Here is a 398035-nt window from a genome sequence, read left to right as displayed (position 1 = left end):
AGCCACGCGAAACCGATCAGATTCCGCATAATTCCGGAGGCTTTCCGGGGTGGCCTTTCCGGCCGTCCCCCGAAGCCCGCCACACTCCCCCTGTATAGAAGGTGTCTGCCGCCACGCCCTGACCACAGAACGGACAAATTCTGCTCTTATCGACAGGCGTCCGGCGCACGAGCAGGTACGCCGGCTTGCAGAAACAATTGACGTTTTAAATCAAACACTGCATTTAGCAGGTTCTGTTATGCTTGGCGCTGATGACATAGGCCCCCGCCCGCGGGTGGCAAAGACGCGCTTCATGGTGGACTTGTACGAAGGACCGGACAGGTATTAATGCATTTTGGCCCTTTCCATAGCGCACAGACACTTCGCGTAGAACTTGGCGACGAGGCGCCGTTGCGCGGATACGAGGGCCGCAGCGGCATGTCCGACCGGCGCCAGGTGTCGCTGCGCTGGCTGGCCGGCACGGTGCTCACGGGCGTCACGTCCCTGGTGCTGATGGGCGGTGCGCTGATGGCGGCGCTCGACGGCCAGTACAGTGTCGAGGCGGCCCCGTCAGCCGACGCCTATCTGAACGGCATTGCTCTTCCGGGTGGAGGCAGCAGCAAGGGCGACCGGGTCCTGCGCACCGCGGCCGAATATTCGTCGAAACACGTGATCGATGTGAATGTGGTCACCCGGGACGGCGACCGCGACTACATTCGCGTGCAGCCCCATGTGTTCGTCAGCGCAACGCTGGCCACCCGCAAGGACCCGGAACTCGCCGAACGCATTCCCGACTTCAACCCGCTCAACATGTTCGCCGACAACAGCGACGACGGCGCCGACCCGGCTGCGGACATTCCCGGCACGCCGCTCCTGGCCGATTCCGTCTATGGCGCCAAGCTGGAAAACGAAGTCAGCATTTCCCTGGCGCCCTTCCCCACCCGCAGCAGCGACATCGATCCCGACCAGACACCCTCCGAAGCGGAAGTGGAACTGACCGTGCGCGAGACCGCGCGCACCCTTTCCATCGACGCCGTCGAGATGGCTGCGAAGACGCTGGTCGACCCGGGCCGGTTCGACTTCAATCTCGCGCTGCAGCCCGACCTCGAGCGTTACGCGGTGCGCATCACGCCGGAAAACGTCTCCTTCGTCTCCAAGCAGGACGAGGACATCCGCTTTGCAGGCATGGACGAAAGCATCGTGCCTGTGACCCAGGGCACGAACCTCACGGACGTGATGCTGGATTACGACGCGACCGAGGACGAGGCCGGGTCCATTTCCCGTTCATTCGAAGCCCTGTTCGGAATTTCGGAACTTGCCGAGGGCCAGCGTCTCAGGATCGCCTATGCGCCGTCACCGGACAATCTCGAACGGATGCGGCCGGAACGGATCAGCATCTACGAGAACACCGAACACAGGGCGACGATCGCCCGCTCCGACGACGGCGACTATGTGCGCGCAAAGGAACCCAGCACCTTCCTTGCGGACGCCTTCGAGGAAGCCGACAGGGTCTCCTACGGCGGCCCGACACCCGCCATCTACGACAGCCTCTACCAGACGGCCCTGGAACAGGACATGCCGGAAGAGATCATCAACGACCTCGTGCGCATGTTCTCCTTCGATGTCGATTTCAATGCCCGCGTCCAGCCGGGCGACGCCCTGGAGCTGTTCTTCACCGAGGGCGACGAAAACAGCGGCCCCAAGATCCTCTACGCGGCGCTCAACACGGGCAACACGACCCGGGAGTTCTACCGGTTCCGGACGCCGGATGACGGGATCACGGATTTTTATGATGATTCCGGCCAGAGCGCGAAGAAGTTCCTGATCCGCAAACCGCTCAATGGCGGCAAGTTCCGCTCCGGTTTCGGCATGCGCCGTCACCCCATCCACAAATACACCAAGATGCACAGGGGTGTTGACTGGTCCGCGCCGCGCGGCACCCCGATCATGGCGGCCGGCAACGGCACGGTGCAGAAGGCCGGCTGGAGTTCCGGATATGGCCGCCGCATCGAACTGCGCCACACCAACGGCTATACCACCACCTACAATCACATGACCGGCTTCGCCAAGGGCGTCCAGGAAGGAACCCGCGTTACCCAGGGCCAGATCATCGGCTATGTCGGGTCCACCGGCCTGTCGACCGGCCCGCACCTGCACTATGAAGTGCTGGTCAACGGCCGCTACATGGACCCGATGCGCATCAAGCTGCCCAAGGGCCGGACCCTTGACGGAGAGATGCGCACCGCCTTCGAAACAGAGCGCTACAGGGTCGAGACGCTGCTGGACCGGGCACGCAAGCCGTCACGGATCGCCGCCGTCAACTGACCCGGACCGGCCGCACATGAAAAAGCCCGCGGAACCGGGGTTCCGCGGGCTTTTCCTTGTCATCACCCCATCACTCAGGCTGCGGCGCTTTCCATGCCGTCGACCTGGAAGGTCAACCGGTCCGCACCGGCCGAGACGGCCACCGTCTGACCGTCCAGGATATCGCCGGAAAGCAGCTTTTCCGCGAGCGGATCCTGTAGATCCTTCTGGATCACCCGCTTCAGCGGACGGGCGCCATAGGCAGGGTCATAGCCTTTCTGCGCCAGCCAGCCAAGCGCGCCGTCGTCCAGCTTCAGCGTGATCTTGCGATCCGTCAGAAGCGTGCGCAGACGTTCCAGCTGGATCTTGACGATGTCGGCCATCTGCGCCCGCTGCAGGCGGTGGAACAACACGATCTCGTCGAGCCGGTTCAGGAACTCGGGCCGGAAATGCCCGCGCACCGCACCCATCACCTCGTCTCTGACCGCGTCCGAGTCCTGGCCTTCCGGCTGGTTGACCAGGTATTCCGCCCCCAGGTTCGACGTCATGATGATCAGCGTGTTGCGGAAATCGACCGTGCGGCCCTGTCCGTCGGTCAGGCGGCCGTCGTCAAGCACCTGCAGGAGCACGTTGAAGACATCGCCATGGGCCTTTTCGATCTCGTCGAACAGGACCACCTGGTAGGGCCGGCGGCGCACGGCTTCTGTCAATGCTCCGCCTTCCTCGTAGCCGACATAGCCCGGAGGCGCGCCGATCAGCCGAGCCACGGAATGTTTCTCCATGTATTCCGACATGTCGATACGCACCATCGCGCTGTCATCGTCGAACAGGAAGGTGGCAAGCGCCTTGGTCAGCTCGGTCTTGCCGACCCCGGTGGGGCCCAGGAACATGAACGAACCGATCGGCCGGTTCGGATCCTGAAGTCCCGCGCGCGCGCGGCGCACCGCCGTCGAGACCGCATGGATCGCTTCCGCCTGGCCGACCACGCGCTCTGCCAGCACATCCTCCATCCGAAGCAGCTTCTCGCGTTCGCCTTCGAGCATCTTGTCGACCGGAATACCGGTCCATTTCGACACCACCTGGGCGATATGGGACGGTGTGACCGCCTCATCGACCATGGCATCGGCATCCTCGGAATCCTCGGCGTCCTGCAGTTTCCTTTCAAGATCCGGGATCACCCCATAGGCAAGCTCACCGGCCTTGGCCAGGTCGCCGCGCCGCTGCGCGATTTCCAGATCGATGCGGGCGTGCTCGAGCTGCTCCTTGATTTTCTGCTCGAGGTTCAGCTTTTCCTTCTCGCCGAGCCAGCGGCTGGTCAGCGACTGCGACTGCTCCTCAAGGTCCGTCAGCTCCTTCTCCAGCTTGGCCAGCCGGTCCCTGGCGGCGTCGTCGTTCTCCGCCTTGAGGGCCTCGCGCTCGATCTTCAGCTGAATGATCCGGCGGTCCAGCTCGTCCAGCTCTTCCGGCTTGCTGTCGACCTGCATCCGCAGCCGGCTGGCCGCTTCATCCATCAGGTCGATGGCCTTGTCCGGCAGGAACCGGTCGGTGATGTAGCGGTTCGACAGCGAAGCCGCCGAGACGATGGCGCTGTCGGTGATCCGGACGCCATGGTGAAGTTCATACTTCTCCTTGATCCCGCGAAGGATCGACACCGTATCCTCGACGGTCGGCTCGCTGACAAAGACCGGCTGGAACCGGCGCGCCAGCGCGGCGTCCTTTTCGACATGCTTGCGGTATTCGTCAAGCGTGGTCGCACCCACACAATGCAGTTCGCCGCGCGCCAGCGCCGGTTTCAGGAGGTTCGACGCATCCATGGCGCCATCGGCCTTGCCGGCTCCAACGAGCGTATGCATCTCGTCGATGAACAGGATGATCTTGCCCGCGGCCGCCTCGACCTCGGACAGGACCCCCTTCAGGCGCTCCTCGAATTCACCCCGGTACTTCGCACCGGCAATCAGCGCGCCCATATCGAGGGCCAGCAACTGCTTGTCCTTGAGCGATTCCGGCACGTCGCCATTGACGATCCGCAGTGCCAGACCTTCGGCGATGGCGGTCTTGCCGACGCCGGGTTCACCGATGAGGACCGGGTTGTTCTTGGTCCGCCGCGACAGCACCTGGATGGTGCGGCGGATCTCCTCGTCGCGGCCGATCACCGGGTCGAGCTTGCCCTCACGGGCCACCTGGGTCAGATCGCGAGCGAATTTCTTGAGCGCATCATACTGGTTCTCGGCCGTGGCACTGTCCGCCGTGCGCCCCTGGCGCAGCTGGTTGATCGCCTCGTTCAGCCCATTTGGGGTGACGCCGTGACGCTTCATCAGCTTGCCGGCCTCGCTGTCGGCATCCATGGCAAGCGCAAGCAGCAGCCGCTCGACCGTAACGAAACTGTCGCCGGCCTTGTCCGCGATCTTTTCCGCCTGTTCAAACAGGCGTGCCGTCGGCTGGCCCATGTAGAGCTGGCCGGAACCGCCCGAGACCTTCGGCATCTTGTCCAGAAGGCCTTCAAGATCGCCCTTAAGCGCCTTGGCCTGGCCACCCGCGCGCTCGATCAGCCCGCTGGCCATGCCTTCCGGATCGTCCAGAAGCACTTTCAGGATATGTTCAGGCGCAAATTGCTGGTGGCCCCGCCCCAGCGCGAATGTCTGGGCGGACTGGACGAAACCGCGCGCCCGCTCGGTGTATTTCTCAAAGTTCATAAGCTACCTCCTACCCGTCCACACCACCCGAAGCATGGGGAACGTTCTGGGATACGGACCCCTGCAACGGGCATCCGTGCAGCCTCAATGAGCGCTGCCTCCCTAATATAGTGTTGCAATTTCATCACAAAAGCCCCGACGATACCAGTTCGACATTTTCCGCAGGCCCTTTCCAAAATGTCGCAGGTGCCTCTGCTCGGAACCGCCAGGCTGTAGTGACAAAAAAACGGCGCCCCGAAGGACGCCGTCTTATCATTCATGGCTTGCACCGGACTGACTAGTCGCCGGCGGGAGCCACCTCGGCGGGTGCGTCGTCGGCGGCTTTGGTGCGGCGCGGACGGGCCGGCCGGCGGCGCGGCTTGGCCTGTTCTTCGCCATCGGCACCACCGGCCGCGTCCGTTGTTTCCGGAGCCGTCTCTGCAGCACCTTCACCCGTGGAATCATCGGCCACCGCCCGGCGCGGCGTGCGCGCCCTCGGGGTACGCGCCCGGCGGCGCGGCTTGTCGTCGGACGGATCGTCCCCGCTGTCGGCCTTCTGTCCGGCACCGTTCACCTTGCCCTCCTGATCGATGACCGGCATGTCTTCGATAAAGGGCTGCGGGCTGTCGGCATCGACCAGATCGGCGTCCGAAGATGTGGCGTCCTGCTGGGGGCGGTCGCTGCCGTTTGCATGACCGTTTCCGCTTGCCGCGGCAGCATCGCTGCTGTCCTCGGCTTCGGGGCGTGCGGGGGCCTGCGCGGCCGGCTGCTGCTGCGGCTGGGCGGCAGCAACGATGCGCAGATAATGTTCCGCATGCTGGTTGTAGTTTTCAGACATCACTCGATCCCCGGATGCCTGGGCATCACGGGCAAGCTGCTGGTACTTCTCCGCAATATGCATCGCCGTGCCGCGGATTTTCACATCAGGACCGTTGGATTCGTAAGTCCGGGTTAACGGATTCGGGCCCTTGCGGCCCCGTCCGCGCATACGCTTATTGCTCTGATTTCCTGGTCTCATCCTGCCGTTTTCTCTTGCGGAACGGCGGTCAGCTTTACGCCGACCCAACATCGGGTTTGCAAAAACCGATACGAAATACCTACCGAAACCAACAATGCTGGTTAGCGGCTGTCATTGAAAACATACGCAGCGCGTTAAAGGCCAACGGCCAACGCGTTTGTCATTTCTTCGACAGTCCGTAAACACCGGATAGTCCGATATGCAACGGTTTCCAGAACGCTGAAAGTGCGCCCGTCCCCACGCTGCCGGATGCGCATGCCCCGCTGAACGCTGATCACATCTCCGGTCTCGGCAAGGGCAACCTACCCGTTTCCGCCGCGATTTCCAAGCGCTTTTTCGCCTTTGGATCAAAACGGTGAAATTATCGCTTCCGCGCCAGCGCAACGCGGTTGTTTCCCGAAAGATCCCTAATGATTTCAATTGCTACAAAGTCATGATGACGCAGCAGTTTTTTCAGATCGCCCGCCTGGTCATACCCGATTTCCAGCGCGATCCGGCCGCCGGACGCCAGCAGCTGCGCGGCATCCGCGACAATGCGCGCATACGCGGCCAGACCGTCTTCGCCTCCGTCCAGGGCCAATATCGGGTCATGCTGAATCACTTCCCTGGACAACCCGGCGAGAACGGAGGTCCGGATATAGGGCGGATTGCTCACCACCCAGTCGAAGCCCCGGCCGAGTGGGCAATCCGCCGCCGGCTTCAGAGCCGAGGTGTAGTCCGCGCATACCGGCACAAATCGGTCGGCAACCTCGTGCAGCTCCGCATTGCGCAGCGCGCAGCTGAGCGCCTCCTCGGACAGGTCGACCCCGACCATGCGGCTCAACGGTCGCTCGGCGAGCAGCGTCACCGCGATCGCCCCGGAGCCGGTGCCGATGTCGCAGATGACCGGGGCCTCTTGAGCACCGCACCGGTCCAATACGGCATCGACCAGGGTTTCCGTGTCAGGCCGCGGTTCCAGGGTCGCCTCGTTCAGAAGGAACCGGCGCCCGTAGAATTCGCGTTCACCCAGAATGCGGCCGACCGGCATGCCCGCCAGCCGCTTGTGCGCATGGCGCTCGGCCTGCGCCACCGCTTCCGGGGCGGCTGGATCCCGCTCCTGGAGGAGCAGCGCCGACACCGGCAGATCCAGTGCCGCGCTGACAAGCAGCCTCGCATCCAGGTCAGGCGTTTCCAGACCGGCCTCGCGGAACCGGCCCCGCACGGACCTGTAAAGCTGGCCGATCTCCATGTTTCAAGCCTCTTCGGACGCGAGCAGGCTTGCCTGGTGGTCCATGATCAGTGCGTCGATGACCTCGCCGAGCGCATCGCCCGCGATGATCTGCTCCAGCTTGTAGAGCGTCAGCCCGATCCGGTGATCGGTTACCCGGCCTTGCGGGAAATTGTAGGTCCGGATGCGCTCCGAACGATCTCCGGAGCCGACCTGCAGCCGGCGCGCCTCCGTGCGCTCGCTGGCGGCGCGTTCACGTTCCTCGTCATAAATCCGGGCGCGCAGCAATTGCATGGCCCGTGCCTTGTTCTTGTGCTGCGAGCGCTCGTCCTGCACCGCGACCACGATCCCGGTCGGCATGTGGGTGATGCGCACCGCCGAATCCGTGGTGTTGACGTGCTGGCCACCCGCGCCCGACGCGCGGTAGGTATCAATCCTCAGATCGCTTTCCGAAACATCGATATCGACATCCTCGGCCTGTGGCAGCACCGCGACCGTTGCCGCTGAGGTGTGGATCCGCCCGCCCGATTCGGTAGCCGGCACCCGTTGCACCCGGTGCACCCCCGATTCGAATTTCAGGCGCGCAAAGACATTCTCGCCGGACACGGACGCGATCACTTCCTTGAAGCCGCCGACTTCGCCCTCGCTTGCAGACAGGATCTCCACTTTCCAGCCCTGCAATTCGGCATAGCGCTGATACATGCGGAACAGATCGCCGGCAAAGAGGGCGGCCTCGTCGCCGCCGGTGCCGGCGCGCACCTCCAGGATGGCGTCATTGGAATCCGCCTCGTCCTTGGGAAGCAGGCCGATCTGCACATCCTGGCTCAGGTCCTCGACCCGTTCGGCCAGCTCGTCGCGCTCCAGCTCGGCCAGCTCGCGCATCTCCGCGTCGGTGTCCGGATCCTCCAGCAGCGCCTCGGCGCCCCTGAGATCATCCTCCACCTTGATCAAGGCGCGGATCTTTGCGACCAGCGGCTCCAGCCCCGCATATTCGCGCGAAAGCTTGACATAGACCGCCGGGTCCGGGTTCGCGGACATCAGGTGTTCGATTTCGGCGAACCGGTCCAGCAGGGTGTCGAGTTTGTGACGCGCCAGCATACGCGCTGATTCTCCAGGTGGTTTCGTTAGGACAGTGAGTTAAGCCCGTCTGCGCTACAGGGCAACGTCGGTCTCGGCAGCATAGCGCTTCAGCACTTCGCGGATGTTGCTGTCGTCATGGCCCGGCTCCAGCCGGGGCAGCAGCCGCGCCGACAGACGGCCCACATCCAGCGTGCGCAGCATCGCCTTCACGGGTCCGAGCGAGGCCGGCGACATGGACAGGTCGCGGTAGCCGAGGCCAATAAGGGCCATCGCCTCCAGCGGGCGCCCTGCCAGCTCACCGCACAGCGTCACCGGCACATGAGCCTTATTTGCGGCGTCGACGATGGATTTCAAGGCCCTGAGGAACCCGACACCCAGCGTATCGAAACGCTCGGCAACCCGTGTATTGCCCCGGTCGACCGCGCAGAAAAACTGGAACAGGTCGTTGGAGCCGACCGAGACAAAATCGACATGGTTCATCAATTCGTCGAGCTGGAACAGAAGCGACGGCACTTCAACCATGACGCCAAGCCGGACATTTTCCGGCGTTGCGTGCCCGTGTCGGCGCAGGTGCTTGATTTCCTTGTCGACCAGCGCCTTGGCCTGCAGGAACTCGTCGACCACGGCCACCATCGGGAACATGAGCTTCAGGTCCCGGCCGGCCGCTGCATGCAGCAACGCCCTGATCTGCGTGCGCAGCAGACCCGGGCGGTCAAGACCCAGGCGCAGCGCCCGCCAGCCCATGGCCGGGTTTTCCTCCTGGATCGAACGCAGATACGGCAACACCTTGTCGCCGCCGATATCGAGCGAGCGGAACGTCACCGGCCGGCTGCCGGCGGCATCCAGGACCTGGCTGTATTGCGCCTGTTGCTCGCGCATGCGCGGGAAGCTCGAGGCCACCATGAACTGGAGTTCCGTGCGGAACAGGCCGACACCGGCCGCGCCGGCTTCCTCCAGGTGCGGCAGGTCGACCAGCAGCCCGGCATTCATCTGCAGGGAAAACTCGACACCGTCCTTGGTGACCGAAGGCTTGTTGCGCAGCCGGCGGTACTGCGCTTGGCGCCGCGCCCGGAAGCGGACCTTTTCCGCATAGGCGTTTTCAAGATCGACAGCCGGGCGCAAGTGAACCTCGCCGCTGTCGCCGTCCACGATGATCGCGTCGCCACCATCGGCCAGGCTGACGATGTCGTCGACCAGTCCGACGGTCGGAATGCCGAGCGCGCGCGCGACAATGGTCACGTGGCTGGTCGGTCCGCCTTCCTCGAGCACGAGGCCGCGAATCCGGTCCCGGCCGTAATCCAGCAATTCCGCCGCGCCCATGTTGCGGCCGACAATGATCGCGTCCTGGGGCAGCTCATCGAGGCCCGGCCCGTGTTCGCGCCCCATCAGTTCGCGGATCAGCCGGTGGGCGAGGTCGTCGAGGTCATGCAGGCGTTCGCGCAGGTAAGGGTCGGTCTGGCGCAGCATCCGAGCCCGGGTGTCGCTCTGGACCTTTTCGACAGCCGCTTCGGCGGTCAGGCCGTTCCTGATCGCTTCCTCGATCTTGCGGATCCAGCCCCGGTCATAGGCAAACATGCGATAGGCTTCGAGCACTTCACGGTGCTCGCCGGTCGCCGCGATCTCGCCGCTGGCCAGAAGATCGTCGATGGACAGGCGCAGCCGGTTGATGGCCCCGTCCAGACGGCCCTTTTCCTTGTCGCTGTCTTCCGCGATCAGGTTGGTGACGACGACGCGGGGTTCGTGCAGCACCACATGGCCCAGGCCGACGCCCTCGGACAGGCCGGCGCCGTTGGCGGTGATCGGACGGGACAGATCCAGGCCGGTGTCCTTCTGGGCGATTGCTTCCAGCTCGCCGGCAGCCACCATTTCGGCAATCACCATCGCCGTGGTCTGCAGTGCCTCGACTTCGTCCTCCAGGTAGGTCCGGTGGGACTGGTTCTGGACAACAAGGACGCCGAGCGTGCGGCCGGCTCTCAGGATCGGCACACCGAGAAAGGAATTGTAGGCTTCTTCGCCCGTCTCCGGCAGATAGGCAAAGCCGGGATGCGCACTGGCATTGGGCAGGTTCAGCGGCCGGGCCTCGGCGGCAATCAGGCCGACAAGGCCCTGTCCGACGCGCAGCGAGGCATTGTGGACCGCCTCGCGATTCAGGCCCTCGGTGGCATAGAGTTCAAGAACCCCGTCCGCGCGCAGGATATAGACCGAACAGACCTCGGCCACCACGTTCGACGCGATCAGCACAACGATCTTGTCGAGTCGCTCTTGCGCCGTAATCGGCTCGGCCATGACTTCACGAAGCCGGCGGAGCAGAAGGCGCGGTCCGGCCAGGTTGCTGCGCATTGCGCCCCCGATTGATCCCGCTTCAGTCAAGCCGTGGCTCCGAATCCCCGCCGGAGCCAGCCTGCCGGATTGTTTATCCATCCAACCCGTATAGCGAATGGAGAGTCCGAACCGCAAGTTCCGCATAGGCGGAATCGATCAGTACGGAGATTTTGATTTCCGATGTGGTGATGGCCCGGATGTTGATCCCCTTGGAGGCAAGCCCCCGGAAACACTGGGCCGCAATGCCCGCATGCGAGCGCATGCCGATGCCTATGACGGAGACCTTGACGACATCGGTCGCCCCTTCCAGCTTCTGGAAACCGATGGCCTCGCGATTGTCTTCCAGAACCTTTTTGGCCCGCGCGTAGTCGCTCTCGGGAACGGTGAAGGTCATGTCCGTGGTCTTGCCGTCCGGCGAAATGTTCTGGACGATCATGTCCACGTTGATGCTCGCGTCCGCGAGCGGCCCGAACACGGATTCGGCAACGCCCGGCTTGTCGGCCACGTCACGGAGGGAGATCTGGGCTTCGTCCTTGGCATAGGCAATGCCGGTGACAACCTGCTGTTCCACGAGTTCGTCCTCGTCGCAAATAAGAGTACCAATCGGATGGTCGTTCTCGCCGACCTGCGGGGCATCCGGATCGTCAAAGCTCGACCGCACGAACGTCCGGACGCCGTGGATCATGGCCATTTCAACCGAGCGCACCTGCAGCACCTTGGCGCCGAGCGAGGCCATTTCGAGCATTTCCTCGAAGGAAACCCGCTCCAGGCGTTGCGCCTTCGGCACGATGCGCGGGTCTGTCGTGTAGACCCCGTCGACATCGGTATAGATATCACACCGGTCGGCCTTGATCGCCGCGGCGATGGCCACGGCGCTGGTGTCGGAACCGCCCCGCCCGAGCGTTGCGATGCGGTTGTCCGGCGCGACGCCCTGGAACCCGGCCACGACCGCGACCTGTCCCTGCTCCAGCCGTTCACACAGGAAGCTGCCGTCGATATCGCTGATCCGGGCAGCCCCGTGATTCTCGTCCGTCTTGATCGGGATCTGCCAACCCTGCCAGGAGCGGGCATTCACGCCCATGTCCTGAAGCACGATCGCCAGCAGGCCGGACGTGACCTGCTCGCCCGACGCGACGACCGCGTCATATTCGCGGGCATCGTGCAGCGGCGAGGCCTCCCGGCAGAATTCCACCAGCTTGTTGGTCTGCCCGGCCATCGCCGAAACAACCACGGCAACCTGGTGCCCGGCATCCACTTCCCGTTTGACATGGCGGGCAACATTGCGGATGCGATCAAGATCGGCAACCGAAGTTCCGCCAAATTTTAAAACCAGTCGGGCCATACCACTCGTAAACTTTGTAAGATGTCGTGACGCCGCCAAGGCGCCGGATGGATCGGCGCACATGCATACAGGCTGCGTCCCTTTGCTGCAACTGGCTGATCGAGGCGTTCACTTGACAAAAGGTCAAAGACGCTGAACGACAGCTAAAGATTTGTCATACGGCGGAAGGCGCACACGTCTTCGTGCCGAGAAAGGACCGAGCAATGACCGGCAGCGCCGAGGCAACCACCGGAACGATCGACAGCGAGGAAGTCGCACGCTTTTCGGCGATGGCCGACGAATGGTGGGACCCGACAGGCAAATTCAAGCCGCTGCACAAGTTCAATCCCGTGCGCCTCGCCTATATCAAGCAGGAAGTCTGCCGCCGGTTCGAACGGGATCCCAAGGCAGCCGACGCCTTCAAGGGGCTGCGCTTTCTGGACATCGGCTGCGGCGGCGGACTGTTGAGCGAACCGATGGCGCGGCTCGGCGCCGAGGTCGTCGGCGCGGATCCGTCCGAAACCAACATCGAGATCGCCCGGCTGCACATGAAGAGCTCCGGTCTTCAGATCGACTACCGCGCCGAAACCGCGGAAGCGCTCGCTGACGCGGGCGAAAGTTTCGATGTCGTGCTCAATATGGAAGTCGTCGAGCATGTTGCCGATGTGCCGCTGTTCCTGGAAGCGACCAGCCGCATGGTCCGCCCGGGCGGCCTGATGTTCGTCGCGACCATCAACCGCACGCTGAAGGCCTATGCACTCGCCATTGTCGGCGCCGAATATGTGCTGCGCTGGCTGCCGCAGGGAACCCACACCTATGAAAAGCTGGTACGGCCCCCTGAAATAGAAGGCCCGCTGCAATCGGCCGGACTTGCCGTGATCGACCGCACGGGCGTCAGCTACAATCCGCTCACCGACAGCTGGAACCAGTCTCGCGACATGGACGTGAACTACATGCTGCTGGCGGAACGGGCGCAGGACCTCTGATGAGCGAGCCGATCCTGTTCATCCCCGGCCTCTTGTGCACCGAGGCCCTGTTCGCCAAGCAGATCGTCGCCTTTGCCGACCGGCCGATCATGGTCGCCGATCACCGGGAACATGACAGCATCGCCGACATTGCGGCAAGCATCCTGGAAGAGGCGCCCGAGCGTTTCTCGCTGATCGCCCTGTCGATGGGCGGTTACATCGCCATGGAAATCATGCGCGTGGCTCCCGGGCGTGTTGCAAAGCTCGCCCTGCTCGACACCAATTCGCGGCCGGACGGCAAGGAACAGGCGGAGCGGCGGCAATTCCTGATCGAAATGACCCGCAAGCGCGGTTTCAACAAGGTGCCGCATCTGCTCTTTCCCGGCTTTGTGCATGAGCAGCGTGAAGACGACGAAGACCTGAAGGCAATCGTTGTCGACATGGCGAAGGAGACCGGACCGGAGGCCTTCATCCGCCAGCAGACCGCCCTGATCAACCGGATCGACAGCCGGCCGAGACTGGGCGAGATCACCTGCCCGACCCTGGTGCTGGTCGGCGACGGTGACCGGCTGACGCCGCCCGACATTGCCAGGGAAATCCATGAGCACATTCCGGGCAGCGAACTGGTCCTGATCGAGGGCTGCGGCCACCTGTCTCCCCTGGAGGCGCCGGATCAGGTGACCCGGACCCTTCGGGACTTCCTGAACCGCACCTGAAACGCGCAAATGCCCTTTTAATGCGCAATCTGAAAAATTCGTAACTCGCTTTTGATCCGGATCAAAGTTAGGCCTTGAGGCTAAGGTACAGTTACGTCACCCTGAGGCGGGGACCGGACCTCACGCGAGCGGGTTCGCGGAACCGGAAAGCAGGACGACCGGGACGGACAGCGCCCAGGCGCCTGCTGCACATCACGCCAAACACACGGAGGATCTTTCATGCCCACGAAGCGCAATACGGGTGCCTTCGACTTCAGCACCATGATGGCCGACTGGCCCGGCATGAGTGACTGGCCGATGCCTGCCTTCTCGAACTGGGCCTTTGCCGAGCGCGAGGACAAGATGGAAGCCAAGGCCATCGCCAGTTTCCAGAAAATGGGCCAGACCATGTGGACCCATGCCGAACAGGCGTTCAGCGACCATATGGATTTCGTTTCCCACCGGCTTCATGAAGATTTCGAATGCGCCAAGTCCCTGAGTCAATGCGTTGCGCCGGAAGAAACCATGGCGAAGCTGCAGGACTTCTATTCCAAGATGGCAAACGAGTACCAGCAGCATTTCGAAAAGCAGGCTGCCCTTTTCCGTGACAGCTTTTCCGAAAACGCCGCCGCGGTTGAGGAACTCAACGAAACGGCCATGGAAAGCGTCAGCGAACTGAGCAAGGCCGCCGAGGAGAGTCTCGAAGAGGTCAAGCAGGCGGCCGGGAAATCGACCAGCCGGCGCAAAACCGCAACAACCGCCAAGTCGTAACAGGGCAAGCGGTCCTCGCGGACCAGGGTACGAACCCCTGGGATTTGCAGGAGATTCCTGTCAGGCCTTCGCGCATTGCGCGGAGGCTTTTCCGATCAGTTCTTGTCGTCGGGCAGATCCGGCAGGGGAAACACGGAGATGCCTTCTTCCATCAGGGCCTCGGCATCCTTGGGTGTGGTTTCACCGTAGATGCTGCGCTCTTCGGCTTCGCCGTAATGGATCTTGCGGGCTTCCCTGGCAAAGTTTTCGCCGACATTCTCGGAATTCTCGACAATGCGCGTGCGCAGCAGACGGAGTGCCTCGACCACTTCCTTCTGTTGCAGGTCCTTGGGCAGAAGGGCCGAAGGCTGCATCGCCGCGGCCTGGGCCGGCGCTGTTCCTTCCGGCTTGGCCGCAGCCTCTTGCGCAAGCATCTCCGTTCGGGCGGCATCGGCGAGCGAGTCCCTGCTGCGGGCCGTGGAAACGGCGGGTGCCATCAGGCCTTTCCTGACGTCATTCGAACCGCAGACCGGGCAGGACACCAGATTTCGGCTGCACTGAAGGTCAAAGTCTCCGGAATTGCGGAACCAGCCTTCGAATGAATGGGCATCATCGCATTGAAGCGTGTACTTGATCACGCCGGGATCTCCTTCCGGGCCTCGGCAATATGGCAGCCGAACTCCCGTTCATTGGCAATGGCGGGGATCCGCGCACGCGCCTTGGCGACTTGTTCCGTATCGATCTCGGCCAGCATGTAACCCGGTTCATCTCCGTCCAGTTCAGCGATCACCTTGCCCCAGGGATCCACCACGAGGCTGTGTCCGAAGGTTTCGCGGCCATCTTCATGCGTACCGCCCTGGGCTGCGGAGATGACGTACGCCCCGTTCTCGATGGCGCGAGCGCGCTGTAGCACATGCCAATGCGCTTCGCCAGTCTGGCGCGTGAACGCCGCCGGAGCGGTCAGCACCTCGGCCCCCTGACGCGCCTGTGTCCGGAAGATCGCCGGAAAGCGGATATCGTAACACACCGCCATGCCGACCCTGCCAAGGGGAAGATCGGCAATCACGGTCCGGGTACCCGGCTCGTAGGTGGCCGATTCCCGCCAGCTCTCGCCATTGGGCAGGTCCACGTCGAACATGTGGATCTTGTCGTATGTCGCCAGGAGAGACCCGTCCGGACCGATCAGGAAGGCGCGGTTGGCCACCTTGCCGTTGCCGGCGAGGACGGCGAGCGACCCCAGATGCAGGTAAATGCCCAGATCCGCGGCCAGAGATCTTGCCATGTTCAGGAAAGGATCGGTGCCGGCTTCGCAAATCCGGTCAAGCAGTTCCTCGCGGCTTTTCACCAGCACGTTCGACATTTCAGGCGTCTGAACATACTGCGCACCGTCCCGGGCCGCTGCCCGGATCAGGTCCGCGGCCGTTTCGGCATTGGCGGCCACAGACTTGCCGCTGCGAAGTTGAACACATGCTGCCGTGAATGAGGTCATCCGACCGCTTACTCCCGTCTAGGATTTTTGAGGCTGTGCGTCTGGGGCACCGCTCCAAGTTAATCAGGACGCGAGCAAGGCGTCCAGTTTGCCGGCCCGCTCCAGCGCGTGCAGGTCATCGCAGCCGCCGACATGGGTTGTTCCGACAAAGACCTGGGGGAAGGTCGACTGACCATTGGCCTTTTGTACCATTTGCTTGCGCAGACCGGGGTCGAACGTCGCGTCATGTTCCTTGTAGGAGACCCCCTTCTTGTCGAGCAGCCTTTTCGCAGCCGTGCAAAACCCGCAAAGTTGGCGCGTGTAGATCACCACTTCAGCCATCAAGTCCAATCCTTTTACCTTGGTGGCCGCCAGCCGGAATTCGAGGGGCCGCACCAGTTCCCGGCGTTATATGCGTGCGCGGCGCAGAAACTCAAGAGACTGTCGAAAAGGTTACGGGAGATCACGGCCGCGCGCCGGTTGCGTGTTCGGATCCACCAGCGCGAAGGTCAGCACATCAACGGATGCGGCGCCGGCGCCAAGCAGACACCTGACACAGGCGGTCACCGTGGACCCGGTGGTCAGGACATCGTCGACCAGCACGAAATGCCGCCCCGGAACGGCACCCAGCCGACGGGCATCGAGCGCGAACGCCGTGCGGACATTCCTGCGCCGGTCCCCTGCCGTCAGGCCGACCTGCTGGCGGGTGCGCTTGAGCCGTTTCAGAAGCAACGGCTCGTACCCGGTTCCGGTTTGCCGCGCCACTTCCCTGGCGAGATCCGCCGCCTGGTTGAACCGCCGCGTCAGACGCCGGGTCCAGTGCAGCGGCACCGGGACGATGAGACTGTCGGACTGAAACAGTTCCTGACCCGACCGAACCATCCAGCGCGCCATGGGACGGGCGAGTTCGCGCCTGCGCGAGAATTTCAGGGAAAGGACCAGTTGCCGCGCGGGACCGTCGTAAAAGGCAACGGCACGCAACCGGTCGAAGAGCGGCGGAGCGGCAATTGCCTGCGGTCCCCATGCGCCCGCACCGACATCATAGGAAAACGGCGTGCCGAGCCGCTGGCACCAGGGCCTTTCCAGAAACGGCGTTTCCCGCCAGCAGGTCGCGCATATCCCCTCCGTCACGCCCACCCGCGCATCACAGCTCAGGCAACGGCGTGGCAGAAGGCCATCCAGGACCGAACCGGCGGCAAACCGGGACAGGGCAAGGAAACGTCCACCGGTCGGCGACAAGCACGGGCTCCCGTTTTTCGTTCATCAGCGAAGGGAAACTACCATGAATTGCACCGGGCCGGAATTGGTGTTCAATCCTGGCTTCTGCGCTGCCCGTGCTTTGACGTCCACGGCCGGATACCATATGTGACCGCAATGATCCCGAAGAAGGCCGAGAGATCCCTTGAGCGCACAGCCAGACCTATTTGATCGTCCGCTCTTTCAGAGCCGCCGGAAGCGCGCCCTCAAGGGCGCAAAACCCGGTGCGGATTTTCTTCTTGAAACCGTGGCCGAGGACCTCTCGGACCGGCTGCTGCTGATCAACAGGCGTTTCGGGACGGCCGTCGATCTGGGCGGCCACACCGGCCGGATCGCACAGGCCATCGCCGACTCGGGCAAGGCCGAAACCGTGCTCAGAGCCGATCTCCTCGTGGCCGATCCCGCCCTGCCGCCGCCCGACCTCGTCTGTGACGACGCGCTCCTGCCCTTTCGGGACCAAAGCGTCGACCTGATCGTGTCGGCGCTCAACCTGCAATTTGTCAACGACCTGCCGGGCTGCCTCGTCCAGATCCGCCGGGCACTCAGGCCTGACGGCCTGTTCCTGGCGACGCTCGCCGGGGCAGGCACTTTGAGCGAACTCCGCGACAGCCTCACCCGGGCGGAACTGGAGATCCGTGGCGGGGCCGCCGCGCGCGTGATGCCGTTTGCCGACACCCGCGATCTCGGCAGTCTGCTGCAGCGGGCAGGGTTCGCGCTTCCGGTCACGGACATCGACACTTTCACCGTGCGCTACGATACCCTGTTCGCGCTGATGGCCGATCTCAGGGCCATGGGCGCGACCAGCGTGCTGAGGGACCGCAGCAGACCCCCCTTGAATCGGCAGGTCCTGTTGCGCGCCGCGGAGCTTTATGCCGAAAACCATGCCGATCCGGACGGCCGGATCAGGGCCACCTTTGCCTTCGTGACGCTCCTGGGCTGGGCGCCCCACGACAGCCAGCAGAAACCGCTGCGCCCTGGCAGCGCCAAGACACGGCTGGCAGACGCTCTCGGTGTGCCGGAACGAAAATTGTAAGGAGGAAGGGATGCCGGCTGGCTCCAACGATGCCGGTCGTTACTTTGTCACGACAGCCTAGCCGCCGCTGCCGCCATCTGTCGCCAGAACGGCGTCGAGCGTGCTCACGACCGCGCCGAACACGTCGTCCCGCAAGGTCTCGCCGATCGCGCCGAAACCCGCGATGATAATGATACCGATAATGGCGACGATCATGCCATATTCCATGGCGGTGGCGCCGCGTTCGTCATGCAGGAAGCGCAGAACAAGACGTCTGGCGGGTCTAAAATCGATCGGCCCGGTTTTCAAATCGAACACTCCCTGCCCGCAGGCATGACATCACGGCGTCAAACGGCTTCCTGCAGATGAGGGATGAGCGGTTCGTCGGCCGCCGGCATCGGATAGTCCCTCAGCCTGGCAGCACGCACCCACTTCAACGCCTGATTTTCGCGTCCATGCGGGATACCACCCCATCTACGACAGATGAAAAGTGGCATAAGTAGGTGAAAATCTTCGTAAGAATGACTGGCGAAAGTGAGCGGAGCCAGACACGCTTCGTTAACTTCTATGCCGAGCTCCTCGTGCAGTTCCCGGATCAATGTCTCCTCGGGCCGCTCACCCGCCTCGACCTTGCCACCGGGAAATTCCCAAAGACCCGCCATGGATTTCCCTTCCGGTCGTTGAGCCAGCAGAATGCGGCCGTCGACATCGACAAGGGCGCAGGCCGCGACGAGCACGATCTTGGTCATAAGCAAGTGTCCGAATTCGAAGCGGCCGCGTAACGCCGCGTTAAGTGTATTTGCGAAAGCACCGTCAGAACTGCGAAGCCTGGAACGAAGCCGCAGGCGATCAGCTGCGGTAGTCACCGTTGATGGCGACATATTCCTTGGTGAGATCGCAGGTCCAGACCGAGGCCTGTCCGGATCCCAGACCGAGATCCACCCGGATGACGATCTCGTCCTCCTTCATGACGGCGGAAGCTGCCGCCTCGCTGTAGTCCGGGTCCCGTTCTCCTTCCACGGCCACCCGCACGTCGCCGAACCAGATGGCGAGCCGGTCGCGGTCCGCGGGTTCCCCGGCCTTGCCGACCGCCATGACGACACGTCCCCAATTGGCGTCCTCGCCGGCGACAGCCGTCTTGACGAGGGGGGAATTGGCAATCGACAGCGCAATTTTCTTCGCCGAGGCATCGCTTTCGGCGCCGTCCACGCGCACTTCGACGAATTTCCGGGCTCCTTCGCCGTCGCGGACAATCTGGTGGGCAAGATCGACCATCACGTCCGCGAGCGCCGCCCGCAATATGTCCACCCGCGGATCGTCAAGCGCGTTCACCGGATCGACACCGTTCTCCGTGGCGGTTCCCGTGGCAAAGAGCAGGACCGTGTCGGACGTGGATGTGTCGCTGTCGACGGTGACAGCGTTGAAACTGCCGTCCACCTCGCCGCTCAACAGCGCCTGCAGCACGGCCGGCGCGATCGGGGCGTCGGTGAAGATAAAGGACAGCATCGTCGCCATGTCCGGCGCGATCATGCCCGCGCCCTTGGCAATCCCGTTGATGGAGACCGTGACACCGTCGAGTTCGACGGTGGCCGTCGCCACCTTGGGATATGTGTCCGTGGTCATGATCGCCCTGGCGGCATCGAGCCAGGACGCGCTGCCCTGGTCCGCCTCCAGCGCATCGACCACGCCGGAAAACTTTTCGGCCGGAAGCGGCTCCCCGATCACCCCGGTCGATGCCAGGAAGATCTCGCTGTCCGGACAACCAAGCGCCCCGGACACGATCTGTGCGGACAACTCAACGGCCGCCTTGCCCCTCTTGCCGGTGAAGGCGTTGGCATTGCCGGAATTGACCAGCAGCGCCCGCGCCGTTCCGCCGCCGATACGGTCCTTGCACCAGTCCACCGGAGCGGAGGAACACCTTGATTTTGTGAAGACACCCGCGACCGACGTGCCTTCGGCCACGGTGGCCAGCAGAACATCCGTCCGGCCCTTGTACTTGATCCCCGCCGATGCGGTGGCAAAGGCAACGCCCCTGATCTCCGGCATGTCCGGATAGGAAGCGGGCGCAAGGGGGGAAACGGTCGTCGACATCGAAGCAGTCCCGGTCAGAAAGAGAACAAGGAGTCTCTAGAGCATGTTTTTTGGGGCCGCAATGGCCTGCGGATCCGGCCAGCAAAAAACCCGGCAGCGGGGAGCTGCCGGGTTCCGGATCTCAGCGGTGCGTCGCCTTATTCGGTGGCTTCGGTTGCCGGTGCGTCTCCGGCGTTTTCCGCCTTCGCAAGGTCCTCATCGATAATCTCGATGGCGACCTTGTCCTTGAGCTCGGCCATGCGCGCATCATAGGCTTCACGCATCAGCTGCTGACGCAGGCCCTGGGCAACATCTTCCAGGCTCGGCTTGTCCTGGCGGCGCTTGTCGTCCAACCGGATGACATGCCAGCCAAACTGGGTCTCCACAGGCTCCTTCGTATAGGAACCGGTCTCCAGGGCAAGCGCTGCATCCTCGAACGGCTTGACCATCTGGCCCTTGGCGAAATAGCCGAGGTTGCCACCGTTCGGGCCCGAGGGGCCGGTCGATTTTTCACGCGCCAGCTCGGCGAAATCCGCGCCCTCGTCGAGCTGCTTGATGATTTCCTCGGCTTCCGCCTTTTCCTTCACCAGGATGTGACTGGCGTTGAGTTCCTCAGCGCCTTCGAAATCCGCGAATTCCTTGTCATAGGCCGCCTTGAGATCTTCTTCCGAGATATCGGCGTTGATTTTCTGACCCAGATACGCATTGCGCAGGGCCCGAAGCTGCAGGAATTCCAGCTGCTTCTGGAAGTCCGGATCCTTGTCGAGACCGGCTTCACGGGCCGCGTGCGCCATCAATTCCATATCGATCATCACGTCAAGCAGCAGCTTGCGCCACTGGGTCGGCGGAAAACGCTGCAATTCCTGGCCGAGATCCTGGGCGGCAAATGCCATATCGGCTTCCGTGATTTCCGCGTCGCCGACCTTGGCAACGACATCGCCGGGCTCTTGCGCGGACAACGAGGCGGATCCGAGCGTCAGGGCCAGGAAGGAAACGGCAAGCGCCTGGGCCGGCCTGCGCATCGAAATTCGGAACATGAGAAGTCCTTTACCTATCGGAATGGTATTCTTTCAGCCCCCGCTCGAAGGAGGGCGTCGCTACTTTGCGCATTCCAGCGGCGTTGACAAGCATTCAGCCCCCTCTTATCTGTCGAGCGTTCTGGCTTTCAGGCCGGGATGGCATCTTTTCGGCCGCGTTCACCGGCCAGCGCGTTGCGCTTGGCGGCAACGTGGACAGCAATTGAGACGATTTCATGGGCAGGCGCCGGAATGCCAGTTGGCGCCGCCCTTTAGGGAAGGACCGCCACATGGCTGGCCTTGGCGCTTTAGCACGTAAGATTTTCGGTTCGGCGAACGACCGGAAGGTAAAGACATTTCGGGCAGGGGTCGAACAGATCAACGCCCTCGAACCGGAAGTTCAGGCGTTGTCGGACGAGGCCCTCAGGGCCCGCACCGACGAATTCCGGACCCAGCTGAAAAACGGCGCGAAACTCGACGATCTTCTTGTCCCGGCCTTCGCAACAGTCCGCGAGGCCGCCCGTCGTGCTCTCGGCCAGCGCCACTACGATGTGCAGCTGATCGGCGGCATGGTGCTGAATTCCGGCCAGATCGCCGAAATGCGCACCGGTGAGGGCAAGACGCTGGTGGCAACGGCGCCGGTCTATCTCAACGCCCTGACCGGCCGGGGCGTTCACGTGGTGACCGTGAACGATTATCTGGCGCAGCGCGACAGCGAGTGGATGGGCCAGGTTTACAGGTTTCTCGGCCTGACCGTCGGCTGCATCACCCACGGCCTCAGCGACGAGGAACGCCGTGCGGCCTATGCAGCGGACGTGACCTACGGCACCAACAACGAATTCGGCTTCGACTACCTCCGCGACAACATGAAGCACGACCGGGCGTCGATGGTTCAGCGTGAACATGCCTATGCGATCGTTGACGAGGTCGACTCGATCCTGATCGACGAAGCCCGTACCCCGCTGATCATCTCCGGTCCGCTGGAAGACCGCTCCGAATTCTACAACACGGTCGACGCGTTCATTCCGAACCTGACCGAAGAGGATTACGAGCTCGACGAAAAGGCGCGTTCGGCCACCTTCACCGAGGCGGGCAACGAAAAGCTCGAAGGCCTGCTGAGCGAAGCCGGCCTGCTGAAGGGCGATTCCCTTTATGACGTGGAAAACGTCTCGGTCGTGCACCACCTGCAGCAGGCGCTGAAGGCGCACAAGCTGTTTCAGCGCGACAAGGACTACATCGTCCGCAATGGCGAAGTCGTCATCATTGACGAGTTCACCGGCCGCATGATGCCGGGCCGCCGCTTCTCGGAAGGCCTTCACCAGGCCCTGGAAGCCCGCGAAAAGGCCCATATCCAGCCGGAGAACCAGACGCTCGCCTCGATCACGTTCCAGAACTATTTCCGCATGTATGACAAGCTGGCCGGCATGACCGGCACGGCGTCGACGGAAGCGGACGAATTCGCCGACATCTACAAGCTGGACGTGGTCGAGATCCCGACCAACATGCCGGTCAGCCGGATCGATGACGACGACGAGGTCTACCGGACCGTCCAGGAGAAGTTCAACGCCATCGTCACGCTGATCGACGACTGCAAGGAACGCGGACAACCGGTTCTGGTCGGCACGACGTCCATCGAAAAATCCGAGATGCTTGCCGAAATGCTGAAAAAGCACGGCTACAAGCAGATCGATCTCAGCGACCCGGCCGCATTTGCCGCCGCCCAGAAAACAGATGACGGCAAGACCAAGGCCTTCGCCGTCCTCAATGCCCGCTATCACGAGCAGGAAGCCTTCATCGTCGCCCAGGCAGGTCTGCCGGGTGCCGTGACCATTGCCACCAACATGGCCGGCCGCGGCACGGACATCCAGCTCGGCGGCAACGCCGACATGCAGATCGAGATGGAACTGGGCGAGATGCCGGAAGGCGCTGAACGCAGCGCACGGGAAGCCGCCATCCGGGACGAAGTCGAGGCGCTCAAGCAAAAGGCGCTGGCCGCGGGCGGCCTATACGTGATCGGCACCGAGCGCCACGAAAGCCGCCGTATCGACAACCAGCTGCGCGGCCGCTCCGGCCGTCAGGGCGACCCGGGCCATTCGAAGTTCTTCCTGTCGCTGCAGGATGACCTGATGCGCATCTTCGGTTCCGAGCGCATGGATTCCATGCTGCAGAAGCTCGGCCTCGAAGAAGGCGAGGCGATCATCCACCCCTGGATCAACAAGGCGCTGGAAAAGGCGCAGCAGAAGGTCGAGGCACGCAACTTCGACATCCGCAAGAACCTGCTCAAGTTCGACGACGTGATGAACGACCAGCGCAAGGTCGTCTTCGACCAGCGTATCGAACTGATGGACAGCGATGCCATCCAGGACGCGGTCAGCGACATGCGCCAGGACGTTGTCGAGGACCTGGTCTCCAACCACATCCCGGAGCGCGCCTACCCGGAACAATGGGACACGGACGGCCTGCAGGAAGAGGTGAAGAAATATCTCAACCTCGACCTGCCGATCAAGGACTGGGCCGCCGAGGAAGGCATTGCCGACGAGGAGGTCAAGGACCGTCTGCGCAAGGCCGCCGACGAGACCATGGCCCAGAAGGTCGCCAAATATTCACCGGACATCATGCGGCAGGTGGAAAAGGCGATCCTCCTGCAGACGCTCGACAACCTCTGGCGCGAGCACCTGGCCAATCTCGATCACCTGCGCTCCGTGGTCGCCTTCCGCGGCTACGCCCAGCGGGATCCTCTCCAGGAGTACAAGACAGAGGCCTTCACGCTGTTCGAATCCATGCTCGCGCAACTGCGCCAGATGACAACGGCCCAGCTGCTGCGCGTGGAACTGGTGACCGAGCAGCCGCCGCAAATGCCGGATGAGCCCGAAATGCATCCCCATCACATCAACCCGTTGACCGGGGAAGACGAGATGGCACTTGCCGACAGCCAGCAGGGCGCTGCCGCCGCGCGCGATCCGAACAATCCCGCAAGCTGGGGCAAGGTCGGCCGCAACGAAGCCTGTCCCTGCGGATCGGGCAAGAAATTCAAGCACTGCCACGGCGCTCTCGTTTGAGTGCCGCGGCAACATCCAGATACCCTTTATGAGACACTCGCTGAAGAAGGCTCAGCTCTTCCTGAAGAACCGGCGGCAGCCGAAATGCTGTTTCATCTGGATCCCCAAGACCGCGGGCACGTCATTTTTCAACTGGCTGCGTGACGCGATCGGCATGGAAGAACTGCTCGACCGCAAGACCGTTCCGACATTCCCGAATGTCGGCGCGGTCACCTTCGGGCACTATCACTATGCAACGCTTGTGGAACTGGGCATCGTCTCAAGGCGCTACAACAGGAGCTCCTACAAGTTCGCCGTCGTGCGCAATCCCTATACGCGGGCGATTTCGCTCTACAACTACATGCTGGACAAAAAGAAGATCGAGCAGATTTCCTTTGAGAAGTTTCTCGATGACGTTCACATGAAGCGGCCGCCGGTTGGACCTTACAACTCCTGGGGCCTGTCCCAGACCAATCCCCAGATAGACTGGCTGATTTCTCCCAAGGGCGGCCTGATCACGGATCAGGTCTTCCGCTTCGAGAACCTTGACAATGTCGAGGCGGAGCTGTCGGCGCGGCTCGGCTTCACCCCCAAGTCCAGCCTGCCCAAGTTGAACACGTCCAAGCCGTCCGGACAGTTCGAGGACAAGATCCTCAACAACCGGGAAAACATCGACAAGATCAACGAGATCTACAAGCGCGACTTCCTCTGGTTCGACTACGAGATGCTATAGGGCCAGGACCGGCAAAACGATACCGGAACGGCAGCTTGCGCCTTACCGCACAGGACGTTTCTGCATTGCACACGTTTCCTTGTGTCGGCGCCGCGCTTCCTTTACGGTGCGTCACGAGCAACAAGCTCGTGCAGGGGTACTCGGAAACAACAATAACGACAAACCGGAAATGCCATTTCCGAGGATAGCCATCCCCTGCGCGCCAGCGGAGGTCAGGCGGTATGGGTACGTTTCACATCGAGATCATCAAGCCGTCCCACTACGATGACGACGGTTATGTCCTGCAGTGGTGGAAGGCCTGGATTCCTTCCAACTCCATGGCCTGTCTCTATTCGATCGCCCAGGATTGCGCAGAGCGCAAAGTGCTCGGTGAAGACACCCGAATATCGGTCAACGCCTATGACGAGATGACCATGCGTGTACCGCTTGGCCAGATCATAAAGAACACGAAGGACAATGGCGGGATCGTCTGCCTTACCGGCGTACAGTCCAACCAGTATCCGCGGACCCTCGACATTGCCCGCCAGCTCCGGCGCGAGAACGTGACCGTCATCATGGGCGGATTTCATGTGTCCGGGTGCCTGTCGATGCTCAAGGAGATTCCGCCCGACCTGCAAGAGGCTCTCGACATGGGCGTGACCCTGTTTGCGGGCGAGGCGGAGGAGCATTTCGAAAGCCTGTTGCGCGACGCCGCGCAAAACAGTCTGAAGCCGATATACAACGTGATGAACGACCTGCCCGGTCTGCAGCACCAGGTGCCGCCGCTCCTGCCGGAAGCCATCGTGCGGAAATATGACGGCAAGCTGTCTTCCTTCGATGCCGGGCGCGGGTGCCCCTTCCAGTGTTCCTTCTGCACGATCATCAACGTTCAGGGACGCAAGTCCCGCTGGCGGGACGCGGACGATATCGAAAATCTGATCCGGGCCAACCATGCCCAGGGGATCCACTCCTTCTTCATCACCGACGACAATTTTGCCCGGAACAAGAACTGGGAACCGATCTTCGACCGGATCATCCAGCTGAAGGAGCAGGACGGTATCCGGATCCACTTTCTGATCCAGATCGACACGCTTGCCCACCGGCTGCCGAATTTTGTCACAAAGGCGGCCCGCGCGGGCTGCACGCACGTCTTTATCGGGCTGGAGAGCATCAATCCGGAAAATCTCGCCCATATGAAAAAGGGCCAGAACCGCATCACGGAATACCGCAGGATGTTCCAGTTGTGGAAAGAGGCCGGCATCATGACCTATGCCGGCTTCATCATGGGCCTGCCGAACGACACACCCGAAAGCATTCGCAGGGATATCGAGATCATCAAGCGGGAGTTGCCCGTCGACATGCTCGAATTCACGATGCTGACCCCGCTCCCCGGATCGGAGGACCACCAGAAGCTCTACGAAAGCGGCACCTGGCTCGACCCGGATCTCAACCGCTACGATCTGGAACACACCACCTGTGAACATCCGCTGATGAGTCCGGAGATCTGGCAGAAGACCTACAGGGACATCTGGGACTGGTACTATACCGACGAGCATGTCGAGACGCTGATGCGCCGCAATGTTGCCTATGGCATCAAGCCCGTGCGCGTCTGGCGCCTCTGTCTGCAGATCTACGGTGCCATGCGGTTCGAGGGCGTTCATCCGCAACAGTGCGGGTATTTCCGCTACAAGGATCCCCATCAGCGCAGGCCCGGGTTCCGCCGCTGGCCCGCGGTTCTTCACTATCCTGCTTTCGCGATGGAAAGCCTCGCCAAATACCTGCGCTTCGGCCTGTATGGCTGGAAGCTGCACAGGATGCGCAAGCGGATCCAGAAGGATCCCGCGAATGCCACCTACAGCGATTTCGCGATCCAGCCGGTGGAAGACGCCGAGGCCGAGAACCTGGAGATTTTCAATCTCAACGACGCCTCCAGGGAAGCGGTTGCCAAGGCCAGGCGGCAAAAGGAAATTTTGGAAAAAACAAAAAGCGCGGATGGCGGGATACTGGAAAAAGCACAGTAGAATCAATCTATTGAGATCAGGTCTCTTTCGCGAAAGCTGGAGTGGAGCCGTGGAGGTGAATGCGGCTCTTTCGCCGGAAAGTCCACCTGAGAGACAGTCCCAGTCCATCGAAACGCCCACCGCGATCCCGTTCCGTCCCGACGGAATTCAGGACAGGGCAAAGACATGACTGGCCTTTTTGTGTCATTTCCGGCAGTTTGCGCCGAATATCACAAGAACCTGACGGTCCATGCAGCCAAAATCCGCTACTGAAATCTACGTGAACCGGCGACAGGCAACGCGCCCCCAGTCGCCGCTTCTGAGCCTCGTTGTGCCGGTCTTCAACGAAGAAGACGTGATCACCCATTTCCTGGAGGCCACGCGGCCGGTGCTGAACCAGACCGGCCTGGCCTACGAATATGTATTCATCGACGACGGCAGCCGCGACAGGACCGCGGAGATCCTGTCGCAAGAACTGGCGGGCGGCCTGCCCGGACGGCTCCTGGGCCTGTCGCGCAATTTCGGCAAGGAAGCCGCCCTGTCTGCCGGGCTGGAAGCGGCCAAAGGCGATATCGCGGTCATCATCGATGCCGACCTGCAGGACCCGCCCGAACTCATCCTCCAGATGCTGGACGGATGGCGGGCCGGCTATGATGTCGTATATGGCCTGCGCGTCGACCGGTCGTCCGACACGCTGATGAAGCGTTCGACCGCGGGCATGTTCTACCGGCTGTTCAACCGGCTCGCCAATATCGACATGCCCGCCAACGCCGGCGACTTCCGCCTGATCGACAGGGTCGTGATCGACGCGCTCATGAAGTTGCCGGAACGCAATCGCTTCATGAAGGGACTGTTTGCCTGGGTCGGCTTTCAGACCATGGCCATTCCCTACGAGCGGCCGCCGCGAAAAGCCGGCGCGGGCAAGTTCAACTACTGGAAACTCTGGAATTTCGCACTCGACGGTCTGACCGGTTTCACCACACTGCCGCTGAGGGTCTGGTTCTACGGCGGGGCACTGGTCTCGGTCGGCGCCTTCGCCTACGCACTCTATCTGACGCTGCGTGTCCTCATTGGCGGTATCGATGTTCCCGGCTATGCGTCGCTGATGGTCGCGCTGCTGTTTTTCTCCGGGGTGCAGCTGCTGTCGATCGGCATGATCGGAGAATATATCGCCCGGCTGTTCAATGAAGCCAAGCAACGACCGGTCTATGTCCTGCAGGATGTCATCGAGGGAGCACCGGCCAATGTTGACGCCGCAAACGGCCAGGCGGACGAGCAGGCTGATGTCCGGTAGAACGCGGCACGAACGGCTGAGGACGGAATCCGCGGCAGCGGGCAAATTCGCCATTGTCGGCGTGCTCGCCACCCTGACCCACACTGTCGTTGCCGCCGGCATGCTGCAGTCAGGCACGCTTTCCGCCTTCCCGGCCAATATCTGCGGTTTCCTGACGGCCTTTGGCGTCTCCTTCTGCGGGCATTACTTCTGGAGCTTTGCCCATCTGCGCCAGCAGGGAAAGGCGCTGAAAAGCATGATCCGGTTCCTGATCATCGCCCTTTCCGGATTTGCCGTGAATTCGTTTGTCCTGGCGCTCTGGCTGGAGCTCACACCGTGGCCGGACCTTCTCGGCCTCCTGGTCTCGATCGCCATCGTGCCGGCCCTGTCTTTCCTCGGAGCGCGGCTGTGGGCCTTTTCCCATCGCCCCGCAGAAACCTGATCCTTCACGAGACACTTGCATGACGGCATCGCGCGCAGCCCTGATCTATGGCGGACTGATCTGTCTCTTCTACGCCCTCGTTCCGGCCCTGACCTTTCCCACTCCGCCGCTCGATGTCGTCGAAGGGTTCGCCTGGGGGCGGGAACTGCAGTTGGGCTATACCAAGCACCCGCCCATGCAGGCCTGGCTGCTCGAAGCGAGCTACAGGCTGACCGGAGGCGGGACCCAGGGAGGATACTGGCTGAGCACGATCTGCGCCGCCCTTGGCTATCTGTTCATCTGGAGGCTCGCCCGGCGCCTGGGCCTGTCACCCTGGCAGGCTTTCTGGGCCTTGGCCCTGACCAGCGTCACCTTCTATTTCACCCTGCCGATGCCGGAATTCAATCCGAACATCCTGCAGGTGCCGGTCTGGGCCGGGATGATGCTGCTTTACCACCGCGCCCTTGAAAAGGGCCGTCCGGGCGACTGGATCCTGCTTGGCGCGCTCGCCGCCTTCGGTCTCTACACCAAGTATTTCGTTGCCCTTCTGATCGGCACGATCGGTCTCTACACCCTGGTTTTTGCAGATGCCCGGCGCCACCTCTTCACGCTGGGGCCCTGGGTCTGCGCGCTCACCTGCATCCTCCTGCTCGTCCCGCACCTGATGTGGCTGCTGCAAACGGATTTCCTGACCCTGCAATATGCCGCCAGCCGCAGCAATCCGGCTGGATCGCTTGTGGATCATGTATTCAATCCGCTGAATTTCCTCGGCGCGCAGATCGGCAACCATGGCGGTCTCCTCCTGGTGGTGCTGGCCGGTCTCGGCTGGCGGGAAGTCCGTCTGCTGAGCGCGCGGCGGTCACGGAACCTGCACCGGCTGGCGCCTCCGCAGGACCGCTTCCTCTTGTGGTTCGCCTTCGTTCCGCTCACCGTTGTCGTGCTGGCATCCGCCCTGACCGGCAACGAGTTCGAGCACATGTGGGGCACGCCGATGTTCGTGCTCTCCGGCATGGTGGCGGTCAGGTACCTTGCCCTGCCGGCGCTCTGGACCTTTCCGCGCCGGGCATTCGCCGCCGTGGTCGCCATCCAGGCGATCTTTCTGGGTGTACTGTTCGGCCAGGCGGTGCTCGAACCGCTCTGGAAAACCAAGCACACCCGCATCCATTACCCCGGACGGGAAATCGGCGAGGATCTCGCCCGGATCTGGCGGCAGGAAACGGGAACCGACCTCGCCTACGTCGCCGGCGACATGTGGTCGGCCGCCAACGTATCGCTCTATGCGCCGTCGCGCCCGTCCATGTACTACCTGCACAGCCACACGCTCTCCCCCTGGATTGACCTGGTGGACATCCAGAAGAAGGGTGTGATGATCGTCTGGCGCGGCGACAGCGAAAAGCCGCTCGACGAGCTTCTCGCCTATTATCCGGACGCGGTCCGGGACGGGTCCGCAACGTTCTCCTACGGTGCATACGGCACCATACCTGACGTCACGGTGAACTGGATGATTGTCCCTGCGGGCAAGGTTGCGGACACGCCGGTGAATTCAGGTACGCATGAGTGATCACCGTCTGGAAACCGGCACCAAACACCACTACCTTGGCGCCATGATCAGTATGGCGGACATTGACGGCATCGAGGACTGGCTTATCGGCCAGGCCCTCGGCACACCCGACATGGCGGCGATGTTCGGCGAAATGTGCGAACGCCTGCGCCAGTGCAATGTGCCGGTTGACCGGGCCATGCTGGCCTGGTCGACCCTGCATCCGCTGATCGAAGCCGAAATCGCGTTCTGGGAAAGCGGCAACGCGGTCCAGCACGAAACCATCGAGCACTCCGCCGAAGAGACCGAGGACTGGCTGAAGAGCCCGGTGCGCGCGGTTCTGATCAGCGGCGAGCCGATGCTGCGCCGCCGGCTGACAAACGCCAACGCCCCGACGGAATTCCCGCTGCTGGAACGTCTGGCCGAAACCGGCTACACGGACTATCTCGTGATGCCGACCGCATTCGACATTCCCTCCATCCCGAGTGAATTCACCAAAACGGGACTTGTCGTCAGCTGGGCCACCCGCGAAGCGGCCGGCTTTTCCGACGATGCCCTGACCGCCATCAACTATATCCAGAAGCGGCTTGCGCTGGCGGCCCGCGCCACGCTGGAAGGCCAGATCAGCAGAACCATTGCCGAGACCTACCTGGGCAAGATCGCCGGCGGCAGGGTCCTGAGCGGCCAGATTCGCCATGGCGATGGCGAAACCATCGACGCGGTGGTCTTCTTCTCCGACATGCGCAATTCCACGGCCATTGCCGAGTATCTCGGCCCGGATGACTACCTGACCTTCCTGAACACCTATTTCGAAGCCACTGCCGGAGCCATTCTGGACCGGGGCGGCGAGGTCCTCGACTTCATCGGCGATGCCGTGCTGGGCGTGTTTCCCATAGGGCCGAGCGGGCTGAACGATGCCATTCAAGCGGCGATCGAGACCGCAGACGAAAGCCGCCGCAGGCTTGAGGCGCTAAACGCCGATCCGGCTCTGGCACATCCTCTGAAGGCCGGCATCGCGCTGTCGGTCGGTTCCGTGATGTTCGGCAATATCGGTGTGCCTCACCGGCTGACCTTCTCGGTCATCGGCCAGACCGTCCATGCCGCGGCCCGCATCGAAAGCCTCACCAAGACCGTCGGAACGGATGTGCTGATGACGGAGGACATCGCCCGGCTGGCCGGACAGCGATCACGGCCGGTCGGCGCGTTTGAACTCAGCGGCTTCAACGCCCCCCAACCGCTTTTCGCACTCGAGGCAACAGACCCTTCCGGCCGGTCATGACACCGGCATACGCCTTTCCAGGCACCTCCCCGACACACACGCCAAGACACACAGCGCCAAGATAAGCAGACACCATGACAGATCTCAGCCCGAATGCCCCCAAGCACCTGCCTTTCCGCCAGCAGGACTCAGACGGTCCGGATGACGGCGCGCCGGTCATCCTGCTGCACGGTTTCGGCGGCGACCGGAAGACCTGGATGAACATCCAGACCGGCCTCGCCCCTCACAGGAGTTCGATCGCCTTCGACCTGCCGGGACATGGCGAAGCCCTTGACTGGCCGCGGATCGGCAACGCGGGGATCGCCGCCAAGGCGGTCACCCAGTCCCTCGAAGCGCTCGAGCTCACGCGGGTGCACCTGGTCGGCCATTCGATGGGCGGCGCCGTGGCGGCGTTGATAGCGCTACGCAACCCGGAACTGATCGCCAGCCTGACCCTGCTCGCTCCCGGCGGCTTCGGGCCCGAGATCAACCACCGTCTGCTGCGCCGCTATGCGGCGGCGACGGACACGGAAACCATGGAAATTCTGCTGGAGCAGTTTTTCGGCTGGGAATTCAAGCTGCCGAAATTCCTGGCAGTGACCGCTGCCGAAAGCCGGGCACGGCCGGGCGCGGCGGCGACACTCCAGGCAATCGCCGACGAGATCATCGACGGCTCGGTGCAGAAGACCCTGCCGCGCAACGAACTGGCCGCCCTGACCATGCCGATCAAGGTGGTCTGGGGCACCCAGGACCGCGTCCTGCCGACCCGCCAGGCCCACAAGCTGCCCGGCACGGTCGCCACCCACATCTTCGAGCGGGTCGGCCACATGGTGCATCTGGAGATCCCGAAGGAAACGACCCGGCTGATCCTGCAGAATGCAGGGACAAGCTAACCGTTTCTCCGCGTTCGGGCCTTACCCAAAACACTCCCCTCATCCTGAGGAAGCGCGCAAGCGCTGTCTCGAAGGATCGGACACTTGTTCCAGAATTTGCAGCCGACCCTTCGAGACGGACCTGCCGGTCCTCCTCAGGGTGAGGCATCGTTTGCAGTTAGTCTGGCTCAGGCGGCCGGCAGCAGGTCGTCGCGCCAGGTCTCGCCGATGACCCGGCGTGCCATCATGTGCGAACGCGGCGAGTTGATGCTGTCGACGGCGATCAGCCGGCCACCCTTGAGATAGGCGACATAGAATTTGCTGTCTTCGGGAGACCCGACCACCCGGGTGTCATCGTAGCCTTCCGACAGGCCGGCGATTTGCAGCTTGATGTCATACTGATCGGACCAGAACCACGGCAGGGGATCATAATCGACCTCATTCCCAAGCAATGCCTGGGCCACCGTCTTGGCCTGGTCGATGGCGTTCTGGACGCTTTCCATGCGCACGGACCGCTGGTAACGGCTGGAATAGAAGCGGGTACAATCGCCTGCCGCGAAGATATCCGGATCGCTGGTCTGGCCGCAGCCATCCACAAGGATGCCGTTGTCGACTTCCAGTCCGGCGTCATCGGCCAGCCGGTCATTGGGTTCGGCTCCCACGGCGACCAGCACGAGTTCTGCTGGAACCGTTTCGCCGTCCGCCAGTTTCACGCCGGTGACCGCTTCGTCGCCGACAATGGCTTCAAGGCCCGTGTTCAGCCTCAGGTCGACGCCCTTGCCGCGATGCAGCTTGGTGAAGAAGTCCGACACCGCCTCGCTGACAACGCGCTTCATCGGCCGGTCGAGCGCCTCTACCACGGTGACGTCCTTGCCCAGGGAGCGGGCCACGGCGGCGACCTCCAGGCCGATATACCCGGCACCGATAATGGCAATGCGCGAGCTTGCCTGCATCATGTTCCGGATCACGTCGACATCGGCAATGGAGCGCAGTGTCACGACGCCCGTCTTGTCGGCACCATCGAGCTTCAGGAACCGGGCGTTGGTGCCAGTCGCCAGGACAAGCTTGCCGTAGGGCAGCGTGTCGCCGCTCGCCAGGGAAAGGCGCTTGGCGGCACGGTCGATGGCGACCACGCGCGTGTTGGGGATATGATCGATCTTGTTGGTGGTGAAGAAGGCCGGCGGACGCAGCCAGAGGCCTTCCGCGCCGATTTCTCCGGCCAGGAACTTCTTGGAAAGCGGCGGCCGCTGATAAGGCGGATGGGGTTCGTCACCGATCAGACGCAGCGGCCCTTCGAATCCGCCCTGCCGAAGGGATTGGGCAACCTGCGCACCGGCCTGTCCGGCACCGATGATGACGATCTCTTCCTGCATTCCGTTCCGCCCTCTTCCTGATGGCCTGCGCGGCCTGTTCCGGAAGGAATGGCTAGCACGAAGAAAACGTCTCCGCCAGAAGGGCGAAACGCCGCGTCGGAACCGGCGCGGCGTTGTCGGAAATTTTGGTGTTCGTATCTTGCGCCAAAAGCCGGCGATTCATGCCGGGCCGAAGGCCTCAGGCGCTGCGTACACCCTTCAGGAATTCGGCGACTTCCTGCCGGATCAGCGTGCCCTGCCGGCCGAGCAACTCCGCAAGTTGCTCGACTTCCGAGCCGTTCGAACGCGCCAGCTCCGCCGCGGAGCCGACAGCTTCCATGCGGGTCACCCCTTCCTCCGCCCGGTTCGACGCGCTGGAGACGTTGTGGGAGATAACCTGCACCGCTTCGTCCTGCTGCTGCACGGCAGCGGCCACGGCAGACGCAAGCCCTTCCATGTCGGAGATGATCCCGTTGACGTCCTCGATCGCCTGGACCGCCTGGCCCGACGATCCCTGGATCGCCTCGATCTGGGTGGCAATGTCCTCGGTTGCTTTCGACGTCTGTTCGGCAAGCTGCTTGACTTCCGCGGCAACCACCGCGAAGCCCTTGCCGGCTTCGCCTGCCCTGGCCGCCTCGATGGTGGCATTCAGGGCGAGCAGGTTGGTCTGGTTGGCAATGTCGCGGATCAGGCCCATGACCTCGCCGATCCGGTCGGCGGCGCCGGACAGCTCCTGCATCGTCGTCACCGTCGAAGACGCGCTCCTCACGGCCTGCTGGGCCACTTCGGTCGATCTGTTCGCTTGTCCGGCCACTTCCGCGATCGACACTGCAAGTTCCTCCGCCGAATGAGCGGCGGATGTCACGTTCTCCGCGGCCGTGCGCACGGCGTCGGCCGCCTCCCCTGACTGGGTGGCCACATCGTCGGCGGACTGTTCCATGGATTGTGAGGTCTGCCCCAGTTCACCATTGGCCCGGTCCAGACTGTCGAGAGCGGTGGAAACCGTGCCCTCGAACCGGCTGATCAACCCGTCGAGATGCGCAACCCGGTCCTCGCGGTTCCGGTTTTCCTGGTCTTTCGCTCTGGCAAGTTCCTCGCGTTCCAGCGCATTGTCCCGAAACACCTGCACAGTGCGGCTCATCGAGGCCAGTTCGGTGGTGCCGGACATTTCAGGAAGATCGAGTTCCGTCTGGCCACTCGCCAATGCCTCCATGGCAACCTGCAACCGCGCCAGCGGACGCGCCACCGACTGACCGATCAGCCAGGCGATCGCCGGCAGGAGGAACAGGAGAACCATGATCGCGCCGCCAATCGCGTAGGCCGCGATTGAACGCGCGCTTGCCAGCTGCGCCGCGGCTTCCTTCTGCATTTCGGTCGAGGCCGCGCTCAGGGACTCGATATGCGGCGGCACCAGGTCGAACAGGTCGTTCAGCAACTGTTTCTGCCTGGCCTTGTCGGACTGCGCCGCGGTGTACTCGTCAAACGTGGCCTTGTATTTGGCCATGTTGTCGGCGAATTCCTTCTTGATCGAATCCGAGATGTAAACCTTCTTCAGGTGCTTCTCGAACGCTTCAAATTGCGTTTTGAACGCCTCCAGTGACTCAGGCGTGTTGTTGAGGGTGAATTCCTTCTCCGCAAGCTGCACAGCCAGGATGGCGCGGGCGAGCTTTTCGAAATCGGGACCACCGCCATACGTCATCTCTTCCGCGAGGCGGTCCTTGACGGCACCGGTGAACCCGTTGAGGTCCGCCAGCTGGCCCTGCGTCGCGTCATATCCGATTTTCTGCACAACCGCGTCGAGCATCTCGAAGGCCCCCATCGTGCCCGACAACGTGTCCCGGACATCGGCGACCTCCACCGAATAGGCCGCCGCGGCCGGGTTTGCCTCCACGTCGGCAAGGAAACCGTTGGCCTTGTCGAGTTCGGCTGTGAAAGCGGCGAAACTCTCCGCAGACGGCGCACCGATATAGTGCTCTTCCTTGGCCCTGAGGTTTGCACCGGACTCGGAGAGCCTGCCGACCTGTTCGGCCAGAAGGGAACTGTCCCCCATGCGTGCGAAAGCGGAGTTCAACTCGCTCTGGCTCCAGAAGAACACCCCACCGATAGCCAGCAAGCCGACAATCGTGAACAGGCTCAAGGCGAGGATCCTGACCTTGACGGACAGGTTGAACAGGAATTGAAAAGGTGATTGAGATCCGAAGGTCACCAGCGTATGTCCCTTTACACGCACGTTGGCCTCGTAGGGTTCGCTAAATTTGCCAATTTACGGTTAACGTCCCCGCAGTCACACCCGCACGGCACGCTCCCGTAACGGCAGTTTTCCCTGGATCCTTGAGGTCTCGATTGATATCGCTCGCAAGACTCGCACCGGCCATTTTCGTCCTGTTGTGGTCAACCGGTTTCATCGGCTCAAAACTCGGTGCTCCCTACATCGATCCCATGGTGTTCCTGACCGTGCGGTTCGTCGCTGTCCTGCCGGTGCTGATTGTGCTGGCGCTGTTCATGGCCAGGTCCTGGCCGAGAACACTCTCCGGGATCGGCCATTGCATTGTCACCGGCATGCTGGTCCACGGCATCTATCTCGGCGGGGTCTTCTGGGCGATCAAACAGGGCATGCCCGCCGGGTTGTCGGCGATCATCGTCGGTTTGCAGCCGGTGCTGACGGCCCTGATGGCGGTCGCGCTGCTGAGCGAGAGGATCTCCGGAAAACACTGGCTCTCCATGGCGATCGGAGCTGCCGGACTTGCGCTTGTCCTCGGTCCGAAATTCGATGCGAGCGGCTCGGGCATCACCCTGGCGACCATTGGCGTGGTGTTCATCGCGGTCGCCGCCATCAGCCTCGGCACGGTTTACCAGAAACGCTTCGTGCAGCAGACCGACCTTCTCGCAGCCACCGTCTGGCAGTATGTCGGCGCCCTTCTTGTGACGGCGCCGCTCACCCTGACGGAGAGCTGGCGGATCACCTGGTCCGGCGAGCTGGTCTTCGCCATGGCCTGGCTTGTGCTGGTGCTTTCCGTCGGCGCCATCCTGCTGCTGATGCTGCTGATCCGTGAAGGCGCGGTGTCCAAGGTCGCCAGCCTGTTCTACCTGGTCCCGGTCGCCACCGCCGTGGAGAGCTATCTCCTCTTCGACGAGACCCTGACCTATGTGCAGGTTGCCGGCATGGCCCTCGTGATCGGGGCGGTGCTGACCATCCGCAAGGCACGCTAGCGTCCGGCCCCTAGAAATCGGGCGGTGTCGCCTCGGCCGGCACTGCCATGACCCGGCGGTCCTTCTGCCGTTGCCAGTAGCGCCGCTGCCGCGAGATCGCGGCATTGAGCTCTCCACCCAGAATGAACACCAGCGCGCAGATATAAAGAAAGATCAGCGCGGTCATGATGCCCGCGAGGCCGCCATAGGTGGACACATAATTGGCGAAACTCGCCAGATAGGCACCGAAGGCACTGCCGGCAACGATCCACATGACCAGCGTTGCCAGCACGCCCGGCCACAGGTCCCGGAACCTGCGCCTGCCGGACGGCAGCAGCCAATGGGTAACGAACAGGCCAATGATCAGCAGCGACCCGGCCAGCGTGAACCGCGCCACATTGATCGAAACGAGAAAGGATTCCACCTTGGGTGCATAGGCCGTCAACGCCTCCAGCCCGAGCGGAGCCAGGACGACGAGGAACGTGTAGGCCAGCAGGATGCCGGCCCCTAGAAGAACAAGGGCCAGGGACTGAAGCCGCAGCAATATGAACGAGCGGTGCTCGTTCTGCCGATAGGCCCGGTTCAGCGCCGTGCGCAATGCCTCGACGCCGTTCGAGGCAAACCACAGCGCCGCCACCGCACCAAAGGTCAGAAGGTCACCGCGGCGCACGGTCAGAACATTTTGCACCTCGCGGACGACGGGTGAGGCGACGCTCTCCGGCCAGGCGTCGAACAGCAGATCCGAAACGGTGTCCGCCGCTCCGGTCATGCCGAAGAAGGCCGCGAGAGACGCTATGAAAATCAGCAGCGGAAACACGGCAAGGAGCCCGGAAAGGGCAACGTGGCTGGCCATGGCGAAGCCGTCATCGCGGGCGAAATGGCCGATAGCGTCCTTCAGGACGGCATAGATCACCTGGACTGTCTTTCGGACGCTCATGGGCATTGATGTGGCCTTTGCAGGAGCCGTCCGTCAAGTCCGCGTGTCAAAATCCCCTCGTCCGAAAGGTCTATAAATTCGCCCTCGACAAATGACGGTGTGCAACGCAACATAGCTTCAACAAAAGGCGCCCAGGCGCAACAAATGAAAACGGAGATAGCCATGTCCACCGCAGCCCTTCCGGCGGCAGAAAATCGGGAATCCCTTAACGGGCGCTCGGAAGCAGCCGTCGTCACGCTCGACCACCTGCTTAATCTTGCAGCGCAACGGGTGCGCGCGCAGGTGACGAGCGACGGCCGCATTTCCTCCGCGCGGATGGAAGAGGAACAGCGGGCCACCCACGGCCTCGCCTGGCTGGCAACCTATGTCGAGGCTCTGCGCCAGCTGGACGCCTATGCCCGCCGCCTGTCCGCCGAAGGCCGTTACGGTTCCCTGGAAGACCTGATCGTTCAGCTCGGCTTTGCCGAATACCTGGCCCAGATTTTCGGCGGCATCCCGATGAACCAGGGTGAATTCGTGCGGCTGGCCGATCTCGGCCTGACCCACAGCGAGGTCGAGGAGTTCTACACGGACGAGATCGCCGCGCTGGTCGAGACCGGAAACACGCCGGGCATCCGCGCCGAGATCACCCGGCTGATCCGCGACCAGGCCGGCCATTCCACCTTTGGCGACCCGGGTCTCGACGAGACCATGGAGCAGATCCGCAACGAGATGCGCCGCTTTGCCGAAGGAACGGTCGTGCCGCACGCCCACGAATGGCATCTGAACAACGACTACATTCCGCTCGAGGTCATCGGCCAGATGTCCGAACTCGGCGTGTTCGGACTGACCATCCCGGAAGAATACGGCGGTCTTGGCCTCGGCAAGGAGGCCATGTGCGTGGTGTCCGAGGAACTGTCACGCGCCTATATCGGCGTCGGTTCCCTGGGCACACGCTCGGAAATCGCCGCCGAACTGATCCTGTGCGGCGGCACGGAAGACCAGAAACAGCACTGGCTGCCGAAGATCGCCTCCGGCGAAATCCTGCCCACCGCCGTCTTCACCGAACCCAACACGGGTTCCGACCTGGCCTCCCTGAAGACCCGCGCGGTCAGGGATGGCGACACCTGGAAGGTTTCCGGCAACAAGACCTGGATCACCCACCCGGTGCGCGCCGATATCATGACGCTGCTGGCCCGCACCAATCCGGACGAGCCGGGCTACAAGGGCCTGTCGATGTTCATTGCCGAAAAGCCGCGTGGCACCGACGAGGACCCGTTCCCCGCCGAAGGCATGAGCGGCGGCGAGATCGAGGTGCTCGGCTATCGCGGCATGAAGGAATACGAGATCGCCTTTGACGGCTTCGAGGTCAAGGGCGAGAACCTGCTCGGTCAGGTCGAGGGCGAAGGCTTCAAGCAGCTGATGCAGACCTTCGAGGGTGCCCGCATCCAGACGGCGGCCCGCGCCCTGGGCGTCGCCCAGTCGGCTCTCGATCTCGGCCTCAAATATGCCGAGGAACGTGTCCAGTTCGGAAAGTCCCTGGTCAATTTCCCGCGCGTCTCCGACAAGCTGGCATTGATGACGGTGGAGCTGATGATTGCCCGTCAGCTCACCTATTTTTCGTCCTGGCAGAAGGACAGCGGCAAGCGCTGCGACCTGGAGGCCGGCATGGCCAAGCTGCTCGGCGCACGCGTCGCCTGGGCGGCGGCGGACAATGCCCTGCAGATCCACGGCGGCAACGGCTTTGCCCTGGAATACGCCATTTCGCGCGTCCTGTGCGACGCCCGCATCCTCAACATTTTCGAGGGGGCGGCGGAAATCCAGGCCCAGGTCATCGCCCGGCGTCTCCTGGAAACCCGCGGCAACGCCTGAGGACTGCGGCAGGGGCGCGCGTCACGCGTGCCCCGCGCCTGATCAACAGGCGGGACAAGGCGCGCGCCTCGTTGCGGCACCGCCGCTGGCCCCATTTCGCGGGGATCGGCCCGTTCAGCTCCCTGTCCTCGATCGCCTCGTCGATGATCAGATGATGGTGGCCGGTGTTTTCCTTCTCGGTCCCCGCCGGCACCACCATGCCGGACAGGCCGGACTTGATCGTGACAGGGGCCTTGACGGCGGCTCCGACCACCTTGAGGTCGAACGAAATGGCGCTTCACGCCTTCTGGCGCCGAGGGCTCTCCGGCAGCGGCCGGCAGACCGGACGTGAGCGATGCCGCCAGTGAAAAAGATGGATTTCACGACGGTTCTCCCTGCCGTGGTTCCCCCTTTTCCGCCCGCACATGGTAGGATGCGCCGAACAGGATTTCGGCGAAAGTGACAAGGATCCATTTTCGACCTACTTGCGGCTCCCGATTGGCCTCGGGATCGGCGCCCAAAGCGTTTTCCGTCCAGGAACGGAATTGCCCCTCACCCGTTTTCCCGTCACCATCCTTCAAAACAGGAGACAGGCATGAAAGATCGGATCCGCTTGAAACAAAAGGGCTGGGTCGTCGTGGCCGATGGCACCAAGGCTCTCTTCCTGGAAAACGCCGGAAGCGAGTTTTCACCTCGTCTCACGGTCTTCAGGAAGGAAACGCAGGACAACCCGGCCAACCGGGATCAGACCTCGGACCGTCCCGGCCGCTTCAATGACGGCCCCCAGACCCATCGCAGCGCCGTATCCGAAGCCGACTGGCATCAGCTTGCCGAGGACAATTTCGCGGCGGATCTTGCCGACACGCTTTACAAGCGCGCTCACAAGGGCAAGTTCGATGCCTTGGTCCTCGTGGCCGCGCCCTCGGTTCTCGGGGAAGTGCGCAAGCAGCTGCACAAGGAGGTCAGAGACCGGATCATTGCCGAGATCGACAAGGATCTGACCAACCACCCGGTCGATGAAATCGAGAAGATCGTCTTCAGCGCCTGAACCTCGGCCCCTCCACGCTTACCCTTGCAGATCTGGCACGCCGGCACCGGCTTTCGGAGCCGGCGCCCTGCGGACACGGTGCGGGACTCAGGTCAGCACCTGCAGGGCGACCGCACCGGCATAGACAGCCAGGATCGACGCACTTTCAAACCCGATCCGGGCCGGACCGTCTTTCTGGCGCACCACGAGGCCGAGCAGCAGAATGCTCGTCATGACCAGCCCCACCGCCAGCCAGAAAAAGTCCGCACCGGAGACGGCGTGGTAGAGCGAGCCCTCGCGGTAGGCGATGTCCGACAGGGTTAGAAACAGCGTGTCGAAGGTGTTGCCCCCGATAATGCCGCCGACGGCCAGTTGCAGCGCGCCGCGATGCACGGCGGCAAGCGTGGTGACCAGCTCCGGAAGCGATGTCACAACCGCCGTCAGCAGGGCCCCGACAAGGGAGGCCGACAGGCCGTAGCGGTCGGTCAGCTCACCGGCCACCCGCGAAATGGTCCAGCCCATCAGGCCGAGAACGATCATCAACGCCGCGAAGGAAAGCAGCAGACCCAGGTTGCTCCGGGTGTCGCCCTGGTCTTCGTCCGGCTCGTCCGGGCGCGTCTCGAACGTATCGACAACGCGCCACATGGGCTGGTCGCGCACCTCGCGCAGGGCGAACAGGCCGGCAATGTAAACGCCTACCAGGACGAGTGACGCCGGATGTACGCCGAGGAGGCTGATGTCCGGCCCTGTATAGGCAACGACGGGGATCGACAGCATCAGCAGCAGCAGAGCGCTCTGGAAAACGCTCGCAAGGTCCGCGGCCACATGTTCCAGGTTCGCCCGTCTGTAGATCACGTCGGCAATCGCAAGGAAGGCGGTTTGCGCGGCAATGCCGCCGACCGCGTTGGAGAATGCAAGGGACGTGCGTCCGTCGAGCGCCGCGGTCACGGACACGACGGTGCCCGATAGGGACGTCGCGGCGCCGAGCAACACGCCGCCGACGAGTGCCTCTCCGAAACCTGTCCGGTCAGCGATGCGGTCCGCCAGATGCGTCATGCGCACACCGGCGAGAAAAATGACAAGACCGGCGCCGACAAACATCGTCAACAGTGTCCAGCCTGGCAGATCGCCGAATTGCATTACGTCTTCTGTCCTTCTGCCCAAGCGCCGGCTGAACACCCCGTGCCGGGATCAATCCGGTCGCGCCCTTTGGGACAAAACGGATGACAGCCGCCAAAGTTCCCCTGTCAACCACTTCCGGCAAGGGAACAAATCCGGCGCTGGGGCGTTTTCCAGATACAACCCGGCCCCCGGCCGTCCTTCAACCCAAGCGCATGTGAAGGCTGAAGACATGATTTATCAAGGCTTTGACTCCGGTGCCGAGCGGCACAATGCCATCCTGCAGGAACGGATCAGGACGAGGGAGGCACAGGACTGGAAACGTCTTGCGCTCGGTTTTGGCCTGAGCGGAGTTCTCCTGTCGCTGCTCGCCCTGGTCTTCCTGCTTCGATATTGACGCCACCGCTCGAAATCGCGTGGGGAGCCACAAGGAGACACATCATGACCAACCCCATTACCGACCGGATTGCCCGTATCCTGAAAGACGACACGCGGACGGCCAACGCCCGCATCGGCGATCTGCTGACGCTGCGCGCGGATGCCCGCGCACTCCAGCGCGCCGCAAGCGAAAGCCCGATGGGAACCGAAGATGCGTCGGACACGGGCCTTCGCCAGATCGACAGGGCCCTTGAGAAACTGGGCTACCGCGACCACGCGAAGGCCGACGAGGAAAGCGCCGCGACGCTCTAGCAGGGGGACCCGGAATTCGGCCGAATCTTGCACCCGCGGGCCCGGAGATTGAACACACCGGCTTCAGAACCTATCTTTATTTGAAGAGCAGGAGGCAGGCGCGTTCATGAACACCACCTTTGAAGACCTCGGCTTCGACCCCGAGATTCTCGGTCCCGAGGAAGAGCAGACGATCACGGTCCGGCAGAAACTGCTGGCCACCGCCAAGAAAGCTGCACGCCAGGTCCCCTTCATGGAGGATGTGGTCGCCGGCTATTATTGTGCGCTCGACCCGGCGACGCCCACCAAGGTGAGGGCGACGCTGATGGCGGCACTTGCCTATTTCGTGCTGCCGGTTGACACCATTCCCGATTTCATCCTGGGCGTCGGCTTCGGCGACGATGCGACCGTGCTGATGGCGGCCTTCGCAATGATCCGGAGCCACATGCGCGCAGATCACTATGACGCCGCGCGTGAAGCCCTCAAGGACGACACGCTGTAACCCCGGTCCGGCGCCTGTCTCAGGGTTTTGGCTGCGAACCGGCTTCGGAACGTGCCGCTCCCTGCCAGCATCCGGATGTGCGTCCGGCAACCAGCCAGTACACCAGACCGGCAATGAAACCCGCCGCAAGAGCGACGGCACTGCCCGGCCGGACCGCCTCGCCCCCTGCCGGACCGCCAAGGGTCCAGAGCGCGAAGGCCAGTGCGCCTGCCGCTCCGACGTGAAAGATCAGGCTGCGCAGCCGTGCCGCCTCGGCCAGGGTGACCAGGACGGCCGCCGGCACAAGCGCCGTTGCACCGACCACGCTCGCCGTTACCAGTCCTGTCCCGATGGTGGCGGCGAAACCGACGGGATCGAGTTCCGGCCCCCCGGCGCGAAAAAAGCCCCAGGCAAGGAACAGACCGCACGAAAGGACGGCGGCAATGAAGCCGATCACCACTTTCAGGAGCTGAAAGAGAAATTTTCCACCGTCCAAGAGCGAAGCCCTTCCTTGAAGGAGATGCACAGACCCCTTACTTGAGCCTGCACCGGGCCGAATGCAACCGCTCTTTGACAGCGGCATGCGACCCGTTGAATCAGGAAGGCCGCGCAGGAGGGAAACGAATTCACCGTCCACCCCGCCGAAATCGCTGTTTTCGGTTGACTTTTTGCCGGTTTCACTGGAGCTTAGGGGATGGCGTCAGGCCATGCACGTGCAATCCCCTTGGTACAGATGTTCCGAGGCTTTTCGTGTAGGAACCGAGCCAGTTCCTGACGCTGTGTTGAAATTATAGAGGAGTTTGCGACCATTCGCCGTCCGTTCCGCGCCCCGCCTCCTACGAAGGAAGGCCCGCGCACAAACCAAGAAATTCGCGTACGCGAAGTCCAGCTGATTGATCACGAAGGCGCCAACCGTGGCGTCGTGCCGACAGAGGAGGCGATGGACATCGCCCTGGATGCAGGACTGGATCTTGTTGAAATCCAGCCGAACGCAAATCCGCCCGTCTGCAAGATCCTGGACTATGGCCGGTACAAATACCAGGCCCAGAAGAAAGCCGCAGAAACCCGCAAGAAACAGAAGACCGTCGAGATCAAGGAGATCAAGATGCGTCCGAACATCGACACCCATGACTATGAGGTGAAGATGAGGAACATGCTGCGTTTCTTCAATGACGGAGACAAGGTGAAGGTTACGCTTCGCTTCCGGGGCCGCGAGATGGCGCACCAGGATCTGGGCTTGAACCTCCTGAACAAGGTCCGCGAGGAAACCAACGAGATCGCCAAGGTCGAATCCTCGCCCAAGCTGGAAGGTCGCCAGATGGTGATGGTGCTTGCACCGCTCAAGTAAGGGCAGCTTGGCACCAGAGAATTTCGAAAACCCCGCCCTGGCGGGGTTTTCTTGTTTTGGCGCCGTGTCACACCGCTATCTGTCCAGCGGAAACATCTGCATCATGGACTGAACGTCGCATTCACTGGCAAAGGCCCCGGGCCTGGACGTCAACAGGTCATGGAGACAGGCGCGCCGCTCTTCGCGTGTGCTGTCGGGTTTGACGGAAGGTTTCCACGACCGCCATTTTACCAGGAGACAGGGCCACCAGGACTGGCTGTGAAAGCCGTTCGAAGCTGTAATCACTGGCATTTTTCCCAACCTTCAAACGTGTTTCGCTGGCCGTGAGGTTATCGTGGCGAACATTGCTCTGGTATCCGCCGCGGCGTTGTGTTGCTCTACAAATATGAAGAGCCGCATTTCCAACTGGACGGATATAGAGGCGTTCCTGGCCGTGTTCAGGGAGGGGTCGACGCTGGCCGCATCGCGGCAACTGGGCATCGCCCAGCCGACCGTGGCCCGCCGGATCGAGACGCTTGAGCATCAGTTGAACCTGATCCTGTTCGACCGGGACACACGCGGCTTCCACCCCACCCGGCAGGCCCGGTCGCTTCTTGCACGCGCCGAAGCTGTCGAAACGGCGATGAAGGCCCTCGAGGCAGGGGCAGCCGAACTCGCGACCTGCCGTCCAATCCGCATAACCGCGTATTCGGGAAATTTTTCACCGCGGGCCAATCGGATCTTCAGTGACTTTTCGGCCGGACATCCGGGTGTCCGGCTGGAATTTCTTCCAGGAGTGCAGACGCTCGACCTTGAGAAGGGCGAAGCCGACATTGCCCTGCGCCTGACCCGGAGCCCGCCGCCCCGTGACCTGATCTGCCGGAAGATCAGCACCGCCCGGTATTCCCTCTACGGGTCAAGAGACTATGCGGCACAACATGGCCTGCCGGGTTCCCTCGACGAACTGGGCGGCCATACCTTCGTGACATTCGAACGTGACGACGTGCCCAAAACGCTCCATGACTGGTTGTTGCGGCACATAGACCCGGCGCGGATCGCGCTCACCTTCAGCGAGGTCGATTTGATGCACGCGGCGGTCAGGTCCGGCCTCGGACTGGGCCTCATGAACCTGAGCCTGGCCGGGCAGGATCCGGACCTCCTGCGCTGCCTTGATCCAATCGAGGAACTTTCAGCGGAGCACCTCATGCTGGTGTCGAGGGAGGCCTACAAGCGGCCCGAGGTTCGCAAGTTCACCAAGTTTTTCGCGCCGAGATATGCGGAACTCTACAAGACAGACACATGAGCTTGCCACGATTCAGAGCTCGAAATAACGTAACGGTTTAGGTAGCTTAAACCCTGGAACGTTAGGGTACACACATTTCCGGAGCTTCTGCTCCCCTAAGCCGGAACGGTAAGACCATATGATCAAAGCGCTCTATGTCGATGACGACGAAGACATCGCCTCAATCGTGGAAATGTGCCTGGAAATGGACGGCGGCTTTGAGGTGAGGATCAAGCATTCGGGGAGAGACGGGGTTGTCGAAGCCATGAACTGGCGCCCTGATGTCATCCTGCTCGACTACATGATGCCTGAGCTGGACGGGCCCTCGACGCTCATTCACTTGAAAGAGCACATGACAACCAGAGCCATCCCGGTGATATTCATTACCGCAAAGTCGATGCGCGAAGATGTTTCGATGCTTCTGGAAATGGGAGCCATCGGGGTGATCTCGAAACCCTTCGACCCGGAGACGCTCGCAGCGGACATCAAGGCTCTGGTCACCGGCTAGGTTCTGGTCAGGAAATAAGGATCGCCGCTTCAAGCCTCAGGCCAACTTGCGGTCAAGGCCTTTTCGGGCCAGGACCTCTTCAACGACCTTAGAGAACCGCTCGACAAACACACCGGGAGGGGTCTTGGATTTGATGAGCGTTTCATCGACATGAATGTGGTTGACATTCTCGTCGACGGCCGTGATCACGATGATCTTGGTTGCCTCGGGGTCGGGAATGCTGTTGATCAGGTCGAGTCCGTCGCCGTCCGCTATCAACCTGTCGAGTATCACGATATCGAATTGATATTTTTTAAGCAGATCCCTTGCCTCGGCAATCGTGCGGGCATGCATCAGGTCCAGATTGCTGTCCATGCCGCTTTGCAGAATGACATGAAAATCCCGGTCATCTTCCAGATGCAACCCCTTCAGCCGCCCCGGCCGGAACAGGGGCGCCAAGGAGATCTGCTCCGGCCCTTCCGCTGCGAGACGGGGAAACTCGACCCAGAAGGTCGTGCCATAGCCTTCCAGGCTGTCAAAACCGATACGCCCTTTCATCCCCTCGACAAGCTCCTTCGAGATGTTCAGGCCAAGACCCGTGCCACCCTTCTTCCGCGTCACGCTGCCGTCTGCCTGGGAAAAAGGTTCAAAAATCAGCTTTCTGAAGTTATCGGGAATGCCCTCGCCCCTGTCTTCGACTTCGATACGGGCCTGGTCTCCGGATAACCCGGTCCTGAGTGTCACCCTGCCCGAAGGACGGGAATACTTGACCGCGTTGGATATCAGGTTGGCGAGAACCTGCTGGACTTTTTCCGGATCCACTTCGACCAGCACCGCCTGCGGGTTCAGGTCCAGCACCAGCGAAATGTGCGCGTCGTCGGCATAGCCCTGATTGAGATCCGCGGCTTTGCGCATCTCTTCATTGAGATCAACACGTTCCAGGGCAAACTGGGTTTTGTGAGCCCGCAATTTCTCGAAATCCAGGATGTCGTTCACGAGCAGGATCAGCCGCTCGGTATTCTTGCGCGCCATCCCGATCAGTTTCCCTATCTTTGGCGGCAGATCCTTCGGTGCCATGGTGTCGATAAGGGTCAGCGAGCCGCGAATGGATGTCAGCGGCGTGCGCAATTCATGACTGACCGTCGAGACGAATTCCTTGCGCATCCGCTCGACTTCCTTGCGCTGGCTGATGTCGCGGATCACCCCGCTGAACTTGGTCTCGCCGTCCGCGGCCACGGCACTGATTGCAAGTTCGATCGGAAACACCCTGCCGGACTTGTCTATTGCTTCCAGTTCGCGTGTGGCCCCGAGAATGTGGCCGCCTTCTCCTTTCCGGTACCGTTCCAGATAGCTCCCGTGGTTCTCGGCGTCCTTTCCCTGCATCAGCAGGGTGACATTCTGTCCGATGATCTCGTCCTGCGCATAGCCGAACATTTTCTCGCAGCTCGGGTTGAACTGTTCGATCCGCCCGTAGGCATCGATCAGGATCAGACCATCGACGACATTGTTGACGATGGCGGAAAAGCGCGCGCGGCTTTCAACCAGCTCGATGTTCCGGTTCCGGATGGCTGCCGCCAGCTCACCGACCTCGTCGGCACGTTCGACCGGCAGGGCGCTCAGAAGTTCATCGGACCCGGACGAGCGAACCGCATTCGAAAGATCCGCCAGCGGCTGCATGAAGGACCGCGCGGCAACCACGGCCACGATTGTCGAAATCAGGACGACCAGAAATCCGGCGGCGAGGAACTCGTTCCGTGTTTTCGTGGCGGTTGCATGGAATTCGGCGCTCGGCACCTCGACGATGACACCCAGGCTGGCCGATTCCTGGGAAAAGTTGCCGGCTTCTCGCACAAAATACGCAACCCGATCCTCCGAGAAGAACAGTCCCTCGGGCGTTTCCGATTGGAGAACCTGTTGCACGATGGGGGGCACAGCCCGTGTGAACGCGTCACGGATTTCCAGGCGATAGAAGGCTTGTTTCACCGTTCCGGAATGTTCCATGAAATCCCCGCCGCCATTGACGACATAGGTACGGCGGTTCGGGTTGATATCCTGGAAGGTGGATTGAAGCATCTTCTCGTAATTGACATTGATTGCCAGGAAGCCGAAACGGTTTCCATCAATATCATCAATGGGATAGAGACCGCGCAAGGTCGGCGTTCCAGTCCCGTCGGCCTGGCCGTGTTCCCTGTTGTAGGTCACTTTGGAAAACAGAACTTTCCCCGCCGGAGCCTCTGCGGCGAGCTTGAAATACGGCTCCAGCCGTTTTTGCTGAAGCGCCTCTCCTGTCACGGAGCTGAAGCCGTTGCGCGTTCGATCGATCCGGACCAGCTCCCGTCCGGCATCGTCGATGCCGATATAACGGAATTGAAAATAGTCCGGCCTCCCGCTCAGGACGGCCTGGAAGATCGTCGCCAGACGGGAACGCCACAGTGTATCGGTTGACCCGTCATCGGGATCGATCCCACCGTTTCGCAGGCTGCGGATCAGCCCCTGGATGGGCGGGGTCTTGGCGACGGTTTCCAGATCACTTGCGATGAGATGGTAGTCCAGGCTGAATCGCTCGGACAGCAAATGCGCCTCGGAAGCGAGCTTGACCTCCGCAAGCTCCAGAGCCTCGGACTTGATCCGGGTGTAGGAAAGAGCTCCCACCGCCAGCGTCGAAAAAGCGACGCAAAACGCCGTCAGAACCATGATCCGTTTTTTCAGGCTGTTCTGATGCCAAGCCCCGTTGAGTTTGGTACCGAAACGGCCTTGTCGCTCACTCTTGCCTTCAGACATGTCAAACCCGGTTTTCTGCGGTTAGTTTTCCGACACCGCTTTGCGCCTTGCAGCGTGCCTTCGAATCCGATTTCTCCCGCCGGCCTTGGCCTCATAAAGCGCGGTGTCCGCAAGCGTCAGCAGCGCCTCGCCGCCGGTCGCTTCCCCGGACCCGGCCAGGCCACAGCTGAAAGTGACGTGAAAGGTTTCCTCTCCGGCGGCAAACTCGATCCGTTCGAATTCCTCGCGAATCCGGTCCATGGTTGTCTCCGCCTGTGCAGGGTCCGCCCCAAGAAGAAGAACGGCAAACTCTTCACCGCCATACCGGCCGATGACGTCAATGTTCCTCAGGGAACTTTTCAGCAAGGTCGCGAAGGTCTGGATGACGCTGTCGCCGGCCTGGTGACCATGGGAATCGTTGACCGACTTGAAGTGATCGAGGTCGAGAAGGGCGACCGTAAACGGGTCACGCGTGCGCGCGCTCCGGTTCAGCTCAGACGTCAGCTTCTCCTTGAAACTGACATGATTGAGCAATCCGGTCAGACCGTCACGGACCATGATCTGTCTCAGCTCGACGGCCCGGGCCGCCCGCATGCGCACAAGCTTGACCAGATAGCCTATGTCGACCGGCTTCCTGATGAAGTCGTCGCCGCCGACCGCCCTTGCCTCCTCCTGCACGTCTTTCCGGTTGATCGACGACAGAAACAGGATCGGCAGGGACGTGTGGGCCGGATCGAGCCGGATCGCCTTGGCAACATCAAGACCATTTGCCTCCGGCATGTCGATATCCATGATCACGAGATCCGGCCGGAATTCCGCTATCGCGGCTTCTGCCTGCAGCGGATTTGCGATCACGGCGACACGAAGCGCACATTCTTCCAGGGCCATCGCGTAGACAGAGGCTGTCAGTTCGTCATCGTCGATGATCAGGATGCGGGCATCGGCGACGTCCGATTCCCGTGTCTCCTCAAGGCTGGAAAACACGTCGACCGCCATCAACGGTCGCGAAAGCAGCCCCTGCGCACCATTGTGGACGGCACGGATCTTGAAACCGAACTCCCGTTCGTTGGTTGTAAGCAGCACCTTACAGGATGCACTCAGCGCCCGGCAGGCTTCCAGGTCCGGATCGCACTCCGGGTTGACCAGGGCCACCGTGCAATCCGCCGGATGTTCGCACTCCTTCAGCGCCACGACGTTGAAGCCGAGTCCGCCCAGCAACCGGGAGATTTTCAAATACTCTTCGGCCGTGTCCAGGACGACCACCGTCCTGTTGGCATGCAGCGGCTCACCGGCCCCGGACGCCTGGCGGGGCAACCTTGACATCACGTCCCGCGGACCTGTCTTGCTTGAAACATTCATCCCGGCTGGGGCCCCGTCGCTGAACACACGCTTTATTTCATCCAATCCGGTTCCGGCAGACCGGACGCCAATGTCTCGTCGATACGTCGCGTCAATTCGTTCACGGCCCCAACGATGACGTCTGATGCAGCGCCTTCATCCACCAACCGCTCAACGTTTCTGGCCGGATCCGCCAATTCCTCACATCCGAAAACCCGCGCGCTGCCGGCAATCCTGTGAGCGATGAAACGAACAACGGCGAACTTGCTCGGGTCAGCCCCTTCGTTGCCCGCGTCACCGGAGGCCAGCAATTCACGCCTGTCCTGATCCAGACGATGTTCATATGCTGAAACGAGCTGCGCCACTTTCATTTGCGAAGATTTCGCCATGATAACTCACCCAACGTTATGTATGAGATCATCGCGTAACTTCCATTAATATACTTTTACTACGCTATTTTATTGATATTTATACTAATATAATTTGAAATATTCGCAGGATTTCGGAATAGATTGTCAATTTTCCTGCGCAGTATGCCAAGAATTTCCTGCTTCGCCTGGATCCTGCCAGGACGCGATCACTGTATCGGCGCGATTATCGCAGCGGAACGCCTCGGGACCCCGGCGCGGTCGCGGAATATGCATGTGCGTGCTGACACTTTCACTTTCGTCCCTACGCTCCGGCACGCTTCTCCCGAAACGGGGACGGCCCGGCAGATTGGAGCCTGCCGGGCCGTTTGACTGACTGGAGGTGGAGGTCTTCAGTCAGAAGTCTTGGAAGGGGATCAGAACGTGCGCTGCATGCGAACGCCGAAGAGGAGCTCGTCCAGGTCGCCCTGCGTGTCGACGTCGGTATTGGCATAACCGACATCCGCACCCATCACGAAGCCCGAAACCGGCTCCCATTGAATCGAGCCGTCGATCGCGTACCGGGTCACGTCGTTCAAGCCGGTCGCGGCATCGATATCTACATAGGAGCCGTCAACGGCAAGGCCGACGGTGGACGTTGCCTGGATGTAGGCACCCGCGGAAAGGGAGTATCCGCTGGAGGTGTCGTTGCCATTGTAGTCCGCAACACCGTCATAGGTGGTGATATAGGCCAGCGCGCCATCCGCGTAGAAACCCTGGAAGAACACGTTGGAACCGGAGTTTGCGAAAGGCAGATTGACGCTCGCACCACCGCCGATAGCCCAACCGAGATCGTCCTCTCCGCTAGTGGCGTTGTTGTTGGCGACATCCGGATAGACCTGGTGAAGCGCACCGGACAACTGGGCGGTACCCCAACCCTGGGACAGGCCAAGAGCCGCGACCACGTCCGGCGCACGGGTGCCGCCATACGCGCCATATTCACGCTCGGAACGGTCTTCCAGGGCGATGGTCGCGGAGAACCCGTTGCCGAAGGCCGCGGTATAGGCGATCTGGTTGGTGGTCACGTCGGACCAGTCCCGGTCGACAACGCCGATAAACGCCTGTCCGGTGTAGATGTCGAAGTTCGACGTCGCCCGGCCCGCGGTCAAGCCGCCCCACTGGATGTAGGCGTCGTCGAGCGTCGTGCTGGTGACGCCGTTGGTGTTGCTGGTGTAGATCGAAATGTAGGAGCGCAGGGTCCCGAATTCCGTCGCGGTGCGCGCGTCGAGATAGACATAACCACGCGCCAGCCAGGAATATCCGTCCTCGTCGCGATCACTGAACGCGCCGTCGTCCAGCGTATTGTTCACGACGACCTGGGTTCTGACACGTCCACCGACCCGCAGGCAGGTCTCCGTGCCCGGGATGTAATAGAAGCGCGCGCCGTAGGCGTCGCAAACGCGCACATAGTCGACAGGCTCCGGAGCCACCGGGAGGTCGGCCGCCTGCGCGGTGGTTGCCGCCGCCAGAGACGCGGCACCGAGCATCAAGCTCTTGAGATACATCATTCAACTCCATTTCAGATTCGCACCGGGGGAAGAGGTGCTGAGAATACTTTATCTCGCCCCTCTCAGCGCTTGATCAAAACTTCCAACATATCGGGAATACATATGCCGACTTGTTGGCGCGTTTCTAAAAAGGTCGCTATCGAACCTGATTTCAAGCCTGAAAATGCCAGACATGAACATTGAATCCTAGAGTCATATTTTTACAACACTATGATTTTCATATTCTTTTCAAGTTCGATCACATCTTTGATCGCCCCCTTGAACCGCCCGAGCCAAGCCCCCATATGCTCGCCCCTTAATTTACTTAAGTTTACTTTATAATATTTATGGGCTGTATTTTCCGAATTTCTACCTGAACCATGAATTTCTCCTAGACGGGGTTCTGGATGGTCCGAAACTCTACCTTGAAATACCCCTATCCCGAAAATTTTTTGGCTGAAATTGTTAAGTTAATCTCGATTTATTGGAATATTTTTCTCGAATCGCGGCGGCGCATCACGATTTTCTTGGCGAGTACACGCAGCCGCCCGAAAAACGCCAGAAATGTCTCGAGAATTTGTTTTGTTACATTTTTATTTGCAAAAATTTTGAGCAGTACTTGAAATTTGCAGTCCTTATACAAATCTATTTTGGATCCTTATCCGGACACGCCCCGGGGCGAATCGGACGCAGCCGTAAATCGCATGACAAGGAGACCACATGCTGGATGCGGAAAATGGAATTGCACCGGAGATGAACGACCTGGTGGCGCTCACCGCAGACATCGTCTCGACCTATGTGACGAACAACAACGTCGCCGCCGCCGACCTGACCGGCCTGATACGCGATGTGCATGAAGCGCTGGAGAAAGCCGCCAACGCGCAGGCATCGCCGCAGCCGCCGCCGCTCGTTCCGGCCGTTCCTGTCCGGAGTTCCGTAACACCGGAGTACATTTTCTGCCTGGAGGACGGTCAACCCTTCAAGTTCCTGACCCGTCACCTGAAGACCAAATACAACCTGACCCCCCAGGAGTATCGGCGGAAATGGAACCTGCCCGCCACCTATCCCATGGTGGCCCCCAACTACTCGGTCAAACGTGCGGAAATGGCAAAAGAATCAAAACTTGGCCACAGGCGCGCATAGCCCGGGACACATGGCTCAATTATGACCTTTCGAATGCCCCGCCCCGGCGGGGGTTTCGGCTTTTCGCCCCCCTTGAACCGTCTACGGCGGCAGCCGGGAAACTCTCTCGTGTCACATGCCGGGCAACGTTTCTCCGCGACCAAGGCGTCCGACTGGCGCCTGGATGCAAAATGTCATGGGTCCTGACGCTGGCCTTCCCGCCGGTACTGTTCCCGGAACGCCCCCGGCGTCAGGCCCGAGAGCCGCGTGAACAGGCGCACAAAGGAGGGTGGATCGCTGTAGCCGGTCTTGTAGCAGATCTCCGCAACATTCAGCTCCGTATCGATCAGCAGATCGCGCGCACGCTCGATCCTGAGTTCCTGCAGGTAATGCTTGGGCGCAAGGCCCGTTGCCGCCTTGAACCGCCGCAGGAATGACCGGCCGGAGAGGCCGCTTGCCGACGCCATGTCGACAACCGTAACCCTGCCTTGCGCGCGCTGTTCCAGATAATGCTGCGTTTTCAGGACAGCGGCATCGCCGTGGCGCAGCTCCGGCAGGAAGCGGCGGAACCGGCGCTGGTCGCGGCGGCGGAAGTCGACGATGAAATGGCGCGCGGTCTCGACCGCCGCCGCATAGCCCAGGAACCGTTCGATCAGCGCGAGCGCCAGATCGACCCAGGCCATCAGCCCGCCGGCAGTGATCAGGTCGCCATATTCGATCAGGAGCCGGTCGGTATCGAGACAGAGATCGGGATAGGCGGCCGCGAGCCTCTGCTCCAGCCCCCAATGGGTTGTCACCTTGCGCCCGCCGGCAAGACCGGCCGCGGCAACAAAGGTCAGCCCCGTGCAGGCCGAACAGACCACGGCGCCGTTGCGGTGCTGGCGCTCAAGAAACCCCGGCAGATCCGGGACGTCCTCCGGATGCACGCCTCCCAGGGACGGCGGCAGGATCACCGCGGCATACCTGTCCGGCTCCGGCGAAAAAGCCTCCAGCACATCAAGACGGAAGGCGTCCCGTCCGTCACGGTTGGCATACCCCAGCACGTCCATGAGGCCGAGAACGGCGGACTGGAGAGCTCCCGGATAGGCAAGGATGGCAATGGCTGGCGGCTGTGTCATTTGGCTGATTTAGCATATTTATTGTCATTTGCGCCAATCGCCCTGTCCCCTTCCCCCACCTAGTCTCCAGTCCGACAGCATTTGGAAGGAGACATCAATGTTCGATCAGGCCATGGCTGCCGCGGCAGGCACCACCAGGACGGTCGGCGACCTGACGGTGACCGCCCTGCCGGACGGTTTTCTGGACATTCCCGCCGCTTATTTCGCCAATCTCGCATGCGGTGAAGCCGCGAAGGTCACGCCGACCGCCCGGTTCGGTGCCAACACCTGGCTGATCGAGGCGGGAAACCGGCGCGTTCTGGTCGATGCAGGTTCGGGCCACTGGCTCAGGGACCGTTTTCCGGCAAGTGGGGCCCTGGAGTGGAGCCGGGACGACCGGGCCGAGGACCGCGCCGCGATCACGGACATCATCGTCACGCACATGCATGCCGACCACATCGGCGGACTCGTTGCCGATGGCGTCTGCCTGTTTCCGGAAGCCGAGATCCATCTCCAGGCCGCCGAATGGGCGTTCTGGACGGACGAGGCCCTGCCGGCATCAGTCCCGGAAGACCGGCGCCCGCTGATCGCGCTGATCCAGTCGCTGGCCGCTCCGCTGAAGGACCGGGTCCGGCTGCACCAGGGCGAAACCGATCTCGGCAACGGCATCCGTCTTGAGCCCGCCCCGGGTCACACGCCCGGCCACCAGATCGTTCACCTTTCCTCCGGCCGCGAGGAAACGCTGCTCGCGGCCGATGCCGTGGTGTCCGATGCGCTGCAATTCGCCAACCCGGACATCCACTACGCCCTCGACAGCGATCCGCGGCAGGCGGCGACAACCCGCAAGGCACTGTTCGAGCGGCTCGCGGTCGAGAAGGTCCCCTTTGCGGCGACCCATCTTGCGACTGAGAAATTCGGTGTGCTTGAAAGGCAAGAAAGGGGATTCGCCTTCGCACACGTCTAGCTGTCGGGGTGCGTCAGCACCTCAAGACCAATCCGTTTTTCCTGATCCCGGCCAGGCGCAAGGCTCGGCCGGAATGCCTGGCTGAAAATTGGCGCCACAAAAAAAGTCCCGGCCGAAACCGGGACTTCTGGTCTGTCTAATAAACGGCGTGGCTCAGCCCACGCTCACCCAGCCACCCTCGTCCGCCGAGGCGAAGATGGCATCCAGGATCTTCATGTTCTGGACCGCGTCCTCGACCCCGTAGGGCAGAGCCGCGTCGCCGCTGATCGCCCGGCCGAAGACATCGACCAGCTCGGCATATTGATCGCACGGCGCGATGATCTCGGACTGCATGGAGCCGTCCCCCAGGATCGAGCCGTCGTCGAGGCGGATCTGGACGGCTTCACCCTGGGGCGCGTTGAACGGAATGACGATTTCCAGGCGCTTCTTCGTGCCGACCAGCTGAATGCGCTGATAGGGCGTCAGCTGGGTCGAGACCACGAAATTCAGATGCCGGTTGTTGCCGAAATCGAGCAGGGCGCTGGTCATCCGGTCGGTTCCGAAGTCCGGATCCCGGTCGATCAGCGAGACCACGCGTTCCGGCTCGGCCTCGAAGAAGAAGCGGCCGGCCAGCATGGTGTAGCAGCCGATGTCCAGCAGCGCTCCGCCGCCGATATCGGCCATGTTGCGGATATTGCCCGGATCGTCGTTGTAATAACTGAAGAACGTCTGGATCGCCTTGAGTTCGCCCAGCGCCCCGGAGCGCACGATCTCGCGCGCCTTCAGCCATTGCGGATGGGCCCGCACCATGAAGCCCTCGGCAACCAGCCTGTCCTTGGGCAGGTCGAGCAACTGCCTGGCTTCGTCGGCATTGAGCGCGATCGGTTTCTCGCACAGGACATGCTTGCCGGCCTTCACCGCCTGGACCGTCACCGGCACATGCATGTGGTTGGGCAGCGGATTGTAGATGGCGTCGATCTCCGGATCGGCGAGCAGCTCTTCGTAGGATCCGTAGGCCTTCGCGATGCCGAGATCGTTCGCGGCAGCCTGCGCTTTCTCCAGATCCCTGGAGGCGATGGCATGGGCCGTCCCGGTCGCGGAGACCTGGATGCCGGGAATGACCTTCTCCAGACCGATATTGGCGGTCGAAACGATCCCCCACCGGATATTCTTGTCACCCATCCTGGCATCCTTCCCTGATTTTTGAGGCACGCTACTCAAATGGCACGAACCCGCGGGAACTGCAAGGGCGGTCGAACGCCGACCGGTCGCGCCGAACGGCAGGAACCGCCTCTCGGCAGCGCCTCAGAATTTCTGCGGAACGTAGAGATGCTCGGGCAGGACCTTGCGCTCGTAGTCCTGGTTGTAGACCCGCTCGGGAAGGTGGATGGGATCGTGAGGTATATCCTCGTAGGGGATCATCGAGAGCAGGTGGCTGATGCAGTTGAGGCGCGCCTGTTTCTTGTCATTGCCCTCGACGATGAACCAAGGCGCCTCCGGAATGTTGGTGCGCTCGAACGTCTCTTCCTTGGCCTTGGTGTAATCCTCCCAGCGAACGCGGGATTCCAGGTCCATCGGCGACAGCTTCCACTGTTTCAGCGGGTCGTGGATACGCATCAGGAAGCGCAGCTGCTGCTCCTCGTCCGTAATCGAGAACCAGTATTTGATCAGCCGCACGCCGGAACGCACGATCATGCGCTCGAATTCCGGCACGTCGTTGAAGAACTGCTCGACCTGATCGTCCGACGCGAAACCCATCACGCGCTCGACACCGGAGCGGTTGTACCAGGAGCGGTCGAACAGCACCATTTCACCGGCGGCCGGCAGATGCGGCACGTAGCGCTGGAAATACCACTGGCTCTTTTCCCGGTCCGTCGGCGCCGGCAGGGCGACCACGCGGGCGACGCGCGGGTTGAGACGCTGGGTGATCCTCTTGATCACGCCGCCCTTGCCGGCCGCGTCCCGGCCCTCGAAGACGATGACGATCTTCTCGCCGGTATGCTGGACCCAGTCCTGCAGCTTCACCAGCTCTGCCTGCAGGCGCAGCAACTCGTGGAAATAGGTGTTCCGCTCGAGCGGCGACTTGTGCTTCTTTTCCGAGATGAAGGCGAGATCCTTGGCCACCAGCAGATCATCGATTTCCATTTCCAGTTCTTCGTCGAGACTGTCCGCCCATTCGGCCTCGACCCAGGTCTTTGCGCTCTCTTCGGTCATCAATCGGTCCCCTTGAAACAAATGTGGCTGTTCGTTCGAATGACTGTGAACAGCTTATCCATGTAAGTTTTTTGACAACAGACCTACTTCCCGGGCCATTCTTTGTTTCAGATCCTCCGTTCATGGAAAACCCGCTTGTAAATGAATGATCGTTCATTTATTTTACGGTCCGGGAGGAACGTGATGACCGGCGCCGCCGAAAAATCGCAGACACGTGGCCCGTCCCGTGCAAAGGGCCAGGAAACCGCCGCGCGCGTGCGCGAAGCGGCGCTGAAGCGCTTTGCCGCCTCCGGCTATGCCGCCGTCTCCATGCGCGAGATCGCCTCCGATGTCGGCGTCCGTCCCGGCGCGCTCTACAACCACTTCCCGACCAAGCAGGACATCCTGAAGGACCTGATGCTGTCCCACATGGCGGACCTGCTCAACGCGTGGGACACCTGCGATCTTGCAGAAGACATGGATCCGCTGGAACGGTTTGTGCGGTTCCATATCCGCTATCACCTGGAAAAGGCCGACGAGGTGTTCATCGCCTACATGGAACTGCGCAATCTCGAGCCGGACAATTTCGACGTGGTCGAGACCGAGCGCAGCCGCTACGAGGCAATCCTCTCTGACATCCTTGCGCAAGGGGCAGCCGCGGGGCGCTACGCGGTCGCCAATGCGCGTGTCGCCACCCGCGCCATCATTGCCATGCTGACCGGCATTCCGAACTGGTACCGCGAAGGCGGCCACCTCTCCAAACAGGACATCGAAGCGCTTTATCTTGAGCTGGTGCGCAAGGCCGTTGCACCGGACACAACCCCATCCTTGACGGGAGACCGGATGACATGAGCATCCTGAAATCGAGCCTTTCGCCCAAATCCGAGCAATTCGCCGCCAACAGGGCAGCCCATCAGGCCGCCATGGACACGGTCAAGGCGGCCGCGCAGACCGCGCTCGACGGCGGCGGCGAAACCGCCCGTCAGCGCCACGTGTCGCGCGGCAAGATCCTGCCGCGTGAGCGCGTCTCCCGCCTGCTTGATCCGGGCTCACCCTTCCTCGAAGTCGGCATGCTCGCCGCCCATGACATGTATGACGGCGCCGCCCCGGCCGCCGGCATGATCGCCGGCATCGGCCGGGTGGAAGGCCAGGAAGTGATGATCCTGGCCAACGACGCCACCGTGAAGGGTGGCACCTATTATCCGCTGTCGGTCAAGAAGCACCTGCGGGCGCAGGAAATCGCCCAGGAAAACAATCTGCCCTGCATCTACCTGGTGGATTCCGGCGGCGCCAACCTGCCCAACCAGGACGAGGTCTTTCCCGACCGCGATCATTTCGGCCGGATCTTCTACAACCAGGCCAACATGTCGGCAAAGGGCATTGCCCAGATCGCCGTTGTCATGGGCTCCTGCACCGCGGGCGGTGCCTATGTGCCGGCCATGTCCGACGAGACCATCATCGTCAAGAACCAGGGCACGATCTTCCTGGCCGGCCCGCCGCTCGTCAAGGCCGCGACCGGCGAGGAAGTCACCGCGGAAGATCTCGGCGGTGGCGACGTGCACACGCGCCTGTCGGGCGTGGCAGATCATCTTGCCCGCGATGACGCCCATGCACTTGCCCTCGCCCGCCGCGCGATCGCCAGCCTGAACCGCACCAAGACCTCGTCCGTCGCCTTGCAGACACCGGAAGACCCGCTCTACGACCCGGACGAAATCCTCGGGGTCGTGCCGGCGGACCTGAAAACGCCCTATGACATACGCGAAGTGATCGCCCGCACCGTCGACGGGTCCCGCTTCGACGAGTTCAAGGCACGTTACGGCACCACGCTGGTCTGCGGTTTTGCCCATATCCACGGCATGCCGGTCGGCATCATCGCCAACAACGGCGTTCTGTTTTCCGAGAGCGCGGTCAAGGGCGCGCATTTCGTCGAGCTCTGTTCCCAGCGCAAGGTGCCGCTGGTGTTCCTGCAGAACATCACCGGTTTCATGGTCGGCCGGAAGTATGAAAGCGGCGGCATCGCCAAGGACGGCGCCAAGCTGGTGACGGCGGTGGCGACCACCTCCGTTCCCAAGATCACCATGCTGGTCGGCGGCTCCTTCGGTGCCGGCAATTACGGCATGTGCGGCCGTGCCTACGGTCCGCGTTTCCTGTGGACCTGGCCGAATTCGCGCATTTCCGTGATGGGCGGGGAACAGGCCGCCGGCGTGCTGGCCACCGTCCGCCGCGACGGCATCGAGCGCAAGGGCGGCTCCTGGTCTGCGCAAGAGGAACAGTCCTTCAAGCAGCCGATCATCGACCAGTTCGAGGAACAGGGCCACCCGCTCTATGCCACCGCGCGCCTGTGGGACGACGGCATCATCGATCCGCGCAAGACCCGCGACATTCTCGGGCTGTCCCTGTCGGCCGCGCTGAACGCCCCGATCGGGGACACCCGCTTCGGCCTGTTCCGGATGTAGGCCATGTCCATCACCGATCTCAAACAGACCTATCCGGATGCCGAAATCTTCAAGTTCGGCGACAGCGAGGAGCTGAGCGATCAGCTGATCGCGCTCGTGCGGTCCGGCAGGAAGACCGCCACCTGCGGCGCCCTGCGCGATTTTGGGGAGGGCGGCGAAACCATGCCCGTGGCAGGTCGCCGGGACATTGCCCTCAGCTGGGACGGATCTCCGGCCCTCGTCATCGAGACGCTGGAGGTCACTGTCACGCGCTATTGCGATGTGACCGAGGATTTTGCCCTTGCCGAGGGCGAAAACGACGACCTCTCGGGCTGGCGCCGGGACCATAAGGCGTTTTTCGAACGCAATGGCGGTTTTGCCCCGGACATGGAGCTCGTCTGCGAGCGCTTCAGGCTCGTGGAAGACCTGCAGGCGGAGGCCAGCTGATGAGCCGGATCGAAACGCTTATTGGCGACATCACAAAGCTCGAGGTTGATGCCATCGTCAACGCTGCCAACTCCTCGCTGCTCGGCGGCGGCGGCGTCGATGGCGCAATCCACCGCGCGGCCGGCCCGGACCTTGTTCATGAGTGCAGGCTGCTGGGCGGCTGTAAAACCGGCCAGGCCAAGATCACCAAGGGCTATCGACTACCGGCCAGGTTCATCATTCACACGGTCGGCCCGGTCTGGCGCGGTGGCAGCGAAGGCGAACCGGAGCTGCTGGCGAGCTGCTACGAGACCAGCCTGCGCCTGGCGGCCGAAAGCGGCTGCCGGACGGTGGCCTTTCCCGCCATCTCGACCGGCATCTACGGCTATCCGGCGGACCAGGCCGCCGGGATCGCCGTTGCAACGCTCCGCCGCGTCCTGATGGACCTGCCGGACATGAAAACCGTTACACTGGTCGCCTTCGACGCGGCGAGCCACACCTATCTGACAACCGCGCTCGGGAGGGCGGACAGCTGATGTTCAAGAAGATCCTCATTGCCAATCGCGGCGAAATCGCCTGCCGGGTCATGACAACCGCCAGAGACCTCGGCATCAAGACCGTTGCCGTCTATTCCGACGCGGATGCAGGCGCCAAGCATGTCGCCATGGCCGACGAGGCCTTTCGCATCGGCCCGGCGCCGGTTGCCGAAAGCTACCTGAAAACGGACCGGATCATCGAGGTCTGCCGGCAGAGCGGCGCCGAAGCGGTTCATCCGGGCTATGGCTTCCTGTCGGAAAACCCGGACTTTGTCGAGGCGCTTGAGAAAGCCGGCATCGCCTTCATCGGCCCGAGCGCCAAATCCATCCGCGCCATGGGGCTGAAAGACGCCGCCAAGGCATTGATGGTCGATGCAGGTGTGCCCGTCGTGCCCGGCTATCACGGCGACAATCAGGATCCGGATTTCCTGAAAGGCGAAGCCGACAAGATCGGCTACCCGGTCCTGATCAAGGCGCGTGCCGGCGGCGGTGGCAAGGGCATGCGAAGGGTCGACGATCCGAAGGACTTCACCGAGGCTTTGAAAGGTGCCCAGCGCGAGGGCGAGGCCAGCTTCGGCGACGGCCGTGTCCTGATCGAGAAATATCTCACCAAGCCGCGCCATATCGAGATCCAGGTCTTCGGCGACAGCCACGGCAATGCCGTCCATCTGTTCGAACGCGACTGCTCGCTGCAGCGCCGCCACCAGAAGGTGATCGAGGAAGCCCCCGCCCCGGGCATGCCCGAAGAGATGCGCAAGGCCATGGGCGAGGCGGCGGTGACGGCCGCCAAGGCCATCGACTATTCCGGCGCCGGCACCATCGAGTTCATCGCCGATGTCTCCGAGGGGCTCAAGGCGGACCGCTTCTACTTCATGGAGATGAACACGCGCCTGCAGGTGGAACATCCGGTCACGGAGATGATCACCGGAGAGGACCTCGTGGAATGGCAGCTGCGTGTCGCGTCCGGTGAGCCGCTGCCGAAGTCCCAGGACGAGCTCTCCTTCACCGGCTGGGCCTTCGAGGCCCGGCTTTATGCGGAAGACGCACCCAAGGGATTTCTGCCGGCCATCGGCACGCTGGAGCATCTGGCCCTGCCCGAGACAAGCGCCCGCGTCGACAGCGGCGTGCGCTCCGGTGACGAGATCACGCCCTTCTACGACCCGATGATCGCCAAGGTAATCGTCCATGGTCCGACCCGCGAGGCAGCGCTCGGCAAACTGCTCGCAAGCCTGGAAGCGACCGAGGTCGCCGGCTGTGTCACCAATGCCGGTTTCCTCGCGGCCCTCTGCCGCCACGACGGCTTTTCGAAGGGCGATGTCGACACCGGCCTGATCGACCGCGATCTGGACAGCCTGATCGAGGAACCGGCCATGCCGGAGGACGCGGTTGCACTCGCGGCCCTGACCGCACTTGGCCTGACACGGCCGGCCGCCGGCAGCGACCCGTTCGACGCACTGGCCGGCTGGCGCATCTGGAGTGCCTCGCGCCAATTTGCCCTGCTCGAAACGGGCGGCGAGCGCCAGGACGTGGAAGTGCATGCCCTCGGCAACCGCTGCTTCCAGGTCCATCTGGCAAAGGGGGCATACGACTACCAGCTGATAGATGTCACGGGCGGCGCGATCACCTATGACCGCTCCGGTCACCGGGCCCGTGCGGTCGTCGCAGAGGGAAAGAAGGGCCTGACGGTGTTTCTTGGCGGCCATGCCTACCCTGTCGGTCTTCCCGACGCGCTCAGCGCGGACGAGGAGGCCTCAGGCGCCGGCGATCAGCTGATTGCACCGATGCCCGGCCTCGTCAAGGTGCTCAGCGCCAAGGCGGGCGATACGGTCACGAAGGACCAGCCGCTGGTGATCCTGGAAGCCATGAAGATGGAGCACACCTTGAAGGCCCCGCGCGACGGCGTTGTCGGCGAGGTGCTGGTCAGCGAAGGTGAACAGGTCACAGACGGCACCATCCTGCTCGCACTGGCGGAGGAAAGCGATGCTGCTGCCTGACGCAACAAGCTACGAGGCCCTCACCGGAAAATTTGCCTGGGACATTCCGGATCGGTTCAACATCGGCGTTGCCGTCTGCGACGCCTGGGCCGAGAGGGAACCGGACCGGGAAGCCCTCGTCTTTGTCGATGAAAACGGCGACGAGGCCCATTACAGCTATGGCGACCTGCAGCGCCTGTCCAACCAGCTCGCGAACCTCTTGAAGAGCCGTGGCGTCCAGCCCGGCGACCGGATCGGCGTTCTCCTGCCCCAGCGCCCGGAAACCGCCTATGCCCATATTGCCGCCCTGAAGCTCGGCGCGGTGACCATCCCGCTGTTCACCCTGTTCGGTGAGGAAGCACTGGAATACCGGCTGAAGGATTCCAGCGCCAAGGCGGTGATTACGGATCTGGACGGAGCCGCCAAGCTGGCACCGCTCCGCGACAGCCTGCACGAACTGACAACCGTGTTCTGCGTCGACGGAGAAGACGGCGCGGCGGAGGATCTCGCCAGCCACATGGCCGGACACCAGGACACGTTCCAGGCCTGTAACACGGCACCGGACGATCCCGCGATCATCATCTACACTTCCGGCACGACCGGCCAGCCCAAGGGCGCGCTCCATGGTCACCGCGTGCTGCTCGGCCACCTGCCCGGCGTTGAAATGAGCCATGACTTCCTCGGTCAGCCCGGCGACCGCATCTGGACACCGGCCGACTGGGCCTGGATCGGCGGCCTGCTCGACGTGCTGCTGCCCGCGCTCTATCTCGGTGTGCCCGTGGTTGCCTGCCGCTTCCGGAAGTTCACGGCGGACGCCGCCTTCCAGCTGCTTCAGGACCAGAAGATCCGCAACACCTTCCTGCCGCCGACCGCTCTCAAGATGATGCGCCAGGTCGCCGAGCCGGAAAAAACCTGGCGGCTGAACCTCAGATCCGTTGCCTCCGGAGGCGAGACGCTCGGCGCCGAACTGATCGACTGGGGCCGGAAGACCTTCGGACTGACGATCAACGAGTTCTACGGCCAGACCGAGTGCAACATGATCGTTTCCAGCTGCGCCAGGCTGATGGAAGCCCGGCCCGGCATCATGGGACGCCCGGTACCCGGCCACACGGTCAGTGTCGTCAGTGACCAGGGCGAGGAGTTGCCGCCCGGGACCCTCGGAAACATTGCCGTGAGGCGCCCCGACCCGGTGATGTTCCTGGGCTACTGGAACAACAGGCAAGCCACGGAAAAGAAATTCGCCGGCGACTGGCTGCTGACCGGCGACACCGGCATGAAGGACAGGGACGGCTGGATCCGCTTCGTCGGCCGGGACGACGATGTCATCACGTCGTCCGGATACCGGATCGGCCCGGGCGAAATCGAGGATTGCCTGATCCGTCACCCGGCGGTCGCCATGGCCGGCGTCGTCGGCAAGCCGGACCCGCAGCGCACGGAAATCGTCAAGGCGTTCATCGTCCTGAAGAACGGCATCGTGCCGTCCGACGATCTGGCAAGGGAAATCGCCGACTTCGTCAAGACGCGCCTTGCCGCCCACGAATACCCGCGCGAGGTCGAATTCGTCGACGCCCTGCCGCTGACGACCACCGGAAAGGTCATCCGGCGCGAGCTGCGTGCCCGGTCGGAGGGGGAGTGATGTTTTTCCTCGCCGTCGGTTATCCCGGACAAGTGCAACGAAGCCGAGCGCTGATCCGGAATGACGCACCATTTCACTTCCCTTTCGAAAACTCAAAGAGCCCGACATGACCGACTTCGTCACCATCTTTGAAATGGGGCCGCGCGACGGTCTGCAGAATGAAAAGCTGTTCGTGCCCACGGCGCAGAAGATCGAGCTGGTCGACCGCCTGTCCGCCTGCGGCTTCCGCAAGATCGAGGTGACCAGCTTTGTCAGTCCGAAATGGGTGCCGCAGATGGCCGACGCCCTGGAGGTGATGGAAGGCATCTACCGCCATCCGGCCGTGGTCTATTCGGTGCTGACGCCCAACGTGAAAGGCTACACCGCCGCACGCCGCGCCTCCGCCGACGAGGTCGCGATTTTCGGCTCCGCTTCGGAAGGCTTTTCGAAGAAAAACATCAACTGCTCGGTCGCCGAGAGCATCGAGCGGTTCAAACCGCTGCTGGACAAGGCCCGCGAGGACGACATGCCGGTGCGCGGCTATGTTTCCTGTGTCACCGACTGTCCCTATGACGGTCCGACCCCGCCGGAAAAGGTCGCCGAAGTGGCGAAAACACTGTTCGACCTTGGCTGCTACGAGGTTTCGCTCGGCGACACGATCGGCGCCGGCACCCCGGAGACCATTGGCCGGATGCTGGACGCGGTCCTGGACGCCGTGCCGGCCGACAAGGTTGCCGGCCACTATCACGACACCAAGGGCCGGGCGCTGGAGAATATCGAGGTCAGCCTTGAAAAGGGCCTCAGAACCTTCGACAGCGCCATCGGCGGCCTGGGCGGCTGCCCCTATGCGCCCGGGGCAAAAGGCAATGTGGCGACGGAAGCCGTTGTTGACCTGATGGCACGAAAAGGCCTTGAAACCGGCCTCCGGCGAGACCTGCTGGCAGAGGTCGCGGAATTCGCCAAAACCCTCCGGAGTGTGGACGCATGAGCTTCGAAACCATTTCCATCGACACGGACACCCGCGGCGTCGCGACACTGACGCTCAACCGGCCGGACAAACACAATTCCCTGTCCGCGCAGATGATCGACGAGCTGACCCGCGCGGCACATCAGCTCGGTTCCAACGACACCGTGCGCGTGGTCGTCCTGACCGGTGCGGGCGCAAGCTTCTGCGCCGGTGGCGATCTTGGCTGGATGCGCGAACAGTTCGAGGCCAGCCGCGAGACCCGCATGGAAGAAGCCCGCAAGCTCGCCATGATGCTGAAGGCCCTGAACGAACTTCCCAGACCGCTGATCGGACGGGTTCAGGGACAGGCCTTCGGTGGCGGCATCGGCATGATGAGCGTCTGTGACACGGTGGTCGCCGTCGACAGCGCCAAGTTCGGCCTTACGGAAGTCCGCCTCGGCCTGATCCCGGCCACCATCAGCCCCTACGTGCTTGCCCGCATGGGCGAGGGCAAGGCCCGCCGGGTGTTCATGTCGGCCCGGATCTTCGGCGCGGAGGAAGCCAGGGACCTGGACCTCGCCGCGAAGGTCGTTGCCGAGGCAGACCTCGACGAAGCGATCGAGACGGAAATCAGACCCTATCTCGGTGCGGCACCGGCGGCTGTCGCCGCGTCCAAGGCGCTCGCCCGCAGCCTCGGCACGCCGATCACAGACGCGGTCATTAACGACACCATCCGCCGCCTCGCGGACACCTGGGAGACCCCGGAAGCGCGCGAGGGCATCTCGGCCTTCTTCGAGAAGCGCAAGCCGGACTGGGTGGCGAAGTAACGGCAACTACGGAATATTTTTAGCCGGTTGCCACAAATACCGTCGTCATCCTGAGGAGGCGCACAGCGCCGTCTCGAAGGATCGGACACGTGTTCTGAAATTCGTACGGATCCTTCGAGACGGACCTGACGGTCCTCATCAGGATGACGTCCAATGTTGTGGCGACGGCTTAATTAAGCACTCCAGCCACCAGACCAAAATTCTCAGCTGCCGGGGCTGCGCCTTGCATGTTCGATCAGCGCGGCAATGCGGGCGACTTCCTTTTGCTCGGACGTGGCGGGCGGCTTTTCGCGCTCCGGGCCACCATACATGCGCTCGCGGCGCTGGCGGATCTTCTTGCGCTGATAGTCACTGATCCCGTCGGGCAGTTCCATGCCGGCCCGGTCGATACTGATAAGGACGCGCTGGAGATCGGGAACAAGTTCGGAGGAAATCGTGAAGGTTGCGCCGTCCTTGCGCTTGAACACCAGCGTGTTGGTGCTTTCGGCGCCGTTCAGCAGGACCGCGGACCGCGGACCACTGGACCCGATGGTCGATTGCCACCAGGCGGCCCAGCCGGACGCCTGCCACAGGCGCACGTCGATCTTCTTCAGCTCCTCGTACATCACCCTGACCTTGAGGCCGAACTGGGTGAACTCGAAGCCGTTGCTGAAGAAACGCACCCACGAGGTATCCTGCCTGACGGCCACGGTGAAGAGGACCAGCGAGACGGAAGCCGGACCCAGGCAGAACAGCGCGAGGAGCGCTGCGGCTCCGCTCCAGTCGGCCATGCCGATCAGGGCCACGGAAAAGAACACCGCGCCGAACACCATGCCGATACCGTCGAGCACGACCACCGGTGGATGGCAGACAGGCCGGACGGCTCCGGAAGGCGCCTTGGGTCTGGGCAAGGCGGCGTAGATCCCGGCGGCGGCAATCAGGCACAGCAGGCTGCTCAGCACCGACATGAAGAAATAGCCGCCGACGATACCCAGAACGCACAGGCTCAGGGGCACGATCCGGCGAAGGAACTCAAGCTTTGCTGTTTTGCCCACACCGCTCTCCATGCATTCAAACAGTGGAACCGATACGAACTGAAGGGGACACTTACCGATTCCCGCATTGAATCAACTGGACCGCTTCAAATCAAGCTGCGGTGTGGACTAACCAACATCAATGTAACCAATGCGGAAACTGCGGTGCCGAAATTTTAGGTCCGATTGGAAACAATCGGCAACCGGACGCGCGCCCGGTCAGGAGGCTTTCGACTCGCGCCCCAGAAAGCTGAACTTGTCGCGCACCTTGCCGAACTTGGGCGCATGCAGCGACAGGAAGTCATGCATGATCGTGTCAATGTCGTCCGACTTGAACGGCTTCTTCAGGAACCCGTCGATGCCGACAAACGCAGCGGACCGTTCCAGATAGGTGGTCTCGTTGGTGGACATCATGTAGATGCCGATCTTGCTCGACAGGTCACGGATCGAACCGGCCAGCTCGATGCCGTCGACACCGGGCATGTGGAAGTCGGTCAGCACCAGCTTGAATTTGCCGGAAGCCAACGCCCGCAGCGCGGATTGCGCGCTGTCAGCCTCGGAAATCTCGAAATTGAACCGGCTATCCTCGAGGATCCTGCGCGTCAGCTTACGCATGGTGGCGCTGTCGTCGACGATCAGGATCGGATAGGTGGCCGTCATCGTCATGAACGTGGCGATGATTTCGGCCACTTCTTCCTGCTGGAACGGTTTCTTGAGAAAATGATAGGCCCCGAGCTGCCGCAGAAGTGCTTCCGACTTGTCGTCCATGCTCGTCGAAATCGCGACCGTCATGCAGTTTGACGACTTGGTCTCCCGCATTGCGGCAACCACTTCCGGACCATTGAGACCCGGCATGTTGATGTCGACGAAGGCGATGTCGATCGGCTTGCGCTTGAGAATGTCCAGCGCCGCCTGACCATCGGCAACGGCGTCGATTTCGATATACCGTTTACTGCGATGGACCTTGATGCCCTCAGTGACAACTTCACGGGCGATGGAGCTGTCGTCAGCGACCAGTACGCGGATCATTTTGTGCAGCAATGTCGTCTACCTCTTCGCACCGCTCGCTCGAGTTCCGAGGCCTGTCTGAATTGACAAGCAATATTGCTGAACAATCGTGTATTTTCTCTTACTCTTACTTGTAATACAAATTGCAACCCTCGATGAGCATCCGGAATACACCTGAACCGAAGAAAAAGTGCCAAATCTCAGAAACACCTGACAGTATCTTCCTCCAGTCAACATGACGCTGACGTCAGGTTATCACTGTTCCGTTAGTTGGCCGGACGTCTTCCCTATTCGGTCAGCAGACCCGGGTCCTGCGGCTGGTCTGTGAGACGGAATTCCGCGTGTGGACCCAATATGGCCTCGAGGCGGCCAGTGCGATGCATGGTCTCGATACGTGGATTGACCGACGTCAGGAACCGGTTGCCGCGTGCGTTGTCGTGACAGATGAAGGTGATGGGAAAGCGCAAATTCCTGAGGTTCAGCGGACTGACACGAAGCGCGTCCGGCTTGTCCAGCTGGTCCATGGCCAGCGCCGTGTCCGGATGATGCCCCAGGAAGGCATCGATCCGGCCCAGCTCGATCATCCGGATCAGTTGTGTCTCGGAATCTATCGGCATGAACCGGTCGGCGTTCTTGCCCAGCACGATGACGGCGCCCGATCCCCTGATGTAGCCGACTCGTTCCGGTTCGAAATCGGCCAGCCGTGCCTCCGGCGACGACTTTCCGGCCGTGTAGAGCCGCAGTGAGACGACATCCACCTGTGAGGACGTCACGAGGCGCGCGGCCGCGTCGCCAAGGTTGAGCGCCCTGATATTCGTCGGAAACAGACAGGAATTCGGGTCTCCAAGGAAACTGGTTTTCGACCTTGTCAGCGGCCCTGCCTGCATGGAGATCCTGAACGGACTGTCGCGCAGCACCTCGGACAGGAAGAGATCATATTGTGCGCCGCTGGTTTGCGTCAGACGGTGCGGCAGCCGGTTCAGGTAGAGCGTGATGTCATCCGCCGCACGGGCCGAAGTAACCGCCGCCGGACCAGCAAGCCAGACGCAGATCAGCAGAAACAGGAAACCATTTTTCACCGAAGTGCCCCCCATGCGTCAGTCTGCCTTCCCCCCGGGCATCTTTCAAGCTGCCTCTACCGCCGGTCCGGCGGACACAACGGGCAGCTGTTTCAGGCATCGGAAACCAAGGGGCGCACATCCGAATTGCGGTTGGTACAGGTACCGTGGTCTCCGGGCGCGACACGTTGCCCGCCCCGAGACATGGCTGACAGGACGTTTTGAACACGGGCCATAGATGCTTTCTTAAGACAAGATCTGTCTAGGTGACAGTCTCGCTTGAAATACGTTGCCGGTTGGCTACGAACCGGAAGAGCCGTCGTCAGTCAAATCAAGCGCGCCGTTGCACAGGAACTGCTCAAAATGATCGCGGATGTCATCAAGCTTGTCCTTTCGAACCCTTCCCTTGTTCTTCTTGTCCTGGGGGGCGTCGTGGCGCTGGGTATTCTGGTGAGCAGAAGCAAGCCGTTGCCGAAAGGGGCGGCCATGGAGACCGTCCTGTCCCAATTCATCCTGTTTTCCATCGGGATCGGCTACCTCTACAATTTTGTCATTCATGTCTTTTTCGCAGACATGGCTGCAAAGTTCATAGGCTGGGCCAACAGTCCCTTTCAGCTCGAGGTCGGCTTTGCCAGTCTCGGGTTCGCAGTGGTCGGTTTCCTGGCATTCAGCGGGTCTCGCGGATTGCGCATTGCTTCCGTTGTCGGGCCATCGGTCTTCCTGCTGGGCGCTGCCGGAGGGCATGTCTATCAGATGGTCGCAGCCCATAATTTCGCGCCGGGAAATGCAGGCGTTGTCTTCTGGACCGATATCTTCATTCCGGTGATCGGGTTCACGCTGCTGTGGCTGACACGTGCGTCAACGCGGCCTTCTCCTGCCGGCCCGGCCCGGTGAGCATGCTACACCTTCCACGCGGTTGGATGAGGACACCTGGCTGCACCCTTCTGGGTGGCCGCCCCCGGCAAGCCCCTGAGGCGAAAGCCGGAGCAGGAAATCCTGTGTCCGTGCCGGAAATCCCTGCCGTCTGACCCGAACGTGATATTTGCCAGAACGCTTGCCGATCGATGACACGATCGAGTCTGCTGTGCCCGGAACGTGCGAGGCAGCATTGTGCAAGCAGTCTTTGATGGCGCTGGAAGGGTAAATCAGACGGTTAAATCAACCGTCTGAGTATAGTGCAGGTGAAAGGACAACCCGTTCGGCACGAGGTTGTAACCCATGTCTCCGGTACAAACTGTTACCTATGTCTCCGGATCGGACATATCAGGAAGTGGTGCCGCTGATAGGACTCGAACCTACGACCCCATCATTACGAATGACGTGCTCTACCAACTGAGCTACAGCGGCGTTTCTGGCGAACCAGGCGGCGCTCACGTGAGCGCGGCGACTCGGACGTGGCCGAGTGCGCCGCTAATTACCGGAGCTTGGCCCCAGATGCAAGAGCCGATTGGCGCTTGCCTGCGCAAGAGTGCAAGTTCCGAAGACCTTCACCGCAACGCGGCCCGCATTCAATTGAAAAAGCGCGGCCGCGGTGTCTTTTTGGACGTGTCCTCGTCCTCGTCATCCGGCCCGGGATCATCCGGCATCCGGGACAGCGGAAACTCGATCGGACGGTCCAGATCGTCTTTCTCACCGGCTTTCTTTTCTGCCTCGGCCCCGGCTGTTTCCGCTGCTTTGGCAGTGCCTTCGCCGGTGCCGGACCCAGGCCCGGCCGCCTTGTCGGCAACGTCGGCCTTTGCCGGTTCCGTTTCGGACGGCTTCTCCACGCTGGCCTCGGCCGTGCCGTTCGCAGGCTTTGCATCGGGCAGGTCCTTCAGCGAGGGACTGTGCTTGACGTCATCCGTCGTGCCTTCATAGCCCTGCTTGCCCACCGATGCCGGCTTGGCGGGTGCGGCACTTTCGGTCGTTTCCGCGGACGCCGGTTTTGCTGCTCCGGCAGATTTTTCAACCGGCTCGGCTTCCAGAACAACCGGATCCGCTTCATCCAGCAGCGTGTCGATCTCCTCGGCATCGCTCCGGAATGCATCGGCTTTGGCACCGGATGCGGCCGCCGGCAGAGCGGGCGCCTCGAACAGGCTGTCTTCGAGCACCAGGCCGTCATCTTCCGACAGGCTGTCCGGCGTGACCCACTGGAACGCGTCCAGCTTTCCGGTCACCGGCGACACCGCCTGCCACTCGGCCGAGATGACGCCGTCGGCCATCCAGACCTTGTCCATCGGCGCCGAGACGGCCCGGGCCAGCCAGTCACGCATGCGGCCCCGGTCGCCATGTTCGGCCTCTTCCAGTTCCGCCATCAGCAGGAACGCCTTGCGGCTCGGCTCAGCCTGGAGAACCTTCTTAAGCTGCTTGCGCGCTTCGTCGAATTCGCGCGCTTCCATGGCAGCCCGGGCGATCGCCAGGGCGCCTTCCGGCGTGTTGGCGCGCTGTGCCGACAGCGACTTGACGCGCTTCAGCCTGTCGACGGCGGCATCGCCGGTGCGCACATGGGCGTAGGTATCCGCCAGGTCCGGATGCGGCGACAGCCGCCAGGTGGCTTCCAGCACCTTGGACGCCTTGCGGATGTCCCCGCGCCGCGTTGCCAGGCGTGATGTCAGCACGGCGGCGGGCACAAGGTCGAGCGCAAGACCGTGGGCTTCCTTGGCAAGCGAATAGGCGCGCTCCGGTTCGCCGTCTTCCAGCTTCTGCGCCAGCGCCGTCAGGATGACCGCGCGCTGACGGCGGTAGGTCTTCTTGTCGAGCATCTTGGCTGCGTAGTTGCGCTCCAGCGTCTTCAGCGCCTCGTCCCAGTGATGGGCGACGGCCTGGTAGCCGAGCACGGCCTTGCCGGCCCATTCCAGGCCCGGAGACGTCTTGGCGGCCTCTTCGGCATAATGACGCGCGGCAACCGGTTCGCGGTGCCGTTCCGCCTCGACGAACAGGCCGTGCAGCCCGAGCGCCTTGGTGGCCGGATCCTCCAGCATGGCTTCGAAGCGTTGACGGGCCTCGTCGTCCTTGCCCGCGAGCTGCGCTGTCTGCGCCAGAAGGAGCTGGGCGGCAGGCTCGTCGGCCAGGAGGCGGTCGGCGTCCACGGCATACCGGCGCGCCAACTTTGCGTTACCGGTCCCGAGCGCGATCAGTCCGTGCGACAGGGCCTGGTACCCCTTGTCCTTGCGCCGCCTGCGGAAAAACCGGCTGGCGATCTGCGGCGACTTCAGCACCACCCGGATCGCCCAGACCACACCGAGGAAGACCGCAAGAATCACGGCAACCACGAGAGCAACGACCGTCGGCGACTGCTCCCAGATGTTCGTGCCGACCTGTTCGCCGTTCTCGTAGACCGGCCAGGCAATCTGGATCGTCCCCGGCAGATCCGCCATCCAGGCAAACCCTGCGGCGACGGCAAACAACAGCGCGAAATAGAACAGAACGCGGATCATTCAGTTCGCTCCCTGCGACGGCCGGACTGTTCCGGCACAAATTTCCATGGCTCGGCGGACCCCGGTCCGGCGGGCGTTCAACTGTCTTTCGCAGCCAGTGCGTTCAGCACTTCCTGCGAGGCCTTGTCGGTCAGGTTGTCCACCTCGACGCGGGCCTCGGCTCGCGCGGCCCAGTCGCTAGCGGCGGCCTGTCCGGCCTCCGGCAAGGCCTTGTAGGCTTCCAGCGCGGCGGCAAGATTGCCGGATTTCACGGCGTTTTCCATCCGTTGCAGCGCCGCGTTGGGCCCATCCCCCTCGCCACTGCCCGATTGCCGGACGGTGATCAGGGACTGGGCGCTCGACAGGAGACTGTCCAGCACGTCGCCCGAATGGTCCGGTTCGGAAAAGGTCTGGTAGACCTTGCGCGCCACCGGCGGAAACTGGGCGATCAGGACGGAGACAGGCTCGACCCCGGTCTTGGCATGGGCCTCGAGGGCGGCAAGATCGATGTCAGACGGCAGACCGGCCTTCACGGCCGCGAGCTCGGTCCCGTAGGGACGGCCCGAATCCACCGCCGACTTCAGCGCGGAGACGGACAGCGCCCGGGCGGCAACTTCCCGCGCCGTGGCGTCGCCCATGGTCGCTTCGACCGCCGCAACCCGTTTGGACAGGCTTTCGAGCTCCGCGCGAATAGTCTCCAGTGCGGCCGTGTTGGCCTCGCCGACGGACTTGATGTCGGCCGACAGGCTGGACAGGGTTTCGGTGGCCCGGGCCTGGCTGTCGGCCAGTGTTTTCAGGGAGACATCCGATGTCGACACGGCGGTTTGCGCTGCCTTGGCCGTCGCTTCGGTGTTCGACAGCCGGGTCTCGACATCCGCGAGAGTCGACTTCAGGTCGGTGAGCTGGGTCTCGAGCTCGGAGACGGAACCGGACAGCTTGTCGGCTTCCGAAGAGGTCGAGCTGCTGCTGGTCTCCAGTTCGGCAAGGCGCTTTTCCAGCGGCGCCAGATCGGCCTGGTTGTCGGATTGCGTGGTGTTTTCCAGGGCGGCCAGACGATCTTCCAGAGGCTTCAGGTTGACCGGAGCGCCATCACCACCGCTGACCGGTGCGGACGTCATCTCGCTGCGCAGGCTTTCAAAATCCTTCTTCAGCGCGTCGACCGCCGGGCCAAGATCCGCCGATGCCGACGAGGCCGCCTCATTCAGCTTGCCTTCCAGCGCGGTGACCTTGCGCTCCAGCGCGGAAACGGCGCTGCCGGTGTTCTGGCTGGAGACGGTCGACGTGACATCGCCGAGCTTGCCTTCAAGGTCGGAAATCTTGCGTTCGGCTGCCCTGAGCGCGCTGGTCAGCTGCTGGTTCGGCTCCGGGTTCAGTTTGACGATTCCGGCCTGGTAAAGACCGAACCCGCCGCCCAGAACCAGGATACCGCCGATCACCGCAGCGATCAGCACGCCGAACGCGCCGACACCACCGCGCTCCTCGGCCGCGGGCGGATTGGAAAACGTCGTCGATCCGGCTGGCCTGGAACTGCTCGTCGTGCTGCTGGTCGTGGTTGACGGACGGCTCGAGGACGTTCCGGCGGCGCTGCCGGAGGATGAGGTGCTGCCCGCCTTGCTCGCGGCCGATGTCGTGCTTGCCGGCTTCGTGTCCGCAGGCTTGCCACCGCCCGTCGCGGACGCGCCCGCCGACGTCGTGCCGGACCCCGACGTCGTGCCTGAACCGGACGTCGTGCCCGTGGATCCGGCCGGGCGGGTTGAACTGTAGCTGGAAGAGGTCGTTCCGGAGGTGCCGGAGGACGAGGTGCCGCCGGTCGTCGCCGGCTTGGAGGAACCGGTGGACGCGCTGCCTGAAGCCGTGGTGCCGCCCGGCTTGTTGGCGGCCTTCTCGGCGGTCAGGTCAATAGTGACCGGCCGTTTGCCCGAACCGGACGTCGAAGAGGCCGCGCTGCTGCCAGGCTTGTCGGAGGCGCCTGATCCGCTGCCGCCCGATGAGGATGTCCCGCCAGAAGATTTCTTGTCCGTCGCCATCTCATCTCCTCCTGAACCCTGCCGGTCCCAAGACCTTCACTATACACACCTCTTTGCGAAGCGGTACCGCCGCGGCAAAGACTTTTGCGCGCTGCAAAAGAACGACTCCCCCGGATCCGGTTAACACTGTGTTAATGCCAATTCCAGCAAGGCGTTTTCATTCGGCGCGGAAGCCACTTTTACCCGCATTGCTTCAGATAGGGGCTCACCGGCCTGTTTCGAAAGGGCATAGACGGGCATGCGTGAAAATTTGTCGCCCGGGACACCGGCGCGCAGCAGGGAGCGCAAGGCTTCGGCCGTCCTCTTCGAATAGATCAGGACCCCGTCATAGGCTTCGCCTGACAGCGCCTCGATCAGCTCTTGCGGCACCGTCTCCACAGGAACCATCCGGTAAACGGCAACGGTCCGGCAGGACATTTTGCCGCCGGCCAGAACCTCATCCAGCTCCCCGGCCCTGTCCTCCGCCGCCGGATAGAGCACGCTGCCCGGCTCCAGGCCGTCCCGTCTGGCGAGAATCAGCTCCGCGAGAGCGGCAAGATCACCATCCGCGGACACGACTTCCGCGAAACCGGCTTTCCGCGCGGCCTCCGCCGTTGCGCGCCCGACCGTGAAAACCGGCAGTTTCTGCAAGTCCGCAAGCTGGCCGTGGCCGGCAAGAACGGCGACCGCCCGCCGGCTGGAAATGGCCAGGGCCGACACGTTCGACAGGTCGAACCGGTCCGGCGGATACTCCGTGCAGGTCAGCAGCGGCACCTCTTCGGCGGCATGTCCCAGGGCACGCAACCGCTCCGCAGTGCGCCTGCACTCCGGTTGCGGCCGTGTCACCAGGAAGCGCATGCCCGCCTCAGGCCTCTGCCAGAAAGCCCGGCCCCATCCTGGCCTTCAGGTCCTCGCCAACCGACTGCCCGATCCGGACCGCATCCGCAAGCGGACCGCCGCCGGCGGCCTCATGGGCCTCGGACCCGTCCGGCTTCAGCACGATTCCCCTGAACTGCAGGGTGTCGCCCTCGATGGTCGCAAGCCCGCCGATGGGCGTGCGGCACGAACCGTCGAGCACGGCCAGGAAGGCCCTTTCCGCATCGAGGCGGATTTGCGTGGTCTCGTCGTGGATCGCGGCCAGTTTCTCCAGGGTTGCCGTGTCGCCTTCACGGCTTTCGATGCAGATCGCCCCCTGGCCGACGGCAGGGAGAAAGTCTTGTGTTTCCAGAAGGCTGGTGATTTCCCCGCCAAGCCCGAGCCGGCGCAGGCCCGCTGCGGCCAGCAGCGTCGCGTCGACTTCCCCCTCGGCCAGCTTGCGCATCCTTGTCTGCAGGTTGCCGCGGTACATGACCACCTCGATGTCCGGACGGAGCCGCTTGATCATCGCCTGGCGGCGCAGGGAACCGGAGCCGACGACGGCGCCCTGGGGCAGGTCGGTCAGCGTGCCGGCCTTTGGCGACAGGAAAGCATCGCGCACATCCTCGCGCGGCAGGAACGCCGTCAGCGCCAGACCATCCGGAAGCACGGTCGGCATGTCCTTGGAGGAATGAACCGCGATGTCGATCCGGCCATCGAGCAGGGCCTCCTCGATTTCCTTGGTGAAGAGCCCCTTGCCGCCGACTTCCGACAGGGGCCGGTCCTGGATCCTGTCGCCGGAGGTCTTGATGACAACGATCTCGAACGCGTCTTCGGGAAGAGAATGGGCCGCCATCAGCCGGTCGCGGGTTTCATGAGCCTGCGCCAGCGCCAGCTGGCTGCCTCTCGTGCCGATGCGCAAAGGATTTGATTGCAAGGTTTACCGTCCAGATGCTACGCCCGGCGGGAAAAGCCGGGCATATGTTTCTTGATTGATACGTGTCCTAACACAGGCCACCGCACCAACACCAATGACCTCAGTCAAATCAAAAGACAATGCGACCGATCTGACGGTTCTGGGCATAGAAACCAGTTGCGACGAAACCGCGGCGGCGGTCGTGCGCGGTCCGGATGACAAGAGGATCCTTTCCAGCACGATCCGCTCGCAGATCGACGAGCACACCGAATTCGGCGGCGTCGTACCGGAAATTGCCGCCCGCGCCCATATCGAGATCCTCGATCGGATCGTCGCCGAGGCGATGCATGAGGCCGGCTGTTCGTGGGACGATATCGACGCGGTGGCCGCCACGGCCGGCCCGGGCCTGATCGGCGGCGTCATTGTCGGTTTCATGACCGCCAAGGCGATCGCCATGGCAGCAAACAAGCCGCTGGTCGGCGTCAACCACCTGGAAGGCCATGCCCTGACCGCGCGGCTGACCGACGACCTGGCGTTCCCGTTCCTGCTTCTGCTGGTGTCGGGCGGGCACAGCCAGTTCCTGCTGGTCCGCGGCGTCGGCGACTATGAACGGCTCGGCACCACCATCGACGATGCCATCGGCGAGGCTTTCGACAAGACCGCCAAGCTGCTCGGGCTGCCCTATCCGGGCGGTCCGCATGTGGAGAAGATGGCCGCGAAGGGCGATGTCAGCCGTTTCCGGCTGCCGCGGCCGCTGCTCGACCGGCCGGGACTGGACATGTCCTTTGCCGGTCTCAAGACCGCGCTCAGAACCCAGGCCAAGAAACTGGAACCGGTCGACGACCAGACGGTTGCCGACCTTTGCGCCGCCTTTCAACGCTCGGTTTCCGATGTGCTGGCCGCGCGCACCAAATCGGCACTGGCGCTGTTCAGGGAGCGCCATCCGGACGCAGATCCAGCAATCGTTGTCGCCGGGGGCGTGGCCGCGAACCAGGAGATCCGCCGGAGCCTTCTGGCGGCTGCCGACGCGGCCGGAGCGCGCTTTGTCGCACCGCCGCTGAGCCTGTGCACGGACAATGCCGCCATGATCGCCTGGGCCGGTATCGAACGGCTGCGGCTCGGGCCCGTCGACGACATGGCCCTGTCGCCCCGTCCGCGCTGGCCGCTCGATGCGGCGAATGCCGGCGTTCTCGGCGCGGGCAAGAAAGGCGCCAAGGTCTGAAACGCCACAAAGAAAACGCGCCCGCCCTTACGCCGAACCGCGGAGCCTGATAGGAAACGGTGCATTGCGAAAAGGACCTTCCGGGAATGCGTCTCTATCACAAGGCCTATGTCTATCTGACCTGCGGCACCGACCTTCTGGTCTTTGACGAGCCGGACACGCCCTGGCTCGGCCTGCAGGTGCCCGGTGGGACCGTGGATCCCGGCGAGAGTTTCCTGCACGGCGCGATGCGCGAATTCGCCGAGGAAACCGGCCTGGAGCTTGACGCCGCCTTCGATCAGTTTTCCAGCCAGGATCTGCCGTTTGAAACCCTGCCGCCGGTTGGCCAGTTCCGCGCGCCGCCCGACCGGCCGCTTAAGGGCCGCCATGTCAGGCGCAATTATCATGTCCGCCTTTCCGCCCGGCCGAAAGACACCTGGGAACATTACGAAATGCACCCGAGCAGCGGCGGCGCCCCGATCCGGTTCCGGTTCTTCTGGATCGGTCTTTTCGAGGCCAAGGCCCAGGACGAGGAGACTTTTTTCGCCGCCTTCGGCGCACCGCTCAATGCCTTGCGCGAACGCGTGTCGGCGTCAAAGAACGTTGCATAGCTTTTTCAAGGACTTGCCCGTGAAAATCCATCACAAGGCCTATGTCTACCTGACCTGCGGACCGCAGCTGCTGGTGTTCATCGAACCGGATCATCCGGACCCGGACCTTCAGGTCCCGGGCGGCACTCTCGATCCCGGTGAGAGTTATCTCCAGGCCGCCCGGCGCGAATTTGCCGAGGAGACAGGACTTTCATTGGATATCGCTCTCGAATCGTTCGCCGACCAGGACCATATCTTCAAAAATGTTCCCGGAAGTCTGGACGGCCTGCATCGCCGGCGGCATTTTCACGGCAGCGTTCGTGAAAAACCCGCGACAGAATGGGAACATTTCGAAATGACACCGAGTTCCGGCGGGCCGCCGATAAGGTTCCGCCTGTTCTGGGTTGATCTGTTCGCCAGGGATGCGCCGCCCGAGACCAGGTTCTTTGAAGAATTTGGAGCGCAGCTTGAAACACTACGGACGCGCATGGAAAGGCAGATCGATGGGCGCTATTAAGACGGTCGGCGTCATAGGCGGCGGTGCCTGGGGCACCGCCCTGGCCTTGACGGCCGCCAGGGCCGGACGGGATGTGCGCCTGTGGGCGCGTGATCCCGGGATTGTGTCCGACATCCGCTCCAAACGGCAGAACCCGCGCTACCTGCCGAAGATCACCTTCGACGAGGACCTGGCGGCGACGAACGCGCTCGAGGACGTCGCCGACGCGGATGCCCTGCTGCTGGTCACCCCCGCCCAGACCACCCGCGCCATGCTGGCCGCGCTCAAGAAGACCGGCAAGGTGCGCGGCCCCGTCGTGCTCTGCGCCAAGGGCATCGAACAGTCCTCCGGCAAGCTCCTCTCCAAGGTGCTCTCGGAAGAACTGCCGGGCGTGGAACCGGGCGTCCTGTCCGGCCCGAGCTTTGCAGACGACGTTGCCAGGGGCCTGCCGACCGCGGTCACGGTCGCCGCCAACTCCGCCAAGACCGCGCTCAGCCTGTGCGAGGCGATGCAATCGCCCTGTTTCCGGCCCTATGCCTCCATCGACATTCTCGGCACCCAGATCGGCGGCGCACTGAAAAACGTGCTGGCGATCGCCTGCGGCGCGGTGGTCGGCCGCAAGCTCGGCGCCAGCGCCCAGGCGGCCCTGACCGCGCGCGGCTTTGCCGAGCTCACCCGTCTCGGCACGGCCATGGGTGCGCAGGGAGAGACGCTCACCGGCCTCTCCGGTCTCGGCGATCTTGTGCTGACCTGCTCGTCGAGCCAGTCGCGCAATTTCTCCTTCGGCCTGCGGCTGGGAGAGGGTTTCATGGCTTCCGAACTGATTTCCGCCGGCGGCAAGCTTGCCGAAGGCGCCTTCTCGGCCCGCGTGGCGGTGAAGCTCGCCCGCAAATACGATGTCGAGGTGCCGATCTGCGAGACGGTCGCAAAGATGATCGACGAGGACCTGACCATCGACGACGCCCTCAACACCCTGATGGCCCGCCCGCTCAAGGCGGAATCCGAATTCGTTTAGGGCGTCACGATGCCTCCGACAGGATAGCCGAATCAACCCGGCCGCAAGGGCGGTGTTCGCGGCAATACGTTTCATTGCCCGGAAGTGCCGGAAGCGGCAGGCGCAAGTGTCCGGCACGCCTCGAAACGGTCGCTCCCGGCATCCCGGACACGGCTAAAGGATCCGGCTGCCCGAACAATTATCTGAAACACAACACGTTTCTTGCCGCCGCGCCGAAAAAGCCTGGTACGTGCGACGGCGATAGCCCGATCGGGAAAACCACTGACTGGTAATTGTGCAAACTCGGGCCGATCAGCACAAATTTAAGGCTTCCTAAATTCTTCTTAACCATAGTAGCGGGCATTCCGAGACCGAAGAGGGCAGTTGTGTCCATGCATGCATATGCAAATGCTGATTTCCACGAATTGGCTGTCGAAGAAAACGATTCGTCCGAAGCCGGTTCGGTCATGGAGGCAATGGGTGCCATTGGCACCAACCTTAGCCGCATCAGCCTCGATGTCGCGGTTTCCGCCGACGAAATCCAGTCCATCTCCGGCACCTTCTCCTCGAATGTCGAAGACTTTTCCAATCTGATCGGACGGTTTGCGGATATCGAATCCGCGACGACCGAGATCTCTTCACAGATCGCCGAGGCGGAGAACATCGCGAGCAACGCCTGTGCGGAAATCGGAGGCTCCCAGGCGACGATCGAGACCGCACGCCAGGAAATCGCCGACCTGCTCGAGGCAGTCCGCGCGGGCCAGGATAGGATGGCGGAATTGAGCGATGTGCTCGGCAGGGTCGGATCGATAACGAACTCGATCAACAACATCGCCCGGCAAACCAACCTCCTGGCGCTGAACGCCTCCATCGAAGCGGCGCGCGCAGGCGACGCCGGACGCGGCTTTCTGGTGGTGGCCAACGAAGTCAAGGAACTGGCGCAGTCGACAGCGGATGCGACCTCGGAAATCGAGACGGCTCTGTCCGAAATCAAGTCCGGTTTCGAGCACCTCGCGGGCACGTCCAGGCAAACCGGCGAAACAGCGGCCAAGGTTCGCACCCACGCGGGAACCTTCGCCGACATTCTGACCAAGGTCTCCGGCGACATCCAAGTCATCGGCAAGGCGACCACATCCATCGACGAGAAAATGGTCGATGTGCAGCAGACCTGCGGAATCTTTCGCGAAACCTCCGGAACAGTTTCGGCGAGCCTGACCGAATCCAGCTCAAAGCTGGCCGACATCTCACGGACCATGCGCCGGGTCTCAGACGACACCGACGCCTTCGTTCTTTTCTCCGCGACGTGCGGTGCCTATAAGGAAGAGGCTGGCATCATCCGGAAGGCCGAAGACGCGGCAAAGCGCGTCGCGGAACTGTGCGAACAGGCCATCGTTTCCGGCGAACTGACCGAGGCCGACCTGTTCGACCGGAACCACACCGAAATTCCAGGCAGCAATCCGCCGCAGCATCTGGCCAAATTCTCCTCGTTCAACGACACCCATGTGTCCCCGATCATCGAGGAGATCGTCGCCAGCGACGACCGCATCGCCTGGTGCGCGTCGATCGACGACACCGCCTATGTCTCAACGAACACCAAAGCGGTCTCAAAGCCGCAGGGCGATGACATCGAATGGAACATCGCCAATTGCCGCAATCACCGCTACTTCGATGACCGCACGGGCATGCGGGCGGCGAAGAACCGCGATCCGCTCCTATTGCAGACCTACCAGCGCGACATGGGCGGCGGACACCTCGTTCCCATGAAGGACATCAGCGCCCCCATCTTCGTCAGGGGCCGGCACTGGGGCGGTTTCCGCATCGGCTACACGCCCTGAAACAGGCGTTTGAATGCTCGGCGACCTGACCAGGGACCGGTTACATATGCCGGCTTTTCGGAGCAGAGACAGACTGCGGCATTGAGTTTGTGAAACACCCGCCCTAGGGTCTGCGCAGATTCGACAATTTGAGGGTCTTCTCCATGCTCTATGCACTGATCTGCACCGACAAGCCCGGTGCCCTGCAGACACGTCTCGACAACCGCAACGACCATATCGAGTTCCTGAAAGGCCTCGGCAACAGCCTCAAGGCAGCCGGACCGTTCCTGGACGACGACGGCAACATGACCGGGTCGCTGGTGGTGATCGAGGCCAGCAACCGGGATGAAATTCTTGCGATTTCCGAAGAAGACCCTTACGCCCGGGCCGGATTGTTCGAGAGCGTTGAAATCCGCCCGTGGAACTGGGCCATCAAGAATCCGGAGGCATCGTAAGTGCAGTACTGGCTGATCAAGTCCGAACCCGACAAATGGTCCTGGGAACAGCAGAAGGCCAAGGGTGACGAAGGCGAGCAGTGGGACGGCATCCGCAACTACCAGGCCCGCAACAACATGCGCGCCATGGAAATCGGCGACAAGGCGTTCTTCTATCATTCCAACATCGGCAAGGAAGTGGTCGGCGTCGTCGAGGTCTGCAGCGAGATTCATCCGGACACCACCACCGACGACCCGCGCTGGGAATGCGTGGACTTCAAGGCCGTCTGCGACATGCCCAAACCAGTCACGCTGGCACAAGTGAAAGCCGAGCCACGCCTGGAAAAAATGTCGCTGGTCACCTCCATGCGCCTGTCCGTCCAGCCGGTCACGGAAGCCGAATGGAAGGTCGTCTGTGAAATGGGCGGGCTGAAAGAACCGGCCTGACATGCCCGCAATCGAGGATCCGGCCGCGTTCATAACCAGGGAAACCCGGGTCAGGCCCGTGCCGCATGCGGAGGAGATCCTCTTGCATGTGGCCGACGAGGCCATGGAGCTCTGGCAGAAGACGGAAGAGGATCTGGGTAAACTCGGTCTCGCGCCACCCTTCTGGGCCTTTGCCTGGGCGGGCGGCCAGGGCCTTGCCCGCTACCTCCTGGACAACCCCGGGCAGGTCGCCGGAAAACGCATCGTCGATTTTGCCTGCGGTTCCGGCCTGGTCGGCATCGCCGCGATGATGGCCGGGGCAAGCTCCTGCCATGCGGTCGACATCGATCCCTTCGCGCTGACGGCCACGCGGCTCAACGCAGCGCTGAACAAGGTTTCGATCAGCGTTGAAACGGCGGATATCACCGAGGCCCGGCTTCCGGAGGCCGATCTCGTCATTTGCGGCGATGTCTTCTACGACAGCCAGATGGCCGGCAAGGTGCTGCGCTTCCTCGACCGGCTGCAGGAGGCCGGCATAGAGGTGCTCGTCGGCGACCCCGGCCGCTCCTACCTGCCGCGGGAGCGCCTGAGCGAACTGGCCGACTACCGTGTTCCGGTCATCGGCGCGCTGGAAGACAATGAGATCAAACACACCAGGGTCTTCCGGCTGGAGAAAAAATAATCCCTTCGTGGGCGCTCATTCGGATCAAACCGGCGCCTTTTCCGGCGGTTCAAAAGTTTTTCCGCAAGCCCACTTCCCCTTTTTGCAGCTTGCGATAGGTTATCGCCTCAAGCGCCCCATGCGCGTCCAATCAGTGCCTCCAGGAGTCCTTCATGCCCATCGTTAACCGCCTCGCAGATCTGGCCGACGAGATCACCGCCTGGCGCCGCGACATCCACGAAAATCCCGAAGTCCTCTATGAAACCGTGCGCACGGCGGAAAAGGTGTCCGAGCTCCTGCAGAGCTTCGGCATCGACGAAATCGCGACCGGCATCGGCAAGACCGGCGTTGTCGGCGTGATCAAGGGCCGCAACGGCGGCGCGGGCAAGACCATCGCCCTGCGCGCCGACATGGACGCCCTGCCGATCGAGGAAGCCACGCAGAAACCCTACGCCTCCAAGATCCCGGGCAAGATGCATGCCTGCGGCCATGACGGCCACACAGCCATGCTGCTGGGCGCGGCCAAGTATCTTGCCGAAACCCGCAATTTCGACGGCACGGTGGTGGTCATCTTCCAGCCGGCAGAAGAAGGCGGCGCCGGTGCCAAGGCGATGATCGACGACGGGCTGATGACCCGGTGGCCGATCGAGGAAGTCTACGGCATGCACAATTTCCCGGGCATGCCGGTTGGCGAGTTCGCCATCCGCAAGGGGCCGATCATGGCCGCCACTGACGAATTTCGCGTTACCATCACCGGCCGGGGCGGCCATGCCGCCAAGCCGCATGAAACCATCGACCCGATCGTCGTCGGCTCCCAGATGGTCACCGCATTGCAGACCATTGCCAGCCGCAATGCCGACCCGCTTGATTCCGTCGTCGTCTCCGTCACGGTGTTTCAGGGCGGCAACGCCTTCAACGTCATCCCGCAGGAAGTGCTGCTGCGCGGCACGGTACGCACGCTCAGCCCTAAAATGCGCGACCTCGCCCAGGCGCGCATGGAGACCATCGTCAGGTCCGTCGCCGACACGTTCGACGCCAGGGCCGTCCTGGAATTCCGGCGCGGTTATCCGGTCACGGCCAACCACGACGCCCAGACCGATTTCGCAGCCGAGATCGCCGAAGGCATTGCCGGCCTCGGCAAGGTCAACCGGAACATCGAGCCGATGATGGGCGGCGAGGATTTCTCCTACATGCTGGAAGAGCGTCCGGGGGCGTTCATCTTCGCCGGCAACGGTGACAGCGCCGGCCTGCACCATCCGGAATACGACTTCAACGACGAGCTGATCCCGGTCGGCTGCTCCTACTGGGTCAAGCTCGTCGAAACCGCCCTGCCCACGGCGGCCTGAGGCAAACCCACGAGGTCACCAGATCGCCGTAGCTGCCATGCTGCCATAGTGTGGCAAAGCGACCGAACTTGGCACGAGCTGCTCCCTCTCCCGGTGGGAGAGGGCTGGGGTGAGGGGACATACGCCGGGACATACGGACAAGCCTGCCCTCTCACCCGGACCTTCGGTCCGACCTCTCCCAATGGGAGAGGTCACTTTGCGCCTTGCAGCCAAGACGCCCGCCAAACCAATGACTCTGCCTGCGGCGGCTTGAGGGCATCCTCACCTCCTCCATCGTCGTCCCGGATACAGCAAAGCGGAGATCCGGGACCGGGGGCCAAGTCCTAAGGTCATTTTGACAGCGCGATAACCACTGGCTCCCGGTCCCGGTGCGCGCTGCGCTTGACCGGGATGACGGCAGCAAGCTTTTGGCTTAAGAGTGACGCCGGTTCCGACCGGCGTTTTCTTTGGGCACTCATTCATGGCACTTTCCCCGTTCAAGCTATCCTTTCTGGCAGCCTATCTTCTGGTCGGCGCCGTTGTCGGCGTGCTGGTAATCCACCCCCTGAACCTGGTGGTGGTCTGGTGGGAACTGGCGCGCTTTTCCGAATCCGCCCCGACCCTAATCGAGTTCCTCAGCGCCCGCCTGTGGTTGGTGCTGCTGCCACGGCATCTCGACGTCGCCATTGCCTATACGGTGGTCGGCGCCATCGTCGGCCTTGCCTTCGGCGTCTTCACGCGCAACTACCTGCGCACGTCCAGAGCCTACCAGTCGCTGCGCGAGGAACAGACCGCGCTTATTCCGGACCTGATGAAACAGGGCGAGACCGGACGGGTCGAGTTCAAGTCCTCGCTGCGCTGGGACATGAAGGAAAACCGCATCAACAGGGGGCTGGAAACGGTCATCGCCAAGACGCTGGCCGGCTTTTTCAACGCCGATGGCGGCCATCTCCTGGTCGGCGTCGATGACGATGGCCGCCCGCTCGGTCTCGACAAGGACCTCGCGACCCTGAAGAGCCCGGATCTCGACGCGTTCGAGCGCACCGTCAACGACATCGTCTCGAAAAACCTGGGCGGCGACCTCTGCCCCTATATTCACACGGTTTTTGCCCGGGTGGAGGACAAGGACGTCGCCATGATCATCGTCAGCCCGGCCCCCCGAGCGGTCTACGTGGAAGAAAACAGGGCCTCGGTGTTCTACCTGCGCAGCGGCAACTCGACCCGCAAGCTCGACGTGCGCGAGACGGTCAACTACGCCAACAGGAGATGGTCCTGAGATGTCCGGGCTTGCCGGTTTCCTGTTTCCCGATCAGATGCACATTGCCGCATCGCTGACACTGATCGTCGTGAGTTTCTTCACCTCCGCCCTGACGGCAGCGGTCGGCCTTGGCGGCGGCATCGCCCTGATCGCGATCATGGCGTCGGTCATGCCGGCGAGCGCCCTGGTGCCGGTGCATGGCGTGGTCCAGTTCGGCTCCAATGCCGGGCGCGCGCTGGTTCAGCTGAAACATGTCGACTGGCTGATCGCGCTCTGGTTTGCCATCGGCGCGGCGTTCGGGGCCGCCATTGGCGGCGCCATCGCGGTGGAACTGCCGGCCGCGATCCTCAAGGGCGGGATCGGCCTGTTCGTGCTCTGGGTCGTCTGGGGCAGAGCGCCGAAATTCGGCGAGGCGCGCAAACGGGCGATGGCCGCTGCCGGTTTCGCCTCCACCTTCCTGTCGATGTTTTTCGGCGCCGCCGGGCCGATCGGCGGTGCGGTGCTGTCGACCCTAGGTCTGCCGCGTCACGGCTTCGTGGCCAACCAGGCGGTCACCGCCCTGATCATGCATGTCTTCAAGATCATCGCCTTCGGCGCCCTCGGCTTTGCCTTCGCCCCCTGGGCCGGTCTGATCGTCCTGATGATCGCGAGCGGTTTTCTCGGCACCCTGGCAGGCAGCCGGCTGCTGGGAAAGATGGATGAAAAGACCTTCAAGGCCGGTTTCAGATGGGTGATGACGGCACTGGCGCTGAACCTGCTCTGGCAGGCGGCGAGAGGCTGGTTCGGCGGATAGGAGAGCTTGTATCGCAAACACCTCTCCTCGTTTGCCATGCCCTGCAATGACGACGAAGAGTGGGAGCAGGTTTGCCCCCTCACCGCACCAGCCCGACATAGGCAAGGCATTGAAAGTGCTTTTTACTTAGGCCGAGGCAAGTAAGTTACGCCAGCACCGACCTTCCCAGGGTCACTGTCCCTCGCGTCGTTGGTTCAATTTTCGTCGAACATGACCACATGAGAACGATTTCCAAAATCAAAGTTATTAACCTGTCTCATAAATCAATGGACTATTGTTGGTGACCCGGCAAGAAGACCAAATCTACTTCATTCGTATCAAATCGACTGCTTAGCGTTTCACCGACGCAAGTAGGCACATCCTTCGCCTTTTTGCACGAGGTTTTGGCAGCGAGATGAGCAACTGCGAGAGAGAGAAAATTTTTGAGGTCGAGATTGTCTTCGTTCGTATAAAACCCAAAAGCCAGAGCTATTGATTTGGCAATACATAATTTTATATTTTCAGGCTCCAACTCTTTATCTATTAAGGAAAATGAACTAATAAATTCATTGTTATTAGTAATTAACTTAATATAGCATGCCTCACTGCTTAAATTTGACTTTGAGTAGTGATCCCAGAACTCTTTACCAAATTTTGATTTAAAATAATTCTCCCTGTATTGATCATTAGATATTATCCCCTTCCTTTCAATTAGAACAAAATCAACATCCCCTTCTGTTTTCACGGTTACATCTGTGACGGCGGAAAAAAACAATAAGAGTGAAGTGGTAAACGGAACTAGTTCCTTATCTTCGAAATCGAAAAATGGACCTATCACTTCATTCCTAAAAAATATTCGCCTTTCTGCGGCATCGGCTTTGTAAACCGGCATGATAAATACAAATAATAGGAAAATTGCTAAATAGCATAATACTCCTACATTATTGAATTCATTAAAAAACACATGCTTTTTAATATTACAACGCAATATTCCTACCCCACAACACATGGTCACGAATTCTTATTATTGGTCCCGCATACGCTTCTGGGATCACTCCCTTCTGAAGTGGCAAAGTCTCGATCGACCAATGAGCAAGTTCCCCCGATCGAGGTAGTTAGAAGAACCCACATTGATAGCTTTCCAACAATTCGCGAGGTCCATTTTCACCAAACAGATGACTAGAGGGCCAGAACTCAGTCCATCAACATCATGCGCGACATTTCCCATCATTCATACTCCTCTTGACCTTTCGCAGGACGTCAATTGAGTTCTTCGCAACTGGCTTTGCCTTGAAAGACGGAGGCCGACGCGCTAACCCATCGCGATCGGTTTACTCATAATGCGGGATGGAGCGTCCATGGCTTCTCAAAATCTTCTGCTGCTGCCCGGCGACGGCATCGGCCCGGAAATCATGCAGGAAGTGAAAAAGGTCATTGCCTGGTTCAACGACAAGGGCGGCATGTCCTTCGAAACCGACGAAGGTCTGGTCGGCGGCTGCGCCTATGACGCCCATGGCCAGTCGATTTCCGAGGAAGACATGGCCAAGGCCATGGCGGCGGACGCCGTCATCTTCGGTGCCGTCGGCGGCCCGAAATGGGACGACGTGCCCTACGAGGTCCGTCCGGAAGCCGGCCTCCTGCGCCTGCGCAAGGACATGCAGCTCTTCGCCAACCTGCGTCCGGCCATCTGCTACCCGGCGCTGGCCGATGCCTCGTCCCTGAAGAAAGAGGTCATCGAGGGCCTCGACATCCTGATCGTGCGCGAGCTGACCGGCGGCGTCTATTTCGGCGAGCCGAAGGAAATCATCGACCTCGGCAACGGCCAGAAGCGCGGCATCGACACCCAGGTCTATGACACCTACGAGATCGAGCGCATCTCGGGCGTCGCCTTCGAACTTGCCCGCACCCGCGGCAACAAGGTCACCTCCATGGAAAAGCGCAACGTGATGAAGTCCGGCGTGCTGTGGAACGAAGTCGTCACCCAGACCCACAAGAACGGCTACCAGGATGTCCAGCTGGAGCACATGCTGGCCGATGCCGGCGGCATGCAGCTGGTGCGCTGGCCGAAGCAGTTCGACGTCATCGTCACCGACAATCTCTTCGGCGACATGCTCTCCGACGTCGCCGCCATGCTGACCGGTTCGCTCGGCATGCTGCCCTCCGCGTCGCTCGGCGCCCCTGACGGTGTCACCGGCAAGCGCAAGGCGCTCTATGAGCCGGTTCACGGCTCGGCGCCGGACATCGCCGGCACCGGCGCGGCCAACCCGATCGCCATGATCGCCAGCTTCGGCATGGCGCTGCGCTACTCCTTCGAGGAGGTCGAAGCCGCCGACAAGCTGGACAAGGCGATCGCCAACGCGCTCGACAAGGGTCTCAGGACGAAGGACATCGCCTCGGAAGGCCAGGCGACCATTTCAACCGCGGAGATGGGCGACGCCATCGTCGCGGAGCTCGACGCCCTCAGCGCCTGATATTCAGGAACCGATTTTCGGCGCCTGACAATTGCATGGAAAGCCGCCCCCGCACCCTGCGATCAACTTTGGACAGTTCAATCGTTTTCGGTTGAACTGTCGTTGATTTGGAGGGTATCCCGGTGGCGGCTTTTTCATTCGAACTCCCGTTGGTCCCATGAACGAAGACAAACTCGCGCCCTTTCTCGGCACCTGGATCCTCGACACCGAGGCGAGCGACTTCGAGCAGGGCGAGCCTCCAAAAAGCGCCACGCTGAAGATCGACGACAATTTCGGCATGGCCGTCTTCACGATGAACCAGGTCGCCGCCGACGGTGAAGTCACCAACGATTCCTTCGAGGCCGTGCCCGACGGGCCGGAAGTCAAGCTTGGCAAGAGCGGCCTGGTCGATGCCATGCGGCTCGTGTTCGAGAACGACCGGAACCTGGTTTCCGAGGCCCGGCGCGGCGGCCTGACCATCATGAAGGCGGAGCGTGAACTGTCCGAGGACGGCCGCACCCTGACCGTCACCCAGACGGTGCATCTGGTCGACGTCGCCAGCTTCAAGAACATTTCCGTCTACAGACGGGCCCAGTGAGCGCCTCCAGGGTCAGGCCCCATCAATCTGGATGAAATGGCAGGGATGAAACAGCATATCGGCGCCATTGCCCTGGTCGTGCCCGACTACGACGAAGCCCTTGATTTCTATGTCGGCAGGCTCGATTTCGACCTGATCGAGGACACCGCACTCGATGACGAAAAGCGCTGGGTGCTGGTGGCTCCGAAAGGCAGCCGCGAGACCCGGCTCCTTCTGGCCAGGGCCGACGGCCCGGACCAGCAGGCCGCGATCGGCGACCAGAGCGGCGGCCGCGTGTTCCTGTTTCTGAACACGGACGATTTCGACCGGGATTTCGGGTCGATGCGCGCGGCCGGTGTCGACTTCCTGGAAGAACCACGCACGGAGCCCTATGGCAAGGTCGCCGTCTTCCGGGATCCGTTCGGCAACAAGTGGGACCTGATCGAGCATTGCTGAGCAGGATAGGCCTTGTGTTGCCCCCGTTCAAACCACCTGCAGCGTCAGCAGGGCCACGATCACGTAGCGGGCCGTCTTGGCGACGGCCACCAGCAGCGTGAAGCTCCAGAACGGTTCCCGCATCACGCCCGCGGCCAGCGTCAGCGGGTCGCCGATCACCGGCGCCCAGCTCAGGAGCAGGCTCCAACGGCCGTATCGGTGGTACCACCGGGTGGCCTGCTCCAGCCTGTCTTCGCTGACCGGAAACCAGGCGGCGCCGGAAAATGCGGCGGCGCCGCGGCCCAGCCCCCAGTTCACCATGGAGCCGAGCGTGTTGCCGAGACTGGCGACGGCGACCAGCAGGATGACCGGGTCCGTGCCGGCGGCAATCAGTCCGGACAGCCCCAGTTCCGATCCCGCCGGAAACAGCGTTGCGGCCAGGAAGGAAATTCCGAAGAGACCCAGGAGACTGCCGCTCATCTGGACGGACCGGCTTCCACCGTCTGCATCGCCGCGATCGCCCGGCGCATATAGTCCAGGAACCGGGTTTTTTCCTCGTCGGAAAACCCGGCAAGCGCCTCCGCATTCTGTGCCAGGGCCGAGCCGATGGCCTGCTCTTCGAGCGCTCTCGCCTTGTCGGTCAGGAAGATCTCCTGGACCCGGCCGTCTTCCTGGCTCGCCCTGCGGCTGATCAGCCCGTCCCGTTCCATGCGCGCCAGCGTGTTGGCGAGGGTCGCCTGTTCGATATCAAGCAGTTCGACCAGTTCCTTTTGCGTCCGCCCTTCCTTTGCCCAGAGAGCGACCAGGGCGGGAAACTGGCCCGGCGACAGGCCCAGCGGCTTGATGCGCCGCTGCAAGCCCGCGGCGAACAGGCGGGCCATATGGTTGGCGAGGTAACCGGCGGAGGTGTCTTTTTTGAAACTCATGCCTTGCATATACGATAGATAGCGCACTATATAATATTATATAGCTTGCTATATTTATGCGAGAGCATCGTGCCGACATCAACGACCCGAGGACTCTTCCGGCTGATTGCCGCCGTCCTTTTCATCACCGCCACAGGAGGTCCCGTCATGGCAACCGAAACAGTCACCACTGAGCCCGTCACGCTGATCAATGCCTTCGAAGTGCCTGCAGGCGAAATCGACCGGACCATCGCGTTCTGGGAAAAAGCCCGGGATTTTCTGAAGGAGCAGCCCGGTTTCCGTTCAACCCGACTGCACCGCGCGCTCTCCCCTGAGACAAGATTCCAGCTGATCAATGTGGCCAGGTGGCAGAGCCCCGAAGCGTTCCGCGCGGCCATGAGGAAAATGCAGCAGAGCGACCTCGCCGGAGAGATGCGCGGCACTGTCTTTCACGCGGGCCTTTACCGGGTGATCCGCACGGATGGGGAGGATAACTAATGGCTGTTCGGTACCGCCCCGCAGGCCGCGCCCTGCACTGGCTGATCGCGGCGCTGGCCCTGGCCGCGCTCGCCAGCGGCTACCTGCTCACCCGGCCCGGCAGCTATTCCGTCACGCTGCTGCAGGTCCATCTCGCCTTCGGCGCCGCCGCAGGGCTGCTTTCGCTGATCAGGGTCCTGCTCTGGCTGACGCTGGGTGCACCGCCGCCCGTCTTCGAGACACCTACGCGCCTGCAGGCAAACCTGTCAGGGTCTGTGCACATCCTCTTGCGCCTGGTTCCCTTGCTGCTGCTGGTGAGCGGTGCAGGCATGATGATCCTTTCAGGCGCATACAGCGCCATCGCCGGGGGCACGCTGGCAGGCCTGGTGCCGTTCCAGGACCTGCCGCCCCGCACCCTCCACCATGCCGCTGCGTTCCTGCTGGCGGGCCTTGTCGGGTTGCACGGCCTCGCGGCGCTCCGGCACCTGGCGAGACTGCCGAATTTCAGGACACGATAGGTGAATTTGACGCCGGAAAGACGTTCTCGTTTCGGAAGACCCGGCCGGGAAGCCCTTCGAGCGGTCCCACCACCTGGCTGGGCTCTGCCCGGGTGGAGCCAACACGCAGCTGTCCGCATTCCTTGATCTTCCCGGGGATACGCGCGATCCTGTGACGGACATCCTTCGGCACAAGGCGATCGTGATGAAGACTGTTCTCCGAATTGCGCTCCTGTCCCTCGTCTGGACTGGACTGTTGTCCGGGGTTGCTGCCGCGACAGGCAGTCATCCGGCAACAGGTGAACCGCTCGCCGACAACCAGACATTCACTTACCGGATTCCGTCGGAACCAACATCGCTGGACCCGCAATTGGCCTCGGACGTCGCCGGCCGCGACATCATCCGCGATCTCTTCGAAGGACTGTTCAACCAGGATGAAAACGGCGACCTGGTCCCGGGGGTCGCGACCGGCTACGACCTTTCCGGCGACAAAAGAACCTACCGGTTCCGATTGCGTGATACGGCCAGATGGTCCAACGGCGATCCGGTCACGGCACAGGATTTTGTCTATGCCTGGCGCCGTGCGGCAGACCCGGCCACGAATGCCCCTTACCAGTGGTTCATCGAACTGATGTCGTTGGAAAACGTCGACGCAATCACCTCCGGCCAAAAACCTGTCGAGGCCCTGGGCGTGACTGCAGTGGACGACCACACGCTTGAGGTCCGCCTTTCAACGCCGCTGCCCTACTTTCCGCAAATGACCGTGCACACCGTGACATTTCCGGTCCCGCGCGAAGCGGTGGAAACCTTCGGCGCGGCCTGGACACATCCGGAAAACATCGTCTCCAACGGCGCGTATACGCTCGAATCTCACGAGACGGACGCCCGGTCCGTACGCGTGCGCAACCCGCTTTACTGGGACAGTGCCGAAACCATCTTGGACCGGGTCGTGGCCCGCGTCGTCCCGGACGAAAACGAGGGTGTGACGCTGTTTCTGGCGGGTGAGGTCGACCGCACGGACGTTCCCGCCGGCTTTTACGAGCGGATACGGCAGAACTATCCCGACGAAACGGTCAGTTTTCCGCGTCTTTGCAACTATTACCTCGTCTTCAACATGTCGGCCAGTGCGCCGGAGGCCTTGCAGGACAGGCGTGTGCGGCAGGCGCTTTCGCTCGCGATCGACCGGCGTGTCATCACCGACGAGATTCTGGCCGGCGGCCAGAGAGAAGCCTATTCCTTCACCCCGACCGAAGTTGCAGGGTTCGATCCGCCCGAGACCGAATTGGCCGTCCTCAGCCAGACGGAACGGGACAACAAGGCCAGAACGTTGATCGCGGAAGCAGGGTACGGCACGGGCGGTGAGCCTCTTGCCTTCAACTATCTCTACAATTCCTCGTCCGCCCACAAGAAAATCGCCGAAGCGATCGCGCGGATGTGGCAGACCAAACTCGGCGTCGAAGCCCGGATCGGCGAACTCGAATGGAACGACTTTTTGAAAGTACGCTCCCGGCAGGACTTCCACATGGCGCGCGGAGCATGGTGCGGCGATTACAACGAGGCGTCGACCTTCCTCGACCTGCTCGGCGAAGACAGTGGATACAATGACGGAAAATACGCCAACCCCGATGTCTCCAGGCTCCTGAAACAGGCCCGAACAGCTCCGGAGGCCGGCCCGCTCTATACGGAGATCGAGAAAATTCTCGCCGACGATGTGCCGGTCATTCCCGTCTATGACTATTCCGGGTCCTACCTGCTGAAAAGCAATGTCGAAAACTGGCCGGTCAGGAACGCCCAGCAGAACTGGTATTCGAAGAATCTCTACAGGACGCCCCGGTGAGAAGACGGACGCGGGCTGGCGTCAACACGCTGCTCCGCAAGCAACAGACCCGGCGGCCAGAGGCTGCCGGGTCCTTGGTCAGGTCTTGGGAGACCGGAAACCGTGGTTCTAGTTCAGGCGCGAGGCCGGGCCGAGATCGATCAGCTGGGTTTCGCCCGGCGCGTCGTCGACACCGTCATTGTCGGTCACCAGGATCAGGCGGCCGTCGGCGGTGATGGTCAGGCCTTCCGGCTTGTCCAGGACCCAGCCCTTGCCTTTCGCCATCGCCGGCAGGAGGTCCACCTTGAAGGCCTTTTCCAGGACCGGAAGCTCCTCGCCATGGGCTGCCGGGGTTACCCCTTCCAGCGAAACGGTGGTGATCTGCTTGATCGCGGCGTCTTCACCACCCTTGTTGTCACGCTCCAGGATGGCGAACCTGCCTTTGCCGAGCGAAACGATTTCCGACAGGCCGACCCAGCCGCCGGCAGCACTTTTCGGCGCATCGAGCGGGTAATGGACAAAGCCCCATGATTTCTCGGCCGGATTGTAAATGGCCAGCTTGGTCATGCCTTTCGGGTCGTCCTTCCATTCACGCTGAACGGCAACGGCCACAAGCGTCTGGCCATCCATCTCGAATTCGGCCACGCCTTCGAAGGAGAAACGCTGCGCCTGGTCGATCAGCGACTGCGGCAGCGTGATTTCTTCCTGGACCGCACCGTCGGTGCCGACCTTCAGCAGCAGGTGACGGCGGTCGTTTTCCGGATGACCTTCGGACGCAAGCCAGAAGCCGCCGTCCCTGGCAACGGAAATGCCTTCCAGGTCCAGCTTGGACTGGTTGAACCCGGTGACGGTCACGTAGGAGCTGATCTTCGCCGGCTTCGAGGAGATGTCCAACGTGTAGATGCGGGCATCGTCATAGAAGCTGTCGCTGACCGCATAGAGCCTGTTGGCGTCGGTAGGATCCGCGGCCAGGGCCGACAGGGCGCCCCAGCCGATCGGCGCGCCCTTTTCCGGGTCGGTAATCGAGACGATGGACGGATAGGACGGCGTGTCCGCGCCATACTGGTAGAGCGAGACATGCGCGCGTACGCCGTCCTCGTCGACTTCGTTGGCAACGGCGAAGAGATCGCGGTTCGGGATCGCCAGAAGACCTTCCGGACCGACATGGGTCGGCAGAAGCTGGACGAATTCCGGCTCACCGCCGGTATCCTTGTAGACGGCAACGAAGTTGCCGCGCTCGGAATTGACGAAGATCAGGGTCTCGCCGCCGAATTCGCCCACGGCAACACCTTCCGGCTCGGTGCCTTTCTTGTGGGCGCGCTTGGCCGGGTAATGGCCATGGGACATGCCCAGATGTTCCATCTGGTTGCCGCTGTCGAACAGCACATCGCCCTCGGCAGTCCAGATCGTGAAGCCGCGGGACCCGCCTTCATAGTCGCCTTCGTTTGCGGTGACGAACCGCTCGTCATCGATCCAGGCAACCGCATCCGGTTCGCGGCGGACATTTTCGGTGGATCCGGAGGCATCGCTCATGCGCGCCTTTTTCACCGGAACATTTTCCGCGGTCGCGGTGCCTGCGGAGAAACTGGCAACCACGTCGCCCGAGGCAAGATCGACAATCGCGATATGATTGTTTTCCTGCAGGGTAACGACGGCCTGGTTCTTCGAGTTGATGGAAACGAACTCCGGCTCCGGATCGGTGGGAGCGACCTCGGCCAGGCCGGTCATGTCGACGATGCGCACCGCGTCGCAGTTGGTCGGAGCGCCGTTTTCATCGAGATCGAAGATGGCCAGGTGACCCGCCGGCATCTGCGGGATGACACCGTCATTGAGGTCTTCGTCGCGCTCGTTCTCGATCGCAATGGCCAGGAACTTGCCGTCCGGGGAAATGGCAACGCTGTCCGGCTGGCCCTTGGCGTCGCAGGTCGCGGTGATGCCCATGCCATCAAGCGCGATCACGGCCAGGTGGCCGGACGCATTGATAAAGTCATCGGACGTGTTGACGCCGGCATAGGCGGCCTTGTCACCAACGGCGACGGAGGTCGGCTCGCCGCCGAGCGCGACGCGGGCCATTGGCTGGATGTTCAGCGGATTGGCCGCATTGACGAAGACGATGGCTTCACCCGGGCTGTCGGTGAAGGCCAATGTGCGGCCGTCCTTGGAAGCGTAGATGATCTCCGCGACGGTCTCGGTCGCCTTGTCGGCGCCTTCCGGCAGGGTCTTGTAGACCGGATAGGAATTGATACGCTCGAAATACTCGGCATGCGCCGCCGGCACGGCCCCGAGACCGAACAGAACGGCAAGGCTGACGCCTTTCAAAAAACGCCCGCGAAGGTTCGCCATTGCACTAGCTCCCATATGAATTGGGTTGAAGGTGGCGGCAAGCTAGTGGGCGTCCTTGCCATATCGGTGACACTTGCATGAAGCTTTCATGACATGCCCACAGTCCCGATGCGCGCCCTCGGCACTTGAAATCCGGGCCGACAATTCCCACCTGTAAGTGATCTGGACACGCTCGCTGCAGCGCTTTACCCTACACGTCTTCACCTTCGCGCCTCTGGCGCTTTTTTTATTGGAAATCTCATGCAGATCGGATACGTGCGCTCCGCCGTCGTGCTGGGGCTGTTGGCCGCTGTCGGCCCTTTTGCAATCGACCTTTATCTGCCCGCCATGGCTGAAATCGTCCGGGATCTCCAGACGGATGACGCCGCGGTGCACATGACGTTCACGGTCTATTTCATCGCTTTCGGCATCGCACAGCTGGTCTACGGACCGCTGGCGGACAGGTTCGGGCGCAAGCCCCCCGTTTTCCTCGGCCTGATCGTTTTCATCACCGGATCCTTCCTGTGCGCGACGGCATCCGATGTATCGGCGCTCACCCTGGGACGCTTTGTCCAGGCACTCGGCGCGGCCGCGCCGATGGTGATCGTGCGGGCGGTCGTGCGCGACCTTCATACCGGCACGGAAGCGACCCGGCTGATGGCCCTGATCATGCTCGTCTTCAGCGTCTCGCCGATGCTGGCACCGCTGACAGGCAGCCTGATCATCCAGTTCGGCAGCTGGCGGTTGATCTTCGTCGTTCTCGGCATCATTGCCCTGGCCGCCGTGGCGCAGATGGCGCTGCTTCTGCCGGAAACGCTGCCGCCGGACCGCCGTGCCCGCATTGATCTTGTCGCCATGACCCGCAGCGCAATCTACCTGCTCCGCGACCCGAAATTCATGGGCCTGACGCTGATCGGCGGGTTTTCACTGGGAAGCTTTTTCGTCTTTCTCGCCGCGGCTCCGCTTGTCTACATGACGCAATACGGCCTGACCCCGACCGGCTTCAGCCTTGTTTTCGCGTTGAATGCGGTCGGCTTCTTCGCCTCTTCCCAGTTCGCGGCGCCTCTCGGCCAGCGCTTTGGCATGGGCCGGGTCGCCTTGCTGGCGGTCTGCGGATTCGCCGCCTCGACGTCCCTGCTGACCTTTCTGGTCTGGAGCGGAATAGACGATCTGCCGGTGCTGATGGCGTTGTTCTTCGTCGGCAATTCCTGTCTCGGCCAGGTGATTGCCCCTGTCATGGTGATGGCCCTTGAGGAACATGGCGAACACGCCGGCATGGCCTCTTCCCTTGGCGGCACCTTCCAGATGGTTGCCGGCGGCGTGATGATCTTTGCCTGCAGCCCGTTCTTCGACCGGACGGCGCTTCCATTGACCGGTGCCGTCACGGCCTGCGCCCTGATCGCCCTGGTGCTGGCGCTTCTGGTCCTGCGGCCTCAGGCCCGCGGCAGAACCGCGACCTGAGGCATTGAGGTTCGAATTGGCCACCCGGATACACCCGGGTGGCTTTTTTTTGTCGTCACGCAGGCTTCGCCCGGCCCCCGTGTCGATCCCCTCGCCAGCGTTGATGTGACAAGGCGCTTTCGCGCACCGGCAGACGCATTTTGCCTCCCCCGCACGACAATGTTCTGGTCTGAAACCGTCATTCCGAAAAGCAGGGCTTGTCATTCGTCGCTTCGGCTGCTGACCTACACCCGGACGGCAAGCAACGGGGGCCGCATGGAGGCGTTGAAAAATTCCTGGCTGGGCAAGGGTCTTCCCGATGCTGCAGACCTGGCGGAGGGCGCGGTTTCGCAAACACCGGAGATGGCCGACGCCTTTCTGGAAAAAAGCGCGGACAAGCGGCCGACGCCGCTGCTCGACCTGCCCGGCCTCGCCGGGGAACTCGGTGTCGGTGCGCTCTTCATCAAGGACGAGCGCGACCGTATGGGCCTCGGCAGCTTCAAGGCGCTGGGCGCCGCCTACGCGATCGCCAAGCGGGCCGGGCAAAGACTGCGCGACGGTGAGGCGACGAACCTCGAAACGGCCCTGGAGGGCGAGACCTTCGCCTGCGCCAGCGCCGGCAATCACGGTTTGTCCCTGGCAGCCGGCGCACCGCTCTACGGCGCGAAGGCGGTGGTCTTCGTTTCCGAAACCGTGCCCGAAGCCTTTGCAGTGCGGCTTCGGCACAAGGGAGCGCAGGTGGTTCGCGCCGGGGCGACCTATGAAGACAGCATGGAAGCCGCCCGGAAGCAGGCGGCCGAAGAAGGCTGGATCCTGCTGCCCGACAGCACCTGGCCGGGCATGACCGATGCAGGACGGGACGTGATGGAAGGCTACCTGATCATGGGCAACGAGATTGCCCGGCAGATCCCCGCGCCGCCGACCCATGTCTTCCTGCAGGCCGGTGTCGGCGGCCTCGCCGCGGCCTGCGCCGTCAGCGCCCGCGCCACCTGCGGCCGCGATGTCACCATTGTCGTTGTCGAACCGGAGCATGCCCCCGCGCTGAACGCCAGCATCGAAGCGGGCCGCCCGGTCACCGCGCCGGGGCCGGTCTCGATCATGGGCCGCCTTGACTGCAAGGAGCCATCCCACCTGGCACTGAAATACCTGGCGCGGGAAGCCGATGACTTCGTCACCATTTCAGACGCGGAAGCCGCCGATACCGTCGCGTGGCTGGCCGGGTACGGCCTTGCGACCACCGCGTCGGGAGCCGCCGGCATCGCCGTCCTTCACCATGCGGGTGCCTTGCGTGACGCCCTCAAGCTGACCGGGAATTCCCGGGTGCTGTGTTACCTGTCGGAAGGGCCGGAAGATGGCTGAGCCGGATTTCCCGGAGAGCGAATTCGCGCAGAGAACAGAGCGCGCCCAGGCGGCCATGCGGCAGGCAGGCCTGGATGCGCTGTTTTTCACCACGGAAGCGGACGTCCGCTACTTTTCCGGGTTCCGGACCCTGTTCTGGCAGAGCCCGACCCGGCCCTGGTTCCTGGTCGTGCCGAAAAGCGGCAAGCCGGTCGCGGTGATCCCGCAGATCGGCGCCCACCTGATGTCCGCCACCTGGCTGGACGACATCCGCACCTTCTCCGCGCCGCATCCGGTGGATGACGGCATCGCGCTGCTCGCCGGGCTCCTTGAGGACTATCCCCGGATCGGCATGCCCATGGGCCGGGAAAGTTCGCTGCGCATGCCGCTTGAGGACTTCTGGTCGCTCCGGGAACGCCTTCCCGGCGCCGAATTTGTCAATGCCACCGGTCTCGTCCAGGCCCTGAGACAGGTGAAATCGGAGCTGGAACTCGACAAGCTGCGTGCAATCTGCCGGATCGGTTCCGACGGTTTCGCCGCCGCACCGGCCCTGTTCCGTGAAGGACAGACGCTCAAGGATGCCTTTCGCGCCTTCCGGATCGAGCTTCTCGAAAAAGGCGCCGACGACGTGCCGTACCTGGTCGGCGGCGCCGGTCCCGGCGGCTATGGCGACGTCATTTCCCCACCGACCGATCAGCTTTTGCGTGCCGGCGACGTGCTGATGCTCGACACCGGCGCCACAAAGGACGGTTATTTCTGCGATTTCGACCGCAACTTCGCCATCGGCTTTGCCGGCGAAACGGTCAAGCGGGCCCATGAAACCCTGGTGGCCGCGGTCAACGCCGCCGCCGAGATTGCCCGGCCGGGTCGAACCTGCGCCGATCTCTATCGTGCCATGGCGGCAACGATCGGTCAGGGCGAAGGCGATGTCGGCCGGCTCGGCCACGGTCTCGGCATGCAATTGACCGAAGCCCCGTCCCTGACCGGGTTCGACGACACCGTCCTGAAGGAACGGATGGTGCTGACGCTGGAACCCGGCATCGATCTCGGCGAAGGCCGGATGATGGTGCATGAGGAAAACATCGTCATCCGTGATGGCTCTCCGGAATTCCTGAGCACGCCCGCCGCGCCGGAAATTCCCGTTATTGCGCCCTGACGCCGTGGACAAAGCCCATGCAGTTGCCGTTTGAAATTGATCACAGCGTGGAAACGACCAAGGCGCTGGGCCTGATCGTGCTGTCCGCCGACGAGACCATCGAACGCGAGTTCCGGGAAATCTTTCACCGGCAGGCCGCCGCGCTCTACCACACCAGGATCGAAAGTGCGCCGGACGTCACGCCGGAAACCCTGATGCTGATGAAGGACCGGCTCACGGATGCGGCCGGGTTCCTGCCCGGAAACACGCCGCTCAGTGTCGTCGGTTACGCCTGTACCTCGGGAGCGACCGTGATCGGTGCGGACGCCGTGGCGGCCGCGGTCGGAAGGGCGCATGGCTCGGCCAAGGTGACCAACCCGGCCAGCGCGGTCGTCGCCGCGCTCAAGCACCTGAACGTGACGAGGGTCGGCGTCGTCTCGCCCTATGTCGAGGAGGTCTCGAACGCGGTCTGCGCCCTGTTGCGGGACAACGACCTCGACCCGGTCCGGGTCGGCTCCTTCGGTCAGGGCGAGGAGGCCGTTGTCGCGCGGATCGCGCTCGGGTCGGTGGAAGACGCGATCTGCTCCGTGGGATCCGACCCGCAGGTCGAGGCCGTCTTCACCTCCTGCACCAACCTGCGCACCTTCCCGGTGATCGAGGCCTGCGAGAAACGGCTCGGCAAACCGGTGATCAGCTCCAATCTCGCCCTGGCCTGGCACATGATGACCCTCGCCGGTCTCGGCACGGCCGGACAGGGACCTGGCCGGTTGTTCGCCGGTTGAGTTGCATCCATGAACTCATCGGCACGCGGTGTTTGCCCCGCCTGCCGGCACGTCGCACGCCGCCCGCAGAACAGCGGCCCGGCAGATGATCCGTATCCTCCAGGCAACAACTTGAATACCAATCGCGCGTTTCCACCGTATTCCTTGTTGACTTGCGCGGATTTCCGGGCAAAAACACCGCCGTCTCAAGTTTTGACGATTGCGAGCCCCGATGACCCGGCTGAAAGCCGACATTCTGGATATGATGACCCAGGCCCTTGCCAGCGCGACCTTCATGCGCGGCGAGACCCGGACGTCTGCAGCAACCGCTCTCAAACACACACCGAAGACCACCAAGACCACCGCTTGACGGTGCCGCTCATCCCGCCTCCCCGGGGATGGGAGGCGCCGGGAGCCGGCGACGCCCATTCACAAGGACAGGGCGCCGGCGAAGCGGGGAGACGGACAAGGACTACTCGAAAATGGGTTACAAGATCGCAATCGCAGGCGCCACCGGCAATGTCGGCCGCGAGATGCTCGACATTCTCGCCGAGCGCGGCTTTCCGGCGGATGAAGTCGTCGCTCTCGCCTCGCGCCGCTCGCAGGGCACCGAGGTTTCCTTCGGCGACAAGACGCTGAAGGTTCAGGCCATGGAGAATTACGACTTCTCCGACACCGATATCTGCCTGATGTCCGCGGGCGGCACCGTTTCCAAGGAATGGTCGCCGAAGATCGGCGCCAAGGGCTGCGTTGTCATCGACAACTCCTCCGCCTGGCGCTACGACGCCGATGTGCCGCTGATCGTGCCGGAAGTGAACGCCGATGCCATCACCGGCTTCACCAGGAAAAACATCATCGCCAACCCGAACTGCTCCACCGCCCAGCTGGTCGTGGCGTTGAAGCCCCTGCATGACCATGCCAAGATCAAGCGCATCGTCGTGTCCACCTACCAGTCGGTATCCGGTGGCGGCAAGGAAGCGATGGAAGAGCTGTTCAACCAGACCCGTGCGGTTTTCGTGAACGACCCGATCGAACCGTCGAAATTCACCAAGCGCATCGCCTTCAACGTCATTCCGCATATCGACAGCTTCATGGAAGACGGCTACACCAAGGAAGAATGGAAGGTGCTGGCCGAAACCAAGAAGATGCTCGATCCGGCCATCAAGGTGACCTGCACCGCCGTGCGCGTGCCGGTGTTCATCGGCCACTCGGAAAGCGTCAACATCGAGTTCGAAAACGAGATCACCGCGGACGAAGCACGCAACATCCTGCGCGAGGCACCGGGTTGCCTGGTCATCGACAAGCAGGAAGACGGCGGCTACATCACGCCTTACGAGAGCGCCGGCGAGGACGCGACCTATATCTCGCGCATCCGCGAGGACGCGACCATCGAGAACGGCCTCAACATGTGGGTGGTTTCCGACAACCTGCGCAAGGGCGCGGCGCTCAACACGGTCCAGATTGCCGAGGTCCTGGTCAATCGCGGCCTGATCACGCCGAAGAAGGCCGCGGCCTGAGCAAAGCCACCGCGATCTGAAGAAACGGGCGCGCACCGGCGCGCCCGCTGCCTCCTGCAGGCCCGGCTCCACCGGTTCACACACATGCGGCGGCTGTCCCGCTTGCTTCCACGCCTTTTTAAAAAAATGAACCCGGACGGCCCCACGCAGATGCGGCGTTCGTGTGCCGCCTTGCGCGAAGCGAATGCCTTTTGGTTTGGTCCGTGTTTTCGGCAGGAAAAACGACCGGATTGCGCACCAACGCGTCAACACGACAAAAAACCAATTCAAGATCAATAACTTGATCAGAAGATTGATGCCAGAATCGCTTCGCCGGCCCGTTGCGGAATACAGACTAAGGTGTCGCCTGCCCGCGCCAAACTCGGGTGCTAGACTTGCGCTGCATGTCAACCAGAGGAGGAAACGACATGAAGACCTGGAAGAAGCCGACCATGACCGCCGTCGAAGCCGGATTTGAAGTCACCCGCTACATGCCTGCCGAAATCGGCACCTGCGGCCGGAAGAAATAACAGATTGCCGCGCAAGGGAGGAGCTCGGTGAAAATCAGGGTCCTCGGATCCGCGGCTGGTGGCGGCTTTCCCCAATGGAACTGTAACGCCCCGCTGAGCCGTGCAGTGCGTGAAAAAAAGCCCGGCTTTCGCGTTCGGACGCAATCGAGCATCGCTGCGAGCGCGGATGGCCGAAGCTGGGCTGTTTTCAATGCCTCACCCGATATTCGCGAACAGATCGCCGCGAGCCCGGATTTGCAGCCCCGGGCGGACGGACCGCTCAGGCACACGCCGATCGAGGCCGTTGTCCTGACGAATGCGGATGTCGACCATATCGCCGGTCTCCTTTCCTTGCGGGAGCGCGAACCCTTCATTCTCTACGCAACCGCCAGGGTGCTGAAAACCCTCGGCGAAAACAGCATCTTTCAGGTGTTGAACCCGGAGGTGGTGGAACGCCGCGAGCTTCCGCTCGAAGGCGTCACCGAGCTCGAAGGACCCCGTGGCCCGCTCGGACTGAGCGTTGAAACCTTCGCCGTTTCCGGCAAGGTCGCGCTGTTTCTGGAAAATACGGACGACGACAATTTCGGCACAGCCCCTGGCGACACGATCGGCATCGCGCTCAGGACATCGGCCTCGCAGGGGACAGACGGAACGCTGTTCTACATACCCGGCTGCGCTGCGGTGGACGACGCGCTGCGGGAACGGATCGACGGCGGCGCCTGCCTGATGTTCGACGGCACGGTCTTCCACGACACGGAGATGGCCGACACCGGTGTCGGCAGCAAGACCGGCGCACGCATGGGCCACATGGCCATCGGCGGAGAGCATGGCACGCTGGCCGCCTTGAGGAATGTCGATCTCGGCCGCAGGATTTTCGTTCACATCAACAATACAAACCCGATCCTCGACCCCGCCTCGGACGCCGCGAAAACGGTGGAAGCGGCGGGCTGGGAGATCGGCTATGACGGGATGGAGTTGACGTTATGAGTGCAGTCGCAACGGCGCGGGACCTACACACCCCGGCAGAACCCGGTATCGGAAGCGGCGTGGAGCCGTCGGCAGCCGACGAAATACGCCGGGCCGGACGCCTGCTCTCGCCCGAGGAGCTGGAACAGACACTGCGAACCGCCGGCTTCGAGCGTTATCACATGCACCACCCCTTCCATAAGCTGATGAACGCGGGTGAACTGACCAAGGCGCAGATGCGGGCCTGGGCCCTCAACCGCTATTGCTATCAGGCAGCCATCCCGAAGAAAGACGCCATCATCCTGTCCCGTTCGGAAGATCCGGAATTCCGCCGCGAATGGCGCAAGCGCATCGTTGATCATGACGGCGGCGAGACACAAGAAAAGGACGGTGGCATCAAGCGCTGGCTGAAGCTCGCCGAAGGGCTTGATCTGGACATCGAAATGGTCAAGTCCCGCAAATACGCCCTGCCCGCGACCCGCTTCGCGGTCAATGCCTATATCGATCTGGTGTCCCGGTCTTCCCTGCTGGTCGCGGTCGCCTCGTCCCTGACGGAGCTTTTTTCACCGGTCGCCATCGGCGAACGGGTCCCCGCCATGCTCGCCCGCTATGACTACATCACCGAGGACACGCTCGCCTATTTCAAGCCGCGCCTGCACCAGGCCCCGCGCGACGCCGAACACGCCCTCGGCCTTGTCATGCTCTGGGCCGATACGCCGGACAAGCAGGCGGATGCGGTCGACGCGCTGCTGACCAAGTGCGACATCCTCTGGGCGATGCTCGATGCCCTGCATTTCGCCTATGTGACACCGGGCCTGATCGCTCCGGGCGCGTTTCGGCCGGCCATAGCGGAATAGGCCGGTGACCGTGCCCCGCACCCGCATGGAAATCACGCGGACAAGCCGGCCCCTGCTGCCGTCACACGTCCACTTGCGCTTCGACGAGCTGCGGCAGAAATGGGTGGTGCTTGCGCCGGAAAAAGTGCTTTGGCCCGACGAGATCAGCGCGGACATCCTGCGTCGCTGCACCGGCAGGGACACCGTCACGGACATCGTTCGCGGCCTCGCGGCGGATTACGACGCCTCGACCGAGGAGATCGCCCCGGACGTGCTCACTTTTCTACAGGAGTGGTCCGACCGCCTGCTGCTGCGCTGCGGGGAGGACCAATGACTGCGGCAAATGCGAAACCTGTTGTCGGTCCGCCTCTCGGCTTGCTGGCGGAACTGACCCATCGTTGCCCCCTGCAATGCGGTTATTGCTCCAATCCCGTGGAGTTGCTCAAGGCCGACAGGGAGCTGGACACGCAAACCTGGCTGGACACGTTCGAACAGGCCGCCGATCTGGGCGTCCTCCAGATACATCTTTCCGGCGGCGAACCCACCCTGCGCCAGGACCTGGACAGGATCATCGCCTGCCTGAGCGCACGAAACGTCTATACGAATCTGATCACCGCCGCCGTCACGCTCACCCGGGACCGTCTGGAGAGCTTTGCCGAAGCCGGGCTCGACCATGTCCAGGTCAGTTTTCAGGGTGCGCATCCGGACACGACGGAAATGGTCGGGCATTACAGGAACGCCCATGCGAAGAAACGCCAGGCAGCGGCCTGGGTCCGTGAACTCGGCCTGCCGCTCACCGTCAACGCACCGATCCACAAGCTGAACATTCATGAAGTTCCCGACTTCGTTGCCCTTGGCCTGGAACTCGGCGCCGAACGGCTGGAAATCGCCAATGTCCAGTATTACGGCTGGGCCTATCTGAACCGCTCGGCCCTTCTGCCGGACCATGACGCGGTGATGCGCCAGGTCGACTATGTCGAGACGGTGCGCGAAGATCTGGCGGGCATCCTCAACATCGACTTTGTCACGCCGGATTATTATGCCGACTACCCAAAACCCTGCATGGGGGGCTGGGCCTCGGATGCCTTCATGATCACGCCGGACGGAACCGTGCTGCCATGTCACGCGGCCCAGACGATCACCTCGATGACCTTTCACAAGGTGAGTGAAAAACCGTTGCGCGAGATCTGGGAAAGGTCGGAAGCCTTCAACCGCTTTCGCGGCTTCGACTGGATGCCGGAACCCTGTCGCTCCTGCGACAGAAAGGAAATCGATTTCGGTGGCTGCCGTTGCCAGGCTTTCGCGATGACCGGTGATGCCGCGGCAACCGATCCGACCTGCATCAAGTCGCCTCACCACGCGGAACTGCGCGATCTCCCCCCCGCCGAACCGATCCGAAGACGCGTGATCGGCAGGCAGACCGAGCCTGCCTGAGCGCCTGGCGTCTGTCGACGGGAAGGCTCCGGAACAGACAGCGTTGATGACGGTCTGGAAACTTGTCAGTTGGCCAGGCCCTCCTGGACAAGCTTGAGGATTGACAGATCCGCACCCGCCTGTTTACCCGTTCGCGCAGAAGATCAATGCATCACGCTGCATCCGCGAAGGGAGCCAGTCGCCACATGACCACGCAGTTCGACGGATCCTTCCGGGACTTTCTCGCGGCTGATCCCGGGGCCCGCTTCACCGACTGGCTGGCGGCAAGGGCGGAGCCCTATTGGTCCGATGCCGCGAACCACGTCTTCACGCAGGCGATCGGTGACGGCTCCGTGCCAGAGGAAGCCTATGCCCGCTACCTGATCGAGGACTATACGTTCATTACCGATCTGGCATCGACGATCGGGTTTCTGGTGGCCAAGGCGCCCGCCATGCGTTCCAAGTCCCGCCTGTCCGGTTTTCTGGCCTTGCTGACTTCGGAGGAAAACGACTATTTCCTTCGCTCGTTCAAAGCCCTCGGCGTAGACCCCGAAGTCTACGAGGCCGCGGCCCAGGGCCCTGTCACCCGTGCCTTTGCCGAACTTCTGCTGACCGCCTCCGGCAAAGGACGTTACACCGAGGGTCTCGCCTGCCTGCTTTGCGCGGAATGGTGCTACCTCACCTGGGGCCTCCGCGAAGCGCAAAAACCGCGCCCGCATGCCTTTTATCTCGCCGAATGGATCGACCTGCACGCCGTTGCCGGTTTCCAGGAGTTTGTCGGCTGGCTGCGCGAGGAAATGGACAGTCTGGGCCCGGCGCTTTCGCCCGAGGAACAGGAAGAGGCCGCTATCTGCTTCCGCAAGATGAGCGCGCTCGAAGTTGCCTTTTTCGAAACGGCCTGGACGGGCCAGCCGCCGACGCTGCCGGTCAGCCCCTGACGGATATCACTCATGTTTCTCTATGAAGCCGCGGCGCTTGGCGCGGCGACGCTCTGGGCTCTGACGGGCCTCCTGTCCGCCGGCCCCGCACAACACCTTGGCGCCATTGCCTTCAATTGCACCCGCATGGTGCTGGTTGCGCTCATGTTGTCGGCATGGGTGGCCCTGACAACGGGCTGGGGCTCGATCGGCAACGCGCATCTTCTGCCACTGGTCCTGTCCGGTTTCATCGGCATCTTCCTGGGCGACACCGCGCTTTTCCTGACCCTGAACCGCATGGGCCCGCGCCGTACCGCCATGCTGTTTTCCCTGAATGCGCCGATGTCGGCGATCCTCGGCTGGATGATCCTGGGGGAACATCTCAACGGGACACAGGTCGCCGGGATCGGCCTGACCTTTCTGGGCGTGCTGCTGGCCATCCGCTTCGGCAAGCGCAAGTCGCAGCTGCACAAGTGGGAAAACATCCGCGGACCGGTCTGGGTCGGCGTGCTGGTCGGTCTCGCCGCCGCTCTGTCGCAATCCGTCGGTTCGCTGATTGCCCGGCCGATCATGGAAACCGGCGCCGACCCGGTTGCAGCTTCCAGCATCCGTGTCGGCGTGGCCGCCATCGGCCTCCTGCTTCTGACACGGCTGCCGTATTCGTGGGTCAAACCCGCCGGCAGGCTGAGCCTGTCCATAGTCGGCGTCATTGCCGTTTCCGGTCTTCTCGGCATGGGACTTGGCATGACCCTGATCCTGTTCGCGCTCTCCGGTGGCCAGGTCGGCATTGTCGCCACCCTGTCGGCAACGACACCGGTCGTCATGCTGCCGATGATGTGGTGGCGCACCGGGGAGATGCCCGCACTTGGCGCCTGGGCCGGAGCTGCGCTTGTCGTCGCCGGCAGCGCGCTTCTGTTTGCCAGTTGAAACGGTCAGGAACAGCACACTCTACGGTAGAAAATCGCTTTTCCTGAAATTCAACTTAGGTCGTAGCCACGTTTTCCCAAAATTTACTTCTCTCGTTAACCATGCGGACGGAGAGGAAATTGGGTGATTCGATGAAAAACTTACTGGCGCGCCTTAGTGTCACTTCGACACTGGCTATCGTATCCGCGGGTGTTTTGACCATCTCGATGGTGGTTGTTGGCATTCTTCTTTACCAGGTCGCATTGGGGCAGGCCCAGGTAGCCGCCCAAAAGAAGCAGGATGTCAACCTGCGTGTCGCGGCGACCCTGTTTCAGGAACGTGTCACGGACGCGAAGGTGACCTGGGACCGATCGGGAAACGTCACCCGCATAGAACTTGCGGAAATTCCGGCCTTTGCGGATCACGAAATGATCGATTCGATCGGGCGGATGACCGGCGAAACGGCCACCGTGTTCGCATGGGACCCCGAGACCAAGGATTTCTGGCGCAAGACCACCAATATCATCAAGGGCGACGGCAAGCGCGCCGTCGGCACGCCACTCGGACAAAACGGCGCGGTCTACCCCGTCGTCACCAAGGGCCAGACCTTTCACGGCCAGGCAACCATCCTCGGCAAGGACTATTTCACGGTGTACCAGCCGATCTTCGCCACGAAAGGCGATATCATCGGCATTCTTTATGCCGGCGTGGAAAAGGCCGCGGTCGAGGCCAATGTGTGGGAACTCATGAGCCGCTACACCCTGCTGGTGCTGCCGGTGGTGGTTGTGTCCGTTCTTCTGCTGATCTTCGCGATCCGCCGGCAATTGCGCCCGGTCACACAGCTTGCGGAGATTACGACCAGGATTGCGCAGGATGATCTTCAGGACGACGTTCCCTTTGGGGAACGCACCGACCAGATCGGCATGCTCGCACAGGCGGTCAACACGCTCAGAACCAGAGCCGGTGAACGGCTTGAACTGGCCGAACAGCAACGCAGTTCGGACGAAGCCACCGTGGACCGCCAGAACAAGGTGAACGACCTGATCCAGTCGTTCAGATCCAGCGTTTCCAACGTCCTGACCTCCGTCGACGAAACCGTTCACGGCCTGGAGGAAACGGCGGCCCACCTGTCCGACCTGTCGGGGCAAAGCGCCTCAAGCGCGACCGAAACGTTGAACTCCGCCGACGAGGCGACATCCAGCGTTCAGACCGTTGCCAGCGCCGCGGAGGAACTGTCCACCTCGATCGACGAGATTTCCCGCCAGGTTGCCCAGACGACCGAGGTGGTCAGCCGCGCCACAGAAGGCACGCGGGTCACCAACGAGAAGGTGGAAGGGCTCGCGGCGTCGGCATCAAAGATCGGCGAAGTCGTTACCCTGATCCAGGCGATTGCGGAACAGACCAACCTGCTTGCCCTGAACGCCACCATCGAGGCGGCCCGCGCCGGCGAGGCCGGCAAGGGCTTTGCGGTTGTTGCGGCCGAGGTGAAGGAACTCGCGACCCAGACCTCCAAGGCGACCGAGGAGATCAGCGCCCAGATTTCAGCGATCCAGGAGGCAACGAAGGAGTCGGTCAATGCGATCGCCGAGATCACCACGATCATGGAAGAGGTGAACTCCTACACCGGAACGATCGCGTCCGCAGTGAGCGAACAGGGATCCGCAACCGGCGAGATCTCTCAAAACGCCCAGCGCGCGGCGGAAGGCACCACGTTTGTCTCCTCCCGCATGTCCGACCTGTCCGGCACGGTGAACCAGACGTCGGAATCGTCTCGATCGGTTCTTGATGCCTCCGGGTTGCTCTCCGCCAGGACGGATGAACTCAAGCAGGAAGTCGAATCCTTCCTCAGCAACGTTGCCGCCGCATAGGCCTGCTGCGGGCTTACCCAAAACACCGCAAGAGGGACGCGCCATCCGGCGCGTCCCTTCACGGTGCGTCATCAGGGCAACACAAAGCGGTGAGCGAACCCGGTCTGAAGGGCCCTCGCGCCAGGCCGCGAGTCGGCCGTAAGAGTCTTCAACAAAACGGCAGCGGAGAACGGCAGGACACCGGCCATGGAGACCATGAGTTTCCGTGAAAGCATGCCGACAATTTTTACTAAGGTATTTTTTACGTTTTATCTTCAACCTCTGGTTCCTGATATTTCATAAAACGATTGTTGATGCGCATGACGCGAATTCTGGCAGTCTCCGAGAATTGGAATTCGTTTCCGAAACAGTTTGCGAAACTCGCAACCCTTTATCCTGTCAAATACCTTCCGTTCTCGAAATTCACTCTGGAAGACGTTACGGAAGACACGCTTCTTCTCGTCGACTTTCAGGATATCCGGCCGGAACACCTGAAGGTTCTCAAACCACTCACCAAGGCGAGCGAAAACGCTTCCTTGGGATTGCTTGATATCAGGAGCCGCCAGCAGGTTCTGCAAGCGCGCGAACTGGGTGTTTTCCATCTGGTCGACCGTGAGGACAAGCTGCCCAACCTGCTGATGAAGCTGCGGGGAATGCTGGGCGACTATTCGAAGCCGAAACTTCCGGCAGGCCTTCCCGAGACAACGGCGCGGACCGTCGTATCCACATCAGCAGCGCTCGACCAGATGTCGGTGGCGGCGCTCTCCGGCGCGCCGCTTCCCATGCGCATGCTGGCCGGCACCGCCAAGGACATCTCCGCTTCGCTGGTCACGGACGGCATCGACAACTGGCTGACAGCGGTCCAAAGCCACCACAGCCATACCTATTGCCACACCATGATGGTGACGGGGCATGCGATCAGCTTCTCCCACGCCCTGGGCCTGCCCCGCCAAGAGCAGTATCTGATGGGGCTCGGCGGTCTGGTGCATGATCTGGGCAAGGTCAAGATTCCGCTCTCCATCCTGGACAAACCCGGCAAGCTCACGGACCACGAGCGCGAACTCGTGAACAGGCATCCGCTCTACAGCCAGGAGATCCTGAAAAGCCGGAACGAGGTTCCGGGACAGGTTATCGACATGGCCTTGTCGCACCATGAATTTCTGGACGGCACGGGCTATCCGGAAGGTCTGCGCGGTGACCGGATCCCGAAACGCGTTCGCTTGCTCACGATCGTGGACATCTTTTCCGCGCTGACGGAAAAACGCGCCTACAAGGACAGCTTCCCGCCGAGCAAGGCGCTCGCCATCATGGCGGACATGGGCGGCAAGCTCGACGCGGGCCTGTTGCGCCAGTTCCGCAGCCTGGTTCTCAACTCGGATTTCGGCCGGATCAGGCGGCCGGCCGGCTAGAGCGTTTTCCGATCAATAAGGGTCATTTGACCGAGACGGTTTGGCGCGCTGGCTAGGCGGGTCACGCGCGGTGGTGTTTCCCACCACAAGGGTGGGCCAACGACGCCGGCGCGCCAAACCGTCCGGCCCATTTTCAATTGTTTCTCATACGCATCGGGGCTGTTGCGGGTGAGAGTATCCGGCCCATCGGCAGCGTTGCGCCGCTTGCCCGATGCACCGCATCGCGCTTCGCGGCGCGCCTTGCCGACTGAACCGGATACGCTCATCAAATGATCCTAATTGATCGGAAAACGCTCTAACCCTGTCCCGCCGGGCGCGTGTTCGCTCCCGACCGGATCGCCTGACCGAAGCTCTAACGTTTGCCGTGCCGGGTTCGGAGCGTAACACGCCGGGCCAGCCGAGTTGTCTTCCCGATGGTTCAGGAAAACTGTTCAACCAGATCCGGCATGAAGGGGAGGTCCGTCACGCCGATATCGACGCCGGCCTGGCTCAGCAGCGTCGAGACCTGGCCGCGATGATGTGTCTGGTGATTGAACATGTGGGTGACCAGGAGCCAGCGCGGCCGGCTGCGGGTCGTCTTGTCGGTAACACTGGTCCATTCCAGAGTTCCGACGAGCCAGTCGACAGTCAGCTGATCGGTGAATGCGGAAATGTCTTCGCACATCCGCAAATGCTCGGTTTTAAGCTCCGGGAAGTCCTCGTAAAGATCAACACCCATTCCCTTGATCTCGTAGGGCGTTCCGGTGAACCGGCGCATCCAGGCACGATCGGCGAAGAGAAGATGGTTCAGGGTCGAGTGCACCGACCGGAAGAAGGCGCCGCGGTCGGCTTTGCGATCGGCGTCGCTGAGCGCCTCGGAGGCGGCATAGACCTTCTCCGTCATCCAGGAATTGTACTTCGCCATGCGCCGATAAAGCCCTGGGTCCGCCGTCATTCAATTTCTCCGAACCTGCGTGTCACTCGGCACTCTTGACCGCCACCGGCGCCGCCTGTTCAAAGCGCTGGCTTTCAGGGTCCATGACCCTGAGCTCTCCCGACCCGATATCGAACCAGGAGCCATGCAAGGTGAGTTCGCCCTGTTGAACAGCATTGTCGACAAAGGGAAATGTCATCAGGTTTTTCAACGATTGCCGGATGCCGGCATATTCCATCGCCAGCTGCGGGTCGTCCGCCTTGTCCACCGGCATACAGGCCATGGCTATCGCCGCCGGCTCCAGAAGCTTGATCCAGCGGCCGATGAACTGGCCCGTCGCCATCGGCGCATTGGCGTTTTCCCGGAAGGCCTTCACACCACCGCACTGGCCGTGGCCCATGACCACGATATGCCTGACCTTCAGGCCGTTGACCGCGAATTCGATCGCCGCGCTGGTGCCGTGCTGGCCCTCGGTATCCTCGTAGGGCGGCACGAGATTGGCGACGTTTCGCACCACGAACAGCTCACCGGGACCGACATTGAAGATCCCTTCCGGCGTCACCCGGCTGTCACAGCACGAAATCACCATGACCTGCGGCGTCTGGCCATAGACCGCAAGACGCTCATGCGTTTCCCTGTGACGCACGAAGCCCTTGCTGAGATACCGGCCGTACCCCGCCATGAGATGTTCTGGAAAATTCAAGGACATGTCTCCCAACCCGTGCCGCAACCCAAGCGCGGCCTGTCATTGGTGAGCTTCATATCATCTGGTTCGCGGAATTGAAATCAGCCGGCGCGCCTACGCCTTCAGGCGCGGTCCGTTCAGAACCGTTCGGCGCGCAGGACCGAACAGTCGCTCACGGAAATGACGCCTATATGGCGCTCGACCACCGCGAAAGCGGCCTCCAGCAATGACTCGAGACGGTCCGGCCGGATGATGCAGATGATCGCCACCATGCCCCCGGCGCGCGACACCTGCCCTTCCCGGCTCCAGCGGCCGGACTGGCCGCTGCCGCCCATCACCGGCAGGATTGTGTAACCGGTGACCCCGGCGCCGTCGAGCGCATCCGTGAGACGGGTCTCCATCGGCGCCTCGATGATGATTTCGACCCGTTTGGCGGCGTTCATTTCCATGGGCTTATCCTCCGATGGCCTGGGCAATGCTGAGATAAAGGGGAATGCCGATCGTCAGGTTGAACGGAAAGGTGATTCCCAGCGACATGGTCAGGTAGATGGACGGATTGGCTTCCGGCAACGCAACGCGCATGGCCGCGGGCACCGCGATATAGGAGGCGGACGCGCTGAGTGTCATCAGGAGCACCGTGCCGCCCGCCGACAGGCCGACCACGCTCGCGGCGGCAAGACCGGCAAGCGATCCCAGAACGGGCATGAGCAGGCCGAACCCGATCAGTCCGGGACGAAGCTGGCCGGCGCTGGCGCGCAGCCCCCGGCCGGCGACCAGCCCCATATCCAGGAGAAAGAGGCACAACACGCCCTTGAAGGGAGCAACGATGAAACTCTCGATGTCCGCAAGCCCTTTCGGTCCGGACAGGAACCCGATGGCGAAGGAGCCGACAAGCAGGACGATCGAACCGTTCAGAAGAATCTCGCGCCATAGCCCGCCCGTGCCCCGGGACTGTCCGGCCGGGTCTCCGGACGCCGGTGACCGCGCCGCCAGCCACAGCGCCGACAGAATGGCCGGGGCTTCCATCACCGCTGCGACCGCCACCAGGTAACCCTCGCTCGCAATGCCCTGACTTTGCAGGACCGATGTGCCGGCCACGAAGGTGACGATGGAGATCGACCCGTAATGTCCCGCCACGGCAGCCGCGTCGGTCGTACTCAGGCTGGTCATGACGCGCAGCAGCCCGAAAGCCGCAAACGGGATCGCGAAGGACAGGAGAAGACCTGCCAGAAGCGACATAAGAAGTCCCGCATCGACGCCGTGTGCGCTGACGCTGACACCGCCCTTGAAGCCGATTGCGAACAACAGATAGATTGACAGCGCCTTCGCGGCAGCTTCCGGCACGGACAGGTCCGAGCGGACGAGTGCCGCTCCCAATCCAAGCGCAAAAAACAGAATGATCGGCGACAGCAGGTTTTGCGCCGCCAGCGAAACGATTGTCTCCGCCACACCAAGACCCCCGGCTTTGTTCCCCTCCACGCCACCGCTTTCAGCGCGGGCAGAGCATACGTAGGACTACGTATCGCTCGCGATATGGGGGGACGCTCCGGAACGTCAAGTCCCGGAAACGCGGAACCATGTGGCCTTAATCACTTTGACCGATGCGGACGCCTATCAGGTCGCCACATTGACTTCGTGGGGAGGTTCACCGTCGCAATGGTCTTCGTAGGCGTGCCGGATGTTGTCCGCGGGAAGACGGTCGACCGGCCCCGGCAAGGGATGCACCGGTCCGTGGTCTATGCCCGGCTCAAGCGCCTGCAGCGCCGTGGCCCGATAGGCCGCCACGCCGTCCAGGGTGTGGTTTTCGATGTGATGGGCATCAACAAGAACCGCCGGATTGTCGCTGGACTGTCCGGTGTCCGTTTCGTGGCGCTCTGCGGTGTCACGCTTCTTTCTGCGGTCATGGCCGGTGCCGTCACCGTCCCTGTCCGCGGGATACTCTGTCGCATGCGCCACGACCTGGGCCGATGTCGGCCTTTCAATCGTCGCCATTCAGGCCTCCTGGCCATTCAGAGAGAACCGCCTTCTGGCGGAACTCTTCGAATCTCTCAACAAAGAGTTAACAAAGGTTTACGAAAGGTAAGCACTTCTCCAAGGGACAACCATGCCGGCACCGGTTCAATCCGGCCGTCAGGCCGCCTTTTCCACCTTGCTGCCGACGATCCGGACAACATCCGCCATGATGTCGGTAAGCTGGAAATCCTTGGGCGTGTAAACCGCGGCAACCCCGATGGCCTTCAGCCGGGCGGCATCCTCTTCGGGAATGATGCCTCCGACGACAACCGGTATGTCGTCGCCGCCGGCCGCCCGCAGGCGGTCCATCACATCCTGGACCAGGGCCAGATGCGACCCTGACAGGATCGACAGGCCGATGACATGGACATCCTCTTCGATCGCCGCATTGACGATCTGGGCCGGGGTCAGGCGGATGCCTTCGTAAACGACTTCCATGCCACAGTCACGGGCGCGCACGGCGATCTGCTCCGCACCGTTGGAATGACCGTCCAGACCCGGCTTGCCGACCAGGAATTTCAGCCGGCGGCCGAGGCTTTCCGAGACCGAGTCCACATCGGCGCGCACCGATGCAAGGTCGCCGGCCTCGTCGCGCACCGACTGGCCGACACCGGTCGGTGCACGATACTCGCCGAAGACCTCGCGCAGGACCCGCCCCCACTCTCCGGTGGTCACGCCTGCCCTGGCCGCCGCAATCGACGGCTCCATGATGTTGCGGCCTTCCTGGGCAGCGCTCTTGAGCTCGTTCAGGGCAGTTGCCACGGCAGCGCTGTCGCGCGTCTCGCGCCACGCCTTGACCTTCTCGATCGCCTCGTCCTCGACATGCCCGGCCACCGTCAGAATGGCGCCGTCCTCACCGCCCGACAGCGGTGACGGTTCGCTCTCGGTCCATCTGTTGACACCGACCACCACCTGGTCGCCGGCCTCGATGGCCGCAAGGCGCGCCGAGTTGGCTTCCACCAGCTGGCGCTTCATGTAACTGCTGTCGACCGCGGCGACCGCGCCGCCCATGGCGTCTATCCGCGCAAGCTCCTCGCGCGCTTCGGCCTTCAGTGCCTCGACCTTGCGGGTGATTTCCTCCGACCCGTCGAAAATGTCGGCATAGTCCAGCAGATCGGTCTCGTAGGCGACGATCTGCTGCATGCGCAGCGACCATTGCTGGTCGAACGGACGCGGCAGGCCCAGCGCCTCGTTCCAGGCCGGCAGCTGTACGGCGCGGGCCCGGGCATTTTTGGACAGCACGACGGCCAGCATCTCGATCAGAATGCGGTAGACATTGTTTTCCGGCTGCTGCTCCGTCAGGCCGAGCGAATTGACCTGGACGCCGTAGCGGAAGCGGCGATAACGCTCGTCCTCGACGCCATAGCGCTCGCGGCAGATCTCGTCCCAAAGTTCGGTGAAGGCGCGCATCTTGCACATTTCGGTGATGAAGCGCATGCCCGCGTTGACGAAGAACGAGATCCGGCCCACCGCCTTGGGGAAATCCTCTTCCGGAATGGCGCCGCTCGCCTTCATCGAATCCAGGATGGCGACCGCCGTCGCCAGGGCGAAGGACAGTTCCTGCACCGGTGTCGCGCCCGCTTCCTGCAAATGGTAGGAGCAGACATTCATCGGGTTCCATTTCGGCATGTTGGAATAGGTCCAGGCGATCACGTCCGTGGTCAGCTTCAGCGACGGCGCCGGCGGAAACACATAGGTGCCCCGGGACAGGTATTCCTTGATGATGTCGTTCTGGGTCGTTCCGGAGAGAAGCTTGCGGTCCGCGCCCTGTTCGTCGGCGGCCGCGATATAGAGCGACAGCAGCCAGGGGGCGGTCGCGTTGATCGTCATGGAGGTGTTCATGCGTTCCAGCGGAATGTCCCGGAACAGGGTGTGCATGTCGCCGAGATGGGCCACCGGAACACCAACCTTGCCGACCTCGCCGCGCGCCAGCAGGTCATCCGGGTCATAACCGGTCTGCGTCGGCAGGTCGAATGCGACCGACAGACCGGTCTGACCCTTGGCAAGATTGCCACGGTAGAGCTTGTTCGACTCTGCCGCCGTCGAGTGTCCTGCATAGGTCCGGAAGATCCACGGACGGTCTTTTTCCGGTCGGTTTTCACCCGGTCCACTCATGCAATAGTCCTCCTAAGGCCTTCGGCTGCCAGTTTTTTTGTCAATCGGCGGCGCCACGTCAGCCTGTTCTCCCCAACAGTCGGCGGCGCGCCGGAACATGCACACCCGCGAAAGTTTCTCCCGCAATGCAAAATATGCTTGGCATCAAAACGCAAGTTAAGCAATAGTCGTATAGATCAGCGCGGCATTTTTGAACAATAGTTGCGCAAAATCGGGTTTCGGCCCGATCAAGCATTGTGCAAATGCGAAATTCTGAGGCCATTAAGCCCTGGGAGGGGAGAATGACAGCAACCGCCGAAGCCAATGACAACCGAACGCGCGAGGATGCTCCGGTGAAAGACCTTTACGAGATCGGCGAGATCCCGCCCCTCGGTCATGTGCCGAAAAACATGTATGCCTGGGCGATCCGCCGCGAACGCCACGGCCCGCCCGAGGAAGCCATGCAGCTGGAGGTCGTCCCGACCTGGGAACTGGACAGCCACGAGGTTCTGGTCCTGGTGATGGCCGCCGGCGTCAACTACAACGGCATCTGGGCCGGTCTGGGCCAGCCGATCAGCCCGTTCGACGGTCACGGCGCCGCCTATCACATTGCCGGCTCCGACGCGTCCGGCATCGTCTGGGCGGTCGGCGACAAGGTCAAGCGCTGGAAGGTCGGTGACGAGGTCGTGGTTCACTGCAACCAGGACAATGGTGACGACGAGGAATGCAACGGCGGCGACCCGATGTTCTCGCCGTCCCAGCGGATCTGGGGCTACGAGACCCCGGACGGCTCCTTTGCCCAGTTCACACGTGTCCAGGCGCAGCAGCTGATGCCGCGGCCCAAACACCTGACCTGGGAAGAAAGCGCCTGCTATACGCTGACGCTCGCCACCGCCTACCGCATGCTGTTCGGCCACCATCCGCATGAGCTCAAGCCCGGCCAGAACGTTCTGGTCTGGGGCGCTTCCGGCGGCCTTGGGTCCTACGCCATCCAGCTGATTACGGCAGCCGGCGCCAACGCCATCGGCGTGATCTCTGACGAGGACAAGCGCCAGTTCGTGCTGGACCTCGGCGCCAAGGGTGTCATCAACCGCAAGGACTTCAAATGCTGGGGCCAGCTGCCGACGGTGAATTCGCCGGAATATGCAGAGTGGTTCGCTGAAGCCCGCAAGTTCGGCAAGGCGATCTGGGACATCACCGGCAAGGGCAACAATGTCGACATCGTCTTCGAGCACCCCGGCGAGGCGACGTTCCCGGTGTCGACTCTGGTGTGCAAGAAAGGCGGCATGGTCGTGATCTGCGCGGGCACCTCGGGTTTCAACTGCACCTTCGACGTCCGCTACATGTGGATGCACCAGAAGCGGCTGCAGGGCTCCCACTTCGCCCACCTGAAACAGGCGTCCGCCGCCAACAAGCTGATGATTGAACGGCGCATCGACCCCTACATGTCCGAGGTCTTTCCCTGGGAGCAGATCCCGAAGGCCCATACCAAGATGTGGAAGAACGAACATGCGCCCGGCAACATGTCGGTGCTCGTCTGCGCCCCGACAACGGGCCTGCGAACCTACGAAGACGTGCTGGACGCCTGCAAGCGCTGACAGCGGAACTCCCTGAAAGGCCGGGGCAAGCGCCCCTGAAGAGCCTTATGCAGCCTGGCCAGCCCGTTTATCGGGCTGGTTTTTTTCGATCGGATGCAAGGAATTTGCGTCCGGATGCCGCAATTCCGCTCTGTTGTCGGTACATGACCGGCGGGTCCGCGCGCGAATCAGCGCAACATTGACGTGACCTGCGCTGCCGGGGGAGCCTGATTGGTGTTTCGAATTCTGACCGTTAAACGACGCTTCGCGCTGGCGGTTGCCGGGGTGGCGGCGCTGTCTCTGACTGCCTGCATGGGCGAGCGCATGCAGACGCCGCCCTTCTACCAGGACATGGCCCGTGTCGACGGCCAGGTGGATGCCGCGACGGCGGCGCAGATGATTTCGCAATACCGGGTCAACAACGGCCTGTCGCCGGTCTCGCCGGACTCGCAACTGACCCTGATCGCCCAGAGCCAGGCGGCCGCCATGGCTTCGGCCGGCTCGGTCCAGGCGTCGCTCAAGCCGGACCAGCAGCTGTCCGCCCGAATGACTTCTATCGGCGAACCCAAGACCGCCGCCGCCGAAAATGTCAGCGCCGGCTACCGGACTTTCGCGGAGGCTTTCTCAGGCTGGCGGGAAAGCCCGAAACACAATCAGGTTCTGCTGACCAAGGACGCGACCCGCCTCGGCATCGCCACGGCCTATTCGCCGTCGGCAAAGCACAAGGTGTTCTGGTCGCTGGTCATGGCCGCTCCCAAACCCGTGCAATAGGTCAGGGCATGTCTCAGCAGACCTGGTGCTCGAAATACCGGTCGGGATAACGCGGGCAGGGCTCTCGCGCGAACGGATAAAGCTCGACATCGTACTCGTAGGACTGCGCCGGCTGCGGTGCGGCCGCGACCGGGTCCCCCTTGTAGACCGGTCCGCCCTTGTAGACCGGTCCGGCAGAATAGATCGGATAGTCCCGCCGATAGCGCCGCACGCCAAGAGCGGGCCCTGCGGCCGGAATTGGCTGACCTTGATAACGACCGGTGCCGCCGTAAACCAGGTATTGACCGGATGCCCAGCCTTTTGAACCGGAGAAAACCACGTCACACCAGTTGAAACCGGCCGTGCAGCCATTCACGGTCACCCGCCCACCGCGCGGGACCGTGATGATGACCCGATGATCGGTTCCCGGACCGCTGCGCATGTTCAGGTCGGCGGTCGTGTTGGCGATCGCCGGCCCCTCGGCCCCCGCCTCCAGCGGCAGCGCCGGAACGGCAAGGGCGATCAATGCCAGCGACAAGCATATGCGCATGATCATAACTCCGAAAATCTGGGCCGGACGCTGTCCCGGCCGGGAAGGCGTCCTGGCAGGAGAGTGCCGTGGCCGGGTTGCGGGCCAGTCGGTGCCTGATCGTGATGGCGGAGGCTTGCGCCCAGCTTGCGTCGGAAAGCTGGTCCGCCGAGAAACATGTGAGTCGCGCTTCGAATCGAGATCCGTCGATCTGAAAAGGAGCGGAACAGGGCCGTCAGAAGGATATTGCGGCCCGGCCCGTTCGAGGAACGGGACACGCGTCAAGGCGCTTCCGGGTCAGCAGGTCCGGTGCTCTCAATAGCGGCCCGGATAGCGCGGGTAATAGGGCCTGTAAGGATAGGGCCGCCGCGGCTGCACCACGACGGGTGGCCTGCCGTAGATCGGATAGTCGCGGTAGTAGCGCGGCACACCGATACCGACACCGGCATTGGGGATCGGCCGGCCGTAATAGATGCCGTTGCCGCCATAGCTCAGGTATCTGCCGGACACCCAGCCCTTGGCGTTGGCAAAGGCGGCATCGCACCAGGTGAAATCTGCCGTGCAGCCGAACACGGTCACACCGCCGCCTCGCGGCACCGTGGTAATCACGGGATAGTTCGTGCCGGGCCCGGCGCGCATGTTGAGGTTCGCGGTCGTGTAGGCTACCGCCGGTCCGGCGGCCTCGGCCGAAGCCGGCAGCGCCACCAGGGCTGCTGTCACCAGCGCCAACGAGAAGCGGGTCACCATGATCATAAACTCCGAAATCTGCGCCCTGACACCTCACAGGATTGGGGTCACATGATGGCAAAAGTATAGCATTTGCGTCCTTGCGCCCCTGCCTCAAGACAATAATTGCCCGACACAGCTTGCGTCCGGCATGCGTTCACGGCTTGATGGGCCTCCAATCCGGTCGGGGGACTGCGGAACATGAAACGAATTCAGGCGATTGCGATCACGGTCACAACGGTGATCATCTGGCTGACGGCAACCGGTACGGCGGCCCGCGCCTTCGACGCTCATGCGGGCTACTATTATCCCGAGCCGCAGACACGCGAGGTCTATGTCTCGGACCTTGCCCTGGCTCCGGATGCCGGCAAGCGCTCGCGCGCCGCCTTTGTCATAGGCCTGGCGGCACAGCACGACAAGCAGAGCCGTGTCGTCGGCTATCACCTGTTCGCCAAGGGGACCGACCTTGAAAAACTGATCATCGTCGCCACCGGCGACGGCCAGTACGATACGCTTTACCGGCTGCGTGCCCTGCTGGCGTCGCTGACCTCGATGGCGCGGTCTACGGAACTGTTTGCACGTTCCAACCAGCCCCAGGAGCTGAATTTTCTCGATTTCTGCAAATTGATCGGCTTCACCCAGGTCACGGTCAGCAACGGCCGGGACATCGCGCACCAGATCAAGGTGCAATGACCGTCTGCCCCGTATGTCAGCGCTTCAAATTGCCGTTGAGCCAGTCGCGAAACTGCGACTTGGTGCCGAAAAAGACGTTCCGGTCGACATCGCCGCGCACGCCCGGCACCCGGCCCTCTGCCGTATATTGCCAGAACACCCAGTCGTTGCGCTGGTCGTAGATGTTGTTCGGGTAATCGGCGACGGAGCGCAGCCAGAATTGCTCGCCCTTAAGAGCCCCGACGAGGCGATCGCGGTGAAAATCGACGGAAGAATAGATCACCGGCCGCTTGCCGTAGTGCCGTTCCATTTCATCCAGGAAAATTTTCATGTCCCGGAGGATCTGGCTGCGCGCGGGACGCTTCTGGCATGTTTTGGAATGGGCATTCCATTCCATGTCGAGCACCAGGGGGATCGCCTGCGGATCGACCGGAATGATCTCCTTCACCCACGCAATCTGCTCTTCCACGGGCCGGCAGAAATAATAGAAGTGATAGGCGCCGCGCGGCACCCCCGCCTTGCGTGCACCGACCCAGTTGTCGACGAAGCGCGGATCGACATGATCGCCGCCTTCCGTTGCCTTGATCCAGGCAAAGGCGACCCCGCCCTTCTTGGCCGCCACCCAGTCGATATCGCCCTGCCAGCGGGAAATGTCGATGCCATGGACCGCATAGTCCTCGGGTGTCGGGTCAGGAAAGTCGTAAGCCGTGCAGGCCCCAAGGAAAAGAAATCCGAAAACGGAGCAAAATTGCTTGACCAGTTCCAGCACAGCGACCTCGATAGGTTAAAAAAAGCTTTCCGCCCGCGCCTAAAATGCGTTGGATTTCCTAACGGAGTGTAGACGAAATGACGAATTCTCCGCAAAAACACGTATCCACTTTTGCCAAGACTTCCGACTAAGGCGGGATTGCGGCGGATCAAAGACAGACCTGCCCGGAGTCCCCATGAAAAGACATGGATATCGCCCAGACCCTGATGGCCATCGGCGCCCTGCTACTCGCCGGCATGCTGGCGGACGCGATCGGCCACAAGACCCAGTTGCCGCGGGTGACCCTGCTGATCCTGTGCGGTCTCGGGGCGGGCCCGGCCGGCCTCGACCTGCTGCCGCACAGCCTGACAGAGCTTTATGAGACCCTGGCCGTCCTGGCCTTGTCCATGGTCGCCTTCCTGCTCGGCGGCAAGCTGTCCAAGGTGCATATGGAAAACAGCGGCCGCGCCGTCACCGTGATCTCCGTCAGCGCGGTCCTGTGCACGGCCGCCATCGTCTTCTCGGGCCTGTGGCTGCTTGGCTTTCCCGTGGTCCTGGCGCTCGTGCTGGCAGCCCTGGCAACGGCCACGGACCCGGCTGCGACCAGCGATGTCATCCGCCAGTACCGGGCCAGGGGACCGTTCTCGTCCATTCTCTCCGGCGTCGTCGCCGTCGACGATCTCTGGGGCATCCTGGTGTTTGCCTTCTGCCTGATGGCGGCACAGGCCCTCACGGGCGGCAACGGATCAGATGCTCTCATGCATGCCGCCTGGGAAATCGCCGGGTCGCTCCTTCTCGGCGCCGTCATCGGTTTGCCTGCAGGCTACCTGTCCGGCCGGCTGCAGCCGGGAGATCCGACCCTGGCAGAGGCTCTTGGCATCGTTTTCCTGACAGCCGGGCTGGCACTCTGGCTCGACCTGTCCTTCCTGCTGGCGGGCATTGCCTGCGGCGCCATGGTGGTCAATACCGGCCGCCACCACAACCGGCCCTTCCACGAGATCGAGCATATCGAATGGCCTTTCATGATCTTCTTCTTCGTGCTGGCGGGGGCGTCCCTTGAGCCGGCGATGCTGTTGAAACTGGGCCTGCTCGGCACGGCCTATATCGTTCTCAGACTGGCCGGGCGTCTGGTGGGCGGCTGGCTTGGCGGCAGGTTCACGAACGGACCCGGCACCGGGAAAAGCTATCTTTTCGGCCTGTCGCTGCTGCCCCAGGCGGGCGTCGCCCTCGGCATGGCTCTGGTCGCCGCGGAAGCCTTTCCGGACTTTCGCACCGAGATCCTGACCGTCGCCATCGGCTCCACCGTGGTGTTCGAGCTGATCGGGCCCGCGGCGACCCAGCTCGCGCTGAAGCGCGCCGGAGAAGCGGGAAAGGCACCCGAGGACGAAAGTGAAGGGTGAAGCCTATTGCGCTTGGAGCCCGAATCCTTATGACTTGGCGGACCTGCAACGACCCTTGGCAAATCTCTCATGACCGACCGGCTGAAACTCGTCACCTGGAACATCAATTCCGTGCGCCTGCGCATGCCGATCGTGGAGCAGCTGATCGAGGAAATCGCGCCGGACGTGATCTGCCTGCAGGAGACCAAGTGCCCGGATGCCAATTTTCCGGAAGCCGCCTTCCGCAAGGCCGGGTTCGAGCACATGGCCATCAACGGCCAGAAGGGCTACCACGGGGTCGCGACCCTCTCCCGCCTGCCGTTGAGCAACATCGAAAAGCGCGAATTCTGCCAGATGGGCGACAGCCGCCACGTGGCTGTCGATGTGCCTTTCAACGGCGCCAGCCTGCGCCTGCACAATTTCTATGTGCCGGCCGGCGGCGACGAACCCAATCGTGAGATCAACCCGAAATTCGGCCACAAGCTCGACTTCATGGCGGAAATGCAGGCCTGGCTCCAGGGTACGGAGACCGCAAAACCGGCCGTTCTCGTCGGCGACCTCAACGTGGCCCCCTACGAACACGACGTCTGGTCCCACAAGCAGCTTTTGAAAGTGGTCTCGCACACCCCGGTCGAGACGGAGCTTTTTGAGAAACTGCGCGAAACCGGCGGCTGGCTGGACGCCATGCGCCAGTTCACGCCGCTGGAGGAAAAGCTCTACACCTGGTGGAGCTACCGGGCCAAGGACTGGTCCAAGGCCGACAAGGGCCGCCGCCTCGACCATGTCTGGGTGTCACAGCCACTGGCGCCGCACATCAGGAGCACCAGCGTTCTGCGCGAGGCCCGCGGCTGGGAAAAACCGTCCGACCATGCACCGGTGATCGCGGAATTCGCGGTCTGAGGGTCGGGCTCGCCGGAGCAAGCGGCCGGTCCTTCGAGACGGACCTGACGGTCCTCCTCAGGATGACGCTTGTTTTGCTGCACGCTCAGAGCCGACTGAACATTCTGCGTCATCCTGAGGAAGACCGACAGGCCTGTCTCGAAGGATCCGGCCACAACCTCTCACATCGGTTCCCGTCAGCGCAGCCTCAAGGTGTGACAATCACCTTGCCGCGCACTTTCCGCGCGGCGATTTCCTCCAGGGCCGTGGCGATGTCCTCCAGCGGATAGACCCCGTGGATATGCGGCTTCAGCTTGCCCTCCTCGACCCAGGCGAGCAGCTGGTCCATGTTCCGCTTGTTGCCCTCCGGGTCCCGCGTCACGGCCGCGCCCCAGAAGACCCCGCGCAGATCACAGCCTTTCAGCATGACGATGTTGAGCGGAATTTTCGGAATGTCGCCCGCGGCAAAGCCGATGACAAGAAACCGGCCACCCCAGGCTGTCGCCCGCACCGCCTGTTCGGAAAGGTCCCCACCAACGGGGTCGTAGACGACATCGACTCCCTTGCCGCCGGTGAGCTCCTTCAGCCCCTCCTTCAGGGGGTGATCGGAATAGTTCAGGGTCATGTCGGCGCCGAGCGACTTCGCGAAGGCAAGCTTCTCTTCCGACGAAGCGCAGGCAATCACCTTCGCCCCCATGATCGCGGCGATCTCGACCGCCGCCTGGCCGACCCCGCCGGACGCGCCGAGCACCGCGACGGTTTCGCCGGGTTTCAGGTCGCCCCGGTCCCGGTAGGCATGCAGCGTGGTGCCGTAGGTGACAGCCAGTCCCGCTGCGGTCTCGAACGCGACCCCGTCCGGCAGACGCACGATATCCTTGGCCTCGACCACGACCTTTTCCCGCGCGGCGCCCCATCCAACATACCCCATGACCCGGTCTCCGGCGGCGAATTCGCTGACGCCGTCGCCGACCGCCTCCACGACACCGGAAAATTCCGCGCTCGGAGAAAACGGCAGGTCGGGTTTGTACTGGTACTTGTTCCGGATGATCAGCGTGTCGAAGAAGTTCAGCGCGCAAGCCTTCACCCGGACAACGATCCTGCCAGGACCGGCGACGGGTTCGGGAATGTCCTCGATCGACAGGTTGGAGGGCGGGCCAAAGGACTTGCAAAGACAGGCTTTCACGGCAACCTCTTGAATTGTGACAACCGCGGCGGCGGCGTTCGCGGCAGACGTTAACAACTCACGCCCGTGTCAGGAATTGGCATTCCGGATAAACCGCAAACTTTCGGCTCCGCGAAATATCGGGTAAGGAGACAGCCAAATCAAAAACAGCGGAAATCCCATGCGCGGTTACTTTGCGGTCGGGGCCGAAGGCCTGTCGAAACGGATGAATCTCGGAACCCTGATGCGGTCTGCCCATGCGTTCGGGGCGAATTTTTTCTTCACTGTCGACGCGGACCAGAAAATCCGCAAGGCGCCACCTTCCGATACCTCGAAGAGCCCCGGACACCTGCCCGTCTTCACCTGGGACAGTGTCGATGCCATGGATCTGCCCAAGGGCTGCCAACTGGTCGGGATCGAGCTGACGGACGAGTCCATCGACCTGCCCAGCTTCGGCCACCCGCTGCAGGCCGCCTATGTGCTCGGACCCGAGCGCGGCTCGCTGTCGCCCGAGATGCTGGCGCGCTGCGACCACGTGGTGAAGATCCCGACCAAATTCTGCATCAACGTGGCCATGGCCGGCGCGATCGTCATGTATGACCGCCACCGCGCCCTCGGCCGCTACGCGGAGCGCTCGATCACGGCCGGGGGACCGAAGCAGGAACGGCCGAAACATGTCAGCGGCGGCCCGGTAATGCGCACCGGCCGCAAGGTGCCGGGCACCTGAAAATTCAACTTGCTTTCAGGCACGCCCGGCGGTTTTCTTTGCCTTGCTGCGGGAGGCATGGAATGAACGGAACAATGAAATGTGTGGCGGGGCTGATGCTCCTGTTGAGCTTCGCCCTGCCGGGACCGGTGCTCGCCGCCGCAAAAACCGCCTTGGTCATCGGCAATGGCGCCTACCAGGCAATGCCGGCGCTGCGCAACCCTGCCAACGACGCCAACCTGATCGCGGACAAGCTGACCGGGCTGGGTTTTGACGTCGTCCGGATCATCGACGGCGACCGCAGGGCCTTCCGGGAAGGCCTGACCCGTTTCGGCCGCAACTCCGAGGGCGCCGACGTCGCCCTGGTGTTCTATGCCGGTCACGGCGTGCAGGTGAATGGCCAGAACTGGCTGCTGCCGGTCGATGCCCAGATCGAGGCCTCCACCGATCTGCCGGCGCAGGCGCTCAAGGCCAACGACCTCCTGGAAATCATGGAAATTTCCGGAGCGCGCCTGAAACTGGTGTTTTTCGATGCCTGCCGGAACAATCCCCTGCCCCGGTCCCTCTCCCGGGGCGCGGCCAACGGCCTGGCGCGGCTGGAGGCCAATGCCGCCGGCATGATGATCGCCTTTGCCACCTCTCCGGGTGATGTTGCCCTGGACGGCTCCGGCAGCAACAGCCCGTTCACCGAAGCCCTGGCGCGGCTGATCGGCACCCCGGACCTCGAGGTCCGGCACCTGATGGGCAAGGTCCGCGAAAGTGTCTACCTGTCGACGGGAGAACGCCAGCTGCCGTGGCTCAACGAGGCGCTGATCGGTGAATTCTATTTCGGCGGCCGTTCCGGAGAGGGGCCGGAGGCCGCCGCGGCGCTTCCCGACACGTCCGGCCCGGCCTCCGGCGGCGCCAGCCAGATCACGGTCAGCCGGACGGAACCGCAGCACCAGCCGGCACCGCACTATACCCGGGACTTCTGCCGCACCGCCTCCCTTGCCGGCAGCAGCCTTCGCTTCTGCGCAAGTTCGGTTCTCGATCCGCAATACGGCAACCGGTACGGCCCCGGCAATCTGTTCGACGGAAACCTGTCGACGGCCTGGGTGGAAGGCGTTTCGGGCAACGGTGCGGGACAGAAACTCCTGATCACCTTCGACCGTCCCCGCCTCCTGTCAGGTTTCGAGCTCGTCAACGGCTATGCCAAGAACCAGGACATCTACGCCAAGAATGCGCGCGTGCGCAGCGCGACACTGCGATTGTCGGACGGCAGCAGTCAACGGCTCGACCTGCCGGACAACATGCGCAAAAGCCGGTTCTCGTTCGGCTCGCCGCTTGAGGTCACCTGGATGGAATTCGAGATCGGCTCGGTCTTTCCCGGATCGAAATACACGGACACGGCGGTGTCCGAACTGATCCCGGTCTTTGCCGACTGACACCTCGCCGGCGCATCATCGCGGCGTTATGGCAAAGCCGAACGAGCGGTTCGGGAACGGTTCGTCCTCAAGCGTGAAGTGCCACCATTCGCCCGGATAGTTCCTGAAACCGCCCTTTCGCATCAGGCCCACCAGCGTATTGCGGTATTCGCGCGCGCGTTCGGACACCGCGCGTGAGTCCGTCCTGCTGGCCGGATCGAAACAGTCGAACGGCGTTCCGAAATCAACCGTCCCGCGGTCGCGGCGGCGGCAGACCTGTTTCGATCCCGCTTCCTGTTCGTCCAGAAGGTCCAGAGCCACGTCGACCGTGGAACCTCGGGCGTGGCTGCTCTTGGCGCCGATATAGCCCTGCCGGATCAACTCGGACCGGGGCACATTGGGGTAGTAGTCCGGGTCCGTGCCTTTTCCCTGCCGAACCCAGGCCACCATGGCATCCACCGCGCCTTGAGGCCGGTAACAGTCGAAAACCACGAGTGAGTAGCCGGATGCAACCGCCGCATTCTGGATCTTGCCGAGCGCCCGCGCCGCCGCCTGTGTCAGCACGCATTCGCCCGCGCCGTAACCGGGCAGGCGCCTGCGCATGAAATTCCGGCGCGAGGCATAGCGCATGTCCTGGTGAATGTCGGGAACGACGTCGCGCAGATAGACAAAGCCTTCAGGCAGGGCGCCGGCCTGCACCTGCAGGGAACAACCGGCAAAGACGGCAAGCGCAAGAACGGCCCGCCTAGTCCACATCGACGGCCTCGTCGGCCTCGATCAGCTGACGCAGCCTGCCGAAGGCAAGCCGGATCCGCGACTTGACGGTTCCAAGCGGCAAGCCGGTCTCTTCCGCGATCTCGCTGTGGGACTGGCCGATGAAAAAGGCAAGCCGGACGACTTCCTTCTGCTCGTCGGGCAACTGTTCCATCGCCAAGCGCACGCGCTCCTCCCGGAGCCGCGCATCCATTTCGTCCGCGACATCGGGCAGCGGCGTCGGCTGCAGCGAGGGTTCCTCCGGGTCGAGTTCCGCCGTTTTCTGCCGTCTGAGCCGGTCGATGCGACGGTTGCGTGCGACCCGGTAGAGCCAGGTGCTGGCGGATGCCTTGCCGGGGTCGAACAGCTCGGCTTTCCGCCACAGGGTGACCATGACATCCTGGGCAATCTCTTCCGCAAGGGCTTCCTCCGCCCCCTGCTTCATCAGGTAACCCTTCAGGCGTGGCGCGAAATGGTCGAACAGCTCGACAAAGGCTGCCCTGTCCCGGTCCGTGGCCACCTTGACGATAAGATCGGAATAGTGGTGCGTCTGCGCCAAGAGCCGCTCAACTCCCTGCCATTCCCCGGATCAGCGTGATCCCGGGAGAAAGCTTGCGAAGGTGAAAAAGCCGACCGGTTTTGTCGTGGTAGAACATCGTGCCTTCATGGTTCATGTCGATTGGACATTCGGTGTCCCGACCTAATCTTTAGCAGGTTCGGCACATTTCGAAAGGGGGCACAGGGGCTCTGCCACACTGTCGCCGCGTTTAACCGTAACAGCGTTTGGACAACATGGACGTCGAAGACACAAATATCGGTTGCCGGGCTTCAACCCTTTCGTAACCCGCTTTAAGTTATCATTAAAGCAAGGTTTATATGCCAGACGGCTATTGAATTAAATTTGACGGAAACTCTAATCCAAACGGTGTGGAGATGATGAAAGCAAAATCGCTGGTTCTGGCCCTCGCAGGTCTTGCTGTTTCGAGTGCAGTGGCTTTCGCGCAAACCCCGACGCTTCTGAAACAACACAAGGATTGGGCGGCCTATGCTCTGACCGGTGGAAGCGGCAAGGTCTGTTATGCGCTGACGAAACCGACCACCATGCTTCCGGGCGACCGCAATCACGGAGACGTCTTCTTCTTCGTAACCTCCCGCCCGGCGGAGGGCGTCAGCTCCGAACCCAGCCTTCTCGTCGGCTATCCGTTCAAGGACAAGTCGTCCGTCACCGTCGATGTGGACGGCAAGGCCTTCACGCTGTTCACCAACAATGACGGAGCCTGGGTGGAGAATGCCGCAACCGAGGCGCAGCTGGTCGGGGCCATGAAGGCCGGCCGCGAAATGACGGTCAACGGCGAATCCAGCCGCGGCACCCGGACGACCTACAAGTTCTCGCTGTCCGGCGTGACGGCTGCCATCGACACTGCAGCCGGCGCCTGCCGCTGACAGGCGGCTTCCCGTCTTCTTCGGCACCTTCCTTCAACCCGGCAGGGCGTATCACCGCCCGGCCGGGCTTTTGGCGTCCGGTCGGCGCATGGCTCCCCTGCACACCCGAAAACTTGATTTTTTCGTCCGATTGTGGTTTTGGGAGCGCTTGAAGTCTTCCCTGCCGTTCAGGGAACCCGGCAGCCGCGTTTCTGGATGAGCGCCATTGCCTGCGCCGGATGAGACAACGGATCACGACATGGCGATTACACTCGACATCGCGCGGGACAATCCGAACGCGCCCACCGTTTCAGCCGCTGCGGCGCCGCTCGCCTCCGGCGAGGACAAACCGACTCTGGTCGGTCTGACCCGGGAAGAGCTGGGCGAGGCGCTCGGCACCATCGGCGTGCCGCAGAAGCAATGGCGCATGCGCGCCTCGCAGCTCTGGCACTGGCTCTATGTGCGCGGCGTTTCCGACTTCTCGCAGATGACCAACATCGCCAAGGACCTTCGGCAGAAACTGGACGATCACTTTAGCATCGCCCGCCCAGAGATCGTTGACGAGCAGATCTCGGTCGACGGCACGCGCAAATGGCTGTTCCGCTTTCCGCCGCGCGGCGCCGGCCGTCCGGTGGAAGTCGAGACCGTCTACATTCCGGAAGAAGGCCGGGGCACGCTCTGTGTTTCCAGCCAGGTCGGCTGCACCCTCACCTGCACCTTCTGCCACACCGGCACCCAGAAGCTGGTCCGGAACCTGACGGCGGAGGAAATCCTGTCCCAGATCCTGATGGCGCGCGACCGCCTGGGCGATTTCCCGGACGCCGATACGCCCCAGGGCGCCATTGTCCCGTCCGAAGGCCGGCTGGTCTCCAACATCGTCATGATGGGCATGGGCGAGCCGCTCTACAATTTCGACAATGTCAAGCAGGCACTGCTGATCGCCTCCGACGGCGACGGCCTGTCCCTGTCCAAGCGCCGCATCACCCTGTCGACCTCGGGCGTAGTCCCCGAAATTTTCCGCACTGGTGATGAAATCGGCTGCATGCTGGCGATCTCGCTGCACGCGGTCAACGACGCGCTGCGCGACGTGCTGGTGCCGATCAACAAGAAATGGAACCTAGAGGCCCTGCTCGACGCCTGCCGGCAATATCCGGGCCTCTCGAACGCCAAGCGCATCACCTTCGAATACGTGATGCTGAAGGGCGTCAATGACAGCAACCAGGATGCGCTTGATCTGGTCCGCCTCCTGAAGGGCATTCCGGCCAAGATCAACCTGATCCCGTTCAACCCGTGGCCGGGTTCCGAATATGAATGTTCCGACTGGGAGCGCATCGAGGAATTCGCCGACATCGTCAACCGGGCCGGCTACGCCTCGCCGATCCGCACGCCGCGCGGCCGCGACATCTTCGCCGCCTGCGGCCAGCTGAAATCGGCGTCCGAACGCATGCGCAAGAAGGACCGGGAGGCGCTGGCCGCCTCCTGACCGGACCGCCCGGCAACCGGATACCGCGAACCGACAACAAAAAAGGCCGCCCGGAGGCGGCCTTTCTGCATTGCGGGTGCTGTTTCGTCACACCAGCCCGTTTTTAGCCAGCGGCAGCGTGGTGATCCACTCGCCCCTGGCCGCGGCGATGGCATTGGCGACCGCCGGGCCGATCGGCGGGGTGCCCGGCTCTCCAATGCCGCTCGGAGCCTCGTTCGACGCCACGATATGCACCTCGACCTCGGGCATGTCGGACATGCGGATCGGCTCGTAGGTGTCGAAGTTGGTCTCCTCGACCACCCCGTCTGCCAGCGTGACCTGGTTGCGCAGGACCGCCCCCAGACCGTATCCGATGCCGCCCTCGACCTGGGCCCGGATGTTGTCCGGGTTGATCGGGGTGCCGCAATCGACCGCCGCCGTCACCTTCTCCACCTTCACGGTGCCGTCGTCGCGGAAGGAGATTTCCGCGACTTCCGCCACGTAGGAGCCGAAGGACTTGTGCACGGCAACACCGCGGTAACGGCCTTCGGGCGCCGGCGTGTCCCAGCCGGCCTTCTCCGCCGCCAGCTTCAGGACACCCACCTTGCGCGGATCGTCCTTGATCATTTCCAGTCGGTAGGCGACGGGATCCTTGCCGGCTTCCTTCGCGAGACGGTCGATCATGGTTTCCATGACATAGGCCGTGTGGGTGTGCCCGACGGACCGCCACCACAGCACCGGAACCTTGGTCTCCTGGTAAGCCTGGTCCATGTTCATGAGCGGGAACGCGTAGGTCGTGTCATGCGCGCCCTCGGTCATGTTGTGGTCGACGCCGTCCTTCATCAGCATCGCCTCGAACGGCGTGCCCTTGATGATCGACTTGGCGGCGATGTTGTACTTGAACGCCGTCACGTTGCCGTCCGCGTCGAGACCGGCCCTGATCTTGTGCGCCGACATCGGACGATAATAGCCACCGGCCATGTCATCCTCGCGGGTCCAGACGATCTTCACGGGCGCCGGTTCCATGCCGGCCGCCTGCATCGCCTTGGCCAGCGTGGTGATTTCCACCACCGGATGGGCATCGGCCTGTGCCCGCCGGCCGAACGAGCCACCGGCCCACAGCGTGTTGATCCTGACCTTCTCGAACGGAATGCCCAGCACCGTGGCGGCGACATTGTGGTCGATGGTCTGGATCTGCGAGCCGAACCAGAATTCGGCCGTTTCCCCATCGAACATCATCGCGATGTCCAGCGGCTCCATGGCGCCGTGGGCCAGGAACGGGAACTCGAAATCCGCTTCGATGACCCGGTCCGAGGCGGCCAGGGCCGCATCGACATCGCCGTCCTCGCGCACCTTGAGGCCGGGTTTGCCGGTCATGTCCTTCAGCTCCGCGATCATCGCATCGCTGGAGCGGGTCTCGGCCTCGCTGTCATCCCACTCGATCCCGAGCAGCCCCCGCCCCTTGATCGCGGGCCAGGTGGAGGTTGCAATGACCGCGACCCCCGCCGGGATCTCGAGCACGTTGACGACACCGGGAACCTTCTTCGCTTCGCTCGCGTCGAACGACTTGACCTTGCCGCCGAAACGCGGCGAACGGGCCACAACGGCGACGAGAAGATCATCCCGCTGGAAGTCCATCGTGTAGGTCTTCGGCGCGCCGACCGTCTTGTTCTTCACGTCAAGGCGCGGGAAGGACTTGCCGATATAGACCCATTGCTCGGGTGTCTTCAGGGCTGGCTCCGCCGGCACATCCTCGTTGGCGGCAAGGCTTGCCAGCTCACCCAGGGTCGCGGACTTGCCGGAGCCGTGCGAAACGACGCCTTCCGAGACGGTGATGTCACCCGCCGGCACACCCCATTCCTTCGCGGCGGCCGAAACGATCATCGCCTTGGCGGCGGCCCCCGCCTGGCGGTATTGCATGAAGGAGTTGGCCATGGCCGTCGACCCGCCCGTGCCCTGCACGCCGAACAGCGTGTTGGCGTAGACCTGCGGGTTGGACGGTGCGAACTCGACCGTGACCTGGTCCCAGGCCGCGTCGAGTTCGTCGGCGACCAGGGTCGACAGACCCGACGCGGTGCCCTGGCCCATGTCGAAATGCTTGGACAGCACCACGACCGTGTTGTCCGGGCGGATATGCACGAACGGCTGGATGAAGTCGCCTTCGGCGGCCGCGGCCGTGCCGCGCGGCAGGTTCATGGCAAGCACGAGACCGCCGACGGTTCCCGCGGACATCTTCAGGAAGGAACGGCGGGTCGGCTTGGCGGCCTCAAGCGGTTTTTGAAGCAAATGCAACATGGATCAGCCCTCCATCTTGTCGGCGGCAAGGTGGATCGCCTTGCGGATACGGGCATAGGTGGCGCAACGGCAGACATTGCCGTCCATGGCAGCGTCGATGTCCTCGTCGGTCGGCTTCGGCGTTTCTGCCAGAAGCGCGGTTGCAGCCATGATCTGCCCGGACTGGCAATAGCCGCATTGCGGCACGTCCAGTTCGTTCCAGGCCGACTGGACGGCTTCGGCCGCCTTGTCGCTGATGCCTTCGATCGTGGTGATGTCGGCGCCTTCGAGGTCGCCGACGAACGTCTGGCAGGAACGGATCGGAACCCCGTCCAGATGGACGGTACAGGCACCGCAGGCGGCGATGCCGCAGCCGAACTTCGTGCCGGTCATTCCGAGTTCGTCGCGCAATGCCCACAGCAGCGGGCTTTCGGGGTCGGCGTCGAGCGTGCGCGTTTCCCCGTTGATTGTAAGTGTAACGGACATTTGGGGGGCGTCTCCTTTGGCTGGCCTTGTCTGGCTAAAGGATGTAAACTACACGGTGCAGTGTAAGCATGAACGCTGCATCTGTAAACGCCCTAGTTTACATAGGGCCTGATTTTTGGGATGAAAGGGGTGGGGCTTGCATTCTCCTGCCGGAAAGGTGGCAGGAGGGAACGGGAATTCAATGTCCGTATCGGATCAGAAGAAAAAACAGATCGTCGTGGCGGCGATCGCGGAGTTTCAGGAAAAAGGCTATGCCGGTGCCAGCATGGACCGGATCTCCGAGCGTGCCCAGGTCTCCAAACGGACGGTCTACAATCACTTCGAAAGCAAGGACGCTCTGTTCCGGGCGATCAACCAGTGCCTGGCCGATCAGGTCAATTCCGCGCTCGAGCTGCCTTACGATCCGGACCTGCCGATCCGCGACCTTCTTGTCCGCCTCGGCTGGGCGGAAGGCGACCTGATGATCAATCCCTGTTTCATGGCGCTCGCCCGCATGGTGATGAGCGAGACCATCCGCGATCCGGACCTCGCAGCCGACATGGACAGCCGCATGACCAAGATCAGCGTTTTCCGCGACTTCATCGCGCGGGCCGCAAACGAGGGCAAGCTCCATGTCGACGACCCGGGGCTCGCCGCCACGCAGTTTCTCGGCCTCATCAAGTCACGGTCCTTCTATCCGAACATTCACAGCGGGCGCGTCACCGAACGGCCCGAAATGGAACGGATCATCGAGGAAAGCGTCGACATGTTCCTGGCCCGTTACGGGGTCAAGGAAACCGTCGGCAAGGCGGCAGCGGAGTGAGTTGCGTTGCCCCGGAAGCGTCGTCGTTTCCCGTCCTGCCACCCGATCCCGTCAGCGGAACAGTCGAGAGATGTCTTCCAAAATACTTGTCTTGAGACCGGACCCGATCAAGGCAGGTCTTTTGAACGCTCTTTTCTGCTGTGCGCTTGCCGTCGCCCTGGCCGCGTTTCTCGGCATCGTCTTCGAGGGAATTCCAACCGTGGTCCCTGTCATGATCGGGATAGCCTTCGCAGTGGGCTTGTTTGCCTTCTGGGGAAGGCCAAAACCCGACTCATGGCTTGAGCTCTCAAGGGAAGGCTTGACCGTGATCTCCGCGGGAAAACGCGCTCACATGTCCTGGCAAAGCCTCTCCCGCTTCACCCTGATCCGGTTCGAATCGGACGAACAGGACAAAACACGTCAGGATTACCATTATGTGGCGGCCCGCACCGTTGCTCCCGCGGACGACGCCGACGCGGCAACAGATCCCGGAACCGCCGACCTGACGCTCGAGATAGACGGCTACATTTCCTATCACCGTTATTCCGGCCGCTCTCCGGAACAGGAGGCCGCGTGCAAATCACCGCAGGACTTTGCCGACACGCTCAATCGCTGGCGGGACTTCGCGTTGGACCTGGAAATCGGCGCCGTGCCGACGCCTGTTGTCACCACGACAGAGGCTGGTCCGGGCGATCTGGTGCTGCAGATTTATTCCAGCCTGACGCGGTGACCATTTGACCACGCCGGGGGGCTTGCGCGCCGCAGAGAACCGGCTAAATTGCCGCAAATTTTCAACCGCGCGGGCTCTCGCGCAAGAACAGCGAACTGGACCTTCCCCAAAATGGCGCATGGTGACATCAAGAAAGTCGTGCTGGCCTATTCCGGCGGCCTCGACACCTCCATCATCCTGAAATGGCTGCAGACCGAATTCGGCTGCGAAGTGGTGACCTTCACCGCCGACCTCGGCCAGGGCGAGGAGCTGGAACCGGCGCGCAAGAAGGCCGAGATGCTCGGCATCAAGGAAATCTATGTCGACGACCTGCGCGAGGAATTCATCCGCGACTTCGTCTTCCCGATGTTCCGCGCCAACGCCGTCTATGAAGGTGTCTACCTGCTCGGCACGTCCATTGCCCGCCCGCTGATCTCCAAGCGCCTGATCGAGATCGCCGAGGAAACCGGTGCCGACGCCGTCGCCCATGGCGCGACCGGCAAGGGCAACGACCAGGTCCGCTTCGAGCTGTCTGCCTACGCGCTCAACCCGGACATCAAGGTGATCGCGCCGTGGCGGGACTGGTCGTTCAAGTCGCGCACCGACCTGCTCGACTTTGCCGAAAAGCACCAGATCCCCGTTCCGAAGGACAAGCGCGGCGAAGCGCCGTTCTCCGTTGACGCCAACATGCTGCACTCGTCTTCCGAAGGGAAGGTGCTCGAGGACCCGGCCGAGGAAGCCCCGAACTATGTCTTCCAGCGCACGGTCGATCCGACCGAAGCTCCGGACGTCGTCACCGAGATCGAGATCGGCTTCGAGAAGGGCGACGCGGTTTCCCTGAACGGCGAGAAGATGTCCCCGGCGACCCTGTTCGCCAAGCTCAACGACTATGGCCGCGACAACGGCATCGGCCGCCTCGACATGGTCGAGAACCGCTTCGTCGGCATGAAGAGCCGCGGCATCTACGAGACCCCGGGCGGCACCATCCTCTTGACCGCCCACCGGGCGATGGAATCGATCACGCTCGACCGTGGCGCCGGCCACCTCAAGGACGAGCTGATGCCGCGCTATGCCGAGCTGATCTACAACGGCTTCTGGTTCTCGCCGGAGCGCGAGATGCTGCAGGCCCTGATCGACAAGAGCCAGGAGCATGTCACCGGCACGGTGAAACTGAAACTCTACAAGGGCAACGTCATCCTCGTCGGCCGTTCCTCGCCCTATTCGCTCTATTCCGAGGAGCTGGTCACCTTCGAGGACGACCAGGGCGCCTATGACCAGAAGGACGCCGCCGGCTTCATCAAGCTGAACGCTTTGCGCCTGCGCACGCTGGCCAAGCGCGACCGTCTCGGCTGAGAGGCCTCATCATGAGCGGACCGGCGGCAGCGGCGTTGACGAAACGGCTCGCGGCCGCCGGTTTTTTGTGTCTGGGCGGATTTGATGCCCCGGACGAGGCCAGCCTTCCGAGCCTTTCAGGCGGAGCTCGGGCACGGTCGCTGCTGCTGATCGGCAGCACCGGTCCGTCGGTCTGGCCGAAACTCTCGTCAAGCCCGGAAGCCTCGGACGGCACGGCCGACCCGCTCGACCGTTACACACGGCGTGTGCTCACGGAGATCGCGGCATCGGAAGGTTTCGAGGCGGCGTTCCCCTTTGACGGCCCGCCCTATCACCCGTTCCAGCAATGGGCCAGAAGATGCGGCGGTTTCTCCCAGAGCCCGATGGGTGTGCTGGCGCATCGCGACTATGGCCCCTGGGCCGGCTTCCGGGCCGCCTTTCTGTCCAAGACGCCCCTGGCGATCCAGCAGGACACGCGATCGGCCGGTCCATGCGAGACCTGTGCCGACAAGCCCTGCATCACTGCCTGCCCGGCCGGCGCCCTCACCCTGGAAACAGGCTATGACGTGCCCCGCTGCCGCGATCATCTCGCCACGAGCCGCAGCCTCGACTGCTGGTCCGGCTGCCTTGCGCGCCGGGCCTGTCCCTGTGGCAGAGAGCATCACCAGGGACCTGATAATGCGCGCTTTCACATGGAAAGCTTTATCGGGCTTTAGGATATGGAGCTGACGCGGTCAGGGTATGCTCGCGCGCTTTCGGCGTCAGGTGCAGCCAGGCAACCCGGCCCGACTGAAACAGTTTGCGCGCACTGCGGGTGAAAAGCGGAGGATGATGATCCCCGACCAGAACGATGTCGGTCTCGGCGAGGTCCTCGTTCAGGGCAATCTGCTTGACGAGATGTGACACGTTGAGCCACTGCTCCGCCATGCGGCAAAGCTCGACATCGTCGAAAACGCCGCCATCGTCGCAATGGAGCCGGGCGGGCACCTCACCGGGCGGCACCGGCTTGTGCGAGTTCAGCGTCAGCCAATAGGCAAACTTCCGCTCACCCTTGCCGTCGAGCAGGAAGCGCTCCACCGAGCGGGCCACATCCGTGTCGCACAGCCCACGGAACGCGACGCCGCAATTGTCCAGCTCCGCATCGGGATCGAGACCGGCATTGTTTTCCATGAAATTCAGCTGCTCGAAACCGATCTTCGGAAACCAGTCGAAGCGTTCGAAGAAATCGCCGGTAAAGGCGTGAAACGCCGCGGTCTCGTACCCGGCTTGCGCGGCCTGTTTCGGCAGGCAGTCAGCGCTGTCGCGGGACCGGAAATCGCGATAGTCACCATTCACGTTGCACAGTTCCCGGGCTTCGCCCGACGTGGTCGAGCCGAAATAGACGGCTGCGCCCGTCTCGACGTCATAGGCATCGCCGACATCCTGGTCCAGAAGCGGCCCCCAGATCAGGTCACGATAGTCCTCGGACGCCAGGGCTCCGAGACCTTCGACCATGACGATGAGGACATTTCTGTCACCGGGCGCGTCCAGGCGCCCTGCAATGCCGGCATGGAGCGTTGCGGCGTCGTCGATCGGCTGAAACCGTTCACCGAAGTTGTTTTGTGCAACGAGGGTTTCCTGGGGAGACAGGTTGACCCACCAGTCGGCGGCGCCAAAGGCGACCACGAGCACCAGAAAGGTGACAAGGCTGATCTTTTCCCGATGGGCCTTTGATCTTTGGACGACCAGATAGGTCAGGGCGAGCGAAACCAGCAGACCGGCCAGGATGGCCAGGTAGACCGCCGAATTGATCAGGCTGACATTCCCTGCGTAGCGCAGGGAATCGAAGATCATGGTCAGCGGCATCTGGAAATAGAGCGAGACGATCACCAGCGCATCCAGGGTCATCACCGCGAACAGCAGCACCAGGAAGACAAACCGGTTGACGATGAGACCGAGAAAACAGGTCATCGCCAGAAGGGCGACGAAGAAGGTCCGGTTCGGACAATAGAGAATGCTCAGGACGATGTAGAGCGCATTCGGCAGGAGGATCGTGAGCCCTGCAAAGAACAGCGTCTCCCTGGACCGATGACGCTTGTCCTTGAGAAAATCGATCAAACCATGAACAACAGACATATCAACGGGCCCGGCGGAACTGACGCCGCGAAGTTTCCTTCACAAGTCTTAAATTAGCGTTTTCGGACCGTTTGCCGCGATGTTTCGCGCAAGGTGCGACCGGCAAGCCATCAGCCCAGCCGGACCACCCCGGCCTGGTCCGGACAGGTTTCCAGCGCCTCGGCAGCGGTGCGGCCGTCGGCCAGCGGTGCGTCGGGCCAGATTTCGGCCAGCGGGATCAGCACGAAAGCCCGGTCGCCCATGCGCGGATGCGGAATTTCCAGGTCCGGCTCGTCGATCTTCTGCATGCCGCAGATCAGGACATCGACATCGATCACGCGCGGGCCCCAGCGCACGTCGCGCACCCGGCCGAGCTCGTTCTCGATCTGAAGACACCGCTTCAGGAGGGACTGCGGGCTCAGGACCGTGTCGACAACCACGCAGATATTGATGAAGTCATCCTGCTCCACCGGCCCCCAGGGCGGCGTGCGATAGTCGGATGAGCGTGCCACGAGCGTGACGCCCTCGGTCTCCTCGAGCTTGCGGACCGCCGCGTCGAGATTGGCCTTCGGGTCACCGAGGTTGGAGCCGAGCCCCAAGGCACAACGGGTTGGGGCACCGCGGTTAGGGGCACTGCGGGCAGGTTCGTCGGCAGACTGCGGTTGCGTGTTCATTCAGGTCGGGTTCCGTTCCAGCCGTGTTGCCTCAAGCATACGCGCGCAATCGGCATGTGGACGTACGTCATGAGCCCGCACAATAGCCGCGCCCTTGAGCATGGCCGTCATGTGAACCGCCATGGAGCCATAAAGACGGTCCTCCATCTCCGCGTTGAGCACCGTTCCGATCATGCGTTTGCGCGAGGCACCCGCCAGAAGCGGCAAACCGTGTTTTGCCAACGTTTCGAACCTGTTCAGGATACGGAAATTCTGATCGATGGTCTTGCCGAAGCCGAAGCCCGGATCGAGGATCTGCTTGTCCTTCGCAATGCCGGCGCGCTCCGCAAGCTCCATCGACGCCTCGAAGAACCGGTCGATATCGGCCAGGATGTCGATCTCCGGGTCGGCTTCCGTCCTGTTGTGCATCATCACCACGTGCACGCCGGCTTCGGCCACCGTATCGGCCATGGCCGGGTCCTTCTGCAGGCCCCAGACATCATTGACGATGAGTGCCCCGGCCGCACAGGCCCGCCGGGCGATTTCGGCCTTGTAGGTATCGATGGAGACAGGTGTTCCCATGGCGATCACCTCGTCCAGGACCGGCACAAGCCGCGACCATTCCAGATCCAGCGAGACCGGTTCGGACCCCGGACGCGTGCTCTCCCCGCCGACATCGATGATATCGGCGCCGTCCGCAATCATCTGCCGCGCGTGGGCAAGAGCTGTCCCGGCGACCGCGTTCCTGCCCCCGTCGGAAAACGAATCCGGCGTGACATTGAGGATACCCATCACATGCGGGCGTTCACTCTTGCCATCGAAGCGCGGGAGTTCATAGGGTATGCGGGTCGGCATCAATGCGTCCTTCTGACGATAGGTCCCCGGTTTCGCGCGTTGCACCCGGCGGGTCAAGGCACGGAAGCGGCACTGTCATGAAAATTTCGGACAACGGTCTTGGAAAGGACATGCCCTTGTCATCGCACGTGATCACCTGTTGGCCTTGCCAAGGGCTCCGCCTCCGCGGTCCCCAGCCAGGAGTTTCGAAATGTCTGCACGTTTTTCACGCCGTAATTTTCTGAAGTCGTCGGTCGCGACCGGCCTTGCCGTGTCCTCTTCGCTTGCCCTGCCCGGCCTGTCGCGCGCCGCGTCGCGTCCTGTGATCACGCATGGCCTGCAGTCAGGCGATGTCGATGCCGGTTCCGGCATGATCTGGGCCCGCACGGACCGTCCGGCAAAGATGTTGGTCGAGGTCGACACGACGGGGACCTTCGAATCGCCGCGGCGCCTGGCACCGATCAACGCCCTGCCGAACAGTGACTTTGCCGCCAAGCGCCTGCTGGAAGACCTGCCGTCGGACCAGGAAATCTTCTACCGCGTCGCCTTCGCCGACCTGAACGACGTCAACGCCGTCTCCGAACAGATGACCGGCCGGTTCCGCACGGCGCCCGCGTCCCGCCGCAATGTCCGGTTCGCCTGGTCCGGCGACACGGCTGGCCAGGGCTGGGGCATCGACACGGACCGGGGCGGCATGAAAACCTATGCCACCATGGCCGGGCACCAGCCGGATTTCTTCATCCATTCGGGCGACACCATCTATGCCGACGGCCCGATGAAGGAAACGGTCGAACTGAAGGACGGCACCGTCTGGAAGAACGTCCTCACGGAGGAAAAGACCAAGGTTGCAGAGACGCTGGACGAATATCGCGGCCAATGGAAATACAATCTGCTGGATGACAACCTGCGCGCCTTCAACGCCGAGGTGCCGACCTTCTTCCAGTGGGACGACCACGAGGTTGTCAACAACTGGTCGGACGCCAAGGATCTCGCCTCCGACGACCGCTATTCGGAAAAGAACATTCACCTGCTCGCCGCCCGTGCCGGCCGGGCTTTCCACGAACTGACGCCGATCCGCTACACGCCGGCGGAACCGGGCCGTGTCTACCGCAAGATCGCCTATGGCCCGCTGCTGGATGTGTTCTTCCTGGACCTGCGTTCCTATCGCGGCCCGAACGGCGCCTCGATGGAAGAGACGCTGTCGCCGGACGCGCGCATTCTCGGTGCGGAACAACTTGCCTGGCTCAAGCGCGCGCTGCTCAACTCCAGGGCCACATGGAAGGTGATCGCCTGCGACATGCCGATCGGCCTGATCGTCTGGGACAACTGGAAGGAACAGGCCGGTGCGGAAGCCGTCGCCAATGGCGATCATGGCGCACCGAAGGGCCGCGAACTGGAATTCGCCGACCTCCTGCGGTTCATCAAGACCGCCGACATCGACAACATCGTCTGGCTGACAGCGGACGTGCACTACACCGCCGCCCACTACTACAATCCGGACAAGGCCCGGTTCCAGGACTTCAAGCCGTTCTGGGAATTCGTCTCCGGCCCGATCCATGCCGGCACCTTCGGCCCGAACGATCTCGATAGGACCTTCGGCCCGGAAGTGAAATACGTGAAGGCGCCGACCGCCGAACAGGGCGCCAACCTGCCGCCCTCCATGGGCCTGCAGTTCTTCGGCCTGGTCGACATTGACGGCAGCAGCGAACAGCTGACCGTGCGCCTGATGGACCGGGACGACCAGGAACTGCACAAGGTCACGCTGGATCCGGTCCGCCAGGGCTAAGTGACAGCACTGCAACAGTCGACGGGCCGGGAAACCGGCCCGTTTTCTTATGGCTGTTCCGCAGCCGCCATTTGCAGCGCCTGGCTCTTGAAGAACTGGTTGAGCATGATGCCGACAATCGGCATGGCCGGCAGCACGACGGCAAGCCCCAGCACCGGATCATGCAGGGCCGCGACGATCAGGCTGGCGACGATGCCGCCGCCGAATTGCAGGAACCCGACCATGGACGATGCCGCACCGGCCATGTGCGGGAACGGCGCCATCGACTCGGTGAAGCTGGCGGGCAGCACCAGGGCGAGCCCGAACACGAACAGCGCCACCGGCCCCATGACCGTGAGAATGGTCGGCTGCTGCGTCAACGTCAGCACGCACATCAGGGCCGAGGCGACCACCCAGATCGCCAGGCCGTAGGGCACCAGCCTGCGCGCCTCCACCACTCTCAGCAATCGTCCGGTCAGGATCGTTCCGGCAATGAACGAGCCGGACTGGATGATCATGGTCAGGCCGAATTCGGACGGTGACAATCCGACCTCGTAGATCAGGACGAACGGCAGGACCGTTGCCAGGGCATAGAGATTTCCGAGACCAAAGCCGATCAGGAGGCTTGGCCCCAGGAAGCGGGGATCCTTGAGAAGCGTCAGGTAATTGACCGCCAGTTGCCTGGGCTTGAGATGGTGGGTGCCCGGATTCGGGTTCGTTTCCACCTGGAAGAGCCCGACCGCGGCCATCAGCAGCGCGCCGTAGATCACCATGCACCAGAAGACTTCCTGCCACCCGAACAGCTCCAGCACGAACCCGCCGATGGTCGGCGAAACGGCCGGCCCGAGCGCCAGCATCATGGCAACGGCATTCATGATGCGCGCGGACTCCTGCCCCGTGAACTGGTCCCGGACAATGGCGCGCGCAACGGCAATGCCGACGGCCGCGCCAATCCCCTGCAGCGCCCGCGCAAAGACCATGAATTCAACCGTGGGAGCCAGTGTCGCCAGGATGCTTGAAACGAGATAGAGCGTCAGAAACGCTTGCGTCACAGGTTTCCGGCCAAACGCGTCGGTCACCGGACCACAGACCAGCTGGGCAAGCGCAAACCCGGCGAAATAGGCCGTCAGCGTCAGCTTGACCGCGCTGTCGCTTGTCCCGAAAGCCTCGACCAGCGCGGGCATTGCCGGCGTGTAAAGCGCCATTGAAATGGGGCCGATGGCGACAAGCCCGGCCCCAAGCAATGATGTGCGTCTTGCGCTCATGATCGAGCTGTCGGAAGTCATTTCTGTTTTCCCTTGGAAGCCTCCGGAAGCAGGCTGTCCTTCATGGTCTGCAAAAGCAGTTCCAGCGTCTTGCGGTCTTCGGGCGCGACGTCTTCCAGGGCCTTGGACCGCACCTCCTGAAGCGCGTCACCGATGCGCTCAAGCAGCGGGTTCGCTTCAGGCGTCAGCTCGATCAGCTTGGCACGCTTGTCCTTCGGATCCGGGCAGCGCCGTATCAGCCCGGCCTTTTCAAGCGAGTCCAGATAGCCGACCAGGGTCATCGGTTCGACATACATGCGATCGGCCAGCATGGCCTGCCGCTCGCCCGGATTGCGCCAGACATAAAACAGGGTCCGCGCCTCTCCGGCGGTCAGACCCGTGTCGACCCTGGTCAATTCCGCATCGAAACGCCTCCGGAGCAACCGTGCCAGGTCGACGACCAGCATGGTGACACCGACATTTGGAGAAGGTAAAGGCATCGCCACCGCTTTTAGTAAGGTTACCTTACGAATTAAGGTGTCCAGGAACCGCTGTCAATCCGCTGAAATGACACTGCATTGCACAATCCCGCTGCGCCACGTATAAAGGCGCCAAATTCGGCGAAACGGCCGACCCATAGCAAATCAACTTCCAGACAAGTTCGGGTCCAAAACGGGCCCGTTCTGTCTTTTGGAGCCACTCATGAACCTTCGTAATATTGCCATTATTGCTCACGTTGACCATGGCAAAACCACCCTCATCGACGTTCTCTTGAAGCAGTCCGGCGCGTTCCGGGACAATCAGCGCACCGAAGAGCGCATGATGGACTCCAACGACATTGAGCGCGAACGCGGAATTACCATCCTGGCAAAAGTGACGAGCCTGGTCTGGAAGGACACCCGGATCAACATCGTCGACACGCCGGGCCACGCCGATTTCGGCGGAGAGGTCGAGCGTATCCTGCACATGGTCGATGGCGTGATCCTGCTGGTCGACGCCGCCGAGGGCCCGATGCCGCAGACCAAGTTCGTGCTCGGCAAGGCGCTGAAGCTCGGCCTGAAGCCGATTGTTGCCATCAACAAGATCGACAAGCCGGAACAGCGCGCCGACGAGGTGCTCGACGAGGTCTTCGACCTGTTCGCCGCCCTCGACGCCAATGAAGACCAGTTGGACTTCCCGGTGCTTTACGGCTCCGCCAAGCAGGAATGGATGGCGCTGGAGCCGGACGGACCGCAGGCGGGCATGGATCCGCTGTTCGACATGGTGCTCGACAAGGTCGCCGCGCCGGAAGCCGAGCCGGGCGAATTCAAGATGCTTGCGACGACCATCGAATCCGATCCGTTCCTCGGCCGCATCCTGACCGGCCGCATCGTTTCCGGCACGGCCCTGCCCAACATGCCGCTCAAGGCGCTGAACCGCGAAGGCGCCGTGGTCGAGAATGGCCGGGTTTCCAAGATCCTCGCCTTCCGCGGCCTGGAACGCCAGCCGATCGAAAAGGGCGAAGCGGGCGACATCGTCGCCATTGCCGGCCTGACCAAGGCGACCGTTGCGGACACGCTGTGCGCCCCGGGCGTCGACGAGCCGCTGCAGGCCCAGCCGATCGATCCGCCGACCCTGTCCATGACCTTTCGCGTCAATGACAGCCCGCTCGCCGGCACCGAAGGCTCCAAGGTGCAGTCGCGTGTCATCCGCGAGCGCCTGATGAAGGAAGCCGAAGGCAACGTCGCGCTGAAGGTGGAAGAAACCGACGAACCGGACGCCTTTGTCGTCGCCGGCCGCGGCGAACTGCTGCTGGCGATCCTGATCGAGAACATGCGCCGCGAGGGCTTCGAGCTCGGTGTCGGCCGCCCGCGCGTCGTCTACCAGTATGACGACGCCGGCAACCGCCTGGAGCCGATCGAGGAAGTCATCATCGATGTCGACGAGGAGCATTCCGGCGTGGTCGTGCAAAAGCTGCAGGAGCGCAAGGCCGACCTCCTGGAGATGAAACCCTCCGGCGGCGGGCGCACCCGGCTGGTCTTCAATGCCCCGACCCGGGGTCTGATCGGTTACCAGGCCGAGCTGATGTCCGACACGCGCGGCACCGCGATCTTCAACCGCCTGTTCCACGGCTACGAGCCCTACAAGGGCCCGATCCAGGGCCGCCACACCGGCGTGCTGCTGTCCAACGGCACCGGCGAAGCCGTCGCCTATGCCCTGTTCAACCTGGAAGACCGCGGCCCGATGATGATCGACCCGGGCACCAAGGTCTATCCTGGCATGATCATCGGCGAGCACACCCGCGGCAACGACCTGGAAGTCAACGTCCTGAAGGGCAAGCAGCTGACCAACATCCGCTCGGCCGGCAAGGACGACGCGGTCAAGCTGACCACGCCGAAGAAACTGACGCTGGAAGCCGCGCTGTCCTACATCTCGGACGACGAGCTGGTGGAAGTCACGCCGAATTCGATCCGCCTGCGCAAGGCGGAGCTGGATCCGCATGCCCGCAAGCGCGCCGAACGCGCGGCCAACAAGGAATCCGCGTAAGCCTTAAAGACGTGTCGGAATAGACCAGAAGCCCGGGCCTGTCCCGGGCTTTTTTGTTTGCTGCAGGACTTGGCCGTCAATCCGGACGGTCTGCAGCGAAGCTGCACTTGTCCGGAATGATGGACAGAGGTCTTGTCATTTGCCCGAAACCCGGGCTTTCTTTGCTTCCCCCGGCAATCCCCTGCCAAGAACCGCGCGTTGCTTGGGTCAAATTGTCAATCCACCCGCCAACTTTGAAATGCCATCCCTGTTGCCGCAGCGGGAACACCTTAAAATTCAGGCCAATACCATGAATGGGGAACCGCGTTCTTTCCGCGGCCACCAAGCAGGATTGCTGACATGATGAAACGCTTTGCGCTCGCCCTGGCCCTGGCAACGGGTCTTGCCACCACAGCTTCCGCCGAGACCTTCGGACCGCTGGTGGAAGCGGATGACCTCGCCGCCGCGCTCGACAGCGAGATGCCGATCCTGCTCGACATCCGCAATGCCGGCTACGAGGACGGGCATGCCGAAGGCGCTCTCTTTGCACCCTACCGCATGTTCCGCGGCCCGGAGAAGAACCCTGGCGCCCTGTTCGACATCGAAAAGCTCGAAGCCGAGCTGGAAGAACTCGGACTGGAACAGGATGTGCCGATCGTCATCCTGTCTGAAGGCAAGACCGACACCGATTTCGGCTCCGCCGCACGCGTTTACTGGACTCTGAAATCCACCGGCTTTGAAGATCTCTCGATCCTCAATGGCGGCCTCAGCGCCTGGAAGGCCGCCGGCCTGCCGGTCAGCACCGACACTGAATCCGCCTTTCCGAGCGAGCTCGAGCTGACCCTCGACGACACCTGGCTGGCAACGACCGCCGATGTCGCCGCCGTCGTTGCGGGAGAGGCGAACGCCCTGCTCGTGGATGCCCGCCCGGCGGAATTCTACACCGGCAAGGACGTGCACGAAGCCGCCGCGCGCCCGGGCACGCTGCCGAGCGCGATCAACTATGCCTACACCGCCTTCTTCAAGGACGGCTCGCCGGCCATGTCGACCGCCATCGACGCAGAGGCTCTCAAGGCATCGCTGGATGTGAAGGAAGACACACCGACCGTTTCCTTCTGCAACACAGGCCACTGGGCCGCCAGCCACTGGTTCGCGGTCTCCGAGCTCGCCGGCGTGAAAAACGCCAAGCTCTATGCGGGATCGATGGTCGAGTATTCCCAGTCCGGCAACAAGATGGCCAATACGCCGACCGTCAACTGACGCGGAAACACCTGATTGCAATCGACCAGAAGCCCGGGCCATGCCTGGGCTTTTTGTTTCTTACCTCATGGTCATCCTGAGGGGGGCTGCGGGATATTCGTCCCATCGGCAAAACGTCTGACTTGCCTGTGTGCACTGCGATAGGCTTTATTCCGGAAACACCACACCCGGGAGGCATCGGTGAGCAAGACCAATCGCGGCAATTTTTTCGAGGACTTTGAAGTCGGCCAGGTGATCCGCCACGCTACGCCGCGCACCATCACCGGAGGTGACCAGTCCCTCTATACGGCCCTCTACGGCTCCCGTTTCGCGGTGCAGTCCTCCGATGCCTTCGCCAGATCGCTTGGGTACGCCCACGCGCCTGTCGACGATCTGCTGACCTTCCACGTCGTCTTCGGCAAGACCGTGCCCGACATATCGCTGAACGCGGTTGCCAACCTCGGGTATGCGGGCGGACGTTTCCTGGCGCCGGTCTATCCCGGCGACACGATCTCGACCGTCTCCGAAGTCATCGGCAAGAAGGAAAACTCCAACGGCAAGACCGGTGTCGTCTACGTACGCTCGACCGGATACACGGACAACGGCACCGAGGTGCTCGACTATGTGCGCTGGGTCATGATCAACAAGCGGGTTGCCGCCAACCCGGCACCGGAACCGGTGGTCCCCGAACTTCCCGCCGCGCTCGACCCGCAATCGCTTGGCACGGCCGTTCCGCTGCTGGACACCGCCAATTGGGACAACGACCTGGCCGGCTCCGCGTTCCGCTTCGGCGATTATGAAATCGGCGAGAAGATCGACCACGTCGACGGCATGACCGTCGAGGAAGCCGAGCACCAGATGGCCACCCGGCTCTACCAGAACACCGCCAAGGTTCATTTCAACCATCACACGGAAGCGCATAACCGCTTCGGCCACCGGCTGGTCTATGGCGGCCACGTGATCTCGCTCGCCCGGGCGCTGTCCTTCAACGGCCTTGCCAATGTCTTCCACATTGCCGGCATCAATGCCGGCCGCCATGTCGGGCCGCTGGCCGCCGGAGACACGGTCTACGCCTGGTCGGAAGTGCTGGACAAGGCCGATATCGACGGCCGTTCGGATGTCGGCGCCCTGCGCCTGCGCCTGGTGGCGACCAAGGACCGGCCGTGCCACGATTTTCCGGGCATGGATCACGAGGGCAACTACCTGCCCGAAGTGCTGCTTGATTTCGACTACTGGGCCCTGATGCCGAAATAGAACCTTCCCGGCCTGAGGCATTCCAGGGAGAGACCTGCCGGGTCATTTGGCGAGTTTGGAGCAGTTCTCGCCACATACACAGGGGTCACCCCGGGTGCGCGAAGCAAGAACCGGGGCCCACTCGTTCGCAGAGAATCTGATGGGGATGCTGAGGTGGCCAGTCCAAACACCTGCTGCTTGAGCAAGCGGATCAGCGAGTAGGCCCCGGATCTGCGCTGCGCTTGTCCGTGGTGACACGCAGACCAAATTTCCTCCGGGCTCATTTGCAGGGTTCATCGCGCTGATGCACCGGCCACAAAGCTGAAGGAGCTTTAAACTCTCCAGACAGATAAATGTTTCCAGAAACTCGTGGAACTCAGCCTCTATTCAGGCTTGGCAGCCGGCACGATTTCGGTCGTGATCGGCCCGATGCCCGCGCCCTCGTCGGATGCCTTCGGCCCGAACGGCACCCACCGCTTGAAGAAACTTCCCACGGCACTGCCGCCGCCGGACTGGTCCTGGGCGGCATAGGCATTTTCAACCGCGGCTCCTGGCCGCTTCGTGGCTTCGGGTGCGGCCTCGGCCGTCTGTTGCGGCTGTTCGGCCGGCGTAGCGGGAGCGGCGTCCGTTGCCGCCGTTTCGGTCACTTCACCGTCCTCGCCGCCACCGAGAACCTCCGCAAGCTTGTTGGACCGTTCCTCCCAGCGCTTCTGGCGCTCTTCACGGGCGTCTAAACGTGCCGCAAGCTGCTGGTACTTCTCGTTGTCCCGCTTCCGCTTTGCGGCGACCACGGACGCGATCCGCGGACTGACCTGGTATTCCGGACACTTGCCGCTGGCACGGAAAGGCACGCCCTCGACCAGCGGAACCGCATCGAAGACATATTTTTTCTCGCAGACCGAAATCTGCGGCGGGACCTTGGCGACCTCGAAGTGGTCGTAGCCCGTCTTCAGCATCTGCCAGTATTCCATATGCGGGCTGTTGCGGTGCCGCGCCATGTTTTCCGGTGTCATGCGGAACGGAAACGCCTGGACCTGGAAGGAGCGCTGACCGCCCTTGAAGCTGTCGCGGGCCAGCGAGTAGATGTCCTGGACCTGTTCGTCCGTCATCGCGTAGCAGCCGCGCGAGGAACAGGCCCCGTGCACCATGAGATGGGAGCCTGTCCGTCCGTGAGCACGGTCATAGGTGTTCGGATAGCCGAGGTTGAAAGCAAGATGATAGCTTGAATTCGGGTTCATCAGGGCCGGCGTGATCTCGTAGAACCCTTCCGGGGCCTGACGGTCGCCTTCCTTGAATTTCGGACCGAGCTTGCCGGACCATTTGCAGATCTCGAATTCGTCCAGAAGCTTGTACTTGCCGTCACGGGTCTGCTTCCAGACCTCCAGCTCCGATTCCTCCTTGAAGATCCGGACCATGATCGGCGAGGTCAGGCTCATGTCGAGATCGGTCATCTTGCGCTTCAGGGACGCGCTGACCGGAAGTTTGGCCTTGTTGGGACCCGCACTGAATTCATCGCCCTGGCAGGCAGCCACAACCCCGGCCAGAAGAAGAGCCGCGCCGATCTTGACGGCCTGGCGGCTGCGCCGGTTCGGCAGATCCGGCCGATGACCGGATGGCGTGGTAAAAAGGCGCCCAAAGACCATGGTACAATCCCAAACTGAACGAAACCCGGAGCAGCACAGCGGACGTGCCGGCAGCTTGCGCCGTGTTTCCCTATAGTCTACGCCCCCGCGCGCAAAGGCTAGGGGGTGATGGTTGACGATAAGTTACTGAACCCGGATTGCCCCTGCGACCCACATTCTGGTGATAGGAACAAAAAACCTTCGGACCGGTCTCCGCACCCGTCCCATAGTTGCCTGAATGACGGCAAATTCTGGCCACAGAATGGCAAAAGGGCCGCTCGAACGGCGGCCCGCCGGATATTACCGGATTTTCTGCGAATTTGACCGGTGTCAGCTGAGCGTGCGCCCGATTGCGATGAACTTGTCGCGGCGCTGCTTGCGGATTTCCTCCGGCGACAGTCCGGCCAGACCGCTCAGGGCCTTCTCGATCTCCCGGCCGGCATTGTCGATGACGATTTCGCGCGCCCGGTGCGCACCACCGACGGGCTCCTCGACAATGCCGTCGATCACGCCGAGCTGTTTCAGGTCCTGGGCGGTGATCTTCAGCGCCGTCGCCGCGTCCTGTGCCTTGGCGCTGTCGCGCCACAGGATCGATGCGGCCCCCTCCGGCGAAATCACCGAATAGATGGCGTGCTCCATCATCAGCACCTTGTTGGCGGTGGCGATCGCGATTGCCCCGCCCGATCCGCCTTCGCCGATCACCACGGAGACGGACGGCGTGCCGAGCCCCAGGCCGACATCCGTCGAACGCGCAATTGCCTCCGACTGGCCACGCTCCTCGGCGCCCCGCCCCGGATAGGCCCCGGACGTGTCGACAAAGCTGATCAGCGGCAGGCCGAACCGCTCCGCCATTTCCATGATGCGCACGGCCTTGCGGTAGCCTTCGGGCCGGACCATGCCGAAATTGTGTTTCAGGCGGGTTTCGGTGTCATGGCCCTTTTCCTGGGCGAGCACGGCCACCGACTGCCCGCGGAAACGGCCGATGCCGGCGATCAGCGCGGCATCCTCGGCGAACTTGCGGTCACCGGCCAGCGGCGTGAAGTCCTCGATCAGACCGGCGATGTAGGCGACTGCGTGCGGCCGGTCCGGGTGCCGGGCGACCAGCGTCTTCTGCCAGGGAGTCAGCTTGGTATAAAGGTCCTGCAAAGTCTGCGAGGATTTCGCTTTCAGCCGTTCGATCTCGCCATCGACATTGACCGCCTCGCCATCTTCTGTGGCAAGGGCCCGCAGTTCCTGGATCTTGCCTTCAATATCCGCAACGGGCTTTTCGAAGTCCAAATAGCTGTGCATTTACTCGGTTACCTGAAACAAGCCGGCACCGCCACTGATCGGCGGCCGCTCCGGGAATTCTGTCATAGAGGCACGAAGGGTGCCTGGATGCATAACGTGGAGGGCTGTAACAAGAGACGCAAGTGGGCGCAAGCCTCGGCGTGTGCGCCACCGCAACGGAAATGGCGCTTTTCCGGTGCGGCCGCTCCGGAAGATAACCGCGAGGCCCTTGGCTCAGTCGGCCGACGCGCTGTCGCTGCCCGCACCCCGGATATTGAGCTTGGAGGCTTCCACCACCAAGCGGCCGTTCTTGGTGTCGATCGAGATCTTGTAGGGAACCAGAACGTTTTCCCGGCCCATCGGGGCGATCCAGACTTCCATGTTGGCCCGGGCCATGTACTTGACCGACTCCTTGGAGGGACGGTGCCCGGCAACCGGAACCCAGCGCGCCTTGCACACGACCACCGGCCCGTCATAGCCATGACCGGACACTTCCTTGGTGCCCTGGTAGCTCAGCTTGATGTCGAACCGGGTCCAGCCGTCAAACACCGGCAGCTTGCGCGAGCATGCCTTCGGGCCGAGGCTGTCCTTGGCGCGGCCGACCGGCATCAGGGCGGCGCTCAGCGGATCAATGGCATTGCGCGTGTGACGGTTGGTCACCTTGATGCGCTCTTTGTTGGGCTTGAACTGGGGTGCGACTTCCATCGAGCGGATGCTGCCCGAGCCCTGGCTCAGTTTCACGTAGAAATCGAGGTTGGAGGCATGGGACGCCATCCGGTATTTCGAGGGCACCACCCGTGACCCGACCAGCCAGCCGGACGCTTCCGCGCCACCCTTGCCGGTGGAAAACAACGTACCGATGCCGGCCGGCTCCAGGCTGACCTTCGCCGAATAGGCATTGCCCTGCATCACGAGGGACAAGGTTCCGCGGCCGATCTTGAAGCCCGCAATGGAAATGTTGTACAGGCCGCCAACGCTGCTTTTCTTCGCTTCCGCGGGCATCACGAGCAACGCCGTTGCAAGCATTGGCAGGGCGATCAGGCGCCCGAGAGATGTCAAACCAAACACTTTCAAACCTCCGCCCTGCCGTTAGGCAGCGAATTGCGCCCCCGCGCTCACAGTGTTCCGTGGCGGAAAGCTTAGCATGAATCCCTTCCGCTGAACGACCACAATCATTCTTAATTATGGTAACCCACTGGTTAACGACTGCCGGTTCTGCGAATTAAAACACAGAATCGCAGCAAAGAGCCGGAGATGTCTTGACGTTGGAACGCGCTGCCATTATAGCGGGGCAACTTTTTCCGAGAAATGCCGGAGACGATGTCGCCGGACCTAAGGTCCGCGCCGGTTCCGGTTTGGACTTGCTGGGTTCCATGTAACGGCCCAGCCGCGAAAACAAAAGGTGATATCATGGCACGCCGTTGCGAACTCTCCGGTAAAGATGTGATGACGGGCAACAACGTCTCGCACGCAAACAACAGGTCCCGCCGCCGGTTCCTTCCGAACCTGTGCAACGTGTCGCTGATCAGCGACACGCTTGGCGAAACCTTCAAGCTGAAGGTCAGCGCCCACGCACTGCGCTCCGTCGAGCACCGTGGCGGCCTGGACGCCTACCTGATGAAGGCCAGCGACGACCAGCTGTCCGACGCTGCCCGCAAGATCAAGGTCAGCATCAAGCGCAAGCAGGCCGAAGCCGCCGCCGCTTAACCCTTACGGGACATGACATGACGGATTCCCGGAGTTTCTCCGCGGCCCATTTCGCCATCGCGATCCTCGCGATGGCGATTGTCGTTGCGGCCTCCAATTTCCTGGTCCAGTTTCCGGTCCAGCACGTTGTCGGCGGCATCAACCTGGCCGACACGCTGACCTGGGGCGCCTTCACCTACCCGATCGCCTTCCTGGTCACCGACCTCACCAACCGGCGTTTCGGCGCGTCGGCCGCCCGCAAGGTGGTCGTGACCGGCTTCGTGCTGGCCATTGTCGTTCCGATGGTGTTCTGGGCCTTCAACGAGGCCTTCACCACGCCGCGCATCCTGATCGCCTCGGGCACCGCCTTCCTGGTCGCCCAGCTGCTCGACGTGACCATTTTCAACCGCCTGCGCCGGCAGACCTGGTGGAAGGCGCCGATCACTTCGTCGCTGATCGGCTCGGTGATCGACACCGTACTCTTTTTCGGCATCGCCTTTTCCGCCGGCTTCGCCTTCATCGACGGCCTGTTCGGCATGGAAGACGGCTCCCTGGCCTTCCCGGTGCCCTTCCTCGGCATTGCAGAAGACACCCAGGCACTGCTGTGGGTCTCTCTGGCCGCCGGCGACTTCCTGGTGAAGATACTGGTCGCTGTCGCCCTGCTCGCCCCCTACCGGATCGTGCTGGGCGTGTTCCGGGCCAACCCGGACAGCCGGGCGGCCTGAAGCGGAACGAACTCCAAGAACAAATTAACTAATCAAGGCGCCTTACGGTGCCTTTTTTTGATTAAGCTTGCCCCCTCAGCAAAGGAGATATTTGGAGAAACTTACAATGACATGGGCAATTTTTGCACCTGACGCTGCCAATTCCGTGCAAGCAATTTCTGAGTTGATGGATGAAGCAGCGAAACCAACGGGTTCAGATCTGATCGTCACCGTTGTTGGAGGGTCACTACTAGAACACGCCGTTGAAAAAACGTTGCTACATCGATTTATTGACGAAAAGCCAGCCAGACACTTGCTCAAGCACGGTAGGCCGCTTGGTGATACCACGCCACAAATCGATCTTCTTTTCGCTCTCGGTGCAATTGATGACAACTCAAGGCAAGCTCTCAAAGGTCTTGCCGGGGTACGAAACTTTTTCGCACATAATCTCAGTGCGTCCTTTAATTCACCAAATAAGGACTTAAAGCAATCAATTCGACGCCTCACACTGCAAGATGACCGAGAATTCTATCCACATCACCTTTGGGGTCCAGACACAGATCATCCAATCGAAGAAATAAATTCAGAAAAAGACAAGTTTGTAGTGAATTTAAAGATTGCGCTTATTCTATTGATGAGGGATCGAGTGGCCCACCACCCAAATTCGAATATTCTTCGTACAGAAGCTGAGTTACTTAAAAAATGGCCTAATCGGTATTCCGCAGAGATTACGGACTCTGGACCCCGATCTACTTAAAAAAAGTTTGATTGGATTCCCCAGCCTACTCCTCCAGCCGGAACCTCAGGAACAGCGTCCGCTGCAGGATGGAGCGATTGTCGTCGGACACGAGCGTCAGGATGGTCTCGCCCTTGTCCGTCACGTGAACGGCCAGGCCCTCCATGTTGTCGATCTGGGCGTTGAAATCCGCTTCCAGCAGCAATTCGCCGTCCAGCACCGCGTCGGCCTTGAGATCCGCCGCCGCGATCCGGCGCAGGCGCAGGCCGAGCAGGTCGCGCAGATTGAAGCGGCGCTCCATGACCAGGAGATCCCCGTTCGGCAGAAAGGCCGCGTCGGTGGCATCGAAACGGTCATGGCGGCGCAAGGTGAACCGGCCCGTGCCTCCGGGACCGAGAATAAAGCCCGTCAGGTCGTGCAGACCGCTCGGCGCGGATTCGGCGATGGCGACCAGCTTGCCGGCATCGGGACTGTCGTCCGGGACGGCGGCGAGGGATTCCAGCCCGGCATTGCGCGGCAGATCGCGGATATCATCGGGAAGCGCCACTTCGCCGATCATCTTCTCCCGCCCCGTCGTCAGCGGCCAGGGATAGTGATAGATCGCATTGCGGGTTTCGGCAGTCACGTAAAGCCCGGATCCGGCCAGTGTCAGTGCTTCGGTATCGTGGCCCCAGCGGGCGTTCAGCGTCTTGCCGTCCGCACCCAGCAGCGGTGCGTAGCGCACGTCCGACAGGCCGAGCGGCTTTCCCTCCGCCGTCTGCTCGACACGCCCGCTGACCCAGTGGCCATTGTCTGTCACCGCAAGGAACCGCGCACCCCCGTCGAGGGTGATCACGCCGGAAAGACCGCCGATCTTGCGGTCCGACGCCAGGACCTCCAGCCCGCCCAGAAAGGTGAGCTTGCCGAAACGGCTGTCTTCCCGGCCGATGTGAAAGGTTTCGATCGGCTTGGTACGGGTCTTGACGGCCTCGCCGTCCCGCAGCAGCTCCTGGGCGGCACCGGGGAGCGCCGCAAGGATCATGGACGCCGCCAGAGCCGCCGCACCAAGGAGTTTTTTCGGTCGTCCGGGCCGTATCGCTGCCATGGCGGTGTCGGGGCCGCCTAACGGCGGCCCGCCCGGCGGCGGCCGTGTGACTGGTGAGCCTGCTGGACCTCGTCGTCGAAAAGGTCAGCCAGCTGGTCGGTCATCGCGCCCGCCAGTTCCTCCGCGTCGACAATGGTGACGGCCCGGCGATAATAGCGGGTAACGTCGTGGCCGATGCCGATGGCGATCAACTCTACCGGCGAGCGTGTCTCGATCTCCTCGATCACGTAACGCAGGTGACGTTCCAGGTAGTTGCCGGGGTTCACCGACAACGTCGTGTCGTCCACCGGCGCGCCGTCGGAAATCATCATCAGGATGCGCCGCTGTTCGGGGCGCGCCAGCAGCCGGTCATGGGCCCAGAGCAGCGCCTCGCCGTCGATGTTTTCCTTCAGAAGCCCTTCGCGCATCATCAGGCCGAGATTGCGCCGGGCGCGGCGCCAGGGGGCATCCGCGGACTTGTAGATGATGTGGCGCAGATCGTTCAGCCGGCCGGGGGTCGGCGGCTTGCCGGCACCGATCCAGCTTTCGCGCGACTGGCCGCCCTTCCACGCCTTGGTTGTGAAACCGAGGATCTCGACCTTGACGCCGCAGCGCTCCAGCGTGCGTGCCAGGATGTCGGCGCAGGTGGCCGCCACCGTGATCGGCCGGCCGCGCATGGAACCGGAATTGTCCAGAAGCAGCGTCACGACCGTGTCGCGGAAATTGGTGTCCCGTTCCTGCTTGAAGGCGAGCGGCGACATCGGGTCGGTGACCGCGCGGGTCAGCCGCGCCGTGTCGAGCAGGCCTTCTTCCAGGTCGAAGTCCCAGGCGCGGTTCTGCTGCGCCATCAGCTTTCTCTGAAGCCGGTTGGCGAGGCGCGCGACGGCGCCCTGCAGATGGGTCAGCTGCTTGTCGAGGAAACCGCGCAACCGGTCCAGTTCGGCCGTGTCGCACAGCTCTTCGGCCGTGACCGTTTCGTCGAACTGGTGCGTGAAGACACGATAGTCGGTTTCCGGGCGGTTGGAGAGCGAGGTGTCCGGTCGGTCGCTTTCGCCAGGCTCCTCGGTGTCCTCCGCCATGTCCTGTTCGGCGAAGTCCTCCATGTCGGCCTCGGCGGCTTCCGTGTCGCCGCTATCCTGCTCTTCGCCGGAGAGTTCCATTTCCTGCGGTGACGCTTCCTGTTCACCGCTGTCCTCTTCGTTGTCGTCGCCTGTCTCGGCCTCGTCGTTGTTGCCCTCGTCCTCGTTCTGGTCCGGGTCCATGTCTTCGTCGTGGTCGCCGAGTTCGTCGGCCATGTCCAGCGACTTGAGAACGTCGCGCAGGCGGGAGGCGAAACTGTTCTGGTCCTCGACCTCGGCTTCCAGCCGGTCGAGATCGGCGCCGGCCTTGTCCTCGATCCAGCCGCGCCACATGTCGACCAGCTTTTCCGCGCTTTCCGGCGGCTTGGCGCCGGTCAGCCGCTCGCGCACCATCAGCGACAGCGCGTCCTGGAGCGGTGCTTCCTCGCGGCTGGAAATGTCCGGCGCACCGGATTTGCGGAACCTGTCGTCGAGCATGGTGGCGAGATTCTCGGCGACGCCCTTCATGCGCCTTGCGCCGACGGCCTCGCAACGCGCCTGTTCGACCGCCTCGAAGATCGCGCGGGCGTCCGGCCCCTGCGGCATGTTCCTGGCGTGCACCGCCTTGTCATGGCAGGCAATGCGCAGGGCCATGGAATCCGACAGGCCGCGGGTGACCGCGATGTCGCGTGCGTTCACCTTGCGCGGCGGCTCCGGCAGGCGTGCCGAATTGCCGGCAATGCCCGGCCGGTCTCCGGAAAAGATGACTTCCAGCTCCGGCTCGCCGGAGATCGCCCGCATGGTGCCGCTCACCGACTGCTTGAACGGTTCGGTGCTCGGCGCGGGCTTGTTGCCCGGAAGCGTGTTGTGACCCGGACGCGGTGCCATTCGGACCTCAGCTCATGACAACGTTGACGGAGGATTCCGGCAGATCTTCGCCAAAACAGCGCTGGTAGAATTCCGCCACCAGGGACTGCTCCATGTCGTCGCACTTGTTGAGGAAGGTCAGGCGGAAGGCAAATCCGACATCACCGAAGATTTCCGCGTTTTCCGCCCAGGTGATCACGGTCCGCGGGCTCATCACCGTCGACAGGTCGCCGTTGATGAAGGCGTTGCGGGTCATGTCGGCGAGGCGCACCATCTTGGAAACGGTGTTGCGGCCCTCGTCCGTCTGGAAATGCTTGGCCTTGGACAGGACGATATCGACCTCGTTGTCATGCGGCAGGTAGTTCAGCGTGGTGACGATCGACCAGCGGTCCATCTGGGCCTGGTTGATCTGCTGGGTGCCGTGATAGAGGCCGGACGTGTCGCCGAGACCGACCGTGTTGGCGGTCGCGAACAGGCGGAAGGCGGCATGCGGACGGATGACGCGGCTCTGGTCGAGCAGGGTCAGGCGGCCGGAGGATTCCAGGATCCGCTGGATCACGAACATCACGTCCGGACGGCCGGCGTCGTATTCGTCGAACACCAGCGCGACATTGTGCTGATAGGCCCAGGGCAGGATGCCGTCCTTGAACTCGGTGACCTGCTGGCCGTCGCGGATCACGATCGCGTCCTTGCCGACAAGGTCGATACGGGAGATGTGACTGTCCAGGTTGACGCGGATACAGGGCCAGTTGAGCCGGGCGGCGACCTGCTCGATATGCGTCGATTTGCCCGTGCCGTGATAGCCGGTCACCATCACGCGGCGGTTGTGGGCAAAGCCCGCCAGGATCGCCAGGGTTGTCGCCCGGTCGAACAGATAGTCCTCGTCGCGCTCGGGCACATGCTCCGACGGCGCGGAAAAAGCCGGCACCTTGAGGTCGGACTTGAACCCAAAAACCTCTTCTACAGAAACTTCAGTATCCGGCATGGCCATGGCCGCAGTCGTCGTCTCAGTCATCAGTCCTCCGCTGTCCCGGGACTCGGGAAGGGTCATTTGGGAAAAGCCGGCAGGACCTGCAGGCTTAAAGGAAACCGGCTTTTTTCAGGACGTTGTAGGCCTGAATGATTTCCCGCAGGCGGTCTTCGGAAGACCTGTCACCGCCATTGGCATCCGGATGGTTCAGTTTAACTAGCTCCTTATAGCGCGCTTTGATCTCCGCGCCACGGGCCGTGTAGGGCAGATTGAGCACATCCAGGGAGCGTTTTTCAAGCGTTAGTAGCTTTCTTTCGCGCGGACGGCGTACCTGTTCGGACCTGCGTTGCGCATTTGCACGCATGCCTGCCCTAGGGTCATACCCGTCAGGCCCGTCGGCGGCCTGCTTGTTGACGCCCATTTTCCAGGTCGGACGATGACCCGTCAGGCTGTCCTTCTGGTAGGTGCGCACGTCGTCGTCGCCCATGCCGGTGAAGTAGTTGTAGGACTTGTTGTACTCGCGGACATGGTCGACGCAGAAATTGAAATACTGGCCTTCCCGGTCGCGCCCCTTCGGTGCCCGGTGAGGCGCCGGCCGGTTGCAGCCCGGATGCTCGCAGACCGGGTGCCGGCCTTCCTGGGCCCGTTCCTTGTCCGGCTTCACCCGGATACCGTCGAAGAGTTTTGAATCCAGTTTCATGAGGCAGAATATCGAAGTCCGTCGGCGCGCGGGCAAGCCGCACAAGGTTGCATTGTCGAGGTATCCAAAATTAATTTCCTGCCCCGGACCCTAGAAACGGGGCAGCCCGCGACTTTATCAGCCGGGGTCACCCCAGCATAGACTTGATCTTTGAAATCTGTGTCTCTACGTGAATGGAATGAGCACCAGACAGACCATTACCGACAAGCTCACGGCAGCGTTCCAGCCGTCCTTTCTCAACGTCATCGACGAATCCGAGAACCACCGCGGCCACGGCGGCTGGCGCGAGGGCGGCGAAACCCATTTCCGGGTCCAGATCGCCGCCGCCGCGTTCGAAGGTCTCAACCGGGTGGCCCGCCACCGGGCGATCAACGAGGTGCTTGCCGACGAACTTGCCGGCGGCGTCCACGCCCTCGCCCTGGAAATCCGCTCCGACAATGAGCCCGATCCCCGCGCGGCAAGAGTGGCGGACGCATAAGCCTCCTCGGCGAATTGCTTTTAACTGCCACCCAGCCCTCAAGGGGCAGGGAATTGCATTTGCAATTCCTCGTTAGAGCCGTTGGCAAATATGAAACCTTTGGAGTCATCCCGGCCAAGCGCAGCGCGAGCCGGGACCCACTCGCAGATCCGCATACCCAAGCGTACGGTGCGTTTTCGAAAGGTGCCTTTGCTTCTCCACTCTGCAAACGAGTGGGCCCCGGGTCTCACTTCGTTCGCCCGGGGTGACACCGACGTATGTGGCGTTTCTTCTTCAATTACGATAGCCCCGCCCAAAAGGGGAAGGAGACATGTGCGTGCTTTGCGGTACAGGTACTTTCCCTATGCAGGTCGCTAGAGTTCAGGAATCTCGGCGCATTCGGCAGAATCCCCCTCCCCCTTGTGGGGAGGGGGTAGGGGTGGGGGTTCCAAGAATCAAATAGGCTTTAAGCCAAGCGCATTTCCACTCAGGCGCCCGCCTTCACAGCACCCGCGTCCTGTTGCGGCACGGCCGGAACGGCCGGGGCCTTCACGCCCGGGATCTGGCCGAGCGGCATGATCCTCAGCCGTGTGATCCGGTTCTTTTCCCGGCGCAGCACGGTGAAGCGGAAGCCGTGGAAGGTGAAGATCTGGCGCTCTTCCGGAATCATGCGTGCCTCGTGAATGACGAGGCCCGCGATCGTGGTTGCCTCGTCGTCCGGCAGGCTCCAGTCGGCTGCGCGATTGAGATCGCGGATCGGCACCGAACCGTCGACGATCACCGAGCCGTCCGCCTGCGGCCGGAGCCCCTCGAGCTCGACATCGTGCTCGTCGGCGATTTCGCCGACGATCTCCTCCAGGATGTCTTCCAGCGTCACCAGCCCCATCACCTCGCCATACTCGTCGACCACGAGCGCGAAATGGGACTTGTGGCGCAGAAAGGCGTTGAGCTGGTCCTGCAGGCTGGTCGTGTCGGGCACGAACCAGGCCGGCGCGGCGATGTCCAGAACATTGATTTTCGAGGCATCGCCCCCGGCGGCATGCAGCGCCCGCAACAGATCCTTGGCATGCAGCACGCCGACGAAATTGTCGCTCTCGCCGCGCCAGAGCGGCAGACGGGTATAGGGCGACGCCAGGGCCGCGTTGACCAGCTTGTCCGCCGACTCGTCGGCATTGAGCGCAACCATGTTGGTCCGGTGAACCATCACGTCGGAGACTTCCAGCTCCGCAAGGTCGAGCAGGCCGCCCAGGCGGTCGCGTTCGCCCTTTTCCAGGCCGCCTTCGATATGCTGCAGATCCACCGCGCCCCTGAGCTCCTCGTGGGCGGACAGGATCGAGGCATCGTCACCGACGGTGACGCCGACCAGCTTCAGGATCGCCCTGACGATCCACTCGACACCGACCACCACCGGGCCGAACACGGCCACGACGACCCGCACGATCGGGGCAACCGTCACGGCGAACCGTTCCGGGTTGGAGATCGCCCAGGTCTTCGGCAGAACCTCTGCAAAGACCAGCACAAGCGCCGTCATGACCAGGGTCGCCAGCGCGACACCGGCCTCGCCGAACAGGGTCAGGAAGACGGTTGTCGCCAGCGCGGACGCCAGGATGTTGACCAGGTTGTTGCCGAGCAGAAGCGCCCCGATCAGCCGCTCGCGGTTGGCGATCAAGGCGCTTGCCGCCTTTGCCCGCCAGTCGCCGGTTTTTTCCAGCTGGTGCATGCGCGCGCGCGACGCCGCGGTCAGCGCCGTCTCCGATCCGGAAAAGAAGCCGGACAGGAACAGGAGCACGAAGATGGCGGCGACCGCCAGCCAGAGAGCCGTTTCCATCATGCCTCGAGTTTCTCCTTCAGGAAGTCCGAAACAACTGCCGGATCGACACCCTTTTCGACAAAGGCTTCGCCGATGCCCCGGGTCAGGATGAAGGTGAGCGCGCCGCGGCTGACCTTCTTGTCCTGCGCGATGATGTCCATGAACGTGTCCACCGGCGGCAATTGCCCCGGGATCTGCTGAACCGTCACCGGCAAGCCGACATCGGTGAGATGCGCATGAACACGGGCGACCGTGTCGGCATCGATCAGGCCGAGACGTTCGGAAAACTCATGGGCCAGCATCATGCCGATCGACACGCCCTCACCATGGACCAGACGCTCGGTCTCGTAGCTGACCGCCGATTCCAGCGCATGCCCGAACGTGTGGCCGAGATTGAGCAGGGCCCTGCGGCCGCTTTCCAGTTCGTCCGCGGCGACCACGTCGGCCTTGGCCTGGCACGAGCGGGCCACGGCCTCGTCGCGCTCCGGGCCACCGGCGAACACGGCCTGCCAGTTCGCTTCCAGCCAGGCGAAGAACTCGGCATCGCCGAGCAGGCCGTATTTGGCCACTTCCGCGTAGCCGGCGCGGAATTCGCGCGGTGACAGCGTGTCGAGCACGGCCGTATCGGCCAGCACCAGAGCGGGCTGGTGGAACGCGCCGATCAGGTTCTTGCCATGGCGCGAATTGATTCCGGTCTTGCCGCCGACGGAGCTGTCCACCTGCGCCAGCAGGCTGGTCGGTACCTGGACAAAGGCCATGCCGCGCCGGACGGCCGAGGCGGCAAAGCCGGTCAGGTCGCCGACAACGCCGCCGCCCAGGGCGACCACCGCATCGCCGCGCTCCAGACGGGCCGCCAGCAATTCGTCACACAGGCGCTCGAACTGGCTGAAACACTTCGTGCTTTCACCCGCCGGCACCGTGATCGCGCTATGCGCGAGGCCGGCGGCCTTCAGGCTTTCCGAGAAGGCTGCAAGATGCAGCCGCGCGACGGTCTCGTCGGCGACAATCGCAAGTCGCGCGCCCGGCAGGACCGCCGCAATCTCCGCGCCGGCGGTTTCCAGGACACCCCGCCCGATGCGGATATCGTAGCTGCGCGCGCCCAGATCCACCCGGACCGTCTGTTCATCCCGGCCCATCAGTGCCCGGGCCGTTACCGTGTCTGCCATGCTGTCACGCCAATCAATATCAAGAGACCGATGTCTGCGAGGCAGGCTGGTCCTCGCTGTCGAATAAATAGTCCGCAAGGGAGACGACGATCTGGTCGACCACCGACTCGTGCGGCACGTCCTTGGAAACCACCGTCAGCGCCGCCTTGGCATAGACCGGTTCGCGGTCGGCCATCAGCTTGCGCATCGTGCCCTCCGGGTCCGGGTTCTGTAAGAGCGGCCGGTTCGAGCGCCGGCGCACCCGCGCCATCACCGTGTCGAAATCGACCTTGAGCCAGATCGACAGGCCCCGCTCGGCGATTTCCGCGCGGGTTGCCGCGCTCACGAACGCGCCGCCCCCGGTTGCCAGAACCTGGGGGCCTTCCCGCAGAAGCCGGGCAATCACCCGCTCCTCGCCGCTGCGAAAATAGGGTTCGCCGTGTTCCGCGAAGATTTCGGCGACCGACATGTTGGCCGCGCGCTCGATTTCGGTATCGGCATCGATGAATTCAAGGCCGAGCCGCTGCGCCAGGCGCTTTCCGACGGTCGACTTGCCGCAGCCCATGATGCCCACCAGAACGATGGATCGCTGCCCAAGGGCGCTGACCAGGCGGGCAAGGTCGACGGCTTTCGCATTTTGTCCGGCGGTGCCCTCGTTCGGGGTCCGCGAGTTATCGTTGTTCGTCATGGCGGCGTTGTAGCATATTCGGCAAAAAAGACACGGGGGAAGTCCGGCGATCGATGGCTTCGGCTTTGCCTTGCATCCACCCGGCCCTGTTGAAACAATCCCGTATCCGATTCGCTGCGCCCTGGACTGGAGATCCGACGTGCCAACCCTGACCCGCCTGCTGTTCGTGCTGCTGCTTTTGGGCGCGCTCGGCTACGGCGCCGTCTATTCCCTGGCGACCTTCGTCGATCCGCGCGAACGGGAAATCGAGGTGCGGGTCAAGAAGGAAGGCTTCGGCCGATAGGGGATCGGGAAGGCGCAGATGGCAACCGGCTTCGATCTTGAGAACTTCCTGGAGATGCTGGCCGCCGAACGTGGCGCGGCGGAAAACACGCTCGCCGGCTACCGGCGTGACCTGGAGGATTTCTCGGCATTTCTGGGCCGGAAGACGCTGGCGGCCGCCGCCGCGGAGGACATCACCGCCTACATGAGCGACCTGACCCGCCGGGGCTTTGCGGAAACCTCGCAGGCGCGGCGATTGTCGGCGCTGAAACAGTTCTACAAGTTCCTTTATGCCGAAGGCAGCCGCGAGGACGATCCGACCCGGACCCTGTCCGCACCGAAGAAGCGCATGGGCCTGCCCAAGGTGCTGAGCGTCGACGACGTCGACCGATTGATCGAAACCGCCAGGGCCGCGACCGAACAACCGTACGAAAGTGCCGCTGCCCGGCTGCGCGCCCAGCGTCTTCACGCCCTGATCGAGGTTCTTTATGCGACCGGACTGCGCGTCTCCGAGCTGGTTGCCCTGCCGGTGTCCGCCGCGCTCAGGGATGCGCGGCTGATCGAGATAAAGGGCAAGGGCGGCAAGGAACGTCTGGTGCCCCTCTCCCTGCCGGCCCAGGCCGCCATGAAGGATTATGTCGGCTTGCGCGCAGCCGAAGGCGCCTATGAGAACAGCCCCTGGCTGTTCCCCTCCCACGGCGACAGCGGCCACCTGACCCGCCAGCATTTCGGCCGGGAGCTCAAGACGCTTGCCATCGCCGCCGGTCTCGACGCCGGCAAGGTGTCGCCGCACGTCCTGCGCCACGCCTTTGCCTCGCATCTGCTGCAGAACGGCGCCGATCTGCGTGTCGTTCAGCAGCTCCTGGGACATGCGGACATCTCGACGACGCAGATCTACACCCATGTGCTGGACGAGCGCCTGCGCGAACTGGTGGAAAGCGCGCATCCGCTGGCCCGGAAGTAATTCCCAAGATCTATTGCACTGCAGCAATGAGCGCCCTAAACTCCGCTGCCTAAATTTACAGCACCGGACGCCTCTTCATGCTGCAACGCGCCAGCGACTACGACACGTTGACTTCCCAGTTCCGCTGGTCCCTGCCTGAAACCTACAACATGGCCACAGCCGTCAGCGACGTCTGGGCCGCACGGGATCCTGACCGTCTTGCCATAAGGCAGGTCCTGGCCGACGGCACGCACCGCGACTGGAGCCACCAGGAGCTGAACCGCGCCGCCAACCGCTTCGCCAATGCACTGCAGGCCCACGGGATTGCGCGCGGCGACAGGGTTGCGCTGCTGCTGCCGCAGATCCCGGAAACCGCGATTGCCCACCTGGCCGCCTACAAGATCGGCGCCGTCGCCGTGCCGCTGGCCGCCCTGTTCGGCCTCGACGCTCTGACCTACCGGCTCGGGGATTCCGGCGCGAAGGCGCTCGTGACGGACACGGCGGGCCTCGCCAAGCTCGCGGACATCCGGGACGGTCTGCCCGGCCTCGAGCTGGTTGTGTCCGTGGACGGACCGGAAACCGGCGCCCTGTCTTTCGACGCCCTTCTGTCGGCAGCATCGGACCGGTTCGACACGCTGGCCTCGACGCCCGACGACCCGGCGCTGATGATCTACACCTCCGGCACCACCGGCCAGCCCAAGGGCGTCCTGCACGGTCACCGGGTCCTGCTCGGGCACATGCCGGGCATCCAGCTGTCGCAGAACTTTCTCGGCAGGGACGGCGACCTCCTGTGGACCCCGGCCGACTGGGCCTGGGCGGGCGGCTTGCTGAACGCGCTTTTTCCCTCGCTCAGCCTCGGTGTTCCGGTGGTCTCCCATGCGGCACGCAAGTTCGACCCGGAATTCGCCTTCCGGCTGCTGGAACGCGAAGGCGTGCGCAACGCCTTCATCCCGCCGACGGCTCTCAAGATGCTGCGCGCCGTCGACAGTCCGGGCAAGCGCTTTCAGCTCGACTGGCGCAGCGTCGGATCCGCCGGGGAGTCGCTGGGCAAGGAGACCTATGACTGGTTCCGCGACGAATTCGGTTTTCCGGTCAACGAGTTCTACGGACAGACGGAATGCAACGCGGTGCTCGGCTCCGTGGCCGACCTCGGGGTCAGCCGGTCCGGCGCCATCGGCAAGGCCACGCCCGGCCACGACGTCGCGATCATCGACGACGCCGGCAATGCCCTGCCGCCGGAAACGCTCGGCCAGATCGCCATCCGCCGGCCGGACCCGGTGATGTTCCTGGAATACTGGAACAAGCCGGAGGCCACGGCCGAGAAATTCATCGGCGACTGGATGATCACCGGTGACCAGGGGATTTTGGACGAGGACGGCTATGTGCATTTCGTCGGCCGCGACGACGACATCATCACGTCGGCCAGCTACCGTATCGGACCCGGCGAGATCGAGGATTGCCTGCTGAAACATCCCTCCATCTCGCTGGCCGCCGCCATCGGCAAGCCGGATCCGCTGCGCACCGAAATCGTCAAGGCCTATATCGTCCTGAAACCGGACGAACAGGACAAGCCCGGCCTGGTGGACGACATCCGCAGCTTCGTGCGGGAGCACCTGTCCGCCCATGAATATCCGCGGGAAATCGAGTTCGTCGATGCGCTGCCCATGACCACCACCGGCAAGATCATCCGCCGGAAACTGCGGGAACGGTCAGAAAACGAAGGTTGAAGACGGTCACCGGGACAGGCGCCGTTTGAGCGATCTGGCGGCATGGCGCAGGGATCGTTCGAGTTGGACATCGGCTTCGCCGAGCTTTTGTTTCAAGCCGCCGAGCGCGCCTTGCGCATACACAAGCGTCCCGGTTTCGAGCCGCCCGCGCCAGAGCGGTTCAATCATCTTGTGACCCGGGACGGCCAGCGAGTCGGCTTCCTTGAAGCCGGGACTGGCCAGGTTCGTCCTCAGTGCCTGCAGGGCAATCTGCGCGCCCGGCGAATAGCGGGCGAAATCCTCGTCAAAGGCAATCTTCCACGAAAACACCCTGCCGCCGTCCCCGAACAGGACCAGCGCTGCGACAAGCGTGTCTCCGGCCCAGAGCTGGTCGATACGCACACCCCCCGTTCCGGCCCTGTGCTGAACCGCCAGCCGTGCGAAGGCGGCGGTTTCGGGCAGGCTGAGCAGCGCCGTGCCCGTGCGGCCTTTCCAGCCCGCGGCTTCCAGGTGCAGAAAGGCCTCGAAACCCTGGATCGCCTCCGCGCCGGCAAGACTGACGAAGCGCGGCGTGCCATGATCTCCCAACCGGCGCATCAGGCGCCGCATTTCCTTGCGCCGTTTGCCGCTGTCGGCCTCGGCCAGCTGGGCGGTGCCTTCGGCGCCCGTGCCATGTCCTGCCCGCGCCGAGCGGGCAAGCACCAGTGTCCGGTCCGGCGCCGCATTCTTCAGCCGTCTCGCCGACTGCGTTTCAAGCGGCAGGTAGGGCACGGCAAGCAGGCCGCCGGGCACGGTGCCGGCTTCGAGAAAGCGGCGCACGGCATCGTCGCCCGCATCCGGGTGTATCAGGGGCGTGCCGAGCGGCGCGTATTCCGTCGCCCAGGTCGCGTTGGCCGGCAGGGCAAGGCCGAGCCGCCTCCTTCCGAGTGGGGCCCCCAGCAACCAGCGGCCGCTTGCACGCTCCCGCACGACAAGAAGCCGGACCGACCGCGGTCCAATATGTTCGAGGAACGCACACAGGAAGGCCGGACCGAAAAAGGGGTTCGGATCGAGTGCGTGATCGCCAAGCACCTGCCAGGCATCCTTCGGCGTTTCGGCGCTCAAAGGATCGAAATGGACAACTTCATGCTCGTCGGAACTGGGCAGTTCAGCGGTCAACAGGTCGGTTCCCGGAGGTGAAAAGCAATGGCAGAACGAATGTGGTGATATTGAGCTTGCGTTTTGCCACCGTGGCAAGGGCCGTGGCCTCGAAAAGAATCGCAAGGCTCGTGGCGATCGCCGCCCCGGCCAGCCCGAACGGCGGGATCAGGATCAGGTTCAAAACAACATTGAGTAAAAAGGTTCCGGCATAAATGCCCGCGCAGCTGTTCTGGTGCCCCGTCATGGTCAGGAGCGCGTCGGCCGGTCCGACGGATGCCCGTGCCAGAACACCGATCATCAGGAGTGCGATCAGCGGATAGCCTGCTTCGAACCCGGTCCCGAACAGGCGCAGCAACAGCGGCGCGATCAGCAGCAGACCGGCACCGGCCACCAGTGACGGCCAGAAGGTCCAGTGCGTCGCCTTTTCCACATAGGCTGCCAGTCCACCCTGGTCCTTGTTGTGGGTGTAGCCGGAAAACCGGTGCGCGGAAGCGGCACGAACGGCGAAATAGACAAAATGCACGAGGGCGAGCGTTCTGGAGGCTGCGAAATAGACCGCCACCTCGTCCGGGTCCCGGAAGAAACTGACCATGATCACATCGGCGCTGGTGATCAGCTGCAGGAAACCGTCCACCATCAGCATCGGCATGGACACCGCGAGCCAGGTCTTCAGGTCCACCCGGCCGGGTCCCTTGGGAACATGCGGCGCCAGCCGCCTGCGCAGATGAAGATACTGGTAGGCTGCGACCAGGAACGTGGCGGCGACCGCCACGATTGCGGTGGTCAGCGCATCGGCCTGGACACCGGCGACCAGCACAACGGCCAGCAGCAGGACCAGGACCGCCAGCGGCCGCCAGATATAGGTCGGCAGCATGGCGAGAAACGGCCAGTCATAGCTGCGGGCGATGCCGTCCTGGACCAGTCCGAACGCAAAGAAAGGCAAGGCGAGCAGAATGACCGTCAGCGGCTGAACGTAATAGGGTTCGATCACCGGGCGCATCAGGTGGACCAGCACCATCCCGATTGCCGCCATGGCACTGCCGATGAAAAAGGCAACCAGGCCGCTGGTGCGCAGGAAGCCGCGCAATCCGTCCGGGTCGGTTGTCTGCCGGTATTGCGGGATGAACCGGTTGGCGGAACTGGAAAAGCCGCCGCAGGCCATGACACCAAGCACGATCACGAAGGTCCAGGCGACGGAATAAATGCCGTAGTCATGGGCGCCCATGAGCCGGGCGAGCACGATCTGCGAGACATAGGCGAGCGCGGCGCCGGCAATCCTGACGGCGAAGGTCGACACGGCCATGCGGCCGGCAGCCTGGCCGTCACCCCCGTTTCCCTGCAGGAAATCGGCGATCTGACCGCCTCCTTTCCCCAATACCCGAGGCCAGGCGGCGCTTTGCAAACGCTTCGTCCAGGAATTGGCGGAAAATCGCACTGAGGGGTCCCTTGTGAATACTCTTCCGTATTTGTGACATGAGGGACTTAATATTCTATGGCGATCAAGCGGTCACCCTTGGTCAGGTTTCACAGATGTGTGAGGCCCCCGGGCGCCGGCGTCCGCCCCAGTCGAAACAAGGGCCTGCAGGCCGCGTCCGCTGAAAACGTCCTGGCCGCTCTTTTCGTCCTTGACAAGGGCCCGCATTTCTCGTCAAATATGAGAACAAATCAGGAACATTATTCTTGATTCTTCCATTTGACCCTTCCGGGTTAAGAGCACCGGCCTTTGCGGATGTCGAGGGTTGCCTCCCCTTCTGTCCGCGGTCTGGTCCGGTCCCTGCTTCCGCCGCCAATCGCAGGGACCGGACTTTTTTCAAGCGAGGCGCGGCCTGATTTTCTGAAACAGGCCGGGTGTGCATGTCCGGGAACAGGCGCTGCCCGGATACGAAGAAGCAGACAAGTCTATTCCGGCACCGCCTCGACATAATACCAGCGCCCGGACTTCTTGCGGAACAGGCTCAACTCCCGATGCGTTGTGAGCTTGCCGCCGGAGAGATAGCGGGCCTCGAACAGCACCGTGCCGTCCCGGTCGCCTTCTTCGCCCCTCTCCGTTTTCAGGACCTTGAGGCCTGTCCAGTGGCTCTCCGCGGCCCATCTCGCCGTTCCAGGTCCGTCGAACGACTTCTGATATTTCGGCCACAGAGTTGCCTTCAGATAGGCGATGTCCTCCCGGACATAGGCCGCGTACCGTGAACGCATCAGCGCCTCGGCGGTTTTCGGCGCGCTGCTCCCGGTCAGACACGGTTCGCAGCAAAGTGCAAACTCTTCTCCGCTGCCGCATGGACATGGCTCGCCGGTCATCATCTTCTCTCCTGGTGTTCCCAAGCTCACTACCACTTGAAGTTCTCCGCCGCTATGGTCTGCCGTATCCTTCCTTCGACCGGGCCCTGTGAATGAAACTCGCGACCTTCAACATGGAATCCTTCGGCAACGACCGCCACGACCCGGCGGAGCTCAAACCCCGCCTGGACGCGCTCAGGCCGAAGATCCTGGAGCTCGACGCCGACATCCTGTGCCTGCAGGAGGTGAACGCGCAAAAACAGAAGGGCATGGTGGCGCGGCAATTCCAGGCGCTCGACCTTTTGCTGGAGGGTACCCCCTACGAGACATTCAACCGCGCCACCAGCGAACGGCCGTCCGCGAAGGGACCGGGAGACCGGCATAATCTGGTTGTCCTGTCCCGCCATCCGATCCGCCAGTCTGAAAGCCTTTACCAGGCCCACGCGCACCCGCCGCAATGGCAGCCCGGCACGGCTCTGCCGCCTTACGACCGGCCCCAGACGATCGAATTCGACCGGCCGGTGCTCAGGACCGAGATCGATATCGGCACGGACAGACCGCTTCACCTGTTCTGCGTGCACCTGCGCGCACCGGTTGCCGCCATGATCCGGGGCGGCAAGCGCAAAGACCGTTCCTGGAGATCCATTTCTGCCTGGGCCGAGGGCTATCAGTTGTCCGTGCTCAAGCAGACCGCACAGGCACTGGAACTGCGCCTCGCGGTCGAGGACCTGTTCGATGCGGACGACGCGGCACAGGTCGTGCTTGCCGGAGACTTCAACGCCACCAGCGAAACCGGCACGATCCGGCTGTTGCGCGCCGATCCGGACGACACCGGGTCGCCCGATCTGGAATCGCGCCGCCTTTACCAGCTCGATGCCGCCCTGCCGCCGGAAAAGCGCAAGACCGTCATTCACCGAGGCAAGGGCCAGGCGCTGGATCACATCCTGGCCAGCGCCGCCATGACCAGCCGGGCGACGGACGTCAGGGTGTTCAACTACGGCCTGCCGGACGAGGTCTTTGACAGTGAAAACGGCGATTATGCGGGCTCGTTCCACGCCGCCATGCGGGCGGAATTCGAATTTTGAGAAATTCTGTCACGCACATGACCGGGCGTGACCGCGCCCCCGGCCCCATCCCGGGCAGGGGCGAAAGGCCGGCGGAAATCCAGTTCATGTACGCAAGATGCCTGGCTGGGCCGATCAGACTTCGCTACGGCGCCAGCGAGCCGATATAGGCCGCGAGATTGGCAATTTCCGTGTTGCCGAGGGTCATGTTCGGCATCTGGGGGTGCGGATTGGCAAGAAAGGTCGCCAGTTTTTCCTGCGACCAGCCCGGGTCCTTGGCCATGTCGAAAAAACTCGGCAGGGACACGCTTGACGCCGTTGCCTGATCGTCGGCGACAACATGGCAGGCGGAACACCATTGCAGGGCCAGCGCCTTGCCCGTGGCCGCGTCCCCGGCCCGGGCCGTTCCCGCCGACAGCACGCCCGCGGCAACAACCGCAACCGCCAGCACGGCTTTCCTGCCCGGGCGGGACGCCGCATTTTGAATTGAAACTGCGCGTGTCATGAAATCTCCTTGGCTCGGCCGGCCCCGTGAAGGATTTCTGCCTTGTGGTTTCGAGACTGCAATCTATCTGATCATGTAGCCTTGCGCTGGATCAAGGGCCCCGAACCCCAAATGCAATCAAGGCGCGTATCTTCATTGATTTTCGCGTCATCCACTTGCAAGATCGGTCGCGAAATCGCCGGAGAGACTCATGAAACATCACTTCAAATCCGCCTTTGCCGCTGTTGCCTTCGGGATTGCGCTCGTCTCTGGAGCGGTCTTGCCGCTGTCCGCGCAGGATGCGCCGATCTATTCCCTGAGGGACCGGTTCCAGCCGGTGACGGCGCAGAACGGCATGGTCGCCAGCCAGGAGGCAGTCGCCACCGGGGTGGGCGTCGACATTCTGAAAAAAGGCGGCAACGCGGTCGACGCGGCGATTGCCACCGGGTTCGCGCTGGCCGTGACCCTGCCGCGCGCGGGCAACCTTGGCGGTGGCGGCTTCATGATGATCCACCTGGCCGGCAGCGGCGAGACCAAGGCGCTCGACTACCGGGAAAAGGCTCCGTCCGCGGCCTTCAGGGACATGTTCCTGGGCGAGGACGGCGAGCCGGACAATCAGAAATCCCGCTTCTCAGGCCTGGCCGTCGGCGTGCCGGGCACGGTCGCGGGATTTGCCGAGGCCTTCGAGAAACACGGCAGCGGCACGCTGACCTGGGCGGAGCTCGTGGAACCGGCCATTGCCCTTGCCGAAACCGGCATCACGGTCACACCGGACCTGTCCGCTTCCCTGACGGCTTCCGCCAAACGCCTTCTTGCCGACAGCGCCTCCCGCTCGATCTTCTACAAGGCCGGCGGCCTGCCCTATCTGCCCGGAGAAACCCTGAAACAGGAAGACCTCGCCCAAACGTTGCGCCTGATCGCGGACAAGGGCGCCGCCGGGTTTTATACCGGGGAGGTGGCACAGAAAATTGCCAAGAAGGTGCAGGACGCCGGGGGCGGCATGACCGTGGAGGACCTGCAGACTTACAGGCCCGTCTGGCGTGATCCTGTGACCGGCAGCTACCGGGGCCATGAGATCGCCTCCATGCCGCCGCCCTCTTCCGGCGGGGTTCATATCGTGCAGATCCTCAACATGCTCGAGACCTCCCCCATCAGTGAGTTCGGGCCGAACTCCGCCGACACCATCCATGTCATGGCCGAAGCCATGCGGCGCGCCTATGCGGACCGCTCGAAATTCCTGGGTGACCCGGACCATGTCGAGGTGCCGGTCACGGGACTGACCTCGCGCGATTATGCAGCCGAGCTGGTCAAGACCATCAACATGGACACCGCCACGTCCTCGAAGGACGTCAGGCCGGGCGCGCCTGTCCCTTATGAAAGCAACGAGACCACCCATTTTTCCGTGGTCGACAAGGACGGCAATGCGGTGTCCAACACCTATACGCTGAATTTTTCCTACGGCGTCGGCCTGACGGCGGACGGCACGGGCGTGCTGCTCAACAACGAACTCGATGACTTCTCCGCAAAACCCGGCGTGCCCAATGCCTACGGTCTGGTCGGCGGCACCGCGAACGCGGTCGAGGGCGGCAAGCGGCCGCTGTCTTCCATGAGCCCGACCCTCGTGTTCAAGGACGGCGCGTTTTACCTTGCGACCGGGTCTCCCGGCGGCAGCCGCATCATCACGACGACCTTGCAGATCATCATGAATGTCGTCGACCACAAGATGAACATCGCCGAGGCCACGGCAGCGCCGCGCATTCACAATCAGTGGCTGCCCGACGAGATCCGCATCGAGGAAGGCCTGTCACCGGACACGATCCGGCTTCTGGAGCAACGCGGGCACAAGGTTGAAGTCAAGAATGCCATGGGGTCGACCCAGTCGATCATGGCCGTGGACGGCATTCTCGCGGGCGCGTCGGACCCGCGCCGGCCGGGGGCTTTGACGGCAGGGTATTGAACTATACCTTGCGGCGCCGAACCGGTCAGGTCTCCGATGTGCTGCCGGTTGCCCGCGCAACCAGCCCTGCAAAACGCCGGTCGAGAGCCATGCGGTCCTCGGCCGGCATGTCCGGCCACACGATCTGGCTGCCGACGAAGGCGGCGTATTCGATCCGGGCAATATCATCGGCCAGGGCCGGATCCAGGCCCTGCTGGCGGTAGAGCCCGGCAACAAAGCCTGTGCGCAGATCGTCGACTTCCCGCACGACCGCCTGCGCGACGGGGTTGGCCTGCGCGAACTGCCGGACGGCGCGTTCAAGACCGTGGTCGAGGCCATTGGCCAGGCTCGACAGGGTCTGGGCCCGTACAGCCTGCTCCTGCGCCAGGGTGCGATCGGCGACATCCAGCGTGTGCTGTTGCTTCCAGGACTGCATCAGCGCTGCAACGAAAGCACCGTGATCGGCAAAGTGGTGGTAGAAAGACCCGCGCGTGCGCCCTGCCGTTTCGCAAAGCGCCTCCACGGTCAATCCGGCTGCTCCCCTGTCCGCCAACTGCTTGAGCCCGAGGTGCAGCCAGTCGCTCTTGCCAAAACGCTTTTTCAGATCAGACAACTCCGCCCGCCATGCCGAGGATCACGATCGGCAGAAACAGCCAGCCTTGCGGCATATGACTGTATTTTTGCTTCTTGAGCGGAGGCACTGCAAGCCCCAGCAGGCAGAAGGCCGTCACGAGGGCTGTTGCCACCCAGCCGAGATCGAGGCTGCCTTCATGCAAGGCGGCCAGGGCAAACATCACCGCGATCATGGCCAGCACGATGGTCACGATGTGCCAGCAGTAATAGGTCACGTATTTCGGCACCGGATGCAGATCCGCCGCCTTGAGCAACGGCACGGCAATGGTGCGCCCGCCTGCAAAAGTGTGAATGAGACAGACCGCCGCCGACAGCACCGCGGCCGCCAAGAGATAGATATTCATCGTCACCTCCATTCCCCAAACCATACTATACTGAATGTTATGGAGAATGGAAAAGAAAATGCCCATGCGACCTGCGGTCACGCCGCTCAAAAGCATTTTTGTTTCAGGCGAAGGACCATTTGACAGCCCGGAATGCTGGTGATACCGCTATTCAAAGCGCTTTGGAGGATTTATGGAAGCGCTCCATCAACATCTGCCAACACCACAATTCAAGGAGAGGCTGCAATGCCGATCAAAGCCGTGGTTTGGGGCGAAAACGTCCATGAACAGCACAACAAGATCGTCGCGGAAACCTATCCGGACGGCATGCATTCCTGCATTGCCGAAGCTCTGAACACAGACCCGGACATCAGCGCCACCACCGCGACCCTGCAGGAGCCGGAACACGGTCTGACCGCCGAACGCCTGGCCGAAACGGACGTGCTCCTGTGGTGGGGCCATGCGGCGCATGGAGAGGTTTCGGATGCCGTGGTCGAGCGGGTCTGCGACGCGGTCTGGTCCGGCATGGGCATGCTGTTCCTGCACTCGGCCCATTTCGCCAAGCCGTTCAAGCGCCTGATGGGCGGGCCGTGCAATCTCACCTGGCGCGAGGCCGGTGAACGCGAGCGCCTGTGGGTGACCAGCCGCAACCATCCGATCACCAACGGCTTGCCGGACAGTTTCGAGCTGGAAATGGAAGAAATGTACGGCGAGCCCTTCGGTGTGCCGGAACCGCTGGAGACCGTCTTCATCAGCTGGTTCCAGGGCGGGGAGGTGTTCCGTTCGGGCCTGACCTACAAGCGCGGCGCCGGAAACGTCTTCTATTTCCGGCCCGGTCACGAAACCTACCCGACCTATCACAACACCCATGTGCAGCGGGTTCTGAAGAACGGTGTCAAATGGGCCTTCAACCCGATGGCCCGTCTGGCCGATCCGAACGCCGCCCCGAACGTTCCCGCGGACGCCGCTCCGGAAAAGATCGAGGAACGCGGCCCCAAGCTGCACGCCCATGGCGAGGACGGCTTCCGCTGATTTCCTGCGTTCGCCGGTTTCCAGCTTTCTCCGGCCCGGTTGCCTTCAAGGCCGGGCCGCCCCACCTGCCAGCGCTGAGGAGACAGCCGTGGCTTCAGCAGTCAAACCGCTCCGGATCCTGATCCTCGGGACCGGCAACATGGCCCGCACCCACGCGGCCGCCTTTCAGAAGATCCCCGGCGTGGAGCTGGTCGCGGGTGTCGATGGGCGTGCGGACGTGCTCGCGCAGTTCTGCGACACGTACGGCATTGCCAACCGCTTCGAAACGCTCGAGGAAGCCCTTGCCTGGGGCGGGTTCGACGCCGCCGCGAACGTGACACCGGACGCGGCGCACCACCCGACGACGCTGGTCCTCATGAAGGCCGGCAAGCATGTCCTGTGCGAAAAACCGCTGGCCACCAACGCCGCCGATGCCCGTGAAATGGCGGAGCTTGCCCGGAAAAGCGGCCTGGTCGGCATGGTCAACCTGAGCTACCGCAATGTCGCTGTCCTGCAGAAGGCGGCGGGCCTGGTCGCAAGCGGCGAGATCGGCGCCCTGCGGCATTTCGAGGCCTCCTACCTGCAAAGCTGGCTGACCCAGCCGGCCTGGGGCGACTGGAAAACCGAAAGCCAGTGGCTCTGGCGCCTGTCGACGGAGCACGGATCCAAGGGTGTGCTCGGCGATGTCGGCATCCATATCCTGGACTTCGTCACCTTCGCCGCCGGCAGCCCGGTCGGCGAACTCTCCTGCCGCCTGAAGACCTTTGACAAGGCCGAAGGCGGGCGGATCGGCGACTACACGCTCGATGCCAATGACAGTTTCACGCTGCAGGCCGAACTGGAAAACGGCGCGCTTGGCACCATCAGCGCCACCCGCTTCGCTTCCGGCCATCTCAACGACCTGCGCCTCAGGCTCTACGGCACCGAAGGCGGGCTCGAGGTCCTGTTCGAAAAACAGGCCGAGTCCTTGAGGATCTGCCGCGGCCAGGACCTGAAAACGGGACACTGGACGGAAATCACCGTCGATCCGGTTCCCACGGTCTACGAACGGTTCGTCGCCGCGGTCCGGGACGGCGCGCCCGCGGAGCCGGATTTCGACCACGGCGCCCGCCTGCAAACCGCGCTCGATCTGGCGGAACGCTCCGACACGGAAGGCGGACGGTTTCTGAAACCCTGAGTCCGGGGCGTCAGCTCTCCGGGGTCGTCTCCAGGTATCGCCTGCGATTGACTTCGGCCGTGACGGCCTTGTCGGGCGGGACGGGGACAAGGGCCTTGAACCCTCCGACGCCGATCAGCATGAGCCAGGTGACGATCACGAAGGTCGACGTCAGCACCGGCATCCCGATCGGCTCGAGAAAGATCGCAACGGACGCCCACAGCCAGGTCGACACGACAATGCCGAACAGCGTGTAGAGCGCGGCCGGCAGCGTGATCACAAGGAAAAAGCCGCCAAGCGCGATCGCCGTCAGTGCGGCATTGTAACCGAAGAGGCCATCGCTGATGGCCCCTTCCGGAGCGCCGTAGATCACGGCCACGAGCGCAGCCACATTGGCCCCGACCAGCGCCATGAGCGCGCTGATACGGGAATTCACCGCAATGCCGAAAAGGATCAGGTATCCGCTGATCCAGTTGTCCTGGAAGAAGATCTGGCCGATGGCGTTGCCGATGCCCCGGTACCAGGTCGACAGGGAATAGTGGAAATCGGGATCGTACTGGCTCGGCGAGACGGGCTTGGCCAGCGGGCCGGCATCAATATTGTGAAACTTCAGCACGGCGAACAGGAACAGCCAGCCGACCAGCACGAACGGCATGGTCAGCGGCGCCACTTTCACTGGACCCAGCAGCGCCGCCAGGCTTGAAAAGACAATGGTGGTCATCGCCGCCGCGAAGGCGATGTAGACGACGAGATACACAGACGGCACCGCGCCATAGTGGAAATCCTCGCTCGTGAAGGCAATCAGGGCAAGCGCGACCAGCGCGCCGTTGAATCCGAACAGCCCGTCCCGGACAAGACCCTTGTCTGCCTGGAGGAAGAGGGCCGTCGCTGTCGAGACAACGACGCCGAAAATGGCGATCGTCCCGTATATCGGGGAATTGACGAAAAGCGCGGCAAGGATGATTGCCCCGGTCAGCGCATTGTTCTGAAAAACCACCTGACCGATGCCCCGCAGGCACCCGTCGGCAAATCCGAAAACCGGATGATCCCTCAAGTCTGTCAATAGCATCCCCATCCCATGCAGGCCTGACCCGTTCGCCGCACGGTATCACGCCGCAGGGAAGAACCGGAAACGATCGCCGGCCTCCGGGCCTTGCCCCGAAAAGGGCCGAAGACATCCGCAAGGGGTCACGCTGGCCATCGCAGGAGACAGGATCGCCGCAGCGGAGCCGGAGCCCCGCTGCGACAAGGTGGGTACTTGAGGCAAAGCAGGATCGCGGCCCGGTCCTTTTTAAAAAAAGCACCCCTCCGCGTCATGCAGGTAGACCTTACCCTCGCACCGCCTGACATATCGTTCAGGTTGCAGACAGGGTTTGCATCAATGTTTAGACGAACCTTGAAATAACGCCACGTGAGCACGTGACGAACGGCAGAAACCCGGCTGTTGCCGCCAGAAACAAAAAAGCCAGCTTTCTCTCGAAAGCTGGCTTTCCGGACCATTCGTGCCCGACCTGAGACATAGGTGACAAAACGTTCCGGACACATAGGTAACACTTTCCGTTTTTCGGGAGGTGTCGATGCCGTGGCAAGAGGTGTCCAAAGTGGAGGAACGTCTTCGTTTCATCGCCCGTCTGTTGGATGGCGAGGGCATGAGTGCGGTTTGCCGTGAGTTCGGCATCTCGCGCAAGACTGGTTACAAGATCTGGAACCGTTATCGACGCGATGGGATGGAAGCGTTGTGCGACCGGTCGCGCCGGCCGGTTCGCTACGCCAACCAGCTTCCCGAGCAGGTTGAGCGCCTGATTGTCTCGACACGGCAGGAGAAGCCGCACTGGGGCGCGCGCAAGATCCGGGAGGTGCTGGTCAGGAAGCTGGCCGGCGATGTGCGTATCCCGGCACAAAGCACGGTGCATGCGGTTCTTGACCGGCACGGCCTTGTCAGCAGAGCCCGCAAGAGGCGGCGCGCCAACAAGGCCGCAGGCACGCCTCTTTCGGCTGGTCTTGCCCCCAACGATCTCTGGGCAGCGGATTTCAAGGGAGAGTTCAAGCTGGGCAACCGGCACTACTGTTACCCTTTGACGGTCACCGACCACGCGTCCCGTTTTCTGCTGAGCTGCGAGGCCTTTGACTCAACGAAGGAAACGCCGGTCATGGACGCCTTCCTCGCCCTGTTCAAAGAGCGCGGCTTGCCGTCGGCGATCCGCACGGACAACGGCTTGCCGTTCGCATCGCCAAACGGGCTCTACAACTTGTCAAAGCTGTCGGTGTGGTGGCTGCGTCTGGGGATCGGCATCGAGCGTATCAAGCCAGGCCACCCGCAGCAAAACGGCCGGCACGAACGCATGCATCTGACCTTGAAGAAGGAGGCCACCCGACCGCCAGGCATGAACAGCCTTCAGCAGCAGGCCAAGTTCGATGCCTTCATGAAGGAATTCAACGAGGAACGACCTCATGAAGCGCTCAGAATGAAGACACCGGCGGAAGTCTACACAGCCTCATCAAGGCAATATCAGGGCCTGCCGGACCTGGACTACCCCTTCCATGACAGGGACGCCCTGGTCACCGCATGCGGACGAATCTGCATGCATCGCAAGAAGATCAACGTCTCGACCGTTCTGGCCGGTCAGAAACTCGGGATCAAGGAAGTGGAAGAGGGAATTTGGCTGATCAGCTTCATGAGCTATGATCTGGGATACATCGACCTGGAGCAGAGAACACTACAGACAATCGACAACCCGTTCGGCGCGAGGTTGTAACCCATGTCTCCGGTACAAACTGTTACCTATGTCTCCGGATCGGACACGGAAGAAACCGTCCGTAGTGTTTCGCCACCATGTCGGGTGTATCCTGGATCGCGTAACTGGCCTGCTCGTACGATCCAGTCTGCTTGAGAATATGCGTCGCAAGTACGTCGCGGACATTGTGTGGTCCGTGTGGTAGCAGACCTTTGATCGCGCCACGCCCGGTCCAGGGATTATAGATGCCGTAGCGCTGGATCACGGTTCGCCAGGCCTCGAAAAACGTGTTCTGCGAATAGGCGGCATTAGTGCTGGTGATTTTCGCCGTCTTGACGAAGAACGTGCCGGGGTCCGCAGCCGGTCCAATCAGGCGAGAGCGGTGCCTGTCAACCCAGGCGTCGATCAACTCGTAGAGCCGGCCGAGATCAGGAAGGATCAAACGGAACGGCTTCGATCCGAAAAATGAGGAGTTCGCATTCTTGAAGGCGACGGAGGGGATCAGTATTTCCCAACCTCGTTCACGGGTGCTCCAGCGTAGCTCTCCTCGTTTCGCATCCTCCAGTTTCCTCTCGGATGTTGGCAGGTCGCCGGGTTTGCAAAGCAGGAGTTCTCTCAGATTTTTCTGGCGAAGCCCTGTATGCAGACCAATCCGAAGGAGTAAGAAGGAGCGGACTGCCTCAGCCGTCGCGCGTGGATGACGCTTTTCGTCTGGTATTCGATGAAGGATTTCTTCTGTGATCTTCCGATACTCGCCGACCGGACAGGGAGCCTCGAGAACCGGCATGATTGGCTCAAATGGATCACGGTGAATTTTCGCGACACGCTCGATCTCCTTGATGCGGCGCCGAGCGTGCTTAAACATCCGATCACAGGCGGACGCCCAGTCGCTTTGTGCGTCGGCGATGTCCTGCTCCGAGATCAGACCTTCGATCGCCTGAAGACTTGATGCAATGCGTGGTGTTTGACGCAGCCAACCGGTTTCCTCCCGGCATAGAGCGGCGGCGACGGACAACAGATCGATTTCCCATCGGGTATAGAAACCACGCCGTCTTTCGCGCCAGTGCAGATACCAGTCCCAGACTTGCGGGAAAACCATCATCGCGAAGGTCAGAACTTCCGGATCGACGCCATACCCTTGAACTTCACCTTCAGAAGACGCCGTGAAGGCGCCGAACCACAGTCCGAAATGTTCGACTTTCTGGGACGCGGTCTCTGAACCCCAGACGCCATTTCTCTGTTGGCCGAATGCAGCAAAAGTTGAAGTTTTGAACCGAAGGATTTCGGCCATCTCCTCATTCAATCTATTCGGTGCATCCACGACACCTGAAGGATCAGAAGATCGAGTTCCAGAGTGTTTCCGTTGGGGACCTGAGGCACAACTGAAACGCACAGCGTATCGCTGTTTCATGGCTGCGGCCTGATAACGACGATATTCCGTCGAGCCGCTGATGATTACGTTGCGCACCCATGAGAGGATCTCCGCCTGTTCGGTACGAGATCGCCGTCTGAAATCGTCCGGCAGGTGCCAGACAAATCGGCGCCGTTCGGCCGGCGTCATTTCATCCAGTTCGCAAGACGAAGGGCTTCCTGTAACGGCGTCCGAAATTTTGGAGAAATATCCCTCTGAAAGACGGTAGCGGCGTTCGATGCGGCGCAGGATTTCCAGACTGATCGGAGATCTCGGTGCGGTAATCCTCCGCCCCCACCCAACAAACGTGCTGCGTTTGAGCCCGTCTTCGGTGCAGACAACGGCGTTGAAGAGGTGGTATATGGACTCCCCATGCCGCTTGGAATGCAGGCGAAGCGCCGCACCGAAGTTTGAGGGCTCGCTCCAGGTTGGCTCTAGCGGATCCGGAAACTCGACAACCGGCCGTCGTGGTTTGCCTCGGCGCTTATGGCCGCCGGAATGGCGCTCTGAAGTCGTCTGATGGACCTGTTCCCTGCGTTGACTATCTCGTTCATGTGCTTCAGGGCGCAGCGCGCTGTCGGTAATGGATCGTGTAACCGCGTCGAATATCGGCTGGAGGTTCGATCTCTCAGCCATCAAAAGGTGAGAATCCAAGCCCAGGCCTTCCGCCAGTGCGCGGACGTCCAGACGGCTGCCTCTGTAAGCCGGATATTCTTTCCTCTCCAGCAGGTCGACCAAATGCCTTCTTAGGACCGCTACCACCTGCGGGGAAAACACCGGCAAGAGACGCTTTTTGCAGTAGGCTTCGATCATTTGTGAGGGAAGAGAGGATCGTCTTGATTTCATTGGGTTTCTTCCAACGATCGGAGGGGACGCCGAGCTACAGGAAGAGGAGAGACAATGGAAGGGCGAAGTCATTGAACTCTGTGTACAAAGCCTGATATTGAGCTTGATCAGGCGGTGACACTCAACTGAGGGCGCTTCGAACAAATCCTTTCCTGGCCAAGAGTATAACCTGGCCAAACTACGCGGTTAAAGGATCAGTTCCTTCACTGAGAATCAGGAGATACCGGCGGTAGCCAAACACTCGTCCCCGCTTACGTCCGGTCACCTCTTCGACGATACCCAGCCGTTCCAGGTCCGCGAGTGCCGCATTTACGGTTGGCATGGTGAGCCCTGTTTGCTCGACGAGTTGTCCAGCAGTCAAAAAAGGATGTTGTTGAAGAAGGTCATGAAGACGCAAGGCCGAGCCCGCCCTATCGCTCTGAGCAGTTATTAATTCCCGATCCACTTTGAACAGTTCGACAATGCGGGTTGAAGCGTCGAACGCCTGGTTCGCCGTTTCTGTAATGCCTTGAAGGAAAAATTCGAGCCAGGCCTCCCAGGCTCCTTGCTCGCGCACCTCCTGCAGAAGACGGTAATAGTCGGACCTGTTCGATTTCAGATAGAGACTGAGGTAGAGAAGCGGCCTTTTCAGCACCCCGTGGACGCAGAGGTAAAGCGTTACCAATAGCCGACCGATACGGCCATTACCGTCCAGAAAGGGGTGAATGGTCTCGAATTGAACATGGAGCAAGCCAGCCTTGATCAGCGCAGGCAGCTGAGTTCGATCCTCATGCATAAAAACTTCAAGCGCTTCGAGACAATTGTCGAGTTCATTGACGGGAGGAGGGACAAACAGTGCATTGCCCGGACGATTGCCGCCGATCCAGTTCTGAGAGCGCCGGAACTCTCCCGGGTTCTTGGTTCCTCCGCGTCCGCTTTCTAGCAGGCGGGCATGCATCTCCCGGATGAGCCGAAGCGAGAGCGGTAGTTCATTCAACCGCTCCAGACCATACATCATTGCATCGACGTAATTCGAGACTTCGCGAACGTCATCAACCGGCTGGCCGGCCTGTGCCTCCGTCTCGAAGCGCAAAAGGTCAGTCAAGGTCGATTGCGTTCCCTCAATCTGAGATGAAAGCACGGCCTCTTTTCGGACGTACATGTACAGGAACAATTCCTGACGTGGCAGAATCGTCGTGATGCCATCGAGCCGGCCGAGAGCCCTTTCGGCGCTGGTCAGGTGCGGGAGGAGTGGCAGAATGTCAATTGGCGGGTTTGGTGGCAGCGGCGGAGGCACAAAGGCTCGTACCGTTTCTCCCCCGACGCTTGTCTCTACAAATCGGCCCAGCCGCGAATCTGTTGCGTGTGTCTCTGCCATCTTTTCAATATGGACGGCGCGCCTTATTTAAGCAATTGCCACTTGGCTTAAATAGAGATCATGCTAAGGTAAGTCGGCTTAATTAGCGACACGAAGGTGACAAGGGAGCTACGCACGTGAACACGACAATGGCTTCACGAGAGCCATTTAAAATGAAGAAAGTGTGCTCAAGGAATGCGTTTGGCGGACCTGAATCAAAGGGCTGCAAGTTGCCTGCAGGTCAAAAAATTGCTGCGCTGCACACAAGGCAATATACCTTCAGATGCTTCCCCCCTGCTTCCCCGCTTACGAGAACAGGGCCGGGGAAGCAAAAAACGCCCCGAAGGGCGTTTTCTAAGCCTCAGAAATCACTGAGGAAATTTGGAGCGGGCGATGGGATTCGAACCCACGACCCCAACCTTGGCAAGGTTGTGCTCTACCCCTGAGCTACGCCCGCATAGCGACCTCGACCTGAGCGGCGTCCGCCCCGGCGTCGGTGGCGCAGTATATGAACTATGCTGAGACGGATTGCAACACTGAAATTGAAGAATTTTTTTTAGCCGTCATTCTGTGGATCTCGCGCGCAAAAAACGCCGGAAATCGGCAGATTTCCGCCGCTTTTCCTCCGCTTTCCCTCTTGTCCCCCACCCCCAAATCGCGCTATTGAGCGCGGCAGTGAAAAAAATTCGGGAAAAATCATGCCGGCTACGCGCGACGACCTCATGGCCTGCTTCAGGGATCTCGGCATCGAGGTCTCGACCGTGGATCACCAGCCGGTGTTCACGGTCGCAGAATCCGGCGACCTGCACGACAGGATCCCGGGCGGTCACACGAAGAACCTGTTCGTGAAGGACAAGAAGGGACGCCTGTTCCTGATCGTCGCCCTGCACGACGCGGAGATCGACCTGAAGAAGGTGCACCAGGTCATCGGCGCCCAGGGCCGGGTCTCTTTCGGCAACGCGGATCTGCTGATGGACGTGCTCGGCGTCGAACCCGGCTCGGTGACGCCGTTTTCCCTGATCAATGACCGGGACACGCTGCGGGTCACTCCGGTTTTCGACGCGGCCATGATGCAGCACGAGGTGCTGAACTATCATCCGCTGAAAAACGATGCCACCACCTCCATCACGGCACAGGACCTGCTCAAGTTCGCCCGGGCCTGCGGGCACGACGTCCAGGTCCTGGCGGTGAGCGAACAGGCCAAGGCGGCTGCGCTCTAGAAGCGCGGCGGAAACTCCTTCGGGACGTTTGTAATTCGGGCGCATTGGCTCCATGTTAGGGACCAACGGGACCCTTTGACGGTTTTCACATTACGGCGGCGCCTCAGCGCGCGCCGGCAGCAGGATTTGAGGCGGGCACATGAGCAACGGCAACTACAGCATCGGTGGCCAGGTCGGCGGCGGGTTTGGCGCGAGCATGGACGGCGGCTACGGCGGCCAGGGTGGCGGCAATGACGGCGGTGCACCCTCCGGTGGCGGCGACCTGATTTTCGACGTCACCACGCAGGGCTTCATGGCCGATGTCATGGAGGCTTCCCGCCAGCAGCCGGTGATCGTCGACTTCTGGGCGCCCTGGTGCGGCCCGTGCAAACAGCTGACCCCGATCATCGAGGCCGCGGTGAAGGCCGCGGGCGGCACGGTAAAACTGGCCAAGATGAACATCGACGAACACCCCGAAATCGCGGGCCAGATGGGTGTCCAGTCCATTCCGGCCGTGGTCGCCTTCAAGGACGGCCAGCCGGTGGACGGTTTCATGGGCGCACAGCCGGAAAGCCAGGTGAAGGCCTTTATCGAGAAACTCGCCGGGCCGGCGCCCGTCAATCAGACGGATGCGTTCCTGGAACAGGCCGCGGAACTTCTCCTGGCCAAGGACTACGGCCAGGCCGCCCAGCTTTACGGCGCCGTCATGCAGATGGAACCGGACAACGTCGCGGCGATCACCGGGCTGGCGCAATGTTATCTGGGCGCCGGGGAGCCGGAGCGCGCCGGCCAGGCCCTGGACCTGGTGCCCGAGGACAAGCGGTCCGACGAGGCGTTTCTGGCCGCCAAGGCGGCCCTGGACCTTGCGGAGCAGGCCGCCTCGCTCGGCGACCTGGCGGAGTTTCAGGAACGGATCGCCAAGGATCCGCTCGATCTGCAGGCACGATTCGACCTGGCGCTCGGGCTCAACGGCAAGGGCGACAAGACCGGCGCCGTCGACCAGCTGATCGAGATTGTCCGCCGCGACCGGGACTGGAACGAGGACGGCGCGCGCAAGCAGCTGCTTCAGTTCTTCGAAGCCTGGGGTTTCAAGGACCCGGCCAGCGCCTATGGCCGGCGCAAACTCTCGGCAGTGCTGTTTTCTTGACGATCGCCTCTTCTGACACACATTAAGAAAACAGCACGATACCGGCAGGCTGCTGCATAACGAAAACAATGAAGGCGCTGAAATGCAGGCGGGAAATGCCATCTACGAGACCATCGCGGACTTGCCGCCGGTCCTGCCGGTGTTTCCGCTGCCCGGCGCCCTTCTGCTGCCCCGCACCCAGCTGCCGCTGAACATCTTCGAGCAGCGCTATATCGACATGATCGACGCCGCGCTGGCCGGCAACCGCCTGGTCGGCATGGTGCAGCCTTCGCCGGACCGGCATTCCGACGACCCTGACAGCCCGGTCCTTGCCAGTATCGGCTGCGTCGGCCGCCTGACCAGCTTCCAGGAGACCGGCGACGGCCGTTACCTGATCACCCTGCAGGGCATCACCCGGTTTGCGCTCGGCAAGGAGTTGACGACCTATTCCAGGTACCGCGAGGTCGAATGCGACTTTGCCGCCTTTGCCCATGATCTCAAATGCGGTCAGGGCGAGGAGGATGTCGACCGGAACGGCCTGCTGAAAACCCTGAGAGCCTATCTCGACGCCAACAACCTGGAAGCCGACTGGCAGAGCGTTTCGGAGGCCGAGACGGAAGTTCTCGTCAACGCGCTCTGCATGATGTGCCCCTATGGACCGCAGGAAAAGCAGGCGCTGCTGGAGGCCCGGGACCTCAAGACCAGGGCCGAGACGCTGATCGCGATCACCGAGATGGACATGGCCAGATCGCAGAATGACGGCGGCACGACCCTGCAGTGATTTTCATATCTTTCGAAAGCATTGACCGATGAGCGAACCAACCGAACGCGCCGTTGACCGCAAGCTGCTGGAGCTGCTGGTCTGCCCCGTGACCAAGAGCACTCTGGAATATGACTCAGAGGCCCGTGAACTGATCTCCCGCGCCGCGAAACTCGCCTACCCGATCCGCAACGGTATCCCGATCATGCTGCCGGACGAGGCCCGCAAGCTGGAAGAGTGATCCGAAGACGGACCGGCAACAACGGCAGCCGGGATTTTCCCCGGGTCAGCTTGTTGAAAATGGCACGTCCCGTCTCGCACCTTTCCGGCCGGGCGAAGCGTAAGCAGCGCTGGCGGTGCCCTCAAGGTGTGCCGGCCGCCGCAACCGGACGCCTGTCCGGTCTCTACATGCCGTAGCTCAGACGCGCGATGAAGCTCTGCAGGAACCAGATGATCAGCAGCAGGATCACGGGGGAGATGTCGACACCGCCCAGGTCCGGCAGGAATCGGCGAATCGGCCGCAACGCCGGTTCGGTCAGGTTGTAGAGCACACGTCCGATCGTGTTGATGAACTGATTGCTCGAATTGACAATATTGAAGGCGAACAGCCACGAGAAAATCGCACTTGCGATGATGACGAGGGAATAGAGGTAGAGGGCCAGACCCACCACATCCAATAACGATCCGACTAAAGCGCTCATGTGCTGTCCCGATGTGAAGCTGCGAATTTCCCTTCATTTAGCTTCCCTAAGGCGCCCCCGCAAGGCGGCAGCCCGGTTAATGACCATTTCATTGCACCAGCCCCTCCTGGAAAAACGGCGATGCCAAAATGCAACAGTCCGGCAAAACCCAGAATTCTTAGGGTTTGAGTAAGCCGCGCTCGTGCTATCTTCCAGCCAACGGGTTTCCTTCTGGATGGATCTTTATGTTGAAGCTGATGTCGCGCGCCGCGCTGGCCCTTGCCCTGAGCGCTGTGTCCGGAGCCGCCCTGGCTCAAAGTGGTGAAGTGTCCGCCCAGGACGCCAACCGCCAATTCGTGATCGACCTTGGTGTCGGTGCGTCGCTGCAGCCGCGCTATGAAGCTGCCGACAGTTATCTCGTCTATCCGTTCCCCCTCATCTCCGTCGGTCGCTTTTATGTGCCCGGCCTGGGTCAGGTCGTTGACGGCAGGCGCCGCGCAGGCGTTTTCTTCTATCCATCGTTCAACTTCATCGGCGAACGCAAGGCCAGCGACTCTGCGGACCTGACCGGCACAAACACCATCGACTGGGCCCTTGAACTCGGCCTTGGCGGCGGCTTCCGGACGGAACATTTCCGGGCCTTCGCCGAGCTGCGCCAGGGCATCAACGGCCACACGGGCCAGGTCGGCCAGCTCGGCGTCGACGGCATCATCTATCCGGCGGAAAAATGGGAAGTCAGCTTCGGCCCGCGTGCGGACTTCGCCTCTGACGATTACATGGACACCTATTTCGGCGTTTCTGCCGCCGAAGCCGCCGCCAGCGGCGGCCAGCTGAGCCGTTACAACCCGGGCAGCGGTTTCAAGAGCCTGGGCCTTGCAGCACGCGCCAGCTACGATTTCAACGACGATGTCCGCCTGCACGTTCAGGGCGGCTACGACCGTCTGATCGGTGAGGCGGCGGACAGTCCGATTGCCAAGAACGGCAGTGAGGACCAGTTCAGCGTCGGCGTCGGTGTGACCTACCGGTTTGCCTTCGACCTGTTCAACTGACCACGGTTTCACAGCGCACTTCGCACCGGCGGTTGATCCCCGCAAGGTGACCTGAAGAACGCCCGGAATGAAAAAAGGAGGCAGACCTGCCTCCTTTTTTGGTGGGTAAATCGGGACGACAGCCCCTATTCGGAACACTCGATCAGCTCGATCCCCCGGGGCAGCTTTGTGGTCGAATCCCCACACGCCCCAAGTATCCTGGCTGGATCGAGATTGTAAGCGCCGGTCAGGTCCGCGCCGACCAGGCGCGTCCGGCGCAGCAGCGCCCCGTCGAAATCGACATCCGTCAGGTTGGCCCCGGACAGGTCGGAGCTGACGAGACGAACACCCGACATGTCCGCGCCTGCAAAATTCGCATTGTGCGCCCTGACCCGGTCCAGCTTGGCCTGCCGCATCCGCGCGCCCTCGAAATTCGCGTCGGTCAGGTCGACGCGTTCAAGATTTGCATCATCCAGCTTGGCGTTCCTGAACGAGGCTCCCGGCGCAACCGAGCGGATCAGGAACACATTGCGCATGTCAGCATCCTCGAAATCGGCACCGCCGGCCAGCACCGCATTCAGGTCCGCATCCCGCAGGTCCGCCCCCTGAAAGCCGGCATCGATGAGATTGGCCTTTTCCAGGTCGACGGAACGCATGCTGGCGGCGTAGAAATTGCTGCCCGAGAAATTCGCGCGCTCGGCCTCTGCACGGCGGAAATCGGCCCTCTCGAAATTTCCGTTGGTCAGCACCGCTTCCTTCAGGTCCGTTTCGCGCAGGTTCGCCCTGCCGAAATCAGCCTTGTCCACCGAGAGAAAACGCAGCTCGGCAAGCCTGAGGTCACAGCGGGGACATCCGCCCTTTTCCTTGATTTCCGCCATCCGCTCTGCATCGCTGCCCGCTTGCACCGCAGTGATTGCTGCGACCATCGCCATTACACCGAAGCATCCGGCCAGAACCCGGGTCAACCTGTCGCTCATTTTCTGTCCTTTAGCCTGTTTCAAAAAGAAATAGGTCTCCAAAACGGCACTTTAAGGCCCATGGACTGACAGAAAACTGAAAAAAGCGCAAATGATAGGGATTTGAGGGAAACGATGTGGACCCTGAGGGAGGGAAGAAACGGGCGGGGTCGCAGATGCCCGCTTCTTCCGTCCACATCAAGCGCTGACGACGCACTACCTGACAATCAGCGTGCCGATCACAACGCAAAAGCCTTGCCAATTTGTTGTCGGGCAGAAAGCCACAACATCTGGAAGATGACCAGGGGAAATTCACAAGATGCTGAATTCGTTCAGACTTTCTTCACAGGCATTGCATCGCATTTTGCAACGCCGGCTGCAAACACGGCTAACAAATGCTTAACAGCTCCGGCCGAGTCCGCGGCTCACCCGATTTCCGCACGCAGGTCGAGCGTCGAACGTTTGCCGATGTCATCGAAATGCCTGTCGAGCCAGTCCCTGGCCGTCTCGCGGCCAAGATCGCGCAGATGGGTCAGGAAACTCCATTCGGCATTGAGCTTGGAGGATGCGTGCAGGGGTTTCAGCTCGCCGGCCGAAATCCGGTGCATATGCACCTTCATGTATTCGTCGTCCGGCAACTTGCCTTCCTCGACCAGCCTGGTGACAAAGTCGATGGCCCGGAGCTCTCTCAGCAGCGTTGAATTGAAGGTTATCTCGTTCAGCCGGTTGACGATTTCCCGTGCGCTCTTGGGAACCTCGCGGCGTTCCGTCGGATTGATCTGAATGAGCACGACGTCCGGGGTTTTGGTCTCGTAAAACAGCGGATACAGCGGTGGATTGCCCATATAGCCACCGTCCCAATAGGGTTCGCCGTCAATCTCGACCGCCTGGAACATCTGCGGCAGGCAGGCCGAGGCCATGACCGCGTCCAGCGTGACTTCCTTTTCCCGGAACACCCGGATCTTGCCGGTGAAGACATTGGTGGCCGCGATGAACAGCTTTATGTCCGAACAGCGATGCACCTTGTCGAAATCGACGATTTTCTCGACCACGTCGCGCAGCGGGTTGGCGTTGAGCGGGTTGAATTCGTAGGGCGAGGCAAAGCGCGTCATCACGTCGAAGAAGAGATAACTCGGCGAATGATCCAGGCTCCATTCACCCAGAAACTTGTCGAGCGGTGAGCGCCGGATCGGGCTGTACTGCGCCTGCTGACTGACTTCGCGCCAGAACGATTCCAGACTTTCTCGGGCGCCGTCCTCGCCGCCCGATTCCATGCCGCTGGCGAGCACCACCCCATTCATGGCGCCGGCGGAGGTTCCCGTGATGGCATCTATCGAAAAGCGGCTGTCTTCCAGGAACCAGTCCAGGACGCCCCAGGTGAAGGCGCCATGGGCACCTCCCCCCTGAAGGGCCAGGTTAATGTTCTTGGGCGGGGCCATGGCAGGCCTCCTTGTCTGGAGAAGTCAGGCGTATCCCAGGGTGTCAGTGCGCGGTCCAACCGCCGTCGATCGGCAGGATGGAACCGGTGATCGAGGATGCCGTGTCGGAGCACAGGAACACCGCGTAGCCGGCGACCTGTTCGATGGTGACGAACTGCTTGGTCGGCTGGGCCGCCAGCATGACGTCGTTCTTGACCTCTTCCTCGGTCATGTTGCGCGCCTTCATCGTGTCCGGGATCTGCGCCTCGACCAGCGGTGTCCAGACATAGCCCGGGCAGATCGCGTTCACGGTGATGCCCTGCTGCGCCACTTCCAGCGCGACGGTCTTGGTCAGGCCGGCAATGCCGTGCTTGGCCGCGACATAGGCGGACTTGTAGGGCGAGGCCACCAGCGCGTGGGCCGAGGCGGTGTTGATGATCCGGCCCCAGCCGTTTTTCTTCATCCCCGGCAGCGCGGCGCGAATGGCATGAAACGCGGAGGTCAGGTTGATCGCGATGATCGCGTCCCACTTGTCGATCGGGAACTCGTCGACCGGCGAGACGAACTGGATGCCGGCGTTGTTCACCAGCACGTCGACGCTGCCGAATTCCTTTTCCGCATCCGCGATCATGCCGGCGATCTCGTCGCCGTTCAGCATGTTGGCGGGAGAATACAGGCAGCGCACGCCATAATCGGACTCGATGGCGGCGCGGGTCTTTTCAATCTCGTCCGCATCGCCCAGACCGTTGATGACGACATTGGCGCCCTTTTCCGCAAAGGCCCGGGCACAGCCCAGACCGATCCCGGAGGTCGACCCGGTGACGACGGCGGTTTTGTTGGCAAGCATGTTGAGGATCTCCCGAAGACTGAAATTTCGGCACAGAGTTCACCAGTTCTCGCCGCACTGCAACATCGAAGTCGTGAAAAGTGATCGTCTGTAATGCCTAAAAGCCCGTCTTCCTCACGACCTCCGCTAAACCCGCTGCCTCATCCTGAGGAGGACCGTCAGGTCCGTCTCGAAGGATGGGCCGCTTGTCCCGGAGTGTGCCGCGGATCCTTCGAGACGCGCGCAAGCGCGCTCCTCAGGATGACGCTGTGGGTGTAGCGGGGGCCGTGCACTTTGGATTTCATCACCCGGACCGGTGAAAATCAGCGCCGGTTCATGCGCTGCGCCCCGTCCAGTGCCTTTTGCGCCCTGGAGCGCGTATTGGCCCGGCTGGATTCGACCTTGGCCAGGTCCTCGGTCTTAAGTCCCAGATTTTCGACGAAACGTTCGCGGATCAGGCCGTAGAACGTGCCGTGCAGGCTGGCGAAGATCCAGACGAAGATCAGCATCGTGCCCATGGGAAAGACCGCGGAACGGATCTGCTGCCACGCCAGGCTGGCCGGAAGCAGCCCGTCGCTGACCCACAGGACCAGAGCCCAGATCCCGACCAGGGCGCCTGCCAGGAGGCTCATCACCAGGGCGGCGAAGGCCATGGACCAGCCAAGTCCCTTCGTGGCGTGCCAGCTTTCCTTCAGGCTCAGCGGGTCGTCGACGGCAGCCGCCGGCAGCACGACTGAAAATTTCTGCACGACCATCAGCGCGACAAAGGGCGCGAGGAACAGCAACAGCAAGCCGAAACCCGCTGTCAGCGCGGCAATGGCCGAGGCGATGATGACCAGCGGGATCAGCGACAGCAGACCGATCAGGCCGAGGACGATCTGGTAGACGATCACCCGGAGCGTGCGCATGCCGATCGTCACGGGAAAATCCTGTGCGCCGATCAGGATCCGCCGGACATAGGCAATGGCGATGGAAAAACCGACAAGCAGATTGCCGATCGCGGCCAGGGCCCTGAGCGCTCCCTCGTCCGCGGCGGCCACCGGTTCAGTCATATAGGACACCGTCTTGAACCCGGCTTCCGGCATCAAGGAGGCGCCTATGGCGAAATTCAGCGCGACCAGCAGCAGGATATAGGCCCAGCCAGTCCTGAACAGCGTGCCGAAATTGTGCTGCGCCAGAGAAAGCGACCGTTCCAGAACGGTGAGAAACATGCCTCGATCCTGTGTTTTGCAATCGGGGGCAGGATACCGGATTTGGGCGGCCATGCCAGTACCGACTGCGGGACAAGACAGCAGCACGCAAAATGGGCGGCGCGGACCAACACAGCCCGCTCAGTCGAAGACTTGCGGTTCCACGGACCGGTTTTCCATGGCCATGCGGTAACCGGCCGTCAGCACCGAAATGCCGAGCACCGTGACGATGATCTGAATGAGCACATTGAGCACGAGCATCTTCATCTGGATCAGCAGCAGCGGCAATCCTCCGGCGACTTCCTGCAGCAGGTAGCCGATGAACATCCCCCCGAGGACAAACGGCAGCGCGAGAATAATGGTGGCAAGGAACATGCGCCATCCCAGGCCTTCACTGATCGCATAGGCCTGCCCGAGCCCGATAGGCCGCTCCACCGCCGTTGCGGGCAGAATGAGCGAGAACCGGAAAAAGGTCGGAATGGCAAACGCCATGACGAGCAGTGCGAAAACTCCGGTAATCGCCGGGGCACCGATCGTGAAGTGGATCAGCATGACAACGAGCCACGCACCGATCATCAGCAGGCCGAGGAGAAGCGACTTGAGAACGAATGAAAACTCGACACCCGAAAACTTCAGGTGAATCAGCCCGGGCTGCTCTCCGATCAGGCCAAATCGGTGCCAGGCGACGGAAATGCTCGCGGAAGACACCAGGGAGAAGATCATCACGACCAGCGACAGCAGCACTGCGGCCCCCGGATTTGCTTCCAGCCGGCCGCTGTCCCCGATGGACAGCTGGATGATGGTCATCAACACGAACTGCAACACAAACCAGCTGCCGCACACCTTGAAAACGGCTTCAAGATTTCCGAACACCAGTGAAACCGAATCCGACAGCAATCTTTTGAGCATGCAAAACCTCAATTCAATCCGTTTGGAGGAAGCCCGGGCAATAGCGTCGCTCTTAATCGCTTCGGCCCGGCATGGCAATGCGCGCACCAAACCGGATTGAAACAATGCCGCACGGTGACGGCCATTGCCCTTTTTTCCCCGAAGCCCTAATCATGCGCTGGAAAACCGGACCGGTACCGCACATCTATCGGTTCAGGAATGCAAACACCCACTGGTGCCTGTCATGATCGACGATTTCGCGAAAGCCCTGCCCCGCCGCACCTCCATTGGCGTCAAGGTGGGCAATGTCACGGTTGGCGGCGATGCCCCCATTGTCGTTCAGTCGATGACCAACACCGACACGGCCGACGCGGATTCGACCGTAGCCCAGGTCGCGGCACTGGCACGCGCCGGGTCCGAGATCGTGCGCATCACGGTGGACCGGCCGGAAGCGGCCGCAGAGGTGCCGCGCATCAAGGAACGCCTGGAGCGCATCGGCATCACCGTGCCGCTGGTCGGCGATTTTCACTATATCGGCCACAAGCTTCTGCAGGACTATCCGGATTGCGCCGCCGCGCTCGACAAGTACCGCATCAACCCGGGCAATGTCGGCTTCAAGGCCAAGCGCGACACCCAGTTCTCGCAGATCATCGACATCGCCCTGAAACACGACAAGCCGGTTCGCATCGGCGTCAACTGGGGCTCGCTCGACCAGGAACTGCTGACGAAGCTGATGGACGAGAACGCGGACAGCGATGCGCCGGTCTCCGCGGCCGCCGTCATGCGCGAGGCGATCATCCAGTCCGGGCTTCTCTCCGCCGAACGCGCGGAAAAACTCGGCATGGGCCGCGACAAGATCATCCTGTCCGCCAAGGTCAGCCAGGTACAGGACCTGATCGCCGTCTATGCCGATCTCGCGCGCCGCTGCGACTATGCCCTGCACCTGGGCCTGACCGAGGCCGGCATGGGCACCAAGGGCATTGTCTCTTCGGCGGCCTCCATGGGCATCCTGCTGCAGCAGGGCATCGGCGACACCATCCGCGTGTCGCTGACCCCGGAACCGGGCGGGGACCGCACCCGCGAGGTCCAGGTCGCCCAGGAGCTGCTGCAGGTGATGGGCTTCCGCGCCTTCGTGCCGGTGGTCGCCGCCTGCCCGGGCTGCGGCCGCACCACCTCGACCACCTTCCAGGAACTGGCCCAGGACATCCAGGACCACATCCGCGTCTCCATGCCCAAGTGGCGTGAGCAATACCCGGGCGTTGAAAGCCTCAACGTCGCGGTGATGGGCTGCATCGTCAACGGGCCGGGCGAATCCAAGCACGCCGATATCGGCATCTCCCTGCCGGGGACGGGCGAGACCCCGTCCGCGCCGGTCTTCATCGACGGCGAGAAGGCCACCACGTTGCGCGGCCCCGGCATTGCCGACGAATTCAAGCAGATGGTGCTCGACTATATCGAGAAACGTTTCGGCACCGGCGCCAAATCCTCCTCCGACGCCGCCTGACCTTCACAAGGAACTCGTCCCATGATGCAGCCGGGCGCTCCCGAGCCACAGAAAAAGCCGGTCCTTGTGATCACTTCGCAGGTGGTGCGCGGCGGCATCAGCGGCCGCGGCCTGACCTTCGCGCTGGAGCGGATCGGCCATGATGTCTGGTTTCTGCCGACCATCCTGCTGCCCTGGCACCCGGGACAGGGCAAGGGCACGCGCATCGTGCCGCCGACCGCCGACTTCGCCGCCATCGCCGCGGATCTTGCCGCTTCGCCGAAGCTTGCCGACATTGGTGCCGTCATCACCGGCTATCTTGGCGACGCCGGTCAGGCCGGTCCGATCGCGGAGCTGGTAGAGGCCGTCAAGAGAGCCAATCCGGAGGCGCTTTACCTGTGCGATCCGGTCATGGGCGACCAGTATGGCGACAGCGGCACGCTCTACGTGCCTGAACCCACAGCCGAGGCGATCCGGGACGAGCTGGTGCCGCTTGCAGACATCGTCACCCCGAACGCCTTCGAACTCGGCTGGCTGACCGACTGCGACGTCGACAGTGAAATGCAGGCCCTGGCCGCGGCGAGGCATCTCGGCAACGAACGTGTGCTGGTGACGTCCTCACCGGCGCTGCGCCGCAACGCCATTGCCAACCTGCTGGCCGGTCCGCGCGGCGCCGTTGCCGCCGAGCATGCCGCCATAATGGATCCCCCGCATGGCACCGGCGACCTGATCGCCGGCCTGTTCCTGACCAACCTGATGGCCGGCCTCGACGACGAAGAGGCCCTGAAACGCGCCTCCGCTTCGGTCTTCGAGCTGGTTGCCCGCAGCGTCAAAAAAGGCGCTGACGAGCTGCTCTTCGCGGAGGAACAGCAATCGGTGGTGAAAGCCATGGCACTGGTCACGTCGCGGCGCGTGTTCGAAGCCAAGGCCCGTGCCTGACCGACGGGACACCTGGGTCGCCGGTGTCGACGGCTGCAAGGCCGGCTGGGTTGCCGTCCTGCGCAACCTGAACGATCCCGGCAGCCTGCAGCTGGAGCTGTTTCCGGCCTTTGCCGGCATCGTCGATTTCGTCCCGTCCCTTTCCGTCATCGCCGTCGACATGCCCATCGGCCTGCCTGACACCATCGGCCCCGGCGGCCGGGGTCCGGAAAAGGCGGCGCGCAAGCATCTCGGCGAGCGCCAGTCCTCCGTTTTCACGGTTCCCACCCGTGCGGCCGTCTACCAGGACGACTATCGCAAGGCCTGCGCCATGGCCGAGACAACCTCGGAGCCGCCGAAAAAGGTCTCCAAGCAATGTTTCAACCTGTTCCCGAAGATCAGAGAGATCGACGCGCTGATGACGCCGGAGCTTGAAGCCCGCGTTCATGAGGTTCACCCGGAACTTGCCTTCTGGCGGCTGAACGGCGAAGCAGAAATGAGCCTGCCGAAAAAGGTCAAGAGCCGCGCCAACCCGGCCGGGCTCGACCAGCGCCGGGACCTGCTCGTCTGCAAGGGTCTGCCGCAGGATTTTCTAGACCAGAAACCTCCGCGCGGCTGCGGCCGCGACGATCTTCTGGATGCCGCCGCGAACAGCCTGATCGCCGAGCGGATTCTTCTGGGTGAGGCGGAGCCGTTTCCAAAGGAGTTCCGGCGCGATGAACGCGGGCTCCGGATGGCGATCTGGGCTTAGTTCAATGCCTTCTCGGAGCACATTTTGCCATCACGTTGTCGCACGACTCGCAAAAGCTTCCGTTCGTAAGATAGGATGCGAGTGTGCCCTGCCCCGGAAGCGCCGGGCACCGAATGTCTCCAGAGAGAGGACACTTTTAATCATGCCTAAAAATTATCTCTTGGCGGCTGCGATCGGCTTTGCGGTGGCCTATTCCGCTCCAATCGATTTCACCGGTTTTGCCGCCGGCACGCCCATTTTCGCCGGCATCGGCACAGCCAAGGCCCAGAACCCAGCCCGCAACACCGCAAGGCGGACCGCCCGCCGGACAACCCGCCGCGTCAACCGGCGTCAATCCGTTGCCGGCTGCGCCCCCTACAACGCCTATTACAATTGCGGCGGCGTTTATTATCGCCCTGTCGTCGAGAACGGCGTGACGGTCTACGTTGTTGTGAACCCCTGACGTATCGCGGAGCTTGCCATGAAAATCTTTCAATTGCTGGCTGCTGCGGCTGGCGTCTTCCTCCTGAGTGCCTCCGCCATGGCCCAGGGTCCGGTCCAGGGGGTGCTTGAAGCCTGCAAGACCGAAATCACGACCTATTGCGACCAGGTCACGCCGGGCAATGGCCGGATGCTGTCCTGCATGTATGCCCATGAGGACAAAATCAGCGACACCTGTGCGGCATCGATTGTCGATCTCGCCGATGCGCTCGACTTCCTGTTCGCTAATGTCAGCAATGCGGTTGCTCTCTGTGCCGCGGATATCGAGGCCAATTGCTCAAATGTTGAATTCGGCGGCGGCCGTATCCTGTCCTGCCTGAAGGCAAATGCCGACAAGGTTTCGGCGGAGTGTCAGCCGGTGGTCAGCTCGTTCAGCGAACAGTTCGGCCTCGGGGACTGAACCGTTTCACCCGCAGCACCTGACAGGCACGCGGCCCTTGAACGGGGCGCGTGCAAAATACCGTCCCTTCCCTTTTCGTCAAAACGTGTTACAACGCCGCCGTTCCCTGAAGGGAACCACCGGTCGCAGCCTACCCGGTGACGAGCGTCGCAACGGGCGTTCAACAGCGAAAACAAGGGACCACATCGTTGAAAACACTTGTCATCTGTTCCGGCGGAATGGATTCCGTCACCCTTGCGTACAAGATTGCGCAAGAGCATGAGCTGATCGGCCTGATCTCCTTCGACTATGGCCAGCGCCACAAGAAGGAGCTGGACTATGCGAAAGCCTGCGCCGATGCCCTCGGCACCGAATTTATCCTGATCGACATCTCCAATATCGGCCGCCAGCTCACCGGCTCGGCGCTGACCGACGACCTGGACGTGCCGGACGGGCACTATGCCGAAGACACCATGAAGATCACCGTGGTGCCAAACCGCAACGCGATCATGCTGACGATCGCCTACGGCATTGCCGCCTCCCGCGGCGCCGACGCGGTCGCGACCGCGGTCCATGGCGGCGACCATTTCATCTATCCGGACTGCCGCCCGGCCTTCACCGAAAGCTTCGAGACCATGCAGCGCCACGCGCTGGAGGGCCTCGGCGAGATCAGTCTCTATACGCCCTATGTGCATGTCTCCAAGGCGGAGATTGCCCGGGAGGGCCTGAAACTCGGCGTCGACTACCGCCGGACCTGGTCCTGCTACAAGGGCGGCGAAACCCATTGCGGGCGCTGCGGCACCTGTGTCGAACGGCGCGAGGCCTTCCATCTCGCCGGCGGAATAGACCCGACCACCTACGCGGATGCGGAGTTCTGGAAGGAGGCCTGCCGTGTTTAGGATCACCAAGGAATTCCATTTCTCCGCCAGCCACCAGATCCTCGGCCTCGGCGAGGATCACCCTTGCGCGCGGCTCCACGGCCACAACTACGTGGTCGAGGTCGAGCTGATGTCCGAGGAACTCAACACGATCGGCTTCGTGCGCGACTACCGCGAGCTCTCCGAGTTCAAGCGCTTCATCGACGACACGCTCGACCACCGGCACCTCAATGAGGTGCTCGGCGACGACTGCGTCACCGCGGAAACCATGGCGCGCTACTTCTATCATTGGTGCCGCCAGCGCTGGCCGGAAACCTCGGCCGTGCGGGTGAAGGAAACCCCGAAGACCTGCGCCGAATTCCGTCCTCTCGTCTATCCGGGAGCACGCGCCGCATGACCAGCGAACTCATCAAGGTCAACGAGATCTTCGGGCCGACGATCCAGGGCGAAGGCGCCCTGATCGGCCAGCCCACTGTCTTTGTGCGCACCGGCGGCTGCGATTACCGCTGCACATGGTGCGACACGCTGCACGCGGTCGACAGCGCCTACCGGGACGAATGGTGCCCGATGACGCCGGAGGCGATTCTGATGCAGGTGGAAATCCTGTCCGGCGGCACGCCGTTGATGGTGTCCCTGTCCGGCGGCAATCCTGCGATCCAGCCGCTGGGAGACCTGATCGATCTCGGCCATGCGGAGGGCTACCGTTTTGCCCTGGAAACCCAAGGCAGCATCGCCCGGGACTGGTTCTCCAAACTGGACGTGCTGACGCTCAGCCCGAAACCGCCGTCGTCCGGCATGGCGACCGACTGGCAGAAACTGGCCGAATGCTTCGAAGCGGCCGGGCCGGACACGCAGACGGTGCTGAAGGTGGTGGTCTTCGACGAGGCCGACTATGCCTTTGCGCGCGACGTCGCAGAGCGCTACCCGTCCCTGAGCTGCTACCTGCAGCCCGGCAACCACACGCCGCCGGAAGCCGAAGCCGGTGACAGCGCCATCGACATGGCCGGCATCCTGGAGCGCATGCGCTGGCTGGTCGACAGGGTGGCCACCGACAGATGGTACGCCGCGACCGTCCTGCCCCAGCTGCACACCCTGCTCTGGGGCAATTTGAGGGGCGTTTAACGTCTCAAACCTCTCCATCGTCATCCCAGCCAAGCGCAGCGCGTAGATCCGGAATGACGATGGAGAGGAAAGTCCGCTCCGAGCGAATGATCGAACCACATTCGGCGTCATCCTGAGGAGCCGCGCCAGCGGCGTCTCGAAGGATCGGCGGCACACACGTGAACAAGCAACCCATACTTCGAGACGGACCTGACGGCCCTCCTCAGGATGAGGTTGAAGTTGAGGAGACCTTCATGTCCGACAAGAGCATCTACGAAAACCTGACCCAGCTCGGGTCCTCCACCGAACTCCCGGACGATCCGGACAAGGCCGTTCTGGAAAAGGTGCCGAACCCGCAGGCCGGCACCGGCTACATGGTTCGTTTCGTCGCCCCGGAATTCACCTCGCTCTGCCCGATCACCGGCGCGCCGGATTTCGCCCATCTGGTGATCGACTACGTGCCGAAGGATTTCCTGGTGGAGAGCAAGTCGCTGAAACTGTTCCTGGGATCGTTCCGCAACCACGGCGCCTTCCACGAGGACTGCACGGTCTCGATCGCCAAGCGCCTTGTCGACCTGCTCGAGCCCGAGTGGCTCCGCATCGGCGGCTACTGGTACCCACGCGGCGGCATCCCGATCGACGTCTTCTACCAGACCGGCCCGGCCCCGGACGGCGTCTGGATCCCCGAACAGGGCGTTGCGCCTTACCGCGGACGTGGGTGAGACCTGTCCGGCGAAGCTGGCAAAAAGCGAACGATTTCGCTTTTTGAAGGTCAAACGCCAGACACCATAGCGAAGGGCCGGACGGAGCCGCCACATATTCCGATTTCATCCCGGCCTTGAGCCGGGACCCAATCCACTTTCCAACGCATTGTGCCGTCAGGATTGGCACGCAAGCGACCGCAACCTGTGTCCAAAACTCTCAAACGGTTCTGGAAACGAGTGGGTCCCGGATCTCCGCTGCGCTGCGTCCGGGATGACCGCCTTTGGTTGCCACCGGCGTACTACCAAATCCGGCGCCCTCGGCAAAATCAGCTGACGACCGGATCTGGAGCCAACCTCACTCCGGTTCCGGCAGGGTCAGCCCGGGGGCTTGCTCGATGGTCTGGGTGGTCACCATTTCGAAATTCGGCGCCTTGGTGTCATAGATGGCCTTGACGATGAAACCGTCGCTCTTGCGGACCCAGTAGGTGTAGCGGTTTTCCGTGACCATGCCCTGGCTGATGGTGATGTCGGCGGCGACAACCTCGACGGCCTCTCCGTTCAGCTCTTCTTCCGCGCAGGCGCTGTTGCGGATCGTTTCGGCATTGGCGAGCTTGTCCGCGCGCGCCTTGTCCGCATTCTGGCCAGTCTCCATCTCACGGATCTTTTCCCAGGTCTTGCCTTCGTCCGCGGACTGGTAGAGCACGTTGTTGTAGCCCAGGATCCAGGGTCCGGCCGGAGAGGTCGGCACCGTCATGTAATGGTCCTGGCTGAGATAGAGAAAGTCGTTGGAGCTGGGCGGCGCGCCCTTGAAGGCAATGGTCGAAGCGGACTTGGTCGGCACGCCCTGATCCAGCGGCAGATAGAGTTCGGTGAACCGGTCCTGACATGGATCGGCGAATGCCGCTCCATTGGCCACGACCAGAAAAAGAGTTGCCGTCAAAATCGTTTTCATCAAATCCCCCGCAGAAATTCCGATCAAGAAACATCTGATATGGAACACCGATTTTCGCGGCAAGGCAATCGGCCTGTCAGGAGCCTTTGCTGACGAGCCTTTTCATCGGTCGTGCACGAAACATCATGGCGCGGCTTCGGTTGGTGTCGCCACATGCTCCAGGGTCATCCCGGCCTTGAGCCGGGACCCAATTCACATCCCTACACGGCGCGCCGCTGGAATCGGAACGGGAGCGGGCGCGGTGAGCCACCGGATCGCACAGACAGGCTCTGGGAATGAGTGGATCCCGGATCTCCGCTGCGCTGCGTCCGGGATGACCGAGAGGGGAGGGTTCACCCCCCGATCCGGCTGCAGTGCTCGCCGAACACCAGCACGTTGCCGTCCGGATCCCGCGTCTCGAATTCCCGCATCTCCCAGGGCTGGTCGGCAAGCGCCTCGGTGACGTTGGCCCCGGCCGCCTTCACCTCGGCATAGTAGCCGTCAACCCCGTCGACAAAACAATAGGCCGTTGCCGGATGCGGTGTGGCGCCGGCCGACAGGTGCAACTCGACATGATCCCGGGCGAGGATCGCATAGCGCGCCGGCTCGGCGTCCGTGTCCGCCCATTCGAAGCGGGTCTCGAACAGAAGCTTGTCGCGATAGTAGGCGAGGGACGCCTTCAGGTCGGCGACCGGCAGGACCGGGGCAATGTGGGAGAGCTGCGGCGGTTTGGGATCGGGCATGCGGACCTCCAGAAGACTGGAAGTTGAGCCTGACGGAACTGGCCCATCGTGGCAAATAACGATATCGGCACTTGGACCTCTGCGAAATGCCCCCAGCCCAATCTGCCTCATCCCGGGCGTAGCGCAGCGTAGACCCGGCACCAGGGAGCCCGGGCCTTTCCATTGCAAAGGAAGAAGCGCCGGCGCTTTAGGCTCCCCGGTCCCGGCTCGCGCTGCGCTTGGCCGGGATGAGGCAGATTGGGCGGTGCCTTCGTCATCGAAAAAAACGGGCCCCGGAAGGCCCGCACATTCCTTGCTTGACTGAAACTCAGCCCCCTCAGCCCGTCACCAGGTTCCGAAGCACGTAGTGCAGGATGCCGCCGGCCTTGATGTATTCCAGCTCGTCCTCAGTATCGACGCGGCACAGGCACTCGATGGTCTTGGTCGTACCGTCCTCGTAGGTGACCTCCACATCCATCATCTGGCGTGTCCCTTGGTCGGTAAATAAGTCCATCTGGCCGGAAAGCGTCCTCAGTAGCACTCGAGAACCGCAATTGCCTTTTCAAACCGCTCTTCAGCAAGGTCCTTCGGCGAAATACTGAAATGAACGATACCGGCATCACCCCACATCCAGTTCATGGCATTATCACCGGCAACGTGCAGTAACAAAGGCAAGGCGGTGGGGCCGATCTGAGGTGCGGACTGGAGCTCATCGAACTCTCCGCCAATCCGATGGGGGCGGTTGCCATAGAGCTGTCGCCAAAATGGTTCGAAGCGGACAATCACATCTCTCGGAATGAGCGCCCGGCGCTCCGGGTCGACGTAGTAATCCGCCACGAACTCACCAAGTTGGACGGAATTCGAATCGTAGAAGCTAAAGAGTGCCATCTCCTTTTCCTGCATTTTAATATTGTCGGGAACGCTCCTGGATTTCGAAAAATCATAATACACCCAATACCGGAAGATGAGCGCACTCAGGCGGGCTTTTATATCCGGCCAGGTGCCGACGGGAAGCGCAGTGTCGGTCTCCGGAGAAGGCAGCTCAAACTTCATTTCCCGGATCAGTCGGCGAGCGTCGATGCGCCAGTCCTCGAACGCCTCTGCCGTCTCGCGCTGATAGTTCCGCAGGGCGTCTGCGGACGGGAAGCGGTCCAACAAGGCCGCCTGACGTTTGGCGGTCTCAAGGTGCTGTTCCATCTTCTTGAGCCGGTCCCATTCTGCTCGGGACTCCTCGCGCTGAGGATTCTCTTCCTCCTGCAAGGCGTCGTTCAATGCCTTGATGCGCGCGGCAGCGCCCGGAATATCGGGTGTGAGCGCCGCCAGGACGTCCGGGTCCTTGAGACCTTTGTAGACCGGCTCGGGCATATCCGCCTCGAACGAGTACTTTGTGAGCCGCGCCTCGATATGGGAGAGAACCGCCAGCGCCATACGGGAGGTAAACGGATCGGAGGTCGGCCATCTTTCGTCCGACACTTCCTGACCTTCGTAAAGAACCCTGGCATAGTTGTCCGGCACCACCATGATCCTGCCATCAACTTCCTTTGGATCATTGGGCACGACCACAAGGTCCACCGGCCAGCGCCGCCAAGTCTTGGGAACCTCACCAACACCTTCCAGATATTGGTAGCTCGGGCCGGAGTAGTTTCCATCATGCACGGGACCGAGATCTGAGGGAGCGGTACGTTCCGTTCCCCACTCGTCGGTGTGGAGAATTCTGAAGGAGCCTTCATCCTCGGGAAAATGCTGGTTCGGGTCGTAGAAAAACAACAGCCAACCGTCCCTTGGACCCAACCCGCCCCACAGTTTTTCGGGAAGATCAGCACAGCAGATCTGTGCCAGGAAATGAAGCGGACGCTCGCCTTCGTCAGGATATTCGTGGGAAACGGATCGCGGCCAGGGAATACTCTCCGGCATCATGGGCAGCCCCCCCAACCAAGAGCGCGACGCCGCACCGTCGCGGATCGGCACCTGCCGGCGCAGGATCACGGAAACCGTTTCGAGCACCTTGTCCGGCACGTCCGCGCATTCGGTAGTCCGATTCGCGGCTTGGCCATGATTGGCATCGGAGGTGCCTTCTCGCCGCCCAAAAGTCTGCCGCCGGTTTTGCGTCGGCTGCCAATCGGTGTCATGTGCTGGGTCTAATGCTTGCGCCTTGCGAGATGCAACGGGTTCTTCCGCTTCATCCAGGATCCTGTCCATGCGCTGACGTTGATCCCTTGTTACATCAATCCATTGTTTCTGCCTGCTTCGCTTGGAAAAATGAACGTAGATGGATCGCACGATCGACGAGATCAGGACGTAGAGCACTCCTGCAACGCAGGCAGTTGCCCCAAGAAAAATAAAACCGGCTTCGGAAAAAATGCTCTCAAGCAAAGGCACCTCGAAATAGGTATCTGACAATATTGCCTAGTTTCTACTTCTCCGTGCCTAATACACGGTAAACACCACACATTCCGGAGTTCAAGCGGTTGCGCAGCTTTTTGGCTCGCATGCAAACGGGCCCCGAAGGGCCCGCTCATTCCTTGCCTGACTGAGACTCACACCCCTCAGCCCGTCACCAGGTTCCGGAGCACGTAGTGGAGGATGCCACCGGCCTTGATGTATTCCAGCTCGTCCTCGGTATCGACGCGGCACAGGCACTCGATGGTTTTCGTGGTGCCGTCCTCGTAGGTGACCTCCACATCCATCATCTGGCGCGGCTGGATGTCGGCGATGCCCTTGATGGTCACCCGTTCCTTGCCGGTGATGCCATGCGACTGCCAGCTCTCGCCTTCCTTGAAGGTGAGCGGGATGACGCCCATGCCGACCAGGTTGGAGCGGTGGATGCGCTCGAACGACTGGGCAATGACGGCGCGCACGCCAAGCAGGTTGGTGCCCTTGGCGGCCCAGTCACGCGATGAGCCGGTGCCGTATTCCTTGCCCGCGAACACGACCAGCGGAATGCCGGCTTGCCTGTATTCCATGCAGGCGTCGTAGATCCATTCCTTCTTGCCGTCCTTCATGGTGACGCCACCCTCGACGCCCGGCACCATCTGGTTCTTGATGCGGATATTGGCGAAGGTGCCGCGCATCATGACCTCGTGGTTGCCGCGGCGCGAGCCATAGGAGTTGAAGTCCTTCTGGGCAACCTGGTGTTCGGAGAGATACTGGCCCGCCGGGCTGTCCAGCTTGATCGCGCCCGCCGGCGAAATATGGTCCGTGGTGATCGAATCCAGGAACAGGCCCATCACGGCGGCATTCTCGATGTCCTGGAGCGGCTTCGGCTCCATGGTCATGCCTTCGAAATAGGGCGGGTTCTGCACATAGGTCGACCCGGACGGCCAGGTGTAGGTCAGCCCGCCCTCGACCTTGATGCCCTGCCAGTGTTCGTCGCCCTTGAAGACGTCGGAATAGCGGGTCCGGAACATCTCCTCGTTGATGGAGGCGCGGATCAGGTCGGTGATCTGTTCCGTGGTCGGCCAGATGTCCTTGAGGTACACCGGGTTGCCGTCCTTGTCCTCGCCCAGCGGATCCTCGGTGATGTTGATGTTGAGGTTGCCGGCAAGGGCGTAGGCGACCACCAGCGGCGGCGAGGCCAGGTAGTTGGCGCGCACATCCGGATTGACCCGGCCCTCGAAGTTGCGGTTGCCGGACAGAACCGAGCAGGCGATCAGGTCGTTGTCGTTGATCGCTTTGGAAATCGCCGGATCAAGCGGGCCGGAATTGCCGATACAGGTGGTGCAGCCGTAACCGGCAAGATCGAAGCCGAGGGCGTCGAGATCGTCCTGGAGACCCGCCTTTTCCAGGTAATCGGTCACCACCTGCGACCCGGGCGCCAGCGAGGTCTTGACCCACGGCTTGACGGCAAGGCCCTTTTCCATTGCGTTGCGCGCGACGAGACCGGCGCCGATCAGGACGGACGGGTTGGAGGTGTTGGTGCAGGAGGTGATCGCCGCGATGACGACGTCGCCGTTGCCGAGATCGTAATCCTTGCCCTCGACGGCAACACGCTTGGTCAGTTCGCCGGCCTTCTTGAATTCGTCCGCCATTGTCTTGGCAAAGCCGGTGGCCGCGTCCGACAGGTTGATGCGGTCCTGCGGACGCTTCGGACCGGAGATCGACGGCACGACGGTGGAGATGTCCAGTTCCAGCGTATCGGTAAACTCTGGCTCTTCGCTTCCCGCCCGGAACATGCCCTGGGCCTTGGAATATTCCTCGACCAGCGCGACACGGTCCTCGTCGCGGCCGGTTGCATGCAGGTATTTCAGCGTCTCGTTGTCGACCGGGAAGAAACCGCAGGTCGCGCCATATTCCGGCGCCATGTTGGCGATGGTGGCCGCGTCTTCCAGCGACAGATTGTCGAGGCCCGGACCGTAGAATTCAACGAACTTGCCGACCACGCCCTTCTGGCGCAGCATTTCGACGACCCGCAGAACAAGGTCGGTCGCGGTGATACCTTCATTCAGCTTGCCCGTCAGCTTGAAGCCGATGACCTCGGGGATCAGCATGGAGATCGGCTGGCCGAGCATGGCTGCTTCCGCCTCGATGCCGCCCACGCCCCAGCCGAGCACGGCAAGGCCGTTGACCATGGTCGTGTGCGAATCCGTACCCACCAGCGTGTCCGGATAGGCGATGGTTTCACCGCCCTCGTCCCGGGTCCAGACGGTCTGGGCCAGGTATTCCAGGTTGACCTGATGGCAGATGCCGGTTCCCGGGGGCACGGCGCGGAAATTGTTAAAGGCGGACTGGCCCCAGCGCAGGAACTCGTAGCGTTCCTGGTTGCGCTCGTATTCCAGCTCGACATTCTGGCGGAAGGCGTCCTTGGTGCCGAAATAGTCGACCATCACCGAGTGGTCGATGACCAGGTCGACCGGCACCAGCGGATTGACCTTCTCCGGGTCGCCGCCGAGTTTCACCGCCGCATCGCGCATGGCGGCGAGATCGACCACGGCCGGAACGCCGGTGAAGTCCTGCATCAGCACCCGGGCCGGGCGGTAGGAAATTTCGTGAGAGGATTTCCTTGTCTTCAGCCATTCGGCACAGGCGATGATGTCGTCCTTCGTGACCGAGCGCCCGTCTTCGAAACGCAACAGGTTCTCCAGCACGACTTTCAGCGAGAACGGCAGTCTGGACACACCGGAAAGACCGTTCTTCTCCGCCTCGGGGATGGAGAAATAGGTGTAGGTCTTGCCGCCTGCGGTCAGTGTCTTTTTGCACTTGAAGCTGTCGAGGGACTGGGTCACGACGTACGATCTCCTTGGATTGTGCTTAAAGCCCCGGCCGCGTTTGAACCGGTGCCTGGCATTAACTCTCCGGGCCCTGGAAACGAAGCTAAAACACTCCGCCGCCCGGTGCCCTGCCGCGGGGCCGCGATAGAGAGCCTCTCCCTCTTGTCGCCGCCGCAAATTGGTGCGCCGCACATATAGCAATCTTTGTCTGCCTTAACCAGACACGGCGCTTTGGCCTTCGGGATACTTAGGGTATTCATGCGGCACGGGGTAGGGGCGGGGTCCGGACTTTCGGGCCCTGCTGACAAAAGTCACACCCCCAAAAAGTTCATCCCTTCAGAGCCCGGAAAGATATTGCATACCATTGTATACTGAATTAAAACCGCGCTCAAATCGCTTGTCCCGGCGCGCCAGCCTCATGGCGGCCCGGTGAACAGGCTTCCTCCAACATCAGGACGCCGGAAACATCATGAGCTTGTATGAAGACTACCTGAAAGAGATCGAAACCCGCAAAGGCCAGGGCCTCCATCCCAAGCCGATCGAGGACGGCGCGCTTGTCAGCGAAATCGTCGCCCAGATCAAGGACACCGGCAACGCACACCGGCAGGATTCGCTCAAGTTCTTCATCTACAACACGCTGCCCGGCACCACGAGCGCGGCCGGTGAAAAGGCCAAGTTCCTGAAGGAAATCATTCTCGGCACGTCGGTCGTCGAGGAAATCACCCCGGCCTTCGCCTTCGAGCTGCTGTCCCACATGAAGGGCGGTCCGTCGGTCGAGGTCCTGCTTGACCTTGCCCTCGGCGACGACGCATCGGTCGCAAAGAATGCCGCCGAAGTCCTCAAGACCCAGGTCTTCCTCTACGAGGCCGATACGGACCGGCTGAAGGCCGCCTTCGAGGCCGGCAACGACATCGCCCGGGACATTCTTGAAAGCTACGCCCAGGCCGAGTTCTTCACCAAGCTTCCGGACATCGACGAGGAAATCAAGGTCGTCACCTATGTCGCCGCCGAAGGCGACATTTCCACCGACCTCCTGTCTCCCGGCAACCAGGCCCATTCCCGTTCCGACCGCGAGCTGCACGGCAAGTGCATGATCTCCGAGCAGGCGCAGAAGGAAATCGAGGCGCTGAAGCTGCAGCACCCGGACAAGCGCGTCATGCTGGTCGCCGAAAAGGGCACCATGGGCGTCGGGTCCTCGCGCATGTCCGGCGTAAACAACGTGGCCCTGTGGACCGGCAAGCCGGCCAGCCCCTATGTGCCCTTCGTCAACATTGCCCCGGTTGTTGCCGGCACCAACGGCATTTCGCCGATCTTCCTGACCACCGTCGGCGTGACCGGCGGCATCGGCATCGACCTGAAGAACTGGGTCAAGAAGATGGGCGACGACGGCAAGCCGATCCTGAACAATGACGACAGCCCGGTGCTGGAACAGAAATACTCCGTCGAGACCGGCACGGTTCTGACCATCAACACGAAGACCAAGAAACTTCTGAACGAGGCCGGCGATGAAGAGCTGGTCGACGTGTCCTCGTCCCTGACCCCGCAGAAGGTCGAGTTCATGAAGGCCGGCAGTTCCTATGCCATCGTCTTCGGCAAGAAGCTGCAGAGCTTCGCGGCAGAAACGCTCGGCATCGACCTGCCGCCCGTCTTCGCACCCGCCAAGGAAGTCTCCCACGAGGGACAGGGCCTGACGGCGGTCGAGAAGATCTTCAACCGGAATGCCGTCGGCGTCACCGAGGGCAAGACCCTGCACGCCGGCTCCGATGTCCGCGTCAAGGTGAACATCGTCGGCTCCCAGGACACGACCGGCCTGATGACCTCCCAGGAACTGGAAGCCATGGCCGCCACGGTGATTTCCCCGACTGTCGACGGCGCCTACCAGTCCGGCTGTCACACCGCCTCGGTCTGGGACCTGAAGGCGCAGGCCAACATTCCGAAACTCATGAAATTCATGAACAAGTTCGGCCTGATCACCGCGCGCGATCCGAACGATGTCTACCATCCGCTGACGGACGTGATCCACAAGGTGCTGAACGACATCACCATCGATGACTGGGCGATCATCATCGGCGGCGACAGCCACACCCGCATGTCCAAGGGCGTTGCCTTCGGCGCGGATTCGGGCACCGTCGCGCTGGCGCTGGCCACCGGTGAAGCCACCATGCCGATCCCCGAATCGGTCAAGGTGACCTTCAAGGGCACCATGAAGGATTACATGGATTTCCGCGACGTGGTCCACGCAACCCAGGCCCAGATGCTGAAGCAGTTCGGCGACAACGTCTTCCAGGGGCGCATCATCGAGGTCCATATCGGCACCCTGCTCGCCGACCAGGCCTTTACCTTCACCGACTGGACCGCCGAGATGAAGGCCAAGGCCTCCATCTGCATCTCCAACGATGACACGCTGATCGAGTCGCTTGAGATCGCCAAGAGCCGCATCCAGATCATGATCGACAAGGGCATGGACAACGCCAACAAGGTGCTCCAGGGCCTGATCGACAAGGCGAACAAGCGCATCGCCGAGATCCGCTCCGGCGAGAAACCGGCTCTGACCCCGGATGACAATGCGAAATATTTCGCGGAAGTCGTCGTCGACCTCGACCTGATCGACGAACCGATGATCGCCGATCCGGATGTCAACAACGAGGATGTCTCCAAGCGCTACACCCACGACACCATCCGCCCGGTCTCCTATTACCGAGGCGAAAAGAAGGTCGATCTCGGCTTTGTCGGCTCCTGCATGGTGCACAAGGGCGACATGAAGATCGTTGCCCAGATGCTGAAAAACCTCGAGAAAGCAAACGGCAAGGTCGAGTTCAAGGCCCCGCTTGTTGTCGCCGCGCCGACCTACAACATCATCGACGAGCTGAAGGCGGAAGGCGACTGGGAAATGCTGGAGAAATACTCCGGCTTCGAGTTTGACGACAGCGCGCCGAAAGCGACCGCCCGGACCGAATACGAGAACATCCTCTATCTCGAGCGCCCCGGCTGCAACCTGTGCATGGGCAACCAGGAAAAGGCCGCCAAGGGCGACACCGTCCTGGCGACGTCCACGCGCCTGTTCAAGGGCCGCGTCGTGGAGGATTCCTCCGAGAAAAAGGGAGAATCCCTGCTCGCCTCGACACCGGTCGTGGTGCTGTCCGCCATTCTCGGCCGCACGCCGAGCATCGAGGAGTACAAGGAAGCCGTCGAGGGCATCGACCTGACCAAGTTCGCGCCGCCGCTGCAGAAGCCGGCCGCCGCGCGGTCGGTGCACTTTTAGGAACTGGCACACTGCACTTTGACGGCCGCTGATACCCCCTCCGCCAAGGCTGAACAGCCAAGGCGGTGGACGGTGTCAGCGGCCGTTTCCCGTTCAGGAACAGTCCAGGCGCGCCTGTGCTCCTGTCAATCCTCGGAGGTTGAGTTCAACCACATTCGAGCAAGTGGCGGATCCTTCGAGGCGCCGCTGACGCGGCTACTCAGGATGACGCTCTTTTTGAAGCCAAGATCCTATCGCAATTACCACAATCGTCATCTTGAGGACGCGCGACAGCGCTGTCTCTAAGGATCGGTTACACGCATGGGCAATCACGCGTTCGCCCCAAAACAAACGTCATCCTGAGGAGGGCCGTCAGGTCCGTCTCGAAGGATCGGCCGCTTGTGCGGACAAAATGAAAACTCCGCAGGAATTGCCCTGTCAGCAGCTGTCTATTGCGCCGGTCTGACCTTGCCGGTAAGAAAACGGACATGCGCCGTTTTTCGCGATTTTTTATTTTTTTGTTCCTGATTGCCCCCTTGCCCCAGCCGATGGCGCAGGAGGCCGTTCGCGAACCTGTGCAGATCGGCCCGTCCGGAGAGGACTACCTGAAAACTCTGCGGTTCCGCGGCATCGACACGGATGTCGCCTATTTCGACCCAACGGCCCCCGCCCCCGAGCTGAAAACAGACCAGAAACCGAACGAGCCCGGTTCGCCGGATGGAAAGTCCTCGAACAACAGCTGGTCTTTTTCCTCCGAAGATTCGACAACCGCCCGATGGACGACCGGCTTGATCACCGCGTTGATCCTTCTCGCAATCGCCTATGTGTTCCTGCGCTTCGGCGGCAATATGGCCGTCTCGCTGAAACGCGAGGCAGGCAATGTGGGCAGAGACCGCAAGCGCGGTCCGGTCGAGGCGCCCGCATGGGCGACAAAAACGGGATCTCTTGAGGACATCCTGCGCATGAGCGACCGCCGCAAAGCCCTCGTCCTGCTCATGCGCAAGGCGCTGTCCGCATCGGTGAGCGCCAACGGCATTCTCATGCAGCGCAGCTGGACCGCGCGCGACGCCCTGCGTCATCTGCCGTCCACGCAGCGCCATCTCGACCGCTTGCGCGACCTTGTCCTGGCCAGCGAGCGTGTCCAGTTCGGGGGGCGGGATGTCTCTGAGGACGAGTTCCGGAACCACGTCGACACTTGCAGGACACTTCTGGGATCAGGCGCATCATGAGCGACGCGACCCAACCAGACACTCCGAAAGCCCCGCGCCTGGAAACGATGATCATCGCACTGGTCGGTGTGATTGTTCTGGGCGCAATCTGGTACGTGATGACCCAGCAGCAGCAGTCCCTGCGCCGCTCGCCAAGCGGTCTCGACGGGTTGCAGGTCTGGCTCGCGGCCAACGATGTCAGTGCCCAGAATTTTACCGGCGGCTGGCTGATCGACGAAACGACAGTCGGACTTCTGGTTCTGCCGGTCTATGACACCGGGCTCGACCAGGAACGCGCGCGGCCAACCAGTCCGGAAGAGCTGATCTTTCAGCAGGACGAATATGACCTGGCATCGTCGGTTATCCTGAAGAAGGCCAGCCGGGTTCCGGCATTGATCGTACTGCCCAAATGGCGCTCCGGCATGCGCCTGACCGGACTGGCCCACCCGGTGCTGGGCGTCCGGCCCGAGAGGATCTCGGCCACCTTGCGCAAGCTCACCGGTGACAGCAGCGCGTCGCCGGTCCGCGCCCGCGTCCCGTTCACGGATTTCGATTACGATGCCGGCAACGGCGACAGGCTGACGGCACGGATCTATGCCGCGCAGATGTTCCGGAGTGAGCGCTGCACGCCCATCATCGGACGCGACAACGCCATGCTTCTTGGCGAATGCCGTCTCGACGGTACCGGCGAGGACGATCCGAACAGCCGCGTGCTTGTCCTGTCCGACCCGGACCTCCTCGACAATCACGGCCTGCGCCTTGGCGACAACGCCAGGATCGCCCTGGACTTTTTGCGATCGAGGGCCGGAGAGGCCAACATCGTGATCGACTACAGCCGGGACGTCTGGCTGCGCGATCCTTATGTCGAGCCAAGGCGCGAACGGACCTGGGACGATCTGGCCCGCTTTTTCGGCCCGCCATTCCTGGCGCTCTGGGCCGGTGGCGGACTGCTTCTGGCCCTGTTCCTGTGGCGGTCCGCGCTCAGATACGGACCGATCCGTCCCGAACTGAACACCCCGGGTGCCGGCAAGGACATCGCCGTGCAGGCCCGGGCACGGCTGCTGCGCCTGTCCGGCCAGGATGGCCCCCTTGTACGCGAATACGCCGCGGCCCGGCTGGCGGCGACCGCGTCGGCGCTGTTCGGTCCGGCGCATGCGCGCCATTATTCGGGCGAACCCGCCTTCCTGGAATACACGGAACGCCGGCACCCGGCCCTGTCCCCGCGCTTGCGCAGCGTGCTTGACGGCATTCACAAGCTTCCGGCACGCCTGTCGGCATCGGAGGCCATTCACCACATCGACCAACTGGAACAGGTTTTGGAGCAAATCACCCATGACGCTTGACGCCTTGCGTGAACGCACAGAGGCCCTCAGGGCCGAGATCGGCCGCACGGTGCTCGGCCAGGACGAGGTCATCGACCTGATGCTGGTTGCACTTTTCGCCCGCGGCCACGTTCTTCTGGAGGGTCCTCCGGGAACCGCAAAGACGCTGCTGGCGCGGAGTTTCTCCGCGGCAATGGCGCTTGATTTCGGACGCATCCAGTTCACGCCCGACCTGATGCCGGGCGACGTGCTCGGCACCTCGATCTTCGATTTCCGCACCAATGCCTTTGTCCTGACCAAGGGTCCCGTCTTTTCCCAGGTCCTGCTGGCCGACGAGATCAACCGGGCCCCGCCCAAGACGCAGGCGGCGCTCCTGCAGGCCATGAGCGAACGCAAGGTCAGCATCGACGGCTCCGACCACTCGCTGGGCAGCGAATTCATCGTGATCGCCACCCAGAACCCGATCGAGCAACAGGGCACCTATCCCCTGCCGGAAGCCCAGCTCGACCGGTTCCTGTTCAAGCTTGTGATCGATTTTCCGCCCGAGGACGTCGAAATGGCGATCCTGCGCCAGCACGCCGCCGCCCCCCTGGAGGCAGGCCTCGAAACGGAGGGGCTGTCCAAGGTACTGGACGCGGCCGCTCTGGCGGAGACCCGCAGACTGGTCGACAGCATCATCCTCAAGGACGACATTCTTGCCTATGTCCTGCGCTTGATCCGCGCGACACGCGAAAGTTCGGAAATCGCCTTCGGCGCCTCGACACGCGCCGCGGACGCGCTGGCGAGCGCGGCACGGGCAACCGCGGCGCTCAACGGGCGCGACTACGCCATTCCGGACGATGTCAAACGGCTGTTCATTCCCGCGTTGCGCCACAGGATCGTGCTCGGCCCGGCGGCTGAGATCGAAGGCCGCAGCCCGGAACACGTGCTGGAGAACATTCTCAACCAGATTGAGGCACCCCGCTGATACGGCCGTCAAAAAGATTTCTTGTTCTCGGGCTGACCGCGCTCGTGCTGTCGATGATCGCGGTGGTGGCCGGTGGCGGCGCGCGGGATCTCGGCTGGCTGCCCTGGGCCGTTCTCGGACTGCTGGCAGCCGTCGATCTGGCGCTCTCCTTCCGCCGGCCGAAATCCCTTGACGTTGAATCGCCGGCAGAGATCTTCGTCGGCGAGACCGCGAAGCTGCGGTTCCGGATCAGCGGCGCGCCTCCTGGTCTCCAGGCAAAACTCGACTGGCCCGAAGGCCTCGCCGGCGGCGGCGAGTTCGCGTTCCAGGCCGGCGCCGATTCCACCGCCACGGCACAGGTTGCCTGCAAGGCCGTGCGCCGCGGGCTCTGGCGTTTCGAACATCTCTGGCTGCGCTGGACATCGCGGCTCAGGCTGCTGGAATTCGTGCCGCGCCTGACCGTCGGTGCGGAGATCCGCGTCGTGCCCAACATCCGCCTGGTCCAGTCCGGACAGATCACCACCACGGTCATGTCCACTCTTTACGGTGTGAAGGAAAACCGCGCCATCGGCGAGGGCTCGGAGTTCCAGCAGCTGCGCGACTTCGTGCCGGGCATGGACATCAAGACCATCGACTGGAAACGCTCCGCCCGCCGCCGCTCGCTCGTGGCCAAGGAACTGCGGGCCGAACGCAACCACCATGTGATCGTCGCGCTCGACAACGGCTACCTGATGCGTGAGGAAATCGGCGGCCTGCCGAAGATCGACCACGCAGTCACTGCCGCGCTGGCAACGGCCTGGGCGGCGTCGATCGGCGGCGACCTTGTCGGCCACTATTCCTATGACGTGAAGCCGCGCACCTTCTCCGCTCCCGCGCCCGGACGCACCGCCTTTGCGCGGCTGCGCAGCTGGACGGCGGAGCTGGACTATGTCAGCCGCGAAACCAACCACACGCTAGCCTTGACAGAGTTGAACGCGCGCACGCCCAAACGCAGCCTGATCATCATCTTCACCGACTTTGTCGACACGACCTCGGCCGAGTTGCTGGTGGAAAACATCGCCATCCTCGCCAAGCGCCATCTTCTGATCTTTGTCGCGCTGCGCGACCCGGATCTGGGAACCCTGGTGGAAACCGCGCCGGACGATCTGGACGGCGCCGCCGCGCTGGTCGCCGCCAATCAGGCGATCAACGAACGCCGTCTGGTGTTCGAACGGCTTGGCCGCCTCGGGGTGACGATTGTCGATGCCAAGCCCAGTGCCGTCACCGCGCGGCTCATTTCGGCCTATCTTGAGATCAAGGCACGGGAGTTGATCTGATGAACGGCGACGATCTGATCCGGTCCGCACGGTTCCGAAAGGAGCGGGAAGCCGACTGGCGGCGTCTTGAACAGCTGGTCATGGCAGCCGAAAGCCGGGGACTGCAGCATATGGATTTCGCGGAAACGCGGGACCTGGCATCGCTGTACCGCCAGGCCACCACGTCTCTTGCCATCGCCCGCGAGATCTCGCTCGACAAGGCTTTGCTCGGTTACCTGGAAGCGCTGACGGCGCGGGCCTATCTGTGTGTCTACGCGCCGCAGCAGCGTCTCGGCGGACTGATAGAACGTTTCTTCACCAGGAGTGCACCGCAGGCAATGCGCCGGTCGTGGCTCTATATCCTGCTGGGTTTCCTGTGCATGGCCCTGGGCACGCTTGCCGGGTATCTGCTTTATTTCGAGAACAACGACTGGTTCTACGTTTTCATGCCCTCGGAACTGTCGGGCGGGCGCGGGCCGGATGCGACCACCGAATCCCTGCGCGATTCCATCTATGGCCATGACACGGGGTCGACCGGCCTCGGTGCCTTCGCCACCTACCTGTTCTCGCACAACACCCGGATCGCCATCTTCGTGTTCGGCCTCGGCGTCTTTGCCTGCGCGCCGGCGATCCTGCTGACCTTCTACAACGGCCTCATTCTGGGTGCCTTTGTTGCCGTCCATGTCGACCGCGGCCTTGGCCCGGACATTGCCGGCTGGCTGTCCGTCCACGGCGTTACGGAACTCTCGGCCATCTGCATTGCCTGCGGCGGCGGACTGCAGCTGGGAGCGGCCCTGCTCTTTCCCGGCGACCGGACACGGGCCGAGGCCTTGCGCCTTGCCGGCAGGGATGCGGTCAAGCTGGCACTGGTGGCCGCCCTCATGCTGATTGTCGCCGCCGTGCTGGAAGGATTTGCCCGCCAACTGATCAATGAAACCGGGCCCCGCCTCGCGATCGGCTGGGGCGTGGGCGCGCTCTGGCTCGCCTGGTTCTGTCTCGCCGGACGGGAGCGCAGCTGATGTTCCGCCGCTGGAAAGAAAGCCGGCGGGCGCTGCCGTCCCCCGACACGCTGATGCCCCCGGAAGGCGTTCCCCTGACGCTGCCCATCGCCGGAGTGGGCGTGCGGCTTGCGGCGCAGATCACCGATATCATCATCACCACCATCGCGGCGGTGTGCCTTGTCATCCTGCTGCTGGTGACCAACCTCACCAGCCCGCAGACGATGGTCGCGGTCGGCGCCCTCCTGTTTTTCCTGATCCGCATCCCCTATTACGTCTGCGCGGAAATCGCCTGGAACGGCCAGACGCTCGGCAAACGCCTGATGAAGATCAAGGTGGTTTCCCATGACGGCGGCCCCCTGACCGCCCATGCACTGGTGCTGCGCAACCTGATGAAGGAAGCGGAGATATTCCTGCCCGGCACCCTGCTGCTGACGCTGGACGCCGCCACGCCGCTGGAATCGCTCGCGTCGCTCGTCTGGGTCCTGACCGCGCTGCTGATCCCGGTTTTCAATCGCTACCGCAGGCGTCTCGGCGACATGATGGCCGGCACCCATGTGATCCACCTGCCCGTGCCCGTGCTGCTGAAGGATCTCGCCAGCGAAGCCCCGCGTCCCTTGCAGAATGCCAAGAAAATCGTGTTCCTGGCGCATCAGCTCGACCATTACGGTGCCTTCGAGCTGCAGACGCTCGAAACCTTGCTCCGCAACCAGGGCACCCCACCAGGGTCGGTGTCCGCCACCCAGCGCGACGCCACCATCACGGCCATCGTGGAAAAGATCCGCAAGAAGATCGGCTACGCGGACCCGGTGCCACCGGCGGACCGGCTGCGCTTCCTGCAGGCCTTTTACAACGCTCAGCGCGAACATCTGGAACAGCGTCAGCTCTTCGGCGACAGGCGCGAGAACAAGCACTATGCCAAAGGGGATGCAGAGACCTGAAACAGGCAGCCGCCTTCAGACCTGATCGGCATGCCGCGCACAGCGATTGTATCCCTTGGCAATTCTCCCTATTTTGATCCGATCTTGTTCAGATTCAGATATTTCGGTTGGAACCATTGCACGACGATTACACCTCCGTTCAGCCTCCCCTTGCCGATTCCGCCTTCGAGAACCGACCCAGACAGCCCCTCGGCATCGGCGGTCTGATCACCGACAGCTTCGCCATCTTCTTTCGGCACGTCGTGATCATTTGCCTGATCGGTTTCGTCCCGATGCTCCTCGGCCAGGTGTTTCCAGCGCTGATACTGGGGGCCGCAACCGGACTTGCGGATGTGCAGACCAACCCGTTCGGCCCCGCCACATTCGCCGTCCCACTCGGGATGGGGGTTCTGCTTCTGGTGGTCTATATCCTGACCACGGCGATGGTGATTCAGCTCGCATATGACGAACAGCTCGGTCGCCGGATCAGGGTTGGCAGCTACATCCGGCCCACGCTGAGAGCACTTCCGGCCATTCTCATCCTGAGTGTCGCAATCACCCTGATCCTGTTCGTCTCCCAGGTCGTCCTGTCGCTGCTCGGCGCGGCCACACCGTATCTGCTTGTCGTGGGCATTCCGTTCCAGATTGGCTTCTTCTTGTGGATCCTGGCGGTCTTCTCGGTTTGCGCACCGGCTGTGATCTTCGAAAAGGCAGGCCTGCGCGGTCTTGCGCGCAGTGCCCGGCTGACCCGCGAGTACCGGTGGCCGATCGTTGGCACACTGGTGCTGACCAGCCTGCTCGTCCTGGTGTTCTATCTTGTTGTCGGCGGCGTGATCATGGTTTTCTCCATGGTGACCGGCGGGCTGATCGGCGCGCTTTTCTTCGGCCTGCTGTCGACGGCAGGAACCAGCATTCTCGTGATCACCGTGACGCTGATCTACACCCGCTTGCGCGAGATCAAGGAAGGCATCGGCCTCGACCAGATCGCCACCGTATTCGATTGACCGCGCCGACCGGCTACATCCGCGCTCCTTCGCCGTGGGAAACGATGGCGGAAAGCGTTTGCATCAATGCGCCCGGTCCGGCCCAGAGCGTTCCGTGACCGCCGTACCCCAATGGCGCACCAGCCTTGAAGTCGGCAGCAGCGATTAGAACAGTCGGTTCCATGATGTAGCGGCCGTCGCCGCGCAATCGCTCGGCGTTGCGCTGAACCCCCGGGTTGGACCACATGGCTTCGTTCATGGCAGGACAGATGAGGACTGGCGCACGAGACGCCGTGATTGTCAGCGACAAGAGGTCCGAACAGGCGCTTCGGGCGACACGGTCCATGCAGTGGGCAGTGGCCGGCAACACGCAGATGATGCCTGCCGACTTGGCAAGGTTGACGTGAGGAACCCTGAGCCCGTCCTGCCGTTCGAACCCGTCCGACCAGCATCGAACACCATAGGATTCCAGCAGGTCACGGGTCAGGAAGCGCTGTGCCGTTTCGGACAGGATGACGTCCAGCTGCTGCTGGAAACCAGCCAGGACCAGGCTGAGGATTGTCTGGGGGATCAGGCCCGAGATCACCGATCCGGTACATCCGAGCAAGAGATGCCCCACCATGTCGGCCGGTGGCGAGAGATGGAAGGCGGGGCATGCGGCCATGCACTCGTCGCGGTGCTTCAGAAGCATCTCCGGCGTCCGGTCGGCCAGCAGATGTTCCTCTGCGACAAGCCGCTCAAGCAGTGGATCGTCAAACTCCGGCGGGGGAACCACCGCGTGGCGGGGGGATGGTCCGGCGAGGTCCTGCAAAAACCTGGACCAGTCGGCCGGACGCTCGACGGAAACACGGGCGGGCGCGCCCGAGGTGCCAATGAAGAACACGCTGTTGCGTCCCGTCAGGACCACATGCGAGGGGTTGCGCATCAGATATTGGACCGCGCTCATGGCGCTGCCTTTGAATGGGCCCTGGTTGCCGCTGCATGTTCCCGCCGGTACACCAGGCGCCGCTGGCGCTGACCACGAAAGTCGATATCGAAGCCGCCACATTCGACAAAGCCCAGACGATCGCTCAGGTAGCGGATCGCACCGATGCGGCGGCGGGTGCGGATGAAGAGCCTGGGACAATCAGCCAACTCACGCGCACCAAGCCAGTGTTCGAACAGATACCTTGCGAGGCTGGGGTTGATCGGATGCCGATTCAGCAAAAGCCAGCCCTCGGTGCCCGGTGTGACCCGGCTCCCCTGCGCGTCCGGCGCTATTCCGATGAATGCAAGCAGCCCGTCTCCGGGCGTTGCCTGCCAGGGGTCAAGCCCGTAGGCCTGAATAAGGTCCGGTGTCAGGACCGCCCCCAGGACACAGCCCACCACCTTGTTCATGCAAACGGCCGCAGTGACGACCGGCCGGTCGCCCAATCTGCTGATCACGCCAACCGCACTGTCCGGGTCCGATTCGTTGCCGACAGGCATCGGCGTTTCCCGCCAGATTCCGGAAGAGAACGCCTCCGACAGACAAACGGCAACAGCCTCCTTGTCCGGGATGGTCTCCAAGACACGGATAAAAGTATCTGGCCGCTGAATGTCCATGCTGGGTGCCCCGCTGGATATTAATTCTCCGAATGCAAGTCATTCTGTCTTCAACGCATTGGCGTCCAGGCACACAACCAGGTTCCATGTTTGCATGGTCTTTTTTGCGACGCTGCTCTACCGGCGGCGTCGTAGCTCGACCGCGGATCCGGCAAGGCCGTCAGGAAATGGCCTTTTCAGTCGTTGGTACGAAATGTCCAACTTGAAGCCTGCAATTCCGGGGGTCTGGCGGCCAGTGTTCCGGACACAATGGTCGCTACCCACACAGCAGGATTCCAACGCATCCACAGTCATCGGGCTGGCAAAAGGATACATGCATCCCCCATTCGCCGAAAAGACTGACAACATTACCGACCGCCGGACGAAACCCATCCTGTCGAAGCTGCCGACCGGCAATGAGGGATGATCGCAACCGCAAATAGTCCAAAACAGGAGATGTGCAGCTGCTCCGGATCGGGCCTGTCCCGCGATAGAAACAACAGCCCGTGCTTGAGGCGTTTCCCCATTAGACTTATGGTGTAGGCGCATAATAAGAAACTTCACCGCCTCGGCGGGCTGGCAACTGGAATTCCCATCCTTTTAGAAACTTTTATTAGAAGAAACGGAGTAATCGAATGACCGATGCGAGCGTGGGTCAGCCAAGTGCGCCCCTTGGAGCAGGTTCGATAATCAGCGAAAGCTTTTCGATCCTCTTCGGCAAATTCATCCAGGTCGTGATCATCACATTTGTGCCGCTTGTCCTCGGCCTGCTCGTGTCCAGCGCCCTGAACGGCCCTGAAGTTGCGATCGGGTTGGCAGAACCGGATTTCTCCGCTCCCGGCGCCGGGATCGGGTTCGCATTGGCAACGATTGTCAATCTCGTGGTGTATACCCTCACGACCGCCCTGCTGATCCAGCTGGCCTATGACGCGAAGCTCGGCCGGCCCGTGCAGATCGGCCGCTATATCGGCCCCGCATTAAGCGTGATCGTGCCGCTCGCGATCCTGAGTATTGTCGCGACCCTTCTTTTCGCCATCGGTTTTGCCCTCTTTGTCGTGCCCGGGCTCTGGATCTACGCGGTCTTCTCGGTGATGGCCCCCGCCGTTGTCATCGAGCGCGTCGGCTTCGGCGGACTGGGCCGGAGCGCCTCGCTCACCAAGGGGTACCGGTGGCCGATCGTCGGGACCTACTTCATTGCCTTCATCGTCGTGATCATCATCAACGTCGTCGCAGGTCTGCTTGTGGGACTGATTGCCACCGTTGGCGGTATCGTCGTCGGGATCATCCTGTTCGCCGCCCTGTCGACCATCGGCACCGGCCTTATCGGGATCATGGCCTCCCTGATCTACGCCCGGTTGCGTGAGATCAAGGAAGGTGTCAGCGTCGATCAGATCGCTTCGGTCTTCGAATGATCCGCTGTTGAAGCGCGGCTGCAGGCAGCCGCGACCGCAGACGAAATCCCCGCCCGGGTCCTTGACAAGGATTAAGGCGGGGATTTTTTCTTGCGCCATGACTGTCCTGGCCTCTAACAAGACAAGATCAAGCGTCAGCCGGAGCAGCCCCCTGGAACTCATCGCCGAAAACCTGACCATCGATCGCGGCGGACGCCGGGTGTTTCAGGATCTCTCTTTCTCGCTGGCCGGCGGCACGGCTCTTGTGGTGACCGGCGCCAACGGCATTGGCAAGTCCTCGCTGCTGCGCACCCTCGCCGGTCTGGTGCCTCTTGCCGGGGGCTCCCTGCGCATCGAAAACGGCGAGACAGACCGCACGCCTTCCGAGCACGCGCATTATTTCGGCCACCAGAATGCCGTCAAACCGGCCCTGTCTGTCCTGGAGAACCTCGCCTTCTGGCAGAGTTTCACCGGAACCGTGCGCCCCGAAAGCTATTGGGGCAGCGCAATTCATCCGGCTGAAGCACTCTCCACGCTGGGCATCGGCCATACCGCACAGCTGCCGGCCGGCTACCTTTCCGCCGGCCAGACCCGCCGGCTTGCCCTGGCCCGGCTCCTGGTGACGCCCCGCCCAGTTTGGCTGATGGACGAACCGACGTCGGCCCTGGACAAGGCTTCCGAGGGTCAACTTCTTGGCTTCATGGACGCACACCTGGCGGCTGGCGGACTGATCGTGACCGCGACCCACACCGACCTGCCCCTGTCCAGAACCAAGGTGCTGCATCTGCAGGCCGGGGAACCGTCGCTGCAGCCTGCCGGGGAGCTCCAGTCATGACTTCCTCCTGGATCCTTGCCCTGTTTCAGCGCGACCTGCGCCTCGCCGTCCGGGTGGGCGGCAGCGCGCTGGTCGGCGTCCTCTTTTTCCTGGCCGTTGTCACGGTGATCCCTTTCGGCGTCGGCCCGGATCTCAACCTGCTGGCCCGCATCGGACCCGCCATCCTGTGGATCGGCGCCCTGCTGGCAACGCTGCTGGGCCTGGACCGGCTGTTTCAGGCGGACCGCGACGACGGCACGCTGGACCTGATGCTGATGGCCGGCCGGCCTCTCGAAGTGGTCGTCCTGATCAAGTGCCTGGCACACTGGGTCGCCACCGGCCTGCCGCTCGTGGTCGCCGCACCGCTGCTCGGCATCTTCCTCAATCTCGATCCCGTCGCCATGGGTGCTGTCACGCTGACGCTGCTGGTGGGCACGCCAGCGCTGACCCTGATCGGCGCCATCGGCGCCTCGCTGACGGTGTCGCTCCGCCGAGGCGGCCTGCTCCTGGCCGTGCTGGTGGTTCCCCTGGCGATTCCGGTGCTGATTTTCGGGGTCAGCTCTGCGGACGCGGCCCTGCATGACCCGGTACCGTTCCTGACACCGTTCCTGATCCTGTGCGCCCTGTCGCTGATTGCCGCGGTTGTCGGCCCGGTCGCGTCCGCCATGGCCCTCAGGTTTTCCGCCGAATGAGACGGAATTGACCAAACGCAATGCGGCGCTGCGGCAGACTGGTGCATTGATGCGGACAACGCTCTAGATTAGAACGGTTCCATGGCAATCTGGGATTACGCAAATCCGACGCGGTTCATGAGGCTGGCAGATCTGGTTCTGCCCTGGCTGATAGGCCTGTGCGTCCTCGCTTTCGCTGCCGGCCTCTACATGGGTTTCTTCGTGTCGCCGGAAGACTATCAACAGGGTGACACGGTCCGGATCATGTACATCCACGTGCCCGCCGCCTGGCTGAGCATGATGTGCTATTCCATCATGGCGCTGTCATCGCTCGGCACCCTGGTCTGGAAACACCCGCTCGCGGACGTTTCCGCCAAATGCGCCGCGCCGATCGGCGCCGCCTTCACCTTCATGGCGCTGGTGACCGGCTCGCTCTGGGGCAAACCCATGTGGGGCACATACTGGGTCTGGGATGCGCGCCTGACCTCGGTGCTCGTACTCCTGATCATGTATCTCGGCCTGATGACGCTTTGGCGGACGATGGACGACCCGATAAAAGCCGGCAAGGCCGCGGCGGTTCTGACGCTGGTCGGTGCGCTCAACCTGCCGATCATCAAGTTCTCGGTCGACTGGTGGAACACCTTGCACCAGCCCGCCAGTGTCATGCGCATGGACGGACCGACCATTCACCCGGACCTGCTGTGGCCGCTTATGGTGATGGCCGTGGCCTTTACGCTCCTGTTTTTCGTGCTGCACCTGATGGCCATGCGCAACGAAATCCTGCGCCGGCGGGTGCGTGCGCTGCGTCTGCGCGCAGCCAGTGCCGCGAGCCCCGGTACGGCGGCCGCAACTGCCCAGCCCGCGGAGTAACACCATGGACCTCGGACCTCACGCCGGTTTCATCATCATGTCCTACGGGCTGTGCCTTGCGACGGTGCTGGCCCTGATCGCCTGGGTGCGCATCGACAAGGCGGTCCAGGAAAAGGCCCTGAAGGACCTCGCCGCGCAAGGTATTTCCCGGGCGCGTCCGGACGGCAAGGATCAACAACACCCATGACCACCCCCGACACCGGCGCTGACGCGCAAAACGGCTCTGGGAACGGGACCGGCAAACGAAGGTTTCCGGTTCTGGTCCTGCTGCCACTGGTGGTCTTCGCCGCCCTGGCCGCCCTGTTTCTGTTCCAGCTGACGCTGGGTGGCGACCCGCAGAAAATTCCTTCCGCGCTGATCAACAAGCCGGCACCCGATTTCAGCCTGCCGCCCGTGGAAGGCCTTTCCGCCGATGGCAAGCCGGTGCCCGGTTTCGGCCGTGAAGACCTCACGGGCAAGGTGTCCGTCGTCAACGTGTTCGCATCCTGGTGTGTGCCCTGCCGCCAGGAACATCCGCTGCTGGAGGAGCTCGCCACGGTCGACGGCATCCAGCTCGTCGGTATCAATTACAAGGACAAGCCGGAAAATGCCCGCCGTTTCCTGGGAAGCCTTGGAAATCCGTACGACCTGATCGGCGCGGATTCAGGCGGGCGGACAGCGATCGAGTGGGGTGTCTATGGTGTGCCGGAGACCTTTATCGTCGATGCCGACGGCATGATCCGCTACAAGTTCATCGGCCCGCTCAGCCCGACATCCTACCGCGATGTCTTCATGCCGGAACTGAAGAAAGTGATGGCCGGCGGCTGACACCTGCTTGTGCGGCCGCCTCACAAATCCGCGAGATTGCCGGCAAAGCCCGAAAGTCACCGCCTCGTGACTCGCGATTGACTGTCCCATTGCATATTTTAGGGGCACTCAAACAAGGGAAAGAGCCAAATGGTGGGAATACTGTCCCGGAAAGCCCTCAGTGCTTTCCGATCCGGATGTGTTGTCGTCGCCGGAATAATCGCCTTCTCGGCCGCTTCGACAGGCGCAAACGCGCAGCCCGAGAAGGTCATCGAGCTGTTCACCAGCCAGGGCTGTTCGTCCTGCCCGCCCGCCGACCGGCTGGCCGAAAGGCTGGTCGAGCAGGAAGATGACATTCTCACCGTACTCCTGCCGGTCGACTACTGGGACTATCTCGGTTGGAAGGACACACTCGCGAGCCCGGCTCACTCGCAACGCCAGCGCGCCTATGCCGCCCGCCGGGGCGACCGTTCCGTCTACACACCACAGATGGTGGTCAACGGTGACGAGCATGTTGTGGGCAGCCGTGAGCGAGATGTCCGCGCCGCCCTTGCCCGCACCGAACCCTTCACCGCCGATGTCGATCTGAAGATCTCCGACATGGTTGTCCAGGCGACGGTCGACGGAACCCTGCCCCACGGCCGCAAGATGGCAACGATCTATTTCCTGAGCATCAAGGAAGAGGCTCTTGTCGATGTCGGCCGCGGCGAAAATGCCGGCAGGAAGCTCCGCTATGTCAACGTTGTGCAACACCTCCAGCCGATTGGCATGTGGTCGGGCGGTCAGGAAACCTTCCGGATGCCGAAGTCGAAACTCATGCTGAAGGATGATGTACGCTGCGCCGTGCTCGTCCAGATCGAGGACCGGGATGGCCCCGGTTCGATCGTCGGCGCTGCGGTCATGGACTGGAAGGGCGGCCTTTGACCGCCGTCACCATGTGTGACCGAAAGTCAATTCTCCTGCGAAATCCACCCGCTGGCACCCGGTAGCGGGTTGCCACTTGGGCAGAAACTGATACCCCTTGCCCGGACCGGTCGCCACGCACCGGACCGCCCCGTCCGCGCTCGACGGGCGGTCCCGGCCAGGAAGGACCGGTCGTGACCGTTGATTTCCGCCCGCAAGGGCGGGAAATGATCGACTTGGGGGACTGGCATGGACCTGAGCCACAAGCTCCGGATTGCCTCGTTGAGCATTGTTGTCGGCCTGATCGTGCTTGGTCTCAAGACCGGAGCCTATCTGCTCACCGGGTCTGTGGCCCTCTATTCCGATGCGCTCGAAACCACCGTCAACATTGCTTCTTCCATCGCCGCGCTTGCCGCCGTCTGGTTCGCCGCCAAACCCGCCGACAGCAACCACCCCTATGGTCACGACAAGGTTGAGTATTTCGCAGCCGTGCTGGTCGGCGTAATGATCGTGCTCGCCGCCCTGTCGATTTTCCGGGAGGCCTGGCTCGGCTTTGTCCATGGCGACAGCCCGGTCTATTCCCCCCCGGGCATTGCCATGAATGTCGTGGCGGCACTGATAAACGCGGCATGGGCCCGCTACCTGATGAAATACGGCCGCAAGGCCCGTTCCCCGGCACTCGTTGCCGACGGCAAGCACCTGATGACCGATGTCGTCACTTCGGCCGGCGTCCTGGCCGGCGTCGTCCTGGTCATGCTGACGGGCTGGAAGGTGCTCGACCCCGCCCTGGCGGTTCTGGTCGGTCTGGCGGTGCTCTGGTCCGGTTGGGAACTGGTCAAGGAATCCATCGGCGGCCTGATGGATGAGGCAGCCTCCGCCGACGTGCTGGAAAAGATCCGGCTGCTGATCGCCGAACACGGTGAAGGCGCGCTCGAGGCCCATGACCTGCGAACCCGGATCGCCGGCCGTTCGATCTTCGTCGATTTTCATCTGGTGGTTCCCGGCAGCCTGTCCGTGAAGGATGCCCACGACATCTGCGACCGCATAGAGGAAGCCATTAGCGAAGACGTGCCGGGCGCCCGCATCACCATTCATGTCGAACCCGAACACAAGGCCAAACACTCTGGAATCGTTGTGCTGTAGGCTTCCCTTACGCACACCGCCCTCACATTCTCTAGGACGACCCACAATGATTTCCTGGCGGCGATGGCACGCCCAACTTGTCGATCATATCGTTCTCATCGCCGGAGCATTGTTCATGGTGCTGCCGGTCTATGCGCTGTTTGCCGCCACGACCCATGCACCGGGCGAACGGATCAGGCCCCGGCTGGATCCCGGCGGAAGCGGCCTGGAAAACTACCTGGAGTTTCTCACATCAAGTGCCGGATTTTCCGGTGACGTCACCACCGTGTCCATGCTCTTGAACTCGTTTTTCCTCGGCGCGGGTTTTGCCGGCCTGAAGGTTGCCCTGTCCTTGCTGGCCGCCTATGCGCTGATTTATTTCCGGATTCGCTTTTCCACCGCCATTTTTGCCGTGCTGCTGTTGACCTTGATGTTGCCGCTGGAATCCCGGTTTCTGCCGACCTACGCGGTGGTCGCAGACCTGGGGCTGGTGAATTCGCGGGCCGGCCTCATTCTGCCGCTGGCCGCTTCGGGCCTCGGCACGCTGTTTTTCCGCCAGTTCCTGATGACCGTGCCGGATGCCCTGGTGGAATCGGCAAGGCTCGACGGCGCCGGTCCTCTCAAGTTTTTCAAGGACATCCTGCTGCCCCTGTCCGTACCGACCGCCGCCGCCCTGTTTCTGGTCCTGTTCGTCAACGGGTGGAACCAGTATCTGTGGCCGGTCATGGTCACGTCCGAGGAAGGCACCTACACGCTGGTGCGCGGCATGCAGTTTTTCGGCACGACCAGTGCGCGCGGAACGATGCTCGCGATTGTCGCGATCCTGCCGCCGGCCCTGCTTGTCATCTTGTTTCAACGACAGGTCGTTAAAGGACTTTTTGACGGCTCTCACTGACAATCGGGCTTTCACGGAATGCGGCACGGCTCCAACACACTGGAAAGAAGGAAATCCATGGCATTTGAAGCGATCCTGTTCGATTGCGACGGCGTTCTGGTCGATTCGGAAAAGATCTATGTCGATGTCGAGCGCGAGCACCTGGCCGGGATCGGGCTGCATTATGACCTGGACGACTACATGGACCGGTTCCAGGGGCTTGGCAGCGAGGATTTCTGGGCGGCCCTCGACCGGGATTACCGGCGCCTCGGCAAAGGACCGCTTCCCGCAACATTCGGCCCCGAGTTGGACGCCGCCACCATGGAGCGCATCGACCGGGAACTGACCGAGATCAGCGGCATCAAGCAACTGCTGGAGGCCCATGACGGCGCGCGGGCGGTCGCTTCCTCTTCACGGCTGCACCGGCTGGTTCACAAGCTGAAACATACGGGACTGTTCCCCTATTTCGACCCCCATATCTATTCGGGGGAACAGGTGGCAAACGGCAAACCGGCACCGGACCTGTTCCTGTTTGCGGCCGGAAAGCTGGGTGCCTCACCCGCTTCAACGCTTGTGGTGGAAGACAGCGCCAACGGCGTCAGGGCAGGGCTCGCGGCCGGCATGACGGTATGGGGATTCGTCGGCGGCGGTCACAGCCATGACGGCCATGCGGAACAGCTGCGCGCCGCCGGCGCCCACCTTGTGGTCGACGGCCACGACAATCTCGCTGAACGCCTGTGGCAAGACAACACCGCAGCCTGACGGAAAAGCCAGCCAGACAAAAAAGACAGGCGGACGGCGGCTGCTTGTGCCGCCCGCCTGCCGTTGGGGGGAACTTAGCGCCCCAGGTCCTGTTCCGGATTGGCGCTGATCTTGTGGATCGAGAGATCCGCGCCAAGATGTTCCTCTTCCGGGGAAAGACGCAGGCCCATCGCCACCTTCAGGACGCCATAGACGACGAAACCGGCTGCGAGCGCGTAGCCGGCTCCAAGCACAGTGCCGATGACCTGGGACATCGGCGAAACACCGCCGAGGCCGCCCAGCGCCTCCAGTCCGAAGAACCCGGCGGCAATGCCGCCCCAGGCGCCGCAAATGCCGTGAAGCGGCCAGACGCCGAGCACATCGTCGATCTTCAGACGATTCTGGCAGATCTCGAATCCGGTTACGAAGATCGCCCCGGCGACACCTCCGACCAGTAGACTGCCGATCGGATGCATGATGTCGGACCCGGCACAGACAGCCACCAGCCCGGCGAGGGCACCGTTATGCACGAAGCCCGGATCGTTCCGTCCGACCACAAGTGCCGCCAGAATGCCGCCGACCATGGCCATCAGAGAATTGATCGCAACAAGGCCGGAGACGCTTTCCAGCGAGGCGGCCGTCATCACGTTGAAGCCGAACCAGCCCACGCACAGCATCCACGATCCCAGCGCCAGCCAGGGCAGGGACGAAGGCGGAATACCGATCGGACGACCGTTGCGGTCGTAGCGGCCACGACGCGCACCAAGCAGCAGGACCGCTCCGAGCGCGATCCAGCCGCCGACCGCATGCACGACCACGGACCCCGCGAAATCGTGGAAGCCTGCGCCGAACGTGGTTTCAAGCCAACCCTGGAAGCCGAAATTGCCGTTCCAGACCAGACCTTCAAACAGCGGATAGACGATACCGACCAGAGCCACCGTCGCCAGGCATTGCGGCCAGAACTTCATCCGTTCGGCGATGCCGCCGGAGATGATCGCCGGAATGGCCGCAGCAAAGGTGGTCAGGAAGAAGAACTTGACCAGTGTCAGGCCCTGAAGCTCGAATCCGCTGCCGCCGCCGGACAGCGTCGCCGCATTCACGAGGAAAGTCGTTCCATAGGCCACCGCGTAACCGACAAAGAAATAGGCGACGGTCGACAGGGCGAAATCGACCAGGATCTTCACCAGCGCGTTGACCTGGTTTTTCTGCCGGACTGTACCGACCTCCAGGAAAGCGAAACCGCCATGCATGGCGAACACGAGAATAGCTCCGACAAGGACGAAAAAGACGTCCCCGCCTACCCCAGCTTCATTCATTTCTGACCCCCAGTTGGGCAATCTGCCCTTTGTTTATGCGTTTCGAGTGCCGCAGCATTCAAAATGCATGCCAGATAGGCATATGATGAAGAAAAGGGCTGGATTCCGCCGTATTTCTGAGCGGATCCCAATTATAGGGGAAGGAAGGGCTGGAGCGGATTGATCAATTGATGCTCAAATGATGTTTTTTTATGCAATTCATTGCCCGCCTGCTCACGCGTGCCGGCAAACAAAAAAAGAGCCCGGGGTTGCCCCCGGGCTTTCCAAGTTTGCGGTCTGAGCCAATAGACCGCCTGGGAGATTTTTGTCTCAGCGCATGGATTACATGCGCTGGGAACCGGTTCCGAATTCCGGGTAGGCTTCGACGCCGACCTCGACCTTGTCGAGACCCAGAGCTTCTTCCTCGTCGGAGACCCGGATGCCCATGGCAACTTTCAGGATCATCCAGACAACTGCGGAAGCAACCAGGGTGAACGCGCCGTAGGCAGCGATACCGACGATCTGGGTGCCCCAGGACGCGTCGCTGTTGGACAGCGGCACAATGAAGGTGCCCCAGATACCGGCCAGCAGGTGGACCGGGATGGCGCCGACGACGTCGTCGATTTTCAGCTTGTCGAGAAGCGGAACGGTGAAGACCACGATCGCACCACCCACGGCACCGATGAAGACGGTCTGCCAGACACTCGGAGCCAGCGGCTCGGCGGTGATGGAGACCAGACCTGCCAGGGCACCGTTCAGGGCCATGGTCACGTCGACCTTCTTGTAGAGAACCTGGGTCAGGATGACCGCGACAACGACACCGGCAGCAGCAGCCATGTTGGTGTTGGCAAAGATGCGGGAGACGTCGGAGACATCACCGATCGTACCCATTGCGAGCTGGGAAGCGCCGTTGAAGCCGAACCAGCCGAGCCACAGGATGAAGGTACCCAGCGTGGCGAGCGGCATGGAAGAGCCCGGGAACGGGTGTACGGAGCCGTCTGCGCCGTATTTGCCCTTACGAGCACCGAGGATGATCGCACCGGCAAGCGCGGCCCAGCCACCGACGGAGTGCACCAGTGTCGAACCGGCAAAGTCGGAGAAGCCCATTTCGGAGAGCCAGCCGGCACCCCACTGCCAGGAACCCGCGATCGGATAGATGAAACCGGTCAGCACGACAGTGAAGATCAGGAACGGCCACAGCTTGATACGCTCGGCCAGGGTGCCGGAGACGATCGAGGCTGTCGTGGCGCAGAACACCATCTGGAAGAACCAGTCGGAAGCCGTGGAGTAGCCGGTGTCAAGCGCATTGCCGCCAACGGCATCGAACGAATAGGGGCCGAAGGAGCCGATGAAGCCGCCGTCGACACCGGTGTACATGAGGTTGTAACCGGTAATCCAGAACATGAGACCCGCGATCGAGTAGAGCGTGATGTTCTTCAGGCACTGCATCGACACGTTCTTGGAGCGGACCAGACCTGCTTCCAGCATGGCAAAGCCGGCGGCCATCCACATCACCAGGAAGCCACCGATCAGGAACAGCAGCGTGTTGAAGATATAGGCGACTTCAGGAGATACGGCCGGAGCAGCAGCAGCCTCGGCATCCTGCGCGAGCACCGGCAGAGCGGTGAGGCTCAGCAAGGCCAGCGACGTCGCGCCCTTAGCGACAAGTTTTTTCATGATACGTTTCCTTACCTAAATCAAAGAGCTTCGGCGTCGGCTTCGCCGGTACGAATGCGCACGACCTGGTCGATCGAGTAGACGAAGATCTTGCCGTCTCCGATCTGACCGGTTTTGGCTGCGCCAGAAATCACTTCGACGACCTTGTCGACGGAGGCGGCATCCACAGCGACCTCGATCTTCAGCTTCGGCAGGAAGCTGACGGCATACTCGGTACCGCGATAGATTTCGGTGTGCCCCTTCTGGCGGCCATAGCCCTTCACTTCTGTCACCGTCAGCCCCTGGATGCCGATGCTGGTCAATGCATCGCGCACTTCGTCGAGCTTGAACGGCTTGATGATGGCCATCACTATTTTCATTGCTCGTTCCATTCCCCTTGCTTAGCGCCCCTTCCCGTCGAAGAAGCTCGGCCTACCAGTCCGGACGGCGCGCCTGTTTGCGTTCCCCTCTGGAAGGATCGTCTCAGGTCTCTGGCTCATCCACGTGCCGTGGGTCCGGGCCGGTTTCGGGCCCTACTAATCAAGGACCGTGCCAACTTGGAAATTTAAAGGAACGATTGGCGGAATTCTGCGGTTTCGCACCGCAACAAGGCCCTGAGTCGAGCTCGCTGAAAATTGCCGCTGATGGCTTTTCAGGCAATTTTTTTGCCTATTTTTGCATCATAAGCCAAACTTAAGACTAGAAATTAGGCAAAATTGCACGGCCGCTGAAAACCGCTCAAAAATGCGGCATGCCCCCGCCGCCTGCATGCCGGACCGAGGGTCCACACGGCAGCTATGCGCGACAGGCACGTGCGGCGCTCAGGCGGAAAACCCGCCGCTTTCGAGATAGGCCGCTTCTTCCGCGGTGGTCTGGCGGCCCAGCACGGCATTGCGGTGCGGAAATCGCCCGAACCGGCGGATCACGTCCATATGGATCAGGGCGTAATGATAGAGCTCCCGGTCGCCGAGCACGCGAAAAAGGTCCACCGCGCGTTCCTGGTGCGCCATGTCTTCCGAATGTTCGAACGGAAAATAGAAAAATCCCCTGCCGTCCTTCGGGAAGGCTCTGTCATATCCCTTCGCAAGAGCACCTTCCGCGACTTCGACGGCCTTGGCATCCGCCTTGAACGCGTCCGGACTGCCCCGGTAGACATTGCGCGTGAACTGGTCGAGCAACAGCACAAGGGCAAGCGACCCGTCCGGAGTGTCTCTCCAGCCGTCCAGATCTCCCGCCGCGGCGGCCTCGATGGCACCGAGAAATGTCTGCTTGCACCGCTTGTCGAACTTGTCGTCCTTGGCGAACCATTTCGACGAGCCCGCCTGCCACCAGAAATCAAGCACGTCGAGGGAGGAAATCGTCTGCTCACTCATGAATTGTCATCCGATCCGGAAATTGTAAAGTCTCGACGGCCGTCAGTGGCCTGCCGTCAGGGCACCGCAGGCAAGGGTTTCCCAATTGGCCTGATGCTCACGGATCTGGGCGCTCAGGAACCCCTCGTCCTTCAGCGCGGCCATTTCCGCCCGGAAAGCCTCGACCAGATCGGGATCCGTGCCCTTGCTGAAAACCGCCCAGAGCGGCTTTGCCAGGGCCTCGACGAAAATGACCGGCCGCAGCTGGCTGCCGTCATATCCCTGCTTGCATGCGCTTGCCTCGGCCAGAAATCCGGTCAGGGGCAGCATGTCGACCCGGCCGAGATAGAGCATTTCAATGCCCTGGTGAAAATCCGTGATCGGTACGAGCGTTCCCGAGCCCTCGAAGCCGAGTTTCTTGAGGTATGCGAGTAGATTGCTGCCGTCCTGCACGCCGATCCTGACATCGAGATCACGCAATTCCTCAATGCGTTCCACGTCGATCTTCGGCCGCGACGCCAGCTGATAGAAATACTGGCCATAGGGCGACACCTCGCCCAACCAGTGGAACCTGTCTTCCCGTTCGGGCGTGCGGGACAGTGAAAAGAACAGCACGTTGGGAGACGTCTCTGCCGTCAGCATGGCCCGTTTCCACGGCAGGAAATCAAACCCGGTGACCGTGACGGGAACGATCTCCCTGACCCGCTCCGCGGCCGCCAGCAGATAGGCTGTCACATAACCGTCCGGCTTGCCGTGATTGTCCCATTGCAAGGGTGCAAAACTCTGCGTGACGAGCCTGATCTCTCCCGGCTCGGCTTTCGCCGGGACGGCCAGAAGGGCAACCAGCGAAAGAGCAACCCACGCAACGTTCCAAAATCCCGTTTTCATCCAGCCATCCTGCTCCTGCACCGTGACGTCCGGCAGCCGACATTGTTTCCTGAAAACACCTGCCATGGCTCCGCCGGCCTGCAGCCGCCGACCGGTCCGTGTGCACATCCAGGCGTCGCACCGGCTCAAGCCGGTTTTTGTCGGCGTCCGCAAGATCCTGTGAAAACAACCTAGTTTTCACTTCCTAAACTTGTATGAATGCCTGTCCCGCCGTGATTTCCAGACTATGTTATGCAAAATCTGGCCATTGCACGGAGTCCATTCGGTGTCGACAGCGACCATGCTTGATCTCAAGGGCCTGAAATGCCCTCTTCCCGTCCTCAAGACCCGCAAGGCCCTGACGCGCCTGAACGACGGCGACCGGCTGACCGTGCTCACCACCGACCCCATGGCCGAAATCGATATTCCGCATTTCTGCCGCGAAAACGGCCACGCGCTGCTTGAGGCCGAGCGGACGGACAGCGGTCATCGCTTTGTGCTGGCCAAGGGCGGCTAGCCACAGTCCGTTCACGTGCCGCATCCGGCCAGGTCAGCTAGCGACTGAAATTGCAGGGCGAGCCGGGACGGCGATGCCTTTGGCGGGAGAGTACCCTATCCATAAGATCCTGCGATCCTGTCGATTTCGGCGGCCAGCTTCAGATCCAGCTGGCTCAAGCCGCCGACATCATGTGTCGACAGCGTGACGTCGACATTGCGATAGACATTCGACCATTCCGGATGATGGTTCATCTTTTCCGCAACAAGCGCGATTTGGGTCATGAAGGCAAAGGCCTGTCGAAAATCGTGCAGCTTGAAGGATCTGGATATGGCTTCCCGGCCTTCACACAGATGCCACTCCGGCAAGGCCTTCAACCCCGCGGCACGATCTTCCGGTTTCAATCGTTCTGCCATCTGCTCCTCCTACAGGATCTCGTGCTTGTCCCGTCTGCAGCACCGGATCATTGCGGCGAACCGGGCCGGTCCGGCCGATAAAGAACCGTGCGCCCGCGACGCGGCAATTGCAATCCCGGGACGAAGACGGCACGCTTCGCGCCTGTCCTCGGAAAGGGAAACATGTGAACCACGCCGTCCTGTTTGTCTGTCTTGGCAATATCTGCCGTTCGCCGCTGGCGGAAGGCGTTTTCCGCACGCTCGTCGAGGAGGCCGGCCAGACCGGCCGGTTTACGGTCGAATCGGCGGGCACCGGTGCCTGGCACATTGGAAACCCTCCGGACCCACGTTCGATCGATGTCGCCGCCCGGCACGGATTGGACATCAGTGCGCAACGGGCACGGCAGGTCTGCACGGAGGACTTTCACCGTTTCGATACGATCGTGGCCATGGACCGCGACAACCTTGAGACCCTGAAGTTCCGGACCGCCGGCGGATCCGCACGGATCCGCCTTCTGCTGAATGCCCCTGAACGGGACGTGCCGGACCCTTACTATGGCGGTCCGGACGGCTTTGACCACGTCCTGCGGCTGGTGCGCGCCGGCTGCGTCGACCTGCTCGATTCGCTGACGGGAGCCGGACAACCGCGATCAGGCGCACCGCAAGGTTCATAAATCCGTCTCACAGAGCGCTGTATTGATTGCAGTCCCGGTCAATTCCCTTGGCATGAACCATGAAAATCCTGTGGTGGTCTCTCGCGGCAGTCCTGATCCTTGCCGGCCTTGCAACGGTGTGGATGCCCATTCCGACGGGTGTGCCGTTGCTGGCGCTTGGCATGATCGTGATCGTCGGCACGAGCCGGAGCGCCGCGCGCTCCCTGCGCAGCCGCCGCCGCAAGACCCGGCACCTGAACAGCGCAATCACCTGGGTCGAGGAACGGTCGCCGCTGCAAATTGCCAGGATCCTGAAGCGAACCCGGCCTCGGAAGTGACAAACGCCACCGGCTCAGTGTTGCGAGAACACCCGTGCCGCGCCACGAAGGCGGCGCCCGGCTCCGGCCAGAAGCCGCTGCAAGGCCCGCCCGCGCCTGGTGAACCATTCATCTAGCTGTCGGTCGCTCACCAGCGGCGGTTGCCTGATGTAGAGCAGCCGGTAGACGGTGAGAATGACAAGCAGCGTCAGCCCCCAGGAAATCAGGGTGTCGGACAGGAAATGACCGCCGAATGCGACCCGGTTGACCGACAGGATCAGTCCGAGTGGAATCAGGAAGGCCAGCGCGGCCTTGCGCCAGCTCGCCGGCAGCAGGAACACGATGGCCAGCAGCCACATGGCCGCGGACGCCTCCCCGGAAACAAAGGAACAGTTGCTGTCGCAGTGATCGGTGATCTTCCAGACCGGCTGGAACGGCAGGTCGCCGCCGAATTCCTCGACGGAGCGAGGCCTGGGCCGTCCCCAGTTGTTCTTCAGCACCAGGTTCACCAATACACCCGGTCCCAGGATAAGCGTCGACAGCAGGAACAGTGGTTGTCTGAGCGGCAGGATCGGTGGACGCCCCGGTATGAAAAGCTTCAAGAGCAGGACCGCAACGCAGGAAACGGCGATGACGCGAACGAGAAACGGCCCGAGATGCCGGACCTTGCGCAGGAAGTCGACATCCTGCGCCGCAAACCCCGCGTCCCCGTAGTAGAACAGCCCGCTGGCCCGCAGATCCGTTTCCGGAAAGGCGAGAAAAAACAGCGAGACCAGACAGACCAGTAGGCCGACCGCGGGCATGGGATGGCCGGTTGACCACTTGGCCATGTTGCCAAGACGGCGCTTCAGATTATGATAAACGGGACGGATCGGCTTCATGGCAGCTCTTTAGCGCATCCCGACGGCCTGTCCAATCCCCTCCTGCGGGCAGGCGCCACAGGGTATTCGGAGAATTCGGAAGGTGCCCAACAATCCGCCGTCCGCTAGATCCTCCGGCACGATGAATGAATCAGTGCCTCGGAACGACCGGCCAACACTCGAATTCTGGTACGAATTCGCGTCCACCTACAGCTATCTTTCTGCAATGCGCATCGAAACGCTGGCCCGGGATCGGGAGGTCTCGATCGTCTGGCGTCCATTTCTGCTGGGGCCGATTTTCAAGAAAAACGGTTGGTCCACCTCGCCCTTCAATCTCTACCAGGCCAAGGGCAGCTACATGCTGCGTGACATGGAACGGCTCTGCGAGGGTTATGGTCTGCCCTTCTCCCTGCCCGTTCCGTTCCCGCAACAGAGCCTCCTGGCCGCCCGCGTCGCCCATGCGGGCCGCGACCAGTCCTGGATCGGAGCATTCACCCGCGCCGTCTTCATTGCCGAGTTCGCGCAGGGACTGGACATTTCCGACGAGGCGCTGATGGCCGACTTGCTGCTGGAAGCCGGAGCCCCGGCCAAGAGCACACTGGCCGCTGCGCATTCCAGGGAAACCAAGATCGGCCTGCGCGCGGCGGTAACGGACGCCGAAGAGCGCGGCATTTTCGGCGCGCCGAGTTTTGTCCTTGCAGACGGAGAACTTTACTGGGGCGACGACCGGCTCGAACACGCGATCGAGGCCGCGGCGAGGTTGTCGGGCTGAAATCAGCCGCCACAAGCCGGCGCGATCGAACGCACACCTATTTCTCGGGAATTGCCTGATCGTCAGGTTTTGCCTGACTATTGGGATGTGTCTACTGCCGCTTCAGCCGGTGAACCAGCTGCATGGCAGCATAGAGATCGGCCGGCGACAGCGGTTTGGTAAGCATGTGCTGGAACCCGGCCTCCTCGAGCCGGTGATCGCCGGCGGATTCCAACGCTGCCGTGACCGCAATCAGGGGAAGCTCGCGCTCGCTGCGGAATACCCGCAACTGCTCGGCCGTCTCCACACCACTCATTTCCGGCATGTGCAGATCCAGGAGCGCCGCATCGTAGCGGCCCTTTTCCGCCAGTGCGATTGCCTGTTCACCGGACCGGGCGACATCGGCTGTAATGCCAAAGGACTCCAGCAGAGCCGAGAGCAGCCTGCAATTGGTCTCATTGTCGTCGACCACAAGCACATGCATCGGCGGCAGCGCGGAAACAGGCTGTTCTGCAGGCGTGCTTCCGGAGGAAGCCGGCAAGGCCTCGCCTTCCCTTGCAACGGGGAAATCAACCACGAAACGGCTGCCCCCGCGCTCGGGCCGCTCAAGCGTGAGATGCCCGTTCATGTCCTCGACCAGAAGTTCGGTGCCCCAGAGCCCCAGCCCGCTGCCCGCCCCCGTTTCGCGGCCGTGGCGGCCACGCACGAAAGGACGGAACAACCGGGCGCCTTCCTCCGGGTCTATGCCCGGTCCGCTGTCCGTGACCGAGAGTCTCGCCCGGGCCGCGTCACCGTGTTCCGCGTCCCCCGCCTCATAGCCGGTCAACTCCACATGGACACCGCCGGTCGCGGTGTATTTGACAGCATTGTCCAGGAGCGTGGTCAACACGCGCCGCAGCGCGGCCGACTTGCCTGTCCAAAGGTCCCGTCCGCCTTCGCCGACCTGCAGCTCGAGCGTGAGGCCCTTGGCGTTCGCCGCGATCTGAAACAGGTCGGTGACTTCTCCGACGACGACGTCAACCCGGCTCGGAGCCCCCTCCGGCGCGGTGCCCGGCCCTGCTTCCGCGACAAGGTCGCCGGTCATCTGCGTCAGTGCATCGATGGAGCGGATCAGGATCGACAGCTGTTCGCTCTGGGTTCCGTTGAGCGGCCCCTTGCCGATGAGCTCGGCGGTCAGCCGCATGGCCGCAAGCGGCGTTCTCAGATCGTGGGCCAGCAGCGCAAGCTTGACACCGTCCTCGTCCCGATCCGCCATGCAGCCCCGATTCCTTCACCTGTTCCGGACATCAACAGGGCTTGCCAGGCGGGCGCCAAAAAGCCAAGTATGCCTCATACCGTTGCTTACCCCGATGACCGTCTGCTGTCTATCCGGTCCCGTTCCGGTTGTACCCGGCAGCCTTCCTGTCCCGTTCCTAACCGTTCCGGAATGACGTTTTCATGCTTGCGCAAACCTTCACGATTGTCGCTCCCGTTTTCGTCCTGATCGGCATCGGCTATGCGCTCGCCAAGTTCAAGGTGCTCAAGGAAAGCGCCAGCGAGGCGCTCGGCCAGTTTGTCTATGTGGTCGCCATTCCGATCCTGGTCTTCCGGACCCTGATCGGCGCGGACCTGTCAACGGGGTTGCCCGTTGCGCTCTGGGTAACCTATTTCCTCGGCGTCGGCATTGCTTTTGCGCTCGGCACGCTGGTCATCCGGAAAGGCTTTGCGCGCGATGCCCGTGCCGGCGCCATCGGCGGCATCTCGGCCGCGTTCGCCAACACGATCATGGTCGGACTGCCGCTCATCTCGGCGGTCTACGGCGACGACGGCCTTGTCCCCCTGCTCCTGATCATCTCGATCCATCTGGCCGTCATGACCGTGGGGATGGCCGTGATCATGGAGCGCGCGGCGGCGGTCGACAGCGGCACCGCCACCCCGCCTTTCGCGCAGATGGCCGTCGGCGCGCTGCGCACCGTCTTCATGAACCCGCTTGTGATCACGATCATCATCGCTTTTGCCTGGCGGATGACCGGACTTGAACTTCCGGAGATCGGAGCGGACGTGCTGAACCGGATCGCCGCCACGGCCCTGCCCCTGGCACTGCTCTCGCTCGGAATGAGCCTCGTGCAATACGGCATGCGCGGCAATGTCGTGCCGGGGCTCCTGCTCGGCGTGATCAAGATCTTCGTGTTGCCGGCCGCCGTCTTCGTGATCGGTGACTTTGTCTTCCGGCTGCCGCCGCTCTGGACCGCCGTCGCCACCCTGACGGCAAGCTGCCCGACCGGCGTCAACGCCTACGTCTTCGCCAACCGCTACGGGACAGGGCATGCCATGTCCGCCAACGCGATCACCACCACGACCTTGAGCGCGATCGTGACGACCAGCCTCTGGATATGGTTTCTGGACGCCTGGTTCGGCCTGAGCCTACCCTAGAGCCCGATCCGCCTGCGCAGCTCCGCATGGCTCATGCCGGCCTCGCGCAACGACCGTATGCTGGTGTCCCTGTTCGACTTCGACAGCTTTCGGCCGTCCTCGCCCAGAATCAGCCGGTGGTGCCGGTAAACCGGCGCGTCCAGCTGGAGCAGTTCCTGCAGCACCCGGTGCACGCTGGTGGCATGGTAGAGATCCTTGCCCCTGACCACATCGGTGATGCCCTGGCGGGCGTCGTCCACCACCACGGAGAGGTGATAGCTGGTCGGCGTATCCTTGCGCGCCAGCACCACGTCGCCCCATGCGGCTGGATCCGCCGTGACCGGCACCGCCGGATCGAACAGCGCCTCCCCCTCGGCCCCCGCCTCCAGCCAGGTCAACGGCCGGCCGATCCGTTCCAGCGCCTGTTTCATGTCGAGGCGCAGGGCAAAGGGTGCGTCGCTATCGGCGCGCTCGGCAATGTCCCGGCCGCTGAGCACGGCGGCATCACCGGGATAGAGCGGCGCCCCGTCGGGATCGCGGGGCCAACCGCCGCCGTTCGCCTCGAAGCCGGCGACATGTTTCCGGATCTCCGCCCGCGTCAGGTAGGCCGGGTAGACCAGCCCCATGTCCTGAAGCCGCTCCAGCGCTGCGCGGTACTGGGGAAAGGACTCCGACTGCCGCAGGACCGGTTCATCCCAGGTCAGGCCGAGCCAGGCCAGGTCTTCAAACATCTCCAGCTCAAGCCCGGGTGTGCAGCGGGCCTGGTCAATATCCTCCACCCGCACCAGCAATCGGCCGCTCAAGGCGACCGCGGCGCGGGCATTCAGCAGGGCCGACAGCGCATGGCCAAGATGCAGATGCCCATTTGGCGAGGGCGCGAAGCGAAAAACGGGTTTGGTCATCTGTGGTGCGGTGCCGGGTTGACGCGGGCGGATCATTCAGGTCCTACCTATCATTCCGGCCTCCCCTTGCAAGAGGGCCCGGCACAATCTCTTGGCGACCAGGGATCGCGACCATGAAGCCGATTGCGACCGATGATGACATCCGAACCGGCCTGGCGGCGCTGGTCGCGGCCGACAGCCGCCTGGCACGGATCGCCTCGGTCGCCGGCCCGCTTCCCCTGCGCCGCCGCGCGGCGAATTTCGAGGGTCTGGCCCAGATCGTCACCGGGCAGCAGGTCTCCGTTGCCAGTGCAGCGGCCATCTTTGCACGCCTTCAGGCTCTTGTTTCGCCACTGACCGCGGACGACCTGGAGAGGTTTTCAGACGAGGATCTGGCCGGGGCGGGCCTGTCCCGGCCAAAGATCAGGACCTTGCGCGCCATGTCGGCCGCTTGCCGGGACGGACTGGACCTCGCCCGTCTTGCCGAGGCTCCGGCGGAGGAGGCCCATGCCCGGCTGTGCGCCGTCAAGGGCATCGGCCGCTGGACCGCGGACATATTCCTGTTGTTCTGCGCCGGTCATCCGGACGTCTTTCCCAGCGGCGACCTGGCCCTTCAGGTCGCCGTGCATCAGGCACTCGATCTGCCGGAAAGGCCGCCGCAAAAGGCTCTTGATGCAATCGCAGCCGATTGGTCGCCGCACCGCGCCGTCGCCGCCCGCCTGTTCTGGGCCTGGTACCGGGTCCGGAAACAGGGAGCCGAGACGATGCCGGTCTGACGGCATTGCGCCTACCGGCCGGACATCTCCTCGACCGCCCTGAGCAGCAGCTCGATGTCCTGCGGGCGCGACAGGCGGTGATCGCCGTCGGGCACCAGGGTGAAGGTGACATCGTCCTGTGGCAGGGCCTCGACAAGCCTTTGGGCATGGCTGGCGGGCACGTCCGGATCCTCCGCGCCCTGCAGGATCGTCACCGGACAGCCGGTTTGCAAAGGCTTGCCGAAGAGAAGATGATCGCGTCCGTCCTCGATCAGCTTGCGGGTGATGACATAAGGAACGTCCCCGTAGGCCGAGGGCTGCTCCCAGCGGCCCTTTTCAAGGATCGTCCGCCGAATTTCGTCGGTAAAACGCTGGTTCCACATCAGGTCCTCGGTGAAATCCACCGCCGGCGCGATCAGGACAAGCCCCTTGATCTTGCCGCCGGACTTGCGGCTCAGGGCCAGGAGCAAGGCAATCCAGCCGCCCATGGAGGAGCCGACAAGAACCGTCTCGCCGGAACAGAACGCGTCGAACACGGCTGCGGCCTCTTCCAGCCAGTCGGATACACAGGCCTTTTCAAAATCACCATCGGACAGGCCATGGCCGGAATAATCGAAACGCACGACCTCCTGGCCGCGGCCCGCCCCGGAAACCGCGAGCGCTTCCGCCTTGGTGCCGTTCATGTCGGACTTGAACCCGGACAGCCACATGACCCCGGGCTGTTGGCCCGGCTGTCTCAGCACCGCGATCCGGCGAATGTCGGCATCTTTTCCGACGCTGATGAATTGCGGTTCGCTCGTCCCCATATTATGGCTCTCATGCTGATCCGTTTTCATGCAAGCCTTTGCACAGACGCCCCGTCTTGAAAAGATTTCCGGAGACCCGACTTGTCGCAGCTGCCTCCAGCAACCACGATCCTGCAAGTGATCCCGGACCTGAATTCCGGCGGCGCGGAACGCACGACGCTTGACGTGGCAAAGGCAATCATCGAGGCGGGCGGCACGGCCCTCGTGGTCAGCCAGGGCGGGCAACTGGTCCCGGACCTGACGGCCTGCGGTGCCGAACACATAACGCTCCCCGTCAAGTGCAAGAACCCGCTGACGATCTGGAAGAATTCAGCCCGTCTGGCCGAGCTCATCCGCCTGCGCAACGTCAGCATCGTTCACGCCAGGAGCCGCGCGCCTGCCTGGTCGGCCCTGTGGGCCGCGCGCCGAACCGGGACGCCATTTGTCACCACCTATCACGGCACCTACAATCAATCGAACGCCCTGAAAGCCTGGTACAATTCCGTGATGGCCCGGGGCGATGCGGTGATTGCCAATTCTCATTTCATCGCCGGTCTTGTCGCGGACCGGCACCCCTTTTCAAAAGACCGGATCACCGTGATCCAGCGCGGCTCGGACCTTCGGGGCCTCGATCCGGCCAATGTCAGTGCGCTGCGCCGGCAGGCTCTGAAGGACCAGTGGGGCATCCCCTCGGGCCATCCCATCATCGTCAACATGGCGCGCCTGACCGCGTGGAAGGGTCAGAAGGTGCTGATCGAGGCGATGGCCCATCTGATGGAAGCGGAGATCGGCAAACCTCTGGCCATTCTCGCCGGAGACCCCCAGGGGCGCGACGGTTACATGGCCGAACTGAAGAGACTGATTGCCGACAATGGCCTGCAGGATCGCGTGCGGCTGGTCGGGCATTGCGCCGATGTCCCGGCGGCAATGGCTCTGGCCGATCTGGCGGTGGTCGCCTCGACGGAACCCGAAGCTTTCGGCCGCGCGGCCGTCGAAGCGCAGGCAGCCTCCGTGCCTGTCATCGTCTCTGATCTGGGCGCCGTTCCGGAAACCGTGCTGGCACCGCCGCAGGCCAGCGAGGAAGAACGCACCGGCTGGCGGGTTCCGCCGGGAGATCCGGCGGCGCTGGCAACAGCCATCCGGCAAGCCCTGCAGCAGGATCCGGATCTTCGGAAAGAAATGACGGACCGGGCGCTCGCCCATGTCCGCCAGAATTTTTCCGTCGAGACCATGTGCTCGAAAACACTGGACGTCTACGCGGGCTTGCTCGGGCGGTCTTCCGGCTGAAGCGCAGGACGGCACCGCGGCGTCCTGCGTGGCGGGCGCTGCGCCGGACATCCCGGTCACGGTCGAAGAAAGCTCCTCCGCTGCCGCGGCCATCGTGGACGACCGCTGCCGGATCTGTGCTGCGGTCGCGCTCAGGCCGCCAGGGGATAGGCCTCCTCGACCAGGTACGGCCCTCCTCCCACGCTGGCCTTCGCGGAGAACAGCACGAACCGGCCCGCCACGAAAGGCGGCGCCTGGAAATTGCCGCGCTCGCTCAGCCACTTGGCAACATCCTCGTTGGTCGAGGTCTTGCAGCGCGCGATCGTGACATGGGGAATGTATTTGCGCCGCTCCGCCGGCAGGTGCAGGCGCTGCAGGATGCGCTCCTGTTCCGCCTGCAGGTCCGCCAGCTGGGTGCTCGGCTCGACCCGGGCCCAGACCGCGTGCGGCTTGCCGTTGCCGAACGACCCGAGACCCGTCAGCCGGATCTCGATCGGGTCGCGCCGGATCCTGTCGAGCGCTTCCACGACCTCGTCGGCGGTGCGGTCATCGATGTCGCCGATGAAACGCAGGGTCAGGTGATAGTTTTCCGGATCGATCCAGCGGGCGCCCCGAAGGCCTCCCCGGAGCATTGAAAGCATGAGGCCCGTCTCCGACGGAATCTCAAGGCCTGTGAATAGGCGCGGCATGGGTTTTCCCTCCGCTGTCGCTGATAATTCCATGAGGAATCAACTTCCCGAAAATCGCAAGACAAAATTCTAAGCTCTTGTCCCGCCTTTCGAAATCCAGGCCGCTTACAGGCAGATGCCGGGCCTGTTCGTCACAGACCCGGCATCCCGCGCATGATTTGATTCTGTTGAAACCAGGCTAGGGCGCCGGGTTGCCGAACTCCTGGTGCAGGGCGTCGATCTTCTCCAGCACATCGCTGCTCAGGGTCAGTTCGGCGGCACCGATATCCGTTTCCAGCTGGTCCATGCGGGTGGCGCCGAGAATGACCGACGTCACGAAGGACCGCGACATGGCGAAGGCGAGTGCCATCTGCGACGGGTCGAGACCTGCGTCCTTCGCCAGGTCCAGATAGGCGTTGACCGCCTCGATCGCACGCGGATGCTCGTAGCGCTGCAGCCGGTCGAACAGGGTCTTGCGGGCTCCGGCCGGCAGGGCGCCGTCCCGATACTTGCCGGTGAGATACCCCTGGGCCAGGGCCGAATAGGCCAGCAGCCCGACGTCCTCGCGCCGCGCCACTTCGGCAAGGCCGGTTTCGAAGGTGCGGTTGACCAGCGAATAGGCGTTCTGGATCGAAGCCACGCGGGGCACATCGTAGAGCTCGGACGCCGTGACGTAGCGCATCGTGCCCCAGGTGCTTTCATTCGAGACGCCGATATGGCGCACCTTGCCGGACTTCACCAGGTCGCCCAGAACCTCCAGGGTCGACTGGATGCTGTTTTCCTCTTCAGCCGGGTCAACGTCCAGCCAGCGGGTCGGGTTGGACCCGAAGCCGGAGACATTCCGGTCGGGCCAGTGGATCTGGTAAAGGTCGATATAATCGGTCTGGAGGTTTTTCAGGCTCCGGTCGACCGCAAACTCGATCTGCGCGCGGGTCAGCCGGCCTTTGTCGCCGTTGTCGCGGAACCAGTCCATGTCGGTCCGGCCGACCACCTTGGTCGCCATGATGACCTGGTCGCGGTTGCCGGACGTCTTGAACCAGGAGCCGATGATGCGCTCCGTCCGGCCTTGCGTCTCCCTTTTCGGCGGGATCGGGTAGAGTTCGGCTGCGTCAAAGAAATTGATGCCCTTTTCAAGGGCGTAATCCATCTGCGCATGACCTTCGGCTTCCGAATTCTGTTCGCCGAAAGTCATCGTTCCGAGGCAAAGAGCACTCACCTCTATTTCCGTGCGGCCAAGACGGCGCTTTTCCATAAGGCAATCCTTCACGTTTTGAAATGGGGCACCCCGGACGCCGGTCGGCGTCCACCCCTGAACAGGTCAAACGTCGTCAAGACGATTGGGCTTTGGCCAAAAGCGCTTCGACTTTCGGCAAAATGTTTTCAACGATAACCTCGACACCCCTGGAGTTGGGATGCATTCCGTCGGCGAGGTTGAGGCTCGGGTCTAGCGCGACGCCCTCAAGGAAAAACGGATAGAGCAGGGCGTCATGGGCGCTGGCGATATCCGCATAGATCGGATCGAACATCTCGGCATATTCGGGACCGAGATTGCGCGGCGCCAGCATCCCGGCGAGCAGCACCGCGATGCCGCGCTCGCGCAGCCGCCGGGTGATCTCCTCGATATTCCTGCGGGTCACCTCCGGCGAAATGCCGCGCAACGCGTCATTGGCCCCCAGCTCGACGATCACCGCATCGGCATCAGGCCCCACCGACCAGTCCAGACGCGACAGTCCGCCGGTGGAGGTATCGCCCGAGACACCCGCGTTGACGACCTCGACCGCCTGCCCCTTTTCGGCCAGCGCCGCCTGCAGCTTTTCCGGAAAGCCGTCGCCCGCGGGAAGCTGGTAGCCGGCGGTCAGGCTGTCGCCCAGCACAACGAGCTTGAGCGTCTCGGAACGGGCCGGGAAGGTCGTCAAACCGATGAACAACAGGGCGAGGCAGGCAAGAAACCGGTTCACGCGAACTCTCTTTCAGGACTGGAAGACGCATCACATCAGGCCCATATGGTCGCAGAGCGCTCCAATGTCGAGGGCATGCATCTGTCAGGAAGACGATCATGCGCCCGTTGTAAAGGTCATATGATGACAAATTCGCCTGCCATCACCCTCAAAGATGTCCACCTGACCCTCGGCGAAGGCGCCGGCCGGGTGCATATCCTGAAGGGGATCGACCTGGAAATCGAAAAGGGCACCTCTGTGGGCCTGGTCGGCCCGTCCGGCTCCGGCAAGTCGACGCTCCTGATGGTCATGGCCGGTCTCGAACGCGCGGATGAAGGTCTCGTGAGCGTGGCCGGCTCGGAGCTCGGCCCGCTGTCCGAGGACCAGCTTGCCAGGTTCCGGGGCCGGAACGTCGGCATCATCTTCCAGTCCTTTCACCTCGTCCCCAACATGACCGCCCTGGAAAACGTCGCCGTACCGCTGGAGCTTGCGGGCGACCCCGCCGCCTTCGACAAGGCCAGGTCAGAGCTGGACGCCGTTGGCCTCGGCCATCGCATGTCCCATTATCCGGCCCAGCTCTCGGGCGGCGAACAGCAGCGTGTCGCCGTGGCCCGGGCCCTCGTGGTGGAACCGGAAATCCTGATCGCGGACGAGCCGACCGGCAATCTCGACGACGACACCGGCGCGCAGATCGTCGACCTGATGTTTGCCGCCCAGAAGGCGCGCAACACCACACTGGTCCTGGTCACCCACGATCCGGGCCTCGCGGCAAGATGCGCGCGCATGATCCGGGTCCGCTCCGGAGAAATCGAGGAAACCCGGGTTGAAAGCCGCGCGGACGTTTCGGCATGAGCGGTTTCGTGGCAGGAACAGGAGGCGCCGGACAGCAGACCTTCCGCCTCGCGACACGCTTCGCGTTCAGGGAGCTGCGCGGCGGGCTCAAGGGATTTTACATCTTCATCGCCTGCATCGCGCTTGGCGTTGCCGCCATTGCCGGCGTCACCTCCGTTTCGCGCGCGCTGACCGAAGGCATTTCCAGGGAAGGTCAGGCCATCCTGGGAGGCGACCTGTCGTTCCGCCTCATTCATCGTGAGGCCGACCCCGCCAAGCTTGCCTATCTGGAGGATCTCGGCAGCGTCTCCCGCGTCGCCACCATGCGCGCCATGGCCCGCCTTCCCGAGGCCGGTGAACAGGCCCTGGTGGAGCTGAAGGCCGTCGATGGCGCCTATCCTCTCTACGGGACCATCGGCCTGACGGGCGGCGAACCGCTTGAAGATGCCCTGGCACAGACCGACGGGATCTGGGGCGCCGTCGCGGACCCCGCCCTGCTGGCACGCCTGGACCTCAACGTCGGCGACACGGTCTCGCTCGGCCGCGGCACCGTGCGCATCACGGACACGATTGCGGCGGAGCCCGACAAGCTCGCGGGCGGCATGGAATTCGGTCCACGCCTGATGGTCTCCGACGCCGCCCTGCCGGAAACAGGCCTCGTCCAGCCCGGCAGCCTGGTGCGCTGGCACTACCGGGTCCGTCTCGACCCCGCACCGCGCCTCGAAGCGCTGGAGCGGATCGTCGAGGAGGCCCGGACGGCCCAGCCGGACGCCGGCTGGCGCATCCGCTCCAGGGCCAATGCCTCTCCCGGCCTGCAGCGCAGCATCGACCGCTTTGCCCAGTTCCTGACCCTTGTCGGCCTGACCGCGCTTGTTGTCGGCGGTGTCGGCGTGGCCAATGCCATTCGGGCTTACCTGGAAACCAAGCGCGAAGTCATTGCCAGCTTCAAGTGCATGGGCGCGACCGGCGATTTCGTTTTCAAGGTCTACCTGGTACAGATGCTGATCCTGGCCCTGATCGGCATTGCCATCGGTCTTGTCGCCGGCGCATTGATCCCGTTCGCGGCAGGCGCGGCCCTTGAAAGCGTGCTGCCGGTCAAGCTGGCCGCCGGCATCTATCCGAACGAACTGGCCCTGGGGCTGCTATACGGCCTGTTGACGGCGCTGGCCTTCGCCCTCTGGCCGCTTGGCCGGGCCCATGACGTGCCGCCGACCGCCCTCTTCCGCGACATCGTCACGGGCGGCACCAAGCTGCCGCGCAAGCGCTACCTGTTCGCCACGGCCGTCACGGTCGGCCTTCTCGCCGCGATCGCGGTCACGCTGGCCCATGACACCCGCATGGCCGGCATCTACATCGCCGCGTCGGCCGGCGCCTTCGTGCTCCTGGTGCTCGTCGCCCGCCTGATCATGGCCGTTGCCCGGCGTTTGCCGACGGTACGCTCGACGGAACTCCGGCTGGCCATCGCCAACATTCACCGGCCGGGCGCGCTCACCCCGTCCGTGGTGCTGTCGCTCGGGCTCGGGCTTTCCCTGCTTGTCGCGCTTGCGCTGATCGACGGCAACCTGCGCCGGGAACTGACCGCAACCATCGCCGACAAGGCGCCGAGCTTCTTCTTTGTCGATATCCAGAGCCACGAGCGCGACGCCTTCGAGGCGTTGCTGACGGCGGAGGCACCGGACGGCAACTTGCAGAGCGTGCCCATGCTGCGCGGCCGGATCGTCAGCCTGAACGACATCCCGTCCGAGGAATTCGAACCGGCACGCGAAGGCTCCGACTGGGTGCTGCGGGGCGACCGCGGCATCACCTATGACGCAAGCCTGCCGAAAAATTCCAAGCTGGTGGAAGGCGACTGGTGGCCGCAGGACTATTCCGGTGTGCCGCTTGTCTCCTTCGACGCGGAAGCCGCGACCGATCTCGGCCTGAAGATCGGCGACAGGATCACCGTCAACGTCCTCGGCCGCGAAATCACCGCGGAAATCGCCAATCTGCGTGACGTGGAATGGCAGTCGCTCGCCATCAATTTCGTCATGGTGTTCTCCCCCAACACCTTCGCCGGCGCCCCCCATGCCCATCTCATGACCCTCGGCTGGGCGGAGGACGTGCCGGCGGAGACGGAGCTTGCCCTTCTCAAGACCGTGTCGAATACCTATCCGACCGTAACCGCGGTCCGGGTCAAGGATGCGATCACACAGGTGAACGACCTGGTGGCACAGCTCGCATGGGCCATACGCGGGGCCAGCTCGATCACGCTGATCGCCAGTGTCCTTGTGCTGGCCGGAGCGCTCGCCGCGGGGCATCGCAGCCGGATCTATGACGCCGTCATCCTGAAAACCCTCGGGGCAACCCGCACCCGTCTGATCCTGGCCTACGGGCTGGAATATGCCATTCTGGGTCTGGCGACCGCTCTGTTCGCCCTGGTCGCCGGCGGGATCGCGGCCTGGTACGTGATCACGCAGATCATGGACGGGTCGTTTGTGCTGATGCCGGTCACGGCGGCAGGCGCCGCGCTGGTGGCCCTGGTCCTGACGGTCGGCTTCGGTCTCATCGGCACCTGGCGCATCCTTGGCGAAAAACCTGCGCCGGTATTACGAAATCTCTAACACGAACTATTCCCGGCGGGTCATGTCATTTCGACGGGACCTGTCGGGAAATTTTCATATTGCCCAAGCAGTTTCCGTCAAACTTCGGCCCCGCGCAACTTGCATACTGACCTAATCTTGGCTATCCGGTTCGGGTCCGGACAAGTATGTTAGAGGGTCGTCGTCCATGTTTGAATTCACCCAAGTTTCTTATCTGAAGAGCTTTGCCAAAGCTGCGGCTGTTGCGGCGGTCGCCATCCTGTCGTTTGCGCCCGCCGCAACGGCGGAAAGTCCGTTTCACACCGGTGTCTGGCAGTTGAACACGCCGGAAGGCACCCGCGGCCTTGTCGTCAGCGACTGGCTGGTCTTCGAGGATGGCCTGCCGAAACGGTGGCTCTACCGCCGCGCCGGCACCAACGACGCCAACCAGTTCGACTTTTTCACCCGTACGATCAACGACAGCGGCTACACGCCGGTCGGCATCCGGGTCTATCGCACCGGCGACAACTCGATGAAATACACGCTCGCGCCCAAGGGCGAGGATCCGATCGAGGTCACCGCCGAGCGCCTGTCCATTCCGAATTTCGAAAATTCCTGCCTGTCGGTCGAGAAAAAGGGCAAGCGCTTCTACGGCAACTGGAACGGCACCTCCGGCTCCAAGCTGAAAAAACTCAACGTTCAGAAGTCGCGCCTGACCATTGACGGGGAAGCCCGCAAGGTTGCGATTGAGGAAGTCCGCGTCGGCCGCATGGGCATCACCGAGGACGGCAAGCCGATCGCCTTCCTGACCGATGCGGGCGGCGATTACGCGGTCCTGCAGTGGTTCAAGCCGGGCGTGACCGTCGAGCAGATGCGCGACAAGGACACGGAAATCCTGGATTTCGCGTCCGAGGAAATCGTGCGCAATCCCGGCGGCACCTGCGATCGCCAGATCGAATCCCGCCTCAAGGCCATGAAATAAGCGTGATCTCTTAAGCTTATTGGCATAAAATACGGTCTCGGGCGCAAAGATTACGAAATTTTCAGATTTCACGTCTTGAGCTTGATACCGTATTTTCCCATATGTTGAGGGAATTGTGTTGTGAGCGATGTCGCCTGCAACATGTGGTTCAAAAAGGGGATTACCACGACCATGTCGACCTTTGACCGTCAATCTCAAGGCGTCTATCAGGCCGCCGGCACACGCGCCGAGGCCGGCATTGATCAGGGCCTGCGCGCCTACATGCTGGGCGTCTACAACTACATGACCATCGGCCTCGCGCTGACCGGGTTCTTCGCGCTGGCAACTTCGATGCTGGCAACCACCTCCGACCCGAGCGCGGCCGTCGCGAGCCTCGGCAACGGCCAGATGCTGACACAGCTTGGCGTCACGCTTTATGGCAGCCCGCTGAAATGGGTCGTCATGCTGGCTCCGCTCGGCATGGTGATGTGGCTGTCCTTCCGGATCCAGTCCATGAGCGCCAGCTCCGCTCGGACCATGTTCCTGATCTATTCGGCCATCATGGGCATCTCCCTGTCCTCGATCTTCCTCGTCTATACTGGCGGATCGATCGCACGCGTGTTCTTCATCACGGCCGCGTCCTTCGGTGCCCTCAGCCTCTTCGGCTACACCACCAAGAAGGACCTGTCCGGCTGGGGCTCGTTCCTGTTCATGGGTCTGATCGGCATCATCATTGCCTCGATCGTGAACATTTTCATGGCCTCTTCCGCCCTTCAGTTCGCGATCTCCGTGATCGGTGTCCTGGTGTTCGCCGGCCTGACCGCCTACGACACCCAGCAGATCAAGGAAATGTACTACGAAGGTGACAGCGGCGAAGTCGCCACCAAGAAGTCCGTGATGGGCGCCCTGCGTCTCTACCTCGACTTCATCAACATGTTCCTGATGCTGCTGCAGCTGTTCGGCAACCGCGAATAAGCGCCGGCAGACAGAACAAGCGGAAAAGCCCGGCTCAGCCGGGCTTTTTTGTGTGCCGCCGCGACCGCATATCCAACCGCCGTCATTCCGGTCAGGCGCAGCGCGATCCGGGACGACAAGACAGAGGATTGCTCAGGGAAAAATACCGGTGCCTGCGGTGCTTTGGCCGACCAAGCTGGAGGCCATCGTCCACGCGCAGGCCTGTTGCCGCCCCTCAGACCTCGACGACGCGAAGGTGCTTCTTCTTTTCGAGAACGCGCAGGACCTGTGCCAAGTCATGGCCGCGCTTGAGGATCATGCCGCCGGTGGCGACCACCGAATAGGCGCCCTGGCGCCGGGCCAGCTTCGGATCCTTCTCGATCCGGTAGAGCGGCATCTCGGAGGTCCGCCGGAACACGGAAAACACCGCCCGGTCCTTCAGGAGATCAATGGCATAGTCCCGCCATTCGCCGTCGGCGACCATGCGGCCGTAGAGCCGCAGGATGGTATCGAGTTCACGCCGGTTGAAGGCAACGACAGGTTTGGGAGGGGGAGCCGGTTGATGCTGCGGCGCCTGGGTCATACCCGCGCCGCGCTGAAACGCGCTGTCATCGGCTTCGCTCATTCCGCCTCCATTTTCGTTTGCGGTTTCGCACAAGGCTTCAGGGAATCACGCCCGGCAATGCCTGTCACCTAAGCTTCATCTTGCGTTGTCTTGGGGGTGGATGGCAAGTCCGCGGGTCAAGAATGCAATTCAAGCGCCTCCTGCACCGGCAATTTTACGCATGTGTTTCTCTTGAAAATCATCAAAAACGTACGTAACGGCACTTTGCCCAGAAAGAATGCGCAAATTTCCATGATTTTGCCGCATTCCAGCCCTTGGCCAGCCATTTTAACCACCCATATTATCATCATACCCTGATGGGTACGATCGGTAGGGATCGCGGAATGCATTAGCCCCCCAGCCCCCCGGGGTCTCTACAGGTCTACCAGATTTAGTGAGTCAAACATTAGGGCAACTGAAGGGCCGGCTATACGCCGGCCCTTTTCATTTGGCGCTCTCTGTTTTGCCTCCGCGTCGCGGGCATTGGCATTTTTTTCAGGCTTCCCGCGAAAGGGACCATTTTTCACCTTCGGCGCCGCAATTGTCTCTTCCCCAATCGGGGACTTGATGTATCCTTTTCCCAGAATGACCACCGACCTGATCGATCTTCGCGCGGCCAGGACCGCGGATTGCGACGCACTTGCAGGCATTCACAGCCAGGCCTGGCTCGGTGCCTACCGCGGGGTCCTGCACGGTGTTGACCTGCAGAAGATGATCACCCGGCGTGGCAGCAGCTGGTGGCGCGGCGCGCTGGCCCGCGGCGTCGACATCAAGATCCTCAGCATTGCCGGTGTGCCCGCGGGCTATGCCACCTACGGCCCCTGCCGCCTGCGCGACACGGGCATGGAAGGTGAAATCTACGAGCTGTACCTCAAGCCGGAATATCAGGGCCTCGGTTTCGGCCGCACACTGTTCGAGCACGTGCGGGAAACCCTCGCGGCACGACACATGCAGGGCCTTGCGATCCAGGTGCTCAGCGACAATCAGCCGGCACGCGCCTTCTACAAGGCCGTTGGCGGCCGGCTTGTGTCGAAATCCTGGTACAGGCTGGGCGGACGCAGGCTCGAATTGTCGATCTATGCCTGGCCGGACCCGCATTCATGACCGGGACAGCCGGCTGACCGGACACGGCGCGGGCAACGGCGCCTCACCACTGCAAGGCGCCGGGATTGCCCAGGATCTGCGGCGGCTGCGAACAGTCGTACCCGCCGGCCATCGTATCGGCCGCCTGCCGGGCCAGGACATTGGCATTGGCATTGGCCTGGGCGTCGACCCTCGCGATCTGGCAGGTACTGCCACCCGGCACCAGCTGGGTCACGATCAGGATGCTGCCGGTGCGGGCGCCTTCGTCGAGGCTCGGGAACCAGCGCAGGATCGTGGCGAAGGGAACGCCTGCGCGCAGGCGCCACTCCAGCGTCTCGTTGACCGTGTTGAAATTCGGCAGTGTCTGCCTGGCGGCGGGTTCGTTCCCCGCGTCCGGACCGAAGGAAATGAACATGCGCAAATCGCCCTCGGCAACATAGACCGGCTGGCCCCGATAGCCAGGGCATTCCCAGGCGCCGGCAAAGGTGCCTTCATCCGAGGCCGTCTCGACCTGGGTGCAGTTTTGCAGCTGGATCTTGGTGTAGGCGCTGTCGATCCCGGCAGCGGATACCCCTGCGACGGAACCGAGCAAGACCGCAAAAAGGCCGCAGAGGCGTGTAATACCGGACCAGGCCCGTCTCATGATTGCATCTCCCGATTGTCTCCACCTTCGGAAAGGAAGGCACGTTAATCAATTAGGTGCAATGCAAAAATTAAAGGCTTGAACTTCCCCGGCGGGATTGCGATAGACGCAGCAGCGATCAACAGGAGTTTTTCTAAATGCGTATGGACGCCGTGCCGATTGGCAAGAACCCGCCGGAAGACATCAACGTCATCATCGAGGTGTCCGTCGGCGGTGAGCCGATCAAATACGAAATGGATAAGGAAGCCGGCGCCATGTATGTCGACCGCTTCCTCTATACGCCGATGCGCTACCCGGGCAATTACGGCTTCGTGCCGCACACCCTGTGTGGCGACGGTGATCCGATTGACGTGGTCGTCGTCAACCAGCGGCCGATCGTTCCGGGTGCAATCATGAACTGCCGCCCGATCGGCGTCCTCCTGATGGAAGACGAGTCCGGCCAGGACGAAAAGATCATCGCCGTGCCGACGCACAAGCTGACCAAGCGCTACGACGACATCAATGACATTGCCGACCTGCCGGACATCACCATGGCGCAGGTCAAGCATTTCTTCGAGCACTACAAGGACCTGGAGCCCGGCAAGTGGGTGAAGGTCACCGGTGTGGAAGGGGCGGACGCCGCCAAGAAGCTGATCGTCGAGTCGATCGCCCGGGCACAGAAGGAAGCTGCCGAATAAGGCGCTCTTGAAGGTCGATTGAATTAATTGGGGCCGTGGCCGGCTATCTGTTGTCGGCCGCGGCCTCAATGCGTTCCATGTCCTGGTCGGACAGTCCGAAATGATGGCCGATCTCGTGGATCAGGACATGCGCGACGACGTCGCCAAGCGTTTCGTCCATGGCTGCCCAGTAGTCCAGGATCGGCCGGCGGAACAGCCAGATCCGGTTGGGCATCTGCCCGGTCCGGTCGGTGACCTCACCTTCCGTCAGGCCAAATCCTTCGAACAGGCCCAGCAGATCATGCGGGTCCTCGATGCCGAGCGCGTCCAGGACATCGTCGGGCGCATAGTCGGCCAGGCTGATCTGCAGATGACCGCACCGCAGCAGAAGGTCATCCGGAAGACCGGCCAGGACCTCGCTGGCCATGGCTTCGAAATCTTCCAGTTCTGGTGCTTTGCGATCAGACCAGCCACTGTGGCTGATCGGCCGGACGGATGCCATGACGGTTCCTTTAACGCTTCCGGTGTTTCAAGGCGTGAGCCTGGTCAGAGCTAGGTGACGGACCCTAGGTGACGGACTCATAAATGAAGATGAACTGGTTTGAGGCGAATTGGTCTTCATCAAGGAGCGAAAGCGCAGGAAATGTGGTTCATTTTCAAGCCTTTCGCGACGCTGAGGAAGCCCAATTCGGTCAAATCCGAAGGACATGAAAATAGCTTCACTCCGCGTCGTCAGCGCGCTTGACCGGGCAAAAAGCCCGCTCCACGCACCCTTCCTGGCGGTATTTTGCTATTTTCCATGCCATTTCGTCTTCATTTATGAGTCCGTCACCTAGAGGTAGGTAACGGCGAGGTAAATCACCAGTCCTATGGCAAAAACCAGTCCGAGCCCCCGGCCGATCCGGGTCCCCCAGACCTCGATCTCGTCATTCTCGTCCTTGTCCGCCGCGCTCATGTGCTTTTTGGCGCGGTCGGCCATACGCACGAAGGTCGAGCCGACGATGGTCTCGCTCTCGGCTTCGACCCGGTCAAGGGCGTGAAGCGCCTCCTCGCGCTGCTTTTCCTTGGGGTGGTTGGGTCCGCTCATGCTTCCACTTTGACCGCGTTGCCCTGCCGTTTCAACAGCAAAGCCGCCAGCAATGCCAGACCAGCAAGTCCGGCGGAGGCAACCGCGTTCCAGCCGGCAAAGGACAGACCGAACATCCGCCAGCTGGCTTCGGTGCAGCTGACCAGGCGCGTCGATTGCAGGGATTGCAGCAAGCTGGTCGCAGAGCCCGGCGCGGCCCCGCCGCCGCCGCAATCGGTCGGCCCCTGCCAGAACTCCCATTCGGCGCCGGCCTGATAGATCCCGAGGCCCGAACCGTAGGCAAACACGGCAGCGACGCCCAGAAGCGTCAGGAGCGCCAGTCCGGACCGGCCCATCGCCATCAGCACCAGTGCCAGCGCGGTCAGGGGCAAGCCGACGTAATAGGGCACGCGCTGTTCCAGGCAGAGCTCGCAAGGGGTATAGCCGCCGATCAGCTGGAAACCCCAGGCGGTCGCGATCACCACCAGCCCGCCGAGCAGCACCAGACCCGAAATGCTTTTCGCCATGCGATCCTGAGACATCAGATCCTCACTTTTTACAGATATTTCAAAAGGACAAAACCGCCGACCAGCAACACCACGAATAGGGTGAACATGAGACCGAGGCGCTTTTCGATGAAATCCTTGATCGGCGGACCGAAGAAGTAGAGCAGGGCCGCGACGACAAAGAAGCGAAGCCCGCGCGAGACGATGCTCGCCATGATGAAAACCGGCAGGCTCAACCCGAGCGCACCCGAGGCGATCGTGATCACCTTGTAGGGAAACGGTGTCAGTCCGGCAATAAAGACAAACCACCAGCCATACTGGTTGTAGATCTCCTTGAATTCCTCGACAAACGCCATCTTGCCGTAAAAAGTCAGGATCGGGACCGCAACCTGTTCGAACAGGAACAGCCCGATCAGATAGCCGAAAATACCGCCGACAACAGAGGTCAGCGTGCATAACAGCGCGTACCACCAGGCCTTCTCGCGCCGGGCGATCACCATCGGGATCAGCAGGATGTCCGGCGGGATCGGAAAGACCGAGCTTTCGACAAAGGAAACGGAGCCCAGCGCGACAGGTGCGCGCGGTCCGGCGGCAAGGGACAGGGTCCAGTCATAAAGGCGTCTGATCATGGCGCTTCCCATAGCCTTTGCGTCGCAAAAAGTCATCCAGGGAAATCGCGGACATGCCGTTAAAGTGAACGTCCTGGCAGTTCGGGAACAGGCCGCGTCCTGCGGATCCGTGGACGGACCGGTCACGCATGCGGCCACGAGGGCGGATTTTCCGGCACTCTCTGGTATTATCCTGCGAATGCTGACCGTCCTCACGCCTAGGGAGGAACTCATGAGGAGTACCGCCAAATTCATTGCGGCGTTGGCTCTGGCCGCCGTCACTACAACACCCCTGGCTTCATCCGCCCAGGAGATCCGGGCGGACGGAACCGTCAAGCTGACCCCGTTCGAAGCCCGCGGCATCAAGTTCTCGACGATCTACACGGTCAACGAGGATTTCGCCCAAAAGCACGGGATCGCTGTCCCCGCGGCGTTCAGTCTTGCCGCTCCCCGCCGCGAGGCCCAACGGATCCTCGCCCAGGCGAAACCGTCCGGCGGCGGTCCGATCAAGATCTACTTCACCACCGATGACGCCGCACAGCGCATCTTCTCGTCCCTCCAGATCGTCACCTACACCCTGAAAACCGACGACCCGCAGAAACGGCTCGAAGTCGGGGACTATTTCGCCATCGAGCTCCTGAAGAAACTGGGCACGACCCCGGACACCACACGGGTGAATGTTCGCCGCAAGGTCATGATCGGCGACCTGCCCGCCTCTGAAGTCGTCGGCAATTTCGTGAACAAGGACGGCGACCAGCTGCTCGTCCGGCTTGTCGCGCTGGCAAAACCGGACACCCGCGATGGCGTCATCGGGATTGCCGTCGGGCATCCGCGCCAGGGCAGGATCAGGAGTGTCGAGGACATATACGAAACCAGCGCATCCCTGGCCCTCGACACGGTGACGTTCAAATAGGCCGGGCGATGATCCGGCCCCGGCCGCCCAGGCCAGGTCACGGGCACGATTTTCCCGCGGTCCCGGATACGGGTTTGGCACCCGCCGGGACAACGGGATCCTGGCGTCACCCAACCTGGAGACCGGCGGAAAACATCGATATGCACCGCTTCATGCGGAGGCGTCGTTTCTCGCTCGCCAGTGCGTGGGAGACTGGCCAATGGCGTGATGGAACTGGCTCGAGAAGTGGAATGCGGAGTTGAACCCCAGCAGTCCGGCGATCTCCTTGATGGATTTGTCGGTGTTGTCGAGCAGATCACACGCCCGCTGAATCCGCACCCCCATCTGGTACTGCTTCGCCGACATGCCGGTTTCGGCCTTGAACAGCCGGCGCAGGTAGGAATAGCTGACCCCAAGTTCGGATGCGACATCCTCGATGGCCATCTGGTCGGCGCACCGCTCCATGAGGATCATTCTCGCCCGGTCCACGAGGCGGGCGGCGCCGTTCTCCGGCAGCCCGCGCGCCTGACAGATCTGCGCCAGGAGCTGAAGCCCCATCGTCGAAACGAGCGGCTGGTTCAGCAGGAGGTCGTGGCGCGCCAGTTCGTGGATTTTCGCAAACACCGCCTCGGTACCGGACGCATGCCGCACGACGGGCTGGCCGGGGTCGAGCAATCCGCTGTCGCGGACGAAATCGAATGCGGCCCCCTTGCATTCGATCCAGTGTTCGGTCCAGCCGCTGTCATCATCGGGAGCGTAGCGGTGCCAGACATTGGGAAAGAGCAGAAACACGTCCCCTGCGGAGATCCTGTGAGCCCTGCGGTTTTCGCCGAATTCCAAACGGCCGCGGCCGGCACTGATATGGACGATCTGGTAGGCGCGCAGGATACGCCCCCGCGCCCAGTTGAAATGGTGGTCATCGGGATGGCGCGCGGGCGGATATTGCGATCCCGGAGGAATTTTCGTGTACCCGCTGGAAAGTGCCATGCAGCCCCAGGCCAGGCAAAGCCGGTTTTCGGGAACGTAGACGAAATAGTTCTCTGGATCTTTCATCGTATCATTTTTTGTATGCTTTATGTCAATAATCCGAAACAAGCCCCAATGTCACGGACTGTCATAATTGCTACACTAATCAGCGAGGATCATTTTTTGAAGTGGCCTCAACGTCGATTGTTGAATCGGCAAACTTTTCGCTGCGGCAAGGAGGGCTGCGGCAAGGGAGGAAACAATGATACGTTCTGCCATGACGCTCGCATGCACTGTGAGCATGAGCATACTTGCGGCCCAGGCCGCAGCTGAAGACTTTCACGGGTTTGATCCTCAGGCTTTCGACGGCAAGAGGCTGCCGGCCGAAGCCATGCAGGAAATGGTATCGGAAGCGGCTGGGGTCACGGCGCCCAGGAACGGGGACAAGTATGTCTTCGGCTTCGCCAACCTTCAGCGTGACATCGCCTTCGGCGTGCTTGTCGAAAACGGCATCGTCGAGAACGCGGAAGCTGCCGGCATCGAACTGGTCATCGCCGACAACCGCCTGGATGGGCCGACCGCGCTTTCCAACGCAAACAGCTTCACGCAGCGCGATGTCGATTATGTGATCGAATTCCAGACCGACGCCAATTTCGGCCAGCAGATCATGCAGGTCTTCGACAATGCCGGCATAGCCGTCACGGCGATCGACATTCCCATGCCCGGTGCCAACTTTTTCGGTGTCAACAATCCGAAGTCCGGTTTCATGGGCGGCTCCTATCTGGCGACCGCCGCGAAGGAACAATTCGGCGAACGGCTGAACGAAGGCTATCTGGTGATCGGGGCATTGCCGCAATCCGGTGCCATTCCGCGCATGCGCACGGACGGGCAGCGCGCCGGTTTCATGGCGCTGAGCGAAGGCTTCCCGGAAGAGAACGTCATCGAGATCGACACCAAGAACACGCTGCAGGAAGCCTATACGCAGATGTCCAACGTGCTCGGACGCATCCCGCCGGGAGCACCGATCATGATCATCGCGATCAATGACCAGGCGACCATCGGCATGTTGCAGGCCGTGCGTGCGGCGGGCCGCGCCGAAACCGCGATCGCCGTCGGCAACGGCGCCGACGAGGCGGAAGCCCTCGCGACAGATCCGAAACTCGTTGCGGCAACCGGATCTTTTCCGGGCGATTACGGCAACTACCTGATCCCGCTCGCGCTTTCCAGTCTCGCCGGAAAAGACGTGCCGGATGCCATGTTCGTCACGCACCAGATGGTGACCAAGGGCAATATTTGCGAGTTCTACTCCGAATACGACTGCCAGGAAGGGGCCGGGATCGACTACGCGTTCCCGCAGGAGGAGTTCGACGCCTACCTGGGCGATCTCAAGACCCAGGACTGGCTCAAGGGCTACGAGTCCATTCTGCCCGAAAGCTGAGACGATGCTCGACACCGTCAACATGGAGCGGAGCCGTGCCGAACGGCTCCGCATAGACCGGGTCTCCAAGTCGTTCTTCGGCGTGCCCGTGCTGCGTGAGGTTTCCCTGACCGCGGGCACAGGCGAAATCATCGGCCTTCTGGGAGCCAATGGCGCCGGAAAATCGACGCTGATGAAGATACTTTCCGGGGTGTATTCCTCCGAGGGCGGCGAAATCAGCGTCGATGGCCACCGCGTGAAGATCGAAACGCCGCAGGACGCCATTGCCGCGGGGATCAGGCTGATGCCACAGGAGCTTTCCGTGCATCCGGACCTGACGGTCGCCGAAAACATCTGCATCGCGGACCTGCCGCGCCGGCGCTTTCTGGGCATGCCGTGGATCGACCGCGGCGACATGGAGCGGACAGCGGCGGACTACCTGGACCGGCTCGGCCTCGGCCATATCGATCCGCACACGCGCATGGGGTCCCTGTCGCTTCCCCAGCAGCGTATTGTTGAAATCGCACGCGCTCTCGTGGGAGACGCACGCGTCCTGATCATGGACGAACCGACCGCGACACTGGCAGAAGCCGAGGTCAGGACGCTCTTCGAAGTCATCGAGCGCCTCAGGCTGCAGGGCGTCACGATCATCTACATTTCCCATTACCTGGACGAAGTCTTCCGTCTTTGCGACCGCATTGTCGTTCTGCGCGACGGGGATGTGCGCGGTAATTTTTCGACGGCCGAAACCGACCAGGACACTGTCCTCACGGCGATGCTGGGCAGTGAGCTTGGACAGCTCTATCCGGAAAAGGCCGGCGACCTTTCCCACAACGAGCCGATTCTATCCGTCGAGGGAATGAGCCTGCCCGGCGCATTCCAGGACGTGTCCTTCCAGGTGCGTCGGGGTGAAGTGTTCGGCGTGTTCGGCCTGGTCGGGTCGGGTGCGGAACAGATCGGACGCGCGCTTTATGGCGGACGGAGCCAGGTGCAGGTCCGGCAGGCGAAGTTCAAGGGCGCACCGTTCTCGCCGACCTCGCCCCGCGATAGCGTCCGCGACGGACTCGCCTTCGTTGCCGCCGAACGCAAGAGCGAGGGTCTTGTCGGTATCCTGTCGGTGCGTGAGAACACGACGCTTCCGTTCCTGAAAAAATTCACGCGGCACGGTGTGGTCGACCGGGAGCGGGAAGGTGCCGCAACCCAGCACTGGATCGAGACGCTCGGCGTTCGAACGACCGGACCGGAACAGGAAATCCGGCTCCTTTCCGGCGGCAATCAGCAGAAGGTCTGCCTTGCGCGCTGGCTGGAAGGATCACCCGATTTCCTTATCCTCGAGGAACCGACCCGCGGCGTCGACCTGGGCGCGCGCCGCGAGATTTACGACGAAATCAGGACACTGGCGGAACAGGGGCTCGGCATCCTGCTGGTGTCGTCGGATGCCGAAGAAATCGCCGGCCTGGCCGACCGCACGATGGTCATGGCCGACGGCAGGAAACTAGGAGACTTCGGGCCGGAAGCCGACGCTGCGGATCTGCTGCGCGCCGCCAGCCCCGAAACCCAATATCCAGGAGAAAGCCAAATGAGCGAGACCGAGACCACTCCGGCCGCTTCGCAGGCAGACAAACAGCAACAATCGCGGAAGCGCGGTGGCGCGCTGGCGACCTTTCTTGCCCGGCCGACGGCGGGGCTGTTCATGCTGCTTGTTTTCTACGTGGTTCTGCTGGCCGTCTTTTCGGTGCTGTCGCCCTACTTCCTGACGACGGGCAACCTGTCGACGATCGGCACCAACATGGCGTTTATCGGCCTGATGGCCGCCGCCGGTACGCCGCTCATCATCGGCGGCGGCCTCGATCTTTCGGTTGCCGCCGTTGCCGGGCTCTCCGGCGTGATCGTCGCGTTGATGCATGCCGCCGGCATCAACATCTGGGCCGGGTGCTTCGTTGCGCTGCTGGCCGGCGGCTCCGTCGGTCTTCTGAACGGCCTGATCGCAACCGGGTTGAGGCTCAATCCGCTGATCGTGACCCTCGGCACCATGAGCATCTTCACCGGATTGTCCATGGTGCTGACGGGCGGACTGTCCAAGCCGCTCTTCCTGCCGGCCTTCAACTGGCTCGGTTCCGGACGCCTGTTCGGCCTGCCGGTGCCGGTCCTTCTCATGGTGACTGTTTTTGTTGCCTTCTGGCTGCTGCTGTCGCGCACGCCGTTCGGCCGCTTCGTCTACGCGACGGGCGGCAACGCCGACGCCAGCACGTTGCTGGGCGTGCCGGTTCAGCGCACCCAGATCATTCTCTATGTGCTGTCCGGACTGTCCGGCGCCCTGGCTGGGATCGTGCTTGCCGCGATGCTGGGCGCCGCCGCACCGAATGCGGCCGGGCCGCATTTGCTGACCATCATCGCGGCCATCATCCTGGGGGGCACAAGTCTGTTCGGCGGACGCGGGTCCGTCTGGGGGACCCTGATCGCGGTCCTGATCCTCGGCACGCTCAACAACGGCCTGACACTGCTCAACGTATCCAGCTTCTGGCAGGACGTCACCCGCGGCGTCGTGCTTCTCCTTGCCGTCGGCCTCGACCAGTTGCGGGTCCGCCTCCAAGGCTGACCGAAAGTATTACCGGAGACCAATCATGACAAAACGGAACTTGAAAGCCGGGCTCTTCGGCATCGGGCTCGACGCCTACTGGCCGCAATTTCCCGGCCTTGAGGAGCGGCTGAAGGGATATGTCGACATTGTCGAAGCCAAGCTCGACCGTCCCGGCGTGGACGTTGTCAATCTCGGTCTCATCGACACGCCCCAGAAGGCGGTCGAGGCCGGCCACGAATTCCGCAGCACCGATGTCGACGTCATTTTCCTCTATGTGACGACCTATGCGCTTTCCTCGACGGTCCTTCCCGTGGTGAAGCGCGCCGGGGTGCCGGTCATTATTCTGAACCTGCAGCCGGTGCGCGCGATAGACTATTCGGCCTTCAACGCCATCGGCAGCAGAACAACCATGACCGGTGAATGGCTGGCCCATTGCGCGGCCTGCCCCGTGCCGGAAATCGCCAACGTGTTCACGCGCGCCGGCATCCGTTTCCACCAGGTCACCGGTGTCCTGGAAGGTGACGCCCATGTCGACGGTGAAATCGAGGACTGGATCGAAGCCGCGCGGGTCGCCCATGTCATGGCGCATAACCGGCTCGGGGTCATGGGCCGCTATTACAACGGCATGCTGGACATCTATTCGGACATGACCGCCCAATGCGCCGCCTTCGGAACTCAGATCGAAATCATGGAGATCGACGAACTGGCGGACATTCGCCGCGCCTTGCCGGAGGAAGACGTCGCCGACATGCTGAGCAGGATAGAGCTGGAATTCGATATCCAGCCCGATTGTGACCCTGCCGAACTGAAGCGCGCCGCGCGCACGGCTGCCGCGCTGAAGACGCTGGTCGAACGGCACGACATCGGCTCCATGGCCTACTACTACGAATCCGTTCCCGACAACGATCATGAGGACGTCATCACGTCGGTCATTCTCGGCTGCTCGCTGCTGACCGCGTCCGGCGTCCCGGTCGCCGGCGAGTACGAAGTCAAGAATGCGCAGGCAATGAAGATCATGGACAGTTTCGGCGCCGGCGGATCCTTCACCGAATATTACGCCATGGACTATGACGACGACGTTGTCCTGATGGGGCATGACGGCCCCGGGCACACGAAAATTGCCGAAGGCAAGACCAAGGTACGACCTCTCGAAGTCTATCACGGCAAGGTCGGGGCCGGCGTCAGCGTGGAAATGTCGGTCCGCCACGGTCCGGTGACCCTGCTGTCGGTGGTCGAACGCGAAGGCCGTGTCGAGCTTCTGTGCGCTGAAGGCGAGTCGGTTCCGGGCCCGATCCTCGAGATCGGCAACACCAACAGCCGGTACCGTTTTCCGAGCGGCGCCCGCAAGTTCGTGGAAAAATGGAACGCTGCGGGACCCGCCCATCATTGCGCGGTCGGCATCGGGCACATATCCGGAAAGATAGACAGATTGGGAAAGTTGCTTGGGCTGGATGTAATCCACGTTTGACAGGGCGATTGCCGCTTAAGGTGAGACGAGATCAGCCGGCAAGTCGCCCGGCCCCGGCCGCCCAGGCCCGGTCACGGGCTCAGGGTTTGGCCACGTCTTCCGGAGCTTGATCGCGACCGGTCTGTCAGACACCGGATTGGCGAAACTGAGAAACGGCCTCGATGGCCCCGGCCTCGATGAAGCGCGCATCGGAGCTGATCGTCACCAGGTCCATGCCCCGGTCCGCCGCGCCGCGTGCATAAGACGGCGTGCCGCAATGCAGGCAGCACTTGAGCCCCGCGGCCGCGGTGGTTTTCCGGATGTGTTCGATCAGGTCGAGAACTTCGGATTCGGCCCGGTCGAAACCCGGGCCATGCCCGAACGCGGACCCGAGATCGGACGGGCCGATATAGACGCCGGTCAGGCCGGGAACCTTGAGGATGGCTTCAAGGTCCTCGACCGCGGATTTCGTCTCGATCATCGCGAGGGTGACGATTTCCCTGTTGACGTGTTGCTGATAGTCCGCCCCCAGGGCCAGCCGCGCCCTAATCGGTCCCGAACTTCTGCCGCCTTCGGGGGGATAGAGGCACGCCGAGACAAAACGTTCCGCATCGGCAGCTGTTTCGATCATCGGGGCAATGATACCCATGGCCCCGGCATCCAGTGCGCGCATGATGGCCGCCTCGTCCACCCAGGGAACCCGGACCAGCGAGGCAGAGCCCGATTTTTCAATCACCGGCAAAAGCGACAGCAGATCCGCGTAGTCGGCCGTTCCGTGCTGCATGTCGACCGTCATGACGTCCCAGCCGGCCACCGCCATAGCCTCGACACTCAAAACAGAGGGGACCGCCAGCCAGCCGTTTGCCGCGACCCGCCCTTCAGCCCAGACCTGCCGCAACGGATTTGAAAAACTCGACATGTTTCAACCTGCCATGATGTGTGAGAGCCTGGTGTTCCGATAGTCCTTGACGGCGTCGCGCCCGCCTTCGCGTCCCATGCCGGAATGATCCACACCACCGAAGGGGGTTTCGGCATGCGCGATCATGAACGTGTTCACTCCAACCATACCGGCATGCAGGCGTTTGGAAAGCACTTCTGCCTTGGCATGGTTTCCTTTAGCCCAGAGCTTTGAGCCGTTCTTCTGCACCAGCAGGTATAGGCCGTCGCCGTCTGAGAGGCGGTACGGCTTCTCCTTTGCCTTGGCGCTTTTGCAGGCGAAGTCCGAGAGGGCCATTGGCAACGCTCCGATTGGGCAGTGGGTAATACCCAAATCGTTACCCAATTTCAGAGGTGTTACAAGGGTTTGCCATGTGTCACCATGAGCACCCAAAACCCATTAAACTATTGATTTTTAAGAGATTGGTATCTGGTATGAGTAGCTATGAGTAAGCCGTTTGGTGCCCCCCGCCGGAATCGAACCGGCACTCCCGAAGGAACGGGATTTTGAATCCCGCGCGTCTACCAGTTCCGCCAGAGGGGCACTGACACCGGATTGGGTCCCTATCATGTGCCCTTGTCCGATGCAAGCCGTTAGAGGCGGAAGGGTCACAGCGTTCCTTTTTCGCCCGTGAAGCCGTCTTTCCGGTTCACCGGAGCCGCCGGAGTTCCGGCGATCTGTCCAATTTGACCGCACCGCTTAATTCTCTTTTAACCCTGCTCGTCAAAACCCTCGTTGCCCGGGCCGGATCGGGTCGAAACCGGTCACGTTTTAAGCGATTTGCAAGCACCATGGCCCCAATTGAAAATCAAATGATCGGGGAGAATCACATGTCGTTGGCAGATACCACCGCGCGTGCAAAAAAACATGCCGGCTCCATTCCGAACGAAGAGCATGACAGCAGGCGCCTTTTTGTAATCGACCGCGTCGAAAAGGCACAGCTCGAAGCGGCACCGATCCGGCCCGAATGGATACTGGAAGGCGCCCCGCAGGCCATGTGTAAACGTCTTGCAAGCCACAAGTTCGGTTGGGGCGACGCCTGTCACTGGTCCTGCACGGCCGGAAAGTTCAAGTGGCATTACGGCTGGGATGAATCGGTCATGTTCCTGGAAGGTGAAGTCACCATCACCGACGAGAACGGAACCGTTTACAAAGGCAAACCCGGTGTCTCGCTGTTCTTTCCCGCCGGCACCACCGCCGTCTGGGAAGTCCCCGTCTATATCCGCAAGCTTGCGTTCAATCAGAAACCGGTTCCCTGGTACCTGCACTATCAGTCCCGCGTGGTCGAGCGGCTGAAGGGCGCGGTGAACAAACTGATCGGCTGACATTGCCGGCCCCATGATCCGCGGCCGGACCGTCCTGGCGGCAAATTGCTTAGCCTGGAAACAAAAGCGCAAATTGTGCGCTTCTTGTGGACAAGCCTTTTTGGCTTGGCTAGAAATTCTGCATGAGCAAATCAGGACGTGAGATCGAGCTCAAGCTCGAACTGGAACCGACGGCCCAGGACGCCATCAGGCGCGCCGGCACCATTCCCGGATTTACGGCCGGCCGCTCGGTCACCAAGACACTGCAGTCGATCTATTACGACACGCCGGATCAGGACCTGCGCAAGGCAAGGATCTCGCTCCGGGTGCGCAAGGCAGGCCGCAGCTGGGTGCAGACCGCCAAGCTCGGCACCGGCGTCATGGGCGGCCTGTCGTCTCCGGTCGAGGCGGAGCATCCGGTCCCGGGCCGGGCACTCGATTTTGCTGTCATCGAAGACGAAACCGTCCGCGACAAACTGGTCGAAATCACCGGCGATGCCCCGCTGACGGAATGTTTCGAAACGGTCATGAAACGGACCACGCGGCAGCTCACGCGGGAAAGCGACGGGACTCATATCGAGCTCGCCTTCGACACCGGCAACATTCTGGCCGGCACCGGCACGCAGCCATTGGTCGAACTGGAAATGGAGCTGAAATCCGGTCCGAGCCTGGCTCTTTTCGAAGCTGCCAGGGCGCTGCTCTGTGATGTCCCGTTCCGGTTTTCGCCTTATAGCAAGGCTGAACGCGGATACCGCTTTGCCGAAGGCCAGGTGCCGGAGGAACGCAAACCCTATTTTGCCGAAGACATCCGTTTCACCAGTGGCACGAGCACCGAACTTGCCTTTCGCGATGTTCTCCGCTCCTGTCTGACGCAGATTTCCGAGAACCGCCTGGCGGTGCTCGCCTCCGATGATCCGGAAGGCCCGCACCAGCTCCGCATAGGCCTGCGGAGGTTGCGCAGCGCCTTCCGCCTGTTCAAACCCGCGCTCAATCCGGCGAGCATGGGGCCACTGGACGCAATGGCCCGCACCATTGCGGGCGAAGCGGGTGCCTTGCGCGACCTGGACGTTCTTCTGGATGAAATCGTCGCGCCGCTGGTCGACAAGGCGCCGCAGAGCCTGTCCCTCGACACGCTTCTGGCGCACCTGAACGCTGCCCGCGATCAGGACACGCGCGCCACGCTTGCCAACCATTTGACATCGGCCGATGTGAACGCATTCCTGCTCGACCTCGCCGCCTACACGGAAGGCCGCGGCTGGCTCGATCCGGAAAATGTCGACCAGACAGCCCAGCTGGCCCAGCCGATCGAGACCTACGCGAGCAAGGCGCTCGCCAAGCAGTGGAAGAAGGTTCTGCGCTATGGCAAGCGTCTTGAGGACCTGAGCATCACGGAGCGCCACGAGATGCGCAAGGCGATGAAGAAGATGCGCTACGGCATCGAGTTTTTCGGCAGCCTCTTCCCGGGTGACACGGTCAAACCGTTCCTGAAGCGCATGAAGAAGCTCCAGGACATTTTCGGTTATCTCAACGACGTCGCCATGGCAGAGACCCTGCCGGACAAATGCCGCGCCCTCGAAAAGAAGTCCCCGGAAGCCGCCCGGGCAATCGGCTTCGTCATCGGCTGGCACGAGGCCCAGTGCCAGGCCAGTTGGCAGCATGCCAAGGGGTACTGGGACGCCACCCGCCAGACATCGAAGTTCTGGACCTGACTCACCGGGTCTGCGGCGCAATCGTCAGAATGTCGGGAAAGCTCACCGGTGCGAAGGCACCGGTCAGCTTGAAGGTGGTCAGGTCTTCGTCGCGCGAGACCATCTGGTCCTGCCGGGCCAGTTCGGCAACGGTCTCCTTGAGCGTCTCGATCTCGCGCAGAATGAAGGCGCCTGTATCGGGCAGCATCCGCCGCGAAAGCGTGAAAAAGGCTCCCTGGTTGCCGCCTCTTGCCTCGATCACCTGGCCGAGAAAACGCGTGTTGATTTCCTTCAGCAGGGGGATCAGCGGTCCGTCGGGGCGAAACCGGAACGGTTCGCTCCGCGTGATCCGGATCCGGTTGCCCGGGTGAACCTCCGCCAGGCCAAGGGCCTCCAGTCCACGGCCAAGCCGGAACATGTCGTCTCCGGACAGGCCGAAGCGCCGCTCGATCTCCTGTTGCGGGATCGGTTCACGCAGAAGAATGAACAGGTAGAACAACGACGGGTCGGCGGCGAGCCTCGCCTCGGTCGCCACCGGCAGCAGGCTGGCCTCTTCCGAGTTGCGCCCGGCCCGGTGCAGGACATCCGCCAGCGGCACGTCAAGGATGTCGCAAATCTCCAGAAGCCGGCTCAACTTGCAGTCATGCCCGGCAAAGATCCGCTTCACGGTCGGTTCGGAAACATCCATATGCCCCGCCAGATCCGCATAGGTCATGCCGCGCGCCTTCAGGACGCCCTGCAGAATTTTGAACGTGTCGCCGCGCATTGTCTCGCCTGATCCTTATAGCCCATGATTCAGTATCGTTTTTTGATACCAATTTTTTCAGATTTGCAAGAGAAGTCCGATTTTTGCATTCGAAGCCGGGTATCAACCGCTTCTGAAAGGACTTCCAATGCACATCAGGACATCCCTCGCCGCCGCTCTCCTTCTCGGTGCCACTTCCCTCGCCGCGCAAGCGGGCACGCTGTGGTCAACCGAGGGTTTCGACATGCCTGAATCGGTTCTGTTCGACCCGGCCAACGACCGCCTTGTCGTCAGCGTCATGGAGGGCGCTCCCAACGCGGTTGACGGCAACGGCCACCTGGCACTGCTGTCGCGGGACGGCCAGGTTCTGGACACGAACTGGGCCACCGGCATGGATGCACCCAAGGGCATGGCGCTCATGGACGGCAAGATTTTCGCCGCCGACCTCACGCATCTGCGCGTCGTCGATGCCGCAACGGGGGCGCTTCTGGACTCCCTCCCGGCAGACGGCGCCATCTTTCTCAACGATGTCACCACCAGCGGCGAGGCTGTCTTTGTCTCGGACATGATGGCAAACACGATCTGGCGCTACGCGGACGGCCGTCTTAAAAAGTGGCTGGAAACACCGGAGCTCAATCATCCCAATGGCGTGCTGTGGGACGAAGGACATCTGCTGGTCGGGTCCTGGGGCAGCGGTCTCCAGAACGATTTCACAACGGAAGCGCCGGGCAGTCTGCTCAGCATCGACCCGGCGAGCAAAAAGATCTCGGTGCTTGTCCCCGACGTCGGCAATATCGACGGGATCGTGCGTCTCGACGGCAAACTGGTTCTGAACGACTGGATCAACGGCAAGATCTTCACGATCACGGCGGACAAGGCGGCAATCGAGATCGGGTCCGAACCGGCCGGACTTGCCGACATCGGAGCCCAGGGCGGCGTGCTCTATCTGCCGCATATGCTGGAAGGCCGTATCGAGGCGGTGACACTGGACTGAGGAACCGGAAAAAACGGTCCGCCGTCTCTCTCCGGGATGGCGGAACCCTGCGGATATTCAGCTCCGGGGAACCGGACCGCACGTTTCCTCCCAGACTAAATCAAAACTCGATTTTACCCAACGTCACCCTCGCGTATTGCCGACTTGTATGTTTCTATTGGTTCAACCGGAGCAATTCATTTCAAGGTAGTGCAGCCGGATGCGCCCAGGGGTTCCGGGACGCGGCTGAAGCCGCTGCCAGGACTTCAACGCACTCGTTTTCGAGGAGCACTGTGATGACGTCGCCATACCGTATTTCAAGGTTTCCTTCAGCGCTCCTGGTGTCGGCCGGAGCGCTTTTTCTTTCATCCGCTGGTCAGGCCCAGGACAGCGTGACCACGGATGGAGGCACCATCACCCCGTCCGAGGTCGGTCGCTTCTTCAACCAGCCGGGTTACTCGCCCTATGCCGGCCGGAATTTTCCCGGCCGCCCGCTCTGGGGAGAGATCCACCTGCACACGTCCTGGTCGCCGGACGCCATTGCCGCCGGAACGCGCGTGTCTCCGGACGAGGCCTTGCGCTATGCCAAGGGAGAGGAGATCACCTCGAGCACGGGCCAGAAGGTCAGGCTGTCCCGCCCTTACGACTTCATGATGGTCGCGGATCACTCGGACGCCCTCGGCATCATGGCCGGCGTTCTGGCGGGCGAGCCCGCCTTCATGGCCGATCCCAAGCTGAAGGAATGGAACAAGGGCATGAATGCCGGCGGTGATGCCGCGGCCAAGGTCGTCATCGAGATGATCACGCTGCAGGGCCAGGGCAAGCTGCCTGAAGCGGTCACCGACACGGACACCCAGTTCGACATGTGGCGCAAGATGACGGACATCGTCGAGGGCCATGACGACCCGGGAACCTTCACCGCGCTGATCGGCTACGAGTGGACCTCCAACTATGGCGGCGGCAACAACCTGCACCGCAATGTCGTCTATCGCGACGGCAAGGCGAAAGCCGATATGGTCCGTCCCCTGACCACCTTCGACACCGAGATCCCGAACGAGCTCTGGGACTGGATGGCGATGTATGAAGAGAAAACCGGCGGCAAGGTGCTGGCGGTGCCCCATAACGGCAATCTTTCCAACGGTCTCATGTTCGCGACCGAGACCCCGGACGGCAAGCCCATCGACGCTGCCTGGGCCGAGGCCCGCGCCCGCTTCGAGCCCCTCGTGGAAGTGACCCAGAGCAAGGGCACCTCGGAGCAGCACCCGAGCCTGGCACCTGCGGATGAATTCGCGAATTTCGAGATCTGGGACAAGGGCAACCTCAACGTGGTGCCCAAGGAACCCGGCATGATCGAATACGAATATGCGCGGCAGGCCCTGAAGCGCGGCCTGAAACTCGAGGACGAACTCGGCACCAACCCGTTCAAGTTCGGCATGCTCGGATCGACCGACGACCACACCGGCATCTCCTCGGCGGAGGAGAACAACTTTTTCGGCAAGTTTCCGGCCAGCGAGCCCGGGCCGGAACGCTCCACCGGCAATGCGTTCGATTTCGAGGGCCGCATCATCAAGGACTGGCAGCTCGGCGCGTCGGGCCTGACCGCTGTCTGGGCCCCGGAAAACACCCGCGCCTCCATCTGGGACACGATGAAGCGCAAGGAGGTCTACGGCACCACCGGCACGCGGATCGGCGTGCGCTTCTTCGGTGGCTGGGAGTTCGTGCCGGACGACGCCCACCGCCGCGACCCCGGCGCCGTCGGCTACGGCAAGGGCGTTCCCATGGGCGGCGACCTGCCCCCCGCCCCGGACGGCGGCACCGCACCGAACTTTCTTGTCGCCGCCCTCAAGGATCCGCTGTCCGGCAATCTCGACCGCATCCAGATCATCAAGGGCTGGGTCGATGCGGACGGAGGCTTGCAGGAAAAGATCCACGATGTTGCCTGGTCGGGCGACCGGCAACCGGATGCGGACGGCAAGGTGCCGCTCGTGGGCAGCACGGTGGACGTGGCCGAGGCCACCTGGACCAACACCATCGGCGCGCCGGAACTCATCGCGGTCTGGCAGGACCCGGACTTCGACCCGGCCCTGAAGGCCTTTTACTATGTCCGGGTTCTCGAGATCCCGACGCCCCGCTGGACCGCCTATGACGCCGCCTATTTCGCCGACGCGGATTTTGCGGACGACGTGCCGATGACCGTCACGGAACGCGCCTACACGTCACCGATCTGGTACGCGCCGGGAGGTGGTTAGGACCTGCTATCGCCAAGACCTCGCGATGTGGAAGGAGTGAGATATGGCTTTCGCGAAGATTCGGAACGCATTGAGAACCCGGCGCCTGCAGGTCACGGTTTTCGCGGCCCTTGCCGGCCTTCTCTCCGCACCCGTTGATGCCAACGCCGCCGAAAGCGGCACCGGATTCTATTTGCTTGGGTCAAAGGGACCGTTCGCAGCGGTGATGCCCGGACCGGGCGCCTATTTCCAGAACGACGTCTATGTCTATTCCGGCTCGGCCGGCGCCAGCCGCGACCTGCCGATCGGCGGCAGCATCGTCGCCAATATCGACGCCACCGCCTATATCGATCTCGCCACGGGTCTCTGGGTGCTGCCGCAACCGGTTCTGGGCGGCAACCTGGCCCTGCAGGCAACCCTGCCGTGGGGTGGGCAGAATGTGAACGCCAACCTCGCACTGGCTGGCGGTCAACTTGGCGCATCGACATCCGACACCGTTTTCACCATCGGCGATCCGGTCGTCGGCGCATCCCTGGGCTGGCACAACGGCAACTGGCACTGGGTCGCCGGCTTTCTCGTCAACGTGCCCATCGGCGACTACCAGGAAGGCGAAATCGCCAATGTCGCCTTCCACCGCTGGGGCCTCGACCTCAATGGCGGCGTGACCTGGTTCGACCCTCAGAGCGGATGGGAAGTGTCCGGCCTGGCCGGCATCACCTTCAACGGCGAAAACCCGGCAACCAACTATACCACCGGCACCGAGTTCCATTTCGAAGGTGCCGTGACCAAAACCTTTTCGCCGCAATTCTCGGCCGGACTGGTCGGCTATTTCTACCAGCAGGTCAGCCCGGACAGCGGCCCCGGTGCCAGGCTCGGCGATTTCGAGGGACGCGTGGCCGCCCTCGGCGGAACGGCGGGCTACAATTTCCAGCTGGGCACAACGCCCGTGGCGACACGGATCAAGGTCTACAGGGAATTCGCCGCCGAAAACCGGCTTGAAGGAACCTCCGCCTTTCTGACCGTGACAATCCCGCTTGGCGGTGCAAAATAGTTCGGAACAGGCCGTTCCCTTGAGGTGCTAAGCCAATTCATGATCCTTCAGAAACTGCTGAAATCTCCGCTGGTTCATTTCTTCGCCATCGGCGGACTGGTCTTCGCCGGCTACGCGCTGACCGCCGAGGAACCGGTCCTGCCACCCGCTGACACGATCACGCTGTCGGCCGGCGAGGCCGGGCGAATCGCAGACCGGTTTGCCGCCACATGGAACCGTCCGCCGACACCGGACGAACTCGCCGGGCTGATGCGGTCCTGGGCGCTCGAGGAAGCCTTTGTCCGCGAGGCGCTTGAGCTCGGACTGGACCGGGGCGACCCGGTGATCCGCCAGCGCTTGAAGCTGAAAATGGAATTCCTTGCGGAATCCGGTGCCGGTACGCTTGTTCCAGGCGACGAGGAACTCGAGGCGTTCCTGGCCGAAAACCCGGACCGGTTCAAACAGCCGGCACGGCTGGCCTTCGACCAGATCCTCTTGCCCGAGGAAATGGACGACGACCGCATTGCGGACCTTTTTGCAGCTTTGAAAGAGGGCGCGGACCCGGCAGGCTTCGGCAATGCGAGCCTCCTGCCGCCCTCCGTTCCCGTCACCCAGGCCCAGGTGATCGACCGGACATTCGGCAATGGTTTTCACGCCGCGCTTGCGGATCTGCCCCTGAACACCTGGCAGGGACCGGTGGAGAGCGGTTACGGCCGCCACCTGGTGCGGGTTACCGAGCGCAGGCCGGCCGTTCTGCCACCACTGACCGAAATCAGGGAAGACGTTCAGAGCGAATGGCGCGCCCGGAAGGCGCGACAGATGCGCGAGGCCTTTTCGGACGCGATGCTTGAACGCTACACCGTGACCCTGCCCGCGGCGAACGAAGTCCTGGCAACACAATGACCCGGCTTGTTCCCGTCCTTCTCCTCCTTTGTGTCATCTGGCTGCCTCAGAAGGTGTCTGCCCACGCCCTCGACCCCGGCTACCTGGAGCTGGTTCCCTTCGGGCCGGACACCTGGCGCGTGACCTGGCGGGTACCGGATGTCGGCGGAAAGCCCATGCCGATCGACGTGCGCCTGCCGGAACCTTGCGGCAAGCGGCCGCCCGCGCCCCCCGCTTTCGACGGGCGCGCCTGGTCCTCCTCCTGGATAGCCGACTGCCCGGGCGGGCTGGCCGGCGGCACCTTGCGCATCGACGGACTGGAGCGGACCAGCACGGATGTCCTGGTCCGCTATGAATTGACGCCCGGAGAAGGCCAGGTTCACCGCCTGACCGCAAGCGAGCCCGGCTTTTCAATTCCCGGACAGGCCGGCATCCGCGAGATCTTCACCAGCTACACGGGCCTGGGGATCACACACATCCTCGAAGGGCTCGATCACCTGCTGTTTGTCTTTGCGCTTCTGCTGCTGGTGCGTGGCCGCGCAAGGCTTTTCTGGGCAATCACCGCCTTCACTGCCGCCCACAGCCTGACGCTCGCCGCGGCGACCCTGGGCATATTGACCCTGCCCTCGCCCCCGGTCGAAGCGGTGATCGCCCTGTCCATCGTGTTCCTGGCCTATGAACTGACGCTGCCTCCCGGGCGGCGCGACCGGGTCACCGAAAACGCGCCCTGGATCGTCACCTTCGGCTTCGGCCTTGTGCACGGCCTCGGTTTTGCCGGCGCATTGCGCGAAATCGGCCTGCCGGAAGGCGACATACCGCTGGCCCTTCTTGCCTTCAACTTCGGCGTCGAACTTGGCCAGATCCTGTTTGTGATGCTCGTGCTGGCGGCGTTCGCGCTGGTCACCCGCCTTGTTCCCGCCGTTCTCGGCCTGCGTGCTGGCCTTGTTCGCGTGACCAGCTACCTGATCGGCAGCATGGCTGCCTTCTGGGTCATCGAACGGATCGCGGCTTTCTGATCCGGCTTGATGTCTCCCGATTTGAAAAATCGCCTACTTTCCGGTCTACTCGGCCACAGACACGGGCATTCGAAGGAGCGGGACCCACCCCATGATTTGAAATCACAGCAATCATTCCCACGTGAACATCGCCGAAAATTCAATTTCAGAAGTGGTCTCCATGAGTCAAAGCAGCATTCTCCCAAGACGCATTCGACGGTTTAACCGCAAAGTCGGGAATTTGCTCAACGGATCCGACCGGGACAGCCGGAAACTGGACGGTTCCGCGGTCCTTGCGGCCTACGCCCGCTGGGCGCCGGTCTACGATCTCATCTTCAGCGGCCCGCTCTACTGGGGACGGCGCGCGACGGTCAATCACGTCAATGCGCTGACCGGGCATGTCCTGGAGGCCGGCGTCGGCACCGGCATGTCCCTGCCTCTCTACGCCGACCATCTGCGCATCAGCGGCATCGACCTGTCCGAGGACATGCTCAGGCGCGCTCGGAAAAAATACGGAAGCAGGCGCAACATCGACGATCTCCAGGTGATGGACGCCGGCGAGATGTCCTATCCGGACAATCATTTCGACGTGGTCGTCGCCATGTTCGTGATGACGGTGGTGCCGGACCCGGATCAGGTGATCCGGGAACTGGAACGCGTGACCAAGCCCGGGGGCACCGTCATTCTGGTCAATCACTTCTCCGCGGACAAGGGCCTGCGCGCCGCGCTGGAACGGGGGCTGAAACGTTTCGGACACCGGCTCGGCTGGAATCCGGAATTCCCGAAATCCCGCGTGCTCGGCAGGACCTTCCTGACGCTTGAGGGCGAGGAAACCCTGTCCCCCTTCAAGCTATTCACGCTGCTGCGGTTGAAGAAGCCCGCCTGAACCCAGCGGTCCGTCAGGACACCGGGCGCGGATCCAGTCCGATGTCCCTGTCCCAATACGGCAACTCGGGATCGAAACTCTCCACCAGATAATCGATCAGGTAACGGGTGGCGCGCGGGATCAGTTGCCGGCTCGGAAACTGGAGGTGCAGCGACTTGGCGGGCATCTCGAACTCCGGCAAGAGACGTGTCAGCTCACCGCTGGCAAGGAAGGCATTGGCAACAAATGTCGGCACCCGGCCGATGCCGCCCCCCGCGACCAGGGCCGAACACAACGCATCGCTGTTGTTCACTTTCAGGTTTCCGGAAACAGGGATCCTCTCCGGCCCCAGAGAAGACCTGAATTCCCAGACATCCCTGTTGTCGGAATAGGAAAAGATCACGCAGTTCCGGGTCGCAAGGTCGGCCGGTTTTCCGGGAGCACCGTGCTGGCGGACATAGTCCGGGGAAGCGCAGATGACGCTGCGAAGTGGTGCGATCCTGCGCACGATCTGCGCGGAATCAGGCAGATCGCCGGCCCGCAGCGCAAGATCGAAATTGCCGTCGATCCGGTTCATCATGCGGTCGTCAAGCGTCACATCCACACTCAGTTTCGGGTGCGCCGCGAGAAATCCCGGCAGCCTCGGCACCAGGTGACGACCACCGAACGACATCGGCGCCAGAACCCTGATCTCGCCGATGGCCTCGTTGCCGAAGAGGGCCGCTTCCCGCTCTGCAGACTGGACCTGGTGCACCGCCTCGGCCGCGTGGGAGAAATATCGGCTGCCCGCCTCGGTCAGCGCGAGTTTGCGGGTACTGCGCTTGACGAGCTGGATACCCAGGCGCGCCTCGAGCTGCGTCACCCTGCGGCTGACCGCGGATTTGGTAATGCCCAGACGGTCCGCAGCCTTGGAGAAACTGCCTTGCTCGATAACGGCGACGAAGACCGCAAAATCAGGGATCGTTTCCATTTGGGTCTCTTTGTTGATTTGAGATCAACCAATAGTCAATCTTGCAGGATATAGTAAACACAGGCCCGCATAATAAATTGTCGTGAACCCCGCACAGGAGGAGTTCGCGTCAATGACCACAGCAAACAGGCATCCCCGGAAAACCGTCCTGCCGTTGATCGTGTTGGTCGGTGCGCTGGTGGGCGGCAATTTTTCGCTGGCCAAACATGTCGTCACGAGCGGGATCTCGCCTCTGCTGCTGTTCGAATGGCAGGTTCTGGGAGCAGGCCTTGTCCTGTGCGGTGTTCTCGCCCTCAGGTTCCGTAGCGATCTTGCCGCCCTCGCCACACGGCCCGTGCTTTTCTATTGCCTCGTCAATGGCCTGCTCGGAGTATCCGTTCCTCAGGTCCTGAGTTACTTCGCCCTGCAGCAGGTCCCGGCCGGCCTGTTCACGATGCTGGTCACCCTGTCGCCGCTTCTGACCTTCTGCCTGTCGTCTCTGGCGGCCCGGAAGCTGCTGCCGATGCGCCGGTTGGCCGGCATCCTGATCGGGCTTGCAGGTGTCACCGCCGCAACCGCCGGCGGGAACACGAGCGGTGGAGCAGGTCTTGTCTGGCTTGCCGCAGCCATGCTCACCCCGCTGTTTCTCGCCATCGCCAATGTCTACCGGGAACGGGCCATGCCCGCGGGCGCCAATCCCCTGGCGCTGGCCTCAGGCACCCTTGTCTCGCAAGCCGTGCTGTTCCTGCCGGTGATGCTGTTTCCGGGTGGCAGCGACGTGCCGGCGCAAGTTGCCGGCGGCCTTTTCCCGGCGGTTCTTTGCCTGTGCGCCGTGACGGCGCTCAGCTATGTCCTGACCTTTGAACTTTATCGGCGCACGGACGGGGTCGGCTTCAGCCAGGTCGGCTATTTCGTGACGCTGTCCGGCATTGCCGCCGGGGCATTCTTTTTCGGTGAACAGGTCACGCCCTGGTTCGCCTTCTCGACCGTCCTGCTGTTTGCCGGCATGGCCCTTTCCAACAGCCGGGCTTCGCTGCCACGCCGCCGGCTTGCCGGCAGCAGGTAGGCCCCTTTCACCCCCCACAAAAAACCCCACGCCGCAAAACCTTCAAGGAGACAGTCCATGCAGATCACCTGCCCGACCAGCAATCCGCACCGCGATCTCGTCGCCACGCTCTATTCCGCGGTCGACAATCTCAACGCGAAGGCAATCGGCAAGCTCGTCACGGATGACGTGCGGTTCCGCCTGGGCAATTTTGATGAACTCTGCGGGAAACAGGCCGTGATCGACGCCAACAACGCCTTTTTCGGCACGATTTCAGCCATGCGCCACACCATCGATGACATCGGCTCCGAGGGTAAAACGGTCTATTGCACCGGGTCGGTTCACTATACGCGTCAGGACAACAGCGAATTGTCCCTGCCCTTTGCCACAAGGCTGAAGCTGGACAGCGGGCGCATTGCCGACTACCGCGTTTACGTGGACGTTTCCCCCTTGTGAGGCAGGCAACCGCATATGGCAGACGCAAACTCCCGCTCCCGGTGGGAGAGGTAAATCTGGTGACTGCGGACAGGCCCGACCAAATGCAGAGACCACGGCTGTCACCCCGGGCGCGCGAAGGGAGGCCCGGGGCCTACCCGTTTGCAGAGAGATGGATTTTGCGGCACGTCGTCAACAACAGTCACGGGCATCCGCAAGCTGACACGCGAGTGGGCTCCGGGTCCGCGCTACGCTTGCCCCGGGTGACACGGAGATTGTCCAGCGGCACATCGTCGAAGAACGCTTGCCCGGGTTTTACCGGAACGAAAGATCCCTGACCTAGGCTGGTCGAAACCTTGTCCAAACGAGTGACTGATGCCGACCGCAAGCCCTGCTGCCCTCGAAATTCGCAATCTTCACAAGCGCTTCGGCGAACCCGCCGTGAACGATCTTTCGCTGAGGGTGGAGGCGGGCGAATTCTATGCCCTGCTCGGCCCGAACGGCGCCGGCAAGACGACCACGCTCCGGATGGTCGCAGGATTGCTGGAGGCCGATGCGGGCTCGGTCAAGATCTGCGGCATCGATGCCTTCAAGGACCCCATTGCCGCAAAGAAGATCCTCGCATGGGTGCCGGACGAACCGATGGTCTATGACAAGCTGACACCGCTTGAATATCTCGAATTCGTGGCCGGCCTCTGGAGCATGGAGACGGATTTCGCGCAAGCGAAGGCCGACAGCCTGCTCGAGGCGTTCGGGCTCGGCCCCCATGCGGGCGAGCGCTGCGGCGGGTTCTCCAAGGGCATGCGCCAGAAGGTGGCGCTGGCCGGCGCCCTGATCCACGAACCGCGCCTGATCATTCTCGATGAACCGCTGACGGGCCTCGACGCGGGATCCGCCCGGCAGGTGAAACAGGTGCTCACCGATCTCGTGGCCCGAGGCGTGACCGTCATCATGACGACGCATATCCTCGAGGTTGCCGAACGCATGGCCGACCGGATCGGGATCATCGCGCGCGGCCAGCTCGTTGCCGAAGGCACCATGACAGATTTGCGCACGCGCGCCAGCGCCGAGGGCCATTCCCTGGAGGATATTTTCCTCGGCATCGTCGGCGGCGCTCAGGGCGAGGCCCTGGCGGAAGACACGCCGGGCCTCGACGAGAAAGTGGCATGAGCCGGGCCCTGGCGCCCTCGGCCCTGGTGCGCTTTTCAAAGCATGAGTTGCGGCTCGCCTGGCGCGACTGGGCCTGGATCTTTTCCGGCTGGCGCAACACCAGCCTCAGGCGCACGCTGATCGGCATGGGCCTTTTCTACGCGCTCCTGCACTTGATCGCCTATGCCGCGCTCGCTCCCCAGTTTGCCGGCGGGCTCCCTCTCGACCAGACGGTGCTGGCGGTGATTTCGGTCTCGGTCCTGCTCAGTTTCACCATGATGCTGTCGCAGGCAATTGAATCGGTCACGCGGGCCTTCTATGCCCGCGACGACCTCGACCTGATCCTGTCCTCGCCCGCGCCTTCCCGGGACCTCTTCCTGGTCCGTATCGCCATGATGGCCGTCACCAGCTGGGTCATGTCCGCGCTGGTCCTCTCGCCCTTCCTGAACGTGGCGGCAAGCCTCGGCGGGGCCCATTGGCTTTCCGGTTATCCGGTCATCCTCGCCGCCTCGTTGACCGCGACCGGTGCGGGCATTCTGATAACGCTTGCCCTGTTCCGGACGGCCGGGCCCGGGCGCACGCGGCTTCTGGCGCAGATCCTGGCGGCGGTCGTCGGCGCGGCCTTCCTGATCGGATTGCAGGTGGTCGCGATCCTCTCCTTCGGCTCGATGTCGCGCTTCGCGCTTTTTGACGCGGACTTCCTGAGCCTGCATGTCCCGGGCGCAAGCTCGCTCTGGTGGTTTCCGGCGCATGCGGTGGCCGGTCAGGCAAGCGTCCTGCTCCTGTTGCTGGCAGGGTCTGTCACCGTTTTTGCCGCTGGCGCCTGGTGCGGCGCGGTCCAGTTCCGCCGCAGTGTGGTGCGGGCGCTCGGCGTTGCCGAGACCAGCCCACGCAGACGCGTAAAAGAGCGGGCCTTCCGCAGCCGCTCGGCCCTCGGGGCGCTGGTTTTCAAGGAACTGAAGCTGATTGCCCGCGATCCCTGGCTGGTGTCCCAGACGCTGATGCAGGTGCTTTATCTGGTCCCGCCCGCCGTGATGCTCTGGGTCAGTTTCGGCGAAAACACGGAGATTTCCGTGCTGGTTGCGCCGGTGATCGTGATGGCCGTCGGCCAGCTGGCCGGCGGGCTCGCCTGGCTGACGATCTCGGGCGAGGATGCGCCCGATCTCGTCGCAACGGCCCCCATCTCCCCCGTCACGCGCCTCGGGGCGAAAGTCCTGGCCGCCCAAGCGCTGATCGCCGCGGTTCTGCTGCCGATCACCCTCGCACTGGCCGTCCTGTCCCTCTCGGGTGCGCTTGTTACCTTTACCGGCGCCATGATCGCGACAAGCTGCGCGATCCTGATCCAGCTCTGGTTCCGCGCCCAGGCCAGCCGCACCAATTTCCGCCGCCGCCAGGTCGCCTCGAAGGCCTCGACCCTTGCGGAGGCCGGCGCCTCCATCTCCTGCGCGGGCGCAACGGCCCTCGTCGCGGCGGGCAGCCCGCTGGCGATAGCACCGCTTGTGCTGCTTTTGATCGTGCTGGGGAGTGCCTGGGGTGTGAGGCCGAGGCAGGACGCAGCCGGGTTCAGGGCTTGAAGCCGGCCCGGACCCGGCTTCTGGTCATGGTCCGGGCCGGCGACCCGCGTCAGATCACGTCGAAGACGTGATCCAGCAGCATGATGCCCAGGCAGCCGGACGGGCTGAGCGTCTGGGCGCTGAGCAGGTGACCGCCGATGGTCTGGGCAGCCACTTCCGGCTTCGTGCCCTCCGGAACATTGTTGATGTTCTGGACCGTCAGGTAGACATCCCACTTGCCGGGTTTCGACGTCACCGGGATGCGCACCGATCCCCTGAAGCAGCATTGCCGGGTCCTGGCCGCGTTCACCTCGATCCGCGCCTCGCGCGCATCCTTCAGGATCGCCTCGAGCTGCTCTTTAGGAAGATTGATCCGGAAATCGCCCTCCCGGTCGAGACCCTCGACGCAATACTCGATCAGCACGGCCTCGCCGCCGCCGCCCATGACGTGTGTCGAGGAAATGCCGTTGCCCTTGACCGTGAGGGTGTGGACCACGCCCTGGGTTCCGTCCGTCACATCCTCGCCGACGAGCGCGCCGCCTGCGAAGGCGCGCAGCCGGACGGGCCGGCTGGTGTATTGCACCACCTTGATCCGGACCTCGGAGACGGGAGGATGGCTGAACTGAATGCCGCGCGCCGGCAGCAGCAGGCCCTTGGCGGGCTCTCCCCAGTTGACGATCGCCATGTTCTGCTGCTGGGGCTGCAGGTAGCCGAGCCAGTCGAAGCTGCCCTTGTAGATGACCTCGCCGTTTTCCATCTCGAAGAAGCGGATGCAATCCAGGTCTTCCTCTTCGCCCATGGGATCCTCGTCGCAGGGTACCGGCTGCAGGATCGAGCGCACGGCCGTGGTCGGCTGATCGTGCGGGATCAGATGGGCGACCACGTGGTAGTCGTTGCAGGTCCGCTCGAGCTGGTAGTCCCAGATCGAGGCGAAGATGGTCGCCCGCTCGCCCGGATTGTAGCCCGGCTTGTCGGTGAGGACCTGCTTGCCGAGCAGGAACTGGGCATTGGCGACCTTCTCGCGTTCCTCGTGGACCATGATCCGCTGGTCCGTTTCGCGTTCGTAGCGCCAGATGGTCTCGGCCTTGAACGGATAGCCCGGCAGCGGCAGGTCGTAGTAGAGGATCTCGTTGGAGACCCGCTCGCGCAGGGTCTTTTCCCCGGCGGGCGGCACGGTTGCGTCCTGGCCGCGGCGCGTCTGGTCCTTGTAGTCGGAACAGGCCGCCGCGATCGCCGCCGCCGCGGCGCCGCCGTAGCAGATCGCCGCGATCGGATCCGGGCTTTCCCACTCGATCAGGGACGTGATCAGCGGCCCGCAGGCAAGCACCTTGCCGATCGCCTCCACGTGATCGCCGCCGGTCGGGTGCCCGGGCTGGATGATCTGGTCGCCGGCCGAGCCGCCGTCGGCCCACACGTGCCAGTTCGACAGGCCGACCGGCGCGCCGGTCGCATTGTCGGTTCCCAGGATGCCCAGCGTGCCATTGCCGTTGAACCACAGCACGTGCTGTTCGGAATTGGAGGACGCCGGACCGCCGAGCAGCGGATCGTATTTGCGCTCGTCGCGCTGACCGACGGAGCCCTTGACGAATTTCTGGTCCCGGACATCGGTCGGAAAGCCGTCGATTTCCTTCGGGATCGGCCGCGAGCCCTTTGTCTCGATGACCCGTTCGGACGGCAGTTTCTCGTTGACGTAGAAGAGGATCGCCAGACCGTCCTGATGCTTGCCGCCGCGCTCGGGCGCGCCGAAGCCGATGGCGGTCACGTTGGGATCGTCGGCATATTCTGCCCGCAGACGGCGCACGCTCGCCTGGATACGGGCAACGGTTTCGTTGATTTCAACCATGTCGCATGCACTCCGTCAGATGGTGATGTTGAGGATACGCTGGACGTCCTCAAGCAGCGAGGCGGTGGCGTTGTCCCCCGAGCCGTCGGCGGAACCTGAGTGGTTCAGGCCCACCGGGCGCAAAGTATCCGTATGGATCCAGACCGAGCCGGAATCGCCCGGCTGGCTTGTCGGCTCGTCGAACGCGGGATCCCGGGTGATCTGCAGCTGGTCGATGCTCCAGCTGGCCGCCGGGTGCCCGACCGGCGACAAGGCGGTCATGATGCCGTGGGTGAAGCCGGAGGTCGCCCCGGATTTGAACACCTTGCGCTGCGGATCGTCAAAGGGCAGCGCGAGCAGGTTGGCGACCTCCGCGGCCGTCAGCACGTTTCCGGTCACGGCGGTGACCATGCCGTTCAGCGCCGTCAGCGGATTGAGGAAATCCTCGTCCGACTGCGCATCGAGAACGGTGTTCATCGCCAGGGCCCGGTCCGTGTCGATCACGCACAGCGCCGCGTCGATGTCGTCCTGCTGGAACGCTCCCAGGGTGCCGATGACATTGTCCTCGTCCTGGTAGGCGATGTCGGCGGCTTCCGCGATCATGCCCGCGACCAGGAGGATCACGGCGATGATGATCAGCAGCACCTTCCACCAGGGGTCGTCATAGGGCAGCGGCCCGTACTGGCCTTCGAAGGGATCCGTCGGCGTCACCGTGTAGTCGAACCTGGTCGGGAAGGCGAGAAACGGCGGATACTGCCATTTGCCGTCGCCCGGGAACCGCGGGTCGCGGCCGCCGCCCCAGGGGTCGGACGGATCGTACCCGCCGCCACCGCCCGGGAAGCCCGGCAGATCGCGGCAATTGCAGTAGCAGGTCAGCAGTTTCTGGATCAGGCAGGGGTCGATATCCTTGCCCTTCAGCAGCGCGTCGAGCGCGCGCCGCAGCTCTTTTACCCCCGGGTTGCGGCGCCGGCCGCGCCGGCCCGGCTTGTCGCCGCCGCCCTTGCCGTCGGAGCCGTCCAGGCGCCTGCGCCGTTTCTTGGCCGTGATCCGATCGATGGCGACCTCGCGCAGCTGCACGCGGATTTCGCCTTCCTGCACCTCTGAAACGATCTGCCCCGTGGTCTCGTCGATATAGGACGATGACACGAAGATCTGCTTGGTCTGGAAGCGGCGGGGATCGCCGGGATCGGCCATGCCGGCCCGGTTGGTGACGGAAAAGGTGACCTCGTGCTTGCGCGGCGCGGCCTCACGCACGTCGATCTTGAAATAGAACACCCTGGACCGGTCCGGCTCCAGCCCTTCCAGGCTGATGCCGGTTCCCGACAGCTTCTGGCCGAGCATGTCGAGTTCCTGCTGGGTGAAGCTGCCGATCACGTCGATGCCGCGCGCGGCGAGCTGCGCCCGGCTCTGCGGCGTGATGTCGAGCACGTGGTCGGGCCCGAAGGCGAGCCCCCAGTGGTTCTCGACCCTGACGCCCATGTAATAGACGCCGATCGCCGTCTCGAAGATGCCGTCGGGCATCTGGCCGAGATCCAGGATCCGGACGGCAAACGGCCGGACCGGGATCTCGAACAGCGTGTCGCCCTGCCAGCGCGCGTCCCATTCGATGTCCTCGAAGTCGGGCTGCGGCAGCGGGTCTTCCGCGCCGATGGTCGCCCTGATGTCGATGCGGTCGGGCGCCGCGTCGATCACCATGTCCGATTCCTTCCACGGCTCGCCCGCGTTTTCGCGGTATTCCGCGCGCAATTTCCAGTGAACGCCGTCGACGACTTTCGCCGGGCCGACGACACCGTCGAAGGTTCCTCCTCCGGAAGACGCTCCGTCGATCACATACCGGTTTTCCCAGTTGTGGATCGCCTTGACGACCTCAAGCCGCCATTTTCCATATAAATCGATAGCCACTGAAATATCTCCAATCTGCAGTCAAATTCCTGCGTCCGGGCAAGCGCTCCCCGTCGCCGGAACACCCGTCGAGGCGCCCGGCCGGCCGGATTGCGATTGCTCTTGCCAGTGCTGTTGCCAGTGCTTTTTCAGGAGTGACCCCGAATTGCCGTCACTCGGCCCCGGTCACGCTGTGCGCGCACCGGGTCTTCAAAATAAATTCGACCGAGAGACCGGCTGGGGTCACCCCTTCACTGTTGGCCGGATCACCGGACGCTCGAACGCAAAACCGTGGAGCGCCGGATGTGTCATCGCTAAAAAAATACATTTTCCGGCACCCGGCCCGCCGTCAGACGGACGCAAGGTGCGCCGGATCGGAAAACATTCCTCCGTGACCGGTTGAACGCCCGATCCGGCCGATCCTGAAATCGGCGGCCAAACCTGGTTCCATCGCTGTAGTCTTGAAGCTGGCATCCCGGTTGAAAAAGGATCCGGAGTGCCAGTCCCGCGGCCAACGCCGCAATCAATCAATAAGTGTCATATCATTTTCAATACACGCATATGGTGACGCCATTTGCGGCCTTTGTAAAGCCTCCGTAATCCGGACAAGGGTGCGGCAGGACCGGAAACCGGCAGCCAGGGGCACGCCTCCAGCCCTCCGGAGACAGGCGCGACAGTAGCCGCAAGATATTGAAAAAACGACAGCATTCCTGCATCCGGGACTCCTGCCCCGCCTGTCGAACCGGCCCACAGCCGCCGGTCTGCCGTTGTGTCTTGCGGCCCTCCCGTGCGCCCGGCACCCCCGAAGATGCGCCCGGACCGGCGACGCGCCGCCGGCCGCCGCGCATCCTTAAAAAACGCGCCGCAGGACTTGCATCGCCGATTGCCGATGAATAGGTGAACCGGCAAGGGTACGGGCCTGATAGTGTCCGGTTTGAACGACCGTGTTTTCAGCAGACTGCCGAGACGTCGTGCCGGACATGAAACAGATAGGCCGCTTGCACCCCTCTCCGCCCTTGCGGGGCAGGGCAATCGCATTTGGCAGTGCCTGGCTCCCTCTCCCGGTGGGAGAGGGGTGGGGTGAGGGAACAAATGCCTGTGAAGACCGAAGAGGTCTGTCCCCTCACCCGGACCTTCGGTCCGACCTCTCCCGGCGGGAGAGGTAAACTGGCGACTGCGGACGGGTCGTCTGTCAAATGCGATTGCCCTACCTTGCGGGGAGCGGGGCGCAAATGGTCCGGAGGACGCCATGCAACATTTTTCGCTGCTCGACCTGTCGCCGGTGCCGGAAGGCGGCACGGCCGCCGAGGCGCTTGCCAATACGGTCGACCTCGCCAGGACGGCGGAGAAGGCCGGCTATCACCGCTTCTGGCTCGCCGAACACCACAACATGCCCGGCATCGCCAGCGCCGCGACCGCCGTCGTCATCGGCCATGTCGCCGGGGCAACCTCGACCCTGCGCGTCGGCGCCGGCGGCATCATGCTGCCGAACCACGCCCCGCTCGTGGTCGCCGAACAATTCGGGACGCTGGCAACGCTTTATCCCGGCCGGATCGATCTCGGGCTTGGCCGCGCGCCGGGAACCGACATGGAAACCGCCCGGGCGCTGCGCCGTCACATGGCCCCCGAGGACGGCTTCCCCCAGGATGTCGCGGACCTGATCGCCTATCTCGGCCCGGCACGGGACGGCGCAAGGGTGCGCGCGGTTCCGGGCGAGGGAACGCAGGTCCCGGTCTGGATCCTCGGGTCCAGCCTCTACGGCGCGCAACTGGCGGCCTTTCTGGGCCTGCCCTATGCCTTCGCATCCCATTTCGCGCCGGACATGCTGGCCGAAGCGCTCGCCATCTACCGGTCCGGTTTCAAACCCTCCGCTTTTCTGGCCGAGCCCCATGCCATGATGGCGGCCGGTGTCTGCGTCGCGGACACCGACGAGGAGGCGGACTTCCTGCGCTCCTCCCAGCGCCTCGCCTTTGCCCGCCTGCGCTCCGGCAATCCCGGCAAGCTGCCCCGCCCGACCAACGCTATCGAGGCCGAAATTCCGGCGCCGGTGCTGTCACAGGTCGATCATGCCCTGTCGTGTTCGGCGACCGGGTCGCCTGCAACGGTCCGGGACCGGCTGAAGGAGCTGATCGAGCGCCACCGGCCGGACGAACTGATGGTCACCGGCATGATCCACGATCACGCCGCCAGGCTCCGCTCCTTCGAACTCGCCGCCGGGGTCCTGGCGGACCTCAAAACGCAGAAGGCCGCTTGAGGGGCGGTCTCGGCCGTCTTTGCAAAAGCAGCTGTTGCCGTTGTGGGCCGCACTGCCCCGGCGCTATGATCTCGGGGCCTGCGCGATCCTGACTCAGCTCCGGTTCCGCACCCGGGCTAGCCGCACCACCTTCCGCCGCCGCCAGGTCGCCTCCAAGGCTTCCACCTTCGCCGAAGCCGCCGCCTCCATCACCTGCGCCGGCGTCACGGCGCTCGTCGCTGCGGGGAGTGCGTTGGTGGTGGTGCCGTGGTGTTGTTGGTAATTGTGCTGGGATGTGCGTGGGGGGTGAGGCCCAGGGGAGGGGGCAGTAGAGCGGGGTGCGTTCGAGATGAAGGGCTGCTTTAGGTGCCTAAATTGACATTTTTCGGTGCGCTACAAGGTCCCGATTGCAGTCTGTCGTTGCGCGTCAGGTGCGGGGCTTTTGGCGACAATACACGGACACTCGTGGCGAGTTTTGAGTAAAATAGAATTGACCGTACCGTTTTTAATAAAACTCAAAATGTTTTCTACTTTTACTCGTTAAAAAAGCTCCAGTGTAAGTCGCAACGTTCACGCTTTGTAGCGGTAATTGGAAAATCTTGAGCTACCCTTCTCCAATCTGAGCACAACTCATGGTAGGGAGTATTGTAAAATGCTCTGAGCACAAAATTCAGAAATCTATGAGGCGTCAATGCACCGATAACGGGTATTCGGCAATTCCTGTACTGCCCCACAGTAAAATGTGAAGCTGGATGCACATAATCTTCGAATGCCGCAAGATCAAAATCGAATCTAATTGGAGTAGTAACAATGTCTTTCATTACAACTTCAGCAAAAAGAATGTCGGTTTCATAGACTTCAGGATCATTTTGGTACTCCAGTAAATCTGGTGATGGATAGAACGATAGCACGTGCTTGAGAAGTTCCCCCCCTCTAAATCGATACCGAAGCTGAACCAGTGCGCCATCGATGAGACGCATATTGAACGCCCTTTTTTCTCTAATGACTTCATATGTTTCTGCATATGGCCTATTGCGAAGCGCGACCGACACCTCTTCCAATCCAGCGATCGAAACCTCATCAACAGCGCCATCGTCAGAAGCGTAGCTGGCTTGCCTTGGAAAGTTCGGTTCAACACATAATCCGACTTCTATCATTTTGGCGGTCAAATCTCGGATTTCTGAGGCTATTGAGTTTATGTCAGCCATCAATGCTTGCCTAGAAGTTCGCGAAGTGTTTCAAGATCTTTCTCGGGCAGGTCGTCCAACTGCACATCACCAGCAGCAAGCTGTTGAACTAGAGTTGACATTTTTTGCTTTGCAGACTTCACATTTTGCTTCTCTTCAGCTGACATGTCGCGATTTACGACACGCAGTCGCGCTCTTAGTCGCTCGTTCGGATATACGAAGTCTAGACAATAATCATTGCGCAGTATCTCGTTGTACTCCGCAGTGAGTGCTTCCATTTTTGGGCCGTGTCCTATTACACGAACCCAAGCTTTGCTTCGGGTCATAGCGGTAAAGAGTCTGTTTCTGACTTTTCCGATTTCGCCGAATGAACTATAGCAATCCTGAGCATTAATGACATAAACCATCCCCGCTTCGTTGCCTTTGGCACGGAATATTCCAGTGAAGGCGACAGAGCCCTCATCTGGCTTAAAGAAAACATCTCCCGATGTATCGACCCCCGCGAGATGCGAAGGAATCCCTCTGTCGAACAGGATTTTCCTTATTGGTCCGACCTGCTTAGCTGTGCTTATTGGGTCGGGGTTGATGACGATTATGTCTTCTGGGCGGAGTTCATCGTTCGAAATATTCTTAACGATCTGGTCGGCGATCCAGTGCGCCTGCTCATTCGCATTCTGAAAATGACCAAAAATTATTAAATCTTCGACCTTGCCAGGGTTTTCGAGAAAATCTGGACTTGCCAACTTTGTTCGGCCCAGCTTCACCCGCTTGTCGTCTTTTAGTTCTCCGTCGAGGACTTCGTAACCAACGTCTGTCCAAAGCTCTGCACGATCAAACATTTGGGTTAGTCCCGTGCCCAGTTTTTCATCCGGTTCACGATAGATGCCAAAGCCTAAAGCATGCGCAGATGCTAGCACCGGTCTGGAGTTGCGGTAACACTTGTCCAGGATAATGTCTTGGCTTGCTACCGTACCATCGAATGTTACCAGGGGTTTTCCTTGATTATCGAGACCAAAAATCTCCTCAGGTGCAGGCAGACTGGCGTCAGTCAACGACTGCAATTCGTCGTAGGCGTAAACTAACCGCTTTTCTGCACTTAGCGAGTGATAACACAACTGCAAGAATGCTGGATCAAAGTCTTGAGCTTCATCAATGAGGATTGCGTCATAAAGCGGCGAAATCGACTTCACCTCGGACATTGCAGCAGCGGTAGCACCAGCGAAAGCTTTTTCGTAACCGTATTTTGCCTTAGCCTGTTGGAAGTCAAAATATGTGGCTCCGTTTTGTACACAGAATTGGTAGTAAATACCTGTGCGACTAGCGCCTCCCGGGGCCCCCCAAGCATTAATAACTTTTATGTTTTCGTTTGGCTGCTCACCTGTTTGTTCTACGACAAAAGTCTCAATCAATCGCATGAACTGTTCTTTTAGAGACCGCGTGTTGAATGTTACTGCGATTTTCCAATTAGGGTTCTGCGAATGAAGATAAGCAGCCTTTAGTGCGAGCACAATTGTCTTACCTGATCCAGCGAGCCCTCTAATACGTTGAACCCCCTCAACTGTCTCAATAACTGCCTTACTTTGCCGCGCATCCAAGTTAGCAATCGAGTCTTCTAGGGCTTGCAGAGCGGCGCCATGAGAGTCCGCTCGCTCGTTGGTCCGACGACGTCGGTTTCTGCGAATAGTGGAAATCGACTGAATGATAGAAAGGACGGCCTCATACAACTGAGGATCATCCCACTCTATCGATCTGATCGCCTCAACGATATCTGTATCGTTCACCAATCGGTGTTCGTCTTCGTCTTCCGCGGGATCAAGCAGTGGAGCGTAAGTCAGGGTCGCCGGTACTGCCAAGAGTTTTCGGCCCTTACGCAGCACCTTATGTTGCATGAATTTTGCATCCAAAAGGCTGGCAACATCGTCTTGATGTTCCCCATAACCTTCCGCGTCTTTTCCTTCGACCAAGTTGATAGCAACAACACCATGGTCTCTAGAAATCAATAGTGCATCAATAGAGACGGACTCGTCAGAGGAAGATAATACCGGATAACCGACGTACAGGACGCCCTCTAAATCAGAGAAATTGTCTTCAAAGATTTCTACGAGCCGTTCCGTTGAGACCGGTTTCCTAGCTGATCCCTTGATGATTTCCACTTGGACGTCTTCCTTATATCAGCATCACCAACAATCAATGGATCAACTCAGTTCTGCCTTCGGAGCACTTCGCAAATTTTTCCGCTCCGCAAGTTGTTCAGGCCCTTGCATGATTGCGCTCAACCTTTTGCAAGCGCGAATTCAGACTGGAATATGCCAACGCTCGGCGTGCGTTGACAAGGGCATCGAGCATGAACGCCTCGTTACATGGTATGCATACTGTCGACTTCCGTCAGCTGACACGCACAAACTGATGGTCGCCTCCCAACCCCCCTCACCCACTCACCACCAACTGCATCCGGTCCGCCGCGATCCGCCCGCGGGTGTATTGCAGCGGCTTGCCGTCCGTGTCGAGGTTGACGCTTTCGACGACCATCACCGGCTGGCCCAAGGATATCCCGAGTTGCTGGGCGTCTCTTGCCTCGACCAGTTCGGCGGTGATGCGGGTTTCCTTGCGGTTATAGTCGGTGATGCCGGCGCGGTTCAGCGCCTGGGTGATCGAGCCGGTGTCGGCATAGTCGGCGACGAAATTGGGAACGCGCGCCTGCTCGAACCAGCTGGTGGCGACGATCATCGGGATGCCGTCGGCGACGCGTAACGACTCCACCCGGATCAGAAGCGTGCCGAGCGGCACAGACAATTGGTTGGCGAGGAGGGCGTCGGCCTCTTCCACCGCCGAGCCGATCAGGCGGCCGTCGGGGGCCCGGTCCTGGCCGGAGACGATTTCCGAAAACCGCGTGCGCGGCCCGATCGGGTAGCTCAAGGGGGCTGAGGCGACGAAGGTGCCGCGGCCCTGGTCGGCCCGCAGGATCCCTTCCGAGGTCAGCGCGGCAATGGCGCGGCGTACCGTGTGCCGGTTGACGCCGAAGCGGGTGGCAAGTTCGGATTCCGGCGGCAGGCGGCTGCCCTTTTCGAACGCGCCGCTGACGATTTCCGCCTTGAGCGTTTCCATGATCTGCCGCCAGACGGCAATCCCCGCGCTGCGGTCGAGAGTGGTGTTGGTCGTCATGCGCTCGTCATCAAATTTCGGTACCAAAGAGTCAACCTGATTATTTGTCTAGACAAATAGACAAATCAAGTTTAGACCCTTGCGCATTCTCCCAGATGACCGCCCAACCCAAAAGGCGCGATCCATGACAGACACCACCACTTCCGATCCGACCGACACCAACGGTGCCCGCAAAGCCCTGATGGCGACGCTTGCGGCAAGCTCGCCCGAGGCCGTTGCCGAAAAATTCGAAACCCTCAGCCCGCCCGCCTTCGATTTGGTGCGCCAGCCGGAAACCGGCCTGGTGATGGTGCGCGGCCGCATGGGTGGCACCGGCAGCCCGTTCAATCTCGGCGAAGTGACCGTGACCCGCTGCGTCGTCCGCCTGGAAAGCGGCGAGACCGGCAGCGCCTACAGCCTCGGCCGCAACAAGCAGAAGGCGCTGCAATCGGCCGTCATCGACGCGCTGTGGCAGCGCGCCGACATGAAGGCCCGGATCGAGGCCGACGTCATCGCGCCGCTGGCCGAGACCCAGACCACCGGGAAAGACACCATCCGCGAAGAGACCGAGGCCACCAAGGTCAACTTCTTCACCATGGTGCGGGGAGACAACTGATGACGCTTGCAACTATCGCCGACACCGGCGCGGCGCCGCTGGCCGCCGGGTTCTCCGACCCGGTCCATGACGCGCAAGGCTGTTTCCGCGCGGTGATGAACGCCATGGCCCGGCCGGGCACGCGCCAGGTGATCCCGACCGGTGGGTTGACCCCGCCCGCGCCGCTGACGCCCGTTGCCGCCGCGCTGGCACTGACCCTCATCGACTATGACACCCCCGTCTGGCTCGACAAGCCGCTGATGAGCTGCGAAGCCGTCAAGCAGTTCCTCAGGTTTCACACCGGCGCGCCGATTGTCAGCGAGCCGGTCGAGGCTTCGTTTGCGCTGGTCAGCGCCCCGGTCAGCATGATCCCGCTGGCAAGCTTCAACCAGGGCTCATTGGAATATCCGGACCGCTCGACCACGGCGATCCTCACTGGCCAGACCTTCAGCGCCGGCCCGGCGGTGATGCTGGAAGGCCCGGGCATCCGGGAGACCGAACTGTTCCGCACCGGTCCGGTGCCGCCGGTCTTCTGGGACCAGGTGATCGCCAACAATCGCCAGTTCCCGCGCGGCATCGACCTGGTGTTTGCGGGCGCGGCCGAAGCCGCCGCCCTGCCCCGCTCCACCCGCATCACGCTTCAGGAGGCTTGAGCCCATGTATGTTGCCGTCAAGGGTGGCGAAAAGGCCATCCGCAACGCCCACAAGCTGACCGCCAAGCGGCGCCGGGGCGACACCTCCGTTCCGGCCCTCACCCTGGAGCAGATCGCCGAACAGCTCAGCCACTCGGTCGCCCGGGTGATGGGCGAGGGCTCGCTCTATGACGAGAGCCTCGCCGCGCTTGCCATCAAGCAGGCAAGGGGCGACCTGATCGAGGCCGCCTTCCTGATGCGCGCCTACCGCACCACGCTGCCGCGGTTCGGCTACAGCCGGCCCGTCGACACCGGCGCCATGCTGGTCGAGCGCCGCGTGTCGGCCACCTACAAGGACCTGCCCGGCGGGCAGGTTCTGGGCCCGACTTTCGACTACAGCCACCGGCTGCTCGACTTCGCGCTGGCCGCGGAGGATGACGGCGCAGAGCCTGAAGTGGAGACCGCCGAACCGCAGGACACAGCCATGCCGCGCGTCACCGATCTTCTGGGTGATGAAGGCCTGATGGAGCCGGATCCGGTGACCGACGAGGACGCGGCCGTCGGCGACCTGACCCGCGAACCGCTGTCCTTTCCCGCCGACCGGGACTTGCGCCTTCAAAACCTCGCCCGCGGCGACGAGGGCTTCCTGCTGGCGCTCGCCTATTCCACCCAGCGCGGTTATGGCCGCACGCATCCGTTCGCCGGCGAGATCCGCTACGGCGAAGTCGAGGTGGAGTTCTTTGCCGAGGAACTCGGCTTTGCCGTCACGCTCGGCACCATCAAGGTGACCGAATGCCAGATGGTCAACCAGTTCAAGGGCTCGGCCAAGACCGCGCCGACCTTCACCCGCGGCTATGGCCTCGTCTTCGGCCAGGTCGAGCGCAAGGCCATGTCCATGGCCATGGTCGACCGGTCCCTGCGCTGGCAGGAGCTCGGCGAGGAACAGACCGCACCGGCCCAGGACACCGAATTCGTCCTGTCCCATTCCGACAACATCCAGGCGACCGGCTTCGTCGAGCACCTGAAACTGCCGCATTACGTCGACTTCCAGGCCGAGCTCGGCCTGGTGCGCCAGATGCGGGACGAGTGGTTCGAAAAACGCCGCCAGGAAGACAACGACAAGGAAGAGGGCCGTGCAGCCCGGGAGGCCGCAGAATGAACGACACGGCTCAGATTTTCGATCAGGGCGAATACAATTTCGCCTATCTGGACGAACAGACCAAGCGCATGATCCGCCGCGCGATCCTGAAGGGCATCGCCATCCCGGGCTACCAGGTGCCGTTCGCCTCCCGCGAGATGCCGATGCCCTATGGCTGGGGCACCGGCGGGGTGCAGGTCACGGCGGCTATCCTTGGGCGTGACGATTGCCTGAAGATGATCGACCAGGGCTCGGACGACACCACCAACGCGGTCTCCCTGCGCGGTTTCTTCGAAAAGACCGCCGGCATCCGCACCACCTATGAGACGTCCGAGGCCACCGTCATCCAGACCCGCCACCGCATCCCGGAAAAGACCCTCACCGAGGACCAGGTGCTGGTGTTCCAGGTGCCGATCCCCGAGCCGCTGCGGTTTTTGGAGCCGCGCGAGACGGAGACCCGCAAGATGCACGCGCTGGAAGATTACGGCCTGATGCATGTGAAGCTTTACGAGGACATCGCCAAAAACGGCCACATCGCCACCACCTATGCCTATCCGGTGAAGGTCAACGACCGCTACGTGATGGACCCGTCGCCGACGCCGAAATTCGACAATCCGAAGATCGACCAGATGGCCGCGCTGCAGCTTTACGGCGCCGGCCGCGAGAAGCGCATCTACGCCATTCCGCCCTATACCAAGGTCAAGAGCCTCGACTTCGAGGACTATCCCTTCGAGGTGCAAAAATTCGACAAGCCCTGCGGCCTGTGCGGCGCCGAGAATGTCTATCTCGACGAGGTCATTCTCGATGACCAGGGCGGGCGCATGTTCGTCTGCTCCGACAGCGACCATTGCGAGGAACGGCGCGCGGACGGCCATCTCGGCCCCATGGCCGCCAGCCCGGCGGCCCACCAGTTCGACGGCACCAAGGCAGAGGAGACAGCCCGATGAATGCCTTTCACGCCGAGGACCCGCTGCTGCAGGTCCACAACGTCACCCGCTACTACGGCGACCGGGTCGGCTGCGCGGACGTCTCCTTCGACCTCTGGCCCGGCGAAGTGCTGGCGATTGTCGGCGAGAGCGGCTCCGGCAAGACGACCCTGCTCAACTGCCTGTCGACCCGCCTGGCGCCGACCGCCGGCGCCATCGAGTACCGCATGCGCGACGGCGCCATGCGCAATCTCTACCAGCTGACCGAGGCCGAGCGGCGCCTGCTGATGCGCACCGACTGGGGCTTCGTGCACCAGAACGCTGCCGACGGGTTGCGCATGAACGTGTCGGCCGGCGCCAATGTCGGCGAGCGGCTGATGGCGGTCGGCGACCGCCATTACGGCAACATCCGCGCCACCGCCGACGACTGGCTGGGCCGGGTGGAAATCGACAGTGACCGCATCGACGACGACCCGCGCTCGTTCTCCGGCGGCATGCGCCAGCGCCTGCAGATCGCCCGCAACCTGGTGACCCGCCCCCGGCTGGTGTTCATGGACGAACCGACCGGCGGGCTTGACGTCTCCGTGCAGGCCCGTCTCCTGGACCTGCTGCGCCGGCTGGTCGCCGATCTCGGCCTGTCGGTGGTGATCGTCACCCACGATCTCGCCGTTGCCCGGCTGCTGTCGCACCGGATCATGGTGATGCGCCACGGCAATGTCATTGAAAGCGGCCTGACCGACCAGGTGCTCGACGATCCGCGCGAGCCCTACACCCAGCTGCTCGTTTCCTCCATTCTCCAGGTGTAAAGGATGCCAGATATGCCCGTACGCCTTTATCTCAACAATGTCGGCAAGTCCTTCACCATGCATCTGCAGGGCGGCACCGCCATTCCCGTGGTCGAGAAGGTCGAGTTCTCGGTCAATGCCGGCGAATGCGTCGTGCTCGGCGGCCCGTCCGGCGCCGGCAAGAGCTCGATCCTGAAGATGATCTACGGCAATTACCGCTGCGACGAGGGCCAGATCCTGGTCACCGCCGGAGACGAGATCATCAACATCGCCGGAGCCGAACCGCGGAAGATGCTGAGCCTTCGCGAAGCCACGATCGGCTATGTCAGCCAGTTCCTGCGCACCATTCCAAGGGTTTCCGCCGAGGACGTCGTCGCCGAACCGCTGATCGCGCAGGGCGCCAGCGAACAAGAGGGCGTCGACACCGCCCGCGCGCTGCTCTCCCGGCTGAACGTGCCGGAAAGGCTCTGGACCCTGCCGCCGGCGACTTTCTCGGGCGGCGAACAGCAGCGGGTGAACATCGCCCGGGGCTTCATCGCCCATTACCCGATCCTGCTCCTCGACGAGCCGACCGCCTCGCTCGATGCCGCCAACCGGGCCGTTGTGGTCCGGCTGGTGGAGGAGAAAAAGGCAAAGGGCGTCGCCATGGTCGGCATTCTCCACGACCAGGACGTGCGCGAGCAGATTGCCGACCGGATCATCGACGTCACCGGCTTCGCCGCCGAGGCGGCCTGAGAAACCCGGAAGAGGAAAAACTTGCGGGCAGGCGGGATCTGTCACAGAACAGTCACTGCCTGCCTCTAGGTCCTCTTGGGCCACCAATCAAATTTGCGAATCTGACCATGCGCTACGCGATCTATTTTGCCGCCGATGCCGATGATCCCCTGATGCAGCTCGGCAATGCCTGGCTTGGCCGGGACACCTTTTCCGGCAGGGACCTGCCGCAACAGCCGGTGCCGGGCCTCAGTGCGGAGCGGTTTCACGCGCTCACCACCGACCCGCGCCGCTACGGCTTCCACGGTACGCTGAAGGCGCCGTTTTCGCTGGCGGACGGCCAGAGCGAAACCGCGCTTGTCGAAGCCTGCGAGACCTTCGCGGGCGAAATCGCGCCCTACGGGATCACGGGCCTGTCCGTCAACCGGCTCGGCCGCTTCCTGGCGCTGACCCCGGATGCGGAAGAGCCGGCCCTGCGCGCCTTCGCGGCCCTGTGCGTGCGCCGGTTCGAGCCGTTCCGCGCGCCCCTTTCCGAAGCCGATCTGGAACGGCGCCGCAAGGCCAGGCTCAGCGACAAGCTCGATACCTATACAAGGCAGTGGGGCTACCCTTACATCTTCGATGAATTCCGCTTCCACATGACGCTCTCCAACAAGCTGGAGGACGATGGCGAAGCGGCCCTCCTGGCCGACGCCGCCAGGGCACGCTTCGCCGCCGTGACGGGCAGGCAGCGCACCTGCCGCCATGTCGCGCTTTACACCGAACCGGAACGCGGAGCCCCGTTCACGGTCCATACGATTTTCGAACTGACCGGCAGCGCTTCCCCGCAGGACGCCCTTGTCCGCGCAGAACGTCTCTCCCGTGAGGAAACTGTATGAGCACGCATCCCAAGGTTTTCAAGAACGCCACGCTCGTCCTCGCGGACGAGGTCCTGGACGGATCCCTGACGGTCGACGACACCGGCCGGATTGCCGGCATCGGTTCGCCGACCGGCGTCGACGGCCATGACTGCGAGGGCGACTACCTGCTGCCGGGCCTGATCGAGCTGCATACCGACCACCTGGAAACCCACTACGCGCCGCGCCCGAAGGTGCGCTGGAACCCGGTCTCGGCCGTCCAGGCCCATGACGCCCAGATCGCGTGTTCCGGCATCACCACGGTGTTCGACGCACTCAGGGTCGGCATGGATGAGGATGCGGATCTGCGCTACCCGGACATGCGCCTGCTGGCCGACGCCATCGAGACCGGCCAGCGCGAAAACCGCCTGCGCGCCGATCATTTCATCCACCTGCGCTGCGAGGTGTCCGCGCCGGACGTGCTCGACGCCTTCAAGGTGTTCGAGGACGACGACAGCATCCGCCTGATTTCCCTGATGGACCACACGCCCGGCCAGCGCCAGTTCGTTTCGCTCGACGCCTACAAGGTCTATTACCAGGGCAAGAAGGGTTTTTCCGACGCGCAGATGGAGGACTTCATCAAGAAACGGCAGGAACGGGCCAGCGGCCTTGCGCCCGACAACCGGAAGAAACTCTCCGAGATCGCCCGGCGGAACGGCATTGCCATCGCCAGCCACGACGATGCCACGACGGATCATGTCGACGAGGCCATTTCGCTGAACACGAAGATCGCCGAGTTTCCGACCACGCTGGAAGCCGCCAAGGCGTCGCACGAGGCCGGCATGGCGGTGCTGATGGGTGCGCCCAACGTGGTGCGCGGCGGCTCCCATTCCGGCAACATCTCCGCCAGTGAACTCGCCGAAGCCGGCTATCTCGACGTGCTGTCCTCCGACTATGTGCCGATTTCCCTGCTTCAGGCCGCGTTCCAGCTCGCCGACGAAATCGAGGCGATCTCCCTGCCACAGGCAGTTGCGATGGTCACCGCGACCCCGGCCGGGGCCATCGGCCTCAACGATCGTGGCATCCTGGAGCCCGGCTGGCGTGCCGACCTGATCCAGGTGAAGATGGTCGGCAGCATCCCGGTCGTGCGCGGCGTCTGGCGTGAGGGCAAGCGGGTTGCCTGACGGGATGGAGGAGACGGCGGAAAAGCTCGGCCCGGGCCGCATGGTCCTGGTCGTCGGCCCGAGCGGGGCCGGCAAGGACACGTTGATGGCGGCGTTGAAAGAGCGTCTGTCGGGGCGGGACGATGTTGTCTTCGCGCGCCGGGCAATCACGCGCGCGGCCGATGCGGATGCCGAAGATCACGACACCATCAGCCGCGAGGCCTTCGATGCTCTTGTTGCAGCAGGCGACACCGCCCTTTCCTGGGAAGCCCATGATCTCGGCTATGTCATTCCGAAATCCTATGACGCCCTGGTCGAATCCGGGGTCACGGTCATCGCCAACGGGTCCAGGCGGGTCTTGAAGCAGGCGGAGACAAAATATCAAAACGCCGTCGTTCTGCTGATCACCGCGCCAGTCAAGGTGCTCGCCGACCGCCTCGCGGCCCGCGGACGCGAAACCCGTCAGGAGATCGAAGCGCGCTTGCTGCGTGCGGATCTGGAGCCGGACACCGTGGCCAATCTGGTCCGCATCGAAAACACCGGCACCGTGGATCAGGCCGTCGACACCATGGTGACGGCACTCGGCCTGTGACGTGTTCCGCGTCTATCGGGCAAAAACACCCAGGACATGCTGACTGAAGATCAGGGCCTGGGCGTCGAGCGTGTCCTGCCAATCGCCGTCGAACGCGTGCACCATGTTGCGGAACGCGCGGGCGGCCCCGCCCAGTCCGGGCTCAAGGTCCCGCTTGCAGAGATGAACGAGCGCATCCTCGTGCCGGACAACGAGATCAGCCAGGTGGAGGGCGCTGCCGACCATGTAGGCCCGGTATTGCAGGCGCTTGACATGATCGATCCTGTGAATGTCCGGCTCCTGCAGCAATTGCCAGAACCCTATGACATTGGTACAGGCGGTACGCATCAGGCGGCCGCATTGCTCTGTGTCTGACCGGGACATGCTTGCCTCGCAAGATTCGCCTCGATCTTTCAAGGGTAGCAACCCGCAGGGAAAGCGCAATGAACCTAAAGAGTCATTGACACCGTCCACACGCATAGATTCCTTGCAACAGGAATTACACCGAAGTTTCAAAATCTTGCCCGGTGGACGAAATCCGCGTCAGTTCTTCTTCTTCTTGCCGAACACGTTTCCCAGCAAACCGGACGGCAGCCCGAAGCCTTCCTCGACGGCCTTGAGGACTTCCTCGTCATCGACCTTGCCCTCGATGACCTTCTCCACGTCGATCTGTGTGTTGCCGCCGGTGGCCTGTTCGATGATCTTGTTGGCCTGGTCGACCAGCTCCTGGGACGGTTCCTGCTTGCCCTGGAGAATGGAAATGAGTTCGCCGCCGGTCTGTTGCAATTGCTTGTAGGCCGCTTCCGGATTTTCCAGAATGCCCTTGATATCGGGATAGATGCGCGGGTCGTTCCAGCTGCCCTCGACCACGATCGGCACCCCGAGCCCGGCGAGTTTCTTGTCCTCGCCCTTGCGTCGCGGCTGCGGTGCCTGCCCCTGGAGCGTTGGCACGATCCTGGGTTCCACGCGCCAGGACAGGCGCTGCGCGGGCAGGTCGGTTGTTCCCTTGCCGGACATGCGAATGAGCGGCCCGACCATCGACAGGTCCGAGGTCGTCGCAATGCCGTTCTGGATCTGGAACGTCGCGCCGAGCGAACTGAAGTCGGTCTTGGCCGACGGATTGGCCTGCCAGCCGAGCAGGGTTTCCACCGACAGGCCGCGCACCATCTGCGGAATGTTGATGCCCCGGATGGCACCGTCCATGAAATTGTAATTCGCCGTGCCGTTCAGGGCCTGGACCAGCGCCTGTTCGCTGCCGCCTTTCGAGGTGACGTCGAGATTGATCGTGGCTTTGCCTTCGATCCAGCTGAAGTCGGCGGCATCCCGCAACAGCGGATGGGCATTGAGGTTCTCGAGCGAAAATTTCGCGGCAACCACCGGCACGGTTTCCGCGCCGTTCAGGGTCACGGCACCGGAGCCGGAGCCGCCGTAAAGCGAGAGCCTGTCCAGACTTGCCGTCAGCACCCCGTTCTTGATGGTCGCCGACAGGGCACTTTGGTCGATCTTGATCTTGTCCCAGCGGATTTCGCTGGTCGTCAGCTGGAAATCCGCGTTGATCGCGTTGAGGCCGGAAAAGTCGATCGGCGCCGAGCTCCAGCCGCTTCCACCGCCGCCATTGCCGCCGCCGGAACCGCCGGAAGACGGCGTCCCCGAGGACGTTCCGCCACCGCCGCCACCGCTCGTGGATTTGCCCAGATAGGGATCAAGCACAAGTTCGCGCAGATCGAGCCGCGCCGTGACCGCTGGCTTGCTTCCCAGCACGATCCGGCCGTTGGCTTCGCCGGACGTGTCGTCCAGCGTGAACCGGGTTTCCTCGAAGGAAACCGCGTCATCCTTGATGCCGAATATGCCGGAGGCCTTGAACCGTTTCAGGCCGCCCCCGCTCCCCAGAGGCTGCCCCAGCCAGGCCATCAAGCCGCGCAGGTCCGCCGTTTCCAGGCTGACGGCACCGTCAAGCGCGCCGGTCCGCGACGCCTGGCCGTTGAAGCCGGCGCTCAGCCGGTTGCTTTTCACGGTTACCGAAACAGGGGCGGCCTGACCTGCCAGAAGCTGCGCGGTCGCGGCCTCACCCGTCAGGCTGAAGGCTTCACCGCGCCAGGCCAGCGAACCACTCAGGGCAATCGGGTTTTCCAGGCCCTCGAGGTTCACGTCCAGGGCCAGATCCGTAAGACGGTCCGCCTCCGGATCGCCTCCGACTGCCGAGGCAAGTCCCAGGCCGCCGATTTCACCTTCCGCGATACGCACCGAGCCGTTGATGTCGAGACCGGCGACAAGCTCCTCGCCCGTGAGCCCGACCGTCTCGAACGCCAGGTCCGCACTGAGCTTGCCGCTCGCGGGTTGCGCCTGTCCGGCCAGTTGCAGCAGATCCGCGATTGAGCCGTCTTTGAGTACCAGCCGGCCGGATATTTCCGGAACCAGCCCGGAGAGGTCCGCATCCGCCGCCCCGCCGAGCGACAGCTGGCCGAGAAGGAGGTTGAGATCGGCAACGGAAATCGCGGCTTCCGTGCCGGAAATCCTGGCATCCAGCGAGAAGGCGCCCGGGTCGGTCGCAAGGTCCTGACCGGCAAGCGCCGCCAGCGCCTGGAGCGACGGGCCGGCCGCTTCCAGCGCCAGATCCGCCCGAATTGGCTGAAGTCCCGTTTCGCCCTGGATCTTGAGCGAAGTCTCCCCCGAGGAAACCGTCAGATTGACCGGCGCCTGTTCCCCACCCGCCAGTCCGAGCGGGTTCGTCAGCGACCCTGAAACGCCGAGCGGAATGTCCTGCAGGGTAAAACTGCTGTCCAGGGAAACTTCGCCGGACAGGTCGGGTGCGTTCAGGGTCAAGTCGAGATTGCTGATCCTGACCGGCTGTTCCGTCGACTGGTCCTTCCAGGTCACGGTGCCGCCGGAGATCTGAAGCCGGTCGACGCCGATGCTCTTCAGGTAACCTTGCGAGGGAGAGGCAGGCGCCTGCCCGTTGCCGGCTGTTTGCGGCTCCTCTGCCGACGGTGCGCCGCCAGCCGGGGCGGTTTCCCCGGAGGTCGAACCTGTCTCGATCGGCAGGTCCCGGCGCGGTTCCCAGCTGGTTGTGCCGTTGGGACCGATTTCGAGATAGATGTCCGGCTGGTCGAGCGAAATGCCGGTGACCTTGATGTTGCCGGAGATCAGCCCGGCCCAGGCCAGGCCGAATTCGACGCGCTCCGCCTTGGCGAACTCGATGCCGTCCGCGCCCGCCTCGCCGGCCATGCCGACCTTTTCAGCCGTGAGCGAAAAACCGGGGAACAGAGACAGGGATACCGGTCCGTCCAAGCGCAGCCGCCAGCCGAGGCGCGCGTCCACCTGTTCGACAACCTGCCGCTTGATTTCGTCCTTGGGCAGGAACAGCGGCACCACCAGGATGATGGTCACCAGCATGAACAGCAGACTGCCCAGTCCGATCAAAAGCCGACGCATTATAAAGGTCTCCCCGTCGCGAATCGGCCCCAATGTAGACCAATTGGGGCGGAACGTCCCGAACCAGAGTGCCCGCCGATTTTGGCCAAAGCTGGAACCCGCCGGTTTTTGACCGGTGCTGCGCGCGACGCTCAGCCCTTCAGGTCAGGGCAAACATGTGGTTGTCCCAGGAAATTCCGGGAGGCCGCGCGAGTATTTCGGCCGGTTCTTCCGGATCCGTCACAAGCGACAACGCGCCGTTGCCGTCGGAAATCAGGAAGCTGCCCTGGTCGATCGGAGCGACACCGCAGCCGTCCGCAATGGCCTGGGCGCCGAGGAATTCGCCCGTTGCCGCCTTCCAGAACAGGGTCTGCCCCCCGCGTGGCGCCGACGTGGCGATGACGTCCCCGCGGGCATTGGCCGTGACAGAACCGATGTAGTTCTGCAGTCCTGCGGCGACCCTGCCGGGTATTTCGGTCAGGACGGGGGCCGCATCGCGGGAGAACACACCGACCAGCGGCGGTGTTTCGCTTTCCGGTCCTTCGAACTGCCCCCCGACCCAGGCCCGTCCGCCGGCATCCAGCGCCATGTGGCGCAGCGACAGCTGATGCAGACCCTTGTTCAGCCGGTGCTCGGCCAGAAGGTCCCCGTTCTCCAGGTCCAGGAAAACGACCGACGGCGCCATCGTGGAAAGGTTGAGCTTTTCGCGCGCCCGGTCCGGGTGGGTTTCAATGCCGCCATTTGCAACGATCAGCGTGGTCCCGTCGGGTGCCAGCCGCAGGTCATGCGGCCCGATGCCGCCTGTCTCCAGCTCGCCGAGCTTGCGGATGCCGCGGCCGCTCATGTCATAGACCCCGACGACACCCCGGGCCTTGTCAAAGTCGTTCTCGACGGCATAGAGCAGGCGCCCGTCCGCGGAAAAACAGCCATGGCCATAGTAGTGCCGGCCCGAGTCCGCCGTCAGGACCTGCGGTTCGGCTTCCTCGAACGGTCGGACGACCACCGCGAAGGTTCCCGGGCGCCGGGCAAAGGCCACCAGCCGGGTTCCGTCCGGCGACACGGCGATGCCGTGCCCACGGCCCGGCAGGGAGACCCGCGCGAGGATCTGGCCGAGATCGTCGACAATCCCGACACCAAAGTCGCCGTTCGCCAGCTTGTAGGCGCTTGCGAACAAGGGCACGCCGTCGGCTGCCTCGCGGCTGACAAGGCTTTCGGCCAAGGGTGTTCCCGGAAAGACCTGGGAGGCCGCCAGGCTGCCGAGCGCGGCCAGGAAACCGCGACGCGACAGCACGCCTGGTCTAGTCCCCGTCGAGCGCATTGAAGCCTCCCGCCAGATCGAGCGCACCGGCCAGTTCCAGGGCCATGGTGTCGCGGATGGATTTCAGCGTGATCGCAAGCACCTCGACCTTTTCGTAGGCACTGTCTTGTTCGAGGGTCTGGCGCAGCGGCGGTTCCAGCTCATCCAGCAGGGACTGTGCATTTTTGAATTCGAATGCGAGCCCGCCGAAGATCCAGGTGAAATCTTCCGGTGTCAGCGCTTCCAGACCAAGGCTCGCCAGGGCCTGCCGGATACCCTCCAGTTCCCCGGAAATGAAGGTCACGCTGTTGGCGGAGCGGGAAAAGGGGAACCGGTGCGCCTTGGCTTTTTCCTTCGATCCCCCGAGCGCGGGCAACACATCCTGGTCACGCGCGATGATCAGCCCGGTCACCAGGCTGTTGAACAGGTTTTCAAGCGCTTCCTTGGACGTATGAAACCGGTCATTGTCCGGCCCCGGCATGAGGAGGACCGCACTGTACCCGTCCGGATCCGCCCAGCCGTCGGCAACCGCGCCGGCAATGGCCGCGACGTTTTCCGCGATCGCAAGGGCATAACCGCATTTGAACGGGTCGTCCCCAAGCATTACTTCGCCGGTCTTGCTGAAGGCGATCAGTTCAAGGGCGGTCAGGCCCTGGACGGCCACGCTCTTGTCCGCAAGATCCGCGGCGGAATGAACCTCCTTGTTCCTTGCCGCAAGAACCTTGCGCAGCTGACGTTGGGTGATGCCGCGCGGATCCGGCAAGAACGCAAGGCGGCTGAGACGGTCCTCGTCCAGAAGTGGCCCGAAGCGCAGAAAGTGAACCTCGGAGAAGGCCTCTACCGTGTCGGCGAAGGCGGCCGCGAACCTTTCCGCCGATCGGTCGTTGGGCGTCTCGCAGAGCGCTGCCACCGCTACAGGCAGAGCGCCTGCCGTCTCGGCGAAACGGGCCGTGACCGGCCGGATATAGCCGCTGACCATCCCCTCGATCTGGGGATTAAATTCCGTTGCCGCCACCGGCTGGGCCACAAGGGCTGTCAGCAAGGCAAGGATCAGTCTGCGCATTACAACGACTCCAGAAATCGGATGAGGGACCGGCGGTCCCCGGGTGACAGCGCCACCACGGTGTCCCGCGCTCGTTTCGCTTCGCCATCATGCCACAAAACCGCCTCCAGAAGGTTCCGTGCCCTGCCGTCATGCAGGAAACGGGTATGGTTGTTGACGGTACTGGTCAGGCCGATGCCCCAGAGCGGCGGGGTGCGCCATTCGCGGCCTGTGGCATCGCCCACCGGGCGGTCATCGGCCAGACCCGGCCCCATGTCGTGGAGTAGAAAATCGGAATAAGGCCAGATGAGCTGGAACCGGTGCGCCGGATTGTCTGCGTTGCGGCTGGTGACGAATTTCGGCTGATGACAGGCCGGGCAGCCGGCCTCATGGAAGACTTTCTTGCCCTTCAGCACGTGCCGATCGTCGACATCGCGGCGCATCGGCACTGCCAGATTTTCCGAATAGAAGGTCACGAGATCCATGACCGGGTCCGGGGCTTCGGTGGGCCCGAGACGCTCCTGCTCACCATGGGGCAAGGCGCGACAGGCTGCCTGCTTCTCGGTGCAGTCGCCGAAATTGTCGGGCTTTTCCGGCGTCGAGATACCGATATCGCCGGAAAAGGCACCCGCCGTCTGCGCCCGGATGGTCGGGGTCGACGCCTTCCATCCGAACCGCCCTTGCACGAGCACGCCCGTCTTCGGATCCCGCACCCGGCTGACCTTTCCGGAAATGCCGTCTCCGTCCAGATCGTCCGGATCGGCGAGCGCCTCGAGATCCCCGGCATGAATTGCCTGGACGAGGCCGAGACCGATCATCGGTGGCGCCACCCGGGGGGAGATCATCGTGTCGGGATGCATGTCGCCGAAGCCGAGGTGCCTGAGGTTGTAGACCGGCTTCTGCAGCACCGCCGTCTCGCCGCCGTTGAGCGGCACCTCGATCTCTTCCGTCCCGATGTCGAACCGCCCCTCGCCGGCGAGACCCGGCACGGCGAATGCCTGGAACTGGCCGCCATAGGTCGGCTCGGGCACGGAGAGGATTGTCTTTGCGGCAAGCGCCTGGCGCTGGTCTTCCGATTGCGGCGGAATGGAAAGGCGCAGGAACAGGGAGACCGCTTCGTCGCCTTCGCGTGGCGGCCGGCCGCGGCCGTCCTTCAGGTGGCACCCCTGGCAGGAGCGGGCATTGTAGAGCGGACCGAGGCCGTCGGAAGCCTGCGTCGAGGAGGGTGAGGACGCCCAGAGTTTCTTGAAAAGGCCGTTGCCGACCTTGAACGTGTGCTGTTCCTCGAAGGTCAGGTTGGCATTGGCATGCGAGAAGGCATCCCGGTTGAGACGCTTGCGCGACGTCCCCGCCCCGCCCTGCATCTGCTCGAACGGTTCCGCCGCGTCGAAATCGTCCGGCGCCTGAAGGACCCGGGCCGCCTTTGCCCTGTCCTCCCGGGTGAGGTCATCGCGGTGCGGCAGGACCTCGTCCGCCAATACTGGCGCCAGACCAAGGCCGATACTCAAAATGACGCCTGTCATGGCGCCCGAACCGGGGACCAGTTTCATTCCTCGCATCCCTGCAATGTTCCGCGAGCCCCAATTCGCGGCAAACCGGCGGGCGGCCTGAACCGCCCACAGGAAAATCGTCTTATTCGAAGACAGAGCCCGGATTGTCGAGGCTGTCGGAACCTTCGAAGGCAATCTCGTCCAGCTCGAGCGCTTTCACAACGCGTTCGATCGACGCGGTCTGGTCGACAAGAGCATCGACGGCAGCCTGGACGACCGCGTTGCCTTCTTCATTGTCTTCGCCAAGCATCTGGTCATAGGCTTCGCCGGCTTCGGCACGCGCCTTCATCGCCTCGAATGCCGCCAGGGTGGCATCGAGCTTGGCCTTCATCTCCTCGGCAAGCGCCGGATCCTTTTCCGCGACCATGTCGGCGAGAGAGGCACCGGAGACATCGTTGCCGAGCGGGCTCTTGTATTCACCGAAATAGACGTTCCGGATGCCGACGACGTCGTTGTAATGCGACATGTGCGTGTTGTCGGAGAAGCAGTCATGCTCTTCTTCCGGGTCGTGCAGCATCAGGCCGAGCTTCATGCGCTCACCGGCCAGTTCGCCATAGGAGAGCGAGCCCATGCCGGTCAGGATCGTGGCAAGCCCGCCGGCCTCGCCCTTGCCGGACAGCTCCTCGCGCGCCGCGCCGCCCGGAGCCCAGGCTGCAGCCATTTCCTCAAGATCGGAGATCAGCAGGTCGGTCGCCGCCCGAAGGTACTGGATACGGCGCTCGCAATTGCCGCCGGTGCAATTGGCCGGGTCGAAATCGCTGGCCGGACGATTGCCTGCTCCGGCATCGGTGCCGTTGAGGTCCTGGCCCCACAGCAGGAATTCGATGGCGTGGTAGCCGGTCGCGACATTGGCCTCGACTTCACCGGCCTCCTGCAGCGTATCGGCGAGCAGTTCAGCGGTGATCTCGGTGGCATCGATGGTTTCGCCGCCGACCTTCAGGGTCGGATTGGCAATGACATTGGCGACGTAGAAGTCATTTTCCTCGGACTCTTCACCGTAGGACACGTCGACATAGTCGATCAGGCCTTCGTCCAGCGGCCAGGCATTTACCTTGCCTTCCCAGTCATCGACGATGGCATTGCCAAAGCGGTAGGCTTCGGTTTGCTGGTAGGGATTGCGCGCCGCGATCCAGGCCGCCCGCGCGGCAGCCAGGTTGGCTTCGGTCGGCTCGGCAACGAGCTTGTCGACTGCCGCCTGCAGTGTCTTGGCCGTTTCAAGGGAATCCGCGTATTTTGCCTGTGCGATGTCACCATAGGTCGTGACCACATCCGCCGGGGCAGCGGCCAGGACTGGCGTGACAAAAAGGGCGGTGGCGGCCAGAAGGCCGAGTCTGACTGAGTTCATGGCTTCGTTCCCTTAACCGAGGGGCGGCACGTGCCGATCGTGGCCGTCATGCCTGTTTTCTGAAATTCGAGCGGCAGCAAATGTGCCGAAAGCGAGTCGGTAAAACCATTTCATGAGGTTGAAAGTCAAGTTTTTAATTGAAAAAAATCAATAGTTTAGAACGATTCCAAAAAGTTGACTGTTAGATGCCGGATTTTAACACCATCTCAAAATCTTAAAGCCGGCATCAACTCTTTGATGCTAAAGACAGAATGAGATAGCAATAACAACTGGCCGGATCGGTGGCCGGGAAACGGGAACGGTAATGATGCTCAACGCGCTGAAAAGCTTTGTTCGGGAACTGACCTTCGGTGACAGTGGAGAAAAGACCTTCGCAGAGGACGACAAGCGTCTTGCCGCCGCGGCCCTGTTGTTCCACCTGATCGACATTGATGGTGTCATCGAACAAAGCGAAAGCGTGAAGCTGCGCGAGATCCTGCAGAAACACTATGAGCTGACCGACAAGGAAACCACCGAGCTGATCGCCGCGGCCAAGCAACGCGACGAGGAAGCCGTCGATCTTTATGGTTTCACCTCGGTGCTCAAGCGCACCACCGACGAGACCGAGCGCCTGGCCATCGTCGAAATGATGTGGGAAATCGTCTATGCGGACGGTCATGTCCACGAATTCGAGGACAACACGATCTGGCGGGTTGCCGAATTGCTCGGCGTGTCGACCCGTGACCGGATGACCCTCCGCCACAAGGTCGCCCAGACCGCGCCGGAAGAGGGTGAGCTGGACTGATTGCCCGCCTGCGCGGCACGCCGTCGGCTATTTATGCAGGGAAACAGGGCGGCGGGACTCGATTTTCGAAGCAACCTCCCTCATATTAAGCCCATGCTTTTCCAGCCTGATCCTGTCAAAAACCGCCCCAAGATCCTGGTTATCCTGCACCAGGAGCATTCCTCGCCCGGACGGGTGGGGCAGGAACTGGTAAAGCGCGGTTTCGCGCTCGATATCCGCAAGCCGCGCTTCGGGGACTCTTTGCCCGAAACAATGAACGGACATGCCGGCGCGGTCATTTTCGGCGGCCCCATGAGCGCCAACGACCCGGAAGCGTTCGTTCACAAGGAAATCGACTGGATCGGTGTTCCGCTGGCGGAACGCAAACCCTTCCTCGGCATTTGCCTGGGTGCCCAGATGCTGGTCAAGCAGATGGGCGGCGCGGTCACCGGCCACCACGACAGCCTGGTCGAGATCGGCTATTACCCCTTGCGCCCGACCGAAGCGGGCAAGGCCCTGATGGACTGGCCGCAGAAGGTCTATCAATGGCACCGGGAAGGTTTCGACCTGCCGTCGGGGGCTGACCTGCTGGCGACAAGCCCGACCTATGCCAACCAGGCGATCCGGGTCGGCCCGGCTGCCTATGGCATCCAGTTCCATCCCGAGCTCACCCACCAGATGATGGTCCGCTGGACCACCAAGGGTGCGCCGCGCATGGAGCTTCCCGGCGCCCAGCAGCGCCGCGACCATTTTGCCGGACGGTTCGTCTATGACCCTTCGGTGCGCAAATGGCTCGACAGCTTCCTGGACCTGTGGATCGGCACCGCCGCGCGACCTGTACAGCACGATCACCTGCGGGCAGCCGAGTAATCGTGCCAATAGATTTCAGCGTTTCAGCGGTGTATTCTTCCGCAGAGGTGCTGCGATGGAACAAAGACTGGCGGCAGTCCTGGCAGCCGATATGGTCGGCTACAGCCGCCTTATGGAAGCGGACGAGCGAAGCACGCTTGAACGGTTGCGTACCCACCGAGCCGAGTTGATCGACCCGGCGATCACGAAAAATCGCGGAACGATTATCAAGACCACGGGCGACGGCATGCTTGTGGAATTCCCGAGCGTCGTCGACGCTGTCCTGTGTGCCGTTGAGGTCCAGCGCCGCATGAAACTGCGCAATTCGGACGTCGCCACCGACCGGCGCATCCAGTTTCGCGTCGGCGTCAACCTGGGCGATATCATCTTTGACGAAGGCGATATCTACGGCGACGGCGTCAACATTGCCGCCCGGCTCGAGCAACTGGCCGAAGCCGGCGAAGTGAATGTGTCGTCCGCTGTTTACGAGCAGGTTCAAGGCCGGGTAGATGTCGAATTCGTGGAACTCGGCGAAAAGATCCTGAAAAACCTCAGCAGGCCGGTGCGTGTGTACCAGGCCGTGTTGCCCGCCGCGACGGCGTCCGAGCCGGTGAAACCGCGATCGGAAGAACCGGTCGCCGTCATCAAGCCCTCCATCGCCGTTCTGCCCTTTGCCAACATGAGCGGCGATCCCGATCAGGAGTTTTTTGTCGACGGGCTGACGGAAGACATCCTTACCGAACTGGCGCGTCGGCACGAACTCTTCGTAATCTCCAGAAACTCCACCTTTGTGTACAAGGGCCAGTCGGTCAATCTGCGCGATGTCGCGGCGCAACTGGGCGCGGCCTATGTTGTCGAGGGCAGCGTCCGCAAGGCGGGCAACAGGTTGCGGATCACGGCGCAGTTGATCGAGGCGCAGAGCGATGCGCATGTCTGGGCGGAGAGATACGACCGGGACATGGACGACATCTTCGCCATTCAGGACGAGATCACGTCGTCCATTGTCGCCACGCTGCCGGGGCGGATCGAGGAGTCGCAACAAAGCCGTCTGGCCCGGCAGAAACCGGCAAGCCTGGCGGCCTACGAATGCGTTCTCGTTGCCAAGGTGCTGCACCATCAAAGCACCCGGGAAACCAACCTGGAAGCGCAGCAGATGATCGCCCGCGCCGTGGCGCTCGACCCGGGATATGCGCACGCCCATGCCTGGCGCGGCTGCATCTACGGTCAGGCCTGGGGATATGGCTGGTGCGACAACCTTGAAGAAACGCTGGACCTTGCCCAGGCGTCCATTCTGAAGGCAGCGTCGCTGGACGACAACGATGCCGACGTCCACCGTCTTCTGGCGGCCCTCTATATCCTTCAAAACGACTTGCCCAGGGCCTTGCGTCATCAGGAAAGATCGCTGGAACTCAATCCGAATTACGACCTCTCGGTGGTTCAGATGGGGGAGGTGCACACCTGGCTCGGCAACCCTGAGACGGGCATCGAGTGGATCCGGAAAGCGATGCGCCTAAACCCGCATCACCCTCCACGTTTCTGGAGCCATCTGGGCCGCGCACATCACACGGCCCGCCAGTATAACGAGGCGATCGAAGCCTTCAGCCATCTGCCGACACTCGAGACCTTGCAACTGGCCTATCTCGCGGCCTGCCACGCCATGGAAGGCGACGAAGTCAACGCGTCGAGATATGCAGACCGTGTCCGGGAAACCAGCCCCGACTTCACGCGTGAAAGCTTTCTGGAAACCATGCACTTTGGCCAGCGGGAAGACCTGGACCATCTCACGGACGGCCTGATCAGGGCAGGTCTGGCTTAAGATGAGGTGGAATATGTGGCGAACGCTGTCTCTTGCCGTTGTCATCCCCGCGAACGCGAGGCCAGGGAGACGTCATAAGTCACGATAAGCATTCCAGAAATTCCGCCCGGGAGTCCTGGGTTCCGGATCTGCGCTGCGCTCCGCCCGGAATGACATCAAGGGATGAGGCCGCCCAGGCAACACCCCGGGCAGCCTATCCGCTTAGCTTTCGAAAACGACCAGCAGGTCCTTGGCATCGATCTGGGAGCCTGGTGACACCAGCACTTCCTTGACCGTGCCGTCGCGCTCGGCATGAAGTGCGGTTTCCATCTTCATGGCTTCGATCGAGACCAGCACGTCGCCCGCCTTGACTTCCTGGCCGGTGGCGATGGCGACCGTGGAGATCACGCCGGGCATCGGCGCGCCGACATGGGCGGCATTGCCGTCCTCGGCCTTGCGCATCGCCGCGGCCCCGGTCGCGCCATGGGCCCGGTCGGGCACCTTGACGCTGCGCGGCTGGCCGTTGAGTTCGAAGAACACCTTCTTCTCGCCCTTCTCGTCGGTTTCGCCGATCGCCTGGCAGCGCACCACGAGGGTCTTGCCGGGCTCGAGTTCAACGAAGATCTCGTCGCCGGCTTCCAGGCCATAAAAATAGACCGGGGTCGGCAGGACCGAGGTCGGACCATATTGCTGCTGGGCCTTGTCGAAGTCGGTGAAGACCTTCGGATACATCAGGTAGGAAGCGAGCTCCGTATCGCTGATGTCGTGGCCGGTCTTTTCCTCCGCCGTCTTGCGCTCCGCGTCCAGGTCGGCCTGTTCCAGCAGGGAGCCCGGACGGACCGTGATCGGCGTTTCGCCCTTCAGCACCTTCTTCTGCAGCGCTTCGGGCCAGCCACCCGGGGATTGACCGAGATCGCCATGCAGCATCTTGACGACGCTGTCGGGGAAGGCGACGTCCTTGGCCGGATCCTCGACGTCCTGGACGGTCAAACCCTGGCTGACCATCATCAGCGCCATGTCGCCGACCACCTTGGAGGACGGCGTCACCTTGACGATGTCGCCGAACATCCGGTTGGCGTCGGCATAGGCCTGGGCAACCTCGTGCCAGCGGGTTTCCAGACCGAGCGAGCGCGCCTGTTCCTTCAGGTTGGTGAACTGGCCACCCGGCATTTCGTGCAGATAGACCTCCGACGCGCCGAAGCGCAGGTCGCTCTCGAAGGCCCTGTACTGGGCCCGGACCGCTTCCCAATAGAAGGAAATCTGGCGGATCGTCCTGGCGTCGAGCCCGGTGTCGCGCTCACTGCCGCGCAGGGCTTCGACGATGGAGCCGAGGCAGGGCTGCGAGGTCAGGCCGGACAGCGCGTCCATCGCCGCATCGACCGCGTCCGCGCCCGCTTCGACCGCCGCCAGGACGGTCGCCGCCGCGATGCCGGAGGTGTCATGGGTATGGAAGTGGATCGGCAGATCGACTTCCTGTTTCAACGTCCGGATCAGGACGCGGGCCGCTTCCGGCTTCAACAGGCCGGCCATGTCCTTGAGGCCCAGAATATGCGCACCGGCAGCTTCCAGTTCCCTGGCAAGGCCGACATAGTATTTCAGGTCGTATTTCGGCCGGGCGCTGTCCAGCATGTCGCCGGTATAGCAGAGCACGCCCTCGCAGAGCTTGCCCGCTTCCTGGACCGCGTCCATGGAGACGCGCATGTTCTCCACCCAGTTGAGGCAGTCGAACACACGGAAGAGATCGATGCCGTTCTCCGCCGCCTGGGCGACGAAATACTTGACCACATTGTCGGGATAGTTGGTGTAGCCGACACCGTTGGAGCCGCGCAGCAGCATCTGCAGGAGAATGTTCGGCGCCTTTTCACGGATGTGATGCAGGCGTTCCCAGGGGCTTTCCGTCAGGAAACGCATGGCGACATCGAAGGTCGCGCCGCCCCAGCATTCCAGCGAGAACAGGCTCGGCAGGCCGGCGGCATAGGCATCGGCGATGCTGACGATGTCGTGGCTGCGCATGCGGGTCGCCAGCAGCGACTGGTGGGCATCGCGCATGGTCGTGTCGGTTACCAGCGCGCGTTTTTCCGCCTTCATCCAGTCGGCGAAGCCCTTCGGGCCGAGCTGGTCGAGCAGCTGACGGGTGCCGGCCGGCTTGCCGTCGCCGAAATCCGGAATGACCGGCGCGGCCACATCCTTTTGCGGGCGGGCGCGTGTCTTGGTCTCCGGATGGCCGTTCACCGAAACGTCGGCAATATAGGTCAGCAGTTTGGTCGCCCGGTCCTTGCGGCGGGTCTGTTCGAACAGCGCCGGCGTCTCGTCGATGAAGCGGGTCGTGTAGTTGCAGGACTTGAAGTCCTCGTGCCCGATGATGTTCTCCAGGAACACCAGGTTGGTGGCGACACCGCGGATCCGGAATTCGCGCAAGGCGCGGTCCATGCGCTTGCGCGCATCTTCCGCCGTCGGTGCCCAGGCGGTCACCTTTTCCAGGAGCGGATCGTAGAAGCGGGTGATGACGGCACCGGAATAGGCCGTGCCGCCATCCAGGCGGATGCCGAAGCCCGTCGCGCCGCGATAGGCGGTGATGCGACCGTAGTCCGGAATGAAATTCTGTTCCGGGTCCTCCGTGGTGATCCGGCACTGCAGCGCGTGACCGTTGAGACGGATTTTAGCCTGCTCCGGAACACCGCTTTCATAAGTGCCGATCTTGGCGCCTTCGCAGATCTTGATCTGCGCCTGCACGATATCGATGCCGGTGACTTCCTCCGTCACCGTGTGTTCCACCTGGACCCGCGGATTGACCTCGATGAAGTAGACCGCGCCGGTATCGGCATCCATCAGGAACTCGACCGTACCGGCTCCGCGGTAATTCACCGCCTGGCCGATCTGGATACCGTATTGGCAAAGTTCCGCCCGCTTGGCTTCGTCGAGATAGGGTGCCGGCGCGCGCTCGACGACTTTCTGATGGCGGCGCTGGATGGAGCAGTCGCGCTCGAAAAGGTGGACGACATTCTCGCCGTCGCCGAGGATCTGCACTTCCACGTGCCGGGCACGCTGGACCAGTTTCTCCAGGTAGATCTCGTCCTTGCCGAAGGCGGCCTTGGCTTCGCGCTTGGCAGCCAGAACTTCCTTTTCCAGGGTTGCCTCGTCCGGAATGACGCGCATGCCGCGGCCACCGCCGCCCCAGGACGCCTTCAGCATCACCGGATAGCCGATTTTCGACGCCTGGGTCTTGATCTCGTTGATGTCGTCGGGCAGCGGATCGGTTGCCGGCATGACCGGCACGCCGGCCTCGATCGCCAGGTTGCGCGCCGCCACCTTGTTGCCGAGCCGGCGCATCGTGTCGGACTTCGGCCCGATGAACGTAATGCCGGCCGCCTCGCAGGCATCGACGAATTCGGGACTTTCCGACAGCAGGCCGTACCCCGGATGGATGGCGTCTGCACCGGAATGTTTGGCAACACGAATGATCTCGTCGATGGACAGATAGGCCTCGATCGGGCCCAGCCCCTTGCCGACCTGGTAGGCTTCATCCGCCTTGAAGCGGTGCAGCGCCAGCTTGTCCTGTTCCGCGTAGATCGCAACGGTCTTCAGTCCAAGCTCATTGGCTGCCCGGAACACCCGGATCGCGATTTCGGATCGGTTCGCAACGAGAATTTTTGTTATCGCCAAACGCCCACTCCCCCTAATTTTCGGCAAAACACATTTGCTGTTTCGGCAAGATTTCTACTTTGGTCGGACGCTCTTGAAAAGGGGCAGAAACCATGTCCTTTTTTTAACTTGGAAAATATTTTTGCGCCTGCGCTGATAACTGTAGGAAAACGAAGGCTAAATTGGCTGAAGCCCAAGCCTGGCGTCGCTTTCAGATAAATTTGCGGCGCAGCATTTTCCCGGAAACGGCACGCCGAACGACAAAAAATCTCCACCCGGCGGCAGCGCCGCCCCGTTTTGGCACATCTGCCCCGGTCCATTTCAGCTTCCCTTTCCGGCGGGACCGGTCCTGCCGGCCCGGGCTATGGGCCAGAGCCGGGCGACCCTACTACATCTTGTTGGAACAAAGCCGCAACATTCCTGAATCCGCGATTCGTCCGGGATTCGTTCACGCTGTGTGCCCGGGTAAACGGACCACGGAACCGGAGCGGCAGCACCGTTTACCGAAAATTATCTATTGACAGTGATTCGACGACAATCGGCACGTTTCGCCCGGCACGACTCAAACCGTTGACCAGATTCACGATTTCGTGGCTCTCATCCGCATGTGAACCATATGTCGTAGGGAACAAATCCTGAATCTCCAAGAGTCAGCGATTCGGTTTCGGTTTGTTCCGGAGTCGTTCTCCACAGCTTATTTTTCCCGGCAAAAACCTGACCTTTTGGCCAAAAGAATGGGGACACACCATCCTTGCCTGTGCTAGACACGCGGCACCATATCTAGGTGCCGGTTTACAGGTGCCGAGCAGTAGAAAGCCGATCGCTAGCCCTTTCATGCCCCGTCTCCAGAACCTGCCGCTGCCGCCGTCTGCCCGGTCCCGCACAGTGACGGCCGTGCTTGGCCCCACCAACACCGGCAAGACCCATCTCGCCATCGAGCGCATGCTGGCCCAGCCCTCCGGCCTGATCGGCCTGCCCTTGCGCCTGCTGGCCCGTGAAGTCTACGGACGCGTTGCCGAGCGTGCCGGAACGGATGCCGTTGCGCTGATCACCGGCGAAGAAAAGATCATTCCGGACAAGCCGCGTTTCTGGGTGTCGACGGTCGAGGCCATGCCGCTTGATCTCGATACCGAATTCGTGGCCATCGACGAAGTCCAGCTGGCCGGCAACCTCGACCGGGGTCATGTCTTCACCGACCGGATCCTGAACCTGCGCGGCAGGTCGGAAACGCTCCTGCTCGGAGCCGCGACCGCGCGGCCCCTCCTGGAAAAATTGCTGCCGGGCCTCAACGTGGTCACCCGGCCGCGCATGTCCGTCCTCGAATATGCCGGCTCGAAAAAAGTGTCCCGCCTGCCGGCGAGATCCGCGATCGTCGCGTTTTCCTCCGACGAGGTCTATTCCATCGCCGAACTGATCAGGCGCCAGCGTGGCGGCGCGGCGGTCGTGCTCGGGTCGCTCAGCCCGCGCACGCGCAACGCGCAGGTGGAGCTGTTCCAGAACGGCGATGTCGATCACCTGGTGGCCACCGACGCCATCGGCATGGGACTGAACCTGGATGTTCACCACATCGCCTTTGCCGGCAACCGCAAATATGACGGTTACCAGTACCGCCAGCTGACCGCTTCCGAGATGGGCCAGATCGCCGGGCGCGCCGGCCGGCACACCAAGGACGGCACCTTCGGGGTGACCGGACGGGTCGATCCGCTGGACGACGAACTGATCGAACGGATCGAAAGTCACCAGTTCGACAGCCTGAAAGTGCTGCAATGGCGCAACACTGCGCTGGATTTTTCGTCAGCGAGCGCATTGCGCCGAACGCTTGACGCGGTCCCGAACGAAGACGGTCTCGCAAGGGCACCCATCAGCGACGACATCACCGCGCTTGAACATTTATTGCGCGATTCAGCAATATCCGACATGGCAAAGGGTGAAAAAGCGGTCGAATTGTTATGGGACGTGTGTCAGGTCCCCGACTATCGTAAGATCGCGCCCGCGAACCATGCGGAGCTGCTGAACACGATTTATACCCATCTGATGCGCGATGGCGCGATTGTCGATGACTGGTTCACCCGTCAATTGGCCTTCGCAGACCGCACGGATGGTGATATCGACACTCTCGCGAACCGGATTGCTCACATCCGGACGTGGACATATGTCGCCAATCGACCCGACTGGCTGGCCGATCCGGCCCATTGGCAGGGCGAGACCCGCGGCATAGAAGACAAACTATCCGACGCCCTTCACGAGCGGCTGACCCAGCGCTTCGTGGACCGGCGCACAAGTGTATTGATGCGACGTTTGAGAGAGAACGCAATGCTGGAAGCGGAAATTACCTCGAGCGGCGATGTGCTCGTTGAAGGTCAGCACATCGGAAATCTGCTTGGCTTCCGGTTTGCCCCCGACGCCGAGGCGGAAGGTCCGGACGGCAAGACCGTGCGCGCCGCCGCGCAAAAGGCCTTGACGACGGAAATCGAAAGCCGGGCCGAAAAGCTCGGCAAGTCCGAGAACAGCGACTTCGTGCTGGCCTCCGACGGCACCATCCGCTGGCGCGGCGAACCGGTGGCCAAGCTGGTGGCGGGCGAGGACGTTTTGGCGCCGACCGTGCTGCTGCTGGCGGACGAGCATCTGACCGGCCCCGCCCGCGAGACGGTCCAGGGTCGCATGGATCTCTGGGCCGGCGCCCAGATCGAAACCCTCCTGAAACCGCTGGTCGACCTCAAGAACGGCGAAGGCCTGGAAGGCCTGGCGCGCGGCATTGCGTTCCGCATCGTCGAAGGCCTCGGCATCCTGGAACGCCAGGACGCCGCTGACGAGATCCGCCAGCTGGACCAGGACATGCGGGCCGGCCTGCGCAAGCTCGGTGTCCGCTTCGGCGCCTACACGGTCTTCGTGCCCGCGCTCCTGAAACCGGCGCCGAGCCAGCTTCTGGCACAGCTCTGGGCGCTCAAGCATGGTTCGCTCGACATGAACGGCATGGCCGAGTTGCCGCAATTGTCCGCCTCGGGCCGCACGTCGATCCCGGTCGACGAGACCGTCGACAAGGCGCTTTACAAGGTGGTCGGTTTCCGCGTCTGCGGCCCGCGCGCCGTGCGTGTCGACATCCTGGAACGCCTTGCCGACCTGATCCGGCCCCTGATCGCCTGGAAACCGCTCGATGCCGAGGTCAGCCCGCCGGAAGGTGCCATCGAGACCGGCGGTGGCTTTACGGTGACCGTTGCAATGACCTCCCTGCTCGGCTGCGCCGGAGAAGATTTCTCCGCAGTGCTGAAATCGCTCGGCTACCGGCTGGAGACCAGGGAAGTCCAGCGCCCCGTGACCGTCAAGCCGGCCACCGCGGAAGCTCCGGCGGCCGAGACCGCACCTGAGGCCGAAACCGCCGCGGACAGTGAACCGGAAGCAGATGCTGCCGAAGCCGCACCGGCGGAACCGGTTGTGGAACCGGCAGGCGCCGAAGCGGGGGAGGCCGTGACGGAAGAAACGGCAGCCGCGGCGGAACCGGTGGCGGCCGAGACCGAAGCCGCGCCTGAAGCAGCTGCAACCGAAGGGGACGCCGCCGTGGCGGCACCCGTGGAGCCTGCCAATGCCGACGTCAATGCCGAGACGACGCCGGCGGACGCCGGCACCGCGGACAATGACAACGCCACAGAAGACGAAGTCGCGCTGGAAACCGTCACCATCGAGATCTGGCGGCCGGGCCGCCACGATCGGCGACCGCGCGGCCGCCAGGACCAGCGCCGGGGCGACCGCAAGGGCCAGGGCCACGGACCGAAAGGCGGCCAGGGTGAAAAACGCCACGGCAAGGGCGGCGGCAAGGGTGGCCCCAACCGCAACCGCGGTCAGCAACAGGGTGGCAAGGGCTTTGACGGCGGCAACCGCCGCGACAAGCCTGCCCGGGACAAGCCGATCGATCCGAATTCGCCCTTCGCGGCGCTGATGGCGCTGAAGGCGGACATGGACAACAAGGACAAGAAGTAATTTCAGCGCCTGATCCCCAAGCTGCCGGCGGCAGCCTGCGCATCGACAAGTGGCTCTGGTACGCCAGGGTCACAAAATCCCGGTCGCTTGCCCAGAAGCTGGCAACCTCCGGACACGTCCGGATCAACAAGGACAAGATATCTTCCGCCAGCAAGACCGTAAAACCGGGCGATGTGCTGACCATTGCCCTGGAGCGGCGGGTGCTCGTGCTCAAGATACTTGCGCTCGGCACGAGGCGCGGCCCCTACGAGGAAGCGCGCAAGCTCTACGAGGACCTGTCGCCGCCGCCACCGCCGAAACAGGCTGCTGCCCCGCCGCCACCCGGCCAGCGCGAAGCCGGGGCCGGCCGTCCGACCAAGCGGGACCGGCGCAAGCTGGACGCCTTCCGCAGCGAGAGTTGAGGCAAAATCCCGCTTCGCCCTTAAAAACAGAAAAACATTCCCTTATTCACCCGGACTGCGTCATCCAGTGCGCTTGCACCCGAATGACAAAAACGATACCCAACAGCGATACGAGACGATATACGTGCCCTACTCAAGGGAGACCGGCACGAAACAGATCGCCGGACCCGGGTTTGACAGCATTCGACAGTCAGACCGGCACCGGAGCCGAATGAGGATTGAGATGACCTACGTCGTCACAGACAACTGCATCAAGTGCAAATATACCGATTGCGTTGAAGTCTGCCCGGTGGATTGCTTCTATGAAGGCGAAAATTTCCTGGTGATCAATCCGGACGAGTGCATCGACTGCGGCGTTTGCGAGCCGGAATGCCCGGCGGAAGCCATTTTGCCCGATACCGAGCCCGGACTGGAAAAATGGATCGAGGTCAACGCCGAATACTCGGAGAAATGGCCGAATATCACGGAGAAGAAGGATCCGTTGCCGGGTGCTGAAGAGTTTGACGGCAAGGAAAACAAGTTCGAACAGTATTTTTCGCCCAATCCGGCGTCCTGATTCGCTTTTTCACATTGTGCGACGGACTGCCGCAAGTAGTCCGCATCACGCAGATACCGGCCATTTCACGAATAAATTCAGCAGCCTGACGGCGGGTTTCCGTCAGGTTACTTGTGGCGTTTGCGCACCTGAAAAGCACAACGCTTTAATTTTCCACAAAAGTATGTTACACATTAGAGCTAGTCGCCAACCACGAGAACAACCCCCAAAACGGAGTCTTTGAAATCCTGTCCCGGGCCTCAACCACCGGACGGAGCAAGCTCCCGGCAGCTCATGTGACTGACAAGGTTCTACTGTGGAAATCGACGACTGACCAGCCCTGACACGCCGCATATCAACAGGCGTTCCATATTGGATCGCTCGGCAGGCTTCGTGTCACAAAAGAACAGGGGACCGCAAGGCGGTCCATCACCGGTCCGCGACGGACCGATCAACTGCGCAGGAGAGAATACGAGTATGGCAACCAGCACCAAAAAGACCGCGCAGCGCCAGGGATTCAAAACCGGCGAGTATATCGTTTATCCGGCACACGGCGTCGGCCAGATTACCGCCATTGAAGAGCAGAACGTTGCAGGTCACTCTTTGGAGTTGCTCGTTATCGTTTTTGAACAGGACAAGATGACCCTTCGCGTCCCGGTCGCCAAGATCGCGTCCGTCGGCATGCGCAAGCTGGGCGATCCGGCTGCGGTCAAGAAGGCACTCGAAACCGTCCGGGGCCGTCCGCGCGTCAAGCGGACCATGTGGAGCCGCCGCGCCCAGGAATATGAAGCAAAGATCAATTCCGGCGACCTGATTGCGATTTCCGAAGTGGTTCGCGACCTCTTCCGGTCCGACAGCCAGCCGGAGCAGTCCTACTCCGAACGCCAGCTCTATGAAGCTGCGCTCGACCGGATGGCACGCGAGATCGCCGCGGTGAACAAATGCTCGGAAACCGAAGCCATCAAGCAGATCGAACAGAATCTGGCAAAGTCCCCCAGCCGCTTGAAGGCGGCTGCTGAAGCGGCTGCGGAAGAAGACGAAGACAAGGAAGAAGCTGCCTGATTCCAAGGCGGACTTTCCTGAAATCGGTGATCAGGGGCCCGGAAATTTCCGGGCCCTTTTCTTTTGACCGGGTCATTGCTCGCGTGCTGTTCACGCGAAAGTGCAAATTTTCTCCCCCTACGGAAGCTGCAAGTGATCTAACCTGTGCCTTGGTACGTAGTTCCCCCGATACCATATCGGAGCGTCGATCATGTCCATGAGCGAAAAACGTCAGCTGGTGCAGGCCGCAATGAAAGCGCCTTATCTCACCCGTGAGGAAGAGCTCTCGCTTGCCCTGCGATGGCGGCACGACCGGGACGAGAAGGCGCTGGAGAAACTGTCCCTGTCACACATGCGCCTCGTGATCGCGGTTGCGTCCAGGTTCCGGAACTTCGGACTGAACCTGGGTGACCTGATCCAGGAGGGTCATGTCGGCCTTCTGGAAGCAGCCGCCCGGTTCGAACCGGAGCGCGAGGTCAGGTTCTCGACCTACGCCACCTGGTGGATCCGGGCCTCGATCCAGGACTACATCCTGCGCAACTGGTCGATCGTGCGCGGCGGCACCTCCTCCTCCCAGAAGGCGCTGTTCTTCAATCTGCGCCGGCTGCGCGCCAAGCTTTCCAGCAACCAGACACCACTGACGGACAGCGAACTGCACCAGAAGATCGCGGACGCGATCGGGGTCAAGCAGGCCGACGTGGCGCTCATGAATGCGCGCCTGTCCGGCCCGGACACGTCTCTCAACGCGCCGGTGACGGACAGCGAGGGTTCCAGCGCCGACCGGCAGGACTTTCTCGTGTCCGATGCGCCCCTGCCCGACGAGATCGTCACGGGCCACATCGACAGCGAACGCCGGCACAGGTGGCTCACCTCCGCCCTGGAAGTCCTGAGTGAACGGGAACTGAGGATCGTGCGCGAGCGCCGGCTGTCGGAAGACGGCGCGACCCTGGAATCGCTCGGCGAAAAGCTGGGCATTTCCAAGGAGCGCGTCCGCCAGATCGAAAGCCGCGCCATGGAAAAACTGAAATCGGCGCTGCTCGCCGCCCAGCCGGACCAGGCGGTCTACAGCGCCTGACAAGATGTGGCACGACCGCTGACACGGGGAGCCTTGGAGGCTCCCCTTTTTGCGCGGCTTCCTGCACCACGTCCATCAAACCCGCAGCCTCATCCTGAGGAACCGCGACAGCGGCGTCTCGAAGGACCGGGCATGAACGCCCCAAAAGAGCGGGCAGCCGATCCTTGTCTGTTTGAATTTTTGTAGATTGGTCTTGGGAGCGCCGGGGCGAATGTTTCACTCACATTTGTCATTGCCGCGAAAGCGAAACCAGGACTCCGTGAGGTTAGGTCTAAATTTATAAAGCGGATTCGCGAGGTTACTGAGCCCCCGCTTTCGCGGGGATGACAACCGGGAAGGGCGAGTTCGTGCCAGGAACGATGAAAGCTGCGTCCTGGATCACTTTCGGGCCGGAGACTCAGGAGGAGGCCGTGATTGTAAGGACTGTCCATGCTGGCTCGCTCCTGGGAAGCCCGTGGCCCTAATCCACCACCAGCTTGATCGCCGTGCCCGGCGGGATCGGCTTGTCCGCGCTCAGGTCGTTCAGGATCGAGAAGAACTGCAGCCGGCGGGACGGCTCGACACCGCTCATGCCGATGGCCAGCTTGCGCGGCGTGTCGCCCGCCTTGGACTGGACGACCTTGATCCTGAGCGATCTCAGGCGCGCACGCTCGGTCGGCGACAGCTGCTTGAAACTGTCGACGGTGGCATGGAAATCCCGGTCGAACCCGTCATTGGGCGAACGGCTCGCAAAGATGAACCGGTAACCCGTCTTGCCGATGCGCACGACCGCGATCCGGAACGACCAGCCCTGCGTGATCGCGGCACCCGTTACGGCCGGCAGGCCGTTGATGGTGGTCTCGCGCACGCTTTCAGGCAAAAGGCCGTTGATCCAGCCCGAATTCATGTAATCGCGCAGGCTGGAATAGCCGCTGACATCCGCACCGTCGAACCGGATCGCCGTGCCGTCGCCATTGCTGGCCAGCACCGCTTCGGGCGTGTTTTCCAGGATGTAGCCCGAGGGCACCGTGTAGCTGATGCCGAGCGCCTTGTGCAGGAAGGAACGGCCGCGCACGAAGCCTTCCAGCGGGTCGTCGCCAAACAGCATGCCGTTGATCTGGCTGAGATAGCGCTCGCGGTCCCGTTCGCCGATGCCGGGCGCGCCGATCTGGCGGGCGGAACGCACGGCGATCTGCAGCCGCTCCGGTGTCGACGGATGCGAGGACAGGAAATCCGGCGCCGAGGACCCGGACTTGTCCGCCGACTGGTACCGTGCGAAGGCCGCCATCGACCGCAGGAAACGCGCTGCGGCGTAGGGATCGAAGCCCGCCTTGGCCAGCGTCTTGACGCCGATGGCATCTGCCTCGAGTTCCTGCACCTGGCTGAAACGGGCAAAGGACAGCTGCGAGGATATGATCGCCTTGCGGGCTTCCTCCGAATCCTGGACGACGTCCGTCAGGATCCGGTTGGCCAACTGCTTGGCCTCGGCGCGCTGCTGGCGCTTGATGGCATGGCTGGCGGTCACATGCGCCATTTCATGCGAGAGGACGGCCGCCACCTCGGACGTGTCATTGGCCAGCGCCAGCAGTCCGCGGGTGACATAGAGATAGCCGCCCGGCAGGGCGAAGGCGTTGATCGCCGGCGAATTCAGGATGGTGATCTTGTAGCTCTGGGAGGGGTCCTCGGAGGCCGCGACCAGCCGTCCGACCACGCTCGCCACCGCCCGCTCCGCGCCGGCGTCCTTGTAGACGCCGCCATAGGTGGCCACGACACGCGGATGTTCCCGCTCGCCGATATCGCCGGCGAGGTTGGGACGCAACGTGCCCGGAACCACCGTTCCGACGGTCGGTCCGTCGCCCAGAAGCTGGCAGGAAGCGACAAGGAGCGCGGCGGCACCCGCGACCAGCGCGCGCAACCGGCAGCGCAGGCGCGTACGGCCCGCGTCATGACGCGCCCCTGAAGGCGCCCTGCGACGGAGATCAGTTGTTGCCTTGGCCGTCACGTCCTGCCCTTTTGTCGTCCAGTACCACCAGTTGTTCCGGGTGACGAAGCGCGATCAGCGGCCCGTCCCTGTGCTCCACAATGCCTCGCATTTCAACGTATCGCCCGGCCAGCGCGTCCAGTGACCACCCGGCACGTTCCAGCGCTGCATTGAAGTCCTCCTCATCGGAGGCATTCAACGTCCCCGTCACATCCGTTTTCCAGTATTTTCCGAAATTGAGATAACGGGTACGGGCGGTTTTTCCAAGAGAAACAATACGCCCACGAATAATGACATAGCGCCCAGCCGTCTCTTTGAAAGTCCCTGGCCGGGCCGCGGAATAGATCGGTCCGGCACGTTTTCGCCCAAAGATGCCCGCATGCGCGCGCCGCGCCCGCCCCTCCGCACGGCGCAACGCGTCCGCGCAATCCGCCGTCGCGCGGTCCGGTGCAAACAGCGCGTGCCCCGCTTCCAGCTGGCGTGCCTGCCACAGGTGCGAACCACCGGCTTCGCGGAGCACGATCCAGGCGGGCACAAGTCCCCAGCGGTTTGGCGGACCCGCGGGAACCGCCGCAAAATCGCTGTCTGCCGACAGATCGTTCCGCGACACCGGAGCCATGTGCTCACCGCCGCGCCCGGGAAACCGTACATCGCTGGCAAAATATCTTGTGCCATCGGCCGACAGGAACAGCGGCTCGCCGGTGCCGGGGACAACCGCCTCGGCCTGTTCCATCCGGACATCGCAGGCCGCGAGCGCATCGCCGTCGCCGGCCTTGGCCGGCCCGGCCGCATGCGCCGTTCCGCCGCTGAAAGCAGCCGCGGGCAAAAGCGCCAGCCGGACCATCATGCCTAATTTTCCCAGCCTGAACGGCACAGGTCATTCCCTCAGCCATTGAAAGGGGCACCCCTTTCCCAGGACGCCTTTCGGTCAAGACGGCACAGGCAAAGCTGAGAATGAGGTCACGATGAATTTCTGTGCTAAGCATGGAATACGGCAAGTCCAAGACAGCTTCGCCAAAAATCGCGATTGCCTCCCGTCCTTGTCACCCGCTCGTGGATACCAGGAAGACCTGCGCACGCCATGCGTCCACTCGGGGGTCGCCAACGGCACCAAATCATGCTAATCGGCTCCGACAGGGCCCCGTAGCTCAGCAGGATAGAGCATCAGATTCCTAATCTGAGGGTCACAGGTTCGAATCCTGTCGGGGTCACCAATCTTTTCAATGAGTTACGTACACTGCACCGTTTCAATTGGAAGATTTGAAACGGTTTTTGAAACGGTTTTCGCTAAACGAAAGCTCCGGTCGAGGCATGATCAACCGATTCGACGGTCACATGCTGATCAATGACACGTAGCTCTTGACCTAATGGGATGAACTGCCTTCCCACCGAGACGCAGCTATTGTTGCGCGTATTGGTGGAGAAGAAGGAGCATTCTGATGGACATCACGGTTCTTGGGATTGATCTGGGCAAGTCGGTTTGTAGCCTTGCGGGGCTTGATGCCAGCGGCGCTGTAGTTTTTCGCAAACGCCTCCAACGATTCCGGTTGCTGGATTTCTTGGCGGAGTTGCCAAGCTGTATTGTCGCAATGGAAGCCTGCGGGGGCGCACATCACATCGGGCGCTTCTGCCTCGAACATGGGCATGAGCCCCGATTGATGTCGCCGCTGTATGTCCGACCTTATGTGAAGGTTCACAAGAATGACGACCGCGATGCGGAGGCGATCGCCGAAGCCGCCACCCGACCGACCATGTCATTCGTCGCAATCAAATCCGAAGAACAGCTCGACCTCCAGGCATTACACCGCGCGCGGGAACGTCTGGTGTCAGACAGAACTCGACTGATCAATCAGGGGCGTGGCTTTCTGATGGAACGCGGCATCCGTGTCGGCACAGGCCGTCACGTATTCCAGAAAGAGCTGACAAAGTTGACGACGCAGGGCACCGTCGATCTATCTCCCCGGATCGTCTTGATGCTCTCAGACATGGCATCTGAGCTGGGCGAGATCAACCGGCGGGTTGCTGCCATGGATGCCGAGATCAAATCGCTGGCCAAAACCGACGCCGACATGCAGCGACTGATGGAGATCCCCGGCGTTGGTCCGACGATCGCCTCAGCTCTCGTCGCGGCCGTCGGCACGGGAAGCAGCTTTAGCAAAGGCCGCGATCTTGCAGCTTGGCTCGGGCTCGTTCCACGACAAATCACAACGGGTGGAAAGGCAAAGCTGATCGGCATTTCGAAGCATGGAAATCGCTACTTGCGCAAGCTCTTCATCCATGGAGCACGAACGGTGCTTCACCTCGTGCAGAACAGGACGTCGCCGATAACGCGATGGGCGGATGGTCTGAAAGAGCGAACGCATGTGAACGTCGCCGCGGTGGCTATGGCCAACAAGATGGCGCGGATTGCCTGGGCCGTTTTGACGAAAGGTGAGCGATACCGAGCCACTGCGTTGGTTGGTTCGTAAATCCGGGCGAGACGAAAAGACAAAGGAAACTGCGGGCGAGAAGGAGATGGACCAACGACCAATCGGCGTTCTGTAAGTCTGACGGGGAGCATGGCTCTCGAGTGCCGATGAGCTAACGAGACACAGGACGCGCGACTTCCCATCTTGGTCAGAGGCAAATCGAATGGCCTCACAAACAGACCGAATACATAGAAGCAGGGTCAACGGTGCATCGACAAATCGCTTGCAGGGGAAGGCAGTTCATACATGCTCCCCTGAAAAATCCTCGTTTTGAGGTTAGTCTGTTCCCAATTGAAGGAAACAGACGATGAAGCGATATCTGAATAGCCCCGCGTTTTCTAGACGCCTTCGGAGTTCATTTCCTGCTGCCGTTCAAACTCAACGGGTGACAGCATCCCGTTTCTGAGTGCGGACGGTCAATTGCGATGGTCGACAATGGTGAGAATGTACAATGTCCCAGCAAGCCGCGTTAGATTACCAACTTCCGGAGATATCTGAGGCTGATCGGGCCACAACGGCAGGCGGCCCGCGGTGCGGAATTGTCGGTGAGACAGGCGAGGGTTTCAAGGTCTATGTCGCACAGTGCATGGTACGCTCATCATCGGCCCCCATCATCTATGCGCCAACTGGCCGGAGGATGGTTCCGCCGAGCTCCAGTAATTCGCGCAGGGCATCAAGCAGCCTGAGGCGGTTGTAGGCGGCCAGCTCGTGCGCCGCGCGTTGACGGTAAGGGCGCCCCGCGTTCTTGTCGAGCGAGCAGGTTTGCGCGTGTCTCGGCAAGTTCGTTCAGGACCATGGATCCACCGTCGATCTCGGCAAGGATGGCGAGAAGGCCGGTGCCTGCCGAAGGTTCGAGCACCAGATCGTCCGGCCCGACCGCCGCTGCCGTCAGAACCGCAAGGCCAAGCGGAATAGGCGTCGAGAATTGCTGAAAGGTCTGGCTTTCCTCCGATCCACCCGTTTGCGTTGGCAGGAGATCCGCAATCCTGGTGAGGGTGGAAAGCCGTAAATCCTGAGACCCGGCTTTACGGAAAAGCGCCTTTCCGTATTTGCGCAGGAAGAGAACGGTTGCCCCCTCGCAAGTCTCGTAGGCCATCTTCCAGTCCCAGGCGCCGCTGGCGTCGGAGGCATCGAAGGCGATTTCCATCGCAGAACGGAGCGGGGCGGTGTCGATGCGTTCGCCTCGGTCGATATGCGATGGAAGGAACTGCGCCGCCACGAAGATCGCGGAACGACGGAAACGGAGCGGCAGAAGGCGCCACTGCGGAAGGGAAAGTTATGTTCATTGGGAAGACCTTGGGAGAGCGGGACGGGATCGAGCCGTGCAGTATTCTCTCAACCGCACCGACTCATATCCGTCCGGTCGCACTCTCCCTCTCACGCTCCGGGCGTGACGCATCGCCAACATGGGATCCGAGCCATGCGGCCGACTGTGGCGAGCTTGAAGAGTAATTGTCAAAACAGGTAGGGCTGAACCCGTTGAACCCAATCGCATACCGGGCGCATCGAAGCATGCCAGATCAGCAGGTGAGATATATTCCCTCCCGGTTGCGATCGCTCATATCAATTCAATAATCTTAGACATCTATGTTATTCTCTGCTACTGCGCCTTAAGCGTTCTGAAATCGTGAGGCAAACATGACTATCAAGAATATCTTGCTTGTACATTCAGGCACCTCCGGCTTCCCAAGCAGTCTTCGTCACGCCTCAAAAATCGCCGCCAAGCACAATGCATGGTTAACTGGAGTGTACGGAAGCGATATTTCTTTTTTCGATCAGGTATTGGGACTGACAGAAGATCTGGTCAAGAAACTAGGCGTGGTGAGAAATGCCAAAATTGAATCGTCACACGAGCTATTCGAAGACGTTACCAATTCGTTAGGCCTGACAGATCGGGCTCAATTCCTCATGCCCGAAACAGTTGGCAATCTCTCGTTGCCTGAAATTGCCCGAAACTTCGACTTTGTCGTAACAGGGTGTCAACCCAAGTTGCCGACAGACGAATTTCGCGCCGTTAGCCCGGATCTGTTGGCGCTGCAGAGCGGCAGGCCTGTTCTTGTTGTTCCCGATCAATTCGAAGCAGAACAGTTGGGCAGTCATACGCTTGTCGCCTGGGATGGCAAGCGAGCCGCCGCCAGAGCATTGAATGACGCAATGAATATCCTTGAAGAAAGGCCCCGAAAGGTCTCATTGCTGACGGTGGGTGACATATTGCCGAGCTTTCCTGAAGGAACGGACATTTTTACCCACTTGGAACGGCACGGCGTTAACGTTGAAAAAATAGCGTGCCCCAAACCTACCAACAGCGTTGCAAAAACGATCCAAAAAACAGCCGCCGAAATTGGCGCTAAATTGGTTGTGATGGGTGCCTATGAGCACAGCAAGTTCTCACAAGATCTGTTTGGCGGCGTGACCCATGAACTGATACGGTCAACCAAGGTACCGGTATTCATGTCGCACTAACCCGATTGATTTCGCAGGCATGTGCCAGATCCGTCTCGCAGTCTGCACCACGATGCCGGTGGGACCAAAGCCCGACAACCCAGACACCATGTATTTGATATCCCGGAAATACGCGACACTTCGGGCTCTTTTGTCCAGTAACCTCATTTAGCATATTAAAACGATGCTCATCCTGCAGCCAGCAGTAGCCGATGTGTCTTATGAGCCAGATGTCAAGCTGCCAACGGCCGAACGCCGGCACTCCCAAGCCCCAGGGCAGAAGGTTTGATCGGCTGGATGGGCTCGGTGTTTCGAAGGCCCATGGAAATCCGGCGCCCGGCTTTACTTGATTTGCCGGTGCGCGGCAGGCTCCAGCTTTGTTCACTCTTATGAACTGGCATACGCTTAGAGCATCGTGCGATAACCCTGCACCATGGCGGTCAGCTGCCTACCGTGGTTTACTTCAACCAAATCGAATCCCGCCGGAAGGGAAAAGTTGCTTAAATCATATCGTAAATTTTCCCGGCCTCGGCCAGTAGCTTATATCTGTACATGTTCGACTTGTGGCATCGGTGTGAAAAGGAGAAGTATTTGGTGCAGAAGATAGCGGGTCGACAGAGAATCGAGTCTGTAGTCGTTGGATCAAGACTTCTGGAAGTTTTAATTCAAAGAAACGATGCTATATCTTTAACAGCATTGTCCAAGGCCGCTGAAATGGTGCCGGCAAAAGCGCATCGCTATCTCGCCAGCTATGTCGCAACCGGTCTGATCGTCCAGGATGAAAACACGGGACTGTACGATCTTGGCCCTTTGGCGCTCGATCTTGGCCTGGCATCGATCCGACGCCTGAACGTGTTGGAGATCGCCCATCCTCACATGATCGAACTTAGAGACGAAACGGGTGAAACCACCTCTTTGTCCGTATGGGGCAATTTCGGGCCGACTCTCGTACGATGGGTGCCCAGTAACGCACCTGTCAGTATATCTGTAAATGTAGGCTCTGTGCTGCCGCTCCTGACCTCCTCCAACGGTCGAATATTTGCCGCATACTCCGAGCCTGAAAAGATCGAACCCATGATTGAAGCCGAGCTTCGTCAAAACATGGTTTCCCTGGAGAAAGCAGGCCTTGGGACGCGGAAAAAAATTGACGAATTGCTGAAAAAAACGCGCGAGCGAGGCATTTCCGAGGCTGTCGGTTTAGTCGTTCCGTCAATTTCCTCGCTGAGTTGTCCTGTTTTTGATCGGGAAAACTCGATTACCGCTGCCCTGACGGTAGTCGGCGTCACCAAAACGATCTCTACCGAAACCGACAGTTCCGTCGCCGCAAAATTGCGCAAGACCGCTGCTACGGTATCAAAGAAACTTGGCGCCAAGTTAGAGAGCTGATTTTTTAGGCTTGCGCGCCGATAGAACGGCCACATCGGAGCCCGACCTCTTTCCGCAAGGGTCCCTGATCGTAACCTGCCCCTTTAGCCCTGGCAAACGGCCATTCAAGGAGACAGGTCACAGGCCTAGGTTTCCGCGCGGTTCATCGGTGCTGTTCCGCAGCATTCGAAACCACACAGCGTTCTTACCAGATCGACGGACATCCGACCGGACTCGGTTGAACGTCCGTCGATCCTAATATGTAAGAGCATCTTGTCTGCGTTTCTTCGAACGCAGGATACGCTTGTTCTTTTACGCGTTTTGCTTCCACTCGGACATGACCGGATCCAGGTTAAACAACTTTTGCGCGTTTCCACCCAGAATATTGCGTTTTGCCGCCTCATCCAGAAAGGGAATGTCATAGATGGTGCTGGGCAAATCCATATCCCAATGCGGATAGTCAGAGGAATACAGCAATTGTGTTTCCGCATTCATCATCTTGAATGTGACCTCGAGGGCCTCTTTGTTGTCCACGAGTTCGATGGGTTGTGAGGAATAGAACATCTCACGCATGTAATCGCTTGGCTTCTTCTTGAGGAGCGGCGCATCCGATGTGCGCATCATGTATTCATTGTCCAATCTCTGCATAAGGAAAGGAATCCATGCAAGCCCGCTCTCAATCCACATGGTGTTCAGCTTAGGGAAGCGCTCAGGCATACCATTCAACACCCAGTTCGTCATGTGAATAATATTACAAAAACTGAACCCAAGAGCATGAACCGAGATGAACTTGTTGAGCTGAGCGAGAGATGTATCCGCCCAATGATAGGCCGCATGAAAACCGAGCGGCATACCGTGCTCTTCCAGCTTGGCATAGATACGCATATTCGCGTTGTCATGCACCGGGCGTTTCAAATAACCGGTTGACAGAAATCCTACGACTCCTTTCCGCTCGGTGAACTCGTCAATGATCTTTTCAGCTTCATGCGGTTCGTTCATTGGAAGGTAGACCATCGAGACGATGCGTTTATCTTCCTCCAGGATACGCTCACAAAGCCAGCGGTTATAGGCGCGGGCCATCGCAACCTCGACTTCGACCTGCGGGTGGGTCGCAAGCAGCAACATCGGTGTTGGAAACAGGCAGGCCATATCGACCCCCATCGCATCCATCCAACGTCGCGCGAGGGTAATGTCGCGATGCGGCTTCTCGGGAACAATTTCCTTGTTACGCCCGGCATAGCGTGTCACGCGCCCCGCCATGTCCTGAGAGCCGATCGCTTGCGGGATCAGGCCTGCACGCCCCACATTTCCCGCGGACAGACCAAGGTGCCGCATGACAGGGTCGTCCATGTACTGCAGGATCTCGGGAAGAGCTTCCGTTTCATAGTGGTGGCTATCCACGTCACAAATGAAAAAATCTTTGTAATTCCGGTCCTCTGCTTGCTTTCTCGCATTTTTCAAAAGTTTGGTTGTATTGAACTCCTTGATCGCGGGGTCGCTATCCGAACCGAAGCTCATGGTATTCGATGTAAGAGACATATTATCTCACTCCCATAAAATTTATTGTTTCAGCGTCTGCCACATACCCAGCTCGAATACCGCCACATCGGCAGCCTCGAGAATTCCTGTCGCGGCAACCGCAACATCCGTCGCCGAAACGTCGTTGTTTTCCGGGAACGCAGAGAATTCCTTGTCATTTTCCCGCATTTTCGCAAACGCGGTCACGATTTCCGCAAATAGCGCCTGCAACTGCGCGGAGCTCAGTTGACTGGTTTCAAGCGCGCGAAGCGCGCCCAGGACTTCGTTGACCGATACGTTCAGCGCCGGGGTTTCCGGTGTTACTTTTTCAAATCTCGACATAGATACCTCCATCCCGTTCGGTCACTTTGTAGCGCTTAAGGCGAATTTTCGGATCGCCTACCGCTTCCCCTGTTTCCATTTTGAACTCCCAGCCGTGCCAGGGGCATACGAAGTGCATCTCGCTATCGTCGAAGTTCTGCCTGAGAGCGCGTTGCTGGTCGTCAAACTCGACACATACCTTGGGCATTTTGAGCCCTTCGCAGACGGGGCCACCCTGATGCGGGCACACGTTTTTATATGCGACGACATTTCCTTTGTGGCGGATAACGCCGATCTCGACACCTTCGATCTCGCAGATCTTGGCGGTCGTGTCGTTGAGGTCCGACGATGCACACAACAGTTTTTCCGGCATTAAGAGCTCCTCCGTTTATTGCCAGGCTGCCTCACCAAAAATAGTAAGATTGCCTTACTATAAGACGCATGCTACCATTGTCAATAATATAAGAACTCTAAGTTAAGGCTCCGCGACATCGACCAGGTTCAGTCCCCCTCCCGCAAACGCGGCCTCGGAGCATCGCTTCGTTTGGCCTATCATCTCTATGGCAAGCTGTTGCAGAAGCAGCTGATCGATTCGAAACTGAGCATGGCGCAGTACATTCATCTCAGAGTTCTGCGGGAAGAAACTTGCCTTACCCAATCCGAGCTTTCTGCGATCCTGGGCATCGAAAAGGCTTCTTCGACGCGCGTTCTGGATGAACTTGACAAGAGAGATCTCTTGCTGCGCGAACGAAGTGCGAAAGATAGACGTGTCGTTGTCGTTCGCCTTTCGGATCAAGGCCGGGAGAAAATCGACCAGGTCATGAAATCCGCAAGGGTTGCGGCCGATCACGCATCGAAGGGCTTCGAAGAAGAGGAGCTTGCCCAGCTTTTCAAAGCAATGGACAAACTGATCGACAACCTCTCCTCGTGATTGTCGTTGCCCCGATCCACAGGCAATTCAGGAACGCAAAATATATTACGGGGCGACAGCCAATATTATCACGCCGGCTCCGGCCAGTATCGAAGCAAAGTAGAATCTGGAACCCGGCCGGTTCTCGGTTTTGAAAACGTGACCGGCCAGCCAGGCTGCGAAGAACATCTCGACCGAAGAAATTATCGCGACCACCGTTACATTGGTGAACATCAACGAAAAGAACAATGCCACCTGACCCAGTGTCATCGAGCTGCCCGCAAGCAATTGCCAGCCGGTTGGCTTATGTATGCGCAACATGAATGTGGACCAATTGCGGAAACGAAAGCCCGCGGAGGCGCCAAAGCAAACCAATCCGGTCACCGCTCCGATAAAAACGCCTGCAAGCGGGTCCGGAAGCGTCTGCATTGCCAGTTTTCGAGCGACGAATGATCCTCCGTAACCTGCTGCAGAGCTAAACGCCATTACACGCCCTTCGGTTTTTTCCTTGGTCGTGCGCTCTGGTACGGACCTGACGGCAGTCGGTCTTGAAGGAGTGTTCGCCATCATGATCAGAACGCCTCCTGTGACAAGGAGAAAGGCAATCACGATTGTCGATGTGATGATTTCGCCGAGCAGCAGAAACGCAAAGATCGCAGCGAACACAGGGATCAGTCTCCGAATGAACCCTGTCTCAACCGCCCCGGCCAGCTCAACCGACCGGAAAAGAGTTAGCCGGCCCAGCACATTTCCCAGCAAGCCGGCAAGAACAAAATAGCCAACCCCGATGAGCGCCGCTTCTCCATAGGCTGGAAACGGCGACCCTATCGCCAGCCAAAGCAGGCCTGAAACCAGGGCCGTCATCAGAACCGACAGAAACACGTCGTTTCCCCGGCCCTGAACGGACTGTGAGCTCTTGGCGATGGCAACGGAACTTAGCGCATAACAAAACGCCCCGAACGCGGCCAGCAAGCCGCCGAAACCAGCCGTCATCGGCTATAGTCGGACCGGGTTTCGGAGTTACCTGGCATTTGTGACAAGTTGCTCCATGAAACGCTCGGACGACATGATCTCACGCAACGGCAGGTTCTCCTGAGCTTCCATGAGATCCGATGAAAACGTCAAACCCCGTCCATCCCAGAACCACCAGTAGATGATTTCACCCTTCTTTCCTCGAATGGGCATTCTAAAGATCGGAAATTTACGTTCGCTATGCGGGATTTCGGCATTGCCCACGCGAGAATGTTTCAACTCAAGCTTCTTCAGAACCGCCGACAATGGAACCATCGCCAAGGGTGCATTTTCGGCTGTCAGAACGGCGACATTCTCGGGCCGGCTCTCGTACGGACCCTTGAGAAACTTGACCACCGGAGGATAGCTTGGATGGATGTGCGTTAGCTGAATGTAGGCCAAACCATTGGGCGTTTCGACCTCAACGATATCTCCAGGCAAATACTCTTCCATTTTGAAACTCCCGCTAAAGGCTGTAAGCTTCCAACGTCGAAGGATGAAACAGCTCCTCGATCTCGACCCGGCGTGGCGAAAGCCCTTGGCTTGCGTGATAATCGAGAAACCGGTTCAGGACATGGGAGTTCTCGGCAACGCCGTAACTCCAGGGATCGTTCCCCATCAGGGTGTGAACGCGGTTCAGGTTATCCTCGACGAACGGCATCGTAACTTTGGTCGCGGAGGTGTCCGAAAGCGCGTCTTCCGCCAGCCGCTTTGACTGGGTGAAAGCCTTGAGCAAGGCAGCCGGCAGGAATGGATATTCCTCCGCCAAGCTTCGCCGTACTCCCAGAACATGCATGATCGGGAAGATCCGAGTACGTTGGAAATAGGCTTCAGCCGCGGAGATACTGTCGGAAAACAAGCGCCCGACATGTGGATGACCTTCGGAGAAGCAACGAGGCCATCGCGGCCCGACGAAACCGTCGATCTCGCCCGCCGCGAGCATGCCGTTCAAGGTGCTGCCCTCCGGCGCCTCCTCCATCACGATATCGTCCGGCAACTGAACCTTGATCTTCTCAGGCCGGCCGGGCGTGTCCATCCCGCCTCGCACCCAGATGATATCGGACGGCTTCACGCCGTGTTCTTCTTCGAGAATACCACGCACCCACACATTGGCGGAAAGCTGGTATTCGGCAATGCCAATGCGCTTCCCCTTCAGGTCACCGGGCTTTTCTATACCCTTGTCCGTCCGGATATAAACCGACGTGTGCCGGAAGGCACGGCTCAGGAAAACAGGGATCGCAACATAATGCGGATCGCCCCTGGCAACGGAGATCGAATAGGACGACAGCGAAAGCTCGCTGATATCGAACGCATGATGCCGGAAGGCACGGAAGAACATCTCCTCCGGCGACAGCAGCATCGGAATGGGGTCGACCCCGTCGATTTGCACTCGGCCATCCACGATCGCACGCGTCCGGTCATAGTTTCCCATTGCAAGAGAAAGTTTCAGATTGCTCATCCTGTCGGCTTTCGATGTTTTGTGTTGCGTTGATGCTGAAGTTCGACCGGCTGGCCGGATCTGGCAGAGCGTAGAATTGCATGGCAAACCTCAAGGCTCGCCAATCCCCACTCCCCGCTCTGGACGGGGGGGGCATCCTCTCGAACTGCCGCGACCAGCGCATCAATGACCGTTCTGCGCGGAGCAGGACCGAATTGCGCTTCAATGAAGCTACGCCTGGTATCGCCAAAGACCTCGATACCGTCCGGCATCAGTTTAAGATCCGCTCGATCGCAAAGGGCGATCACCGGACCGAAATGTTCGTTGTGTTTGGCTTGGATCGTCGTTCCATTGCCAAAAGTTCGGGTCGTCTTAAGGCGAACCTCGTCTTCTGGCGTAAGGTCCATCAGGGCTCGGCGCGCCCCTCCATATGATCCGGGGGTCTTGGGTTGCCCCAACTCACCGACATTATTCATCCAGATATCGCTGTCGAAATGGGCATAACCTGAATAGGTCAAATTGGCGATGCAACCTGTCTCGAAGGTCATGAGCGCGCTGAACGCGCCTTCGGTCGGTCGCTTGGAATCCCAAGCTCCGGTCATTGCATAGATCTTTTCGGCTATCCCGCCAGCCAGTCTCCGGACGACATCGATTTGGTGAATTGCCTGACTGAAGAGAACGCCTCCCCCCTCTTCCGTGCGCAGTTCTTCAGGTCGTCGCGGCCGATAGAGAAAATCGGTATAGTTCAGCGCCTGGATCATACGCAGTCGACCAAATTCACCGCTTTCAATCAGCTGCGCGGCAAGCTCAACAGGAGGGTCGAAACTGTGACTGGGACCAACGATCAAATGCACACCTGCCTTGCGCGTGGCGGTTATCATTTTTTCGGCATCTGCCATGGAGATCGCCAACGGTTTTTCGACAAGAACATGCTTACCGGCACTCGCCGCCGCCAGGACATGGTCCACATGCATCTGATGAGGGGTGGCGATGTAAATCGCTTCGACAGACGGATCGGCGCATAACGCTTCAACGGTCTCATAACTCTTGCCGCCATATTCTGTTTCGAAGGCGGCACGGCTTTGCTCTCTGGGAGCGGCGGCAGCGATGAGCTTTACACGGGAATCGACATCGAACGTCGGCACCATGAGCATGAACGCACGCCCAAGGCCAGCGACGCCGAGGCGAACCGGATCACAGGTCAAGAACCAGCCTCCCCGATTTCGCCCGCGACACGCAGATCATGATGTAATCGCCTTTTTCCTCGTCCATCAAAACCATGTCGCGATGATCGGCTTCCCCCACCAGGAGACGGGTCTTGCACGTTCCACATGTTCCGCTTTCACATGAACTGCTCGTCGCAAAACCGGCATCCCGAAGCGCTTCCAAGATTGAGCGATCTTTAGGAACGGTGACTGTTTCCCCGCTCTTTTTCAGTTCCACTTCGAAGGCGACGTCGTCCTGACGCACCACATCGACCGGTTTAAAGTCCTCAAAATGGATCCGCCCCTCCGGCCAATGGCCGGAAACTGCCTTGATCTCGTCCATTAAAGGCTTTGGTCCACAGCAAAAGACATGTGTTGCTCTTGGCGTGACTAGATCGTCCCAGAAATCATAAACCGCGTCAGGATCGCCGTTGTCATGATGAACTATGATCCTGCCCTCGAAGGCTTCGTTCAGCTCCGCAAGATAGGCAGCCTCTTCTGCGCTTCGAGTGACGTATATGATGCGTAGCGCTTTGCCTTTTTTGTCGAGATATCGCGCCATGGAATAAATCGGCGTAATACCAATGCCGCCTGCTATCAGTAGATACTTCTGAACATCCGTCAGGGGGAAATCGTTCTCCGGCGGCTCAATATTCAGCTCGGAACCAACATGCGCATCGTCATGCATCGACGCGGATCCGCCTCGAGATTGCGGCTCACGTTTGATGGCAACGACGTATTCAGTCGGCTCGAAACCGTCGTTCACGAGCGAGTAACGGCGCATGGCACCTGACGGCGTTTCGACTGTGATATGCGCACCTGGATCGAAACTGGGAAGCTTACAGTCGCCGACCGGAACCAACGTGAATTCCACGATGCTCGGTGTCAAAACGATTCTACTTGCGACTCGCATTCTCATTTGCTGCATGAATTCCTCCCAGTCGGATCGCGATAGAATTTATTAGATAGCTAAGTTATTGAAGTCAACCGCTTGGCAATCTGCTGAAACGTTACGTATTTTCCGTGGCCTAACGAGTTGCTTAAGTATTCCGTCCAGGCAGTGCCGCGGCGTTTCTTCTACCCGCGATATGATGCTGTCCGAGCTGTTGAACCGATTTGCAGCCAATGAAAATCAGTGTTCTGCGCACTTCGTCCTCCAGTATCGACAGGGCTTGCGCCGCCCCATCGCGGCCACCGGCCGCCAGGCCGTATAATGTCGCCCGGCCGAGAAGTACGCCGTGTGCCCCCAAAGCAAGCGCCTTTACGATATCGCTGCCCCGCCGAATGCCGCCGTCCAGCAGAACGGTTGCATCGCGGTCTAGTTGTCCGGCAATGTCCTCAATGACTTCGATGGTCGCGGGCGCACCATCGAGTTGGCGACCCCCGTGATTTGACACGATGACTCCATCAGCGCCCTCCTTGCAGGCGCGTAACGCGTCCTCCCCGCACATTATGCCTTTGATCAGCAGCGGTCCGTTCCATTGTTTGCGAATACGCCGAACATCGTCCCAGGAAAAATGAGGATTCCGTTGGGAACGGGTGAAATCCGCCAGCGCTGCGTCGCTTACCCCCTCCCCCAGGAACGCCACAAGATTCTGTAATCGTGGCCTGTTTCTGCCAAGCCAAACCGAACCCAGCCATCTAGGATGCATCAGCCCGTCCAGGATTACGGGAGCGCTCATTTTGATTTCATGTGAGAAACCGTGCCGTAAATCACGCTCGCGTTTTCCCCCAACCAAAGAGTCGACCGTGACAATCAGCGCCGCATAGCCGGCATTGGCGGCACGCTCTATGAGCGCCTCGGAAAAGCCCGGTTTTCCCCACGGATAAAGCTGGAACCAAAGAGGACTATCCGTTTGTTGTGCAATCGCTTCCATTGATGTGTTGGACGCCGTGGAAACCGCGAAACCGACACCCGCACCTTGGGCGGCACTTGCCAGATGCAAATCCCCTTTCGGCCAATAGATCCCGTTCAAACCCGTCGGGCCAATAATGAAAGGTGCAGAGAATTTTTGGCCAAATAGATTGACCGAAAGATCGACCATGCCACCGTTAAGAATTTTGGGTCTTAACTGAATATCCTCATATGCCTGCCTGTTTCTCTGCAGAGTAACTTCGTCTTCAGCCCCGCCGTCAAGAAAATCGAACACCACCCGTGGCAAGCGAATGCGGGCCAATCGTCGCAAGTCGTCAATGTTGATGGGTTGGCTCATCTTACTTGCCGATTTGCTTTGCCACAGCCCGCGACACCCCAAGATTACACCCTTGCAGCGACGACACATCGCCCCCTCCGCTCACGAAAGAACCACCCAAGACCGCGTGCGGCCTCAGGCGGATCCGGGAGGAAATTTCAGCAGAACCTATTCTGCAGCGACTGTTTTTCCCGAAGTGTTGAGAAGTGTTCGCCAGTCGGTTTCTTTCGGGTAAACCCCCTCGTGGGAGTTGATCAAAACCTGCGGGATCTCGGAATCCGTTCCGATTGCCTGACCACCTTCGGCTACTTTTTTAGCCGCATCCGCCATCAGGCGGCGGAATTCGACAATGGCCAGGTCTGACGCACCGAGGACATCGGTGTGGCGCTGGACGCGCGCGCCCATCGACACCCACATCGCAATATCCTGGTTGGGAATGCCCTTGATACCAGTAAAATTGCCTTCCTTCATCGCATCACGATCCTGAAGGAAATCGTTGTCCAAGGTGCGCAGGCAACGCCATTTGTCATCGACATCCACACCCGGCACCGCATGCGTGAACCGGCGCCACTCGTCCGTTGTCGGGACGTTCGGCCCATCCCAAGCAATGAAGTGGAAAGCGGTTTCCTCATCATTGATTGGCACAATCACCGCGGCCACCCTGTAATTGTTGTTGGGCGGTATCAGCGAGTAGTAGGGCGCAACGAATTCGGTAACCCGAATGTAATTGTGCGTAGCCGCGTTCTTGATGGGAGTACGGATCGCGGCATAGTGAAACCCATAACTTGTCGTTTCCGTTTGCATGCGAGGCGATTTGTCGGTCGAGGGCCGATACCATGACTTTTCGTCCGCCGCCGCACCTTCGACTTTGGCTGGAACCATGTCAGATGAATGCAGCGAAGACGAGTGCGCGCTGTCGATCTGGCCTTCGTGGATCTGCGCCCAATTCGCGGGGATTCGGATCTTTAGGATTGCGATCGGAGAATCCGCGCGCGGTGCAAATGCCGGCGGTTGAAACTCCGGCATTTCGTCTTTGTCGCCAAGCCAAGCCCAGACGAAACCGCCCCACTCGCGAACGGGGTAGGAACGGTGCTTCACCTTGTCCATCAGAGGACTGCCTTCCGGCTCCGACGACATAGCGACAACGTTGCCGTCAACGTCCATTTTCCAGCCATGATAGAGGCAGCGAAGCCCGCATTCCTCATTTCGGCCAAAGACCAGCGAAGCCTTGCGGTGCGGGCAAAGCTCATCCAACAGGCCCAAGCGCCCCTTTGAATCGCGAAATGCCACATAGCTTTCGCCGAGAACTTCAACGCGAAGCGGCTTGCCGTCCGGCTCTTCCACCTCTTCGATCAGGCAAACAGGAGTCCAATGCTGACGCATCAGCCGCGCCATCGGGGCGTCGCCGGTCACACGGGTCAGCAGTTCATTCTCTTCGGGTGTAAGCATTTGATCTCCCTCCTCCACGGACCGCCACGTTAAAAAACACCATCGGGCGGCTTATGGCTTCTCCAGTATTCTTAGCTTTCTAAGTTTAAGCTGTCAACTGGAGGGCAGAATTTTTTCGCCTGCTATTGCAGGATCCCGAAACCCTGACTTCGGAGTTTCCCGCTGCCGTGAAATCCGGCCTCCCCTCGTCCAACGCGAAGGCCGCACAACGGCTGTTGTTGGAGATGAAAACTCTATGAATTCAGAGCATCGTGCGATGCTTTTATGGGAGGTTCCGGCAACTGACCTAAGCGTGAAAGGTTCATGGCCGATGCACGATCTATTTGCGCCTTTTGAGAAAAATCTTGCTAGAGTTCCAACCACGAATGCATTTTTCTCATGAGCAACGGCATTACGTAACGCGTATTCAAACCTGTCAGAACGAATGCCACCAAAAACAAAGAAATCGGTGCAGATACGTTTTCGGTTAGCGGCTTTAACGCGTGGTATATTATGATCAGCAACGGATAGACACCTAGCATACTGACCACCCAGCGTTTCCAAAAAAGCGGTTGCTTTTGCACATCCTCAATCGGCTCGTTGACGACAGCGTCGCAGCGAATCTTTGCGGAAGAATTGCTCAGTTGGTGTCGGAGTTCTCGACCGATGTAGCCGGGCAAATCCCGACCATCTGATTTGAGCTGGCTGACGTCGAAACTCAAGGAAAATAAAACTTCGCCACCATGGGCGCTTCGCATTTGCCCGCTGCTCTCCGCGTTCCTGTCCGCAGAAACGATATCGACGGTTAAATCATGAATAGCTTGCGTTACGCGCGTCAGATCTTCCGGCAGAGCTGTAATTGTAAGTATCAAGCCCGACCCGTTGCCTACCGGTGCCGGTTGACCTGCCTGAATTTTTGACATGTGTAGACCACCCGTTGGTATCAGCAAGTCCAATCAAGCGGTCGAACTGATCGTAATTCTTCAAAACGCAGGTGCCGTCCGGTCGAGTGAATGTTTTCCATATTCCATTCGCACGTCGACCGGGACTAAGGATTTTCGACGTTTCTCACCCTCGCAGAAAACACGAACTGTCGTACGATCAACCCGGCAATCAGCAAGATGCACAAGCCGGATACGACGGGATAAGGGCTTACAGCCCCCACCGCCGCAACCGTTAGAAGGACTCTTTCCCAGGTGAGCAGTTCGGTCTTGATCAATCCCTCTATCGAGGCTGCGATGGCGAACGCGCCGAAGAACGCCCCGACCACTGCGAGAGTGTTTGCCAAAGGCCCGAGCTCCAGAAGTATTCCCGGATTCCAGACGAAGGCGAAAGGTAACAAAAATCCAACGATTGCAAGCCTTACGGCCGAGAAGGCAATTTTGAAGGGATCCTCGTCGGCGATCGCAGACGCGGCAATGGCTGCAACAGCGATCGGAGGAGTTAGTGCAGACAAGATCGCATAGTAGAGCAAGAACATTTGGCTCGGAAGGATCGGGAAGCCGAGCTTGGATAGCGCCGGTCCCACGAGCACGGCCGCCAGAATATAGGCGCTCGGGGTCGGCATCCCCAGACCGAGAACGATCGTGACGGTTGCGGCAATCACGAGCGTCAGTATTGGCTGCGCATCGCTAACGGTTAGAATCACATTCGCTGATTTCATCCCAAGGCCGGTCATGGACAATCCGCCAATAACCAGGCCCGCAGCAGCACATGCACCGGCAACCGGCAAGATCTGCAGAGTGGTTGTTCCAAGACCTTCCACGATTTGCCAAGGCGAAAGCCGCGTTTCTTTCAGGATCAATGAAGCGACAATCGTGACAAGGACGCCGACACCAGCCGTAAACGTCGGTGAATAACCGAGTATCAGCGCAACGATAATACCGATGATAGGCAGCAAAAAGACCCAGCCGGTTTTGAACGTTTCCGTAGCGGTCGGAACCTCGTCTTCCGACGGCCGCAGGTCGTATTTGACCGAGCGCAAGTGCACCTGGGCGAAAACGCCGGTATAATAAAGCAAAGCTGGTATCAGGGCCGCGAGCACAATCGAGTTATAGGAAATCCCCGAGTATTCGGCCATGATGAACGCCGCTGACCCCATGATCGGGGGCATCGCGCTACCACCGGTGGATGCTGCGACCTCCACCGCTCCTGCAAATCGGGCGCGATATCCAAGCCGTTTCATCACAGGGATAGTGATCGAACCGGTTGCGACGACATCGGAAGTGGGGCTGCCGGACATCGTTCCATATAATCCAGACGAGATGATCGCGATCTTGGCAGGTCCTCCTCTTGCGCGCCCGGTGACCAGAGCCGCAAGGTTAAAGAAGAAATCGCCGCCTCCTGCCTTTGACAGAAATGTTCCGAACATCACGAAAAGGAAAACGTAGCTCGCCACCACCTGAATCGGAACGCCAAACAAGCCGTCGGTCGTAAAAACGAGGATATCGAGCAGATATGTAAACTCACTAACCCGATGACCGAACGGAGGTGGCAGCAGATAGCCAAAAAGATTGTAGAACAGAAAGAGCAAGACAACCCCGGTGAGCCCCAAGCCGGTAGTACGCCGGGTCGCTTCGAGCGTCAGAAACAGGAGCGAGGAACCGAAGAACAACTGATCAATCGTGAACTCATCCAGAATGCTTATCCGGTTCGCTATCGCTCCCGAAGTCATGAAGAAATAGACGCCGCAAGCAAGACTGAGAGCCGCTAGAATCCAGTCGTAGAAAGGAATCCGGTCCGGCGCTCTGGAGGTCGCTCCAATCGCCAGAAAAAGAATGGTGAATATCCCCGAAATAAAGAGAATACCCTGAATAAGCGGGTCAGCGATAATGAACAGATTTGAATGAACTACCCATATGGCGAAGGCCGCCGACAGTACCTTGACAACGGTACTCATGGTAGGCGCGAGTTTTCTACGGCGGCCTGTTTCAGTCAGCGAAGGGAAGTCCATGCCTACACCGTTTCACGTTTGTTGTTTGAAAGTAAATTGCCTGCACTGAACGTGCCTTGCCTGTGTTTACACATGCAAAGTCCGCAGCAATGCACTTGGCAGCAGTATGCAGCCAGCGCGCTGTTGCTTTTGCGGGCCGGCTGCATTGTCTGAAAGGTGTTACTTAATAAGACCCAATTCCATGTAAGCGCGCTTTGCACCGGCATGGAACGGAAGTGTGGTCTGAGAAACAAGCAGTTCTGGCGTCAACTGCTTCATCGCGTTGTGCACACCGCGAATTTCATCGATGTTTTCTGCGATATCTTTTGCGAGCATATAGCCGGTTTCTTCGGGCAGGCTCTCGGTCGTGATCACCATTGCACCCAGCGCGACCGTAACAACGTCATCAGATTGGTTGGCGTAACTTTCGCCGGGAATTGTATAGGTTCCCGTTCCAAATTTTGCGTTCGTCTTCTCAATGATTTCCTGGGGAACACTCAGAAGTACAACTTCATTACTTTTGTCAACTTTCCGGAACGACGAATGTCCCACAAAGATGCCGTTAATAACCATGTCGGTCCGACCGTCGGTTATCAGGTCCGCTTGCTGTGCAGAGCCGCCCCGAACCAGAACTCCGCCGTTCGCTTCGATAGTAGCCTCATCATAGCCGGCTTCTTCGAGCATGAACGTCGTGATATTGGCCACGATGTTGCCCGCATTGTTGTTCGCGACGCGTATAGCCGCACCTGATTTCGCCAGATCGTCAATACTGTCGATCCCGTATTCATCGGCAATGGATTTTCTAAGAAAAAAATGCATCGGCGCCCAATTGTACATATACCCGATGGCCTGAATATTGTTGATGGGTGCCTTGAACGGCTCTTCCCCGGCGAGCGCCAACTTGATCTCGGCGTCGTGGGCCAAACCTAAGTCCGTCCGACCTGCGCCCAGCAAAGCAATGTTTGCAAACCCGCCTCCGGTTGCTTGGTATGTAACGACACCACTGGGATCGTCAGCCTTAACTGCTCGGTCAATGCCAGCACCAAGCAGAGACCAAAGACCGGACGGGTTTCCTCCCGAAAGTGTGACGGTGACGCTTTCCGCAACTGCGCTGCCTGCAATTGCACACATTCCGATGGCCGCAATAACGGCTTTAAAACTCTTTTTCACAGGTTCCTCCCTCTCCATCCTCATAGACATCTAATGTTAGATATCTATGTTATATAGGCATAATGGATTGCCTGATCTTAGTCAACTAAGATCAGGGTTTTTGGGTGGAGCCGATTTGCAGAGTTCTGCCGATTGCCCCATCGGCTCGTCACGAGAATGTCGCCAAGCGACAGGGCGCGGAGCGGCTTTCGGTCCGCCCCCGCCGCGGTATCGCTCTGAAGATCGAGGCGCCGTGTCTTCGAGGAAAACTTCCGCGTCTATGGTACGCGCAAGATCCGGCGGCAATTGCAGCGGGAGGGCTTCGATATCGCCCGTTTCACGTGGCCAGGCTTATGAGGGTCATGGGGCTTCAGGGGAACATTCGGGGCAAGCGGCTCAAAACGACGTTTCCGGACAAGTCCGCGCCAAACCCGCTCGACCGTATGAACCGCCCGTTCGACAATGCTGTCGGCTCACTGGCCTACGATGGCTAAGAGGAAGCGTGGCCCTTGGTTGGCGGCACCCGAACCCCACGCGATGCGGCACGTCGTTCATCTTCCTCAAGATTTCGGATCATGACAGTCAGCGCTTTTCGCAACGTGGTTTGCTCGTCCTTCGTGAGGCTGGAAAGGGCGATATCATTGGCTTCGAGCGCAAGCGGTTCAAGCAGTTCACGAAGTTCCCAACCTTTCGCGGTCAGGAACGCATGCAGACGACGTTTATTGCCCTCGACATTGCGCCGAACAATGTAGCCCAGTTCCTCCATGCGAATGAGTGCGGTATGTGCGGTCGGTTCCGTGAGGTGCGCTCTATCGCTCAGTTCGCGTTGAGACAGCCCGTCCTCTTGCCAGAGAATGCGGAGGAATATCCACTGCCCGAAGGTAACATTTTGGGTTTGAAGGCGGATCTGAAGAGAACGGTTGAAACCGCGCGCAGCCAGGCGCACCAGCCTCGCTATACGTTCAACGCCCGCCTCATCTGCCGCGCTATACTCAATTTGCTCGCTCATGGCCTCATAAGATCAGCACGACGAGCTATTGCCAAGTCCCTGAAAAGCACCGCAGCCACTTACAGCACAACAAACTGCATTGCTGCACAGCCGGGTGCTCTTTTTCGCAGGGAGATCGCCTCGGGGTTTGCAGTTTACATGGAGCGGACTCTCATCAAGCATCAAGCGAAGTCCGGCCAGTTCACGTCAACCCTCCTGCATGTTCGCCAACCGCTCTCTCCAAGCAGGTTCGACTTCGAGATTGCGGGTGTATTTCGGCAGATCGCCATCCATGAGGCGGGTGGCGTTTTCCACCAGAACCTCCGGCATGATCGAATAAAGATCGATCGTATGACCCAGGATGTGCGGCGTAAGGACGACACGATCAAGCCCGCGCAGCGGGTGATCCGCCGGTAGCGGTTCGGTCTCAGTCACATCGAGGCCAACTCCCGAAAGATGACCTTCGGACATGACCTCGACCAAAGCGTCTTCGTCGATCAGTCCGCCACGGGATGTGTTCACCAGGATCGCGTCACGTTTCATTTTCCGCAGTTCGGCCTCCCCGATCATTCCGCGAGTTTGTGCATTGAGAGGCACATGCAGGCTGATCACGTCGGACTGCACCAGTAACGCGTCGCGATCGACCAGACATACGCCTTCAGGTGCGGTCTCCGGCGTCAGGAAGGGATCGTGAACCAAGATCTCAGCCGGTTCGAATGCCCGGAGGCGGTCGATCACCCCGCCGCCGATCCGGCCCGAACCAATTAACCCGACAGTCCTGCCGCGCAGCATACGGGCATACATCTGCTGCGGACGTTTGGCGTTTTCATGCAAGAGACGCTCAGATGTGTGCAGCTTGTAGAGAAGCACGAGCATCAGCATCACGGTTGCCTCGGACATCGCGAGAAAATTCTCGGGGGTCGCTCCGTTCCCCACGATTAGCCCGCGCATTCCGCAGGCCTCGAGATCGACCGCGTCGACCCCGATCGTGGGAAACACCAGCGCCCGCAAGCGCGAAGACGCGTCGAGATCTTCTTCGCTGAGCCGAGAGCGGGAGCTGGCCACGATGATATCCACGTCCGACAATAGTGTCTGCCGCTGCTCTGCAGACAGGCGTAAAGGCACGCCTGGAACTATTGCCGGCCCCCGCACCACATCCCAGCCAAGATCGGAAAGCTTGGTCGAAGCGCTTTCGAGTACGTCCGCGAGCACAGGATCCTGTGCTATATAGATCTTGGGTTTCATCTTCATTCGCTCCGGGTCAGGCCAGCAACCATGTTGGGGTTGTAACCAGGCTGAACGCGCGCATCGATCACAACGCTCTTGCCTTCACGAACCAACTCGATGCCTTTCTTGACCGCTTCGACCAGTTCGCCCGCGGTAAAGACAGGCCCGATCCCCTCGCATCCCTGTGCACGAGCAACGCCTGCGATGTCGATGTCCGGATCGCCGATACGCTGACCGATCCACTTGTTCTCCACCGGACGGTTGCGAGCGACAGCAACACGCTCCTGGTGAACCTCGTCATTGTAGAAAGAGCGGTTGTTCGACACCACCGCCAGAAACGGTGCTCCATAGTGCGCTGCGGTCCAGAACGCCGAGGCCGCCATCATGAAGTCGCCATCCCCGAGAACCGCGACCGGCATACGCTCGCTGCCTTTCAATGCCAGCGCGGCACCGATCAGCATACCCGGACCGGAGCCGATCCCGGCACCGCCATCGGAGCCAAGGAAATCGAGTGGGTGGCGGAAATGCCACGCCTCGCCCGCCCAACCGAGCGGCAAGCGCACCATGCTGGCGCAAATCCCGTCCAGCCCTTCGCCAAGTGCCCCGGCCAGCGTCATGATATCCAGCGGCGCTTCCGGAGCGGGAGCATTCAGGGCGGGTTTCACCGGCAGGTTTTCGGGCTCGTCGCCAGCGCCAACACCCAGCAAATCCGCAATGGCATGCATCGCGCGGTCCGGCGAACTGGCCAGGTGGAGATCGAGTGCCGACAGCCCCTGATGCTCCATGCCCCAGCCATTGTGCAACTGATAATCGAGAGAGGCCTGGATAATCTTGGCTTCAACCTTGCCTGCCAGCTTGAGCGTTCCGGCAACGTCAAGCCAGTCGAGGCTGAGGATCACATCGGCTTCCCGCAGAACTTCGCCCGCCGCATCGTCGATAAAGAATGCAGGTTTGCCACGGTGCAGAGAATGGTTCGTCGGGAAAGAAGCGCCGATCCGGATGTCGGTCAGAACCTTCGCTCCCAAAGCTTCGACCAATGCCACACGCCGCGCCCAGTCAGCCGGATCGCGCGACACCCGCCCCGCCAGGACAACCGGATTTTTGGCGTTTTTCAGCAACTCGGCGGCACGCGCCACCCCCTCAGCGGAAGGGTCCGCCGGCAGTGGCGACCGGTAACGCGAAAAGTCGGGCAATGCCGGCGCTTCGGCATGCTGTTTTTCCTGGATCGACACATCAAAATTTACATAAGTCGGGCCGTGCGGTTCCGCCCGGGCAATCAGATTTGCCCTCAGCATGGATTCGATCGCTGCCTCCATCGAAGCAGGCTGGTCATCCCATTTCACATAGTTGCGTATCATTGAAGCCTGGTCGCGGCAGGTATGCAACCAGTCGATCCATGGACGGCGCAACGCCGCATCCACAGGTCCGGTCGCACCGTAGATCAACACAGGCACGCGGTCGCACCAGGCGTTGAAAATTGCCATCGTTCCATGCATCAGCCCGACATTGCTGTGCAGGATCACAGCAAGAGGTTCACCTGTAACCTTGGCATATCCGTGCGCGATTGCCACTGCATGTTCCTCATGCAGGCAAAGCAACATCTGTGGGTCTTCGTTGCCCAGGTGGTTCACCAGGCTGTCATGTAGCCCACGAAAGCTCGATCCTGGATTAAGGGTGACGTATTTAACGCGAAGACCCCTAAGCATCTCCGCAAAAACGTCGCTCCCCCAAACTCCGTCGCTGTCAGAGGCAACCGGCCGTTCAACTCCCGAAGGTCTTTGATCAGTCATGCGATAAGTCCATGTTATTGAGGTTTCAGTGGTGGCTCAGCAGATGGCCGAAACCATGTGGTTGATCGTTGAACCCGGCTGTTCTCAGCAGATGCCAAGCCATGACCTGATTGCTTGTGATCACGGGTTTGCCAAGCTGCTCCTCGAGGAGGCTGACGACCTCGAGCGAACGGATCGCCGTGCAGCTGACAAAATATGCATCGGCTTTTTGGGCGTAATGTTCTTTCGTTAACGCAAGCCAGTCTTCCGGCGGCAAGGCGGCCATATCCCTTGGATGGTCTATTCCGAGACCATGGGCATCGATGACGTCAAATCCATGCCGATTGAGAAATGCGACTTCGCTTTTGACGATGTGGTCGACATAGGGGGTAATCAAGACCAGCGTTCGCGCCGTCAGTGCATTTAGAGCGCTTACGATCGCTTCAGACGTAGCGACGACCCGTCTGCCGGAGGCTGAACACGCGCGCGCCAGAATATCTCTCTCCAGTTGCTCGCTCAGCGTGGAAACAGCAGTACAATGAAATCCGACGACCGCAGGATCGACATCGCCCACAAGCGAAGCCGCAGTTTCGACATCTTCTGCCATGGCGTTTAGTTGTTCGCGCGAACTGCCGGTCAGTCGCAGGCGCGTCACATGCAAAGTGATATCCCGCGGTAACAATGCGGCCAAATCTCCCTCAGCCACAATGTTGCCGGACGGCAAGATCACTCCGAAACGCGCGCGCCCGCCAAAACGGAACCCACACGCAAGACTGTTCAACCGGGGCGGCGCTACGAGATCGCGATTATCGCTCATCATTTGTACAGATGGTTCAAGGGTTGTCCGGGCTCGGTGACACGACGGATGTCACCGAACCCAATGCCATTTATTGCTTGACCTTGGAGAAGACTTCTCTTTCCAGCAGTGCGGTGAATGCATCGACATCGCCCTCGACGCCCTGAACGAGGCCGTCCCAGCGCTGCAATGTCTCGATATGTTGCTGAACAATCGCCTTGGCGTCAGACGACCCACCCAATTTGACGATGTCGTTCGCTACCGCCTCAAGCTCGCTGGCGCGAAAATCTTCCATCGCTTCGTTGAACGCGTCATCAGGTTTCCAGAAGACCACGCCCTTTTCGTCGGCCGCCATGCGCGCAGCAGCCTCCTGGTCGGCGTAGGTCTTGCTGATCTTCGCAATCCGTCCGGGGATTGCCGAAATCAGCGCCGAGCGGTTCGCTTCGTCCAGATTTGCAACAGCATCACGGTTGAAGATGAATTCACCCAGGCCGTGATAGCTTCCGATCGGTTGATCGACGATACCGCGCACGGAGTCGATCAAACCCAGCGTTTGAAGCCAGGCGAGATTACCTACCGCGCAGTCGACCTGGCCCTGCTGCAAAGCAGGCCCGACTTCACTCGCCGGCAGCGACACAGGTACAGCTCCCAGGGCATTGATGAGGCGCACAGCAAATCCACCCGTCACACGAATTTTCTTCCCGGCAATATCGTCCGAGCTAGAAATCGGTTGCGCGCACATCAGATACCATGGCGAAGCTGCATGCCCTCCCAACCAGACCGCGTTTTGCTTTTCAAGATCGGCGATGCATTCGTCGCAGTTCAGCAACATCGTTTCGTTGGTCGCGCCTGCGGCAGCCCAGAAGTTGGCCGCAAACGGCAGAAGCTCCGGCAGCATTGCAACATGTGGGATTTCGCTGGAATTCAGCGTAGGCACGATAAATCCGGCGTCCATGACGCCGGCGCGAATTCCGCCCAGGCTAGCTTGGCCACCCAACATCTGGCCTCCGACGAAAACCTGCGTTTCGAGGGCACCGTCCGTGGCAGCCGCGAGTTCATCGAAGAATTCTTGCGCCTGCACGGCTTCAATGGCCAGCGGCGGCATGAATGTGTTGTACCTGAGTTCATCTGCATTTGCGCTGCAGGTCAACCCTAGAAAAGCTGCGACTGCGGCAGTTTTTATCACTCTATTCTTCATACTTCCTCCTCCCATTTTGGACTTACTGTTCGACTGTTTTCAAAGCCCCATCAGCCTCGGCAACAAAAGCGTTATGTCCGGAAATGCGATCAGCAGGCCTATGACCAGAAGGTCAACGACCAAGAACCACAGAACTCCGCGATAAATCATACTCAGCGGCACATCCGGCCCCACCAGCGATTTGACCGCAAAGACGTTCAACCCGACCGGTGGCGACATCAGCCCGATCTCTACAAATTTAACGATCAAGATGCCCATCAAGGTCATGTCGAGACCAACAGACTTGAACATCGGCAGCATTATCGGGAGCGTGAGAAACAGCAGGCCCAGTGGGTCCAGGAACATGCCGAGCACGAGATAACAGGCGCCGGCGATCAGAATGATCCCGAGCGGCGAGACATTCGCGTCGGTCATGATTTGCGCCAGAAACATCGGCAACCCGGAAAATGCCAAAAACCGGGTTAGAAGCACGGCTCCAAGCACAATGAAGAACAAGGTGGCGGTCCCAACCAGCGCATCCCAGAAACTGGATTTAACAACCGGCCAAGACAGCGCGCCGTTCAGTAGCGCAATGACAAATGTCAGTGCGGCGCCGAACGCTCCCGCTTCGGTCGCCGTGACGACGCCGCTGTAGATGCCACCGATCACGCCGAGGACCAGTACCGGAAGCGGCCAAATCGCTGCGGTGACGGTTAGTTTTTCGCGCAGAGTCGGTTTTTCGACCATACGCGGCGCCGTATCAGGTTGAAGCTTGGCCCGCAGAATAACCATCAGGGCAAAGGCGAGCGCGGACAGAAGACCCGGCGCAATACCGGCTGCAAAGAGCTTGAGTATCGAAGTCTGCGCAAAAACCCCAATCAGGATCATCATGACGCTGGGCGGGATCAATGATCCTAAGGTCCCTGCAGAGGCGACAACGCCGGTCGCAAGACCCATGTCATATCCGGCTTTCTTCATCTCGGGTAAGGCAATTCGGCCCATGGTAAGGGTCGTCGCCAGGCTGGAGCCCGAGGCGGCGGCGAACCCCGCACAGGCGAAGTTCGTGGCCACGGCAAGCCCGCCGGGTAACCAGCCCAGCCAAAGTCTGGCCGCGTCGAAAAGAGCGCTTGTCAGGCCCGACCGGAAGGCAAGCGCTCCCATGAGAAGAAACATCGGGATTGCCGAAAGTTCCCAACTGGCGGCCGTTTCGTAAGGTATCAGGCTCAGAATGCTGAAAGCCGCGCTCCAGCTCGACACAGCGGCTATTCCGACGAATGCCACAATCCCCAAAGCCAGCCCGATCGGCACCCGCAGCGCAACAAGCACAAGCGCAATCCCCATACCCCAAAATCCGATGGCCAGTGGAGTCATTGGGACAGTACTTTCGCTTTGTCGGCTCCAGAAACGGTCGCCTTCGCGGATCCGTAGGTGATGAACCGAACCATCTGCATCACAAGGTTCAGGACCGAGACGATAACGACCAGCGATAACGCCAGAACCGGAATCCAGCGCGCGGGCCAAGTCGGCAAAAAATAGGATGGTGTCTGGATCTGTTCGGTGATTTCGGTTGCGCGCAATGCTTCGGCCCCCGCGCACCAAGCAAGCAACATCGCGAAGACCGCCATCAATAGCGAAGTCAGACAGTCGAGCAAAAAGCGCGATCTTGTTGACAACATATCGCTGATCAGGCTTGCGCTGATGTGCTGGTCAGTGATCTGAACAAAAGCGATCGGCAAAAAGATCAGCGTAACCATGTAATAGCGCGACACAATCTCGGTCGTGCCCGCCAGCGGAACGCCGATTACATAGCGCAAGCTTACGTCTAGAACGACATGCGCCACCATCAGCGCCATTACGACACCGGAAATCATGACTGCGAGCTCGCTAAGCCAGCTCACACATTGCAGGGCGCGTCCGAACAACGATTGAGAATTTGTCCCAGTCACTCTGCCGGCACCTTTACTTCACAATTGCTGAAACCGGCAGCTGCGGCGCGCTCGTTGAGCAGACCTGCCGGGACGGTTTCCAACCAGCAATCGTCGATATCGGCTGCGCTCAGCGATTTGCCGGTCTCTTCTGCACGCCGACGCGCGGCTGCCCAGACACGGCCACGAATAGAAGCGCGCAGAGGGATCGGAAGGGTGAAGATGTTGGTTATCAGGCGCGACCATGCTTCTTCGCTCCAGACAGCTTCATACGCCTCGCGTTCCGGCCCGAAACTGAAAATGGCTGGAGCCTCCCGAGAACCCAGCTCGTTCCTCAGCCGTTCAGTCCCAGCCAGGTCGAGCGCCCCGTCCTCGATAACGACCTTGTATGTTTCCCTGGCCGCCTTCTCGGAGACCAGCCCGTTCCCTACGTCATGTAAAACCTTGGCCGGATCGCGGTCTTGCGGAGACCCGTACCCGCCGCCGCCCGGCGTAAGGACCCGAATAACGTCACCGCAATTCACGTTGAGCGAGTCGATCTTGGCGAGAGGCTGGAAATCCTTTGTTCCAGCTCGCCGGATGAATACGCCGGCCATTTCGCCGCAGCAGCCGCCCAATAAACCCCATGGGCTGAACCGATGCCGCTCCTGCCCGCGAGCGGTTACGAGACAGTCATGCTGGAGAACCTCGAAATCAAAGATGATGCCCAGGCCGCCGCGATATTTGCCCGCGCCGCCTGAATCCGGCCGCAGCGCATAGTTCAGAATACGAACGCCCGAAGTGCTTTCGACCACCTCGAGGGGACTGTTGCGCAAATTTGCGATGTCCACCACATCGCGCGCGTTCAACCCATCGCCATCCTCGTGTGCGCCTGTGCCACCAACCAGCGGCTCCAGCACATTCACCTTCAGGCCGCCTTCGGCCAAATTCGGCTCGGTGAAGACGATCGGCGCGATGTAGCCCGCACCCGCCGCCGGAATGACTTTCGGCAAGGCCTGCGCCAGCGCGCCGCGAATGGCGTCCTGCACCCGCACCCCGGTTGTCGTTCGCAGCCCGACCGCTGCAGGTGCCTGACAGTTCACAACCGACCCGGGTTGAGCAATCACGTTCACCGATCGCATCAGACCTGCGTTGACGGGAATGTCGCGATCGATCGTCAGCAATACGAACATTATCGTATACACCAACCAAGGATGCGCCTTCCCGTCCGAATAGATATTGAAGGCGGTTCTTAACTGGGTATCGCTGCCGGTAAAATCTATTGTGATCTCGTCGCCGGCTACGGTTAACGCGACACAGAATTTGATCGGAATTTCTGAGATGACATCGTCATCCAGATAGTCTGAAAAACGGTACGTACCGTCGGGAATACCTTCAATTACCGCACGGGCTCGCATTTCACTGTAATTCAGCACATCTTCCATCGCGAGCACAACGCCGTCGACGCTGTATTTCTCGAAGCATTCAGTCATCCGGTGCTGGGCGACACGAAGCGCGGTAACCATCGCCTTCAGATCGCCCCAGTTGTCGTTCGGAACCCGGCAATTGCACAGGATCAGGTGCAAGAGTTCTTCGTTCAGCTTGCCTGCCTTGTAGAGATGGGATGGAGGGATCCGGATCCCTTCCTGATAGATCTCGTAACTCGACGGCGAAAGGCTCCCGGCAACACGCCCTCCCACATCGGTCGAATGGACGTAGGCGTAGGCAAAGCAGATCAGCTTTGTGCCAGCATAGATTGGAGCCAAAACGCTGATGTCGGGCAGATGTGAAGACAGGCCGCCGCTCGCGTATGGATCGTTGCAGACGACGATATCGCCCGGTTCGAAACTGCCGATGCTGTCGATCGTCTTCTTGAAGTTCAGATTGGCAAACATCGTGATGCCAATGCTGTGAGGATAACCGAAAATCTCGCCATCGCGGGTTACCAGAGCAACACCTAGATCAGCGGTTTCATTTACAAACGCCGTGTGCCCGGTCCGTTGAAGCGAATATCCCATTTCTTCGGCGATTGATCGGAACCGCTGGACGAAGATATCAAGTTGGGCTGAATCGGTGCGCAGAGAAAACGTTTTTTCTTTCATTGTGTTATCCTCTACGTAGCATGGATGAGAAGGTTGCCGGCGCCATCGCAGCGCGCCGCAAAACCCGGCGTGACAATGGTGGTCGTGTCAGCCTGCTCGATTACGGCAGGTCCTTCGACACGGTCTCCATCGCGTATGTCGTCGCGACTGAAAACGGAAGCGACATGAGGCCGCCCGCTATGAAAGATCGGTCGTTGGCCGGTGGGCTCCAGTTTGGCGGAGTTGGTCCGTTCTCTTGCCGGTGGCAGCATGGGTTTCCGCCTCCGCCCGACGACCTTGACCCGCAATGACACAAGTTCAACCGCCGACCCGGGATCGCTGTTGTGATACAGCGTCTCGTAGGTATCGTGAAAATTCTGCGCCAGCAGCTCTGGCGTCAGGGCGTCCACCTCCAGCGTTGCCGGCAACGTGACGTCGACATCGAAAGATTGGCCGCGATACCGCATGTTTGCAGAACGCAAGACTTCGACACGTTCGATTATCGGGCTTTCCGAAGCGAGGCTGTTGCGTCCCTCCTGCTCTAGCTGGCGATAAACCTCGCGCAAGACCCCGGAATCCAGTTACGCCAGCGGACGCCTCAAACTTCGGATGAAGTTATATTGATAGTCAGCAATAGTCGCTCCCAGAGCGCACATGGTGCCTGGCGATCGCGGCACGAGAATTTGTTTTATGCCGACCTCTTCGGCCAAAAGGCAGGCATGCGTCGGCCCGGCACCGCCAAAAGAGATCAACGTGAAATCGCGTGGATCCAAACCCCGCTTGGTCATCATCGGAAGAATTGCGCTGGTCATCGTGGCGGTAGCCAGACGCAGAATGGCCTCGGACGCAGCTTCGACAGAGCAGTCCAGTCGGCTGGCAATGCGACCCACCGCCGCCAAAGCGTTCTCACGCTTCAATGGCAGGTTCCCCGCAGCGAATTTGTCGGGGTCAATGTAGCCGGCAACCAAGTAAGCGTCGGTGACTGTCGTCTCGGTGCCGCCACGGTCGTAACAGGCTGGCCCCGGATCGGCGCCTGCACTTTGCGGACCCAATTTAAGGATTCCAAACGGATCGAACCATGCGATGGAGCCGCCCCCGGCTCCCACTGCGAAAACATCGACCGTTGGCATGACGATTGGAAAATCGCCGACCGCCGCATCGGTGGAGTAGACCGGCTCCCGGTCTCGAATGATTGAAAAATCGGCGCTGGTGCCGCCGATGTCCAGCGTCACCGCGTCGCAAATGCCGCTCAGCGCCGCGACATAGGCTGCGCCGACCACGCCTGACGCAGGTCCGGACAGCATGGTGTTCACGGGTTTTACCTTGGCGCTGGACGCGCTGAGAATGCCGCCATTCGACTGAGTGATCTGCAAGGCGGTATCGAGCCCCACCCGCTGCGTGTCGATAGACAGGTCATCAACATAGCGGCTCATGATCGGCTGAACGTATGCATTCAGCGAGGCTACACTTGCCCGCTCGTATTCACGGATTTCCGGCCAAAGGTCGGATGAGCACGAAATGTAAAGCTCAGGCCGCACCTCACGTAGCCGATCGGCGATCTTCTTTTCGACCGCCGGGCCTCTGTAAGACCCCAAAAGGCAGATCGCGACACTTTCTATCTCGGCGGGCAGGCTCGAGATCGTCGCCTCTATCGCGTCATCGGCAACCGAGAAGTCCTCGTCATCCCCACGCGCCAGGATCTCAAACACGTCCTGCCGCGCGACTATGGCATCCGGCAGCGCGGCCTTCAGATTAAAGATGTCAGGCTTTCGCAGCCTGGCAATTTCCAGGATATCTCGATTTCCCTGGCTGACGATCAGCGCACCTCGCGCGCCGCGCCGCTCCAGGACCGCGTTCAGCGCGATCGTCTGGCCGTGCACGAAATAGGTGATCGCATCCGCCGGCCGGCCGATCGAAGCCATCAATTCGCTGATGCCGCGTGCCACGGCTTTCGACGGAGAACTCGGCGTGCTTGCGACCTTGTGAGCGTGCGATGCGCTGCCGTCATGAGACAACAGGCTGAGGTCCGTAAAGGTGCCACCGATATCGATTCCGAGCTGGAAACAGTCTTCGCTCACATCGTCCTCCCAAACTCAGGCGAATTACTTATTAAATTACTCAATCACATATTACGTAAATCAAGTCAACTGACGGTCCGGGCGCTGGACGAAAAAAAGCGGCGAATTTTCGCCGCCGCGCGCTTTTTTGTCTGTGAGATCAGAAATCCAGTCCGAAATCGACCGTGCCAGCCGAATGGGTCAACGCTCCCGATGATATGTAATCAACTCCCGTTGCAGCGATCTCTTGCAGCCGGTCGATGCGTACATTGCCGCTCGCTTCGGTCTTCATCCGACCGTCGTCTATCCGGCGCACGGCCTCTGCCATGTCCTGGGTCGACATGTTGTCAAACAGAATGACATCGGCGCCTCCTGCCTCTAACACTTCATCCAATTGCCCAAGCCCGTCGATTTCGATCTCGACAACGACCATATGCCCCGCAGAACGCTTGACCGCTTCCAGAACCGGCCTGATTCCTCCGGCCGCGGCGATGTGATTATCCTTGATCAGGATGGCGTCCGATAATGAGAACCGGTGATTATGGCCTCCACCGTGAAGAACAGCGAGCTTCTCGACAAGCTTCATGCCTGGCGTCGTTTTTCGGGTGCACGTTATTCTGGCTCCGGTCCCTTCGAGAGCCTGCCCGTATGCAGCTGTAAGCGTTGCCGTCCCTGAAAGTCGGCCCGCGAAGTTCAGCGCCACACGCTCGGCAGCGAGGATCGACGACGCCAGTCCCTCGACTTTCAAAAGCGTATCGCCGGCTTTGCAAGCGGAACCGTCCGCAACGACCGTTTCAATCTTCAGGGTGGGATCGATCAGACGAAACGTCAGGGCTGCAACTTGCATACCGGAAACAACCGCGGCCTGCCTGGCTTTCAGTTCGGCCCGATAACGCGTGGTTTCCGGAAGAACGGCACGCGTCGTAACGTCGCCGGCGCCTCCTAGATCCTCCATGATGGCGTTTCGGACCATAGGCTCCAATATGATGTCCGGAACCCTAGCAAAGCTGTTCACTGTGTTTGCTCCTTCTCGGTTGTCACCGCGCACTCGCCGGTCTCACAACGAGGGGCGCCTGCCTGCAGGATCGCGGATGCCCTCGTCGGCTGCTGTCAAATGAATACAATCGACGGCAAACCCATGGAGTGGCGCCGTGCCGGGACGCCACCCGACCGCAAACTTATTGGCCCAGCAAATTGATGTGGATGTTCTTTTCGTGAGTGAAGGAAATCAGCTCTCCGATCCCTTCTTCCCGTCCGATACCGGATTGCTTCACCCCACCGAAGGGAGCCCCCAGGAAATGGCGGCCGACCTCGTTGACCCAGACAAAGCCTGCCTCGACGCGTGCAGCCGTTCGATGCGCGGTAGCGAGATCGCGTGTCCATATTGCGCAGGTCAGGCCAAGCTCGAGCGCATTGACCTCTCTCAGCATTTCGACTTCGTCGCTCCACTTCCGAATAGCCAGTACAGGACCAAATATTTCTTCGCGAGCGATCCTCATGTCCGGTGTCACATCGGCGAAGATCGTCGGCGCGATGAAACAACCCTCGGCCAAAGCGCCATCGGTCACCGCGTGCCCGCCCGTCACCGTACGCGCGCCCTCGTTCACGGCCGACTCGATGAAGCTCAGCACGCGATCGAATTGAGTTCGGCTGACAATAGCTCCCATGGTTGTCGTCGGATCGGTCGGGACGCCCGGCTTGTAACGCTCGACTGCTTTAGCCAGGAGAGAAACGACCTCGTCGTGAATGTCTTCATGAACAAAGGCTCTGCTGGTCGAACCGCATGACTGTCCGCACCAGCCAAAGTTCATTCCGGCAACGATCGCATCGGCGATCTTCTTGGGATCGCTGTCCGGATAGGCGATCAAGGCATTCTTGCCGCCCAATTCCAGCAGGACAGGTTTAACTGTGGCGCTCGCACTGCGCATCACCGCGCGCCCGGCCGGCACCGAACCAATCAGCGTTACCTTGGCCACGCCTGGATGCTCGGCCAAACCCGCACCGGCTTCAACACCGCCAGGCAAAACGCTGAAGGTGCCCTTCGGCAACAACCCTTCAACGATTTCGGCGAGGCGAAGAGCCGAGAGAGGCGCTTGCACCGGCGGCTTGATGATAACGGCATTGCCCGCCGCAAGGGGCGCAGCCATCTTACCGCCGCAGAACATGAAAGGATGATTGAAGGCAAGGATACGTGCGACCACGCCGAGCGGCTGGCGCGATGTCATGTTGACGCGGTCCGGCCCCATCGGAATCGTGTCGCCTTTCATCTCGGTCACGAGGCCTGCAAAAAAGTCCATTTGAGCCGCCGCAATCGCGGCATCCCCGCGCATTTCCGTATAGGGATTCCCGCAATTCGCGGCGTCGATCAGTGCGAGTTCGTCTCCATGCTTACGGAGAAGGGTAGCAATTTCCTTCAGGATCCGTGCCCGCTCCAGGGGCAAAACATCACGCCATTCATGGAACCCTTTGAGCGCTTCCGCCACCGCTCTATCGACATCGGCACGACTCGCGGTGGCGACCATGCCAATCGGCTGGCCGGTTCCCGGATTCAGCGTTTGTTCGTAGCTGCCTTCGACCGGTGGAACCCATGCGCCACCGTAATAAAGATCGGCCTGTTTCGAGAGCTTCAGGTTCGCGTCAAGGTTCAAGGTGTCCATCAGATTTGTCCTCCTGCATGCACACCTGTTATCTTAGAGTTCTAATTACTGTCAATCGGAGAACGCATCCGTCGCCAACCGGAGGCGCCGCAGATGGGACAAATGTTCCATGGCCTTTGCGTCTGGGGCTCGTCTGCCGCTGCCAATCCGATGCCGAACACCGCACCGGCGGTACCGCACCGACCGATCAGCTGGACGCAGCCGATCCTGGCCGAGTTCTGTTTCCAAGGGCCAGGCATGGCGGCGCCATCGCTCCGGGGCATTTGCCGGAAATGTCCGGCGCGCGCCACGAGCAGCACCATGTTCGACCTGAAACTCGGAGAGAAGGACCCCTCGAAATTGGCACCCGATTTGACCAGGGAACGAAATCGCTCCCAAAGTGGCCCGAGACCCCTCAGCCGACCATTTCCTCCGCACGCTTGTGCAACAGCCTCGCCAATAAATCGGCGGGGCTGTCTTCGTTGAAGGTGAACCTGCGCGTAATCCCTACCGAACCAGCCATATAGTCCGACCTGAGTTCGATTGCCGCTAGCGTGCCCCGCCGCAATTCGCGCTCAACGACCCCGCGCGAGATAAACCACAGCATGTCGGATTGTTCGACCAGAGACAGCGCCAAGGGAAGGGCCACCGTCTCGAAGGCCGGAACAAGCCCGCTCAGTCCCTGCGCGACCAGATACTGATCCACGATCTGTCGGATGATCGCTCCGGGGTTCGGGGCTATCAGCGGAAAAGTGGTCAGCGCCTTTGGCGCGGGCATTGCCAGCGCGGGATGATCGGCCCGCGCCACGAGGAGTACCGGCTCGTCATAAAGATGTTCGAAGGTCAGGCCCGGCATGTTCTTGGCTGACGGCATTCGCCCAACCATGAAGTCAATCCCCCCCGATCGCAGCATCTCCAACAAATAGCGGTTAGGCCCGGTGATGATTCCAACCCGCGCATCCCGATGCGTGCGATGATAATCCAGTGCAACCGTTGGAAAAAATCCCCCCGCAACCGTGGGCAACACCCCGACTTTGACCAATCCGACCGGAACTTTTCCCGAAAGATCGCGCACCCCCGCCTCAAGACTCTGTAGCGCGGCCAATGCATGCGCGCGAAAGCCCTCTCCTGCCGGCGTAAGGATTGCGCGCCTTCCGGTCCGTTCGAATAGCGCTGTCCCTAAAATGGTTTCGAGCTCATTGACCGTTTTGGACAATGCGGGCTGCGAGACATTGCGCACCCGCGCAGCAGCTGAAATCGTGCCACTCCGCGCGACCGCTAGAAACGCCTCGATATGGCGCAGTTTCAAACCAGGTGGTATATTCATTTGGTTATATTTTTGGCACGTTTTTGTATTTTTCGAAACCTAAAAATTATGTGAAGGATTGCTCGGGAGGGACCGATGCAAGCACTAACACGCGACTGGGGAATAATGCACACCAATCACCGTTCCGGTGAGGGCAGCCAGCTGGTTTTCGTCAATTCACTCGGTACGGATCTGCGGATGTGGGACGCGGTGGTAGCAGCCCTGCCGACCGACTGGGCCTGTTTGCGCATGGACAAGCGCGGTCACGGCCTGTCCGAAACCGCCCCTCCCGGCTATGGCATTCCGGAACTGGCCAGCGATGTTTTGGCCGCGATGGATCAGGCGGCCATGGATCGCGCAGTCATCGTCGGTTGCTCTGTCGGGGGGCTGATCGCGCAACACATCGCTTTAATGGCTCCAGAACGCGTTGACGGCCTGGTCTTGTCCAACACCGCATCGACGCTGGGTGCCGCCGAGGGCTGGCACACGCGTATCGCGGATGTGCGCGAACACGGCATGGCAGCGATGGCCGAGGGAATTCTGCCACGGTGGTTTGGACCAAAGATGCTCGCGGACAACAAAGCGTTTTTGTGGCACACACTTTTGGCACGCACATGTCAAGAAGGGTACATCGCCACCTGTGCCGCGATTGCCGGCACGGACATTTCTGATCGTCTGGGTGAAATCACACAGCCCACGCTGGTACTCGGCGGCAAGTACGATCTGGCAACCCCACCTGAAGTGATCGAAGCGCTTGCCGTCAACCTTCCATTCGCCTGTTTGGTGATGTTCGGAGACACCGGGCATTTGCCTGCGATTGAAGCGCCTGATGCTTTTACCGAAGCGCTGACGCAGTTTGTAGAAAGGATTAGCGAATGAACAACAGATTCGATCAGGGCATGAAGACCCGGCGCGAGGTTTTGGGCGATGCCCACGTGGATCGTGCCGAGGCAAAGAAGACTGAATTCGACCTGCCGTTTCAAACCCTCATCACCGAGGGGGCTTGGGGTGTAGTGTGGTCCTCGGACAAAATCTCGCGCAGAGAGCGGTCCATGCTGACCATCGCGCTTCTGGCGGCGACAGGCAATTTCGATGAAATTCCGATGCATATCCGGGCCACCGCGCGCACGGGCGCGTCAAAAGACGATGTCGCGGAAGCGCTGCAGCATGTGGCTATCTATGCGGGAGTTCCAAAAGCAAACCATGCCCTGAAACTTGCCAAGGAAACCTTTGCTGAAATGGAGGAGAGAGAATGACTGGCCTATCGAACCGGGATCAAGGACCACTAATCCCGCGCAATCGTGCAATCCATCCCAACCCTTACGATGTCGGTTACAAAACGAGCGTAACACGCTCGCCCAACCTGCCGCTTCTGTCGATGGAAAGTTCCCCGTCGGAAGAGACGGGCCCGACCTTCGGTCACAGCAAGCTCGGTCCGTTGGACAACAATCTGGTTCTAAACTGGACCAAGGGCGCAGCTCCGGCTGTGGGGGAACGTATTCTGATGCATGGTCGCGTGCTGGACGAGATGGGCCGACCCGTACGCAATACGCTAATCGAGATTTGGCAGGCCAACGCGGGCGGGCGTTACCGCCACAAGAAAGACACTTACTTTGCTCCGCTCGATCCAAATTTCGGTGGCTGCGGCCGGACCATCACAGACGAAAACGGCTATTACGAATTCCTCACTGTGCGTCCAGGAGCTTACCCTTGGCCGAACGGCGGCAATGACTGGCGTCCGATGCATATCCACATATCTATTTATGGCAACAGCTTCGGCCAACGCCTGATCACCCAGATGTATTTCGAGGGCGATCCGCTCATCAATCATTGTCCGATTGCCGCTACGATCAAGGATCGCAGTCAGCTTGACCGTCTCGTCGCACCGCTCGACTTCTCGAAATCCCGGCCGCTCGATTTCCTCGCCTATAAATTTGACATCGTGTTGCGCGGTCGCCGCCAAACCATGTTTGAGAATAAACTGGAGGGCATGTGATAATGGTACAGAAACTCGACAACTTGATCGAAACTCCGTCCCAAACGGCTGGACCTTATGTTCATATCGGCTTGATGCCGACCTATGCGGGCAATGCCGGCTATTATCACGAAGAGATCGGCACCACCCCCATACAGGGCGACGTGAAGGGCGATATCATTGAGATCGTAGGCTCGGTCTACGACGGCACGGGTTGGGCAATGCGGGACGCACTGATCGAAAGCTGGCAGTGTGACGCGGGAGGTATTTTCCCGGGCACCGAAGGAGCCGATCCCGCCTTTACCGGCCATTGTCGTTTTGCCGCGGATGCGGACTCTGGTGAGTTCACGCTGCGCACGGTCAAACCCGGCCGTTACAAAGGCCGTGGCGGTGTCGAAAGTGCGCCGCATATCTCTCTTTGGGTGGTGTCCCGCGGGATCAACATCGGCCTCAACACTCGGCTTTACTTCGAGGATGAGGACAATTCGAAAGACCCGCTGCTAAACCGGATAGAACAGCGCCATCGCGTGGAAACGCTCGTCGCAAAGAAAACCGGCGAGGGCAAATACCGCTTCGACATTCGTCTCCAGGGCGAGGGAGAAACCGTCTTTCTCGATATCTAGAGCATCGTGCGATATTTCCGGTTTGTTTTGCCAAGGGGGCGGCATGGGTCGCCCCTTTAATTCAGGGCCTTTTTTGTGAGCTTATCTGTTTTCGACCACCCTTGGCTCTCCGGTCTTTTTGGCGATGCGGAGATGGCCAGGATATTGTCGCCGGAACGCCAGATTAGACATATGCTGGCCTTCGAGGCAGCGTGGTCGCGCGCTTGCGCAAAGGTCGGGTTGTTTGATGCGGATACGGCCGAGACAGCGGCGGAGGCAATCGAAACAGCGGAAATTGACCTGGACGACATTGCCAGGGGCATGAGTCAAGACGGGGTTCCGGTTCCGCGGCTTGTAGATCAGTTGAAAGCCGTTTCCCCGGATAACGTGGTGCACAAGGGTGCAACCTCACAAGATGTGATGGACACCGCGCTGGCACTGACGTTGCGCGAAGCATCCGACCTATTATCTCAGCGCCTGGTAGCGCTTTATCGCAGTTTCGAGGACGTAGAGAAACGTTTTGGCGATGAGCCTCTTATGGGACGTACCAGGATGCAGTCGGCCACCAAGATCAAGGTACGCGATCGGGTTCAAACGTGGAGATTGCCGTTGAACGACCACTTGGCGCGGCTGTCCGAATTGCGGCCCCGCGTGGAAAAGGTTCAGATCGGAGGCGCTTCCGGCGATCGGAAAGCACTGGGTCAAAAAGCCGATAGAGTAGTTGTGGAGATTGCCGCCGCACTCAGGCTAGCCCCGACTGATAAAGCATGGCACGCGACACGCGACGGAGTGGCGGAATATGCAGGCTACCTGTCGCTTGTCTCCGGTACGCTCGGTAAATTCGGCCAGGACGTGGCATTGATGAAGCAGCAGGGCATCGAAGAAATAACGCTGTCTGGAGGAGGAGGCTCCTCGGCAATGCCGCATAAGAAAAACCCTATCGGCGCAGAGTTGCTGGTGACGTTGGCTCAGTTCAACGCTGTGCAGGTCTCAGCCATGCACCATTCGGTGGTGCATGAGCAGGAACGATCGGGCAAGGCCTGGACGCTTGAGTGGATGGTGTTGCCGCAGATGCTGATGGCAACCGCAAGGGCCATTGCTGTTGCCCATACCATCTGCAAAAGTATTGAGCATATTGGATCCATGCAAAGCTAAGTTGAGTTTCCGAGGTTTTCTCGATTGAATGAGACGTTTACGGCTCAGCCAGCATCGGGACTGTCAGACAAGTTGATCTGAGATCCCTTTTCCTCCGCATTAGCGCGGAGTCCTTTGGTCGATGCGCTGAGACCGAAGTCTGGAGCGCTGGAAGCCGGCGTTTTTCCGACTTCGATCACGATGACGGGCTGGTTGCCTCAGCGGGATTTTGCAACGCGGCGCTCGAGTTCCTGGCAAACGCAGCTCTGATCCGCTCCATCAATTGTTTTTGCGCTTCAGTGAATACGGCCTGGCTGTTGTAAACGAGATAGAGTGGCATTGATAAACTGATTTCGGGAGTTTTCACGAAACGCAGCCCGTATTGGTTCATGTCAGGCGGGAGCGCGCTCTCGAAAACGAAACCCACTCCTACGTCAGCTCGGATAGCCTTCAGAATCGGTTCCGGATGACCGAATGCCATTACGCTATTCGTTCTGAACAATCCCACTGTCCGAAGCGCTTCATCGATTAGTTCTCGGGCAATCTGACCTCGGGGAGGTGTTACGAGAGGTAAGGACGAAAGCTCTTGAAGCCCGGCCACGTCTTGGACCAGGTCGCTTTCGATAGCCGCGACCAGGTAGAGAGGCTCTCTCCAAAGCAATTCAATTTCAAGCTTGGACGTGTCCTTGTTTGGGTTGATCAGCGTCACCCCAAAATCGCATTCGCCGTTCAAGACCGCCTCAGTCGCCAAATAGGGTGTCAGGACCGACACAGAAACCTTGTGCGATGGGTTTGATCTATGATTTTCGAGTATTATATCCGGTAGCTTATAAGTCCCCACGACCATCGACGCTGCGATCTTCGTTCTCTCCAGACCGCCATTGTTGATGTCCACAAGGTCGAGAAACATCTCAGAACTGCGATGCAAGATCTCGGATGCCCAAGTATATATCCGTTTTCCGGCATGGGTCAGCTCTATGTTACGACCGACTTTCTGCACCAACTGAGCGCCAACACTTTCCTCCAGACCGCGCAGATGCGCCGTCACCGCAGGTTGAGCAATATTAAGTTGCTCCGCTGCGCGCGTTACACTGTTGAGTTGAGCGACCTTGCAGAAAACATTGAGTTTGTGGAGTGTCAAATTCCTTGAACGCAGAAAGCTGTTTGGCAGCTGCAAATCTACGTTTTGCAAAAGCGACTTAGACATACCTGCTCTTCCCCTCAACCTGCACGCTATCGAAATCGACGCTTCGAAAACGCTTTATCTGAAAGCAGGCCGACGCCGGACAACAGCTTATTCTTATCACTCAATACATAACCTGAACAATATAAATCATCGCCAAATTCATATTGGACAATCATCGTCGCAGTACACCACGATTTCGCAGATCAAGGCGCGCCGCCAGGCACGTCATATCGAGAAAAAAAGCAAAGAGATCCGCTTTTCGGCTCAGGCGACTGACTTTGAGCCTTACCAGTTAAAGGGGTTGGACATGGAGGAGAGACCCAAGGTGACCATGCATGGCTTTGGAAGAAAATTCCCGGCAGGCTGAAGCATTTGCGCAGCTGGCGTGACTTCAAGAGCTGTGTGACTGGCTCGCGGAGACCAGGCCGACCGGCCAAATGAATACTCGCTAGAAAATGCAGGAAAACGACGCGCCAAGTGGATGCGCACGTCTGCGGAATTGCCAATTCAAGCATGGCGCAAAGGGGAGAATTACATGCGAGGCGTAACGTTTCCCGGGGATCGCAAGGTTGAAATCATGACATTCGATGATCCGACTCCAGGGCCGGGAGAGGTCGTGATCGAAGTTAAGGCGTCAGGTCTGTGCGGGAGCGATCTGCACGCCTATCGGGCACCGTCAGACGATCAGGCATTTCGTGAGCTGGCCAAGGGAAAACCTTACGAGACCATGCGCGACAACGGGCCAATGATCGGAGGCCATGAACCTTCCGGTGTTGTGGTTGCGGTCGGTCCGGGAGTGAGCGAGCGTGTCGCCCGCATCGGCCAACGCGTCATGATACATCACTATTCCGGCTGTCACATATGCGACCAATGCCGGACGGGATGGCCTCAAATTTGCGAGACCATGGTTCCCGATATCTATGGTTGGACCGCACATGGCGCGCATGCCAAATACATGAAATGCGCAGCTCATACGCTGGTTACGCTCCCGGACAGCCTTTCGTTCGAAGCCGGTGCGGCGATCGCATGCGGCTCAGGCACTTCTTACTCAGCTCTTCGCAAGGTCCAGCCGAATTCGAGCCATACGGTTGCAATATTCGGCCAGGGTCCGGTCGGGTTATCCGGCACCCAGTTCGCTGCCGCAATGGGCGCACGGGTTATCGCACTCGACGTTAACGCAGAACGTCTCGAGATGGCCAATCGCTTCGGCGCCGCCGAAACGATTAACCCTGCGGATACAAATGCGGTCGAGGCGATCAGGGATCTGACACACGGCAAAGGCGCACATTTCTCGATCGAAACATCGGGGGCGCAGCAGGCGATAACCGATGCAATAAAGTGCCTTCGGCTGTGGGGAACCGCTGTGTTTGTCGGACTGGGCAGGCCGGCGTCAGTCGATTTTTCCGCCGACGTGATTTTCAGGCAGATCAATGTGGTCGGGTCTTTCACCTTCTCAACGAACATCATGGAGGAATGCGGAACGTTCTCGGTGGATCGCGGCGTCGACGTCGAGGCAATTTTCTCCAATCGCTGGACGCTCGATCAGGCCGGAAAAGCTTATGAGCTTTTGGACAAACAAGCGTCTGGAAAAGGAGTGATCGTTTTCTAGGGAACCGAATGGATCGAGACGAGAACCAAACCGAATTCGGGAGTTGTATTCGGTCGGTTCTTTGGGGGCAAAGTATCCATCAGCCATGTGCTTAAAATAAAACAGGAGGAACGCAGATGAAAAACATAATATACGGCCTTGTCGCGTCAATTGTACTGCCACATGTCGCGACGAACCATGCGATGGCGGCCGATTTGAAAATCCTTTCAAGCTGGGATCAGAGCTATGCCGCCGTCGGTGAGGTTTTGATGCCATTTATGGAGTATCTCGAAAACGAGACCACCGAAAATCTGAACTTATCCAGGTTTGGTCCCGAAACGGTACCGCCTTTCGAACAGTTCAATCCGGTCGCGCAAGGCGTATTCAATATGCTCTATACAAATGGAGGATATCACTACAACGATATTGCCGTTGGTATGTCTTTAGACGCATTAAGCGGTTCCAGCGAAGAACTTCATGACTCCGGCATTTGGGATTTCGCCGACCAAGAATACCAGAAAGTCGGACTGAAACTGATCGCCGTGTTCTATGATCGCAACGGCTTCCACATGCTCCTGAAAGAGCCTCTGGGTGAAGACGCACTGAATGGCCGTCGCATCCGGGGAACTCCACTTTATCATCCCGTGATCGAGAAACTCGGCGGCTCTCCGGTTGTTCTGCCTGGGCCGGAAATCTACCCCGCACTCGAACGTGGGGTAGTCGATGGTGCCGCATGGCCGACCGTCGGCGCGGTGAACTATCGCTGGTTCGAGGTTGCCGATTACTTCGTGCGGCCGACCTTTGGCCAAGTCAGCCATATGCTTTTGATGAATCTCGATACATGGAACAGCCTCGATGAAACAACCAAAGCTGAGATCGAGGCTGCGGCACTGGCTTATGAGAAAGAAAGCTCGACAATTTTCGATGGTCTTGCGACGACCGAAATGGAGATGCTGATCGCCGAAGGAATGGAAGCCACCGATTTCCAGCCCGAATTTGCGGCCACGCTCAAAAGCGCCTGGTTCAACGGCGTGACGGAGTTGGCGAGTACCGTCAACCCCGAAGCGATTGCCGAAATTCGGACCATGGCAAACAAAGCCAATATCTCAGACTGACCGCAGATGCAGATGGTTGCCCCTCTGGGGCAACCATCTTTCACGCTAACAACGGAGTCAGGGATGAGGGCTTTGTTCCACCGTTCGTTCAGGACGCTTTTGCGCCTTCACGACGTTACTATCAGTATCGGCTACCAACTCGGATCTATGGCACTCGCTGTTATCGTTGCGATTTTTGCCTATGAAGTCGTGATGCGATATTTCCTGGGCGCACCGACAAAATGGGCAAGCGATTCAGTCTCTTTTCTTCTGCTGATTTCCGTTTTTCTTGTCATTCCCCATGTCACCCGAATCCATGGGAACGTTTCGGTTTCTATATTTCTTGACGTGCTCGACGAACGCAAAGCCAGGATATTGCGAAGGTTCGGTTTTCTCGTCGGTGCCGGGGTTTGTCTTTGGACAGCGTATATTTTCTTTGGTGAAACCCAACGATTGTACATGCGGGGGACCGTCACGCTCACAACAATCCAGTTTCCAAAATGGATCTTATTCTCATTTGTTTTCCTGGGCATGTTGAATACCGGCCTGAGTTTTCTGCGCATGGCGTTCGGGCAAAGCTTTCAAGGCTCAAAGGGGCAGTTCCAATGATCGAGGGAATTCCAGCTGTTCTGGTTGGCGTGGGACTGCTATTGCTGGCGATGGGCAGCGGCATGCCGGTCTTCGTGGCTTTTCTCGTTGTCAATCTCGGGGCTTCGATGCTGCTGTTGGGACCGGCAGGTTTCGGCATGTTCTCGGGTAGTTTCTTCGAAACGGCGACCAGTTCCTCCCTGGTGACGATCCCGTTATTCATTCTTATGGGCGAGTTGCTTTTCAGGAGCAGAGCCGTCGAGGTTCTTTTCCAGTCGATCGATACGCTGGTTGGGCGCGTCCGCGGCCGGCAGTTTATTTTGTCCATAGTGCTCGCCACAGTCTTCAGCACATTGTCAGGGGCCGCCATGGGCGTTGCGGCAATGCTCGGTCGTTCTTTGTTGCCGGGCATGGTTTCCAGGGGGTATGACGCGCGTCTTTCTATCGGCACGATCCTCGCGGGAGCCAGCCTCGCGCCGCTGATACCGCCCAGTGTGCTGGTCATCATAATCGGCACCCTGGCCGGTGTGTCCATCGCAGGTCTCCTTATTGCCGGGATTATTCCGGGGCTGGTTTTCTCTTTGCTATTTGCGGCCTACGTGTTCATCAGAATTTGGCGCAATCCGGCACTCGCCCCTGTGGATGAGGATGCTAAAAGCCGACCCAGTCTCCTTGAGGCGGCGACGGCGCTTATAAAACTTCTGCCGTTCACAATTATTATCGCACTGGTGATGGGGCTGATCCTGATGGGCGTCGCCACACCGACCGAAGCGGGAGCAATGGGGGTGTTGGGCTCGCTGATGACCGCTGCCATTTACCGGAACCTCAGCATTCGAATGGTCGTGGAGGCGGTAGGAGAGTCAGCCAAGATCTCGGCCATGATCCTCATCATCATGGCAAGTTCCAAGCTGTTCAGCCAACTGCTTGCATTTTCGGGAGGGGCTTCGGCCCTGACGCAGTGGATCGTCGAATTGCAGGTATCGTCATGGTTCATGCTCTTCATGCTGATGCTCCTGCCATTTATACTGTGCATGTTTATCGACCAGATCGCGCTGATGCTTATCGTGATCCCGATCTACCTGCCGATCATCGACAGGTTCGAATATGATCCGATCTGGTTCTGGCTCCTGTTTTTGGTGAACATCACCGTCGGCGGCATAACCCCGCCATTCGGTTACACCCTTTTCGCCCTAAAGAGCGCCTGGAACGAAGGATCCCTGTCATCGGTGTTTGCTGCGGCCTGGCCTTTTGTCGGGTTGTTCGTGATTGGCATGGTGATTCTTGCGTTGGTTCCAGGGTTGACGACTTTTTTGCCATCAATGCTCTGATCCGATCCGGAACGAATGCCGAGATTTAAACCACGGCATGACAACCGGTTGAGATGACGGTGAAATCGTCACGCCCGGTTTGAGCTTTCTTGCGAAACATGACGGGTATGCCGGGAGACAGAAATGAAAGATGAACTCAAGAAATATCGAATGTTTATTGGTAACAGCTGGCGTGACAGCGCGTCAAAGGAAACCTTTCTGAGCTATAATCCGTATTCCGGAGAACCGTGGGCGGAAATTCCGCGTTGTGACGAACGCGATGTCAACGATGCCATCGAAGCTGCGCATTGTGCACTTTACGCCGGGGTCTGGGGTAAGATGTCTCCGACCGAGCGCGGAGCATTGATGAGAAAACTCGCCGGTCTTGTTGAACGCGACGCCGATCATCTTTCAGCGGTGGAAGTTCGCGACAACGGAAAGCTTTTGGCAGAGGTAGGTGGTCAGATCCGCTATATTCCCCAGTGGCTGTATTTTTATGGCGGGCTGGCCGACAAGATCAACGGGGCGGTGGTTCCGATCGATAAGCCGGATATGTTTGCATACACGCTTCGCGAGCCGGTGGGCGTCGTTGCGGCAATCGTACCGTGGAATTCGCCGCTCATGCTGATGATGTGGAAGCTGGCTCCGGCTTTGGCCGCAGGCTGCACGCTAGTGATCAAACCATCAGAGCACACGTCGGCTTCAGCGCTTGAATTCGCCGCCCTGGTTAAAGAGGCGGGATTCCCGGAGGGGGTGATCAATATCATTACGGGGTTTGGGCAGGATGTCGGAGATCCGTTGACCTCGCATCCGAAAATTTCAAAGGTCGCGTTCACGGGTGGCGAACTGGCAGGCCAGAAGATAATGCAGAATGCCGCTCCGACCTTCAAAAGATTAACGTTGGAACTGGGCGGAAAATCAGCGCAGATTGTCTTTCCCGATACGGATCTGGAGGCGGCTGTCGCGGGTGGAATCGCGGGAATTTTCGCGGCCACGGGACAAACCTGCATCGCGGGTTCTCGCCTGCTCGTACATGAAAGCATCTATGACGATTATCTGGAAAGATTTGTAGGGCTCGCAAAAAAAACGAGGATGGGTGATCCAATGGACCTGACAACCCAAGTCGGTCCGGTGACGACAAGGCCACAATACGAACGGATTCTCTCTTATATCGATATTGCCAAATCCGAAGGTGCGAGATGCGCCTTGGGCGGTGCTCCAGCCGAGCGTCCGGAATGCGGGAACGGTTGGTTCGTCGAGCCGACGGTTTTCGCCGATGTGGACAACAAGATGCGTATTGCACAGGAGGAAGTATTTGGTCCTGTGGTGTCGGTCATCCCATTCAAGAATGACGACGAAGCTTATCAATTGGCAAATGACACCGCCTATGGTCTGGCAGCCGGCGTTTGGACAAGCAGTATTAAACGCGCGACCGTTGCGCCCAAACGTCTGCAGGCGGGAACTGTTTGGGTAAATACATATCGTGCCGCCAGTTTCCTCATGCCGTTTGGCGGCTTAAAAACGTCGGGTCTTGGCCGCGAGAACGGGATTGAGGCCATCGATCCCTATCTTGAAACCAAATCGGTTTGGCTTTCCTATAGTACTGAGATTAGCAATCCATTCGTCATGCGCTAGGTCTCGGTCAGGAATTAATCATTTGATGTTGGCAGGCAGCCCTTCGGCAACGTTGCGCCGCTTGCCCGATACACCACCCCGACAAGCGCAATCCGCCTCGTCGGCGGACAAAAGGAGATCCGGTCAAATGGTGCAGAGTTATCTGCACCATGATCTGCGTCTCCAGCTCATGGGAGGAGCAGGAAACATGCGCTACTCTACCTTGAGGCGGTCGACGGCGTTGGCTTCGCGCAGCCAGTCGAAAAGTGCCGTAAGCTGCCGGTCGCGTTCCATGATGGTCTCGCTCCGATCACCCTCGAATGCATACCAACCCTGCCCCGTCATGAGGCCGAGATCGCCCCGCTCCACCAAGTCCCGAAGCGCCTTTCGCCCCTTGTAGTTTTCGTCACCCGTCTGCTCGTAAAGAGAATCCGTCACCGCCAGGGCGGTTTTCTTCGAAACGATCAGATCCTCCGTCAATAGCGGTCCCCAAAGGGCAAGCCGGGGCCCGAGGCTCAGGCGCACGGCAGCGTCGATATCATCGCGGCTGGCAAGACCCTCGTCGACTAGCCGGTAGACTTCGGTCAGCATCGCGAACTGGATCTTGTTAATCAGAAAGCCGGGCCGTTCGGGACAGGCCACCCCCACATGATCGATGGAATGGATAAACGCGCGCGCCCAGTCGATCAGCTCGGGCGGAGTGAAGCTGCTGTGGATGATCTCAATCACCGGGATGATGTGGCCCGGCGTGATATAGTGAATTCCGAGAACACGCTCACGACTGGAGACACCTTCGGCGATGTCGGAAATGAGAAACGAGGAGGTGTTCGAGGCCAGGACAACATCCGGCGGACACAGCCGATCCAGTTCCTCGAAGACAGCCTGCTTCGTCTCAAGCACCTCCTGCACCGCCTCATGCACCATGAAGGCGCCGGCAACCGCATCCTTCAGGGACGACACGGTGGCGACGCGGTTCACCATCGCCTCGACTTCGGTGCTGTCATCGGAAAAGCTTGCAGCGATGGGCCGCGCACGTTCGGCATAACTTTCGAGCATGGCTGCCTGACTGTCGCAGATGACCACGTCATAGCCGTGGCGCGCATAAAGCGTTGCGATCACGCACCCCATGAAACCCGCACCGACAACGCAGACGCGACCACCCGAAGGCGGCGCAGAAGCAATCCTCCCGGCCATCAGTGCACCGCCGCATACATGATGCGTTCCTCTGTGGCATCTTCGGGTGTGAATTCTTCGACGATACGCCCGGCCCGGCAAACGAGGATGCGGTCGGATATATTCATGATTTCAGGTAGGTAAGACGAGATTACCACGACGGCGATTCCTTCTTCTGCCAGCGTATTGATCAGATGGTGGATTTCCGAGATCGCCCCCACGTCGACGCCGCGCGTCGGCTCATCGAAGAAGATCACCTTCGGCTTCTGAACCAGCGACCGCGCGATCACGACCTTCTGCTGATTACCCCCAGACAGCTCGATGACGCGCGCATTGGAATTGATGGCCCTGATGTTGAGTTTCCGCGTCCATTCGGCGGCCATCTCCTTGATCTCGGAATAGTTGAGGAAGAGGCTCGAACTGACATTGGCAGCCTGTGCAGCACGATGAATGTTGTCGGCGATCGACATGCTTTCATAGAACCCCTCGACCTTTCGATCTTCGGTCACATAGACGATTCCATCCTGTACGGCCGGGCGCGGGGTCCGGTAGCGAATGGGCTTGTTCTCGAGCCTGACCTCGCCGCCATGAAAGAAGTCGCGCTTGTAGATGCCGGAGATCACCTTGGCGGCTTCGGTGCGCCCGGAGCCGATCAGGCCGAATATGCCGGTCACCTGGCCGCCATAGATCGAAAACGACGTGTTCTTGACGACCCGCGACATGGAGAGGTTCTGCACCGACAGGATTTTCCGGCCCGGCCGGCGGATCTTGTCTTCCCCGTGGCTGTGATAAAGATCGTCCGACAAGGTGCGGCCCACCATGGCCTGAACGATCTTTTCCCGGTCGAACTTGTCGACGGTATCGCTCACCACCAGTTCACCATCCCTGAGAACGGTGATCCGATCGGCGATGCTCAGCGCCTCCTCGAGGGCGTGACTGATAAAGATCACCGCGACACCCCGCTGCCTGAGGTCCTTGACCAGCGCAAAGAAATGCCGCTTTTCCTCGGGCGTGAGCGTGGCCGTGGGCTCGTCGAAAATGATCACCCGGGCGTTCTGCCGCACCGCCCTTGCGATCTCCACCATCTGCTTCTGGGCGGCGCCGAGCGTCCCGACATCGGCCCAGGGGTTCACCTGGAAGTTCAGCGATTGCATGAACTGCTGGGCGCTGATGTAGATGCCGCGAAGACGGTTGAAGAGTTTCTCCTCGCCCAGGAAGAGGTTCTGGGCGACCGTCATGCTGGGAACGAGGCTGGTTTCCTGAAACACCATGGCCACACCATGCGACAAGGCTTCGCCGGGCGTCATAAAGGTAACCGGCCGGCCGTCGAGCAGCATCATGCCCTCGGTCAGTTGGGTGACCCCCGCCATCATCTTCGTCAATGTGGACTTGCCCGCCCCGTTCTCGCCCAAGAGGGCGTGAACCTCACCGGGCATGAGCGTGAAATCGACGTTTCGGACCGCTGCAACCCCGCGATACTCCTTGGTCACGGACCGCATTTCGATCAGTTTGGATGTCTCCATGATCCTCTCCCTATATCTTCGCTCGCACGACGATATCGCCACCCCTGCACGTCATCAGCAGGCCATCGCCGGTGGGGAGGCAACTGGTGACGCCGTGACGCACTCCGTCCGCTCGGGAGTGCAGGCTCTCGACGGGATGCCCGTTGCCATCCAGACGCACCGCAATCCCCAGCGATCGCGATGGCGCCCAGGGCTTGAGTTCCCCGAGCTGCTTGAGGCTGCCGCCCTGCATGGGCTCGAGATAGGACTGCGGGTGATGCAGGGAGGGCGCGATCCAGTATTCAGGGTCGATCGTATCCACCATGCGACGACGGTATTCGTCTTCGCGCAGGACGAATTCGATAAGTTGCGTGCGCGGAGCAAAGATTGAAAGCCAAAAGTCTCCGCCCTCGCGCTCGTGTGCCATGCGTGCCGGATACCCCGGCAGTTCATCGACAACGACCCCGATTTTCCCATCCGGCGAGATCCGCAGCAGGCGATGACGCCAGCTTTCCGAAACGACGATATTGCCGTTTTCGGTCACGTGGACGCCATATGGGAAAGCGAGTTCTTGCGCCATACAGGCCGCTGCGCCACTGCCAAGGTCGATTTTCCAGACAGACCCGCTGGCGCTGTGTGTCATCAGATCGACCTTCCAGTCGCTCATTCCGTGATCCTGGCTGCCCAGACAGACGAACAGGGTATTGTCATCGGCAAAGGCAAGGGCGGAAGGGGACACGATGGGCAGATCTCCCAGTTTGGTGAACTCGCGTCCGTCATGCGCTCCGCCCCGGATGACGAGACGCCCCTCGTCAAGCCCCAGGGCCAGCATGCCCGACGGATGAGCCGCCAGACACACGATGTCGCTTGACGCCGTCCAGAGAGTATCGATGGTTTTCGATGGGCTCAGGCCCAGCAACCGGGCGCCGGACGACAGCAGGATGCCATCCGTTCCTAACGCGATATTGTCCGGAGCCGTCACGGCGGCCATTTCCTCGGCTTCATCGATGCGGGTGTTGGGACGCAATGCCCCGTCCATCGGTGGCAGGGTGATGGCGGCGCTGCCGCTGCCGCGGAAGCGGTCGAACATACGGGCAAAGAGGTTACTCACCGGACTTGCCTCCCCAGTAATGGCTGATGCCTGTCCATTCCATGTCGGCTCCGGGAATGTCGTAGACACCGATCCGGTCGTTGAAGAGCCCTCCCAGGAACAGACGTCCCTTGTGCTCCCGGATCGACGTGATCGAAGGATGCTTGATGCCGTCGCGATCCCAGAGCACGTCGAGCACCTGACCGGTCAGATCGAATTTGAAGACGCATCCTGAATTCATGTTCGGATACATCCATTCGTCGCTTGCCACGCGGTAGACCATGCGCCGGCGGAGCTGCGGCATTCGCTGGGCGAGGTCGAAGGTGGGCGATCTCATGCCGATGATGGCGCACCAGAAGGTGCCGTCGGAGGCCTTGTTGATATTGTCGGGGTAACCTGGAAGATCCGGTATCACGACTTCTCTTTGTCCCTTGCGGGGGCCGTCGAACCAGTATCGGCTGATCCGACAGCCCCAGGTCTCCGCGAAGAGGAAGGATTCGCCGTCACCCGCCATCGTGATTCCGTTTGGAAACTGCAGCTTGGGCAAAATAGTGCGCGATGACCCGTCACGCGGGTCGTAGCAAATGATGCGGCCATTGCCCCGCGATTCCAGTGCGTCGAGCACCCAGTCGTGAATCTCGTAGCGGATCGTGGCTTCCGAAAAGAAGATCCGGCCGTCCGGCGCGATGTCGAGATCGTCGGCGAGCCGCATGCGCGAGTCGTCGATGATCGAAAACATGGACCGGTTCGTCTCGTCCGAGAGCTTTACGGGCTTGCGATCCTTCGTAACCTTGTAGAGCCCCATCCCGCCGACACAGACGACAAGTTCCCGGTCCCGGTTGAACGCCATTCCCAACGGATGGCCGCCGATATGTACGTAGACCTCATGTCGTTGGTAGTCGGGCGCAAAGAACCGGATGATGTCGCCATGCCGGCTGCCGCAGTAAAGATTGTCGTCCTCGTCGAGGATGATGTCCTCGGGCCCGTCGAGCTCCCCCTTGCCGATCGGTTGCGCAGAGGCGAGCTTGTTGTTGACCTCATAGGGCGAACCGGACCCTTCGGCGGTGGGCGGGCACGGCGGCAGGGCAAAATAGGTGGGTGAGACATAAGCGCGATTGAGGATCTTGAGGCGGTTCTTCATCCACTTCACGTCTATGGCCACGGCCACGAGCAGAATGAGACCCAACACGAGGTCGCCGGCGCCGGTGCGCAAGCCCATGCGCACCAAGGCATTGGTGACCATGACCACTATGACGGTTCCGATAATCGCCTTCGCGACCGACCCGCGCCCGCCGCCCAGACTGTTACCTCCGAGGACCGCGGCAGTCAGGATAACAATCTCCAGCCCGACGCCGACGGAGCCGCCTATGCTGCCGAGTCGCGAGGCATAGAACAAGGCGGCTGCCGCTGTGAAGACCCCCGACAGGATGTAGGTCTGGGCCACGATCCACTTGACCGGCAGGCCGATATTGTAGGCGGAACGGCGCGACCCGCCGACAGCGCTCAGATGCCAGCCGAACCGCATGCGAGTCATCAATATATGGGTCAGGATCGCCACAATGACGGCAACGAACAGCGAGAGCGGCATTCCCAGGATCCGGGCTGAGCCCAGATAGTCCCACATTGGCACCGGCGTTTCCGAGTAAGAGGCATCGACACCGTAGTTCAGGGACAGCAGCTCCACTATGGCGCGTACGAGGATGAGCGTGACCAAGGTGGTCAGAAACGCGCGAAGCCCGAGGAATCCGACGAGGACTCCGTTCAACGCCCCGACGAGACCGCCAAGTGCCAGAACGGCCGGGATGACGACGATCAGCGGCATTCCCAGGGCATTGACCAGATAAAGCGCGCAGAAATTGCACAGGGCGAAGACCGATCCGACGCTGAGATCGATGCCGCCGGCTTTCAGAACCAGCGTCATACCGATGGCGACGAACAGATATTCCGCCAGGAGTTCGCCCATCGTGCCGAGGCTTCCTATCGCCAGGAAGTTCGGGATGATGAAGGAAAAGACGGCGACGGCGATGGCAAGGAACATGAACGGGATCGCATTGTCGATCCAGTTCTTCGACAGGATCTCGCCCATGACGTGGTCGGGAAACAAGCGATATCGCCAGCGCAAATAGGCTTCGCGCGCACTCATACGTATACTCCGGGGGTTTTGGCTTCGGACGATCGTCGCCAGATAGGTCGATCGCCCGTGCCTGGAGATCAGTTGCCGAGTTTGATCTGGTCAACGGTCCAGCAGGACGTCGGAGCTACCGTATCCGGTGTCAGGATCTGGTTCTCTGTATAGACGGCAAAGGGCTGCGTGCCGGGTTCCGGCTGCGTCTGCAACAACATCTGGATCGCGGAGGCAAGCACCTTGGCCTGATCGCGCGTATCGACCTTCACATACGACGAGAACGCCCCGCTTTCGACATTGGTGCAGCCGAGATCCTTGTTTCCGCCGCCAGTCGAGACAAGTTTGATTTGGTCCTGCTTGCCGGATTCCCGGATGGCCGCGGCAATTCCCACGTCCATGTTGTCCCACAGCCCGATAAAGCCGCACAAATCGTCGTGCTGCTTGATGATCGTGGAGGCGATGGAATGCGCTTTCGAGGCATCCCAATCCGCGGCCTGAGTGGCCACAAGTGTCGCATCCGGGTAATCCACCAAGGTATCTTCGACCCCGGCAACGCCGAGCTGGTTGGGCGGTGCGGTCACCGGGCCCTGAATCAGGGCAATTTTTCCGGATGTTCCAGAACCACAAAGACGGGCCGCTTCTTTCGCGGTTTCCACGCCCACGCCATACCAGTCTCCTCCGACGAAAGCATCCGAGTTGACCGGTGTCTTCATGTTCATCTGGATGACGTTGATGCCGGCGTCCATTGCGCGTCGGATAAGCTTGACGTAGGCCTGCATGTCTGCGTTCTGAATTATTATTATGTCCGGCTTCTCGTTGATAAGTTGCGAGATAGCCTGTGCGCCTGCATCGACGCTATAGTTGGCATCCCTGATCGTCAGCTCGTAGCCAAGCCTATCGGCATCCCGCTGCACTGCGGCCATCCAGCCTTGTGTCAGGTCCCATCCCATCGTGACCGGAACGAAAGCGACGGTCTTGCCCTCAAACGCCTTCTGGTACTTCAGGATCAGGCCGTCATCCGGGCGCTCCGCCGAGGCCGGCGCGACCTGACCTAGGACACCCAGCATTACGGCTGCGACCGCACCTATCCTCTTGAACATAGAAAGTTTCATGTCTTCCTCCCTAGAAATGTGGTTCTTTTTCCGGATCGCCCGTCTGGACCACCCGGAATTCTAGATGTCGCCTTGCTGCGATGTCTGTTCGTCGCGGGGGTTGAGCAGCGAGTCCACGATGATGGCCAGCAGCAAGATCAGACTCTTGATGATATTTTGAGCCGAATAATCCACGTTCATGATCGTCAGACCGTTCAACAGCAGTCCGATGAGAACCGTGCCCGAAATGACATTCCGGATACTGCCCTTGCCGCCCGCCAGACCGATCCCTCCGATCACCACGACCAGGATGATGTCGTAGATCATCGTCGAGCTGGCCAGCTTGGTGTTTACCGATGACACGGTCATCGCCATGATCAGGCCCGCGCAGAAAGCGACGAGGGATGCGAAGCTGTACATCAGGACCGTCATGGGCCGGATAGACATTCCGCTGTTGCGCGAAGCGAGCGGATTGTCACCGATCGCGTAGACGAAGGCGCCATAACGCGTCAGGCGCAAGGCCACGAACGCGAGACAGGAGATGATGAGGAACAGCAGAACCGGCATGGGAACCGCCGCGAGCGCACCGGTTCCGAGAGACGCAAACCAGCCCACATCGCCGCTGATGAAGATGTTCTCGCTCGACACAAGGGCAAAGCGTCCCAGCCCGGAAATCACGGTCGCCATCGCAAGCGTGGCGAAGATGGCCGGAATCTCGACATAGGCGATCAGGAATCCGTTGACCGCGCCGAAGGCCACCGCCAGCAGCAGACCCAAAAGAAGGGCCGTCTCCACCTGCATTCCTCCGGAGAAAAGCGTGAAGCTCCAGCCAGTCGAGAACACCATCACCGCGACCATCGTAAGGTCGATGCCGCGACCGATCACGACGACCGCCATTCCGATCGCCAGAATTCCCAGGATCGAGACGCTCTGCAAAAGAGAGAGCAAGTTCGATATCCGGAAAAACCCATCGAGAAAAATCGAAAACAGGACGAACAGAACCGCCGAGATGGCCATAACCATCTGTTCCTGATTCAGCGACAGAACGGCATTCCGGTCAAACTTCAATGTATTTTCCTCCCCATGACCCAAGCCGAATTCCCCGGGGTTGGTCCCAGCGATCCGACACAGGCCCGCCGCCTGGTGCGTGTTCCATTATGCACTGAAGGCAGCCTCACGCTGGCGAAGCGATCTGCGTTTGTCCAATATTGAGAAACGAGAAATATATAACCTTATCCTTATGAAAAGAGCAGGCGGCCGGTGTGTAGGCCGGTATTAAATTATGTCCGGACCCCCGGATTTCCTGGGTTTGCACGGAGATTTTAGGGATTTTCCGGAAATTGGAGCATCGGACGAAAACTCCACTCGATGGTGGGTCGATGCCAACCCGTTCGCGGGAAACAGCCAGAATCATAACTGAAAAGCGTAATTACGACACCGGGACTTTGTTGAATGAATTATCCGACAGGTACCTTCGCCTAAGAAGTCTGACAGGGCACAAGCTTGACATCTCCCGGTTTCGTTCAGACACGAAGCGTAGTGGAATTCGGCCATCCGGAGCCAGTGGCACGCGCCGTGCGCACCGGGCTTGGAGGCAAGCGGATTGAGGAGGATGCCGACCCTTCAGATGAAGATGGCGATATCTCTTTTTGCTTTTCCACTGATGTCGAATTTTCTCAACCGCAAGACGATCTCACAAGCAGGACATTAATACTTTATCAAAAAAAGGCTTACTGGCGACAAAGAAATAAAATTATGAACAAATCTAATTTATTACTTAGGCGATCCCTAATTCGGACGGCAACAGTGCCATGTCGCCAAATTGCCGTGCACCGAAAAGATCTGGGGTCGACTTCGTTTCTTTCGGCACATAAGCGAGACACGACATGCCCGCTCTTGCGGCGGCTTCAAAACCACTGGAGCTGTCTTCTACAACCAGGCAATGCTCAGGCAGGATACGATTTGCTTGCGCAGCGTGGAGAAACACGTCCGGGGCAGGCTTGCTTGCTCCAACTTCATGCGCCGAGAACATATTGCCTTCAAACCAAGGAAGCATACCCGTTGTCTCCAACGTTGCGCACATCTTTTCCATCAATCCATTTGAAGCAACGCAAAATTTTACTTCATGATTCTTTAGTACTTTCAGCGCCTTTTTTGCACCTTTAATTGGCTTTATTTCGCTCTTCAACGAAGCTATCAATTCCTTCGAGAACGGAACCAACCAATTTTCGGGCACTTTCAAGCCTTGTTCCGATAAATACCTTTCGACATCATGCCTGCTTTTTCCTATGAACCTGTCGCAACATTCGGAAAAGGATATGTCAGCGCCGCGTGAAAGCAGAAATCTATGAAGATGCCGATTGGAGATCGTTTCGGAATCCACAAGCACACCATCGCAATCAAATATAATAAGCTGCGGAATGCGATCTGGATGCTGCACCGCAATATGTCTCTTACCTGGAATCATAGCCACATAGAGCCTTTCAAAGATATTAGCGTCGTCAACGATCAGAGAACTAACTAAATCTATAGTGCCCCTGAGCACGCACTCAGCAACCGGCTCCAGCGCCGAACCATCAACTTAACTGGAATCTGAAGCAGTTGTGACGACGTTCACAGTGTAAGCCGTAAGGACGCCACCATAAGCGTTTCCTTCTGGAATTACGGGACGTGGTATGGTTAGCCTAACTTGCTGCACCAAATTTAAAAAAATCTCTCCATCTATTCTTCGCTCTCTGGAATGAGATGTTTTTAGCAATAAGCTACGATCAACTGGGAGGTGAGAGGGAAGTTTGTGCATTACGCTTAAGATAGAATTGAATTAACGGAAGCACTCAACTAGAGACGCGATGAATAGGTTCTTACCTGACCAGTGCTCCAATCCCCAAGTAGGAACCACAGGATCATGGAGTTCTCCATCTAGTATCACGGTTCCGGGCTGGAGATGACTGGGATAATACAGCGCATTCGGAACATTGATTCTGATCGCAAAGCGAGGCTGATCCTCATAGTAATGTCTACGCCAAACCTCCAAATTTTCGCGGGAGTCCGCAAGGGTCAGAACCAATACAAGTCCAGGAACTCTGTTCGAACCATCCATTTACCGCCTATATGCAGGCATTATCCATCGGTTTCTCAGGTCTAGAGAAGTCCAGTGCGATCCCCTTGGTAGGATCAAAAATCCAGCTTCAGTGGGTTGAACTCCGAGCTCTGATCAACACTCATGCGCTAATCGGAGCCAATATGGATATTACCAGCGGTGGCTTTCCTGAAAGTAGCAAGCAGCAGATCATCGCCGAACTGCTGTGCATAACGGGCATCCGCATCAACGCTGCTGTCGAACTCGCTGGCCGGCCCGCCCCGAACTCTCGCCGGAAAGCGTAATGCTCAAACAGGAACCGGACGACAAGGACTGAAAGACCTAGTGCAGCACCCGCCGCACGCCCGACTGCACCTTGAGGAGCGCCGGCAGGTAGATGGCGACGAGGTCGTCCAGGCTCGCCTGCGCGGCGGCCATGCCCGTGTTGAGCGCCGCCACCACCCGGTCGCGGCTATCGTAGACCGGCACGGCGAGCGACCTGAGGCCGATCTCCACTTCCTGATCGATGACGGCAAAGCCTTGCGTGCGCGTTTCACCGATACGGTTCATGATCTCGTCCGGATCGGTCAGGCTCAGCGCCGTGCGCGGGGTCAGGTCCGAGCGCTCCACGAGTGCCCGGGCCTCTTCTTCCGGCAGCGCCGCCAGCAGCACGCGGCCCATCGACGTGCAATGCGCGGGCAGCCGTGAGCCGGGCGTCAGTCCGATGGACATCACCCGTTTCTGCGCGGCCCGCGCCAGATAGACGATTTCCGTGCCGTCGAGGATCGATACCGAGCAGGACTGGCAGATCTGCTCGGTAAGCTGGTCGAGCCACGGCTGCACCACCTGCGGCAGCGGCAGCGAGGCGAGCGCCCCGAGACCCAGCCGGAGCGCGCGTGGCGTCAACGTGAAGAACTTGCCGTCGTAGTCCGCATACCCCTCGTGATGAAGGGTGAGCAGGCAGCGGCGCGCGGTCGCCCGGTCCAGCCCCGTGGCGTCGGCGACATCGGATATCGACAGACGGGGGGTGTCGGCCCCGAAACACTCGATCACCCTCAGTCCCTTGGCGAGCGAAGCGATGTGATCCGTCGGTTTGTTCAACATGCGCACAAAATTCAGTTCTATTTGAACAAATGTCAACATGCGAACAAATTGACTGGCCGAACCGAAGCAGCGGGCCTAGACAATCCTCAACCGAGGAGGTTTCCATGGATAAGACAATAACGTCCCTTACGGCTGCGGTCGCGGACATAAAGGACGGTTCCCGACTGATGATCGGCGGCTTCGGCGGCTCCGGCGCGCCGATCGAGTTGATCCACGCCCTGATCGACCGTTTCCGCGAAACCGGCAGCCCCAGGGACCTGACGGTGATCAATAACAATGCGGGCAACGGCGGCATCGGCATCGCCGCGATGATCAAGGCCGGCATGGTCCGCAAGATGATCTGCTCCTTCCCGCGCTCGTCGAATGCGGAAGCCTTCAACGAAAAATATCTGGCCGGTGAAATCGAGCTGGAGCTCGTTCCCCAAGGCACACTCGCGGAACGCATCCGCGCAGCCGGTGCCGGCATCCCCGCCTTCTACACGCCGAGCTCCTTCGGCACCGAGCTGGCGGAAGGCAAGCCCACGGAAGAATTCGACGGCAAGATGTATGTGCGCGAACGCTGGCTGAAAGCCGACTTTGCGATCATCAAGGCGCAGGTCGGCGACACGCTCGGCAACCTCACCTACCGGTGTGCGGGCCGCAACTTCAGCCCTTTGATGGCCATGGCCGCGGACCGCACCATCGTCCAGGTCAGCCATCTGGTCGCACCCGGCGGCATCGACCCCGAAACCGTCGTCACGCCCGGCATCTTCGTCGACGGACTGGTCGCAGTTCCGGAACCTGAACAGGAAGAAGTGCTCGTCCGCGCGGGAGTGGTTTACTGATGGCCTATACGAAACTCACCAACGCCCAGATCGCCTGGCGCGCCGCCCAGGACATCGAGGACGGCGCCTATGTCAACCTCGGCATCGGCTTTCCCGAAATGATCGCCAAGTTCCAGCCCGAAGGCCGGGACGTGATCTATCACACCGAAAACGGCGTGCTCGGGTTCGGCGGAGCTCCGAAAGAGGGCGAAGAGGACTGGGACCTGATCAATGCCGGCAAGAAGGCGATCACGCTGAAACCGGGTGCCTCCTTCTTTCACCATGCCGACAGCTTCTCCATGGTGCGCGGCGGCCATCTCGACCTTGCGGTCCTCGGCGCTTACCAGGTGGCCCAGAACGGCGATCTGGCGAACTGGCGTGTCGGCTCGAAGGGCGTGCCCGCCGTCGGCGGCGCGATGGACCTCGTCCACGGCGCCAAGCGGGTCGCGGTCGTCACCGACCACGTCACCAAGGACGGCAAGCCGAAGCTGGTCGAAACCTGCACCTTCCCGCTCACCGGCGTCGGCTGCGTCACCCGCGTCTACACCTCCCTTGCCGTGGTCGACATCGTCGACGGTCATTTCGTCCTGCGCGAAAAGCTTCCCGGAATGACACTGGAGGAATTGCAGGACGTGACCGGAGCACCGCTGCATCTCGAGGGCGACCCCGCCGACCTGACCGTACCCGCTCTGGACTGAGGAAAGACCTGTGCAAGACGTATTTATCTGCGACTACATCCGCACACCCATCGGCCGCTTCGGCGGTGCCCTCGCCCCGGTGCGCACCGACGACCTCGGCGCGATCCCCCTCAAGGCGCTCGCGGCCCGCAACCCGGGCCTGGATCTCGCGGCGATCGACGAGGTGATCTTCGGCTGTGCCAACCAGGCGGGCGAAGACAACCGCAACGTGGCGCGCATGTCTCTTCTGCTCGCCGGCTACCCGGAAACGGTGCCGGGCACCACGATGAACCGCCTGTGCGGCTCGGGCATGGATGCCGTCATCACCGCCGCCCGTGCGATCAAGGCCGGCGAGGCCGAACTGATCGTCGCCGGAGGCGTCGAGAGCATGTCGCGCGCGCCGTTTGTCATGCCCAAGGCCGAAAGTGCCTTTTCCCGCACCAGCGAAATCCACGACACCACCATCGGCTGGCGCTTCGTCAACCCGCTGATGAAAGCCCAATACGGCGTCGACAGCATGCCGGAAACCGGCGAAAACGTCGCCGAGGATTTCAACGTTTCCCGGACCGATCAGGACGCCTTCGCCTTTCGCTCCCAGCAGAAAGCCAAGGCCGCGATGGACAATGGCAGGCTCGCCCGCGAAATCACGCCCGTCTCGATCCCGAGGCGCAAGGGCGACCCCGTCATCATCGATATCGACGAGCACCCGCGCCCGGAAACGACGCTCGAAGGTTTCGCCAAGCTGCGCGCACCCTTCCGGGACGGCGGCTCGGTTACGGCCGGCAATGCCTCCGGCGTCAATGACGGCGCGGCGGCCCTGATCGTGGCCTCCGGCGAAGCGGCAGCAAAATACGGCCTCAAGCCGATTGTCCAGGTGCTCGGCGGCGCGACCGCCGGCGTGGCGCCCCGGATCATGGGCTTCGGTCCGGCGATCGCCTCCAAAAAGCTCATGGCGCGGCTCGGCCTGGCGCAGGCGGACTTCGACGTGATCGAACTGAACGAGGCTTTCGCTTCCCAAGGGCTTGCCACCTTGCGCGATCTCGGCATCGCCGACGACGATCCGCGGGTGAACCCCAATGGCGGCGCCATCGCCCTCGGCCACCCGCTCGGCATGTCCGGCGCCCGGATCACCGGCACGGCGGCTCTGGAACTGTCGGAGAAAAACGGCCGTTATGCCCTCTCGACCATGTGCATCGGAGTTGGCCAAGGAATTGCAATTGCACTGGGAGCTTGCAACTAGTTTCGTGAACCTGAGCTGCACGTCTTTCAAAACACGAACCAAGACTAGATGATGGATTTATTAAAATTGATCCAAGGTCGATCTGATATCATATTGAAAGGTGCAGGTATATTTTTGACCTTTTCCACTACATCTATCATTTCTGGAGGCATATGGAGAAAGTTTATTTACGTCGGCGATGGGGCACATGAGGTATGTTTTGGAAAAGCACCCAAGACTATACTCAGCTCTCGAATTGCATCGGCATCATGTGCCGGTCCGCCAAAACAATTGAGCCTGAGAGGAGGTCACATGAAAGGGACATCAACATGGCTTTTTGAGCATCATAGACCTACTCGGAAGAGAACGTAGTCGATGAGTTGCGTTCGGGTGGTAGGTTTCCGTTTGCCGAACTTACGCGGTGAACCGGCTTGACCCAACGAACAAACGTTACAGATCCCGTCGGCCCGGTCAGGCCGCTTTGGAACAGCGGATCAGAGAGATTTGTCAGAGGCATATCCGGTTCGGATAGCAATGCTTGGATGTATTGCTGTGCCGAGAGTGCTGGATGATCAGTCAGAAGAAAACCCGTCAGATCTACAACGAGTTGGGCCTCCAATGAGGAACAAGTTTCTGGAGCGCCGGATGAAAGCAACGCTTCAGGAAGATCGCCAATCGGCCGTCGGGCCGAATGACGTTGGGCTATGGACTTCATGCATGACCAGCACGCAACTGATCGAAAATCCGCGTTTTGACCGTGTTCGATACGTTCTCTCGCTATGTGCCGGGGCTTGATCCACGGCCAAGTGATCGGGGAGAGGATGTTGCGAGAACCCTGAGCAGGGTGTGTTCTCGATTTCACGCAGTCGCCGACTCTAATCTTCCAAATCCCCGATTGAGCTAACGATGTTCCAGAGCATTCACAATTAACAGGAGCGACATGGAAAACTGGGCAAGAAATTGAAGTCGGTTGATTCTTTGAAACACAAAAGACGCCTCGCAGGGCCGATAGAAATAAGACACCTGCGCCACGCTGTGGCGGTCGAAAGTCATGGAAGTTTCAGAAAAGCCGCACTCGCGCTCAGAGTGAAGCAATCGACACTCAGTCGGACCATTTCTCAGATGGAAGCTCGTCTGGGTCTGATCCTTTTCGAACGAACGAGTGGCGGTGCGCGCTTAACAGAGGCGGGTGCCGAGATCGTGAAGACTTCCCGCTATCTCATCCAGTCATTGGACCAAATGACACTAAACGCCCAGGAGCTAAGCCGAGGCAATACGGGACAGTTTCGTCTTGGATTTTATACGTCCCTCTCGATGGGCAAATTACGCGCAAGGCTCACAGAATTTGCAACAAGGTTCCCCAATATGGAGATCCTCACGATTGAAGCTTCGCGCTCGCGTCTTTTGTCTGATCTTGCTGGCGGTTTCCTGGATATAGCCATAGTCACTGGCGATCCTTCTCCTGGAGAAGTTGGCGCAAAGTCTCTTTGGACAGAACGTATTATGGTCCTCATGCCCAGCACGCATCCGCTAGCTCAAAACAAAGTCCTCCATTGGACCGACCTGAAAGACGAAACTTTCCTTATTAGCGATCATGATCCAGGTCCTGAATTGCGAGATGTCCTTGTTTCCAAGCTTGCGCTGCTCGGCGGACAACCAAAGTTGGTTGCCCACAATGTCAGCCAGGAAAATATCAAAGGTCTGGTCTCAGCCGGTTTCGGCATAAGCCTCATTCTCGAAGCAAGCCTGGGGTCCAGTTTTCCCGGCGTTTCGTTTCTCGAAGTCCGTGACGGGACTGGCGCAAACCGCATCAGCTTTTCCGCGCGTTGGCGTAGCGACAACAACAATCCGGCTTTGAGCAACTTCATTGCTCTCCTGGAAGAACGCTATCCCTCACCTGCCGGCCGTGACTAAGAATCCGACGCGCCTTCGCAAACCCACGATCCGTCGCAATAAACCGTTCCAGCATCGGAACGATCAGCCTAGAAGGATCCTCGACGGTCTGCCCGCTCTGCCGACCGAGAATCTCGGCATAGTCCACCAGATCCCGATGCAGCTTCGCCGGCAGTTCCACACTCACCTTGACCGGCTTGTCGTCCGGTAACGGCCCCAGCTTCAGTCTCACCATGGTCATCCTCCGTAAGGTTCGAGCACCAAATCACGGGTGACGATCACCCTCACCGGGAACCCCGGCCGGATCGTCAGCGTGGGCGCGACCTGCAACTGGCGCTGAACGATCTGCTGCCCGGCATCATCGATCGTGTCCTGGGCACCTTCACGGACCGCCTGAACCAGGCGGTCGTCGTCACTTGCTGCGAGTTCCGCACCGACGCTAAGCAGCGTCGACAGCCCGGCCGCCTTGGCGAGATCCCACCAGTGGTAATCCACACCGTCTTCCAGACCGGCATAGCCACTTGGGTCCGCTCCCGGCTGGCGTTCGAGCACGATGGAGCGGCCGTTCGGGAGGATCAGCCGGTTCCAGACGAGCAGCACACGGCGCTGACCGAACCCGACATCGTTGGAATATTCGCCGACGATGCGCGTGCCTTGAGGGACCAGGAGCAGTCTTCCGGTTGGACTGTCATAGACATGCTGCGTGACTTGGGCGGTGATCTGCCCGGGCAGGTCGGAGCGGATCCCGGTGATGAGTGCAGCGGGAATGACGGACCCGGCCTGCAGCACATAGGGCGATGCCGGTGCCGTAACGCGATCGGATGCCGTGGTCCGTCGGTCCACGGACGCATTCAAAAACGCAAGATTGCTGTCTTGTGCCGAAACTCCACCTGAAACACTGCCGCCGATCGACGGCACTGTACCCAGCCTTGCTCCGCCCGATGCCGCCTGTCCCGTCTGGAAGAAGACCCGGCTGGTGCGGGCAGCCTCTACCTCGGCAAGACGGCGCTGTTCCTGTTCATCGAGCGTGGGCGTTTGGATCGCTGGAGGCACGACCGGCTGACCGCGTTCCTGCGCCTTGAGGATCGGCCGGCCTAGATCTCCCGGCAAGGGCGGTCCTAGAACCGGGCCGGCATAGTCGCTCGGCAGGGTACTCAATCCGTCAGCGGTGTTGCGGTTTTCCGTCGAAAACAGTTCCTCGCTGCCGCCCCTCCTGTCCGGTGCCTGGAGCGCGTAGATCAAAGCCCCTCCGATGCCGAGCAAGGCAACGAACCCGACCCCTGCCAGCACCTTGCGCGAGAGACGCGTCACCCGCGGCGGATCCACTCGCAAACGCATTGCCGCCCTGACGTCAGCGTTCGGGTGAGGATCGTCGTCTTCCCTATTCTGCTGCGGACTGCTCATGCCCCCTCACCTCCATCGCCGATCGTTGGTTGCTCTGAAGGCTCACCAGCACCATGTCCCTTTGTCAGGTCATGGCGTTTTCCATCGGTCCGAACAATCCTGACCGTCTGCTGGTGCTTGCCGCTGCCAAACCGGAGTTCCGCAGCCCCAAATATCCGGTCGACGATCAGGATATTCCTGTAAACGCGGCTGTTGACGATTTCCGGGTTTCCGTCGGGCCCGAGAACGAAGACCGGCGGCATCTCCCCCTGGACGATTCCACCCGGAAATTCGACATAGACCCGCCTGCCATCGTCATAGATGGAGACCGGGCGCCAGGGCGGAGTGTCGCCGGTGAGCGCATATCGATAGTTCCGTGCCGCGAGCGCCGGAATGCGAGGCGTTGTCGGGACGACGGGACGCTGTGAAAACGAAGACTGCGGATAGTTCCAGGCGACCGCGGGCATATAGAAACCCTCGCCTGAGCGCAGCTCGATCCTGTAAACCCGCCGGTCGGTGGTGACGACTAGATTGGTCTCTATGTCCGGGCGCGCCGGTTTGACGAGGATGTGGACCTGCGGCTCTTCGCCGGAGCCGCTGGTGGTATCGCCGATGATCCAGCGGGCCGTATCGCCGGCCGCGACCGGGCCGGCGCCAGTCAGGGCTTCGCCCGGTTCCAGCGCAATGTCAGTGATCTTTCCGGGAGTCGTATAGACCTGATAGAGCGCCCCTTCCGACCAGGGATAGATCTGGATGGCATTGTAGTAGCCTTCGCGGCGCGGCTCGATGCGCGCAGCCGCATTGGCATTCTCGATCCTGCCGGCTGACGTTGTTGCCGCGTCGCCTCCTTTTGCCGGGGTCCAGGCCGGAGGCACATGAAGAGGCTTGGGCCGATCGTCGCTCGCAGTTTTTGGTACCGCCGGCAGGGGCGGCACGCTGGCATCGTAGCTGATCTGCGGAGGCTTGTAGGTGGCACAGCTCGCCAACGCGGTTGCACAAAGAAGGACTGCCGCACTTGCGGAGAACCGGAATGCCGGAAGCGCGGGTTTACGCAAAGCCGTCTTCATTGCCCCATCTCCCGCGACCAGTTGATGGCGTTGACATAGATGCCGAGCGGATTGGCCCGCAGCCGTGCTGCATCGCGGGGCGGCTGGATGACGATGGTCAGGATCGCGGTCCAGCGCTCTGTCGCGGATAACTGTCCGTTCTCATAGTGCCGCTCTGTCCAGGCGACGCGGAAGCTTCCCGGCGAGGCCCGGATGACACTGGAAACCTCGACCGCGATCTGCTGCCTGCCGACCCGGGCGAAGGGATCGTTTGACCGCGCATAGTCGTTGAGCGCGAGCGCCCCGCGGTCGGTGGTGAACTCATAGGCCCGGAGCCAGTTCTGCCGGACGATGATGGCATCGGCCGGAATGCTGCGGACCTTCTCGATGAACCGCGCCAGATGAAACGCGATCTGTGGATCGGACGGTTCATAATCGGCGGTGGCGGCCGCTACAACTTGCGCCTCACCAAGCTTGTCCACCTGCACCACCCAGGGCACGACGGAGCCGTCGACGGTCTGCCAGATGAGTGCCGCGGCAAAACCACCGGAGAGGATGAGAGAGCCGAAGGCCATCAGCCGCCAGTTCTTTGCCTGAACGCGAGCCGAGCCGATGCGCTCGTCCCAGACCTGGGCGGCCTTCTGGTAGGGCGTTACGGGCTCTGGGGATTTGCCGTAGTGAACGGTAGATCGTTTGAAGAGGCTCATGAGCGGTCGCCTGTCTGAAGATTGATGGAAGCACCGCCCCCGTGACTATCGCCCGAACGGACGGCATGAGCGGCTGCGGAAACACCGTGGGAAAGTTGCTGGGAACGCTTCATGCGTTTTGCCCAGGCCGGCGGGCCATCGGCGGCGGCAGGTACTGCGGGTGCTGGAGACGCAGACGAGGCGTCTGAACTATCTGTGTTGCCAACCGTGCCGCCCGTTGCCTCGAAGGCCGTCCGGGCTCCGGATTGATGGCTCGCCTGAAAACTTTCCGCTGCCTTTGACTGCAGTCTTTTGAGCGGCGATGCTGCGGCTCGCGCTCCAGCACTTGCCACAGCACTGATGCCGGAGGCGACACCACTTGTGCCTGATTGCCCGGCCGATCCGAGTCCGTAGGCTGTTGACGCTCCACCCGCGATGGCAGCACCGCCGCGTGCGGCCGCCGCGGTCCTGGACAAGGCGAGCGCGCCTCCACGAGCTGCCAATCCAGCAGCCCCTACTCCGGCGACAGCAGCACCGCCAACCGCAAGGCCGGTGCCGACAGCGGATCCTGCACCCAGCTGCGGTCCGCCGGAGACGAGACCGTTCGCGATGCCTGGACCGAAGATCCCGAGGCCGAGCAGGGACAAAGCCGCAAGCACCACGGCCATCGCCTCGTCGATGGTCGGCGTGATACTGCCGAAACCGGCAGTGAATTGCGCGAACAGCGTCGAGCCAATGCCGATGATGACGGCCAGCACCAGCACCTTGATGCCGGAAGAGATGACATTGCCGAGCACGCGTTCGGCCAGAAAGGCTGTCTTGCCGAACAGCCCAAAGGGAATGAGCACAAAACCTGCCAGGGTCGTCAGCTTGAACTCGATCAGGGTGACGAAGAGCTGGATGGAAAGGATGAAGAAGGCCAGGATGACGAGCGCCCAGGCGAAGAGCAGGCAGGCGATCTGAATGAAGTTCTCGAAAAAGGCGACCCAGCCCATCAGGTCGGAAATCGACTCCAGCAGCGGCCTTCCGGCATCGAGACCCACCTGCGCCACCTTGCCCGGGCGCACCAGATCGGCGGCGGAAAATCCGGTGCCGGAGGCCATCAGGCCGAGCCCGGCAAAGCTCTCGAAGACGATCCGTGCGAGATTGTTCCAGTTGCCGATCAGATAAGCGAAGATGCCGACAAACAGCGTCTTCTTCACAAGACGGGCAATGATGTCGTCCTCGGCGCCCCAGGACCAGAAGAGCGCGGCCAGCGTCACATCGATGACGATGAGCGTTGTCGCGATAAAGGCGACCTCACCACCGAGCAGACCGAAGCCGCTGTCGATGTAGCTGGTGAAGACCCCGAGGAAGTTGTCGATGACACCCGTGCCGCCCATGGATCAACGTCCCTCGCCGGTTCGAGGACCCCGACCGAGAAACCGGTCCCGGCTCTGCTGCCAGGTTGCCAGACAGTCTTGGTCATCGACCGCAGCTCTGCCCATCTGCTGACAGCGGCGCAGATCGGCACGCACAGTATCGTCGGAAGGCTGTGTAGCCGGCGCAGTCAGCTTGGGCGCCGGATCGTCCTTGCGGGACATCTCGATCAGGCTCGCGGTGATGGCGATTGCAACAAAAACGATTGCTGCCAACCGGGCCAGCATCCTGCCGTCCATGGAAAATTCCTCCCGAAAGATCAGTTATTGAACATGCGCGCGTTGCCGGGCTGGTAGCCGGAGCCCGGCGACAGGAAGCGCTGGCGTTGGATGCGGCCTTGTTCGGCCGCGGCCGTTCGTTCCGCTTCACTCAAGGCGATCGCCCGGCCATTGGCAGCGACGACTGCGGTGAGGTCGGAAAGCTGCTGCGCCTGGAGCGCGAGGAGCTGGTTGCCGGCCTGGGCTGTCTGAAGTGCTCCGGTCGCCCCCTGGCTCTGTCCGATCAGCGCGGACATCTGCGCGCGGTTGGTCTCGATATTGCCGACGACGCCGGCCTGCACGCGCAGGGCGTCCTGAAGGCCGCCGACCGTGTTCTGCCAGCGGCTACGCGCACCGGCGACCAGCTGCTGTTCGCTCGCGCTCAGATCGATATTGCCGTATTGCTGCTGGAACAGCTGATCGATCTGCTGGACGTCGAAAGCGATGTTCTGAGCCTCCTCAAGAAGCTGCTGCGTCCTCTGCACGGATTGCTGGAGCTGCTGCAAAGCCGAATAAGGAAGGCTGGCCAGATTGCGAGCCTGGTTGATCAGCATCTGCGCTTCGTTCTGAAGCTGGACGATCTGGTTGTTGATCTGCTCCAGCGTCCGTGCCGCCGTCAGCACATTCTGGGCATAGTTCGACGGATCGAACACGACACGCCAGGCAAAAGCCGGCGGGGCGAACGTGACAGAGCTGAGAAATGGCGCACTCAGAATTGCGGCAGCAGCGACAACGGCACGGGATCGGCGGAACGTCATGAGGAGGTCTCCAGGTTGGTGAGGTCGGGGATCAGATCGGCCGCCCACGGAAGACCGCGGTGCCGCAGCCAGGCATCGAGGAAACCTTCACGGCTGTTAGCCGCGAGAATGCCGGCAATGACTGTCTGATCGGTCTTCGAGGCGGTCGCGCAAAGGGCCAGCGCGACTTCGGACAAGCCCAGTTCAAAGAGCCGGTTGCCGCGCCGGGACTGACAGTAATAGTCGCGCTTGGGTGTCGCCCGCGCGAGGATCTCAATCTGGCGGTCGTTGAGACCGAAACGGCGATAGGTTCCGGCAATCTGCGGCTCGATTGCGCGTTCGTTCGGCAGCAGGAGCCGTGTCGGGCAGCTCTCGATAATGGCTGGCGCAATAGCAGAGCCGTCGATGTCGGACAGAGACTGCGTGGCAAAGACGACGGAGGCGTTCTTCTTGCGAAGGGTCTTCAGCCATTCCCGGAGCTGACCCGCAAAACCCTGGTCGTCGAGCGCCAGCCAGCCTTCATCGATGATGATCAGGGTGGGCGATCCGTCTAGCCGATCCTCGATCCGGTGGAACAGATAGGCGAGCACGGCGGGTGCCGCACCGGTCCCGATCAGCCCCTCGGTCTCGAAGGCCTGAACGCTGCTTGAGCCCAGGTTCTCGCCTTCCGCATCGAGCAGCCGGCCATGGGCCCCGCCGATGCAATAGGGACGCATGGCCTGTTTGAGATCGTTGGACTGGAGCAGTACGGAAAGTCCGGTGAGCGTTCGCTCGCCTACCGGCGCGGAGGCAAGCGACGTCAGCGCCGTCCAGATATGCTCCTTGACGTCCGGGTTGACGGTGACGCCTTCGCGCATGAGGATGGCAGCGATCCAGTCGGCGGACCAGGAGCGCTCGGCGGCGGCATCGATCCGGGCAAGAGGCTGCAGCGATACGTCTCGGCCTTCGGTGAGGCCGCCGCCGAGATCATGCCAGTCACCGCCCATGGCGAGGCTCGCTGCACGGATCGATCCCCCGAAATCGAAGGCGAATACCCGGGAGTTCCTATAACGCCGGAACTGCAGTGCCATCAGCGCCAAGAGGACGGACTTGCCCGCCCCTGTCGGGCCGACGACCAGCGTATGGCCGACATCGCCGACATGAAGGGAAAACCGGAACGGGGTCGAGCCTTCCGTCTTGCCGTAGAGCAAGGGAGGAGACGAAAGATGCTCGTCCCGCTCCGGCCCCGCCCACACCGCACTTGAGGGGATCATGTGGGCGAGATTGAGAGTTGAGATCGGTGGCTGGCGGACATTGGCATAGACGTGCCCCGGCAGGCTGCCCAGCCAAGCGTCGACTGCGTTGATAGTCTCCGGCAGACACGTGAAATCTCGGCCCTGCATGACCTTATCCACGAGCCGCAGCTTCTCGTCGGCGATTTTGCTGTCCGTATCCCAGACCGTGACGGTCGCCGTGACATAAGCGATGCCGGCATGGTCCGCGCCGAGTTCCTGCAGTGCCAGGTCGGCATCAGCCGCCTTGTTCGCGGCGTCGGTGTCGACGAGTGCCGACTGCTCGTTGGTCATCACCTCCTTCAGGATCGCGGCGATGGATTTGCGCTTGGCAAACCACTGGCGCCGGATCCGGGTCAGGAGTTTTGTTGCGTCCGTCTTGTCCAACAAAATCGCGCGGGTTGACCAGCGATAGGGAAAGGCCAGCCGGTTGAGGTCGTCAAGCAGACCGGGCGTGGTCGCCGTCGGAAACCCGGAAATCGTCAGGACCCGCAGATGCTTGTCTCCGAGCCTTGGCTCCAGGCCGCCGGCAAGCGGCTGATCCGCAAGCAGTGCATCCAGATAGACCGGTGTCTCCGGCACGCGAACAGTGTGCCGGTTGGTCGAGACCGCCGAATGCAAATAGGTCAGCGTCCCGGCGTCATCGAGCCAGACGCATTCGGGCATGAAAGCGTCGATCAGCTGAAGGATCCGGTCGGTACGGTCGATGAAACCGGTAAGCACCTCCTGCGGGTTGATGTCATTCGTCTCCCTGCCTTCGAACAACCAACGTTCCGTGCGAGCGGCCTCTTCGGCTGGCGGCAGATAGGTGAAGGTCAGAAAATAGCTCGACTCGAAATGCGCACCGGCTTCTTCAAAACTTGCCTTGCGCTCCGCGTCGACCAGTGCGGAGGCCACATCCGGAAAGCTGCTGTCAGGGTAGTGATTGGCAGCATGACGCTGTGCCTCGACAAAGATGGCCCATCCGGACCCGAGACGGCGGAAGGCATTGTTGAGACGGCCGGTAACCGCGACGAGTTCGGCAGGAACGGCGCTGTCGAGATCCGGTCCACGGAAACGGGTTGTTCGCTGGAAGCTGCCGTCCTTGTTAAGCACCACGCCCTTCTCGACCAGCGCTGTCCAGGGCAGATAGTCGGCAAGGCGGCAGTTACGCGTGCGGTATTCGGCGAGGTTCATCATCGGCAGGGCCTCCGCTCACACGCTCAGATGTGCGGGAAAGCGCAGATGCCGGCGACCGACCTCGGCGAAGAGCGGATCGTGCTTTGCGGCCCAGACCGCGGCCAGATGCCCAATCAGCCAGATGGCAAGCCCAACGAGCCAGAGGCGCAGACCGAGACCGACGGCCCCTGCCAAAGTGCCGTTCAGGATCGCGATTGCCCGAGGCGCGCCTCCGAGCAGGATCGGCTCGCTCAAGGACCGGTGCACCGCCACCGTGAAACCCGGCACCTGATCACGATGTTCGAAGGTCTCCGCCATCAGACAAGCGCCCCGCCACCGAAGGAGAAGAACGACAGGAAGAAGGAACTGGCGGCGAAGGCAATCGACAGGCCGAAGACGATCTGGATCAGGCGGCGGAAGCCGCCGGACGTATCGCCGAAGGCCAGCGACAGGCCCGTCACGATGATGACGATCACCGCGACGATCTTGGCGACCGGGCCCTCTATGGATTCCAGGATCGACTGCAGTGGCGCTTCCCAGGGCATGGAGGATCCGGCAGCGTGGGCGGCAGGAACCGCGAGCAGGCTGATATGAAGCACAGCGACGGCAGTCGCGATAGGACGACGTGTACGAAGGATGGTCCGGATCATGGATGATCTCCTGAATGGGAGGAAGTTGTGGGAACGGCCGGGGAAACGCGGTAGTCGCCGTCGGGACCAAAGCCCTCGACGCGGGCGAGCTCCACGAGACGCCGCTGCGAACCGCGGCCTGCTAGGACGGCAATGAGGTCGATCGTCTCCGCGATCAGGGCACGTGGAACGGTGACGACGGCTTCCTGGATGAGTTGCTCGAGCCGGAGCAGGGCCCCGATGGCGGAACCGGCGTGGATCGTGCCGATGCCGCCGGGATGTCCGGTTCCCCAGGCCTTCAGGAGGTCCAGGGCCTCAGGTCCGCGCACCTCGCCGATCGGGATGCGATCAGGGCGGAGGCGGAGGGACGATCTGACGAGATCGGACAGCGAGGCGATGCCGTCCTTGGTGCGCATGGCAACGAGATTAGGGGCCGCACACTGAAGCTCGCAGGTGTCCTCGATGAGGATCACACGGTCGGAAGTTTTGGCGACTTCGGCCAGAAGCGCGTTGGTCAGCGTGGTCTTGCCGGTGCTGGTTCCGCCGGCGACGAGAATGTTTGCGCGTGTCGCGACGCCCGAGCGGAGTGTCTCGGCCTGTGCCGGCGTCATGATCCTGGCGGCAACGTAGTCCTCAAGGGTAAAAACAGCGACGGCGGGCTTGCGGATGGCGAAGGTGGGTGCGGCAACGACAGGAGGAAGAAGGCCCTCGAACCGTTCTCCCGTCTCGGGGAGTTCGGCCGAAACACGCGGCGCAGCGTGGTGCACCTCAACGCCGACATGGTGCGCGACCAGGCGCACGATGCGTTCGCCGTCGGCCGGTGACAACCACTCTTCGGTTCCGGTGAGACCTTCGGAGAGGCGGTCAATCCAGACACGCCCGTCCGGGTTCAGCATCACCTCGATTACGGCAGGATCTTCCAGAAGACGGGTGATCGCGGACCCGAGCGCCGTGCGGAGCATACGTGCGCCGCGTGCCTGGCCTTCCGGATTTTGATGTGATGGTGCCATGGGATCCCCGTTGATGCCGGGGATGGCAGGAATGCCCCCAGACGGGGATGATTAAAAGAACCTGATTTTGGAGAGGTTCAATAGCTGTTTAACGGAGGAGTAGTGTGGCGTGCAAAGACAGGAAAATGGCGGCGGGGCTATCGCTGACAAGTCCTTTTAGAGTTCTTGTAAACGACCGTCTCGGGGCCGGGAGGCGACAGGTAGGTTTGGCCTCGCCAATAAACGAAGCGGACATTCGCGCTTGGGAGGCGCATAGTAGCAATCGGCCCATTGCTGTCATTTGTGACGTGACCAATGAAAGTCAGCTTTCCAGAATTTGCATCAGAAACCTGTCGCAAAAGTCGGGCACAAAATATCGACTTTTGCGCCCGACTTTTGCGACAAAAATACCGAAGGCTTTTCAATCGGTCCGGTTCTACTGCAAAAACCAGGAGTTCTGCGACAATCCAGGGTGGTGGGCGGAGATTCGAGGATATTCAGTCGGCCGGACCAGCAAACAGTATGAGATTTCCGTCTGGGTCCAGAACAATGAAATTTCGAGCACCCCAAGGTTCTTTCTTAAGCGTCTGGTGAAAATCCACTCCGGAGGCTTGGAAATCCAGAAAGAGTTGCTTGATCTCGCTTGCGGTATCGACCGTAATTGAGGCGGAGAGCAGATGTTCGCGTTCTCGTATATCATCAACAAACACAGGTTCGCAGACCAGCCGAAGCGCGAGCTGCGCTTTGTTACGTTTAACCTGTCCGTAGAACGGTGGGTCCCCATAAACGAAGTCGATTGCAAAGCCGAGTTTGTCCGCGAAAAAGTCACACGACGCATTGATGTCGGAGACGAACAGTTGCGCGGAGGTGGAACTCAGAACGGGGCGAGGTGCAGTCTGTTTGCTTTGAGTGGTCATGGCATGGGCTCCGGACTTGAGCGCCTGCCATCCCTCGAATCCCAATTGACGTGCGACAAGTTCTTGCGCGTCCATTAGCTTGAAGCTGGATTCAAGTATCTGAGTATCGTTGAGGTGCTGAAATCGTGGCAAAGCAGCCCTGATTTGGGCCGCCACCGGATAGTATCGCTCGCGATGCCAGCGCAAATACTGCTTGGCTTGCTTCTTAAAGTTTTCGAGGTTTGGCATAGGCGCTACCTTTGAAGTTCGCAGGCGGGCATTGCCCAGTCGGCCCGGAGCCGGTGCACCCTACGTAGCGCGCAATATCACTATCGCAAAATTCACGTGAGATTGTCAAGAACCACACTCTAGTAGCTCTCGGCGATCTTCTGTCGCGAAAGTCCCGAGTTTTGTAGCGATTGCGCGCCTGATATTTGCGACGCCGCAAAATAGATACTTTTGCGACGATTGGACGGACCTCTTTCGCGAACCCGCCATTCGATCACCCCGCAACGAACGGCTGCTTTCAGGGCTAAGCTAAGAATAGGCGAACGACAGAAACGGGGACGCTTTTCTGCCTGTCATCTTAAGCATATTTCCCCGTTGTCAAATGGTACAAGAGCATGCTGCGAGGACGCGTCGAGATCGAAACGCAACACCCTTTCAAACCCGGGCGCGGCTACCCTTGTTGGACAGCCCTAATCTGACTCGCCTGGAGCATCCTCTGCAATCTCTTGCCTGAGCTTAGGCCCCTTGGCCAATCGTCTCCCAAGCGCAGTGACGAAGGTATCGTACCGTTCTCCAGCCTTGGCGCGCGCGGCCTGTGCGGTCGGTTTCGGTAGCGCAGGTGTTGTCGCAAGCCAGAAGCGAACGAATATGGCGAGTGTCTCGACAGAAATCCCGAGATCGCGCTCCAACCTGGTCAACCGCCGGTCGATCTGGTCGAGGCGTTTGGTGATAGCCGCCTCGCGTCGCTCATCTGCGTCCGGCGACAAAAAGGACGCAATGGCAGCCTCGACGACCAATGACTGCGAGAGGTCCCGGCGCGCAGCGTAATCGGACAGCATCTTCATGACGTCCTGGTCGAGATAGGCAGAAATCTGGGCCTTCTTCTTGCGAGCTGCCATTGCCGTCAAAGCTCCATGCCATCGCCGGGATCAAGCGAGACTTGCCGTGCCACACCTTGCATGACCCGGATCATCCGGCTGGTCCGGGCGGTGTCATCCTCATAGTCGTCAGTCAGATCGACCTCGAATTCATTTTTGACCGGCTCCTTCTGTTCGACAGCCTCAGCTCTGTTAAGTTCCGGTTGGTGTCGGCGTTCGGATCCGGTTGGATCCTCGTCCTCTCCCATCTTTTCCGACGTTTGTTGGCTGGCTTCGGAGCTGGCAGAAACCGGCAGGTCGCTCCAATCATCGGTCTGTCGTTGGACAGGCGAAGCCGGTTCAGGCGGCGGCAGGATACGTTCGATGAGCCGCTTGTCTTCGTAATAGCGCGCCTTTTTCGCCCGGATCGGCAGCGTGCCCGCAACCATGACAATCTCATCAGTTGGCGGAAGCTGCATGATTTCGCCTGGGGTCAACAACTGGCGTGCGGTCTCGGACCGGGAGACCATGAGATGACCGAGCCAGGGGCTCAGCCTGTGACCGGCATAGTTCTTCATCGCCTTCATCTCTGTAGCAGTGCCCAAAGCATCCGAAACGCGTTTGGCCGTCCGCTCGTCATTCGTGGCGAAGCTGACGCGAACGTGGCAATTGTCGAGGATCGAATTGTTGGGTCCGTAAGCCTTCTCGATCTGATTCAGAGATTGCGCGATCAGGAAGCTCTTGAGGCCATAGCCGGCCATGAAGGCAAGGGCCGACTCGAAGAAATCCAGTCGGCCCAGAGCCGGAAACTCATCGAGCATCAAAAGCAGACGGTGACGGTCGGAGTTTGCCCGCAGGTCTTCCGTCAGACGGCGGCCGATCTGATTGAGGATCAGACGGATCAGCGGCTTGGTGCGATTGATGTCCGATGGCGGCACCACAAGGTAGAGCGTTGTGGGCAGATTGCCATTCACCAAGTCCTTGATCCGCCAGTCGCAACAGCGTGTCACCTCAGCCACAACGGGATCCCGATAAAGTCCAAGGAACGACATGGCTGTTGACAATACCCCGGAGCGCTCGTTCTCAGATTTATTCAGCAACTCGCGCGCCGCACTGGCAATCACCGGATGCGGTCCGGCTTCCCCCAGATGGGCGGTCTTCATCATCGCGGACAAGGTCGACTCGATCGGACGTTTAGGGTCGGACAGGAAAGCCGCGACACCCGCCAGTGTCTTGTCCTTCTCGGCATAGAGGACATGCAGGATCGCGCCGACGAGAAGCGCATGGGACGTCTTCTCCCAGTGGTTCCGCTTTTCGAGCGACCCTTCCGGATCCACCAGGATGTCCGCGATGTTCTGAACGTCCCGCACTTCCCATTCGCCGCGGCGGACTTCGAGCAACGGATTGTAGGCGGCCGATTTCGAGTTGGTGGGGTCGAACAGCAGCACCCGACCGTGCTTCGCGCGGAAACCGGCGGTGAGCTGCCAGTTTTCTCCCTTGATATCGTGGACGATGGCCGAGCCCGGCCATGTCAGCAGCGAAGGCACAACCAGTCCGACGCCCTTGCCGGATCGGGTAGGGGCGAAGCAGAGCACATGTTCCGGACCATCATGACGGAGATAGTTCTCTTCGTAGCAGCCTAGAATGACGCCGTCAGGGTTGAAAAGGTTTGCCGCTCGCACCTCTTGCCTTTCGGCCCAACGAGCAGACCCGTAGGTCTCAACGCGTTTTGCTTCGCGCGCCCGCCAGACCGACATGCCTATGGCAACGGCAATAGACAGAAATCCGCCGGAAGCAGCGATGACGGCGCCGTGCAGAAAGACGTTCGGCGCATACGCATCATAGAAGTACCACCACCAGAAGAAGGCCGGAGGATAGTAGATTGGCCAACCGGCCACTTCGAACCAGGGAGTTCCGAGCTGCCCCTGAAAGCCCAGTTTCCAGGCAACGTATTGCGTTGCGCCCCAGGTGGTGAACACCACAATGAGAGAGACCGCCAAAAGTTGGCCCCAGAGGATTTTTGTCGCAGACATTGTGGCCGTCCTGATTGATTGGTTTTTAGAGCCCAAGCCCTCGCTTGCGCCCGAAGCCCCAGTCCACACCACCATCCGAGCGGGCAACACCCGAGACATGAAGGCCGCGTTGTTTTTCGAGCGAAGGCGTCCACGGCACGAGCTGGAAACCAAGACCGTCATCGATCATTGCGAAACGTCCCGAGGCGAGGTCAAAGCGTTGACGATAAGTGCCGGCGACATACTCGCCGGTGCTCACACGAGTAATCGGCAGTCCGGCATTACTTGCGAGTTTCGTCCCAAGGGCATCAAGCTCGCGGCGACGTAGCGTCTCGATAAGATTTTGCGCATAGGTGACACGCTGTCCCTTGCGCTCAGCAAGGCCCTCCTCGATCAGATTCTCTGCCCGGCGCTCGAGAGCGTCTCTGACCTCGGCACCGAAACCACCCTCCGAGAGCGCAACAGGTTCGCGGGCAATGTTCTGACGATCGAGCCAAGTGGCTCCCGAGGCGGTGACCTGCCGCTCGATGTCGAGATCGGAGCGGACCGCAAGTGCAACGCGCCGCTGCCCGCGCGCATCGGTGAATTGTCGGAGTTCAGCGATAGACCCCGGCGCGCTGTCGCCGGCAGCGTCAATGTCGAGAAGTCTGATGTGGTGGGTCCGCCCGTCGACACCGTCGACGACGGCATAAGCGGACCCTTTCAGTTCATCGTCGAGACCGCGCTCGACCAGGCGGCCGATGACGGGCGTGTCCAGATTTTCGGCGGCGAGAACGTAGCCTGCTGATCCACGCTCGATACCCCGACCAGTCAGGGCCCGGTGCATCCGCTTGATGACGTCTCCACGTTCGCCGAGTTCACGCAACGTCGCCTCTGCGCCCTCGCCAATCACCCATTGACCGGGACCAACCTGATCGGCCAGGCCAAGCGTTTCCAGCTTGCGCAAACGTCCGCCCTTCAGGGCGTGGTATTCATCCGGCGCCCGGTCCGGGTCGGGCGCCATATCAATGATACCGGTCCTGCGGCCGTCTCGAAGAAGCTGACGGTCAAGCTGGGTCCAG

370 protein-coding genes, 4 tRNA genes and 4 pseudogenes (1 of these 378 cut by a window edge) are annotated in these 398035 nt (G+C 61.4%); 195 read left to right on the top strand and 183 right to left on the bottom strand.

Annotated elements, in window-relative coordinates:
• The first annotated feature begins 327 nt into the window (after positions 1-327).
• The gene (locus tag O6760_RS10475) at positions 328-2304 is read left to right on the top strand and encodes a M23 family metallopeptidase (protein WP_269585322.1); all 1977 of its coding nucleotides are present in this window, start codon (positions 328-330) and stop codon (positions 2302-2304) included.
• 74 nt (positions 2305-2378) lie between these two features.
• Here the strand turns inward: O6760_RS10475 and clpB are convergent, their stop codons facing one another.
• The 6 genes from clpB to O6760_RS10445 form a co-directional block, all read right to left on the bottom strand.
• Complete coding sequence (gene clpB, locus O6760_RS10470; RefSeq protein ID WP_269585321.1) at positions 2379-4976, bottom strand: ATP-dependent chaperone ClpB; 2598 nt, start codon at positions 4974-4976, stop codon at positions 2379-2381.
• Between the two features lie 277 nt (positions 4977-5253).
• Positions 5254-5973: a DUF4167 domain-containing protein gene (locus tag O6760_RS10465; protein WP_269585320.1), complete on the bottom strand. Its 720-nt coding sequence runs from the start codon at positions 5971-5973 to the stop codon at positions 5254-5256.
• 361 nt (positions 5974-6334) lie between these two features.
• Positions 6335-7201: a peptide chain release factor N(5)-glutamine methyltransferase gene (gene prmC, locus O6760_RS10460; protein ID WP_269585319.1), complete on the bottom strand. Its 867-nt coding sequence runs from the start codon at positions 7199-7201 to the stop codon at positions 6335-6337.
• Between the two features lie 3 nt (positions 7202-7204).
• On the bottom strand, positions 7205-8278 hold the full coding sequence (prfA, locus tag O6760_RS10455) for a peptide chain release factor 1 (protein WP_269585318.1): 1074 nt from the start codon (positions 8276-8278) through the stop codon (positions 7205-7207).
• Between the two features lie 54 nt (positions 8279-8332).
• Positions 8333-10600, bottom strand: coding sequence for a phosphoenolpyruvate--protein phosphotransferase (gene ptsP, locus O6760_RS10450; protein ID WP_269585317.1), 2268 nt, complete (start codon positions 10598-10600; stop codon positions 8333-8335).
• A gap of 73 nt (positions 10601-10673) precedes the next feature.
• Complete coding sequence (locus tag O6760_RS10445; protein WP_269585316.1) at positions 10674-11924, bottom strand: aspartate kinase; 1251 nt, start codon at positions 11922-11924, stop codon at positions 10674-10676.
• Between the two features lie 203 nt (positions 11925-12127).
• Between O6760_RS10445 and ubiG the strand changes: the two genes are divergently transcribed.
• The 3 genes from ubiG to O6760_RS10430 all read left to right on the top strand — a co-directional run bounded on the left by ubiG (position 12128) and on the right by O6760_RS10430 (position 14334).
• On the top strand, positions 12128-12889 hold the full coding sequence (ubiG, locus tag O6760_RS10440; protein WP_269585315.1) for a bifunctional 2-polyprenyl-6-hydroxyphenol methylase/3-demethylubiquinol 3-O-methyltransferase UbiG: 762 nt from the start codon (positions 12128-12130) through the stop codon (positions 12887-12889).
• Entirely contained in the window at positions 12889-13584 is a 696-nt protein-coding gene (locus O6760_RS10435) for an alpha/beta fold hydrolase (RefSeq protein WP_269585314.1), read from the top strand. The genes ubiG and O6760_RS10435 overlap by 1 nt, the downstream gene beginning before the upstream one ends.
• Before the next feature lie 219 nt (positions 13585-13803).
• The gene (locus tag O6760_RS10430; RefSeq protein ID WP_269585313.1) at positions 13804-14334 is read left to right on the top strand and encodes a hypothetical protein; all 531 of its coding nucleotides are present in this window, start codon (positions 13804-13806) and stop codon (positions 14332-14334) included.
• A 95-nt stretch (positions 14335-14429) separates the two neighbouring features.
• On the opposite strand, the gene O6760_RS10425 is transcribed toward O6760_RS10430, so the two are convergent.
• From O6760_RS10425 to O6760_RS10410, 4 genes are all read right to left on the bottom strand, one after another.
• Positions 14430-14951 carry a DUF1178 family protein gene (locus tag O6760_RS10425; protein WP_269585312.1) on the bottom strand — a complete coding sequence of 174 codons (522 nt, stop codon included), beginning with the start codon at positions 14949-14951 and terminating at the stop codon, positions 14430-14432.
• Positions 14948-15802, bottom strand: coding sequence for a carbon-nitrogen hydrolase family protein (locus O6760_RS10420; RefSeq protein ID WP_269585311.1), 855 nt, complete (start codon positions 15800-15802; stop codon positions 14948-14950). The genes O6760_RS10425 and O6760_RS10420 overlap by 4 nt, the downstream gene beginning before the upstream one ends.
• 63 nt (positions 15803-15865) lie before the next feature.
• Positions 15866-16123, bottom strand: a complete 258-nt coding sequence (gene grxC / locus O6760_RS10415) for a glutaredoxin 3 (protein WP_269585310.1) — start codon at positions 16121-16123, stop codon at positions 15866-15868.
• A gap of 111 nt (positions 16124-16234) precedes the next feature.
• Complete coding sequence (locus O6760_RS10410) at positions 16235-17020, bottom strand: ComF family protein (RefSeq protein ID WP_269585309.1); 786 nt, start codon at positions 17018-17020, stop codon at positions 16235-16237.
• A gap of 163 nt (positions 17021-17183) precedes the next feature.
• Here O6760_RS10410 and O6760_RS10405 point away from each other — a divergent pair, with 163 nt between their 5' ends.
• A complete protein-coding gene (locus tag O6760_RS10405) occupies positions 17184-18071 on the top strand; it encodes a class I SAM-dependent methyltransferase (RefSeq protein WP_269585308.1) in 888 nt (295 codons plus the stop codon).
• Between the two features lie 57 nt (positions 18072-18128).
• On the opposite strand, the gene O6760_RS10400 is transcribed toward O6760_RS10405, so the two are convergent.
• The 4 genes from O6760_RS10400 to O6760_RS10385 form a co-directional block, all read right to left on the bottom strand.
• Entirely contained in the window at positions 18129-18368 is a 240-nt protein-coding gene (locus tag O6760_RS10400) for a Flp family type IVb pilin (protein ID WP_269585307.1), read from the bottom strand.
• A 29-nt stretch (positions 18369-18397) separates the two neighbouring features.
• Positions 18398-18799, bottom strand: coding sequence for a (deoxy)nucleoside triphosphate pyrophosphohydrolase (locus tag O6760_RS10395; RefSeq protein WP_269585306.1), 402 nt, complete (start codon positions 18797-18799; stop codon positions 18398-18400).
• A 100-nt stretch (positions 18800-18899) separates the two neighbouring features.
• Positions 18900-20141 carry a bifunctional glutamate N-acetyltransferase/amino-acid acetyltransferase ArgJ gene (gene argJ, locus O6760_RS10390; protein ID WP_269585305.1) on the bottom strand — a complete coding sequence of 414 codons (1242 nt, stop codon included), beginning with the start codon at positions 20139-20141 and terminating at the stop codon, positions 18900-18902.
• Positions 20142-20278: 137 nt separating this feature from the next.
• Positions 20279-21157: a peptidylprolyl isomerase gene (locus O6760_RS10385; protein WP_269585304.1), complete on the bottom strand. Its 879-nt coding sequence runs from the start codon at positions 21155-21157 to the stop codon at positions 20279-20281.
• 269 nt (positions 21158-21426) lie between these two features.
• Here O6760_RS10385 and secA point away from each other — a divergent pair, with 269 nt between their 5' ends.
• From secA to O6760_RS10345, 8 genes are all read left to right on the top strand, one after another.
• Complete coding sequence (secA, locus tag O6760_RS10380; protein WP_269585303.1) at positions 21427-24195, top strand: preprotein translocase subunit SecA; 2769 nt, start codon at positions 21427-21429, stop codon at positions 24193-24195.
• A 28-nt stretch (positions 24196-24223) separates the two neighbouring features.
• Positions 24224-24907 (top strand): sulfotransferase family 2 domain-containing protein, encoded by a 684-nt coding sequence (locus tag O6760_RS10375; RefSeq protein ID WP_269585302.1) that lies wholly within the window; start codon positions 24224-24226, stop codon positions 24905-24907.
• Positions 24908-25128: 221 nt separating this feature from the next.
• The gene (locus O6760_RS10370) at positions 25129-26907 is read left to right on the top strand and encodes a B12-binding domain-containing radical SAM protein (RefSeq protein WP_269585301.1); all 1779 of its coding nucleotides are present in this window, start codon (positions 25129-25131) and stop codon (positions 26905-26907) included.
• A gap of 229 nt (positions 26908-27136) precedes the next feature.
• Positions 27137-28180 (top strand): glycosyltransferase family 2 protein, encoded by a 1044-nt coding sequence (locus O6760_RS10365; RefSeq protein WP_269585300.1) that lies wholly within the window; start codon positions 27137-27139, stop codon positions 28178-28180.
• Entirely contained in the window at positions 28170-28601 is a 432-nt protein-coding gene (locus tag O6760_RS10360) for a GtrA family protein (protein ID WP_269585299.1), read from the top strand. The genes O6760_RS10365 and O6760_RS10360 overlap by 11 nt, the downstream gene beginning before the upstream one ends.
• A 19-nt stretch (positions 28602-28620) precedes the next feature.
• Positions 28621-30141, top strand: a complete 1521-nt coding sequence (locus tag O6760_RS10355) for a glycosyltransferase family 39 protein (protein WP_269585298.1) — start codon at positions 28621-28623, stop codon at positions 30139-30141.
• Positions 30134-31399 (top strand): adenylate/guanylate cyclase domain-containing protein, encoded by a 1266-nt coding sequence (locus O6760_RS10350; RefSeq protein ID WP_269585297.1) that lies wholly within the window; start codon positions 30134-30136, stop codon positions 31397-31399. The genes O6760_RS10355 and O6760_RS10350 overlap by 8 nt, the downstream gene beginning before the upstream one ends.
• Positions 31400-31473: 74 nt before the next feature.
• Positions 31474-32271 carry an alpha/beta fold hydrolase gene (locus O6760_RS10345; protein WP_269585296.1) on the top strand — a complete coding sequence of 266 codons (798 nt, stop codon included), beginning with the start codon at positions 31474-31476 and terminating at the stop codon, positions 32269-32271.
• Between the two features lie 167 nt (positions 32272-32438).
• On the opposite strand, the gene O6760_RS10340 is transcribed toward O6760_RS10345, so the two are convergent.
• Complete coding sequence (locus O6760_RS10340; RefSeq protein ID WP_269585295.1) at positions 32439-33623, bottom strand: NAD(P)/FAD-dependent oxidoreductase; 1185 nt, start codon at positions 33621-33623, stop codon at positions 32439-32441.
• Positions 33624-33801: 178 nt separating this feature from the next.
• Positions 33802-35832 (bottom strand): methyl-accepting chemotaxis protein, encoded by a 2031-nt coding sequence (locus O6760_RS10335; RefSeq protein WP_269585294.1) that lies wholly within the window; start codon positions 35830-35832, stop codon positions 33802-33804.
• A gap of 113 nt (positions 35833-35945) precedes the next feature.
• Here O6760_RS10335 and O6760_RS10330 point away from each other — a divergent pair, with 113 nt between their 5' ends.
• Positions 35946-36812: a DMT family transporter gene (locus O6760_RS10330; protein ID WP_269585293.1), complete on the top strand. Its 867-nt coding sequence runs from the start codon at positions 35946-35948 to the stop codon at positions 36810-36812.
• A 10-nt stretch (positions 36813-36822) separates the two neighbouring features.
• On the opposite strand, the gene O6760_RS10325 is transcribed toward O6760_RS10330, so the two are convergent.
• On the bottom strand, positions 36823-37728 hold the full coding sequence (locus tag O6760_RS10325; protein ID WP_269585292.1) for a YihY/virulence factor BrkB family protein: 906 nt from the start codon (positions 37726-37728) through the stop codon (positions 36823-36825).
• Between the two features lie 162 nt (positions 37729-37890).
• Between O6760_RS10325 and O6760_RS10320 the strand changes: the two genes are divergently transcribed.
• Complete coding sequence (locus O6760_RS10320; protein WP_269585291.1) at positions 37891-39579, top strand: acyl-CoA dehydrogenase family protein; 1689 nt, start codon at positions 37891-37893, stop codon at positions 39577-39579.
• Here the strand turns inward: O6760_RS10320 and O6760_RS10315 are convergent.
• A complete protein-coding gene (locus O6760_RS10315) occupies positions 39539-39832 on the bottom strand; it encodes a DUF4399 domain-containing protein (protein WP_269585290.1) in 294 nt (97 codons plus the stop codon). The two genes, O6760_RS10320 and O6760_RS10315, sit on opposite strands and share 41 nt — an antisense overlap.
• Positions 39833-40153: 321 nt before the next feature.
• Between O6760_RS10315 and O6760_RS10310 the strand changes: the two genes are divergently transcribed.
• A complete protein-coding gene (locus O6760_RS10310; protein WP_269585289.1) occupies positions 40154-40606 on the top strand; it encodes a host attachment family protein in 453 nt (150 codons plus the stop codon).
• Between the two features lie 87 nt (positions 40607-40693).
• Here the strand turns inward: O6760_RS10310 and O6760_RS10305 are convergent, their stop codons facing one another.
• Entirely contained in the window at positions 40694-41725 is a 1032-nt protein-coding gene (locus tag O6760_RS10305) for a sodium:calcium antiporter (RefSeq protein ID WP_269585288.1), read from the bottom strand.
• A 211-nt stretch (positions 41726-41936) separates the two neighbouring features.
• Between O6760_RS10305 and O6760_RS10300 the strand changes: the two genes are divergently transcribed.
• From O6760_RS10300 to O6760_RS10290, 3 genes are all read left to right on the top strand, one after another.
• Positions 41937-42101 carry a hypothetical protein gene (locus tag O6760_RS10300; RefSeq protein ID WP_269585287.1) on the top strand — a complete coding sequence of 55 codons (165 nt, stop codon included), beginning with the start codon at positions 41937-41939 and terminating at the stop codon, positions 42099-42101.
• A 44-nt stretch (positions 42102-42145) separates the two neighbouring features.
• Positions 42146-42394 carry a hypothetical protein gene (locus O6760_RS10295; protein WP_269585286.1) on the top strand — a complete coding sequence of 83 codons (249 nt, stop codon included), beginning with the start codon at positions 42146-42148 and terminating at the stop codon, positions 42392-42394.
• 106 nt (positions 42395-42500) lie between these two features.
• Entirely contained in the window at positions 42501-42875 is a 375-nt protein-coding gene (locus O6760_RS10290; protein WP_269585285.1) for a YkvA family protein, read from the top strand.
• Positions 42876-42894: 19 nt separating this feature from the next.
• Here O6760_RS10290 and O6760_RS10285 read toward each other — a convergent pair whose 3' ends face one another.
• On the bottom strand, positions 42895-43350 hold the full coding sequence (locus tag O6760_RS10285) for a translation initiation factor IF-3 (RefSeq protein WP_269585284.1): 456 nt from the start codon (positions 43348-43350) through the stop codon (positions 42895-42897).
• A 312-nt stretch (positions 43351-43662) separates the two neighbouring features.
• On the opposite strand from O6760_RS10285, the gene infC reads away from it, so the two are divergent.
• From infC to O6760_RS10270, 3 genes are all read left to right on the top strand, one after another.
• Positions 43663-44202, top strand: a complete 540-nt coding sequence (gene infC / locus O6760_RS10280; protein ID WP_269586251.1) for a translation initiation factor IF-3 — start codon at positions 43663-43665, stop codon at positions 44200-44202.
• A gap of 334 nt (positions 44203-44536) precedes the next feature.
• A complete protein-coding gene (locus O6760_RS10275) occupies positions 44537-45484 on the top strand; it encodes a LysR family transcriptional regulator (RefSeq protein ID WP_269585283.1) in 948 nt (315 codons plus the stop codon).
• Positions 45485-45602: 118 nt separating this feature from the next.
• Positions 45603-45971, top strand: a complete 369-nt coding sequence (locus tag O6760_RS10270; RefSeq protein WP_269585282.1) for a response regulator — start codon at positions 45603-45605, stop codon at positions 45969-45971.
• 36 nt (positions 45972-46007) lie between these two features.
• Here the strand turns inward: O6760_RS10270 and O6760_RS10265 are convergent, their stop codons facing one another.
• The 4 genes from O6760_RS10265 to O6760_RS10250 form a co-directional block, all read right to left on the bottom strand.
• Positions 46008-48731: an ATP-binding protein gene (locus tag O6760_RS10265; protein ID WP_269585281.1), complete on the bottom strand. Its 2724-nt coding sequence runs from the start codon at positions 48729-48731 to the stop codon at positions 46008-46010.
• A gap of 21 nt (positions 48732-48752) precedes the next feature.
• Positions 48753-50033, bottom strand: a complete 1281-nt coding sequence (locus tag O6760_RS10260; RefSeq protein WP_269585280.1) for a GGDEF domain-containing protein — start codon at positions 50031-50033, stop codon at positions 48753-48755.
• A gap of 68 nt (positions 50034-50101) precedes the next feature.
• Positions 50102-50437 carry an Hpt domain-containing protein gene (locus O6760_RS10255; RefSeq protein ID WP_269585279.1) on the bottom strand — a complete coding sequence of 112 codons (336 nt, stop codon included), beginning with the start codon at positions 50435-50437 and terminating at the stop codon, positions 50102-50104.
• Between the two features lie 395 nt (positions 50438-50832).
• Positions 50833-51960, bottom strand: coding sequence for a porin (locus O6760_RS10250; RefSeq protein WP_442969921.1), 1128 nt, complete (start codon positions 51958-51960; stop codon positions 50833-50835).
• A gap of 702 nt (positions 51961-52662) precedes the next feature.
• Here O6760_RS10250 and O6760_RS10245 point away from each other — a divergent pair.
• Complete coding sequence (locus O6760_RS10245) at positions 52663-53085, top strand: MucR family transcriptional regulator (RefSeq protein WP_269585277.1); 423 nt, start codon at positions 52663-52665, stop codon at positions 53083-53085.
• Between the two features lie 173 nt (positions 53086-53258).
• Here O6760_RS10245 and O6760_RS10240 read toward each other — a convergent pair whose 3' ends face one another.
• On the bottom strand, positions 53259-54182 hold the full coding sequence (locus O6760_RS10240) for a GlxA family transcriptional regulator (RefSeq protein ID WP_269585276.1): 924 nt from the start codon (positions 54180-54182) through the stop codon (positions 53259-53261).
• A 97-nt stretch (positions 54183-54279) separates the two neighbouring features.
• On the opposite strand from O6760_RS10240, the gene O6760_RS10235 reads away from it, so the two are divergent.
• The gene (locus tag O6760_RS10235; protein WP_269585275.1) at positions 54280-55125 is read left to right on the top strand and encodes an MBL fold metallo-hydrolase; all 846 of its coding nucleotides are present in this window, start codon (positions 54280-54282) and stop codon (positions 55123-55125) included.
• A gap of 153 nt (positions 55126-55278) precedes the next feature.
• On the opposite strand, the gene O6760_RS10230 is transcribed toward O6760_RS10235, so the two are convergent.
• Positions 55279-56286, bottom strand: a complete 1008-nt coding sequence (locus tag O6760_RS10230; RefSeq protein ID WP_269585274.1) for a Gfo/Idh/MocA family protein — start codon at positions 56284-56286, stop codon at positions 55279-55281.
• Between the two features lie 123 nt (positions 56287-56409).
• A complete protein-coding gene (gene ppk2 / locus O6760_RS10225) occupies positions 56410-57318 on the bottom strand; it encodes a polyphosphate kinase 2 (RefSeq protein WP_269585273.1) in 909 nt (302 codons plus the stop codon).
• A 183-nt stretch (positions 57319-57501) separates the two neighbouring features.
• Between ppk2 and O6760_RS10220 the strand changes: the two genes are divergently transcribed.
• From O6760_RS10220 to O6760_RS10185, 8 genes are all read left to right on the top strand, one after another.
• Entirely contained in the window at positions 57502-58149 is a 648-nt protein-coding gene (locus O6760_RS10220; RefSeq protein WP_269585272.1) for a TetR/AcrR family transcriptional regulator, read from the top strand.
• The gene (locus O6760_RS10215; RefSeq protein WP_269585271.1) at positions 58146-59753 is read left to right on the top strand and encodes a carboxyl transferase domain-containing protein; all 1608 of its coding nucleotides are present in this window, start codon (positions 58146-58148) and stop codon (positions 59751-59753) included. Before O6760_RS10220 ends, O6760_RS10215 begins: the two co-directional genes overlap by 4 nt.
• 3 nt (positions 59754-59756) lie before the next feature.
• Positions 59757-60179 (top strand): ASCH domain-containing protein, encoded by a 423-nt coding sequence (locus O6760_RS10210; RefSeq protein ID WP_269585270.1) that lies wholly within the window; start codon positions 59757-59759, stop codon positions 60177-60179.
• On the top strand, positions 60179-60694 hold the full coding sequence (locus tag O6760_RS10205; RefSeq protein WP_269585269.1) for an O-acetyl-ADP-ribose deacetylase: 516 nt from the start codon (positions 60179-60181) through the stop codon (positions 60692-60694). The genes O6760_RS10210 and O6760_RS10205 overlap by 1 nt, the downstream gene beginning before the upstream one ends.
• Positions 60694-62688, top strand: coding sequence for an acetyl/propionyl/methylcrotonyl-CoA carboxylase subunit alpha (locus O6760_RS10200; RefSeq protein WP_269585268.1), 1995 nt, complete (start codon positions 60694-60696; stop codon positions 62686-62688). Before O6760_RS10205 ends, O6760_RS10200 begins: the two co-directional genes overlap by 1 nt.
• Complete coding sequence (locus tag O6760_RS10195; protein WP_269585267.1) at positions 62675-64303, top strand: acyl-CoA synthetase; 1629 nt, start codon at positions 62675-62677, stop codon at positions 64301-64303. Before O6760_RS10200 ends, O6760_RS10195 begins: the two co-directional genes overlap by 14 nt.
• 106 nt (positions 64304-64409) lie before the next feature.
• A complete protein-coding gene (locus O6760_RS10190; RefSeq protein ID WP_269585266.1) occupies positions 64410-65270 on the top strand; it encodes a hydroxymethylglutaryl-CoA lyase in 861 nt (286 codons plus the stop codon).
• Entirely contained in the window at positions 65267-66055 is a 789-nt protein-coding gene (locus O6760_RS10185; RefSeq protein WP_269585265.1) for a crotonase/enoyl-CoA hydratase family protein, read from the top strand. Before O6760_RS10190 ends, O6760_RS10185 begins: the two co-directional genes overlap by 4 nt.
• A 203-nt stretch (positions 66056-66258) precedes the next feature.
• Here the strand turns inward: O6760_RS10185 and O6760_RS10180 are convergent, their stop codons facing one another.
• The 3 genes from O6760_RS10180 to O6760_RS10170 all read right to left on the bottom strand — a co-directional run bounded on the left by O6760_RS10180 (position 66259) and on the right by O6760_RS10170 (position 69155).
• Positions 66259-67089, bottom strand: a complete 831-nt coding sequence (locus tag O6760_RS10180) for a hypothetical protein (RefSeq protein ID WP_269585264.1) — start codon at positions 67087-67089, stop codon at positions 66259-66261.
• Positions 67090-67287: 198 nt separating this feature from the next.
• Positions 67288-68097 carry a response regulator gene (locus O6760_RS10175; protein ID WP_269585263.1) on the bottom strand — a complete coding sequence of 270 codons (810 nt, stop codon included), beginning with the start codon at positions 68095-68097 and terminating at the stop codon, positions 67288-67290.
• A gap of 266 nt (positions 68098-68363) precedes the next feature.
• A complete protein-coding gene (locus tag O6760_RS10170; protein ID WP_269585262.1) occupies positions 68364-69155 on the bottom strand; it encodes a hypothetical protein in 792 nt (263 codons plus the stop codon).
• 342 nt (positions 69156-69497) lie between these two features.
• On the opposite strand from O6760_RS10170, the gene O6760_RS10165 reads away from it, so the two are divergent.
• Positions 69498-70028: a DUF6790 family protein gene (locus tag O6760_RS10165; protein WP_269585261.1), complete on the top strand. Its 531-nt coding sequence runs from the start codon at positions 69498-69500 to the stop codon at positions 70026-70028.
• Between the two features lie 377 nt (positions 70029-70405).
• On the opposite strand, the gene O6760_RS10160 is transcribed toward O6760_RS10165, so the two are convergent.
• The 5 genes from O6760_RS10160 to hemC form a co-directional block, all read right to left on the bottom strand.
• Positions 70406-70481: transfer RNA gene (locus O6760_RS10160), tRNA-Thr, on the bottom strand.
• Positions 70482-70642: 161 nt separating this feature from the next.
• Positions 70643-72550, bottom strand: coding sequence for a heme biosynthesis protein HemY (locus O6760_RS10155; RefSeq protein ID WP_269585260.1), 1908 nt, complete (start codon positions 72548-72550; stop codon positions 70643-70645).
• Between the two features lie 77 nt (positions 72551-72627).
• Positions 72628-74556 (bottom strand): COG4223 family protein, encoded by a 1929-nt coding sequence (locus O6760_RS10150; protein WP_269585259.1) that lies wholly within the window; start codon positions 74554-74556, stop codon positions 72628-72630.
• 120 nt (positions 74557-74676) lie between these two features.
• Positions 74677-75393 (bottom strand): uroporphyrinogen-III synthase, encoded by a 717-nt coding sequence (locus O6760_RS10145; RefSeq protein ID WP_269585258.1) that lies wholly within the window; start codon positions 75391-75393, stop codon positions 74677-74679.
• A gap of 7 nt (positions 75394-75400) precedes the next feature.
• Complete coding sequence (gene hemC / locus O6760_RS10140) at positions 75401-76327, bottom strand: hydroxymethylbilane synthase (protein ID WP_269585257.1); 927 nt, start codon at positions 76325-76327, stop codon at positions 75401-75403.
• A 94-nt stretch (positions 76328-76421) separates the two neighbouring features.
• On the opposite strand from hemC, the gene tsaD reads away from it, so the two are divergent.
• The 11 genes from tsaD (at position 76422) to O6760_RS10085 (ending at position 86298) form a co-directional block, all read left to right on the top strand.
• Complete coding sequence (gene tsaD, locus O6760_RS10135; RefSeq protein WP_269585256.1) at positions 76422-77528, top strand: tRNA (adenosine(37)-N6)-threonylcarbamoyltransferase complex transferase subunit TsaD; 1107 nt, start codon at positions 76422-76424, stop codon at positions 77526-77528.
• Positions 77529-77614: 86 nt separating this feature from the next.
• A complete protein-coding gene (locus O6760_RS10130; protein ID WP_269585255.1) occupies positions 77615-78118 on the top strand; it encodes an NUDIX hydrolase in 504 nt (167 codons plus the stop codon).
• Positions 78119-78137: 19 nt separating this feature from the next.
• A complete protein-coding gene (locus O6760_RS10125) occupies positions 78138-78614 on the top strand; it encodes an NUDIX hydrolase (protein WP_269585254.1) in 477 nt (158 codons plus the stop codon).
• The gene (locus tag O6760_RS10120) at positions 78601-79608 is read left to right on the top strand and encodes an NAD(P)H-dependent glycerol-3-phosphate dehydrogenase (protein ID WP_269585253.1); all 1008 of its coding nucleotides are present in this window, start codon (positions 78601-78603) and stop codon (positions 79606-79608) included. Before O6760_RS10125 ends, O6760_RS10120 begins: the two co-directional genes overlap by 14 nt.
• Positions 79609-79979: 371 nt before the next feature.
• The gene (locus O6760_RS10115; RefSeq protein ID WP_269586250.1) at positions 79980-81422 is read left to right on the top strand and encodes a methyl-accepting chemotaxis protein; all 1443 of its coding nucleotides are present in this window, start codon (positions 79980-79982) and stop codon (positions 81420-81422) included.
• Between the two features lie 143 nt (positions 81423-81565).
• Entirely contained in the window at positions 81566-81856 is a 291-nt protein-coding gene (locus tag O6760_RS10110; protein WP_269585252.1) for a YciI-like protein, read from the top strand.
• Positions 81857-82282 (top strand): EVE domain-containing protein, encoded by a 426-nt coding sequence (locus O6760_RS10105; RefSeq protein WP_269585251.1) that lies wholly within the window; start codon positions 81857-81859, stop codon positions 82280-82282.
• Between the two features lies 1 nt (position 82283).
• Complete coding sequence (locus O6760_RS10100) at positions 82284-82943, top strand: class I SAM-dependent methyltransferase (protein ID WP_269585250.1); 660 nt, start codon at positions 82284-82286, stop codon at positions 82941-82943.
• Positions 82944-83095: 152 nt separating this feature from the next.
• Entirely contained in the window at positions 83096-84268 is a 1173-nt protein-coding gene (locus O6760_RS10095; protein ID WP_269585249.1) for a M20 aminoacylase family protein, read from the top strand.
• Between the two features lie 460 nt (positions 84269-84728).
• Complete coding sequence (locus O6760_RS10090; RefSeq protein ID WP_269585248.1) at positions 84729-85523, top strand: AlbA family DNA-binding domain-containing protein; 795 nt, start codon at positions 84729-84731, stop codon at positions 85521-85523.
• Position 85524: 1 nt separating this feature from the next.
• Positions 85525-86298 (top strand): sulfite exporter TauE/SafE family protein, encoded by a 774-nt coding sequence (locus tag O6760_RS10085; RefSeq protein ID WP_269585247.1) that lies wholly within the window; start codon positions 85525-85527, stop codon positions 86296-86298.
• A gap of 271 nt (positions 86299-86569) precedes the next feature.
• On the opposite strand, the gene O6760_RS10080 is transcribed toward O6760_RS10085, so the two are convergent.
• Positions 86570-87169 (bottom strand): hypothetical protein, encoded by a 600-nt coding sequence (locus O6760_RS10080; RefSeq protein ID WP_269585246.1) that lies wholly within the window; start codon positions 87167-87169, stop codon positions 86570-86572.
• Between the two features lie 466 nt (positions 87170-87635).
• Between O6760_RS10080 and leuB the strand changes: the two genes are divergently transcribed.
• The 3 genes from leuB (at position 87636) to O6760_RS10065 (ending at position 89760) form a co-directional block, all read left to right on the top strand.
• On the top strand, positions 87636-88748 hold the full coding sequence (leuB, locus tag O6760_RS10075; RefSeq protein ID WP_269585245.1) for a 3-isopropylmalate dehydrogenase: 1113 nt from the start codon (positions 87636-87638) through the stop codon (positions 88746-88748).
• 157 nt (positions 88749-88905) lie between these two features.
• Positions 88906-89325 carry a hypothetical protein gene (locus O6760_RS10070; RefSeq protein ID WP_269585244.1) on the top strand — a complete coding sequence of 140 codons (420 nt, stop codon included), beginning with the start codon at positions 88906-88908 and terminating at the stop codon, positions 89323-89325.
• Positions 89326-89370: 45 nt separating this feature from the next.
• Positions 89371-89760 carry a VOC family protein gene (locus O6760_RS10065; protein ID WP_269585243.1) on the top strand — a complete coding sequence of 130 codons (390 nt, stop codon included), beginning with the start codon at positions 89371-89373 and terminating at the stop codon, positions 89758-89760.
• Positions 89761-89787: 27 nt separating this feature from the next.
• On the opposite strand, the gene O6760_RS10060 is transcribed toward O6760_RS10065, so the two are convergent.
• Both O6760_RS10060 and O6760_RS10055 read right to left on the bottom strand, forming a co-directional pair.
• Positions 89788-90219, bottom strand: coding sequence for a YqaA family protein (locus O6760_RS10060; RefSeq protein WP_269585242.1), 432 nt, complete (start codon positions 90217-90219; stop codon positions 89788-89790).
• Positions 90216-90665 carry a MarR family winged helix-turn-helix transcriptional regulator gene (locus O6760_RS10055; protein ID WP_269585241.1) on the bottom strand — a complete coding sequence of 150 codons (450 nt, stop codon included), beginning with the start codon at positions 90663-90665 and terminating at the stop codon, positions 90216-90218. The genes O6760_RS10060 and O6760_RS10055 overlap by 4 nt, the downstream gene beginning before the upstream one ends.
• Before the next feature lie 147 nt (positions 90666-90812).
• Here O6760_RS10055 and O6760_RS10050 point away from each other — a divergent pair, with 147 nt between their 5' ends.
• From O6760_RS10050 to O6760_RS10040, 3 genes are all read left to right on the top strand, one after another.
• Positions 90813-91142, top strand: coding sequence for an antibiotic biosynthesis monooxygenase family protein (locus tag O6760_RS10050; RefSeq protein ID WP_269585240.1), 330 nt, complete (start codon positions 90813-90815; stop codon positions 91140-91142).
• The gene (locus O6760_RS10045) at positions 91142-91639 is read left to right on the top strand and encodes a cytochrome b/b6 domain-containing protein (protein ID WP_269585239.1); all 498 of its coding nucleotides are present in this window, start codon (positions 91142-91144) and stop codon (positions 91637-91639) included. The genes O6760_RS10050 and O6760_RS10045 overlap by 1 nt, the downstream gene beginning before the upstream one ends.
• Positions 91640-91823: 184 nt before the next feature.
• Positions 91824-93455 (top strand): peptide ABC transporter substrate-binding protein, encoded by a 1632-nt coding sequence (locus O6760_RS10040; RefSeq protein ID WP_269585238.1) that lies wholly within the window; start codon positions 91824-91826, stop codon positions 93453-93455.
• Positions 93456-93563: 108 nt separating this feature from the next.
• Here O6760_RS10040 and O6760_RS10035 read toward each other — a convergent pair whose 3' ends face one another.
• Entirely contained in the window at positions 93564-95777 is a 2214-nt protein-coding gene (locus tag O6760_RS10035) for an esterase-like activity of phytase family protein (RefSeq protein ID WP_269585237.1), read from the bottom strand.
• A 240-nt stretch (positions 95778-96017) separates the two neighbouring features.
• On the opposite strand from O6760_RS10035, the gene O6760_RS10030 reads away from it, so the two are divergent.
• The 15 genes from O6760_RS10030 (at position 96018) to O6760_RS09960 (ending at position 110729) form a co-directional block, all read left to right on the top strand.
• Entirely contained in the window at positions 96018-97217 is a 1200-nt protein-coding gene (locus O6760_RS10030; protein WP_269585236.1) for a multidrug effflux MFS transporter, read from the top strand.
• 255 nt (positions 97218-97472) lie between these two features.
• Positions 97473-98555: a pyridoxal-phosphate dependent enzyme gene (locus O6760_RS10025; RefSeq protein WP_269585235.1), complete on the top strand. Its 1083-nt coding sequence runs from the start codon at positions 97473-97475 to the stop codon at positions 98553-98555.
• The gene (locus O6760_RS10020; RefSeq protein WP_269585234.1) at positions 98548-99690 is read left to right on the top strand and encodes a M24 family metallopeptidase; all 1143 of its coding nucleotides are present in this window, start codon (positions 98548-98550) and stop codon (positions 99688-99690) included. Before O6760_RS10025 ends, O6760_RS10020 begins: the two co-directional genes overlap by 8 nt.
• Before the next feature lie 17 nt (positions 99691-99707).
• Positions 99708-100451, top strand: a complete 744-nt coding sequence (locus tag O6760_RS10015; RefSeq protein ID WP_269585233.1) for a maleate cis-trans isomerase family protein — start codon at positions 99708-99710, stop codon at positions 100449-100451.
• Positions 100452-100662: 211 nt separating this feature from the next.
• Positions 100663-100800 carry a hypothetical protein gene (locus tag O6760_RS10010; RefSeq protein ID WP_269585232.1) on the top strand — a complete coding sequence of 46 codons (138 nt, stop codon included), beginning with the start codon at positions 100663-100665 and terminating at the stop codon, positions 100798-100800.
• A 112-nt stretch (positions 100801-100912) separates the two neighbouring features.
• Complete coding sequence (locus O6760_RS10005) at positions 100913-101947, top strand: aspartate-semialdehyde dehydrogenase (protein WP_269585231.1); 1035 nt, start codon at positions 100913-100915, stop codon at positions 101945-101947.
• A gap of 407 nt (positions 101948-102354) precedes the next feature.
• Positions 102355-102456, top strand: coding sequence for a pyrroloquinoline quinone precursor peptide PqqA (gene pqqA, locus O6760_RS10000; RefSeq protein ID WP_269585230.1), 102 nt, complete (start codon positions 102355-102357; stop codon positions 102454-102456).
• 27 nt (positions 102457-102483) lie between these two features.
• Positions 102484-103422 (top strand): pyrroloquinoline quinone biosynthesis protein PqqB, encoded by a 939-nt coding sequence (gene pqqB / locus O6760_RS09995; protein WP_269585229.1) that lies wholly within the window; start codon positions 102484-102486, stop codon positions 103420-103422.
• Positions 103419-104258, top strand: coding sequence for a pyrroloquinoline-quinone synthase PqqC (gene pqqC / locus O6760_RS09990; RefSeq protein ID WP_269585228.1), 840 nt, complete (start codon positions 103419-103421; stop codon positions 104256-104258). The genes pqqB and pqqC overlap by 4 nt, the downstream gene beginning before the upstream one ends.
• A 4-nt stretch (positions 104259-104262) precedes the next feature.
• Positions 104263-104571: a pyrroloquinoline quinone biosynthesis peptide chaperone PqqD gene (pqqD, locus tag O6760_RS09985; protein ID WP_269585227.1), complete on the top strand. Its 309-nt coding sequence runs from the start codon at positions 104263-104265 to the stop codon at positions 104569-104571.
• The gene (pqqE, locus tag O6760_RS09980) at positions 104568-105671 is read left to right on the top strand and encodes a pyrroloquinoline quinone biosynthesis protein PqqE (protein WP_269585226.1); all 1104 of its coding nucleotides are present in this window, start codon (positions 104568-104570) and stop codon (positions 105669-105671) included. Before pqqD ends, pqqE begins: the two co-directional genes overlap by 4 nt.
• A 185-nt stretch (positions 105672-105856) precedes the next feature.
• Positions 105857-106588, top strand: coding sequence for a TenA family protein (locus O6760_RS09975; RefSeq protein ID WP_269585225.1), 732 nt, complete (start codon positions 105857-105859; stop codon positions 106586-106588).
• Between the two features lie 12 nt (positions 106589-106600).
• Positions 106601-107494, top strand: coding sequence for a DMT family transporter (locus O6760_RS09970; protein WP_269585224.1), 894 nt, complete (start codon positions 106601-106603; stop codon positions 107492-107494).
• 131 nt (positions 107495-107625) lie between these two features.
• Positions 107626-109341, top strand: coding sequence for a methyl-accepting chemotaxis protein (locus tag O6760_RS09965; protein WP_269585223.1), 1716 nt, complete (start codon positions 107626-107628; stop codon positions 109339-109341).
• A gap of 299 nt (positions 109342-109640) precedes the next feature.
• Positions 109641-110729, top strand: coding sequence for an HD-GYP domain-containing protein (locus tag O6760_RS09960; RefSeq protein WP_269585222.1), 1089 nt, complete (start codon positions 109641-109643; stop codon positions 110727-110729).
• On the opposite strand, the gene O6760_RS09955 is transcribed toward O6760_RS09960, so the two are convergent.
• The 7 genes from O6760_RS09955 to O6760_RS09925 all read right to left on the bottom strand — a co-directional run bounded on the left by O6760_RS09955 (position 110726) and on the right by O6760_RS09925 (position 116455).
• The gene (locus O6760_RS09955) at positions 110726-110995 is read right to left on the bottom strand and encodes a hypothetical protein (protein WP_269585221.1); all 270 of its coding nucleotides are present in this window, start codon (positions 110993-110995) and stop codon (positions 110726-110728) included. The two genes, O6760_RS09960 and O6760_RS09955, sit on opposite strands and share 4 nt — an antisense overlap.
• Positions 110996-111147: 152 nt before the next feature.
• Positions 111148-111663, bottom strand: coding sequence for a DinB family protein (locus O6760_RS09950; RefSeq protein WP_269585220.1), 516 nt, complete (start codon positions 111661-111663; stop codon positions 111148-111150).
• A gap of 22 nt (positions 111664-111685) precedes the next feature.
• Positions 111686-112351 carry a carbonic anhydrase gene (locus O6760_RS09945; protein WP_269585219.1) on the bottom strand — a complete coding sequence of 222 codons (666 nt, stop codon included), beginning with the start codon at positions 112349-112351 and terminating at the stop codon, positions 111686-111688.
• A gap of 113 nt (positions 112352-112464) precedes the next feature.
• Positions 112465-112776: a P-II family nitrogen regulator gene (locus O6760_RS09940; protein WP_269585218.1), complete on the bottom strand. Its 312-nt coding sequence runs from the start codon at positions 112774-112776 to the stop codon at positions 112465-112467.
• 4 nt (positions 112777-112780) lie between these two features.
• Complete coding sequence (locus O6760_RS09935; RefSeq protein WP_269585217.1) at positions 112781-113776, bottom strand: sodium-dependent bicarbonate transport family permease; 996 nt, start codon at positions 113774-113776, stop codon at positions 112781-112783.
• A gap of 165 nt (positions 113777-113941) precedes the next feature.
• The gene (locus O6760_RS09930) at positions 113942-114319 is read right to left on the bottom strand and encodes a hypothetical protein (protein ID WP_269585216.1); all 378 of its coding nucleotides are present in this window, start codon (positions 114317-114319) and stop codon (positions 113942-113944) included.
• A 138-nt stretch (positions 114320-114457) separates the two neighbouring features.
• Complete coding sequence (locus tag O6760_RS09925) at positions 114458-116455, bottom strand: protein meaA (protein WP_269585215.1); 1998 nt, start codon at positions 116453-116455, stop codon at positions 114458-114460.
• A 281-nt stretch (positions 116456-116736) separates the two neighbouring features.
• Between O6760_RS09925 and ccrA the strand changes: the two genes are divergently transcribed.
• Both ccrA and O6760_RS09915 read left to right on the top strand, forming a co-directional pair.
• The gene (gene ccrA, locus O6760_RS09920) at positions 116737-118032 is read left to right on the top strand and encodes a crotonyl-CoA carboxylase/reductase (protein WP_269585214.1); all 1296 of its coding nucleotides are present in this window, start codon (positions 116737-116739) and stop codon (positions 118030-118032) included.
• Between the two features lie 213 nt (positions 118033-118245).
• The gene (locus O6760_RS09915) at positions 118246-118782 is read left to right on the top strand and encodes a CAP domain-containing protein (RefSeq protein WP_269585213.1); all 537 of its coding nucleotides are present in this window, start codon (positions 118246-118248) and stop codon (positions 118780-118782) included.
• 13 nt (positions 118783-118795) lie between these two features.
• Here the strand turns inward: O6760_RS09915 and O6760_RS09910 are convergent, their stop codons facing one another.
• Both O6760_RS09910 and O6760_RS09905 read right to left on the bottom strand, forming a co-directional pair.
• Positions 118796-119311, bottom strand: coding sequence for an SH3 domain-containing protein (locus O6760_RS09910; protein ID WP_269585212.1), 516 nt, complete (start codon positions 119309-119311; stop codon positions 118796-118798).
• A 294-nt stretch (positions 119312-119605) separates the two neighbouring features.
• Positions 119606-120037, bottom strand: a complete 432-nt coding sequence (locus tag O6760_RS09905) for an SH3 domain-containing protein (protein ID WP_269585211.1) — start codon at positions 120035-120037, stop codon at positions 119606-119608.
• A 180-nt stretch (positions 120038-120217) separates the two neighbouring features.
• Here O6760_RS09905 and O6760_RS09900 point away from each other — a divergent pair, with 180 nt between their 5' ends.
• Positions 120218-120709: a hypothetical protein gene (locus tag O6760_RS09900; RefSeq protein WP_269585210.1), complete on the top strand. Its 492-nt coding sequence runs from the start codon at positions 120218-120220 to the stop codon at positions 120707-120709.
• A 16-nt stretch (positions 120710-120725) separates the two neighbouring features.
• On the opposite strand, the gene O6760_RS09895 is transcribed toward O6760_RS09900, so the two are convergent.
• Positions 120726-121457 carry a glycoside hydrolase family 25 protein gene (locus O6760_RS09895; protein ID WP_269585209.1) on the bottom strand — a complete coding sequence of 244 codons (732 nt, stop codon included), beginning with the start codon at positions 121455-121457 and terminating at the stop codon, positions 120726-120728.
• 185 nt (positions 121458-121642) lie between these two features.
• Here O6760_RS09895 and O6760_RS09890 point away from each other — a divergent pair, with 185 nt between their 5' ends.
• Both O6760_RS09890 and xth read left to right on the top strand, forming a co-directional pair.
• Positions 121643-122836 (top strand): cation:proton antiporter, encoded by a 1194-nt coding sequence (locus O6760_RS09890; RefSeq protein WP_269585208.1) that lies wholly within the window; start codon positions 121643-121645, stop codon positions 122834-122836.
• A gap of 69 nt (positions 122837-122905) precedes the next feature.
• On the top strand, positions 122906-123715 hold the full coding sequence (xth, locus tag O6760_RS09885) for an exodeoxyribonuclease III (RefSeq protein WP_269585207.1): 810 nt from the start codon (positions 122906-122908) through the stop codon (positions 123713-123715).
• A 187-nt stretch (positions 123716-123902) separates the two neighbouring features.
• On the opposite strand, the gene O6760_RS09880 is transcribed toward xth, so the two are convergent.
• Entirely contained in the window at positions 123903-124877 is a 975-nt protein-coding gene (locus O6760_RS09880; RefSeq protein WP_269585206.1) for an NADPH:quinone oxidoreductase family protein, read from the bottom strand.
• A 160-nt stretch (positions 124878-125037) separates the two neighbouring features.
• Here O6760_RS09880 and O6760_RS09875 point away from each other — a divergent pair, with 160 nt between their 5' ends.
• The gene (locus O6760_RS09875) at positions 125038-125583 is read left to right on the top strand and encodes an RNA methyltransferase (protein ID WP_269585205.1); all 546 of its coding nucleotides are present in this window, start codon (positions 125038-125040) and stop codon (positions 125581-125583) included.
• Between the two features lie 62 nt (positions 125584-125645).
• Positions 125646-126986 carry an NADase-type glycan-binding domain-containing protein gene (locus tag O6760_RS09870; protein WP_269585204.1) on the top strand — a complete coding sequence of 447 codons (1341 nt, stop codon included), beginning with the start codon at positions 125646-125648 and terminating at the stop codon, positions 126984-126986.
• A gap of 15 nt (positions 126987-127001) precedes the next feature.
• Here O6760_RS09870 and O6760_RS09865 read toward each other — a convergent pair whose 3' ends face one another.
• The gene (locus tag O6760_RS09865) at positions 127002-127721 is read right to left on the bottom strand and encodes a M15 family metallopeptidase (protein ID WP_269585203.1); all 720 of its coding nucleotides are present in this window, start codon (positions 127719-127721) and stop codon (positions 127002-127004) included.
• Positions 127711-128277, bottom strand: a complete 567-nt coding sequence (locus tag O6760_RS09860; protein WP_269585202.1) for a sigma-70 family RNA polymerase sigma factor — start codon at positions 128275-128277, stop codon at positions 127711-127713. Before O6760_RS09860 ends, O6760_RS09865 begins: the two co-directional genes overlap by 11 nt.
• 374 nt (positions 128278-128651) lie before the next feature.
• Here O6760_RS09860 and O6760_RS09855 point away from each other — a divergent pair, with 374 nt between their 5' ends.
• Both O6760_RS09855 and rlmN read left to right on the top strand, forming a co-directional pair.
• Positions 128652-129161, top strand: coding sequence for an invasion associated locus B family protein (locus tag O6760_RS09855; protein ID WP_269585201.1), 510 nt, complete (start codon positions 128652-128654; stop codon positions 129159-129161).
• A gap of 238 nt (positions 129162-129399) precedes the next feature.
• A complete protein-coding gene (gene rlmN, locus O6760_RS09850) occupies positions 129400-130623 on the top strand; it encodes a 23S rRNA (adenine(2503)-C(2))-methyltransferase RlmN (protein ID WP_269585200.1) in 1224 nt (407 codons plus the stop codon).
• 87 nt (positions 130624-130710) lie between these two features.
• Here the strand turns inward: rlmN and O6760_RS09845 are convergent, their stop codons facing one another.
• Positions 130711-132897 carry a xanthine dehydrogenase family protein molybdopterin-binding subunit gene (locus O6760_RS09845; protein ID WP_269585199.1) on the bottom strand — a complete coding sequence of 729 codons (2187 nt, stop codon included), beginning with the start codon at positions 132895-132897 and terminating at the stop codon, positions 130711-130713.
• A 3-nt stretch (positions 132898-132900) separates the two neighbouring features.
• Positions 132901-133362 (bottom strand): (2Fe-2S)-binding protein, encoded by a 462-nt coding sequence (locus tag O6760_RS09840; RefSeq protein ID WP_269585198.1) that lies wholly within the window; start codon positions 133360-133362, stop codon positions 132901-132903.
• Positions 133363-133543: 181 nt separating this feature from the next.
• Here O6760_RS09840 and O6760_RS09835 point away from each other — a divergent pair, with 181 nt between their 5' ends.
• The 4 genes from O6760_RS09835 (at position 133544) to O6760_RS09820 (ending at position 136900) form a co-directional block, all read left to right on the top strand.
• On the top strand, positions 133544-134164 hold the full coding sequence (locus tag O6760_RS09835) for a TetR/AcrR family transcriptional regulator (protein WP_269585197.1): 621 nt from the start codon (positions 133544-133546) through the stop codon (positions 134162-134164).
• 70 nt (positions 134165-134234) lie between these two features.
• Entirely contained in the window at positions 134235-134873 is a 639-nt protein-coding gene (locus O6760_RS09830; RefSeq protein WP_269585196.1) for a hypothetical protein, read from the top strand.
• Positions 134874-134984: 111 nt separating this feature from the next.
• Positions 134985-136205 carry an argininosuccinate synthase gene (locus tag O6760_RS09825; protein ID WP_269585195.1) on the top strand — a complete coding sequence of 407 codons (1221 nt, stop codon included), beginning with the start codon at positions 134985-134987 and terminating at the stop codon, positions 136203-136205.
• Positions 136206-136216: 11 nt separating this feature from the next.
• On the top strand, positions 136217-136900 hold the full coding sequence (locus O6760_RS09820; protein WP_269585194.1) for a hypothetical protein: 684 nt from the start codon (positions 136217-136219) through the stop codon (positions 136898-136900).
• On the opposite strand, the gene O6760_RS09815 is transcribed toward O6760_RS09820, so the two are convergent.
• From O6760_RS09815 to folP, 3 genes are all read right to left on the bottom strand, one after another.
• Positions 136887-138299, bottom strand: a complete 1413-nt coding sequence (locus tag O6760_RS09815; RefSeq protein ID WP_269585193.1) for a sulfatase-like hydrolase/transferase — start codon at positions 138297-138299, stop codon at positions 136887-136889. The two genes, O6760_RS09820 and O6760_RS09815, sit on opposite strands and share 14 nt — an antisense overlap.
• Positions 138300-138409: 110 nt before the next feature.
• Positions 138410-138952: a 2-amino-4-hydroxy-6-hydroxymethyldihydropteridine diphosphokinase gene (gene folK, locus O6760_RS09810; RefSeq protein ID WP_269585192.1), complete on the bottom strand. Its 543-nt coding sequence runs from the start codon at positions 138950-138952 to the stop codon at positions 138410-138412.
• Positions 138953-139786, bottom strand: a complete 834-nt coding sequence (folP, locus tag O6760_RS09805; protein WP_269585191.1) for a dihydropteroate synthase — start codon at positions 139784-139786, stop codon at positions 138953-138955. It abuts the gene before it with no gap.
• A 190-nt stretch (positions 139787-139976) separates the two neighbouring features.
• Between folP and O6760_RS09800 the strand changes: the two genes are divergently transcribed.
• The gene (locus tag O6760_RS09800; RefSeq protein WP_269585190.1) at positions 139977-141551 is read left to right on the top strand and encodes an alkaline phosphatase D family protein; all 1575 of its coding nucleotides are present in this window, start codon (positions 139977-139979) and stop codon (positions 141549-141551) included.
• 47 nt (positions 141552-141598) lie between these two features.
• Here O6760_RS09800 and O6760_RS09795 read toward each other — a convergent pair whose 3' ends face one another.
• Positions 141599-142816, bottom strand: a complete 1218-nt coding sequence (locus O6760_RS09795; protein ID WP_269585189.1) for a multidrug effflux MFS transporter — start codon at positions 142814-142816, stop codon at positions 141599-141601.
• Positions 142813-143274, bottom strand: coding sequence for a MarR family winged helix-turn-helix transcriptional regulator (locus O6760_RS09790; protein WP_269585188.1), 462 nt, complete (start codon positions 143272-143274; stop codon positions 142813-142815). Before O6760_RS09790 ends, O6760_RS09795 begins: the two co-directional genes overlap by 4 nt.
• 202 nt (positions 143275-143476) lie before the next feature.
• Between O6760_RS09790 and typA the strand changes: the two genes are divergently transcribed.
• The 3 genes from typA (at position 143477) to O6760_RS09775 (ending at position 147772) form a co-directional block, all read left to right on the top strand.
• Positions 143477-145300, top strand: a complete 1824-nt coding sequence (gene typA, locus O6760_RS09785) for a translational GTPase TypA (protein WP_269585187.1) — start codon at positions 143477-143479, stop codon at positions 145298-145300.
• Positions 145301-145639: 339 nt separating this feature from the next.
• Positions 145640-146539, top strand: coding sequence for a sulfurtransferase (locus tag O6760_RS09780; protein WP_269585186.1), 900 nt, complete (start codon positions 145640-145642; stop codon positions 146537-146539).
• 180 nt (positions 146540-146719) lie between these two features.
• Complete coding sequence (locus O6760_RS09775) at positions 146720-147772, top strand: MaoC family dehydratase (protein ID WP_269585185.1); 1053 nt, start codon at positions 146720-146722, stop codon at positions 147770-147772.
• 362 nt (positions 147773-148134) lie between these two features.
• Here O6760_RS09775 and O6760_RS09770 read toward each other — a convergent pair whose 3' ends face one another.
• The 3 genes from O6760_RS09770 to O6760_RS09760 form a co-directional block, all read right to left on the bottom strand.
• Positions 148135-149394: a L,D-transpeptidase family protein gene (locus O6760_RS09770; protein WP_269585184.1), complete on the bottom strand. Its 1260-nt coding sequence runs from the start codon at positions 149392-149394 to the stop codon at positions 148135-148137.
• 309 nt (positions 149395-149703) lie between these two features.
• Entirely contained in the window at positions 149704-150663 is a 960-nt protein-coding gene (locus tag O6760_RS09765; protein WP_269585183.1) for an acetyl-CoA carboxylase carboxyltransferase subunit alpha, read from the bottom strand.
• Between the two features lie 213 nt (positions 150664-150876).
• On the bottom strand, positions 150877-151710 hold the full coding sequence (locus O6760_RS09760) for a DUF3108 domain-containing protein (protein ID WP_269585182.1): 834 nt from the start codon (positions 151708-151710) through the stop codon (positions 150877-150879).
• 342 nt (positions 151711-152052) lie between these two features.
• Between O6760_RS09760 and rpmB the strand changes: the two genes are divergently transcribed.
• From rpmB to O6760_RS09745, 3 genes are all read left to right on the top strand, one after another.
• Entirely contained in the window at positions 152053-152349 is a 297-nt protein-coding gene (gene rpmB / locus O6760_RS09755; protein ID WP_269585181.1) for a 50S ribosomal protein L28, read from the top strand.
• A gap of 17 nt (positions 152350-152366) precedes the next feature.
• Positions 152367-153053 (top strand): queuosine precursor transporter, encoded by a 687-nt coding sequence (locus O6760_RS09750; protein WP_269585180.1) that lies wholly within the window; start codon positions 152367-152369, stop codon positions 153051-153053.
• A 106-nt stretch (positions 153054-153159) separates the two neighbouring features.
• A complete protein-coding gene (locus tag O6760_RS09745) occupies positions 153160-153789 on the top strand; it encodes a hypothetical protein (RefSeq protein WP_269585179.1) in 630 nt (209 codons plus the stop codon).
• A gap of 25 nt (positions 153790-153814) precedes the next feature.
• On the opposite strand, the gene O6760_RS09740 is transcribed toward O6760_RS09745, so the two are convergent.
• The 4 genes from O6760_RS09740 to O6760_RS09725 form a co-directional block, all read right to left on the bottom strand.
• Positions 153815-154852 (bottom strand): esterase-like activity of phytase family protein, encoded by a 1038-nt coding sequence (locus tag O6760_RS09740; RefSeq protein ID WP_269585178.1) that lies wholly within the window; start codon positions 154850-154852, stop codon positions 153815-153817.
• A 17-nt stretch (positions 154853-154869) separates the two neighbouring features.
• A complete protein-coding gene (gene cobT, locus O6760_RS09735; protein WP_269585177.1) occupies positions 154870-156777 on the bottom strand; it encodes a cobaltochelatase subunit CobT in 1908 nt (635 codons plus the stop codon).
• A 7-nt stretch (positions 156778-156784) separates the two neighbouring features.
• Positions 156785-157771, bottom strand: coding sequence for a cobaltochelatase subunit CobS (cobS, locus tag O6760_RS09730; protein ID WP_248153335.1), 987 nt, complete (start codon positions 157769-157771; stop codon positions 156785-156787).
• A gap of 64 nt (positions 157772-157835) precedes the next feature.
• The gene (locus tag O6760_RS09725) at positions 157836-158426 is read right to left on the bottom strand and encodes a DnaJ domain-containing protein (protein WP_269585176.1); all 591 of its coding nucleotides are present in this window, start codon (positions 158424-158426) and stop codon (positions 157836-157838) included.
• A gap of 178 nt (positions 158427-158604) precedes the next feature.
• Between O6760_RS09725 and O6760_RS09720 the strand changes: the two genes are divergently transcribed.
• The gene (locus tag O6760_RS09720) at positions 158605-158904 is read left to right on the top strand and encodes a BolA family protein (RefSeq protein ID WP_269585175.1); all 300 of its coding nucleotides are present in this window, start codon (positions 158605-158607) and stop codon (positions 158902-158904) included.
• Between the two features lie 466 nt (positions 158905-159370).
• On the opposite strand, the gene O6760_RS09715 is transcribed toward O6760_RS09720, so the two are convergent.
• From O6760_RS09715 to O6760_RS09705, 3 genes are read right to left on the bottom strand one after another with little or no spacing between them, the layout of a single operon-like run.
• A complete protein-coding gene (locus tag O6760_RS09715) occupies positions 159371-160714 on the bottom strand; it encodes an HlyC/CorC family transporter (protein ID WP_269585174.1) in 1344 nt (447 codons plus the stop codon).
• Positions 160711-161859 (bottom strand): 3-dehydroquinate synthase, encoded by a 1149-nt coding sequence (gene aroB, locus O6760_RS09710; RefSeq protein WP_269585173.1) that lies wholly within the window; start codon positions 161857-161859, stop codon positions 160711-160713. The genes O6760_RS09715 and aroB overlap by 4 nt, the downstream gene beginning before the upstream one ends.
• 19 nt (positions 161860-161878) lie before the next feature.
• The gene (locus O6760_RS09705; protein WP_269585172.1) at positions 161879-162526 is read right to left on the bottom strand and encodes a shikimate kinase; all 648 of its coding nucleotides are present in this window, start codon (positions 162524-162526) and stop codon (positions 161879-161881) included.
• Positions 162527-162665: 139 nt separating this feature from the next.
• On the opposite strand from O6760_RS09705, the gene O6760_RS09700 reads away from it, so the two are divergent.
• The 3 genes from O6760_RS09700 (at position 162666) to O6760_RS09690 (ending at position 165457) form a co-directional block, all read left to right on the top strand.
• Positions 162666-162809: a hypothetical protein gene (locus O6760_RS09700; RefSeq protein WP_269585171.1), complete on the top strand. Its 144-nt coding sequence runs from the start codon at positions 162666-162668 to the stop codon at positions 162807-162809.
• Positions 162810-162827: 18 nt separating this feature from the next.
• Positions 162828-163751, top strand: coding sequence for a site-specific tyrosine recombinase XerD (gene xerD / locus O6760_RS09695; protein ID WP_269585170.1), 924 nt, complete (start codon positions 162828-162830; stop codon positions 163749-163751).
• Positions 163752-163828: 77 nt separating this feature from the next.
• Positions 163829-165457: an acyl-CoA synthetase gene (locus O6760_RS09690; protein ID WP_269585169.1), complete on the top strand. Its 1629-nt coding sequence runs from the start codon at positions 163829-163831 to the stop codon at positions 165455-165457.
• A 6-nt stretch (positions 165458-165463) separates the two neighbouring features.
• Here the strand turns inward: O6760_RS09690 and O6760_RS09685 are convergent, their stop codons facing one another.
• From O6760_RS09685 to O6760_RS09670, 4 genes and pseudogenes are all read right to left on the bottom strand, one after another.
• Entirely contained in the window at positions 165464-166594 is a 1131-nt protein-coding gene (locus O6760_RS09685; RefSeq protein ID WP_269585168.1) for a GNAT family N-acetyltransferase, read from the bottom strand.
• The gene (locus tag O6760_RS09680; RefSeq protein WP_269585167.1) at positions 166584-167951 is read right to left on the bottom strand and encodes a lipopolysaccharide biosynthesis protein; all 1368 of its coding nucleotides are present in this window, start codon (positions 167949-167951) and stop codon (positions 166584-166586) included. Before O6760_RS09680 ends, O6760_RS09685 begins: the two co-directional genes overlap by 11 nt.
• Positions 167952-168475: 524 nt before the next feature.
• Complete coding sequence (locus O6760_RS09675; protein ID WP_269586249.1) at positions 168476-168811, bottom strand: YchJ family protein; 336 nt, start codon at positions 168809-168811, stop codon at positions 168476-168478.
• Positions 168812-168814: 3 nt separating this feature from the next.
• Positions 168815-168874 (bottom strand): annotated as a pseudogene (locus tag O6760_RS09670) (SEC-C metal-binding domain-containing protein); the annotation flags it as partial.
• A gap of 92 nt (positions 168875-168966) precedes the next feature.
• On the opposite strand from O6760_RS09670, the gene O6760_RS09665 reads away from it, so the two are divergent.
• Positions 168967-169938 carry an endonuclease/exonuclease/phosphatase family protein gene (locus O6760_RS09665; RefSeq protein WP_269585166.1) on the top strand — a complete coding sequence of 324 codons (972 nt, stop codon included), beginning with the start codon at positions 168967-168969 and terminating at the stop codon, positions 169936-169938.
• A gap of 124 nt (positions 169939-170062) precedes the next feature.
• Here O6760_RS09665 and O6760_RS09660 read toward each other — a convergent pair whose 3' ends face one another.
• Entirely contained in the window at positions 170063-170422 is a 360-nt protein-coding gene (locus O6760_RS09660) for a c-type cytochrome (RefSeq protein WP_269585165.1), read from the bottom strand.
• A 190-nt stretch (positions 170423-170612) separates the two neighbouring features.
• Between O6760_RS09660 and ggt the strand changes: the two genes are divergently transcribed.
• Complete coding sequence (gene ggt / locus O6760_RS09655) at positions 170613-172358, top strand: gamma-glutamyltransferase (protein WP_269585164.1); 1746 nt, start codon at positions 170613-170615, stop codon at positions 172356-172358.
• Between the two features lie 25 nt (positions 172359-172383).
• Here ggt and O6760_RS09650 read toward each other — a convergent pair whose 3' ends face one another.
• Both O6760_RS09650 and O6760_RS09645 read right to left on the bottom strand, forming a co-directional pair.
• Positions 172384-172950, bottom strand: a complete 567-nt coding sequence (locus tag O6760_RS09650; RefSeq protein ID WP_269585163.1) for a TetR/AcrR family transcriptional regulator — start codon at positions 172948-172950, stop codon at positions 172384-172386.
• A complete protein-coding gene (locus O6760_RS09645; protein WP_269585162.1) occupies positions 172943-173410 on the bottom strand; it encodes a hypothetical protein in 468 nt (155 codons plus the stop codon). Before O6760_RS09645 ends, O6760_RS09650 begins: the two co-directional genes overlap by 8 nt.
• A gap of 129 nt (positions 173411-173539) precedes the next feature.
• Here O6760_RS09645 and O6760_RS09640 point away from each other — a divergent pair, with 129 nt between their 5' ends.
• Both O6760_RS09640 and O6760_RS09635 read left to right on the top strand, forming a co-directional pair.
• A complete protein-coding gene (locus O6760_RS09640) occupies positions 173540-174325 on the top strand; it encodes a ThuA domain-containing protein (RefSeq protein ID WP_269585161.1) in 786 nt (261 codons plus the stop codon).
• Between the two features lie 139 nt (positions 174326-174464).
• On the top strand, positions 174465-175481 hold the full coding sequence (locus O6760_RS09635; RefSeq protein WP_269586248.1) for a Gfo/Idh/MocA family protein: 1017 nt from the start codon (positions 174465-174467) through the stop codon (positions 175479-175481).
• A gap of 10 nt (positions 175482-175491) precedes the next feature.
• On the opposite strand, the gene O6760_RS09630 is transcribed toward O6760_RS09635, so the two are convergent.
• Positions 175492-176529: an urea transporter gene (locus O6760_RS09630; RefSeq protein WP_269585160.1), complete on the bottom strand. Its 1038-nt coding sequence runs from the start codon at positions 176527-176529 to the stop codon at positions 175492-175494.
• 508 nt (positions 176530-177037) lie between these two features.
• Here O6760_RS09630 and O6760_RS09625 point away from each other — a divergent pair.
• A complete protein-coding gene (locus O6760_RS09625) occupies positions 177038-178216 on the top strand; it encodes an IS481 family transposase (RefSeq protein ID WP_269583142.1) in 1179 nt (392 codons plus the stop codon).
• A gap of 22 nt (positions 178217-178238) precedes the next feature.
• On the opposite strand, the gene O6760_RS09620 is transcribed toward O6760_RS09625, so the two are convergent.
• The 3 genes from O6760_RS09620 to O6760_RS09610 form a co-directional block, all read right to left on the bottom strand.
• Positions 178239-180452, bottom strand: coding sequence for a hypothetical protein (locus tag O6760_RS09620; protein WP_269585159.1), 2214 nt, complete (start codon positions 180450-180452; stop codon positions 178239-178241).
• 178 nt (positions 180453-180630) lie between these two features.
• Positions 180631-181809 (bottom strand): Fic family protein, encoded by a 1179-nt coding sequence (locus O6760_RS09615; protein WP_269585158.1) that lies wholly within the window; start codon positions 181807-181809, stop codon positions 180631-180633.
• A gap of 361 nt (positions 181810-182170) precedes the next feature.
• Positions 182171-182245 (bottom strand) — tRNA-Gly (locus O6760_RS09610).
• A gap of 241 nt (positions 182246-182486) precedes the next feature.
• On the opposite strand from O6760_RS09610, the gene O6760_RS09605 reads away from it, so the two are divergent.
• The 4 genes from O6760_RS09605 (at position 182487) to O6760_RS09590 (ending at position 185114) form a co-directional block, all read left to right on the top strand.
• Positions 182487-183008 (top strand): prolyl-tRNA synthetase associated domain-containing protein, encoded by a 522-nt coding sequence (locus O6760_RS09605; protein WP_269585157.1) that lies wholly within the window; start codon positions 182487-182489, stop codon positions 183006-183008.
• A 139-nt stretch (positions 183009-183147) separates the two neighbouring features.
• On the top strand, positions 183148-184134 hold the full coding sequence (gene trxA / locus O6760_RS09600) for a thioredoxin (RefSeq protein WP_269585156.1): 987 nt from the start codon (positions 183148-183150) through the stop codon (positions 184132-184134).
• 82 nt (positions 184135-184216) lie between these two features.
• Positions 184217-184894 carry an LON peptidase substrate-binding domain-containing protein gene (locus O6760_RS09595; RefSeq protein ID WP_269585155.1) on the top strand — a complete coding sequence of 226 codons (678 nt, stop codon included), beginning with the start codon at positions 184217-184219 and terminating at the stop codon, positions 184892-184894.
• A gap of 28 nt (positions 184895-184922) precedes the next feature.
• A complete protein-coding gene (locus O6760_RS09590) occupies positions 184923-185114 on the top strand; it encodes a Trm112 family protein (protein WP_269585154.1) in 192 nt (63 codons plus the stop codon).
• Between the two features lie 163 nt (positions 185115-185277).
• On the opposite strand, the gene O6760_RS09585 is transcribed toward O6760_RS09590, so the two are convergent.
• On the bottom strand, positions 185278-185574 hold the full coding sequence (locus O6760_RS09585) for a YggT family protein (RefSeq protein ID WP_269585153.1): 297 nt from the start codon (positions 185572-185574) through the stop codon (positions 185278-185280).
• Positions 185575-185798: 224 nt separating this feature from the next.
• Here O6760_RS09585 and O6760_RS09580 point away from each other — a divergent pair, with 224 nt between their 5' ends.
• Positions 185799-186602: a MipA/OmpV family protein gene (locus O6760_RS09580; protein ID WP_269585152.1), complete on the top strand. Its 804-nt coding sequence runs from the start codon at positions 185799-185801 to the stop codon at positions 186600-186602.
• Positions 186603-186727: 125 nt separating this feature from the next.
• Here O6760_RS09580 and O6760_RS09575 read toward each other — a convergent pair whose 3' ends face one another.
• The 5 genes from O6760_RS09575 to O6760_RS09555 form a co-directional block, all read right to left on the bottom strand.
• The gene (locus O6760_RS09575; RefSeq protein ID WP_269585151.1) at positions 186728-187558 is read right to left on the bottom strand and encodes a pentapeptide repeat-containing protein; all 831 of its coding nucleotides are present in this window, start codon (positions 187556-187558) and stop codon (positions 186728-186730) included.
• A gap of 404 nt (positions 187559-187962) precedes the next feature.
• Entirely contained in the window at positions 187963-188976 is a 1014-nt protein-coding gene (locus tag O6760_RS09570) for a patatin-like phospholipase family protein (protein ID WP_269585150.1), read from the bottom strand.
• 43 nt (positions 188977-189019) lie between these two features.
• Positions 189020-189802, bottom strand: coding sequence for a 3-hydroxybutyrate dehydrogenase (locus O6760_RS09565; protein WP_269585149.1), 783 nt, complete (start codon positions 189800-189802; stop codon positions 189020-189022).
• A gap of 302 nt (positions 189803-190104) precedes the next feature.
• Positions 190105-190992: a 4-hydroxy-3-methylbut-2-en-1-yl diphosphate synthase gene (locus O6760_RS09560; protein WP_269585148.1), complete on the bottom strand. Its 888-nt coding sequence runs from the start codon at positions 190990-190992 to the stop codon at positions 190105-190107.
• A 120-nt stretch (positions 190993-191112) separates the two neighbouring features.
• Positions 191113-191880 carry a hypothetical protein gene (locus O6760_RS09555; protein WP_269585147.1) on the bottom strand — a complete coding sequence of 256 codons (768 nt, stop codon included), beginning with the start codon at positions 191878-191880 and terminating at the stop codon, positions 191113-191115.
• 223 nt (positions 191881-192103) lie between these two features.
• Here O6760_RS09555 and ispG point away from each other — a divergent pair, with 223 nt between their 5' ends.
• The 9 genes from ispG to queF all read left to right on the top strand — a co-directional run bounded on the left by ispG (position 192104) and on the right by queF (position 198571).
• A complete protein-coding gene (ispG, locus tag O6760_RS09550; RefSeq protein ID WP_269585146.1) occupies positions 192104-193363 on the top strand; it encodes a flavodoxin-dependent (E)-4-hydroxy-3-methylbut-2-enyl-diphosphate synthase in 1260 nt (419 codons plus the stop codon).
• A 21-nt stretch (positions 193364-193384) separates the two neighbouring features.
• Positions 193385-194281 carry a pyridoxal kinase gene (gene pdxY, locus O6760_RS09545; RefSeq protein ID WP_269585145.1) on the top strand — a complete coding sequence of 299 codons (897 nt, stop codon included), beginning with the start codon at positions 193385-193387 and terminating at the stop codon, positions 194279-194281.
• Complete coding sequence (locus O6760_RS09540) at positions 194274-195011, top strand: DUF429 domain-containing protein (protein WP_269585144.1); 738 nt, start codon at positions 194274-194276, stop codon at positions 195009-195011. Before pdxY ends, O6760_RS09540 begins: the two co-directional genes overlap by 8 nt.
• 142 nt (positions 195012-195153) lie before the next feature.
• Positions 195154-195453, top strand: a complete 300-nt coding sequence (locus O6760_RS09535) for a hypothetical protein (protein ID WP_269585143.1) — start codon at positions 195154-195156, stop codon at positions 195451-195453.
• Positions 195454-195471: 18 nt separating this feature from the next.
• Positions 195472-195891, top strand: coding sequence for a cysteine rich repeat-containing protein (locus tag O6760_RS09530; RefSeq protein WP_269585142.1), 420 nt, complete (start codon positions 195472-195474; stop codon positions 195889-195891).
• A gap of 188 nt (positions 195892-196079) precedes the next feature.
• The gene (queC, locus tag O6760_RS09525; protein WP_269585141.1) at positions 196080-196769 is read left to right on the top strand and encodes a 7-cyano-7-deazaguanine synthase QueC; all 690 of its coding nucleotides are present in this window, start codon (positions 196080-196082) and stop codon (positions 196767-196769) included.
• Positions 196762-197145, top strand: coding sequence for a 6-carboxytetrahydropterin synthase QueD (queD, locus tag O6760_RS09520; protein ID WP_269585140.1), 384 nt, complete (start codon positions 196762-196764; stop codon positions 197143-197145). The genes queC and queD overlap by 8 nt, the downstream gene beginning before the upstream one ends.
• Positions 197142-197870 carry a 7-carboxy-7-deazaguanine synthase QueE gene (gene queE / locus O6760_RS09515; RefSeq protein ID WP_269585139.1) on the top strand — a complete coding sequence of 243 codons (729 nt, stop codon included), beginning with the start codon at positions 197142-197144 and terminating at the stop codon, positions 197868-197870. Before queD ends, queE begins: the two co-directional genes overlap by 4 nt.
• 233 nt (positions 197871-198103) lie before the next feature.
• The gene (gene queF / locus O6760_RS09510) at positions 198104-198571 is read left to right on the top strand and encodes a preQ(1) synthase (RefSeq protein WP_269585138.1); all 468 of its coding nucleotides are present in this window, start codon (positions 198104-198106) and stop codon (positions 198569-198571) included.
• A 337-nt stretch (positions 198572-198908) separates the two neighbouring features.
• Here queF and O6760_RS09505 read toward each other — a convergent pair whose 3' ends face one another.
• From O6760_RS09505 to acnA, 5 genes are all read right to left on the bottom strand, one after another.
• A complete protein-coding gene (locus O6760_RS09505; RefSeq protein ID WP_269585137.1) occupies positions 198909-199505 on the bottom strand; it encodes a hypothetical protein in 597 nt (198 codons plus the stop codon).
• 332 nt (positions 199506-199837) lie between these two features.
• Positions 199838-200227, bottom strand: coding sequence for a bleomycin resistance protein (locus tag O6760_RS09500; protein WP_269585136.1), 390 nt, complete (start codon positions 200225-200227; stop codon positions 199838-199840).
• Between the two features lie 316 nt (positions 200228-200543).
• Positions 200544-200687, bottom strand: coding sequence for a hypothetical protein (locus O6760_RS09495; RefSeq protein ID WP_269585135.1), 144 nt, complete (start codon positions 200685-200687; stop codon positions 200544-200546).
• A 50-nt stretch (positions 200688-200737) separates the two neighbouring features.
• Entirely contained in the window at positions 200738-202606 is a 1869-nt protein-coding gene (locus tag O6760_RS09490; RefSeq protein WP_269585134.1) for a DUF1963 domain-containing protein, read from the bottom strand.
• Between the two features lie 146 nt (positions 202607-202752).
• A complete protein-coding gene (gene acnA / locus O6760_RS09485) occupies positions 202753-205428 on the bottom strand; it encodes an aconitate hydratase AcnA (RefSeq protein WP_269585133.1) in 2676 nt (891 codons plus the stop codon).
• A gap of 454 nt (positions 205429-205882) precedes the next feature.
• Here acnA and O6760_RS09480 point away from each other — a divergent pair, with 454 nt between their 5' ends.
• The 8 genes from O6760_RS09480 to O6760_RS09445 all read left to right on the top strand — a co-directional run bounded on the left by O6760_RS09480 (position 205883) and on the right by O6760_RS09445 (position 216347).
• Positions 205883-208675, top strand: coding sequence for a bifunctional aconitate hydratase 2/2-methylisocitrate dehydratase (locus O6760_RS09480; RefSeq protein ID WP_269585132.1), 2793 nt, complete (start codon positions 205883-205885; stop codon positions 208673-208675).
• Between the two features lie 467 nt (positions 208676-209142).
• Positions 209143-209883, top strand: coding sequence for a DUF4129 domain-containing protein (locus tag O6760_RS09475; RefSeq protein WP_269585131.1), 741 nt, complete (start codon positions 209143-209145; stop codon positions 209881-209883).
• The gene (locus O6760_RS09470; protein WP_269585130.1) at positions 209880-211205 is read left to right on the top strand and encodes a hypothetical protein; all 1326 of its coding nucleotides are present in this window, start codon (positions 209880-209882) and stop codon (positions 211203-211205) included. Before O6760_RS09475 ends, O6760_RS09470 begins: the two co-directional genes overlap by 4 nt.
• The gene (locus O6760_RS09465; RefSeq protein WP_269585129.1) at positions 211195-212151 is read left to right on the top strand and encodes an AAA family ATPase; all 957 of its coding nucleotides are present in this window, start codon (positions 211195-211197) and stop codon (positions 212149-212151) included. The genes O6760_RS09470 and O6760_RS09465 overlap by 11 nt, the downstream gene beginning before the upstream one ends.
• A gap of 53 nt (positions 212152-212204) precedes the next feature.
• Entirely contained in the window at positions 212205-213446 is a 1242-nt protein-coding gene (locus O6760_RS09460; RefSeq protein WP_269586247.1) for a DUF58 domain-containing protein, read from the top strand.
• Complete coding sequence (locus tag O6760_RS09455) at positions 213446-214444, top strand: stage II sporulation protein M (protein ID WP_269585128.1); 999 nt, start codon at positions 213446-213448, stop codon at positions 214442-214444. The genes O6760_RS09460 and O6760_RS09455 overlap by 1 nt, the downstream gene beginning before the upstream one ends.
• Positions 214444-215364, top strand: a complete 921-nt coding sequence (locus O6760_RS09450; protein ID WP_269585127.1) for an RDD family protein — start codon at positions 214444-214446, stop codon at positions 215362-215364. Before O6760_RS09455 ends, O6760_RS09450 begins: the two co-directional genes overlap by 1 nt.
• Before the next feature lie 107 nt (positions 215365-215471).
• On the top strand, positions 215472-216347 hold the full coding sequence (locus tag O6760_RS09445) for a hypothetical protein (RefSeq protein WP_269585126.1): 876 nt from the start codon (positions 215472-215474) through the stop codon (positions 216345-216347).
• A 13-nt stretch (positions 216348-216360) separates the two neighbouring features.
• Here O6760_RS09445 and O6760_RS09440 read toward each other — a convergent pair whose 3' ends face one another.
• Together O6760_RS09440 and O6760_RS09435 are read right to left on the bottom strand one after the other, a co-directional pair.
• Positions 216361-217272, bottom strand: a complete 912-nt coding sequence (locus tag O6760_RS09440; RefSeq protein ID WP_269585125.1) for a flavoprotein — start codon at positions 217270-217272, stop codon at positions 216361-216363.
• Positions 217269-217793 carry a hypothetical protein gene (locus O6760_RS09435; RefSeq protein WP_269585124.1) on the bottom strand — a complete coding sequence of 175 codons (525 nt, stop codon included), beginning with the start codon at positions 217791-217793 and terminating at the stop codon, positions 217269-217271. The genes O6760_RS09440 and O6760_RS09435 overlap by 4 nt, the downstream gene beginning before the upstream one ends.
• Positions 217794-218524: 731 nt before the next feature.
• Here O6760_RS09435 and O6760_RS09430 point away from each other — a divergent pair.
• From O6760_RS09430 to O6760_RS09385, 10 genes are all read left to right on the top strand, one after another.
• The gene (locus tag O6760_RS09430; protein ID WP_269585123.1) at positions 218525-219301 is read left to right on the top strand and encodes a hypothetical protein; all 777 of its coding nucleotides are present in this window, start codon (positions 218525-218527) and stop codon (positions 219299-219301) included.
• Between the two features lie 97 nt (positions 219302-219398).
• Entirely contained in the window at positions 219399-220115 is a 717-nt protein-coding gene (gene ccmA / locus O6760_RS09425) for a heme ABC exporter ATP-binding protein CcmA (RefSeq protein WP_442969869.1), read from the top strand.
• An 11-nt stretch (positions 220116-220126) separates the two neighbouring features.
• The gene (ccmB, locus tag O6760_RS09420) at positions 220127-220786 is read left to right on the top strand and encodes a heme exporter protein CcmB (protein ID WP_269586245.1); all 660 of its coding nucleotides are present in this window, start codon (positions 220127-220129) and stop codon (positions 220784-220786) included.
• An 81-nt stretch (positions 220787-220867) separates the two neighbouring features.
• A complete protein-coding gene (locus O6760_RS09415) occupies positions 220868-221635 on the top strand; it encodes a heme ABC transporter permease (RefSeq protein ID WP_269585122.1) in 768 nt (255 codons plus the stop codon).
• A 4-nt stretch (positions 221636-221639) separates the two neighbouring features.
• The gene (gene ccmD, locus O6760_RS09410) at positions 221640-221822 is read left to right on the top strand and encodes a heme exporter protein CcmD (RefSeq protein ID WP_269585121.1); all 183 of its coding nucleotides are present in this window, start codon (positions 221640-221642) and stop codon (positions 221820-221822) included.
• Positions 221819-222442, top strand: a complete 624-nt coding sequence (locus tag O6760_RS09405) for a DsbE family thiol:disulfide interchange protein (protein ID WP_269585120.1) — start codon at positions 221819-221821, stop codon at positions 222440-222442. Before ccmD ends, O6760_RS09405 begins: the two co-directional genes overlap by 4 nt.
• A 129-nt stretch (positions 222443-222571) precedes the next feature.
• Positions 222572-223345: a DUF1223 domain-containing protein gene (locus O6760_RS09400; protein ID WP_269585119.1), complete on the top strand. Its 774-nt coding sequence runs from the start codon at positions 222572-222574 to the stop codon at positions 223343-223345.
• A 228-nt stretch (positions 223346-223573) separates the two neighbouring features.
• Positions 223574-224467, top strand: a complete 894-nt coding sequence (locus tag O6760_RS09395) for a cation diffusion facilitator family transporter (protein WP_269585118.1) — start codon at positions 223574-223576, stop codon at positions 224465-224467.
• Positions 224468-224513: 46 nt separating this feature from the next.
• Positions 224514-225341, top strand: coding sequence for an ABC transporter permease subunit (locus O6760_RS09390; RefSeq protein ID WP_269585117.1), 828 nt, complete (start codon positions 224514-224516; stop codon positions 225339-225341).
• Between the two features lie 57 nt (positions 225342-225398).
• Positions 225399-226082 carry an HAD family hydrolase gene (locus O6760_RS09385; protein ID WP_269585116.1) on the top strand — a complete coding sequence of 228 codons (684 nt, stop codon included), beginning with the start codon at positions 225399-225401 and terminating at the stop codon, positions 226080-226082.
• Between the two features lie 74 nt (positions 226083-226156).
• Here O6760_RS09385 and O6760_RS09380 read toward each other — a convergent pair whose 3' ends face one another.
• From O6760_RS09380 to O6760_RS09360, 5 genes are all read right to left on the bottom strand, one after another.
• The gene (locus tag O6760_RS09380) at positions 226157-227377 is read right to left on the bottom strand and encodes an ammonium transporter (RefSeq protein WP_269585115.1); all 1221 of its coding nucleotides are present in this window, start codon (positions 227375-227377) and stop codon (positions 226157-226159) included.
• A 321-nt stretch (positions 227378-227698) separates the two neighbouring features.
• The gene (locus O6760_RS09375; RefSeq protein WP_269585114.1) at positions 227699-229033 is read right to left on the bottom strand and encodes an ammonium transporter; all 1335 of its coding nucleotides are present in this window, start codon (positions 229031-229033) and stop codon (positions 227699-227701) included.
• Positions 229034-229053: 20 nt separating this feature from the next.
• Positions 229054-229392, bottom strand: coding sequence for a P-II family nitrogen regulator (locus O6760_RS09370; protein WP_269585113.1), 339 nt, complete (start codon positions 229390-229392; stop codon positions 229054-229056).
• 441 nt (positions 229393-229833) lie between these two features.
• Positions 229834-230385 (bottom strand): DUF924 family protein, encoded by a 552-nt coding sequence (locus O6760_RS09365; RefSeq protein WP_269585112.1) that lies wholly within the window; start codon positions 230383-230385, stop codon positions 229834-229836.
• A 42-nt stretch (positions 230386-230427) separates the two neighbouring features.
• A complete protein-coding gene (locus O6760_RS09360; RefSeq protein ID WP_269585111.1) occupies positions 230428-231252 on the bottom strand; it encodes a substrate-binding periplasmic protein in 825 nt (274 codons plus the stop codon).
• A 226-nt stretch (positions 231253-231478) separates the two neighbouring features.
• Between O6760_RS09360 and O6760_RS09355 the strand changes: the two genes are divergently transcribed.
• The gene (locus tag O6760_RS09355; RefSeq protein ID WP_269585110.1) at positions 231479-231748 is read left to right on the top strand and encodes a sulfurtransferase TusA family protein; all 270 of its coding nucleotides are present in this window, start codon (positions 231479-231481) and stop codon (positions 231746-231748) included.
• 95 nt (positions 231749-231843) lie between these two features.
• Here O6760_RS09355 and O6760_RS09350 read toward each other — a convergent pair whose 3' ends face one another.
• Positions 231844-232143: a 4a-hydroxytetrahydrobiopterin dehydratase gene (locus O6760_RS09350; RefSeq protein WP_269585109.1), complete on the bottom strand. Its 300-nt coding sequence runs from the start codon at positions 232141-232143 to the stop codon at positions 231844-231846.
• A 164-nt stretch (positions 232144-232307) separates the two neighbouring features.
• On the opposite strand from O6760_RS09350, the gene O6760_RS09345 reads away from it, so the two are divergent.
• The gene (locus tag O6760_RS09345) at positions 232308-232796 is read left to right on the top strand and encodes a low molecular weight protein-tyrosine-phosphatase (protein ID WP_269585108.1); all 489 of its coding nucleotides are present in this window, start codon (positions 232308-232310) and stop codon (positions 232794-232796) included.
• A 59-nt stretch (positions 232797-232855) separates the two neighbouring features.
• Positions 232856-233113 carry a hypothetical protein gene (locus O6760_RS09340; protein WP_269585107.1) on the top strand — a complete coding sequence of 86 codons (258 nt, stop codon included), beginning with the start codon at positions 232856-232858 and terminating at the stop codon, positions 233111-233113.
• A 14-nt stretch (positions 233114-233127) separates the two neighbouring features.
• Here the strand turns inward: O6760_RS09340 and O6760_RS09335 are convergent, their stop codons facing one another.
• A complete protein-coding gene (locus tag O6760_RS09335) occupies positions 233128-233973 on the bottom strand; it encodes a phosphatase PAP2 family protein (RefSeq protein WP_269585106.1) in 846 nt (281 codons plus the stop codon).
• A gap of 205 nt (positions 233974-234178) precedes the next feature.
• Between O6760_RS09335 and O6760_RS09330 the strand changes: the two genes are divergently transcribed.
• Positions 234179-234724 carry a 2-hydroxychromene-2-carboxylate isomerase gene (locus tag O6760_RS09330; RefSeq protein WP_269586244.1) on the top strand — a complete coding sequence of 182 codons (546 nt, stop codon included), beginning with the start codon at positions 234179-234181 and terminating at the stop codon, positions 234722-234724.
• 91 nt (positions 234725-234815) lie between these two features.
• On the opposite strand, the gene O6760_RS09325 is transcribed toward O6760_RS09330, so the two are convergent.
• Positions 234816-235958, bottom strand: a complete 1143-nt coding sequence (locus O6760_RS09325; protein ID WP_269585105.1) for an ATP-binding response regulator — start codon at positions 235956-235958, stop codon at positions 234816-234818.
• A 182-nt stretch (positions 235959-236140) separates the two neighbouring features.
• Here O6760_RS09325 and O6760_RS09320 point away from each other — a divergent pair, with 182 nt between their 5' ends.
• Positions 236141-237115 carry an AEC family transporter gene (locus O6760_RS09320; protein ID WP_269585104.1) on the top strand — a complete coding sequence of 325 codons (975 nt, stop codon included), beginning with the start codon at positions 236141-236143 and terminating at the stop codon, positions 237113-237115.
• On the opposite strand, the gene gluQRS is transcribed toward O6760_RS09320, so the two are convergent.
• A complete protein-coding gene (gluQRS, locus tag O6760_RS09315; protein ID WP_269586243.1) occupies positions 237112-237996 on the bottom strand; it encodes a tRNA glutamyl-Q(34) synthetase GluQRS in 885 nt (294 codons plus the stop codon). The two genes, O6760_RS09320 and gluQRS, sit on opposite strands and share 4 nt — an antisense overlap.
• 113 nt (positions 237997-238109) lie before the next feature.
• Between gluQRS and O6760_RS09310 the strand changes: the two genes are divergently transcribed.
• On the top strand, positions 238110-238751 hold the full coding sequence (locus tag O6760_RS09310) for a DNA-3-methyladenine glycosylase family protein (RefSeq protein ID WP_269585103.1): 642 nt from the start codon (positions 238110-238112) through the stop codon (positions 238749-238751).
• An 11-nt stretch (positions 238752-238762) separates the two neighbouring features.
• Here O6760_RS09310 and O6760_RS09305 read toward each other — a convergent pair whose 3' ends face one another.
• Positions 238763-239536 carry an alpha/beta hydrolase gene (locus O6760_RS09305; RefSeq protein WP_269585102.1) on the bottom strand — a complete coding sequence of 258 codons (774 nt, stop codon included), beginning with the start codon at positions 239534-239536 and terminating at the stop codon, positions 238763-238765.
• A gap of 81 nt (positions 239537-239617) precedes the next feature.
• On the opposite strand from O6760_RS09305, the gene O6760_RS09300 reads away from it, so the two are divergent.
• Positions 239618-240802, top strand: coding sequence for a glycosyltransferase family 4 protein (locus tag O6760_RS09300; RefSeq protein ID WP_269585101.1), 1185 nt, complete (start codon positions 239618-239620; stop codon positions 240800-240802).
• A 131-nt stretch (positions 240803-240933) separates the two neighbouring features.
• On the opposite strand, the gene thpR is transcribed toward O6760_RS09300, so the two are convergent.
• From thpR to O6760_RS09285, 3 genes are all read right to left on the bottom strand, one after another.
• Positions 240934-241470 carry an RNA 2',3'-cyclic phosphodiesterase gene (gene thpR, locus O6760_RS09295; RefSeq protein WP_269585100.1) on the bottom strand — a complete coding sequence of 179 codons (537 nt, stop codon included), beginning with the start codon at positions 241468-241470 and terminating at the stop codon, positions 240934-240936.
• 178 nt (positions 241471-241648) lie between these two features.
• Positions 241649-242701: an NADP(H)-dependent aldo-keto reductase gene (locus O6760_RS09290; protein ID WP_269585099.1), complete on the bottom strand. Its 1053-nt coding sequence runs from the start codon at positions 242699-242701 to the stop codon at positions 241649-241651.
• A gap of 76 nt (positions 242702-242777) precedes the next feature.
• Positions 242778-243407, bottom strand: coding sequence for an arylesterase (locus O6760_RS09285; RefSeq protein ID WP_269585098.1), 630 nt, complete (start codon positions 243405-243407; stop codon positions 242778-242780).
• A 123-nt stretch (positions 243408-243530) separates the two neighbouring features.
• Between O6760_RS09285 and O6760_RS09280 the strand changes: the two genes are divergently transcribed.
• The 4 genes from O6760_RS09280 to O6760_RS09265 all read left to right on the top strand — a co-directional run bounded on the left by O6760_RS09280 (position 243531) and on the right by O6760_RS09265 (position 248711).
• Positions 243531-244238, top strand: coding sequence for an ABC transporter ATP-binding protein (locus O6760_RS09280; RefSeq protein ID WP_269585097.1), 708 nt, complete (start codon positions 243531-243533; stop codon positions 244236-244238).
• Positions 244235-246817: an ABC transporter permease gene (locus O6760_RS09275; protein WP_269585096.1), complete on the top strand. Its 2583-nt coding sequence runs from the start codon at positions 244235-244237 to the stop codon at positions 246815-246817. Before O6760_RS09280 ends, O6760_RS09275 begins: the two co-directional genes overlap by 4 nt.
• 166 nt (positions 246818-246983) lie before the next feature.
• Positions 246984-247757: a hypothetical protein gene (locus O6760_RS09270; protein WP_269585095.1), complete on the top strand. Its 774-nt coding sequence runs from the start codon at positions 246984-246986 to the stop codon at positions 247755-247757.
• Positions 247758-247928: 171 nt separating this feature from the next.
• On the top strand, positions 247929-248711 hold the full coding sequence (locus O6760_RS09265; RefSeq protein WP_269586242.1) for a Bax inhibitor-1/YccA family protein: 783 nt from the start codon (positions 247929-247931) through the stop codon (positions 248709-248711).
• Positions 248712-248925: 214 nt separating this feature from the next.
• Here O6760_RS09265 and O6760_RS09260 read toward each other — a convergent pair whose 3' ends face one another.
• Positions 248926-249315 (bottom strand): DUF2794 domain-containing protein, encoded by a 390-nt coding sequence (locus tag O6760_RS09260; RefSeq protein ID WP_442969868.1) that lies wholly within the window; start codon positions 249313-249315, stop codon positions 248926-248928.
• 546 nt (positions 249316-249861) lie between these two features.
• Between O6760_RS09260 and O6760_RS09255 the strand changes: the two genes are divergently transcribed.
• Complete coding sequence (locus O6760_RS09255) at positions 249862-250398, top strand: GNAT family N-acetyltransferase (protein WP_269585094.1); 537 nt, start codon at positions 249862-249864, stop codon at positions 250396-250398.
• A gap of 43 nt (positions 250399-250441) precedes the next feature.
• On the opposite strand, the gene O6760_RS09250 is transcribed toward O6760_RS09255, so the two are convergent.
• The gene (locus O6760_RS09250) at positions 250442-251020 is read right to left on the bottom strand and encodes a hypothetical protein (protein WP_269585093.1); all 579 of its coding nucleotides are present in this window, start codon (positions 251018-251020) and stop codon (positions 250442-250444) included.
• A 137-nt stretch (positions 251021-251157) separates the two neighbouring features.
• On the opposite strand from O6760_RS09250, the gene ppa reads away from it, so the two are divergent.
• Complete coding sequence (gene ppa, locus O6760_RS09245) at positions 251158-251697, top strand: inorganic diphosphatase (RefSeq protein ID WP_269585092.1); 540 nt, start codon at positions 251158-251160, stop codon at positions 251695-251697.
• Between the two features lie 43 nt (positions 251698-251740).
• Here the strand turns inward: ppa and O6760_RS09240 are convergent, their stop codons facing one another.
• From O6760_RS09240 to O6760_RS09225, 4 genes are all read right to left on the bottom strand, one after another.
• Entirely contained in the window at positions 251741-252178 is a 438-nt protein-coding gene (locus O6760_RS09240) for a metallopeptidase family protein (RefSeq protein ID WP_269585091.1), read from the bottom strand.
• A 330-nt stretch (positions 252179-252508) separates the two neighbouring features.
• Positions 252509-252763 carry a hypothetical protein gene (locus O6760_RS09235; protein WP_269585090.1) on the bottom strand — a complete coding sequence of 85 codons (255 nt, stop codon included), beginning with the start codon at positions 252761-252763 and terminating at the stop codon, positions 252509-252511.
• Positions 252760-253284 (bottom strand): disulfide bond formation protein B, encoded by a 525-nt coding sequence (locus O6760_RS09230; protein ID WP_269585089.1) that lies wholly within the window; start codon positions 253282-253284, stop codon positions 252760-252762. Before O6760_RS09230 ends, O6760_RS09235 begins: the two co-directional genes overlap by 4 nt.
• A gap of 14 nt (positions 253285-253298) precedes the next feature.
• A complete protein-coding gene (locus tag O6760_RS09225; RefSeq protein ID WP_269585088.1) occupies positions 253299-253877 on the bottom strand; it encodes a YqaA family protein in 579 nt (192 codons plus the stop codon).
• Positions 253878-254088: 211 nt separating this feature from the next.
• Here O6760_RS09225 and O6760_RS09220 point away from each other — a divergent pair, with 211 nt between their 5' ends.
• A complete protein-coding gene (locus O6760_RS09220; protein WP_269585087.1) occupies positions 254089-254769 on the top strand; it encodes a hypothetical protein in 681 nt (226 codons plus the stop codon).
• 150 nt (positions 254770-254919) lie between these two features.
• Here O6760_RS09220 and O6760_RS09215 read toward each other — a convergent pair whose 3' ends face one another.
• Positions 254920-255801 (bottom strand): helix-turn-helix domain-containing protein, encoded by an 882-nt coding sequence (locus tag O6760_RS09215; RefSeq protein WP_269585086.1) that lies wholly within the window; start codon positions 255799-255801, stop codon positions 254920-254922.
• 175 nt (positions 255802-255976) lie between these two features.
• Between O6760_RS09215 and O6760_RS09210 the strand changes: the two genes are divergently transcribed.
• From O6760_RS09210 to O6760_RS09200, 3 genes are read left to right on the top strand one after another with little or no spacing between them, the layout of a single operon-like run.
• Positions 255977-257152 carry a sugar ABC transporter substrate-binding protein gene (locus tag O6760_RS09210; RefSeq protein WP_269585085.1) on the top strand — a complete coding sequence of 392 codons (1176 nt, stop codon included), beginning with the start codon at positions 255977-255979 and terminating at the stop codon, positions 257150-257152.
• A 4-nt stretch (positions 257153-257156) separates the two neighbouring features.
• Positions 257157-259730 carry an ATP-binding cassette domain-containing protein gene (locus O6760_RS09205; RefSeq protein ID WP_269585084.1) on the top strand — a complete coding sequence of 858 codons (2574 nt, stop codon included), beginning with the start codon at positions 257157-257159 and terminating at the stop codon, positions 259728-259730.
• A 25-nt stretch (positions 259731-259755) separates the two neighbouring features.
• Positions 259756-261180 (top strand): arabinose isomerase, encoded by a 1425-nt coding sequence (locus tag O6760_RS09200; RefSeq protein WP_269585083.1) that lies wholly within the window; start codon positions 259756-259758, stop codon positions 261178-261180.
• A 124-nt stretch (positions 261181-261304) separates the two neighbouring features.
• Here the strand turns inward: O6760_RS09200 and O6760_RS09195 are convergent, their stop codons facing one another.
• The 3 genes from O6760_RS09195 to O6760_RS09185 all read right to left on the bottom strand — a co-directional run bounded on the left by O6760_RS09195 (position 261305) and on the right by O6760_RS09185 (position 262639).
• Positions 261305-262078, bottom strand: coding sequence for an HpcH/HpaI aldolase family protein (locus O6760_RS09195; protein ID WP_269585082.1), 774 nt, complete (start codon positions 262076-262078; stop codon positions 261305-261307).
• A 3-nt stretch (positions 262079-262081) separates the two neighbouring features.
• Positions 262082-262393 carry an Arm DNA-binding domain-containing protein gene (locus O6760_RS09190; protein ID WP_269585081.1) on the bottom strand — a complete coding sequence of 104 codons (312 nt, stop codon included), beginning with the start codon at positions 262391-262393 and terminating at the stop codon, positions 262082-262084.
• A 161-nt stretch (positions 262394-262554) separates the two neighbouring features.
• Positions 262555-262639 (bottom strand) — tRNA-Leu (locus tag O6760_RS09185).
• A 287-nt stretch (positions 262640-262926) separates the two neighbouring features.
• Between O6760_RS09185 and O6760_RS09180 the strand changes: the two genes are divergently transcribed.
• Together O6760_RS09180 and O6760_RS09175 are read left to right on the top strand one after the other, a co-directional pair.
• Positions 262927-263421: a cupin domain-containing protein gene (locus O6760_RS09180; RefSeq protein WP_269585080.1), complete on the top strand. Its 495-nt coding sequence runs from the start codon at positions 262927-262929 to the stop codon at positions 263419-263421.
• A 122-nt stretch (positions 263422-263543) separates the two neighbouring features.
• Positions 263544-265109 (top strand): CYTH and CHAD domain-containing protein, encoded by a 1566-nt coding sequence (locus O6760_RS09175; protein WP_269585079.1) that lies wholly within the window; start codon positions 263544-263546, stop codon positions 265107-265109.
• A 1-nt stretch (position 265110) separates the two neighbouring features.
• Here the strand turns inward: O6760_RS09175 and O6760_RS09170 are convergent, their stop codons facing one another.
• Complete coding sequence (locus tag O6760_RS09170; protein ID WP_269585078.1) at positions 265111-265854, bottom strand: helix-turn-helix domain-containing protein; 744 nt, start codon at positions 265852-265854, stop codon at positions 265111-265113.
• Positions 265855-265981: 127 nt separating this feature from the next.
• On the opposite strand from O6760_RS09170, the gene O6760_RS09165 reads away from it, so the two are divergent.
• The 6 genes from O6760_RS09165 to O6760_RS09140 all read left to right on the top strand — a co-directional run bounded on the left by O6760_RS09165 (position 265982) and on the right by O6760_RS09140 (position 272827).
• A complete protein-coding gene (locus O6760_RS09165) occupies positions 265982-266827 on the top strand; it encodes an ATP/GTP-binding protein (RefSeq protein WP_269585077.1) in 846 nt (281 codons plus the stop codon).
• A 275-nt stretch (positions 266828-267102) separates the two neighbouring features.
• Positions 267103-269055, top strand: coding sequence for a DUF3604 domain-containing protein (locus O6760_RS09160; protein ID WP_269585076.1), 1953 nt, complete (start codon positions 267103-267105; stop codon positions 269053-269055).
• A gap of 43 nt (positions 269056-269098) precedes the next feature.
• Positions 269099-270085, top strand: a complete 987-nt coding sequence (locus O6760_RS09155; protein WP_269585075.1) for a SphA family protein — start codon at positions 269099-269101, stop codon at positions 270083-270085.
• A gap of 39 nt (positions 270086-270124) precedes the next feature.
• The gene (locus O6760_RS09150; protein WP_269585074.1) at positions 270125-270967 is read left to right on the top strand and encodes a peptidylprolyl isomerase; all 843 of its coding nucleotides are present in this window, start codon (positions 270125-270127) and stop codon (positions 270965-270967) included.
• Complete coding sequence (locus O6760_RS09145; RefSeq protein WP_269585073.1) at positions 270964-271962, top strand: HupE/UreJ family protein; 999 nt, start codon at positions 270964-270966, stop codon at positions 271960-271962. The genes O6760_RS09150 and O6760_RS09145 overlap by 4 nt, the downstream gene beginning before the upstream one ends.
• Positions 271963-272182: 220 nt before the next feature.
• On the top strand, positions 272183-272827 hold the full coding sequence (locus tag O6760_RS09140) for a class I SAM-dependent methyltransferase (protein WP_269585072.1): 645 nt from the start codon (positions 272183-272185) through the stop codon (positions 272825-272827).
• 13 nt (positions 272828-272840) lie between these two features.
• Here O6760_RS09140 and O6760_RS09135 read toward each other — a convergent pair whose 3' ends face one another.
• Positions 272841-273776, bottom strand: a complete 936-nt coding sequence (locus tag O6760_RS09135) for a LysR family transcriptional regulator (RefSeq protein ID WP_269585071.1) — start codon at positions 273774-273776, stop codon at positions 272841-272843.
• Between the two features lie 112 nt (positions 273777-273888).
• Between O6760_RS09135 and O6760_RS09130 the strand changes: the two genes are divergently transcribed.
• From O6760_RS09130 to O6760_RS09115, 4 genes are all read left to right on the top strand, one after another.
• Entirely contained in the window at positions 273889-274821 is a 933-nt protein-coding gene (locus O6760_RS09130) for a DMT family transporter (RefSeq protein ID WP_269585070.1), read from the top strand.
• A gap of 57 nt (positions 274822-274878) precedes the next feature.
• The gene (locus tag O6760_RS09125) at positions 274879-275256 is read left to right on the top strand and encodes a nuclear transport factor 2 family protein (RefSeq protein ID WP_269585069.1); all 378 of its coding nucleotides are present in this window, start codon (positions 274879-274881) and stop codon (positions 275254-275256) included.
• A gap of 354 nt (positions 275257-275610) precedes the next feature.
• Positions 275611-276405, top strand: coding sequence for an ABC transporter ATP-binding protein (locus O6760_RS09120; protein WP_269585068.1), 795 nt, complete (start codon positions 275611-275613; stop codon positions 276403-276405).
• Positions 276402-277958 (top strand): permease, encoded by a 1557-nt coding sequence (locus O6760_RS09115; RefSeq protein ID WP_269585067.1) that lies wholly within the window; start codon positions 276402-276404, stop codon positions 277956-277958. The genes O6760_RS09120 and O6760_RS09115 overlap by 4 nt, the downstream gene beginning before the upstream one ends.
• A gap of 49 nt (positions 277959-278007) precedes the next feature.
• Here O6760_RS09115 and O6760_RS09110 read toward each other — a convergent pair whose 3' ends face one another.
• Positions 278008-279780, bottom strand: a complete 1773-nt coding sequence (locus O6760_RS09110; protein WP_269585066.1) for a hypothetical protein — start codon at positions 279778-279780, stop codon at positions 278008-278010.
• 15 nt (positions 279781-279795) lie between these two features.
• Positions 279796-281661 carry a hypothetical protein gene (locus O6760_RS09105; RefSeq protein WP_269585065.1) on the bottom strand — a complete coding sequence of 622 codons (1866 nt, stop codon included), beginning with the start codon at positions 281659-281661 and terminating at the stop codon, positions 279796-279798.
• Positions 281662-282889: 1228 nt separating this feature from the next.
• Here O6760_RS09105 and O6760_RS09100 point away from each other — a divergent pair.
• The gene (locus O6760_RS09100) at positions 282890-283894 is read left to right on the top strand and encodes an LLM class flavin-dependent oxidoreductase (protein WP_269585064.1); all 1005 of its coding nucleotides are present in this window, start codon (positions 282890-282892) and stop codon (positions 283892-283894) included.
• Positions 283895-284406: 512 nt separating this feature from the next.
• On the opposite strand, the gene O6760_RS09095 is transcribed toward O6760_RS09100, so the two are convergent.
• From O6760_RS09095 to phnF, 3 genes are all read right to left on the bottom strand, one after another.
• A complete protein-coding gene (locus O6760_RS09095; RefSeq protein ID WP_269585063.1) occupies positions 284407-285081 on the bottom strand; it encodes a DUF2290 domain-containing protein in 675 nt (224 codons plus the stop codon).
• The gene (locus O6760_RS09090; RefSeq protein WP_269585062.1) at positions 285081-287213 is read right to left on the bottom strand and encodes a DEAD/DEAH box helicase; all 2133 of its coding nucleotides are present in this window, start codon (positions 287211-287213) and stop codon (positions 285081-285083) included. The genes O6760_RS09095 and O6760_RS09090 overlap by 1 nt, the downstream gene beginning before the upstream one ends.
• Before the next feature lie 274 nt (positions 287214-287487).
• The gene (gene phnF / locus O6760_RS09085; protein WP_269585061.1) at positions 287488-288222 is read right to left on the bottom strand and encodes a phosphonate metabolism transcriptional regulator PhnF; all 735 of its coding nucleotides are present in this window, start codon (positions 288220-288222) and stop codon (positions 287488-287490) included.
• Positions 288223-288346: 124 nt separating this feature from the next.
• Here phnF and phnG point away from each other — a divergent pair, with 124 nt between their 5' ends.
• The 9 genes from phnG (at position 288347) to phnN (ending at position 295582) form a co-directional block, all read left to right on the top strand.
• Complete coding sequence (gene phnG, locus O6760_RS09080; protein ID WP_269585060.1) at positions 288347-288817, top strand: phosphonate C-P lyase system protein PhnG; 471 nt, start codon at positions 288347-288349, stop codon at positions 288815-288817.
• Complete coding sequence (gene phnH, locus O6760_RS09075; protein WP_269585059.1) at positions 288817-289449, top strand: phosphonate C-P lyase system protein PhnH; 633 nt, start codon at positions 288817-288819, stop codon at positions 289447-289449. The genes phnG and phnH overlap by 1 nt, the downstream gene beginning before the upstream one ends.
• A gap of 4 nt (positions 289450-289453) precedes the next feature.
• Positions 289454-290587 carry a carbon-phosphorus lyase complex subunit PhnI gene (locus O6760_RS09070; RefSeq protein WP_269585058.1) on the top strand — a complete coding sequence of 378 codons (1134 nt, stop codon included), beginning with the start codon at positions 289454-289456 and terminating at the stop codon, positions 290585-290587.
• Positions 290584-291513 carry an alpha-D-ribose 1-methylphosphonate 5-phosphate C-P-lyase PhnJ gene (locus O6760_RS09065; RefSeq protein ID WP_269585057.1) on the top strand — a complete coding sequence of 310 codons (930 nt, stop codon included), beginning with the start codon at positions 290584-290586 and terminating at the stop codon, positions 291511-291513. The genes O6760_RS09070 and O6760_RS09065 overlap by 4 nt, the downstream gene beginning before the upstream one ends.
• On the top strand, positions 291510-292298 hold the full coding sequence (gene phnK, locus O6760_RS09060; protein ID WP_269585056.1) for a phosphonate C-P lyase system protein PhnK: 789 nt from the start codon (positions 291510-291512) through the stop codon (positions 292296-292298). Before O6760_RS09065 ends, phnK begins: the two co-directional genes overlap by 4 nt.
• A gap of 12 nt (positions 292299-292310) precedes the next feature.
• Complete coding sequence (gene phnL / locus O6760_RS09055) at positions 292311-293012, top strand: phosphonate C-P lyase system protein PhnL (RefSeq protein ID WP_269585055.1); 702 nt, start codon at positions 292311-292313, stop codon at positions 293010-293012.
• Positions 293013-293119: 107 nt separating this feature from the next.
• Complete coding sequence (locus tag O6760_RS09050) at positions 293120-293869, top strand: DUF1045 domain-containing protein (RefSeq protein ID WP_269585054.1); 750 nt, start codon at positions 293120-293122, stop codon at positions 293867-293869.
• The gene (locus O6760_RS09045; protein ID WP_269585053.1) at positions 293866-295011 is read left to right on the top strand and encodes an alpha-D-ribose 1-methylphosphonate 5-triphosphate diphosphatase; all 1146 of its coding nucleotides are present in this window, start codon (positions 293866-293868) and stop codon (positions 295009-295011) included. Before O6760_RS09050 ends, O6760_RS09045 begins: the two co-directional genes overlap by 4 nt.
• Positions 295004-295582, top strand: coding sequence for a phosphonate metabolism protein/1,5-bisphosphokinase (PRPP-forming) PhnN (phnN, locus tag O6760_RS09040; protein ID WP_332306219.1), 579 nt, complete (start codon positions 295004-295006; stop codon positions 295580-295582). Before O6760_RS09045 ends, phnN begins: the two co-directional genes overlap by 8 nt.
• Before the next feature lie 12 nt (positions 295583-295594).
• Here phnN and O6760_RS09035 read toward each other — a convergent pair whose 3' ends face one another.
• The 6 genes from O6760_RS09035 to O6760_RS09010 form a co-directional block, all read right to left on the bottom strand.
• Positions 295595-295945, bottom strand: coding sequence for a hypothetical protein (locus tag O6760_RS09035; RefSeq protein WP_269585052.1), 351 nt, complete (start codon positions 295943-295945; stop codon positions 295595-295597).
• A gap of 159 nt (positions 295946-296104) precedes the next feature.
• Positions 296105-298993, bottom strand: coding sequence for an AsmA family protein (locus tag O6760_RS09030; protein WP_269585051.1), 2889 nt, complete (start codon positions 298991-298993; stop codon positions 296105-296107).
• Positions 298994-299132: 139 nt separating this feature from the next.
• Positions 299133-300290 (bottom strand): DUF1513 domain-containing protein, encoded by a 1158-nt coding sequence (locus O6760_RS09025; RefSeq protein ID WP_269585050.1) that lies wholly within the window; start codon positions 300288-300290, stop codon positions 299133-299135.
• Positions 300271-301332 (bottom strand): imelysin family protein, encoded by a 1062-nt coding sequence (locus O6760_RS09020; RefSeq protein ID WP_269585049.1) that lies wholly within the window; start codon positions 301330-301332, stop codon positions 300271-300273. The genes O6760_RS09025 and O6760_RS09020 overlap by 20 nt, the downstream gene beginning before the upstream one ends.
• The gene (locus tag O6760_RS09015; RefSeq protein ID WP_269585048.1) at positions 301332-302861 is read right to left on the bottom strand and encodes a di-heme oxidoreductase family protein; all 1530 of its coding nucleotides are present in this window, start codon (positions 302859-302861) and stop codon (positions 301332-301334) included. The genes O6760_RS09020 and O6760_RS09015 overlap by 1 nt, the downstream gene beginning before the upstream one ends.
• Before the next feature lie 82 nt (positions 302862-302943).
• On the bottom strand, positions 302944-304206 hold the full coding sequence (locus O6760_RS09010) for an imelysin family protein (protein WP_269585047.1): 1263 nt from the start codon (positions 304204-304206) through the stop codon (positions 302944-302946).
• A gap of 307 nt (positions 304207-304513) precedes the next feature.
• On the opposite strand from O6760_RS09010, the gene O6760_RS09005 reads away from it, so the two are divergent.
• The 3 genes from O6760_RS09005 (at position 304514) to O6760_RS08995 (ending at position 307634) form a co-directional block, all read left to right on the top strand.
• Positions 304514-304990, top strand: coding sequence for a tellurite resistance TerB family protein (locus O6760_RS09005; protein ID WP_269586239.1), 477 nt, complete (start codon positions 304514-304516; stop codon positions 304988-304990).
• Positions 304991-305083: 93 nt separating this feature from the next.
• Complete coding sequence (locus tag O6760_RS09000) at positions 305084-305839, top strand: glutamine amidotransferase (RefSeq protein WP_269585046.1); 756 nt, start codon at positions 305084-305086, stop codon at positions 305837-305839.
• Positions 305840-305894: 55 nt separating this feature from the next.
• On the top strand, positions 305895-307634 hold the full coding sequence (locus O6760_RS08995) for an adenylate/guanylate cyclase domain-containing protein (RefSeq protein ID WP_269585045.1): 1740 nt from the start codon (positions 305895-305897) through the stop codon (positions 307632-307634).
• Positions 307635-307835: 201 nt separating this feature from the next.
• On the opposite strand, the gene pyc is transcribed toward O6760_RS08995, so the two are convergent.
• Positions 307836-311276, bottom strand: a complete 3441-nt coding sequence (pyc, locus tag O6760_RS08990; RefSeq protein WP_269585044.1) for a pyruvate carboxylase — start codon at positions 311274-311276, stop codon at positions 307836-307838.
• Positions 311277-312089: 813 nt separating this feature from the next.
• On the opposite strand from pyc, the gene O6760_RS08985 reads away from it, so the two are divergent.
• The 5 genes from O6760_RS08985 (at position 312090) to O6760_RS08965 (ending at position 318282) form a co-directional block, all read left to right on the top strand.
• Positions 312090-315230, top strand: coding sequence for a helicase-related protein (locus O6760_RS08985; protein WP_269585043.1), 3141 nt, complete (start codon positions 312090-312092; stop codon positions 315228-315230).
• Positions 315230-315631, top strand: a complete 402-nt coding sequence (locus O6760_RS08980) for an RNA-binding S4 domain-containing protein (RefSeq protein WP_269586238.1) — start codon at positions 315230-315232, stop codon at positions 315629-315631. Before O6760_RS08985 ends, O6760_RS08980 begins: the two co-directional genes overlap by 1 nt.
• A gap of 223 nt (positions 315632-315854) precedes the next feature.
• Positions 315855-316187 carry a ferredoxin FdxA gene (gene fdxA, locus O6760_RS08975; RefSeq protein ID WP_269585042.1) on the top strand — a complete coding sequence of 111 codons (333 nt, stop codon included), beginning with the start codon at positions 315855-315857 and terminating at the stop codon, positions 316185-316187.
• Between the two features lie 456 nt (positions 316188-316643).
• On the top strand, positions 316644-317228 hold the full coding sequence (locus O6760_RS08970) for a CarD family transcriptional regulator (protein ID WP_269585041.1): 585 nt from the start codon (positions 316644-316646) through the stop codon (positions 317226-317228).
• 190 nt (positions 317229-317418) lie between these two features.
• Positions 317419-318282, top strand: coding sequence for an RNA polymerase factor sigma-32 (locus O6760_RS08965; protein ID WP_442969867.1), 864 nt, complete (start codon positions 317419-317421; stop codon positions 318280-318282).
• Between the two features lie 460 nt (positions 318283-318742).
• On the opposite strand, the gene O6760_RS08960 is transcribed toward O6760_RS08965, so the two are convergent.
• Together O6760_RS08960 and O6760_RS08955 are read right to left on the bottom strand one after the other, a co-directional pair.
• On the bottom strand, positions 318743-320188 hold the full coding sequence (locus tag O6760_RS08960) for a M48 family metalloprotease (RefSeq protein WP_269586236.1): 1446 nt from the start codon (positions 320186-320188) through the stop codon (positions 318743-318745).
• A gap of 52 nt (positions 320189-320240) precedes the next feature.
• On the bottom strand, positions 320241-321086 hold the full coding sequence (locus O6760_RS08955; RefSeq protein ID WP_269585040.1) for a hypothetical protein: 846 nt from the start codon (positions 321084-321086) through the stop codon (positions 320241-320243).
• A gap of 293 nt (positions 321087-321379) precedes the next feature.
• On the opposite strand from O6760_RS08955, the gene O6760_RS08950 reads away from it, so the two are divergent.
• Positions 321380-321456: transfer RNA gene (locus O6760_RS08950), tRNA-Arg, on the top strand.
• Positions 321457-321681: 225 nt separating this feature from the next.
• Entirely contained in the window at positions 321682-322710 is a 1029-nt protein-coding gene (locus tag O6760_RS08945) for an IS110 family transposase (RefSeq protein ID WP_152505219.1), read from the top strand.
• Positions 322711-323461: 751 nt separating this feature from the next.
• Here O6760_RS08945 and O6760_RS08940 read toward each other — a convergent pair.
• Positions 323462-323996, bottom strand: a pseudogene (locus tag O6760_RS08940) (methylase); the annotation flags it as partial.
• A 352-nt stretch (positions 323997-324348) separates the two neighbouring features.
• Here O6760_RS08940 and O6760_RS08935 point away from each other — a divergent pair.
• Together O6760_RS08935 and O6760_RS08930 are read left to right on the top strand one after the other, a co-directional pair.
• On the top strand, positions 324349-325173 hold the full coding sequence (locus O6760_RS08935) for a universal stress protein (RefSeq protein ID WP_209009888.1): 825 nt from the start codon (positions 324349-324351) through the stop codon (positions 325171-325173).
• 573 nt (positions 325174-325746) lie between these two features.
• A complete protein-coding gene (locus O6760_RS08930) occupies positions 325747-326538 on the top strand; it encodes an IclR family transcriptional regulator (RefSeq protein WP_173013798.1) in 792 nt (263 codons plus the stop codon).
• Between the two features lie 291 nt (positions 326539-326829).
• Here the strand turns inward: O6760_RS08930 and O6760_RS08925 are convergent, their stop codons facing one another.
• The 3 genes from O6760_RS08925 to O6760_RS08915 are packed head-to-tail and all read right to left on the bottom strand — an operon-like array spanning position 326830 to position 328729.
• Complete coding sequence (locus O6760_RS08925; RefSeq protein WP_152505217.1) at positions 326830-328056, bottom strand: amidohydrolase family protein; 1227 nt, start codon at positions 328054-328056, stop codon at positions 326830-326832.
• Positions 328057-328077: 21 nt separating this feature from the next.
• A complete protein-coding gene (locus O6760_RS08920; protein ID WP_152505216.1) occupies positions 328078-328377 on the bottom strand; it encodes a hypothetical protein in 300 nt (99 codons plus the stop codon).
• Positions 328364-328729, bottom strand: coding sequence for a Rieske (2Fe-2S) protein (locus O6760_RS08915; protein WP_152505215.1), 366 nt, complete (start codon positions 328727-328729; stop codon positions 328364-328366). The genes O6760_RS08920 and O6760_RS08915 overlap by 14 nt, the downstream gene beginning before the upstream one ends.
• A gap of 171 nt (positions 328730-328900) precedes the next feature.
• Between O6760_RS08915 and O6760_RS08910 the strand changes: the two genes are divergently transcribed.
• The gene (locus tag O6760_RS08910) at positions 328901-329287 is read left to right on the top strand and encodes a MarR family winged helix-turn-helix transcriptional regulator (RefSeq protein ID WP_209009887.1); all 387 of its coding nucleotides are present in this window, start codon (positions 328901-328903) and stop codon (positions 329285-329287) included.
• 45 nt (positions 329288-329332) lie between these two features.
• On the opposite strand, the gene O6760_RS08905 is transcribed toward O6760_RS08910, so the two are convergent.
• From O6760_RS08905 to O6760_RS08860, 10 genes are all read right to left on the bottom strand, one after another.
• Entirely contained in the window at positions 329333-330259 is a 927-nt protein-coding gene (locus tag O6760_RS08905; protein WP_152505214.1) for a DMT family transporter, read from the bottom strand.
• A 27-nt stretch (positions 330260-330286) separates the two neighbouring features.
• Positions 330287-330730: a hypothetical protein gene (locus tag O6760_RS08900; RefSeq protein WP_152505213.1), complete on the bottom strand. Its 444-nt coding sequence runs from the start codon at positions 330728-330730 to the stop codon at positions 330287-330289.
• A 13-nt stretch (positions 330731-330743) separates the two neighbouring features.
• Positions 330744-331736 (bottom strand): ABC transporter substrate-binding protein, encoded by a 993-nt coding sequence (locus tag O6760_RS08895; protein WP_173013797.1) that lies wholly within the window; start codon positions 331734-331736, stop codon positions 330744-330746.
• Positions 331733-332920 (bottom strand): Gfo/Idh/MocA family protein, encoded by a 1188-nt coding sequence (locus tag O6760_RS08890; RefSeq protein WP_152505212.1) that lies wholly within the window; start codon positions 332918-332920, stop codon positions 331733-331735. The genes O6760_RS08895 and O6760_RS08890 overlap by 4 nt, the downstream gene beginning before the upstream one ends.
• Positions 332910-333848 carry a PDR/VanB family oxidoreductase gene (locus O6760_RS08885; RefSeq protein ID WP_152505211.1) on the bottom strand — a complete coding sequence of 313 codons (939 nt, stop codon included), beginning with the start codon at positions 333846-333848 and terminating at the stop codon, positions 332910-332912. Before O6760_RS08885 ends, O6760_RS08890 begins: the two co-directional genes overlap by 11 nt.
• 112 nt (positions 333849-333960) lie before the next feature.
• On the bottom strand, positions 333961-335133 hold the full coding sequence (locus O6760_RS08880) for an alpha-hydroxy acid oxidase (protein ID WP_152505210.1): 1173 nt from the start codon (positions 335131-335133) through the stop codon (positions 333961-333963).
• A gap of 147 nt (positions 335134-335280) precedes the next feature.
• Positions 335281-336561, bottom strand: a complete 1281-nt coding sequence (locus O6760_RS08875) for a Rieske 2Fe-2S domain-containing protein (RefSeq protein ID WP_152507524.1) — start codon at positions 336559-336561, stop codon at positions 335281-335283.
• 347 nt (positions 336562-336908) lie between these two features.
• Positions 336909-337463 (bottom strand): hypothetical protein, encoded by a 555-nt coding sequence (locus O6760_RS08870; RefSeq protein ID WP_152505209.1) that lies wholly within the window; start codon positions 337461-337463, stop codon positions 336909-336911.
• 125 nt (positions 337464-337588) lie between these two features.
• Complete coding sequence (locus O6760_RS08865; protein ID WP_152505208.1) at positions 337589-339439, bottom strand: TRAP transporter permease; 1851 nt, start codon at positions 339437-339439, stop codon at positions 337589-337591.
• A gap of 213 nt (positions 339440-339652) precedes the next feature.
• Positions 339653-340642 (bottom strand): TAXI family TRAP transporter solute-binding subunit, encoded by a 990-nt coding sequence (locus O6760_RS08860; protein ID WP_152505207.1) that lies wholly within the window; start codon positions 340640-340642, stop codon positions 339653-339655.
• Positions 340643-340740: 98 nt separating this feature from the next.
• Between O6760_RS08860 and O6760_RS08855 the strand changes: the two are divergent.
• Positions 340741-341079, top strand: a pseudogene (locus O6760_RS08855) (IS3 family transposase); the annotation flags it as partial.
• Positions 341080-341111: 32 nt separating this feature from the next.
• On the opposite strand, the gene O6760_RS08850 reads toward O6760_RS08855, so the two are convergent.
• From O6760_RS08850 to O6760_RS08790, 13 genes are all read right to left on the bottom strand, one after another.
• On the bottom strand, positions 341112-341630 hold the full coding sequence (locus O6760_RS08850) for a MarR family winged helix-turn-helix transcriptional regulator (RefSeq protein WP_209009886.1): 519 nt from the start codon (positions 341628-341630) through the stop codon (positions 341112-341114).
• Positions 341631-341816: 186 nt separating this feature from the next.
• Positions 341817-342854, bottom strand: coding sequence for a 2-hydroxyacid dehydrogenase (locus O6760_RS08845; protein WP_152505206.1), 1038 nt, complete (start codon positions 342852-342854; stop codon positions 341817-341819).
• 2 nt (positions 342855-342856) lie between these two features.
• A complete protein-coding gene (locus tag O6760_RS08840) occupies positions 342857-344626 on the bottom strand; it encodes a thiamine pyrophosphate-binding protein (protein ID WP_152505205.1) in 1770 nt (589 codons plus the stop codon).
• 25 nt (positions 344627-344651) lie between these two features.
• Positions 344652-345425 (bottom strand): maleate cis-trans isomerase family protein, encoded by a 774-nt coding sequence (locus O6760_RS08835; RefSeq protein ID WP_152505204.1) that lies wholly within the window; start codon positions 345423-345425, stop codon positions 344652-344654.
• A gap of 67 nt (positions 345426-345492) precedes the next feature.
• Entirely contained in the window at positions 345493-346599 is a 1107-nt protein-coding gene (gene dctP / locus O6760_RS08830) for a TRAP transporter substrate-binding protein DctP (protein ID WP_173013795.1), read from the bottom strand.
• A 39-nt stretch (positions 346600-346638) separates the two neighbouring features.
• Positions 346639-347949 (bottom strand): TRAP transporter large permease, encoded by a 1311-nt coding sequence (locus O6760_RS08825; protein ID WP_152507522.1) that lies wholly within the window; start codon positions 347947-347949, stop codon positions 346639-346641.
• Positions 347946-348449 (bottom strand): TRAP transporter small permease, encoded by a 504-nt coding sequence (locus tag O6760_RS08820; RefSeq protein ID WP_152505202.1) that lies wholly within the window; start codon positions 348447-348449, stop codon positions 347946-347948. Before O6760_RS08820 ends, O6760_RS08825 begins: the two co-directional genes overlap by 4 nt.
• 71 nt (positions 348450-348520) lie before the next feature.
• Positions 348521-350584 carry a hydantoinase B/oxoprolinase family protein gene (locus O6760_RS08815; protein ID WP_152505201.1) on the bottom strand — a complete coding sequence of 688 codons (2064 nt, stop codon included), beginning with the start codon at positions 350582-350584 and terminating at the stop codon, positions 348521-348523.
• Between the two features lie 11 nt (positions 350585-350595).
• On the bottom strand, positions 350596-351129 hold the full coding sequence (locus O6760_RS08810; RefSeq protein WP_152505200.1) for a hypothetical protein: 534 nt from the start codon (positions 351127-351129) through the stop codon (positions 350596-350598).
• A gap of 15 nt (positions 351130-351144) precedes the next feature.
• Complete coding sequence (locus O6760_RS08805) at positions 351145-352641, bottom strand: hydantoinase/oxoprolinase family protein (RefSeq protein ID WP_269585039.1); 1497 nt, start codon at positions 352639-352641, stop codon at positions 351145-351147.
• A 139-nt stretch (positions 352642-352780) separates the two neighbouring features.
• Positions 352781-353593: a carboxylating nicotinate-nucleotide diphosphorylase gene (gene nadC / locus O6760_RS08800; RefSeq protein ID WP_173013977.1), complete on the bottom strand. Its 813-nt coding sequence runs from the start codon at positions 353591-353593 to the stop codon at positions 352781-352783.
• Positions 353594-353798: 205 nt separating this feature from the next.
• Positions 353799-355277 carry an aldehyde dehydrogenase family protein gene (locus tag O6760_RS08795; protein ID WP_152505197.1) on the bottom strand — a complete coding sequence of 493 codons (1479 nt, stop codon included), beginning with the start codon at positions 355275-355277 and terminating at the stop codon, positions 353799-353801.
• Between the two features lie 394 nt (positions 355278-355671).
• Complete coding sequence (locus O6760_RS08790) at positions 355672-356583, bottom strand: LysR substrate-binding domain-containing protein (RefSeq protein ID WP_152505196.1); 912 nt, start codon at positions 356581-356583, stop codon at positions 355672-355674.
• A gap of 75 nt (positions 356584-356658) precedes the next feature.
• Between O6760_RS08790 and pcaD the strand changes: the two genes are divergently transcribed.
• The 5 genes from pcaD (at position 356659) to O6760_RS08765 (ending at position 360294) form a co-directional block, all read left to right on the top strand.
• Positions 356659-357441: a 3-oxoadipate enol-lactonase gene (gene pcaD, locus O6760_RS08785; protein ID WP_152505195.1), complete on the top strand. Its 783-nt coding sequence runs from the start codon at positions 356659-356661 to the stop codon at positions 357439-357441.
• Complete coding sequence (gene pcaC / locus O6760_RS08780; protein ID WP_152505194.1) at positions 357438-357818, top strand: 4-carboxymuconolactone decarboxylase; 381 nt, start codon at positions 357438-357440, stop codon at positions 357816-357818. The genes pcaD and pcaC overlap by 4 nt, the downstream gene beginning before the upstream one ends.
• On the top strand, positions 357815-358558 hold the full coding sequence (pcaH, locus tag O6760_RS08775) for a protocatechuate 3,4-dioxygenase subunit beta (RefSeq protein ID WP_152505193.1): 744 nt from the start codon (positions 357815-357817) through the stop codon (positions 358556-358558). The genes pcaC and pcaH overlap by 4 nt, the downstream gene beginning before the upstream one ends.
• Positions 358559-358560: 2 nt before the next feature.
• Positions 358561-359160 (top strand): protocatechuate 3,4-dioxygenase subunit alpha, encoded by a 600-nt coding sequence (gene pcaG, locus O6760_RS08770; RefSeq protein ID WP_152505192.1) that lies wholly within the window; start codon positions 358561-358563, stop codon positions 359158-359160.
• Positions 359161-359235: 75 nt separating this feature from the next.
• Positions 359236-360294 (top strand): 3-carboxy-cis,cis-muconate cycloisomerase, encoded by a 1059-nt coding sequence (locus tag O6760_RS08765; RefSeq protein WP_152505191.1) that lies wholly within the window; start codon positions 359236-359238, stop codon positions 360292-360294.
• A 175-nt stretch (positions 360295-360469) separates the two neighbouring features.
• Here O6760_RS08765 and O6760_RS08760 read toward each other — a convergent pair whose 3' ends face one another.
• A complete protein-coding gene (locus O6760_RS08760; protein WP_152505190.1) occupies positions 360470-361480 on the bottom strand; it encodes a LysR family transcriptional regulator in 1011 nt (336 codons plus the stop codon).
• Between the two features lie 514 nt (positions 361481-361994).
• Between O6760_RS08760 and O6760_RS08755 the strand changes: the two genes are divergently transcribed.
• The 5 genes from O6760_RS08755 to O6760_RS08735 all read left to right on the top strand — a co-directional run bounded on the left by O6760_RS08755 (position 361995) and on the right by O6760_RS08735 (position 367671).
• Positions 361995-363068: a zinc-dependent alcohol dehydrogenase family protein gene (locus O6760_RS08755; RefSeq protein ID WP_152505189.1), complete on the top strand. Its 1074-nt coding sequence runs from the start codon at positions 361995-361997 to the stop codon at positions 363066-363068.
• A 116-nt stretch (positions 363069-363184) separates the two neighbouring features.
• Complete coding sequence (gene dctP / locus O6760_RS08750; RefSeq protein WP_152505188.1) at positions 363185-364162, top strand: TRAP transporter substrate-binding protein DctP; 978 nt, start codon at positions 363185-363187, stop codon at positions 364160-364162.
• A 63-nt stretch (positions 364163-364225) separates the two neighbouring features.
• The gene (locus tag O6760_RS08745; RefSeq protein ID WP_173013794.1) at positions 364226-364750 is read left to right on the top strand and encodes a TRAP transporter small permease; all 525 of its coding nucleotides are present in this window, start codon (positions 364226-364228) and stop codon (positions 364748-364750) included.
• Positions 364747-366057 carry a TRAP transporter large permease gene (locus tag O6760_RS08740; protein ID WP_152505186.1) on the top strand — a complete coding sequence of 437 codons (1311 nt, stop codon included), beginning with the start codon at positions 364747-364749 and terminating at the stop codon, positions 366055-366057. Before O6760_RS08745 ends, O6760_RS08740 begins: the two co-directional genes overlap by 4 nt.
• A 123-nt stretch (positions 366058-366180) precedes the next feature.
• Complete coding sequence (locus tag O6760_RS08735; protein WP_152505185.1) at positions 366181-367671, top strand: aldehyde dehydrogenase; 1491 nt, start codon at positions 366181-366183, stop codon at positions 367669-367671.
• Between the two features lie 192 nt (positions 367672-367863).
• On the opposite strand, the gene O6760_RS08730 is transcribed toward O6760_RS08735, so the two are convergent.
• The 7 genes from O6760_RS08730 to O6760_RS08700 form a co-directional block, all read right to left on the bottom strand.
• Positions 367864-368844, bottom strand: coding sequence for a 3-hydroxyacyl-CoA dehydrogenase family protein (locus O6760_RS08730; RefSeq protein ID WP_152505184.1), 981 nt, complete (start codon positions 368842-368844; stop codon positions 367864-367866).
• Complete coding sequence (locus tag O6760_RS08725; RefSeq protein WP_152505183.1) at positions 368844-370346, bottom strand: sugar ABC transporter ATP-binding protein; 1503 nt, start codon at positions 370344-370346, stop codon at positions 368844-368846. The genes O6760_RS08730 and O6760_RS08725 overlap by 1 nt, the downstream gene beginning before the upstream one ends.
• 10 nt (positions 370347-370356) lie before the next feature.
• Positions 370357-371436 carry a strictosidine synthase gene (locus O6760_RS08720; protein WP_152505182.1) on the bottom strand — a complete coding sequence of 360 codons (1080 nt, stop codon included), beginning with the start codon at positions 371434-371436 and terminating at the stop codon, positions 370357-370359.
• Complete coding sequence (locus tag O6760_RS08715; RefSeq protein WP_152505181.1) at positions 371429-373558, bottom strand: ABC transporter permease; 2130 nt, start codon at positions 373556-373558, stop codon at positions 371429-371431. The genes O6760_RS08720 and O6760_RS08715 overlap by 8 nt, the downstream gene beginning before the upstream one ends.
• A 68-nt stretch (positions 373559-373626) precedes the next feature.
• On the bottom strand, positions 373627-374652 hold the full coding sequence (locus tag O6760_RS08710; RefSeq protein WP_152505180.1) for a sugar ABC transporter substrate-binding protein: 1026 nt from the start codon (positions 374650-374652) through the stop codon (positions 373627-373629).
• 60 nt (positions 374653-374712) lie between these two features.
• The gene (locus O6760_RS08705) at positions 374713-375699 is read right to left on the bottom strand and encodes an ABC transporter permease (protein WP_269585038.1); all 987 of its coding nucleotides are present in this window, start codon (positions 375697-375699) and stop codon (positions 374713-374715) included.
• 709 nt (positions 375700-376408) lie between these two features.
• Positions 376409-377098 (bottom strand): HAD family hydrolase, encoded by a 690-nt coding sequence (locus tag O6760_RS08700; RefSeq protein ID WP_269586235.1) that lies wholly within the window; start codon positions 377096-377098, stop codon positions 376409-376411.
• Positions 377099-377874: 776 nt separating this feature from the next.
• Between O6760_RS08700 and O6760_RS08695 the strand changes: the two genes are divergently transcribed.
• The gene (locus O6760_RS08695; RefSeq protein WP_173013793.1) at positions 377875-378015 is read left to right on the top strand and encodes a hypothetical protein; all 141 of its coding nucleotides are present in this window, start codon (positions 377875-377877) and stop codon (positions 378013-378015) included.
• Positions 378016-378052: 37 nt separating this feature from the next.
• On the opposite strand, the gene O6760_RS08690 is transcribed toward O6760_RS08695, so the two are convergent.
• The gene (locus O6760_RS08690; protein WP_442969866.1) at positions 378053-378853 is read right to left on the bottom strand and encodes an IclR family transcriptional regulator domain-containing protein; all 801 of its coding nucleotides are present in this window, start codon (positions 378851-378853) and stop codon (positions 378053-378055) included.
• Positions 378854-378918: 65 nt separating this feature from the next.
• Between O6760_RS08690 and O6760_RS08685 the strand changes: the two genes are divergently transcribed.
• From O6760_RS08685 to O6760_RS08665, 5 genes and pseudogenes are all read left to right on the top strand, one after another.
• A complete protein-coding gene (locus O6760_RS08685) occupies positions 378919-379638 on the top strand; it encodes a 3-oxoacid CoA-transferase subunit A (protein WP_152505177.1) in 720 nt (239 codons plus the stop codon).
• Positions 379638-380315, top strand: a complete 678-nt coding sequence (locus O6760_RS08680; protein WP_152505176.1) for a CoA transferase subunit B — start codon at positions 379638-379640, stop codon at positions 380313-380315. Before O6760_RS08685 ends, O6760_RS08680 begins: the two co-directional genes overlap by 1 nt.
• Positions 380316-380325: 10 nt before the next feature.
• A complete protein-coding gene (pcaF, locus tag O6760_RS08675) occupies positions 380326-381534 on the top strand; it encodes a 3-oxoadipyl-CoA thiolase (protein WP_152505175.1) in 1209 nt (402 codons plus the stop codon).
• Positions 381535-381964: 430 nt separating this feature from the next.
• Positions 381965-382369, top strand: a pseudogene (locus O6760_RS08670) (IS3 family transposase); the annotation flags it as partial.
• Positions 382370-382548: 179 nt separating this feature from the next.
• Positions 382549-383427: a LysR family transcriptional regulator gene (locus tag O6760_RS08665; RefSeq protein ID WP_269586234.1), complete on the top strand. Its 879-nt coding sequence runs from the start codon at positions 382549-382551 to the stop codon at positions 383425-383427.
• Here O6760_RS08665 and O6760_RS08660 read toward each other — a convergent pair.
• The 15 genes from O6760_RS08660 to O6760_RS08590 form a co-directional block, all read right to left on the bottom strand.
• A complete protein-coding gene (locus O6760_RS08660; RefSeq protein WP_152505174.1) occupies positions 383378-383641 on the bottom strand; it encodes a DUF2274 domain-containing protein in 264 nt (87 codons plus the stop codon). The genes O6760_RS08665 and O6760_RS08660 overlap by 50 nt on opposite strands.
• Before the next feature lie 2 nt (positions 383642-383643).
• Positions 383644-384810: a TrbI/VirB10 family protein gene (locus O6760_RS08655; protein ID WP_152505173.1), complete on the bottom strand. Its 1167-nt coding sequence runs from the start codon at positions 384808-384810 to the stop codon at positions 383644-383646.
• Entirely contained in the window at positions 384807-385856 is a 1050-nt protein-coding gene (gene trbG / locus O6760_RS08650; RefSeq protein WP_152505172.1) for a P-type conjugative transfer protein TrbG, read from the bottom strand. The genes O6760_RS08655 and trbG overlap by 4 nt, the downstream gene beginning before the upstream one ends.
• Positions 385853-386542, bottom strand: a complete 690-nt coding sequence (gene trbF, locus O6760_RS08645; protein ID WP_152505171.1) for a conjugal transfer protein TrbF — start codon at positions 386540-386542, stop codon at positions 385853-385855. Before trbF ends, trbG begins: the two co-directional genes overlap by 4 nt.
• Complete coding sequence (gene trbL, locus O6760_RS08640) at positions 386539-387903, bottom strand: P-type conjugative transfer protein TrbL (RefSeq protein ID WP_152505170.1); 1365 nt, start codon at positions 387901-387903, stop codon at positions 386539-386541. The genes trbF and trbL overlap by 4 nt, the downstream gene beginning before the upstream one ends.
• A gap of 3 nt (positions 387904-387906) precedes the next feature.
• Positions 387907-388179 carry a putative entry exclusion protein TrbK-alt gene (gene trbK-alt, locus O6760_RS08635; RefSeq protein WP_152505169.1) on the bottom strand — a complete coding sequence of 91 codons (273 nt, stop codon included), beginning with the start codon at positions 388177-388179 and terminating at the stop codon, positions 387907-387909.
• Positions 388180-388199: 20 nt separating this feature from the next.
• Entirely contained in the window at positions 388200-388955 is a 756-nt protein-coding gene (gene trbJ, locus O6760_RS08630) for a P-type conjugative transfer protein TrbJ (RefSeq protein ID WP_152505168.1), read from the bottom strand.
• Entirely contained in the window at positions 388952-391384 is a 2433-nt protein-coding gene (trbE, locus tag O6760_RS08625; RefSeq protein WP_152505167.1) for a conjugal transfer protein TrbE, read from the bottom strand. Before trbE ends, trbJ begins: the two co-directional genes overlap by 4 nt.
• Before the next feature lie 15 nt (positions 391385-391399).
• Entirely contained in the window at positions 391400-391681 is a 282-nt protein-coding gene (locus O6760_RS08620; RefSeq protein WP_152505166.1) for a VirB3 family type IV secretion system protein, read from the bottom strand.
• Complete coding sequence (locus O6760_RS08615) at positions 391681-392013, bottom strand: TrbC/VirB2 family protein (protein WP_152505165.1); 333 nt, start codon at positions 392011-392013, stop codon at positions 391681-391683. Before O6760_RS08615 ends, O6760_RS08620 begins: the two co-directional genes overlap by 1 nt.
• The gene (trbB, locus tag O6760_RS08610; protein ID WP_152505164.1) at positions 392010-393002 is read right to left on the bottom strand and encodes a P-type conjugative transfer ATPase TrbB; all 993 of its coding nucleotides are present in this window, start codon (positions 393000-393002) and stop codon (positions 392010-392012) included. The genes O6760_RS08615 and trbB overlap by 4 nt, the downstream gene beginning before the upstream one ends.
• Positions 393003-393478: 476 nt before the next feature.
• Positions 393479-394126: a VOC family protein gene (locus O6760_RS08605; RefSeq protein WP_152505163.1), complete on the bottom strand. Its 648-nt coding sequence runs from the start codon at positions 394124-394126 to the stop codon at positions 393479-393481.
• Between the two features lie 449 nt (positions 394127-394575).
• Positions 394576-395004 (bottom strand): CopG family transcriptional regulator, encoded by a 429-nt coding sequence (locus tag O6760_RS08600; protein WP_152505162.1) that lies wholly within the window; start codon positions 395002-395004, stop codon positions 394576-394578.
• 5 nt (positions 395005-395009) lie between these two features.
• Positions 395010-396995 carry a conjugal transfer protein TraG gene (locus O6760_RS08595; RefSeq protein WP_152505161.1) on the bottom strand — a complete coding sequence of 662 codons (1986 nt, stop codon included), beginning with the start codon at positions 396993-396995 and terminating at the stop codon, positions 395010-395012.
• A 25-nt stretch (positions 396996-397020) separates the two neighbouring features.
• On the bottom strand, positions 397021-398035 hold the 3' portion of the coding sequence (locus O6760_RS08590) for a relaxase/mobilization nuclease domain-containing protein (RefSeq protein WP_152509088.1). The gene runs 725 nt beyond the window's last position; 1015 of the gene's 1740 nt are visible here — the last part of the coding sequence; its start codon lies beyond the right edge, outside the window; it ends in the stop codon at positions 397021-397023.

It is taken from the genome of Roseibium sp. Sym1, from assembly GCF_027359675.1.
In the GTDB taxonomy this organism is placed as follows: domain Bacteria; phylum Pseudomonadota; class Alphaproteobacteria; order Rhizobiales; family Stappiaceae; genus Roseibium.
The sequence above is the reverse complement of the archived record's forward strand: the minus strand, read 5'-3'. Positions and strand labels throughout refer to the sequence as shown.

Coding starts and splice junctions, on each gene's coding strand:
- O6760_RS10475 (WP_269585322.1), top strand. CDS start 328: ATGCATTTTGGCCCTTTCCATAGCGCACAGACACTTCGCGTAGAACTT.
- clpB (WP_269585321.1), bottom strand. CDS start 4,976: ATGAACTTTGAGAAATACACCGAGCGGGCGCGCGGTTTCGTCCAGTCC.
- O6760_RS10465 (WP_269585320.1), bottom strand. CDS start 5,973: ATGAGACCAGGAAATCAGAGCAATAAGCGTATGCGCGGACGGGGCCGC.
- prmC (WP_269585319.1), bottom strand. CDS start 7,201: ATGGAGATCGGCCAGCTTTACAGGTCCGTGCGGGGCCGGTTCCGCGAG.
- prfA (WP_269585318.1), bottom strand. CDS start 8,278: ATGCTGGCGCGTCACAAACTCGACACCCTGCTGGACCGGTTCGCCGAA.
- ptsP (WP_269585317.1), bottom strand. CDS start 10,600: ATGCGCAGCAACCTGGCCGGACCGCGCCTTCTGCTCCGCCGGCTTCGT.
- O6760_RS10445 (WP_269585316.1), bottom strand. CDS start 11,924: ATGGCCCGACTGGTTTTAAAATTTGGCGGAACTTCGGTTGCCGATCTT.
- ubiG (WP_269585315.1), top strand. CDS start 12,128: ATGACCGGCAGCGCCGAGGCAACCACCGGAACGATCGACAGCGAGGAA.
- O6760_RS10435 (WP_269585314.1), top strand. CDS start 12,889: ATGAGCGAGCCGATCCTGTTCATCCCCGGCCTCTTGTGCACCGAGGCC.
- O6760_RS10430 (WP_269585313.1), top strand. CDS start 13,804: ATGCCCACGAAGCGCAATACGGGTGCCTTCGACTTCAGCACCATGATG.
- O6760_RS10420 (WP_269585311.1), bottom strand. CDS start 15,802: ATGACCTCATTCACGGCAGCATGTGTTCAACTTCGCAGCGGCAAGTCT.
- grxC (WP_269585310.1), bottom strand. CDS start 16,123: ATGGCTGAAGTGGTGATCTACACGCGCCAACTTTGCGGGTTTTGCACG.
- O6760_RS10395 (WP_269585306.1), bottom strand. CDS start 18,799: ATGACCAAGATCGTGCTCGTCGCGGCCTGCGCCCTTGTCGATGTCGAC.
- argJ (WP_269585305.1), bottom strand. CDS start 20,141: ATGTCGACGACCGTTTCCCCCCTTGCGCCCGCTTCCTATCCGGACATG.
- O6760_RS10385 (WP_269585304.1), bottom strand. CDS start 21,157: ATGTTCCGAATTTCGATGCGCAGGCCGGCCCAGGCGCTTGCCGTTTCC.
- secA (WP_269585303.1), top strand. CDS start 21,427: ATGGCTGGCCTTGGCGCTTTAGCACGTAAGATTTTCGGTTCGGCGAAC.
- O6760_RS10375 (WP_269585302.1), top strand. CDS start 24,224: ATGAGACACTCGCTGAAGAAGGCTCAGCTCTTCCTGAAGAACCGGCGG.
- O6760_RS10370 (WP_269585301.1), top strand. CDS start 25,129: ATGGGTACGTTTCACATCGAGATCATCAAGCCGTCCCACTACGATGAC.
- O6760_RS10365 (WP_269585300.1), top strand. CDS start 27,137: ATGCAGCCAAAATCCGCTACTGAAATCTACGTGAACCGGCGACAGGCA.
- O6760_RS10360 (WP_269585299.1), top strand. CDS start 28,170: ATGTCCGGTAGAACGCGGCACGAACGGCTGAGGACGGAATCCGCGGCA.
- O6760_RS10355 (WP_269585298.1), top strand. CDS start 28,621: ATGACGGCATCGCGCGCAGCCCTGATCTATGGCGGACTGATCTGTCTC.
- O6760_RS10350 (WP_269585297.1), top strand. CDS start 30,134: ATGAGTGATCACCGTCTGGAAACCGGCACCAAACACCACTACCTTGGC.
- O6760_RS10345 (WP_269585296.1), top strand. CDS start 31,474: ATGACAGATCTCAGCCCGAATGCCCCCAAGCACCTGCCTTTCCGCCAG.
- O6760_RS10340 (WP_269585295.1), bottom strand. CDS start 33,623: ATGCAGGAAGAGATCGTCATCATCGGTGCCGGACAGGCCGGTGCGCAG.
- O6760_RS10325 (WP_269585292.1), bottom strand. CDS start 37,728: ATGAGCGTCCGAAAGACAGTCCAGGTGATCTATGCCGTCCTGAAGGAC.
- O6760_RS10320 (WP_269585291.1), top strand. CDS start 37,891: ATGTCCACCGCAGCCCTTCCGGCGGCAGAAAATCGGGAATCCCTTAAC.
- O6760_RS10310 (WP_269585289.1), top strand. CDS start 40,154: ATGAAAGATCGGATCCGCTTGAAACAAAAGGGCTGGGTCGTCGTGGCC.
- O6760_RS10305 (WP_269585288.1), bottom strand. CDS start 41,725: ATGCAATTCGGCGATCTGCCAGGCTGGACACTGTTGACGATGTTTGTC.
- O6760_RS10300 (WP_269585287.1), top strand. CDS start 41,937: ATGATTTATCAAGGCTTTGACTCCGGTGCCGAGCGGCACAATGCCATC.
- O6760_RS10295 (WP_269585286.1), top strand. CDS start 42,146: ATGACCAACCCCATTACCGACCGGATTGCCCGTATCCTGAAAGACGAC.
- O6760_RS10290 (WP_269585285.1), top strand. CDS start 42,501: ATGAACACCACCTTTGAAGACCTCGGCTTCGACCCCGAGATTCTCGGT.
- O6760_RS10270 (WP_269585282.1), top strand. CDS start 45,603: ATGATCAAAGCGCTCTATGTCGATGACGACGAAGACATCGCCTCAATC.
- O6760_RS10265 (WP_269585281.1), bottom strand. CDS start 48,731: ATGTCTGAAGGCAAGAGTGAGCGACAAGGCCGTTTCGGTACCAAACTC.
- O6760_RS10260 (WP_269585280.1), bottom strand. CDS start 50,033: ATGTCAAGGTTGCCCCGCCAGGCGTCCGGGGCCGGTGAGCCGCTGCAT.
- O6760_RS10255 (WP_269585279.1), bottom strand. CDS start 50,437: ATGGCGAAATCTTCGCAAATGAAAGTGGCGCAGCTCGTTTCAGCATAT.
- O6760_RS10250 (WP_442969921.1), bottom strand. CDS start 51,960: ATGTATCTCAAGAGCTTGATGCTCGGTGCCGCGTCTCTGGCGGCGGCA.
- O6760_RS10245 (WP_269585277.1), top strand. CDS start 52,663: ATGCTGGATGCGGAAAATGGAATTGCACCGGAGATGAACGACCTGGTG.
- O6760_RS10240 (WP_269585276.1), bottom strand. CDS start 54,182: ATGACACAGCCGCCAGCCATTGCCATCCTTGCCTATCCGGGAGCTCTC.
- O6760_RS10235 (WP_269585275.1), top strand. CDS start 54,280: ATGTTCGATCAGGCCATGGCTGCCGCGGCAGGCACCACCAGGACGGTC.
- O6760_RS10230 (WP_269585274.1), bottom strand. CDS start 56,286: ATGGGTGACAAGAATATCCGGTGGGGGATCGTTTCGACCGCCAATATC.
- ppk2 (WP_269585273.1), bottom strand. CDS start 57,318: ATGACCGAAGAGAGCGCAAAGACCTGGGTCGAGGCCGAATGGGCGGAC.
- O6760_RS10220 (WP_269585272.1), top strand. CDS start 57,502: ATGACCGGCGCCGCCGAAAAATCGCAGACACGTGGCCCGTCCCGTGCA.
- O6760_RS10215 (WP_269585271.1), top strand. CDS start 58,146: ATGAGCATCCTGAAATCGAGCCTTTCGCCCAAATCCGAGCAATTCGCC.
- O6760_RS10210 (WP_269585270.1), top strand. CDS start 59,757: ATGTCCATCACCGATCTCAAACAGACCTATCCGGATGCCGAAATCTTC.
- O6760_RS10205 (WP_269585269.1), top strand. CDS start 60,179: ATGAGCCGGATCGAAACGCTTATTGGCGACATCACAAAGCTCGAGGTT.
- O6760_RS10200 (WP_269585268.1), top strand. CDS start 60,694: ATGTTCAAGAAGATCCTCATTGCCAATCGCGGCGAAATCGCCTGCCGG.
- O6760_RS10195 (WP_269585267.1), top strand. CDS start 62,675: ATGCTGCTGCCTGACGCAACAAGCTACGAGGCCCTCACCGGAAAATTT.
- O6760_RS10190 (WP_269585266.1), top strand. CDS start 64,410: ATGACCGACTTCGTCACCATCTTTGAAATGGGGCCGCGCGACGGTCTG.
- O6760_RS10185 (WP_269585265.1), top strand. CDS start 65,267: ATGAGCTTCGAAACCATTTCCATCGACACGGACACCCGCGGCGTCGCG.
- O6760_RS10175 (WP_269585263.1), bottom strand. CDS start 68,097: ATGATCCGCGTACTGGTCGCTGACGACAGCTCCATCGCCCGTGAAGTT.
- O6760_RS10165 (WP_269585261.1), top strand. CDS start 69,498: ATGATCGCGGATGTCATCAAGCTTGTCCTTTCGAACCCTTCCCTTGTT.
- O6760_RS10155 (WP_269585260.1), bottom strand. CDS start 72,550: ATGATCCGCGTTCTGTTCTATTTCGCGCTGTTGTTTGCCGTCGCCGCA.
- O6760_RS10150 (WP_269585259.1), bottom strand. CDS start 74,556: ATGGCGACGGACAAGAAATCTTCTGGCGGGACATCCTCATCGGGCGGC.
- O6760_RS10145 (WP_269585258.1), bottom strand. CDS start 75,393: ATGCGCTTCCTGGTGACACGGCCGCAACCGGAGTGCAGGCGCACTGCG.
- tsaD (WP_269585256.1), top strand. CDS start 76,422: ATGACCTCAGTCAAATCAAAAGACAATGCGACCGATCTGACGGTTCTG.
- O6760_RS10130 (WP_269585255.1), top strand. CDS start 77,615: ATGCGTCTCTATCACAAGGCCTATGTCTATCTGACCTGCGGCACCGAC.
- O6760_RS10120 (WP_269585253.1), top strand. CDS start 78,601: ATGGGCGCTATTAAGACGGTCGGCGTCATAGGCGGCGGTGCCTGGGGC.
- O6760_RS10115 (WP_269586250.1), top strand. CDS start 79,980: ATGCATGCATATGCAAATGCTGATTTCCACGAATTGGCTGTCGAAGAA.
- O6760_RS10110 (WP_269585252.1), top strand. CDS start 81,566: ATGCTCTATGCACTGATCTGCACCGACAAGCCCGGTGCCCTGCAGACA.
- O6760_RS10100 (WP_269585250.1), top strand. CDS start 82,284: ATGCCCGCAATCGAGGATCCGGCCGCGTTCATAACCAGGGAAACCCGG.
- O6760_RS10095 (WP_269585249.1), top strand. CDS start 83,096: ATGCCCATCGTTAACCGCCTCGCAGATCTGGCCGACGAGATCACCGCC.
- O6760_RS10090 (WP_269585248.1), top strand. CDS start 84,729: ATGGCACTTTCCCCGTTCAAGCTATCCTTTCTGGCAGCCTATCTTCTG.
- O6760_RS10085 (WP_269585247.1), top strand. CDS start 85,525: ATGTCCGGGCTTGCCGGTTTCCTGTTTCCCGATCAGATGCACATTGCC.
- O6760_RS10080 (WP_269585246.1), bottom strand. CDS start 87,169: ATGCCGGTTTACAAAGCCGATGCCGCAGAAAGGCGAATATTTTTTAGG.
- leuB (WP_269585245.1), top strand. CDS start 87,636: ATGGCTTCTCAAAATCTTCTGCTGCTGCCCGGCGACGGCATCGGCCCG.
- O6760_RS10070 (WP_269585244.1), top strand. CDS start 88,906: ATGAACGAAGACAAACTCGCGCCCTTTCTCGGCACCTGGATCCTCGAC.
- O6760_RS10065 (WP_269585243.1), top strand. CDS start 89,371: ATGAAACAGCATATCGGCGCCATTGCCCTGGTCGTGCCCGACTACGAC.
- O6760_RS10060 (WP_269585242.1), bottom strand. CDS start 90,219: ATGAGCGGCAGTCTCCTGGGTCTCTTCGGAATTTCCTTCCTGGCCGCA.
- O6760_RS10055 (WP_269585241.1), bottom strand. CDS start 90,665: ATGAGTTTCAAAAAAGACACCTCCGCCGGTTACCTCGCCAACCATATG.
- O6760_RS10050 (WP_269585240.1), top strand. CDS start 90,813: ATGGCAACCGAAACAGTCACCACTGAGCCCGTCACGCTGATCAATGCC.
- O6760_RS10045 (WP_269585239.1), top strand. CDS start 91,142: ATGGCTGTTCGGTACCGCCCCGCAGGCCGCGCCCTGCACTGGCTGATC.
- O6760_RS10040 (WP_269585238.1), top strand. CDS start 91,824: ATGAAGACTGTTCTCCGAATTGCGCTCCTGTCCCTCGTCTGGACTGGA.
- O6760_RS10035 (WP_269585237.1), bottom strand. CDS start 95,777: ATGGCGAACCTTCGCGGGCGTTTTTTGAAAGGCGTCAGCCTTGCCGTT.
- O6760_RS10030 (WP_269585236.1), top strand. CDS start 96,018: ATGCAGATCGGATACGTGCGCTCCGCCGTCGTGCTGGGGCTGTTGGCC.
- O6760_RS10025 (WP_269585235.1), top strand. CDS start 97,473: ATGGAGGCGTTGAAAAATTCCTGGCTGGGCAAGGGTCTTCCCGATGCT.
- O6760_RS10020 (WP_269585234.1), top strand. CDS start 98,548: ATGGCTGAGCCGGATTTCCCGGAGAGCGAATTCGCGCAGAGAACAGAG.
- O6760_RS10015 (WP_269585233.1), top strand. CDS start 99,708: ATGCAGTTGCCGTTTGAAATTGATCACAGCGTGGAAACGACCAAGGCG.
- O6760_RS10010 (WP_269585232.1), top strand. CDS start 100,663: ATGACCCGGCTGAAAGCCGACATTCTGGATATGATGACCCAGGCCCTT.
- O6760_RS10005 (WP_269585231.1), top strand. CDS start 100,913: ATGGGTTACAAGATCGCAATCGCAGGCGCCACCGGCAATGTCGGCCGC.
- pqqA (WP_269585230.1), top strand. CDS start 102,355: ATGAAGACCTGGAAGAAGCCGACCATGACCGCCGTCGAAGCCGGATTT.
- pqqC (WP_269585228.1), top strand. CDS start 103,419: ATGAGTGCAGTCGCAACGGCGCGGGACCTACACACCCCGGCAGAACCC.
- pqqE (WP_269585226.1), top strand. CDS start 104,568: ATGACTGCGGCAAATGCGAAACCTGTTGTCGGTCCGCCTCTCGGCTTG.
- O6760_RS09975 (WP_269585225.1), top strand. CDS start 105,857: ATGACCACGCAGTTCGACGGATCCTTCCGGGACTTTCTCGCGGCTGAT.
- O6760_RS09970 (WP_269585224.1), top strand. CDS start 106,601: ATGTTTCTCTATGAAGCCGCGGCGCTTGGCGCGGCGACGCTCTGGGCT.
- O6760_RS09965 (WP_269585223.1), top strand. CDS start 107,626: ATGAAAAACTTACTGGCGCGCCTTAGTGTCACTTCGACACTGGCTATC.
- O6760_RS09960 (WP_269585222.1), top strand. CDS start 109,641: ATGACGCGAATTCTGGCAGTCTCCGAGAATTGGAATTCGTTTCCGAAA.
- O6760_RS09955 (WP_269585221.1), bottom strand. CDS start 110,995: ATGAGCGTATCCGGTTCAGTCGGCAAGGCGCGCCGCGAAGCGCGATGC.
- O6760_RS09950 (WP_269585220.1), bottom strand. CDS start 111,663: ATGACGGCGGACCCAGGGCTTTATCGGCGCATGGCGAAGTACAATTCC.
- O6760_RS09945 (WP_269585219.1), bottom strand. CDS start 112,351: ATGTCCTTGAATTTTCCAGAACATCTCATGGCGGGGTACGGCCGGTAT.
- O6760_RS09940 (WP_269585218.1), bottom strand. CDS start 112,776: ATGGAAATGAACGCCGCCAAACGGGTCGAAATCATCATCGAGGCGCCG.
- O6760_RS09930 (WP_269585216.1), bottom strand. CDS start 114,319: ATGGCGACGATTGAAAGGCCGACATCGGCCCAGGTCGTGGCGCATGCG.
- O6760_RS09925 (WP_269585215.1), bottom strand. CDS start 116,455: ATGAGTGGACCGGGTGAAAACCGACCGGAAAAAGACCGTCCGTGGATC.
- ccrA (WP_269585214.1), top strand. CDS start 116,737: ATGACAGCAACCGCCGAAGCCAATGACAACCGAACGCGCGAGGATGCT.
- O6760_RS09910 (WP_269585212.1), bottom strand. CDS start 119,311: ATGCGCATATGCTTGTCGCTGGCATTGATCGCCCTTGCCGTTCCGGCG.
- O6760_RS09905 (WP_269585211.1), bottom strand. CDS start 120,037: ATGGTGACCCGCTTCTCGTTGGCGCTGGTGACAGCAGCCCTGGTGGCG.
- O6760_RS09900 (WP_269585210.1), top strand. CDS start 120,218: ATGAAACGAATTCAGGCGATTGCGATCACGGTCACAACGGTGATCATC.
- O6760_RS09890 (WP_269585208.1), top strand. CDS start 121,643: ATGGATATCGCCCAGACCCTGATGGCCATCGGCGCCCTGCTACTCGCC.
- xth (WP_269585207.1), top strand. CDS start 122,906: ATGACCGACCGGCTGAAACTCGTCACCTGGAACATCAATTCCGTGCGC.
- O6760_RS09875 (WP_269585205.1), top strand. CDS start 125,038: ATGCGCGGTTACTTTGCGGTCGGGGCCGAAGGCCTGTCGAAACGGATG.
- O6760_RS09870 (WP_269585204.1), top strand. CDS start 125,646: ATGAACGGAACAATGAAATGTGTGGCGGGGCTGATGCTCCTGTTGAGC.
- O6760_RS09865 (WP_269585203.1), bottom strand. CDS start 127,721: ATGTGGACTAGGCGGGCCGTTCTTGCGCTTGCCGTCTTTGCCGGTTGT.
- O6760_RS09855 (WP_269585201.1), top strand. CDS start 128,652: ATGATGAAAGCAAAATCGCTGGTTCTGGCCCTCGCAGGTCTTGCTGTT.
- rlmN (WP_269585200.1), top strand. CDS start 129,400: ATGGCGATTACACTCGACATCGCGCGGGACAATCCGAACGCGCCCACC.
- O6760_RS09845 (WP_269585199.1), bottom strand. CDS start 132,897: ATGTTGCATTTGCTTCAAAAACCGCTTGAGGCCGCCAAGCCGACCCGC.
- O6760_RS09840 (WP_269585198.1), bottom strand. CDS start 133,362: ATGTCCGTTACACTTACAATCAACGGGGAAACGCGCACGCTCGACGCC.
- O6760_RS09835 (WP_269585197.1), top strand. CDS start 133,544: ATGTCCGTATCGGATCAGAAGAAAAAACAGATCGTCGTGGCGGCGATC.
- O6760_RS09830 (WP_269585196.1), top strand. CDS start 134,235: ATGTCTTCCAAAATACTTGTCTTGAGACCGGACCCGATCAAGGCAGGT.
- O6760_RS09825 (WP_269585195.1), top strand. CDS start 134,985: ATGGCGCATGGTGACATCAAGAAAGTCGTGCTGGCCTATTCCGGCGGC.
- O6760_RS09820 (WP_269585194.1), top strand. CDS start 136,217: ATGAGCGGACCGGCGGCAGCGGCGTTGACGAAACGGCTCGCGGCCGCC.
- O6760_RS09815 (WP_269585193.1), bottom strand. CDS start 138,299: ATGTCTGTTGTTCATGGTTTGATCGATTTTCTCAAGGACAAGCGTCAT.
- folK (WP_269585192.1), bottom strand. CDS start 138,952: ATGAACACGCAACCGCAGTCTGCCGACGAACCTGCCCGCAGTGCCCCT.
- folP (WP_269585191.1), bottom strand. CDS start 139,786: ATGCCGACCCGCATACCCTATGAACTCCCGCGCTTCGATGGCAAGAGT.
- O6760_RS09800 (WP_269585190.1), top strand. CDS start 139,977: ATGTCTGCACGTTTTTCACGCCGTAATTTTCTGAAGTCGTCGGTCGCG.
- O6760_RS09795 (WP_269585189.1), bottom strand. CDS start 142,816: ATGACTTCCGACAGCTCGATCATGAGCGCAAGACGCACATCATTGCTT.
- O6760_RS09790 (WP_269585188.1), bottom strand. CDS start 143,274: ATGCCTTTACCTTCTCCAAATGTCGGTGTCACCATGCTGGTCGTCGAC.
- typA (WP_269585187.1), top strand. CDS start 143,477: ATGAACCTTCGTAATATTGCCATTATTGCTCACGTTGACCATGGCAAA.
- O6760_RS09780 (WP_269585186.1), top strand. CDS start 145,640: ATGATGAAACGCTTTGCGCTCGCCCTGGCCCTGGCAACGGGTCTTGCC.
- O6760_RS09770 (WP_269585184.1), bottom strand. CDS start 149,394: ATGGTCTTTGGGCGCCTTTTTACCACGCCATCCGGTCATCGGCCGGAT.
- O6760_RS09765 (WP_269585183.1), bottom strand. CDS start 150,663: ATGCACAGCTATTTGGACTTCGAAAAGCCCGTTGCGGATATTGAAGGC.
- rpmB (WP_269585181.1), top strand. CDS start 152,053: ATGGCACGCCGTTGCGAACTCTCCGGTAAAGATGTGATGACGGGCAAC.
- O6760_RS09750 (WP_269585180.1), top strand. CDS start 152,367: ATGACGGATTCCCGGAGTTTCTCCGCGGCCCATTTCGCCATCGCGATC.
- O6760_RS09745 (WP_269585179.1), top strand. CDS start 153,160: ATGACATGGGCAATTTTTGCACCTGACGCTGCCAATTCCGTGCAAGCA.
- O6760_RS09740 (WP_269585178.1), bottom strand. CDS start 154,852: ATGGCAGCGATACGGCCCGGACGACCGAAAAAACTCCTTGGTGCGGCG.
- cobT (WP_269585177.1), bottom strand. CDS start 156,777: ATGGCACCGCGTCCGGGTCACAACACGCTTCCGGGCAACAAGCCCGCG.
- cobS (WP_248153335.1), bottom strand. CDS start 157,771: ATGACTGAGACGACGACTGCGGCCATGGCCATGCCGGATACTGAAGTT.
- O6760_RS09725 (WP_269585176.1), bottom strand. CDS start 158,426: ATGAAACTGGATTCAAAACTCTTCGACGGTATCCGGGTGAAGCCGGAC.
- O6760_RS09720 (WP_269585175.1), top strand. CDS start 158,605: ATGAGCACCAGACAGACCATTACCGACAAGCTCACGGCAGCGTTCCAG.
- O6760_RS09715 (WP_269585174.1), bottom strand. CDS start 160,714: ATGATGGAAACGGCTCTCTGGCTGGCGGTCGCCGCCATCTTCGTGCTC.
- aroB (WP_269585173.1), bottom strand. CDS start 161,859: ATGGCAGACACGGTAACGGCCCGGGCACTGATGGGCCGGGATGAACAG.
- O6760_RS09705 (WP_269585172.1), bottom strand. CDS start 162,526: ATGACGAACAACGATAACTCGCGGACCCCGAACGAGGGCACCGCCGGA.
- xerD (WP_269585170.1), top strand. CDS start 162,828: ATGGCAACCGGCTTCGATCTTGAGAACTTCCTGGAGATGCTGGCCGCC.
- O6760_RS09690 (WP_269585169.1), top strand. CDS start 163,829: ATGCTGCAACGCGCCAGCGACTACGACACGTTGACTTCCCAGTTCCGC.
- O6760_RS09665 (WP_269585166.1), top strand. CDS start 168,967: ATGAAACTCGCGACCTTCAACATGGAATCCTTCGGCAACGACCGCCAC.
- O6760_RS09660 (WP_269585165.1), bottom strand. CDS start 170,422: ATGACACGCGCAGTTTCAATTCAAAATGCGGCGTCCCGCCCGGGCAGG.
- ggt (WP_269585164.1), top strand. CDS start 170,613: ATGAAACATCACTTCAAATCCGCCTTTGCCGCTGTTGCCTTCGGGATT.
- O6760_RS09645 (WP_269585162.1), bottom strand. CDS start 173,410: ATGCTTTTGAGCGGCGTGACCGCAGGTCGCATGGGCATTTTCTTTTCC.
- O6760_RS09640 (WP_269585161.1), top strand. CDS start 173,540: ATGCCGATCAAAGCCGTGGTTTGGGGCGAAAACGTCCATGAACAGCAC.
- O6760_RS09635 (WP_269586248.1), top strand. CDS start 174,465: ATGGCCCGCACCCACGCGGCCGCCTTTCAGAAGATCCCCGGCGTGGAG.
- O6760_RS09630 (WP_269585160.1), bottom strand. CDS start 176,529: ATGCTATTGACAGACTTGAGGGATCATCCGGTTTTCGGATTTGCCGAC.
- O6760_RS09625 (WP_269583142.1), top strand. CDS start 177,038: ATGCCGTGGCAAGAGGTGTCCAAAGTGGAGGAACGTCTTCGTTTCATC.
- O6760_RS09620 (WP_269585159.1), bottom strand. CDS start 180,452: ATGAAATCAAGACGATCCTCTCTTCCCTCACAAATGATCGAAGCCTAC.
- O6760_RS09615 (WP_269585158.1), bottom strand. CDS start 181,809: ATGGCAGAGACACACGCAACAGATTCGCGGCTGGGCCGATTTGTAGAG.
- O6760_RS09605 (WP_269585157.1), top strand. CDS start 182,487: ATGCCGGCTACGCGCGACGACCTCATGGCCTGCTTCAGGGATCTCGGC.
- trxA (WP_269585156.1), top strand. CDS start 183,148: ATGAGCAACGGCAACTACAGCATCGGTGGCCAGGTCGGCGGCGGGTTT.
- O6760_RS09595 (WP_269585155.1), top strand. CDS start 184,217: ATGCAGGCGGGAAATGCCATCTACGAGACCATCGCGGACTTGCCGCCG.
- O6760_RS09590 (WP_269585154.1), top strand. CDS start 184,923: ATGAGCGAACCAACCGAACGCGCCGTTGACCGCAAGCTGCTGGAGCTG.
- O6760_RS09585 (WP_269585153.1), bottom strand. CDS start 185,574: ATGAGCGCTTTAGTCGGATCGTTATTGGATGTGGTGGGTCTGGCCCTC.
- O6760_RS09580 (WP_269585152.1), top strand. CDS start 185,799: ATGTTGAAGCTGATGTCGCGCGCCGCGCTGGCCCTTGCCCTGAGCGCT.
- O6760_RS09575 (WP_269585151.1), bottom strand. CDS start 187,558: ATGAGCGACAGGTTGACCCGGGTTCTGGCCGGATGCTTCGGTGTAATG.
- O6760_RS09570 (WP_269585150.1), bottom strand. CDS start 188,976: ATGGCCCCGCCCAAGAACATTAACCTGGCCCTTCAGGGGGGAGGTGCC.
- O6760_RS09565 (WP_269585149.1), bottom strand. CDS start 189,802: ATGCTTGCCAACAAAACCGCCGTCGTCACCGGGTCGACCTCCGGGATC.
- O6760_RS09560 (WP_269585148.1), bottom strand. CDS start 190,992: ATGTTTCTCACCGTTCTGGAACGGTCGCTTTCTCTGGCGCAGCACAAT.
- O6760_RS09555 (WP_269585147.1), bottom strand. CDS start 191,880: ATGCTCAAAAGATTGCTGTCGGATTCGGTTTCACTGGTGTTCGGAAAT.
- ispG (WP_269585146.1), top strand. CDS start 192,104: ATGATCGACGATTTCGCGAAAGCCCTGCCCCGCCGCACCTCCATTGGC.
- pdxY (WP_269585145.1), top strand. CDS start 193,385: ATGATGCAGCCGGGCGCTCCCGAGCCACAGAAAAAGCCGGTCCTTGTG.
- O6760_RS09535 (WP_269585143.1), top strand. CDS start 195,154: ATGCCTAAAAATTATCTCTTGGCGGCTGCGATCGGCTTTGCGGTGGCC.
- O6760_RS09530 (WP_269585142.1), top strand. CDS start 195,472: ATGAAAATCTTTCAATTGCTGGCTGCTGCGGCTGGCGTCTTCCTCCTG.
- queE (WP_269585139.1), top strand. CDS start 197,142: ATGACCAGCGAACTCATCAAGGTCAACGAGATCTTCGGGCCGACGATC.
- queF (WP_269585138.1), top strand. CDS start 198,104: ATGTCCGACAAGAGCATCTACGAAAACCTGACCCAGCTCGGGTCCTCC.
- O6760_RS09505 (WP_269585137.1), bottom strand. CDS start 199,505: ATGAAAACGATTTTGACGGCAACTCTTTTTCTGGTCGTGGCCAATGGA.
- O6760_RS09500 (WP_269585136.1), bottom strand. CDS start 200,227: ATGCCCGATCCCAAACCGCCGCAGCTCTCCCACATTGCCCCGGTCCTG.
- O6760_RS09495 (WP_269585135.1), bottom strand. CDS start 200,687: ATGATGGATGTGGAGGTCACCTACGAGGACGGTACGACCAAGACCATC.
- O6760_RS09480 (WP_269585132.1), top strand. CDS start 205,883: ATGAGCTTGTATGAAGACTACCTGAAAGAGATCGAAACCCGCAAAGGC.
- O6760_RS09475 (WP_269585131.1), top strand. CDS start 209,143: ATGCGCCGTTTTTCGCGATTTTTTATTTTTTTGTTCCTGATTGCCCCC.
- O6760_RS09470 (WP_269585130.1), top strand. CDS start 209,880: ATGAGCGACGCGACCCAACCAGACACTCCGAAAGCCCCGCGCCTGGAA.
- O6760_RS09465 (WP_269585129.1), top strand. CDS start 211,195: ATGACGCTTGACGCCTTGCGTGAACGCACAGAGGCCCTCAGGGCCGAG.
- O6760_RS09460 (WP_269586247.1), top strand. CDS start 212,205: ATGATCGCGGTGGTGGCCGGTGGCGGCGCGCGGGATCTCGGCTGGCTG.
- O6760_RS09455 (WP_269585128.1), top strand. CDS start 213,446: ATGAACGGCGACGATCTGATCCGGTCCGCACGGTTCCGAAAGGAGCGG.
- O6760_RS09450 (WP_269585127.1), top strand. CDS start 214,444: ATGTTCCGCCGCTGGAAAGAAAGCCGGCGGGCGCTGCCGTCCCCCGAC.
- O6760_RS09440 (WP_269585125.1), bottom strand. CDS start 217,272: ATGAGCGCGGTCCAATATCTGATGCGCAACCCCTCGCATGTGGTCCTG.
- O6760_RS09435 (WP_269585124.1), bottom strand. CDS start 217,793: ATGCCTGTCGGCAACGAATCGGACCCGGACAGTGCGGTTGGCGTGATC.
- O6760_RS09430 (WP_269585123.1), top strand. CDS start 218,525: ATGACCGATGCGAGCGTGGGTCAGCCAAGTGCGCCCCTTGGAGCAGGT.
- ccmA (WP_442969869.1), top strand. CDS start 219,399: ATGACTGTCCTGGCCTCTAACAAGACAAGATCAAGCGTCAGCCGGAGC.
- O6760_RS09415 (WP_269585122.1), top strand. CDS start 220,868: ATGGCAATCTGGGATTACGCAAATCCGACGCGGTTCATGAGGCTGGCA.
- ccmD (WP_269585121.1), top strand. CDS start 221,640: ATGGACCTCGGACCTCACGCCGGTTTCATCATCATGTCCTACGGGCTG.
- O6760_RS09405 (WP_269585120.1), top strand. CDS start 221,819: ATGACCACCCCCGACACCGGCGCTGACGCGCAAAACGGCTCTGGGAAC.
- O6760_RS09400 (WP_269585119.1), top strand. CDS start 222,572: ATGGTGGGAATACTGTCCCGGAAAGCCCTCAGTGCTTTCCGATCCGGA.
- O6760_RS09395 (WP_269585118.1), top strand. CDS start 223,574: ATGGACCTGAGCCACAAGCTCCGGATTGCCTCGTTGAGCATTGTTGTC.
- O6760_RS09390 (WP_269585117.1), top strand. CDS start 224,514: ATGATTTCCTGGCGGCGATGGCACGCCCAACTTGTCGATCATATCGTT.
- O6760_RS09385 (WP_269585116.1), top strand. CDS start 225,399: ATGGCATTTGAAGCGATCCTGTTCGATTGCGACGGCGTTCTGGTCGAT.
- O6760_RS09380 (WP_269585115.1), bottom strand. CDS start 227,377: ATGAATGAAGCTGGGGTAGGCGGGGACGTCTTTTTCGTCCTTGTCGGA.
- O6760_RS09375 (WP_269585114.1), bottom strand. CDS start 229,033: ATGAAAAAACTTGTCGCTAAGGGCGCGACGTCGCTGGCCTTGCTGAGC.
- O6760_RS09370 (WP_269585113.1), bottom strand. CDS start 229,392: ATGAAAATAGTGATGGCCATCATCAAGCCGTTCAAGCTCGACGAAGTG.
- O6760_RS09365 (WP_269585112.1), bottom strand. CDS start 230,385: ATGAGTGAGCAGACGATTTCCTCCCTCGACGTGCTTGATTTCTGGTGG.
- O6760_RS09360 (WP_269585111.1), bottom strand. CDS start 231,252: ATGAAAACGGGATTTTGGAACGTTGCGTGGGTTGCTCTTTCGCTGGTT.
- O6760_RS09355 (WP_269585110.1), top strand. CDS start 231,479: ATGTTATGCAAAATCTGGCCATTGCACGGAGTCCATTCGGTGTCGACA.
- O6760_RS09350 (WP_269585109.1), bottom strand. CDS start 232,143: ATGGCAGAACGATTGAAACCGGAAGATCGTGCCGCGGGGTTGAAGGCC.
- O6760_RS09340 (WP_269585107.1), top strand. CDS start 232,856: ATGAAAATCCTGTGGTGGTCTCTCGCGGCAGTCCTGATCCTTGCCGGC.
- O6760_RS09335 (WP_269585106.1), bottom strand. CDS start 233,973: ATGAAGCCGATCCGTCCCGTTTATCATAATCTGAAGCGCCGTCTTGGC.
- O6760_RS09330 (WP_269586244.1), top strand. CDS start 234,179: ATGCGCATCGAAACGCTGGCCCGGGATCGGGAGGTCTCGATCGTCTGG.
- O6760_RS09325 (WP_269585105.1), bottom strand. CDS start 235,958: ATGGCGGATCGGGACGAGGACGGTGTCAAGCTTGCGCTGCTGGCCCAC.
- O6760_RS09320 (WP_269585104.1), top strand. CDS start 236,141: ATGCTTGCGCAAACCTTCACGATTGTCGCTCCCGTTTTCGTCCTGATC.
- gluQRS (WP_269586243.1), bottom strand. CDS start 237,996: ATGACCAAACCCGTTTTTCGCTTCGCGCCCTCGCCAAATGGGCATCTG.
- O6760_RS09310 (WP_269585103.1), top strand. CDS start 238,110: ATGAAGCCGATTGCGACCGATGATGACATCCGAACCGGCCTGGCGGCG.
- O6760_RS09305 (WP_269585102.1), bottom strand. CDS start 239,536: ATGGGGACGAGCGAACCGCAATTCATCAGCGTCGGAAAAGATGCCGAC.
- thpR (WP_269585100.1), bottom strand. CDS start 241,470: ATGCCGCGCCTATTCACAGGCCTTGAGATTCCGTCGGAGACGGGCCTC.
- O6760_RS09290 (WP_269585099.1), bottom strand. CDS start 242,701: ATGGAAAAGCGCCGTCTTGGCCGCACGGAAATAGAGGTGAGTGCTCTT.
- O6760_RS09280 (WP_269585097.1), top strand. CDS start 243,531: ATGACAAATTCGCCTGCCATCACCCTCAAAGATGTCCACCTGACCCTC.
- O6760_RS09275 (WP_269585096.1), top strand. CDS start 244,235: ATGAGCGGTTTCGTGGCAGGAACAGGAGGCGCCGGACAGCAGACCTTC.
- O6760_RS09270 (WP_269585095.1), top strand. CDS start 246,984: ATGTTTGAATTCACCCAAGTTTCTTATCTGAAGAGCTTTGCCAAAGCT.
- O6760_RS09265 (WP_269586242.1), top strand. CDS start 247,929: ATGTCGACCTTTGACCGTCAATCTCAAGGCGTCTATCAGGCCGCCGGC.
- O6760_RS09260 (WP_442969868.1), bottom strand. CDS start 249,315: ATGAGCGAAGCCGATGACAGCGCGTTTCAGCGCGGCGCGGGTATGACC.
- O6760_RS09255 (WP_269585094.1), top strand. CDS start 249,862: ATGTATCCTTTTCCCAGAATGACCACCGACCTGATCGATCTTCGCGCG.
- O6760_RS09250 (WP_269585093.1), bottom strand. CDS start 251,020: ATGAGACGGGCCTGGTCCGGTATTACACGCCTCTGCGGCCTTTTTGCG.
- ppa (WP_269585092.1), top strand. CDS start 251,158: ATGCGTATGGACGCCGTGCCGATTGGCAAGAACCCGCCGGAAGACATC.
- O6760_RS09240 (WP_269585091.1), bottom strand. CDS start 252,178: ATGGCATCCGTCCGGCCGATCAGCCACAGTGGCTGGTCTGATCGCAAA.
- O6760_RS09235 (WP_269585090.1), bottom strand. CDS start 252,763: ATGAGCGGACCCAACCACCCCAAGGAAAAGCAGCGCGAGGAGGCGCTT.
- O6760_RS09230 (WP_269585089.1), bottom strand. CDS start 253,284: ATGTCTCAGGATCGCATGGCGAAAAGCATTTCGGGTCTGGTGCTGCTC.
- O6760_RS09225 (WP_269585088.1), bottom strand. CDS start 253,877: ATGATCAGACGCCTTTATGACTGGACCCTGTCCCTTGCCGCCGGACCG.
- O6760_RS09220 (WP_269585087.1), top strand. CDS start 254,089: ATGAGGAGTACCGCCAAATTCATTGCGGCGTTGGCTCTGGCCGCCGTC.
- O6760_RS09215 (WP_269585086.1), bottom strand. CDS start 255,801: ATGAAAGATCCAGAGAACTATTTCGTCTACGTTCCCGAAAACCGGCTT.
- O6760_RS09210 (WP_269585085.1), top strand. CDS start 255,977: ATGATACGTTCTGCCATGACGCTCGCATGCACTGTGAGCATGAGCATA.
- O6760_RS09205 (WP_269585084.1), top strand. CDS start 257,157: ATGCTCGACACCGTCAACATGGAGCGGAGCCGTGCCGAACGGCTCCGC.
- O6760_RS09200 (WP_269585083.1), top strand. CDS start 259,756: ATGACAAAACGGAACTTGAAAGCCGGGCTCTTCGGCATCGGGCTCGAC.
- O6760_RS09195 (WP_269585082.1), bottom strand. CDS start 262,078: ATGTCGAGTTTTTCAAATCCGTTGCGGCAGGTCTGGGCTGAAGGGCGG.
- O6760_RS09190 (WP_269585081.1), bottom strand. CDS start 262,393: ATGGCCCTCTCGGACTTCGCCTGCAAAAGCGCCAAGGCAAAGGAGAAG.
- O6760_RS09180 (WP_269585080.1), top strand. CDS start 262,927: ATGTCGTTGGCAGATACCACCGCGCGTGCAAAAAAACATGCCGGCTCC.
- O6760_RS09175 (WP_269585079.1), top strand. CDS start 263,544: ATGAGCAAATCAGGACGTGAGATCGAGCTCAAGCTCGAACTGGAACCG.
- O6760_RS09170 (WP_269585078.1), bottom strand. CDS start 265,854: ATGCGCGGCGACACGTTCAAAATTCTGCAGGGCGTCCTGAAGGCGCGC.
- O6760_RS09165 (WP_269585077.1), top strand. CDS start 265,982: ATGCACATCAGGACATCCCTCGCCGCCGCTCTCCTTCTCGGTGCCACT.
- O6760_RS09160 (WP_269585076.1), top strand. CDS start 267,103: ATGACGTCGCCATACCGTATTTCAAGGTTTCCTTCAGCGCTCCTGGTG.
- O6760_RS09155 (WP_269585075.1), top strand. CDS start 269,099: ATGGCTTTCGCGAAGATTCGGAACGCATTGAGAACCCGGCGCCTGCAG.
- O6760_RS09150 (WP_269585074.1), top strand. CDS start 270,125: ATGATCCTTCAGAAACTGCTGAAATCTCCGCTGGTTCATTTCTTCGCC.
- O6760_RS09145 (WP_269585073.1), top strand. CDS start 270,964: ATGACCCGGCTTGTTCCCGTCCTTCTCCTCCTTTGTGTCATCTGGCTG.
- O6760_RS09135 (WP_269585071.1), bottom strand. CDS start 273,776: ATGGAAACGATCCCTGATTTTGCGGTCTTCGTCGCCGTTATCGAGCAA.
- O6760_RS09130 (WP_269585070.1), top strand. CDS start 273,889: ATGACCACAGCAAACAGGCATCCCCGGAAAACCGTCCTGCCGTTGATC.
- O6760_RS09125 (WP_269585069.1), top strand. CDS start 274,879: ATGCAGATCACCTGCCCGACCAGCAATCCGCACCGCGATCTCGTCGCC.
- O6760_RS09120 (WP_269585068.1), top strand. CDS start 275,611: ATGCCGACCGCAAGCCCTGCTGCCCTCGAAATTCGCAATCTTCACAAG.
- O6760_RS09115 (WP_269585067.1), top strand. CDS start 276,402: ATGAGCCGGGCCCTGGCGCCCTCGGCCCTGGTGCGCTTTTCAAAGCAT.
- O6760_RS09110 (WP_269585066.1), bottom strand. CDS start 279,780: ATGGTTGAAATCAACGAAACCGTTGCCCGTATCCAGGCGAGCGTGCGC.
- O6760_RS09100 (WP_269585064.1), top strand. CDS start 282,890: ATGCAACATTTTTCGCTGCTCGACCTGTCGCCGGTGCCGGAAGGCGGC.
- O6760_RS09095 (WP_269585063.1), bottom strand. CDS start 285,081: ATGGCTGACATAAACTCAATAGCCTCAGAAATCCGAGATTTGACCGCC.
- phnF (WP_269585061.1), bottom strand. CDS start 288,222: ATGACGACCAACACCACTCTCGACCGCAGCGCGGGGATTGCCGTCTGG.
- phnG (WP_269585060.1), top strand. CDS start 288,347: ATGACAGACACCACCACTTCCGATCCGACCGACACCAACGGTGCCCGC.
- phnH (WP_269585059.1), top strand. CDS start 288,817: ATGACGCTTGCAACTATCGCCGACACCGGCGCGGCGCCGCTGGCCGCC.
- O6760_RS09070 (WP_269585058.1), top strand. CDS start 289,454: ATGTATGTTGCCGTCAAGGGTGGCGAAAAGGCCATCCGCAACGCCCAC.
- O6760_RS09065 (WP_269585057.1), top strand. CDS start 290,584: ATGAACGACACGGCTCAGATTTTCGATCAGGGCGAATACAATTTCGCC.
- phnK (WP_269585056.1), top strand. CDS start 291,510: ATGAATGCCTTTCACGCCGAGGACCCGCTGCTGCAGGTCCACAACGTC.
- phnL (WP_269585055.1), top strand. CDS start 292,311: ATGCCCGTACGCCTTTATCTCAACAATGTCGGCAAGTCCTTCACCATG.
- O6760_RS09050 (WP_269585054.1), top strand. CDS start 293,120: ATGCGCTACGCGATCTATTTTGCCGCCGATGCCGATGATCCCCTGATG.
- O6760_RS09045 (WP_269585053.1), top strand. CDS start 293,866: ATGAGCACGCATCCCAAGGTTTTCAAGAACGCCACGCTCGTCCTCGCG.
- O6760_RS09035 (WP_269585052.1), bottom strand. CDS start 295,945: ATGTCCCGGTCAGACACAGAGCAATGCGGCCGCCTGATGCGTACCGCC.
- O6760_RS09030 (WP_269585051.1), bottom strand. CDS start 298,993: ATGCGTCGGCTTTTGATCGGACTGGGCAGTCTGCTGTTCATGCTGGTG.
- O6760_RS09025 (WP_269585050.1), bottom strand. CDS start 300,290: ATGCGCTCGACGGGGACTAGACCAGGCGTGCTGTCGCGTCGCGGTTTC.
- O6760_RS09020 (WP_269585049.1), bottom strand. CDS start 301,332: ATGCGCAGACTGATCCTTGCCTTGCTGACAGCCCTTGTGGCCCAGCCG.
- O6760_RS09015 (WP_269585048.1), bottom strand. CDS start 302,861: ATGAAACTGGTCCCCGGTTCGGGCGCCATGACAGGCGTCATTTTGAGT.
- O6760_RS09010 (WP_269585047.1), bottom strand. CDS start 304,206: ATGAACTCAGTCAGACTCGGCCTTCTGGCCGCCACCGCCCTTTTTGTC.
- O6760_RS09005 (WP_269586239.1), top strand. CDS start 304,514: ATGCTCAACGCGCTGAAAAGCTTTGTTCGGGAACTGACCTTCGGTGAC.
- O6760_RS09000 (WP_269585046.1), top strand. CDS start 305,084: ATGCTTTTCCAGCCTGATCCTGTCAAAAACCGCCCCAAGATCCTGGTT.
- O6760_RS08995 (WP_269585045.1), top strand. CDS start 305,895: ATGGAACAAAGACTGGCGGCAGTCCTGGCAGCCGATATGGTCGGCTAC.
- O6760_RS08985 (WP_269585043.1), top strand. CDS start 312,090: ATGCCCCGTCTCCAGAACCTGCCGCTGCCGCCGTCTGCCCGGTCCCGC.
- fdxA (WP_269585042.1), top strand. CDS start 315,855: ATGACCTACGTCGTCACAGACAACTGCATCAAGTGCAAATATACCGAT.
- O6760_RS08970 (WP_269585041.1), top strand. CDS start 316,644: ATGGCAACCAGCACCAAAAAGACCGCGCAGCGCCAGGGATTCAAAACC.
- O6760_RS08965 (WP_442969867.1), top strand. CDS start 317,419: ATGTCCATGAGCGAAAAACGTCAGCTGGTGCAGGCCGCAATGAAAGCG.
- O6760_RS08955 (WP_269585040.1), bottom strand. CDS start 321,086: ATGGTCCGGCTGGCGCTTTTGCCCGCGGCTGCTTTCAGCGGCGGAACG.
- O6760_RS08945 (WP_152505219.1), top strand. CDS start 321,682: ATGGACATCACGGTTCTTGGGATTGATCTGGGCAAGTCGGTTTGTAGC.
- O6760_RS08935 (WP_209009888.1), top strand. CDS start 324,349: ATGACTATCAAGAATATCTTGCTTGTACATTCAGGCACCTCCGGCTTC.
- O6760_RS08925 (WP_152505217.1), bottom strand. CDS start 328,056: ATGTCTCTTACATCGAATACCATGAGCTTCGGTTCGGATAGCGACCCC.
- O6760_RS08920 (WP_152505216.1), bottom strand. CDS start 328,377: ATGTCGAGATTTGAAAAAGTAACACCGGAAACCCCGGCGCTGAACGTA.
- O6760_RS08915 (WP_152505215.1), bottom strand. CDS start 328,729: ATGCCGGAAAAACTGTTGTGTGCATCGTCGGACCTCAACGACACGACC.
- O6760_RS08905 (WP_152505214.1), bottom strand. CDS start 330,259: ATGACGGCTGGTTTCGGCGGCTTGCTGGCCGCGTTCGGGGCGTTTTGT.
- O6760_RS08900 (WP_152505213.1), bottom strand. CDS start 330,730: ATGGAAGAGTATTTGCCTGGAGATATCGTTGAGGTCGAAACGCCCAAT.
- O6760_RS08895 (WP_173013797.1), bottom strand. CDS start 331,736: ATGAGCAATCTGAAACTTTCTCTTGCAATGGGAAACTATGACCGGACG.
- O6760_RS08885 (WP_152505211.1), bottom strand. CDS start 333,848: ATGCAGCAAATGAGAATGCGAGTCGCAAGTAGAATCGTTTTGACACCG.
- O6760_RS08880 (WP_152505210.1), bottom strand. CDS start 335,133: ATGAGCCAACCCATCAACATTGACGACTTGCGACGATTGGCCCGCATT.
- O6760_RS08875 (WP_152507524.1), bottom strand. CDS start 336,561: ATGCTTACACCCGAAGAGAATGAACTGCTGACCCGTGTGACCGGCGAC.
- O6760_RS08870 (WP_152505209.1), bottom strand. CDS start 337,463: ATGTCAAAAATTCAGGCAGGTCAACCGGCACCGGTAGGCAACGGGTCG.
- O6760_RS08865 (WP_152505208.1), bottom strand. CDS start 339,439: ATGAGTACCGTTGTCAAGGTACTGTCGGCGGCCTTCGCCATATGGGTA.
- O6760_RS08850 (WP_209009886.1), bottom strand. CDS start 341,630: ATGAGCGAGCAAATTGAGTATAGCGCGGCAGATGAGGCGGGCGTTGAA.
- O6760_RS08845 (WP_152505206.1), bottom strand. CDS start 342,854: ATGAAACCCAAGATCTATATAGCACAGGATCCTGTGCTCGCGGACGTA.
- O6760_RS08840 (WP_152505205.1), bottom strand. CDS start 344,626: ATGACTGATCAAAGACCTTCGGGAGTTGAACGGCCGGTTGCCTCTGAC.
- O6760_RS08835 (WP_152505204.1), bottom strand. CDS start 345,425: ATGATGAGCGATAATCGCGATCTCGTAGCGCCGCCCCGGTTGAACAGT.
- dctP (WP_173013795.1), bottom strand. CDS start 346,599: ATGAAGAATAGAGTGATAAAAACTGCCGCAGTCGCAGCTTTTCTAGGG.
- O6760_RS08825 (WP_152507522.1), bottom strand. CDS start 347,949: ATGACTCCACTGGCCATCGGATTTTGGGGTATGGGGATTGCGCTTGTG.
- O6760_RS08820 (WP_152505202.1), bottom strand. CDS start 348,449: ATGATTTCCGGTGTCGTAATGGCGCTGATGGTGGCGCATGTCGTTCTA.
- O6760_RS08815 (WP_152505201.1), bottom strand. CDS start 350,584: ATGAAAGAAAAAACGTTTTCTCTGCGCACCGATTCAGCCCAACTTGAT.
- nadC (WP_173013977.1), bottom strand. CDS start 353,593: ATGGTCCGAAACGCCATCATGGAGGATCTAGGAGGCGCCGGCGACGTT.
- O6760_RS08795 (WP_152505197.1), bottom strand. CDS start 355,277: ATGGACACCTTGAACCTTGACGCGAACCTGAAGCTCTCGAAACAGGCC.
- O6760_RS08790 (WP_152505196.1), bottom strand. CDS start 356,583: ATGAATATACCACCTGGTTTGAAACTGCGCCATATCGAGGCGTTTCTA.
- pcaD (WP_152505195.1), top strand. CDS start 356,659: ATGCAAGCACTAACACGCGACTGGGGAATAATGCACACCAATCACCGT.
- pcaC (WP_152505194.1), top strand. CDS start 357,438: ATGAACAACAGATTCGATCAGGGCATGAAGACCCGGCGCGAGGTTTTG.
- pcaH (WP_152505193.1), top strand. CDS start 357,815: ATGACTGGCCTATCGAACCGGGATCAAGGACCACTAATCCCGCGCAAT.
- pcaG (WP_152505192.1), top strand. CDS start 358,561: ATGGTACAGAAACTCGACAACTTGATCGAAACTCCGTCCCAAACGGCT.
- O6760_RS08760 (WP_152505190.1), bottom strand. CDS start 361,480: ATGTCTAAGTCGCTTTTGCAAAACGTAGATTTGCAGCTGCCAAACAGC.
- O6760_RS08755 (WP_152505189.1), top strand. CDS start 361,995: ATGCGAGGCGTAACGTTTCCCGGGGATCGCAAGGTTGAAATCATGACA.
- dctP (WP_152505188.1), top strand. CDS start 363,185: ATGAAAAACATAATATACGGCCTTGTCGCGTCAATTGTACTGCCACAT.
- O6760_RS08745 (WP_173013794.1), top strand. CDS start 364,226: ATGAGGGCTTTGTTCCACCGTTCGTTCAGGACGCTTTTGCGCCTTCAC.
- O6760_RS08740 (WP_152505186.1), top strand. CDS start 364,747: ATGATCGAGGGAATTCCAGCTGTTCTGGTTGGCGTGGGACTGCTATTG.
- O6760_RS08735 (WP_152505185.1), top strand. CDS start 366,181: ATGAAAGATGAACTCAAGAAATATCGAATGTTTATTGGTAACAGCTGG.
- O6760_RS08730 (WP_152505184.1), bottom strand. CDS start 368,844: ATGGCCGGGAGGATTGCTTCTGCGCCGCCTTCGGGTGGTCGCGTCTGC.
- O6760_RS08725 (WP_152505183.1), bottom strand. CDS start 370,346: ATGGAGACATCCAAACTGATCGAAATGCGGTCCGTGACCAAGGAGTAT.
- O6760_RS08715 (WP_152505181.1), bottom strand. CDS start 373,558: ATGAGTGCGCGCGAAGCCTATTTGCGCTGGCGATATCGCTTGTTTCCC.
- O6760_RS08710 (WP_152505180.1), bottom strand. CDS start 374,652: ATGAAACTTTCTATGTTCAAGAGGATAGGTGCGGTCGCAGCCGTAATG.
- O6760_RS08700 (WP_269586235.1), bottom strand. CDS start 377,098: ATGATTCCAGGTAAGAGACATATTGCGGTGCAGCATCCAGATCGCATT.
- O6760_RS08695 (WP_173013793.1), top strand. CDS start 377,875: ATGGATATTACCAGCGGTGGCTTTCCTGAAAGTAGCAAGCAGCAGATC.
- O6760_RS08690 (WP_442969866.1), bottom strand. CDS start 378,853: ATGTTGACATTTGTTCAAATAGAACTGAATTTTGTGCGCATGTTGAAC.
- O6760_RS08685 (WP_152505177.1), top strand. CDS start 378,919: ATGGATAAGACAATAACGTCCCTTACGGCTGCGGTCGCGGACATAAAG.
- O6760_RS08680 (WP_152505176.1), top strand. CDS start 379,638: ATGGCCTATACGAAACTCACCAACGCCCAGATCGCCTGGCGCGCCGCC.
- O6760_RS08660 (WP_152505174.1), bottom strand. CDS start 383,641: ATGGTGAGACTGAAGCTGGGGCCGTTACCGGACGACAAGCCGGTCAAG.
- O6760_RS08655 (WP_152505173.1), bottom strand. CDS start 384,810: ATGAGCAGTCCGCAGCAGAATAGGGAAGACGACGATCCTCACCCGAAC.
- trbG (WP_152505172.1), bottom strand. CDS start 385,856: ATGAAGACGGCTTTGCGTAAACCCGCGCTTCCGGCATTCCGGTTCTCC.
- trbF (WP_152505171.1), bottom strand. CDS start 386,542: ATGAGCCTCTTCAAACGATCTACCGTTCACTACGGCAAATCCCCAGAG.
- trbL (WP_152505170.1), bottom strand. CDS start 387,903: ATGGGCGGCACGGGTGTCATCGACAACTTCCTCGGGGTCTTCACCAGC.
- trbK-alt (WP_152505169.1), bottom strand. CDS start 388,179: ATGGACGGCAGGATGCTGGCCCGGTTGGCAGCAATCGTTTTTGTTGCA.
- trbJ (WP_152505168.1), bottom strand. CDS start 388,955: ATGACGTTCCGCCGATCCCGTGCCGTTGTCGCTGCTGCCGCAATTCTG.
- trbE (WP_152505167.1), bottom strand. CDS start 391,384: ATGATGAACCTCGCCGAATACCGCACGCGTAACTGCCGCCTTGCCGAC.
- O6760_RS08620 (WP_152505166.1), bottom strand. CDS start 391,681: ATGGCGGAGACCTTCGAACATCGTGATCAGGTGCCGGGTTTCACGGTG.
- O6760_RS08615 (WP_152505165.1), bottom strand. CDS start 392,013: ATGATCCGGACCATCCTTCGTACACGTCGTCCTATCGCGACTGCCGTC.
- trbB (WP_152505164.1), bottom strand. CDS start 393,002: ATGGCACCATCACATCAAAATCCGGAAGGCCAGGCACGCGGCGCACGT.
- O6760_RS08605 (WP_152505163.1), bottom strand. CDS start 394,126: ATGCCAAACCTCGAAAACTTTAAGAAGCAAGCCAAGCAGTATTTGCGC.
- O6760_RS08600 (WP_152505162.1), bottom strand. CDS start 395,004: ATGGCAGCTCGCAAGAAGAAGGCCCAGATTTCTGCCTATCTCGACCAG.
- O6760_RS08595 (WP_152505161.1), bottom strand. CDS start 396,995: ATGTCTGCGACAAAAATCCTCTGGGGCCAACTTTTGGCGGTCTCTCTC.